Consider the following 461373-nt stretch of genomic DNA (forward strand, 5'->3'; position numbering starts at 1 on the left):
CTAGAACTCTGATTTCTAATAATGGTTTTAGTGATTCTCTACGTTCTTTATCCATATTAAATTCAGCTACTGCCATTTCATCCATCTTGCCTTGGAATTCTTTAACAGGATCAAAATAAAGCAGGTAATAAAGTTGTTTCATTCCTTCAGGACTTTCAGGACTCAATTTTGAGATATTATCAAGATTACTTAAAATTGATCCATTAGCTGGAGCTTCTAGAATACTTAACTTAATTCTTTCAGGAATTAAGCTATTCATAATAGCAGACAACCCCCCACCCATTGAGTGACCAATTAGGATTACATCTGTAAGATCGTGTTTTTCAAAATAAGCTTTGATTACCTGAGAAAAATAAGCAATTGATAATTGACTTGGATCATAGATTTTGCTCTCACCATGACCAGGTAGATTTAGTGCATAAAAACTGCAATTATCATAGTGTTCTCACAGTTTTCTTTTTATCTTAAAATTAGAACCAAACCCATGTAAAAACACCATTTTGTGTTTTGCATTGGGTCTGATTAACTCCATGCTTTCGATTTGTGATAGATCAATTTGATACGACATACTGTTTTCTTTTCTAAGGTAATTTTACACCCTTTTATTTTTATTTTATGTTATTATCTTAAAATGCTTTAGGTTATCTACTGTAGATACCAATTTTTTAGATGCCTAAATGTTAATTTCGGAGTTCGTTCGTGAAAAAAAACTCGGCCTTTCAAAACACCCAATACTCGCCAAAAGTAGTTAGAAGAGACTATTCAAAAGTTCATAATAAATATAACCCCTTAAATTTACCAGGGATTCAAGTAAATGCTTATAAGCAGTTTCTTGAAAAAGAATTAGAAGAGATCATCGGATCATATTTTCCGATTAAATCACCTAACGGAAAATATTCTGTGGAATTCCACGGAATGAAGTTATTAGATCCTCAGATCACTAAAGAAGAAGCTAGTGCAGAATCTAAGACTTATGATGCTAGCTTGTATGTTAATTTATCGTTAGTTAACCACCAAACTGGTACAGTTAAAAAGATCAGTAAAAAATCAGCTAAATCTAAAGCTGAAGGGATTTATTTTGCTGATATTCCATTGATGACTGAAAACGGTGCTTTCATTGTTAATGGGATTGAAAAGTTTGTGGTTGCTCAGATCGTAAGATCACCAGGTGCTTACATCTTAAATAAATCTCAAGTTAAATTATCTAACTCAAGAAAACGTAATCAAGAAGGTTATATCTGTGAAGTATTCCCTTCAAAAGGTACTTTAATGTTATTCTATATTGCTGAGAACAAAGACTTTGTTCAAGCAGTAGTGCGTGATGTGGGTGGTGAAAGTGCTAAAGTATTTTCAATTACCACATTACTAAAAGCATTTGGTTTAAGTGAGATTAAGATTAAGGAAATCTTTAGTAATAATGATTACATCTTAAGATCATTAGAATCTGAGTTTTATAATGAGAAACAAATTCTTAATGAAGCTGATATCGCGCAATTAATTCGCGATATCGAATCTGATCGAATTAGTAAAGTTAAATCTTTACCAATCGATCAAAAATGAAAGAATTTAGTTTTAGATTGATACAAACTTAATCAAGAAAAACAAGAACTAGTAAATTCTTCTAATCCAAATCCTGTTAAGATTGAGTCTTTAAACACTCATATTGGTGTTGTGTTAAGAAAACTAATCTGTGAAAAGGCTGCTAAACACGTAATTCAAGAACTTTCAATCTCAACAAGAAGTCTTGATAACGTTTCTCAAAAAGAAGAGATCTCTTACCAATCAATCTTATTGCAACACTTCTTCCAAAAGAAACGTTATGATTTATCTTCAGCTGGAAGACACAAATTTGTTCGTAAACTAAGAGTATCTGAACGTTTATACCAAAGAACAATTGCTCAAGATATTAAAGATATCGATGGTAATGTTGTGATTAAGCAAGGGACATTGATGCTTAAAGAACAACTTGATCTATTCAAACGTTTATCTAAAGAAAAACGTTTAGATATTATAAAACCAATCGATTTCATTAATCCAGAATTAAATACGCAATTTACAGATGTAAATACGTATGAAGAAGTTGAAATCTACGTAAATAACGATCTAAGAAATGAAACTACCCAAATTATTGGGATCGATGGATCGAATGAATCGATTGAAACTTTAACGTTGTCTGATTTAATCTCAATCGTTTCATATATTGTTAACTTACCTCACAATATTGGTCTATATGATGATATTGATCATTTAGGTAATAAGCGTTTAAAACTAATTAACGAATTATTAAAATCTAAAGTTCAAACCGGAATGATGCGGATTGAAAAATACATCAAAGATAAGTTACAAACTGCAGATGGTAATAATAAGTTAGCAGATTCAGATGTTGAAGGTGATGTTGATGCTGAACTTGCATCTAAGAGTGGAAATGATTTAACTGTTAAATCAGTTATTAATCCAAAACCATTCCAAATCGTGATTAAAGATTTCTTTAACACTCACCAATTAACTCAATTCTTAGATCAACAAAATCCATTATCTGAATTAACTAATAAAAGAAGAATTTCAGCAATGGGTCCAGGGGGGATTTCTCGAGAAGACCCTAACCTAGATATCCGTGACGTTCACTATTCTCACTATGGAAGAATCTGTCCGATTGAAACCCCTGAAGGGATGAACATCGGTTTGATTATGTCATTAGCGTTTTATGCAACGATTGATAAGAACGGGTTCTTAATGACTCCTTATCTAAAAGTTGAAAACGGTAAGATAACTGATAAAGTTGAACACTTAACCGCATTAAGAGAAGACGAGTATATTATTGCTGAAGCTTCTTCTTATATGGATGTTGCTAAAGATGGAACGATCAATAATGAAAAGATTATTGCAAGATATCGTTCGTCTCAAGATATGTATGATCCTAAACAAGTGGATTATATTGACGTTTCTCCTAAACAAGTTGTATCAGTTGCAGCATCATTAATTCCGTTCTTAGAAAACGATGACTCTTCTCGTGCATTAATGGGTGCAAACATGCAGCGTCAAGCTACTCCTTTATTAAGACCTTATTCACCACTTGTAGGAACTGGTGTTGAATATAAGATTGCAAATGACTCTGGAATGTTGGTAACAGCTAAAAACCCAGGTACTGTAACTTATGTTGATGCTAGTAAGATTACTGTTAAAGGTGAAGATAATAAGTCAACCGATTACAACTTATTAAAGTTTGTTAAATCTAATAAGAACACTTGTTATAACCAATCACCAATCGTTGCTGTTGGTGATAAAATCCAAGCTAACCAAGCACTAGCTGATGGTCCATCAATGAAAAATGGTGAGATTGCATTAGGTCAAAACGTTTTAGTTGGGTTTACTACTTGAAGTGGTTATAACTATGAAGACGCGGTGATTATCTCTGACCGTTTATTTAAAGACGATGTTTATTCATCAATTCATATCGATGAATACACAATCGAATGTTTAAGAACGAAAAACGGTGATGAAGAAATTACTAGAGATATTCCTAATATTTCAGAATCAGCTAAACGCTACCTTGATGAAGAAGGTGTGATCATGGTTGGGGCTGAAGTTAAAGAAGGTGATATTTTAGTTGGTAAAACTTCACCTAAAGGTCAAGTTGAATTAACTCCTGAAGAAAAATTAATTCAAGCAATCTTAGGTGATAAAGCTAAACAAGTACGAGAATCTTCACTAAAAGTACCAAATGGTGGTGATGGAATTGTTGCTGGTATCAAACGATTTAGTATTGCTAATGGTGATGAACTTGAAGATGACGTTCTAGAACTTGTTAAAGTTTATGTTGTTCAAAAACGTAAGATTCAAATCGGTGATAAGGTAGCGGGAAGACACGGTAACAAAGGGATTATTTCTAAGATCGTTGCTCAAGAAGATATGCCTCACCTTGAAGATGGAACTCCGCTAGATATCTTACTAAACCCACTAGGGGTGCCTAGCCGGATGAACATCGGTCAGATCTTTGAATTACACTTAGGTTATGCAGCTAGAGAATTAGCTAAGAATAAGCTAATTGAAGCTTGTTTTGATAATAAGCTAGCAGCTGAAATCGACACTGTCTTTGGTTTAGAAAAATCTAAAACTCGAAGCTTAATCAAAAACCTAGTTGAACACATGAAATCAATCGGTGTAACAAGTTATGCTCAAGCTAAAGATCGTGTTCGAACAATTGATATTGATATCGTATTAAAACAATTAGGTCTAACTTATGATGATTTAGCATTTAAGATTGCTACACCAGTGTTTGAAGGTGTTAATATGGATGATCTTAAAGCGATCATGTCTGAAGCTGGAATCGACCCTGATAAAACTGAAGGTAAGTTTAAACTGATCGATGGACGAACAGGTGAACCATTTGAAAAACCAATCTCAGTTGGAATCATGTACATGTTAAAACTTGACCACATGGTTGATGATAAGATTCACGCAAGAGCTGTTGGACCATACTCTAAGATTACCCAACAACCACTTGGTGGTAAGTCACAAAATGGGGGTCAAAGATTTGGGGAAATGGAAGTGTGAGCACTTCAAGCTTATGGTGCTGCGCACAACTTAAGAGAGATCTTAACGATCAAATCTGATGATGTTAGAGGTAGAAACATGACCTATAACGCGATCGTTAAGGGTCTAAGTATTCCAGAACCTGGTGTTCCTGAATCATTTAAGTTATTAACTAAAGAACTGCAAGGTTTAGGTATGACACTTAATGTGTTATACGATGATGATTCAATCGAAAACATTAATAATATCTCTGTAGTTGATGAAAGTCTTGAACCTAAAACCCACGATGCCGAATTTGACACATTTACTTTGGATGACTACAACGACGATAACTTCTAATATATAGGAGCAATTATATAGATATGGATAAGCTAAATAAAAAAAATAAAAACAAACGAATTCGTGGTTTACAAATCTCGATTGCTTCAGCTGAAGAGATGAGATCTTGATCTCATGGTGAAGTAAAAAAACCTGAAACAATTAACTACAAATCATTAAAACCTGAAACTGACGGTTTATTTGATGAAGCAATCTTCGGACCAGTTAAAGACTTTGAATGTGCTTGTGGTAAGTATAAAAAGATCAAACACCGTGGTCGTACTTGTGAAAAATGTGGTGTTGAGATTACTGAATCAATCGTAAGAAGAGAACGCATGGGTCATATTGATCTAGCTGTTCCAGTAGCTCACATCTGAATGACCAAAGAATTACCTTCACCTTCAAAGATTTCATTAGTATTAGATGTTTCTTATAAAGAAGTTGAAGAAGTAGTTTATTTCGTAAACTACATCGTTTTAAATCCTGGTAATTCAGAAAACCCAGTATTTAAGTTTAAAGAAGTTGTTGATCTATCAGGTAAGGGTTCTAAATCTGCACGGATTAAACTACGTAAAGTTTTACGTGAAATTAAAGACAAACACCAAGCTGATAAACACTCAATTGTTTATAAGAGAGCGTCTGATTATTACAACAAATTAAAAGAATCTCACCTTCCATTTTCAATCGATGAAGTTGCTAAATTCATCGAAGTTCACACTGGAATTAGATTAGGAATTGGTGCTGAAGCGATCTTAGAATTACTTGAAGGTGTTGATCTTCAAAAAGAATACGATCTAATTAATGAAGAATTAAATTCTTATTCTAAAGATATTAAGGCTAATAAAGAAGATCAAAAAGTTAAAAGAGCACTTCGTAGACTTGAAACAATCAAGTGATTAAAAGAGTCTGGAATTAAAGCTTCTAATATGATCTTAAAGGTGATTCCAGTAACTCCTCCTGACACTAGACCGATCATTCAATTAGATGGGGCAAGATTTACAACAAGTGATATTAATAACTTCTATAGACGAATCATTATTCGTAATGAACGTTTAAAGAAGATTATTGAACTACGTGCACCTTCAGTAATTCTTAATAATGAAAAAAGAATGCTTCAAGAAGTGGTTGATGCATTATTTGATAATGCTTCAAGAAAAAAACCAATTACAGCAAAAGATAAACGTCCACTTAAATCATTAACTGACCGCTTAAAAGGTAAACAAGGTTTATTCAGACAAAACCTATTAGGTAAACGGGTTGACTATTCTGGTCGTTCAGTTATTGTAATTGGTCCAGAACTTAAGATGTATGAAGTTGGGATTCCAGCGCCAATGATCTTAAAATTATTCAAACCATTCATTATTCGTGAATTGATCATGCGCTTTAATGAAGATGGTCAAGAGATCAAACCGATTGCACCAAATATTAAGATTGCTGAACAAATGATTGCTCAAAAATCTGAACGTATTTGAGATATCGTTGATAAAGTAATTAAAGAAAGACCAGTTTTATTAAACCGTGCACCAACATTACACCGATTAGGGATTCAAGCTTTTGAACCTAAGATTGTTGATGGTAAAGCAATTCGATTACACCCATTAGTAACAACTGCATTTAACGCCGACTTTGACGGTGACCAGATGGCAGTTCACGTGCCGATTTCTAAAGAAGCTGTTGCTGAAGCAAGAGCTATCATGTTAGCTTCTTGACACATTTTAGGTCCTAAGGATGGTAAACCAGTAGCTACTCCTACTCAAGACATGGTGTTGGGTAATTACTACTTAACGACTGAAAAACGTAATGAAAAAGGTGAAGGTCAAATCTTCTCTGACTTTGATCAAGTTATTTTAGCTTATGAAGCTAAGCAAGTTTCAATTCACGCTTTAATTGGTTTATCAACTAAATGTTTAAGTAAAAAACCGTTTGCTAAACAAGGAATCATAATTACCACTGTTGGTAAGGCGATCATGAACTCAATTATGCCTGAAGAGATGCCTTATCTAAACGATGGTGATAACTTATTAACATTAGATGAATCTAATATCGTTTTTGCTGGTGAAGATTTCAACAAAAAACTAGCAAAACGACCAATTTACAAACCATTTGGTAAGAAGACATTATCTAAGATTATTGAAATTCTTTATAAGAATTTCCCACTACAAAAAGTGCCTCAAGTTCTTGATAAGATCAAAGAATTTGGGTTCAAATACTCAACTCTATCATCAACTACAATCTCTGTATTTGATATCCCAAGATATGATAGCAAGCAAGAATACATTACTAAAGCTAATGAGATGATTGCAAAACTTAAACACATGTATCAAAAAGGATTACTTACTGATGACGAACGTTATACTAAAGTAATTCGTTTATGAGCTGATGTTAAAGATAACGTATCTAACGATATTAAAGAGATCATTACCCGTCCTGAATATAAAGAAAACTCAATCGTGGTAATTGCCGACTCTGGTGCACGGGGTAATATCTCAAACTTCACCCAGTTATTTGGGATGAGAGGATTGATGTCTAAGTCATATAACTATGACCAAAAGATTAAATCTCAAGTAATTCGTGATACGATTGAAGTTCCGATTAAACACTCATTTATTGAAGGGTTAACAATTAATGAATACTTCAACTCTTCTTATGGGGCACGTAAAGGGATGACTGATATTGCGATGAAAACATCAAAATCTGGTTATATGACTAGAAAACTAGTTGATGCAGCCCAAGAAGTAATCATTAATGATTCTGACTGTAATACTGATAAAGGGATTGTTGTATCAACAATTACCAACTCTTTAGATGGTGGGATTGTTGAAACACTAAGTGAAAGAATTGTTACTAGATATACGATCGACCCAATTTATGATGAAAAAACTGGTGAATTATTAGTAGGTGCTGATACGTTAATTACTAGTGAATTAGCTGAAAAGATTGCTAAATCTAACGTTACTAAAGCACTAATTCGTTCACCGATCTATTGTCAATCAATTAAAGGGTTATGTCAAAAGTGTTTTGGTAATGACTTAACAACTAATGATCTTGTTCAAATTGGTACTGCAATCGGGGTGATTGCTGCCCAATCAATCGGTGAACCTGGTACTCAGTTAACCATGAGAACGTTCCATACCGGGGGTGCTGCGAACGAAGGTAACATTACTCAAGGCTTTGAAAGATTAAAACAGATCTTTGATGTAGTTTCACCAAAAGAATGAGAATTAGCAACGATTGCTGAAAATGAAGGGGTTGTTGAATCAATTACTTCAGATGCTACTGCTAGAATCATTCGAATTAAAACTAGACTTGAAGCTGAAGAATACCGTGTTCCATTAGATGCGATTATCTCAGTTAATGTAAAAGATCAAGTTTATCCAGGTTCAAAACTAACTGAAGGTTCAATTGATATCAAGCACTTATTAAGAGTTGCTGGTATTGAAACCGTAAGACAATACTTCTTAGAAGAAGTACAAAAAGTTTATCGTTTACAAGGGATTGAAATTGCTGATAAGTACGTTGAAGTAACGATTAGACAATTAACGAACAAACTTCAAGTAATCGATGTTGGTGATTCAACTTACTTCGTTGGTCAAACTGTTGACATCAACAAGTTTAGAAAAGAAGTGACCAACATGTTGATTGCCAACAAGCGTCCACCAGTAGCAATTAACCAAGTATTTGGTCTAGATGAAGCTCCTGCTAAAACTGGTTCATTCTTATCAGCTGCTTCATTCCAAGACACCAAAAAGATTCTTACTGACGCTGCTGTAAAAAACCAAATTGACTACTTAGTTGGTCTGAAAGAAAACGTGATCTTAGGTAACTTAATTCCAGCTGGTACTGGATTTATGAGCTCTGAAGAGATCATTAAAGCTGGTGAAGAAGCTTTAGAAAAAGAATATTAAAATCGACTTTAATCCATAAATATTCTTATATTTATGGGTTTTCTTTTATTCCCAACGAATAAAATACCTAGTGTATAATTAGAACTATTAAATAATTTGATGGACTTTTATTAATGAAGAAAAAGACAAGGTTAATCGTTACTTTTGGACTTAGTTTATCATTAATTGGTACTGTTGCAGCTGGTACAGGAGTTACCCTATACAAAAAACAGCAAGAAGCAGAAAGAAGATTAATTAATAAACAAAGTGATATTAGCACTCGATCAGGTTCTCAACCTGGTCAAGCTATGGCCCAAGGTATTCTAGATGACAAAATTGCTCATCAAGCCGAATACAAAGCCAACGAAAGTAACGATTCTGGATTAGCTTTAATTAATAAACCTAATCTGCAAAAAAATCGTGATCTATTTGTTGCGAGTCATACGATTCAAAGACAATTAGATGCACTAGTTGCTAGAAAAGTCAATGCTTCAAATAATCAGATTATTGAATCAGACGTCTCTAGTTATTTAATTAGCTTATATGATCGCAATGATAAGATGTTTAGTTTTTTCAAAGAACGCCTAAACATTCGATCACATAATAGTCCTGATTTCTTATCATTATCAATTGATGCTGCTTATCAAATTAAGAATGAAGCAGAACAACCAAAAGATCTTTGGATCAATAATAAAAAATTATCGATCAATTCTAAAACAACTTTAGAATTGTCAATCTATACAGATAAGAATCCTGCTTTTTTAAAAAAAGCTAATGTTTTCTTAACCGATGATTACAAGCTTAACTGATCACTTGATAAGATTTATTTCAACATCAAATCACTTGATGGTGCTTATAGTGAAAGTTGATCATTAAATAATTTTGTTTTTAATCCAACTGATTCTGCTCTAAATGCTAAAGTTAATCAAGTAAAGATTGGTTATTCAGAATATGATGCGATTGATAACTTTGTTGGAACTAATAAATTATTAAATACAAGAGTTAATCAAGCGGTATTAAAAGATTCATTACGTCGTAACTTTGAAGATAAATTTAATTTAGCTAAAAAGTATGCAGGTTATGCTTACCAATTTAGTAAGTGAGTAATTAATAATCGTACTAAAGCATTTAATCTAACTAACTTCATTCAAGATAATGTTCAAACCTTAACTGATATTATTATCTATGGATTACAAGAAGGATTAAAAACTAATGAAGTTACTAAATTAAGACCATTAGTATTTGATCTATTAACTTCTTATTCAGCTAATAAACAATCTAAATCACTTTATCGGATTATTCTTGAATACAAGAATTTAATTATTAACTTTTTAACTAACACTAAATTAGTTAATATTAGTGCTTATGAGAATTTAATTGATAACTTCTTTAATTCGATTGATCAAAAAAATCCAGCTAAAGCTGAAATCGAATTTAGGGATAAAGTGATTGAATTCATTCCAACAATTAAAGAACTTGTTAAAGAAGACAGCCCATTCTATCCTTATATTGAATTAGTTGTTAAGATCTTATCAACACCTAAACCTTATTTCATTGATTCGATCATTAAAGATCCAACTGTATTTAAAGCAATTTTAGATTTTTCATATAATCGGGTGTTGAATATCTTTAATGATCCACTTAAGGGATTATTAGTTAATAGTAAGAATTCGATCTTTGCCTTATTAATGGATAATAACAAACGATCGTTTAATGATCTATTAGTTAATTTCTTTGTTGATGATTTCAAAGCGATCTTTGCATTGTTAAAAACATTTAATATTAGTTTTAATTTAACTAATCCAACAACCAAGTTCTTCTTTGATACTTTTGTACTAAACAATAGTTTAATTAAAGGAGCTGCTGGAAGAGATGCAATCATCTCAGTTGCAAGTGATTTAATTGAATTAATTAGTCCTCAAAATTTAGCTAAGATTACTTTAACTCCACTAAAGACTAACCAAACCAATAACATTCAGTTGATCTCAACTGCTAATGAATTAAAAGTAGCAAACCTAGATTATGGTTATTCACTAAACCTTAATCATATTGTGATTAAGAATTCAACAATTAGAAAGTTACTTAACTTAATTCCATCATCATTAACGATCCAAAATGTATTAAACCAATTTGTTAATGATAAAAGCTTTAATAAAGCTGCTGATCAAGCACTACAAGAAGCTAAAAAGATCAGCGGTGCTGGACTTGCATTATATGGTGAATATAACTTTAAAGTAGAAGTTATCCGTAACTTAAGAACATTGATGTCTCAGATTGCTAATGTTAATGTTAAGCAATTAATTACGGAATTAATCTATGGTAATGTTAACTTTAATGATAAAGAAGATTTCGTTAATTTAAATGGAGCAATCAAGATCTCAATTAGAGGTAATAATATCCAAGTGTTACCTTCTTATAGTGAACTTGATAAGCAAACAATTTTTGATTATCAATTATTAGGAATTACTAAAGAGATTGATCTATCTGATTTAGTTAATAAGTCAAAATTATTAACTGAAACTTATACTAATCCAAAACCATTAATTCCTTATCAAGATTTATCTAAAAAACTATTTAATTTAACTCGATCGTTTTATCAATCATTTAAAGGAACTTTAAATACTCAACCAGTTCGGATCATGGATAATCTAGTATTAAAATTTGGTCAAACAATCGTTTTAGATCAAAGAAATGAAAAGAACCGTGTGGTTAGAAATGCTTATGATCCTAATTTAGCAATTGTTGATCTATCGACTCAAAAAGGGTTAGAGATCACAAAAGATGATGCGACTAAAAACTGAGTTCTTTCAGATAAGAACAATATCGTTATTGATTCTCAAACATTAGGTAAATTTAACGATTTAATCAAACCGATTGGAATTCCAAGCCGATACTTAGTTCAAGCAATCCGCCCATTCAGTACTGGTGAATTAAAAGGATCATTAGGTCTTGACTTTAGTTTAAGTGTTTTATTCTTAAAGATTAATATTCCAGTTAAAGTTAACTTATCAATCGAACAAAGAATTCTAGAATACGATCTATTAGCACCATATAATGTGGCTAATGATGATGGTAAAAATAACGTTAAATTCATTAACAAAGTAGCTAAACACTGAGAAAAAACAATCTTTAATTTTGGTGCTTAGAATTTTAGAAGCATTATCGTTGTTTTATCGACAAAAACAAATTATAATAAACAGATAAGGCAATAATCAGATTTCTGATCGATAAAAATTAGTCAATTATGAACCAAAACAAGAAGAATATTCCACCAAAAAGACCGCTTGTTAAGAATAAGGGGATTGATTTAGACGACTTTTTATCTGAAGAAATTGCCGTTTTAGATAAGTTTCAGTCAAATAGAGCTAAAAAACCTCAACCACTTTTATTAGAAGATAAAAGTTCTACTTCTAATAAAAAGACTAAAAGACCTGTTCTATCTAGACCAGGTGATAATAAACCTAAACTTAAAAAAACTAAGATCGTAATTACTGATCCTAGAATCTTAAAAAGACGTAGTCGATTATTAACAATTGGTGTTAGTTTAATCGGATTTGGAATTACAGGTCCATTATTATCGTTTGCGATCTTAAACAATCTTGATAAACAAACTGATCAATCAACACCATTAACAAGAAGTGCTGATACAACGATTGATAGTTTGCAACCAACAACACCTCAATTTGCTCACGATAACAGATTACCTGCTTTTTATAATTCGTTTCAACTTAACAAACAAAGTGAGATCAACGGGGTTGATCTAAGCAATCAACGACCAATTCACGATCTACCAATCGCTACGTATGATATTCACGGTAAATTAGTAAGATTACTAAGTCAGCAATTACAATTTAATTATTCTTGACTATATTCAGATGTTGCTTATTTAATTCGTAAAACATACGATGAGAATAAGCAAGCATTTATTCCGTTAAATACAGCTGAATTAAAGATTACTAAATCTTCAGACAATAATCCATTACATGTTTATCTAACTGCTAATTTTGAGTTTAGAAATCAAACTGATTCACCTCAAACATTTATTTTTAGGTACTTTAACCAACGTTACGAAAAACAGATTCAGCCTAAAGCTACGCTTAATCTGAAATTCACTTCTTTAAGTTCATCAAATGATGTTGATCCACTAAAGGATTCGACTTATATTGGTAGTGTTAATCCAACTCAATTAGCTCCTGGCTATGGTTATATTAATGCGATCGTTACCAGAGACCCTTTTCACAACAACTACTTAAATTGAAACGTATCAAACCTACAACTCTCAATGAATGAGAGTAACTATCAATTTAGTAACTTTATCTTTAATAACAACGTTCCATCAATGAACGTTTTGTTACAAAAAACAATTCCAGGTAAAAATCCTTATGAAGCAGCCAAAGATCTTGTTGGGCAAGGTAAATTATTAAACCGTGATCTGACTACAGATCAGATTTCAAAAAACTTGAAATCTTATTATAGTAATGAATTCCATTCGTTACTTGAATGGTTTAATCTGATTCATGATGCGTTCAAATGATTAGTTACTAACGATAATACGAATAAAAAGTTATACCAACTGTTATCAGATAATGCAGCTGTATTTGCTAAATTATTTAGTTACAACTTTACTAAACTAAATATTAATTATGCTGATCAAAAGAATGCAATTCTAAAACTGATTACTGATGCATTATCATCTAACCCAACAATCCCTAACGCTAAGAACGTTTATGAAGTGTTATATGATAATTTTGATGCGTTCAAATTAATCCTTAACACCTATTTCTTTGATGTATCTGCTTATAGTAATCTAATTGATTCATTAACCAAAGACGTTAATTCGGCATTTGACTTTTATCAAAGATTGTATCAAACAATGCCGATCTTAAGACAGTTGATCTCAAACTTCCCAACCAAGATTAAGTATTTTGAGATCATTGAACGTATCTTAGGTTATCGTGATAATGCAGGGAATTTAATTCCGATTCCTAAATTTGATACGTATTTAATTAATACGATCTTTGAATCAAAACGATTATTAAATGATATCTATGATCAACTATTAAATATTAATAGTGTTAATTTTGAGATGGCTACAAGTAATGATAATAATGGTAACCAAACCTGAAATGGGTTTACACCGTTATTTAATTTCTTGTTTATTCAAAACCGTTCAACATTAATTAATTTATTAACCCAATCAACAAATTATTTTGATGATTTAATCGGATTATTTACTTCAAATAACTTTAGTTTCTTATTATCAATCTTAAGAATCTTTGGGGTTAATGTTGACAGTTCTGACCCACTATTAAAAGCTGCGTTTGATCTGATTTTCTTCAAAAACCCAGAGATCTTATCACGTGATAGTTTAAAAGCTAAAGTGATCAATTTATTTAACTGGGTGATCAAAGTTTTAGATCCATCTAATATTAATAGAATTAAGTTTAGCTTATACAAACCTGAAAACTTTGATAATTTAGTTTTAACGCAATCACCAACAACACTTAAAATTAAGAAATTAGATTTAGGTTTCAAATTTGATTTTAATGGGGTGCAAATTCCTTATGGAATTTTAAGCGCACTATTTGATTTCTTGCCTAATATTAAGATTTCAGAGTTCATTAAATTCGTTGTTGATGATAAACGCTTTGAGGAACTTAAAGAAAGAGGTTATGAACAAGCGATCAAGGATGGTTATGGAAGCTTGTTAAATACTGGTGGTATCTTATCATTCAAATGAGCAGGTAATCCAGCTAAAAACTTCTTTTCAAATATCTTTACTGATATTTGACAAAATCGAATCGTAAAAGGGATCTCTGATAATAACCGTACGATTAAAGATCTGGCTAATGAAGTATTTAGTGGAACAAATAATAACAATCCAAACCGTGCGTTTGCTACGGTTAATGGAACAGGTTATTTCACTTGATCTGGAGAAAATGTAAACATCTTACCGTACTTTAAGATCTTACCTTCAAATACCAACCAAGCTCAGATTGCTTATCAACTATACAACGTTAATGAAGAACGTGATTTTAGTGATATTTACCGCAATTTAAGATTACATTTCCCTACTTATACGTTCCAAAAACCATCAATTCCGTTTAGTGATCTATCTAAAAAGATTTATCAATCTGTTTCAGGTGTTTTTGATGCTACCTTAAATTATTCACTTAACCGTAAATACATAAGAAAAACTAGAATCATCTTACCAGGTGATGATGGTAAAAAAACTAATCTGATCTTACAAGAAAATAACCCATATGAAAACGTTGCATTATTTACTTATAATGCTAACCAAACATTAATCAATAATTACGAACGAATGGATGAAGGCGCTAAACGCAGATTGCGTGAAGAAGTTTTAATGACAACTGATCGAAGAGCGCGCATTAAAGGGCTTGATCGTGATCCAAGAACTCGACAAACTTCGTTATCACTACAATCATTAAGAAGATTGGATTCATTAATTCAAATCAAAGGGATCGATCCAAGTTTAGTAATTCGTACTAACTGATCATTTAGTACGATCACTGATCGAATTCCACTAAACTTATCTACAACAATCAGATTTGGTCCAGTTGCTAGACAAGTACCAATCAATCTAGCTTATGAAACATTCTTAAGCGCGTTTAATTACGAAGTATTATTACCTTACCCAATTCTAGATCTATCAAATCCTGACAATCCTGTCTTTAAACTAAAAGAAGAAATTGGTCACTTAGTATTTAGTCTAGAATTATTTGGTGCGGGTGAGTAGAATTAAATAAAATATAATAAGATAAATAATGTTGCACGTAATAATTTAATTATTGTAATTGAGGACACGGATGACACCATATCAAAAAGATATATTTGATTACGATGATGAAGGGTTTGTTGATTCAATTTTTCATAACGATGAAACCGATCGTTTGGACGATGATCAACAAGATGATTTTGGTTTTGACTCAAGAACAAATAGAATCAAGAAAAACGTTAATTATGATCAACAAGATCTAAAGACTTTAGATGTAAGTCGGAATAAAAACCGTTTTTTTGATAAACTAGTTCGTTCAACAAAAACCTATAACTTTATTGCTATCTGATTAAATCTAATCTTTTTAATCACCTTTGTTCTTGCGATCGTCTTCTTATATCTTAATAAGTTCAGTTTTCAACAATCTGAATCGACTTATATCTCAGTTAACTTGTTTTTAACAATTGCTTTAGCATTTGTAAGTTATCTGATTAGTTTCATATTGTATGGCTTTGTTAAGATGCACAATAAACGAATTAAATATTCGTTAACTGAAAAAGCATTAGATTATTATTCAATCTTTAAGAAGTCATACGTTTCTTATTTCTTATTAGGTTGAATTCCTTTAGTTGGTGTGATCAGTAGTGTGGGTTCACATATTGCATTACAAAATCTAGATGATTCTGAAGTTAGTGATAACAACTTATGATACCAAGAATCTATTAGTGATCTAATGATTGATATGGATGGTTATGAGAATAGCTACCGCGAATTAGAATCTAAGAAGAATTATCTAGATCAAGAATTACAACGTCTAAATTATGAAAAACAAAAACTAGATGCTAAGAAAAATGAGTTAGCTGTTGTATCAGCTAATTCAATCCCAAATTTTAGAAATTCGAAGCAACTTGTAAACTTTGTTAGTGATTCTGGATATTTATCAGCTGAATTAGTTCAACAAGTAAAATCAGCCATTACCCAACTAAGAGAAGAACGACGTAAGTTAAGAAGAGAAAATCGAAGACTGCGTGCTTTATTATCAAGAGCTAATAATATTGAAGAACAACCATTATTATTAACTTCATCTAATAACTTATATAACGATCAAGATGAAGCTGATATCTTTAATTTAAACGATTCATCTTCACGTAAAAACGAAAGATTAAGTTTAGAAAGTTTCAATGATCGAATCGACTGAATGGGTCAAAACGATAATGATGATCGCGAACTTCTTGAGATCGGTAAAAGAAAGAAAGAAAACGCTCAAAAGATTCGATCGACTGAACTGGCTATTAGTAAAAAGAATAACCAACAAGCTTATAAAGTTAATTTGATCGCTACAAAAAAAGATACTAAGCTTGATCGATATCATGAAGATGATGAAGTATCAAAACAAAGTAATCTATTAAGCTTTGTTAATGCGATGGATCTAAACGAATCAACTTTAAGTTTAGATAGCTTATTTAATGTTGAAGCTGATGATGACGCAGAAGATTCTAGCTTTAATAAAAAAGAATCAACTAAACCTAAAACAATTAAAGTTAAACTATCAAGAACTAAAGCTACTAAAAATCCTAACGCCGTTAAAAAAGTAACAATTAGTTAATAATTGTGCTTTTTTAGGGGTGTAGTTCAATGGTAGAACTAAGGTCTCCAAAACCTTTAATGCGGGTTCGATTCCTGTCACCCCTGCCATTAAAAAGTTAATACATCTAATCTTGACACTGATTTGTGTCAAGATTTTATTTTATCTTTTAGGCGTTATTGATTTAAAAAGCTCGATTATTTTTATATAATTTTAATGCTGCAGTTGGTTGCTGTTTTATATAAGACAGAGGAAAGTCCATGCTCGCACAAGCTGTGATTGCTTGTAGTGTTTGTGTAAATAGATAAAAGATAAAATTTAGCAGATTAGAATTAGTCTGACGGCGGAATAATTGCTAAATTGATAAAACAACACGCAAATTATTCCATAACGTGCCACAGAGACGAGTTGAGCTCGAAAGACTCAATATGAAACGCGGTAAACCCCTCAAGCGAGAAACCTAAATTTGGTAAGGGAACTAATAAACAAGAAACAGAATTGTTTAGAAGAATAAAAACTAGTTTTTTATTAGATAAATAACCAACCAAGACAGAACATGGCTTATCGCAGCAATTAATCAATCTTACCAATGTAATTGGTGAGATTTTTTTATATATTGTGTATAATAAAACCAATAACAGAGGTACCTCTTTTATCTAAGATAAAAGAAGTTGAGAAACACTCTTAAAAGTTGATCTGGTTAACACCAGCGTAACGAGTTATCAATCTCACATGTGTGCCTCCTTATTTAAATTGAAATTTAAAAAGGAGTTTTTTTATGTCTAAAATGATTAAAAAATTGTTTTTAATCACAAGTTCTTTCTTATTATCTTCAACTTTTGTTGCATCTTGTACAAAGCCTAATGATGCAAATGATCAAGGAATGTTACAACTAAAAGTTGATTTAAAAATTGATCATGATGCAAATGCAGTCATTGATAATTATTTAAAAAATTTAAGTCAAGTTGTTACTCAAAAATTAGGTAAGCCAGTTTCGATTACATCTACTTTCGCATCAGATGGTAATACTAGTATTGACCGTGTAAAAGCTAATTTAACTGATCTTGCTTTTGTTTCTTCATCAGCAATTAAAACTAATGATGATGGTTATGTTCCAAAAATTCAAACACTAACTAGAAGTTTTAAATTTGATGATTCACCTGATTTTTATGAAGCAGGAACACTTGATAAGAGAGCTGAAGAGATCAGTAAAATATTTAATGAGATTCCTTATCGTAATTGGACTGATGAAAACAGAATGTGAGATGGTAACAAATACGAATTCTTCTATGGCCCAGAAAATGATTTAATCAGTTTTTACCGTGGAATGATCTTAATTGGTGGTGATGAAGAAACATTAACTAAGATTAAAGAAGCATGAATGCAAAAGAACTGAAATGCGTTCTCTAGCTATGGAATTGGTGGAGGTAGAATGTCTTCTAATGGTCGATACATTTATCCACTAAACCTATTGAAGAAGCATTTCGGCGATAAAGATTTAACTATCCCTAATTACCAATCAGTAAGAGGAAGAGAAATTGGTACTAACCCTAATGTTCACATTGTGTTTGATGACATGAATTCATTTGCATGAACACAAAATAAAAACGCAAACGTACCAAACTACACATTCAATCCTAAAGACGACAATACTAAAGTTGAGATCTTAAGCTTAACCGATCCAGCTTTATATGACATCGGTGTGTTTAACAAACGATTACCAGAAGATGTTATGAATGCAGTAAGTGAAGGGGTGGTTGAATTAGCACAAAGAAACCAAGACCCATACGGACCAACTGTTGGTTATAACGGTTATCGTGTAATCAAGAATGTAAACAACGAAGTTTACCAATTTATCAACAAAGCAACTGTTAATTAATGAATTACACAAATCACATTAAATTTTCTGATGTTTCACTCAGACACAAAAGGTATAAAGGCTTTAGTGTTGACCATATTAATTTTGAATTGAAAGATTCAGAGATTTTAATGTTGATTGGAAAATCTGGATCTGGAAAAACAACATTATTAAATTCAATAACGGATAAAAGAATAGTATCAAATGGTGAAATCATTTTTAATGATCAAAATCTACCTTCCTTAAATAAACATAAAATTAGACAAATTGCCAAATACATCGGTTTTTTAGACCAAATTCCTAATCTGATCCTTGATGATTATGTTTTCGAAAATATCATTAGAAGTATTAGAAAACCTTGATACTATAGGTTGTTGAATATCACGCCGGTTTCAACCTTAAATAAAGTTGAAGAAGTTTTAAAAACTTTAGACTTATCGGACCATGTGAATAAATTGATTCAGAATCTTTCAGGAGGACAAAAACAAAGAGTAGATATTGCAAAGATCTTCTTTCAAAAACCAAAACTACTATTAATTGATGAGCCTACTACTGGTTTAGATTATTTGAACTCAGAAATCGTAATTAGAGAGATCAAAAAATTATCTGAGCAATTTAAAGCGCCAGTAATAATCTCAATTCACGATCTTGACATAGTTAAGAAATTCGCTGATAAGATCCTAATTATCCAAAATAATAAACCTATTCTAATAAACAATTCAGCTGATCTTAACATTGACGAGATTAGAAAAAAATATGAAACAGAATAATTTTTTTCGTTTTTTAAAAATAAACAAATTTACCGTATTTTTTACGGTTTTTTTGTTATTATGTATCATTTCTGCTGTTGTTATTAAACTAGGAATAAATGTTCATGGAATAGAAATTTTTAAAAGTAATTTTATTAATTTTTTTGATCAATCATCAGTTAATAAATCAGCGTTACTAACCAAGTCTTTTGAGTTCCTATGAATAACAATAAAATTCACCACAACTGGAACCTTTATTGGTTTTATTCTAGGGTTCTTATTGGGTTATTTATCTTCATTAAGAATTACCAATAACTTCACGGCCATTCTAGTCAAATTAGGAATAATATTTTTTAGATCATTTCCTGTAGTTATTTTTGTTAACTTATTTAACACTTCATTTAATTCTGATTTATCAGCGATAATTATTATTTCTTGATTTTCGATGTTATGAAGTGCTAAATATATTGCTGACTATATTGAGAACAGTAAAGTCGAACAATTTAAGAAATTTGTTAATCGATCACAAAATCACCTTAGTTCTTTTATCAATAATATCTTCATCGATATTAAATCAAAAATATTAGTTTTATTTGCTTACTCACTAGAATCAAATTTTAGATGAACAACAATTTTATCTGCAGTTGGTTTAATTGGAATTGGTCAATTGATTAACGATCCAATTTCAATAAATAATGATTTCGCATCAACATTAATTCCTCTAATAGTTTTGATGGCTTTTTTATTGATTAATGAAGGAGCCTTATACTTATTTGAAACTTATTTAGTGGCAAGAAAATCTTACCCCAAAACTAAGAACCTTAACAAGTTATTAACGATCAAAAAATATCTTATTTATTTCATCTTTATTGCTATTGCTGGTTTTAGTTTATACTCGATTCTATCAAGTAGCTTAAAAGTTAATAATTTGTTAATTTTTACAGACTTTTTTCAACGTTTGTTTGATTTCAATAAGTCTTTTTTTGCAACAAAAACTTTTAATGAAAATCCACTTTTAATCATCATACTTTTAACGTTGCAAGCTATTCTAATTTTGGGAATAGTTTTTATCTTCAGTTTGTTGTTTGCAACATTATGTTCGAATTTACTAAACAGATACGTTTCGTTATTTTTCAAAGCCTTATTTTTGATTATAAGAACAGTTCCATTAATAATTGTTTTTAGGTTGTTTAACCCATTATTTAATTCTGGTATCTCCACAATCGTTTTTATTGGCTCGCTTTATTTTTCAACCTCAATGGCTAAGAAAATTTATGTACTAATTAATTCGATAAACTGAGCAGTTGTAACGAGTTTAAAAAACAAACTTTATACGGATTGAGAGATTCTAAGACTTTATATCATTCCTTCAATCAGAAAAGACTTAGTTACTGTCTATCAATTAGAATTCGAATCAATTCTTAGAACAATAATTACTTTAGGTGCGTATGGAACATCAGTAATTGGTCAATTAATAGATATCTACATTTTTAGAGGAAGTATTGAAAACCTGGGAAGCTATATAATTAGTGTTATGGTGTATTTCCAACTAATAGATTTGTTATCGATAATGGTTAGATATAAAAAATTTTTTTATACTAATAAGTAGTATAATGAAGAACAAAAAAGAAAAAGACGAAGTGTCAAATTACAAAAGGAATAAGATGATTATTGCAGGTGCAATAATTTTTATCATTTTGGTAATAATCATTCTTTCAATTCTTTCTGTCACAGTTTTTCAAAGAAGATAACAAAATATGGCTTTTAAAAAAAATCTAGCATCTTCTAAAGATGACAATATTTCAGACTGATATACTGAAGTAATTAGTAAAGGAAATTTAATCCATTACTCAAACATCAAAGGCTTTATGTCATTTCTTCCTAATGGTTGAAAGATTTGACAGTTAATCAAACAAGAGCTAACTAAAGAGTTTGATCAACGTGATATTTTAGAACTTTGTTTACCATCATTAATAAGTCAGAACGATTTTTTGCTAGAAAAAAAACACCTAGAAGGATTCGCGCCTGAACTTTTTATTGTTACTAAGACAAGTAATGAAAATGAAAAGTATATTTTAAAACCAACTTCAGAAATTGCTTTTTGTAATTTGTGACGCGAAACTTTAAGAAATTACCGTCAATTACCAATAAAACACAATCAATGGACTAGTGTTTTTAGAGTAGAAAAAAACACTCGTCCTTTTCTTAGAAATAGTGAATTCTTTTGACATGAAATTCACAGTTGTTTTGAAACAGAAGAACAATCTAATGAGTTTGCTGTAGATATTTGAAAACTATATCAAAGATTTATTAAAGATGTTTTATGTATTCCTTTAGTAGCTGGTGAAAAAACTGATGTCGAAAAATTCGCTGGAGCTAAAACAACTTATACTGTTGAAACAATTATGCCAGATGGTCAAGCACTACAAAGTGCAACATCTCATAATTTGTCACAAAACTTTTCTAAAGCTTTTGATATCAGATACCAAACTAAAAACAACGATTATCAAAATGTTTTTAGTATGTCTGCAGGAATGTCGACTAGAATCATTGGAGCAATCATCATGACTCACGGTGATGATGATGGTTTAGTTTTTCCAACAAGAGTTGCACCTTATCATATTTCGCTGAATTGTATTTTTGATGATAGCAATCAAGAATTGAATGTTAAATTAAAAGAATTAGCGAATAAATACTCTAATAAATACCGTGTTCATTTAAATCTTAATAAGGATTCTACTGGTGAAATTATTAAGAATTCTCAACTACGTGGTGATTGTTGTGTTCTATTAATGGGACCTAACGATTTAAAGAAAAATGAAATCGTTTTTATCGATCGTATTTCAAAACAAAAGCAATTTATTAATCTTGATCATTTAGAGCAAAAACTAGAAGAATTATTTAGTACTTTTGATCAAAAACTATATCAAAAAGCTCAATCTGTTTTTGAAACAAAAGTTGATTCTGCTAAAACATTTGAAGAGTTTGAACAAAAAATTGCCTCTGGTAAATTTGTCAGAGTTTTTTATTGTAACGAAGAGGCTTACGAAAAACAAATAAAAGAAAAAACTGGAGCATCATCTAGATGTATTATTAGATACTTAGATGAGCAAAGCCAAGAACAATGTTTTATTTCTAATAAAAAAGCAAAAGTGGAAATCTATTTTGCGCGTTCTTACTAAAATTTTTAATTAAATATTTGCTTTTGCATATTATTATATTTTTCTATAGTTATTGATAAAAAATCAACCCAACTTATTTAATCTTTAAATAGGGTTCATTTGATAATAAATAACTTAGAAATAACGCATAATTATCGGTTATAGTTAGGTTAGATAACATAAATATATATAAATATATTTAACGTTATCTGTGGTATTTTTTCACAAAAGTGATGAAGTAAAAAAGCTAAAAAATTTTTCCTACTTTTGTTAAAAAAAATCATATCTTAAATAGACGACTTAACAGGAGTGATTTTTATGAACAGAAAAATAATCAATGATGCCAAAAAATACTTAGAAAGATATGACTTCTATAGAAAACGTATCGAAAATAGAAATATCATCAAGAGTGTTTTTAATCATGATTTAAGCGGTGATAATCAATCTGATATGCAATCATACATCGATCTAATGGATGCGACACTAAAAAGGCTTAAAAAGGACGAGAAAGATATTTTAATTGACGTTTTCTTAAAAAGAAAGCACCGAAATGAGTTCAATTATAGTCAAGCTAGTTTTTATCGATTGTTAAATAAAGCATGTTGTAGCTTGTTCTACTCTTTAGGAGTTTATATCCAACATTAATGTTGATCAATTATGAGATTGATAGTAATAACAATTCTAAACCAATTGTTATTAACAAAGAAGGATGATGGTGAAGATTAAATCCTTTGAGGAATAAAGATGGGAGTATTGTTGTTGATAAAAACGGGAATCCGATTTATTTCAGAGCATTATTAAGTTTTCAAAACACTTGATCAGATCAAAATAATCTTAATCTGTATTTTGAGATCCTATTTGAAAACAACTCAGTTTTACCTCCTAATACAATTCAAAGCAATGTATTCATTGCTGGTAATGTTTATCCTTCGGTTTTTACTGAAATAACTAATGAAGACACTGGAGATTATCAAAAAGCACAGATCAAAGTTAGCATTCCATTGGAAAAAATAACAAAAGAAAAATTTGAAGATGGAATTGATCTTCCTGTGGTAATCGACCTATATTTACAAAACGATATTTTACAAGGGATTAGAGACTCTCTAGAATCTAATGCACTAAGGTTATTACTTGAGAATCTTAAAGATTCCAGGTTAACAACCAAAATTAAATTAAATAACTATATCTTTTTTCGTGACAGGATGGGTAATCGCGATATTGATGTCGATTACGAAAATCAAGAAAAGAAAGCCATAAGTTGATATCAACCCAATTACAGTTTTTTAAGTGACTTAGATCAAATCAAAGACCTTTTAACAATTAATGTGGATGCGGTAGTTACTGTTTTTAAATCGAGAATTGTCTTTGATTATTCGACAAATGTGAATGGGACTACAAAATCGTTAGTAATAGAAAACAAGAATCAAACTACTTATCCACCTAATACCGATATCAAGCTTTCGCTTGCTAGTAATTATATTTACGACACCAATAAGGATCAGATTATTAACCGGGGAATTAATAATCACTATTTCTTCTTGCCAAAAGGTGGAGAAGGAACATACTCAACACAGATCAGCTTGTTAATAAATAAAGTTAAATATGATATTGAATCAGCCAATTCATTTGGCTACTATGCTTGGTTAGATGATCAAAGCAGACTTGATTTTATTGATATCTTACCTAAAGTTATCAAATCAATAGGATCGTATTCTTTTGTAGAATAATGAATCGAATTTATAAGAAGATCACAATTGGTTTACTTTCATCTTTTTTATTTTTTGGAACAATAGGTTTAGCGGTTGCTACCTATTTTTCTAGTACAAAAACAACCAAAAAAGATGACAAGAATCTAGACGATAAATCGTTTAATAATCCTAAAGCCGATTTACAAAGCGATTTATTACCAAGTCTTAAAAAATATCCTTTAGAATACCAAGTTGATTCTAGTAAGTATTATTACTATTACGTGTCGATATATCAATACCTATATAAAACAAGCGAATTAGATAATTTAATCAATTATCGCGATTATTTATACCAAAACAATAACGACCGCCCCTTTAGTGGGTTTGATCTTAATCTGTTTAAAAGAAACATTAAGAAATGGATCTATCAAGCAATAAGATCAACCCAAATGTTTCGAAACAATAATGATGACATCTTTATTGATGTTGACTATTACATTGAAAACCCTAGTCGTTCAATCAGCATTAATGTTGTTTGATCGTTTAAAAAGCCTAAAACATATCAAAACAAAACTATTAAATATTGAGATCAATTCGTATTAAAAGTAAGAGATAAAGTTCTAGTCAATAACGAATAATTACTAATTTAATTTTTTAATTGATATACTAATAAGGCATTTATGGACATTTTAAACGTCATCAATAATATTGCCAAGAAAAAAAAGATGGCAGTAACGATCAATGATTCAAATATCAATAAAAGCTATAAAGAATTAGGAATTGATTCTTTAGATCTATTTGACATTATTGTTGATTTGGAAGCAGAATTTAATATCGAGTTTGCAGATGAAAAGTTGATGAAAATAAAAACTATAAATGATCTAATACTTTATATTAAAGAGCTAAAACAATAGCCCTAGGGGTGTAGTTCAATGGTAGAACATCGGTCTTCAAAATCGAGTGTTGTGGGTTCGAGTCCTGTCACCCCTGCCATTAATTGATAAATTACATTTAAAAAAGACGCAACTAATGCGTCTTTTTTAAAATTATTAGAACTTTTTATTAAAAAAAGGTTTTTAATAATATAATATATTAGCAATTAGTTATATGTTACATATAACGCCAGAAGAATACGGTGCAAAACCGTTTCACTTTACAATTTTTAAGGAGAAATATTTAAAAAATGGCAAAAGAAAGGTTCGACCGTAGTAAACCTCACGTTAATATTGGAACAATCGGTCATATTGACCACGGAAAAACTACATTAACTGCAGCAATTTGTACCGTTTTAGCAAAAGCTGGTACATCTGAAGCTAAGAAATATGATGAAATTGACGCAGCTCCAGAAGAAAAAGCTCGTGGTATTACAATTAACACTGCTCACGTAGAATACGCTACTCAAGATCGTCACTATGCTCACGTAGACTGTCCTGGTCACGCCGACTATGTTAAAAACATGATTACAGGTGCTGCTCAAATGGACGGTGGTATCTTAGTTGTATCTGCAACTGATGGTCCAATGCCTCAAACTCGTGAACACATCCTATTAGCTAGACAAGTTGGTGTTCCTAAGATGGTTGTATTCTTAAACAAATGTGATGTAGCTGATGACCCAGAAATGCAAGAATTAGTTGAAATGGAAGTTAGAGACCTTCTTAAATCTTACGGATTTGATGGTGATAACACTCCAGTAATCAGAGGTTCTGCTTTAGGTGCACTTAATGGTGAAGCTGCGTGAGAAGAAAAAATTCACGAATTAATGAAAGCAGTAGATGAATACATCCCGACTCCTGATCGTGAAGTTGATAAACCATTCTTATTACCAATCGAAGATACTATGACAATTACTGGTCGTGGTACTGTAGTAACTGGTAGAGTTGAACGTGGTCAACTTAAAGTTGGTGAAGAAGTAGAAATCGTTGGTATTACTGACACTAGAAAAGTAGTAGTAACTGGTATCGAAATGTTCAGAAAAGAATTAGATTCAGCTATGGCTGGTGATAACGCTGGTATCTTACTTCGTGGTGTTGACCGTAAGGATGTACAACGTGGTCAAGTTTTAGCTAAACCTGGTTCAATTACTCCACACAAGAAATTCAGAGCTGAAATTTATGCACTTAAGAAAGACGAAGGTGGTCGTCACACTGCTTTCTTAAATGGTTACAGACCTCAATTCTACTTCAGAACTACTGACGTAACTGGTTCAATCCAATTAAAAGAAGGAACTGAAATGGTTATGCCTGGTGATAACACAGAAATTATCGTTGAATTAATTTCTTCAATCGCTTGTGAAAAAGGTTCTAAGTTCTCTATCCGTGAAGGTGGTAGAACTGTAGGTGCTGGTACAGTTGTAGAAGTACTAGAATAGTCCTATTCAAATTTAAAAAAATTATAATAACTAAGGAACTCTGTTCCTTAGTTTTGTTTATAGAATATATTGTAAGGAAGTATTGATTTTGAAAAAAGTTGCATTTATCATCGATTCATCTGCTAATGTTTTAGCTGATGAATCAAGAGATATTTATTTAGTTCCACTAAATATCATCGAAACTCGTGATTCTGATGAAAAAGTTTATAACGCTAGTACTGGAATAGACTTAGAAACACTAGATGAAAGAATTAAAGGTGGTTCAAAATTTAAGACTTCACAATCATCTATTGGCTTATTGCACCAAACTGTGGAAGAGTTAACTAAAAAATACGATTACGTGATTGGGCTTCCGATTTCAGAAAAACTTTCAAGTAATTATGCAACTTGAAAGAGTTTAGAAACTGAATTCAAAGATAAATTCTTTGTATTTAATCTAGGTTCAGTTGAAGTTTGGATCACTTGATTCCTAGAATCAATTCGTGAATTCTTAAAAGAAAGAAACAACGAACTAGATCCAAAAGAATTAGAAACATTCATCACTAAGAAAAAGAAAAACTATGGTGGTGTTTTAGTTGTTTCAGATGTAAGCCAATTAATTGCTGGTGGTCGACTTAAAGGGTTTAAAGCAGTTTTTGTTAAAACCTTAAAACTTAAACTATTAATTAGTATGATGGCATCTAGTGGCGGTTTAGAATATTTTGATAAGACCAAAACAGATGCAGCAGCAAAAAAAGAAGTACTTAATTTCTTGGATAAAAAAGTTAATTTATTAAACAAAAAAATTAAACGAGCAGTTGTTATTACAACGATCTTAGATCCAAAAGAAAGAGAAAAAGTTGCTCAAGAATTTCAGTCATTACTAAAAGATAAAGTGACTATTGAACAAGCAATGTTTTCACCAGTTATTGCCATCCACACAGGTTTTTCAAACTATGCTTTCTTAGTTGAAATGGAAGATTAATCATGCAAGCGACTTTATATTATTCTTTAGAAAATCTACAAGATACGATGATTGGATATATCAAAGATCCAAGCATGATTACAAGTAAAAAAGAAATTGGTAAGGTCATTTATTTTTACGATCAAAATGATCAGATTGTAAGTTTTAATATTCCAAACGTTTCAAAAGATGAAAAGTTATTTTTAGCAATTAAAAATAATGGACTTGTCTTTTTAAATGAAGAATTAAAAAAACACTTACTTAGTGAATATCTAACGGAATTTGATAGTTTAGAATCACCATTTGTAATTGGTCAAGTAGTTCAAGTTAATCCGATTCCAAACACTCACCTAAACCATTGTTTAGTTGATATTGCAAAAGAAAAACCTTTATCAATCGTGTGTGGTGGTTCAAACGTTTCACAAGGGATCAAAGTTGTTGTTGTCAAAGTTGATGGTTTTATCAATACTGGTAAACACATCAAACGATCTGAACTATTTAACTTAGAATCAAGCGGAATGATCTGTTCAGAAAATGAACTTGGTTTAACTGATCTTAAAAATGATGATCGTAGAATTCTAGTACTGGATGATAATCTAATTGTTGGAAAAGAGTTTAATACTAATAATATCCAGCAAACCCATGCCCTTAAATACTAATAATGAAAAATTAACTACTAAAAATGCATTAAACGATCGGATTACCAAAAGATTTAATGATCGTAGGCTTTTTGTTGTTTTATTACGTTTCATTATTCCCTCAATCCTAGTTTCATTTTTTGCAGCACTATATATCTTTATCGATCAGATTATGATCGTAAAGTTTGTTCCAAGATCTGATCTAAATCCTGATTCGATCTTTGATAATAATTATTTCAATTTTGTTGATAGTAACGGTCAAAGTTGAACTTATCAAGATTATTTGACTGCTTCAAATAATCTAAAAATTCCTCCATTTAATATTAATGACTTAATTAGATCAGCGATCTCGATCTCTGCTCCGATTACAGTCATTATTAATGCTTTGACATTATTGATCACAATGGGGTTGGCTAATCAATTTTCCAAAGCACTTGGAAGAGGTGATGAAGAAAAGATCAAAGAAGTTTGAGCAACTGGTTTTATTACAAATGTAATTGTAAGTATTGCTACTTCAATGATTATTGTTGGTGTTGCTAAAACGTGATTAACCAGTTCAGCTAATGGTGCGATGAATCGACCATTAGAACCAATTGATCCTAATTCTAGAGATGGTTATATTGTAAGTATCTTTTTTGCAAGATTTAGACAACTACAAGTTGAAAATGCTAGTAATTATGTTTATATTCTTGCGGGATTATTTACGATTCAAACACTTAATCAGATGTACTTCTTATTAAATCAATCTGAAGGGCGTCAATTATTTATTTCGATCATTCCGCCATTAGCAAATCTAATTAATATCCTTTTTGATTATTTATTAATTAGATATACAAGTGCTGGGATAGCAGCAGCTGCTTATGCAACTGTAATTGGTTGATCGCTAAGTTGTTTAGCATATGTAATTTACAACATTATTTTGATTAAGAAAAAAGCGACCCATCTTGAATATCGTGAGATCTTTAAAAAAGGTCACTTTAATTGAAACTATTTATATTTAATTATCTTAATTGGGCTAGCTAGTTTTTTTAGAAACGCTTCGCTTTCAATTTCAAACGGAATTTTCCAAACTAATTTAGTCACTGTAACTGAAAAGATAAAACCAAATCTACCCCCAAATTATTACCAGTCTATTTTTGGTTCGGTCACGCCGATTAGCAATCTCATGTTGCAATCAGTTTGGGGTTTAATTCATGGTGGTAGATCGTTATGTGGTTATAAGTTCGGTCAACGTAACTTTAAAGACATTACCAAGATCTATTGGTATGTTCCATTAATTGCTTTTTCTTATTCAGCAATAGTTTATACATTATTTGGCTTTGGGTTAAATAATATCTTTTTAATCAATTTATTTAATATTCAAGGTGCTGATAATTTAGTTATTGCTAATCTTGTTTTAAGAATTACCTTAGTGCAATCAATCTTTATTGCGTTAAGTATGAATGCACAATTATTATTCCAATCAACCCAAAGAATTGGGATGGCTTGAATTGCTTCATTAATGCAAGGATTATTTACTTTTGCTCCAGTTTTCTTAACCATGTATAACTTAGCGATTGATACTAATAATATTTATTTATATATATGGATCCAACCAATCAATGCGATTCTAACTTGTATTGTTAATTGAATTATTTCAATTCCATTTGCTCATAAATATCGGGAGTTTGTTAGTAAACGTTTTGATATCGGTACGATGCTTGATAAATATTTAAATAAAAATAAGAACCCTAACATTTCATCAAAAAAATAATTTTTTACAAATAATCTGTTCAATTCAAAATATTGTGCTATAATTTTAAAGGCTATCTTTTCGAGACTAACGAATAGCTAGCTTGAAATGCTTCTTGAAAACTGAATAGAATCTGTCATTTTCTGAGAGTTTGATCCTGGCTCAGGATTAACGCTGGCGGCATGCCTAATACATGCAAGTCGATCGGATGTAGCAATACATTAGAGGCGAACGGGTGAGTAACACGTATCCAATCTGCCTTATAGTGGGGGATAACTAGTCGAAAGATTAGCTAATACCGCATAACAAGTTACCTATCGCATGAGAATAACTTTAAAGGAGCAACTGCTTCGCTATAAGATGAGGGTGCGGCATATCAGCTAGTTGGTGAGGGTAATGGCCCACCAAGGCGATGACGTGTAGTTATGCTGAGAGGTAGAATAACCACAATGGGACTGAGACACGGCCCATACTCCTACGGGAGGCAGCAGTAGGGAATTTTTCACAATGGACGAAAGTCTGATGGAGCAATGCCGCGTGAACGATGAAGGTCTTTTTAGATTGTAAAGTTCTTTTATTTGGGAAGAACAGTTAATAGAGTGGAAAGCTATTAATTTGACTGTACCATTTGAATAAGTAACGACTAACTATGTGCCAGCAGTCGCGGTAATACATAGGTTGCAAGCGTTATCCGGATTTATTGGGCGTAAAACAAGCGCAGGCGGATTAGAAAGTCTGGTGTTAAAAGCAATTGCTTAACGATTGTATGCATTGGAAACTTCTAGTCTAGAGTTTGGTAGAGAGTCCTGGAACTCCATGTGGAGCGGTGAAATGCGTAGATATATGGAAGAACACCAGAGGCGAAGGCGAGGACTTGGGCCAATACTGACGCTTAGGCTTGAAAGTGTGGGGAGCAAATAGGATTAGATACCCTAGTAGTCCACACTGTAAACGATGGATGTTAAGTGTCGGAGCGAATACTTCGGTGCTGCAGTTAACACATTAAACATCCTGCCTGAGTAGTACATTCGCAAGAATGAAACTCAAACGGAATTGACGGGGACCCGCACAAGTGGTGGAGCATGTTGCTTAATTCGACGGTACACGAAAAACCTTACCTAGACTTGACATCTTGGGCGAAGCTATAGAAATATAGTGGAGGTTAACCCAATGACAGGTGGTGCATGGTTGTCGTCAGCTCGTGTCGTGAGATGTTGGGTTAAGTCCCGCAACGAGCGCAACCCTTATCGTTAGTTACTTTGTCTAACGAGACTGCCAACGTAAGTTGGAGGAAGGTGGGGATGACGTCAAATCATCATGCCCCTTATGTCTAGGGCTGCAAACGTGCTACAATGGCCAATACAAACAGTTGCAAATCCGTAAGGTGGAGCTAATCTGTAAAGTTGGTCTCAGTTCGGATTGAGGGCTGCAATTCGCCCTCATGAAGTCGGAATCACTAGTAATCGCGAATCAGCCATGTCGCGGTGAATACGTTCTCGGGTCTTGTACACACCGCCCGTCAAACTATGAGAGCTGGTAATATCTAAAACCGTGTTGCTAACCGCAAGGAAGCGCATGTCTAGGGTAGGGCCGGTGATTGGAGTTAAGTCGTAACAAGGTACCCCTACGAGAACGTGGGGGTGGATTACCTCCTTTCTATGGAGTATATTAATACACTAACACGATATACACCTGTTACATATAACGGTGAAACAATTAAAACCCAGCAAGACAAGTTAAACCCATTAAAGCAAATTTATAACTTAAAAATTGTTGGTCGGATTCTATTCAGTTCTCAAGCAGCATTTAAAAAAATGTTATTAATTTCTTTTAGGCTTTTAAAAATTAATAACACTTTAAGTGATTCTTTCAAAATCAGAGAAGAGTAGATTTCTTTGATGAGATAAACAAAAAATCATTGATGCATAAAAATGTAATCAATGATTTTTTTTATTACTTTTACCGTCGAATTGTTAAATTTTTTAATTTGGCTTCACGATTTAAAAATATTCTTTATACGAATAGTAGGGAGTAACTAGGTTGTTAAATTTGCTTTCTAGAACAAAAATAAAAATATAGTTTCCTCTGCAAGCATTATTATTTTCTAACTTAAGTTTTTTATTCTTGCTCGCCTAAAAAAATCTAATAAAAAAGATTTTTTATAAAAGTATTGTTAAAACTGATTTGTTGTGCTATAATCTATAAGGCTTATATAGCTACATTGTTCTTTGAAAACTGAATACGACAAATCTTTCTAGTCCGAAATTTGATTAAAGTATCAAATCAAATTTCAAATATAGATTCAATAAAAATAGCTAATGGATCAAATACATAAGTTACTAAGGGCTTATGGTGGATGCCTTGGCACTAGAAGGCGATGAAGGACGTGCAAACCTGCGAAATGCTACGGGGAGCTGGTTGGAAGCGATAATCCGTAGATGTCCGAATGGGGGAACCTGATTAATAGTGATATTAATTATTTAGATCTGAATACATAGGGTCTAAAAGCAATACGTTGTGAAGTGAAACATCTCAGTAGCAACAGGAAAAGAAATCGAAAGAGATTCCGTGTGTAGTGGCGAGCGAAAGCGGAACAGGCCAAACCAAGATTTATCTTGGGGTTATAGGACTGCAATGTGGACTTTGAACTGATAGGAGAAGTAGTTGAAAAGCTACGCGATAAAGGGTTATAGCCCCGTATCTTAAATTGGTTTGATACCTAGCAGGATCCTGAGTACATCGAGAAACGTTATCTTGATGGAAGTCGCCCAGACCATTGGGCAAGCCTAAATACTAACTAGTGACCGATAGCGTATAGTACCGTGAGGGAAAGGTGAAAAGAACCCAGGGATGGGAGTGAAATAGATTCTGAAACCATATGCCTACAACGTGTCAGAGCACATTAATGTGTGATGGCGTGCGTTTTGAAGTATGAGCCGGCGAGTTATGATAGCAAGCAGGTTAACCTTTAGAAGGGAAGCCAAAGCGAAAGCGAGTTTGAATAGAGCGAATTAAAGTGTTTGTTATTATAGACCCGAAACGGGTTGAGCTAGTCATGGGCAGGTTGAAGTTAGAGTAACATCTAATGGAGGACCGAACCGACTTTCGTTGAAACGACAGCGGATGACCTGTGACTAGGGGTGAAATTCCAATCGAAATCCGTGATAGCTGGTTCTCGTCGAAATAGTTTTAAGACTAGCGTAAGATCATGATCAACTGGAGGTAGAGCTACTGAATGTATGATGGCGCCGCCTTGGTGTACTGAATACAATTAAACTCCGAATGCCAATTGATTTATTCTTGCAGTCAGACAGTGGGGGATAAGCTTCATTGTCACAAGGGGAAGAGCCCAGATCATTAAATAAGGTCCCTAAAATATGCTAAGTGGAAAAGGTTGTTAAAATACTTAAACAGCAAGGATGTTGGCTTAGAAGCAGCCATCGTTTAAAGAGTGCGTAACAGCTCACTTGTCGAGTGTTTTTGCGCCGAAGATGTAACGGGGCTAAGCATATTACCGAATTTATGGATTATCATTCTTAGGAATGATAGTGGTAGACGAGCGTTGTATACGGGATGAAGTCAAACCGTGAGGATTGGTGGACTGTATACAAGTGAGAATGCCGGTGTAAGTAACGCTTGAGAGTGAGAATCTCTCAAACCGATTGACTAAGGTTTCCTGGACGAGGGTCGTCCTTCCAGGGTTAGTCTGGACCTAAGGCGAGGCAGAAATGCGTAGTCGATGGAAGAACAGGTTAATATTCCTGTACAAACAAATAGCTGATGGAGTGACGGAGAAGGTTAATGCATCCCCATTATCGGATTTGGGGTTAAATAAGAAGTCTTAAGGGTTGGCAAATCCGCCCTTTTTAAGGACAACTTATGAATACGAGTGAACGCTTTGCAAGTAGCGAAGATGCATACATCACGCTTCCAAGAAAAACTTCTAGGGTTAACTATTTGTTTCCAGTACCGAGAACGAACACACGTGGTCAAGGAGAAGATCCTAAGGTTAGCGAGTGAACTATAGCTAAGGAACTCTGCAAATTCATCCCGTAAGTTCGCAAGAAGGGATGCTCAATGTAACAGTTGAGCCGCAGTGAAGAACGAGGGGGGACTGTTTAACTAAAACACAGCTCTATGCTAAATCGCAAGATGATGTATATGGGGTGACACCTGCCCAGTGCTGGAAGGTTAAAGAAGGGTGTTAGAGCAATCAAAGCTCCCGACTGAAGCCCCAGTGAACGGCGGCCGTAACTATAACGGTCCTAAGGTAGCGAAATTCCTTGTCGGGTAAATTCCGTCCCGCTTGAATGGTGTAACCATCTCTTGACTGTCTCGGCTATAGACTCGGTGAAATCCAGGTACGGGTGAAGACACCCGTTAGGCGCAACGGGACGGAAAGACCCCATGAAGCTTTACTGTAACTTAATATTGGGCAGAGTTTAGACATATAGAGAATAGGTGGGAGACTTTGAAGCAACTTCGCTAGGAGTTGTGGAGTCACCAGTGGAATACCACCTTTGTTTAAATTCTTCTCTAACTAGTTGCTGTTATCCAGCAATAGGACAGTGTTAGGCGGGCAGTTTGACTGGGGCGGTCGCCTCCCAAAAGGTAACGGAGGCGTGCAAAGGTACCCTCAGCACGGTTGGAAATCGTGTTAAGAGTGTAATGGTATAAGGGTGCTTGACTGTGAGACTAACAGGTCGAACAGGTAAGAAATTAGGTCATAGTGATCCGGTGGTTCAGTATGGAATGGCCATCGCTCAACGGATAAAAGCTACTCTGGGGATAACAGGCTGATACTGCCCAAGAGTTCACATCGACGGCAGTGTTTGGCACCTCGATGTCGACTCATCTCATCCTCGAGCTGAAGCAGGTTCGAAGGGTTCGGCTGTTCGCCGATTAAAGAGATACGTGAGTTGGGTTCAAACCGTCGCGAGACAGGTTGGTCCCTATCTATTGTGCCCGCAGGAAGATTGAAAAGATTTACTCTTAGTACGAGAGGACCGGAGTGAAGACACCTCTTGTGCTCCAGTTGTAGTGCCAACTGCACCGCTGGGTAGCAACGTGTCGAACGGATAAACGCTGAAAGCATCTAAGTGTGAAACCGACTTTAAGAATAATCTTCCCTTCCAGCAATGGAGTAAGAATCGTTGTAGACTACGACGTTGATAGGCTAAATGTGTAAGTGCCGCGAGGTATTTAGCTGATTAGTACTAATAATTCGAGGACTTAGATTTGATCAAAAAACATTAGTTGTTTTTTATCTAAAAATGATTTGTTGTATTTAGTTTTTCAAAGAACAGTGTGTGTGATATCGATATCGTGATGGAAACACCTGGTCCCATTCCGAACCCAGAAGTTAAGCATCATGGAGCCGAAGGTAGCGCAAGCAAGAATAGGAAAATATCACGCAAAAACTAAAACAACACCATTAAGTTGGTGTCGTTTTTTTATTTTTAGTTTAATCTTTTAAATTATATAAATATTATTTAAGCTAAATAAAAGTTAAATTGTTATAATAGTTTAGCTTAACTATTGAGATTTAGATTCTTCTTATTTTTAAGAGTCTAAAGAACAACCGGTTTGCCCAGTTTGGGAATAATTTAATGATCGTAATGATCATGAAATTATTAGTTGCAAATTACTGGTTTTTATTAAACATTAAATTTACATTTAAAAATATCAAGGAATAACGATAATGAAAAAATATTTCAAAATCATTAATGTTACCAGGAGACAACTTGCCCTCTTTCTAATTTATCTGGCAACTTTATTATTTGCAAGTGCTGGAATTATTACGGTTATGACTTATGGGATTGCTTATCCTGGAGGCAATAACTTCGTAATTTATAATCAAGACTTTTTTAAAACTTCATTAATTTTACCGTTAGTGTTTTTTGTTGTTTTTGCAATTAGTGGATTGGCAATCTTACTAACAGGTAAAGAAACTTATAAGTTTGATCACAAACTTGTTTATCAAACTTATAAGTTTAAATCAGTTCTTACTTTAATTGAAATCATCCAAGCAATTGCATGAGCATTCTTCTTGGGAATTTTAATTGTTTATTTTTATCCGATTAATAAAAGTTTAAGCCAAGTTTATCAAGATCAAGTGGCTAATGTAAACTTCGCTAAAGATAATATTAAATCTGATCTAATCTCATTTATTCAGATTAAAAACAACTTCTTTGCTGATTTAAAATTATCTATTTTAAATTATGCAGCTACACTTCCTTACTTCTTTAATAAGGATTCATTTGCTTTCTGAAACATCATTTACTTTGCTTTATATATTGCTTTATTCATCCCTTATTTAAAGCTAAATTTATTTAAGAAACATCAACGCTACTTAGCTTTAGTTCCTTTTGCAAGTTTATTCTTAAACTTAAAAGCATTCAATAACTTTAATCAACAAGATGAATTAATCATTCCTAATGAAACTGGATTAAAATGATACCAAAAGATCTTATTATCTAATAAGATTGCTTTCAGAATCAAATTAACTGGAACAGTTATTTATTTATCATTCTTCTATCTAATTGGTGTGTTAATCTTTGCGATTTATGCAGCATTCTCAATCATTAAAGACGGTCCAGGATACACACTTGTAGAATCAACTACTTATCAAAATGCTTACTCAATTGATTTCTTAACTAACGTTACATCTGAAGTAGTTTTATTAAGAATTCTAAGATCAGTAAGCTCACACATCATGATGATTACTTTCATCGTATTTACTATGGGGATCATCTTAGATGATAATCCTTATGTGTTTTCAAAAACAATTAGAAAATCTAAACTAAGATTATCATTAACTTTAATCGCAATTGAAATTGCTCAATGAGCATTCTTAATCTTAGTTTATCTCTTCTATAGCAGAAATGGTGCTTTAATTATTGGTCGAGAAGAACCAATGGCTGCATTTGGAATCATTACCACTTCAATTAAATCTGATCAAACCGGAATCATCTATTCAGCTAGAGATACATTTATTACAACAAATCTATTCTTTGTCGCTTTATACATGAGCTGATTCTTGATCTATGCAAAAGCAGGAATGTTTTCTAAAAAAACACGTCTATTAATGTATCTTCCTTTTGCAACATTATTCTTTGTTAATAAACACGTACTTAATACCAATCAAAAAGAACAGATCAATATTAACGTGAATTAATTAGCTAATTCCAATACTTAAGAACATTACTTCGTAATGAAGGTATTAATAAATATTAGGCTTAATAAGTTTTAAAAATATATTTGTTATAATTTTATTGAAATATAAAACCTGCGAGGCTATTGATGGATTCTAATAATAAAAAAAGTAAAACTATCCGTTTTAATACATCTTCTAAAGATCTAGAGAAGTTCGAACGTGTTAAGTTAGAAGACACCAAAGTTTTTAACATGGAAGAAAAGCTTCTTAAGATTGAATTAGAAGAAAAGATAATTAATCTAACTGCTGAATTAGAAAATTCAACGGATAAGCAAGCTCGCAAAGAACTTAAACAAGAGATCAAAGAATTACAAAAACGATTAGCTAAATTGAATGAACAAAAATAATCGATGTTTGTCAATTTAAATACTCGATCTTACTATTCTTTATTAAGCACTAATTTAAGTATTAGTGAGATTATTGATTTTGCGATCAAGAATAATCAAACTCATGTTTGCTTAACTGATTTAAATGTTTTATACGGAGCAGTTGAGTTTTATAATTTAGCCAAGAAAAATCATCTAATCCCCATCATCGGATTAGAGATTTTTCACGATAGCACCAATTCTGAACTTGTTTTAATTGCTAAGAACAATTCTGGTTATCTTAAGTTGATTAAGATAAGTAGTTTTGCTTCTAGTAATATCGAGTTTGATCTATTTGAATATTTAGATGAGAATCTTTTTGTCATCGTTAAATCGGGCAATTTTAAATGGGATCATGTTAATTGTCTTAGAAAAGATGAGTTAGCTTTTAACTTTGTTAATTGTTATGATTTAGATAAAAAAGTTGGTCTAAATGTGATCAATGCTGTTAGCATGAAACAAGCTGGCAAGCGATCTAAGTTTGGAATTAACGAGTTATATGATTCACAACTGGTAGATGCTAGTCCGTTTTTAACTACAGAGTTAGCTAACAAACAGTTTTCAAAAAAACAACTTGATAAATTGAATGATTTAGTTAATCAATGTTCAGATTGAAATCTGGATGAATTAACTAAAAATTCAATTATTAAATATAACACCCCTAAAGGGTTTGATAGTAATCAATATTTAGTTGAATTGTGTCAAAGTAGATTCAATCAATTATTAAGTCAAAGATTGGTTAGAACTAATGATGCAAAACGATTAAATTATGAACTAGAGATCATTAAAAAACTTAATTTTAGTGATTACTTCTTATTTGTTTATGATTTTATTAATCATGCAAAACAACAAGGGATTGTAATTGGTCCTGGTAGAGGTTCGGCTGCTGGTTCATTTGTTTCTTATTTATTAAATATCACTACGATTAATCCGATTACTTATGGATTAATCTTTGAACGTTTTTTGAATCCTCAAAGAAAAAGTATGCCTGATATCGATGTTGATATCATGGATTCAAGACGTGAAGAAGTTGTTGATTACTTATTTAATAAGTACTCTAAAGACAATGTTGCTCACATTATTACGTTTCAAAGAATTAAGGTTAAAAATGCGATCAGAGATGTTTGTCGTGTTTTAGATTTAAAAACTAGTGAAACAGATGAAGTAATTAAATTTGTTTCATATGATGAGATTGCAGATTGAGATAAAAACCAAAATGCAACAGCACTTAAAAAAGTGCTTAATTGTAATGAATGTGATCTAGAACAAAAACGATGTAAACGTTCTGGGGCTGTTAGTTGTCATGTCATTAGTAAAATTTTTGATCTAGCTCAAACAATCTTTAACATTCCAAGACAAACCGGTTTACATGCTGCTGGTGTTGTTTGTGGAAATGATGAATTAAGCCTAACGATTCCAATTCAATATTTAAACAATCGTTCGGTTTCACAATTTTCAATGGAATACCTCGAACAATTTGGTTTGATGAAGATCGATTTATTGGGCTTAAAAACTTTAACAATCATCGATGAGATTAATAGTTTAGTGAAACTAAACTATGATCGTGATTTTGATGTTAATAATATTCCATTAAATAATAAGAACACCTTTAACTTATTAAAAAGAGGTTATACCAAAGGGGTTTTCCAATTAGAGTCATTGGGAATGCAAAATGTTCTTAAGAAAGTTTTGCCAGAATCGATTGAAGATATCTCAATTATCTCTGCATTGTATCGACCAGGTCCTCAAGATAATATTGATGAATACGTAAAAAGAAGATTTTCAAACACTGATTTTGATTATTTAAGTGAAGATTTGGTTGAAATCCTAAAACCAACGCACGGAATCATCATTTATCAAGAACAAGTGATTAACACCGCAATGGTGGTGGCTAACTTTGATGCTGCACAAGCTGATTCATTCCGTAGAGCAATTTCTAAAAAAGATGAAGCTTTATTATTAAAAGACAAGAATGCTTTTATTGAACAAGCAATTAAAAATCGTTATTCAGAAAAAAAAGCATTAGAAATCTTCGAATATTTACATAAGTTTGCTGATTATGGTTTTAACCATTCTCACTCATTATCTTATGCATTTTTAGCTTATCAGATGGCATATCTGAAAGCTAACTATCCTAAAGAATTTTATTTAATCTTATTAAAGAACAACATTGATTCTAAAACCAAACTTGCAGATTATTTCATTGAAATCATCGAACGCAATATTGGAGTGATGAAACCAAATATCAATCTGTCAGATTGATCATTTAGTTTAAGTTCTGATAACGAGAAGATCGTATTAGGTTTTAATATGATTAATGGTCTGGGTAATGAAAATGCTCACAAAATTGTTCAAGCAAGAAACAATCAACAATTTGATAGTTACATTGATTGTTTAATTAATTTAGCTAAAAACGGAATCACTAAAAGTTTATTCGAAAAGTTAATAAATGCCGGTGCTTTTGATCAATTTAGATTAGAGTTATCTAAAAAAGCGATGAGCGCTTTAGCTAAATCATATTTCGATCAAAACCTTGGTTTTAAAAACGATGACGATCTAATTTCGAATGACGAGAAAAAAGCACTTGTTCAATCTAGTTTATTGTTTTTAAGTAAAGAACAGCCTGAACTATTTTTAAATCTTTCTAAAGATGAGATGATTGCTGAAAACGAATTAGCAGATTCGTTATTAAAGGTTTCATTTGAAGCAATCAAAAAGAAGGTTTATAAACCTAATATCTTTAAAAAAGAGATTGCTTTTTTAGAAAAGAAAATTAAAGATTTAAAAACAGTTAAGCAATTAAAGGGCGCACTAGAAAAAGAAGTGTGCAGTATCTTAGTACAAATTAGAAAAGTTGAACTAAAAAATAGAATCTGAAGATTCACGATCTTTGATGGTGCATACGAAATTAATGCAAAAGTTAGGGATAAAAAGTTGAGTGATTATCTAACTAACTTCATTGATCAAGAAACAAAATTAATTGTTCGTTTAGAACATGATCTATATCGAGGGTATGATTCTTACACAATTTTAGATATAGTAGATATATTCAAAACTAATTAGATAAAAAATATGAGCAGCACAAAAAAAGCGTTAATAATTGACGGTAATTCTTTAGTTTTTCGTGCATTTTATGCCACGCTTGGAATGTATGATTATGCAGTAAAAAACGACATTCGTCCTAACAATGGAATTAAGACAAGTTTAAAGATGGTAAACAAGATTCTTAATTCTGATCAGTACGATTATGCTCTTGTTGCATTCGATTCAAAAGAAAAAACTGATCGGGCTAAAATCTACGAAGGTTATAAAGCAACAAGAAAAAAACCTGTTGAAGGTTTAATTGAACAATTAGTTGCACTTCAAGATGGTTTTAAATATCTTGGTTTAAGTGTTTTAGCTTCACCAGGTATTGAAGCTGATGATTTAGTTGGTTCGTTTAGCACGCTTGCTAATAAAGATCAAATTACTTGTCATATCTACACATCTGATCAAGATATCTTTCAATTAGTTAATGAATATAATGTTGTACATCAATTTGTTAAGGGAGTAACTGTTTTTAACAGGATTGATGAATCTAATTTTCATGAACACTTTCATGATTTAAAACCAAGAGATGTAATTGAATATAAAGCGTTAGTAGGTGATAGTTCAGATAATATTCCAGGTGTAAAAGGGATCGGGTCAAAAACAGCTGTTCAATTAATCAAAGATTATCAAAATATTGATAATATTTATGCTAATGTTGATCGACTTAAACGAAGTGTTGCAGACAAATTGATTGCTGATAAAGCTAATTGTTATCTTTCTAAAGAGTTAGCAACAATTAGAACTGATTGTTTAATTGATCAAGATATCAATAACTTTAAACTTAAACCACTTGATACACAAAACTATCTTGCGTTTTGTGAGTATTATAAGATTAGTCATTTAGATTAGGTAAGAGATTATGCCAGAACTACCAGAAGTCCAAACGGTGATTAATTATCTTAAAACTAAGATTATTAATCACAAGATTGAAGATGTAATTGTTAACGCACTTAAAGTGTTAAAAAACAGTACTCCAAAAGAATTCAAGAAGTTTCTTGTCAACGAACGGTTTGTTGACATTAAAAGAATTGGTAAGTACATCATCTTTATTTTGTCTAATGACAAAGTGTTAGTATCCCATCTAAGAATGGAAGGTAAATATAAGATTAATGAGTTGAAATCTAAATATGACGAACGTCATGTATTAGTACGTTTTATCTTAGATGATTTTGAATTGTATTATCACGACACAAGAAGGTTTGGTACGTTTCATATTCATAGTATTACTGATTACAAAGATCAAGATTATTTAAAGAAATTAGCAATCGATCCTACTCAAGAAGAATGAGATTGGAAATATCTAAAGAATAATGCTAAGAAATCTTCAAGAGTAATCAAATCAGTTTTATTAGATCAATCTGTTGTAGCTGGGATTGGTAATATTTATGCTGATGAAATCTTATTCTTATCTAAGATTAATCCAGCTAAAAAAGCAAATGAACTAACTGATCAACAATTTAAAGAGATTAGTAAGAATGCAACTAAGGTTTTATTAAAAGCAATCGAATTAAATGGTACAACGATCTTTTCTTATCAGTTTAAAGAAAACCATGCTGGTTCTTATCAAGAATATTTAAATGTCCATCTGCAAAAAGACAAACCTTGTAAGGTTTGTAAAACACCTGTTAAAAAAACTAAATTAAATAATCGAGGAACTTATTATTGTGACAAGTGCCAAAAATAGAATCTTAGTTTGTTTATCTGGTAAATCATCATCTGGTAAATCGATGTTGATTAATTTATTAAAACAAGATGGTTATTACACAATCAATTTGGATGAATTAATTCACCAATATTATCAAAAAGGCCAATCAGGTTATGATTTCGTTGTTGACAATTTTGGACTAGAATATGTGGACGAAAACCAAGTAAATCGTAAGAAATTAGGTCAGTTGGTTTTTGCCAATCCTGATAAACTCAAGCTTTTGAGCGATTTTGCTGGAAAAATTGCGAAAAACCACTTAAAAAACCTAGATTATCACGGTCTAGTTATAGTAGAAGGGGCTGCTATCTACAATAACCAAGAAAGATATCAAGACATTTTTGATTACTTTGTTTTAGTAGAACGAGATGAAAAACTAATTCAGGAGTCGATTGCACAGAAATTCGCTTATTTAAAGGATTTTGACTTTAAAAAATGGAATCCAATTAAAGAAAATAAGGAATTTGAAGCAGACTTTTGCATCCAAAATAATGGTGATATCAGAATTGCTTATCAAGAGTTATTAAAATTCCTAAAAAAAATTAGTGGCGAATGTGAGTTGTAATCCCCAAATTGGGGAAAACTTTATAAAAGGCTTTAATCTTAAGCCCAGATAATGGGGATAATTTCAAGGCTTTAATTACCGTTTTGTTACCGTTCTTTTATCAAGATAAAAATCTCAATCATTAATTTTTTAGTTGCTTATACTTTTAATGTTTAACTTAATAAGTTAGCGGTCAGGTGTAGGTAATAAAGAGTAGATATGGTTGATTACGAAGAGTTATATGAGATTCATAAAATGAATGGTGGGGTTAGTGATTTTGGTCTAATCACTAACGTATATATTCATATCTTGGGTCCTCAAGCAACGATGTTTTATATTTGGTTATTAAACGATCACCAAATCTATTTAAACGAACGTTGAAAGAAAAATAACCTACCGTTATCACGTATTCTTACAAGCTTAAATATCTCTAAAAAACAACTAATTGATTTTAGAAACCTACTTGAAGGAATGAGCTTAATCAAAACTTATAAGGAAGAAAAAACGCTTGAAAAACAACTTATATATAAGTTTTGTTTAGCTAAGATGCTAGACTGAGATAGTTTAGTATCTCAGGAAGAAATTAAAAATCGAATTATTGCTAAGATCGGTCATGAAGAATACTTTAGATTAAGTAGTCTTTATTCAAATAAAAACATTGGTGGAAGCAATGTTAATGTTTCTTCTACATTCCACCAAGTGTATAAAAATAATAACAATACTGACCAAATCAGTCATATTGTGAGACCAATGAAAACTTTAGTAGATATCGACAAACTTGAGTTTGAAAATTTTGAATTTTCGCCAGAAACTAAAACTGCATTAGTTAATCTGTGCGAAAAATATAACCCAACAGAAGCTGAAATCAAAAATATTATCGACACTGCTGATGATATTAATGATAGCTTTGAATTAACTCGAGTAATTACTAACTATACTAATGAAATTGATCAAGTCGAAGATGATTCAATTCCTAAAAATATGGCTAGAAATGAAAGTTTTTATAGTAACTTCTGTTCTAGTGATTTAGAGATCAAAATTCTAAGAGAATACCGCACGATGAATAGTGAAAAATACTTAAGAGGAATCTATCGTCGTAATCTATTTGCTAGAGAAGTAGAGTTAATTGAAAAAATCAAAAAAGAACAAGATAACCGCGAACATATTGTTAATGCAATCTTAGACTTTGCAGCCCACTTCACTCTAACTGATCAAATTCAATTTGAATACGTAGAAAAAATTTCTAATACTTTAAAATTAAAGAATATTTCAAGATTAAATGATGCAGTTAAGTTTTTTAGAAAAACTTATTACAGTAAAAAGAATGCTAGTATAAAACTTGAATTGCAAAAACGTAACTAAAAGATCATAACGATCATATGGATAAAAATACAGATCAAATTAATAAGAACGAGTTAAAAAAAGAGATTGATAATTATTGTAAAGAACTGGTTAATTCTTATTCTGATTGGGCTAATCAGATAAAGGTTTTAACTGATCCAAAACAAATTCATAAATTATCTTTAAAATTCGGTAAAGAGATAATAGATTTAAATCAACAGATTACAAAATTAACAATAACTAATGGTATTAAACGTCCCGATTATTCAAAATATACTAAACCAAGAATTAGTAGTATTAATGCCACGTTAAAAAGAAGTTTAAATAAAACAAATTACGACTACATTTTTCAAAGTAGTTCGAGATCTGACTTTATTCAAAAAGAACAAGAATTTAAAACTCAACAAGCACTTGATAAATTAGAAAAAAACATTCATTCACAATTAATAACTGATGATTATCGTGATAAGAGATCGCATAACTATTTATTACATTGATATTCAAAATCATTAAAAACACCAGAGGAAGAGTTGCTGAAAAACAAGGAATTCGTTAAGTGTTTTATTGAATCGTGTATCGATTATGAAAATTGTTATGAGTTGAATTTTGATCAAAATAACAAATCGAGAAAATTAGAATATGCAACTTGTGCAGATTTAAATCATAAACACAAAAACATCCAGTGAGTCAATAAAAAATATAGTTTAACAACTGATAATTGTATTTTTTATATTCAAAAACCAATTAGAAAATTTTATTGAAATATTCACTATAAATATTTGCAAGACGATGCGTGAATATATGGTGAAAATAATGAAACACAATTAGCCAAGATAAATGATTTATATAATTCATATTTAAATGATCCAGTAAATAAAGAAAACTTAAAAATTTTCGGTAAAACTGATAAAAAAGTATGTGAATTTAATTTAAGTAAAGATACTCTATTAGGTTTTAAAGAAGAAAGTAAAATTCAACAATTTATTCAGTTTTTCTTAATTCATCAAGCTAAGTGACATAAGAAAATTTCTTATCTTAATTTTGAATATATTTTCAAAAAAGAAATAATGGATTTAGTGATTGAGGATCTCGATCTTAATAAACTAGATTACTTAGTTATTTATTTAAATAATTTAAATGGAATTAACTTTTTAGATCTAAAAATTTGACAAATAGTTGATTTTTTAAAAACTGTTAACAAAAACCTTAATAACGGATCTAAAGTAAAAATTATCTTCTTTAACAACATTAATACAAATAGGATCATTTCAAGATTAAAAAAATGATACCCACAAAATGATTATGAAGATTTAAAACAATCACTTGGTGAATTGTTTTTAGATAACAAAAATGTAGTTAATTTTTGATTTGCCAAAACTAAGAATAATAGTAAAAAAGAAATCGTTAATGCAGATATTCAAAATCAAGATATCGCTAAAATTGACGGTAAAAACGGGTTATTAGAGTTAAAAAACCTATTAGATAAACATGAACGATTTTTTAACGAACTACAAAATTTCATTGATAGCCATAAAGAATCAGAATTAACGAAAAAATCGTTAACTACTTATGTCAATTACGCTGTTAAATTGATTAGAGATATTAGCAGCTTTTTAAACGATATAAAAATTAATCCTATTGACGTACAAAGAAATAACGAAATGTGGACAAAAATCAAATTGATCTACAAGTTAGGTCACCTTGATAAAAACTTAAGTCGAAAAGTAGGTGAAGCAATTAACGATTCACTTTTCGGTTATTACTTTAATTAATCACAACTTAATTTGTAATCTACTTACTTTTTAGATATCTAAAAAAGTAAAATATAAATAATTCATTAAAGAAAATACTTTAAATTTATACATTCGAATGTCGGATAAAAAAATCGGATTAAGTAGTTCTGAAGCTTTAGAACGATATCAAAAAGATGGTCCGAATCAAATTAACATTGAGAAAAAGAAAAATTATTTCTTAGTTTTCCTATCTCAATTTAAAGATTTGATGATCATCATCTTATTAATTGCTGCTGTAGCATCTTTTGTTGTAGCAATACTAACAGGGATAAAACACAACTGAGATTTTAATGCAGATAACGGGACACTAAAAATTGAATTAGTTCAACCTTTTATTATTCTCTTTGTTATTGTCGTTAACTCGTTAATTGGAACCATTCAAGAAATTAAATCTGATCAAGCAGTCAAATCATTAAATAAACTAAATCTGACTAAAACTAAAGTTTATCGAGATAATAAGTTAATTAATGTTGAGTCAACTGAGATTGTTGTTGGTGATGTAATTGTATTAGAAGCTGGAGATGTAATTCCAGCTGACTGTAAGATTATTGAATCAAGTAATTTGTATTCAAATCAATCAATTCTTACAGGTGAATCATTGCCTGTTAAAAAGTATCAATATGATAATGATGACGAATCGAACTTACCAACAATTGAAAGAAACGATCATCTCTTTTCAGGTGCTTCAATTACAAACGGTCATGCTTTATGTGAAGTAATTGGAATAGGGATAAATACTGAAATTGGTAAGATCTCTTCATTAGTAAATAAACAAAAGAAACAACTATCTCCATTACAAATCAAATTAGAAAAGCTTTCAAAAGTTTTTGGTTATAGTGGAATCGCTTTATTCATTATTGCTTTCATTATTCAAATTATATTGAACGGTGTTGGTAATATTGAATCTACTTGACCAGCTGCTTTAGCTGCTGCTATCTCATTAGCTGTAGCTGCAGTTCCTGAAGGTTTAAGTACATTTGTGTCGATCATTTTAGCGCTTGGAGTTAAAAATATCGCTAAACAAAAAGCGATTGTAAAAAAACTTTCTTCGATTGAGACGTTAGGTTCAGCTGCAGTTATATGTTCAGATAAAACTGGAACGATCACTAAAAATCAGATGACTGTTGTTGGACTTTGAACCAAAAATGCTGAAGGTATAAAAGACTTAACTGTTGAACATAAAAAATTACTGATTAACTCAATTTTATGTTCAACAGCTAAGATTAATTTTGATGAAAACAATAAGATGGTTGAAGTGGGTGATACTACTGAAACCGCATTAATCAGGTTTGGTCTTGACAATCAGTTTTATCAAGCTAAAGATTATGCAAATTATCAGATAAAAGTAAATCCTTTTGATTCTGACAAAAAAATGATGTCGGTTCAGATTTTTGATAAAAATAAAAACACAGGACATTTAATTGTTAAAGGTGCTTTAGAATCGCTATTAAAAATTTCTAATAATCAAAATCATGATCAGTTTATTAATCAAACTAAACAATATGCTGATCAAAGTTATCGTACGCTTGTTGTTGGGATTAAACCAATTAGTAAAATCCATGATGATTTCTCAGAGATTGAAAAAGATCTTGAATTACAAGGAATTATTGCTTTAATTGATCCTCCACGAGAAGAAGTAATTTATTCTGTTAACTCAGCTAAAGCTGCTGGTATCAAACCAATCATGATCACTGGTGATGATCTTAATACAGCTAAAGCAATCGCTAAACAAGTAAATATTTATGATGAAAAAACTGATTTAGCAATCTCATCAAAAGAGTTAAATGAAATTGATGATCAAACCCTAAAAAGAGATATTGAAAAATACTCTGTTTATGCAAGAATGTCGCCAAAAGACAAGATGCGTATCATTGATGCATGGCAAGCTAATCATCAAGTAGTTGCAATGACTGGTGATGGTGTAAATGACGCTCCAGCACTAAAAAAAGCTGATATTGGTTGTGCGATGGGAATTACTGGAACTGATGTTGCTAAAGAAACTGCTGATATGATCATTGTTGATGATAATTTTGCTACGATTATCAACTCGGTTGAATCTGGTCGTAGAATTTATCAAACAATTAAAAAGGTTATCCAAAATCTATTAATTTCATCAGTAGCTGAACTATTAGTTTTCATCATTGGTTTAATTGTGATGGTACCAATTTATCGTCATATTATTAGTACAAATGCTGAGATAGGAACTAAATTAGCACTAATCAATCAAACTCCTGAAGAATTGTTTGCTAAATTCAGTTTATTATCAGCAGCGCAATTGTTGTGAATTAATATCTTAACTCATGGTTTTCCAGCAATTGCTTTGGGAATCCAAAAATCTAAAAATGACGTAATGAACATTCGTCCATACTATAAGTATGAAAATCTATTTGCTAGAAGAATGGGGATCGATCTATTATGACAATCATGCTTTATTGCTTTAATGTCATTAGTTGCTTATAGTATTGGAATTAATTATGCAATCTATTCAGATAATATAAATACCTTCAAATCATTTAATGAGATTGGTTCATCAATGGGCTTTATTGTTCTAGGAATTGCAGCTTCAATTCACTGTTTAAACTTAATGTCAGATCGATCGATCTTATTAAGTTCAATTAGATATTACTGATTAATCTATCTTAGTGCGTTATTTTCGGTTTCATTAATCTTATTAGTATCACTAATTGGACCAATTGCTTCAGTGTTTAGAATGGATGAACAATTTATTAATCGTCCCGATTTAATTGGTATTAGTTTAGGGATGGGTGTAAGTATAATTCCTGCGATGGAAATCTTTAAATTATTCATTAATTTCAGAACAACTCATCGCTTACCAATCACTGAATTTAAAATGATTACTAAATAGTTTAGTAGGACGAAATTTTAAGGAAATATCTTTTTTAAAATTTAACATCCTTTATAATTTAGTAATAAATTACTGATTAGAAATCAATTTAAATTTCTGGTCAAAATCAGATTTAAAAGAATATAAAAATAAAGATTCAAAGAGAATATTATGCAACTTATTGAAATTAAAGAATTGTTATCATCCCACTCAAAAAGAGAAGGAGAACAAGTTGTATTAGTTGGTAGTTTTAAATCGATTCGCTCTTCTGGAGCGATTGGTTTTATTGCTTTTAGTGATAGCACAGCACTTGAACCAGTACAAATTGTTTTCAAGAAAGAAAACACACCAAACTTTGATGAGATAAGTAGATTACCACTATCATCAATGATCTTAGTTAAGGGTGTAGTAAGAAATACCCCTGGTAAAAAACAACCGTTTGAAATCCAAGCATCTAAGATCGTGGTATTAAAAGAATCTGATCCTTCTTATCCTTTACAAAAGAAAGCTCATGGTAATGAATTTTTACGTGAAAACGCTCACTTAAGAGTTAGAACGAATAAATTCTATGCAATCATGAAGATTAGAAGTGAGTTAGCGAATGCCTTCTTTGAATTCTTTAAAAATAATGATTTCTTATATGTTCATGCGCCATTAATTACTTCAAATGACAGTGAAGGTGCTGGTGAATCATTTGAAGTAATCAGTCCTAATGATCCAAATTATTTCAGTACAAAAGCATCACTAACTGTGAGTGGTCAGTTTGCTGCTGAGGCATACGCTCAAGGGTTTAAACGTGTGTTTACTTTTGGACCAACTTTTAGAGCTGAAAAATCTCATACTTCTAAACATCTATCAGAGTTTTGAATGATCGAACCTGAAGTTTCTTTAATGGACTTGGATAAATTAACGATCCTAATTGAACAATGTGTTAAACACGCGATTTGTTACTTGTTTGATTATGCAAAACCTGAATTAGAATGATGTAATGAAAATCTTGAACCAGGATTAATTGATAAATTAAATATCGTAATTAATAGTGATTTCCCAAGAGTGGAATATCGTGAAGTAATTGAGATCTTAAAAAAAGCAGTTGCAGATGGTGTGGATTTTGAAGTTAAAGATATTCACTTTGGGATGGATCTTAAATCTGAGCATGAACGTTATATCTGTGAAAAAGTGTTTAAACGTCCAGTATTTGTCACCAACTATCCAAAAGATGTTAAAGCTTTCTACATGAAATTAAACGATGATAACCAAACAGTAGCTGCAACTGATTTACTTGCTCCTGGAATTGGTGAAATCTGTGGTGGTTCACAACGTGAAGATAGTTACAACAAGTTGTTAACTAGATGTCTAGAATTAGACATCGATCCAGAGTTTAACAAGTTGCAATGATATCTTGATCTAAGAAAATACGGATATTATCGTTCAGCTGGATTTGGTCTAGGGTTTGACCGCTTATTGATGTATGTAACTGGTTGTGACAATATCCGCGATGTGATTCCGTTCCCGCGTTTTCATGGGCAACTTGATTTTTAGAAATATTCCCAATATTCTTACCACAATTCGGATTATTATCTTAATCCCAATTTTAGTATTATTTCATTTCAGTTTATCTGATCAAAATACGATTTATCAGATCAACTTTTTTGATTTAACAACTCTTAGGATTAATCTTTATTTCCTTATTATTGGGATCTTGTTTGTAATTGCATCTTTTTCGGATTTTTTAGATGGATATTTAGCTAGAAAATATAAATTAATCTCAAACTATGGAAAAGTTTTTGATCCGATTGCTGATAAATTATTAATTAACTCTGTTCTAATTTATTTTGCTTATCTTGGAGTTGTTAACTTTTATTTGGTGATTTTATTGATTTTAAGAGATATTTATGTTGATGGTTTAAGGGTTTTTGTTTCAACAAAAAAGATTGTTGTGCCAGCAAATATCTTTGGTAAGCTTAAAACTGTTGTGCAAATGATTGCAATCATCATAACATTCTTTGTTGCTGGGCAGTTTGTTTTGAACAATACGATAGCTAATCAAGTCTTTAATATAGCTTATTATTTAGCCACCTTCTTTTCTTTATTATCTGGTGGAATTTATTCTTATCAGATTTATAAAAAATACCAAGAAAGTGTTAAGCAAACAAAAGTAGATGAAACACAAACGAGTTAAGTAAAATGATCGATTACAAAGATATAATTATTAACTATTTAACCAAGCATAATTGAACGATTGGAATTATGGAATCACATAGTAATGGGATCATTACTAATGCTTTATTATTAAATAATCAGTTAGATAAATTATTTAAAGGAGCAATGATTTTTAAAAACATCGATAGTGTTAATCTGTTTTTAAAAAGTAATCGTCGTTCTTTAATTAATCCAAAGCAACTTTGATCAACTGATCTGCATAATTATTTATCTGAAGTTGCTAGTGAATACTTTAATGCTGATTTAGTAATCAATTTTGTTCATTTTGATATAGAACAAACAAAACAATTAGTTTTTAGTTTCATTATTAAAGATCGCATTATTGTTCATAATGTTGATTTATCTAAATACCAATCAAATAACTACATTCAACCCGTTTGTATCTTAGTGTTAAATAAACTAGTTGAAGAATTAGTTTCATATCAGGAAAATGATCACTAAAACAGTTGGGATCATTTTAGCTAGTGGCAGTTCTACTAGATTAGGTTTAACTGACCAGTTAAAACAGTTTTATTTAGTCAACAACAAGATGATCTATGAATACAGTTTAGATCGTTTTTTAGCTTCTAATTTATTTGATCATATCTATTTAGTTGTCAACGAAGAACAACTAGATTTCATAAGAGATAAACACTCAAATAACTCTCTAATCAAAGTGATCAAAGGCTCTAAAATTAATCGTCATCTTTCATTTATTAATGCGATTAATGATCTAATTGCTTCTAACTACGATGATCACACCAAAATCATCGTTCACGATAGTGCTCGACCTAATATCAATCAACAAGTTCTTAATGATTGTTTAGACACTTTAAATAACCATCAGTGCGTCTCACTATATCAAGATATAGCTTCATCTCTTATTAAGATCGATCAGCAAAACCAATCCCAAGAGCACGTTGATCGTGATCAAATCAAAATGATCTACACCCCTCAAGGCACGTGATTAAAAACGATAAGAGATTTAGTTCACGATCAACAAAATCATTTAGATTTAACTGATTTTTTATTAAAATTAAAAGGAGTAAAAGCTCATTGGATTAAAACTAAAATTGATTGTTTCAAGATCACCACATTAGCTGATTTAGAACATTTTCAACTCTTAGTTAACAATAGAAAAGATGAATAACGTTTATAAAACCAATTTCGATTTAGTTGTAAGCGACAACAAAGTTTTTCGCTACGACGTGATAGAAGTTAAAGCTAACCAAATCATTGGTAGTTGTTATGTTAACAACTACCAACAATTATTTGAGTTAGCCATTAATTGTTCTTATCAAACGGATAATATTAATGCTTATGTTGATCAGTTTTATCTAGTAATCAAAGATGAAAACTTATATGATGATCTAAAAATGATCTTAGCGATCTGAAAACAAAAAGCGCCGTTAATTGATAATATTGGTTTTATGCTTAATGATAATATGATCTATCAAGCTAATAATCATCCTTGTGCTTGATATTATGTTTATATTAAAAATCAGTTAATGAAATTAATTGTGACTAGATCGCGATGAGATGATGAGAACGACGATATTAGTTATCGTTCAAAATACCAAGATCTTGAGCAGATTAATCCAACCTATGAGCCTAATAAATTAAAAGCAGAATACGAAGCTTCCAAAAAACAAAGAGAACGAGAGCTAGAATTTCATAAGCAAGAAGAGTTTGCTAAGCAAGCTAAACAAATAGAGCAAAATAGAGATTTTGATCAACAACAACCTGATTTAGAGTTACAAGAATATCGTAGAAAAAAACAAAGAGCTAGAAGTGATCAATATTCTTCTGATAGACAAAATTATGATAAACAAAAGTATGATAATCTAAGAAGTTTTAATCAAAATCAGGTTGATGATCTTGATCTTTTTGATGATCGTGATCAGTTGGGATCACTTAAAACAAGTGCATTTAATGATCAATCTGATCTGAAATCATACAACAGTTTTCTAAATAATGATGATTTTGGTAGTAGTAATAATTACCTAAATGATTTTGATTCAAAGTTTGATGATTCAAGTATGTCAATAGCAAAACTAGGATCAATAAGTGCGACTGGAATTAATGATTCATTAGCATCATTAAAACAACGAATGGATGATATTGATCAACAGATTGGTAATTATGAAAGTATCACCCGTGAATTAAGTGATCTAGCTAACAGTGATAGCTTTAGTTTTGATTACACGGATCATTCTACTAGTTCTACCCTTGGATTGAATGATTATGGACTAGATAGTAGTTCATCAATTACTTCTACAAGTGGACTAAAAGACTTAAATTCTTATGAATTTAATGAGTCAACCAAAGATATGTTGTTACACCACTCTGAAGACTTTAACGACTAAGATCGTGGTATAATTAGAGTAGCAAGATACGATGATTGATATTAACTAATTAACAGTTTTATTATTATTTGTTCTATTAGATAAATCTTAATGAACTGTTTAGATTAGCTAAAACAGCTATTAAACAACAAATATCAAAGCGTGAAACCAAGAAGTTTAAAAAAATATAAAAAATCCTTATTTTGAATCTTTGGATCAGTAGGTATGATCTCAATCCTTGTTTCTGGGATTGTTTATACTTCTGTTAAGATTTCAAATACGCTTAATCAAGACAAGCAGATTGCAGGTTCAAATTTATCACCTACTCAATCTAATCGTCTTATTGGTTTCCAAACGCTTACTAAGTTCAAAATTCAAGATTTAGACTTTGAATTACAAAGAAAAATCTATAGTTCAAGACTTAATTCTGCTGAATTAATTACTAAATCTGCTGTTGTATTAGATCAATCAACTCTACAAAACCACGATGGTGAAGTTGCTTCAGGACAACCTGCTCCTCAAGTTCCACCACCTGTTAGAATTCCAGCAAAAGAACAAACTGGTCACACCAGTGATTTTATCTCTGGTTATTCAGAAAATAACTTATATTACCAAACACCGTATTATTACAACGATCGGGTTTATATGCCGATCTTAGATTCACGTAAAACTTATCTAAGAAATGAACGAACAACCACTGATATTGGTTTAAACAATTACGAAGGTTGGATCACATCAGATCATTCTAGAGTTAACAATCGGGTTAATGTGTTTAATTATCGACCTTCACCTGAGTTGTTAGCTAAATATACTGATTTAGCTGCTGATAAATTGATCTTTACGATGACAATTGATCTTTATCAAGCTAACCCTGAAATGATCAATGAGATTTTAAAAGAATACTCACCTGATTTTGTCATCTTATCAAATGCTGATAGTCAAGTGATGAAGCAATTAGTTTTTCCAAGTTCGGTGAAAAAACTAACGATCAAATCAAATCTACTTGATCGCTTTGACTTTAGTTTAGCTAACACTGAAATTCAAGAATTAGAACTTTACACACCAAGATTGACTGAATACAATCCGTTTGCATTAAATCCAAACACACACTTAATTTTTGATAGTAATTACTCTAAACCGTTTACCTCAATTAACTTATATGGTGTGCCATTAACTCACCAACAAGTATTATCTGCATTAGAAGATGTTTTTGTTAGACGTCACTACGAACGTGCTTTACAAGGTTCTTTCTCTGGTGGATATATTAGTTCATTAGATCTATCAAATACTGGAATTACTTCATTAAGTAACTTGATGATTAAGAATATTAATCCTTACTATGATAGTTACACAATGAGCGTTAAATACAACTCAAACAAGAATGGTGAGATTGAACTTTTAAAAACTAATTCTTGGAAAAATCCTAATCCAGCTCCAGTTTCAACTCCAGCTGCTAGTTCACCAACAACTCCTACTGTTCCTAGTACTCCTGGTGATAGTACAATCAACGTTCAAGATAAAGATTTAGGACTATTAGTTTCATCTGAAGTAAAAGTTGATCCTCAAGTATTAATTAACGTTGTTAGTAAATACTTACATAACAATCCTAGGGTAAATGTTTTAGATATCTCTAAAGTGTCATTAAAATCAGGTAGTTTAGTAGATGTTGCTACTAATCTAAAAGCTAAAATTGATTATTTAAACGTAACAATTTAGACTTGGAATTTTTTGGTTCGAGTTAAATAACGATAATACGACCATATTATTATTTTCAGATATTGATTCTTTTATAATTCAAGTGTCAATTATGAAGTTAATAAAAAAATTATCGTTTGCTTTGTTAACAGCAGGTTTATCAAGTGTAATAGTTACATCATGTAACTTTACAGTCAATAACCCAAAAAGATCAAATAAAACCGTTTTATTTCAAAGCGCACAGAATAATACTTTTCCTTTAGATCGATTAATGCACTCACTTGTTGAGAAGTATAATAACGATCATAAGAATGATCCTAATTTCTTAAGAGTTGTTTATCAGAATGCTGATATTACTCAAGCTACGTCTGAGTTTAATTTGGCTAATTCTGTAGCTAATCGAATCAAGAGTAATGCTGATAATATTCCCAATATTATCTTAAGTAGTATTTCAGCGTCTTATTTGATTAACCAGTTCGAACGTTTATTAGATGTAAATACCGATAGTTTTTTTAATTCTCAACCGATCATTAATCAGATTAACGAGATTACTAAAGATATTATTGGTGTAAATCATATAAGTCAAAACGCGTTGCCGTTTGATTTAACTGATTTAGATGCCCTTTATTTTAATAAGCCTGTGATGCAAAGATTGTTTGCATTATTTAAAGAGGGTGGTGGCACTATTGATGAACAATCAAAGATCTATAATCAGTTAAAAACAGACACTTCATTACCAGAAAGCAATTTTTGAGCGAAATTAACTTTAAAAAGTACTGATGCTTTTAAAGATAAAAAGATTGATGATTCAACGTTTGATAATCTAGAATCAATCTTTAAATTTAGCAAGATGATATATGATGGTTTAAATCTAGATAAGGTTTCACCTGATAGTGATCAATCAATTTTAGAAATCGATTATGACCGTAATTTATTAACTAAATACCTATGAAATAAATTAGGTAATAATGAGCAAGATTTCTTATGAACGCTTAAAGCTGAAGCGAACGATCCTAAAAATTTTGTTGTTAATTTTGATAATTTAAAAAAGCAAGCAACGATCGATACAACTAAAAAAGCGATCCAATTTTGGTATGACAATATTCGTGTTACTAGAGCAACTAATAATAAGGATATTCGATCAATTAAACTAAATAATAGTGGTCGATATGGATTTAGCTTTAATGATATCAGAAATAGCAATGCTGCTTTTGCAATTGGTCCTACAGTAACTCTAGGACAAGCTACTATTTCTAAATATAGTATTGATACATTTATTAATAAAGAAAATAAAAGTGATCAGCAGATAATTAAAGAAGCTGAACAAAAGTTTACTCATCCACATGATATTTACTGAGCTCCACAAGTAACTAAAATGGATGATAGTAATAAGAGAACTTATCAAATTGGCGGTTCTTATTTAATACCTATTTCTTCTGGAGATCCAGAAGTAGATAAAGCTACGATCAACTTCTTAAAATATTTATATTCAGGTAATAATGCAACCATAACTAATGATTCAGTAGTTGCCAAAATTGAAAATGGAAGTGGATATTTCGTGCCATTAAAAACTAACTTATCTCCAACAATTAACGAACAAAGAAAAACTGAGTTAAATAAGTTAGCTAACAAATATGATTTTTCTAAATTAGATGATGCTAGTAAAGTTGATATTTATAAAAATCAATACGAAGAGTGAGATAGTTATTATTTCACCCAAGCAGGATTAATCACTAGACAGGGGCTGGATGTTTTGTTAAAAGATCCGCAAAACGTTTCTTTGGTTAACGTTAAAAATGATTCAAAAACCGCTAAAATATTTAGGTTTATCAGTGATAATGTGATCAATGCAGCGGTACATAACGCTAAAACCAGAACACCTGATGAAATTATGGGTTTAATTAATAAGGAATTGGGTACGAATTAAGATATGGGTAAAGTAAAGTGTCAAAAACAATTTTAAATATCGAAAACGTTAACGTTTCGTATAACAAAAAAGTCGTTCTTAAAGACGTTAACGCTCAGATTAATGAGGGTGAACTTGTTTCAATACTAGGACCAAGTGGTTGTGGTAAAACAACTCTTTTAAATACTATAGCTGGATTTATTAAACCTAAAGAAGGTTCGATTAAATTTTCAGATTTTAATGATCGCAATGATCTTGAATTGGGTTTTGTTTTTCAAAACTCAATTTTATATGATGAAATCAGTGTTTATAAAAACATCTACTTATCATTAATAAATTCATTTAATCAATATTATTCAACTTATTTAGATTCTTATTTAAAAACTAATTCAATTGATCAAAAACAATACGATGAATTGAAGTCATTATTAAAAGAATCTCTTAACAACAAAAAAGTAAAAAAGCATTTTAGATTAAAGTTACTTTTAATTAATTTTGCGCTGTTTTTTAAGAATAATAAGAATTACTTCCATTTTATTAAGTCATTAAATAGTGCAATCAAAAACCGCATTCTTGATGTGGCTACTAGATTAAATATTAAAGATATTTTATACATGAAAGCTTCTAATCTATCTGGTGGTCAAAGACAACGTGTTGCAATTGCGAAATCATTAATAAAACACGTGAAATTAATTTTATTGGACGAACCATTTGCTTCATTAGATGCCAAGATCAAAGAAAGTTCAAGAGACTGATTAAGAAATATTCAAAAAGAATTTAATATCTCAATGATCTTAGTAACTCACGATCAAAATGATGCAATGCTGATTAGTGATCGAATTATGTTTATTAATAATAATACAATTGCTCAATTTGATCGTCCCGAAGTTATTTATAATTCACCAATTAATTTAGCTACAGCTAAATTTGTTGGCTTTCCTGAAATTATTAAGCTATCTGATAGTGAAAACAAATACATCAGACCAAGTAAGCTAAAAATCGAAAAAGATGAAAGTTCTCCAATAACAATTACCAATGTTCAAAGTATGGGTGCACAAGAAATTATTGAATTCACATCTGATCAATTTGTTGGAGCATCTAAAGTAATAGTTAATGAGAACGAATTTCAGCTTAATGACCATATCAAAGTATCGTTTGATGAAAAGAATGTGATGACACTAGAATAAGTTATGTTGCTTAATAAAATCAAAAAAGGTAAATCAAAACTTAAGTCAAATACGATTGGATTAATCTTATTAATTCCACTCCTTATACTTTTATCGATATTTACATTTTTACCGATAATTTTATCGTTTATTGAATCATTTAAAGTCTATGCTAGACACAGCATGGTTAACTATACTTTTGGAATTAGAAACTTTACCCAATTAATTTCAGATAGTGAATTTAAGGATTCATTTCTTAATACCAACTTATTAATCTTTTTAGGTACTCCTTTAGTAATTCTCTTAGCTTTCATTATTTCATTAATATTTAATGAAATATCATCAAAGATTTTTAAAAACATTGCAGTTGTTTGTTTATTCTCGCAATTCTTTACTTCAGCATTTGCTGTGGGAATTTCATTCATCTATTTCTTTAGTACAAACAACGATGGTTTTAATCGATTATTTAATACTAGGATTAGGTTTACCAACGACTTTGAAGGAAGAAATATCTTAATCGTTTATTTCATCTATTACGTTTGAAGATTACTTCCATTTAATGTTGTGATGATTAGTTTTAGTTTTTCAAGTTCACTAGAAAAATACAACCGTGTGATCAAGATTGATCAACTTAAGTTCTGACATAAGGTTTGATATGTTTATTTAAAAAACTTTAGTACAGTGTTCTGATTAGTTTTATACGTTAATTTTGCTAACGCTGGATTATTTTATCCAGGGGCAGTCGTAGATACCAACCTACGACTAACCAAAGGTAATACTTTAGCTAGTTATCTATATGACCACATTAATCCTAACGAAAGTTCTTCAGCACAATTAAACTATGCATTAGCAGCTGCTGCTAATATTGTGATCATAGCTTACTTGTCATTCTTATCTGTTAGTTTTCTAATCATTAAAAAAACTAACTTTAAATATCTATTTAATAAATTAAAAAATGGGGTAAAAAAACATGAAAATAGTTAAACATCTCTTTTTTAGTTTAATCATTGTTGCATTAATCATTATTGTTCTATTCCCACTGTATTATCTGATTGTTTTATCATTAACTTCACGAACTCAGATTACTAGTGGGGTAACCAAGTTATTACCTGATGGTTTTAATTATCAAAACTACCAGGGATTAATTAATAAAGAATTTGGTTTAGCGTTTTTATTAACCTTCTTATCAGTATTAATACTAATTGCGCTGAAGTTATCTTCAACATTATTAGCAGCTTTTGGTTTAAATAAAATATCTAGTAAATTTAGAAAAGCTTTATTTATCTTCTTTTTAATTACTTCATTTATTCCAGAGATTTCAATCTATCTTTACTTATTTAGTACGCTTAATGAGTTTGGTATTATTAATATCAATTCGTTATCGTTTGTCTTAGGTTTACCAATTTTATTTTCATTTTTCATGTTGATGTTATTCTACAGCACGATTAATAAAGAATACGAAGCAAAGAAAAACTTAATGAAGATTGATCGAATCACTCCAATGCAAGCATTTTGATCAGTTTATTTACCTAAATTAAAAGTTCCGATCTATTTATTAATTATCTTTACCACGATTGAAGCTTGGAACTCATTCTTATGACCTCAACTAATCTTATCTGGTCGTGTTTATCAAGATAATATGCCAATTAATACGATTAGTACTTGATTCTTAAAACTAGGTTTTGTTGACCGATTAGATCTAATTAACATCCGTGCTGCAGGAGCGTTTATCTCAACTCTAATTCCGTTATCAATCTATATAATCTGATCAAGAATCATTAATCGAAGAATGTATAAGATGGTAAGTTAAAAAAATCACATAAGCTAAAAGCTTATGTGATTTTTTTCTTAATTAATTATTTAGGAATTATTTATTGATTAACTGTGTTAAGGAATTCTTGGATTTCTTTGCTACGATCTTGACTTAATTGATATTCAGCAAAACCGTATGAACCAGCTACTTCAGCACCAAAGAAACCTAATACTTCAGCTAAATTTTCTCTTACCATTGGTGCACCTTTAGCTCCAGGAGTAGCTGCAACAACGTAAGCTTTCTTATTTTTTAATCATTCCTTGTTAAGAGATAGTCAGTCTAAAATATTTTTAGCAAATCCAGGTACATAACCATTGAATTCAGGAGTTACAAAGATCACTTTATCATAAGATGATAGTTTTTCGTGAAGTTCAGTCATCTTAGCTGGAACATTACCAGCAGTATCACTAGAAACTTGAGGAACGTCGTATTCAGCTAAGTTAATTAAATCAAATGAACCTGATTTAGCAATTTTAGATGCTAAATCATAGTTAATAGATTTACTTACATCACTGTTTGAACAAGATAAAACGATTGTATTTGTTTTCATAAGTTTTTTAATATTTAATTGTTATTTTTTTCTCAATTTAAAAATTCTTTTTCAAGCTTGTCTCTAGTCTTTTTGTATTGTGTTTTGAAACTTTCAACAAACTTGGTGAATACAGTATAAAGGGTTTTAAAAATTATGTTGTTTTCTTGCTCTTCATTTAGAGGTTCTACCTCTAAATTGAAGGTATTATCCTCATTACGATCTTGTTCGATATGACTTGCTAACTTAATTAAATCCGTTTTAAAATCGGGTTTATCACCGTTTTCAGAGAACACAAAACTTAAAATAACATGACTAGGTTTTTTAACTGAAACTAAATTAACTAGATAATCATTTTCATCTTTTTTAAATACAAGTTTATACATTATTTTTATTTTCTCCCTTTTTTATTAACAAGAATTGAATGACGTGTTTCTAAAGCTTCAATTCCACCCTCTAGATAGTGGGCTGAAGCGTTTTCATTTACTACTTCATCTTCGATGATTTCTAATTTATCGTTTAAATTAGATTGACGGTATGAATTTTCAATATCATTTGTTCTAAATGAACAAACTGTTGTTGTTTGTGGATCGGTTAAGATCCCAGTGTTTGAGTTGTGTGTAACAATGAATACTTGGGCGATATCTTTATTTTCTTGGATTGCTGGTATTAGTGTTTTAGCAATCGTATAACTGTCGATATTATCTTCAGGTTGATCTAAGAATAAGATTGATGATTGACAATTTTTAATTACACGACTAACACCATAACTTGATCTCGTTCCTAATGAAAGCTTTTCATAATCTTTACCATCTAATAAAACAGTAATCTTGTCTTGAAGATTTTCTTCAAAGTGATTTTCTAAAATCTGTAAGATATATTTTTCATCATCTAGATCATGTTTACTCTCTTTGTTTAGAAAATAATTTATCCATTTAGTTCAATCATTTAACGTATTTGGTTTATATAAAAGTTTTGAAAATATCTTATACAAAGGAGCTTCATCTTCATCAGATTCACCTAAATCATAATCAAGATCAATTTGAAATTGAATATCGGGATCGATTTCGCTTATAGCTTTGTGCTTGATATGAATTTTAGAAAAATCTGAAGATGTAAAATAGTCAAAATAAGCAAAGTTTGTAGCTAACTCCTTTGCAATTGCACCAAATTTATCTTCTAATCCTGAGCTAAATGATGCAATTCTTCGATCTGTTTCTTGAGAATCATTTAGGTGTTTTTCATAAGCTTTAATTGTGCTACTAACTGCATCATATTTCACGTTATCTAAAGTTTTATCAATAATGTAATTAGCATGCAATTGAAGTAAACTAAGCACTTTTTCAATGATTTCTTCGAATTCTTCATCACTAAAAAGATCGATTTCGTCAGATCCAGGTTGATATTCAACAACATCAGCTAAATAAGTCGCCAAAATATCATACAAGCCTTTATGAGCATTAATAAAAGTCTGATTGTTTTCTTGTCGTGTACGATTTAATGAATTAGTTAATAGCTTTTGAATTCGTTCTAATAACCGCTTATTTTTATCGTTTTTTAGTTTAAACAGATCTTCAATGTTAAGTTCGTTTAAATTTTTAAAGAGTTGTTCTAGCTCTTTGAAGGTTTTAAAATAACCATTAAAATATCTACTTAAACCTTTTGCGATATTAGTACAGCTTTCTTCTAAAAAACGAACCTTTTCCTTTTTAAAAGTAGCTGCTGTATCTAATTCTTTTTTAATCTTGTCATCTTGAACAACGATATCGTTTCTTTGTTCGTCTTTTGAAGCTTTTGTTCTTTTATTGCTTCAACGTCTTTCATCCTTGTTTGAATAAACAAGTCTTTCGACGTTAAAACCAAAAGTTTTAGCTATTTGGTTGATGTCACTGTCATAATTGGAATAATTCGCATGTAATGCGTATAAGATCTTTAGTAGTGTTGATTTTCCACCACCTTTAGTTCCTATTATGACATTAACACCAGGCAAAAACTGTAATTTGTATTCATCAGAACTGTCACTTAAAACAAGTTCTTTTATATATTTTTTCTCGTCACTAATCATAGATTAATCATTAATAATTTGATTATATAAATAGTTAACTATTTATTAATACAACCTATGTCAGAACTATAAATAAAGTTGAGTTTTTAAATCTTCAAAGGTAATTAATTGATCTTTTGCAATATTGATTTTAGTTTTAGAAGCCATCTTATCGTATTTTTTAATGTCGTGACAATCACTAAAAAAGACTTGTTTGTAATCAACATTTAAACGATCCTTGATCGCTTTAGATAATCGTTTTTCATTACCTTCATTAACTTCAACATATCTAACGACATCAAGAACATCTTCAAAGTCTTCAAATGAACATTTCCCGGATTTACCAACATCAGGAATAATAAAAAAATCAAATTGAGCTTTTTTAAATTCTTTTACAAGTAAATTTAAATTAGCACCAAGTTTGTTTTGTAGTCTTCTAACTAATAATTTCAATTCATTTAACCGTTCAAGATCAAGATTATTGTTAAAGATGAAATTGCAATCTGCCTTGGGATTAGTTGATAGAATCCTAAATTCAACACCAGGAAAGATCGCAATTTTACGATCTTTAATTCTTTCAATTAAACCCTTTAGTTCAAGATAAAACTTATCACTAAAAATATCGTGATCGGTAAAGCTAAAAGCCCCAACGTTATGTCTTTTTAGTTGGGTTAAATAATAATCAGCACTGTAGGCTGATTTTGGTGTTTGTTTTTCTCCAGCGTGTCGAGAATGGTGACTGTGAAGGTGTAAATCGACTAATTGATAATCAAAGTTATTCATTAGTTAACAAATCTTATTTTAATAAGAATTGGTTAATGAATTTAGCTACACCTAAATTTTCACAATTATCAGCTTGATATTTAGCAAAAGTCTTATAAACATCTTTTGCATTATTAACGGCCACACTAAGATTTGATCATTTAAATAGATCAACATCGTTGTGATTATCCCCAAAACATACGGTGTTATCTTTGGTAATTTTGTTATTGAAGTTATTTTTTACTCAGAAGATCCCACTAGCTTTAGATTCATTTGGACGAATCACCACATCTTGTTTGTATTTGGTAACAGTAACATCACCATAATTATTTAGATCAATGAAGTAGTCAATCTCACGTTGGTTAAGTGGTCTTAGTGCAATTGGCTTGGTACTAATCGTAATTGCTGTAATCTGATCATTATAAAAATGACTAACCTTGCTTAGATCAACATATCTTAATTTGAACATCTCATTATGATATTTTTCATTAAAGAATTCATCTTGTAAGGTTCATCAAGATTTGTTTTTAGAAACATACACACCAAAAGGAGTGTTAATACTATATGAAATGTTTTTGAACTTCTTAGCTAAAACAATTAATCGATCGATTACGTTTTTATCAATATAAGAAGCCTTAACACATTTATTATTAATATAAACACATGCTCCATCATCTGTAATCGTAGGTAAATTAAACATTTGGGTTTTTTTTAATAATGGATATACCTTACGATAATCTCTTCCAGTAGCAATCCCGGTATAGATTCCTTGTTTAATTAGTTTTTGAAAAGCTTCAACTACTTCATTAGGAACATCGAATAGATCTTTATAGTTTTGACCTTTATATAAAAATTTAGCATCCTTTTTAGATGTAATGATCGTATCGTCTAAATCAGTATAAACGAATTTGGTATTTCTTAAGCTCATATGTTAATTAGTTAAGATTATTTTAAAATACAATAATCGATAAATTTAAAATTAATAATAATAAATTAATAATATAAGATATATAGCTAACATAAGTGAGATCAAAGATTAAAAAACTACTTTATAGTGGTTGTGTATTTTTACTATTTATCTTGCTATTATTAATATTTGGCCAATACAATCCGGTAAATACTAATAATAGTGCTTTTGTCTACGATAATAAGCTTAAAAACCAAGTTTTATCTGAAACAATTGTTAGTGATGGTAAGGTATATCGAAAGAGCGTTGAACAGTTTAATCCTGTTCAGCAACCCAATTATGTTAGTAATAACAACTTCAATGGTTTGAAGTTAGCAAATGGTGGATATATCTTTATATCTAAAGAAAACGATAATACGATCTATCGGACTGATCTATTTTATAACGTGTTATGAACATATCGGTTTGCTAATGAAAACCAGATTGCAAGACACGTTGTTGAAGTGGCTTATGATCCACTTGATCCAACTAGTTTTTATGTTTTAACTGTTCCTAGAAATAACGATGATAATGCGATTAGAGCATATGCTAATGGGAATAAAGATGGTTATGGGATTCTTACTAAAATTAAAGAAAACCTTGACCGTGAACTAGATAAACGTGCTGATATTCAATCTGAGATTGCGATTGATCCCCAAGCATTATTAAATAATATTCCCTCAACTTGGAATAGTAATCCTTCATTTTTAAGTAACACGATTGGTTTTACCAATGGTGGTCGATTTATCTTTTCTTATAGTAACTATCTGGCGAATTTAGCTAACTTAATCGTTTATAAACAAAACATTTATATTATTGGTGGAAATGGGAATATTGATCCAACGATTAATGATCGTTTCCAATCTTTAGGGATCTTTAGAATTGATCGAAATCTTAACCAAATTACTGGTTGACCTTATGCGGTGTTAATTGGTGGATGAAGTGAAACGAGAAACACTAATTTTGAAGTAAATTTACCGATCTTTCAAGATCCACAATTCACTTATGTAATCAGAGGCGCAATTGCTGGGGGCAAGATTATTTCAGATACTGATCAACTTCAGATTGGGGGAAGTTGAACAGTTGGTGATCGTAATGTTTTAAGACCAAACAATCGCGAGATATTAAGTGTAAATAGTAATAGTTCAGATTTGCAATTACTTGGGACATTTAGAATTAATCTAAATGTGTTGGATTCATTAGGTGCATTTGCTTCACCTTCTGCTTTATCACCAACAAGTGATCTTAAAAAATTAAATCCGAATTATTTATTTGTTTCAGGTCCGCAGGATTTTAACTTTAATAATAATAACGATTTGTTTAATAATCAAAGAGAACTAAGAGCAGAATCGCGATTATATCGACTTGATAATACGAATTTTTATCATGCTGTAGCTGGATTTTCTTATGGTTTTGAATTTGGGTCATTTAGTATGCAATTCAATGATCTAACGATCATTTTTGATACGAACGGAACATATACAATAATCCAACCACCAACTCAATTACAAAGACTATTTGGTTTTGATAATAACCAATACAAATGAGATAATTTCGTTAACTCATTAAGTTCTGCTGACTTTAATTCGTTTTCTCAACCGCAAGGCGGTAATAGCATCATTGTTTTTTGATCTAAAAAACAACAGAATGCTAATAATAAGGTTTCAACAGTTTATCTAATTGATGATAAGGATGATAACTATAACGCTAGAATCATCCCTTCAATCAACCAGAGTTTTTTGGATCGAACTCAACAGATCTCAGATGATTCTAGTTTTGGGGTTTATCCGATCAGTAATGTCGTTTCATTAAATGGAATTGATGATATCTTAGTTTATTTAGATTCAAATAATGCTAATTTCAAGGCATTATCATTATTTAAATTTTCAAGTGATCGAGTTATTGAACGATTAATTATTGATAATAATTACCAAGATCCATTAGCAACTAGAACATCATATTTGGGTAGTGGAGAACTACTTTTAAATCCAAATAATGATGATCTATTTACTTTTAAGGTTCAAGAATTAATCGAACCTTATCAAGGTGATTTCAAGATCAGAGATCAATACATTGATAAGTTCATTAATTACACCCCGGGGATTAATAATCCCAAACCTGATCTGGTTTTATTAATCAAGAAGGATAATCTTGATCTAAAAAACCAATCGTTTTCAATGGAATCGATTATTAAAAACCCATTGGTTAATAATTATTTTGAAACTGTTCCTGGATTAGATTTCACTTATCGTTATTTTGGATTTGGTGCTAATCCGACTTGACTATTTAGTTTGATTGTCATTTCATCAATCGTTTTCTTTGTTCCGTTAGTTTGATTGGGAATCATCTTTGTTTTAAGATTTTATGGATTTACAGCAAGAGATTACATCAAGATCCAAAAACAAAAACAAACTAATAAGAAGATCTTATCAGCATTTAAAGCTGCTTTAGATGATGTTGAAGCAAGTGATCTTATTAGTAATAATAAGAACCAATCACTTGTTGAAAAACAATTTAGTGAACTAATGAATATGGTTGATCTTGCTAAAACTAGACATACCAAACAGCAACAAGAGATTTATATCTATGAATCTTCATTGATCTCAAAAAATGATGAGAATGATTTAAGTATTAGATTACTAAAAACAAAATTACAGTTATTACAACGATATTTTATTGATCAAGGGATCAGATGTTATCGCTATAACTTAAAAGATCATAAAGAAGTATTCTTAAATAACCCTAAACTGGTTAACCACTTAAAGAAAACCGATTTCAAATTACCTGTTATTATGGACCATAATGACATCTTGCATTATGGTAGTTATCCAACTAATAACGAGTTAACAAATCTATTTGGTGTTAATCCAAATGTGTTAAAGAAGATTGATGCACTAACTTGACAAATTGTTCATTCTAAGAATAATAATACGTTTTATAATTCACCTAAGTTTAGTAATGTTTATATGGATCAGATGAATAGAAGAAACGTTCGACCACCACGTAGACCATAATTTAGTCATCATCGATTTTTAGAAGAAAAATAAAAATATTTATTTTTTATCTTTACATTTTAGATTTATGTGCTATAATATTTACAGTTAAGTTATTAACTAACCTGGAGTGGCGGAATGGCAAACGCATCAGACTCAAAATCTGACGGGTTTACACCCTTGTGAGTTCAAGTCTCATCTCCAGGACCAATAACTAATAACTAATAAACTAACTAACTTGGCGCCTCTATAGCGCCATTTTTTATTGTTTATAACTAAAGAACAATAAAATAACGAGCTAATCACTTAGCTCGTTATTTTAATTATCTAACTTAATTAAACATCTTTTTGGTAAATAGATTGTTTTGAAAGAACGTTAACATTGGAATTGCAAAGAATGCTACTAATGAGAACTTAATTAAGTTAAATAATGAAAATAAAGCAAAAATACCAGTTCAGTAATCATTAATAAACAATAAGAAGAATCTTAAATTAGGTGATGAATTATAAAATTTAGCTACTTCAATAAAATTAATTGTTCTAACAGCTCTAAATCATCATCAATACAATGGTGTGATTAAAATGCCATTGATCGCTGAAAAAAGCACCATCAAGATCGGAATAATTAAAATTCAGATAACTAACCATTTAACCTTCTTATCCTTTAATTTTGTCTTATTTAACAACCAATTTAAAAAAGCAAAAATTAGGATTGTAAATATATTAATGATTGTTAAAAATATAATCCCAATTCAGTTGGACGCATTCCAAATAAAATGGATTAATGATAATGTGATTGATAAAGCTACAGCTGAATATATTGAACTAATATAAATAACTGGTATTAAAAAAACAATTGAGATATCAATCGTTAAAGATAAAGAACTAAAAAAAGGAATCTTTACTAAAGAAGACAAATAAGCAAAGATAATCGCTAATGCTAGCATTCCAGCATTAAAAGATAACTTGAAATTGAAACTGTAATTGTTCCTTTTTTTTCTTATGTTCTTTTGTAATTGCACGTAATTATTATATATGTAATACAATATAAATAATATAATTAATATTATATTAATCGATAGAATTAAACATAATGTCAAATTTATTAGAACTTAAAGTAACAATAGAAATCCCAAAGGGATCAAATATTAAGTATGAATACGATCGCAAGACTGGTCAAATCTCTGTAGATCGTATCTTATATGGATCTGAAGTTTACCCACACAACTATGGTTTCATTAAAGAAGCTTTAGACTGAGATGGGGATGAATTAGACTGTTTAGTGGTTGCCAATCAAGCTTTTCAACCAGGTGTAATAGTTCCTGTTAGAATCTTAGGAATGATGGGAATGGTTGATTCAGGTGAAACTGATAACAAGTTAATTGGTGTTATTGCTTGTGATAAGCGTTTTGAAAATATTAGATCACTTAAGGATCTAGGTGCTCATTCTTTAAAAGAAATTAAAGGATTCTTTGAAACTTATAAGTTATTACAAAACAAAAAAGTTGTTGTTAAAGGTTTCAAAGAATTAGATTCAGCAATCCATGAATACAAAAACTGTGTAAGTCTAATGAATCAATACGGATCATTACCTAAGGATGAATTCATTGCTAAGATGAAGAAAATGTATCCTGAAAAATACATGGAATAATTTATATTAATCAATAAACCTATAAATAAAGTCGCTATTATGCGACTTATTTTTATTTAAGTAGTATTTAATTAAAGAATATGGCAAGATCTATTAGTAATATCAACAAAATTTTGATGGTTGGTAATTTTCAAGTTAATGTAACTAAGAAAAAAGGTGTTAAGAATATCTACTTAAAAGTCAAACCACCATTTGGAGATATTTTTGTTTCTTGCCCTTTAAATTGTTCTGATGAATCGATTATTGATTTTGTGTTATCAAAGCTTAATTTCATATTTAAAGCAAAACAAAGTATCTTAAGAAATTCAGAACAATTTTACCCAAATTTTGAGACCGGAGAAAAAATATATCTTTGAGGTGAGATTTTTAATCTATTAATTGTTCATACAAAAAAGCGACCTTCAGTTCAAGTAAAAGAAGGTAACATCATATTAAATGTCGATCAAAACTGCGATCAAAAAACAAAAGAAAAAATATTTGATAATTGGTCGAAAAAATCACTCATGCATGAGATGAAAAAAATCATCACAGACTTAGAAAGAATTATGGGTGTCAGCGCTAACGAGTATCGTATTAAAAATATGAAGACAAAATGAGGGACTTGTAATGTAGATAAAAAGCGAATTTGGATTAGCTTACGACTTGTTAAAAAACCACTCATTTGTTTACTATATGTTCTTATTCATGAGATGACTCATTTAATAGAGCAAAACCATACAAAAAGGTTTTATGAAATAGTTGGACATTATTTACCAAATTGAAAAGAGATAAACAAATTACTTAAAAAATAGTTTTTAAGAAATTATCAAATTTACCGAATATTTTTAACATTTTAACCTTTATAAAGGTGTTTAATTGTGTAATCATTTTTAAGTGTTATAAACTCGTGAGAATCAATAACAAAGTTTCCGAAAGTCAAATAGAAACGGAAAACGAAGGTCTCAATTAACTGCAAAAAAAACAGTGAAACCACGAATTTATATTATGAACTTTTTCTAGTTATACAGCCTCAAAATTACTACTATTTCGATACTATTTATCTGTGTTTTCTATTTAAAATTTTTACACGAAATAATTAGTAAAAATAAATGTGTTTTATCTATTAAAAAATCTTTTAAAAGCACCGAATATTTAGAGTAATTATTAGTCTTTTTAAATATATTAATTTACGATTTTAGTGTATGTCAGAACTAATAATTAACAATTTAACAGTTAATATCGATAAAAAGAAAATATTGACCAATGTTTCAGCAACGATTAAAGCTGGAGATATCGTTGCAATAATGGGTCCAAACGGACATGGTAAATCAACACTTTTAAAAACTATAATGGGTCATCATGATTCAAGAATAGTTAGAGGAAAAATCACATTCAAGGATCAAGTACTTAACAAAATGGAAGTAGACGAAAGAGCTAGATTAGGTTTATATTTAGCAAGTCAAGCTCCCGAAGAAATTCCTGGTGTTTCATTAATAGAATTTATTCGCTCAGCAATTAATGCTAGAAGAGAAAAACCTATAGATTTACCGGAGTTTTATAAATTAATTCAAAGTAATACCAAAAAATTAAAAATGAATTTTGAATTACTAAATCGTTCAGTTAATGAAGGTTTTAGTGGTGGTGAAAAAAAGAAAAACGAAATTCTTCTTTTAAAAACAATTAATCCAGATTTTGCAATGCTTGATGAAATCGATTCAGGATTAGATGTTGATGCTTTAAAAATCATTACAAAAGAATTACAAGAATGAATTAAGGATAAGAGCAAATCTTTAATAATTGTTTCTCACTACGAAAGAATGTTTAAATTAATTAAACCTACCAAAGTTTTTGTTGTCGTAAATGGAACAATTGTTACTGAAGGTGATGCTAGCTTAGCAAAACGAATAGACAAAGAAGGTTATGATTGAATTAGAAAAGAATTCAATATTGACTTTAAAGAAAATAAAAGCCATGATTTTGAATTGATCGATCAATTCGCTGCTAAGTAATTTATTATGGATAAAAAATACTTCGTTTTAATCGATTCTAAAACATCTGAATTAGACTATTCGATACCTAAAAACACAGATAGTTTTATTCATCTATTAGATATTCATGATAATGATTCAAATTTAAATATAAATGTGAATTTATCTGAAAATTCTTCGGCAAAAGTAATTATTTCAACATTTGGTATTAATCAAAATAAGAAGAAATACAATATCAAATTAAATCATTTATCTAACAATGCTAAAAGTGTTTATCAAAACTACGTTGTAGCAGCTGATCAATCTAATGTTTCTTCAACAATCACTAGCGTTATTAAAAATAAAACTCATCAAAACGATACAATCCAAGAAATTAGAGGTGTTTTATTAAGTGACGACGCTGTAGTTAAGGGTGAACCTCAACTAATCATTGACGATAATAATGTTAAAGCGAAACACGCAATGGCTGTAGGAAGATTAAATCAAAACCATTTATTTTATTTAATGGCTAAAGGTGTGAAAAAAGCTGAAGCGATTAAGTTGATTTTAATGGGCTATTTCATTAAAACAATTAGCATTATTGATAGTGAACAAGAACGAACTAAAATGATTAAACAAATTGAAGATCTATTTCTAAAAGTTAATTATGAAAGTTCAATCAGTTAGAAAACAGTTCAGTTGATTTAAAAATAATAAGGATTGATTATATTTTGATAACGCAGCTACGAGCTTAAAACCAGATTCAGTTGTTAATGCTATTTGCGAGTATTATCAAAAATGATCATTAAATCCTCATAATAACAACACTAGTTTATCTAACAAACTAAACGATGTCATTTCTGAAACTAGGCAAAAAACAGCGCAATATTTAGCAGTTAATGCCGATGAAATAATTTTTAATAGCTCAGCAACCGAAATATTAAACTTGTTCGCTTTTGGATTGAGTGAATATTTAAAAAAAGGTGATGAAATTATCGTTAACGAGTTAGAACATGCGAGTAATCTCGTTAATTGATTAGAACTATCTAGAAGAAATAATCTTCAATTAACGCTTGTTAAATCTTTAAGTGAAATTAAAGATAAGGTTAATGAAAAAACTAAATTGGTAGCTTTTTCAGGTCTTTCAAATATATATGGCTATAAAATCGACTATTTGAATTATGCTAGAGAAATCAAAACTATAAATAAAAACTGTTTAGTTTTTATAGATGCGACACAACTTGCAGCTCAGGAAAAAATAGTTATCGGTCAAGATATTGATGGTTTATGTTTTTCTGCTCATAAAATATTTGGACCAACTGGACTAGGGATTGGCTACATTAAAAAAGATCTTCAGAAGATTCTTAACCCTATTAAGTATGGTGGTGATATGTATTATGATTTTGACGTTAACCAAAAATCGATTTCACTTAAAACCAATCCACTAAAATACGAGGGTGGAACTAATAATGTTGCTGCTATCTATGCATGATCTAAAACTTTAGATTTCATTAATGAAATCTATAACGATGAATTTCAGGCTTATAAGCAAGACTTAACTACTTATTTTAAAGAGAAAATAAAACAACAAAATAAGTTGATTTTGATAAACGAACATGCTGATTTTCCAATCTTCTTATTACAGATACCTAATATTCATTCTCAAGATTTAGCTTGATATTTATCCACCAAAAAAATCGTCACCAGAGCTGGAGCTTCATGTGTGCACTTATTAAAAAAGTATCAAAAAGATGGCTATGTTCGCGTTTCTTTATCAATCTATAATACAAAAGAAGAGATCGATTACTTTTTCAAAGTAATCGAAGAGTTTGATCTAAAGGATATCTTAAATGAATTACTCTAATCCACTAATCAGAAGACAAATGATCATTGATTATTATCAAAATCCAAAGAATTTTGTTAAAGAACTGATCAATGATTCTAATTACAAAGTAATTAATACTAAGTCAGACAGTTGTGCTGATCAATTTGATATTTATATTTTAATCAAAGATGATCTTTTAGTGGATTTGAAATTTAGTGGGAGTGGTTGTATTATTTCTCAAACTACTTTTGATTTCTTATCTAGATATCTAATTAATAAAAAAATAGATGAAGTAAAAGAGCTTTTATCAGCTTATCTAGAGTTTATTGTTAAAGATGTAAAAAGTCCACTTTTAGCCGAAGAATTTGATATTTTTTCTTCAGTTCACATGCAATCTAATCGAGTAATTTGTGCAACAATAAATGCCAAAGCACTAAACGAATATTTAACAAAGGAGTAATATATGGGAATATCTAAAAAAATCTTAAATAAAAAATACCAATACGGTTTTTATGATAAAGATACTTCTATTTTTGAAACCAATAAAGGGATCTCTAGAGAAGTTGTTAAGAAAATCTCTAAACTAAAAAATGAACCAGAATGGATGCTAAAGATCAGATTAGATGCATTTGATACATTTATGAAAATGCCAAATCCTAGTTGGGGTCCTGATCTATCATTTATTGATTATGATAATGCAGTTATGTATTCTAAAGCAGTTGATAATCCTCAATATAGCTGAGATCAAGTGCCTAAGAAGATAAAGAATACATTTAAGAAATTAGGGATTTTAGAAGCAGAAGCGAAATTTTTAAATGGTGTTTCAACCCAATATGACTCACAAGCTGTTTATCATAGTATTGAAAAAGAATTAGCTGAAAACGGTGTGATTTTTACCGATACTGATACAGCAGTACAAAAATATCCAGAATTAGTAAAAAAATATTTTGGAACGATCGTGCCAACTAATGACAATAAGTTTGCAGCTCTAAACACCGCATTTTGATCTGGTGGATCTTTTGTTTATGTTCCTAAAGGTGTAGAAATCAAAAAACCATTACAAGCTTACTTTAGAATTAATGGTCGCAGAGTAGGTCAATTCGAAAGAACTATTATCATTCTTGAAGAAGGTGCTAAATGTCACTACGTTGAAGGGTGTACTGCTCCTGTTTATTCAGAAGATAATTTACATTGTGCTGTAGTTGAAGTTTTCTTACACAAAAATTCTGTGGGAAGATACACCACAATTCAAAACTGATCTGACAACGTTTTAAACTTAGTTACTAAACGTTCGATCGTTTATGAAAATGCCAAGATGTCTTGAATCGATGGAAATATCGGTGCAAGAATTAATATGAAATATCCTTCATCAATTCTTGCTGGAGAATATGCTTCAAGTGATTGTATCTCAATTGCAGTAGCTAATAAAGGTATTATTCAAGATGCTGGTGCTAAGATGATTCACTTAGCACCTCACACTAAATCTAGAATTGTGTCAAAATCAGTTTCATTTAATGGTGGAGACACATGTTATCGCGGTTTAGTTAGAATCGGTAAAGATGCCCATTATTCAAGTTCAAAAGTAGAGTGTGACACCTTATTAATTGATAATATCTCTAGAACTGATACCTTACCAACCGAAATCATTGAAAATAAGTATTCTTCTCTAGAACACGAAGCCAAAGTTTCAAATATTAGTGAAGAACAATTATTCTATATGATGGCTAAAGGAATTCCTAAAGATGTGGCAGAAAATCTAATCGTTTTAGGTTTTATTGAACCCTTTACAAAGGAATTACCAATGGAATATGCGATTGAATTAAATCGTTTAGTTACGATGGATATGGAAGGAAGTGTCGGTTAATCGTTTATAATTAATTAGTTAAAGATTAGTGTATGCGACCTTTTGTTGAGTCAAATTATTATGAAATATTAGGCGTTAGTGAAACCGCTTCTAAAGAAGATATCAAAAGAGCGTTTCGTCGTCTAGCTAGAGAATATCACCCCGATGTTAATAAAGCTCCTGATGCTGAAGCTAAATTCAAGGAGATCAATCGGGCGTATTCTATTTTAAGTAATGAAACTACGCGATTTGATTTTGATCGTAGACTTAAACAAAGAAGAGCTAAAGCTGCAGCTGCATCAACTAATAACACCACTCCGTTCTTTTATCAAAGAAGTCAGAATCAAAACTATTATGAGATCTTAAAGGTGAATCAGAATGATTCAATCGAAAAGATCACGATTCAATATAAGATGATGCGTTTGCAATACTCAACAGTATTTGCAAAAGATGCGCATTCAGCTGAAATGGGTCGTAGAATTGAACGTGCTTATGAAGTCTTAGGTGATTCATTTAAACGTTCGCGATACGATCAATATTTAAGATTAGCAAACACGACACTAATGAGCTTTGAAGTGTGGTGTGCGAAAAATCCTGAAGAACCACCAGTTAAGAAAAAAGCTAATCCTCCGCCGATTAGAGAAGATAAAAAATCTAAAGAAGACAAAAAGGCCAAGGAAGAAAAGAAAGCCAAAGCAAAAGCTGAAAAACAAGCTGAAGCTGAAAAGATTACTGAACAAGTTAAGGCTAAAAAAGAGAAAAAACAAAAAGTAGAGAAACCACCTAAACAAGTTCAACCAGTTGATCCCGATCTTTTATTTGGTAAACGCTGAAACGATTCATCAAGAATGATGAAGATTATAACTAACGTGCAATCAATACTAAGCTATATATTGATTCTTTGCATCATTTTTAGTTTGACTCTGATCTTTTTACAAAACAACTCAGTTGTAGAAAAGTTTTATGATGAACTAAGTGTTGGATGATTCCCATTTGTTTGGTTATTATTTGCAACAATCACCTTATTAAGTTTTTTAAATATTTATTTGGCGAATGATTTCAGTTCTACAAATCCTGACTTCAAAAAAGTCAAAGTAGTCTGAATCATTACAGCGGTATTATTCATTGGTGTCTTTTATGCTTCTTATTTAACTAAGAAAGCAATCGAAGCTCAAGAAGTTCATGATAAAACTGTAAATACATAACTATAAAAATAAATTATTTTTAACAAATTATTATATTCAAACCACTTAAAAATTGTTAAGATAATCTATATAAAGTCAAGATAGCTTAATGAGAACTAAGATAGGTGTTTTAGGTACGGGAGCTTGAGGTACTGCTCTAGCCAATGTCTTATTAAAAAACGGTCACATCGTACAGATGTGAGGAATTGATCAAGATGAAATTGATAACCTTAAAAAAGGTTTTAATAATCGTTATTTTGGACATAAAAAACTATTTAAATCACCTGATTTAGTTACGAGTAATTTAGCTGATGCTGTTGATGGTTGTGATTATTTATTATTAGCGATCCCATCAAAGTTTTCTAATGATGTGTTGGCAAAACTAGCTAACGTTTTAAAAGATCGTAAAGTTAATTTAATAAATGTAGCTAAAGGAATGGATAGTAATACTAAACAATTTTGATCAGAAGTGATCAAACAAGCGTTTAGTAAGAACTTATTATCATTAACGTCATTATTAGGACCTTCATTTGCTACAGAAGTTTTTGATAATCACCCAACAGTGATTAATGCTGTATCAAATGATATGACTAGTTGCAACAAAGTATGCGGGTTGTTTAACAATGATACCTTTCAATTAGTGCCATTTGATAACGAACTATCAGCACAATTATTTGCAGCTATCAAAAACGTTTGTGCAATCGGAACAGGAATTGTTTTTGAACAAACAACATCTGCAAATACAAGATCTGCTTTATTAACTAAACTATTTAATGAAATGGATAGTTTGTATGAAAGTTTAGCTAAAGATCAATACCGTCCAAAAGATTGCGCTCAATTTAGTGGAATCGGTGATTTTATTTTGACTTGTACAAACGAACAATCACGTAACTTTAGTTTTGGTAAATTAGTTGCTAAATACGGAATCAAAAACGCGTTAGAAAAAAATATCAACACCGTTGAAGGTTACGTAGCAGCTAAAACAATGTATGAAATCATTAAGAATAATGATCTTGAACTAAAACTACTGACTACAATCTATCAAATCTTATATGAAGATTTAGATGAATCTGAACTAATTAAAAAACTGATTAAATAATATATGGGTGACAAACAACAAACAAGCCAACTTGATGTAATTGCTTATTTTGATGATTATCAATTCGATCAAAATGAACAACGTGATGCATTTAAATTAAAAACTATTGAACTAGATAAGTTTTATCGTAATCTAGTTAAAGATATTTCACTTTCTCAAACTAGTTCTGTTTTTCAACAAGAACAAGAACAGTCTTCAAGTGCTCATTATCAATCAAGCAGTTATAAGATCAGTCCTGAGCAAGAAAAAGCTTATTATGAAAAACAATCAGAAGCTTTTTATGATCATTTAAATAGTGATAACTACTACAACAAGAACACAACTTCATTCTTGTTTGATGATTCATTATATAACAGCCAATATCAACAACCTAAGATTAACAAAACGCATGTTAATCGCTTTAGTGATGGAAGAGAAAGATTATTTTCTGATAGTGTAGTTGATAGTCAAACTGCAGAAAAAACTGCTGAGTTTCAGATCGAAAACTTTATAGACTGAGTTGCTAAGAAAAAAGAAAAATGAAAAAAAGCACGAGAAGCTAAGAAAAAACAAAAAGAGTTTAAAAAACGTAAACTAGATGAAGAACATGCTTGATATGAAAAAGTGATGAATGAAGGTGCTACCCAAGCATTTAGAGAAAGTTTTGGTTTTGACTTCAATAAAATTGATTGAGACAATGTGGATTTTGGTGGTTCGTCAAACCAAACTGAAATCGATGATGCTTATAAAATTCTAGGACTAAGTAAATATGATTCTAATGATGACATTAGATCTGCTTATCGTAAGTTAGCTAAAAAATACCACCCAGATCTTAACAAAGATCCAGGTGCTGAAGAGATGTTTAAAAAGATTAATCATGCGTATGAAATTCTTAATGAATACGTATTGTAATCATCTTTAAATATTCTTAGTTACATTAGTCGACAGATACTTTCTAAAACCGTTGTAAATTTCTTGACAATTTATTAATAATTGTTTTTATAATATTTCTGTATTTGATATTTAAGCTCATTCCAAAATATTAAATACTTATTTTTAATCTTAATGACGATACTATAATTTTTTAGATAAGATCTGATAATCAGCAGTTTATCTCTAAGAGCTATTTATTATTAATTAAGCAAATAACAGTTCTAAAAGTATAACTACTTATCGTGTCTTAATGACCTAGAAAATTAGTATTTTTTTGTATTCAAAAAATCATCGTTATTAAGGTTTGATTGTTATAGGCAATTTAACTTATTAATGGAAAATTTAGAAAAAAACGAAGTTATTCTCAAGATTACCAATCTTAATAAAAGTTTTGATAAAAACAAAAAGTATGGTACTAAAAAAGCACTTGATGACCTAACTTTTAAAGTCTATAAGAAACAGTTTTATGGCTTTTTAGGAGTCAATGGTGCTGGTAAAACAACCACCTTAAATATCATCATGGGTCTTTTATCAAAAGACTCTGGTTCGATTGAACTGTTTGGTGAAGAAGTTAAGGGTGATTTTACTAGAATTAGAAACAATATCGGGATTGTCTTTCAAAACTCAATCTTAGATAAAAATCTAAGTGTTTATGAAAACTTGTATTCAAGATTATCTTTGTATAAAAACGAATTTAAAGATAAAACTACTAAACAAGTTGTTGATGAGATGGTAGTTAACTTCAAACTTGAAGATATTATCTCAAAAAGATATGGAAGTCTATCTGGTGGTCAAAGAAGAAGGGTTGATATTGCTAGAGCATTAGCACACAATCCCTCGATCTTATTTTTAGATGAACCAACAACAGGATTAGACCCAATCTCACGTAGAATGGTTTGAGATATCTTAGAAAAACTAAGAATAGAACGTGGATTAACGATCATCTTAACAACTCACTATATGGATGAAGCAGATGGTTGTGATTACACGATTGTAATTAAAAAAGGCAAGAAATTGGCTGAAGGTACACCTGCAGAACTAAAAACTAGATATGCCAAATCATGAGTATTAGTTCAAGATAAAGCAGATCATTCAATTAGAAAACTAATTGAAGAAAAAAACTTAACTTATGAAATTAAGGGTGGTTATTTAAGAGTGGCTTTTGATAGTTATGATCAAGCTCATAAATTTACCCGAGATCATATTGACCTATTAGAAAACTTTGAATTAATCAAAGGCAATATGGAAGATGTTTTTATTAACCTAACTAATGAAGAAAATAAAAAGAATCCAGAAGAAGCTGAAGATAATAAAAAACGCAGTTGATGAAAACTAGGAGGTAAGAAATAATGATGTATGCCAAGTCAACATTTGGAAGCCTGCTAGCTAGAAACATTAAATTATTCTTAAGAAACAAAACTAGATTTTTCTTTATCCTATTAGGTCCAATTATTACTTTATTAGTATTTGTTCTAATAATTAAAAGAAATAGTTTTGATCCTGGTGGTAGAGCAGTTCAGTTTTTAAACTTAAGCTCACTACCTAGAGAATCTCAAACATCGTTAAGAGATCTAGGAGCTGTTGAATTAGTTTATTCAACAGGATTTACTACAGAGATCTCCAACTACATCTTTAATGGGACATTATTATCTGGGTTAATTTCAATTACTGCACTAACTACAGCTGTTCAATTATCTCAAAACATCGTTCAAGACCGTGAAGAAAGAATCTTAGAAGACTTCTTTATTACTCCAACAAAAACAACAACTGTAAGATTATCATACGTAGTTTTTAATATCTTGTTTAATATGCTAATAACTTTATTAGCATTATCATGCATTTACATATATATCGTTGCAAGATTTCCAACTTCTCCGTTTTCTAAACCTGAAACTGTTCTAGCTACAATTGGTGTAACGATCATAATTTGTTTAATTAACTCAGTTTTCTTTGTTTTCATCTTTTCATACATTAAGAAGTTATCAATCTTCTTAGTATTAACAGCTATGGTATCATCTGCTGGTGGTTTTTTAATTGGTGGTTATTTCCCAATTTCATTATTACCAAGAGGATTAAGTGCAGCGATTTCATTAATCCCACAAACTGAAGCAAGTATCTTATTAAATAATGTTGCTTTAAATCATGATATTATTACATCTAATGTTAATACATTAACGGCTGAAAATGTTAGTGTCACATTATCAGATGATTCAACAAAAAATCTCTTAACTTTCTTTATGGATAATGCCCATATGCAAAGAGGACAAGCATTACAAACTGCTAATGAGATTGTGCAAAAACTAACTGATGGAATTAATACTGGAATTAGAGATTATGCTAGAACAAGATTAGTAGGTCAAGATGTTCCACCTTATGTTTCAGTAATTTACAGTGCTGGCTTATTAGGTTTATTTGTATTCTTATTGTTCTTCGTAAAGTATTCTAGAAGACGTTAATTAACTTTTATATGTAAATAGAAAGATTAGGATTAAGCATCCTAATCTTTTTTTTACAAATATCAGTTACGAGAGATAATAAAAATTAACATGGTTAAACCATGTTAATTTTTATTTATATGTTTATATTGATCTCAATTAGTGAGCAACGTCCATGCCGTTAACTCTTAATCAAATGATTTGAGATGGCTTAGCTAATTTAGAGAATGGGCAAGTTTCGTGAGATTGCTTCATTAATTCCTTAGCCTTGTCTTCTGGAAGATCAACAGTTAATGAAATTCCTGCTTTTAATTCGAAAGCCATAGGTTCTTCTTGAGCGTGTAATTGAACAGTTACTTCGATTGGAGCTTCTTTTAAATCAAGACCCATTTTTTTAGAAACAGCAAACACTGCTTGAGAATAACAACTTGCATAACCAGCTGCAAATAATTGTTCAGGGTTTAATCGATCACCATGAGCACCACCCATAGTTTTAGGGAATCCTAAGTTTAATGATAGTTGACCATCACTTGTTTGAACTTGACCTTCTCTACCTGCTTTAGCTAATGCAGAAGTTTCGTAAACTTTTTTGAACATAAATATCCTTTCTTAAATTTTATTTAAGTAGCTATATTATAAAACTGAAATTATATAAAGCTTTATTAATGCTTTTTTAAAATAATGAGCCAAAAGGGTTCTTGTTAGCTTTTAACATTTTTCCGACTTCTTCCATCTTGCCTGAAGCGTTTTGTCAGTCTTTTAATAACTTGTTTAATTCTTCGACTTTTCTACCAGAACCTTTAACGATTCGGTTTTTTCTTGAAGGATTTTTAATTAATAATTTTGGGTTTCTTCGTTCTTTTAATGTCATTGATGACATTAAGATTTTTCAAACGTGAATCTTGTTGGTTGCTTCTTCAACTTTATCTTCACTAATTTTATTAGCAAACCCTGGAAGCATTTTTACTAGTGAACCTAATCCACCCATCTTAGTAATAGATTGAGTTTGTTGTAATAAATCTTCAAGATCCATTCGTCCAGAAAGCATCTTTTCGAAAGTTTTCATAGTTGATTTTTCATCATAAACTTCTTGTGCTTTCTCAGCTAGAGTCATTACGTCACCAAATCCTAGGATTCGATCAGCAATACGTTCAGGATAGAATAACTCAATTGCATCAAGTTTTTCACCACTTGTTGTGAACTTGATTGGAACATTTAAGATTGATCTTAATGATAATGCTGCACCAGCTCTTGCATCGCTATCTAGTTTGGTAATAATGATTCCACTCAGCTTTAGATAATTGTTAAATTCAGTCGCTATATTAATAATTTCTTGACCTGATAGTCCATCTACTACTAAGATGATTTCATCTGGATCAACAGTGTTGCGGATATTAACCAATTCGTTCATTAATTCGACATTAGTTTGTAATCGTCCAGCAGTATCATAAATGATGACATCACATTCTTTTTCTTTAGCGACATCAATCGAATTTTTAGCTGTTTTAACAGGATCTGTTAAACCCTCGTTATAAAACGACATACTGATCTGATCAGCTAAAGTATTAAGTTGATCGATCGCTGCAGGACGATACACGTCTAGTCCAACTAATAAACTGTTTTTTTGTTTTTGCTTATTTAAAAATTTAGCTAATTTAGCTACAGTAGTGGTTTTACCAGAACCTTGTAAACCAACTAACATGATCTTAGTTAACTTCTTATCTGTTTTTAGGGGTTGTTGATCTTTACCTAAGATATTAACAAGCTCATCTTTGATGATCGTTAAGAAATAAGCATGGACATCAGTGTTACGATCTACAGCTTGTCCAATCGCTTTTTCTTTAATTGCTTTAATAAATGTTTTTACGACATTAATGTTTACGTCAGCATCTAATAAAGCAATTCTTATTTCACGTAAAACTTCAGTAAGATCTTCTTCTTTAATTGTTTGATTGATTAGTCTTTTCTTTAACGATTTAGTAACAATCGATGAGATCATTGATTTAAACATATTAATTAACCTTTTCAAACTACGATAAAGTAGTTTTTCTTACCCTTTTTAATAACTGATAATTGTTGATCTTTTTTAATTAAAAGTTGATCTTGTGGATCAGTAACTTTAATATCATCAATTTGAATTGAACCTTGAGAAATTAGTTCACGTAAGATTCTTTTTGAATCTGCCACTTTTGCTTGTGATAAGAAATCAATCATGGTGTACGTCTGATTTCTGTCTAATTCAACTTTGTCAAAGCTTGCAAAAACAACCAGTTTTTCTTGATCTGATAATTGATCTAATTGGTTTTCAAACAAAGCTTTATTCATCTTGTGAACAGTATCTAAATGTTGTTCAGAATGAATGAATTTGATTAGGTAATCTGCTAGATATTTTTGAGCAATCCTTGCTTTTTTATTAGCTAAATGTGCATCAATTACTTCTTGTAATTGATCAAGTGATTCATCTAAAACATAACGATGAATTAGATCAATAATAAACTGATCATCTTGATTATAGATGTATTGTCAGATTAAGTAAGGATGAGTTAATTTTTCATCTAAATAAAGTGCGCCTTGTTCAGATTTACCAAACTTATTACCATTAGGATTAAGTAATAAGTTAAATGTTAACCCACATAAATAAGGTGTTTTCTCTTCCCCATATTTTCTTTTAATTAGATCAATTCCAGTTGTGATATTTCCCCATTGATCAGATCCTCCACACTGAACTTGGACATCGTATTGTTCATACAGACATAAAAAGTCGTGCCCCTGAATTAAGTTGTATGAAAATTCAGCATAAGAGATTCCGTTTTCAATTCTTGAACGAATAAACTCTTTATCTAATAAATAACCAATATTAATTAGTTTTCCCGTATCTCTTAAGAAATTTAAGAGATTCATATTTTGATAAAAATCTATATTGTTAATGATCTTTGCTTGCGTGTAACATTCTAGTTGTACTTTGATTTTATGAGCATTAGCTTGTATTTTTTCATAATCTTGAACTTTACGCTCAGAGGCTTTACCTGATGGATCACCAATCAAACCAGTAGCACCACCAAGGATTGCGTAGGTTTTAAATCCAATTTTTTTAAGATATCGCAATACAATTATTGGTATCAAATTACCTAAATGTAAAGATTCACCACTAGGATCAAAACCAACATAAACACCCTTTTGATTTTTTAGTGCTAGTGCTAGTTTTTCTTCATTAGAAATTTGTTTAATAATATTGCGTTTTTTAAGTTCAGAAATAAAGTCCATAAGATCATTTAATTAATAAGTTTTAGTATCAATGAATTGTGAAATTCAGCGGTTAAAATAAACAAAAAGTTAATAATTGATATCTTGATATATTGGGTATTTATCTGTTAATTTTTTAACTTCAGATTTAACTTTGTTGATCACATCAAGATCACCTTTTGCTTGAATAATCTGATCAATTCAATTAGCAATCTGAACAAAATCAGATTGATTTAATCCTCTTGTTGTCATAGCTGCAGTTCCCAATCTTATTCCACTAGGATTAATTGGTTTATTTTCATCATACGGAATCGTATTTTTGTTAACAACAATGTTAGCTTGGTACAATCAATTTTCAACCAAATCACCGGTTAAATTGAACTTTTTGAATAAATTGATTGTGAATAAATGGTTATCAGTTCCATTAGCGATGATGTCATAACCTTTATCAATAAAAGCTTGACAAAAAGCTTTGTTATTATCAATTACATTTTTGATGTAGGTTTTAAATTCAGGTTGAAGTGCTTCATCAAAGGCAATTGCTTTTGCAGCGACAACGTGCATTAATGGACCACCTAATTCTCCAGGAAAAACTGCACTGTCAATCTTTTTCATTAAATCTTCACGATTAGTTAAGATGATTCCACCGCGCGGACCTTTTAGAGTTTTGTGTGTTGTACTTGTAACGATATCACAATAAGGAACAGGATTTTGGTGATAACCTGCAACAATTAATCCAGCAATATGTGCAATATCAGCCATTAAATAAGCACCAACATGATCAGCGATCTCTCTAAACTTTTTAAAGTCGATTGCTCTTGAATAATTCGAAGCACCACAAACAATTAATTTAGGTTTTACTTCAATCGCTTTTTCTAAGATCTTGTCATAATCTAATAGATAGGTATTTTTATCAACATTATAATGATGAAATTCGTAAATTTTTCCCGAAAAATTTACTTTAGATCCATGGGTTAAATGACCACCATCATTTAATCCCATTGCTAATACTTTATCGTATGGTTTTAATAATGCTAAATATGCTGCTGCATTTGCAGTTGAACCTGAATGAGGTTGAACATTAGCATGGCGTGCACCAAAAAGTTGTTTAAGTTTTTCAATCGCAATTGATTCGATCTGATCCACGTATTCACAACCACCATAATATCTTTTATTTGGTGTTCCTTCAGCATACTTATTAGTTAATACTGATCCAGTGGCTTTTAAAACAGCTTCAGAAACGTAGTTTTCTGAAGCAATCAATTCAATTTGATCTTTTTGTCTTTGTAGTTCTTGATTTATTAGCTTAAAAATATCCATAAGATTGATCTAAATACCGTTTTAGCAATATGTTTATTATAAATAAAGAATATTTGTGATAAAATTTATATGCTTTATGTAGTTTAGTGGCTTCTAAACTATATTTATATTGGGAAAATCAAAACAAAGATTATTTATATTTTAAAGATTAATAATAAGGAAATATAAGATGCAAAAAACAACAATGCAAAAGCCAGTTGTTGCAACAAAAAACCGTAAGTGATATTTAGTTGATGCTTCAGGTTTAGTATTAGGTAGATTAGCAGTTAAAGCTGCCAATCTATTAAGAGGTAAAAACAAACCTGACTTCACACCTAATGTTGATTGTGGTGATTATTTAATTATTTTAAATAGTGATAAAGTTGTTTTGACTGGTAATAAACTAGATAACGAAAAGTGATACCGTCACTCAAACTATATGGGTGGGATTAAATCACGCACTGGACGTGAAATGGTTGATCATTATTCTGACCAATTAGTATATGACGCAATCAGAAGAATGTTACCTAAAAACCGTCTTGCTAAAGACATGATCCGTAAACTAAAAGTTTATAAAAACGATCATCATGAGCATGATGCTCAACAACCAACAAAACTTGATTGGAGTAAATAATGGCTGTAGTAACATTTAAAGGATTAGGTCGAAGAAAATCTTCAACCGCACTAGTTAAGTTAACTCCAGGTTCTGGGAAATTAATTATTAACAATAGAAAAGCTGAAGAATACTTTCCAAACAAGATTGTAATTCAAGATATGCGTCAACCACTTGAAGTAACTCAAACAGCTAGTATTTATGATATTAATGTTGTGGTTACTGGTGGTGGGTTTACTGGACAAGCTGGAGCAATCAGATTAGGAATTGCAAGAGCGCTTGTTAACATGAATCCAGATCTTAAAAAACAATTAAAACAACACAAGTTAGTAACACGTGATGCTCGTGTTAAAGAACGTAAGAAATTCGGATTATACGGTGCTAGAAGAGCGCCTCAATTTACTAAGCGTTAGAGAGTTAAAATCCCTATTTATGGGGATTTTATTTTTATACTTATAAAGATTATATGTATACTAGGACTAAAACTAAAAAAGTTTTTGTTGGTGATGTTCAGATTGGTGGGCAGAATAAGATTATTCTGCAATCCATGACTACAGCTAAAACTAAGCATCTTAAAAAAAGTCTTAAAGAGATTAATGATTTAGTCAATGAAGGCGCTGATCTTGTTAGGATTGCGGTTTTTGATGATGCTGATAAAAGAGCAATTAAAAAAGTAGTTGATCAATCACCTTGTCCGATTATTGCTGATATTCATTTTAATCCAGATTACGCGATTGCAGCAATTAAAGCTGGATGTAAAAAGATTAGATTAAATCCTGGTAACATTAAGTCCAAAGAGAAGTTACGTGAGATTTGCATGTTGGCAAACGAATATAATGTGCCAATCAGAGTGGGAGTGAACTCAGGATCAATTCCATCTGATCTGATGCGTGAGTATGGTGTGACTGCTAATGCGATGATTATTGCTGCACAAAGATATGTGCGGATGTTAAAACGTTATGGTTTTGATAACATTGTGATCTCACTAAAAACCTCAAGTGCATTATTAAGTATGCAAGCTTATGAAATGGGTGCTAAAAAATTCAGTTATCCCTTACATTTAGGGATAACTGAAGCTGGCACATTAATCAATGGAACAGTTAAATCAGTTGCTGGATTAACTCCTCTATTACTTAAAGGGATTGGTGATACGATTCGAATCTCATTATCAACTAATCCTGTTGATGAGATTAAAGTAGCTAAAAAGATGTTGAATTCATTAGGTTTATACGATAATCTAGTTGATGTAGTAGCTTGTCCAACGTGTGGTAGATTAAACTTTGATTTATTCAAAGTTACCAAAGAGATCGAAGAGTTTGTTAAAGATCTTCATTTCCCCTTAAAGGTTTCAATCTTAGGTTGCTCAGTCAATGGACCTGGTGAAGCTAAAGAAGCCGATATTGGGATCGCTGGAGGTAAACAAGAAGGAATTATCTTTAAAAAGGGTGTGGTTGTTAAATCTGTTAAGCAAGAATATCTCGTTGATGAACTAAAGCAAATGATCTTAGAAGAATACGAATTATTTAAAAAGAAAAACGGTAAATAAATTATGAAAAACTTTATCTTTAATCACCCATTAATCTCAGATAAATTATCAAAGATGCGTGATGTTAATACTGGTTACACTTTCTTTAAACAGTTATTAACTGAGATTACTACTTTAATGATGTATGAAGTTGGTAAAGGTTATGAACTAGAAGAGATTAGTGTGACAACCCCACTTGCTACAACAAAAGCACACAAACTAAAACACAATTTCGTGATTGTTCCAATATTAAGAGCAGGTCTTGGAATGGTGGATGGTGTGCATAATGTGATACCAACAGCAAGAGTTGGTCATGTTGGTTTATATCGTGATGAAACTACTTTTCAACCTGTTGAGTATTATTCAAAATTTCCCGAAACTATGGACGATGCACACGTAATCGTATTAGATCCGATGCTGGCAACTGGTGCATCGGTTGTAAAAGCGATCAGCTTAGTTAAAAATAGCAAACCAAATAAACCTCGATCAATTAAATTTATGGGTTTATTAGGAGCACCTGAAGGATTAAAAGTGCTTAATGAAGCTCATCCTGATGTTGATGTTTATTTAGCTTGTTTAGATGAAAAACTGAATGATAAAAATTATATCTACCCTGGATTAGGAGATGCTGGAGATCGAATTTTTGGAACGAAATAAAACCACAAAAATTCTCTAACTGTGTTATTATGTAATAATATATATAGTTATATAAATATATGGTTAGATAGATCAAATTATAGGTGTTAATTTGTTTGTAATCAAGAGAAATTAGCAGTCAAAACAATTATGGGCTTGAGTCGTAAAAAAATCTTTGCATGACCCCTTTTACTCACAGGATTAACAGTTGTATCCACTACTGTTTCATCTTGTGGTATCTTTAATTTTTTCAACAATCTAGCCACACCAAAAGAGCCCGAAAATATTGGACCAACGATCCAAAATCTTAGTGCGTTTTTACCGACTAATGATTATAAGAAGATCTACGATCTTAGCTTTAGTTTTGAATTTAATAACTCAGGTGGTTATAACCCTTCACGATCAATGTCACCTAATGAAGGAGTAACTCCTGATAATGTTAATCGTCCTTATCGTGTATTTGGTACTGGATGATTGTTTGACTGACAAGATCACCCCGTTGATGAAGACGATCCAAGTGCAAAATGAACAGGATATTTTGCAACTAATTTACACGTAGCTGAAGCTTTATTAAACCCTTTAGATAACGAGCACTATCGTCCAGCTTGATATAAAAATGAACTTCCTTTACCAGGGGTTGACCGAACTGTATATTTCAACTTAGGAAAATGGGATGAAGATCTAGCCATTAAAAACAGACACAACCCAAAAGCATTAACCTATTTACCATTAAGTAATTTACCTAAAACGGTTTATGCAGCAACTTCTTTTTATAAAGAAGCACCAAAATGAATTACTCCGATTGCTATGGATAATCCAGGTATAAGAGAGTACATCGATTTTGCTGTTTTAGCAATTACTTTAGATCTTTCATGAACGTATCGGAATGGTCAAAAAGTTTATCGTTATAACGATGAATTCCAACTTTACAAACGTTGAATTATTCCAGCGATGAATATCGCAACATCGTTATGAAATAATAAAGGGCTTTATAACCAACCAGTAACTCCGCCTAATAAAAAAGAAGAAGATGATCCAACAACTGATGAGTTACCTCATTTAGGTTTTTTTGATCGTTCGGATTATGCTAATCCAAACGTGAGTTTAAATAACTTTAGTGTTTATCTTGGTGGATATCCTTATTATTCAAACTGACCAGCAACTCCTCAATACACTAAGTTTAGTGTTCCATCATTAATAAGAAGACAAGTTCCAATAACTAGTGATTCACGAGGTTCTCCTGGTTGAACAATTAACGCATTAAATCCAGGTCAAGTTGATGGTCAAAAGATTGCTACTTCAACTACTTTAAGTTCAAGTGGTGGAATCAGATCGGGAATTTATAACGCTGATATTGCAAGAAACTTCCAACTAGTTTATCGTAATGTTAAATACAAACAATACGGTTATGGATATATTATTCAAAACTCTAACTTATCAGCAGGTTCATCTGGTTCATTAGCATTAACTTCTAACAACCAAGCACTAGGTATTTATTTTGGTACTGTATCAGTTGATGCAACTGATGAAGCAACCTTTGGTTTAGTCGCTTCATTGTTTAATCCAACTCAGATTAATGTTAATGTTGTTACTGGTAATAACGTTTTTGAAACTGATACGATTGAACCTTACGATTTAATTTATGGTAATGATTTAATGACTGATGATTATGGTTCATACGTTAGAGCATTACAATCAATAGGATTATCATCACGTTTATTAACTCAGCTTAAAGAAAATTTAGCAAATAAACCAACTTTATCAGATAAAGATAATCAGCAAGCTGATAAAGTTAACAAATCATCTGATTCAAATAAAAAAGACGAGAAAGATAAAGATACTAAGAGAAACCCATTAGCAGCATTATTATCAGATATCTTTAATCGATTACCAACCTTTAATTAAACCTATAAAACAATTATGATTGGTTTATAACCAATCATTTTTTTATGTATATGTTTGATTTAGTTAACTTAGTCAATTAAAGAAATCTATGTTAATTTCTGAAATTTATTAATTTGACCTATTTACCTATTTATATTTATTAGGCGTATAATTTAAGCGTTCTTTTATAAATATATTTAAGATCAGATGATAGTTGATAAAAAAATCATTAAATACAACTTAATTATTTTTAATGTTTTATCAATCGTTGGTCTAATCGTTTTATTAGGTCTAACGTTTAGTAAAATCATTGGAATTCAATGGGTTTATAGTAGTTTATTAACTGTTGTGTTTTCAAACATTAGTTTAGTCATTGGGTTAATCTTACCCAATCTGCTATACAAAAGTGCAACTAAATTAAAAACAACACAATTCAAAACTGCTCGCTTTGGTTTTTTTATCTTTGGAGTAATAACATTATCTTCACGGCTATTTTGATACGCTGTACCAATTGTAATCATTGGATTTGTTAATAACTGACAATTCCAAGGAGAGGTGTTTAATGTTATCCCTGCTATTGCATGACCACTATCAATGATCGCTGTTCATATCGTAGTTAACTACTGATTATTAAATAAAGAGATTAAAGAACGTAATAAACTTAAGGAATTAAATAACAATGTTGCCACAGGAGATAGTCTACAAGCAGCTTTCTAGTACAGAAACTAGCAATGACTTTCTTAACTTATTAACAACAAAACCACTTGCATCACAAGGGATTGAGTGAACACCACTAATTCCAACTGCTCATGTTCTGTCGATCTTTCTGGTTTTGTTCATGATTGCAATATTAACGACTGTATACTACGTAAGACTAAAAAAACTAAAACCAACCGACCCACCAACTGGTTATGTTTTAGTTGTGCAGTTGTTAATCTTACAATTTGAAAATCTCACAGTAGATTTATTAGGTGAGAAAAACAGGCGACTTAGTTTATTATTTATCGTTATCTTTATCTACATTTTACTTAGTAATTTGTTGTCACTTGTTGGAGGAATTGCAGCCCCTACATCATCATCAACCGTAACGTTTTCATTAGGATTAATGTCATTCTTTGGAACGTTTATTATGGGAGTGAAATACCAAAAGCTAGCTTACTTCAAAGAGTTCTTTGTGATCATTAAGATCAAAAAGAAAACAATCCCTTTAATGATCAACCCATTAAATGTGATTGGCTACTTCGCGCCATTATTATCAATCTCATTACGGCTATGAGGTAATATCTTGGCTGGTTCGATCTTTATTGCTTTATTGTATAGCTTATTTAGAACGATCTTTACATTAGGATCACCAAGTACATTTAGTGCTGGGTTAATCTTTGGGACGTTAGCTGGTGGGTTAGTAATACCGGCATTTCACGTATATTTTGATATCCTAGTCTCAGCAATTCAGGCGTTCGTTTTTGTTTCATTGATGCTGACATATTGATCTCAACCGATCAAAGCAGCTGAAAATGAAGCTGAAGAAAGGCGCCAACAAGAACTAGAAAACCAACAACTAAATATGAAATAATTGCTTAATTGCATTATTTCATCAACCAAATTAAAAAATTTAATTTTTATAAACTTTTAATAAGAAAAAACTTTTAAAAACTACCACTTAAGGAAATAAAAACAATGAATATATTTTTAGTAATCCACGATTTAGTTAACCAAGCAAATGATGTTAATGTAAATATCTCAAACCACGTAGGTGCTTATATTGGTGCTGGGATGGCAATGACTGCAGCTGCTGGTGTGGGTGCTGGTCAAGGGCTTTCATCAGGTTTATGTGCTGTAGCTTTATCACGTAATCCAGAGTTATTACCCAAGATTCAATTATTTTGGATCGTTGGTTCAGCGATCGCTGAATCAAGTGCGATCTATGGGTTAATTATTGCGTTCATTCTAATTTTCGTAGCACGATAGTTATGCGATCTACAAGAGTTAAAAAACTTTTATTATTAAGTTTTAACTTCTTAATAATATCAACAATTGTTTCTTCTTGTTCGATTCCTGAAGAATTACAAGCTAAAACAATTGTTAATGAATTTTTCCCAAACTTTTGGGTTTTTGTTGCTCATACGATCGCATTATCAATCATTATTCTTTTTGGGATCTTTTTATTGTGAAAACCAACTAAACGGTTTTTAGCTAAAAGAAGTGAATTAATCCAAGCTGAAATCAATAATGCTAATGAGATTAAAAAACAAGCGCAAGAATTATTAGATAATGCTAAAAAACAGAAACAAGATGCTGAATTACAAGCTCGTGAGATCATCAATTTAGCAACTAACCAAGCTTATCGATTAAAAAATGATCTTGAAACCGATGCTAAGCGTAAAGCTAACCGCATTATTGAAAACGCTCATGCTGAAATCATTAAACAAGAATCGATCTTAAAACGTGAATTAGAAGATCGAATTGTTGATGTCGCACTTGAAGCTACTTCAACATTGATCCAAAAAAATGTGGCTAAAGAAGATCATGAGCGTTTGGTCAATGAATTATTAAAAAATCTAGATTAAACTTATGGATACTAATATAATGGGTTTTGCTAGAGCTTTAGTTGATCTAGCCCATGAAGAAAACAAAGTGCATTTGTTTTATGACAATCTTAAAGTTGTTTTTGATTTAGTTAAACAAAACCAAGACTTGATGTCATTAATGAATAGTCAAGTTTTATCCAAACATCAAAAACATGAGATTATTGATGTTTTGTTTAAAGAAAACTTAACCCAAACAATCGTAGATTTCTTAAAAGTGGTAATCGATAACCGTGAGTTTTTTAATATCAGAACGATCATTAAAAAGTTCTTTAGAATGATCGAAGAAGAAGAACACACGATCTTTATTAATGTTGTTTCAGCACGTGAATTAAGTGATGAACAAAAGACTTTGTTAGTAGAAAAACTCCATAAGAAGTTTAATTCTCAAGTAAAGATCTTATATCAAACTGATCCACGTTTAATTGCGGGAATTCGCATCCAATCAAATGATCTATTAATTGATAACTCAATTGATGGCAAACTAAAACTACTAAATCATCAACTAAGAACCCTATCCAAGGAAAACTAGACTATGGCAATTAATTTAAATGAATATTCTTTATTAATTAAAGATCAAATTAAAAAGTATGCTAATAAGATCATCAGTGATCAAAAAGGATACATTATCACGATTGGTGATGGGATCGTAAGAGTAAGTGGACTTGACGATGTTTTATTAAATGAACTAGTTGAGTTTGAAAACGGAGCTTATGGGATCGCATTAAACCTAGAACCTAACTCGGTTGGGGTGGTAATGTTATCAGATTATTTTGATCTGAAAGAAGGTTCTTCAGTTAAAAGAACTGGTAAAGTAATCCAAGCACCAGTTGGTGATGGGTTATTGGGTCGTGTCATTGATCCAATCGGTTTACCAATTGATGGTAAGGGTGAATTAACCAATATTAGTGGTTATGCGCCAATTGAACGATTAGCTTATGGGGTAATGCAACGTAAGAGCGTTCACCAACCTCTAGAAACTGGGATTTTAGCAATCGATAGTATGTTACCAATTGGTAAAGGTCAAAGAGAGTTAATTATTGGAGACCGTCAAACTGGTAAAACTACGATTGCAATCGATACGATTATTAACCAAAAAGGTAAAAACGTTAATTGTATCTATGTTGCCATCGGTCAAAAAAATTCTTCCGTTGCTCAAATCACTAGATTACTTGAAGAAACTGGAGCAATGGCATACACAACAATCGTTAGTGCTACTGCAAGTGAATTAGCAGCACTTTCATACATTGCACCATTTGCTGGTGTAACGATTGGTGAAGAGTGAATGCGTCAAGGTAAAGATGTCTTAATCGTATATGATGATTTATCTAAACACGCAGTTGCTTATCGTGCACTATCCTTATTATTAAGAAGACCTCCAGGTCGTGAAGCTTATCCTGGTGATATCTTTTACTTACACTCAAGATTACTTGAACGTGCTGGTAAATTAAGTGATGAATTAGGTGCGGGTTCAATTACGGCATTACCAATTATTGAAACTCAAGCTGGAGACATCTCAGCTTATATTCCTACTAATGTAATCTCAATTACAGACGGTCAATTATTTACCACCACTTCATTATTCAACTCCGGTCAAAGACCAGCAATTCACGTTGGGTTGTCAGTGTCTAGAGTTGGATCAGCCGCACAATTAAAATCAATTAAACAAGTTTCAGGTAGTTTAAAACTAGAACTTGCTCAATATCGTGAACTAGATGCGTTGTCACAATTTTCATCTGATCTAGATGCTGAAACTAAGGTTGTGCTTGAACACGGTAAACGTGTGATGGAGATGTTCAAACAACCTCAATCTAAACCTATTGATCAAACTAGTGAAGCAGTTTTATTATTTGGAATTAGAAACCGCTTCATCAAATGAATTCCAACTGATCATATCATTAAATTCAAAGAATTTATTCTAGATAAGATTAAAGATTCTGCTGTATATAAAAAACTAGATGAAAAGAAGACTTTCGATGATGAGATTACAAATGAACTTACCGCTTTCTTTAAAGATGTTGTAAAAAAATACACTTCAACACTTGTTGATTACAACGGTTCACTTTATGGTGATCTAAAAGAATTGGAGTAATTTTTATGGCTTCGATGCAAGATTTAAAACGACGGATGGAATCGATTACGGTAACCCATAAAATTACCAAAGCAATGAAGATGCTTTCAACCGTAAAACTAAATCGTTTTAAAGCAACTTTAAGTAAAACTAAAGAATTTTACCAAGAATTTTATGAAGTAATTGGAGCAATCATTACCAATTACAATAAATCACGACCACGTAGTGGTGTATCGAGTTCTCAATCAAATAAACGATTGTGAATCGTAATTAATACCCAACTAGGTTTATGTGGTTCATACAATACTAACGTTGGTAAATTATTAGTTAATGAACTATCAAAAGATGATGAAATCATCTTAGTAGGAACTAAATTAAATTCTTATCTAAAAACACGTAATTTTGAGGATCAAATCATTCATACGTATTCAATTAACGATAAGAATATTGATTTTGATAGTTCATATATGATTGGTAAGCATGTACTAGAATTACACGAAAAAAACCAGTATGATGCAATCAACTGTGTTTATACCAATTACATTAACAGCTTAACTTTTGAAGCTAAAAAGATTCAGCTGATTCCAGCTGATCCTTCGATCTTTCAAGCTGATACTTTAGATAAAATTAATGATAAATTCCCTAAAAATATCAGTTTTGAACCAGGTGTAGAAGTAATTATCCCAGCACTTGAAAAACAACTATTACAAGTAATCTTATATGGTTGTTTAATTGAATCTAAAGTGTGTGAGTACGCTAGCAGGCGGAATGCAATGGATACTGCTGCGAAAAACGCAGATGATTTATTTAACAAATATAAGTTGTTATATAACCAGTTACGTCAAGCCAAAATTACACAAGAAATTAATGAAATTGTTGCAGGAGCTGCCAAATAATCTATGAATACAAAATACAGTTATGGTAAGGTTTATCAAGTTGTAGGACCAGTTGTTGATGTTGTTTTTGAAAAACAAGACGACTTACCTAAGATCTATGATTGTTTAATCATTGATGAACCTAATATGAAACTTCATCTAGAAGTTGCGCAATTAATTGGGGATGATATTGCAAGATGTATTGCAATGGGTCCAACTGAAGGTTTGGCAAGAAATGTTAAAGTAACTTCAACCAACCAACCAATTTCAGTACCAGTTGGTACTGAAGTATTAGGTCGGATGTTTAATGTGATTGGTGAACCAATTGATGAGAAGAAACCGATTGATCCTTCAGTTAAAAGAATGTCAATTCACCGACCAGCTCCAAGTTTTGCAGATCAAGCTAATGAGTTAGAGATTTTCGAAACCGGAATCAAAGTAATTGATCTATTAATTCCATATGCAAAAGGTGGAAAGATCGGTCTATTTGGTGGAGCTGGTGTTGGTAAAACAGTATTGGTGCAAGAATTAATTCATAATATTGCAACTGGTCACGGTGGTTTATCTGTCTTTGCTGGAGTTGGTGAAAGAACTCGTGAAGGAAACGATCTATATTATGAAATGATCGAAGGTGGGGTTATTGATAAGACTGCACTAGTGTTCGGTCAAATGAATGAACCTCCAGGTGCTAGAATGCGTGTTGCACTTACTGGTTTAACGATGGCTGAATACTTCAGAGATGTTAATAACCAAGACGTTTTATTATTTATTGACAATATCTTCAGATTCACCCAAGCAGGTTCTGAAGTATCTGCACTATTAGGTCGGATGCCTTCAGCAGTAGGTTATCAACCTACTTTAGCTGAAGAAATGGGTTCATTACAAGAACGTATTACTTCAACTAAATCTGGTTCAATTACTTCAGTTCAAGCCATCTATGTACCTGCAGATGACTTAACTGACCCTGCACCTTCAACAACATTTACCCACTTAGATGCTAAAACAGTTTTAGACCGTAATATTGCTTCACTTGGAATCTTTCCAGCAGTTAACCCGCTAGATTCAACATCAAGATTGCTTGATCCAAGTGTGGTGGGAATCCAACACTACCAAACTGCTAGAAAAGTTCAGATGATCTTACAAAAATTCTTAGAATTACAAGATATTATTGCCATTCTAGGTATTGATGAACTATCTGAAGAAGATAAATTGACTGTTTCAAGAGCGCGTAAGATTAGAAACTTCTTATCTCAACCTTTCTTTGTTGCTGAAAAATTCAGTGGTAACAAAGGTAAATACGTTCCAATCAGTGAAACAATCAAAGGGTTTAGTGAGATCGTTGAAGGTAAACATGACGATCTGCCTGAACAAGCATTCTTCTATGTTGGTTCAATCGATGAAGCAATTGAACGAGCTAAAACATTAACACATAATGGTTAAACTTAAAGTCTTAAGTCCAAAGGGTGTCCTTTTTGATGATGATATTGATATGATCTTAGTCAAAGGTGCTGAAGGTTATGCTGGTTTTATGAAAAACACTCAACCTTCAATCTTTGCGATCAGTAACTCTGTAGGTTATATCACCTATCCTGATAAAACCAAAAAGTCAATCGTTATTGAGGATGCAACTCTATTTTGTAACAAAGATATGATCAAGATCTTTGCTTTAGATTTTGTCATTGCAGACAACTTATCTTACGATGAGATCATGAAGCGTAAACAAGATCTTGAATCTAAGATCAAAGATACGACTGATTCTAAAGAGTTAATTCGTTTACAACACGCTTTGGATATTGAATTATTAAAATTAAAAGAAGCTAAATAATGGATCGTTTAGATTTAACTAACGCCTCGATATTACAAGATAAGATCAATCAAATTGATGCTTGTCATCTTTATAGTGCACTTACTTATTATTCTTGATCTTTTTATGGTCTTGATATCTGTTATCAGATCAATGAAAAAGGGATCAGTTTTTTTGGCAAAGTCAATTTAGAAAATAATATCTTGCATGATATCTTGCAAGATAAATACTGTCCATCACAAAAAGTAATCTTTGCACCTATCACTAAACCAGATCAACCAAATGATTTTTTAGATCTGATTCAAGAACAAATCAATCAACTAGATAAATCAAAAGGTATTTATATTGATGATTTAACTAATACTGAACTTGAATGAATCAAGTCTAAATATAATGTTGATATCATCCATGAAAGTTCAACGAACTTCTTATACAAAACTAAGAAGATCATGACTTTAGCTGGTAAAAGTTTACAAAAAAAACGTAACCATCTAAATTACTTTCTTAAGCAATATGCAAATGACACCACAATCAAGATCAACCAAGAAGTTGATCTTGATAAACTAGAAAAATTCTATGTTGATTGAATTAATGATTGTGATGATCCTTCGGAATACCAATCTGAATTAGATTTATTTCGAGCTATCAAACCATTAATTAAAAATGGTTCATTAAAATTAACAGTTTTATATTACCTAGATCAAATTATTGGTTTTTGTGTTTCGTATTCACTTAACAATCGATGTGAGATCTTTATTGAACATTGTGATGAAACTTATCGTGGTTCATACCAATATTTATTAAGTAATACTTTAAAGATCCATCATAGTAATGATGCAATCACTGATCGCCAAGATGATATGGGTAATGCATCTATCTCGTATTCAAAATTGTCTTACAAGCCTGAATGTATCATTAAGCGTTATTTAGTAAGAATCATATGTTAGAGTTAACAAAAGATCCAGTAATAATTGAACAATTCAAGTATTTTTATCTAAGAGCATTTAAAGAAGAAAATGAATTTTCTTGGGATTATTTAATTAATGCTTATTATGGTAAAGAGATCAAAATCTTTGTTGAAAAAGATATTAAGAAAAACTTTAAATATGGTTGTTTTGTTTTAGATAAAAAACTAATGATAAATAATGAACCAAAAACAGCAGCGCTAGTTTTTGGCGTTGTTAGTGATGAGCGTTTTAGAGGTAAGGGTGTTCTTAACACAGGATTCGAACCGTTTTTAATTGAGTTGAGTCAACAATACGATTTGGTGTTAATCCAAAGTTTTAATTGGAAGATTTATCGTAATTTTAAGTTAGAACCACTTGACAACTTACATAAGTTTGCGATTCTAAATCATTTTAAAAACCATCATTATTCAAATAAGATCGATCTATTTAACTTTCATGTTTACCAAGATAAGATCAACGATCTTTATCAGATTCGTAAACAATATTTAATTAAAAATAAGATTGATAACTATTGCGATTATTCATTAGATGAATACAAGAAATACTTATTATTTAATTTCTTAATTGGGGATGTGATCTATTGATCTGACAATAGTTATTGTCAGATCAATAAAGATTTTGAAGCTTATCAACTTTATTATCTAGACAAAACCGAAGTCAATGATTTTATCTTAAGGATTCCAACAATCTTAACCTTAAGTTTAAACGATTATCAGATCGACGATTTTAAAAGCAATCAAGCACTAATTAAAACCAATCAAACCAACTTTACCCGTTGTTATTACCAATCCAAATTAAAAATTAAGCAGATATTCTTCAACGAATTCAATTAATTATGTTATAATTCATATGGTAATCACGACTGGAAGTATAGCTCAGCTGGTTAGAGCACACCCCTGATAAGGGTGAGGTCGATGGTTCAAGTCCATTTACTTCCACCAGTTTTTTTGGGGACGTAGCTCAATTGATAGAGCACCTGACTTGCACTCAGGAGGTCGAGGGTTTGACCCCCTTCGTCTCCACCATTAATCTTTAGATTTTTACATCTACCAAGATTTTTTATCTGGTATTCAATACAATCAATATACGAACAGTTAGGTAGCTAGCTTTTCGTATATTTTTTATATATAATAGTAGAATTAAGAACGTTACTAACGTTAATGGATTCAAAAAATGAAGAAGATAGCAATTATCACTGATTCATCATCAACAATTAGAGCTAATGAATACAACGATGTTTTTGTTGTGCCATTACAGATCACTGTAAATAACAACAAAACCTACCTTGATGGTGTTGATATTCAACAAGAAGAGGTTTATGATCTTTTAGTTAATGATAAAAATGTCGATATCAAAACATCGATGCCGCTTGTTCAATCAATGCTTGAAGTTACTAAAAAAGCTGCAAAAGAATATGATCATGTTTTTGTTTTAACGATCTCTGGTGGATTGAGCGGAACTTATAATCAGTGAAAATTAGTGATTGATTCTGAACTTAAAGATTATAAGAATATTAGTATCTTTGATTCGTTTGATGCTGCAATATCACTAAGATGATTAGTTAATGATGTTCAAGAACTAATCAAACAAGACAAATCAATTAAAGAGATTGAAGAATACATCACTAATTGAAAATCACGCATCTGTTCAATGATTGTGGTGAATGATTTAACCCAATTACGTAAGGGTGGAAGAATCTCAAAAATGAAATCATTGATTGCAGGAATCTTAAAGATTAGTCCAATAATTGCTTTTCAAAAAGGAATTAACCAATTAGTTGATAAAGCAATTAATGTTAAAGCTGCAATCGAAAAATGTATTAGTTTTGCTAGCAACTCTTTAAAGTTGACCAAAAACAAATTAGTTAAGATTGGTTTTTGTCATACCTTTAAAGAAGACAAGAAAGTAAAAGAAGTAATTAAACTAATCAAAGAAAAACTAAAAGATTTAAGCATTAAAGATCTTGATGTTGTACTCATCACCCCTGTGATTGGAGTACACACTGGTGTAAATGCTTTTTGTATGAGCTTTTTAACTAAGTAAATTAAGCAATTTTTTAAACCTGAGGTTTAAAAAATTTTTTATTAATTAGCAGATTAATATTAAAAATATTAAAATCAAAAACGAGAGTTAATTAAAAAATAACTATAAAGAAAGAGAAATACTTAAATGTCAAAAATTAAAATTGGTATTAACGGATTTGGCCGAATTGGTCGTTTAGTTTGTCGTGAATTATTAAATCACGACGACGTAGAAGTTGTAGCCGTTAATGATTTAACTGATGCTAAAACCCTTGCTTACTTATTAAAGTATGACACAGCGCACGGTAAGTTGAGTCAAAACGTAAGTTCAACTGATAGTGAAATAGTAGTAGGTAGTCACAAAATCAAAGTTTATAGTGAAAAAGATCCTGCACAAATTCCTTGAAAAGATCACAACGTTGATTTAGTAGTTGAATCAACTGGTCGTTTCTTAACTCAAGAAGCAGCTAGTGCACACATCAAAGGTGGTGCTAAGCGAGTTGTATTATCAGCTCCAGCTAAAGAAAAGAACATTAAAACTGTAGTTTACAATGTAAACCACAATGAAATTAAAGCAGATGATACTGTAATTTCAGCTGCAAGTTGTACAACTAACTGTTTAGCTCCACTTGTTAAAGTGCTAGAAGACAAGTTCGGAATTAAAGTTGGTTTCATGACAACTGTTCACGCTTACACAGCTGATCAAAGATTACAAGATGCTCCTCACTCAGATTATCGAAGAGGTCGTGCTGCTGCATTTAATATGGTACCAACTTCAACAGGTGCTGCTAAAGCAATCGGTTTAGTTGTTCCTCAAGCTACTGGTAAGTTAAATGGGATCGCAGTTAGAGTTCCTACAATCACTGGTTCATTAGTTGATCTAACTGTTAAATTAAATAAAGATACAACTGTAGAAGAATTAAACGCCGCTATGAAAGCTGCTGCTTCTGAATCATTCATGTACTCAGAAGATGAAATCGTTTCATCTGATATCTTAAATGAAACTCACGGTTCAATCTTTGATAGTAAATTAACTTCAGTACTTGAAGCTAATGGTGAAAAATTATACAAACTATACGCATGATATGACAACGAATCTTCATACGTTGCTCAATTAGTAAGAGTTGCTAAATACTTTGCTAAACAATAATTAAAGAAAGCTGAATATAGAAATAATAAGTGATGATTGAATACAACAAGAAAACTCTAAAAGATGTTGATCTAAAAGATAAAACCGTAATTGTACGTGTGGATTTCAACGTACCAATTAAAGACAATAAAGTAGTTGATGAAACTAGAATTGTTCAAGCACTAGATACAATTAAATATCTAATTGAACAAAACTGTAAAGTTGTTTTATTAAGCCACTTAAGTAGAATTAAATCATTAGATGATATTAATTCTAAGAAAAAAAGCTTAAGACCAGTTTATGAAAATCTAAAAACCAAACTTGATCACGTAAGCTTTTTAGAAGAAAACGTTGGTTATGATGTTGTTGAAGCAGTTAAACAACTTAAACACAAAGAAGTTTTATTATTAGAAAACACTCGTTATAACGATGTTGACTTCAAAGGTGAAGTTGTTAAAAAAGAATCTAAAAACAGCCCTGAATTAGGTCGTTTCTGAGCTAGTTTAGCTGATGTGTTTGTAAACGATGCTTTTGGAACATCTCACCGTGCACACGCTTCAAACGTTGGGATTGCTGCTAATATTGCTCAATCTTGTATTGGTTTCTTAGTTCAAAAAGAACTAGAAGCATTATCAAAATTAACAAATGATCCAAAACGTCCATTTGTTGTAATCTTAGGTGGTGCTAAAGTATCAGATAAATTAAAAGTAATTGAATCGTTACTAAAATCTGCTGATCATATCTTAATCGGTGGTGGAATGGTTAATACTTTTAATAAAGCCAAAGGTTATCATATTGGTAAATCGTTATTCGAACCTGATATGTTAGAAACTGCTAAGAAGATCTTAGAAGAAGATAAAACTAATAAAATCGTTTTAGCAACTGATCAGATGGTAACTAAAGCTAGTGCAATTACTGATATTAAAACAGCACCTGCTGGTAAGTGTGTGTTTGCTAAAGATGAAACTCACGACGAAGACTTTGAAGCTTTAGATATTGGTGTTCAAACTATTGAAACTTTCAAATCTTACATCTCTAAAGCTAAATCAATCTTTTGAAATGGTCCTTTAGGTGTGTTTGAAAACCCTAATTATGAACGTGGATCACATGAGATTGCTAAAGCAATTAGTGAATCTGATAGTTACAGTGTAATCGGTGGTGGTGATAGTGCTGCTGCTGCAAATCAATTTAAATTAGCAGACAAATTTAGTTTTGTTTCAACTGGTGGTGGTGCTTCATTAACATTTATGGAAGAAACTGTTTTACCAGGAATTGAAGCGATCCAAGCTAAATAGTAAAAATAAAATCAAAAAAATAATCCTTCAATCGAAGGATTATTTTTTATTTATTAATAAAAGCGAAATAAGAAAGTATCAAAAATCTAATAATTGTACAAAAATATACCTATTACCCAATTTGTTTAAAGTAATTTTTAATATAAAAAATGAAGTTATGGTTTTAAACATAAAAATTATTACATTTCAAAACCGTAATCGTCATTCTTATTTTTCTTTTCTTTTTCTTCTTTCTTTAATCTTTGTTTATATTTTTCATAATCATTGAATAAAGTACTTAAACTTATAGTTAAAATCTTTGAAGCAGATGAATCTTTAAAGTTACAGTTTTTATTTTCTCAAAAACCAGGTGGATCCTTCTTAAAGTTATTCATTATAGTTTCTCATGTAAGTTTAAACCTTTCATCAATAAAATCATTGTAAATTCCTGCTTCCTTAGAGTAAAGAGCTTTATTACCTAATCAAACATTGTTTCTTCCGTTTTTGAGCTCTTTTGTATTTTCAATTCAGACTTTTTGAACAGTATAATCTCCTTTTTCTATAAAATCATTCATTTTTTCTAAAATTTGTTTTGCTATATAATTTGGTAAGTCGTATGGGTTAAGTTTTAAATCATTACTATCTAAAGCTCCGTAAATTTTCTCAAAATCATATCTATTCATCACTTGAATATTAGATACATTGACATAATTTAGTTTTCCATTATAAATAAACTCAACGTTATGGGGTAGTAACGGTTTTGTTCTCGGCGTCCCATCGGCATTTACACCTTCACCACTTCTGCAATTGAGATAATAGACATTAGATTTGTCATATCAAATAACTAATGGCCGCAAATTATGGCCCTGTGAATGTGCTAATATACGTTTGCCTTTTTCGTCGAAAGATGTTGTCTCAATTTCGATATTATTTCTTGTTTTTCATATAACTTTCATATAAGAAATTTTACTATTCTTAGCCTTAGAAAGAATTAAAAAAACAGCCATTTCTGGCTGTTTTAATCCACTAGCGCCCAGTTGTACTATCTAGAATACATACAAAAAGGCACTTGCATTTACAACTTGATCTAGAATACCATTATAAATACATCCCCTACGCTTGAATACAATATAAATTGCATCCTACGCCCCGACGTTTAAAGGGACGCCCAGTTAAATAATTAACTGGACACATCATTAATATTATAACACTAATGGGAATGCATCGACAAAATAAAAAAACAACCATTTTTGGTTTTTTTATAATTAACCGCACCTAAATGTATTATCTAGAATTACATAGAATAAAGTACTTATATCTATAATTCGATCTAGAATAAAATTATAAATATATCCCACCAACGGTTGAACACAATACAACATTGTATTCTACGCCCCGTCGTTTAAAGGGTGTTCGGTTAAAATTATCAAACTATTAATATAATTACAATTAGCTAAAAAATAGAATTTGCAAAATAAAAAACAGTCATTTCTGACCGTTTTAATCATCACCAGCGCCTAGTTGTACTATCTAGAATTACATACAAAAAGGCACTTGCACTTATAGTTTTAATCTAGAATACAACTATAATTACATCCCCTACGCTTGAACACAATATAAATTGCATCCTACGCCTTGTGGTTTAAAGGGATGCCCAATTAAATAATTAACCGGGCTCACATTATAATTATATCACCAATAGGAAACGAATAAACAAAACAAAAAAACAGCCATTTCTGACTGTTTTAATCATCATCAGCACCTAGATGTACTATCTAGAATTGCATACAAAAAGGCGCTATGCATTTATAATTTTAATCTAGAATCCCATTATAAACACATCCCCCACGCTTGAACGCAAAATAATTGCATCCTACGCCTTGGCGTTTAAGGGGATGCCCAGTTAAATAGTTAACTGGGCTCATCATTGATATTATAACACTAACGGGAAACGAATCACAAAACAAAAAACAGCTATTAATAGCTGTTTCAAAAAACCATCAGCGCCTAGATGCACTATCTAGAATTACGTGCAAAAAGGCGCTATGCATTTATAACTTTAATCTAGAATTCCATTATAAACACATCCCCTACGCTTGAATACAATATAAATTGTATCCTTCGCCCGGACGTTTAAAGGGATGCCCAGTTAAATAATTAACTGGGCTCACATTATAATTATATACAAAATAGGAAACGAATCAACGAAACAAAAAACAGCTATTAATAGCTGTTTCAAAAACCTTAACCACCTAGATGTTCTATCTAGAATTGCATACAAATTGGCGCATGCATTCATAATTTTATTCTAGAATCCTATTATAAACACTTTCTCTTACGCTTGAACATAACGAAATTGAGTCTTGCGCTCTCTTATTTAAAGTGGGGTTGTTTAAACGAGTTTTACCGTTGCTTTAATTCTTTAACTACAAAAATTAAATTGGAGTTGTTTGTCTGATTATTATGAAAAATAACGACATGTTACGATTCGTGTAAAAATCTAACTAACTTTTTTCCATCAGTCTAAATATAAATTTATACACATTTTTACACAACATAATTAACAATAGTTAAACATTATTTTCATATATATATATATATATATTCGTGTATAATCAAGAAGAATTTTATTTTAACGATATATTATGGAAAACAAACAAACAAATCCTAACGAAAATCAACAACCTGAAGGAACATCTAACGATCGTCCATCATCAAAAAGTAGAACTACAGTTTCTCTTTTATCATTCTTTTTAGGTGGATTAGGTGTTGATAGATTCTACGCTGGTAGAACAGGTTTAGGTATTGCTAAATTGTTAACTGGTGGTGGTTTAGGTGTTTGAGCACTTATTGACTTTATCATTGCTTTAATGGGTAACATGAAAGACGGTGACGGATTAAAAATTTCAAATTGATAATTTTGAAAGTTTAAATCCTAAAAAGCTTAAATATTACTGATATTTATAAAAAATAAACAAAGTAGACTTTGTTTATTTTTTTTATATATAGATCCAAAATTTGTAACTTAAATTAATAAAAAGACTAAACAACCTATAAGTTTGAACATCTATTAAAATACCTGAAAAACATTAACCTTATAAGTCGTTAAAAGTTCAAGTTCAAATTATTATTCTTCTTTATTTCATTACAAATCTATAAACATTTCATCAAATAAAATTAAGAAAAAAGAAGTATTTTTTGCTTTTTTTGCTTATATATATATATATATATAATTAGTAATGTTAAATCTTATTTTAAGGAGAACATTATGCAAGAACGAACAATTGACCATGGCGGTGACGGTGCATCACCAAAATGTATAGTTGTACTTTCTATTTTATCTTTCTTGTTTGGATATCTAGGTGTTGATAGATTCTACTCAGGTAGAATGGGCTTAGGTGTTTTGAAATTAATTACAGCAGGTGGCTTAGGTTTTTGATGAATCTGAGACTTCATTACTGCTGTAATGGGCAAGCAAAAAGATGTAGATCGATTACCAATTACAAAAAATCGTCTATAAAATTTGAAGTTATAAAATACTAAAACAGTACAACATTAGAATTAATAAACAAAGTAAACTTTGTTTATTTTTTTTATGTTTAGGCAAAATTCAGACTAAATAAAACTTTGCGGTGCTTATTTTTAATTATTAAATAAACTTCAATAATTTTGGAGCAGTTATCCCTTGCTTAATACCCAATAACTTCTTTCTCAACTAATTCAATGATCCCTTGCTCAATATCACCTACTGCAACAGTATGATACTTATTGTATCTAGGGTTATAAAACCCTAAGTATTTAATCTTTTCAAACATATCTTTATGAATCGAATGAAGTCCTAATCTTCAATAAACAAAGATCTGTAAAGTCTGTTTTGAATAGTAGACTGGATTAACTGAAACCTTAAAATCTCATAAAGTATCTTCTGTAATAAAATCACAGTCTCCACTGATGATTTTATCTGTTAATCCCTTTTCAAATGTTGTTCCATATGAAACTAATTCTTTCTGTGAATTAATAAAGTTTAGTGAACGATTAACCATCTCTCTTACATGGTTAATACTTATATCATTTGGGTCTAATATAAAGGGATCTTCATATTCTGTTATTCCTTGTCGATAATAGTGATCAAAAGTAGTTAATCTGATTGCAGCTATAATAACATCATCATCTAATGATTCATTAATCTGGTCTAATAAATATCAAAAATCGTCTAATTGATTGATTAGTATTGCTCCCATTAAAGATATCTTAAATGATCCATTTGGATCACTTGATAACATGTATCTAGTTAGATAATCTACTACAAGCCCCATTAAAGTAGGATGGATGTTTTCTAATTTATGAGATAAAAATTCATCAGGAACTAAAGAATGCTCTTTAAACATTTTAAATGGTAAATAACCACCCTTAGGTTGGGTGGTGTATCTAATGACAGTTGTTACTGAACCACTGATTAATTTTGTTTCTTCTTTGTTCATATTTAGATTTTAGTTGAGAAAGTCTTATTTATGGCGAAAATATCGTATGTATATATTCTAAGTTAGCTAGGATATCATTAAGAGAATTATTTATGATTTTGCATCCAGTGGAACGGGAAAAATCAATATCATATTAGAAAAAGCAAGCTAATCGTTTAAAACAAAAACTAATCTGACTTATTGACTATTTATCAAATAATTTCGCAGATGTACTTAACTCGCTATATTTCTACAGGTAAGAAAAATAAATGTTGTAAATAAGTATTTATAAAATTTGTCCCATATCAATAAAGAATTGTCCCAAAATATAATATAATCTTAAAAAAGATAGTAGGCGTAATAACGTGAAAAAGCAAAACGTTTTAAATTTAATCAAATACCATGTGGAAAGAAATGAAAATTCCTTTAGAGATGAGGCTATAACAATAGCAAGATCTTTTGATAGTATCGGAGATTATCAGTTGTCTGAGTATATTTTGGGCTTAATAGCTGAAGCAAATTTATATTCACCGCAAGGTAGTGATTTCGAAAGCGAGTTTTTAAAACAAATTGAAATAAAAAATTTAGAGGCCTTAAATTTACCGCATGAAATAGTGAAAGATATCAAAGGGATTATTAATGCTGTAAATCATAATGTTGGGATTAATAAATTTTTATTCGAAGGATTACCAGGAAGCGGGAAAACAGAAGCAGTAAAAAATGTTGCAAGATTACTTGAACGCACACTTTTTAGAGTGGACTTTGAAAATCTGATTGATAGTAAATTGGGACAAACCAATAAAAACATTAGCAAAGTTTTTAAAGAAATAAATATGCTTCCAAACGCAAATAAGGCCGTGGTCTTATTTGATGAAATTGACGTTATTGCTTTGGATCGAATTAATTCTAATGATGTTAGAGAGATGGGGAGAGTAACGTCTACGATCTTAAGAGAATTAGACAGATTAACAGACCTTAATAAAGAAATAGTAATAATGGCTACTACTAACCTATATTCCAATTTTGATAAGGCGTTATTCAGAAGATTCGATTCAGTTATTAATTTTAATAGATATAGTAATGATGATTTAATAGAAGTAGCAGAATACTTTTTTTCTTCGTTTAGCAAGAATTTTAAAGGGATATCAAAAGATACAAAATTATTTAAAAAGATATTGAAAACAGCAAAAAAAATCCCTTATCCTGGAGAGCTGAAAAACATAATAAAGACATCTCTTGCTTTTAGTGATCTTGATTCAGAGTATGATTATTTGAAAAGACTATACAATAGCTTAATCGGAAATTTAGAGCAAAAGAATATAAATCAGCTTCATGAAGAAGGTTTCACTGTAAGAGAAATAGAAAAGTTAAAAGGAGAATCTAAAAGTACTATCTCAAGAAAGTTGCAGAAGGAGAAAGTAGACAGTGAATAATATACTGGAATTAAAAGGGAAATTCGATCAAACCCCTAAACCTGTTGTTCCTGGTGGTGGCGTAGCCATGAACGGTAACTTTGACGTCACTACACAGCACTTGTTAAAATTAGAAACTGATCTACGCAGGATTAAAAAATTTTGGGATGAAAAACCGAGACCGTTTGAAGGAGTTTTAATTAGCGTTTATTACAACAAAATTGTTGCAAAAAGCAATCGAATTGCAGGGCTTTTTAAAGGTAAGAATTCTAATAAAGCCGTTGTTGGAGCAAAATTTATTAACGATAAGAATGATAAGAAAAGACACGCAATAACATATTTTCTTGATGAGTCTGATTTGGCAAAAAGCATAGAATTGATTTCTAACGCTTCCAAAATTTTGTCACAAAAATTTGCAGGAATGATGAACAAGAGTAAATTTGAAGATAAAAATTATGTGAATTCACAAGTTTTTGTAAATCAGTCTGTGTCAATGTGAAAGTTTAAACAGGTAATTGCAGATGTATCATACATTGAATATTTTGACGTAGAACTTCCTAATACAGACGCAAAGGAAAGTATTATAACTTTGTATGACGTAAAAGAAAAAATCGAATTATTACTTGAAAAACTTGGGATATACATTTTAGGTAACAGAATTTTAGATAATCAAACTGTTCTTTTGGATGAAAAACAAGTGGAACAACTTTTTGATAAAGCGCCCTATCTTGTTTCAATGTCGACCGTCGATCTGTCAAGTTTACCGTCTGATGATTCCATAAATGAAGAACAAAAAGAAATGGTGACTATACCAGATCCAACAAATAATGAACCTACAATTGGTGTGATAGATACCTTATTCGATAAAAGAGTTTATTTTAGTAATTGGGTTGAATATCATGATATGGTCCATAAGGATATACCAAGAGATCCAAAAGATTATAATCATGGAACAGCAGTGTCTTCCATTATTGTTGATGGACCAAGATTAAATCCTTGATTGGACGATGGTTGTGGGAGATTTAGGGTTAAACATTTTGGAGTGGCGGTAGGCGCTCGATATTCTTCATTTTCGATAATAAAAGAAATAAAAAGTATCGTAAAAAATAATTTAAATATAAAGGTATGAAATATCTCACTTGGTAGTAATCAGGAAATCAACGACAACTTTATTTCAGCTGAGGCTGCAATATTAGATGAAATTCAGTATAAATACGATGTGATATTTGTTATATCTGGAACAAACAAACCGAATAATAAAGATATAGTGAAAATAGGTTCTCCTGCAGATTCTATTAATAGTATGGTCGTCAACTCAGTTAGTAAGGATAATGAGCCTACTGAATATACACGTAAAGGAGTAGTATTATCTTTTTTTTCGAAACCTGACGTAAGTTATTATGGAGGTAGTAAAAAAAGTAAAGAAGACTACATTAATGTTTGTGAACCTTTAGGACTGGGAAAACTAACTGGTACTTCGTATGCTGCACCTTGAATTGCAAGAAAATTATCATATTTAATTGACGTATTAGGGTTTAAGAGAGAAGTTGCAAAAGCTATGATCATTGATGCAGCGAGAGGTTGGAATGATAATCCTAAAAAAATTGACTTATTTGGACACGGAATTGTGCCTATTAAAATAAAAGACATTCTTGAAACAAAAGATAATGAAATAAAATTCGTGGTATGAGGTACTAGTGAAAAATGAAATACATCTAACTATAAATTTCCTGTTCCTCTAAAAGATAATAAGTACCCATTTATTGCAAAGGCGACAATGTGCTATTTTCCAAAATGTAATAGATTGCAAGGGGTAGACTATACAAATACAGAATTGAATTTGCACTTTGGTCGAATAGGAGCTGATGAAAAAATTAAGGATATTAAAGGTGATAAGCAAAATACTGAAGACACATTAGATGGAGAAAATTATTACATTTATGAAGGTGGAGCTAGAAAACTGTTTAGAAAATGGGATAATGTAAAGTACATTTCAGAGAAAGAAACAAAAAGAAACATACCAAAAGAATCTTATGGAAAAAAATACTGAGGTATGGAAATAAAAACAAATAACCGATTAGATCACCAAGATGGTGTAGGTGTTAAGTTTGGTGTAGTTGTAACACTCAAAGAAATAAACAAAGTTAATAGAATCGGCGAATTTATTAGAAATTGTTCATCGAATGAATGATTAGTAGAGCAAATTGATATTAAGAAGAGAGTAGAGCTTCATCAAAAGGTTAATGAAGATATTGAGTGGGAATAGCATAAAAACTAAAAAATCTAGATATATAAAGATTTTCCAGACTGTAAAAACTTTAATAAAACATTAAAAATAAACGTACAGAAGCTTTTTCGACATTTTAGGCGACCTTAGCAAACAACTTTTAGTATCCTAGTTATTTCTATTTTTATTATTCTGAACGCCTTGTAAAGATACAAATTCTTTGTTAATTACTAAAACTAAAACTTAATAATTAGAATTAAACGAAATCGTTAGTCCTTCTTTCTTACTTAAAAATTAAAAATTCACAAAATTCGTATATAATAATTAGAAAACTTTTTTAAATTCTTAAAAAAGGTAATAAATTTGAAATAAAAATAATTTGTACAAACTTTAAGGAAACACCGAATTAATCGGTGTAGATGATTAAAACAATGATAAGACTTAAACAAAATAAAAGTAAGTTGGGGCTGTTTGCCTCGTTATCAATGATGATTGGATCTGTAATCGGGGTCGGTATTTTTGTAAAAAATATCGGTGTGTTCCGAGCAACAGGCAATAATCCAACTTTAATCATCGCTGCGTGGGTACTTAGTGCAATTATTACGCTATTATTAGCGCTTTCATTTATTGAAGTAAGTTCTACCGGAAGTTCTAAATTTGGGGTTTCTGGTTATTGTGATATTAGTTTAGGTAAAAAAGCGGGACGCTTTTTTAAGATCTCACAATCCCATTTTTATAACGGGATTATTGGTGTTGTGTTGTTTATGTATGCTGGTGAACTGTTTTTATCGATGGTCGATTCGAGCGGTTCGATGGGATTATTAAATGATCTAAATAATACATCACCACGTGCATCAATCTTATTAACAATTGGTATTGGTTTTGTTTTCTTTTTAATATTCTTAGCAATCAATTCATTATCACTAACTGCATCAAAAGCGTTTCAATCTGCTAGTGTGATCATTAAATTCTTGCCGATAATCATCATTACAATTGTTGGAATTATTGCTGGTGCTAATAATTATGAAAAATCATTATTAAACCAAGCAACTGCTAGTACTACTACCAATCCGATGATTGATAATGCTAGATCATTTACCACTATCTTGGTAGTTTTACCATCAATCTTATTCTCTTTTGACTCTTTCTTAGGTTTTACTTCAATTCAAGATAAGATGTTAAAACCACAAAAATACACTAAGATCATCTTATCAATTGGGGTGATTACAGTTTCAGTTGCTTATATCTTAATTACTCTAGGAATGATCTTTCTAGGTAATGGATTTGCTGTTGTAGCGATTAATAACGACTTATTAACAAAAGTGTTCGGGACTGATCCCCAAAGAGCTCAAGCAATCGCTTATGGATTCAGAGTTGCCTTTAATATCTTCTTATTAGTATCTATTCTTGGTGTATCTAATGCGTTTATGATTGTAACGATTTCTAACCACCAAGGATTGATTAATGATGATTTAATCTTTGGTTCGAAATGATTAAAGAGAAGATTCAATCATAAGTTCAATACAGTATCTGAACAAGATAAGTTATATAACTTCAAATCACAAGCAATGGGGATTATCTCTTACTTGTTTATTGTTGTGATCTTTGGAGCGATTATAGCAGCTATTAGTATTGGAATGGGAAATGACCGGATTGCTGATGGGATTACTAATTTCCCAACCTTATTCTTCTTTATTGTTTATGCACTAATTCCGTTTGCTATCTTTATTAAACGTGTCAAAGTAATGCTTAAAAATAAAGATAAGTCATTAACTACCGAAGAAAAGAAAGAGTTGAGATTATTAACTAAATCTCAAACGCTTGATGGCACTCAACAAGCTAGATTAAACCAATTAAAAGAAAAAGAAGCTAACTACATCCAACTATTTAAACTATCTGAAGAACACAAGATTACTAAGTTCTTTATGTTTATTGCTCCTGTTGCTTCAATCTTGGTGTTTATCATCTTTGCATATCAAGGAATCTGAGCATTTTTAATTGACCCAATCATGACTTCAATTAAAGATCCTTCATCAACAACTGGTGCGTTCGGTGGATTCATTGATTCAGCAACTACAGTTGGTGGTAAAGGGTTACCAAACTACATGTTAACTGTCATTTACTTTGGGTTATTAGCAATCTTCTTTTTCATTCCTTGAATTAATTCGTTCTTACAAAAACGTTATCCTAACGTTTAATCTACCTAGAATTATGATCTAGTTAAAAAGTTGACTTTAGTATAATTATTAAAGAATATGAGTGACAAGATCGATCATAATTTAGACAATCAAACTTCATCATTAGATCAATTATCTAAATGAGAAGCTTTTCTAGAAGGATATAAAAACTTCTATGGTTTTGATTTTGAATGATCGAAATACATTAAAGATTGCAAACTTTATTATGGATATTTTAATATCCATAATTTCATTAAGACCTATGGTAAAGAATGTGAAGAAGACTTCAAAAGGTTTAAGCAATCAATTGCATTAAAAAAACAAGAAGAGATTAATAAAGAACAAGCTGAACAAGAGATCTCAAAAGAATTGTTTAATCTTTATGATCAGTTATTTTATGCTGATAGTTTAAGAAGTCGCTTATTGATTAGTATTCTTAACCCTAGAAATCGTTATGAAAAACAAGAACTAAAACGTTCTTGAAAAAAAGCTAAAGCTAAAGGGTATAGTAAACTTGAATGAATGAAATCATTATTAGATATTCCCTTTAGAAAAGGTGAAGAAGATCTTAATGATTATCAGTATGATCGTGATCAAGTTTATAAGATCTTAGATCAAATTAAAGAGTTAAAAAAGAACTATCTAAATAAACAGATCAAAGAAAAAGCTGATCGATTTTCGACAACTAAAATTAATGATTTCCAAGAAGATATTAATGAAGCTTCATTAGTTGTTGATTTTCATAATGATTTTGCAACCAAATTAAATGCAACTAAAAAACAAGAAGTTGTTCCCCAACTTGATTATCAAAACTACCAACAAGTAGTACAAGATTATCAAGAACCTAAAAAGGTTGAGACAGCTTTAACTAAGCCAGAAGAGCAAGTTAAAATAACTAACCCATTTAACGACCAATCTGAGATCAATAGAAGGTTGCAAAAAAAATTAGATCAAAAGATCCACGAGATGAAATTAACTTCATCTTTGCTAGATTCTGAGTTTAAAAAAGCTGAGCTAATTCGCAAACAAAACGAATTAGAGTATGAAAAAACTAAACAAGCTAGAGAAAATCTAACTAAAGAAATCGAAAATATTAATCAATCTTATACCCATAAAAAAGATAATATCTTATAATATACGAGTGTCAATTTCAGAAAAGGAGGTAATTGTGTGCCAAAAATCGAAGTAAAAGATGGAGATCTTGAATTAGCGTTACGTAAATTCAAAAGAATCGCTAGCGAAACTAAGCGTTCATTCTTAAAACACGAATACCACCTTAGAAAAGGGATGAAAAGACGAGAAAAAGAAAAAGCAGCGCGTAAACGTTTACAAAAAAAACACCGCATGTACTAGTCTTTTATCCCATTCAAATATCAATAAGAAGTTTTATCCAAAACTTCTTATTTTTTTATGTAAAAGCTCTTATAAACATAAAAAAAAGACAAATAGCACTAAGCTATTTGTCATAAGAGAATGATATATTAATGGGGCGATTGACGGGATTTGAACCCGTGCATGCCTGATTCACAGTCAGGTGCGTTAAACCGCTTCGCCACAACCGCCATAAACACGAGTAATATTATACTACATAATATTTTTAATGCTTAATTTGTTAGTTTTTATTATTAGTTATCTCTAGATCAGAACCTATCACTATCTACCCAAGATCAAAGATAAATGTTATAATTAGTTAATTAATAAATAACGCAAATATCAGTAATTATTTTTGGGTATGAAATTATTTAAAAAAGTATTCTTTGGTGCAAGCTTATTCGGGATTGGTATTGGTTCAGTCATGAGTGGATTGTATTTTTATCAAAGAGACAACGCTCTAGATAAATTATCACCTTCATTACAAGCAAGTAATGAAGTGATCTCAGAACAAAATCTAAATGGTTATGATCCAAATAACCCTGATGCTTTTTTAAGAGAAAATATTGCTTTCAACAACCTTAATTTTAGTGATGAGAAGCAAGCCGCTTCACACTATTTAGCTGTTGAAAATAACTTTGTTGATCGCAAACTATATATTGGTGATCGATTCCAAAAAGATCCAATGACTGGTGAGATCATCAGTACTGATGATTTAAAACCAATTACTGATCCAGTATACGCAAACAATGAATATAAACCAGCTTATCTATTAAATGATAATAAGTACACTTCAGTGCAATCAGAAGCTGCCATTCAAAGAATCAAAGAACCTGAAAGATACATTAAAAGTGCTAATGGTTTAATCTATAGTCAAAATGAAGCTAATAATATTCCAGACCCTAAAACATTAAGTAATCAAAGTAATGCTTCAATTGATCAACAATTGTCTCGATTCTTTAAAGATATTTATTACTACCAATTTGAAGATGTAACTGGTAAAACTCCAAAAACAGTTGATATCAACCCTCTTAATCTAATTGATATCTTGAAAGTTAAGAACTTATCAGTTGATTCACTAAATCTAAATAATAGTCCATTTGATCTTAAGTTATACGAACTAAATAACAATAAGACCTTATACAACAAAGTTGATAATACTGCTTTATATAATAAGCAAACGATCTCAGATATTAGTACTAAGATCTATGGGATTATTACCGACTTTCTAGCAAGAGGTTTATACATCAACATTAAGGGAACGATTAATGATAATAAGAAACCATTTACGATTTGATATGGTATTCCTTATTTATCAGTTCGTGCGACTCCTTCAATTGAATACCGTTTACCAAGTTATTTAACTTCAGATACTGAAAATATTAATAAGTACCAAGGGTTTAGTAATCTTGAATCATTTATTGATAGTATTCAAGCTTTTACAGATCCTGATTCGTTTAGAAAAGTGTTCTCGACATTAACACCAATTAAATCTGCATTTAATAAAACGATTGCTAATAATTACAACGTTAATTTTGATCGTTTTTCACCAAAAGGATTATTTGGTGGTTATCAAAATAATGCGATTAATGCCACCGTTCACGGTGATCGTAACGGAATTGGTTGGTCAACTCAAGTTGGTAGTAATAACAACGTTGGGATTTATTCAAAACCAGCTGCTAGATTTGCTAATATGACGATTAGTCTAAATGTTAGTCAAAACGGGATTCAAAACTATAAGGTTTCAGCTCAACTAGTTAACCAATTAAAACAAAAACTAAGTGCAGCTATCCCTTCATCTAGTGCACAAAAAGATCAATTAATTGATCAATTAGTTAAAGCTGCTCAATCAGTATTAACTAAAAGAATCTTTAATGGTTTTGATATCAATTCAAATACTTCACGAAATGATATTAAGACTTACATGAATTCAGTAATTCTTAACCAATTAAATTTACAACTAACTTCAGCACTAACTCAATCTGGTCAAACAATTAATGTCAATGCACAAAACGCATTACAAAACCTGGTTAATAATCTATTCTCATTAAATGACACTATAAACTCTAAAGACAAGATGTTTGTAATCCAATACAATAATCAACCATTATTTGGAATTAACATCTTAAGTGATGAAAACTTAAAAACACTGTTTTTAGATAAATATAACTCTGAACCTACTAGTAGTGCGATCTCTATCTTAGCTGAAGCACTTAAGATGTACAAACGTCAGTTCCCTAATCGAATTAATACTTTATTAGTTAACGTATCAAATTCAGTTGCTTATGACCCTAAATCAAAACAAGTAACATTAAAACCACTTAATGATGTAAACTTGTTTGTTAAATACAATAGTGAAAACTTCAATTTAAATAATGTTTATCAACAACTAGGATTACCAGTAACTAGTAGACAAGTAAGAATCTTAAACGACGAAGCTGATAAATCAAATGCTAATGTTGATGCAAGTGGAATTATTGGACCAATTACTACCACATTATTTAGTTCATCTGAAAATGTTAATATTAAACATTTAGTAAATGTTTATGATGTCTTATTAGCGTGAAACAAAGACGGTACAATCAAACCAACTAGATTAGCTAAGATCTTTAATCAAACCGTTAATCCTTCAATTAGTAGTGCTAATCTAATTAAATTCCGTAGTCAGATCAAACCAGAGATTGCTAACGTTGCTCAAGAATCTAAAGATCTATTAGTATTAAGAAACTGATTAGGTGATATTATCTTTGAAGGTACTTATGATAAGAATAAGTGACCAACAGATGATGAGATTAAAAACATGACAGCAAGTGCTGCTAGTTTAATGCGAATCAACCCTTCAACTCGTTATTTATATTCAAATAACCGCTTAACTCAAGTGAACAACTTACATCTGATTTATGAAATCAGATTAAAGAATACCACTAAGTTATTTGATAATTACCAAGACGCATTTAATTACATCTGAAGAGTAATTAAAGTAAGTGCTACTAAGATTAATAACCAACCGGCAAATTAGTTTTAGATAAACTTAAAGACAATCTTATTAATATTCTTCTTTAAGTTGATAAAACGGTGTTCGTATTCAGTAATTACATTATCTTTTAATAAATCATCGTTAATATCAAGACTATGCAAGTCGTTGGTATAAGCGATGATTTTTATTTGCTCAAGACTGTTGATCATTTCAAGAGCATAACTAAATAATTGATCATTATCAGTCTTGAATTCGATTGTGCCATTGGGTTTTAGAATTCTTTGGTATTTGTTTAAAAAAGCTTGATCAACTAAGCGTTTTTTAGCATGACGTTTTTTAGGTCACGGATCTGAAAAATTTAAGTAGATTTGATCAAAAGATGCTTGTGGAAATTGTTCATCGATTAATGCAAAATCACCGTTAATAATGAATAAATTGTTAAGTTGTTCAAGATTCTCACATTTGTTAATCATCTTCAAGATTACCGTAGCATTTTTTTCGATACCTAAGTAGTTGATATCAGAATTTGTTAAAGCTTTTTGATAAATAAAACCACCTTTACCTGAACCAATCTCAAGTGCATTAGTTTTATTAGGATCTAACTTATCTTTTAATTCATCAACACTAATAATATTCTTGGCTTTATTAATTTTTAAATGAGCATCTTTGATGTTTCTGATTCGCATATGTTTTATTTAATGTTTTTAAATTGATTTTGTCGACTTAGTTCATATAAAGCACAGATAACACTGTTTGCTAGATTGAAACTTCTGATTGCACTGTGCATTGGGATTTTTACTAAATTTTCACGGTATTTATTTAATAAATCATCCGGTAAACCATTAGTTTCCTGACCAAAGATTAAATAGATATTCTTATCTTGATCTAAGTATTTCTTGAAATCGATGTTTGATAAATAATTATCAGCTTTTTTAGTAAATAAAAATAAATTGTCATCAATCTGATTTTTCACAATAAACTCGTCAAAATCAGCATATTGTATTAAATTAAGATGATCCCAATAATCTAAACCAGCTCGTTTAAATCGTTCATCCGTAATAAAAAAACCAAACGGATGAATCAGATGTAAAGTTGCATCAAATCCAACACAACTTCTTGCGATATTTCCAGCATTTCTTGGATCTTGTGGTTGGTACAAAACCACATTAATTTTTGATGACATGGCGATATAATTTTAACTATTAAAATTTATTAAATTTAAAATAATACCGCTTTTTACTATTAACAATAAAAACGAATTAATCCTGGTTATGAATAAAAATTATAAAGATACATTATTAATGCCTTCAACTAGTTTTGAAATGAAGGCAAATTTAGCAACAAAAGAAAGTAAGATCCAACAAAAGTGGTTAGATGATAATATTTATCAACTACGCTTAGAAAAAAATAAAAATAACGAACAAAAGATCTTACACGATGGACCTCCTTATGCTAATGGAGATATTCATGTTGGTCATACGATGAATAAGATCTTAAAAGATGTGATCGTTCGTAGATGATTAATGCAAGGATATTACAGTCCGTTTATTTTAGGATGAGACACGCATGGTTTACCAATCGAACATGCTGTGCAATCAAAACTAGGACAAAAAGAATTCTTTAACTTATCAGTTCTTGAACGAATTGAGGTTTGTCGTGATTTTGCTAGTAACCAGGTGCAAAAACAAAAAGAACAATTCTCAAGTCTAGGATTGGTAACCGATTTTAAGGTTTGTTATCACACGTACGATAAGCAATATGAAATTGATCAATTAAAGGTGTTTGCCAAAATGATCAATGAAGGTTTGGTGTACCAAGATTACAAACCCATTTATTGATCTTGATCATCTAAATCAGTTCTATCAGATGCTGAGATTGAATATAAAGAAACTAAAAGTCCAAGTATTTATGTGACTTTTAAAACTTTAGATAACGAAGTAATTGGTAAAGATGTTAATTTAGTAATTTGGACAACAACTCCTTGAACTTTACCGTCAAATTTAGCAATTTCTGTTCATCCTGAACTTGAATATAAATTGTTCGAAGTTAACGATCAGAAGTATTTAGTAGGTTCAAATTTATACGAACAATTAATAGCTAAATTTAATTTCGAAAATCCAAAAGTTATCAAAACACTTAAAGGAAGTGAACTAGATAAAATTAAATACCAACACTGTTTATATGATCAAATAACAGGTATCGTTGTTTTGGGTGACCATGTTAGTGATTCAGATGGTACAGGTTTAGTTCATACAGCTCCTGGGTTTGGTCTTGAAGACTTCATCGTATGTAAGAAGTACGGAATCGATGCTTATGTACCAATTAATGGCGATGGGTGTTTTGATGAAACAGTTCATGATCCTGAACTAGTTGGTGTTTTTTATGATGATGCTAATAAACTAATCACTAAAAAACTAGAAGATAAAAAGTGTTTATTATTATTAAACTTCATTAACCACCAAGCAGCACACGATTGAAGATCTAAAAAACCTGTAATCTATCGTGCAACAAAGCAATGATTCATTAACATTAAGTCAATTAAAGATCAATTAGTAGAAAATATTAACAACGTTAAATATCCTAATGAACGTTATGCAAAAAGAATGTTAAGCATGGTTGCTGAACGTTCAGATTGATGTATTTCGCGTCAAAGAACTTGAGGGTTACCAATCCCGATTATCTTTGATGAAAATCATGAACCAATTCTTGATAAAGAATTAATTGATAATACATTAAGAATTATGGAAGCTGAAGGTATCAAAGCATGATACGAACACGATGCCAAGTATTTCTTAACTAACAAATACGACCCTAGAAAAACCTATTATAAAGAATCTGACATTCTTGATGTTTGATTTGATTCTGGTACTTCATTTAATGTTTTAAAAGAAAACGGTATTAAAGATAAAGCAACAATCTACTTCGAAGGAAGTGACCAATACCGTGGTTGATTCAACTCAAGTATGATTTGTGCAACCGTTCTTAATAAAACCGCTCCATATAAAGAATTAATCTCTCACGGATTTACTCTTGATGAAAAAGGGATGAAGATGTCTAAGTCTCAAGGTAATGTAATTAATCCTTTAACAATTATTAATAATAAAGGTGCTGATATCTTAAGACTGTGAGCCGCATCAATTGATTACTCAAACGATCACAGAATTGGTAATCAGATCATTGAACAAAATAGCGAAATTTACCGCAAAATTCGCAATAGTTTATTTAGATATATCTTAGGAAATCTAAATGATTTTGATTTCAAACCATTAGATCAATATCAACTAAGTTTAGCTGATTTATTAACAATCAATCATGTTAATAAATCATTTAAAAAGATTGATCAAGCTTATTTAAATTATGACTATCTAGAGATCACTAAAGAAGTTAATCAGATGGTAGTTGAACTTTCATCTTGATACTTTGAATTAATTAAAGATAGTTTATACTGTAACGATAAAAATGATCCGACTAGAAAAGCAATTCAAGCTACTTTAAACTACATTTTTATTAACTCATTATTTAGAATTGCCCCAATTTTAGTACATACTGCTGAAGAAGCTTATTCACACTACCAAGCTCCTAATAAAGAAAAATCAGTTTATCTAATTGATACACCAGCTTTATTTGAAGTTAAAACTGATTTAGATCTTGACGGATTAACTACTGAGTTTAACAAACTAAAAGACGATGTTTATGCACAGATCGAAAAACTAAGAAAAGACAAAGTACTAGCTAAATCTAATGAAGCTGTAGTGTATCTATCTAAGCAATATTTAGAGATTAATAAACATCTAGTTAAAAATCTAAAAACATGATTAAATGTTGCTGAAGTATATTTCACAAAAAATGATGAAATTACCGTAGAAAAAACCGATTTTGCTAAATGTTTAAGATGTTGGAATTACTTTAAAGAATTAAGTAATGACAACAACGAAGTTTGTGAAAGATGCAGTAAATTAGTTTAGATGAAAAAGATTGTAATTGTTTATGGCACTAATCTTGGTACAACTGAATTAATTGCCAAGAAGATTGAAGCAGAGATCAAATATCCCACAACTTTAATTGATGTAACTAAAACCAACGTTGATTTCATTAACGAGTTTGATGTCATTATTTTTGGAACATCAACTTGAGGAACTGGTGATATCTTGGATGTTTGACTAGAGTTTGATTTCAAGCGCTTGCAGGTTGAAAACAAGACGTTCTTGCTGTTTGGTTGTGGAGATTGTCAAACTTATCCTTACACGTTTTGTGATGGGATGGGAAGATTGTTTGACATCTTAAATCGCAAAAAAGCAAATATTATCGGTTCAACTGATATCAAAGAATACGAATACGACTTTGAAGAATCAAGAGCGCTTTATAAAAACAAGGTAGTTGGATTAATGATCGATCAGGATTCTCAACCAGAAAAAACCGACTTTAGAATCAAGAAATGAACCACTTGAATTAACGAAATGTTAAGCAAAATATTATAATTTTTCTTCTTTATTATTTGCAAATATCAAACTTTAAATTTGTTATAATATTTTATGATAATGGACACAACTCTGATTTTTCATTATTTCAGAAGGTTTTACCATATATCTAGAATATTATTTTTATTACAGCTAAAATTGCAATTGGCGAATTATAATGGATAACAATCAAAACAATTTTAATCAACCTGGAGCATTAGTATCATATGGTTATGATGCTAATGGTAATCCAGTAAGTGATCCTTCATTAGCGGTATACGACGCTAATGGGATGTTAATTAATCAAAACCAGTACGATCAAAATCAACAGCCACAACAATACGATCAATACGGTAATCCTGTTGGAATGTTGTCTGGTAATACTTATTCTCAAGAAAACGATCCTTATTACCAACAATACAACCAACAACAAAACCAACAGCCACAACAATACGATGAGTATGGTAATCCGGTTGGAATGTTACCTGGATCTGCTGGCAATCAAGGGAATAATCCAAACCAACCTCAATATGATCAGTACGGTAATCCAGTAGGTATGCTACCTGGTGGTAATGCGAACGATCAACAAGGTTATGATCAAAACCAAGTGCAATACGATGAATACGGTAATCCTGTAGGAATGTTACCGGGAGCTGCTAACAATCAAGCAAATAATCCAAACCAAGTGCAATATGATGAGTATGGTAATCCTGTAGGAATGCTTCCAGGAACTGCCAATAATCAAGCTAATCCAAACCAGCCACAATACGACGAATACGGTAATCCAGTTGGTATGCTTCCAGGTGGAGCTAACAACCAAGCAAATAATCCAGAGCAAGTGCAATATGATCAGTATGGCAATCCAGTAGGAATGCTACCTGGTGGTAATACAAATAATCAAGGAAATAGTCAAAACCAAATGCAATACGATGAATACGGTAACCCGATTGGAATGTTACCAGGTGGTAACGCCAACGATCAAAGTTATGATCCAAACCAAATGCAATATGATCAGTATGGTAATCCAGTAGGTATGCTACCTGGTGGTAATGCGAATAATCAAGGAAACAATCAAAACCAAATGCAGTACGATGAATACGGTAACCCGATTGGAATGCTTCCAGGAGGAGCTAACAATCAAGGAAATAATCCAAACCAACCACAATACGATCAATATGGTAACCCTGTAGGGATGCTTCCAGGTGGAAGTAATGATCAAGGTTATGGTCAAGACCAAATGCAATACGATCAATATGGTAATCCAGTAGGAATGTTACCTGGTGGAGCTAACAACCAAGGTTATGACCAAAATCAAGTTCAGTATGATGAATATGGTAATCCTGTGGGAATGCTTCCAGGAGCAGCAAACAACCAAGGTTATGGTCAAGATCAAATGCAATATGATCAATATGGTAATCCAGTAGGTATGTTACCAGGTGGAAACAATGATCAAGGTTATGACCAAAACCAAGTTCAATACGATGAATACGGTAATCCTGTAGGAATGTTACCAGCTGCTAATGCAAACGATCAAGGATATGGTCAAGACCAAATGCAATATGATGATTATGTTGATCCATCAGCTAATTATGATCAAAACCAACAATACGATCAAAACCAATACGACCAAAACCAACAATATGGTCAAAATGATCAATACGACCAAGGTTATGATCAAAATCAAATGCAATATGATCAATATGATCAACTAAATAACCAACAAGATCTTGTTGATCCAAATTATCAACAAGAACAACAAGTTGAACAAAACGAAGAACCAGAATACGAAAAAGATTTAAGAGAGTTCTTAAACGATAACACTGGTACTGAATTAGTTTCTTATTACGACGAAGAAGAAGATGAAAGAAGAGCTCGTAATAAGAAAAAACAACGTCAAGCAGCTCAAGCTAGAGGATTATTACCTGAACTTGCTACAGTTAACCAACCTGACCAAACACCAGTTACGCCTCGTGTAGAAGCTTCTGCTAATACTCCATCTTCATATGAAGAAAATGAAGAATTATCAACTGACGAACTAGCGGATGATGACATCAGTCTAAGTCAACCTCAAATCGTTAATCAAAGTGCAAGTAGTGTTGTTGCTAATGAAGAAAACGATGATGAAGAAGATGATGTTATTAATATTCCAATTGAAGATATTGAATCTGCTTTATTACCTAAATTTGAAGAAATTCAAAAAGAGATTCTAAAGAACAATATGGAAGAAATCCAAAAAGTTAAGTTAGAAGCTGCGGAGAACTTTAAAGTGTTACAACGTGCCAATGAAGAATTACGATCTAGTAATGAAGAATTAAAATCAAGTAATAACGAATTAAAAACAACAAACCTACAATTAAAATCATCTAATGAAGCCTTAGAAGATTCGAATAAACGAATTGAAAGTCAATTAGAAGCATTACTAAGTAGTGTTAATGACATTAAATCTAGAAATAACGAACCTAGTCAAGAAGAAGTTGACTCTAGATCTAAATTAGAACAACGTCTAGAAGAATTAGCTTACAAACTTGAACAAACTAAAGAAATCATTGATGAAACTAGTGAAAACTCAAGAGTAAGTTTCCAACAATCATTTGAACAATCAAAAGATCAGTTGATTGAAAACTTCGAAAAGAAGATTGAACTATTAACTGACAAGTTAAACCAAACTCAAGAATCGTTCAATGAAAAACTAAGTCAAACACAAGAATCATTCAATCAAAACCAAGAAGCAAAACAACAACAAGAAAAAGAATTTGCGCAAAAGATTGAACGTATTATTGAACAAACAATCGAACAAACCAAAGAAGCGATCGAACAAACTAAAGAAGCTAACGATTCATTACAAAACCGTCTTAAGGAATCATCACTTAATATTGAAAGCAAACTTGAAAACAAGTTTGAATCATTTGCTGATAAGTTAACTGAAATTACCAGTAAGAAGATCAGTGAAAAGATGTCTGAACAACAAGCATCTAAAAAAGAAGAGATCGACAGCTTACAAAACTCATTCCAAAAAGCGTTATCTGAAGTTGTATCTAAAGTTGAAAGTTATGCAAATATCTCTCAACAACAATCTCAACACTTAAACCAAACATTGTCTTATCACCAACAACAAATTAATAACTCATTAAGACAATCTGCACAAATGGCGCAAATGGCACAAATGGCGCAAATGCAACAAATGATGCCTCAACACCACATGATGATGGGAATGAACAATCCTTATGGATTTAATAATCACCCTATGATGCCTCCAGTTCATCATTACCAACAATTACCACCTCCTCCACCACCAGTTCAACAAGCTCCAGCGCAACAAATATTACCACCAAGTAATCCATTCCAATTACCAAATGAAAACCCAACATTGTTTGAAAAACTAATGTTAGCTAACATGTTTAAACAAACAATTAATCCTCCTCAACCTCAACCTTTACCACAACCATTACCTCAACCTCAACCATTACCTCCACAAATCTTATCTTTACCACCAACAATCGTACAACAACCTAACTACTTAGTGCCTCAACCTCCACGTCAACCTGATTTTTATAGCAACCGTTTAAACGAACGCATGATGATGGATGATGCTTATAATGCTGGGTATGATGAAGCAGTATATGAACTAGAAAACCAATACTACCCTCCAGTATATGATTATCCTGAATATGAAGAGATTCAACCTTCATTCCGCAGACGCGGTGGCAGAGCAAAATTTGACCCATACAATAACCGTTAATAATTAGCAATAAGACTACATGAAACTACATTCTAATTCTGACTTTGATGCTGATCAATTAGATGAGCATGATGACAATGTCTTTCAAGATGTTTATGACACTGGATTTGACGATGGTTACATCAAAGCTAATCAAGAAAATCTAATTGCTAACCAGTATAAGAAAACCGACAAAAATAGTTATCTAAACAATAACGATAGTTTTTATACTAAAAACGAATTAGAAAAACTCAAAAAGCAAAGCTTTCAAGTTAATCAAGACATTGATTATTACCAAAAAGCTCAAGCTGAAATTAGTAGTGAACGTCAAAGATTATTGCAAGCAATTGATGATCTTGAAGCTAATCAAGATCAGTTTCATCCTGAAGATTTTGAAGCTGAACGACAATATCTAATCAACGAATTAGATCGTTTAGATAGTGAACTTTATCATATCGAACAATACAAAAACGATTCGATTGATTTTGTTAACGAACTTAATCAAAGATTAAGTAACGAACAAGCTAAGATCGATTCATATAATAGTAGTCTTGATAAGAATATTCGTAAAGACTACATTCAGATCGATCAACTTAAAAATAAGTTAGCTGATGAAACTAGTGAATATAACGATCTATTAAATCGTTCAACTGATGAGATCTCTGAGATCGATCGTCATTCTTCACGTTTACAAAATCTAATTGATGATCGCATTGCCCAATTAAATAATGATTCTTACGGGGTTAATTCATTAGATAGTACTACTCGTGATCGATTAAAGAAAGAGATTAATGATCTATCTGAGCAACGTAAGAAATTACAAAGTGCGAAAAAATTACACTTATATAATTTAAACCTTAAAAAAGAATCGATTCGAAGATATCGTTCTCAACTTGAACAATACCTAGAATCGCTTAAAAAGATGCGCAATGAGCATAATAAAAAACTAAAAGATTATGCGCATAATTTAGATAGCATCAAAAATGAGGTTGAAAAAGCCAAGCAAAACTTCAATGATCAACAGCTTAAGATCTTACAATCTAAAGCTAATGCTGATCAGTATTTTGCTTTGCGTAAGATTGAGTTAGAAAACTCATATAAAAAAGCTAAGAATGCGATCCTAGAAGCTGATAAAGCTCACGCTAAAAACCTTCAAGAAGAACAAGCGATTGAAAATAAGAATAATAAAGCTCATCGCTTATTAAAGAAATTAAAAGAAGATTACGATCGTTTAAAGATTGCCAATCTTTCTTTTGAATCAATGCGCAAGCAATCACTTGCAGCATTAAATAACCTTCAAGATGAACTAAGAAATAAACACAACTTACTTGAACGTAAAAAACACGAACAAGATGGGATCGTTAATGAAAAGATTAACGAACTTGAAGGTTATCGTTCTGATCTAATCGATCAAAAACTTAAGATCGAACGTGAAAAAGAAAACCAAGAGCGCAGATATAAAGCTGCCCAAGCTTCATTGAATAAGAAACGTCAAGAGATTGATGAGATCTTTCTAGAAGCTAATACGAAATTAAATGAAGCAACACTAAGAGAAAGTGATCTAAATAACCAAAAACGTGAGATCTTAGCGAAATTAAGAAATCTAGAACATCTTAAGAGTGAGATCGACCAAAGAAGAAGAGAACTTGATCAACGTGAATTAATTGATCAACAAACGATCCGTAAGATCCAATTAGATGTTGAATCTGAACGTGCTGATTTACAACGAATGTTGCTAATCGAACGCAAGAAAAACGATGAGCGTCAACAAGAGTTGTTACAGTATGAACGTGATATCAAGCGTCAACAAACCGACTTTGAAAACACGGTTAACTGAGAACAAAAAAAGCTTTCTCAACGTGAAAAAGAACTAAAAGATGGTTATGAACAACTTCAAATCAAGCAATCTGAAGTTCAAGAAAAGATCGATGCACTTAATGGTGAGATCAGTCGCGCCCAACAAAGTAAGCAAAACAGTTTAGTTCTAGAACAAAAACTAAAGAGTGATCTTGAACATTTAAATCTATCTAAAAACTACTTAGATAAGCAACAAGAAGAATTAAATCAGAAATCAGATAAGATGATTGAAGATTTAAAGATTTTTGAACGTGATTTAAAGCGCCAAAAAGAAGATCTTTCAGTTTATGAAAAAAGCTTACAACAAAAAGAAGCTTCTTTAATTAATTTCCAAAATGATGTAACTGTTCAAAAAAATGAAGCTTATCACAAAGCTCAAGCTATTCATCAAGAATTAGAGCTTAAAAAAGCTGCGATTGAAAACGAGTTAAGAAAATTAACAACTGAACGTAAAGCGGTTGATAATGATAAAGAAGAAAATGCGAAATTAAAACGATTCATCGATGATGAAATCAAAGCATTAGCAAATGAAAGAAAAGAACTTGAAATTTATCAAAACAACATTGAGAATTTCAAAAATAATGCTGTTAATCGCTTAAACGTTTTAGAATCTGATCTAGTTAAAAAACGTAACGAACTAGAACAACTTAAAAAAGACCAACAATCTCAATACAGTGAACTTAACTCTAATTTAACAAATGAACTAAAAGAATTAGAAGTTCAAAAGAAACGTTTTGCTCAACAAAAACAACAAAAATTTGAAGAGTTACTTGAAGCTAAAAACAACTTAAGCATTAAAGAAAACGAATTAGTTTTATATGCTCAAAAAGTTAATGATCGTTATAACGAACTAAAAGCGATCGAAAAAAACAACAGCGCTAAAAGTGAGATGATATCCGCTAAACTTGAAGAGTTTAAGCGTGCTGAGATCGATTATTTAAACTACCAAAATAAGATCAAACAAGATCAAATTAAGTTTGATAATCAAGTTAAAATCTTAGAATCTCAATACAACCAACGTAATGAGATCTTATTAATGCGTGAAGAGCAAATTCACCAAAAGAAGGTTGAACAAAAAGCTCAAGAAGAACAGATCCAAAAAGATTTCAAACGTCTTCAAGAAGAAAAAAATAACTTCGATGATCAAAAACGTAACAAGTTTAATAAGATCTCAAATCTTTATTTAGAGATTAAAAAACAACGCGACGAAGTTGAATTAGCACAACGTCAGATCGATGAACAAAAAGAAGAATTGTTTGTCAAAGCACGTGAAGGTCGCTTACAAAAACAAGAGATCGAAGATCGTTTAGCAGTCTTAGAAAAAAGTGAAAAACGCTTTAGAGAAGAAGAAGAACTATTAGCTAAAAAACGTGTTGATTTAATTGAACGCATCGGTGTTTTAAAAGCTGATATTAATAAAAAACACGAAATTTTATCATTACGTTCAGTTCAATTAACTGAAAAAGCAAAACAACAAGAAGAAAAAGATGCTGATCTTCAACGTAAATTTAGTTTCTTAGAATCTGAAGTTGAAAGATTTGACAAAGAGAAAAAAACTGAGTTTGAAAAACTAAAAGTTGAACGCGATAAATTATCTCAACGCGAAAAGAACGTAGATAAAAATATGAATGAAATCAATTTAGCACTAGCTAAATTAGATTTAATTCGTAAAACTAATAAAGTTGATAAAGCTAAGATCAATGAAAAATTAGCGTTATTAAACGATCAAAAAGAAAGAATTGATCGTGAGAAAGAACTTTTAGAAACTAAAAAAACTGAAGTGATCACCCATCTAAGAAAGATGGAAAACGATCTTGAGTTTGAAAAACAAAAAGTTTTATTAGATCGTACTAATATCGAACGAATTAGTTCAGATCAACAAGCACTTGCGCGTGAACTTGAAACTAAATATCAAACTCTTGAACGTGACAAACGTAATTTTTCACAACAAAAAGACAATCAATTAAAAGAAATTGATGATTTCTACCAACAAGTTCAACACAAAGAACGAACACTTAACTTTAAGATCGAAGACTTAAAACAATTACGTTACTTACTTGAAAAAGAAAGTTACAACGTAAACGTTAATAAGAAAGATCTAAAAGTTCGTATTGAACACTACCAACGACTTGAACGTGCAGTTAAGAGTGAACAACAAAAACTAGCTAATCAAAAAAATAGCTTCTTTAATAAAGTTGAACTATTAAATGATGAACTAAATAAGCGATCTTCTAAGATCGAATTATTACGTTCTAAGATCTACAACACTTATAAGCAACAACAACAACAAAAACAAGTTTTATTAGAAGAAAAACACAAGAATAGTCAATTACGTAGATCGTTATTAAAAACTCAACAAGAACTGCACCAACAAAAAGCCCAATTTGATGTTGCTAAAAAACAAGAAGAAAAGAAATTAAAAAACCAAAAAGATCTGATCCAAAACACGCTTTCTGAAGTTATTAAGCAAAAAGATCATATCGCAAACATCAAACAAGAAGTTGATCTAAAACAAACTCAACTAAATAACTTAGAAAAACTGATTATTAAACAGCGCGGTGATCTACAAAAAGAACTTGAAAAAAACACCGAAAACACGTACCGATTACAAAAAGCTGAGCGGTTATTGGAAGAAAAGAAAACCAAGCTGAGATTAGAATACGATAAAGCTAAAAAAGTCTTATCTACAGCTAAAGCTACAGATCAAGCACTAAAAACTAAACAAGCAAAAGTTCAAAACCAATTTAAAAAATTAGCATTAATCAATAAAAAGATTATTGAAGCTAGAAACAACCTCTTAAAACAAAGAAATATCATTCAAAAAGAAATTAACAATCACAATATGGCAAACTTCCAAAATCCTTACCCTAATTTTTTAAATCTTGCTCCAAACACTCAAGTAGTTCCAGCTACTAATATAATGCCAGTTCAACAAACTCCTCAACTTGTTGGTGTTAATTATCCAAACCCTAATCAAAATCAAGCAGGTTTTGATTACAACAACCCATTGATGCAGATGCAACAATTAATCAATCAACAACAAATGATGATGATGCAAAAAGAGCATCAATGAGCACTAGAAGAGGCTAATAAGAAAAATTCAGAATTAGCAAGACAATTAAAACAACTAAAACACCACAAGCAAGCATTAACTCAAAGTGCTTCAGAACACTTGAATTATCACAATAACCTAAACGCTGATAATTCTTATAAGATTAATTCACTACAAAACTTATTAAGTCGAGTGGCGCATGATACTAAAAGACGAATTAATCAATTAGAACATAACCTAGACCCTGAGACTGCTGATCTAAACCAATTATATGAACTTAATGCTAACTCACAACTATTAGATGAGATCAGAACGGTATTAAGTAATACTTCAGCTAATTCAAACGCTGTTGTACCAGCTAATTCTTATGCAAAAGAATTAAGAATGTTATTTGATGAAATTAAGGCCGATTTCAAAAAACAAGCAGTTTTATTTAATACTCAAAAAGAAGATTTCACTAATAAGATCAATGAACTTGCTTATGCAGTTGAACAAGGTCCAATTGAAGTAAGAAAAACATTAGAATCACAAGATCAAAAATATCAAACAATGTTTGATAATTTCAAAGATGCTTATGAACAAAATATCAGTTTATTAAGAAATGAAAATAGTGAAGTTCAAAAGAAATTAACTGATCTATATGATGAGATTGCTGCGATTAAAACTAATACTGAAAAAATTAAAAAAACAGCAATCAGACCTGAAATTAAGAGTGATTCAAATCAAGGTGAATCATCCTTAAATCAACTAAACAAAGATAAAAATCAAACTTTACCATTACACCAAAACTTAAGAATTGATTTAAACCAAAATCGTGATTTATCTCACGCAAAAAAAGAACGAATCAATCAATTAGCAAATGAGATTAAAACGATTAAAGAACTAATCGAAAAGAAAAAACAAAATAACTTATAAAGATGAATAATAAAGATCAATTCAATTCGTTGTTAGATGAAAACAAACCAATAACTAATAAACCTGAGATTCTTAAAAAAGAAGATCAGGAACTTTTTAGTTCTAAATTCAAACAATCAGCTCCAGAAGTTAATTATCGAATTAATTATCAAGTTCCTTATACTGATGAAGATGAAGCACAAGATGATGCGATCATTGCAATCTTAACTAAACAACTTGAAGATTTAAAATCTGAACTGTTAAATGATCTAAATAACCAACAAGCTTCAGTTCAACAAGTTGAAAATAATGATGCATCACTAATCATCAAAGAACAATTAAACTTCTTAGAAAACTTATACAAGAGCTTTTATCTTAACGATTTTGAATTTATTAATCTTGAATTATTAGTAGCTAATAATGATCTTGTTGAATTAAAAAAACAATCTTATGAACTAAGTAAAACTTTAGCTAAAGCACAGATTGTTTTTGAAGAGATCAATAAGTGTTCATCTGTTATTGCTAATGAGATTAGTAAAGTCGATCTTAAACCTTGATCATTAACTTTAAATGATCAAGAATTCAGTTCACCTAATCAATTATTAACTTATCTATTTGATCTTAAACTTGAAGCTAAAGCTAAATTAGTTAATCTTGAACATGCAATTGCTTTTATTAACGATCAGATCGACAGTTTAATCAAAAAGATTAATAAAGAACAAGCGCTTGAAGCTGAAATCCAAAAACCAGTTGTTAATGAACCATCTAAAGAAAATTTAGAAGATCTAAATTTCAATCTAAATTTTGATCTAGGTGCATTTGAAAAACCAGTTGATAACTCAATTGAGAAAAAAGATCTAGAGCTATTAAAAGAACAATTAGCTAATGATATTCACAAGATCACTAAAACTGATCTTGATCAGTTACGTGAAGAATTAAGAGTTGATATTAATAAGATCAATCAACAAGATCTAATTAATAAACAAGATCTTGAGTTATTAAAACAATCAGTAATTAAAACTCAATTAGAACTAATTGAAGTTAATCAAAAACAATTAAACGAATTACGTCAAGAACACCAAGCTCAACTTGAATTAGCTAAAAACTCTCAACAATATATCGTTGATCAATTAGCAGATGCAATCATTAGACAAGAAAAGATCTTAGAAGAAAAGATCAATGTCTTAAGTCAATTACGTCCAATTAATCTAACTGAGATGACGATCCCTTCAACTGAAGTGATGCTGCGTCCAAATAATGAATCAAAGACAATTGATCAACTTAGATCAAAAATTGAATTACTTGAAGAAAAAGTTAAATCTAATAATCTCGGTCAACTTAAAACAAAAGTTGAATTGTTAGAAGAAAAAGTTAAATCAAATAATCTTGCTTCATCTAAACTAGTTGAATTACCTGAAGAAATTTTTGAAGCTAAGATTGTTGCTAGTCCTGAAGAAAAAAATATATCACTTCAACTACCTGAACGAATTACACCAAACGTTGTAGTTGTGAATGAACCTGAAGTTATTAATCAAGATGAAGAGATAGCTGGTTTACTTGAAGGAGAAGTTAAATCTAAAAATGATCATAAACTTGCTCAAAGAGTTGAATTATCTGAATCAGTTGAACACGTTCAACCAAATGTTGTAGTTGTAACTGAAGAACCTGTAATTGATCAACCTGTAATCGTTACTAAAGAGATTGATCAATTAAATCCTTTAACTCAAACTAATATTCAGATCAAACCTGAACCTAAAATAGTACCTGAAATCATTGATCAAGAATTGATTAGTGACGAAGTTATCTTAAACCAACCAATCAATGATTTAAACAACTTAGTTAAAGATATTCAAGTAGAAAACCAAAATTTTGATCAAATTAAGAAATTAATCCAGGATCAAAAGATTGAACTATCTGAAATTGATTCTAGTTATGCTTTACAAGAATCAATTAATGTTGATCTACCTAAACAAGAATTTGTACAAGAAGATGTTCAACCTAAATTAAATGAACACATTCAATCTAGATCACACCAAGAAGTACAACCCAAAAAAAATCTAGCTAATCTAAAAACAACAAATTACGAACAAGTTGTTCAATATAACAATCCTTCAGTTGTTGAAAAGATCAAAATCGATGAATTAAAACCAGAGATTCTAAATCCTGGTCTAATCATTGATCAACGTTCAGTTATATCTAATAACCAACATCAAGATCAACAGATCGATCAATTAAAACAAAAATATCAACAAGATCAAAAATTACTTGAATTAAAACAAGAAAAATCAAATGCACAGATTCAAGTTTTAAATGCTCAAATTGATCTATTAAAAAAAGAACTAGTTAAAAATCAAGAACTTAACCAACTAGAGATCGTTAAAAAAACTAATGAGTTTCAAGATGTTTTACAAACTCAAAAAGTTGCTTATGAATCAATCTTAAACCAACACAAAGAACAATATGAAAACGAATTAGTTAACAGTAAAAACGAATTAATTCGTTTGATTAATGAAAAGATTCAAGCTAAGACAAACGAGTTCTTAAAAAACGATGATGAACAAAACGATTTTGTTCAGATCAGAGATACTTATCTAAAAGTTCTAAGCGAACAACAAAAAGAATACGATAAACAGATCAAACAAAAACAAGGTGAGATCATTGCCAAATTAAACGAACAAAAAGATCAATTTGATGATATTATTCGTTTAAAGAACTTGGAATGAAACCAATACCAAGAGATCTTAATTAATAAGAATAATAAAGCTTTAGCTGAACTTGAAAAACAAAAAGAACGTTACCAAACCCTAAGTCAAGCTGATCAATCTAAAGTTAATTTAATCAATCAACAGATCAAAGAACTAAAAGAACAACAAGTTCAAAACCAATCAATTATTGATCAGTACAACGATAGTAAAGATCAATTAATTGATGAGATTAAAACTACTTATAACCAAGAAAATCTTAATCAGATTACAGATCAGATTACTAACAAGATCTCAGAAAAGTTTAATGAAGAACTAGCTAGAATCAAAGAAAATACATACAACTACTACCCTGATCCTTCAGCTTATTATGATTATTATTCATCATATGAACAATATGATGAAGGTTATGTTGATGAAAACGGGATGTATTATGAACCCGTTGATGTTGAATTAGATCCACGAGTTTTAGATGACTTCAACTATGATTATGATGATTACTATCATTATGATTCATATGATCGACATGAATATGATCACCAATCATATGATCATGAAGATGATCAACATGTTCATGTAGATCACCAATCTGATGAAGATGATCAACCAATCATTGCCAATGATGATCAAGATGATTTTGAACCAGTAAATCATTACAACACCGAAGATGTTGTGATCATCAACGATAAGATTAAAGAACAACTTGCGAATGATCAATCACTTAAGATTAGAAAACCTGGTGGTTGATTTGCTAAGAAGATTTATCTAACCCAAATTGGTGAAAAAGAAAAGATCCCACAAAAAATGAGTGGTCGACGTGGTGTGTTTAAACGCGTAAATAAGGGAAGATTATCAAAAGAAGAGATCAAAAAATACGCCAACAAGATCATAAACTCAAATAAGTAGTCAAATTAATATGCAATTCATTCACTCTGAACAAATTAAAAACTGAATCAGTCAAAATTTAACCACCAACTTTACACGTGGGTTCTTTGTTGATGTATTGTTTTCAGTAAAAAAGACGAAAAGAGTGTCAGTGATCTCTGGTTTAGATTATTCTGGACAGACAGAAATCATCAGCGAAATCTACAGTAGATTTCAAGCATTAGATCGTTTAAACGATCTATACTTAGTTGATTTAAGTTCAGTTTATGTCAATGAAGAAACTAAGATTGATGATTTCTTAGAAAAGATTAAAGAGATTGATAATGCCTTTGTCATTATCAATAATATGAACCAACAAGAAGGAACAAGAATTTGGTTTAAGCAAATTGCTAAATTAGCAAAAAAACAAAATATCACCTTCTATCTATTTGTTAATAACTCAGGCATTTTATACGATAAGATTATTAAACATTACGAGTTTAATCATTTTTATTTAAAGCCTTTTAAGTTTAGTGAATATTTAATTACCAAAGAAAAGTTTAATAATCTTGATTTTGTTGATTATTATGAATACTTAAATTCATACAGTCCACTATTAGCAAGATTCAGTGATAAATCTGATGCTCAGATCTTATTCTTTAATCAGATCGTAAACCTATTCCGTCATGATGTTTATGAGTTGTTTAGTAAGAAGTTTTCAATCAAAACATGTATGGCATTACTAAACATCGTTGTTTATGCCAAGATTCCTTGCTTTAATCTAAACTACTTATCAAAAGAGCTTGAGATCGATTTTGAAGAATTACTTGAGATCATTCGCATTCTTGATAAAGCCAAGATCTTAAAGATGATCAGAGTGGTTGAAAGTGATCTATCTAAAAAACGTGAACCGCTTTATTTCTTGGTTTTTTACCACCCAATTAATTACGTGATCTTTGAAGATAATCAGCATTCGATCTCTGAGATGATGAATAACACTAAAGTGTTATTGTCAGCTTTTATTAGTGCAACTAATTACCAAGATCAGATCGAAATTGTTTATGATTACCACGTTTCATGAACCGAACAGATCTCTTTAATTGACAAACATAAGAAAAGGGGCTATATTTTAGGTATTAATCACAACGAAGTTGGTCCGATTTACAATGCCCTTAGTTGAAAATATCAATATCGCGTAAATTACCTAAATCAAAATGATTTAGTTAATCTAATTGCGAATTGAGAACTAAAGAATTTCAAGAAGTATCAAATTTCATAGAGTATAAATTGTTATGGCTAGAACTAAAAAGAATAAATCAGAAACTAAAACCACTAAAAAACGGGGCAGAAAAGCACAGATCGAACATGAATTTGATCAATCACTTCAAGAATACGGTCCGAAATTATTAAACGTTAAGGTGCAAAGTGAATTAGATCAAGAAGACGATCTAGATTTTAGTCATAAATCAATCGTTAATGATGAAAATGAGATCTTTTCTGGTGAGATCAAAACTAATAAAAGTCGCCTAAAAAATAGATACTTTGATACTGTTCTTGATGAAGAAGATCTACTTCAAGCTGAGTTTGATGAGATCAAACAAAAATCTAAGAAGCGTTTAGTGTCTGAAAAAACTAAACAAACTGATCAAACAGCACAAGCAATTAAACAATCAATCAATAAACGATTTGATGACTTTTTTGATGAAACCGAAAAAGCTTTAATTACTAACACCATCTATGATGGTGATTATCATGAAAATCAATTAGAAGATCAAGATTTAATTGAAAAAGCGCAAGACTTTGAAAACGTTAGTGTTTTAATTGATGAAATAATTTATAGTTCACTAAGTCAAGAAGAAAAAAACAAAGAAGAAGTTTATGATGGTTTAGCTGAGATTAGTGATAGTACTAATCTTACTGAAGTTGAATTAAATGAATTAGAAAATCTTGATCTTAATAAGTTAGATTTTGATCCTAACTCTGAACAAAAACCAGTTGTTAATCAACAAGATCAACATGTGTATCAAGCGGTTTCAATTGATGAAGTTGCTTTTAAACATGATGTTTATGAACCTGATGTTTTATTAAATAATCAACAACCAATTGCGATCAATCAAGAACTAAGTGTTCCAACTGAAATAAAACAAGACCTAGATCTAGATCGCATCCAATCTGAAACGGTTGTTGATGATTCTTTAGTTAATCAGATCACCAATCCAATTAAAGTTGAAGTGGCTGAAATCACTGAACAAGTTGTTGAAGTTCAACAAGAACTTCCTAAGAGTGTTGAACCTCAAATTCCTAATGTTCTAGAAACTCAGATTCCAAAGATCAGTCCTTATGCAATTCAAGAAGAGATCATTGATATTAAAGTTCATGATCTAACTAAAGATCAAATTATCCAAAAAGAGCCTGAAGTATCTTATCAACCTTCTTATCAAGCAACTAGTGAAGTTGTTAGTTATGCAGTTGATGAAAAATCAACTGATGATGAGATTATCCAAGTAAATAACCCAACTGATAAACTATTAGTTCAATCAACTCTTGATGATCACAATATCAGATATGAAGTTCAACAAGAAGAAAACACTAAACCAAAAGAAGTTCATATTGATGTTGATCAATTAAATAGCAAACTTAATGAAGAGTGCAAAGTATTAGATAAACCTAAAAAATCTCTAGATCAACTTGAAGAAATTCCTGCAGTAATCAAACAAGTTAATTACGTTAAACAAGAAGTTGAAAATATCCCAACTAATGATCACCGTTTGTTTGATTCAATTAAAAAACCATTAGATGATTTAGTGGAAATTCCTGCAGTAATCAAACCAACTAATTTTGCTAAACAAGAAGTTAAAAATCTTCAAGCTGATGAACACCGTACTTTTGATAGAATTAAGAAATCGCTAGATCAACTTGAAGAAATCCCTGCAACAATCAAACAAGATAAATTTGTTAAACAAGAAGTTGAAAACATTCCAGCTAACGATCATCGTAACTTTGATGCAGTCAAAAAATCTTTAGATGATCTTGTAGAAATTCCTGCAGTTATTAAACCGATTAACTTTGCTAAACAAGAAGTTGAAAACCTTTCATCTAACGTCGACCAGGCGTCTGATTCATTCAAAAAATCATTAGATGAACTTAAAGAAATTCCTGCAGTTATTAAACCAGTTAATTTTGCTAAACAAGAAGTTGAAAATATCCCTTCTAATGATCACCGTGCATCAGTTTCGTTCAAGAAATCTCTAGACGAACTTGAAGAGATCCCTGCAACTATCAAACAAGATAAATACGTTAAACAAGAAGTAGAAAACATTCCTGCAAACGATTATCGAGAATTTGATTCATCTATTGAGTCATTAGATGATCTTAAGGAAATCCCTGCAGTTATAACTAAAGCTGAACTAGCTACACTACCAGCTAAACTAACTTCATTAAGTGAACGCATAAATCCAGCTACTGATAAATTTGAAATAGATCAAGCAAACTCACTTGTTGATCTTGCTGAAGTTCAAAAACTAGTTGAACAACTAGAAGAGTTAGCTAAACAAAATCAACAACTATTAGAAGAAAAAGAACAACTAAATGTTGAAAAGAATGATCAAGAAGATTTACTTGAAAATTTAATTACCAAGTTTGATCATGAATTAGAACAACTTGAAGAATTAAATAATAATTTCTCAACTGAAGAGTTTGAGCAAGATTCAGATGGTGATGTAATTCAAGATCAACAAAACGATATTCTTGTTGAAGATGCAATTACAACAGATGTTGAATTTAAACCAGATTATGAAAGACTAAATTCTGAGTTATTAGATGATACGATTCATCCAATTCAAAACTATGATTCTGGTTGAAAACCTCAAGAATTAGATGTTAAGTATAACTACTCTGGATTTGATTTTAGTGATTATCACAAACTTCTTGATGAACAAACTGAATTCAAAATGTTCTGTAAGAAAGCAATTGATTATTCAATTGCACCTACAATCAAGATGTCTGAACAAGAACAAGATAATTCAGATGATCTAATTGAATTAGATCATGATGATGCTATTGATTCAACAAATGAACTTCAAGTAACTGATAATGTTGCTGATATTGAAGTTTCTGATTGAGAAACAATCGAAAATCATCCAATGATCGATTTCCAATCATTAATCAACAAACACTCAGAACAATCTAAATATTATTTAGAAGATAAGAGTTCAACTACTGAATTAATTGAACAATCAGATGAAACTGATTCATCTGAACAAACTGAGTTTAACTTTGAAGGTTTAGATGAAGATATAACTCGTTTAATCATTGAACAAAAAGAAAATATTAAACATCGTCTAATCTCACAAGGTGAATATGATTCTGAAAACCTATCTAAAGAATTAAGTCAACGTCTAAAAGAAGAAACCAGAAAGATCGTTGTTAAAAATATTAATAATGACTACACAAATATCAACGATATTAATAAGTTCAAAAAACCTTTAGTTTCAGTAGATATTAAACCAGTTCGTCCGTTTGCATCTAAAAGTCTAAAAGATCGTTTAGTAGCTTCACAAAAAATTCCATCTAAATCAACTTCTAAGAAGGTTGCTACTAAATCTATCCTTAATGATCTTAAGAATTATCAATTCAAAGGTGCTAATTTAATCTTCCAAAAATCTGAACCTAAGAAATTAACTAATAATAAGTAATAAAGTTAAGTTACAAGTTTAAATCAAACACTAATGTGTTTGATTTTTTTTATCTATTTTTTTATCAAAGTAGTGATATCCACTTCCAATAATCAAAAATGTGTTTTATAATATAAGGAATAGAATTTATATATATACATATATATTACAAGTAGCATCTTAATAATTTATAGGTATTATGAAAAAAAGCACCAAAAAAATATTACTCACATTAACAACTTTTATCCCATTAATTTCATTTGGTTTAACAAGTTGTACTTCAATACCTTCAAATAAAAATTATGATCAAGCACTAGTGATGCTTTCTAAATTAAAGCAACTAGAATCTTCTGTAGCTAATGATTCTAAATACAATGGGATCAAGCAAGAGATTAATGATTTCATTAAGACTAATTATTTCAACCAAGATACTCAAAGTGGTAAATTAGTTTCAATCATTAATGAAATGGGTCGTTTGTATGATAAGTTAGAAGCTCAAATTAATCAAAAAGATGATAAGACTACAAATAGTGAACCTAAAACAGCTAGTAATTCAAATACATTAAATGATAAAAATCCTAGTGAATCAAGTAACAGTAATTTAAATAATAGTAATCCAAGCAATAATAATTTAAATACTAATAATGAAACTGGCTCTGGTGAAGCTAGTAGTCCAGTTTATAGTGGAGATGCTGCTGAAAGATTAATTGCACAAAAATCTAGTCAATTACAATCATTTGTTAATGATTTAGATAGTTTAGCTGCTACAGCTAATGATAATATCAAAAGTGGTCTAGAACACGTTAAAAGAAACACACTAGATCAAATCAGTGCTTTAAGATATCGTGGTGATGCACTAAAAAGAGCAAATGAATACGATGATTATGCTAAAAACCAACTTCTTAAGGATTGAGAAGTAGTTTTAGATGATGCACAAGTTAAGAAAAACCTTGTTTTAAATCAAAAAAATGAAGGTAATGCACCATTAAAACAAGGTAAGAAATATTATAGTTATAACAACGAAGAAGACATTAACGATCTAATGGATATGTTTGATAAGATCGTTAATGAGCAACAAATTGGTACGATCTCATTTGGTGATGTGCAAATTGAAGCTCAAGCGATGTCAAAAGCTTACTATCGTTGGATTAGAGAAAAATGACGAGATTACCCTTGATTAGGATTTAATAATGGGGTATTTTTCTTCCATCTAAAAGGCAATGATTCATTAACTTTCCCTAATACGAAAGAAAACGTATTAGAAAAAACCTATTATGTTGATAATATAGTTAATGGTATTTATGCAAGCGATTGATTATCAGATAACCAATACCGTGATAATTTTAAATATATCATTAACGAAGTTAATAGCTTAATCAAAGATGGGATGAGTGATATTGAAAAAGCTGCTGCTTTATACTGATATGTATTAGAAAAATCAGGTTATGACTATAAGTTCTCAAACCCAGCAAGAGCATACTTTAATAACGGTGGGGTTTGTGCTGACTTTGGTTCATTCTATGCTTTCATTCTAAATATGGTTGGAATTGAAGCAATCCCTCATAATACTGGTGCAATTGATGGTGAAGATTACGACAAATTAGTTAATGCAGGATTAACTAAAGATAACGGTCAAGAACTTCATGAATTAGTATGAATGAGATTAAAAAATCCTAAAGATAATAAGTATTACTGATTCAGAAGTGATCCTACTTGAGGTGATAGTATGGAAGATAAATGAGACAAAGCACCTCATGCTAAAACTGGTATTGGCTGAAATATGGATCAATTTATCTCACCACTAGGATTATCACCTTGACAACCATTTAGTAGTGAAAATGGTGATCGAACTCAATTTGATTACAACAATCTTTGAGGGTTACCATTAAGAGAACACATTGTTGATAATGGTGACACTAAGGGATACTACTCAACACGAAATGATTTTGTCTTTAGACACAATTTATTCCAAGATGAAGTAAAAACTGGTCAAAAATTATCTAAACCATTCTTTTATAAAGGTAAATGATTCTATCTTCAAAAAACATATCAGGGAAGTAATGGAAGAGGACCTGCTACTTTTTCATTTAAATATCGTAATTTCTTAGATGATACTAGTAAAGATGTCTTTAATAGTACTGATCCTGCAGCAAAAGCGATATCAGATGCTTTAAGTAGTTACAAATCAGATTTATTAGGTAATAGTCAATATTCAGCACCATTAACTTTTGAAAGAAATAACAAAGTTATTTTTGTAATTAAAAACTTTAATTACTTAGAAAATCGTGCTCAAAATAGTCCTTCAAAATTAGTTATTCTTGATTTAGATACTTTAAAAACAAGAACAGTTGACTTACCATTAGTTGGACCAGACCGAAATGGTCGAAGATGAGTAGATAACTTCTATTTTGATGCTTCAGGTGATCTTTATGTTAAATTTGACAAAGATGATGCACTTGATGGTAATGTTTATCCAAGACACTTTAAACTTACTATTACTGATGAATTAAAAAATTATTTAGCTTCAACAACTCCTTCAAAACAAGAAGCGCTAAATTGAGTTAATCGTATCAGAGGATATTCTGCAGTTTATTTAGAAGATGGTTCAGTTGGTAATTTACCAAAAGTTACAGATAACCATTCATTAAAAGTTCAATTATTAAGTGATTTAAGCACGATTAAAGCTCAAATTGAAAATGGCACGGATGTAAATTACGCATCGACAATCACAAAAATTAAAAATCTTTATAAATCTTTCTTAAGTCATAAGATTGTTTCATCTAATAAATTATTTGTTGATAAACAATTAAGTGAATACTACCAATTCTCAAAATCAAGATATGATGGAGAATCATTTAGAGGGTTAACCAACTTTAATGTAATCCAAAATCCAGATGATATCTTCTCAAGAAATGATTCTATCTTATATGATGTTTATTATTCTGAAACAAAGAATGGTACATTTAAAAAGATCAAATCTGATCAATACATTGATAATTTAACAATCTCTAAACAAGAGCAACCTAATCTTCAAGGATATTATTATGTAGTTGCTCATGCTATCAACGATCCAAACAATTCAGTTAGATCAGATACTACTTACGTTGAATATGTAAGTAATACACAACGTCCAAAAGAAGAATATGCACTTCATCCAATCTTAAGTGGATTAAAAGTTGGTTTTAATTATGGAACAACAGTTCAAACATCAAACATTCAACTAAATGTTATTCCAGGTGTTGAACAAATTAATAACCAAAAGATGTCTCATTTATATTTCAACTGATATAAATTGACATTACAAATCCCAGGATTTGCACTAAGTTTAAATAACTTCTCAAATGCAAGCTTTAAAGTTTACTTTATTCCATTTAGTGATGTAAATGCTAAAAAGGTAGTTTGACAAAAAGAATTAACAACTACTGATTCTTATTTCAGAGACACTAATATCGATGTAGATGCTAGAGAGCCTGGAATCTATTACTCAGAGCTTTCTTACACTTATAATAATCAAGATTACAAAGCATTCTCAGAAATTAGTACTATCTTTGGTGAATTAGATAATTACAAACAAACATTAACTAAGTTCTTTGATGATATGCACCAAGCAAATAAGAGCTATACTAATTAAAAAAAGCAAAAGATCTAACTTAAGTTAGATCTTTTTTTGTTTAACTATTCGTAAACTTTATAGCTGACAAACTATTTTAGTTTTACAAGTTTACGTAAAAAAAAGAAATAATCAGACTATCTGCCTGATTATTTAATGTAGTCGTTTTGACTGAATTATTCTTATTGATAGCTAAACACTTAAAAAAATACGTATTGAGAAAAATAAAAACGATCTGTTTAGTTAATTATCAAAGAGTTTTAAATACTTGTTATGAATTTCTAAAGTTGGTATTTTGGTATCAGGTTCGTTGTAATTTTTATAGATATTAGTTCAGTTGTTTAAATACTTATATCCACCATCTTTGTTTTGATATTGACCAAAGATTGAGTTATCAACTGCATCAGCATACCCTGTAGGTGATTTTGCAGTATTTTGTTTATAAATGTTATAGAAATCTTCGATTGCTGATGAGATGGAGTCTCCTGCTACACTACTAGCAATTCCTAGTTTTCATAAGCTAGTAGATAATTTAGGACTTTTAGTTTTTTTACTTCTAGACGATTTAACTTCAGCTGCAGCTGATTTTAATTCTTCTACATTTCCACCAGTTGCTGCAAAACCTGATAAACCAAAACCTAATTCATCATCCATTCCACCAAGTATTTGATTCAAGGTACTTGAATTAAGATCAGGATCAGTTTTAACTTTTCTAGTTCTTGTTTTCTTAGCTGTTATACTTGTTGTAACCTTAGCTTCACTAGCTAAAGGCACAACACCAGAAAGTTCTTCACTAGTTGTTTTGACTGATCTTTTTCTTGTAGTAGTTTTCTTACTACTAGTAGTTGATGATGCTTTTCTTGGCATAATTAATTATTAAAATCCTGCATAAATTGCAGAAGCATAAGGGCTTAAAAACGAATAACGCGCTCTTGTGCTTGCAAAACTTGAATAAACAGGTTTTGCTGGTGGTTGATTAGACACTTCAACGAAATAGCCATTTGGATCTGGTTGGTTTTTAATATCGTTAACGATATTACTGATCGTAACAGCTGTTTTGCTAATTGATCCTAGAAACATCTGACCAATAATTGTTCCAGTAGCTAAAGCGTTAGCAAACCCACCATGAAGTTTGTTTTTATCACTTGTAGTTAATTTCTTCATTATCTCCTCCGTTAAAGCTATGTCTTTTTAACTTAAAAGATAGAAATAAATTTAATTATTAATTAAATTTTCAATTGTTCTTGATATTAATTGATCTTGAAGATTTTTCAAAATATAAAAAAGATGAACTCTTATTTAAGTTCATCTTTTTTTAATGAATATCTTTTAATTAAACTATTACTATTTCTCAATCGGATCTCGATATAATGGCATACTCATACATCTAGCACTACCCATTCCTAATGATAATTGGTCACCATTTCAACTTAAGACCTTTATACCAGCATCTTTTAGTGCTTGGTTGGTTTTGTAATTACGATCATATCCGACCACCACACCTGGTTGGATTACTAAAAAGTTAGTAGCATCAAAGTTGGTTTCAATATCAATCTCAATCTGAGTTGAATCTTCACCAGCAACTGGTATTACAGTTGCTTGTTTACTAATTACCATTGATAAGAATTCTTCTAAAGATTGATTTAACTCTTTTCATAACAAAGTTTCATTGGTTAAATCAATCTCTCAGATCTTTAATACTCCCATCATATTAGGTGAGTATAAGAACTTATCATAATCTAGCATTGTTAATCAAGTATCTAGATGCATTAAGTTACTCATCTTAGGAACATTGATTGCATAGATCTTTTCAAAGCTAGTTTCATCATTAGCTTTTAGTTTTTGTGCTAATGAATCAATTGCTTTTTTCTCAGTTCGTTCTGATACTCCAATTACTAAGGTTTTATCATCATAAACGAATAGATCTCCACCTTCAATACTGTATTCATCATTTCGTGAATAATATTTAGGGGTGTTTTTATATTCTGGGTGGTGTGAGAAGATAAAATCTGCAAAGATTGTTTCACGTTTTCTAGTCGGATGAAACATTGAATGTAAAGTTATGCCTTTACCAATACTAGCAAATGGATCTCTAGTAAAATACAGATTTGGCATTGGATCAGCAATTAATTCGATTTCAGATTCTATATCAACTTCCTTAGCCAAAATCCCCGACATCATTTTGCGAATCATCTCTTGTGGGTTGGTTGATAAAGTTTTTAGATAACTATAAACTTTAGGGCGGTTAATTTCAGATAAAATGGGAATACATTCATCTAACCAACGGTTAATGAATTCTTCTTTTATTTCATTAGATGACGCTTCAAAAGTTTGCGCTGTTAAATCTGACAACTGCACACATTCTACACCTTGATCTTCTAATAACTTAATAAATGCTTCATGTTCTTGTCTAGCCTTAACTGGATTTAGTAAAGAACTAAACAATAGTTCATCCAATCTTTGAGGAGTTACATAATCTAGTTCTTTATCTGGGGTGTGAACTAATACCTTTCTTAGTCTTCCAATTTCACTATAAACTCTTATTTTATTAAACATAAACCTCCTTAATTAATTGTTATTGTTATGATCGTTAGATCATTAATTTAGTAAACTAAACCTTATTATTCTTTAAGTAAGTAGTCAGTAGCTCTTACATAAGGATTGATAGTGTCATTGATATGTTTGATTGCTACTGTAGCTTCATACATTCCTGAGATGATCAGATTAGGACGTTTGCTAAAATTACTAGCTAACCCAATTGCATAGATATTTTTATCTGATGTTTGGTGGTGATGATTGATCACAAAATTGTTATTCATATCTTGTTCAAGATGATTAAAACAATCAAGTGATTTTAAAGGTTTTAAACCATATTGAACGATTAGATAATCAAAGTTTAATTTAGTTAATTCACCAGTTTGATTGTGTTTAAAACTAATCTGATTATCTTTGATTAGTTCGATCGTTTGATCTAAATATTGGTTAATTGGTTTTTTATTGATTAGATCAACTAAAGCTTGTGAAGCACGGTATTTTTCTTTACGGTGAATGATTGATAAAGATTTAGCAATCTTTAAATCAGACACTTGATGAATCAATTCAACAGCACTATCACCCCCACCTAAAAAACACAGATCTTTGTTTTCATATTGTTTTAGATCTTTGATTTGATAGTGAATACGATCAAGATCCTGATCTTGAATTAATTCCTCTTTTAATTTAATTGGTTCAAACCCACCATTACCAGTGGCTAGAACAATCTTTTTGGCTTTAACTACTTCATTGTTTGACAACTTTACTTCAAAAAGTAGTTCATCAGATAAATAGTTTTGCTCTCTAATCGTCGTATTAAATAAATATTTAATTAACCCCTGGTTAATGTATGGTTTTTGTTGTTGGTATAACTGATCTATAAAATCTTTTGCTAAAACCCCATTAGCTGTGGGAAAATCATAGATCTTTTTAAAGGGATAAATGTGTGCTGGTTGACCACCGATTTGATCAGTCATCTCAACAACAAGAGAACTTAATCCCTTCATAGCACCATAACTAGCGCAATAAATTCCGCTAGTTCCAGCCCCTAAAACAATTAGGTCATAAATATTCATTTATTTTTAAATATACTATAATAATTTAGATATTTATATTTTATATAAAATTTTAGTTTTTGATGTCTAATACTGATAAAGTTTTTAGTTTTGACGAAAGTTCAAAAGAACAAATTCTTCAAGATTTTGATAATTACAAAGCTGAGTATTGTATCAGCACTTTTCTAGCTACTCACCCTCAAGCTTCTGAATATGATTTACGCGACTATCTAGAAAGCGCTAAAAGAAGCTATGTACGAGCTAAACGCAATAATATGAGCGATGAATTATGACTAGAACACTTACATAAATTCATTAAGGGATATAAACTAGTTGCCCCACTTCAAAGAGAATTAGATAAGTTAATTCTAAATAAAGACTTTACCAATCTAGAACTAGAAAAAGCTGAATTAGCAAAACAAAAAGCAGAGCTTGAAAAAGAACGTATTGCTTTCTTAAACGAACAAAATGAGTTTATTCAAAATGGTCGATCAAAACATTTTGATCATATTGTAACAACTTCTGAATACGAAGCGACTAAAAAAGAACTAGAACTAAAATACTATAAAGAGATCGAAGCGATCAAAGAAAAACATCAAGAAGAACTTGTAAAAAACCAAGAAGAAACTAAAAAAATCTTTGATGAAGAGATCAATAACATCAAAGATTTTTATGATAAAAAACTAGAAAAAGTTTCAACTCACTACAACAAGTTAAAAGAAAAGCTAGCTGAATTAAAAGACGATAATAATAAGTTAATTAATGAGATTTATGAAAGAGATCTTGCTAGTGAAAACCAAATCGCACTAAGAACTAAAGATTATTACGAAGAATTAGAAAAGATCAGAAAGATCTTAAGAAATTATGAAGTACTATCTTTTGAATTAAAAACTAAGATCAAAGAAAAAGATTATTTACTAAACCAATTAAAATCAAAACTTAAACACAAAGACGATGAATTTAAAAAATTCATCAAAGATCAACCTGAGATCGTTAACCAACTAATTAACGACGGAATTAAACAAGGTGTTAAGGTTAAGTTTAATCAACTAGAATCTAAACTAAAAGAACGCGTTAAACAGTATGAAGATACTGTTGGTCAAACTTATGAAAAACATAAGAATGAAGTTGATAAGATTCTAATTGCCAATGAAACCAAGGTTGAAGTGATGAAAAATGCACTACTTCAAGCAGAAGAAACTGCTAAACTAACCACCAACGAACTTGAACGCATTAAATCTGAGTATGATTTAGTAATCTATACTAATCGCGAACTTAATGAAGCAATTAAGATTGAACAAGAAAAAGCGAAAGAATTAGCGGCTAAAGTTGAAATCTTAACCGCTGAAAACAACGATCTAGATAAATTAAATAACTTATTAGTTAAAAAATACAATGACAACGATCATTTATTGTCAGTATCTAAATCAATCTCTGAACAACTAGATAAGATTAATGCTTCACAATTATCATTACAAAAAGTTTTACAAACTAGTGATGATGATAAAACTAACCAAAAGATCATCGATCTTAATAAAGCAATCGATCAAGTAAATTCAACCTATAAACAATCTAAGGGATTAAAAAACGAACCAATCCAATTACCTAAATCAACCCCAACCCAAGGTAAGATTATTGAATACATCGATGAAGATGATACTTTAGATTCTCAATGAGCTAGACAGTTCTCTGAAGCGACTAAAAGAATCAAAGAAAAAAAGCTAAATAAGAAAAAGAAAGCACTATTAGATAAAGAAATTAGTGAATTTAAATAATCGATATATTAAAATAATCTAGCCATTACAACAATTAACACGAACCATGTCAGGTCAGAAATGAAGCAGCATTAAGTATCTTAATTGTGTGTAATGGCTTTTTAATTTATTAAAATATATTAATTAACCCTTCTAGTTAGAAGGTATATTAGCGATGGATAATAACAACAATAATAAACGTAATCGGTTTTACTTTAATCAACGTCAACCAAACGAACGCTCAAGAATGAGTAGTCTTAGTGAATTTGATTTAGATATCATCAAAGAACTTGGTTTAGATGATGATGAACCTATTAATAGTGATAAGAAATCATCTTTAGATGATGATGTCAACTTCTTAGATGATGTCATCAATGATTATGATAATTGGGATAAAAAAGAAGTAAAACAAACTAAAAAGCCCACTAAAGACGATTATACTGTTTTAACTGATCATCAAGATGATGATGACGATGAAGACGAAGATGATCTAAACTTTGAAATCCACCGCTCAAAATACGTAAGTTCAAATACCACTAAAACTAAAGACAAACCGATTAATAATGATAAGACCCGCTTTGTTGGTCAAGATTTTTCAGATCAAGAATTAATTCAAGCTTATACTAAGAACTTAAGTTCATACATCAATGATCATGATGATGAACAAGAGATTAAATCTAAGAAAGATGTTGCTCCAGTTCACAGTTTTAGTAGTAAAAAGATTGATGAATTAACCAATGAAAAAACTGACATAATCACTAAAACCACTCAAGAAGATGACGATGAGGATGACGAATACTTAATTACTAAAAATGATAGTGATTATAGTTTTGAATCAACTGATCAACCTGTAGAAGAACCTCAAGTTGATCTAACTGATCTACTAGATGATGATGAGTTGATTCAAGATGAACCTTCAAGAGAACTGCCTTCAACAAACGAAGTGATGAACGCTAAGTTTGGTGAAGATGATTTAGAAAAAGAAGATTTAGATCTTAAAGAAGATAGTTCTAACGTTAAAGAGATCGATTCTGATCTAATTGATGATCAAGATAATCAGTTTACTAAAACTAGCTTACCAGAAGAATTAGTTACCAAAAAAACGATTAATCATGATGATCAATTAGAAGAGATTACTAATCAAGAGATCATTGATGCCACAACACCAGTTGATTTTGAACAGATTGAAAAAACTAATACGAAGATTCAAGCTAATGATAGTTCTGAAACAAGTAACAACTTGTCAGAACTAACACGATTAGCAATGAAAGATGTTCAAGAACATTATTTATCAAATATCTCTAAATTAGATCAATATAAAAAACAATTAGAAGAGCGATCTAAACAATTAGATGAACTTAATGAAAGTTTAGATCGTAGACAGATCGATATTGAACTAATTAGTAATAATATCCAAGAAAGTATCAAGACCCATAAACAAGAGATGGATCTTGAAAAATTAAATCTTCAAAAAGAAAAAGAAGAGATTATTGCTAAAGCTAATACACAAGCAGAAGCCATCATCAAGCAAGCTTATGAGCAAGCTAATCAATATCAAGAATTAATCGAGAAACAACAAGCAGAACAAAAACAAGAAGTTGAAAAACAACAACTAATTCAACTTCAAGAAGGGTTTGATCATAAGATCAAACAACTTGCTACTAAGATTAGTCATCAACTTGAAAATAAACTAGTTAAAAAAGATCAGATCTTTACGCAATTGTTATCCCAAATTAAGGTGATGGCTGAAACCACTCATGCTAATCAATTAAGAATTAATGAGTTGTTCTTAGCTGTTAATAATAAAGATAAAGAAATACTTAATCTTAAACGCGATATTGCGATTTTAAAAGCTAGTTCGGATTCATTAATTAATGTTAAAACTGAACAAACTAGAGAAGTTGCTAAAAAACACTACCAAGATTTTGAATTGGATAATTCATTTAAAGATCCTTATCTAGAACAAAAACTTAATAGTTTAACAAGAGATTATTTAAATCTCTCAAATGAAGTGATTTATGAACCTGATCTAGAAGAATCAGATCCTTCAACTAAAAAGATCTTCAAGACTTTTAATCTATCTGATTTAAATCAATCTCTTGAAGAAGATAAGAAGATTCTAGCTTCAATTAACCAACATTTCGAACGACCAATTCAGATTACTAAATCTGATAAGAGATTATCTAAAGAAAAAGTTCATAAACCAAGTATTATTAAAAGAAGTCAAAAACCAGTTGTTTATGATGATGAACTAGATGATTTTAGTTTAGGTTTACTAGATAACGATTTTAATGCTGAATACAAGAGTGTTACTAAAAAATACCCAGAACAAAAGAAATCAAGTAGTTCGAATAAAAAACTAACAACTAAAAAAGTTCAATTAGTTTTTGATTCGGATAATTAGACTTTTGTCTAACTAACATACTGGTAAACATTTGCATTAAGTTAATGCAAATGTTTTAAATAGCTAACAATAATGCCAAGATTAACTAATCCGCTTTTAACGCATGAACTAACGAACAAAAAGCATAAGTATAATGCGATCTTTGTTCATGGTTTTAGTTCATCTCATAATAAACATTCTGAGATCTTTAAAAGATTAAATGATGAATTAGTTAATTATTATACTTTTGATTTGCCAGGACACGGGCAAAACCAACTAGAAGAAAAACCAGAACTTAAATTAGACTATTTTGCTGATCTAGTTGTTGATTTTATTAATCAAAAACAACTAGATAATGTGATCTTAATTGGACATTCGATGGGTGGAGGAATCTGTAGTATTGTTAACTATCTAATCCCCCAAAAGATTAAGGCACTAATTCTAGAAGCTCCCCTAAATCCGACCATCTTTACCTTTGATAAGAAACGAATCTTTGATTCGTTTAAATCTTTTGGCAAATCAACCTTTTTAGACGTTTTAAAAAAAGAAGACGAATTCAACGATCAGATCTCTTTAGTTGGTTGGATCAAAAAGATTTATAAAACCAACAAGGACAAGATCCCGTTGTTATTAAACCTGATCTCGTTAAAATCTAAGAATTTACTAGATAATGCTTATAAAACTCTAAATAATAAGCCAGTTTTATTAATCTTTGGTGAAAATGATGTCGTGATTCCACCAACTAAAACAATTAAGTATGTCAGTCAATACACCAACTGTTTAACAACTAGAATCGTTGATGAAGCAGCCCACCTACCCCATTCAATCAACAAAGAGTTGTACTATTATTTTGTTAAAGATTTTATCTTAAAATTAAATTAAATAATATTAAAATCTACTTATATTTAGATTAGTTATAATATAAAGAAAGTGTATAAAACATTTTACTAATCTTTTAGTTGATTGAATATGGCAGAAAAACGCGATTATTATGAAGTATTAGAAATAGACAGGGACGCAGAAGAGCAAGAGATAAAACGCGCGTTTAGAAAGCTGGCTAAAAAATACCATCCCGATACAAACAAGGATGATCCAAATGCTGAAAGCATTTTTAGAGAGATAAACGAAGCGTATGAAGTTTTATCTAACCCTGAAAAAAGAGGTCGCTATGACAAGTACGGACATGATGGACTAGATCGTGAAGACGATCTAGACTTTGATCCGGACATTTTTGATTCGTTCTTTGAAACGATTAATGCAGCTGATGAGTTTGATGATGTCAGCTTTGATGGTGATTGGTGAGATGATGATGAACTATCTCCCAAGAAAAAGAAGAAAAAGAAAGACAAAAAGGGTGGGTTCTGAGCCAAGTCAAAAGAAGCTGAAAAAACAATTGAAACCGAACCTGAGATCATCGATGTTGGTGCTGCTAGTCAAGCAAGTGAAGAACGTCTATTCGATGATAATGTAGAGGATGAAGTAGTATCTAGTACAGAATCAGTTGATGATGGTGAAAGACTATTTGATAACAACGTTGAACCTTCATTCACTTCAGGTTTAGATGAAGAAGAAGCTTCTGAACCTTCATTTACTTCTGGTCTGGATGACGAACAAGCAGAAGAATCATCTGAAGAAGAAAGTACAGAAGAATCTGAAGAAGATCTATCATGAACTAAATTCATTGGTAATCCTGACTATGGTCATTATGATGACAACAACGAATGAGTGTGAGAAGGTTACTTTGATGATGATGACAACTTCGTATCAACAAGAGACGTAGATCAAGAAGAAGTTGAAGCGCAAGCTGAAGCTGAAGAAGATTCACAAGTTGAAGAAACTGAAGTAGAAGCACAATCTGAAGAAGAATCAACTGAGACTGAAACAGAAGAAGAAGCTCAAGCAGAAGATGAATTAGAATCAGCTGGTGATTACGTGATCCCAGAAGCTGAAGTTATTGATTCACCTGCATCTGAAGAAGTTTCAACTAAAGAAGATGAACAGTCAACTGAATCTGAACAATCTGCTGAGTCTGAATCAGCTAAAGAAACTGAAGAATCTAAATCAGAAGAAGCTGAACAAGAACCAGTAGTTGAAGCTAAAACTGAAGAAGATAGTGAACAAACAAAAGAAGCAGAAGAAAAAACTGAAACAGTTGAAGAAAAACCAACTTCTTCAGTTGAATCATCTTCATCATCTTTTGATTTGAAGCAATTACTAAAAGTAATGCAAGCTCAACCTACTGAAGAAGTAGCAACTACTACTGAAGCTGTTAGTGAAACTAGTGAAACATCTACTTCAGTAGACCAAGAAGATCAATCAGTTGAATCAACAGAAACACAAGAAAACAAAGAAGAAGATCAAGATGATAAAATCGATGATGCTTTTGTTGAATCAAATATGCCCGAGATCGTTGATTTCTCAAAAAATTCAACTGCATCAGTTGGTTCAACTAACGTATATGATCTATCATTCTTAACAAGAATCAAACCAGCTGAAACTACTACTGAAACTGCTTCAAATGAGAACGCTCCAGAAACTAAAGATCAACCAGTTGAACAAGTAGAAACTAAAGAAGTTGAATCAAATGATCAACCTGAAACTAAAGAAGCTGATCAAATTAAAGAAGAATTAAAACAAGCAGCTGAAGAATTAGTTGAAGATAATGTAATTGATGAAAGTTCAACAATTACCCCTCCTCCTGTAATTAAAACTAAGAATAATGAAGTTGAAGAATCATCATCTAAGAAAGATGATGTAGTTCAAATCAACTTAGATGACTTAGAAGAATTGAAGTTTGAACTAGTTCAAACAAACCAAGAAAAACTACCAGAAAAAGCTGTAGAAAATTGAGCTCAGGAATATCAACTAGATGAACCTACTCAATCAGATATCGACTGATACAAACAAGAAGATCCTAAAGATCTTGAACAATTAGTTCAAGATCAAGCAACTTTAGAGATTTCTGAAGAAGCTGAAGCTAGTCAACCAGCAGTAGAAGAAAAAACTACTGAAGAAGTAGCTAAGGTTGAAGAAAAAGTTGAAGCTGAACTAGCTGTAGTTGAACAAAACCCTAGTGAACAAGAAGTTCAAGAACAATCTAGTGTCGAACTTGCTATCGTTGAAGAAGAATCTAATCTTGAAGAAGCTAAAGAAGAATCTAACGTTGAATCAACAGAAGTTAAAGAAGAACTTATCATTGAATCAACAAAAGATGAAACTATAGTTGAACTAATTGAAGAAGAAGTTAGTGATCAATCAACTAAAGAAGAAGTTAAACAAGAAGAAACTAAGATTGAAGAAGTAGCTGAAGCGCTAAGAAAAGAAGAAGAACTTCTTGAACAAAAGAAGGCAGCTGAATTTGCTGAACTGTTTGGTGAAGAAACACCAACTACTACTAAAGAAACTAAAGAAGAAAACGACTTCTTATCTATTGAAGAGTTATTAAACAACGAACAAGAACAACCAACTCAATTCAATGAGATCATCATTGAAAACAATCTTGATAATGTTAGTGTTGAAGATGATCAAAATTATCAGATCAAAGATGATAATAATGAGTTCATCAATATTAGTGAACCAACTATTGTTAATTCAAATCTAAGCTTTGAACAACAATTAGTTAATGAGATCGAAAGTGATGATCAAATCAAACAACAAGAAGAAAATCTAGAAGAATATGAAACTGTTGATTATGATCCACTTCAACAACCCGTTCGACCGATGCATACATCAGAATCGGGAATGTATGATTTCAACATTAAATTATTAAGAAGACAAATAGGTGATAAGATGGAAGGTAATGATAATTCTAATAAAAACCTTATTAATAAGATCAACGACTTAAGTGACTTTAAGTCTAGATTATTAAAACGGTTAAGTGAAACCGATCCAGGAACTCAACCACCAGCTAGCAAGTACCAAGAACCAAACTTGATTCAGATTGAACGCTTAACTGAAATTAACGTTGTTAAAGAAGTTGAAGTTCATCAGGTGTTGTTATTTAACAACGCAATCAAACGTGTTAAATACACCAGACACACCCCATGTAATAACTGTTCAGCTACTGGTATTGATCTAACTTCAAGTCAACCATATAAACTATGTCCAGCTTGTAGAAACGTTGATGGTAATGTTGAATCATGTATGGTATGTAATCAGTATGGTAAACTGATTAGAATACCTTGTAAGAACTGTTTAGGTAAATCTTATACTAATGAAGCAATTACTTTAGATATTAAGTTACCAATCACTTCTCAACTTAATATCTCAGTTAACTACCCTGGATTTGGTCATATCTTCCCAAATAACTTAAAGGGTGATCTAACTGTTATCTTTAAAGTAATTCCATCTAACTTCTTTGTCATTAAGAATAATGACATCCACGTAAAAGCATTAGTAGACCCAATCTTAGCATCAATTGGGGGTATTATTAAAGTACCAACAATCAACAAGTTAATTAATGTAAGAATCCCTCCTGGTACTAAGGTGGGTGATCAAGTGATCATTAAAGATATGGGACTAGATGCAAGATATGATCTAGAATCTAAAACTCATTATGATAAGGGTTCATTAATCATCCAAGTGGTGTATGCTGATATCATGAAGAGTGATGATCGTTCGTTAGGACTTGAAGAAGCAGCCAAACTACCTAACGTTCAAGTTGAACACTTTAATAAATTAGCACTACGTGAGATCAAAGAATTAAAGTATAACCAACAAGAGTTACAACAAGAACAACAAAACTGAAACTTCCAGTCAAATGAATCTGATAAATTAGATTCATCAACCGATCAAAAAACTCACCAAAGTTTAGCATTTAATCGTGTTCTAAACACGATTAAAGATATCAGAACGATCGATGATATCAAAAAGATCCGTGAGAAAGCTAATAAGAAATAAGGATAACTAATTCCAGATACTAAATATGAATAACCAAGAACATAAGAACCCAGAAACTGAAGCTCAAAAAGAAGTTAAGGATAACTCTTCTACTGAAGAAACTAGTTCATCTAGTGAAGTTAACAATCTCACTAGTGAAGCTTCAGCTTCTAACAGCACCCAAGATGCTAGTAATATTAGTTTGGCTAATGAAAATATCCAAATTAAATCATCACTTGATGATTTAAAAAACTTTGTGCAAAACCCAAAGAGCCAAAACCAAAAGATTAAAGCGGTTAATCAATTAATGTTTAATGAGTTTGTTAAGATTGAATCAGCAATCAATAACATTAATAGTTATATTGATAGTTTAAATCGTAAACTAGAACAAACTAATGAAAACTTCAAGACTAAGATTCAAGAAGTTGAATCTAAAGCTCAACAAAAGATTAATGATCGCATCGAAGAATTAGATAAGCGTAAAAAAGAAGAGATTGATAACGCTAAGAAATATGCGATTGAAAAATCAATCGATTCAGCAATTAATATCGTTGACCAATTAGAAATTGCATTAGAATTTGCTAGTCTTGATCCCGCTGTTAAAAACTATGTTAGTGGGTTTAAGATGGTACTAAACTCATTTGTTAACTGACTAGGTACAGTTAATATCCACAGAATGGATATTAAACCAGGTGATAAGTTTGATGAAAAATACATGAGCGCTTCAGATAAAGTTAGTGATCCAAATTATCCAGCAGATACTGTTTGTAAGGTAATGAAGTCTGGTTACAAATTATATGATCGTGTCGTACGACACACCATGGTAGTAGTATCAGATGGTGTTGGATATGTTGATCCAAATGCAGCTGAAGAAGCTACTGAAGAATCTGCACCAACAAAACCAACTCAAGCAACCCCGACTCAAGAAGCTGCTCCTGCTCCTACTAAATCTAAACCAACAGCTCCACCTCCTGGTAGTGTAAAACCAACAACACCTCCTCACCAAAAACCAGTTCAACCACCACAATCATCTTCTAAACAACCAATCACACACCAAGTGATTAAAAAATCTTAATTTTTAGTTAACAATTAATTTTGAATCAGATAGAGTTTTAGCACTCTATCTGATTTTGTTTTGTTAAAATAAGCTCAAATCAACAAAATCTATGAAAAATCAAAAAAAAAAATAGGCTTCTAAAAGTTGTTAGTTTATTAGGAGTAAGCTCAATTGTGGGCTTGTCATTAGCTAGTTGTACAGCAATCACACCTAGAGTTGTTAACCAAAATGGTGGTACGACCGTACAAGGTTCAAATAATAATAGAATTGATAATTCTAATCCTAGTAGTACTTCTAATCCAAGTAGTACTTCAAATTCTGGTGCTACTTCTTCTAATCCTGCAAGTACCTCTAACCCTAGTAGTACTTCAAATCCAGGAAGTGCTTCTAACCCAAGCAGTCCTTCTACTACAAATAATGTTAATCAATCAGCAGAACTACAAGCTACAAGAAATTCTTTAACTAAATTGATTGATGATCAAGCTAATACATTAGCTTCATATGGTGATTATGCTAAATTAAGACAAGATTTAATGTCAGCATATAGTTCAGCATCGGATGTACAAAGTAATCAAAGTGCATCATTAGAAAACTTAACTAATGCACTTAGGCAACTAGAAAACGCAATTAGCACAGCTAATGATACTAAAACCAAGTTCGTTAATGACAATGGTGATTTAATACAAAAATACGATCAATTAAAAATGACTTTAGCTGGTCGTGAAACAGCTTTACAAGGTTTAGATGGTGCTAATTATGGATTAATTAAGGACCATATAGAAAACTTGTTTAATGATGTTCAACAAGTAATCAATAATTCATTAATTCCGGTTAATGAATCAAATAAACCTACTACAAGTAGTTTAGAAACTTTAAAAACAAGTATTGATACTGCTACATCTCAAGATACTTTAATGACACAAAAAGCTAGTGCAGATAAACTAGCTACTGGTTTTGATAAATATGCATTATCTAAAGATGGGTTAAGTGGAGTTGATGCAAGTCATAACCAAGAACAACCTTGAAACTATGGCTTTGGTGGTTATAGTGTAGATTTAGGAACTGGTACTGCTACACAACCAGCTACTTCACCATCAACTCAATCAGTTCTTAATTACAGTTATTTTAGAAGACCTTATTGAAGATCTGATACGATGCAAGATCCAGATCAACAAAATTTAATTGATGTTTCATGAATTTATGGATTATTTGGACAAGATGCTAAATATACATTTAGCTTTAATTATTATGGTCCATCAACAACTGTATATTTATATTTCCCTTATAAGTTAGTTAAAAATGGTGATAGCGTTGCCTTACAATATAAATTAAATAATGGTAATCCTGTTGGAATTGATTTTAGTGGTACTGGAAAAAATTCTAACCCTGCTCCAACAGTAGCTGACATTAATGTAGCTAAAATTAGATTAACAGATCTAAATTTTGGTCCCAACACAGTTGAGTTCAGTATTCCTACAGGAAATGATGGTACTAAAGTTGCTCCAATGATTGGAAATATGTACATCAGTTCATCAGATCAAGCTAAGAATAAAGTTCATGATGATATCTTTGGGAACACACTAGCAGAAGATAATAACTCAGTATCAGTTAACTTTATTAATGGGTATGCTTTAATTTCTGATTGATCTACTTATATTGGTCCGTATACTAACGTACTATCTAACGTACCTGGTTCTGAAAGAATTAGACACTATTTAGTGAGTTATGTTGGTGGAACTAGCGTTCGTGGTGGAAGTAGTGCTACTTGAACAACCGGAATGAATCCACAAAAAGCTCCTACAAACACAGACAACAACAGAACGTTTTCATTCTATGTTAATGCTCCACGAGCCGGTAACTATTCAATAAAAGGAGTTTATTACACTGCTTTTAGTAGAGAATTAAACTTTAGTGTAGAATCGTCTACTGAAACAAATAAATCGACAAAGATAAGTAATTTACTATCAACTGGATCAGAAAATGGTGGTTTAAGAGAGTTTGATACCAATAAAGATAATGGTACAGGAAATGATCGTCAAAGTATTAGTGGTTCAATGTTTAGTATTTCTTCAAAAACAATATCTTTAACTGAAGGATTAAATAAGATTGTTGTTACAGGGAATAGTTCTGCTAGTGGTGCAAGCAATAAAGAAACACCTTATTTTGGGGATTTAACTTTTACGTATATACCTCCAATGGCTACTGAAACTGGATCTGCTGGAGCAAATAGTGGAGCAATGCCTGGATCTTCAAGATAAGCTTAAGACCTATAATTAGATATTCATAATATTGATTTTAAAACTGGCACGCAAGTGCTAGTTTTTTTTATTCGAAAAATAAAATAAAATTTTATATAAAAACTGATCTAAAAAGGTGAAAATTTGCTTAAAACCAAAAAATTTAATTTAATAAAATGCTTGAAATTATCCTTAAAATAAAAGGTTTTAGGCTAAAAATGAGCATGTTTAATTTTAAATAACCCTAGACAAGTAAGAAATATTAGCTTATAATCAATAAGTTAAACAATTTTATAAGTTAAGGTTATTGCTGATTAGATAAGAAACTAAAATCTTAGTTTTACTAATCTATTATTGATAACTTATAGATATCTAAAGTTATCAATTCATTAATAAATACAAAGACATTTAAACCAAATATATAGAATGAAGAAAAACAAAATAACAAAGATAATAGGCTTACTGGGTGTGGGTTCACTAGTAAGCTTATCAATATCGAGTTGTACAGCAATTGAGCAAGTTGTCACTCAAGGTAGTACAAGACCTAATGATGCTCAACCTAATGAGAACAAACAACCTACAAAACCTGTTGAAAATCAGCAACCTAGTAAATCTGTTGAGAATCAACAACCTAGTCAGCCTGTAGATAACAGTAACAACAATAGTAACAATATTGAGAATAATAACGTTAGTGAGAATAACAACAGAACTACTAGTAACGCCAACACAGGCAATACTGGTTCATTATCTTTACAAAGTGCTAGAGCTGAATTAAATACATTAATCGATTCTCAAAACGATACTCTTAAGGCATATGATGATTATGCTAAGATCAAAAAAGATTTAGAAAATGCTTATGCTAGTGCTTCTGAAGTTAGTAATAATGGAGATGCATCTCAAGAAGCAGTTAGTAATGCAGTTAGTGCATTACAAACTGCAATAAATACAGCAAATTCAACTAAAGATGATTTTAATAGAGATAATGCAGAATTAGTAACTACATTTAATAGTTTAAAACTTCTTTTAGACAATAAACGAACAACCTTAGCTTTATTTACGAACGATAATTATGCAACGATTAATAATCATCTAAAGAGTTTATATGATAACGCACAAAGTGTTATTGATAAGAGCTTATCACCACTAGAAGGTGATAAGCCAAGTACAGAAACACTTAAGAGTTTAAATGATAACCTTACTACTGCTAGCAGTGATGAGACAATCAATACTCAAAAACAAAAAGCAGATGAATTAAGATCAGGGTTTTCGAAGTTTACTTTGAATAATGAAAATTTAGCAGGTGTTGATGAACAACACAACAACCCCCAACCTTGAAATTACAGTTTTATTGGTTATAGTGTCGATCTTGGTGGTACAACTGGTGGTGCAGAAGCTAGAAGTGCAACAGATATAAACTTTAGTTTTGGAAGAAGAAAACTTTGGTCAAATGCAACAACTGTAGCTCCCGATTCAATGGAAGCAACTGATGTTTCATGAATCTATGGTCTCTTTGGTCCTAATGCTAAATATAGCTTAACTTTTGATTATTATGGACCAACTAATGCTTACTTATATTTCCCTTATAAGTTAGTAAAACAAGCCGATGCTGATAAGATAGCTCTTCAATATAAATTAAATGATGGTCAACCAACACAAGTTAGTTTTTCTTCATCTGACCAATCTGATAATCCACAAGCAAACCCAACTCCATCAGTTAACAAAATTAACGTTGCCAAGCTAGCCTTAACTGGTTTAGCTAACGGATCTAACAAAGTTGAATTCAGTTTACCAACTGAACAAGACAAAGTAGCTCCAATGATTGGTAATATGTATTTGACTTCTAATATAGAAAATACCGACAAGGTTTATAACAGTATATTTGGTAATGAACCTACGACTGATAACCCTAACGAAATTAATGTCGATCTTGTCAAAGGTTATGGATTAGCAGCTGATTATTCAACTTATTTAGCTCCATATACTACTAGATCGACTAATGTGTCTGGTTCAACTGCAGTTAGACGTTTCTTATTAGATTATGTTGGTAATACTAATACTCGTAATTCTGGTACTAGTAATGGTATGAGTTCTATAACAACTCCAACTAATACTAATGACAACAGAACATTTATCTTTTATGTAAATGCACCACAAGCTGGTGATTATTCAATTAAAGGAACGTATTATACAGCTGAAACTAGAGGATTGAATTTTGCTTTAGATGGTTCAACAGAAGAATCTAAAACATTAAAAATTAATAATCTTTTATCTACCCCTAGCTGAAATAGTCTTTCGAAAAAATTCGATACTAATAGTGATAATCAAGGTTCTGACGATGCAAGACAGAGCCGTAATACTGGGTTAACTTTTTCTCGAAAAACTTTACACCTAGATAAAGGACTAAATAAAATTGTTATCACTGGTAATAGTACGATAACAAATAAAAATACACCTATTTTAGGTGAATTAATCTTCACCTTAATACCACCAGCAACGACTGAAACAACACCTGCAGATGCACCAGCTAATGCAGCTTCGACTCAACCTATGCAACCAGTTGCTGAATCTACTTCTTAATAACTTCTATTAAGTTGTTAATGAATAAAAATAGATTAATCAAACAGCAATAACATTTAAACAATTAATTACTAAAGAAATATAAGGAATAAATACTCATAATGAAGAAAAATAAATTAACAAAAGTAATAAGCTTACTGGGTGTTAGCTCGTTGTTAAGCTTATCAATTTCAAGTTGTACATCAATCGATCAAGTTGTTACTAAACGTAGTACACAACCTACTAATACTCAACCTAATGTGAATAAACAACCTAGCAAACCGGTTGAGAACAGTAATAATAATGCTAATGATAATAGCAACAACGATAACAACAGTAATAATAACAACAGCAACTTAAACGAAAATAACATTATTAGTAATAACAATGATGATAACAACAATGGTGGTAATACCAATCCTGAAACTTTAGCTTTACAAAATGCCAAAACTTCATTAAAAACGTTAATCGATGCTCAAAGTGATGAGCTTAAAACATATGCAGATTACGCCAAAATAAAACAAGAACTAACAGACGCATATACTAGTGCATCTGATGTTAATAATAAAGAAGATTCTACAGTAGAAGATGTGAAAACTGCTGAAACCACATTACAAAACGCAATCGATAAAGCTAAAAGTGATAAAAGCGAGTTTGATAGTGCTAATCAACCTTTAGTTACTGCATATAACGAATTGAAAACTACTTTACAATCTAATACAAATGTTTTAGAAAGATTGTCTCAAGATCAATATATTAATATTAGAAATAAAGTTAGTGAAGTATTTAATATAGGCGCTGATATAACAACTAAATCGTTAGATTCTTTATCAGATTTTAATCTTGCAGCTGAAAATATTACTAAAGCAAATACTGACATAACTGAAGTTGTTACAAAACTTTCAGAATGAATGGGTAATGCTGACAAATTCAATGATTTTAAAAAGAAAGTTTTGTCTAAAGATCAATTAACTGCAGGAACGGGTGCAAATAATAATCAAGAACAACCAACAAACTGAAGTTTTGCTGCTTTTAGTGTAGATCTACCTAATTCTAATAATCTACAAAACTTAAGCTTTTCTCAAAGAAAAGTTTGAATGAATAATATGGGTACGACTAGTTTAGTTTCTTCTCCAGTTTCTTCAACAGATGTTTCTTGAATATATAAATTTGCTGGAGATGGCGCTAAATATACATTACGATTTGATTACTATGGACCATCTACAGGTTATTTATATTTCCCTTATAAGTTGGTTAAAAATAGCGATGCTAACAATATTGCACTACAATATAAGTTAAATGATGCTACAGAACAAACTTCTATTATTTTTGGAAATGAAGAAAATGCAAGTGGTCCTGCTCCAACAGTTGATAACATCAATGTAGCTAAAGTTACTATACCTAATTTAAATTTTGGTTCTAACACTATTGAATTCAGTGTTCCAACTACGAAAATAGCTCCAATGATTGGTAATATGTATCTGACTTCTAATGCTGGAAGTGAATCAAAAATTCATGACCAAATCTTTGGAAATGCAAACAATACAAATGACACTCAAACATCTGTTTCAGTGAATTTATTAAAGGGTTATGGCTTAACTGCAGGTTGATCAACTTATATCGGTGAATTCCCTGGTTTAACTAGAACAGGAGAAACACCTGCAGATTCAAATGCTGATGAACCAAATTATTTAGTAGGTTATATTGCAGGACCAGCTGCTAGACGCATTTCTACTAACACTGGTGCAGTTACAACTCCTTCAGCATCAACAACTAGAAGAACTCTAACTATATATGTGAATGCTCCAATGGCAGGTGATTATTATTTTAATGGAACATATATATCTACAGATAGAGAAACTAGATCGTTAAAATTCGAATCAAAAGAAACTACTAATTCTGTAACGATTAATGTAAGAGCTACACAAAACTTTACTTCATTAGAAAAATTTAATACTGGTGATATGAGTTCTAATGTTGTTACGAACGGTATGAAAAGAACGATACACTTTGATAAAGGTATCAATAAAATAGTTGTAAGTGGAGGAAGTAAAGATACTCCTTTTATTGGGAATTTAACATTCACTTTAAATAGTACTCCAGCAAGTAATGCTGGTGGAATGGAAACTAATCCATCTGCATAATATTAAGAATTAAATAAATACTTAGATTTAATAAAACGCTAAGTTGGTTAATAAAAGTTATTAATACCAGAACTATAAGTTCTGGTTTTTTTTATTTATAAAGTGATTGATGTTTTTAATTATTAAAATCAATAATAATCCTCAAGATATAACTCGATTCAAATATAGATAAGATCTGAACGATATTAGTACTCAATGTGATATGCTAGATATCTATCGATATATGTTGATACTTCAGTAGCTTGTAATCATTATATTTATGGCGATTATAATAGTTCAGGTACTAAAGTGCTCACTACATCAAGCAAGGACAAGTTCGATACTAATGTAATAAATACGCCACTTATAAGTATGTGGGTCAAACAAAAGTTTCTAACTTTTGATACTAAAACTAAAAGCAAACTGATATTAATGACGGCAATATTACATTAGAGAATAATATACATACTATCAGTTTAATTGAAGGTTGAGATAAGGTTTATATATCAGAGGTTAATGTTGTCGTGATAGGGAAGATAAGCTTAGTTTTAGATTGAGGATGAAAAGGTGAATTGCTGGTAAGATGTATTAATCTTTTTTTTAAAATGTAGTTAATGTTTAAAATTGAATGTTGTAGTCTTAGTATTTTTTATAGTAATAACATTACCGATTAAATCTTTCATTTTCTAGTACTTTTTAAGAAACTTAAATTTAAAAATGTCACAATTAAGAAAAGAAATTAAAGATTTCTAATCTTTATGTGTGTTGTGTTATTGTTTATTTTAACTACTTATCACAACATCTAAAATCATTAAAAAATTGGCTATTAGAAAACAATGAACAAAATTCAAAAGTTAATTAATGAACTTTGTCCAAATGGAGTAGAGTTAAAAAGAATTGAAGAAGTAGTTGTTTGAAACAAAAAATTTAAAGACGCAAATAATACTTTTAAACCTGTAAAAATACCTGATATTTTAAGTAAAGTAGCTAAAGAAATCGCTACAAATGATGGTGATATTAAAATACTAACAACAGGTTTAAAAGACCTATATACTATTAGAGAAGGTAACGAAAATTACATTTACAATGGTGAAGTTATCACCATTCCAACAGGTGGTTCGGCGAACATAAAATACCATAATGGTGATTTTATCAACTGTGGCAATATCATTGGTATCAGTCAAGATAAAAAGGTTTTAAATACCAAATATCTTTATTATTTTCTAATAGAAAATCAGGAATTGATTGAGTCATTTTATCGTGGCAGCGCAATCAAACATCCTAGTATGTCTGATATTTTGAGTATTGAAATCCCTATACCACCACTTAAAATTCAAGATGAAATAGTGAGGGTGTTGGATTCATTTTCAGAGCTTACAGCAGAGCTTACAGCAGAGCTTAACTTACGTTCATCTCAATATATCTATTATCGAGATAAGTTACTTAATTTTGATAATAATAATCAAGAAATAAAAATTAAAAGATTAGATGAAATATCTAATATCTTAGTTGGAAAAGATAAACCTGAAGATTTCTCAACTGAGCAATCAAAAACTCATAACTACCCAGTTATCAGTAACGGTAAAGGACAAAATGCAATTCTAGGATATTCTAGTACATTCGCTGTAAATAGTGAATGTATTACGATATCAGCAAGAGGTACTATTGGTTATTGTGAATATCGAAATTATCCTTTTACACCTGTTATTAGATTATTAACATTATTACCTAATGATAATGTTGATACAAAATTCCTTTATCATTATTTATCTAGATATTTCAGTGAAAAAACCTATGATGTAGGTGGAATTCAACAATTAACAAAAGTAGATATTCAAGATATTAAAATTCATTGTCCTTGTTTATCTATACAAAGTAAGATATCTAATTTCTTAGATAATTTTGAACAAATTTGTACTGATTTAAATATTGGTCTTCCCAAAGAAGCAGAATTAAGAAATAAACAATATGAGTACTATAGAGATCAGATCTTTAACTATCTAAATACAGGAAAAGTTGAAGATTCGAGAGAGAGAGAGATCTAATATAATCATTATTCTTACTTATCTATTCGGTCATATTGATCTTAAACTAATCGATGTTACCGACTTCATTCGTGGTGTTTCTTATTCTAAAAACGATGAAATCAACATGAATGAAGATCTAGATTATACTTATATTTTAAGAGCTAATAACATCTCAATAAACAATCAATTAGTTTATGAAGATGTTAAAAAAATTAAAAACAATATAAAGATAAAAGACAATCAAAGATTATTTAAAGATGATATCTTGATGTGTATATCAAGCGGTTCTAAAGAACATGTTGGTAAAGTAGCTTATGTATTAAATGATATTGATAACTATAGCTTTGGTGCATTTATGGCTAAAGTAAAAACTCTTAAATGTGCTAATCCTAGATTCATTTATCACTTTTTAAGTAGTGATAAATTTAATAATCAATTAGATAAATTAATTAGTAATACAACTATCAATAATATCAATAATCATATTTACTCTAATATAAACTTAACTATTCCTTCATTATCAATTCAGAAGAAAATAGTTGATGTTCTAGACAACTTCGAACAAGTTTGCTCAAGTTTGAATATTGGATTGCCCAAAGAGATCGAATTAAGAAACAAACAATACGAATTTTATAGAAACCAAATCTTCAATTACTTAACAACTGGCGAATTCGAGAGAGAGAGAGATCTAATTAGATTACTTGTATATATCTTCGGTAACGTTAACGTTACCCTAGAAGATATCGGTTATTTTTATAACGGTTTAACTGGCAAAACAAAATCAGATTTTAATCAAGATTCTAATTCTTATTATGTTTCTTATGTTGATATATTCAACAACCTAGTAATAAATAATAATTTAAATCTAAATAATAAAGTTAATATATCAGAAAACGAAAAACAAAATAAAGTAAAAATTCACGATTTATTATTTACTAATTCATCTGAAAATTTTGATGAATGTGCAATGTGTTGTTTATATACTAAAGATATAAACAACGATGTTTATTTAAATAGTTTTTCGTTTGGTTATAGAATATATGATCATGATCTTGTAAATCCACATTTCTTAAAACATTTATTTCATACAAATGTTTTAAGAAATAAATTAATAAATGTGTTAGTGGTGTAACTAGATTTAATTTATCTAAAGATAAATTTAGAAAGATTAGGATAACTATTCCATCTTTATCTATTCAAAATAAGGTTGTTAATATTTTAGATAATCTTTATCAAATATCGGGTGATTTATCACAAGGGATACCTTTGGAAATCTCACTGAGACAAAAGCAGTACGAGTACTATAGAGATCAGATCTTTAATTACTTAAATCCATTTCAGGTCTACAAGTAGCAATAACCCTATCTTTTTGTTCTAAAATATGTTCATGATCATGAAATATCAGTAAAATTATTTACATTAATATTGATTACTAATGTAGTGTAAGACATAAGCTTATTACAAAAAACTTATCTATAGTTTTTTAATTAAAACTAATAAATTATTTATTTAATAAATAATCTTATTAAGATACTTAATCTAGACTAGAGATTAAAACTATAAGAAGATTAAAAACATAAAAATAATGAATAAAATTCAGCAATTGATTAGTGAACTTTGTCCTGATGGGGTGGAGTATAAGACATTAGGTGAAATATGTAATGTCACTAAAGGCAAACAATTAAATCGAGAGAATTTATTAAAAGAAGGATTGATCCCAGTGATAAATGGGGGAATCAGTCCTTCTGGATATATCAATGAAGGTTTTAATTTTGATAAAAACCATATAACAATTAGTCAAGGTGGAGCTAGTGCTGGTTATATTCAATGAATGGATGTACCATTCTTTGCTGGTGCACATTGTTTTGTTTTAACTAATGTATCGATCTATGATCGATATTTGTATTATTTCTTAAAGAGTAAGCAAGAATACATTATGAACCTTAAGTATGGTTCAGGGATTCCAGCTTTAGATAAAAAAACTGTTTTGAATATCGAAGTTGCGGTTCCGCTAATTAAAGTTCAAGAAGAGATAGTCAAGATCCTTGATTCATTTTCAGAGCTTAACTTACGTTCTAATCAGTATGTCTATTACAGAGATAAGTTGCTAAGCTTTGAACAAGATAAAGAATTAAAAGTTAAAAAGTTAGGTGAGATTTTTTCTGTAGACAATGTCGGAATAGAGAAGAAAATTATTCATGGAGAAAGATATGTAAAAATTATTAATTACATGGATGTTTTCGAGAATAAAACTCTTAAAAAATCTGATTTAAGAATGATGGTCACTGCTACAAAAAGTGAAATTTCAAAATGCAACGTTTTAAAAAATGATGTTTTCATAACACCAGCAAGTGAAATTAGAAACGAAATTTGTGTAGCTTCTACGGTGTTAGAAGATATGTCAAATGTCTTGTACAGTGATGACATAATGAGACTTAGACCTTTTGAACCAGATTATTTTGTATCTAAGTTTGTTACTTATTACTTTGATTCTCCACAAGCTAGAAAAGAAATTGAAAAACACGCAAACGGTTCTCAATGATTTTGAATTAAAAAATCATTTTTAGAAAATTTTGAAATCAAAGTACCTAGCTCAAAAATTGTTAAAAAAATAGTAAGCTTCTTAGATAACTTTGAGGAAATATGTAGCGATTTGAATATCGAACTTCCAAAAGAAATAGAACTTAGAAACAAGCAATACGAATATTACAAAGATCAAATATTCAACTACTTGAATACAGGTCAAGTTGACGGAACCGTAGAGAGAGATCTAATTAGATTATTTGTATATATCTTTAATCAAATACAAGTTACTTAGAAGATGTAGGTCATTTTTATAAAGGTTTAACTGGTAAAACAAAATCAGATTTTAGTGAAGATGTAAACTCTTACTATATCTCTTATGTTGATATATTCAACAATTTAGAAATAAATAATAATTTACATCTGACTAGTAAAGTCAATATGTTAGAAAACGAAAACAAAACAAAGTAGATTAACGATTTAGTATTCATTAATTCTTCAGAGAATTTTGATGAATGTGCAATGTGTTGTTTATATAACAAAGATATAAACAATAGCGTTTATTTAAATAGTTTTTTCGTTTGGTTATAGAATATATGATCATGATCTTGTTAATCCACATTTCTTAAAACATTTATTTAATATAAATGTTTAAAGAAAACAAATTAATAAATGTGTTAGTGGGGTAACTAGATTTAATTTATCTAAAGATAAATTTAGAAAGATTGTTATCACTATTCCTTCATTATCTACTCAAAATAAGATTGTTAAAATTCTTGAAGTCTGCATCAAATATCAAACGATTTTTCTCAAGGAATACCTTTAGAAATCTCGCAAGACAAAACCAGTATGAATTCTACAGTGATGAAATATTTAATTACTTAAATCCTAGTAAGATCGAAAGTATAGAGACGAACAAATTTAATTACTTATTTAAATTTTTCTTAATCTCATCAATTACCTGTTCATGATCCATCTTATGACGAATTAATAAATCCTTATTATTTCCATGTTGTGGAATAGTTTTAAAGTTATAAGGATATATTGATTTATTTTGATATTTCTTTTCAACAATTAATAGATAAAACTCATTTACTAATCCAATATTTCCATAAATATTTTCATAAATATAAATCTGATCATATTGATCTAGGATCTTAATGATGTTTTGATCTAGTTGATCACCATGAACTAGGATTGCATCAAAGCAATCAACATCATTAAGTTGTTGTTCATCTAATACTTTCTTAAATAAGATTGGGTCATTATTGTATGAGATTAAGACCGTTTTGTTTGAATTATTATCTGGGTTCAACTTTACTCATTGATTGATATTATCAAAGTTTTGATAATATGATTCGTATTGATCTAGTTCAACAAAATAACGATTATATCTAATTGCAATTACTTGGTTTGTATTAGTTATTACTTGATTAAGTAGTTTTTTTAATACGATCTCATTGCTTGCAGCATAGATCTTTGAATTTGGGGTGTTTTTAATCATCCCCACATCAAAGATTCCATGATGAGATGAACCTTCAGTCCCATTTAATCCACATCGATCAATTAAGAGATTTATCCCTAAATTAAGTCGGGATAAATCATGGTTTAATTGATCATAACTTCTTTGTAAAAAGGTTGAATAGATTGGTAAAAAAACCGGAACTTTATTTAAACTTACTCCTGAAGCCATTGATAGGGCGTGTTCTTCAGAAATCCCCACATCAATATAGTTTTTCTTGTACTTATTGATCAGATCAATAAACCCAGTTGCATAAGTCATTGCAGGATTAATGATACAAAACTGTTGTCCTTCTTTTAGTTTTGCTTCTAAATAACTAGCTGCTATAAATCCAGCTTGATCTTGATAAGTTTTATTTGAACGATTAGAGTTATGATAAGTTCCAATTAAATCAGCTTCAGCTGCTTTAATTCCTTTACCCTTAATTGTTTTGACATGAACAATTACGGGTTTATTCTTAACTAGTTGTTTAGCTAACTCTAAACCTTTAAAGATCTGATCTAGATCATGACCATCTTCTACTTTGATATACTCATAATTTAGTTGTTTAAAGAAGTTGGTATGATCATTCTTTAAGTTAGCTAATAACTTATTAAACTCACCAAAGTTTTCAGAGATCGACATCTGATTATCATTAAGAATAATAATCATCTTATGATCATGAAAACTGATATTATTGATTGCTTCAAAAGCAATCCCGTTAGCGATACTAGCATCCCCGATTACGGGGATGATTAGTTGTTCTTTATTTAGTAGTTGATTACTAAAAACTAATCCACTAGCAACACTAAGTGAATTTGAAGTATGACCCCCAGCATAATAGTCATACTTAGATTCGTTTAAATCTTGTAACCCACTTAATCCGTTCGTTTGACGGATTGATTTAATCTGATCAAATCTACCAGTCACCATCTTATGAACATAAGCTTGGTGACTGGTATCATAGAACACCTTATCTTGATCTAGATTAAAGAAGTATGCTAATGCAATACTTAGTTCAACAATCCCAAGATTTGATGATCAATGAATACTTTTTTCATAACCTAGATTAATTAGATAATCCCTGATTTCAGTAGCTAAAACTTTAAGATCATCTTTTTTGATCTTTAAGAAATCAGCATAACTCTTAATCGTATTTAATAATTTCATTATTAATTATTGATCAAAATCATCGATTGGTAAATTTAAATGATCGATCTTTTCAACTTGTTCTTTTAAGATATTTAATAAACCCTTGATCTTACCGTATTCCATTCGGTTAGGTCCAACGATCGCGATCTGGTGTTTGTTTTGATCAGTCTCGATCAAAGTTGAAGCAACCGAGATCCCTTCAATCCCAATATCTTGACCAAAGGTGATCACAGATTTCCCAGTTTTTTGTTGCATGAATGAAATCTGTTCTCAGATTGAAGTATTTTCAAGCAAGTTTAAGATCTCACTTAACTTGTTGTGATCGTGAAACTCGGGGTGGATAACAAGCTTCTTAGTTCCTTTGATATTAATCGTACTCTTTTCATTAATATCAAAGATATAATTAACTATTCGTTGCATCACGAATTCGTATTCGTGAACTTTGGTTCTCACAATCTCTTTAATCGCAATCAACTTTTCTTTCAATTCAATAAATGGTGTATCAACTAATCGATCATTAAAGATCTGCACACAAGTTGATACATCATCATATTGAATTGAGTTTTGGTACTTAATTGTTTTTTTAATCACTTCTCCAGAAGAAGAGACAATCAAGATTAATGCGGTATTATTATTAATCTTGATTAGATCCATTCTTTTTAATAGATCATAAGATTTGAACTTAGTTATGACAGAAGGTAAGTTAGTTACATTATTAATGAATTCAACTGATTGTTCAATTACTTCATCAATTGAATGATATCGTTTATTTAAGATCGTCATTAACTTTTGTTTTAATTGTTCTGAGATCTTAGTTTCAGCTAAATTAGCTTCATAGTATTGATAACCTTTAATCGTTGGTATTCTACCAGCTGAAGTATGAGGTTTTTCAATATACTTTTCTTTTTCTAACACTGACATCTCGTTGCGAATGGTAGCACTGGACACTTCATTGTTAAAATACTTTTCTAAGATAATCTTAGAACCAACTGCAGTTGCAGTTGAGATATACTCATTAATAATTGCCTTTAAGATCAAGATCTGGCGTTCTGTCAATTTATTATTCATAATAATAAAATTATATAAGACAATGAATTTTAAGCTGAAACAAAAACTAGATTTAGCGCCTAAAAAACCAGGGTGTTATTTATGAAAAAATAATCTCAATGAGATTATTTATATTGGTAAAGCTAAAAATATTTATAAAAGAACCCACCAATACTTTAATGGGCCAAAAGATCTAAAAACATCAAAGCTAGTCAATGATATCTTTGATGTTGAATTCATTGAAGTTAATAATGAAAATGAAGCATTATTACTAGAAGCTAATCTAATTAAAAAACACAAGCCTAGATATAATATTCTGCTTAAGGATAACAATGGTTATCCTTATATTCTGATTACTAAAGAAAAGTATCCAAGATTACTTTATACAAGAAACTTTGATCCCAAAAAGGGTAAACACTACGGACCTTTTGCATCTAGCGAGATGAAAGCTTATGATATTTACAATCTTTTATTAAAACTGTTTCCACTAAAAAACTGCTTTAATAAAAAAGGTCGTAAGTGTGAGTTTTATGATCTTAATTTGTGTATGAAAGCTTGTACTCATGAAGTGACAGATTCTGATTATGAAGTTGTGAAGAAAAAAATAGACTATTTTTTTCACAACGGAGCTGATCAAGTTTTAAGTGGGTTGAAAGAAAAAGAATTAGCTGCTAGTTCCAAATTCGATTTTGAACAAGCTAAAAAATATTTAGATCTACAAAAAGCAATCAAACTAATCTTTGATAAACAGATTATTAATTTATATAGTGCAAAGGAACGTGTAGATGTACTAGCTTATCAGATCAGACAAAACGTGATTTGTATTGTGTTATTCTCTTATGTCTCTAGTCAATTAGTATCTAAAAACACAATCTGTGATTTTTATTATGGTGATGAACAAGAAGTAATTACTTCTTATTTAACTCAATACTATAAAGATAATATTAAACCTAAGGTTTTGTATGCTTCATTAGATGAAACAAACTCAACTTTATTAAAAGAAGGTTTAGAGATTGAGATCATCAATCCCACAAGTGGGAAGATGAATGAGATTATGAATCTGGCTTTACAAAATGTTAGTAATGAATTAAACCAAAAATATGATTCGTTAGTTAAAAAAGAACAAACAATTAACTTAGCCCTTGATCAATTAAAAGAATTGATCAAGGTAGATAAACTTAATTATATTGAAGTTTATGATAATTCCAACTTATTTAATACTGATAAAGTATCAGCGATGATTGTTTTTGAAAACAATCAGTTTAATAAAAAGAAGTATCGTAAATACAAGATTAAAGATGATAGTTCATTAGGTGATTATCACTATATGTATGAAGTGATTTATCGGAGATTGTATTCTTCTTTAAAAAATAAATTTGTAGATCTCCCCGATCTAATTGTTTTAGATGGTGGTAAACATCAGGTGTTAGCAGCTAAAAAGGTGATTAGTGATTTAAGTATTACTAAAAAGATTAATCTGATTGGGTTAGCTAAAAACAACAAACACCAAACCGATAAGATTGTCGATTATGATCTTAATGAGATCAGTTTAGATAAATCTTCAGCACTTTATTTTTTCTTAGCAAACCTCCAAGAAGAAGTGCATAAGTTTGCGATCACTTTCTTTCGCAAAACCAAAGCCAAATCATTGTATGATTCGGTCCTTGATGAGATAAAGGGTTTGGGTAAAAAAAGAAAGCAACGATTGATCGAATATTTTAAAACGATAGATGAGATTAAAAAAGCTTCAATTGCCAGCTTGTCTCAAGTTTTGCCAATTGAAGTTGCTAAGAATTTGAAGCAGAAATTAGATCAATCGTAGCATTAGCAGTTTTGCGATACGCCTTAATCAATCCACCAGCTCCTAGTTTCACCCCACCAAAAAAGCGAACTACAAATACAACATAACCATACAATCCTTTGATTCTTAACAGATCATATATCGGTTTACCTGCGGTGTTTTTTGGTTCATTATCATCACTAAACCCAGCGGTTTCAACCCCGTTATCTTTATAAAGATAACCATAACAGATATGAGTAGCTTTCTTATACTGTTTTCTTAATTGTTCAAGTAAATCCTTTACCTCTTGTTTGGAAGAGATCTGATAAGATAACCCAATAAACCTAGAGTTTTTAAAATATAGTTCAACCATTTAACTAAGATTATATATAAACGATAAGATATTAAAAACTCGGTTTATTGAGATGATATCCATCTAAATCTAAATAGATTGTGTTATAATTTATCAGATGATCTTCAAATAGTTATTTGAATAAAAACCAAATCATCAAATCATAATTACAAAAGCAGTGTTACACTCACCTAAATCTCTTAATTGTAGATCGTGGTTGAACATTAGTTTCTTAAATCCAAGAAAATCTTGTTGCTAACTAAATATAGATCATATTGATTTAAGAAACTAAGCTAACTTTATATTTTATTAACAATATAATGCTCACACTGCTTCTTGTTTGTGTGACATTTTTTTATTTAAAAAGGATTATATGAGCCAAGACAACAATCAAAGGAATCGAAGACCAAAACCAAATTTACCACCAATTAATAAGAACATTAAATTTGATAGTTTCACTTTAATTGATGAAAATGGAACTAATCTAGGGGTTGTTAAGAAAGAAGCTGCCCTAGCAATGGGTGATAGTAAGGGTTTGGATGTTGTTGTCATCTCAAATAATCCCAACACTGTAATTGCGAAGTTAATGGACTATGGTAAACATGTCTATGAACAAAAACGCAAGAAACGTGATAGTAAGAAAAAACAAACCGTCGTTAAAGTTAAAGAAATTAACTTTAAAGCCGGAGTGGGTGATCATGATATTGAATGAAGAGCAAAAAAATCCATCGAATGATTAAACGATGGGTTTCATGTCAAGTTTAGTATCAGAGCATTCTCAAGAATGGTTACCAGAGAAGAATTAATCAAAGAAGTTTATGATAAGTTCTATCAGATCATTCAAGATTATGCTGATATCCAAAAACCATACACCAAGATTTCACGCAATATGTATGAAGCGGTTTTTATTCCGACTAAGAATAAGAAGAAAGCTGAACTAAATCAAACTACTAGTCAAGAAAGTTAATAATTACTATGCCAAAAATGAAGACCAAAAGTGCTGCAGCTAAACGTTTTAAAACAACTAAAAGCGGGAAGATTAAACGTAAGCAAGCTTACACTTCACACCTAGCACCAAATAAAACAACTAAGCAAAAACGCCACCTAAGAAAAGATGGCTTAGTGCACAAAACTGATTTCAAAAGAATTAAGCAATTAATTGCTAAATAAGATTATTTTTAGGAGAAAACCAAGATGAGAGTTAAAGGCGGACCAACTACAAGAAGACGCAGAAAGAAATGATTAAACCAAGCCGAAGGGACATTTGGAACTCGTCACGCGTCATATAAGGTTGCTAAACAAACCGTAATTAAATCTGCAAAATACGCATTCAGAGACCGTAAGAATAAAAAACGAGAATTCAGAGCACTTTGAATTCAACGTCTAAATGGTGCACTACGTGAATTAGGTGTAACTTATTCTGTATTCATTAATTTATTAAAGAAACAACAAATTACGATTAACCGTAAGATGTTATCTGAAATCGCGATCCACGATCACGAAGCTTTCAAAAAGTTAGTAAAAGAAGTTACAGGTAAATAGATGATATGCTTTTAGACCTTGAAAAGTTTGTCACAAAACAAGCAGAGCTTGATACTATCATCTTTAAAAAGACTAAAAGCTCTTATAAGAAAAACCAAAAGCAAAGAAGATTATGACTTGCTGTAGAGATTGGTAATTTAGCTAAGCAGATCGAAGCTTACAAGTTTTGAAAAACTGGACCAAAACAAGATGTGCATGCGATCTTAGAAGCTTGTGCTAATGTGCTACATTTATCAATCAGTTTTCTAATCCAGTTTAAAACTGAGATTGCTGCTGATAAAAGTGCTGAATTAAACTTTGTTTTTGATGTCAAACAACAAAAACAAAAACCATCAAGTTTAATCGCTTCAAAGCGTTTTTTAGAACTGTATGAACTTTGTTTATCAATGGAAGATTGATGATCATGCCAAAAGTTCATCGATGAACTATTAACTTTAATTAGTCTGATGCGTCTTGACTTTAATGAGTTATACAAAGAATACATTAGACAAAGTGCTAACATCATAAAACGCATTGATGAAGATATTTAAAGCTAACCACTTTAAATATCTTTTTTATCTTATCTATTCATTATCATATGGATCAATTCAAAAATATTATTGATGATTTTAAGACTACAATCAGTTCAATCGATAATCAAAGAGAACTGTTAGTAACTAAAAACATCTTTGTTAAAAAACACGTTTCACCACTGTTTGGACAACTGAAACAGTTAAATGAACTTGAAGCTAAAAAAGCGTTTGGTAAAGATTTAAACTATCTACAAGAAACAATTCAACAATTGTTTGAAGAAAAAAATCAACAACTTGAAATCAATCTAGATCAAAGCATTAAACCTGCTTATGATCTAATGATTCCTGCACTTGATTTAGTTGATGGATCGATTCATCCATTAAATCTAGTAATCAATCAGATCGTTGATTTTTTTAAGAAGTTTAACTTTACGATTACCAATTATCCCGAATTAGTATCAACCAAACATTGTTTTGATGATCTAAATATTCCCTTGGATCACCCAGGAAGATCGACTACTGATACGTTTTATGTAAATGATAAGCAGTTATTACGAACACATTGTACAGCTGGTACGATTGAAGCGGTTGCTTCAATGAATAAACACAAAGACATCCGTGTAATTAGTTTTGGTAATGTTTATCGTAATGATACTGATGATGCTACCCATTCACACCAGTTTATGCAAATGGATTTTATGTGAGTTAAGAAAGATCTTTCTTTAGCAAATCTAAAATGGTTTGTTACTAAATTCATCGAACATATGTTTGGTAATGATCTAAAAACTCGATTTAGACTTTCACACTTTCCTTTTACTGAACCTAGTTTTGAAGTTGATGTAGAATGTTGAAACTGTCAAAGTGGTTGTTTTTTATGTAAAAAAACCAGATGAATTGAGATCATGGGTTCAGGAATCTTACATCCAAAAGTACTAGAAGCTGCACACATTGATAGTGAAAAAATGGTAGGAATTGCTGCTGGAATTGGGATTGAAAGAATTGCAATGCTAAAAAATAATATCACTGATATTAGGGATTTTTATCTTAATGACTTCAGATTTATCAAGCAATTTTATGAGTAGTAAATAATTATGTTGTTATCAAAAAAAGTAATTGCTAATTTCATTCCCACAATCTTTAAAGTTGAAGATAAAAAGATCGTAGAAGCACTTAATGCTATCGGTGCTGAAGTTGAATCGATCAAAACTTTTAGTATGATCGATTATTTAGTGATCGGCAGAATCTTCAATATTAAAAAACACCCTCACGCTGAAGCACTAAATATCTGCTCAATCCAGATTAGTGATAATAAATTTATCAATGTAATCTCAGATTCTCCCAATCTTTTTGATCAGAATAAAGTGCTTAATAAGTATGTGATTGTTGGGATGGAAGGTGCAGAATTACCCAACGGAATTACGGTAATTAACCGTGATATCCGTGGAATTAATAGTAGTGGGGTACTATGTTCTTATGGTGATCTAAATCCCCAATACAGTGAATACTTATCTGAATATGATAGTAAAAATATCATTATTCTCGATAAAGCTAAATTAGGTGATACAGAAGTTTATAAGTATTTAAATATCGATGATACGATCTTTGATATCTCATTACCTTCTAATCGTCCAGATTGACACGGAATTAGATTTTTAGCTAAAGAATTATCAGCTTATTTAAATCTTAAATATGTTGAGATTATCGGTAGAGCTAAACAAACTGATTTTCATCAGATTAACTTTAAGGTTTTAGATGAAACTAATAATAAAGCCAAATACTTTGGTGGGATCCATTTAAGAAACTATCAATTACAACAATCAAGTTGAAACACTAAAGGGATCTTGATTAACAACCACATTAAACCAATTAATGATTTAGTTGATCTATCTAATTTAATTCCGTTGTTTGTGGCTAACCCAATCCACATCCACGATGCTGATAAGATTGTTGGTGATGTGAGATTAATTCAAGCAACTAAGCAAGAACCATTCTTAGGTTTAGATAATAAAACTTATACAATCCAAGAAGGTGATCTTTTAGTTGTCGATGATGAAAAGATCATTGCACTTGCTGGGATCATTGGTTCAATGGCAACTGCTGTTGATGAAAACAGTATTAACTACTTCATTGAAGTAGGTAATTTTGATCGACATCAGATTATTAAATCAGCTGCTTATCATAAGATCAGCACAAATAGTTCTAGTTTATTTAGTAAAGAGATCTCTTTATATCAAACCAAAAAGACCTTTGAATACTTATACCAATACTTATTAACTAAGGTTTATAATCAACAGTTATCTGATATATCTAAAACATTTAGTGTTGATGAGTATCATCAACAAGTAAAAGTTAATTACGATCAGATTCGTAGTTTATTGGGAAGTGTTGAATATTTAGCTGATGCTAAGATTCAAAAATCATTAACTAACTTGGGATTTTTAGTTAGAGATGATCTTGTCTATGTTCCAAGTTATCGTAATGATATTTATAACTGACAAGATTTAGTTGAAGAATTATTAAAGATCTTAAATATTAATCTATTTGAATCGATCCCAATTAAAGCAGATTATTTACTTGAAGTAAATAATGAAACAAATGAATTGTTAGATCGATTATCTAAAAAACTAAGATCATTAAAGTTTAATCATATTAGAACTTATAACTTAACTTCTAAAAAACGAGCTGAATTATTAAATCTATTTAGATACAAAGATCCAGTTGTAGTAACTAATCCGATCGCTGAAACTAGACAGTATTATCGTCAAAATATTATAGCTAACTTATTAGAAGTTTATCAACTAAACCAATCTTATAAGAATAAGTTATATCCAATCTTTGAGATTCAAAGTCTATTAACTAAAAATGGTGCTAACCACCACATTGGTTTGGTGATGGCTAATAACTTATTCAATCATAGTTATGATCCATCTTCAGGGATCAAACTAGATCTAATCACCATTAAAGGGATTAGTGATATCATTGTTAAAAACTTTGGATTTAGTTGTAATTACCAAACAATTAATGATGATACTTATCTAGTTAAAAACGATTCATTGAAATTAGTTGTTTATGATGAAACGATTGGTTATATTGGTAGGATTAAAAAATCTGTTCTAAAAGAATTTGATTTAGCTGATCAGGATATCTATTGTTTAGATATTAATCTCGAACGATTAATTACTTCAATTAATCGTTATGTAAGAACATACGAAGCTTATGATCACCACCAAGAAGTAAGTAGAGATATTACTTTCCAACTAAAAAATGATGTTGACTTTAACAGCTTTATTAATGTAATTAATAGCTTTAATAAGTTGTCGAAATGAGAAATTATCTCAATCTTTAATTCAACCAATCAGATTGATAATGAAGATACTTACCAACCAACTAAATATACAGTTAGATGTTATCTAAAACAAGTTGATAAGACTTATACAACTAAAGAAATCAATGAAGTATTTGATGAACTAATTGAACTGATGAAATCTAAAGAAATTCTAATTTAGGATTAGTTTATCTTCATTTACATCATCAACATATTTATTAAAAAATAACGGTAAATTTTAATAAACCGTTATTTTTTTTTATGTGTATGAATTAGTGCTTATATTTGTTTGAGTACAAATAAAAAATCTCCTTCATTAACAAGTGAAGGAGATTATAGAAAGTATTGTATTAATGGTGGAGATGACGGGAATCGAACCCGTTTCCACAATCGACTCATCAGATTAGTTTTATTTACAGTTTAGATACTTGTTGATCTCAAACCAAGTAATAAGTATCAACATCCTGGTCCGTAGTTATCGTTAGGTCAAAAAACTAATTAATCAGTATTAACAGTAAAACTAAAAACGAGTAACAAAGATCTAGTTTTATCCGATATAACTAGGTTTTTAAAAAACCTAGCACGCTTATTTAATGTTTATTTAGAAATTTAAAGCGTAGTTGTTTGATGCTAACTGATTTAAAACAAAGTTTTCGTCAGCTAGTTCTTTAGAAGTTTTGTCGGTTATTTATACCTTGAGCTATAAAGGGCAGACCCTACTGAACTAATAAGTTTATCAATCATGTCGAAGCCTTGACATCCCCATGAATAATAAAGGTTATTTGTGTCTATACTAGACACTTAAATTTTAATTTAATAATTTATTTTGTTAGACGATTATTTAGCGTTACTAGATTCTAGTATCATACACACAACAGGCTCTATAGCAAAATTGCTAGCAATCAGTTAATTTGTCAGATTATTTTATAATCTTACTGCTAATTGATTTTTATAAAAATCAATCTTAGTTATTTACTTAGACAATAGACTAATTTATTGTCATAGTTCTGTTAAAACAATATCTGTTTTGATAAAGCACTAAACAGAACATTCATAAACTTTAATAAGTATTAAGACATTTAATGAGTTATATCATCAAGAATTTTAAAGCAAAGCAATGATTCATGCTTAGCATCGGAATCATTGCTTCAATCATTTATGTACTAGTCGCTGGGTATGTGATCCTAATTATTCAAAACTTCGTTGATCTAATTAGTGGAATCAAACAACCAGACTGACTAGTACCTGATCCTAATAATAAACTACAGGCTACACTTAGACTTACAGCTGTCAGTCTAGGTTTAATTATTATTAGTTTTTTTATTAAAGTAATTGGACGAATTATTTTATTAAAACAAACGTTATTAGCGGTAAATTTGCTAAAAAATCAAATATACTATAAAGTCAATTCACTCAGTTTAGACGAGTTTTATAAGTATCCAAGATCAACGTTAATTCATAGATTAAATGTTGATTATTTCAAACTAGAAAAAACGGCGATCAATGTCTTTGTTTACATGATTGAAAACGTTATGGAACTAATGGTTTATATTGGGTTTTCAATCGCTTTAAGTAGATACTTATCTTTAATCTATTTAATCTTTATACCTTTATTAATTTTGTTAATTGTTTATGGATCTAAGAAAACAAGAAATCATTACAAAAAAAGTTATCAATCTCTTGATAACTTAAATCAAGTGATTCGAGAAAATATCATTGGAATAAAGGTAATTAGATCATTTAATTTAGAAGAATTCCAAGGCTTAAGATATGATAACCATCATAAACAATGAGTTAAATCAGTATTAAAAGCTGATTTAACGCTTGGAATTATGTGACAAATAATTTCTTTAGGAATTAATATATTTATCACATTGTCATTAGTTGCAGCTGGATATATTAATAAAACTAGTACATCATTATCACCAGGTGTAATAATTGCATTTTTAAACTACTTAACTTACACCAGTTATGTTGTCATTGGTGTATGTGACTATGTTTTAAATATTCTTAAAACAAGATCAGCTACACAAAGAATTAAAAGCGTCTTAGACTTAAAAGAAGAAATAGAGCTAAATACAGCTATTTATGATGAAATTAACGGTAAAATTTCAATAAATGGTCTTAATTTTAAGTATGAACAAAATAACTTTAATGTTCTAAATAATGTTAATTTAACTATCGAATCCAAAGCGAATATTGGAGTTATTGGATCAATAGGTTCAGGTAAATCAACTTTCTGTAAGTTGCTTGCAAAGATAAATAATGCACCAGAAAACATGATTAAGATCGATGATGTTGATATTAATAAGTACCAAACTAAACATATTCGACAATCAGTAGCTATTGATTTCCAAAAGAAACAATTGTTTTCTGGAAGTATTAAATCAAATATTTTAAAAGCTAATCCAGATGCTGATGAAAATAGACTTAATCAAGTTTTAGATCATTCTTGTGCTAACGAATTTATTGATAATTTAGATGATAAATTAGAACATAACCTAATTGAGTTTGGTAACAACCTATCAGGTGGTCAAAAAGCTAGAGTGTGTATTGCTAGAACATTGATCAGGGATAGTAAAATCATGATCTTTGATGATTCACTAACTGCACTTGATAACATTACTGCTAAAAAGGTTTTGGATAAGATTTTAGCTAACTATCAAGATCGCACTAAGATCTTTGTCAGTCAACAAATTAGAACCATTAAAGATCTTGATAAGATCATTGTTCTAGATCAAGGTAATGTTGTTGGATATGATACTCATAAGAACTTATTAAATTCTTGTGAGATCTATAAACAAATCTACGATTCGCAAAAAAAGATTGGAGATGAAGTTTAATCATGCTTAGATTAAAACAACTCTTTCGTTTATTAAAAGACGATAGAAAAGTTCTGGCTTTAACGATAATTCTAACAATCTTTAAATCTGCTTTTAGAATTGGAAGCTCATTGATCTTTGGTTATATTATTCAAAACATTATTGTTAATATTTCCGTCCTAGATCCAGTTATTGCACAAGAAAACTGAATTAAGTTATTACAGTTTGCTGGAATCTTAGCTGGGATCTATCTTTTGTTATTTCTTTGTTACTTGTTAAGCAAAGTAATAACAATCAAATTAGCTTATAAAACTACGGTAAAAATAAGAGATATTGTATTTAATAAGATTCACAAAATCGATCTATTAACTTTACAAAAAATGATGAACGGTGAAGTTATTAATAAGATCACTGTTGATGTTGATTTAATCTCAGCCAACCTGTCAACTTTTTTAGGTGAATTGTTCTCAACCCCAATCGTTACCTTCTTTATTTTTATTGCTTTATTTGTCGTTTCACCTTATCTAACATTAATCACGATCGGATTAATGTTGATTATGCTTTTAGTGCAAATGATCGTAATTAAAAGAGCTAATAAAGCTCAAGAAAAAAGCTTGGCTTTATATGAAAAGCTGGGAACATTTATTGAAGAACATATTCAACAATATGAACTAATTAAATCTTTAGATATTACGAATGTTGTTAATAAAGAATTCAAGCAATTATCTGATGATTATCTAAAAGCAAATCTAAGATCGACTAATTTGTTTAGTATGATCTATCCGATCAATTTCTTATTTGAAGATACCGTAATCATTAGTTCATTTATTTTTGCTTTATTATTTCAGGCGTTTAATATTGGTTCAGGATCACCAATCCAGTTTTTAAGCACAGTTAATTTAGCTTTAATTACAACCTTTAATCTAATGTTGAGATTTACATTAGGTGAATTGGGTTATTTATTCAGAGTTTCAGCTGATATTCAAATAACTTTTGCTTCAATTAAAAGAATTCAAACATTCTTAAATTTAAAACAAAAGTTTAGTTATGAAAACACTCCAATTGAAAAACTTGAATCCATTAAGTTTGATAATGTTAGTTTTTCATATGACAACAAAAACTTAGCACTAGATAATATTAGTTTTGAAATTAAAGCAAACACTTCAACAGCGATCGTAGGACAAACTGGTTCTGGTAAATCAACAATTATGAATTTATTATCAAGATATTGTCAACCATCAAGTGGTGAGATCTACTTTAATGAGCATAATTATAAAAAGCTTGATGAGTATCAATTTAATCAAAAGATTAGTGTTGTTCTCCAAGACAGTATCATGTTTAGTGATACGATTTATAACAACATTGCTTGTGTTAAACCTGGTGCAACTAAAGAACAAGTATTAAAAGCAGCTGACGATGCTAAAATCCATAATTTTATCACCAATCTTAAAGATGGTTATGACACAATTATTGATGAAAACCAATCTAACTTTTCATCTGGTCAGATCCAACAGATCGCACTAGCACGAGCATTCTTAAGTGATGCTGATATCTTAATTATGGATGAAGCTACGTCAAGTCTTGATTCAAAAACTGAAAAACTAATTCAAGATGTAATCTTTAATCTAATGAATAAAAAGACAGTGGTAATGATTGCACACAGATTATCAACGATTATCAACGTTGATAATATCTTAGTGATGCAAAAAGGTAAGATTATTGAAAGTGGCAATCATGAACAACTAATAGCTAAAAAAGGTTATTATTATGACCTTAACCAAGCTAATGTTGATGAATCAACCCTAATGTAGGTGGTTTATCTGGTATAATATATAAGACTTATTTAAGAAAAATAAGCAAAATTAGACCAACAATCTAGTTTCAACCGTTTAGTAATGGTAAATAAGTATCAAGTTTTACTTGATCACCATGATAACGAGTCTATCTGGAGGAAATACAATAAGATGTTTGCAGTTATTGCATCAGGCTCAAAACAGTATCGCGTTAAATTAAACGATGAAATCTACGTTGAGAAATTAAATTCTCAAGTAGGTGAAAAAATCGTTTTTGACAAAGTGTATTTTGTGAATAACACTTTTGGTAAACCTTTTGTTCAAGGAGCTTCAGTTACTTGTGAAGTGCTTAAACAAGGTAAGCAAAGAAAGATTAATGTGATTAAACACATTTCACAAAAACACCACTTAAAAAAATACGGTCACAGACAACCATACACCAAGCTTAAAGTTGTAGCGATCAACCACGGATAATTAAATTAACAATGATTACAATAACTTTTTATGCAAGTGCAATAAAAGTTTCTGGTCATGCATTCTTTGCTGAATACAACCAAGATATTGTGTGCGCAGGAGTTAGTGCAATCGTTTTTGGGGGAATTAATTATTTCTCACCAAATGATCTTAAAGTGGTTAAAGATTCAATCAATAACTCAATCTTTTTTGAGTTACTTGAAGTAAATAGTAAGAATTTAATTGCTATTGATCTAATCAAAACCCAATTATTAGTAATCGCTTCAGTCTATGATCAACACATCAAGATCATTGATGAAACCAATCGAATCGTTATAGGAAAATAAAATGAAAAAAATCTGATTTCACTTAGACCTGCAATTTTTTGCTTCTAAAAAAGGTGTGGGTTCAACTAAAAACGGCCGTGACTCTAATCCAAAGTTTTTAGGTGCTAAATTAGCTGATGGTCAACACGCTAAAACTGGTCAAATTATTTATCGCCAAAGAGGTAACAAGATCTGACCTGGTAAAAACGTTGGCCAAGGTAAAGACGACACCCTATTTGCATTAGCAGATGGGATTGTTAGATACACTAAGTTTTTTGGTAACAAAACTAAGGTTAGTGTTGTTGAGCAATCTAAATAATTTAAAAAAATAAACAATTAAAATAAAACCAAGCAATAAAACCGCGCTGGTTTTATTTTTATCTTATCTATGAAATCAAACAAAATTAAGTATTTAGGTTGTTTTGTTGGTGCAACTAAACCTGATTTTATGTTGGGAATGGTTAAAACGGTGGTTGATTATGGTGCAACCAGTTTCATGTTTTATAGTGGTCCACCACAAAGTTTTCGACGAACACCAACTGATCAATTTAAATTAGATCAAGCAAGAGAGTATTTAGCTCAACACGATCTTGGTGATTTAGGTAATAATTATGTGGTTCATGCTCCTTATTTAATTAATTTGGCTAATGGTGATGAACAAAAACGAAAACGATCTTTTGAATTATTTTTAAGTGAACTGATAAGAACCTATGAACTAGGAGCTAAATACTTCGTTTTACACCCAGGTTCAGCTTTAAATGTTAAAGATAAAACCCAAGCATTAGACTATTTAGCAGCTGAATTAAATAAAGCGATCTCAATGACAAAAGACACAGTTATTTGTCTTGAAACAATGGCTGACAAGGGGCAACAGATCTGTTCAAAATTTGAAGATTTAAGATATGTAATAGATCAGATATCTGACAAATCAAGAATCGGAGTTTGTTTTGATACTTGTCACGTTCATGATGCTGGGTATGATTTATCTAAAACCAACGATCTAATCAATCACTTCGATGAAGTGATTGGACTAGAATACTTATACGTAATTCATTTAAATGATTCTAAAAACCCAATGGGTGCTAAAAAAGATCGCCATGCCAATTTAGGTTATGGCATGATTGGGTTTGGCAACCTAATCAATTTCATCTATCACGATGCAATTTGTAATAAGATCATCATTCTAGAAACCCCTTGGATTGATCATCCAACTAAAGGTGAAATGCCTTTATATAAAGAAGAGATACAAATGATTCGTAACAAAAAGTTTGTTGAAGGATTAGTTAATGAAGAATGATAATCAACTAGATTACTATCTAGGAATCCTTAATAAAAACAACTACCGAATCACCAAACCTAGAAGATTGATCTTGGAATGTTTATTAGACGATTCTAGCTATCATTCAATCGAAGATATTATTCAACATATCTATAAAAAGACCAATACCAAACCCAACGTTTCTTCAGTTTATAATTGCTTACAAACTTTTATCCAACTTAAGATTGTTGATTCTTTCTTAAACACTTCATGTGATCTTAAACGTTATTACACGATCAAACACGAAGTGCATGAACACATTTATTTCATAAACAACCAACAAAAACCCAATCACAATCTAAGTACGATTGTGATTCCAGATGAAATCAATAATCAACTAAAAGCTTATTTTGACCAATTGGGAATTATTAATTCCCAATACTATATTGTGGTAAGTGGTGATAATCAAAAAACAATCAAACCTCATAAGAATGATGAAGACAATGAATAAAACCTTTCATACGATCAATGAGATCATAGATGATCTTGAGAATAGTGAACTAATCAATGATCAAAACACTCAGTTTTATCTATCTTTAATAAAGATGATTAAAACTGATCTTGATAATAAAGACTATAAAAAAGCCTTATTAAGTATCCAAGAAGAATTGGATACGGATTATTTACCACTAGGATTAGTTGATTATTTCAAACAAGCTCATTTAGTAACCAAACGCTTAATGTATGAAAGCGAGTTTGATTGACTAGAAAAATTAGATAAGAAAGAACTTATTAACAAGACAATTGTTAACTTTCCAGATAATCTGTGATACTTTGATTATTTAGCGACCAAAGAAGAAAATTACTGAAATATTGATGATTTTGAGTTTTTTCGACATATCTTTATTACTAAGACGTATGACAATAGCGATAAGTTATTAGCAGCACAGTTATTACAAAAGATTGATGCTTTTATTAATCTTAGTTTTGATGTTTATAATAATAAACTTAAACAAACGTTTAAGATCATCTTAAAGAAAGATGATATCTGAGCTAACAATACCCAAGCTTATTTCAATAACGTCTTAGATTTGATTGAAAATAGCTTTTATAAAGATCCTAGTAAAGAACAATTAGCTACTGAGATTGTTAATAATATCATGCAAGATTATTATCCATCTCACCCTGATATTGTCAGTGTTAAAGAATTAAGTAGTGGAATCATCCAATATGTTAAGAATTGTTTTGATAATAAAAAACCAAATGAGAAGATCGATTCGGTTGTTTATGATGTAATCATAAGCTGTATTGATCAATAAAATTTTCTTATTGTAAAATATCAAGAGTAAATATTGTTGTAACCAGGAAAAATCATGTTTAAAATTCGAGAAAAAACTACCCCTGACCATAAGGTTAAATACATTGTTGATGTTGATCAAAAGGATTGAAATCAAGCTTACCAAAAAAAGCTAAATGCAGCTGTTAAAAACGTTAAGATTCAAGGTTTTAGAAAAGGTCACGTTCCTTATCAAGAAGCAATCAAACACGTTGATCATATGCGCTTATTTGATCGTGCAGTTAATGAACTTGTTCACCCAATTTATTTAGAACTAGTTAAACAAGAAAAGATCAAAGATTCTGAAACAGTTCTAGAAGAAAACCCAGAAGTTAACGTGGTTGAGATTGATGATAAAAAATTAGCTTTAAGCTATAGTTTTGAAACAATTCCCCAAGTAACTGTTGGTGAATATTTCAAGATCAAAGGATTTTTATCAGAAACTCCAGTAAAAGATGAAGAAGTTCAAGCTGAACTTACTAGACTGTTTAAATCTGCTGGTAAATTAGTTGATAAAAAAGAAGGATCAGCACTTGAAAAAGGTGATATTGCTTTCTTAGATTTCTCTGGTGAAATCGATGGAAAAGCGTTTGAAGGTGGTAAGGCTAAAAACTACGAATTAGAAATTGGTTCTAATTCGTTCATTCCTGGGTTTGAAGACCAAATGGTTGGGATGAAAGTTGGTGAAAAACGTGATTTAAACTTAAAGTTCCCAGAAGATTATCACGAAAAAACTTATGCTGGTAAACCAGTATTATTCAAGGTTAAATTAAATTCAATTAAAGAAGTTCAGTTACCAGAAATGACCGTTGAAAAACTGAACGAATTGATGAAGACTAAATACCAAAACCTTGATGAAGCAAAAGAAGACATCAAAGCACGCATGAATAAAAACAAACAAGAACATGCTAACCAAATGAATACGATGTTATTAACTCAGTTTGCTAATGAAGATTGTAAGTTTTCACACATTCCTAAAAGCTTAGTTGATCGCGAAGTAAATTTACTTTACCAACAGTTTGAAAACCAAATGAAGCAGATCAAATTAAGCGTTGAAGATGCACTAAAAATCCAAAACCAAACTAAAGAACAACTTTATCAACGATTAACTGATCAAGCTACAAGAGCAATTAAACTAGTTTTAGTACTAGAAGAGATCAGTGATCTTGAAAAGATCAGCGTAACTCAAGAAGAGATTGATAAAGAGATCGAAGAACGCATTAAAGAAGTAGCTAACAATCAAGAACTACCAAAAGAACAATACGACGCAATTAAAAATTACTTCGTAAGTCAAAAAGAACTAATTGAATCAATGCTAACTAATAAGAAAGTCGTTGATTTAATCATCAAAAAAAATCTAGCTAAATAATCACATTAACCATAATTAGCACTTGAAATATCAGAGTGCTAATTATCATGGTATAATATTATTCAGATAGTTTTGCTTGAAAGGATAAAACACACATAAACTCATGGCAGCATCAAAATCATCACAAAAAGCACCTTTATTAATTTCACGTAAGATGGTTGTATTTCCTTACAACCAATACGTACTAAGCATTGGTCGTGCCCGATCAATGAAGCTTATTAAAAAGATTAAAGCTCAATTCATTGAAGAATCTAAAAAAGCAAAGTCAAATCAATCTAAGAAGGACTTTGATAAGATTTTGGTTGTTGTCCAAAAAAACGATAACATTGACAAGCCATCAGTTAGTGATATCTACAAATACGGAACTTTATGTGAGATAATTCGAATCAACGAAGAAGTTGATCAAGAAACTGGTGAATTAACTTATGAAGTATCAATCCGTGGAATTGAACGTATTAAGATTAGTACATCAAGTCTTAAAAATGTTTCATTAGAAGAATATATTGAACCGATTAATTATTCGATCTGCAAAACTTACTTATCAACTAAACCAGAAGAATTGTGAGACACAATTCAAAAAGAAGGTGTGTTTGATGAAGCTGATCTAAAAGAGATGGCTAAAACTGATCTATCAGTAAGAGAGTTAGATAAGATCTCATTAAGTTTAGCTGCTAATGCTAATACTACTTTTGGTTCAGAATTATTATCTGAACACAACAAACAAGCAATCTTAGAGCGTGATGATATTAAAGAAAGATTTGATCTTTACTTCAAAGTTTGAAGAAAGATTCAATCTAATATCAAAGTAAACGAACGTAACGAAGATATTAAACAAGTTGAACGCATGATTGAGCTGAAAATGAAAAAACAGCTTACTAAACAACAAAATGAATATTATCTTCGTGAAAAACTAAAAACGATTAAAGAAGAGCTTGGTGATATTACCAATAAAGAAGATGATGTTGAAGCAATCCGCGCTAAGATTAGATCTAATCCTTATCCTCAACACATTAAAGATCGCATCTTAACTGAGATTAATCGTTATGAAGCAACAGCTCCTTTATCTCAAGAAGGGAATGTGATCAAAACTTATTTAGATTGATTAATCAATCTACCTTGATGACAAACTAAAGAAGATAACTTTGAGATTGAAAAAGTTACCGAAACTTTAGATAGTAACCATTATGGTTTATTTAAAGTTAAAGAAAAGATTATCGAATACTTAGCATTAGCGATGCGTTCTAAAAATGCTAAAGGGCCAATTATGTGTTTAGTTGGACCTCCTGGGGTTGGTAAATCATCTTTAGCTAAATCAATTGCTGAAGCACTTAACAAAACATTTGTTAAGATCTCACTTGGTGGTGTACATGACGAATCTGAAATTCGTGGTCACAGAAGAACTTATGTTGGTTCAATGCCAGGACGAATCATCAAAGGAATGAAAAAAGCGGGTGTGATCAACCCAATGTTCTTATTAGATGAGATCGACAAGATGGGTCGATCAGCTAATCATGGTGATCCAACTGCAGCATTACTAGAAGTTTTAGATCCAGAATTAAATAACAAATTCAATGATAACTACATTGAAGAAGATTATGATCTATCAAGTGCAATGTTTGTAGCAACTGCTAACTATGTAGAAGGAATTCCAGAAGCACTTTATGATCGTATGGAGATTATTGAATTAACTTCATACACTGAACATGAGAAGTTATCGATCGCTAAGAATTATTTAATTCCAAGATCACTTAAAGAAGCTGAATTATCACCTGAAGAACTAAGTTTTAGTGATGAAGCAATCATGTACATCATTAAACACTTCACAAAAGAAGCTGGTGTAAGAAGTCTTGAACGCGTATTAAAACAGATCGTTCGTAAGTTCTTAGTAGCAAGTTTAAGAGACAAAAAACTTAAAAAACAAGAGATCAATATCCCAGAAGTTAAACACTACTTGAAAAAAGAAGTGTTTGATTACACCCAAAAAGATGAATTTACAATTCCAGGAATTGTAAATGGAATGGCTTATACCCAATATGGTGGTGATCTATTACCAATCGAAGTGAGTATTGCTCAAGGTGGTAAGGGTAATGTTGTGATTACAGGTAATCTAAAAGAAACAATGAAAGAATCAGTAAATGTTGCTTTAGGTTATGTAAAAGCAAATGCTTCTGAATTTGGGATTGATTATGAGATCTTCCAAAAAGTTGATCTTCACGTCCACGTTCCAAGCGGGGGAATTCCAAAAGATGGTCCAAGTGCAGGAACTGCGTTAACAACAGCAATCATCTCAGCATTTACTAATAAAAAAGTAAGTCCATCAGTAGCAATGACTGGTGAAATTACTTTAAGAGGTAAAGTGTTACCAATTGGTGGTGTTAAAGAAAAAACAATCTCAGCTCACCGTGGTGGAGTTAGAACAATCTTCTTACCTGAAAAAAATGAAAACCACCTGGATGAAGTTCCAAAAGATATCTTAAATGATTTAGAGATCATTCCTGTTAAAGAATATAAAGAAATCTATAAAAGACTCTTTGTAAATAATTAATAATAAAATTATCTTGCGTTTAAATCAATCGCAAGATTTTTTATTTAATATCTATCAATCGCGTGAAACAACCAAAACAATTCTGAATTTACTTTGCTTTCTTAATTAAACAGATCGTTAAAAAACCTTTTATTTGAGCGACTTTTAGCGCTTATTTTTTGATGTTATTGATCTTATTATTGGTTTTTCCACTATATCAAGAAACATCACCTGCAAACTATTGGAATAATCCAGTAATTCATGTTTCAACTTTCTTAATTCCGATTGCTTCGATCTTTGGGATTATGGTTGCCATGTTCTTATTTAAGGACGGGGTGACTGATGGAACTGAGATTATTATTATTTCTAAACCAGTATCTAGAAAGATCTATGTTTCTGCGAAATTTTTAGTTTTAATATTAACCTGTTTAGTTTTTAGTTTCTTATTAATTTTAAGTGCTGCTTTTGCTAAGATCAATCCCAAATTTGAATTGCAAAATATGCGCGATTTGATGCTGGGGATCTTTATTGGTAATTTCATTAACTCATTATTTTTTGGTTCGATTTCGATCTTAATTTCATTTGGTTTGTCTAAGAATAGCACGATCGTGATTGTGTTTTTAGCAACATTTTTAATGAACTTTCAAACACCATTATCAGCGTTGTTTTTCAAATCTCCTTCACGAGTTTTGGGTGATTCACAACACGTTTTAGTTGAACGTACACTTTTAACAAATAAAAAGAGTAAAGATGATCAATTTGTTGGTGAAACGGTTGTATTTGAACCCACTCCATCTGATGATAAGAAAAGTGTTAAGCAATTGTATCAAGAAGCTGAAGCTAGTACATTTTATAACCGTTCATTTTATTTCAATCTAGGTAATGCACTGAATTCAATCTATAACCTAAACAGCTTGTCATATGAAAATAGTGGTAATATCAACGTTTTATCACCTAATACAAAGATCGTTTTTGATCGGGTATTCAACCCAAATGATTTTTACAACCTTGATTTTTATCTACCTAGACCTGATCAAAAAGGGTTGTTGCAATTACAACGATTTAAAGTGTTTTTATCAGCGCCAACCCCTGAAAAGACATCAAACCCGATTATAAGAATCACCCGACCTCCAGGTTATGGTTATTTAAATTCTGATGGGAATAACTATACTTTAGTTACTGCTGGTTTTGATCTATATGAAAAAAACCAAAATAATGATGATCTATTAGTTAATACTTATGAGATCTTTTTTAAAGATGTTTTTACATCAACTAAAAACAGTCAACAACGTTCAATTGAATCATTATTATCTTCATTATTTGCTAAATATGCAAATGAAGTCATTAGTAATCCAAACAATTTAAATACTAATGATCTGATTGCTAAAATTTCACCAGATTTAGTGAACTTAAATGATTTATTAAGATCACCTAACTTAATGTATCAATTTACTAAGAGTTTTGAAAATTCTGATGCTAAAACAAATCAAGAAAAAGCAATTGAAGTTTATAAAAAACGCGTTAATTTATTCTATGCTTTAAATGATACGAACAATTTAAGAAAACTTAGACAGTTTAGTAAGTTTAGTAACACGATCTTAAAAAACGATAATCTCTTTAAGAATTTAAGGGGGTTTGATCTAAAAGATCTAATTGACACTAATTTAATTAATAATCCGTTTTTAGGATTATTATTACAAAACTCATTTAATAATCTTAACTTAAATGAGTTCTTAAGAAATTTAACTTTAGATGATTTAAAACTGATATTTTATCAACAGATCTTTAATGAGTATTTAGCACTATATATAACTCAAGTGATTAACCTTTCTCAAATTAGAGAACAAATTGAAGGAAGAGGAGCTAAACAAGATTATTTTGTTAGTTTAAATCCAAGTGCAATTAGACAAGATCAGTTAAGTGATACTTATGTGATTTCTAAAAAACCAATCGTTAATCCTTGAACGATTGTGTTGTTAATGTCAGCAATCTCAATCGCATTATTAGGTTTATCTTCAGTTCTATATTATTCAAAAGACTATGTATAACGATAAGATCTTAGAAGTTATTAATTTAACCAAACAATTTAAAAGAAACCAACCACCAGTAATTAATAACCTTAATTTTGTGGTGAAAAAAAACCAATATCACGTTTTTATTGGTGCTAATGGTGCAGGTAAAACTACAACAATAAAAACGATCATTGGTGCTTTTAAAAAAACTAGTGGAACGATCTTAATTAATGGGGTTGACAGTACTGTTCCAGAATCTAGAAAAGCACTTGGTTATGTTCCAGAAGTTTCTAGGTTTGCTAATACCCTAAATACTTTTGATTATTTAGTGTGAATGGGACGATTGTCTGGTTTAACTAAACTTGAAGCTGAAACCAAAGTAAGAAGTAAACTAGAAGAATTTAATATGATCAGGTTAGCTAAAACTAATCCTAATAAGTTTTCTTCTGGACAGAAGAAAAAGATCATCTTAATCCAATCATTATTAAGTGATCCAGAATTATTAATCTTAGATGAACCTACAGCAAATTTAGATCCAAAGGCTCGAATCGAATTCATGGATTTTATTAAGCAATTACAAAAACAATCCCAAACTTCGATCTTTATCTCTTCACACGTATTAACTGAAGTTGATCAGTATGCTGATAGTATCACAATCTTAGATGGTGGTAGAGTTGTTTTTAGTGGTGATTTAAACGAGATTAATCAATCAAATAATAAGTATAAGAAATATATTTTAAAAGTAAAAAATCATAAAGCTGCGATTAAGATCTTAACTAAAACTGGATTTAATTGAATCTATAAACAAGATCAAGAAATCTTTTATCTTTATTGTAATGAACAAACTATGATCGATCATTTATTACATGATCTGATCTTAGAAAAAAACCAGATCATTGAGTTTAGAGAACACCAGTTCTCAATCAATGAGATCTATGAACAATACATTAAGATTGGTTCAGTGCAAACTGCTAGATAGATAACTAAATCAAATTAAAAAATAAAGACGAAATTAGATGATTTTAATTTCGTCTTTTTTGTTACCGTAAATCATAACCATCTTTATGTATCTAAAAACAATAAATAAGTTCATATAATACAATAAAACTAGAAAATAAATTAAGTAGTAATTTATTCTTTTTATAAAAACGAGGGAGACAATTATGAGTGATACATCTAAAATAAGCCGATATAAAAAAGTTGGTGAAAACCGTTACCGTGAAACCACTGGTTTATATTATGAAGATTTTAATGTGGGTGATGTTTTTGAACACCGTCCAGGTAGAACAGTATTAGATGTTGATAATGTTTGATTCACATTATTAACACTAAATCCTCAACAAGTTCACTTTGATCAAGCTTATGCTGATAAAACTGAATGAAAGAAACTTTTAGTTGATTCAACATTTACTTTAGCACTTGTAACAGGGATGTCTGTAAACTCAATCAGTGGTAAGGTTGTAGCTAATTTAGGTTGAGATGAAGTAAGATTAACAAATCCAGTATTTGCAGGTGATACGATCTATGCAGAATCAACAATTCTGTCAAAGCGTGAATCTAAGAGTCGTCCAACCCAAGGGATTGTTACTGTTCTAACTCGCGGAATTAATCAAGATAATAAGGAAGTTATTAGTTTTAAAAGAATTGTATTAGTTCATAAACGCGATAACAACACAATTGAAGATAAGACTAATTATTAATTAGTTCTTTAATTAAGAATTAAGGATTTTGGTTAAAAATATGAAAGACGCACAAACTCTATATCAAGAAAAGTTAACAACTCCTGAAAAAGCTGTTGAATTAATTAAAGACAAAACTCGTTTTGCTTTTCCAATGCATTTTATGCAACCAAAAGCTTTATTTGAAGCAATTGCTAATAAAGCTAGAAATGGTGGTTACACGAGATTAGATGCATATTATTTCTCTTCAAGAGAATATGCAAGAAATACGATTTTAGACTGAGACTTAAATAAGATTATTATTCCTCACTCGTTTTTTATAAGTGATATTGAAAGAAAGATCAATGCTAGAATTGATGCTGAAAATGGTGAAAAAAGAGTAATGTTTCACCCTTGTCATTTCTCTCAAGCTCCAAAGGTATTTACTGAAGTAATTAAACCAGATACATTTGTTACAATGGTTTCACCAATGGACAAATTTGGTTTTATGAGTTTAGGATTATCTAATGACTATGCAAGTGCATTAGTTAAAAACGTTAAAAACCTAATCGTTGAAGTGAATGAACACGTTCCATATACATATGGATCTGAAAACGTGATTCACGTTTCTCAAGTAGCAGCAATCGTTGAAAACAACGTTCCTTTATTAGAAATGCCTGATACAGAACCTAAAGAAGAAGAGATCAAGATTGCTGAAACGATTGCTGAAATGGTTCCAGACGGAGCAACGATCCAAATGGGTGTTGGTGGTTTACCTAATTTAGTTTGTGAAAAACTAAAAAATCATAAGGATTTAGGAATTCACACTGAAGTATTAACCAAAGGAATGATTCACCTGATCCAAGCAGGAGCAGTTACCAATAAAAAGAAAAATATTAACAAAGGTAAATCTGTTTATACGTTTGCAATCGGTGATAAGCAAATGTATGAATTATTAGATCGAAACCCAACCTTATCAAGTTATCCTGTTGATTATGTTAATGATCCTTCAGTGATTGCTAAAAATGATAATGTAGTAAGTATTAACTCAACAATTGAAATTGATCTAACAGGTGCATGTAACTCTGAACACTTAAGAGGTCACCAATATTCAGCTACTGGTGGTCAATTAGACTTCGTTAGAGGTGCATATTTATCTAAGAATGGTAAATCAATTATTGCATTAACATCAAGAACAGCTAATCATAAATTCTCTAAGATTGTACCTAAATTAAGTGGACCAGTAACAACACCAAGAAACGACGTTCACTGAGTTGTAACTGAATATGGTGCTGTTAATCTAAAAGGATTATCAAGTTCAGAAAGAGCACTAGCATTAATTGGTTTAGCTCACCCTGATTTTAGAGATCAATTAACAGAAGAAGCTAAGAAATTAAACTTGCTATAAAAGTATATTTATTAGAATAGAAAAAAATCTTATGACTTAATTTGTCATAAGATTTTTTAATAATTATTAATTTCTTTCAAAATTTTGAGGAACTGTAAAATCTTCTTTTAGATAATCAATTACATCATCTTCAAAGAATTGAATTCGTTTAGCATTAACTGCTTTATTTGTTTGATCATCGAATTCCATTAATACAGCATTTAATTGCGCACCAAGTTTAGACACTTCTAATTTAAAACGAGCAGTTGGATGTAAAAATTTAGTTAAGACATTCTGTGCTTTAGCACCAATAATACTTCCAAACCCAGGCCCACACATTCCAACATCAGTAACATATACCATTCCTTTAGGAGTTACTCTTAAATCAGCTGTTGGTACATGGGTGTGGGTTCCTAGGATCGCTGACACTTGTCCATCAAAATAAATTGCTAACGCATTCTTTTCACTAGTTGTTTCAGCATGAAAATCAACGATATGTAAATCTTCATTACTCATTTCAACTAAATCTTCTAAACAATAAAATGGATTATTAACTTTAAAATTCAGTTTTACCCCTTCACCTAATAAATTAGTAATTCTAATTGTTTTATTTTTAACTTTAATAACGTTTGTACCAACACCTAAATTAGCGTATTGAAAAGTATCAGGTAAATTTAATGGTCGAACAATATTCTTTTGATTTTTTAAGATATCAAATCCTTCTTTTTTAGCTCAAGTGTGATTTCCCATTGTAAAGAAATCAATTCCAGAACTCATTAATTCATCATAATGTTCTTGAATTAATCCTTTACCATGAGTGCAGTTTTCTGCGTTAGCTATAACAAGATCAACGTTATGTTCTTTAATTAAGTTTTTTAAATGTTTTTTAATGATCTTTCGACCATTATTTCCAAAGATATCTCCTAGAAAAAGAATATTCATAATGCTATTTATTAATAATTAGAAACACAAAATATCTTATCAATTTTTACATCATGATCCTGAGTTTCAAATTGATTATTTAGCATAAAATCGTATGCTACAGATATCTTGCAATTGCTATATTTTAAATTATTAAAAAATCTATCGTAATAACCTTTGCCATGACCTAATCTGAGATGATTAGAATTATATCCAACAAGTGGAACTAAAAATAAATCTAGATTGTTGTTTAGTAGTTGTGGATCATCAAGTGGTTGTTTAATTTGATATTTAATATCATGAGAAAAATCTAGATCTTTGATCTGATAAAAGTTCATCTCATTTCCATCTACTCTAGGTAAATAAATTTGATAATTATCCTTCAAAAGAAGATTAATCAATTCTGATGTATCAAATTCATAAGATAAACTACTAAATAGTCCAATCTTTTGATAATCTTTATTCTTAATGAATTGATAAACTAATTCCGTTAATTGCTGATCTACAATTTGTTTGTTTTTTGTATTAGTAAATTGCTTAGCTAATTCAATTAACTGTTTTCTTACAATCTGCTTACTTTGCATATGTAATTAGTTTGTGGTTTTTAATTAGATCTTTTGTTCCAGCTTTTTTATCTTTAAAAGTAACTTTAATTGTTGAAGAATCGATTTCTCTAACAATTCCTTCACCATAAAGCTGGTGATAAATAATTTCCCCAACGAAATAATCATGTTCAACTTCATTAGTTGAATTTCAAGCATCTAATTTAGATGATGATTTCTTAGAATTGTATCAACCATCATCATCTGTTAAAAAATTATGTTTATCAAAATAGTTCTTAGAATTATCTTGCTTATCAACTACTAAATCACTTAATTCATACAAGAATCTAGAAGGTTGGTAAGGTTCTCTAGATCGTGCATCATAATCCTGGTTAGAACATAATCAAAGATTATCTTTTGCTCTTGTATAAGCAACATAGACAATTCTTCTTTCTTCTGCTAGTTTAGCTTTATTGTTAGTTGCTGCTATTGAACGACTACTAGGTAAGATGTTTTCATTCATATTAATGATGAAAACATTCTTGAATTCTAATCCTTTAGCACTATGAATTGTCATTAGTTTTAATGCATTCTTATTATGGGTTTGTTGATTAGTATCTAAATCACCTTCTAATGCAAGGTTTTGGATAAAGTCATTAATTGTTAGTTTAGTACCAAAATCGTCTTCGTATTCTTTTTCATACTTGTTTAAGAAATCGATAAATTCATTAACACTATCGTGTTTGGTTGGTTCATTAAGAGAATCCAAATAGTTAGTTCGTTTAATGATTTCATTTAGTGATTGAGATACAGATCAATTAGTTTGATTATCTCGTAAGTAATCAATCATTTTCTTAAAGTTTTGCGCACTTTTTTTAACATTTGCTTTAAGATCTGATTCATCTAAATAATCTAGTGCTTCGTATTCAGTGATACCTTTTTTATTAGCTAGATCTTTGATTATTTCAACACTAGTATCACCAATCATTCTTCTAGGTGTATTGATGATTCGATCAAAAGCGATATTGTCATTAGTATCAACTAATTTAAGATAACCAATTAAGTCTTTGATTTCTTTTCTTAAAAAGAATTTATATCCGCCATAAATCTCATATGGAATCCGGTTTTCTTTAATTAATCGTTCTAGTGATACAGAACTAAAGTTTGTTCGGTATAAGATTGCAAAATCACCATAAGTATATTGTTTAGACTCAACCATTTCTTTGATCTTTTCCATAACAAATCTATTTTGATATTCCATATTACCAAAATTAATTCATATTGGCTTAGGTCCTAAATCAGTTAAATCATATGACAACAACGATTTAAAATAACGACTGTTATTCATCTTAATCGCTTCATTGGCAAGATTTAAAATACTCTGTTTTGACCGGTAATTTTGCGTTAAATACTTAACAACTAGATCATTAAAATCAAATCTAATTGAGTCTCCGATTTCACTATTAGCACCTCTTCAACCATAAATAGATTGATCAGGATCTCCTACAAATAAGAAATTGTTATTTTCTTGTCTTAATAATTTAACAATCTTATATTGAATTTCATTAGCATCTTGAAATTCATCTACTAAAATTGCTTCAAAGCGTTTTTGTCATTTCTTTAAAACGATAGGATCGCTTAAAAACAAATTATAAGCAATATTCAACAGATCATTGAAATCAATAGCATTTAGTTCTTTTAATGCCTTTTGATAATCATGATAGAAGTTAATTAATGGTTGAACTAGATTAGGTGTAATAATATGATCTTCACCTAATTTATTAAAATCAGAGGCTAAAAATTCAGAAACATCTAAGTTATAAGTTTTAGCATCATTAATAATGCTCATCACTTTATTCTTTTTAAAGTCAGCATATTGAGAATAGTAATATACGTATTTTTGCGACTTTAATAAATCTTCAAATAGCTTAGCTTGATCAACTTCATCTAAGATGTTGAAACGATCATTTAAACAATCAACATTATCAACTTCTTCTCTTAAAACCTGTGCACAAAATCCGTGGAACGTTCTAAAGCTTACTTGAGTTTTTTCTTTATTAAGTAATTTCTCAAGACGTTGTTGCATTTCTTTAGCAGCTTTGTTGGTAAAAGTAATAGCTAAAATTTTATATTCTGGAATGTTGAAGTGTTCAATTAAGTAAGCTATTCGCGATGTCAAAACTTTCGTTTTGCCAGTTCCTGCACCAGCAACGACAAACATTGGTATTAAATCACTTGTTACAACATCGTATTGTTGTTTATTTAAAGACTTTAGATATTCTTGCATAATTATAGGTCGGTAAGATCCATGTTCCCTGGTAAATTGATATCAATCTTATTAGATATAGTTTTATCTTCTGTTTGTTGATTAACATCTGTTTTGGTTGTTAAGTCGATCATAACTAAGTTAGCCATCCTATCGTGTAATGCTAATCTTTTAGAATTAACCGCTACAAAGATGAAAATAACAAACAATATGATCGCATAAATTGAATAAATTCCACGGTAAAAACTAATAAAAATGATATATTTGGTAGGTTCTTTTAATATATCATTTTTAGTAAACAAACTAACGATCTCTCTTTGCTCACTATCGTTGAAAGCAAATAGTGATAACCCCATTATTATTAAGATTGAAACAAAAAATAAATATATTAATGAATTATGAATAAACAGGTGTTTCAAATACTTGTTTAATGTTGTTCGTTCTACTAATTGCAACTTAAAAGCTAAACGGAATAAAGTTTTACCTTTTGTTAATCAGGGTACTAAAATAAAATAACCACCATAAAATAAAAAACTGATTACCCCAACTAACAAGATGTACAAAGCAATCGAATAGTTCATTCAATACTTCTGAAATAAGAAATTAATCAGATAGTTAAAACCTACACTGATTAAACTAATAAAAACTAGATCAAAAAGACCAGCGAAAATTCTTTTAGTCGCTGAAGCCACCTGATATTTTACTTTTGTATTTGAGATTTCGTTATGAAAAATAACGTACATTATTTATCAGCATTAAATTTTGCTTGAATTCAAGATAATCTAGGTTTGAACTTAATAAAGTAATTCTTTCAGTTTGGATTATCGATCAATTGAAAGAACTTGTTTTTTTCATATTTAGGGTATAAACGAAACACTAATTCTTTTGCAATCTTAATTGCGTTTTGTTTTTCTCTATCAGAAAAGTTCGAATTAATCATCAACGAAATGAAATGATAGAACGCCATAACGATTGCACAGAATTCTAACTTCTCATCATAACTAGCATCCCATTCGTTATACTTTTTAAGTTGATTAACTTGATTGATTTGGAACAACACATCATAAATGTTATTGTTCAAGCTAATTTCTTTTCTTCTCTTAGTTAAGATCTTTTTTAACACCGCAGCTTTTTTAGCTTTACCATACACTTTTAAGATAAAGATCCCTGGTTGGTAATGCGTTACATTAAATTTGATCTTATTATCAACAAGCATTTTTGTTCTAAAAACCTTGTCATAAAAGTTTAATGAATGCTTAGAAATTAGATCAATGCTAAATTGATCATAGATCAATAACTTCTTATCTTTATTGCTACTTAATTCTTTCTTTTGATCATAGAAAGCTGGTTCATCGATCATGAAGTTGATTAGATCAACATCTTCATCTAAACCTTCAATAGCATCACTTAAATCATCTAAAAAGTTTGGTTTAAAAACAATTAGTTGATTTGTAAATAATGTGAACTCACCATTAGCAATTCTTGCTCCCAGATTGTACGCTTCACTCATTCCTAAAGATTGAGAAACATTAACAATCTGGTAGTTCAAACCACTCTGCTTACCTAATTCTTCTTGTCAAATCTTAATCACATTCTCATTAGCATCATCATTAATAAAAATTAATTCATGATCCTTAAGATTGTTGATGTTAAATAAAGAGTTTAAAGAACTCTTTAGATTCATCACTTCTTGACTCAGATAGTAGATAATTGATAAGTTAGACATAATTCTATTTATTATATAACATAATAAACTAGTTCTGGAATTCTCTTTTTTAATGTTAAATTAAAAATTTATAATTGATCTGATCGATATGGAGCTAATTAATAATAAAAGCAAAAATAGCTGTAATCTTGACATCAAAAACATCGTTAATTTCAATATTCAAAAGATTACTAAAAGCTTTTTTGATTCAAATCTATTTAATAGTTCATCACAAAATATCTCCAAGAAACACTACAAAACATTAAAAGCGAATAACGAAGAATTTTTTGATGTTGAATCGCTTTTAAATGAAGAGTCAATTGGTGATATTATTAATTTTTCATTTAAGAAGATTAATAGTATCATTGGAGCTACTAATCTTAATCACTTTGATGTCATTCGCCATGATGAATATGGTGAAGCGGTTTATGTCAATATTAGTAATATTAATAGTGACTTTGAGATTCAAGCTAAGAAATCCCAAGACTTAAGATTTGTTTTTGAAGTATATGTTAAGGATTATTCTTATCTTAAACAGTACTGTGATAAGATTCAAATCAATATCTTATTTGATGAAATTAACCGGATAATTTCGGGAAATTTCGTATTTTTTAAACAAGCTGTAGAAGTTGATTTAGAACAATTAATTAAGCACGTATATCGTAACTTTTTTGTTAAGAATTTCATTAAAGAACACTTTGCCAATAATTCACTAAAAAACCAAGTGAGATTATTTGAAGACTTAACGATTAATAAAGAAGATGGATCGATTTATCTATCTTCAAAATTTAAGAGTCAATTTATCTCGACTTTAGATCATGTTGATGAATTCAACAATTTACAAATAGATCGAGAAGAATTTTTTTATGCCGTTAACATCTTAAATTTCATTATTTTAATGATCTATGAAGATCTAAAGGCATTTTTTCAATCAAATAAACCTGTTAGTTTTTTAGATTTTATTCAAAGAAAAACTAATCTAAGTAATGTTAGATCTAATGCTCATGCAGAATTAGATTTCTTAAACCTATTTAATTATGTAAATAGTAAATACTTCTTCAATCACGAATTAGATTTACATCAAGAAGATGTTGATAATTTAGAAGATGCTCTTGATTTGATTAATGAGTTTTATGATCTTTATCAATTTGAACAAAGATCATTATCTGATCAGATCCTAAATTTTGAAATCTCATTATCAGATCAAAAATTATCAGATAACAATAAGATCATCTTATTGTTAATGTATCCCGAATTATTTGGATTAGATAGTGTTGATTATGTTAATTCAAAATATGATCAACTGGTAGAATCGTTTATTAGTTTTGAAATTTCAGATACAGTAGATTATCAAAAGAAACGCGATCGGGTTTTATGTGAATTAAACCCTAACTATGAATGTTTTATTAACTCAGTTAAGGATTTCTTAATTATGAAAAGTAATTTTGAATCACTTAATTTATTTGAAATCTATAACTGGGCGTTGATATACGAAAACCTATATGAAGCTAAATATATTGATATCTCAAATGAGTTTTATAAATTAAAAGATAGTCAACCTCAAATTATGAGAGGTTTGCTAAATCAACTTAATCAGTTGAAATACTACACGGCTAAAAAAATTTATGGTTTAGGTCATATTGAAGTTGTTATTCAGAAATTATTAAAATACAACGACTTCGAAAACACGATTAATCAATTTATTAAAACGATTAACCGTGATGATCAGATGTATGGAAAATCCAAAGAGAGAAAATATTTAATCTTAGGTATTATCTCCGCATTCTTATTTGGAATTATGGATTTTTTGACAACGGTGTTTTCAATATTACCAGTTACTCAACAAAATGTCGAGGTGTCGATCAAGAATGTTCCTAGCTTAATCGTTATTGGAACAGGTTCATTGTTGGCAACTGTTTTATTAATCATTTTAACAATCTCATATTTTAAAAAACGTCGGCAAAAATAACAATTTTTATAAAAAACAAAAACTAAATATAACTAACCTGAATTAGCTAAAATTAATAACTAAATAACAGATAAAACTACTATGGATTTTGAAAAGAAAATTTTAGAAAAACTAAACATTAACACCACATATCCTTTTTACATTGTCAACGTTAATGTTAAGTTTTTTAACAGTTTACAACAACACCCAAATAAATACTTTGTTAGCAAAATCCTACCTAAAATTAAATCCAAACTTGACCAAGAAGAGTTAGAACAACTTAAAGAATTAGATGATCTAACAAGAAAGGATCGAATTAAGTTGATGCTTAATTTAGCACTTAAAAAGATCGTTTCTAAAACCGGTTCATTGAACACTGATTTCTTTAAGGTGTTAGGCTACGACCAATTTCATGAACCACTTTATATTTCTGAAAAAGAGATTAGCGTGAATGAATTAATTCATAACGAATATGAAGAGCGTAGATATAAATACTATATCGACGTAAATGAAAATAGCTATCTTTATCAATACGCTAGTAGAATCAATCTTTGATTCTATTTAAATGAAGAAAACAAGATCTTATCTGGTTCATTTAGTTTTGAAGTAGTTAATCTAGAAGAAAATCCGCTAAATGAAGAAATAGTTTTTGAAAAGGTTTATTTACTTTCATTAATTAAATATTTTATTTACAAACAGATTTCACCTTTATCATTAAACAACATCATCGACATTATTGATAACGATGATTTCTTATCAAACTTTGATAAGAAATCTGATAAAGAACATCAAAATAATCTTAATAACAACATCTATAAGAAATCATTAAGTTATGAAGTTTTAAAGAATAACTGGGATAATCTGATCACTGACAAGTTTTTAGCTCATAAGAATTATGATGAGCAAAAGAAATCTCAAATTAAAGATGATTTGTTTTATGCAATCATGAATCTAACGATGATTAATTTGGCATTGTATCAAGAATTAAAGTCTTACTTTAATTCTGAACATCCAGAATTAATTCTTAGTATTCTAAAAAAACCAACTCAGATTAAAAGCGACCCGGACCAAAGACCGTTTAATGACTTTATTGAATTATCTAGACATCTAAAAGATAGTTACATTAAAAAAGATACAACTAAGATTGATCTAAATAAGATCGAAGATATTGATGATTTCGTCAATGAAGCTAAGAAACATCAAGCAGCTCAAGACTATGAAGCGTTCAATACTTCAATTAACTTTTTAGAATTACAAGTTAAGGATGAAGAAGTATTCGTTTCATCAAGCGATTATTTACTAAAACACCAACAGATTTATTTAATATATTCTTTAATTATTAATCCTAATAGATTTGGTTTAAACTCAAATACGACTCAGATTGTTAAATATAATGATCTGATTAAAAACTTAAAGAATATGCAGATCTCAGATGGATCTAAAAAAATGATCGTTGAAGATATCAACCAATCAGAGGTTGAAATTAATAAAAACTATCTTAGTTTTGTTAACCAATCTAATGATTTCGTAATCATTAAAAAGGATAATAAACAACTTCTAGATTTTTATATTTGAGCCATCATTTATTCAGAAAGTCGTAAGTGAATTCACCATGATATCGAATATGACTTTAATAATGATCGGGTTGCAAAAAATTCTAATTTTTACCGACAAAAAATTGAAGCACTAGAAAACTTAAAGTTTGACTGATATGATGATTTCTATGGAATTCCAGCGATCAAAACAATCGTAAAAAAGATCGATCAGATCTCAAGTATTAAATCATCAATTGATATCTTAGTTGGAACAATTAAGCAAAAAGATGCTCTGCTTAAAAAAGACTTCGAACGAAAAACCATGGTTATCGCTTATGTTGTAGCTATCTTCATTGGATTTATCAACTTCTTTGGAATGATCTTTACGATCCTAGCTGTTACTAAACCTGAAGATGGATTAAACACAACCAATATCATTGTTATTGCCATTGCTTCATTATTAATTAGCTCATTGATTGGAATCATCAGCTTCTTCTTATTTAAGATGGCAAGAAACAACGGTTATTACAAACCTAAAAAGAGTAAATAAAAGCAAATATAAAACCGTCTAGGTAATATCTAGACGGTTTTTTAATTAGTCATTAATTAATAAACTTAATCTCCAAATACTGGTGATTTGGTAATTCCTAAAAGGTTGGAATTTTCTTCTTTACTTTGAATTAAAACAACTGACTTTACTTCAGGGATTTCTGATTTAAGGATCGTTTCTACTCCATCTTTATAAGTCATATCAACAAGAGCACATCCATCACAATTACCAAGTAGTTTGATTGTTACGATTCCTTTTTCGTAATTTTCAAAAGAGAGATCACCACCATCTCTTCTAATTAATAATCTTAGATCATCTAATAGATCTAAGATTTCACCAATTACGGTTTGTTTTCTTCTTGCCATAATTAAACTTTCTTTGTAATCTTATTTTCTTGTTTATTAATTAATCTTACGATATTTGTACGATGCTTTCAGATAATTGATGTGCTTAATATAGTGTTGGAGATTGCAAAAAACAGGATAATGTATCAATCACTTTGATAAGTTAAAAAAGTGATCTCATCTAGACTAAATAACCATAAGTAATCTAATCAAATAATATAAGGTAAAAATAAAAAGACGACAAAACAAGCTATTGATGCTAATGAAACATATTTAGTAATTAAAGTAATTGTTCATCAAAGTAAAGCAATAATTAAAAATCACCATGGTGAAACAACAAAAACAAAACCAGCAGTTGTTGCTACCGCTTTACCACCCTTGAACTTAAAATAAACAGGATACATATGACCAAAAATTGCTGCTAAGGGCGCTAAATAAGTCAAATAATAGATTTTGTTAATTACTTCAGGATCAAGCTTGATTAGTTGTGGTTCTATACCATATTTATAAATAGCTAAAGCGATTCCAAACGGAACCACTGATTTGATGATTTCAAAAAAACCGATGGTGATCGCAACTTTTTTTGGAAACACTCTAAAAGAATTGGTCGTTCCAGGATTTTTTGAACCAAGTTCGCGAACGTTTCTTTTAAGAATCATACTTGCAACATCAGCAAACATAATTGAACCTGATAAATATCCAATTAATAAGCTAGAGATCACTAAGAGACTGATATATCCTGCTAAATTCATCTTTTTACCTCTTAATAATCTTAAATTGAGAATGACCTAAGATCAATTGTTTAGGATCTAATTCTGGAAATTTTTGGGTCAATAACTCACCAATATGATCAATAAAGATTGATTCTACATGATGACCTATGTCAATCACACTGATCTCATGATTAATTGCATTAATTCATGATGATCATTTTAAATCACCAGTGATTAAAAGATCATATTGCTTAAATAATTCAAGATCAAGTTCATTAGAACTATATCCACTACCTAAACAGATCAAACCTTTTTTTAGTTTTTTCTTGAATTTAGCAGTTGATAAATATTGAACTTGATCAATATATTCAATCTTTTTTAAATCTGAAATTAATTCATCTAAAGAACAATCAATTTCAAACTCGTAATAATGATTAATTGGATTCGGATTAAACTTATTGATATTTAATAATTTAAAAAAGTATGAATGAGCACCACTAGGATTAAAGTCATAAGCAGTGTGCAGAACTAAAAAGCTACGATTGTTTTGATTAAAATCCTGGTAAGCTTTAGCAATAAACGAATCAGTTTTTAAATCTTGAGGATTAATAAACATCGGGTGATGAGAAATAATCAGATTAGCATTATGTTTTTTAGCTAACTCAAAATTAAACCGATCATAATCAGCACAAACCAAAATTTTAGTTAATTCATTAGCTAAGTTCTTATGATTAATTAATTTAGCATTATCAAAACTTAACTGATTTTTTAAAGGAAATTGTTTTAAGATTCAGTTTGTGACTTTTCTAATTTTCATTGATTATTAAGAAATCGATCATATTCTTTGATCGCAATATGTTGCAGTTTTTTTCTTGCATCAACTGGAATCTTTTCGAGCAATTCTTTTTGTTGCTCAATATAATTGATTAATTCAGGACTATTTTGATTTTTTAAAATTGGTCCAATCACATAATCGGTATTAGTTAAATGCGGTTTTTCTTCACACTTAATTGCTTTAATAATTAAGTAGTAATTATTCTTTTCAAAAATAATCATCTCATCAACGATTTGATAATTATTCTTGGTTAGATAATATCGCATTTTGATGTGATTTTTTTCAGGTTGAATAATCAATTGCTTTAATTCAACAACCGAACTGTTGATGATGTCATTAATTTTGGTAACACCAAGACCAGCAATCACACAATAGTCAATTGGGTTTTTAATACTTAAATTACTTAAACCATCATTAAGAATATTGATAATTCTTTCTTTACCAATTATCTTTTTAGAATTAGCAATTGCTTGTTTAAGTGGTGATAAGTTAACATCAACATTAAGCACATATTGTGCTTTATTTTGTTTGATTAATTCAACACCAAGATGACCATGATCACAACCTACATCCGCTACTAAAAAAGCATCATCGATCATCTGAGAGATAAGTTTAATTTTCTGAGTCATGTTTTAAGAAAGAACGTAATCTCGCATTTTTAGATGGGTGTTTTAATTTTCTTAAAGCTTTAGATTCGATTTGACGAATTCTTTCTCTTGTTACATTGAACTTTTGACCAACTTCTTCTAGTGTCATTTGTTGGTGTCAAGGGTGTAGACCATAACGCATTCTAATGATCTGTTCTTCTTTTTTTGTCAATGTATTAACAAAAAGTTCATTAATGTGTTCAGTAACAATTAATTTTTCAGTGTATTCGTCTGGTTTTAAAATATCGCGATCTTTAACAAAATCTACGAATTGAGATTCTTCGTCGTGACCAATTGGTTTATCTAAAGATACTGGTTCTTGGTTTAATTTTTTAATGTCAGCAACTTTTTTAGGAGTAAATCCATTAACTTGACCACCCATTGCTTCAGTTAATTCTTCTAATGTTGGATCTCTTCCTAGTTGTTGAGTCAACATTCTTTCAGTTTTAATTAACTTGTTGATTGTTTCAACCATGTGAACAGGAATTCTTACTGTTCTTGCTTGATCAGCAATGGCTCTTGTAATTGCTTGTCTAATTCATCATGTTGCATAAGTTGAAAACTTATTACCTAGTTTGTAATTAAACTTAGAGATCGCTTTCATTAACCCGATTGATCCTTCTTGGATCAGATCAACGAAATCTAAACCTCTGTTTAAATATTTCTTAGCAATTGAAGTAACTAATCTTAAGTTAGACGTTACTAATTGGTTGATTGCATATTCTCTAGTTTCAGGATCGGTACTCCCTAATAGTTTAGCAATCTGAATTTCTTCTCCGAAATTAAGAATTTTAGAAGAACCTAATGTTCCTAAGAATGCCTTAACATTATCTTCAACTTTATCTTTAGTTGAAGCACCTTTGCTAATTAAATCATCTAAGTTTTTATCAATTTCACTTAAGTCTTGATTTTTTCTAAATAATGAGATCTTTTCTTCAACATCATCTTCTAATTTGATCTTGTTATCTTTTAATTCTTCAAGAATTTCTAAATCTTCAGCTTCAGTAAATTCGTAGTTTTTAAAAACATCGATAATATCTTCATTTGATAAAGATTTAGTAGCTTTAGCCTTAGCTAAAAGTGTTTTAGTAGCTCGAATTGATTCTTGATCGTTATTCTTAGTTTTAGATGATGCTTCTAAGACTTCGTGATAAACTAAATCATTTTTTTCATTACTAGGAGCGTGTTTTGGTTTACGACCTCTTTGGCGTTTTTGAGTCGTAATCGGTTGATCGATATCTAGCTTACTATCACTGAAAAAATCAGATAAGTTGAATTCCTTATCTTCTAGTTCATCTTGTTCGTTAAAATCAGTTTCTTTGAAAGTGGACTTATAATTTTCTTCTTTGAAATCATCAAAGTCGATATCATCATCTTTATTATCGAAATCATCAAGATCGATTTCGTTATCTAAATCATGATCTTCGTCTTTTTTACTAGTCGCTTTAGCTTTACTAGATTTCTTTGATGATTTTAATGAAAGCTTTGTTTTTTTCTCTTCTTCTTGTTTAGCAACAGCTTCAGGTTCAGTTTTTGCTTTCTTATCTTTAAGAGCTACTTCTTTTTTAGTAGCTGCAACTTTAGTTTTTTTAGTTTCAGCTTTAGGTTGTTTGACTACAACTTCTTCTGACTTAACTTTTTTAGATTTTGTTGATGCACTAGATTTTTTCTCAGTAACAGTTTTTTCTACTTTAGTAGATTTTGCGCTCTTTTTAGTTTCACTAACTGCTTCTGTTTTTTTACTAGCAGACTTCTTAGTTGGTGTTTTTTCTTGCTTTTTAGCTAACTCAAGTCTTTGTTTCAAAGACAATTGACTAATGTCTTTAGCTTTAGAAGCAGTTTTGTTCTTAGATGTTGAATTTGTATTTTTTGCCATTCTTGTAAATGTTAAAGGTATAAAAAGCAATAATTAGCTTAATTTTACAATATTGTAAAAATATTTAGTAATTATCTTGTTTTTAATAGTTCTTCTAAAACATTGAGATTCTTAATCTCAGCTAATTTGAAGATCTCACCTTTCGATAATCAATCTACTAGTTGTTGTTTAGTTTTTAATTCGTATAGTTCTTTAAAACCATCAATTCCAGTTGAACACGATTTTAAATAAGCATTTAACTCTTCTTCATGACCAAATTGATCATGAGCTAATGCTGCATACTTTAAATATTTAATGTCAGTTAATAACTTGTTCTTTAGATTATGAAATAAATCGACATCTAAGCAACTTTCGATATGTTTTTTCATAACATATAAAGTATCATCAAACAATTTAAGTTTTACCTTATTTTGAAGTCGATCGTTTAAAGTGTTTAGCTTTGCATTTAATAAATAAAGATCATTAATCTTTTTAAAGATTAAATCATTAAATCCATCTAGAAATTTCTTAGTAAAGCTGTAACAAAACAAGATTGCATCTAATTGTTGATTTGTCGTTAAACTTTTCATCACTTCATTATTTAAAGTGATTTGTAGCATCGTATTAAATAAGTATCTAGTAGGTTTATATAAATTAATCTTACTTAAGATCTTCAATCTAACATTTGATAGATCTTTATAGGTTACATAATTAAAGCTAATTAAGTAATAGTGACAGATCTTAATTACTGCTTGAATAAAATCTCTTAATTGTTGGTTGATTCTTTTATCAAGATTGTAATCAATCAGTTGAGTGATATCAATCTGATCATCCTGTTCAGGTTTAAGTTCACTTAACTCATCATATAGTTGAGTTGATAATTGTTTTTCATCATCATACTCAACGTTTTCTTGTTCTTTTTTTGTTGATAATTGTTTATTGATTAACTCTTTTAGTAGATTTTCACCATTTTCTAGATGATAGATTTCATCTAGATCTTTTTGTTCTATATTTTCATAATCTAGTTGATAAACTTTATGAATTCTTTTTCTAGCTAATAATTTGATACAGGTAACTGTAGCTTTTTTACCAGATTCATCGTTATCTAATGCTAATACGATTCTTTTAATCTGATTAAGTTTTGCTTTAATTAACTCGATCTGATGATCGGTTAAAGCTGTTCCCATGATGGCAACTGCATTTTTAACTCCGATCTGATATAAAGCAATAACATCCATATATCCTTCACAAAGAAATAAAGTAGAGTTATTCTCATCAAACTCTAATGAAGAATAATTGTATAAGTTATTACCTTTAATGAAATAATCAGTTTCAGGTGTATTTAAATATTTAACTTCATTATTTTGATCAATTGTTCTACCTGAAAAACCAACAACTTGACCATCGGCATTTTTGATTGGAAAAATTACCCGGTTATTAAAATAACAAGTATTTTTTTCTGAGATGTATTTGATGTATCTAAGATTACTTAAGATGATCTCTTCATCATAAGTTTTATTTAAATGTTTTTGATAGAAGACTTTTAAGTCTTCCACTAATTTATTAAGTGAATAACTCTTGGGATGAAAACCAATTTGAAAATTATTTAATAATTCTTCGTTAATTAATCCTCTTTTATTTAAGAACTCATTTAATTTTTTGTTATTAACGAATTCTAGACGTAAGTTGGTGTGAGCTTTTCAAGCTAAGAATTGATTTAACTTATAAAATTCTTGATCTGACTCATCAACAGCTTTTTGCTTATTAAAATCTAATGAATAACCGATTTCAGCTAAATCGATTCCTTCAAGCTCAACAATTTTTTTAACAGCTTCAACAAAATTTAAGTTGTCTTTTTTTTGAACAAATTCAATTACTCCACCACTTTCATTACAACTAAAACACTTTCAAACTCCTTTAGGATCATTAACACTAAATGAAGGAGTGTTGTCATCATGAAATGGGCAAAGCGATTTGTAATTTGATCCTTTTCTTTCTAGATCAAGATACTTCGAAATTATTGAAGATACACTGATCTTCTTTCTTATGTATTTTGCTAATTGATTTAAATCATTACTCATGCAAATTATTTCTAATTCATGACCTTAGTTCAGAGATTGGTAATTTAATTTGTTCCATACTGTCACGTTCTCTGATCGTGACAATTCCTTTTTCTAGTGAATCAAAATCGTAAGTTAAACAGTATTTCGTTCCGATTGCATCATATCTACGATATCTTTTACCAATTGATCCAGCACTATCAAAATCAAATCGTAAGTTAACATCACCCATTTTTAATAGATCTAGATATAACTCATATGCTTGATCTTTTAGTTTATTAACTAATGGTAAGACTGCTAACTGATATGGTGATAATGAAACAGGTAATCTTAAGACTTCTCTAGAATCATTATCAGCTAATTGTTCTACTTGATAATGAGCACAAATAATTGCATATAAGATTCTTTCAATCCCTAAAGAAGGTTCGATTACATCGGGAATAATCTTAGTTTTTTCAACTTCATTATTATAATCAAGTGTTTTACCCGATTGGTTTGAATGTGCTGTTAGATCAAAATTTCCACGATGAGCTAATCCTCATAATTCAGATCATCCATGAGGGAAATTGAATTCAAAATCGATCGTTCTAGATGAATAGTGAGCTAATTCATCTTTAGGGATTTCATGACGCTTAATTAATTCTTTATTAATTAACAATTTGTTAAATAAGAAATCTTCGATCCGATCTACGTATGATTCAAATTTTTGTGAAACTAATTCAGGTTCTAAAAAATATTCAATTTCAAATTGTTCAAATTCTCTAGTTCTAAAAATGAAATTTCCAGGAGTGATTTCATTTCTAAATGCCTTACCAATTTGTGCTACACCAAACGGTAATTTCATTCTTTGACTTCTAACAATATTCTTGAAGTTAATAAAGATCCCTTGAGCAGTTTCAGGTCTTAAATAAATGGTGTTAAGTGAATCTTCAACCACACCTTGAAACGTCTTAAACATCAGATTAAATTTTCTAATCTTTGTTCAATTAATTGATTGACACTTTTTACATTCAATCTTTTTATCGACTAAGATTTGTTCTAATTCAGTAGGATCAGTGTTTTCTGTAATCTTAATTGAATCATTGTTTAATTCTTCAATTAACTTATCAGCTCGATAACGTGATTTACACTCTTTACAATCAACTAAAGGATCTGAAAAATTATCTAAATGACCAGATGCTTTTCAAACTTCAGGATTTAAGATTATTGAACTGTCCAAAAGTTTCATATCAGGTTGAGAAAACACAAAGTGTTTTAACAGCAACTGCTTAATATTATTCTTTAATAAAGCTCCTAATGGGCCATAGTCTCAAGAGTTGGCTAACCCATTATAGATCTCAGAAGACTGATAAACAAAGCCATAGTTCTTTAAGAAATTAACAATCTGATCTTGTTTTAATTCCATATTCTTTTATTTTAATTTAATTAAATGACTAAACACTGGTTCCAAATAAATGCCTGCATTGTGATAAATTGCGCTGGCCAATCCCTTTATTAAAGATATATATTGTCTAGTGTCTAAAGTAGAAACTTCATAATCATTTTTATATATTAACCAAAAAATATTACGCATAAAATTCTTGTCATATAAGAATTCATGTTGATCATATGCACATTTTTCACACAAGCCATGCATACTTTTAAATGATAAAGTGATTACTTGTTTGCTATTACAGATTCCACAATTAAGTAGTTGGAATGCGATTCCTTCTAGATTGATGATGTTCAATAAAATGTAGATAATAATTGTTTCATCACTGTATGTTTGCTTAGTTACATAATTGATCACATCATCATAAAAATTAAAGAAATTGTTTTCTAAATCACCACTTTTCTTATTCAAATAATGATGCATAACAACCATTGGTAAGGATTCACTAATGGTAGCATCTTTTGTATCAATCTTATGGATCTTTTTGAGTTTTGAAAGTCGCTCAATTGATCGAGCTTGAAAAAACTCAAAGTCATGTAAAGATCCTAGTGTGATGTATCTACCGTTTTTTGATAGGATCTTTTTACTTCCTATACTAATTAAACTAGTTAGGGTATTATCATTAAATAAGATTTTGATGATTTGATCATTTTCATTATGATCAAAATAATCAATAATATAGCCTTTTTTGGTTATAGAACTCATTTTTTATGACCTAATGACTTTATTAAATAATCATCGTTACGTCATTCTTTTTCAACTTTAACAAAGAGTTTAAGATTGATTTTACAATCGTAGATGTTTAGTAACTCATTACGAGCTTGAATTCCGATCTTTTTAATCATTGATCCTTGTTTACCAATGATGATCTTTTTTTGCGATTCGCGTTCTGTTACAATTGCACATTCAATATTGAACAACTTTTTTTCTTGATCGTATTTCTTTGCTTCAATGATAACTGCTACAGAATGAGGCACTTCTTGAAAAGTATTATTTAAGATTTTTTCTCGGATAATTTCTTTAATTTCAAAATTATCTTTTTCGTTTTCATCTAGTTCAGATTCAGGCAGTTCGTAATTTTCATCTAACAGTTGTTCTAATCCTTCATCGATCGTATCATTTAAATCATCTGTTAATAAATTAGCTTTAATTGTCTTAACAACTTTGAATGATTCATTAATTAACTGTTGAGTTTCATTGATATTCTCTTCATTTTTTATTAGATCTATTTTTGAATAGATCACAATCAAATTATTCATCTCATATGATTTCATAATTTTTAAGAGATTAATGAAATCTTCAGTTGGCTTTTTAGTGCTATCAACAATTAGAATACAAGCATGAGCATGTTTATAAGCTTGTTTGATTTCACTATTTAAAAAAAGACTTAGTTTATTAAAACTCTTATGAAATCCAGGAGTGTCTAATAATAAATAATCGATCTTGTCATGAACGATCTTGTGAGCAATAACGTTTCTTGTTGTTTGATCATATTTAGAAATGATTGCAACTTTACTGTTGGCAATCTTATTAATTAAAGTTGATTTTCCAACACTTGCTAACCCAGTAATGACAACAATTCCTGATTTTTTCATAGTTTCTTTTTAGCTGTTTTAATCACCTGCTCGACAATTTGTTCTTGAATACTTAAAGTGACATATTCATAGGCATCACTTTGTTCATGATCAAACTCTAATAGGTGTAATAATCCGTGAATAATCATTCTGATTAATAAGTATCAAAAATTAACTTCATATTTGATCGCATCTTTTGCTATCTTTTTTGAACAAATAAAGATTTCACCTAGTAGTGGAGTAATCATATCTGCGTTTTCTCACATACAAACACTAATTACATCAGCGACATATTCTTTATTTCTTAATGAAGAGTTTAGTTCTAAACTTTGTTTTTCACTAACAAAACTAAGTTCATAAAATAGATCGTTTTTGACTTTAAAATGTGATGAAAAGCATTTATTAATGATCTCTAATATTGCACTAAAATCTTCTTTGATATTTGATGGAATCTTTTTTAAATCAAAATGATTAATCATATCGTTAATTATAGATTAATCGATTTTATTAGATGGTGATATAAAGGACTTTTACCTAAATAAAAACTAATTGTTCCCACATTCTGATCTATGGCTTGATTCGATTGTAAAATCGCATCATTTTCGTTCATTTTATCAATCATGAATTTGAGTGAACGTGAGTTATTTTTATAGTATCCAATCAAGTATTTAGCTTTGTTCTTTTTTATAAAATTAGCTAACTGTGAATCTTGAGCTAGATTAACTTGTAGCCTTTGGTCTTGTTTTTGAAAAACATAGCTTTCATAAAGATTGATTCTGACGAGAAAAACAATCGCTAAAAAAGTAAGCAAAACAATAAACAAACTAATAATCGTACTGTTAATAATTTTATTGGTATTCATGTAGGTTAATCTGTTTTTTAAAATATCTACTAAAACTATGATCATGTTCAATCATGATGGTTAAGTTGTTTTTAACAATCTGTTTAATAATGATTTGAAAAACTTGATGTTTGATTGCTTCATCAATATTATTTAACACTTCATCTAGTAAAAATAATTTATTTCTAGAGTTGTAAGAATGCAATAGTTTTAATACTTGATTTTGACCAGAACTAAGATTGTATTTATCAGCATCAAAAAGTTTGAAATACTCGATAATTTCTAATAATTCTGGTCGCTTGTTTTTCTTAAGGAATTCAATTAGTCATTCATTACTGAGTTCTACATTACTTTTCTGATCCGAAAGATAAACCACGTTATTCAACAATCATTGGTTTGAATACTTATTAATATTCATTTCGTTGATAAAGATCTCACCTGATGATAATAGTTGACGTTTAATGATTGATTTAATTAAAGTCGATTTACCGCTGGCGTTTCTTGCGGATAAGAATACAGGCTCATTGATCGTTAAATTTAAATCATTAAAGATAGGTTGCGCATCAAAAAATAAGTAAACATTTTTAAACTGTATTGAATTAATTTTTCTTGAGTAATTTGTTAAATTTTGCGGTTCTTTTTGCAATAAAATCAAATTATGAATATTAGATTTTGCGATTCTAAATTCATATGATTCATTCATAAATTTAATCAATCCATCAATACTACCAATTAATAAACCTTGTAATGTACTTACATAGATTAAAGTAGCTAGATCTATAGTGTTTAAATTAAGGATTAAAGAGATCCCTACAACTAAGGTAATACATGTTATGAAATATTTAATAAGTTCAAAAATTGCATTACTAAAATTTGCACTTTGGTTTATCTTTTTATTTAGATTTAAGTTGTCACTGAACACCTCTTTAACATCATTAGTCCATTGTTGATAGAACGTTTGGTGTTGTGTATTAACAATTGTTTTGTGAAACTCATATAAATAGGTTTGTTGTTTAATCTGTAGTTCTCTAGCTTTTTGTTTATATCCTTTAAATCAGAATAAATTTAGTAGCAAATAAACTAATGAAACAAAGCTTTGAAATAAGGTAATAAACAAAAAGAAGATGTGAATTCGATATAACAAAATGATTGCGACAACAACAATCAAAATGTTGTTAATAAAACTTGCAACTTTTTTTATATAAAACTCTAAACAGTTTAATAAAAACTCATCGTATTTATAGATCTTTCCTATGTCATCTTTAATCAACTTAATCGTTTTAGGTAAACTGAAAGTTGATAGTAACTGTGATCATCAATACTGATACTGATTCTTAATCAATTGCTGTTGTCAAATACTTAATAATCCTGATCCAACTAGATTAATAACTTTGATCAAGATAAAAGTAACAATAATAATCAAAATGTTATTAATTACCGAAGTATTTATCACATCATTAATTAGGATCTTAAATAAAAACGTCAGCCCAATACTAGTTGCAGTAATCAATAATTCAATAACTAAAAAGATCAGAATATATTTGAAACTAATTATTCTTGCAAAACTAAATTTGGTGTCATAGTCAGGTTTTGTATAGTTAAGATAATCGGGACTAACTTTAATAATAATGCCAGCAAAAACTTTCTCAAATTCTTCATGAGCAATGCTCTGAACATTATTACTGCCAGGATCATAAACTATAAAAGAAGAATTTTTCTTCTTGACAATAACAAAATGATTAAAATCTTCAGCTTTTAATAAACACACTAAATACTTATCATTTAGTTTTATTAATTCATCAAAACTAGCTTGATAAGACTCACATAATAAATGATGTTTACTAGCAATATCTTCAAACTGATTGATATTAATACCACTATTAGATATATGCGTGTCAGCTTTGATTAGAAAATCATTTAGATCATGATCAAAATAATGGTTATATAGCATTCTGATTACAGCTATGCCACAATCATTATTTTCTGTTTGCTTAATTAATCTCACTATTATCTTCTATACGTTACAACATATGTATTTTTTATCTAAAAGGAATAAAAAATATTTTTTACAGAAGAAGTTATATGAGTAGATAATTTAAAAAAATAAGCGTTAGATTAATAAATTAAAAATAATGATCAATTTAAAATGTGTTATTTTTACCGTATATTTTTAATAATTTAATAATTACAATTGTTGTTATATGTATTTAGAAATTAAATAGTTTATCGGCTAATATAAAGCAATTCGCAAACATAACTTATCGAATTAATTATCAAACTAATCCTAGTTAACTATCGCATTACTTAAATCTTGAGAGACTGTTCTTCATCAAAAAACATCTCCATTTAATACCTTATAATCTAAATAACCTTATTTTATAGTAGGTTCAATTTGATATAATCACAGTAGTTAAATATTTATTACAGAATAGGATTTAAATTAATCATTAATGGAAAATAACGAGTCTAAAATTTCAGGGACTAACAATGATCTCAAGCAGGTTGATACTATAAAACCTCGACAAGAATTTCAAAATCCAAGATCGGTTGATCTTAATGAGTTCTTAAGAAGATATACCAGTAGAGTTCACAAACCAATGATTGTGTTCTTTGCTTTACACATTGTTGCGTTTTTATTACTAATTATTGCAGTAGCTACTGCTGCTGGTGGTGTTGCTGCAGGTAGTAGATCTTCTTCATCAATGTCAGGAGAAGAATTCTTTAGTGGACATCCCGCTAACGCTTTAATAGCAGGTGGTATTTTTGTAACTATCAGTTATGCCATCTTTGGAATTGTCAGTTTTGCTTTATTTATCATCTTCATCATCGGAATTGTTTATACGGCTGATAAAAAGGTCGATGGCTTAATGCCTTCAATGATCTTATTTGTAGTTGCACTTTTTGCCCCATTCTTGGGAACAATCTTAGGATTAGTTGCAACAATTATGGCTAAGAAAAACATCGAAAACGCTATTGCTCAAGCTAAAGGTAATGTAGCACCTGAACATCTAATTTAATTAACTAACTTATTAATAAAACCCATTAACCTTAATTGAGTTAATGGGTTTTTTATTTATATTAAATAACTTACAAACTAAACTATAACTTGTTATCCCAACAATAAAAAACCCATCAATCTTATTAAGGATCGATGGGTTTTGATTTATTAATAACCTTTAATTAGATTAAGGGTTTAATTTTGGTTATGTTATCTAACACAATTGATCAACAAAGTGTTGTTATATAAAAAGTGTAGTAGAAAAATAATAATAATTAAGAAAGAAAATACAAATGACAATTTAAGTAATATGGAAATATGACAATAAAAACCAAATATAGAAATATTAACTATCAATTGTTGGTTGTCAGATAACTTTATACCAAAACTTAATTAACAAAAAAGGAGATTATTTTAATTAGAAAGGAATAAAGGAGTTATATGAACAATGAAACTATTCTTCATCATCCAGTAGACTTAGGATACTACTGGTTTCAATTTTGCCATTTACACGATTAGTAGCTCTAAACGTGTATTCAGGAGGTTCTTGGTTAATTACAGCTAGTTTTTGTTCTAACAGTTTGGAATTGTTTCGCAGATAATCATTGCTCAAATCATTCTTAATTTGTTCATCAGAGCGATCAATTAAATTAAATGATTCTAATGCTAAAGGATTTTTAGCATGGATCAAACTACTAGTCTTTTTGCCAAGAATCGTAATGATATTCTCATCACCTTCAATATACTTAGACCCAAACACAATATGGGCGTTTTTGTTTACTGAAGCTTTGATTCTAGCATTAAGCTCATCATACAATCTTCCGGGTAATTGTTTGCTGAGTTGATAAATGACAATCAACTGGTTAGCATCTAATCAATCATCACTTAGTAGTTTTTGTGCTACCAAGTTTTCTTGGCTACTTGAGAGTTTAATCTCTTTCACCAAGAACTCATAAGCTAACTGATCTTTTTTTGTAAAAAAAGTGATCAGATCAGCATAATCGAGATTGTGAATCGTTTGTTCGTTAATTAAATTAACGATCGTTTTAATTGATAAACCAATGTTGTTGCTAATCTCTTGGTTACGATTAACCACAGACAGATAATTTAAATTCTTATTAATATCATCCATGCGTAGTTGACTGATCGCGTTAGCATTTTTTAAGAGATCGTATAAAGCATCAGTGGCTTTTTCATAACTAATACTACCTTCTGTATTAGGAGGGATTACCACATATGCTAATGTGATAATTTTTTTAGATGCAGCCTTATTAATAATATAAGTTGAACCTGCACTTCCAGTTCCTTTACCTAATCCTGCAATCACAATACAGATATCACAATCTGTTAAGATCTCATCAAGTTCACTATCAAAATATTGTGAGATCGCCAACCTTGCTTTTTCAACATCTCCCCCAGCACCATTACCAAACGTATAAGGTGAATCAATTAGATATCTAATTGCTTTAGATCTTCCTTGGGCTAACTGATTTAAGTGCTTGCAATCAGTATTTAATTGATAAAAGATTAAGTTTTCACTAACTAGATCAGGGTATTGACGTATTATATCTTCAACGATATTATTTCCAGCACCACCAATCCCAATAATCTTAATCTTGTAGTTCTTTTTGTATTTACTAACAAAATACTTAATCTTTTCTTGTGGTACTAAATCTTTTTTTATAACAGGTTGTTTATTAACAACATCTTGATCATCAAAATAACCTAATTTAATCTGATTAATAACACTAGAATCCTTCATCAACTCTGCTTGCATTTCTTTTTGCAGTTTGATTAATTCTTCTTGCATTGCTTCAAGACTTATGTCAGGTTTTTTATCTCTTTGATCAAACATTATTTAAAGCTGATTTTAGCTAAGATATTATTTAATTCTTTGTTGATTGATAAGATCATCGCTCTACGATCACTTTCTTGATCGTAATTGTAATCATGAGGAGTGATTACATAATTATCAATCTTATTAATTGAGTTATCAAATTCAGATTGTTTTTTGATTGCTCAGTATGCTTGAATAAATGAACTTTTAGCACATGATAGTTTTGGTGAATAAAGTTTACTAATCTCAACATCATTAACTAGTTCACTTTCTTTATTAAGTAAGTTGTTTGAGATCGCACTATTTCGTGAAGTATTTACAATAATTTGCTTAATGTTCTTTTTGAAATCACGTTTAATTAATTCAAGTTCTTTATTGATGTAATCAATAATTTGAACTAATTGTTTTTGAATACAACTATCTAGATCTTGTTTTGATAAGTATTGATAACTTAAGAATTGCACATTAGTTTTAATTAATAAGTTATATGAACTATCTTCATTAAGTGTTAATAAGTTGTTATTAAAATACTGATCAACGATTGTGATTAGATCTTCGTTTTTATTTTTAGCATTTAACTTATTAACAACATTTTGTTTAATCTGATTAATTCCTAGATTAATCTTCTTATTAATAATGTAGGTGTTATTTAGATACACACTAATATTAGTGTGATCATCTAAGATATCAATCATTAAAGTGTCATTAATATCTTTTAGTTGTTGAGAAGTTTGATAGTTCAACTCTTGAGTTGAAATGTTAGTTATTGTTAACTTTAATTGACTAAGTAATTGACTTACTTGTTTAAGTAATAATGATTTAGATGTATAAACTAGTACAACTGCGTAGTAGTTTTTGTTTTCAATTAATTCATCAACTGGTTTTTTAGTTTCTTCATCTAGATATTCATACACTTGATAGTTAACTAATTGATCAATACCATTTCTTGATTTTTCATGATTTAAAACAAACTTCTTAACTTCGTTATCAAACTGTTGTCCATTTAGATAATTAATTAAACCACTATTAATTTGTTTAGATTTAAGATCATTAATTAAAGCATCAAAATTAAGAATTACTTTTTGAATCACTAACTTATGACGTTGAGTGATCTGATCAATTTGGTTTTGAATCTTTTGAAGTAATAATCTTTGATTAATAATCTTATTGTTATCATATAAGTTATTGTTTTCAATACTTACTTGACGTAGTAAATGCATTGATTGGTCATTATTAGTTGATAAGACCAAATCAATTTTTTGTTTTGAGAAGTTAAGAGTACAGTAGGTTTGTTTTAAGTTATACATTGATTTAGTTAGTGGTTTTTTCTAGGACGAATAGTTTGGCTGAACGTGATCTTCGATTCTTATCAAGTTCTTCTTTACTAGGACTTAGTCCTTTGTTGAAATGGTTAATATATTTTTTAAGTAATTCGTTGTTGATTGGTAAATTGTTAAGGTTTGAAGTTGAAGCTAGGTTTCTAAAAACTTTTTTAACGATCTTTTCTTCTAGTGAATGAAAAGTGATGATTGTGATTCTTCCACCTGGATTTAGATAATTGGGAAGATAAGTTAAGAGCTTTTCTAGAACTTCTAATTCATTATTAACAGCAATCCGCAGGGCTTGGAAATACTTTCTAGCAGGGTGTTTATTTGCATACAGTTCAGCTTTATTAACATTCTTTTTAATTAGTTCAACAGTTTCAAGAGTGTTTAATTCTTTTTGTTCGAATGCTTTTTTAAGTGCAACTACAACCCGATAAGGATCTTTGATTTCACCATAGTTGCGCATGATCTTGACCAGATCATTAACACTTGAATTTTGAATCAACTTAGTTGCATCAACTTCTTTTGATTGATCCATTCTCATATCCAATCGACCAAGTGAGTGATAACTAAATCCTCGAAGTGGTTCATCTAGTTGATAACTAGACACGCCCAGATCAATTAAACAACCATCGATCTTATCAATCTGCATTGCTTGCAAATGTTTTTTTAAATTAACGAAGTTGTCATTAATTAAATCAACATTTTTATATTCACTAAATAATTGTTGACAATGATTTATTGCTTGAATATCTTGATCAAAGCCAATTAATCTAGCAGATTCATCTAAGCTATTAATGATGTTGTAACTATGACCGCCAAACCCAATCGTGAGATCTAAATAAATTCCATCCTTTTTAGTGATCAAGTGATCAATCACTTCTTTTAATAAAACCGGATAGTGAATCGTATTATTAATGATCATCATCCATTGATTCAGCTAACTCATTGAACTTATCAAAGTTAGCTTGATTGAATTCTTCATAAGCATTCACATCTCACAATTCGATGTGATCACCCATACCAATGATTACAACTTCTTTATTAAGATTTGCCATCTTTTTAAAGTTTGCTGGAATCAAGATACGATTAGCACTATCAACATCAATCGTTAGTGAGTTAGCAAATAATAAACGTTTGTAATTACGGTTTTGTTGTTTATTATTTGATTGACTTAAGAACTTATTTGCGTAGTTTTCAAACTCTTGATTAGTACGTAATTCTAAACATCCATCAAGCCCTCTTGATAGCACAACACTATCTTGAATTAAACTTCTTAATTTAGCAGGAATACTTAATCTGCCTTTAGGATCGATATTATGTTGATAGTTGCCAATAAACATCTTTATCTTTTCCTCCTATAGCAGAATATTACGTACTACTATTATTTTAAATCATTTTTTCCCACTTTGCTACACTTTTTCACACTTTTGAAATTTGATAGCGGTGAAACCCTTTATTATAAAGGGTTTCTTATAGGGATTGGAAAGTCTTTATGTAATGAAAAAATGACCGGAATTCGGTCATTTTGTCTTAATATGCGCTAATTTGTGGGATGGTGTGGGGCTTATTCGTTCTCATCATAACGATTCGAATCAAAGAAGTTACCTTCTTGATAAGAATCGGGGTCAAAATGTTTGATTTGGGGTAAATCATCAACTGATTCAATTCCAAATAGATCAAAGAATTTTTCTGACACATTATATAAGAAAGGACGACCAGGTGTGTCAGCTCGACCAACTTCAACAATCAACCCTTTTTCTAATAAGTTATCAACTAAACTTAATGAGTCAACTCCTCTGATCTCATTAATTCTTACTCTTGTACAGGGTTGATTGTATGCAACGATCGCTAATACTTCCATTAAACTCTTGTTTAGTGGATTTTTAAATCGTTCAGAAACGTATCGTTGCATATCTTTTTTAACAGCAGCCTTAGTTAAGATCTTATATCTGCCACCATAGTTTTTAATCGTTAAACCAAAGTTAAGGTTTTGATCATAGTTATAGATCATTTCTTCTAACTCTTTATATAACTGATCTTGGTGGATCTTAGGTAAGATCTTATTTAGTTCTTGAAGTGTCATCCCGTTTCTTCCAGCAACATATAGTGCTGCTTGAATAATTGCTTTAGCTGATAACTCTTTTTGATCTGATGATTTATTATTTAGTTCTGCTTGATCTAGATCATCAACAATCTCACTGGTTTTTTCAATCGCTTCACGAACAGACTCATAGAACTTATCATTATCATCAGTTTCAAAATCAACGGTTGAGTTCCCGATATCTTCAAACGTTGGTTTTTGTTTTTTAGCTGTTAACTTATCAATTGCTTGTGAAAACTCTTTTTGATCATCCATAATCTCTTGAGTTGATAGTGGTTCAACTTCTGTTTCTTTTTTAAGGCTAAATTTCTTAGTTATCTTTTTAATCTTTGTTTTCATAATTTAATTACTCTAATTCGTTTTGTTCTTCTATATTATTTACTTCTTGATTATCTTCATCATCAAGTTTGATTAAACCAGTGTGTAGGGCTTCTAGTTTTGCTTCAGAATCATAGTCTTCTTGTTTGTCATTAATCAGATCATCAAGTTGTTGGACAATTAGATCTGCTTCATATAAGATTTGTTTTGCACTTGGTTTTTTTGCTTTTAGATCGATGATCTCATTATTTTCATCTAAAAGATTTTGAGCTTTAGCTTTGTTGAGTTTTTCTTGTTCATCAATCTTACGTTGATTGATTCTGATATTAATCTTTTCTTCTGGTGTTAACTTATGATAATCTTCTCGAGAAACATAATACTCACCATATTTCTTTTTAAGATATTCTTCACGCTGCTTGAAAAAACTTTGTTTGCGTTCTTCTTGCAGTTTTTTCATTGATTCTTTTAATTCTAGTTCATCTTGTTGTTGACGTTCAATTACTTCTTGGATAGATTCTTGGGTTTGAACAATCTTAGCTGGATCAACTAAACAAGCAGAGATTGATTCATCATCTTGTTTTTGAGAAAGATCAATCTTTTGTTCACGTACCAACATCAATAAACAAACAAAGGTAGTAACAAAATAACGAATTGTAAATTTCTTAGGATCGATCTGACTAAAGATCTCTTCTAGATCAACATAACGCTCGTATTGATCATTTAATAGTTTTTTAATAATGGCTAGAATCTCAGCTTTAACATCTTCGATTGATAATTCTTCAATTACAATCTTGTGTTCGGTAATCGTTTTAATCTTGAGTTTTTCAAAAACTCGCTCCATTGCTTTTTTAAGCTTTTTGGGATTTACATAATCTGGTAATGGAGCTTCTAGTAAATCATTACTAGTAAGTTTAAACACGTCCCAATCATCTTCTTCTTTAGCAAACAATGAGAATCTTTCTAGTTGCATCTTTTGTAAAGATGGCAATAGTTCTGAATAGCGTTTATATTCAATAATTCTTTTAACAATCCGATCTCGTTCATCATCATTATTAAGATCAATCTTATTCTCGTCTTCAAAGTTGGGAATTGATAGATCAGATTTAATTCTTAATAATTCACATGCCATATATAAATAATCTGATACTTGATCAAGATTAATAATGTTCTTATTGATATAAGCAAAGTATTGATTAGTTAATTCAAATAGATCTAATGACATGATATCCATCTTCTTATCTTTGATAAGATGTAATAATAGATCAAAAGGACCACTAAAGTGCTTAAATGATAGATTTAAGAAATCATCATTTAAGTTGATATTTAATTCTTCAATTAGATCTTCTGGTTTTTTAGTATTAGGTTTACGATTTCAATATTCAACTTTAAATGAATCATATTGTTTAGTATCTACTAAACTAAAGTCATCATAATTAACATTAACAAATAGATCACAATCATAATTGTCTTTTAGTTTGGAGATCACTAATTGATCTGCATACTTAAGACCATTTTCAATCGTCTTTTTACCACCAATAATAAAGAGATCAACAATATTAAAATCGATTAGGGCTTTTTTAAGATCTGAATATAAGAATAGTTCATTCTTATTTTTTAATTCATGCTGATGTTTTTTAGATATGATGATCTTTGCTTGATTATCTAAATTCTTATTAATCACATTATAGGTGTTATACCCCATAATGATTGGGTGGTTGGTGGTTGCATCTTTAAAGTGATTTAATTCATCAGGGATTGATCAAGGAATATTATTATTTTTAGCAATCCCATGATTGTTATCTTCACATCAGATAAGTTTGATCATAATTGTTAATTTGTTACTTAAATTTTTAACACAGATTATTTTTAATTATGATCTTGCTTTAGCTATTTTTATTTATAAAAATAATAAAACAGTTACCAAGGAGTTTGGTAACTGTTAGATGGTTTTTCTTGTTTATCTTTTATTGAATTCAGCTAATTGTTTTTGATAAGTTTGTTGAATCAACTCTTTAATGATATTAATGACGAACGTCGATTCAGATCTTGAATAATCGATTGGTTTGAACGGTTTTAAGAATTCAATGTAGATCTTATTTGTTTTAGCTTTTTTAAATCCAGGTTCTACTGGGCGATCTTTGTCAGAAATAGTTTCCATTCTTCCCTGGGTGTTAAATAAACTAAAGGGAACGATCGGACAAAAGGCTTTATAAGCTGCTTTTATTGCACCTGGTTTAAACTCACCTAATGTATGAGAGAAGATTCTTGTCCCTTCAGCAAAAACACAAACTGAAGTGTTTTTTAATAACTCAACTTCATCTAGTGTTGCTTTAGCAGCTTGTTTGATACTATTTCGATCAATAAAGATCACATCAATTAGTGACATGATCTTACCTACTGATGTTTTTTTAAGTTCTGACTTAGCAACAAAGGTAAGTTCGGTAATATCTTTGAGATGATTGGCTAATCAGATCATCACAAATGGATCGATATTTGATTTGTGATTCCCAATAAACAAAACTGGTTTTTTGGGAATCAGATCTGCGTTTTTGATTTCAATCTTTAACCCTTTAAAAAAGATGATCCGACAAGCTAAGATATAAACAGTCTTAAAGCGGTTTTCTTTGGTATAGATTGATCCATTATTCTTATAAATGCTAGCCTTAATTAAAGCAATAATATATCTAATAATGAATTCAATACCAACAAAGGGAAAGATTAAAAAACTTAATAAACGAAGAATTAGTGGCATTAAATTCTTTCAGCTACTGCCATAGCTACTAATCTTTGACCTTCGTGAGAGATTGAAAGATGTAGCTTAATCTTTTCATTTAATGCGCATTCATAAGCACCATGAATCTTACGAATTTCTAATTGAGTAAATTCATCTCAAGTCTTAAGTGCTTTGAAGATTGCTTCTTTTAGTGCTCATCTAATCGCTAAAAAGATATTTTGATTAGAATCACCAATTACTGTTCTGTATTTGTTTTGTTCGTGTTCAGTTAAAAGTTTTTTAATGAACTCTTCTGACTTCTTCATTTGGAATCTGTCAATACTTACAACATCAATACCAACACCGATAATCATATTTTCTTCCTTATTTACGAATATTTTTCTACTCTTATTATTATATAATAAACAATCAAAAATGATAAGAGTTCTTTTTATCTAGAAAGCATCCGCTTAATGATCTCAACTTCACTAAAGATTCTAGATACTAGATTTTCCATCCTACTGACTTGAGTTGAGATCCCTGATAATGACATTAGTGATTTTTCTAACTGAGTGGTTTTATTCATAAAAGCAACGCGGTCATAACCATTGTCACTCATCTCTTTGATTTGCACGCGTTGGTCCCCAATAATTTGGTTTAAGCGTTCATTATCTTGTTGTAACTTCTTAAGCGTTTGTTCATGGTGTTCAAGTCGCTTGATCTGAGTTTCATAAAACTTTAAACTATCAATTACCCGATCAAGCACTTGATCTACTTCTTGAGAATCATATTCTCCTTCATTGTTATATTTAAATGAGATCTTTTCTAATTCTCTAGAAGTAATAAAATCAATCTTTTTGTTGTTAGTAGCCATTGTTAAGTATTAAGTGTAAACTTTTGTATATTTTAGAATATCAAAAATCTTTTTATAATTAGATTGATGGAAAAAACCAGTTATTCATTTAAGAAATTAGCAAAAGAAATAGTAGATAAGTTTATAGGTAATCTTAAAACTCTTAAGGCTGATGAAGTTAAGACTAAGAATACCAAAATCTACAAACGTTTTCATTATTTAAACAAAGCGATCATTATTATTTATAAAACTAATACTGTTACGATTCAACGAGCTAAATCAGGTACTCATACTGATTTAGATCGATTTGTTAAACAGCATTGTTTTTGAAATAATGCGTCCAAAAACAATGCTGCTAATAATAAAGGAAGCAAAAATAATTCCAATAAACAAAATACAAGCAAAACTGTCACTAGTAAAGTAAGTAAAAATAACTCTAATAAGCAAAACTCAAATACAACTACCAAGAATAGTGATAGTGTAAGTAATACTAATATAGAAGACATAAGCAAACTTACAAATGTCAGTGAAACTAAAACTAGCGTTAATAATAAGAAAACTGAACTAATTAATAACCAGAACGATTTTTTAGATCAAGACACAATTGGTTGTGATGAAGTAGGAGTTGGTGAATACTTGGGACCAATCGTTACTTGTTGTGCTTTAGTTAGACATGATCAAATTGATCGTGTTAAAAAACTTGGTGTTAAAGATTCAAAAAAATTAAGTGATGAAAAGATTGTTGAGATAGCTAATGAATTGAAAAAATTCATTAAGTTCGAAATTTTTTGTTTTGATCCTAACAAAGGAACATTAGGTTACAACCAAATGCATGAACGTTTGAACAGTCTTGAAGCTGTAAAAGCTTATATGCACAATGCTGGCTTGACGATATTTAAACTTAAATATCAGACCAATAATCCGATTATCTTAGATCAGGCTGTTCAAGAGGATCGATATTACGAATACTTAGAAGGTTTTAAAGATCTATCAATAGTAAAAATTGATTTGATGGAAACAAAGTCTGAATCTAAATACTTAAGTGTGGCAACAGCTAGTATTTTAGCTAGAGCATTTTATTTAGAACTTTGTAAAGAGTTACTACATAAAATTGGTTATACAGATGATTATAAGCTGATGTTAGGCACAAGCAACGAAATCTTTGAACGAATTAAAACATACATTCAAGAAAATCCACATTTTAATTGAAAATATGCTTTCAAGGTACATATGTTGGCTAAGTTTTTAGAATCGTTATAAGATTGATTGTTCTATCAACAATTGATATCAGTTAAACTAAAATTTAATATAAAAAAACATCGGAATGAGCCTTTCATTTCGATGTTTTTTTGCATCATTAAATCTTCTTGTTAACTACCAAGAACGGTTCTAACCTCTTATTCCGTTAATTCCGTTAAGTAGCCCACCTGTTACTTGATTTGCAGTTTTTTTAGCATTTTCAACTATCATAAGAACTTGTTTTAGATCTTCTTCAGCTTTTTTTAGATCTTGTTCTGTTGATTTAGAATCATTAAGAACAGATTCAGCTGAAGCATATGCTGACACTAAAGTAGGTCTTAGAGTTGCATATACTAATCCTGAATACATCTCTAATGTTTTGTTTTTAGTATCAACTAAAGATTTTAAAGAAGCTCTAGCAGCTTCTAATGGTGATTTTGGTTTTGATTCTGAAGTTTTAGTACAGCTAGCAGCTGTTAAAACTACAAATGAACCGATACCTAATAAACTAACAAACTTTAAAATATTCTTTCTTTTCACTTAAACTAAAGTAATAATATGCATTGATCGTGCATATTATTATTCAAGGATATATAAATTTGAATAAGCAATAAATCAATAAGTAATAAATCGCTTTATTTTCTCCCAGAAACCTTGCTGGCTAGTGTTCAACGCATAAGAGCTTCTTCTTCTTCTTCTTCTTCTTCTTCTAGAAAATAAGGGTTTTGTAATTTTTGTCGTGCGGACATGCTAAAAATGTTCGTTATTTTGACAATAAAAAAAGTACAAAATATTGATAGATCGGTATTAATAGTTTTATTTAACTAACTTAGCTTCTAAACATAAATATTATCTTAAACCGGTTTTAAATCTCTATTCGTATCATTTAAATCTGTATTCTTAAATACTTAATCAATTCCTTGATCAACTTCTAAGAAAGATATTCACTTTAGTAATCTCCTTAAATAAGATCTTCTCTAATTTTCATTAGTAATAAAACAGATCTTATTGTAGTTAATAACATTATTAATAAGTTAGATTTTTGTATCTTATCTAAGATCAAAAATCTTTTTATAATTAGATTGATGTCTAATAATAGTTATTCGATTAAGAAATTATCTAAAGAAACAATTGAACAGTTTGTCAATAGTTTAAAAGTTTATGAAGTTAAGAATACTAACAACTTAATTTATAAACGCTTTAACTATTTAGATAAACTAGTTATTAGTGTTTATAAATCGAATAGCGTTTTAATTCAGTTAACAAAGTTAGCTAGTCCAACTGATCTAGATCAGTTCATTAAACAATATTGTTTTTGAGCTGATGAATCAAAAAATAAGTCTAGTGATAATAAAGCTAGTAATAGTAAGGTAAGTAAAACTTCACCTAACAAGAAAAAAACAAAATCGACAACTGATCAGAACAAGTTCTTAGAAGGCGACACGATTGGTTGTGATGAAGTTGGCGTTGGTGAATACTTAGGGCCGATCGTTACTTGTTGTGCTTTAGTTAAACAAGATCAGATTGATCTTGTTAAAAAACTAGGGGTAAAAGATTCAAAATTATTAAGCGATGAAAAGATTATTGAAATTGCTAATGAATTAAAAAAATTCATTAAATTTCAAATCTTTTGCTTTAATCCTAAAAAAGGTGCACTGGAATTTAACCAGATGTATGATCGCTTAAAAAATATTAATGCATTAAAAGCATATATGCACAATCAATGCTTAATCTTTTTTAAGCAAAAATATCAGATCAACAATCTGATCGTACTAGATCAGTTTGTTGATCCAAATAAATACTATTTGCACCTAACTAATTTTAATGTTGAACCCATTATTAAAATTAATCTAATGGAAGAAAAAGCTGAATCTAAATATCTAAGTGTAGCTGTAGCTAGTATTTTAGCTAGAGCATTTTATTTAGAACTTTGTCAAAAGTTGCTAAATAAAATAAATTATAAAGATGATTACAAAAAGATGTTAGGTGCTGATAATAAAACTTTTGAGCGAATTAAAAAGCATATTTTAGCTCATCCTAATTTTGATTGAAGAAAGTTCTTTAAGGTGTTTTTTAAACCGTTTGCTAAGTTTTTAGAGTCGTTGGAAGATTAGTTATTTTTACTTAATTTAGTAAAAGTGAATACGAATAAGAAAAACATCAGAATGATTCAGCATTCTGATGTTTTATTTTTTTAACTAACTTGGCGTTTAAATTGATTTATTTCGCTGAAGCTTCTCTATTATTAGAACCAGAGTTAACAACCGTTTCTAAAGTAAATGTTAGGTTACCTACGTATGGAGTATCATCATTATTCATACCTGATAAGATAACTTTATTTAGACCTTTTTCTAGTTTTAAAGTTTTCTTCATTGAAGTACTGCTGTCAGTTACGGTTGTTTCCCCGTTACTTAAAGTTGTTGTTTTAGTATCAAAAGTTCCAACCTTATCTCAATTCATTAGAGATGTTGCTTCAAATTGAACGGAATTATTCATATCTGTTGTCCCTGTGCCTTCAGAAGTTGAGAACTTCAGATATCTCTTTTTATTCGTATTCACACCATTAGTAGTATTATCCCCATTAAGATACGAACCACTAATGTAATATTCACCAGCTTGTGGAGCATTTACATAAATTGTAAATGTTCGCATCTGATTATTCTCGCTAGGACTTCTGTTTAAATTAGTAAACATATGCTGAGTGTCACTCATTGGAAAACGTTCTTGAATCCCTCCAATTAACCCAACAAAATAGGTAGGATTTGATATTGGCATATCATTCTTCATATCTGAACTAGGTAATTGATAAAAGATCATACTATAGTTAGTACCTAAACTATAACCTTTTAATAAATCAACTATAATTGTTGATTTATTATCTTCTTTAGTAGAACTACTTCCAAATAGATCATCATAGATCTTATTTTTATTATCTTCACTATCAGATGAAGTTAAATACATGTTACCAATCATTGGAGCTACTTTAGACATAGCATCACCTTCTTGGGTAGGAACACTAAATTCAATTGTATTTAGACCAAACTTTAGATTTGATAATTGGATTTTAGCTACTTTGATGTCACCAACTGTTGGGGTATCGATCATTGTAGGAGTTGGAGAGGTTTCTTTAGCAGGAGTTTTTGAAGAAGGAGAAACTTCAGACTCTTCTGCATCAGGTTCAGCTTGAGCTGCTGGAGCAACTGTTGAAGTCTGAGATGAAGGAGTTACTGTTGTTGCTGTATTTTCTGTTTTAAAATCAATAGCTTTAACATCTTGATCATTTAATTTATATTGAAGCGCTACACTATCACCAGTTCTAACTAACTTATATGGGAAATATAAATAAGCTGTTGATGAAGCTCCAAAATATCTAAAACTTAAAGTATATTTAGCACCTGTTCCACTTAAGTTATAGATTCATGATACATCTGTTGGATATGGTGTAGCTTTTTCACCTTCAGCAGGTTCAGATAATTTTAAAGGTGTAGTATTATTTGTTCAAACTTTTCTTTGTGCAAAACTTCAGTTAGGTCTAGCTGTGGTGCTATTAGAATTTTGAGAATCTTGAGTGCCAGCAGTAGTAGCACTATTAGGATTAGTACCAACATCAACACTGTAACCAACAAAGCTGTAGTTACCAGGTTGCTCCATATTATTATCAGTAACGCCCATTAACTGATCTTTAACTAAAGCTTGTTTAACGAATTTATTAGCAAAATTATCAGCATTTGTTTTTCATGCATCATTTCTCATGATTGCATTACTAAGATCTTTATTAAGATCAGTTACATTCTTAACTTCAGGTATACTTCCCATAAGTGGATCTAAAGTAGGTGTAACAATCTCTTTAGCCTTAGTATATAAGTTATTAAGATTAGTTCTAATGGCTGAATAATTTTCAGCCATTAGACCATCTAAAAGAGATTTTTCTTGTTCCAATGCTTTCTTTAAACCATTATATTGATTTACTAATTCACTATTAGTAGTATCAAAATCTGTTTTAGCTTTAGATGCAGCTGAAATAGCTGAATCTAATTTTGTTTTAGCATCCTTAAGCTCTTGAGTTGTCGAACTAGAATTAGCTAGAACAACTTGAGCTGCATTATATGCTTTTACTAAAGTATCTTGGATCTTTGCATAATCAACATACATCTGAGTATTTAGATTTTTAGAATCAATTAATGTTGATAATGCAGTTTTAGCAGCTGCTAGTTCTGTAGCAGCTGGATCCATCATCGCTGATCCACCAGGTTGTGTTCTAGAACTAGGGTTTTGTGTTGGGTTAGTTGCTTGAGAACAACTTGCAGCTGCCAACATTACAAATGAACCAATACCTAATAAACTAACAAACTTTAATATGTTTTTTCTTTTCACTTAAAGTTAAACTTGATGATTTACTTAAATTTGATTTTCACCAAGAACAGATATATAAAGTTCAATAAGTAATAAATCAAGTTTATTTTCAGCTAGTTGGTTGATTCTATACCCTTGAACATCTAAGGTCTTCTTCTTCTTCTTCTTCTTCTTCTTCTAGAAAATAAGGGTTTTGAATTATTTAGATTGTCTATCCATCGCAAGATATATATATTTATTAAAAATATAAAAAAACCAGAATCTATTATAGATTCCGGTACTAATAATTTTATTTAACTAACTTAGCATTTTATTCAAATATAAACATATATTGGATTAATCATTAATTTGCTTTATCAGCTTCTACTTTAGAAACACTATCTGTTGAATTCATTAAAGTAAATGTAAGATTACCAATAAAAGGAGTAAATCCAGATGGTCTACCAAGAACTATTTTATTAATACCTTTCTTAAGGTGTAATGTTTTGTTCATGTTCATCGTATTATGACCACCTGTTGTACTCATCGTACCAACCATAGTAGTTTCTTCTTTTGTATTAAAGTTTAGTAATGAATTAAAAAATCCTGTTCCTGTTACATTAATTGTTACAGATTTAGAAGAGTCAGAAACATCATTTTCTGTAGTAAAATATAACGATCTTGATTGGTTTGCATTTGCATACGACCCACTAATATAATAATTACCATCTTGTGGAGCATTCACATAAATAATTAATGTTCTGTTTTGTCTAACTGCATTAGGAGTTATAGTTGTGTTATTTCTTGCAGAATTACCTCCATTGTTAACACCTACTTCCATAGTTTCATTACGAGATTGAGCACCACCTATTAATCCAACTAAATATACAGGAGTTTTATCTGTATTTAAATTCGTATATTGACGAATATACGTATCATAACTAGCAGCAAGACTATAACCTTTTAATAGATCAACTGTAACAGAAGTTTGTTCATTTTCTTTGTTAATAGTATTTCCAAAGATATCAGCATAAATTTTTTCTTTATTAGTTTCTTGATCAGATGTAGTTATATACATGTTTCCGATCATTGGAGCTACTTTATCCATTTGATCTGAACTGGTCGGAAGACTGAATTCAACTGTGTTAAGACCAAACTTTAAACCTGTTAATTCAACTTTAGCTACTTTAATATCATTTAGTGTTGGAGCTTCGTTCATTGTAGTCTTAGTAGGTGTTTCTTTAGTTTCAGCACTTTCTCCAGTTGATGATGAATCTTCTTCTTTCTTTTCTTCATCTTCTACTAATCTAACAGTACTTGAAGATTGAAGAGCTTCGGGTTGAGATGTAGCAGTTGCAACCGTAGTAGTCGTCTTAAAATCAACATTTTTCACTTCTCCTTCATTAACTTTATATTGAAGAGCTACTTTACCACTATCCATACTATTAACTAACTTATAAGGGAAATATAAGAAAGCTTTTTCAGATACTCCAAAATTACGGAATTTTAATGTATATTTAGCTCCCTCACCAGCTAAACTATAAATTCATGAAACATCTGATAAAGGTTTAGAATTTTTTGCATTATTAGGTATAGCAGTTATATTAGGTCCACTATTAGGTGCTGTTCAAACTACTCTTTGTGCAAAGTTTCAGTTAGGAAACTTGTTTTGGCTTGTATTATTACTATCTTGATTATTGCCTTGATTGGTATTGTTACTATCTTGATTATTGCCTTGATTAGTATTGTTACTATCTTGATTGTTTCCCTGATTAGCATTATTCGTAGTATTAGCTTGAGTCGTATTTAAATCAACACTATAACCAACAAAACTATAGATACCTGGTTGATCTTGATAAGTCTTATCTTTTCCAGGTGTTAAATCATTTTTGACTAAGACTTGTTTAACAAAACTATTAACTAAATTATCAGCATTTCGTTTTCATGCATCATTTCTCATGACTGCATTAGCAAGTGGTTCACTAATACCCATAACAGCGCTAGCTTCAGGAATACTACCTGTGAGCGGATCTAAAGTAGCCATAACAATAGGCTTAGCTTTTCCATATAATTCAACGAGATTATTCTTAATTGCTGAATAATTTGGTTCTTTAACAGAATCTAAAATTGTTTCTTCGACTTTTAGTGATTCTTTTAAACTGTTGTACGCAGTTACTAATGCACTATTTTTTGTATCGAAATCTTTTTTAGCCATATCTGCATTAGCAATAGCGGATTGTAATTTGGTTCTAGCTTCATTAAGATTTTGTGTTGTTGAAGAAGAATTACTAAGAACGGTTTTAGCAGCAAGAAATGCATTTTTCAAATTATCTTGAATTTTTGCATAATCAGCATAAAGACCAGTGTTTTGAGTCTCTGAGTCTACTAATGACATTAAAGCAGTTTTAGCAGCTGCTAATTCTTGAGCGGGAGTAAGTGGAGCTGGAGTTGGAGTTGTTGGTGTTGCTGGGGTTGATTTTGAATTTGGATTTTGATTAGCATTAATAGCTCGACTACAACTAGCAGCTGCTAACATTACAAATGAACCAATACCTAATAAACTAACAAACTTTAATATGTTTTTTCTCTTCACTTAAAGTAAGACTTGATTAAATTGTTTAAAATACATCTTAATCAAAGACGAATATATAAAGTTCAATAAGTAATAAATCAGGTTGATTTTCACCGATGTAGCCAGAACACTGAACGTTTAAGAACTTCTTCTTCTTCTTCTTCTTCTTCTTCTTCTTCTTCTAGAAAATAAGGGTTTTGAATAATTTCAATAGTTGATCCATCACAGATTTATATATTATTAAAAAATACCAGAACCTATTATAGATTCTGGTGCTAATAATTTTATTTAACTAACTCAGCGTTTAAACATAAATGTTATTTTTAAAAAATAAATCGAAACATTTATATTCTTGACCATTTTCTTAAGAATCTTGCTGACTGTTTTCATTCAATCTGTTAGCAGTTTGATTCATTAACGTGAATGTTAAGTTACCTATAAATGGTGTGTCTCCTCTTGCGATACTTGAAACCCCACTAACAATAATTTTATTTAAACCTTGTTTTAAGTTTATAGCTCTTTGCATTTCTGTTCCTGTAGTTCCATTTTGAATCATGGTATCGTTTTTACTGGTATCAAAACTTCCTAATGTTTCTCAATTATTTTGTTTTAAATCAGTTATTGTTACTTCACTCATCATGTTATTAGTTGTTTGAGTTGAGAATTTTAAAGCTCTTGGCATATTCATGGTTCCTTGTAAATATTGACCGCTAATGTAATAATTACCATCTTGTGGAGCGTTTACATAAATTGTAAAGGTTCTTTTGATACCATCTATGTTGGGGCTTGGTCTGTTATTTTCTAGCGTTGATTGTCTGATACGATTAGTACCACCAAAACGAGGTTGATTACCACCAATTAAACCAACTAAATAAACAGGGGTTTTATCATCTGTTAAATTTGTAAATTGACGAACATACATATTGTAGCTAGTAGCAAGACTATAACCTTTCAGTAGATCTACTGTAACAGCTGTTTTACTAGCTTCTTTTGATGTTGTATTTCCAAAAATACTGTCGTAAATTAGCTTTCTATTAGCTTCATTATCAGATGAAGTTATGTACATATTCCCAATCATTGGTGCAACCTTCATCATATTTTCGCCCATTCCTTGCGGAACACTAAATTCAATCGTATTTAAATTGAATTTAAGATTAGATAAAGCAATTTTAGCAATCTTAATATCAGAAACAGTAGGTGCTTCGTTTATTATAGTGGTTGAAGGTGTTGTTGGACTATCAGTCGTTTCTGAATGTTCACCAGTTTCTTCTGGTTTTTGTTTTTTAGAACCTTCTGTTTCGATCGATGATCCATAGCCAGTAGATTCAGATTGAGTTACCTTTTTAAAATCAATAGTTTTTGCTTCTTCGCCGTTCAACTTATATTGCAATGCAACATTACTTTTATCAGAATCTTTAACTAACTTATACGGGAAATACAAGTATGCTGTTGGTGATGCTCCAAAATAACGGAAACTTAATGTGTATTTTGCATCAACATTGTTTAAATTGTAAATTCAAGAAACATTCGTTAAAGGTGAAGAGTTTTCTCCAGTATTAGTAATTGGAAGAGTAGTAGTATTACTATCTTCAGCTGCTCAAACCGTTCTTTGCGCAAAGTCAAAATTAACATTATCTACATCAACACTATACCCTACAAAACTTCAATTTCCTGGATGCACTTTACTATTAGATTCACTTACACCAGTAATGTCTTTTTTAAGAATAGATTGATTGATGAAACTATTAACTAAATTATCTGCATTTCGTTTCCACATTACATTTCTAGAAATTGCAGCAGTAAGATTTTGGTTAATTGTCATTACGTTTTCAACATTAAGAGCGCTGTCAGTAATTGGGATTAAAGTAGTTTCAACAATAGTTTTAGCTTGATTGTATAAGTTGACGAAATTAGTTTTAAGCGCTGCATAATTTGGTTCTGATACAGAATCTAAATTGGTTTTCTGATTTTTTAACGCCTCTTTTAGAGCATTATATGCAGTTACTAAATCAACATTCTTTTCGTCAAAATCAGTTTTCTCTTTATTAGCATTAGAAATAGCAGATTCTAATGTTGATTTGGCATCTTTAAGACTTTGAGTTGTTGAATCAGATTTATCAACAGTTGCTCTAGCAACAGCGAACGCATTTTTCAAAGTATCTTGAATTTTCGCATAATCTGCATAAAGTGCAGTATTTTCATTTTCAGTATCAACTAATGTTGATAATTGATTTCTAGCTGATCTTAATTCTGTATCAACTGCATTCGTCATGTCTTGGTTGATATTAGTATTATCATTACCACTAGGCATGTCCATCATTGCTGACCCACCAAGTTCTGTTCTAGAACTAGGATTTTGTGTTGGACTAGCTGCTTGACTACAACTAGCAGCAGCTAACATTACAAATGAACCAATACCTAATAAACTAACAAACTTGAATATATTTTTTCTCTTCACTTAAAGTTAAACTTAATTAAGTTATTTAATACAAATCTTAATCAAGAACGAATATATAAAGTTCAATAAGTAATAAATCGGATTGATTTTCACCGATCTCACCAAATCACAAAGTGTCTAAGGTCTTCTTCTTCTTCTTCTTCTTCTTCTTCTTCTTCTTCTTCTTCTTCTTCTAGAAAATAAGGGTTTTGAATAATTTAGATTCACAACCCATCACAGGAATACATTTTTATTAAGAAAATAAAAAATCAGAACCTTTTATAGATTCTGATACTAATAATTTCTGGTGCTAATAATTTTATTTAACTAACTTAGCGTTTTATTTAAATACAACATTTATTGGATTTATCATTAATTTTCCTTATCAGCACCTTTCACTTGAGGTTGATTAACTGATGCATTCATCAATGTAAAAGTTAAATTACCAATGAAAGGAGTGTTTTCTCTTTCTACTCCACTAATAATAATTTTGTTGAGACCTTTTTGAAGCATCAAGGTTTTATTCATTTCATTGTTTGGAGTAATCATAGTATTTGAATCACTTGTATCAAACTTATCTAACGAAGTGAAATTTTCTTTTGCTTGGACTTGAATTGTTACAGAGTTGCTAGACATGTTTGTTGTTGCAAATTTTAAGGATCTCATTTGAGTCTTAGACGAAATGTAAGATCCACTGATATAGTAATTACCAGTTTCTGGAGCATTCACATAAACTGACAACGTACTAGTTTCAGCAAATGAAGAAGGAGTGCTTTGTTTATTTGTTAAGCTCTCTATTTTAGTCTTATTATTTGTAGTGAAGCGAGGAGTAGTACCACCAATCAATCCAACTAGATATACGGGGTTTTCAGTTTTCAAATTCGTAAATTGGCGAATATATGTATTGAAGTTAGCAGCAAGACTATAACCTTTTAGTAGATCAACAGTAACAGTAGATGGACTAGTTTCTTGGTTGTAACTGTTACCAAATAGATCTGCATAGATTTTATCTTCATTAGCTTCATCATCAGATGAAGTAATATACATGTTACCGATCATTGGAGCAACTTTAGAAGGCTGATTATCTCCAGTTTGTGTTGGAACTCTGAATTCAACAGTGTTAATACCAAACTTTAAATCTGTTAATTGAATTTTAGCAATCTTAATATCACCAACTGTTGGGGTTGCAATTCTGATAGTAGTTTCAGGCATAGCTTTATCAGCACTAGCTTCTTCTGGAGTTTGAGGTGATCCAGTTTGTGCATCAGACATTACTGCACGTTCTGCACCAACTGTACCTGATTGCTCACTTGCCGTTCCAAATTCAATAACTTTCTCTTCTCCATCATTTAATTTATATTGAAGAGCTACTTGATCATTACTATTAACTAACTTATAAGGGAAATATAAATAAGCTTTATTAGAAACTCCAAAATAAGGAAAGCTTAATTTATATTTAGCTTCAGGACCAGTTAAACTATAAATTCATGAAACAGATGATAAGGGAGTAGAGTTTTCTGCATTGTTAGGTATAGCTGTTACAGTAGCTCCACTATCTGGAGCAGTTCAAACTACTCTTTGAGCAAAGTTTCAGTTAGGAGTAACGTTCATATTAGAAGAAGTTGAACCTGTTGTTAACTGATCTGTTCCAATATCAACACTATAACCTACAAAACTATAGTTACCTGGTTGTGGCATAGTGTTTGATTGATTAGTTCCTGCAGTTAGATCTTTTTGAACTAAAGTTCTTTTAACAAAACTATTTACTAAATTATCTGCATTAATTTTTCACATCTCATTTCTTGTAATTGCATTAGAAAGAGGTTCACTAACTGCAGTGACGCTTGTAAGTACAGGACTATTTCCTTCAATAGGAATTAAAGTAGATAGAACGATTGGTTTAGCTTTCTCATATAGTCCTTTAAGATTATCTTCGATCGCTTTATAATTTGCGTTTGCTGCTAAAGAATCTAACATAGTTTTTTCATCTTTTAATGCATCTTTAAGAATAGTATATGCAGCTACTAATTTATCGTTTTTAGTATCAAAATCAGTTTTCTCTTTTTCGGCATTAGAAATAGCAGATTCTAATGTTGCTTTAGCATCTTTAAGACTTTGTGTTGTTGAATCAGACTTACCTACAACTGCTCTAGCAACACCAAATGCTTCTTTCAAAGTCTTTTGAATCTTTGCATAATCTGCATAAAGTTCAGTAGTTTTAGACTCAGAATCAACTAAGGTTGAGAAAGAAGCTCTAACAACACTTAATTCTCTAGCAGCAGGATCCATCATTGTTTCTGTACTACTTGGATTAGCGTTTCCATCATTTGGAGTAGCAGATCTTGGATTTTGTGTTGGATTAGCAGCTTGAGAACAACTAGCAGCTGCTAACATTACAATCGAACCAATACCTAATAAACTAACAAACTTTAATATGTTTTTTCTCTTCATTAGAGCTTAACTTGATGAATTTATTTAAAATGAACATTCATCAAGAATCAGTATATAAAGTTCAATAAGTAATAAATCGGATTGATTTTCATCTAGAGAGTTAGTTAATAACCCTTGAACGTATAGGAGCTTCTTCTTCCTCTTCTTCTTCTTCTTCTTCTTCTTCTTCTTCTAGAAATAAAGGATTTTGTTTAATTTTGATTTACAACCCATAGCAATGTACACGTTATTTATCAAGAAAATAAAAAAACCAGAACCTTTTATAGATTCTGGTACTAATAATTTTTAGTTAACTAACTTAGCACTTAAATGAAAAGATGTTCATTAGATATGATTCGAATCAAATGCATATATTATTTTGAATTATTCTTTTATTGTCCTTGTTGAACATTGTTGTCAGCTGATGGATTATTTGTCGCATTCATCAATGTAAACGTTAGATTACCTAGAAATGGTGCATCACCCGCTGCAACACCTGGAACCCCATTAATAGTAATTTTGTTTAATCCTTGTTTTAAAGTAATAGTTTTTTGCATTTGTGAATTTGAACCATTCATAACAGTTGTAGTACTCATCTTAGTATCAAAACTGCCTAACGTGTTTCAATCTTTAGATTTCAAACCAGTTACTGTAACTTCACTTGTACTACTGCCTGTACCTATCGTTCCAGTTGAGAGTTTTAGATTTCTTGCGGTCATCGAACCATTTAAATATTGACCACTAATATAATAACTTCCATCTTGTGGAGCATTTACATAAACTGTAAATGTTCTACTAATATTAGTTTGATTAGGATTGGTCATATTATTTGGAAATTGTGATTGTCTGTTTTGAGTATTACCACTAAAACGAGGTTGTTGACCCCCAATTAATCCAACTAAATAAATAGGTTTATTATCAGTATCTAAATGCATAAATTGACGAATATATGTATTAGAACTAGTAGCTAGACTATATCCTTTTAATAGATCAACTGTAACAGATGATTGACTATCTTTTTGTGATTGAATGTTACCAAAAATACTATCATAAATTAGTTTTTTGTTTGTTTCATCATCAGATGAAGTTATGTACATATTACCAATCATAGGTGCAACTTTCATCATAGTTTCACCATTCATCTCTGGAACACTAAATTCAATCGTATTTAAATTGAATTTCAAATTAGATAAAGCGATTTTAGCAATCTTAATATCAGAAACTGTTGGAGCTTCAATCATCGAAGCAGTTACAGGCATTGCAGGATTAGCAGCACCTTCTGAAGAACCATCAGCTTCCTTTTCTTCTTCCTTCTCTTTAGATTCTTCTTCACCACCACCAGTAGATTGAGCACCAGCTGCCTGTTTAAAATCAATAGCTTTTGCTTCTCCACCATTCAACTTATATTGCAATGCAACATTACTTGCATCATCATTTTTAACTAACTTATAAGGGAAATATAAATAAGCTGTTGGTGAAGCTCCAAAATATCTAAAACTTAATGTATATTTAGCTCCAGCATTATTTAAGTTATAGATTCAAGAAACATCACTTAAAGGAATAGAGTTTTCTTCAGTAGTAGTTATAGGAGTTACTGTAGGATTACTATCAGGTGCAGTTCAAACTACTCTTTGAGCAAATGCTCAGTTAACATTAGGTACATCAACACTATAACCTACAAAGCTGTAGTTACCTGGTTGAACCATATCATTAGTATTAGTTACTCCAGTTAGATCTTTTTTAAGTAGAGTTTGTTTAACAAAACTTTTAACTAAATTGTCAGCGTTTTGTTTTCATGGAGTGTTTCTTGCAATTGCAGTAGCTAAAGGCATGCTAACTTCTTTAACTTTATTAAGTTCAGGAGAACTTCCTTCAACAGGAATTAAAGTAGCATGAACAATTGGTTTAGCTAATGTATATAACTTAACAATATTATCTTTAATAGCTTCATAATTTTCTTCTTTTACAGTATCTAATATAGTTGCTTCTTCTGCTAATGATTTTTTAAGAGAATTATATTCAGTAACTAAATCAGTATTAGCTGCATCAAAATCAGTTTTAGTTTTTTCAGCAGTTGCAATAGCTTCATCTAAAGTTGATTTAGCATCTTTAAGACTTTGTGCTGTTGAATCAGTTTTACCAAGAACTGCTTTAGCAGTAGTAAATGCATTCTTCAAAGTAACTTGAATTTTTGCATAGTCTGCATAAAGCGCAGTATTTTCAGCTTCAGAATCAACTAGTGTTGTTAATTGGTTTCTAGCTGATCTTAATTCTTGATCAGCATTATTCATCATGCCTTGGTTACTATTTGTATTAGCATTGCTACCAGACATGCCCATCATTGTGCCGCCAGGTTCAGTTCTAGAACTTGGGTTTTGTGTTGGACTAGATGCTTGAGAACAACTAGCAGCAGCTAACATCACAAATGAACCAATACCTAATAAACTAATAAACTTTAGAATGTTTTTTCTTTTCACTTAAAGTTAAACTTGATGAATCTATTTAAACATCAACCTTCATCAAGAACGAATATATAAAGTTCAATAAGTAATAAATCGGTTTGATTTTGACTTAGAGTGTTAGTTCATAACCCCTGAACATATAGGAGCTTCTTCTTCTTCTTCTTCTTCTATAAATAAAGGGTATTGCTCATTTCATAGAGAAGAACATTACTAAAACTTGCTTAATTATATAAAAAAAACACCAGAACTATTAATTCTGGTGCCAATAATTTTTCACAACTAATTCGTTCTTAGTTTTTTATTTCAACAATTAATACTTGTCTATTACATTAAGAATTTATCAAGATAAATCTTCCATTACCTAAATTTGGAGCGTTCCACTATCTTGAGCATCAAGAGTTACAATAATCATACTTAATCTTTCTACTAAGGTTATGTCTTTCTAGTAGTAGTATTAGTTATAACTTAGTAGCTTCTGTTGTTGTAGAAATATCAAAAGTTTTTGTCCTAAATAAATTACTTGTTACTATTTGTTTTGTAGCTACATTATTAGATAAAAATTTCGATAAAACAATTAAAAAAACGTTCAACAGTTCTAATTTATTGATATAAGTTATCAAGATTATTTCTGATAGCTAAAAACTTATCAAAACCTTAGTTGTTGGAAATGATATTTTTATGTAACGCTATTCTTAAAACTTTATGTGTAGTTAACTAATTTTACAACCCTCTAACCAGACCAAAACTACTAGATCTAGCTCATTTAGCATTAACAATAATAAAATCTAGTCCTGTTTAGTATCCTTAATTATTTGTAAAGATGCATCTGGATTGTCAAGAACAATTCTAGTTTCATAATACCCATCGTAATAAAGATAAATGAATCACAGACAGTTCTGTGACATATCAACAATTTCAGTTACAGAATCAACCGATGTTTTAAATCATTTCTAGCAGTATCTAGTTTTAAAACATCTGGTTTGCTCATCTCTTCATCACTCAAGTTACAAATCAATAACAACACTTAATTTTTTTATTATTAGCTACTTTTATTATTTTCTAACGTCGCAATAATTTGTTGTGCAATCGCTTTTATCACAGGTACACAAACAGAATTCCCAAATTGTTTGTATGCTTGAGTATCACTGACTGGGATAATGTAATTTTCAGGAAAACCTTGAAGTCTTGCTGCTTCTCTAGGAGTAATCTTGCGAGGATTTTTATTGTGTTGTTCAATTAAGATTTCACTACCGTCTTTATAATATCTAGCTGATAGCGTATTGGTATATTGACTATCCTTATTAAATAAAGAATATCCAAAACCATTGCCATTTTTATGATGCTGGATCTTTCTACGTTGATGTCCTAGTCATAAAGTATCAGAAATTGTATATTTATCACTTACATCATTTTCTAAAATTGATCCAACATTTGTTGTGTATTTAGTTGGAGTGGGCATAACAAAAGAGTTATAGTTAGGCACTTGTTTCTTATCAAAACCAACGATATAAATTCGTTCTCGATTTTGAGGGAAATTAAAGTCCCTAGCTTTAAAAAGTTGATATTCAACATAATAACCTAGTTGTGATAGCGTATCAATGATCGTTTTAAAAGTCTTACCTTTGTTGTGCGAAACTAAATTACGAACATTTTCTAATAGAAATGCTTTAGGTCTTTTATCATTTAAAATCCTTGCTATTTCAAAAAATAAAGTTCCTCTAGTATCTTCAAAACCCAACTTTTTACCGGCTTGACTAAAAGCTTGACAAGGAAAACCTCCCACTAATATATCATGGTTGGGTATACAACTAGAGTCTATTTTAGTGATATCCCCTGCTGGTATTTCACCAAAATTTGCTTTGTATGTTTTACAAGCAAATTTATCGATTTCACTTGAAAATATACAAGCAACTTTATTAGTTAGATGAAATCCTAATCTAGTACCACCAATTCCAGCAAACAAATCGATCATTCTATATGGTGCATTGCTTTTATTTGCAAATGGTATCTTTTCAGGGAAATTTAATATCGCTTCAAGCTCTAGTTTCGAGGGGTTGCTTTCTCCTTTTTCTCAACGTCTTATAGTTCTATCACCATATTTAGGTAGTCCGATTGCATCCGCAAGTTCTTTTTGAGTCATGTTTAATCGTTTTCTCTTTTCTCTTATAAGAGAAGAACTGTTAGAAGTTGTAAAATTAATTATATTTAACTTTGACATATTTATATCTCACACCTAATGCTTTGTGATAAATAAAGGATAAATTGTCCTCTTATTAACATTTATTATAAAAATATATAATATACAAAAAGTCACTACTAAGCACCTAAGACCTCTTCTTCTTTTTTGCTTCTTATAAGGATTTTGCTTACCCTTCTTGCCCCAAACAACTCAAAGCATAATTATTTACATAAAAAACACCAGAACTATTAATTCTGGTATTAATTTTTTTAACTATCTTCAAGACTTGTTCTAATTAATCAAACTAATCTTAATTCTATAAACTAGACAACCCGTCCATCTTCACATCTTGTTTAGCTTCAGCAGAAGCTACAAACAACGGTAAAGAATGACAGTTCATATTCTTAGCTTTAACTGAGATTGGAAAACTTACAATATCTTGGTTAAAGTCAGTTACTTTAGTATTATACAGTCTTCTACTAGCAGATAGTTCTGCTTCAATATACTGACTACTACTCATTAATTCAGCCACGATTGAAGATGACTTTAAATTAGGGTAGTTTTCAAAATGAACGTTGATATCTCTTGAGATTGAATTAATCAGATTTTCTGTATCATTCATCTTATCAACATCAGTTGAACTATTTGGTAATGAACGAAGTTTGGTAATGTTTTCTAAAGTATTTTTTTCAAACTTCATATAAGCTTTAGTTTGTTCTAATAGCTTTAATAAAGTATCTTTTCTTTTAACTAGATTGACATCAATTCCACTAGCAGCTTGATTGATCTCAGTTTGTTTAGTTCTTAAGCGATTACCTCATTGGTATCATTTTACTGTTAAAATGATGCCCCCAATGATCGTTAATCAAGCTAAGATAAATAAGATTCATCACAAGGCTATATCACCTGATGATGCTTGAGCTTTATACGTGGTATTATCCACGTTAGGATTAAAAGCTTCATTGTTTTGTTTTGTTGGATCTACTAACATATATGATTAATTTTCAAGTTGATTTAATTCTAATAAATTGTTTTTTAATTTTTTAATTGAGTTGAAAAATTCAGGTAAAGCTAAATCATTAGCTTGAGTACTATTAACAAAGATGAAGTACCCATCATCATTAGCTTGGACATGGATTTTATCCGTACAGTTATTCTGCAACTGATTCAAGATATCCAAATAAGCTACCTGATTTGGATCAAGCAGTACTTGATAAGGGTTTTGCATCTCAATACTGGTGTTAGGATGAAGATTGATCTTATCAAGATTAGATATTGGAATATTAGCTTTATGAGCTAATTCAAAGAACCCATTAGATTTTTTCTTACTAATAATGAAGTTGTTCTTATTAGTTCGATCTTTAGCTAAATAAAATACAGTCTTGTCTTCTTCTATTGGATAGTACCTTGTATAAGGTACTGGGATTGTTTGAGTACCCACATGAACCCCAGTTACTAGTACTAGATCAACTTCTTCTTGAGCTCCATATGACTTGTGAGCTAAATCATATCTTAAGAATTGATTATCGCGATCAAGTCGGTTGATTTCAAATCAAGCTTTTTTAGCTTGATCATATTGATTAAAGTTAATTAACCCTTCATAATACACTTTAGCTAATAAATAGCTATTACTTGGTTTATCTTTACTTGAGATATGATCTTCAAAATTACCTGAATTAGCAATCTTATAATTCCCATCTGAAGAATATCATTCACGATTAATCGCAGGTGATAATAAGAATGGGGTTACTTGTTCAGCAAAATCATAAAGGTAGTATTTAGCTACCATCTTAAAGATATCAACTAATTGATCTACTGTTTGTTTTTGATAAGCAACTAAATGTTTAAGATTGAACTCATTGATATTATAAGCGACATTAATATCTCAAGAACTGTATTGAGTTAGTGGACTGACTACAGTATTCTTCTTAACTTTTTTAGGAAGTGTTGTTAGTCCATCTAACTCATAATCAACATCAACATAATCATTGATTAAGAATCTACCAGTTTTAGTAAGATTAAACTTATGGTTTAATTCATCAGCTCACTTTAAGTAATCTTCTTGAGCTTTGATCGTAAAGAACTCTAGTAATTCAGTATTAATCTGATTATCATCGTTCGTTATTCTTAGTTTTTTTGAAAACTCTTTGTTTTCAAAATTGATGAAGTTTTTTATCTTAGTTTTATCAGTTTTAGTTTTTACATTAGTTGTAAAACTAAACCCTGGTTTGAAGTTGGTTTTTAAGATTTGGAAATGTCGGTCTTCTAAAAACGGGGTCGGTTCTTCATGATAAGCAACTAGTGTTTCATATTTTGTTACTGTTCTAGTACGAATAGCTCCATCTGATGTTGTGTATGTTTCAATATCTCTATAAGGAAATCGAACTGCATTTGAAGTTACTATAGGTCTTATTTCTTCATAAGTAGCTACACAATCTGTAATCTCAGTATTTTTATATTTGAAGTTAGCAGCACTGTGAAGAACAGTAAAATCGTTCATACAACTACTAATGAATTGATAAGTCTCTTGAGAACAATAATTACCATATCCTAGATTAAGTTTATTGGCAATAAACTTAATCATCTCATTAAAGTTTAGACGTGAAGCGAATTGAAGAGATAAGCCATGACTAGTAGTTCAGATTTGCTCTAATTCGTTTTTTCTTTGGTTTTCATAAGCGTCATACTCATTAATAATCTTTTTATTTTTTAAAAGGATTGGAATCAGTGCTAATCCAAAGATTAGAAAACACGAGATGATGATGAAAACATTTGCAACTTTACGACCCAAAATCTTTTGGGTCTTATAAAGGTTTTTAATGTTTGTTTCAATGATCTTAGATTCATCTACTAATACTTGTTGTTGCTTTAATGGTTGATGATTTTCATTAATGATCAGTTTAATGTAATCATCAAGTAAAGGATCAACTGAATCAACCACTTTTTGATAAAAGTTGTTGATTGGATCAACACTTACATCAGCAAAACTTAGATGATATTTATTATCTTCTGTTTGTTGATCGTTGTTATTAGTGTAGTTACTGAAAGCACTAGGAATTGGAAGTAATGAAATCGTAGATGGATCTAATAATTTTTTAATGCTTAGTGCAGCTCTTTCATCTAGTGCATGGATATCATTAGTTGTTGATTGTTGTTTTGATTTTGATGCAACTTTAGGGTCTTGAGGTTTTGGTTCAACATTTGAAACCAGAGCATTTGATTCCGTTTTTTGATCCTGAACATTTGATTCATCTTTTGAATTTTCAACATTAGTTGAACTAGTACTTACTTCTTCTTTAGAATCAATATTTTGATCTTCAACTTTGTTTTCAGTTTCTAGATCTTCTAAATTCTCTTCATCTTGTAGTTGATCTTTTTGAACTTGTTCACTATCAACAAGAACATCACTCTGTTCTTCTTGTTCTTCTTCGTCAACTATATCATTCTGATTAGAATCATTATTTGTTTGCTGATCCATGTTATCTTCAACTATCTGATCTTCAACTACATGATCCTGCTCTTCTTTTGATTCAACTTCTTGAATCTGAGAATCAGCTGTACTAGCTTCTACTTCATCTTCATATTGAGGCGCACTAATTACTACTTGATCTTCAGATAGAGGTGCACTAACTTCTACTTGACCTTCAGAATCATTTTCACTAGCTTCTACTTCGTTTTCAGAACCATTTGCTTGATCTTCTGCTTGCTCTTCAGAACCAGATGCATTAACTTCTAAGTCGTCTTCAGAATCATTTTCTTGATCTTCAGAATTCTTTTCACTAGCTTCTATTTCTTCTTTAGAATTAGCTTCTTGAACTATTACTTGATTTTCAGTTTCTGAATCTTCTGCTTCCTCTTTAGAATTAACTTCTTGATCTTCTACTTTCTCCTCCGCTTCAGAACTTTTCGCGCTATTCTCAGCCTCTTTAACCGGTTTACTCTCAACAGTCTTATTCTTCTTATTTTCTAATCGCTTTACTAAAGCGTTCTCAAGCAAGCTCATGTATACTAGATAATAATCATAAGTATAATCAAACTTTTCATCATCAAGCAATTGATGATGAGCTTTTTTGTCTTCTTCTATTTGATCTGAATAATAATTATCTAAAGCCAACTTCTTTTTTGGTGCATTTTCAGTTTCAACTTCTTTATTCATATCTGTAATTATCTTATCGACAGTATTGATATAATTTTAACTTAATAAAAATACCCTTCTTATAGTTCTTAACTCTTCACCACTTCTCTTAAATAGCTTGCTAAATAAGAACCCTGAATTGATTCTCAAAGCGGAATGACAATATTTTCATTATTATTAATCCCATTAATATATTGACTAAAGGTTTGATTTTTACCTACATCATCTCCAATCACAACATAAGTTGAACCATATAATTTACTAGTACTATCATAAGTACTATACTTATAAATCCCTTTTTTATCTAGATAATCAAGTCGATTACTATTATTAGATAGATTAATGTTGTTATTATCTATAGATAGATCACTATAAGCGTTGTTTCTATAAATCGTTTTATTATTATCACTAAAGTTTTGATCGATCCCTTTAGGAGAGATCACCCCTTTAGCAATAAAACCATTACCTACTTGGTTGATGATATCAACAGACACATTTAATTTAGATGGATCGATTAAATTATTAGTTCGACTATCTACATAAGGGCTTAGGTCGTATAGTAGTTTACCGTCACTATCGATTGGATCAGGAAAGGTCAAATGGTTATAGCCATTTGTAGATATATCAAAAGGAGAGATCTTTTTATTATTCTTGTTATAAACCCATACAATCTGTTCAGCCAACCCACTCTTTTCATTAATATTAGGCATAAAATCAGGGTTAGGATCATCATTAGATGGTTTTCTAATCCAGCTTGCTTGTCATTGATCTAATGGATATTTAGATGGATCTCAGTTTCGATAACTAATATTAGTATTAGGATATAGGGCTTTTATAATAAACTTAATCTTAAATAATAAGCTATAAGATCCATTCTTATTACCATAGATTTCAATCGTATATTCATTCGATTCACCTGCTTCATTCTTAGATTTAGTAGCAGGATCAAATATTAAGAAAGAATACTTACCATCTAATGAATCTAAGGTTTGATCATTAACCTTAACATCTTCATTAATCCCAGGTAGTGAGTAATACTCTAATCTAGTATTAGAATTAATAATTCAAGTCCCAAAATCAGGGAATTCTACCCTTTGATTAGGATTTTGTGGATATGGTTGTTGGTTTAGTGCTCTTCAAGGATTATTATTATTTAAATCGATTTGGGGGATAATGCTTAAACCTGTATTTGGGTTATAGCTTAATTTAGAATTATTAATCAATAACCGTTCTCAGACATTCTCAGCAAATTTTCTTGTTGTAAATTGTGCAGTAGAACTTAAATTAACCCTTATACGTTTTGTATATCGTTCTCACCCATCAGATGATGTTGTATAAAACGGTTTATACATGAAATTGACATCAACCGTGTTATTAGTATCATTGAATTTATTCAATGATCATCTAAACCAGTTGTTGTAATTAGATTGTAAATAATAACCTAATAGGTTTGCGTTTTGGTTGATTCTAGTATTAACAAGGTTGTTAATAGCAGTTTGGTTTCTACTTAAAACTGGTTCATTATTAACTTGTCCTGTTATTGTTGTATTAAAGATTCGATCAATGCTTGATCTTAGAGTGCTTGGTTCAATAATATTTCAACCTACTGGTTTTACTTCAATGGAAGATAGAGAAAAATTAATGGCTTCACCATTAAAAGCATAACGGTTTTGGTTACCGTCGTTTATTGTAGTTAATACTGGATTTAAATCAATTCTTAGTTTATTGTTAGAAGTTAAAGTCAAACTATAGTTAAGATTTAAGGCTAGTTTATCTTTTCTATCATTTTTGTATCCTGTTATAACTCGCCCGTCAAAATCAGTATTAATTCTATTGTTTCTTTTATAGTTTTTTCAATCTCAGGTTTGTGCATCTGTCCAACCGTATTCATGATCAACTATCAAATTATCACCATCATAACTTTCTCTATTCAAAAAATTGATTGAACCAGTTATAGGTACATTAACTCTTAAGTTATTTGGATCTATTTCAATTTTTTTAGTAATTGTATTTAATATGCCAAAAATATTCGTTGGTTGATTTAACGAAGCCCTTAAATTCAAAATAATTTGATAATTCTTATTGAAGCTTGAAGTAGGTAAATTTAAAAGATCACTATATGAATTAAGGCTACGCATTCTTATTTGACTTGGAGAAGCTATATATTGGGTTAATCCAGGTTCTCTATCAGTCAAACCAGATGGAAAAGGGTTTCTTGAATTGTAGAATGCATAACCAGTAAATGTATCTTTATTATTCGTAAAAAAGTTATCAAAATTACCTGGTCCTCCTCATATAGCGAGTTGTTGTCTTCTTCTTTGGATTATTCTTTTAGCCAAAAAAGCATTGTTGTAGGTATAGTAATAATCTCGACTAATAGTCCTATTAACGTTATAGTTACCATTAAAAATATAACCGTTATTCTTTCTAGTAGATGGGTTACTATACTCTACTAGTTTTTCAGATTTTAAAGCTTGCTCATAGTCTTTATTGATAACTGTTTTAGATTGATAAAAGTTTAAGTTAATTGTTGTTATTAAAACTAGAGAAATTAACAACAAAAATAAGCGAAAAATAAACCTTTTTAATTGATACATAAATTACCTTTTCTATAATTAAAATAGCGTAAAAATCATTAAAATATAGAGAGAATAAATAATAATGAAGATGTTTAAAAAATATAAGTTCGCAATTAATTTATTAGGATCGACTTTAGCTTTATTAACTCCTGGAATCTTATTAACTAGTTGTGCTAAACAAGCAGTAAATGACCAAAAAGAAGAAGAGATCCCTGAAACGTTTAAAGATCTAAAAAAAGAACCCTTTAGTGTTGTGGTTAAAAAAGCAGATTTAATGAACACAGAACTACCAGGAGCTGATACATCTGATGTAGATATTAATGTTGCTGATAATAAACTAGTATTAAGAAAACCTTTTTCACAAACTGACATACAAGCTCTAAAAGAATTTATTGCATCATATGAGAACAGAAAACCGTATGAACTATATAATTTCTTTTTTGGAGCTACGAACCAAGATGCCAGAAATGATTTCAAATCTGTTAAGAATGAAAATCAAATATTTTCATCAGAAACAAAAAGGGAAGAAATGGTTTCTGAAACAGAAAAAAGAGAAATTACTTATAAAGGTTTAACTATTGTTATTAATGGCATTGAATATCAAAGCTTTAATGATTTATTCACGGTTAAGAACAACAAACTTAAAGTTGTTGAACAAAATCCACCACTTAATCCAAATGCAGTCGTTTTTAAATCTCTTGATAATCAAAATGAAGCAATAGATTTTTGACCTAAGGATTATACATCATCTACTGAATCGAATGAATCACCAATTTCAATTGATGAGACTAATCACTCAATCATCTTTAATAATTTATTTCTCAACAAAACTCTTTTTACTGATAATGAAAAAACTGATACGGCAGTAAATTGAACAATTAATGTTGGCACCTTCACCCTTCTCAACGCCTTCTAATAAATCAACCCAAACCTATTTAAGTAAGACTATTTAATAGTCTTACTTTTATATTTAGTCTTAGTATCAATTGATTGATTCAACCACTCTTCATTGATCTCTAAATATGAAGGCATGATCACGTTTCTTACTTGCTTATCAACTAAATTATTAATTAGATAAGTAACTAATAATTTAGTTGAAGCTAATTCACAATACATTAATTCGATCAGTTCATTGAACTTATCTCAATAAAACTTGTTTTGTTCTAACCACATCTCTTTAAATAAAGATGTGATCTTATCTTTGTTTTCGTCTAATCATTCGTATTCAAACCTTTTATTCTCATTTAATAAAAAGCCCCTAATACAATGATTTAGTTCATCATTTAGTACAACTTTATGATTAGTTCTTTTGATGTTTTTCTTTCAGTCTTGATAAGCATCAAATAGGTATTGGTCATTAATTCGTATTGTGATATCAGGAGAAGTTGTTTTGTATTTGCGTTTTTTCTTCTTTTTTAGTTTATTAACGATTTGGTTTTGGGTGGGGTGTCAGGATTAGGTTTCAGACTCTAAGTTTTTAATAGCTAAAATACAAACCAAAAAAAATGAATAAAGCGACCTCTCTTTATCTCATTGATTTTTCTTAACAAGACCTTTAACCTTTACGATATAGTTTTGTTTAAGCCTAGTAAAAATTGTTGAAAAAAAATATTGATCAATCTTCTCAATTGACAAAATCTTTTGATTAGTTTCTTCATCAAACGATATCTGTATAAAACATTGATTTATGAAAGGATATTGTTTTTTGAATACGATAAATATCAAATAGTTTTATGCATATAATGATTAAAAAACATATGTTGAATTAAGCGGTATCAGTTCTTGTCTGATTTCGTTCACCAAATTTAGTTTGCTGCACTAAACGAAGTTTAATAACGCTCTTCGGTCTTTATACAAAAAGGTTTATTATTGCACATCGAAATTTGCTGGGTCACTGAAAAATCATAGATACAACAATAAACAAGAGAAGATAACGATGAAAGAATGCAAAGTAAGATTGAAATATGGAACAATCGTTACAGGAGATGAGTTTGATGAAGATGATTTCATGAAATTGAAAAGCATTTTTAAAAAATGGTTGGATATTAACACCGATTTAAAATCGCTTAAAGGTCGTGGTTTAAATGTTCCTGACGTTTTCAGTGAAGCCTTATTTTGCATAGCTTTTGATGCTGTTCGTACTAACAACGAACCTGACACACATTCTTATGATTGTGTCATCAAAGCTACTGGTCAAGGGGTTCAGGTTAAATCTACATCGATTCCTAATGATTGCACTTCATTTGGTCCAACATCTGTTTGAGATCTGTTATACTTTGTTGATTTTGCACCAAATGGTTATGTAGATGGTAATGTATATTTTTATGAAATTGATTCTGTTGATGTGTATGATTTAGTTGTAAACAAGAAAAAGAATGAAACTTTTTCAGATCAACAATCACAAGGAAGACGTCCTCGTTTTTCAATAAAATCTAGAATCATTAAAGAGAAGGATCTTAAACCAGTTAAGATAATAAACCTTATTGATTAGAGAAATACAGCTAGAATAAGAATTTTATTCTAGCTGATTGTTATTAGGTAATGGCTTTTAATATTTGTTCTGCTATAAGGGTAATTATTGGTACTGAAACTGCGTTTCCTGCTTGTTTATAAAGCTGACTATTTAGATACGCTTTCCCTTTGTAAGTTGTAGGCAAACTATATCCATTTCCAACAGGGAATCCTTGTAACTTGAACGTCTCAGAAGGGGTTATTTTTCTAATACCTTGTGGTGTAAGGATCAAGGGAACATTGTGTCCTCCCGTTCCCATGTTAGCAGTTAGAGTTGGACAAACATTTGATTGATTCTTTCTTACATACTGTCCTCTTCTAAGTTGGTAGAATTGATACATTTCTGTAATTGATTCAGTTAAATGGATTCGGATATTATTTTCATCTTCTAGTGAATTAAATTCCTTTTTAGAAATGAAGTAACGCGGATATTTATCTTTAGTGTAAAAATATGCCTTGTCTTCAATTGAATAATCAATTATTTTTTTAACATCTTCAGCTCTTTCATTGCTTCCTTTCTTCTTTTGAAAAGAAGTTAAGTTATCAAACATAGTAAACTGATCTGCGTCTTTCTTATTTAAAAAACCAATAATATATATACGTTCTCGATTTTGTGGCAAATCTGAATAAAACATTGTATTCATCACCATCTCTTTGATGATGTAACCACTTTCTTCAAGTTTAGTTTTAATAATTTGGTATGTTCTTCCTTGATCGTGAGCTTTTAGATTCTTAACATTTTCTAAAAAAAGAATTCTAGGTTTCTTTTTAAATTTTTTGTCGAGTTGATTGATTAAATCAATAAATGACATAAACAGATTTCCTCTATCATCATTAAAACCTTTTTGTTCACCAGCTATACTGAATGCTTGGCAAGGAAATCCCCCATTTAAAATGTCAATTGGTTCAGCTAAAATTTTCTCATGTAACTGTTTGTAGTATTCAATATTATCACTGTTTTCAGGGTGTAAAACCATATTTATATCACCCTGTAGTAGGGTGTGATCAAAATTTGTTCTATATGTTTCACACGCAAATTCATCGACTTCATTTGCCCAACTCATGACACATTCACCATCTTGATTTTTAGCATTCATAAATCCTAAACAGATTCCACCTACACCTGCAAATAAACTTCCGACTTTGTACTGTTTTTTCATATCAAGATTTTTATTAGTTTTCATGCTCATGAACTTTAAGAATAAGTTGATCATTAAGCTTGTCGTAATAGACTTTGAATTCGCTCTTTCCTTTTTCTAAATTTAGATTTTCTAGAATGTTATTTAACATTCGTATTCTCAAATCTTTCTGTAATACATAAGTATCAAGATATATTAATGCTCCATTATAGAATGAACCTTTAGCCTTATTTTAGACTAATTTAAGCCTAACCTAGGTCTATAATTTATTTTTTAATTTAAATTAACATTTAAATTTCGAATCCTTAAACGGAGTAATTCATCTACTTTATTTACGATTTTTTAATGAATCCTAACCCTTACGATCAAACTTCTCTTCAAATCATTTAAAGATCTTGTGATAAGCATGATTAACTAATTCATCGCGATTAACAAGATGTTCTTGATTGGTTTTTGAATCAACCACTTTAAACCGATAATCAACTTTATCTAGAACGTGCTCGCTAAATTCATCTGGTAACTTATCATGCAACTCATTTAGTTGAACATAATCTGATACAACTTTATAAACCTTGAGATTCTTAAAATTATTGATATGACACACTTGTGCAATCGCACAAGCTTCCATCTCGAATAGATCGATAGGTAAATCTATCTTTTTAATTATCTCTTGATAATTAAATTTACTAATAAAACTATCTGTACTAACACAAGTGTACTGTCCAGATTTTAGACTATAACTTACAGGTAATTTGGGAATCTGACCAAATTGATAATTAAAATAAGTCACATCAACATCACCATAAATTAGTTGATTAACTTCAACTAATTCAGCTGGTTTTAATTCGGGATTTAAACTTCCTGCTATTCCAATATTAATAATCTCTTTATAACAATTCTGATCAATAAGATGTTGAGTACAACTTGCTGCATTAGCTTTACCAATGCCACTGATCGCTAGATCAACATCACTTAATAGATCAGAACTATAAATAAAGATCGAATCTCGATCTTTATGATATTGATATTTTTTAATAATCGCTTCAACTTCGTCAGTCATTGCGACAACAATGACATAACGTTTTGATTTTCTATTACTCTTGTTTTTGACTAAGTTGAAGATATTTCCTAATTTCATCATGTGTTAATTCGAAGGCTTGATGAATGTTTTGAAAAGCCAAGGTCTTGGCTTTATTAATCTTAAAGTAATGATTAATATCTTGATTTACTCGTTCTGGTTCAAGTTTGTCAGCTAAATACACAATCTTATCAAGTGGGGTGGGGTCTTCACTAATAATCGTATGATAATAAACTGAATTAATTAATTCACGATCACTATAACCAAACATGTGTTCTAAGATTCAAGCTGCCACATATCCATGTAAAACCCGATAACCTAATTCTTTATTATAAGGTTCTGGGTTTATTTTAGGATCAAACTTGTTACGATAACTTAACATCGTTTGTTCATCTAATTCTTTAGCCAAATCATGATAACACCCTGCAACATATGCTTTTTGGGCTAAATTAGGATAATTGTATGAAGCAAACTTTCGTGCTAAATGACCCACTCTAATACAATGTTCAAATCGTTCTTCTGATTTTAAGAAATGTTTTAATCGATCATGGATATATAATCCATGCTCATTGATATATTCAAGGTTTTTATCACTAACACAACCTATAACATGAGTTCCATTTCTAATCTTAGTTGAAGAGATATCATAATTTTCACCTTCAATCTTTAAGAAATTAAATTTCTTAATGTTTTCATGATCAGCAAACTGATTGTCTCTTAGATAATACAACATTTGGCAATCTTTTGCCATAGTTTCTGCCTCATCTCACAGATGAAACTTTTCTAAATTATCACTACCAATTAAAAAGTATAATTGGGCGTTTTCAAACTTCTCTTTAAAGTATTTAACAGTAAGATAACTCTTTTCACTTTTGATATGAAGTTCATATCAATTACTATGAAACTTCTTATTAAGTTTTAAAATATTGTGAATCATCTTCTTACGATGAGTATCATCAATATTAAACTCAGGTTTAAAAGTTGATTTATATGTTGGAACAAAATAAATGCGATCCGCATCGATTTGTTCTAATGCTTTATTTGCAATATTGATATGACCATTATGAATTGGGTTAAAACTTCCACCAAATATGATTATCTTTTTCATTGTTAATTTAGATTAGTGCTGTGTTTAACAAATAACTATCAACTTTGTCTTTTTGATAAAGTTCTACTTTATCAATCCCTTTATTAAATTTGATTAAACAGATCCCATTAACTAATAAGTTATCTTTATTTGGACCAATCTGATAAGTATTGGTATGATCATTATTTAGATAAGTGAATTCTTTTAAATCAGTAAATATCTGGGATAACTTGTTATCAATTAACTGTTCGTTTTTACTTGAGGTGCGATGGATCCTTAATGCGGTTGGACAATAGAAGGTGATTGAGGTTTTATTAACATCTTTTTTAAGATGAACTTTTAATTTAAAAAAGTCTTCGCAATAAAACAACTGGTCTGAAGTAATCTGATAAGTCACCGGGTTTTTTCATTGGTATGAAACCAATCGTTTGATTCTTTTAGGCGCTAGATCATAAAACCCGTTAGACTCATCCAAATATCCAGGAGTGTCTAGTAAGCAAAACTCCCGCCTTTTAATTTGGTTAATTTGTAAGGTAGTATTTAAATATGGTGAAGTGGTTAGTGCTAACTTCTTATCAATATTATTAAGTTTTAATAACTTATTAATTAATGAAGATTTACCAACATTTGATTGACCTAGAAAGATTGCTTTCTTACGTTTTTGATAAGCATTTTTCATTAACCGATCAATCTTTCTTAGATCATAAGTAAGATAGATCGAATTGAATAAGATTTGATTGGGGCTGAATTCGATCCCATGATCTTTGAAATTATCAATCAAACGATCTTTAATAACTGATAGATTATTCTTTTTTGCCAAATAATCGATCTTATTAAAGATTAAATAAAATGCATTCGCATTCATCGATCGTTTGATCATTTCTAAATCAAAGATGAAGTTGGTGGGATCAACCAGATAAAAAACACAATAATTATCTAATACTAAAGTATTTAGATAATTTTCTACATCTTCTTTTTTAACGGTTAATTTTTGATCGATCTTCTTGTAGTGTTTAAACTGGAAACAACGTTTACACAACTCAAACCTGTTGATGTCAAGACAATATCCTAATTCATTAGGATCGGTCGATAAATAGTTACCACAGCCACTACATTTCTTATTCATAATTTAGCTTATTTAAGAAAAAACCTTTGTATTCATCTTTTCAATCATGATATTCAGATGATAGATTCCCCACCATGATCTGGTTTAATTCTAGATTAACTAATTCATTATTAGAATCAAATCCGTATAATGAACACTCTTTTTTGTTTAATAAATATCCATTAACTAGTGGTGATTTATTTTTACCTAGACCGATGTTCTTACCTTGGGTGGCACGTGATTGGTTTTCAATCAATGAAACTTTAAGTTTTTTGATCTGTTTATTCTTAACTAAAACTAACTGATCAATTGAGTTATTAATCTGATCAAAACCAATCACGTGGTCGTTATTTTTAAGTTTAATTCCCCTAACACCCATTGATTTAAGACCAGTTAGATTAACTTCGTTAATGAAAAATCTTAGTGCGTAAGCATTTTTGGTAAGAATGATGATCTCTGCGTTTTTGTCACTAATCACATTAGCACATACTAGTTCATCATCATCTTTAAGACTCATACAAGTGGTCGGTTTAGTTGATTTGATGTTGTTTAAATCAGCGACACTGATTTGCTTGATCATTCCATATTTACTAACCAAAGCGATCTGATCATTAGAATCATTTAATTCAACTAACTTAATGATCTTTTCATTATCTTTAATCGTGGTTAGTTCATTAATGTCCATACCAATTTCACGTGGTTTGGCTTGTTTAATCTTATGTGCATTTATTACTACCACATTACCATAATTGGTAATAAATGCGACCTTATTAAGTGAACTAACCTTGATTAGATCACTTAGATAATCATCCTGTTTGATCTTTAAACTAGTTGGGTTTAGTTGCTTAGATTGATCAAAAGCGATTGTTTTGATCAATCCATCAACTGAACTGACTAGATATAATTCTTTTTTCTCAATGATGCTAGCTTCATTGATCACAAGTTTTTCAATATTACCACCAATAGTAGATCTTCTTTTAGTGTTAAATAATTTCTTATAACTTCTTAAGATCTCTTTTAAATGATCATTTAAAGCATTTTGATCATTTAAAAGAAGTTGGTATTGTTTGATATTAGTATCTAAACTCTTCTTTTCTTCTTTTAAAGTTAAGATATCAGTATTTGTTAATCGATACAATCTTAGTGAAACGATTGCTTCTGCCTGAATAGTTGAAAACGAATACTGATTGATCAGATTATTGATTGCATCTTGTTTATCTTTAGATTTTTTAATGATCACAATAATCTGATCAATAATACTAGTAGCTTTAATCAACCCGTTGATTACTTCTAGTCGTTTTTGATCTTTCTTAAGATCAAAACCAATCGCATTTCTTAAGATCGTATAAGCATGGTTTAGATAACTATCCAAATAGTTAAAGATCGACATTTGGATCGGTTTTTTTTGATCAATTACAACGTTGTTAAAACTGTAATTGATCTGTAGTTGAGTGTATTTGTATAGGTAGTTCTTGATTGTATTCAACACCTTGTCATCTTTGGTGTTGGTTTCAAGAACAATTCTTATTCCAAATCGATCTGATTCATCTCTTACTTCTTCAAGTTGGGGTAACTTGTTTGCTTCAATAATCTCTTCGATTGAACGAATAATGCTAGCTTTATTCGTTTCAAACGGGATATCAGTTACTACTAAATTCTTATTTTCATTAACAATATTTGCTCGAATAACAATCTTACCCTTACCAGTTAGATAAGCATTTCTAATTCCATCATCATCAAGAATAATCCCACCAGTGGGAAAATCTGGTCCTGGCATTAATTTAAGAATTGATTCTAACTTGCAGTTAGGTGAATCAATTCGATGAATAATCACATCAATTAACTCTTTTAAGTTAAATGGTGGGATATTAGTAGCATAGCCAGCTGCAATCCCAGTTGAACCATTAACTAACAAGTTTGGTAACAAACTTGGTAAGATTGTAGGTTCAGTTTCACTATCATCGAAATTATTAACAAAGTTAACGGTATCTTTGTTAATATTTTCAAGCATCAGATTACCATAATGAGATAATCGTGCTTCAGTATATCTCATAGCAGCTGCATTATCACCATCAATCGAACCATTATTCCCTTGCATATCAATCAAGGGAATATTGTTCTTTCAGCTTTGAGTCATACGCACCAAAGCTTCATAGATCGATGAATCACCATGGGGGTGGAACTTCCCAATTACTTCACCAACAGTAGCAGCTGATTTACGATAAGGTTTGTTGTAGTACAATCCTAGATTGTACATCCCATATAAAACCCGTCTTTGCACGGGTTTTAGTCCATCTCTGATATCAGGCAACGCCCGTTCTTGAATAATGTACTTAGCATACCTTCCAAAGCTAAGTGACATGATATCATCAAGATCTTTTTGAAATACCTTTTTCTTATCCATTATTCTTCAATACTAAAATCAACATTTTCGTTAATTCAATTTTTTCTAATTGAGGCATCATCACCCATTAAGATACTAACCTTACGCTCAGCTTGAACTGCGTTTTGAATTGAAACTTGGATTAGTTGGCGTTTAGCTGGATCCATGGTTGTGGTTCAAAGTTGTTCAGAGTTCATCTCACCAAGTCCTTTGTAGCGTTGAACTTCATATGAACCATATTTTTCTCTTAGTTCATCTAGTTGGTAATCATCCCAAGCAAATGAGAACTTATTAGAGTTTTTAGCACTAATCTTATAAAGAGGTGCTAGTGCAATATACACCTTACCTTGTTCGATTAGTTCTTTCATATATCTATAAAAGAACGTTAGTAATAATACTTGAATATGGGCACCATCAGTATCAGCATCAGTCATAATAATAATCTTGTGATACTTCAAGTTTTTGATATTAAAGTTGTTGCCAATCCCACAACCTAGACAACTAATAATTGACAAGATCTCTTCATTTTTCAAGAGATCTTGTAAGCGTGATTTTTCAACGTTTACCACTTTACCTCGTAGTGGTAAGATTGCTTGGAACTTTTTATCTCGACCTGATTTAGCAGTTCCACCCGCTGAATCACCTTCGACTAAAAAGATTTCGTTTTGTAATGGATTTTTTTGTTGAGCTGGGGTAAGTTTTCCATACAAAACCCGTTCAGTTTTAGCGCTTTTTAGCTTCTTGGTGTTTTCTTTGGCTTTTTTGGCAGCTTCTTTAGCTTCTTTAATCAGTTTAAATCGTTCGATTAACTGCTTAGCATCAGTTTGATTTTCTTCTAGAAAATAAAACAGTTGTTGACTTAAGATCTTTGCAACTACAATCTTAGCTTCTTGAGTAAACAACTTGTTTTTAGTTTGCCCTTCATAAGCAATAATCTTCTCAGGTACTTGAACGCTTAAAACAACGCTTAAGCCTTCTTTGACATCACTTCAATCAAAGCCTTTGTCTTTGTTGTTAATTAGTTTATATTTCTTAGAATAATCATTAATCGTTTCAAGCAATGCTTGCTTGAAACCGTTTTCATGACTACCACCTTCAGACGTTTTAACTGAGTTAGCAAATGAAATGATTAGATCAGATTCACTATCAGTGTATTGAAAACAGCCATCAACAACGATCTTTTCATATTCACCTTTAAAGGGAATAATCTTTGAGATCATTTTTTTACTTTCATTGACATACTTTAAGTATTCTAAGATCCCATCTTTAGCAATGAAAGTTTGGGATAACTCAGGATGATTCTCGTCAACAAAAACGATCTTTAACCCTTTAAATAAGAACGATGACTCATGTAATCGTTCTTTAATCATATATGCATTAAATTGAATATTTTTAAAGATCGTTGGATCGGGTCAAAATTGGACGATCGTACCATGTTTAGTACTAGTTGCCACCTTTTTTAATGGCTGAACAATCTTCCCACCATCTTGGTAGATTGATTCATACATCCCACCATCGCGATGAACGGTAACAATCAACTTTCTTGACAATGCATTAACAACTGACGCACCCACACCGTGTAGACCACCTGAAACCTTATAAGCTTGGTCATCAAATTTTCCACCAGCGTGTAGAACTGTGTACACCGTATCAACTGTTGATAAGTTAGTTGATAAATTCTTACCAACCGGAATTCCTCTACCATTATCAGTAACAATGATTGAACCATCTTTTTTGTGCACGACTTCAATCTTGTTGGCTGAACCATTTAGTGCTTCATCAACAGCATTATCAAACAATTCTCATACTAAGTGATGTAATCCTCTAGTATCAGTTGATCCGATGTACATCCCAGGACGTTTTCTTACTGGTTCAAGTCCTTTTAGTACTTTAATATGTCTTTCGTTGTAATTTGATCCCATAAAGCTAATTATAAAAAACAAATACTTTTAATGATCAGCTCATTAAAAGTATTATTGAAGATTTTGATTAACTATTTGTGTGAATCAACTGCATCAGTTAAGATCTTTGAAACAGTAAACTTAACTTTTTTACCAGCTGGGATTTGGATTCTTTCTTTAGTTTTAGGGTTGATACCAAGACGTGGTTTGGTTGCTACTAGTCTAAACTTACCAATATCAAACACTCTCACTTCTCCAGTAGTAGCTAATTCTTTAGCTAATACTTTTTGTAAAGAAGTAATAACCAAACGGATATCTTGAACTTTAAGGTTAGTTTCGTCTGCAATTTCTTTAAGGTATTCAGCAGCGCTTAATGATTTGATTTTTGCCATAGTATATATATTTTAGATTATTTTAATGATTATTGAATTTGTTTTGTTAATTTAATTTCTGGATCTCAACTTAGAGCATCTTTTGCCATCTGTTGATGGAATAGATCAATTGTAGCTAGTTTTTTATTAGTGGTTGTAAAACTTGGTTGATCTTTTAGTTCTTTTGAATTAGGTTGATCAACGATTTGTTGTTCAACTTGTGCTTCAACTTTTTGTTCAGTTTTTTTAGTTTTTAACTTTTTGAATCGTTTGAATTTATTAGGTTTTTGTGTTTCAACTTCTTGTTCTTGTTCATGCATTAATAGATGATCATTGATTGAAACAGTTTTTTCTACTTCTACAACTTCATCAACTTCATCTTGAGCAACCATCTTTTGTTTGATATTTGCTAATAGTTTTGGGTATTTTCTTTGGATTAATAAGAAGTAGATTAGTGCTGACACAATTAACATCACAACAACAAAAGCAATTATTAAAACTGGAATAAATCATCGCTCAATTGACAACTTAAAGTTTTCATCAAATGTTAAGAAGTTGTTATTACTCACAACTGGTGAAACAACAGCAGCATGATTTACTAAATCACCTTTTTTAAAGTTAGCTTGAATACTATTATCTTTAATCGTTAAGAACTTAAAGATGAATGTTACATTACCTAGTACTGAACTATCTTTGATCTGTACATCATAAGGTAGTTGTTTGTATTTAGGATCAAACCCATACAGATCAAAGATTGCTTGTTTAGTTTGAGCAACAGTTCTTTCATCATCTAATAATCTTTTGATCTCAGTTGGGGTTTTATCTAATAAAGGTGAGTTTTTGTTGTAATGAACTTTGATGTCGCTTGCGTTTACTTGTTCAAACCCAAATAGGTTGCGATCTAATAAATTAAGTTGTTTTTGTTGATACAACAATTTAATTTGTAAATTGATTGTACCTAGATTTTCATCTGCATTATAAGATAGGTTTCAATTATTATCTTGGTTAATCTTAGATTGGTTTTCAAGTTTTTTATAAAACTCTGGAATTACTAAGAACTTATCAAAGTCAGTTTGACTTTGGGCTTTTGCATATACTGAAGCAAAACTAGTTTGATATTCATTAGTATTCATTTGATCAATTAGTTTTACTTCATCAACATAGATTGGCACAACGTTTTCATACAGATCTGATTTGTTCTTAAAATCAGCTAAGCTGAATTTAACTAAACCATCAGTATAGATGTTGCTATTATAAAAGACTGAGAATGTTAGATCTTTTTGATCAAAGATGATGTTAGTGATCTTGTCACTATTTTGTTTGAAGAAGTCATTGCTATAACTTGAAGCAACATCTTTAAATGTTGGTGCTGTTAAGATCCGATCTTTTTCAAAAGGGTATAAGGTTAAATTACTTTTTTGTTTGTTAACACCAACAATCCCCTCACCCTTAATAAAGATTAGATCTGAGAAGTAGTTTTCATTGGGAATTGTACCAATCTGACCAAATTGGTCGATTGGTGAAACTGAATAATACCACATTCTGGTGGTGTTATCGTTGCTGAAATAATATTGCACATAGATCGCATTATGATCAGCATCATACACCATTGAATTGATCTTGCGATTGATATCAAAACTAGCACCACCAGGAACATACGTACCATTTTTGATATTAATTAGTTGCGAACCAACTAATTGATCGTTCTCATCAAAGAAGTTGATGCCAGTAAACAGTGCACCATTAATTGAGTATGATTTAACGATCTTGATACTTGTAAAAGCTTTGTTGATCGCTGGAATGTTTTGCACTTCAAAACTTCCATTGCGATTATAAACAACTGCTTTAAGTTGGTTATTATCAACACTAAAGCTAACAATTCTAGCGTTTTGAATTAAATCGTTTTTTTCATCACCCTGAGTTGATAGATAAGCAGCAACATTACTAGCAACTCTTTGGGTAGAAATCGCTCAACCATGTTCTTGATCAATTAAACCAGTATTTAAATCAATTGGGTAGTAAATCGCATTGTGTAAGTCATCTGTAGCAACAAATCCTTTGGTTGGATCATTATCATCAACAAAGTATAGGTGTTTATAATCATTTGTTAATGTGATTGCTTGCAGTTGGTTATTAAGTGAATCATAAACACCTACTGTTGTTTGTTGCACCAGTTTTCTTTGGTTTTGATCAAATACAACAGTGTTGTTTAATCTAATGTAGTTTTTACCTAGAAATAAAGTTTGATCGTTATCAATCTTTTTATATTGAGATAGATCGTTACTTCATTTTTTTGGTTGTTGGTTTTGATTAACTTCATCAGCAACTAAAGTAGCTGATTGGTTAGTTAATCTGTAGTTGGTGTTATTTGAACTAGTTTTGTTAACTACTAAACCAGTTGTTACACCGATTAGTGGTAGTGCTACTAAACTACCGAATAAAATACCTTTTGCGATTTTTTTGATTTTCATACTTGTAATCATATGGTTGTGCCATTATTATAATGTCGAAAAAATCGCTTTTCAAGAGGTTTTAATTGGCTTTTTTTCTTAATAATATTATTTATATTATTAATATTTTTAGAGAAGTTTTGGGTTGAGATTATCGGGTTTTTTAGGAGGGATTTTGCTCCCTATATAATAAGGAAGTGAAACCTAATTAATCTTGATTCAATTAAGTTGTTAGTCAAGATCTGGCGATTTGTTATACGGTTTTAGTCGCAAGATCGGTTTCAACCTATGAAATACGCTTCTTAAAATAAGCTAGATTAACTATTTTTAAAACTAAATCACACCTAAAATAAAATTAGTTATAATTAATTGCTAAAATTAATTAAAGCCGAATTAGTTTAGTGGCAAAACAGATGCATGGTAAGCATCAAAGACAAGTTCGATTCTCGTATTCGGCACCATTAATAGATTAATAATTTCTTAACCCATCCATGATCATTGAATGGGTTTTTTTATTTTCTAGAGAACAGTATAATTATCTAGATCTAGTTTTATTTTTTAGTAGAAGTTTTTTCTACTTGTGAGAATAAAAAAACATCAGAAAACTGATGTTTTAATTTTGATTTAAGTTGAGTATTTCAACACCCAACAATAAATTTATTAACTTTGGACTTCTGCGCCTGCAGAACTAGATTCAGCGCTAGTTGGTGTAGTGGTATTTAAAGTAAATGTTAAATTACCTACATATGGAGTGTCTGCATTACTAACATCTGACAAAAGAACCTTGTTTAAACCTTGTTTTAAGGTTAAAGTTCTTTTCATTGTACTAGTAACAATAGATCCTTCCATTTGTGTATTGAATTCACCTAGAGTATTTCAATTACCTTTACCTGTTGCACTAACACTAACAGAGTTAGTAGTGTTGGTAGTGTTATCAACAGACAATTTTAAATTTCTATTAGTGCTTGTTAGGTAAGAACCACTAATGTAATATTCACCTTCTTTAGGAGCGTTTACGTATATCGTAAGAGTTCTTTGACTTGTTTGTGTAGTTGGACCATCAGTTCTAGTAGATCTATTAACAAGAGCCCTTTGTCCAGGTCCACCAATAAATCCAATTAAATAACTTGTAGCACTAGTTTGTTGATCTGCAGCTGTACCAGCTGTATTGGTTGAATAATTAAATTCATAAACGTATGTAGATCAACCAGAAGCAAGTCCATAACCTTTTAATAGATCTACTGTAACAGATGTTCGGTTGTCACTTGTAGTAGCTGTATTTCCAAAGATCTGATCATAAATTTTTGTTTGACTATCTGGATTTGAAGTAATATACATATTACCAATCAATGGGGCTACTTTATTAGTAGGTTCTGTTGGAAGACTAAATTCAATTGTATTTTGACCAAAATTTAAGTTTGTTAATGGAATTTTAGCTACATTAATGTTATCAACAGTTGGCGTTTCAATCATTGTAGCAACTTCAGGCATCGCTGGATTAGCATTAGAATTTTCTCCGTTTGTTCCATCAGAACCAGCAGTAGCCTCTGTTGCTTCATCATTTGCAGCTCTAGATTGTCCGCTAGCTGCAGGAGAATTTGCTTGAGCTGTCATCTTAAAATGAACAGCTTTTACACTTCCATCATTTAATTTATATTGAAGCGCAAGATTGCCTGAATCAGCAGTTTTAACTAATTTATAAGGGAAGTATAAATGCGCAGTATTTGGACCATAATAATCAAAAGTGATTGTATATTTTGTTCCCATTCCACCTAAACTATAAATTCAAGAAACATCGTTTGAAGTAACAGGAGAAGAAACTAAGCTGGTATTACCAGCATTACTCATTCAAACCTTTCTTTGAGCAAAGTTTAAGTTTTGTAGATTTGTGCTACTAGCACCAGTTGTTAGATCAACACTGTAACCTGCAAAACTTCAGTTTGCAGGTTGTTCTTGTGTTGTTGTACTAGTTTCTGTAAATAATTTGGTTTTAGATAAAGGATTTCCTTCAAAATTGTCAAACTTATCTGCGTTTTGTTTTCAATCTGGAAGTTTTGTTAGAGCTTCTGTTAAATCATCGTTAGCTTTAGTAATGGCTGCAACATCAGGCATCGGATCTGAGAAAGAATCTAATTTCTTAGTTGTTATCCCACTTCCTATATTAAACAAATTGGTAACATAATCTTCAATGCCTTTGTATTTATTTTCTGTTAAACCTTCTAAAGTTTTAGTTTTAGATAACAACGTAGTTTTTAAGTTGTTATATGCAGTTACCAAAGGTAAATGAGCATTATCAAATGCTTGTTTATCGCTTGCAGCTTTATCGATTGCAGTTTGCAACGTTGCTTGAACAGACTTCAGCTCTTCTACTGTCGGATTTGCATTTTGTGATGCATTTTTAGCAGTTTGATATGCAGATTCTAAAGTCATTTGAATCCCAGCATAATCAGAATACAAAGCAACCTTATTAGTTTCGGTATCAAGTAAATCCATTAGTGATTTTTTAGCTGATGCTAATTGTTGAGCTGAAACATCAACCATGCCTTGATCACCACTTGGATTAGTGTTTACTTCAGACATTTTACCCTGCATACTTCTATCATTATTAGAAGAGTTTGGGTTAGTAGTGTTTGGTTCGGAAGTAGTAATACCTGATTTTGGAACCGGCGTAATCGCTTGAGTACAGCTTGCAGCTGCTAACATCACAAACGAGCTTACACCTAATAAACTAACAAACTTTAAAATGTTTTTTCTTTGCACTTAAAGTTAAAATAATGAATTTGTCTGACTACATATTCATTAAAAGTGAGTATATAAGTTCAATAAAGAACAAATTTAAATTTATTGTCATTTAGAGAGAATTTGTCGGTTGACACAACCTGTCTAAGAGCTTCTTCTTCTTCTTCTTCTTCTTCTTCTTCTTCTAGAAAATAAGGGTTTTGATTGTTATTGCGCTAATATCATAATCACTTTTTTATAAAATCTTTAACACTCGAACAAAAAAACATCAAACCGTTATGTCTGTTTGATGTTATTAAATTTATTCAACTAATTTACTGCTTGTAAATATAAATATTTTATCTTGCGTCTGAAGCTGAAGGGTTTTGATCAGTCATGCGCATTTCAGAATTAGCTATTGTCATTAACGTAAAAGTTAAATTACCAATATAAGGGGCATTGGTTTTATCTTGTTCACTACTTCCACCTGAAATAACAATCTTATTTAATCCTTTTTTAAGTTTTAAGGTTTTTTTAGTTCCCATTACAGTTCCACTGTTTCCATTTTGATTATCAGCTTTAGAACTATCAAAGTCACCTAACGTATCTCAATTAGTTTGTTTACTAATAGTTAAGCTAACTGCATTATCACCGTCTCTTAAGAATTTTAATCCTCTCATCGTGTTAGTATTACTTGAAAAAATATAAGAACCACTAATGTAATAATCTCCATCTATTGGTGCATTTACATAGATCGTAAGCGTTCTATGTTCATTAGTTGTTGAAGGAGTTGAAATTCGGTTCATAACACTATTAGAAACAGTTCTTTGATCTGGTCCTGAAATATATCCAATTAAATAATATGGAGTGTTTGCTGGTGAAGCTGGAGACGAACCATTTGCATGGGTTAGATTAGTAAATTGCCCAATATATGTAGATCAACCAGCAGCAAGACTATAACCTTTTAATAGATCAACTGTTACTGATGTTGTATTATCATTTGTATTACTTGTGTTACCAAAGATTTGATCATAAATCTTTGATTGACTATCAGGATTTGAAGTAATGTACATATTACCAATCATTGGAGCAACTTTACTAGTTGGAACACTAAATTCGATCGTATTAGAACCAAACTTTAAATCTGTTAATGTAAGTTTAGCTACATTAATGTTATCAACTGTTGGAGTTGGATTCATTTCAGTGGTTGGAGATGACATCTCGTTCGCACCTGGAGTTTCAGAAGTGGCTCTAGTTTGAGGATTGCTAGGTGAGCTTGCGTCTGTGTTAACAACTACGTTCATAGGTGCAGGTTGAACCGGTTGGAAATTAACTGATTCTGCACTAGCATCGTTTAGTTTATATTGAAGTGCTATTGAACTAGAATCAGCATTTTTAACTAACTTATAAGGGAAATATAAATATGCATTTTTGGGACCATAATAATCAAATGTAATCGTGTATTTAGTTCCATCTCCTGATAAACTATAAATTCAAGAAACGTTTGTTGTTGAAGTAGGAGAAGCAACCGGACTAGTCAAACCACTACTACTAGATCAAACTGTTCTTTGAACTAAGTTTAAGTTGGAAAGCGCAGTATTAGAACCTGATGAACCAGAAACATCAACACTATAACCTACATAACTTCAAGTTGATGGTTGGTTTTGATTAGTTGCATTGTTCCCTACAGATAATTGAGATCTAGAAAGAAGTTCATCTTTAAAATCATTGTACTTATCTGCATTTAACTTCCATTCTGGAAGTTTTGTTAGAGCAGTCATTATATCGTCATTAGCTTTCTTAATTAGTTCTATTTCAGGAACTGTTCCTTCAATAGAATCTAATGTACGAGATGTTATATCACTTCCTATAGTGTATGCATTACTAACATAATCTTTAATTCCACTGTATTTATTTTCAGACAATCCTTCTAAAGTAGTTGTTTTAGATTGTAGAGTAACTTTTAACTGGTTGTATGCAGTTACCAAAGGTTGATGAGCATCATCAAATTCTTTTTTATCATTTGCAGCTTTTTCAATTGCATTCTTTAGTGCTGCTTCTGCAGATTGTAGAGTTTCTAATGTTGGATCTGTGTTATCTGTTGCAGCTTTTGCATTATCATATGCTGATTTTAAAGCTTTTTGAATCTTGGCATAATCAGAATATGAAGCAACGTTATTGGTTTCTGTATCAAGTAAATCAGTTAATGATTTTTTAGCAGTTGCTAATTGTTGAGCAGAAGGATCAATGATACCTTGATCACCAGCTGGATTGGTGTCTGCTCCAGACATTGGATCCGACGCACCTCTATCATTACTAGAAGAGCTTGGGTTAGTGGTATTCGGGTCTGCAGTAGTAGTGCCTGATTTAGGAACTGGCGTAATCGCTTGAGTACAGCTTGCAGTTGCTAACATCACAAACGAGCCAACGCCTAATAAACTAACAAACTTTAAAATGTTTTTTCTTTGCACTTAAAATTAAAATAATGAATTTGTCTAACTACACATTCATTAAAAGTGAGTATATAAGTTCAATAAAGAACAAATTTAACTTTATTGTCAATAAGAGAGAATTTGTCGGTTGAGCTAACCTGTCTAAGAGCTTCTTCTTCTTCTTCTTCTTCTTCTTCTTCTTCTAGAAAATAAGGGTTTTGATAATCATTTCTTGGATTTCAAAACGTTAATTTAACTTTTTCATAAAAAACATCTAAATCTTTTACAGATTCAGATGTTAGTAACTTTTTTAGCTTATTAGCTTCAATTAAAATTTCGGTATCTAATTTAATAGGTATTACATTGCTGGAGGATTCTGATTTTCTGAAGAACCATTTGACATATCACTATTTAAAGTAAATGTTAGATTTCCAATAAATGGAGTATCACCATCTCCACTAATAACTATTTTATTAACACCATCTTTAAGTTGTAATGTTCTATTGCCGTTGGTACCAACATTACTATAAGTTGTATCAACACTTGTATCAAATTTTTCTAACGTGGTAAAGCTTGTTCTTGATCTTGCACTAATAGAGACTGAACTAGATTGTTCTTCTGATTGGAATTTTAATGTTCTAGCTTGACTATTAGTAGTAATGTATGATCCACTAATATAATAGTGACCTGCTGCTGGAGCGTTTACGAATATTGTATATGTTCTATTTGTTGTTCTTGCAGATGGACTTTTAATTGGTCCAGCAACATTACTAGCTAAAGTTCTTTCACTAGATCCTGCAATTAATCCAACTAAATAACTTGGGGCACTTAATCGTTGACCAGTATTCATTGGATCTGAACTAAGTAAATTTTGGAACTGACCAACATATGTTGATCAACCAGCAGTTAAACCATAACCTTTTAATAAATCTACAGTAACTGAATTTGGGTTATCATTTGTATTCCCAAAGATTTGATTAGTTATTTTTTGTTGACTATCACTATTCGAACTAATGTACATATTTCCAATCATTGGCGCTACTTTACTTTCGCCTGTTGGAAGACTAAATTCAATTGTATTATCTCCAAAGTTCAAACCAGTTAATGTAATCTTAGCTACATTAATGTTATTAACTGTAGGTGTTGGCCCGTTAGCTGTTGCTTCACTACCAAATGTAACTGGAGTTGGTGTAGGTGCTTCATTTAATTTGTATTGTAATGCAACATTGCTCATATCAGCAGACTTAACCAACTTATAAGGGAAGTATAAGTAAGCTGTAGAAGGACCATAATAAGTAAATCTTAAGGTGTATTTAGTTCCTTCTCCAGCTAAACTATAAATTCAAGAAACATCTGTAGAAATAACTGGATTTGTAACTAGACTAGTAATCCCGCCATTACTAGATCAAACCTTTCGTTGAACAAAGCTTAGATTTTGTAAACTAGTTGATCCAGTTGAAGGAATATCAACACTATAAGCAGTAAAACTTCAGTTTGAAGGTTGGTCTTGAGTTTGAGTAGATTCAGACATCGATGTTAATTGAGTTTTAGACAACGGATTATTTTTAAAATTATCAAACTCATCTGCATTAGTTTTTCATCCAGGAAGTTTTGTAATAACATCTCTTATATCTTCATTTGCTTTATTAATAGTTTGTGCAGTTAGATCAGTTGTCATAAAAGAATCTAACTTCATAGATATTATTCCATTACCTGTAGTAAATACTTCACTAACCTTATTTTTAATAGCACTGTATTTATCTACATCTAATCCTTCTAAAGGATTAGTGTTAGATTGTAATGTTGCTTTTAATTGATTGTATGCAGTTACTAATGGCTGATTAGCACTATCAAAGGTTTGTTTATCGTTTCGTGCTTTATCAATAGCTGATTGTAGTGTTGTTGTTATGGATCTTAGATCATCTAATGACGCATTAGTATTTTGTGATGCAGTTTTAGCTGTATCATATGCTGATGTTAAGAATTTTTGAATATTGGCATAGTCTGAATATATAGCAAGATTCTTACTTTCGTTATCAAGGAAATCTGTTAAAGATTTTCTAGCAGAAGCTAGTTGTTGATCGACATTGTCAGTTTCTGCACCTCCACCAGCTGAAGGATTGCTCATTTCTGCACCACTAGTTGGAGGAGTGATAGGGTTTTCATTAGGTGTGGTGTTTGCCATAACTCTACTATTATTAGTAGAGTTAGGATTAGTACTAGTAGAACCAGAATTAGGGATCAATGAAATTGCTTGAGTACAGCTTGCAGCTGCTAACATTACAAACGAACCAACACCTAATAAACTAACAAACTTTATAATGGTTTTTCTTTTCATAAAAAAATCGAGTTATTTAGCTTTATTTTCCTTATAGAGAATATTCCTTACTTAGCTTTAGCGTCTAAGAGCTTCTTCTTCTTCTTCTTCTTCTTCTTCTAGAATATAAGGGTTTTGACTATTTTGTGGAGACTATAAGAACACAATTATGCTTTTCACACAGAAAAAATACCAGAATTATTAATTCTGGTATTAATATTTCTTTTAAATTATTGGGTTTCTCTATTAAATTTAATTTTTTATGTTGTTTATTATTTTTACTTTAAGAAGCACTATTCAAAGTAAATGTTAAATTACCTATAAAAGGAGTATTATCATTTCCAGAAAGAATTATTTTATTAAGACCTTGTTTAAGGGTTAATGATCTATTTCCATTATTAAGAACGCGGCTTCGATTCGTATTAGCGGTATCATTTGTATTGCTTGTATCGAATCTTTCTAATGTTGTAAAACCTGTAGCCGAGGTTACACTAATCGTTACTGATTTAGTAGTATCGCCGTTTGCTTGGAATGTTAATGATCTTTGACTTGTATCTGAAATATACGATCCACTGATATGATATTCACCTGGCGATGGTGCATTTACGTATATTGTAAGAGTTCTATTTAGTCTATCTCTTCTTGGTTGTTTGGCTGGGCTAGAAATACTAGTGTCAAGTCCTCTATCACCAGTTCCTCCAATAAATCCAACTAGATAACTTGGAGTGCTTATTTTTGAACCAGAAGGTCCAGTTGAATCAAATAAATCCTTAAATTCACCAATATATGTTGATCAACCAGCAGCAAGACCGTAACCCTTTAATAGATCAACTGTAACAGAGGTATTATTTGTCTTTGTATTTCCAAAGATCTTATCATGAATTCTTGGTTGACTTTGGAAATTTGAAGTTAGATACATATTACCAATCATTGGAGCAAATCTATTTTGACCTGTTGGAATACTGAATTCAATCGTATTTTCACCAAAGTTTAAATTTGTTAATGTGATCTTAGCTACATATATGTCAGGAACAGTCGGAGTAGGACCATTTACATCTACTCCATCACCAAAATTAATTACAGTTGCTTGAGTTGCATCATTCAATTTATATTGAAGTGCTGTTTGATCATTAGTTTTATATCTTTTATAAGGGAAATATAAATAAGCAGTTGAAGGACCATAATAAGTAAACTTAAATGTGTACTTGTCACCTGTTCCACGTAACCCATAAACTCAAGAGACGTCTGTTGTTGATTCAGGAGTGGCAACTGGACTAGTAGTACCATTATTATTAACTCAAACTTTTCTTTGAGTAAAACCTAAGTTTTCTAGATTTGATGCACCATTTAAAGAAACACTATAGCCTGCAAAACTTCATTCTGGTGGTTGCGGTTGAGTGGTAGTTGAACTAGCTCCTTTAGTTAGTTCAGCTTGAGATAATAGTTTTTCTTCAAAATTATCGAATCTCTCCGCATTAGACTTTCATCCAGGAAGCTTTGTAAGAACTTCTTGTAACTCTTTATTAGTATTAATAAGATCCTGAGCTTCTTTATCTGTACTCATAAATGAGTCTAATGGTTTAGAGATTATTCCATCATTTATATTCTTGTATGCATCATCAACAAGTTCTTTAATACGACTATATCTTTCTTCAGACAATCCATTTAAAGTAGTTGTTTTAGATTGTAGTGCAGTCTTTAATTCTTTGTATGCAGTTACTAATCCTTGATTAGCACTATCAAATGCTTGTTTATCGCTTTCAGCTTGTTTAATAGCTGATTGTAATGTTGCTGTTATCGATTTAAGCTCATCTAATGATGCATCATTATTTTGTGATGCTGTTTTAGCGGTATCATATGCTGATTTTAAAGTACTTTCAATGTTGGCATAATCAGAATATAAAGCAAGATTCTTACTTTCATTATCAAGTAAATCGGTTAGTGTTTTTCTAGCAGAAGATAGTTGTTGATCAACATTGTTAGTTTCTGTTGTACCACCACTTGAAGGGTTGTTCATTTCTGCGCCACTAGTTGGAGGAGTGGTGGGGTTTTGATTAGGTGTGGTGTTTGCCATATCTCTACTATTACTAGTAGGATTTGGATTAGTACTAGTAGAACTAGAATTAGGGATTAATGAAAGCGCTTGAGTACAGCTTGCAGCTGCTAACATAACAAACGAACCAACACCTAATAAACTAACAAACTTTATAATGGTTTTTCTTTTCATAAAAAAATCGAATTTTTAGCTTTATTTTCCTTATAGAGAACTTTCCTTTCTTAGCTTTAGCGTTTAAGAGCTTCTTCTTCTTCTTCTTCTTCTTCTTCTAGAAAATAAAGGTTTTGACGATTTTATAATGATTATAAAAACGCAGTTTTTGCTTTTACATAAAAATATCAGAATCTTTTTTTGATTCTGATATTTGATGATTTTATTTAACTACCTTGCTACTCATCGTTAAGTTAAAGAATTTATTTTTTAACTCGAAAGAGAACTAGAACCATCCTGTCCTGAATTTGTTGAAGTACTATTTAAAGTAAAGGTTAAATTACCAATATAAGGAGCATTCATACTATCTTCAGTCCCGGGTGATATTACTACCTTATTTAAACCTTGTTTTAGTGTTAAAGTAGTTTTGTTGTTTGCAACACTGCCTTCATTTCCAGTACTATTATTAGTTTTAGATGTATCAAAATAACCTAATGTATTTCAGTTTGTTTTGCCTGTTACAGTGACAGTAACAGAGTTAGTATTATCTATAGATAATTTCAATCCTCTAGAATTGCTAGTTAAGTATGAACCACTAATATAATAATCACCATCTTTAGGAGCATTTACATAGATTGTAAATGTTCTAGCTGTATTAGTATTTGCCGGTGTGTTATTTCTATTTGGAACTGAACTTGGTAAAGGTCGTGCTACAGTACCACCAATTATCCCAACTAAATAAGTCATTGCATTAGCAGGCATTGAATTAGCTAAATTAGTAAACTGAACAACATCTGTTGATCAATCAGCAGCTAAACTATATCCCTTTAATAGATCAACAGTAATTGCAGTTAAAGTGTCGTTTATATTTTCTGTATTTCCAAAAATTTGATCATTAATCTTTGATTCACTTCCAGAATTTGAAGTAAGATACATATTACCAATCATTGGAGCTACTTTAGTATCTGGAACACTAAATTCAATTTTATTTTCACCAAAATTTAGATTAGATAAAGTAAGTTTAGCTACATTAATATCACTAACAGTAGGAGTTTTACCATCTAAGTTATTTTCTGTTCCAAAAGTAATTGGGGTTTGTGTTTCATTATCATTTAACTTATATTGCAAACCAACCATATTAGCATCACCTGTTTTAACTAACTTATAAGGGAAGTATAAATATGCTGTTGATGGTCCATAGTAAATAAAGTCTAATGTGTATTTAGCTCCTGTTTCGCCTAAATTATAGATTCAAGCTACATCTGTTAATGTTTGAGTAGATTGAGTGATTATTGTTGGTGTTGTAGCATTAGCTAAAACTGTTCTTTCAGCAAAACTTCAATTCACACTGCTACTTAAATCAACGCTATAACCTACAAAACTATAGTTAGCAGGCTGTTGCATAGTAGCAGTAGTAATACCTGTTAATTTAGTTTTATCTAATTTATATAACTTAGAGTTAGCAAAACTATCGGCATTTTCTTTTTGCTTAGTTAGCTCTTCTTGATTCATTACAGTTTGAATACTCTGACTAGCTTGTTGAATTAGTTCAACAGTTGGAATGGTGCCACTAACTGGATCTAAGGTTTGCCTAAGAATCTGTTCAGCTTGTTGATATGAAGAATTAATTTTATTCAAAATTGCGCTATATTTTGGATCCTTTAACGATGCTAAAGTAGATTGTTTTTGATTAACAGTATTTTTTAGATCATTATAAGGTGCTAATAAAGCTTTATTAGCTTCATCAAATTTTAGTTTTTCGGCATTTGCATTGTCTATAGCGGTTTGTAAAGTTGAAGTAACCTCCTTAACTTGTTCAACAGTTGCTGTTGAACTATCTGCTGTTTCTTTGGCAGTGTTATACGCAGAAACTAAATTATCTTGAATTTTTGCATAATCTGCATATAATTCAACTTTTTGACTTTGATCATTTAATAATGTATTTAAAGTAGATTTAGCGTTAGCTAATTCTTGACTAGAAACATCGATCGTACCTTGGTTGTTGCTTGGTGTGGTGTCCATGCTAGGCATGTCAACCTTATTCTCAGTACGACTTGGAGCGGTGGGATTTGTATTAGAACTTGAATCAGCACTAGTTGAACCTGAATTAGGAACCAGTGTTATCGCTTGAGTACAGCTTGCAGCAGCAAGCATCACAAATGAACTTATACCTAATAAACTAACAAACTTGATAATGTTCTTTCTTTTCATTTAAACTAAACTAATTAGTTATGCTTAATAGAATTCTATTAAGAATAGAGTATATAAAGTTCAATAAAGACCAAATTTAAATTTATTGTTACTTATGTTAAATTTGTTCGTTATTCCAAGCTTTATAGGAACTTCTTCTTCTTCTTCTTCTTCTTCTAGAAAATAAGGGTTTTGCTAATCATTTCGTGATTGTAAAAACCTAATTTCCCTTTGAGATATAAAAAACATCAGAACGATTAATTCTGACGTTTTAACCTTTTAATAGATTTAAATATTTAGTAAATTTAATTCTTCTAAGTTATTTATTTATTGTCGCATTATTTTATCTTGCCTACTTGGAAAATATTAATTTCCCTATAAACGGAGTTTCGTTAGTACCATCACCACTTATAACTATCTTATTAATACCTTGTTTAAGTGTTAAGGTTCTGTGTCCATTATCAACAACACGGCTCCTAGCCACATCAGTTCTTCTTGTATCAAACGCTTCTAATGTGGTTAAACTTGTTCTTGATGTTACAGATACTGTTAATGAATTAGAAGTACCTTCTGTTTGGAATTTCAACAAACTTTGACCTAAAGTTGAAATATATGATCCACTAATATAATATTGACCAGCAGATGGAGCATTTACAAATATTGTGTAAGTTCTATTTTGTCCGGTTGCCATCGGACTTTTAACTGGGTTATTAACAGTGCCAGCTAAACCTCTTTCATTAGTTCTTGCAATTAGTCCTACTAAGTAACTCGCATTAGTAGGTCGTAAATTTGCTGGTGTTTCACTTGGAATAGCTAAATTTTTAAATTCGCCAAAATATGTAGATCAACCAGAAGTAAGACTATAACCTTTTAATAAATCTACTAAAACAGAAGTTTGGTTACTATTTGTATTGCCAAAGATTTGGTTGTAAATATTTTGTTGGCTATTAACATTAGAAGTAAGATACATATTACCAATCATTGGAGCTACTTTAGCTGGATTACTGGTTGGAACACTAAACTCTACTGTGTTTTCACCAAACTTCAAATTAGATAAAGTAATTTTAGCTACATTAATATCACCAACCGTTGGAGTTGGTCCGTTTGCATTCGTTTGTGTTCCAAAAGTAATAGCTGTTGCTTGTCGTGCATCATTCAACTTATATTGAAGTGCTACTTGATCATTATTTTTAACTAACTTATAAGGGAAGTATAAGTAAGCTGTAGTTGAAGCGCCATAATAATTAAACTTTAATGTGTATTTAGTGTTTGTTCCAGTTAAACTATAAATCCAAGAAACATCAGGTGAACTAACTGGGTTAGAAACTGGACTAGTTGTATTATTGTTTCTAGTTCAAACCTTTCTTTGAGCAAAGTTTAAGTTTTGTAGACCTGTTGAACCAGTAGTTAAATCAACATTATAACCAGCAAAACTTCAGTTTGATGGTTGTTGACTGTTAGTTGAATTAGTTTCAGTTAATTGAGTTCTAGACAATGTCTTTTGTTCAAAATTATTAAACGCATCTACATTTTGTTTTCATCCTGGAACTTTTGTTAGAAGATCTTTGATATCTTGATTTATCTTAGTAATATTCTCAACTTCAGAAGGTGTTCCCATAAATGAATTTAATGGTTTAGATGTTATTTCACTACCTTTATTAAACACTTGATTAACACTATCTCTAATCCGACTGTATTTATTATCAGACAATCCATTTAAAGTAGTAGTTTTAGATTGTAGTGTGACTTTTAATTCATTAAATACAGTTACTAATGATCGCTTAGCATTATCAAAAGCTTGTTTATCACTAGCAGCTTTATCAATTGCTTTTTGTAAATTAGTTGTTAATGATCTAACTTGATCTAATGTTGCATTAGGATTTCTTGATGCAAACTTAGCAGTTTGATATGCCGATTTTAAAGCGCTTAGAATATTAGAATAATTTGAATATAATGCAACATTAGTAGATTCTGTACCAATTAAATCGGTTAGTGTTTTTCTAGCAGCTGCTAGTTCTTGAGCTGCAGGATTAGGTGCTACACTTCCATTTGAAGGATTATTAGTTGTACTTCTACCACTTGAAGGATTATTAGTTCTCACACCACTTGATGAATTGGTGTTACTACTAGACGCACTATTAGTAGTATTTACATCTTTACTAGCAGTGTTTGAATTTGAGTTAGATCTTGAGTTAATAGTTGAAGAACTCGAATTAGGTATCAGTGTAATTGCTTGTGTACAGCTTGAAGCTGTTAACATAACAAATGAACTGATACCTAATAAACTAATAAACTTTAAAGTGTTTTTTCTTTTCATAAAAGTTAAATTAAATGATTTGAATGCAACCCAAATCCATTAAGAATAGTGTATAAAAATAAATAAAGAATAAATTAAATTTAAATTTATTCTTCGTTATCGATAATTTGTTAGTTACTATAAAACTTTTTATTATTACTTCTTCTTACATTTGTTCTAGAAATAAAGGATATTCGCAGTTTTTCTTAGTTAAAAGAAGCTAACCCTAGTTTAGAAAAAAACACCAGAATTGATTATTCTGATGTTTTAAGTTTTTTAACTAATTAGTGTTTATTAAAAGTAAACGCGTTATTTTATTTGATCTTATGCTGTTGGTGTAGTTCCATTTTCAGGTGCAATAGTTGATGAAGCATTCATTAAAGTAAAGGTTAAATTTCCTATAAAAGGAGTGTCACCATTATCAACACCATCTACACCAGTCAAGGTGATCGCGTTAAGACCTTCGTTTAATTTTAAGGTTCTCTTCATTGTCGAACCCTCAGAAGCAGCTCTTTCAGTCATATTATCAGTTTTAGTATTAAAACGTCTAAGCGTGCTTCAATTATCAACCATCACGTTTTTAACGATAAGATCATTATTTTGACCACTTGAGAATTTTAAACCTCTCATTGGTTTTGATAAATAATCACCACTAACATAATAATCACCAGCCATAGGTGCATTTACGTAGATTGTAAATGTTCTAGACGAATTGCTATTTGTTGGGAAGTTATTAGTGTTAGTAATCGAACCAGAATTCATAATTGTACGGTTTTGATTACCACCAACTAATCCGACTAAATAAATAGGCGTATTGATAGTGGTTGAATTCATCATTAGACCGGTAAATTTACCAAAATATGGTTGTCAACTTGATGTAAGACTATAACCTTTTAGTATATCGACTTCAATTGAAGTTGAGTCTGTAGTTGTACTAATAGTATTACCAAAGATAGCATCATACACTTTATTTTGGTTTTGTAGACTCGAAGTCAAATACATATTACCAATCATTGGTGCGACTTTATTTGTAGGAACACTGAATTCAAGTTTGTTTGTACCAAATATTAAATTAGTTAATTTAATCTTAGCTACTTTAATATCACTAACTGTTGGTTTATCACCACTATCAGTTTCACTTGAACCAAAAGTGATAGCTACTGGTTGTTCACTCTCATTTAATTTATATTGAAGACCGATATTTTCAGAATCACTATTTTTAACTAATTTATAAGGGAAATATAAATAACCTGTTGAAGGACCATAGTATTCAAAAGATAAACTATACTTAGCTCCTTCACCACTTAAGCTATAGATTCAAGATACATCTGTTAATGGTTGAGAGTTTTCAGTTGCATCAGTTAACGGAGTAGTATTACCACTATTATTGTTCCAAATCTTTCTTTGAGCAAAGTTTCAGTTTGGAGTCATCGAATTTGATCCTGATGAAACATCAACACTATAACCAACAAAACTGTAATTACCAGGTTGTTGTTGAAACTGTTGAGTATTAGATACTGTAGTAGGTGCAGTTAATTGTTGGCTATTTAGTACTTGTTTAACAAAACCATCACCAAACATATCAGCATTTTGTTTTTCTTTAGTTAGTTTACTACTCTCTGTTGCTGTTGTAATATCATTATTAACTCTTGTTATGTCACTTTCAACAGGAATCATACCATCAACAGGATCTAGTGTTTTAGTTATAATCGCTTTACCTTGATCATAAACATTAGTAAGAGATTTTTTAATTCCACTGTATTTATCTGCTGATAATGATTCTAAGGTTTGAGAAAAAGTATTAAATGTAGTTTTTAAAGCGTTATAAGCAGTTACTAATGCTTCATTTTTACTATTAAAATCATCCTTAGCATTAATAGCATTTTTGATTGCACTATCTAATGCTGAGTTAGCATCATTTATTTCAGTTATAGTTGCATCAGTTTTTGTTGAAACTTCTTTAGCTGTTTGATATGCTGTCATTAAATTACTTTTAATCTTGGCGTAGTCATCATATGATGCTAGATTATTAGCTTCACCATTAATTAAAGTTGTTAGAGTCATCCTAGCACTTGCTAATTCTGGGTTGACAGTATTCATACTAGAATTGGTGTTATCGCTCATCGTTTTGCCTGTATCACCAGCTGAGCTTGAAGGGTTAGAATTAGTGTTTGAAGGATTTTGATTAGTACTCGATGATTTTGGATCAGTACTCGAAGGTTTTGGATTAGGACTTGAAGAATTCGAATCTATATTAGATTTGGAAGTAGGTACTGGAACGACCGCTTGAGTACAACTAGCAGCTGCTAAAGCAACAAAAGACCCAACACCTAATAAACTAACGAACTTTAAAATGTTTTTTCTTTTCATAAAAAATGAATAAAATAACATTAACCAAAACTATCAAAAGTAAATTGAATTTAAATAAAGGGTTAATTAAATTTAAATCTATTATTTATCATTGACAGTTTATTAATCAATACAAAATTCCCGAGAGTCACTTTTTCATTCTTTTGCTTCTAAAAATTGGGATTTTATTTATTTTTTTCTTAATACATTGAAGCTAAAGATAACTTTTAACAAAGAAAACACCAGAATAAAGGGTTCTGGTGTTTGATTTTTTAAGTTAATTATGCCTATCGGATTAATACTACGATGCTGATCCAGTTCCACCTTCAGGCATACCACTTGATGAACTATTACTTAAAGTAAAGGTTAAATTACCAATGAATGGAGTATTGTTAGTATCACCATTGATAAGTATCTTATTAAGACCTTGTTTAAGGTGTAATGTTCTTTTCATATTGTTTGCTACAACATTACTACTAGTATTACCAGTATTAAATGTTTCTAATGAAGTGAAATTACCACTTGCCATTGGAACAGTGACAGTTACTGTATTAGTATCATCATTAGCTTTAAATATTAATGATCTTGATTGGCTATTAGATGAAATGTACGATCCACCAAAGTAATAATCACCATCCATGGGTGCATTTACATATATTGTAAAGGTTCTTTGGGCTCCAGTTGCAGTTGGAGTTTTAACTGCATTAGTATCACTAGATAGAGTTCTTGATCCATTACCTGCAATAAATCCAACTAAATAGCTTGGAGTAGTTGCTTGTGTAGTTGAAGATGTTCCATTTGGAACAGTTAAATTTTTAAATTCACCAATATATGTTGATCAACCAGAAATTAAACCATAACCTTTTAATAAATCTACTGTAACTGAAGTTTGGTTGTTAGTTGTGCTATTTGTATTTCCAAAGATCTGATCGTAAATTTTATTTTGACTATCAACATTTGAAGTAAGATACATATTACCAATCATTGGAGCGACTTTAGCAGCATTATCTTCATCTGTTGGAAGACTAAATTCTAACGTGTTTTCACCAAACTTTAAGTCTGTTAACGTGATTTTAGCTACATTAATGTCAGCTACAGTTGGTGTAGGATTCATTTCATTATTAGAATCCGTCATTCCATCAGCAACTAGAGTTTCAGAAGAACTTCTAGCCATAGGAGCACCGCCATTAGATGGAGTTCCTTCTACATTTGTAGAAGCACTTATTGGTGCAGCTTGACCTGATTGGAAGTTAATTGTTTTTGGACCAGATTCGTTTAACTTATATTGAAGTGCAACAGAATTCATATCACCAGCTTTAACTAACTTATAAGGGAAGTATAAGTATCCTGTAGATGGTCCATAATAAACAAATTTTAATGTGTATTTAGTTCCTGTTCCAGCTAAACTATATATTCAAGAAACATCACTTGAAGAAACTGGATCAGCAACTAAACTAGTAGTACCATTGTTACTAATCCAAACTTTTCTTTGTGCAAAGTTTCAGTTTGGAATCATACTAGAACCACTAGTACCACTTACATCAACACTAAAACCTACAAAACTCCAGTTTACAGGTTGATCTTGATTATTAGTCGCATCACTTCCTACAGATAAATTATCTTTAGATAAGGCATTCTTTTTAAAATTATCAAACTCTTCTGCATTTTGTTTTCATCTTGGAAGTTTACTAAGTGCTTGACTTAGATCTTGATTAGCTTTAGTGATATTTTCAATACTAAGACGTTCACCCGTTAAAGAATCTAATTTGTTAGTTATTATTCCACTACCTGTATTAAATAATGGAGTAAGTGTATCTCTAATCGCACTATATTTATCTCCAGATAAACTACCTAAAGTAGTTTCATTAGATTGTAATGTAATTTTTAACTGATTGTATGCAGTTACTAAAGCTCGATTAGCATTATCAAAAGTTTGTTTTTCACTAGCAGCTTTATCAATTGCTGTTTGTAATGCAGTTTGGATAGATTTCAGATCATCTAATGATGAATTAGCATTTCCTGCTTCATTTTTAGCAGTGTCATATGCTGTTTTTAAATCGCTTTCAATTTTGCCATAATCAGAATACAAGGCGATGTTATCGTTTTCAGTATTGAGTAAATCTGTTAGTGTTTTTCTAGCAGTTGCTAATTGTTGCTCAGCACTATTCATTTCTTGACCATTATCAGTATTAGCATTATTACTAGACATACTGTTGGTCATACCAGTGTTACTACTAGAAGTACCTGATTTAGGGACTGGTGTAATCGTTTGAGTACAGCTAGCAGCTGCTAACATAACAAACGATCCTACACCTAATAAACTAACAAACTTTAAAATCTTATTTCTTTTCACTTGAAGTAACTAATGAATTCGTACTTAATCAAAATTCATTAAGTAAAGAATATATAAAGTTCAATAAAAATCAAATTTGAATTATTTTAATTGATGAATAACTAAATTGTTATCTAATGCTTTTAAGATGTCATTTTTTAGAAACAAAAGATTTTGTAAATCTTTATTGTTCATTAAAAACGATATCTCTGTTTCTATATAAAAAACACCAGAAAAATGTTCTGGTGTTAAAAATTTTATTTAACTGGTTTCGTTTATTTTTTATTCTTAATAACTATTATTAAGCATTAGGTGTTGAAGGATTCATTAAAGTAAATTTAAGGTTTCCAAAATCAGGAGCATAACCATCAGCTTTACCATCAACACCGGTAACAACGATTTTATTTAAACCTGCGTTTAGTTTTAATGTTTTAGTTGTGGCAGGTTCAGTAACAACACCATTGTTTGTATTTGATGAATCAAATGTAACTAACTTAGTAGTTCAGTTACCATCTGTTTGATTTGTACCATTACCAGGAGTTTTAATTTTTAAAATACTGTTCTCAGTACTTGTAGTATTTGTAAATTGTAATCATCGGTTATGTTGATCGTCATTTTGTGTCCCTGAAATATAAATTCCACTTACATAATAATCACCAGTCTTAGGGGCATTTACATAGAAAGTATAAGTTCTAGCGGTTTTTTGATCCATTGTTACTTGTGGAGTTTTAATTACATTATGTAAAGAACTTTCATTCATAAGAGCACGAGCATCTGTTCCACCTACAAATCTAATTAAATAATAACTTTGGTTTTGTACGTTTTGATTGTCTAACATCAAACCAGTACCAGTATATTGACCAAATACTGTTGATCATCCAGCTGCTAATCCATAACCTTTTAAAAAGTCAACACTAACAGTTGTTGAATTACCTGTAGTACTTTGTGTATTTCCAAAAATCTGATCATAAATAGTCGTTTGACTATTTTGATTTGAACTAAAGTACATATTTCCAATCATTGGAGCTACTTTAGTGGTTGGAACACTAAATTCAATTGTGTTTTCACCAAAAGCTAGATTAGGGATCATCACCTTAGCTACATTAATACTATCAACTGTCGGAGTTGGACCACTTGCATTTGTTTGATTACCAAAAGTAATCAAAGTTGGTTGAGTTGCATCATTTAATTTGTATTGCAACCCAACATTAGTACCATCAGCTTGTTTAACTAACTTGTAAGGGAAATATAGATAACCAGTTGATGGTCCATAATAAGTAAATTTTAATGTGTATTTAGCACCAGTTCCTGCTAAACTATAAATTCAAGATACATCTGTTAATGGTTTATTAGTTTCACCTTCACCGTTAGCACTAGCTGATTCAGTAAGTCTTACTGGAGGAGTTTGAATATTTCAAACTGTTCTAGTAGCAAAACTATAATTAACATTATCTAAACCAACACTATAGCCAACTAGGCTATAGTTACTTGGTGCTTGCATCATATGAGTACTATCAACATTAGTTAGTTTAGAACTATCTAATTTATAAAATTGATAGCTACTAAACATATCAGCATTATCTTTAAATGGTTTAAGGGTTTGTTGATTAGTATTATCTTGAATACCTTTAATTGCTTGAGCAATAGCTTGAGTAGTAGGGCTAGATCCATTAATTGGATCTAGTGTATTAGCAATAATCTGTTCAGCTTGATTGTATGAAGTATTTACTTTATTTAGGATTGCGCTGTATGAAGCATTACTTAATCCTAATGAATTTATCTTAGCTTGTTTTTGACTTATTGTCGTTTTTAAACCTGCATAAGCCATTAATAGATCTCTATGAGATTCATCAAAGTTGTTTTTATCTTCAACAGCTTTATCAATCTCTTTTTGTAAAGTTGAAGTAGCATCTTTAACTTGTGTTAGGGTTGCTGATGAATTTTGTAAAACTTGTTCAGCTGATGCGTATGCAGTTTGTAAAGTATTTTGAATCTTTGCATAATCTGCATACATACCCACGTTAGTGTTTTTAGTATTTAATAAATTTGTTAAAGATGCTTTTGCAGTTGTTAATTCACTGTTATCAACACCTTGTGTTGGTTTTAACTCAGAATTAGGAATCATCGAAATTGCTTGAGTACAACTTGCAACTGCTAAAGCAACAAACGAACTAATACCTAGCAAACTAACGAACTTTAATATGTTTTTTCTTTTCATAAAAATCAAATTGATAAGGATTCGTAAATAACTCAGATCTATTAAGAAAAAATGGATAAAATTTAATAACCAAATTTATTTAACATTATTCTTGCTTATAGTGAATTTGATAGTGACCCAAGACTTATAAGAGCTTCTTCTTCTTCTTCTTCTTCTTCTTCTTCTAGAAATAAAGGATTTTAGGGTCATATTTGAGATTGCAAAAACGTTACTTTTGTTTTCATATAAAAAACACCAAAACCTTGATAAGTTCTGGTGTTTGTAATCTTATTTACTAACTTAACGAATAGTTAAATCGTAAGTATTTTTCTATAGATTTTTCACTTTAAAATTCTGTTTGTGAATGCAGTTATTATTTTGCATCAGAAGAACCTGCATCCATAGAACTATTAGCATCCATGCTAGTTTTCAATGTAAATGTTAAATTACCAACATAAGGAGTAAGGTTAGTACCCATTCCTGTAATAATTATTTTGTTTAGTCCTTTTTGAAGTTTTAAGGTTTTACTAGCATTTGGCGCACCAATAGCTTGAACACTCATAGCTGAAGGATTAGATTGGGTAGTAACAGTAGAAGTAGTAGTTTCTTTAACGATATTCTTTTCAGTTTGTGTATCAAAAATTCCCAGTGTATTTCAATCACCTAAAGATTTAACTTGGAATACAACAGAATTACTAGTATCTGTAGTGTTATTTGTAAATAATTTTAGATATCTTATTCTTCTACTCTTTGTTCCTGTTGTGTCAGTAGTTGTATCACCATTTAGATATGACCCACTAATATAATAATCACCCTCTTGTGGAGCGTTTACATAAACTGTAAGTGTTCTGTGTTCACCTTGTCTGTGAGGAGATGTTGGTGATGTTGGAACACTCTCTGCATCGTTTCGACCAACACCACCACCAATAAATCCAACTAAATAGGTTGTAGCAGCTTTTGTTGATTCTTGACCATCCGCTTTTTCATTATTTAAATCAGTGAATTGACGAACATATTCTAAATAACTAGCACCAAGACCATAACCTTTTAATAAATCAACTGATACAGTTGTTTTATTGTCTTGTTGAGATGATTTACTTCCAAAAAGATCATCATAAATTTTATCTAAATTTTGTTCTGAAGAAGTTAGATACATGTTCCCGATCATAGGAGCTACTGTAGCAGGATCTTGATCATTTTTTGGAACGCTAAATTCTAATGTATTTTGACCAAAATTTAAATTTGTTAATGGAATTTTAGCAAGTTTAATGTCATCAACTGTTGGGGCTTCATTCATTACAGCAGGTGTAGCTGCAGACATCTCCTTGTCAGCAGTAGTTTCAGGAGAAACATCTGTATTTTCAGATTCTGAAGGTTTTGTATCTTTTGGTTCGCCTTCAACTTCTTTAGCCATTACCACAGATTCTTTTGGGGCTTCCTTATCTTCCATTGCTCCTTTAGTTTTTGGTTCACTTGCTGGTGTTTCAGTAACTTCAGTAGCTTGTGTTCCAAAATTAATAGCTGTTTCAACTCCACCATTTAATTTATATTGAAGTGCTACATTATCACCATCTTTAACTAATTTATAAGGGAAATATAAATAAGCTGTAGATGAAGAACCATAATAATTAAAGGTTAATGTGTATTTTGCATCTTTTCCAGCTAAACTATAGATTCATGATACATTGGTTAATTTTTTAGAATCTTCTTCAGATAGTGGTTTATTCTTACCATTTTCATTTATCCAAACACTTCTATAAGCGTAATTTCATGTAGGAAGGTCAGTAGTTGAATTGGTAGAATCTGCTGGACTTTCACTACCTGCAACAGCTGGTTGAACACCACTTCCACCTGCACTAGATCCTGCAGGTGCACTAGCAGCAGGCTTAGGAGCAAAATTTAAATCAATACTATAACCAACAAAGCTATAGTTTCCAGGTTGGGTTCCTGTTATATCTGATCCTGTAAGCTTTGCTTTATCAATAACTTCTTTAACAAAACCATCACTAAACATCATAACGTTTTGGATTTGTTCTAATAAGTTAGTACCAGTTGCATCTTTAAGTTTTTGATTAGCTTCAGAAACTTTAGTAGGATCTAATGGCACACTTCCATCCATTGCTTCTAACGGTTGGTTAGTTAGCGTTTTACCAGCATCAAACAATGGAACTAAGACATCTCTAATTCTACTGAACTGAGGATCTTTTAATCTTTCTAAAGTACTAGTTTCAGTATTAACAGTAGTTTTAAGTTCTTGATAGTTGCTAACTAATGATGCATTCTTTTCATCAAAAGCTTTTCTACTACTATCAGCTGTTGAAATTGCTGTTCTTAAACTGGCTTCAGCATCCTTAAGATCTTGAATTGATGAAGCAGTATTATTAAGAACAGCCTGACCTGTGTTGTATGCTTTATTAAGAATGTCTTGGATTTGTAAATAATCCGCATACATCTTAACGTTATCATTTCTAGTATCTACTAAAGAAGTTAATGCATCTCTTGCATCCATTAACTCTTTCGTAGGATCAGCAGGAGTTGTGTTAGAGGTTTGATTTGGGTTTATGGTGGAAGCTTGGCTACAACTAGCAGCAGCTAACATCACAAATGAACCTATACCTAATACGCTTACAAATCTTAAAATGTTTTTTCTTTTCACTTTAAGTTAGTTAGCTTAATGAATTTGAACTTGATTCAAATCCATTAAGGAAAGAATATATAAAGTTCAATTCATAGAATAAATCGGTTTTATTTTCGCCTATGAGTCTACGAAGCACCCCCCCGAGAACGTGTGGAGTTTCTTTAGTTTATGTTTTTCTTTTATTTCATGAAAAATAAAGGGTTATGACGGTTTTTGATTATAAGCACAACTACTTCCAGGAATTTATTTATTTCAGATAAATTCACATCTATAAATCAAAAATTGACTATTTTTAATAAAAAAAAAGACTAACCCTAAGGTTAAGTCATCATCCTATAAAAATGATTTTAAACTACCAGCCTAATTATCAAAGTTAGACAAAGATTAAACCACCTATTTCCTACCTATAATAACTCCCAGATCTTTCTGCTAACATCCTCTGGTTATTACTACTATGTCTCTTCTTTAACTTCTTTTGTTGTTTCTCTAACTCTTTTAAATAAACCCCATCATCACATTGGATGACAAAAGAAAAAAAAGAAAACGGGTTAATCTGTTTACGGGTAGATGAAATCATACTAAATGCAGTTTTTCTAAACCTTCGATAAACAAAGCTATACCAATAAATCAGATACATATAACTAAAAAACATAAAGATCATAAAATTACCAACCATAAATAATAAGATGATTCTTTTTTGATTAATCTTATTACTGATCGGATTAAATTGATCCGTTAAAAAGATTAATAGGGTTGCTCAGATCACAAACGAGATCCAAACCGCCAAATACAAAATTAAAAAGATTAATCAGTTTTCTCCACCTGATTTTAAGTATTGGTTTTTTAACTTGTTATAAACAAGTTTTTCATTAGCTCGTTCACTTTTTAATACAAAATAAAAAAAACCAAATACTGGTACAAGAAATAACCAATTAAAAATCGTTTGTCTTAAATAGTGCTTAGCTTGATTATTAGCACTATAATAAAAAAACTGTTGCCAGTTTAAATGATCTGCTTTTTTAATATTGGCTAACTTATTATTTTGTCAGATCTTTGGCAAACGATTATTATTAATTGGAATTACTCTATTAGACACCATATCAGCTTATTTTTTAATTCCATTTTGTTGGTTATAATATGCACTAGTAAAGAAGTTAATTAATACGGGGATTACCCATTGATAAAAATATGATTTAATATCATTCTTTTGATTATCTTTATCATTAATGATACTGTATAAGATTGATGTAATCGGAAAACTAGGAATCTCCATCGTTTTATTACTAGGGATCGCTACACCCATATAATCGAAGTAGTTCTTAATATCAGGTGAATTGGTTTGCACGTAGATATTAGTATAAGGACTTAGTGCACCTGCAGCTGATTCTAGAAAAATACTTGCATTAGTTAGTACTAATCCTTTAGTAATTGGATCAATCATTAACTCAGAATTAGGTGCGGTTTTAATGGTAATCCCCACTTCAGTTGGAACATTACCAAATAATTTATGAACAGCGATCAGATCTGCTCTAGTTACTGAACTAAAGCCAAAGTTGTTCTTATCTACAAAATAAGCACCATCAATCTCAGTGTGGTATTGTTTGAAAAACCCACTATTGATCCCAATCTTTTGATAACGATATAACAAGATTCTTTGGGTTAATTCACTTAATCACGATTCGTGATAGATCGGATAAAACGACATGAACGAATTAAGTAGATCTAAGAATAAATCTCGATCGAGATTGTAATAAATATACTCGTTGAACTTTTCTCAATCACTAGGATCAATATTAGCTTTTTTTAATCGTTCAACAATCTTAAACGGATATTCATCATATTCAGTTTTAATGATCGGATAGTTATCATCCCCATTATCTGAAGTAGTGTCATGAAAATCTTGCACAATATTAGGAATAACCGCATTGGGATTATCTTTTAATAGCTTCTCTTTAGAAGCTGATAACAACAATTTTTCTTTCAGAATTCTTTTTCTGGTATTCTCGTTGTTCTTTTTGTTGTTATATATCCCGTATAACGGGATATTAGCCAACGGCACAGTCGTAGCAACCACTAAAAAACCCATCAATCCTAATGTCACCTTAACTGGTTTTCTAATCTTATGTTTTCTAAGCTTTTTATTAGCTGATCTTTTAAAGATATTGGTCATTGTTACTAATAATAGTGATTAAAATTTCCTAATATTAATGAAATGGTCAGATATGCTAATGACTTGATTATCTAATTATATATAAAAATTAAGTAATCTGCGAGTTTTATTATATTAATATTTATAATATTATTTGGATTATGAAACGAGCAGATTATTGCGTAATTGGGATTGGTCGGTTTGGAATCAAGGTTGCTTCTAAACTCAAAGAATTAGGCTGTAAAGTCCTAATTCTTGATAAGAATAAAGAAAAGATTAATCTAGAAGCAAAACGTTTTGATTTTGCGATCAATCTTGATGCCACTGATATTATGTCCTTATCAGATGTTGGGATTAACAACTTTGATACGGTGATCTTATCAGTAAGTAGTATTGAAGAATCAATTATTATCGCCACCAACTTAAGAGAACTTAAGGTTAAAAATATTATTGCACGAGCTAAAAACGATGTGCACAAACGTGTTCTTAAAACCTTTGGGGTTAAAGAAGCTGTGATTCCTGAAGAAATCGTTGGTGAAAACGTGGCAATGCGAGTAGTTCACAGTATTAACAGTGAGATCATCTCGATTGATGATGATATCTCATTAGTAAGAGTGTATGCTAATTCAAAAGATGTCGTTAATAAAACCTTAGTTGATATTGATGTAAGAAACAAAACCAAAGCTAATATTATCTCGATTACTAGAGAATACAAAAGTATTTATCCGATCACAGCTGAAACTGTCATCTTAAAAAACGATCTAGTTACAGCTGCTTGTAATAATGCTGATATCTCAAAGTTTTTAAAACTTATGAGTTCAGATAATTCTTAACTAACTTAAATGTATGTACAACCATAATTTAATAGAAAAAAAATGACAAAAGATCTGAAATAACAATAAGATCTATTCTTTTCAAATTGAAAAGAATAAACCTAAATATTACATTCTAGATATGTTTCCTTATCCTAGTGGAAAAGGTTTACACGTTGGTCATGTTAAGGCTTATATGGCAACTGATGTAGTATCAAGATGAAAAAACGCACTAGGGTTTAATGTACTTCACCCTATTGGTTGGGATGCTTTTGGTTTACCAGCTGAACAATACGCGATTCAAACTAATAACCACCCAGCCCAATTTACCCAAGAAAATATAAATAACTTCCGAACACAATTAAAACGCCTTGGGTTTAATTATGATTATCGACTAGAAGTTGATACTACTAATAAAAACTACTTTAAATGAACACAATGAATCTTTAAAAAACTATATGAACACGGTTTAGCTTATCAAGCTGATATAGAAGTTAACTGGTGTGAGCAGTTAGGAACTGTACTAGCTAATGAAGAAGTATTAACTGACGAGAACGGAAATAAGATTTCTGAACGTGGATCATATCCAGTCATCAAGAAAAAGATGAGACAGTGGGTGCTGAAGATTACAGCATTTGCTGATGAATTAATTGATGATTTAGCTAATCTTAACTGACCTAATTCAATTAAAGCAATGCAAGTTAATTGAATTAATAAATCAGTTGGTGCAACTATTAAGTTTGAGATTGATCAACTAAAAGAACATTCAATTGAAATATTCAGCTCAAGAGCTGATACATTATTTGGAGCTAGTTTTATTGCACTAAGTTTTGATCATCCTTTAGTTAAACAAAAACTAATAACTAATAAAAATCAAGAGATCGAACAATTTATTAAAAATAATAGTATTGATCAAACCGTAAGATATGTTGGAATCAATACCAATTATTTTGCGATCCATCCAATTACTAAGAAAAAAATCCCAATCTATTTAGCAGACTACATTCTTAGTGATTATGGAACTGGAGCTGTGATGGGTGTACCAGCTCATGATGAAAGAGATTATCAGTTTGCTAAACAATATGATCTAGAGATCATTCCGGTTATTAAAGCTGATACATATCCTTATTTATTAGATGGAGAACACATCAATTCAGACTTTAATAATGGTTTAAATAATGAACAAGCAATTGAAAAAACAATTGCTTATCTACAAGAACATAAATTAGGTGATAAAAAAGTTAATTACAAATTACGTGATTGGATCTTCTCTCGACAAAGATACTGAGGAGAACCATTCCCAGTTCTATTTGATGAAGAAGATAATATCTACTTACTAAAAGATAGTGAACTACCATTAGAATTACCTAACCTAACTGATTTTTCACCTAATAAGGATGGTTTGCCACCACTTGCTAATGCAAGTGATGAATGATTGCATCCAGTAATTGACAATAAAAAATATGTTCGAGAAGTTAACACGATGCCTCAATGAGCAGGATCTTGTTGATACTATCTAGCTTATCTATTAAAGTTAACTGATCTAAATCAAAATGATGGTGATCAAAATTACTTAGCTTTAGATAGTGAAAAAGCAAAAGAGTTATTTGATCACTTCATGCCAGTTGATCTATATGTTGGTGGGCAAGAGCATGCCGTATTACATTTATTGTATGCAAGATTTTGATACAAATTCTTACATAAGATTAACATCGTTAGTTCGATTGAACCATTTAGTCAACTAATCAACCAAGGTATGATCTTAGGTGAAGATGGTACCAAGATGTCTAAATCTAAAGGTAATATCATCAACCCAGATGATTTGGTCCTATCTCATGGTGCTGATACGATCAGAACGTACGTAATGTTCATGGGTCCATTAAATGCTAGTCTTGCATGAAACTCGAACGCACTAAATGGAACAAGAAAATTCTTAGAAAGAGTTTACAACTTATTTGATCGCGTTGAAATCAACGACGCAACAAGCGAGAACCTAAATTATGATTATCATAATTTTTTAAAGAACGTTAACAAGCATCTAGAAAACTACGAATTCAATCTAGTTGTAAGTGAAATGATGATCTTTATTAATTCATGTTACAAACAAACCCAAATTAATAAAGAGATGATCACTAACTTCTTGATCGTCTTATCATTCTTTGCTCCTTATTTAGCAGAAGAATTAAACAATAAACTAAATAATCAAACCTTACTATACAAGATGAGATTAGCTAAATGGGATGAAGCTTATCTAGTTAAAAACACCACAACAGTCTCATGTAGTATTAACGGTAAGTTTAAATTAGTTCATGAGTTTGATCTTGATGCAGAACAAGATGAGGTTGCCAACTACTTCCTAAACCAAGATCTAATTAAGAAAAACCTTGAAGGTAAGAACTTAGTAAAAACAATCTTTGTTAAGAATAAAATAATTAACTTCATTATTAAATAAGAACTAGAAAAAAATATCACCAGGTTTTATCCTGGTGATATTTTTTATATTTAATTCGCGCTAAGTTAGTTTTTAAAATTATTAGTTTAGGTTTTTATTAACCTACTTTTTTATATCTGAAGTGTAAGGTGTGTTTACCAACTACGTGGTTGTGAATTGCGTGCATGAAATCACCTACGTAGTAAGGTTTGTTTAAGTGGTTCTTTTCACTACGGTGATTTTTGTGATAACTTAATTCACTAGCATCCACATCTAAACCATAAACAGTTACGGTGTAAGTGTGGTCTGCATTTGGTGGATAACAACCAAAGTACATTAATGAGTTTTCAAGTGAAGTTGAAGTAAATCCTTCAGGTAAGATTCCTCCAAGATCATTAGTTTTGTTGTTAGCTACTAATGTTTTGTTAACACTTGAGTTGTGACCTTGTCATAGCATGTTTTCACCATAAGTAGCTTGCTTAGAATCAACTCAAGCCTTGTGATCAAGGTAAGATTGGTTTTCAGCAATCTTGTTAGTTTTAACATTCACTGCAACCCAGTGAATGAAGCTAAACCCAATTACAGCAACTGCATCGAAGTCTTCAACTAAAACAGCATAACTTTTAGCATTAGGAATAGCTTCTCATTCTAGATCTAATGAATAAGAAGGGAATGGTGTACCGTTTTTATTATCATGAGCACCACCGTGTAAAGCTAGATAACCATCAGCTCCAACCATCTTTGATCAGATTTTGCTATTATTACCGATTGAATATTTTTTCATTATTCTTATAACTCCGTATCTCTTATTGTGGTTTGTACCAGAAGTGTAGTTCGTGTTCACCTACAGTGTGGTGAATGATCTTTTCATTAAGATCAGTTAAAGTATAGTGTTTAGCTAGATCTAAGTGATCTACATCTAAACCATATACTCTTACTGTGTATAGGTGTGTATCATCTGGTGGAAGTGGTGGTAAGTAGTCACTAGCAGCTTCAGGTGTGTTTTTAAATGCACCTGGAACACACTCAATAATTACACCCTTAGAACTTTCAGTTGCTCCTTGAGCTGTTGAGTTTAATCCTTGAATAATGTTCTTATCATTAATATTAGCAGCATAAGCTAATTCGTTAGACTTAACATTAGCTACAACTCAGTGAATGAATGATTGTCCAATTACTCGAGATGCTTCATAGTCTACCATTACTACAGCATAGCTTTTAGCATCTTCAATTTTGTCTCACGTTAAATCTAAACTTTCATAACGATTGTTGTTCATTTTAACGGTTTCATTTCTTAAATAAACACCATCAGCAGTTTCACTAAAGCAACTTGATCAGATGGCGTGTTTCTTTTTCATATCCATATTAATTATTCACCTCAAATAATTATCAATATAATTATTTAATTAATTATATAGCCTTTATATTATTTTTAATAAATATTAATTGAGATCAAGTTAATAAATATCTTTAAACTAAAAATCAACGTGATCAGGGTGTAAATCTAAGCTGGTATTTTCATTGATTTGATCAATGATTTTTAGATCTTTTTCATCAATTCTAAAACTAAAAAGATCAAAGTTAGATTTGATTCGTTCTGGGGTTTTTGATTTAGGTAAGGGAATAATATCTTTTTGCATAATCCAATTAAGGATTAGTTGAGCAACTGTTACCTTATATTTTTTAGCTAACTTCACCAATGTCTTATTATCTAGTACATTTGCTTGAGCAAATGGTGATCAAGCTTGAACAGCGATATTATTTTTTTGACAATATTCAACGATCTCAGGTTGCATATATCCTGGATGAAATTCGATTTGATTAACCATTGGTTGAATCTTAGCAGTTTTTTTAAGTGCTTTGATATGATGAACTAAAAAGTTGCTTAAGCCAATTGCTTTAATTTTTCCTTGTTCATAAAGCTCTTCCATTGCTTTTCAAGTCTGCGCATTTATCTCTTGTCAATTATCCTTAAAATCCTTACCAATTGGTCAATGAATTAACAACAGATCTAAGTATTCAAGATCAAGATCGTTTAAGATCTTATTAAACGCACGTTTGGTTGATTCATAACCCTTATCATCGTTTCAGATCTTTGAAGTAACAAAGATCTCTTTACGATCAATTCCTGATAACTTGATTGCTTTACCAACTGATTTTTGGTTCTCATAAATCTCAGCACAATCAAGTTGGCGATAACCAACTTCTAATGCATATCTAACAACATCAATGGTTTGTTGACCATCTTCTAATTGATAAGTCCCAAAACCAATCGAAGGGATTACATAATTATTAGCTAACAAATTATATTTCATAACTTTTATTTTTAAGCTTAAAATATATTAGGTTTTAAGATATCATAAGCTTTAATCTTATTAATAGCTCCTATAATTATTTTTAATATATCCTATTAGGATATTATTAATAACCAAAGTAAATATTATAAAAGAATTATTTAAATAAATAACAAATATCCTTTATAATAAATTGGGAAAGTTATTAAGTTATTACTAAGCTGACACAAATTTAGATAGATATTAGTGATCAATTTAATAACAAAACTTAGATATCTTAACTACTATAAAACTAACACCACGACTTATTGATCCCAATTATGATCTTTAATAAATCTAAAGATCTGCTACTAAGCAAACCAAAGATCTATATTAACCTAAAATGTAATGTGATTTCCAACCTTGTTGGTGTTAGTTTGAATAATGTTATCTTACAGATCGAATACGATTGATCGGTTGAAAAAAAACACAAAAGAAAGTTAATTAATAAGATCGACCGATTAATCGATGAAAGCTGAAACAGCGATCTGAAAAAAATCATCAACAAGTTTAAACGCTTACACCGATGAAATAACGATGAAATCGATTATTTTGCTTCAAGAATTATTAACTTACAAAAGAACGAATTAAACTTATTCTTAAGCAATCGTCGACCTGATGATTGACTAGACAAGAAAAAGAAAAAGAAGAATAAACTAATTTAGATGAGAAAAAAAATATTAAGCCTTGTAGGGCTTAATATTTTTATATTGTTTAGTTGATTAAGATAAGTTCTTCTTATCTTTAGGTGCTGAGATTGGTTTGTCTTCTTCTTTTTTATCATCATCAGAATCAGCATCATAATCATGGTTGAAGATTGCATCACCATACATCGCTTGGAGTTTTTCCATAAACTCTGCCATTTTTCTCACATCATCTGATGCTCTGGGATCGTTGACAATATCTTCTTGGATCTTTTCAACGATGCCTTCAAAACCGTTGTTGGCAAAATTGTTTAGATCAAAGTTTTCAGCGCCAACTAGGTTTTTGGTGTAGTTTAATAGATCATTATAAGCAGCCATCTGATCAAAACCAAGTGCTAATAATAGTTGAGATTCAGTAATATCGTCTGAAACGTTTAGACGTTCTTTCAACTCTTCTTTAGTCATCTTTAGTTTTTCAGCTAGTTTATTTAACATCTTGATTGATACTACTTTCTTGAATTTCTTTAATTAAAGCTTTAGCAATAATTAATTGTTTAGTATGATATTTAGTTATTTTAAAAAAATAATTATGTTTTTTCAAGAATAAATTCGTCTTATAAGATAGATCTTGAAAATTATTGCGTTGCTTGATGTGCAAGAAAAACCCGATCATACCAAACCCAATAATAATGACGAATGAAATTAAGAATAACCTTGAAGCTGTGGCTTGGGTTGAGTTTTGAACTTGGTTATTAGGATCCATGATAATCGTACGATTAACATTATTTGGATCAGATAGGCTTAGATAGATTCCCACCCCAAAAACAATGATCCCAATAATAAATCCAATCAATATCAAGATCATTGGTTGTTTTTTATTTTTTAAACAAGTGTCAATCTCGTCGATTATTTGGCTAGGGTTCCAATTGGATCTCATGGTTCTAGTAATCTTACAGGTTTGTCAAACTCTTTAGTTAGTTTTAATTGTTCAATTAACTGGTTAAATAATTGTTGATTGATAGCAACTTGGTATGTATATTTCTTGAAATAAGAATCAGAGATTACAAAATACCCAGCATGACCAATATCTTGACCTCAAGAGTTTTCAATCTTTCACTTATTAACAGTTAACTTATCCATTTCTTCAACTAGATATTGGTAAGCTTGTTTATTCTTGTTAGCTTTAACTAATGCGTTGAATTCAGCATCGATCTTATTGAACTTATCTAAATCTAAATCAACCCCAGTAATTAACATTGCATGGTTGATTGATGATAATCAATAATCTAATTGTTCAGATTTAGATAATGAAAGATCGACATTAAATAATGTTTCATAATCAAATGATTGGTCATCCCAGAAGGTTTTAGCATCATTTAAGTAGATGTTTTTAACTTCACAACCAAATCATACAGGTTGAGAGTTAACTAATTGTTTAATTGTTAAATAACTAAATAATGCTTGTTCAACATTGTAGTGTAAGATCTCATCTGATTCAATTACGTTGTTTAGATATTTAACACTGAAAGTTTGGTTAAATGGTTTGTTTTCTGCTGGTGCATTGATTACAGAAATGAAACCTTGTTTTTCAATTAAATGCTTAAAGTATTTGTTATAGAAGGTTAAAGGAGTGTAATTAGTTTCAACAACTTTTTTAGGTACGTAATTAAAGTGTGATTCAGATTTATCAGCACTGTCTTTTTTAATTACTTTAGTGTAACTAAAGTTGAATTTAGATGGTAATTCACCATAGATTGAACTTAATAAGTAAAACACTTCATCTAAACATTTAGTTTTAATCTTATTAAGTTCAGCTTCAGATTTATCCTTGTTTTCAATAATCTTGCTAGCTGCTTTATTTAGTTTTAAATTAATCAAGTAGTTAAGTCTTGTAGTTGAAGCGCTGTTAGCAAGATCAGGCATAACAGATTTGGGCACTAAACCATACTTCTTAATTAAGTTGGTTAGCATTGTTCATTGCCCACCATCAGCTACTCCATTTCTTAGAATAAATGATAGAGTACGATCACTTAGTTTTTTATCTCTTAATTCAGTTACTGTTTCTAAAAAATAATTTGCTTTTTCAAATTTATCTCAGAATGCAAGATAACTTTGAGATAACTCTAGATCATCAATATTTAATTCTTTACCTAAGTGATATCTTAATAAATTAACCCCAGCAAAGATCCAACATCTTCCAGTTTGGAACTGATTAGTTATTGGTTGAGCACTTAAATCTAGATTAAATGATAAAGAGTTCTTACTAAAGTTATAACCATTGTAAGATACACCCTTAACACCTGTAGTGTTTAAGATATTAGTTAGTTGTTTATTAAATTTTGAACGAGATAAGCTGTTAAGTTGTTTTAGTGAGTCTTTTAATTCTAATTTTGCCATTATTATTTAACTCCTTTCTTGTTAGCACCTAATGGGTCGTAACCATCGATTTTGATAGGTTTAGTATTTAAACCTTCTTTTAAGATCTCTTTAGTTTTTAGTTGTTTAACTAAATCAACTAGATCTTTATCAATGAATTTTGGATTAGCAAAGAATTCATCAGCAGCTTTTGTAGAGATTACTACATCAATTAGATAATCATCAAATCATGAATCATTCATGTAGTAGAACCCTTTGTTACCAACTTTATCACCTCATGAGTTTTCAATCTTTCATTTTTTGAAAACAAATGTTTGACTTAGATCAAGAACAAATTGATATTGATCAAGTTTTTTAGCGTTTTTATACTTCTTAACTAATTCTTTTTGTTTAGCTAAAGTTTTAGCTTCATCAAAATCTACACCACTTAATGTCATTGCGTGGTTAGATGAGATGAAATGACTTCTTACTTGTTGATTACGATCAATACTAAAGTCGATATTAAATAGACTTTCGTAATCAAACTGTTGATTATCAAATCCACCAGTTTTGTCATTACGGTAGTGACTTACATCACAAGCAAATCACATTGTTTGTTTAGCTACTAGATTAGCTAAAGCAAAGAATTTTAAAACGTTACGATCAATATTTAAGAAATCAAAATCACCAGCTTCAAAGATATTATTTGAATCTTTTAAACTATATTTTTGATTAATCTTGTAATCAGTAGTATTACCAATTGTTCATAGATCTAAGAAATCATATGCTTGATAATCAACGTATTTTTTCGCAAATTCAAGCGGAGTCATTTGCTTGATAAAACTGAATTCAGTTTTGATTTCTTTAAGATCTTGTTTTGCTTTTTCTTCGTCTTTTTGTTCTTGAGTTTTTTCTTCAGCTTTAGCTTTAGTTGATTTTTCTTCTTTGTTAGCTAACTCTTTATTTTTTTCTTCTTTATTTTCTTCGTCTTTTTTAGCATCAGCTACGTATTGTCAATCAAATTTTGATGGTACAGGACCATAAGCTAAAACAAGCATTTCCAACACTTTTTTAAGTGTTGATTCAACTACTTCTTTTTGTTTTTGAGGGGCTTTTTTATTAGCACGAATCTCTTTAGTTGCTTTAATTAATAAAACTTGTAATAGTTCATTAAGAATGAATGTATTATGACCAGAATAACTATCTGGCATTACTTCTTGAGGAACTAGACCGTATTTGATTACTAGATTGTCAAAAAACCCGTATCACCCACCGTCTTGACCAGCTGATTGTAATTCAGATTTAAGATCACGATCATCAAGATCAACATCGGCTCGTTCAATCATTCTATTTAAGAAAACATTAGCACGTTCATACTTGTCTCAAAAATCAACATAGGTTTGAGAAAAAGCAAAGTTAGATACTTTTAACTTATCAGCTGTTTGTCTTCTTAGTGGATTTAATCCAGCAAAGATTCAACATCTACCACTCATGTCTTGGTTGGTAATTGCTAATGAAGATTTGTGAGCATCTACTAAAAATTCAGTAATGTTTTTATCAGGATTAAAAACATTAGCAGCCATGACATTAATATCATTAGTTACTAATGCATTTCTTGTTAGTAAGTATTCACGTTTTTTTTGATAACTTAAGTTTTTCTTTAAGTATTTTTGAAAATCGATTTTGTTGTTTTTATTCATATTTTATTTAATACTTTCTTATCTTTTTATTGATTTCGCGCTCTTTCATCGTTTGTCTTTTATCAAATCGCTTCTTAGGTCTGGCAAGATAGATACTGACCTTGATCTTATTATTAACAAAATAGATCTGATAAGGAATGATTACAAGTGATTGTTGTTTTTTAATCAGATCGATCTTTAAGATCTCACTTTTATGTAAAAGTAGTTTTCTTGTTCTAGTTTCATTTAACACCTTAGAGGTGTCAAACTTATATTTGGGAATTAATAAATTAAGGATATATGCTTCGTTTTTACGAATAATGACATAACTGTCATCAAGCTTACCATGACTTAGTGCTAATGATTTAACTTCATTACCACTTAAGCTGATGCCAGCTTCATACTTATCAAGTAGTTCGTAGTTGTATTTTGCCTTTTTATTATTAACTAATAATCGCATTAATGCTTAGGTTGTTTATCCTTAATTAGTTTGGTATTAAGTTTGAAAAAACTATAAATACTAGCACAATTAAGAACAAAGAATAAAGTGATTAGTAAATAACCAAATAGATCGATTCCTAATTGATAAGTATTTGGTGAGATTTCTTTAGTAATCTTAAAAGCATAACCAAATGGTTGTGAGATCGTTACAGGTCTTGAGCTATCTGGAAACTGGGTAAAATCAGTTACTACCAATCCAAGGATAAATACAATCCCGCTAACCAGGATAAAAAAGCTATAACCAAAAGCTTTGTAATTAAAGATTGTTCGGGCTTTTTTATCTAAACTTAGATAATTTGAATCCTTGAAACTATAACCATAATAAAATAGCACAGTGACCATATTGATTAGAAAAAAGATAATACAACTAATCCCATATGATGTTAATTGCAACGAAGCACTCGTACGCATAAATGTACCAATTAATGGATCATTATTAGGTTGATAGATTCAAAATAGACCAATCATGTTTTGGCTATTTGAAACAAATTGTTTAGGATAAACTACTCCAATGAATATTAATAAAGATAGGATTAATAAGCTGATACTAAAAATAGCAGCGCTTATAAATCTTCAAAAGTCAACTTTAATAATTGTTAATAACTTTGAAGGTTTACGATTTTGTTCTAGCTCTTTTTTTAGTTCACTAATCTTATTATCAATATCTTCGTGTTGGAATTTAAACATCTTAATTAAAGTTTCATTCTTTCAATATCTTTAGATAACCAAATCGACTTATCTGCTTTCACTTGAATCATATCTTCGATTCTGATTCCACCAACATTAGGAATATAGATACCTGGTTCAATCGTTACGATTGAATCAACACCTAATTTGTCAGTATAAGAGCTTGCTACATTTGGCTTTTCGTGAATATCGATACCCACACCATGACCAGTCGAGTGAACAAATAGACCTTTGAATTCAGTTTGTTCAATAATGTTACGACAAACTGCATCAACTTCTTGTCCAGTCATATCAGCTTTAGCTGCTTTAATCCCAGCTTGGTTAGATTGATCAACCAATTTATAAGCATTAATTAGTCTTTGGTTTTTAGGTTTATTTAATACTCAAGTTCTGGTGATATCTGAACAAAAACCTTGGTAAATTGTTCCAAAATCAACTGTGATGAAGTCACCATCTTTAAACTTACGATTAGTTGGATGATGGTGTGGTCTAGCTCCATTTGGTCCAGATGCTACGATCGGATCAAATGAGTTTTTTTCTCCACCAGCTTCAATTAAAGCAAAGGTTACTAATTTAGCTAGTTGCATTTCGGTCATATCAACCTTCATCATACTAGTTAATTTGTTACCAACTTCTTTAGTAATATCGATAACTTTTTTAAGCTTCTTAACTTCAGAAGGAGTTTTGATCGATCTTAGACTTTGTGTATCGATTGGGGTTTGTTTTTCACTAATACGATCTAACATTGGTTGGTATTGATATGTTAGATAATCACCTTCAATTAGTAAATGTTTAATCTTTAATTTTTTAGCAACATCACTTAATACATTAGCTGCTAATAAAACAACTTCAGTGTGTTTAATTTCTTTACTTGCAGCTAAGTAATATCGAGAATCGATTACTAAAACTGATTTTGTACTAGTTACTAATAAAAAACCTGCTGTAGAACTAAACTCTGTAAACCACAGACGATTTTGATCAGACGTTAGTAAGATAGCATCAGCTTTGTGTTCTTTTAATGCTTTCTTAATAATGTCATGCTTAAATTCAAAATCTGCAGCTAACATTATTTACGTTTCACCTCTTTGTGAACTGTAGTTACTCTACATCTAGAACAATACTTGTTTAGACTTAGTTTTTCAGGGTTTTTCTTTGCGTTCTTTCTAGTGATGTAATTGATTTCCTTACAATCATCACATCCTAATCTGGTACCACGTTTTTGTGCCATAGTTATAAATTTCCTTAATTTAATTCTTATAATGTTTATAAAACATTAGTATATTTTAATTTTTTATAAAAAAAATTGCAAACAAAACGATAGCAGCAACTGGTATATACAGAAACCATGTCGTTTTATTTATATTTATTTTATTAAACTTATTTATCAGTAGAGATTTACTTCTGGCTAATTGTTTAGAAAATTCTTGAATCCCTAAAGTTTTGCATAGTTTATATAAAGTGTTTTGCGTCAATCATAAACAGTATGTAAATGAAGAGTAAGCACTTCTTATAATTCATTTATTCTTACAACTAGACACTTCAAACATTGACGCTTTAGTCTGAAATTATGGTTGTTCTGAAAACTTGAATTCATTCTTTCTTCATGGGCATCATAGTTTTAATCATTTGTTATTTTTACGCATTTTTACCGTATAATTTAAAAATTTTCAAAAATATATTTCATTTTTTTATTAACATTTATTTGAATATCTAAAGAGATAAATGCGAGCCAATTTATAACCCATCTTGCTCGTTTTAAACAATCTTATGGATCTAATAAAATGCGATGAGAATTAACAGAGGCGGTAGATCAAATAAATTAGATACACTAACAAATACATTCGAAATTCATAAATGCGGTTTTTACCGCTTATTTTTTCAAAAACGAGATCTTAGAATTTGTAATACAAAGTCTAAAATTCTATTTTTGTAATATCTAAAAACTGACGCAAAATCAAACGCAATTTCTTTATTGATCTTAAAACAAGATTAAACCATTTGTGGGTAGTTATCTTAATGAACTAACTTGCGCCAATCAAAGAAGATTGAGCAGTACATACGATAATGTGTTTTAAAAATTTACAAAATTTAACTAGGAAGGTTATTAAATAAACTTATAAAAAGGATTTATACAAAACATTACAACACATACGAATTCTCTCTGGACAGGCATTAATCTTAAAGCTGTTAAAAACATAATTAATGGCAGTGAGAGAGATTATAAAACGATGGTCATAAATCTAACTATGAAAAAACTAAATGTATTCTGGAAAATGTTCTAACAGAAGAACCAGGAAATCCGTTCTCAAGAACAATTATATTTCTCATTGCATAACTCAAATGTAGCGAAGAAAATTTTATTTGGGATTTTTACAGATCTTATTAAAGAAATTGGACCTTTTGCCAAAAATTATCGAAGAATTATCCTTGAAAATCTAAATTTTTCAAAGATTTTATCCTAGACAATGACGTAGAATATTTCAATAAAATTTAGCTATATGGAAAAGAGCGGGAATTAGATCAAAGTTATGAGAAGAAGGAGATGGTTCTAAGGAATAGTTTATAAAAACTGGAGTAGAAAAAAAGAATCAACGTTTTGTAATTCTTTGAATGGTAGTAACAGTGATCGTTAGTTTTATTACTGCAGAAACGTTGTATGTAACAAATAATAAGATATTTGAACGCGAGATTGGCAATTACGAGATAAGAAATAAATAGAAAAAAACTAACCAGTACACAAAATAAGTGTTTCTGGTTAGTTATTTATTTTAGATATAATGTGGAAAATGCAGGATTTTTTCTAAATAGTATTTTTAGACACCCTCAAAAAATAGTTTGGTTTTGATACCATTAACTCCGTAAATTTTACGAAGCATTTCTCTATAAGAACTAAGTTGTTTTGGATATTTACTTTTATCAGTTCCATCGATCAAATTATAAGGATAGACAGTTAAATTATTTACTGTAAACATTCTATTTTGAACAAAAGGAACATAAAGCACATTACTTGTTGTGGCGAATTTATCACCTATTAAAACTGATCCAGAACCTGAGTAACCAATGAATATTCCAATTGGAAGCCCTTGTCTATCAGTAACTAATGAACCACTCATACCACCAATAACTCTATTTAATGATAAAGTTTCAAATACAACACCATAAAATAGTGATTTAGGCATCTTATTAAATACAACAGTCCCTTCATCCCCAACTGGTTTATTGTTGTAATCATAATCAACTGTTATATATGGTCTATTTAAATCAAAATCATCATAACCAGGTTTATTTTCTCATCCTGGAGGTATATTAGTTATCGTTTCACTTTTTGTTTTACTAAATGGAAAACCTGCGTAATAAGTGTTAGTTGGTAACAGATAGGTTTTATTATTTAAATAATCATCGATAAAACTGTTTAATTCGTTAATTTTATTAATTGAATGTGGAATTGATTCATCTTTAGTTAAATAATCAAGGTGATAAGCTTCTAAAAAGTGTTTTCTTGCATAATCTAAAGTTTCATAACTAACTGAAGCATAAGGAAGTTTGTAATCAGTATTTCTGATTGAAAGATTTTTATTGGTTAATTTATCATAAACTTCATCAAAAGTTTTAATAGCTCCTTTGATATGCTCTGTTAAAAGTTTTCACTCGATATTTTCCTGCCTTAATAAGTAGTTTTGGACTCTTGAATCAGAATTAGGAGGCACAATAATGTCTTTTAAATCAAGATAGCTATTTATATTCACATCTCATTCAAGCACCGCAAAATCAGCATAATAGTTTTTGTTAGGTACATTTTTAGTATTTTCAGTAAAGTTTTGAGCTAAAAATATAACTTTTGGAACATCTTCAGGTTTAAGCGTTCTGTAAGCAAAATTATTCCTATAGTTGGTTTTTTCTTTCCATTCTTTAACACCTGCGTTGGTGCTATTTTGAACGTCAAAGCCGATTTTAAAGTCAGTTATAGGATTATCATATCTAGCAGGTTGCTTGTATTCTTCAAGCTCACCTTGTCGATAAATATCAACTGCAACGTGATAATTTGTCGCTAAAAATAACTTATATGAACTATCATTTACTTTTTGATAGTCTAACAATCAGGTTGTCCCTCCTGAAAATGAACCATCTTTATAATTTCATCTTAAAGCAAAAGAACGTGCTAAGTTTTGCTGAATATACGAAATATTGTCTTTTAAAAATGTTTCACTATTAAAACGTTCTTCATCATATTTCTTTAATTCAGGGTGGTTTTCATAGTATGTTAATGCTTCTTGCGTTGTTAAATTAGCATTATCAGTATTTGTTGTTTCTACCTTATTTATAGGTTTATTATTTGTTGTTTCTATCTTATTTATAGACTTATTGGTGATATTCGTATCTGATTCATTTTTATGATCTTTTGTTACGATTTTATCACCAGATGTATCTTGATTTGATGGCTTATCATCATTTGGTTTAGGATTTTGTGTTTGGCTCTTGTTTACAGGTGTTTTTGATGGTTCTACACCCATTTCGGGTTGTGGTTTATTTTCTTTTGCAGTATTGGTACATGAAGCAGCAACCAATAGAATTGGTTGACTAATAATTAAACCCGCAATTATGCTTAATTTCTTTCTATTCATGTCTAAATTTTAAATAATATTAATTTTTAAAACGGATTTATAGTAATCTTGGAAAAATGAAAAGAGCTTTTTGCTCTTAAATAAAGACGTAGATAGAGTGTAAAAACAAAAAAAGATTGATCTAAATAAACAAGATCAATCTTTATGATAATAAAAAACGGCTGATTACTCAGCCGCTAAAATTTAAAAAACGAATTTATTATATGAAATTTTATGATGACAATTACGATAAGAACTGTAATTGCAATAACCACAAATAAAAAAGGAGGAGTTAAATAATATGAACTGTGGTTACAATAACTTATTATGAAATGTTTAATGGCGCGCCGAAAGGGATTCGAACCCCTGACAACAGGCTTAGAAGGCATGTGCTCTATCCAACTGAGCTACCGGCGCAAATAAGGTATTTTGATACCTGTAATATTATATATTATTTTTACGTTTTATTCACGAATTAACGGAATTACAAGGTTGTTAACCCCAGAGTTAGTTCGTGCTAATTCAGCTGATGGTAAATAATGAACTACTAAACCTTGTTGCAATAACAATTGGTTGGTAATCTTATTACGATCATAAACAATCACTTCAGTAGGTTTTACCATTAACACTTCTAGTGCTGAATTCTTTGCTTCACTAATGCCATTAAGTTCATCACCACCACCTGAAAGAATGAACTTAGGTCTTCTTTTAATAATCAATTCAATTAATGATTCAAAGCTAATCTCGATCTCTTTAAACTCTAATTTGTTTAAACCATCAATATCTTTTTGTTCTGAATCTAATAATTCAAAGAACACCATCTCACCAAGCGCTTTTTGGTGAACAATAAACTTATCATAATCAAGTGATGAGATCAATTGATTCATGCTAATAAATTGATCACTGTTTTTTCTTGCACATACAATAATTCTTAAGATCTTGTTCTTAGGATCATTGTATAAATTACGCGCAAAAGTTTCGATTCCCAAGATATTAGTGTGTTCAGACACACTAATCAATAAAGTATTTTTATTAATTAATAAGATATCATCACTTGATAAATAACACTTATCATTATTTCTTGAGAAATAAAGATTGACATTATTAAATCTAGAGTGGAACTTAACTAAGTATTCATAAAACAACGTGTGACGGTTAAAGTAATCATCATTGTGTTGGTAAATCACAACCCCATTACCAATCACACCAAAATATTTAGCTTGTAATAAGAAATCAGAAAGTGGCTGGATATAATAAGCGCTATCATCTAGCACTAAATCACTAAAACGATTAATAATTAATGAAGGTACTTCGTTTTTTCTTACTCCTGCTATCATTGCATTAATCATCTCTAGGTTACTATCAAAACTTCTAAAGTAATTAAATAGGGTATTGAATGCTGATAAACTAGTTACATTAGCTTCAAGAATAAAACGTTGGATGAATTCTTCTTTTAGTTGATCATCTAATGAATCAAGTGCTGAAGCTAACATTAAATTTAAGTATTGCACCTTAACATCATTTTTTTGTAAAATCGCACTTAAGATATCATGCTCTCTTTGAATTCGTTCTAAGTGCTTTGCACTACTAAAAGTAGTATTATTTTTCTTGATGATTCGTTCTACTTCAATCCCTGGACGATAGATAATTACTTCTTTCAATTTTGAAGAATTATTATAAACATTAAAGTTTAGGGATGTTTTTTCTTTAAGTCTACTATCACGATCATCTAAAGTGGTTAATTGGTTGTCAACTTTAACAATAGGTTGATTATCTTCTTTTGTAGAAGATAATTTAGTATCTTCTACTTTTTTCTTAGATACTTTAACTGATCGTTTTGTCGTTTTTTTCTTTTTAGCTGCCACTTTTAATCTTAATTATATAAATAACTTCATTATTATATTATTATTAAAAATAAATAATAATACTTGTTATCAAATGAAAAACATACAGCCCATGATCATTGCAATCGCTGGTGGAAGTGGTTCTGGTAAAACAACAATCACCCAATCAATCATTGCCAAGATTAAAAGTGATACGAACCTAAAAGTAGCTACTGTATGTTTAGATAATTATTACCAACCGTTTAGTGAACTAACTCTTGAACAAAGAAAAAAGCTAAACTATGATGATCCTAATAGTTTTGACTTTGATCAGATCTATCACGATCTATTAAGTTTAAGTAATCATAAATCAATCAAGATGCCAATCTATGATTATAAGAATTACACTAGATCAGATTCATTTATTGAAGTAGTTCCATCTGATGTGATTTTATATGAAGGGATCTTATCATTATATGATCCAAGGATTCTAGAATTATCTAAATTTAAGTTGTATATTGATACTCCTTCAGATGAGCGGTTAGCTAGAAGAATTGAGCGTGATTGTTTAGAACGTGCTAGAGATATCAAGCAAGTGCTAAACCAATGACGTAATCAAGTAAGAGTAATGCATAGAAAATACGTGCAAAAACAAAAAGAAGATGCCAATCTTATCTTGCCTTGATATACACTAAATCACGAAGGTATGAGTATTATTCAAAATGCGATCATTAAGATCGCACAGGGCAATGAATTTTAAGCTTACTCATCATTCAAGAATTAGAGCAATGCAACGATTAGTTCTACAAGAAAAGAGTGAACTATTCATTGATTCTGAAATCAATGAGATCTTAAGAGATATCATCCCTTATTATGTGGATGCTAAGAATTTTGCTTATTATGAGATTCCACCAAAATTCTTAGTTGAACCGAATAAAAGAACATATGCAATTGTTGATTTAAACAATTGCACGATCACAAGTATTACACCAATCTCACCTAATAAGTTTATTAAGATTTATAGTATGAATTAAATCTATTCATCGATTAGATATTCGTAATCACAGATTACGATCACATCATTAGGCTTAGCACCCATCTTTTTAAGTTGGTCTTCGACACCTAATGATTTAATTTTTTGTCCTAATCTGGTGATGTTATCTAAAGTCGTTTGAGGAATCTTCTTAAATCAGTAAGTAAGTTTTTTAGATGAAACGATCCAGCGGTTATCCCCATCTTTAATTACATCTAAAGGATCATCGTCAATCGTTTTTTCACCATCGTAGTAATAAACTTTTTCAGCCACCATTGGGATTGAAAATGGATTGTCTTCAGTTGATACTGACAACGTTTTTTGATAAAGATCAAAAACGCGATCAACTAAATTATTTACATCTCCATTAATCGCTGAGATTGATCCAATATCAATATTCTTTTTAGCTAAATAAGCTCTTAGTTCATTGAAATTTTCACTAGCACCTTCAACGTCCATTTTATTTGCTACTACTAGCATCTTTTTATTAACTAATAATTGAGAATATTTCTTTAATTCGGTCATGATCTTTTCATAAGCATCAATCACATCATCATGATCAAGTGGATTCATTGAGATTAAATGAATCAACACTTCACAACGTTCAACGTGACGTAAGAAATCATGACCTAGTCCATAACCTTCACTGGCGTTTTCAATTAGTCCAGGAATATCAGCAAACACTAAGCGTTTGTCATTATTTTCAACAATTCCTAATATTGGTACTAATGTCGTAAATTGATAATTAGCAATCTTTGGTTTAGCATTAGACAACTTTGAAATCAATGTAGATTTACCAGCATTGGGATAACCAACAATTCCAACATTTGCCAAATACTTCAACTCTAATCTAACGGTTTTTTCTTCACCTTCATCACCTAACTCATATAAGTTAGGTGCACGTAGAGTTGAAGATTTAAAAGCAGCATTACCTCGTCCACCCTTACCACCGTGACAGATAATATATTCTTGCTTATCACGAATTAAATCAACGATTACTTCGTTAGTTTCTTCATCATAAACAGTAGTTCCAATCGGAACCTTAACATACTTATCATTACCATTCTGACCAGATGATAGATCAGGTTTACCATTATCCCCATTACTAGCTCGAATAATCTTAGAATACTTCAAACTTAATAAGGTTGACTGGTTGTGATCAGCGACCAGGATAATATTACCACCCTTACCACCACTTCCACCAGCAGGTCCACCCTTATCATAGTGTGCTTCTCTTCTTCAGGCAATGATCCCATCACCACCATTACCAGCAATTAGTTTAATTTGACATCGATCGATAAATTGCATATTTATTATTTATTCTTATCAGAGATTGTAATCGTTTGAGCTTCAGGTTTTTTTAATTGTTTAATTTCTTGATTACGTTTTAATTTATTTTTATTTTCTTCAACTAGATCGTTTAAATAAACGTAATCATTTTTAAGATCTAATCTAACCATAAGTTTATTAATGATAAATACCAATAGAAAAAAACTAATACTAAAGACTAAGATCACTAACACGATTCTGCCAAAGATAACTAATCCTTGGTTGGCAAACTTAAATAGTCCAGATAAGATGATCGTGATTAGTGCAATACTAAAACTATAAGTTAATGGAATTAGATCATAAGCGGTTTGTTTAAATGCATATCTTATCAATAAGATAAATAAGAAGTACACCCCAAGTGGAGGGATGATGAATGCCAAGATCAAAGGATTAAAATTCTTTTCATTAATCATCTGATCTTGGGTAATGATCACCCCTTCACCCAACAACCAATTTAATTTTAAAAGATTAAACTCACCAAACAAAACCCAGATAATTACATAATAACCCACAACAAAAATTAGTAAGAACAACGTAATAATCAGTGGGTGAGTTTTCTTGTATAGCGAGCTTTTAAAATACTCCATAAAATACTTACTAATTATATAAAAATATCATTTTTAACTTTTAAGTTTGAGATAAAAAAATCAATCAACTACTAGCTGATTGATTCAAGATTAATTATTTTAGCGTTGTTTTAAGATGTTGTGGTTTTAGCTGCCATTACAGCAAAGACCGTACCAACAATACAACCAACACATAATAAGGTTAAAAAGATAATAATCAACACCTTAGTTCATTGGGGTAACTTATCAAGTTTAGAATTACTTTGGTATTCATAAACTTCGTTATGCTTATCGGTTTTTAATTCAAGATTTAATTGTTCTTGTTCTTGAATTAATTTGGTATGACTTTGTTTAACGTCTTCAAGATCAGGTTGACTAGTTGGTTCGTTATCTTCTTTTAACATCGCTTAGATAATATAAGAAATTAAATTACTTTTGGTTTTTAGCTTGTAAGTATAATGCACGAATCATTGGTGATAAACCAAGACCTAACTTATCAGATCCAGTTCCTGCAATATCACAGTGAATTAGATCAACACCTTCAGCAAATTCGTTTAAGAACATTGCAGCACGTGATGAACCAGCGTGTGGTGCGTTTGTTGAGTTAGCAATATCAGCTAATGGAGTTTTTAGCATTTCTAAATAATCGTTGTGCATTGGTAATCTTCATACTGCTTCACCAGCTGCAAAAGCATTAGTTTCAAATTCACTTCAGTACTTATCAGAAGTTGAGAACACCCCAGTGTAAGTTTTACCTAGAATGTAGCTCATTAATCCAGTTAATGTAGCTACATCAAAGATTCTTGTAGCTTTGATATCAAGTGCAGCGTATGAAATTGCATCAGCTAACACTAATCGACCTTCAGCATCAGTGTTGTCGATTTCAACAGTTTTCTTGTTGTAAGCAATTACGATATCATCTGGACGTTGAGCTTTTGGACCAATTAAGTTTTCTGTTAATGGTGCAAGTCCAACAACATTAGTTTTAACTTTGTTTTTAGCTAGTGCTAAAACTGTTGACATCACAATTGCTGCACCTGACATATCATATTTCATGTGTCTCATGTGAGGTCCAGTTTTTAAGTTCATCCCACCTGAATCATAAGTAATTCCCTTACCTACGTAAGCAAATTTTTCTTTAGATGATTTGTTGTTTAAGTATTCAACAACTAAGAATCTACATTCACGTTCAGAACCTTTATTAACACCATATAAAAGGTTTAGACCCATCTTCTTAATTTGGTCTTTGTTATATACAGATAACTTAACATTCTTAAGATCCTTGAATTCGTTTTTAAATAGATCTACGAATGTTTCTGGGTATAAAACATCTGAAGGAGTATCTTGTAATCTTCTAGATAATGTGATTGCTTCAGCCACATTTTTAGCAGCTTCATAAATCGGTCTGTGTTCTTTTGTAACCTTAATTAAGAAACTTGGTTTAGTTTCAGGTTTAGTTTTTCTTGTAAACGGAATCACACTAGCATATTCAATTGCACTAGCAACTAATAATGCTACAGTTTCTTTATCAGTATCAGTTGCTGTTAAAAAGCTATTGAAATCAACTTCAACTTTTTCTTTTTGAGCAGAAAACATTTCTACTAGTTTGTTATAAAACTTCACACCATCATAGTGTGACATGAATTCAAACAGTACACTGTGTCCTTCTGTTTTAAAAGTGTAGTCTTTTAATTTGTTATTAACCTTAGCTTGGATTAATAACATCTTCTTTGATTTTTTTGTAGTAGTTTCCATTTTTTATCTTTCTATGAAATAAATAATCAACGTTTAGTAACGTTTATTTAAATTAAAATATATTTATATTTTATTAAAAATTTTAACATTTAAAAAACGCAAGTTGACATAATGATAATTAATTTAAATAAAAATCAAGATTAATAAGATGTCAAGAAAACTGATTAGTAAAAAGTTCGAGCAAGTCCCACTTGGTCTAAGTGGATTAACACTGGGTACAATTGGACTTGGCTTTGGTTGAGAAGCTTTATTAACCCACTTTGAATTAGGTAGTTCAAACCCCCAAAATTATAAGATAGCAACCTTAGTGGTGCTATCTTTGTTGGTGTTGTTGTCGTTATTGTATGGAACAATAGTTGGGGTTAAATACCTAACCAATAAAAAGCAATTTGTTGGTTATTTAAGAACACCAAACCAATCTGGTTTGGTTTTTCCTTTTTTTATGGCCTTGGGGCTGTTTGGTAACTTCTTAGGTTATCTTAATGTTAATTATTTCCAAGCCAACTTCATCTTTAGTATAGTTGTTAATATCATTGTTGTATTTTCAACCCTATGTCATGTTTTGTGTTTAATCTTTTTTATTAATGTTGTGTTAGCAAAACATGACCTAGAAAAAGATGAAGTGTATACTTCATGAAATATTCCCTTAGTGGGTTTAGCAATCAGTTGTGCTTTTTATCCCAATCTAGGAATTAATAACCCTTACTATTTAGCTTATTATCAAATCCTTTGATTAATCTGTTCGTTCTTTTTTATCGGATCTTACTTCTTATTTGGTTATAAACAGTTGTTCAAAGGATTTGCTAATAAAAAGGATCTTGGATCGATGTCAATCATGGCATCACCACCCAACTTATTGTTGGTTGGTTTTTTACAAGTATTCAATCCAATCCTACACCAACGTGCATTACTAATTAACTTTTCAATTACTGGATTTAATATTGTTATTTATGCACTAATCTTCTTTTCAATGGTGGGATTATTTATCTTTTTCTTAACTGCTATTAAGTTATTAGTAATGCGCGACTTTAGTTTTTCTTGAGCTGCTTTTACTTTCTCAGGAGCAATTAATGTTAGATCGTTCTTAGATACAATAGCTCAAGATTCAATACCTAATAGTATGTATTACATCTTATTAGGTATTAGTTTTGGGTTAATAAGTATTGTTAGTTTAATCGTTAGTTTTTTAACGATTAAAACGTTCTTGAACTTTAACAAGTGATTTGAGTATGAAACTAAAGTTCATACTAGTGGGATGGTTTAGTAGTTAAATTAAAGAGATAAAACCAAGTCTTGAATGATATTCAAGCTTGGGTTTTTTTATTAGTTTTATGAGGTGATTTTTTGATTGAATTTAAAATGCAAATTTTAATCAAAATTCCAGTTCATCGACTTAACAATCATATAAGAAAAAAGCAGATCGAGCCATCTCCGATCTGTTTTATATTTCTAGGTAATCTTACCCACCTAAGAAGCTAGCGTAAAAGTGATGTTACCTAAATTAGGTGCACCTTGATCATCTAATCCAGTTACTGTTATCTTATTCAACCCTTTAATTAAAGTTAGTGTTCTAACACCGTTTTGAACAGTAGTTTCAGCTTTTGATGTATCAAAAGTTTTTAAAGTACTATCTGGATTAGTTGATCCAGTTGATAAGTTCATAACTTTAACAATACTTTCTGTTTGTGTATCACCAGTTGTCGCAGTTGTACTAAACAACAACCCTCGATTTCGTGGAGAATTATAAACACCTGAAATATGATAAGCACCAGCTCTTGGAGCATTTACATAGAACGTATACGTTCTAGTACTTGGACTAAATGTACGTAGAGCATTAGGTGAAGAAGTTGGTCCACCTGGATCACTTCCACCTAGATTACCTATTAAATAATAAGGATGATTTTGCTCTACACCGTCTAATGTTAATGGTTGATTATTAACATTGGCACTATATTCTCTTAATACCATCGCAGAACTACTAGCTAACCCATAAGCTTTAAGTACATCTACTGTAATCTGTCCAGGATTATTAAGTGATACCACATTACCAAAGATATCATTATAGATCTTATCTAATGTATTACTATCACGATCAGAAGCTGATGAGATATACATATTCCCAATGATTGGGAATGGTTCATTTCTAAATGAACGTATCGCTACTGTATTCATTCCATATCTTAGATTAGTTATTGGTAATCTAATGACATTAATACTATCCACACTTGGTGTGGGTACAATGATATGGTCTCTAAACTCATTACCAGTGTTTTCACGATGATTTAGTCTTCAATCAATAATGATCTTATTACTATTACGATTAATTGATTTATAAGGAAAGTATAGATAAGCTACTTGACTAGGTCCATAGTATTCAAAACTAAACTCATATCTAGTATCACTATTCTTATTTGGTCTTAAACTATAGATTCAACTAGTATTAGTTAATTGTTCTGAGTTATGAACAATTACACTACTATTAGTATTGGTATTATCATATGGATTTACTCAGATCTTTGGAGTAGCAAAATTATATGAGTAGTTATAGATATCAGAACTATAAGCGACGAAGCTATATTCAGTGGGAACCGAATCATTGTTAAGAAAATTTCCAAGGAAATTTTCTTTGTTTAGATCAAAACGTTTAAATGTTGCAAACTGATCAGCGTTTTGCATCTGATTAACTAAATTAGAGATCTGATTCGACATCCGATTAATATTATTAATCATTGCATAATCATTTGGATCGATTGCTTGTAAAGTGTTAGTGATAATCACTCTTGCTTGATTATAGATTGGTAAAGCATTAGTTCTTATAGCACTATATCTAGTTTCGTTTAATGATCTAACTAATAAACTTGCACTTTGTACTTGTCTTTTTAATTTGTTATAAGCACTAACTAAATCAGAGTGTTCTTTATCAAAGAAAGTTTTATCATTACTAGCTTTATTGATAGCGTCACGAAGTGTGACAATCGCTACTTGTAATTGTTCTTGATTTGAGATCTCATTATCACTAATGATCTTAGCTGCTTGATAAGCAGCGTTTAATTTACTACGGATATTCTTATAGTCTTCATACAGTTGAAGGGTTGTTGATTGACTATCGATTAGATTATCAAGTTGTCTTTTAGTTTGTTCAAGTGTATTAAGTTCAGGTTGTAGAGTAATCTTACTAACCGTTCTTTGCTCTACAAATTTTTGTAGAGCTGTACAACTTGACAGTGTTAGCCCTAGAATAGAACTAACACCTAGAAAACTAATAACTTTTAATCAATTCTTTTTCATTGTTTTTACTTCATTACAATATCCGTATTACAGGTTTTTTATCAAACAATTTAAATTAATATTTCAAACTAATACTAATTAATCTTTTTTAGATTAATTATAACACCATAGAAATCATATGTTTTATTCGATAAAAAGCTTGGTTTAATCAAGGAAATAGTAGGGTTTATGAGTAAAAACAATTAGACCAGAATTGAGTGTTAATTATGGTCTAATTTTGAGGGTGTCGCTGAATAAAATAATTCAGAAATTACGTGACATTTTAGTTAAGAATTAACCATAAGTTTCGAAATATGAAGCAACGTCGTAAAAACTTGCAGAGTTAGTTAAAATCTTTTTTAAAGTGTTAGCAAAATTTGCAAAATAAGTGTTATTGAATTTACATCTTTAGTATTAGATGAATAATATTTATTTCGCTTCGAAGAAGTTAAACAAGTTGTGCAATTAATTTTAGATAATACATGTCACTAATATCTTATTAATAACACGTTGCAGACAAGCTATTTTATAAATCATGTTTATGTATAGATATTTATTTAAAAATTTAAGTTAATCATCATCACTTAGATTTAAGTTCTTATTTTTGTTTCTTTATCCTTTTTACTGTGTATTAAGTGATTCTAAAGTTTTTTCTAGTAATTAAATTTAATAAAAAGCAGTTCTATAGTGGTCTGTTTTTTCAGTTTTATAGTATTACCATTTGCATTTTTGTAGCTTTTTTTGAGTAAATAACAGTTTATGAATACAAATCTGTGTTATTTATTTTCAAAATTAAACATCTCTTTTATAGGGTTGTTGTCATCGTCATAAAAATACGATTTGCTTAAACCACAAGCATGAGCTAATGTAGTTAATATGGGGTACATCGCCTTTTCAAATTCATCATTTGGACCGTATTTAACAAGCGGAGTTCTTACTATGTTATGTATGAACGGCTTAGAATATTCTGGCCATCAATTTATTCTTACTGTTTTCCCTTTAACATTTAGTAAGGTAACAGTAATATAGTAATTGCCATACACTTTCAATTCCTCTAAAGTTTCGAGATAATTATGAATCTGTTGTACTAGACCCTTCTCAAGTACATTTCATTCGTAAATTACATACTTATCATTATCATTCTCATAATAATTCAATAACCGTGCTTCGGTTACTTCAATTCTTCCGTTAGTAAATACTTGAATGTAAGACATGTAATTACGATCTGAATCGTACCCAAGGATTTTAAGTATTCCATCAGCATTATATAACTGACTAGTATATTTATTAGGAGGAAATAATACACCAAAATTTTCCCTTTTTTCTAAGAGTTTTAAATCCAAAAAATTTGATCGATTTAACGATCATTCAGGGATTATATGCAACACCAGAGAACTATCCGTAATAAACGTTTCATCGGGATAACCATTAAGTATTAAAGATAGTCGATCATTTATAAATCTGGTTATAGCTTCTTGTTTGAATTCAAACTGATGAAACGTACTTTTGAGATCGTTGTATCTCATTGGATTAGTAACGTTACCATTTCTTATATAGAATTCGTCTTTTGTTCCATTATAGATTGCGTGCGGTTTTAAAACACTATCTGGAACGGTTATAACAATACAGTTTTTATCTTGTTCTATCTCGACTAGTTCAATTTCAATACCATAGATATTAGGATTTGTAGAAGTAGTGATTTTATTCCTTAAGGATTGTTCTCATTCTTCAAAATTAGTTTTGTTAACTCCTGTATCTATTATTTCAGCAGGGTTATGATTATTGTCTTCTCTTATACCAATGATTATTCTTCCCCCACTTGCATTTGAAAACGAACTAATTATCTTAATCAAATCATTGATAGCAGACGATCCTATATCATTTAGCTTTCCTCTTTCAAAAAAGTAAGATTTGTATTCTAATACATTTGATTCTTTGATTTTGTCACTTATTATATTTTGAATAAATTCAGCAGTGATATTGCTACTCACGGAATACCCCTTTAGTTTTTAATTACATACGAGTTTTAATTTTAAAAGAGTAAGTTTACTTTCGGTTTATTTAAATAATTTCTACATTAATACATCTAATGATTTATTTTTCTGTTCTATGATCTTTGTTAGCATTTAAATAATTAAAGATTTGATCTCTGTAGTATTCGTATTGGTTATTTCTTAGCTCAATTTCTTTCGGAAGTCCAGTATTTAACTTTGAACAAGCTTGTTCAAAGTTGTCTAGAATATCGACTATTTTATTTTGGATAGAAAGTGAAGGTAACAATAAATTTACATTTGCAGTTTCTCGAATTCAATGTCTTTTGTGTTCAGTAGCTTGATTAATGTTAACCTGCATCCAATGATATATAAACTTTAAGTTTACAGCTCTTACATCAATTGGTTTTAAAATTTTTATTGCTGATGACTTAACTTTAAAATTGAAATCAACCCACTTATTATCACAAGTAAAATCATCAAAGATGATTACAGGATTTTCTACACTAGCATTAAAAATCCCTTTAGTTTGATCTGTATTACCTAATATGAAACTTTTTCCAGCGGTTAAAACAGGCGTTTTATAGTCATTGTTATAAACAGGATTATTTCCTACTAAGTACTTAGTAGGTTGTTCGTAGCCGATTACATCTGATAAAGATATTGAGATTGAACCAAATAGATATTGAATAACGATTAAGAGATTATCTCTCTCTCTCGAATTCGCCAGTAGTTAAGTAACTAAAGATTTGTTCTCTATAGTATTCGTACTGTTGGTTTCTTAATTCAATTTCTTTGGGTAGACCAATGTTTAACTTTGAACAAGTTTGTTCAAAATTATCCAAGAAATCGATTATTCTATTTTGAATACTGATCGATGGGATTGGAATATCAATATTTAATATTTCAGACATATTAGGGTGCTTAATCCCTGAACCTTTAAAAGAATTTTCAATGAGATCAATATTATTAATTAAGAAATAATATAAAAACTTAGTTTTTATAATATTTGAATCTAAACTAGTTCCTAATAAATTACCTGCATCAATGAATTTACCGTTATGGTATTTAATCTTAGCTGAACCACCTGAAGGTATAGCTATGACTTCTCCCTGAAAAATTAATTTTTCATTGTTTTCTTCATAAGTATATAGTTCTACGATACCTGTTGTTAATATTCGTATGTCACCATCTTCTTTAGCAATTTCATTTGCTTTTTTTCTTAAGATGCTTGAAATATTTAACGTTTTAGAGTTGTTACAATTTTCAAATTTTTTATTTCAAGTAGTAACTTCAATTAATTTTTTAATTGTTATTTTTGGATTATTCTCAAAATTAAGTAGCTTATCTCTATAATATTCATACTGATCTGAACGCATATTAAGCTCTGCTGTAAGCTCTGCTGTAAGCTCTGCTGTAAGCTCTGTGAATGAATCAAGAATCTTCACAATCTCTTCTTGTATTTTTAATGGTGGAACAGGAATTTCTAAATTCAAAATAGTTTTTTTATCTAACGCAGGAATTCCAGAACCATACTTAAGATTCATGATGTATTCTTGTTTACTTTTTAAAAAGTAATATAAGTACCGATCATAAATCGAAACATTAGTCAAAACAAAACAATGAGCTCCAGCAAAGAATGGTACATCCATTCATTGAATATAACCTGCACTGGCTCCACCTTGACTAATTGTAATGTGGTTTTTATCAAAATTAAAACCTTCGTTTATATATCCAGAAGGATTAATACCACCATTGATAACTGGAATGCATCCTTCTTTAAATAAACTTTCTCGATTTAGTTGTTTGCCCTTTTTAACAGCACATATCTCACCCAATTTTTTAGTTTCAACCCCATGTGGACAAAGTTCATTAATTAATTTTTGAATTTTATTCATTATTATTCGTTTTCCAGTTCGTCAACAATTTGATCGATTTTAGTTCTTAATTCATTTACTCTTAAAGTAGTTTCTTTGATCTGTTTGTTTAGCTCGACAATATTAATTATTTTTTTAGTAGATTTCTTTTCAACATACTTATTGACTGATAAATTCCAATCTCTAGTTTTAGTTTCAATTTCTTGTTTTGAAACTAATTTAGAAAAATATTCAATTTCTTTTCTATTAATAATTACATCTAAGATTTGTTCTTGATGTTCTTTAGTTAATTTATTTTTAGCATCAATTCTTATGAATAATTTTGAAGCGTCAACGAACAATACTTTATCATCTTTACGGTTTTTTCTTAATACTATGATACAAGTATCTGTTTTGGTACTAAAAAATAAATCTTTGGGTAATTGGATAATAGTATCAATGTAATTATTCTCTACAAAATATTTTCTTATTTTAACTTCTACATCAGGACGGGATAAAGCACCAGGAAAATTAACGACTGCAGCAGTACCAGTTTCAGCTAAATAAGAAAGAATATGCATAGTAAAAGCTCAATCTGCATATCCTTTAGGAGCTAAAACACCAGCTGGAGTAAATCTAGGATCGTTAGCCAAAGTCGGATTATCTTCACCTTCTCAAGGTTCTGAAAAAGGAGGATTAGCCACGATCGCATCATATTTACCTTTGTATTGATCTATTACTGGATCAGGATCCTTTAAAGTATCACCTGAAGCTATTCTAAAATTATCATATGGAATATCGTGCAAGAACATATTCATTCTTGCAAGGTTGAATGTAGATATATTAAGTTCTTGACCATAAAATCTAACCTTAACTTCACCTTCTTCTTTAGGCAAAATTTTGGCAAACTTTAATAATAACGATCCACTGCCACAAGTCGGGTCATAAACTCTATCTACTCTTTGTTTATATATATGATTTTCACTTAAATTATTAAAATCAATTAAGGTAATTTTTGCCAAAAGTTCACTGACTTCTTGGGGAGTAAAAAATTCTCCATCACTTTGAGCGGCATTTTTAGCATACATAGTCATTAAGTATTCATATGCATCACCAAAAGCATCGATACTATTATCCCAATAATTACCAAAGTCAATTTCAGAGATTTTAATTAATGCGTTTGATATGTTCTTACTTTTGTCATCTGGTGTTTTCCCTCATCTATTGTCATTGAAATTTAAGTTGTCGAACAAACCCCTAAAATCTTCTTCTGAGTCCAATCCTTTGGTTGATATTTCGATGTCTTCAAAAATTTTTTTTAAGTCGATATTTAAATTTTTATTAGTTGAAGAGTTTTTAGCAACATTACAAAACAAATTATTAGGACTAATGTAATATCCAACATTTTCTCTTGCATTTTCAAATAATTCTTTTGGTAATTGTGATTCGTCAGAAGTAGAAAAATCAAACTCTTCGTTTCATTTTTTCATATTAGCATTGATTTTTCTAGTTATGTTTTCTGAAAGAAATCTATAGAATAAGAATCCTAAAATATAATTTCTTAAAATCGGAACTTCAAATCTACATCTAACGGCATTAGCGATAGCTCATATTTTTTGAAGCAAACTTTTACGCTCTAATTCTTTTTTGTTTTCCACGAATACTCCTTAATTAGATAAGTTAGTTTCAATGAATAAATCAGTTAATTCATTAAAGGCTTTGTCTTCCAGTTCTCTTTTTTTATTATATTCATCTCTAAGTTTTGGCAAGGGAGCTCAAGGACTACCCGATACAAACAGTGACGAGAATCCTCTTCCGCGTCTAGGAGGTTCATCATCTTTAATGCAGCCGTTAAAATAATCAGTTAATTTTTTTATTTCCATTTCGTATTTTTTAGCGATTTTTTCTAATCTGTCATCTATGGTTTGTTTAACATATCTTATAAATTGATCTCCCACATCAGAAGACTGTTTAATTAAATCAGGATCAAAATTTGCATACATAATAAAACTTTCAATAAGTTCTTTTCTAGTTCTAAGAAAACTTGAGCTATATGTAGGTTTTTTGATTTGATCTCAAAGATATTTAGCAAATTCGCTTTTGTCTTTTTCTTTAATAACACCTTTAGTCTTATTTTTAATTTCGGAATAGATTAAATTATCAATATGATCTAAATCATAATCATGTGCTTTGAATAATTCAGCTTCATAATTTATATCAAAATCATCAATTTTATATGTTACGGCATCTGAAATATCTTCAAGTTTTATGAATTCATTAAGTTGTTCTTTAAAACTTAGATAATAACCCTTATAATCGTCAATTTCAGCTTGTTCAAGAATCACTTTATCATCTTTGAATTCGTCAAATGCATAAAGAAAACGATGCGCTCTTAATCATTTATTAAATGTTTTCATAAAGTCTTTCTTTTCTTCTTTTAATTTGATATCTCTTAAAGAATCAAATGGAAATTTATCTCTAAGTTTTTCAACGATGACTTTATAACCTTCAGTGATTTCATCTCCATAATAATAAGCATCAAAACCTTTTAATTCGAGATAATTATCGGTCTCTTTTACTCTGAATAATGCAAAAGCCTCTCTAGCAGCTTTTTTAATGTTTCTAAAACATACAACATTTCCATAAGGTTTGGTTTTATCAAAAACTCGATTAACTCTTGAAAATGCTTGAATTAAACCGTGATCTTTTAGATTTTTATCGATTCAAATGGTATTTAATTGTGGTGCATCAAACCCCGTTAACATCATGTTAACAACAATTAAAATATCGATAGATCCATTTTTTGTTCTTCTTGATACGTCGTTATAGTACGATTTTAGATCATGAATTTCATAACTAGTATCGAACAATTTATTGTAATCTTTGATAGCATTTTCAAGAAATTCTTTATCATCACTCTTCATATTGTGGTCTAATTCTTCAGGATTTTCATCACCTAAATCCGTATTTGCATGACTATCATAAGCTACAAGATTTTTATCTACTTCGTCATCAGACCCCATTTCTTTATTGGCATAGTTATAAACAATCGCAACATTTAATTTATTTTTAACATCACATTCTTTTTGCGATTCTTTAAAATATGAATAATATAGTTTAGCTGCATCAATTGATGAAGCTGCTAGCATACTATTAAAACCAGGAAGTTGCGAGCGATATGATTCAAATTGTTCATAACCATACTTTTCTACCAGTTTTCATCTAGTATCGTAATAATTACTATTTTTAAGTCTTAGCGTGTATTTGTCGAAATTGTCCAAGATATAAGTTGTTATATCTTTGATTTTTTCATAACCTTCAAAGACAGGTCGGACATCAATAAGGGGTGTTGTTTTTTTGTCGCCATCTCTAATTTCATCGGATTTCACAAATTTACCAACAGTATGATGTTTTAGTTTTAATACTTTATCATCTTTTCAAGCATGTTCAATCGTATAAATGTGCAAAGGTTCTTGTCTATTGCCAAATAAATGAGCTGTGGTTAATTTATGACCATCGAGTGATATATTTGAATTTTTTTCAAAAATCGGTGTGCCAGTAAAACCAAACATCATTGATTTCTTGAAATACTTAGATATTGCAGAATGCATTTTACCAAACTGACTGCGATGACATTCATCAAATATAAAGACGATTATTTTATGTCTTAATTCTTCGCCATGAAGTTTTTCATTATCTAATGTTTCATCATAATCTTTCCTTTTAGGTGAATTATATGAATTAATTAATCTGGTTAATTTTTGAATTGTAGTGACAATGATTTTTTCAGATTTGTCTTGGTTTTTAAATAATTTATCTAATGTTCTTACACTTGAAGCGTTGGATGCTGCACCTTCTTGGAATTTATTATATTCTCGTTGAGTTTGATGATTTAAATCCATTCGATCAACAACGAATACGACTTTATACACTTTATGAAATTTGTAAATTGAACTAATTAATTGTGCAGTTTTAAATGAGGTTAAGGTCTTTCCACTTCCCGTAGTATGTCATACATAACCTCTAGATTGATCTTTTCCTAGATAATCAGTATTATTAATGGCACATTCAACCTTAGACATGATTTTTTCAACAGCAGCAATTTGATAAGGTCGCATTACTAATAATTCTTCATTACTATTAAAAACACAATATTTTGTTAAAACATTTATCAAAACATTTTTAGTTAGAAACGTATTAGTAAATCCTTCCAAATCATCGATTTTCTCGTTCTCTAAATCTGCTCAATGAGAAGTTTGTTTATATGAATGATATTCTTTATTTCTTTTCGTATCAGTATTTTTACGTCAGTTGTTATCTCTAACTGTATTCGAGTAATATCTAGTATCAGTTCAATTAGAGATAACAAACAATTGAACGTAATCAAAAAGCCCGTCAGTCTCTTGTAATGAAACATCTCAATAACGTTTAATTTGATTAAATGCATCCTCAAGTTTTCAACCACGACGCTTTAATTCAATATGACATAAAGGTAACCCATTAACTAGAATTGTTACATCATAACGATTTTTAATGCCATCCTCTGTGATGACATTAAATTGATTAATTACTTGAAGTGTGTTTTTAGCCCAATTATCTTTATCAATTATTTTTAAATTAACTTCGATCTTGTCACCGTCTCTTGTTAAAGTGTATCTGTGAGCACCAGGTTCTTGCAAAAGTCTTGTTTTTTCAATAGAACGATGTTTTTTATTAAGCAAATATTCGTCACAAAATATTTGTCATTCTCTATCTGATAATTCTCAATTACCATCTGGACGAGGTCTCTTTTGCAAATCATCTTTATTCAACTCGTTCATTCGTTCTCTTAAATTAATTTTTAAAGCATCTAGGTTTTTAATATTTTCGGCATATTCATAACCTAAATTCTTTAAATTGTTAATTAAAAAAACTTCAATTTCTTCTTCACTTCTGACTTCTGGATGTAATTTTTTTTCAGGCCTTTTAGTTGCAATTACTAGATCTTCTTGTTCTAAAATATGTTTAATATCCATATATTCATTAAAGTTATTAACATTAATAATTACTATTAATGCAGGTGAGACATAACCTTATTATAAAAAACTTATCCCTTGTTTTTGAATTAAATAGTGGGAAATTATTTATTTTATAAGCAATTTAAAAGGTGTATGTTTTAATAAACATTAAAACAACTAATAACAAAAAAATAATGAATGAAATTCACTAATCAATTGTTGAATCTTGTTCATTATTTTTTGCTTTATTTTTTGTTATGTAATTCTTTAACGATCTTATTAATCTTTGCTCTTAGTTCGTTTACTTTTGCAGTAGTTTCTTCGATCTGTTTATTTAATTCATCAATATCAATTACTTCTTTAGTTGATTTTTCTTCAACATAAGTATTAACTGATAAAGATCAATTATTAGTTTCAATCTCTTGATTTGAAACTAATTTAGAAAAGTGTTCAATCTCTTTTCTATTAATAATTGTATCTAAGATTTGTTCTTGGTTTTCTGTACTTAATTTGTTCTTAGCATCGCTTCTAACAAATAATTCAGAAGCATTAATGAATAATACTTTATCCCCGTTTCTACGGTTTTTTCTTAATACAAGAATACAAGTAGCGATTGAAGTACCAAAGAATAAATCACTAGGTAATTGGATGATCGTATCAACAAAGTTGTTTTTAACTAAGTATTGTCTAATCTTAGCTTCTGCACCACCTCGATATAAAACACCTGGGAATTCAACAATTGCAGCAGTTCCTGTTTCAGATAAATAATGCAAGATGTGCATGGTGAAAGCTAAATCAGCTTTTGAATTAGGAGCTAAAACACCAGCTGGAATAAATCTAGGGTCATTAGCTAAAACAGGGTTATTGTTACCATCTCATTTGATTGAATAAGGAGGGTTAGATACAATCGCATCATATTTATATTGAGCTAATTCATCATCAGGGTTAATTAAAGTATCACCTAGTGCGATTCTAAATTTTTCAAAGGGAATATCGTGCAAGAACATATTCATTCTTGCAAGACTAAAGGTGGTTGAATTAATTTCTTGTCCATAATATCCTGCTACAGCATCATCTTTACCTAAGATTTTACGATATTTTAATAATAATGATCCACTACCACAAGCTGGATCATAAACTCTACTAATTCGTTTTTTGAATTTATGATCTTTAGTTAAATTATTAAAATCAATCAAGGTGATATTAGCTAAAAGTTCACTTACTTCTTGAGGAGTGAAAAATTCACCAGCTGTCTTACCCGCATTTTTAGAATACATGGTCATTAAGTATTCATATGCATCACCAAAAGCATCAATGCTGTTATCTCAAAAATCGCCAAAATTGATCTCAGAAATTTTAATCAAGGTTTTTGCTAACATCTTATTGATTTCAGCTACATTAGTACCTAATTTAATATTATTGAATTTTAAATCATCAAATAGACCACTAAAATCTTTTTCTGATGCTAAGCCTTTTGTTGATTTTTCAATGTCTTTAAAGATCTCACTTAAATCAATATTTAAATTTTCATTAGTTAAACAATTTTTAGTAACGTTTTTAAATAGGTTTTTCGGTGGAATATAAAATCCGATCTCTTCTCTTAAACCATCAATTGATTCTTCTTTGAATTCTGAATCATCATATTCTGCAAAATCAAATCCTGGATATTCATTTTGCATACTTTCATTAACATTTCTAGTTAATTTTTCTGAAAGAAATCTGTAAAATAAGAATCCAAAAATATAGTCTTTAAAATCTAATGGTTTTAGATTTCCTCTAACATCAGCAGCAATTGATCAGATTTTTTGTAATAAACTTTTTCGTTCTAATTCTTTTTGATTGTTCATAAATTCTCCTTAATTTGATGTGTTGGTTTTAATGAATAATTCATTTAATTCATTAAAAGCCTTCTCGCGTGTTTCCTTAATTTCATTATACTTATCAGAATTGCTTCCTTTAAAAGCAATTAAAGGTCTTGTAGCTTTAAATAGTCTTGAAAACTCACTTCCGTATCTTGTAAGTTCATCTTTTTCGCGACAATCCTTGAAATAGTCACTTAATTTATCGATGTACATTCCGTACTTTTCAGCTATCTCTTCTAATCTAGCATCTACTGTTTTTTCAACAAACTTCTTAAATTGAGTTTCGATATCGCCTGAAACATCATAATTCTGAGAGTTAATAAATGCGATAATAAGTTCTCTTCTAGTTCTAAGTCCAGTCGAACTGCCAATAGCTCTCAAAATTTCTTCGAACAGTTTTTGTTCATCTTCACTCTTGGATTTGTTCTTAGAACCTTTTTTGGATCTTTTCTTAGATATCGTGTTAATTAGATCAAGAACGTGACCTAAATTATAATCTTGAGATTTAATTAATTCCATCTCATATGTAATATCATCTGAAATGTCTTCAATCTCTTTTCTTTCTGCTAGCCAACGTTGACATTCCAAATAATGAGATCGATAGTCATTAATTTCTTGCTGTTTAAGAATCTTTTTCTCGTCATCAAATTCAATAAATTGACTAAGAAAATTATTAAATTTTAATCATTTATTAAATGTTTTAATAAACTCTTGCCTTTCTTCTTTTAATCCAATATCACTTAGATATTGAATGGGGAATTTAGTTTGAAGTTTTTCAACAATAGCATCATAACCTTCGTTTGTTTCATCACCATAATAATAAGCGTCGAATCCTTTTAATAATACTAAGCTATCAGCTGATTTCTTATTTGAGAATAATTTAATAGCATCGTGAACTGCTTTTTCAATATTTCTAAAGATCACGACATTTCCATAAGGTTTAGTATTATCAAAAACCCGATTGACTCTTGAAAATGCTTGAATCAAACCGTGATCTTTTAAGTTTTTATCAATTCAAATCGTATTTAATTGTGGTGCATCAAATCCTGTTAACATCATATTAACCACAATTAAAATATCGATTAACCCATCTTTCGTTTTTTGAGATACATCCTTGTAGTATGATTTTAGATCTTCTGTATTTAGATTGATACCAAATAAGTTATTGTAATCTTCGATGGCTTTTTGAAGAAATCCTTTATCTTCATAACTCATGCGTGGATCTAATTCATCAGGATTTTCATCGTCTAAATTAGTGTTCGCGTAACTATTGATCTCATCAGGATCTTTATTATTCGCATTATCGACATCTGATTCTTTGTTAGCGTAGTTATAAACAATTGCAACATTTAATTTTTTCTTAAGATCTGGATCTTTTTGTAATAGCATTTCTTGCAATCTTTTAAATGCTGAATAGTATGCTCTAGCTGCTTCAATTGAGGGAGCTGCTAACATACTATTAAAACCAGAAAGTTTTGAACGATGCTTAGCTAAATCTTTATATCCATATTGTTTAATTAAATGAGCTCTAGTAAGATAATAATTTTCATCTCTTCTTGTGAACGTATCAAAATTATTTCAGATTCATTCGGTTATCGTTTCAATTCTACTTGGTTTTTCAAAGATCGCTTTACCATCGATAGCATCACTTCTTGTCTTTTTGTTGGGATCTTTAACTTGATCAGATTCTTTAAATCTGCCTCATCAATAAAGTTTGAAACCTAATACTTTATCATCATATAAAGCATCATCAATTGCGTAAATATGTAATGGTTTTGCATTTCCAAATAAATGAGCTGTTGTCGTTTTATCACCGTTAAGTGATGCGTTTGAATTTTTTTCAAAAATTGGTGTACCAGTAAAACCAAACATCATTGAATTTTTGAAATACTTAGCAATATCAGAATGCATCTTACCAAACTGACTGCGATGACATTCATCAAAGATAAAGACAATTTTACTATTTCTTAATTCTGAACCATTGGAATTATCGTAATCACGAATTAAGTTCGTCAATTTTTGAATTGTAGTAACAACAATTCTTTTTTCTTTATCCTTAAATAACTTATCTAAAACTCTTGTACTTGAAGCATTAGATGTAGCTCCTTCTTGAAAGTTTTCATACTCTCGTTGAGTTTGATAATCAAGATCCATTCGATCAACTACAAATACAACTTTATCAACTTCTTCGATTAAACTAATTAATTGAGCAGCTTTAAAAGAAGTTAAAGTTTTTCCACTTCCAGTTGTATGTCATACATAACCTCTGGATAAATCTTTACCTAAATGTTCGCTATTATTAATTGCATAAGCAACCTTGTACATGATCTCTTCAACTGCAACAATCTGATAAGGTCGCATTACTAATAGCTTTTTATCTTCATTAAAAACACAATACTTTGTTAAAGTGCTTAACAAAGTGAATTTTCTTAAAAAGGTGTAAGTAAAACTATCTAAATCATCGATTCGATTATTAGAAAAATCAGCTCAATGCGAAGTTTGTTTAAACGAATGAAACTCTTTGTTTCTTCTTGAATTAGTACTCTTTTTTCTGGTATTTTCTCTTACTGTGTTTGAATAGTATTTAGTAATACTTCAGTTTGAAATAATGAATAATTGAACGTAATCAAAAATACCATCAGTTTCTTGGAATGAATCATTCCAATAGCGATCGATCTGATTAAAGGCATTTTCAAGATCAACGCCTGGTTTTTTTAATTCGATATGACACAAAGGTAAACCATTAACTAAAATCGTTACATCATAACGATTTTTATGACCGCTTTTAGTATCAACACTAAATTGATTAATTACCTGTAAAGTGTTTTTGACTAAATTATCTTTATCAATGATTTTTACATTGACAGATGATTTATCATCTCTTTCTAAATTATATATATTAGCCCAGTGTTTTTGTAAAAGTTCGGTTTTTTCAAGATAAGTATGATTTTTGTTAAGTAAAAAATCATTACAGAATTTTCGCCATTCTGTTTCTGAAAAAGTTATCTCATTCAACTTTTCCATTTGAATTCTTAAGTTATCTTTTAATTTATCAACTGTTTTAATATCACTTGCATATTCATAACCTAGATCAACCAAATTTTTAATTAGGTTATCTTCTAGTTCTTTTTCAGTGGTAAGTTTATAGTTTAATTTCTTTTCGGGCCTCTGAAAAGCAATCACCTTATCTTTTTGTTCTAATATATGTTTGGCTTTCATAACATCATGAAAAATTATTTACATTAATAATAGTTATTAATGTAGGTTAGACATAAGCTAATTATAAAAAACTTATATCTTGTTTATGAATTAAACAGTAAGAAATTATTTATTTAATAAATAATCTTATATGATGCTTAATTTAAAGTAGTGCTTAAAACTAAAGAAGAATTAGTGAACGAATAAGATGAACAAGATTCAGCAATTGATTAATGAACTTTGTCCAGGTGGGGTTGAATATAAAAAACTTGAAGAAGTCGTTGTTTGAAACAAAAAGTTTAAAGATGCAAACAATATCTTTAAACCTGTAAAAATTCCAGATATTTTAAATAAAAAAGCTAATGAAATAGCGGTTGATAACGGTGATATCAAAATATTAACAACGGGTTTAAAAGATCTATATACCTTTAGAGAAGGTAATGATAATTATATTTATAATGCTGAAGTTATCACTATTCCTTCTGGAGGTTCAGCTAACATTAAATATCATGCGGGTGATTTTATTAACTGCGGTAACATAATCGGAATTGCTAAAGATAAAAATGTTTTAAACACCAAATACTTGTATTATTTTCTAATCGAAAATAAAACTCTAATTGAATCGTTTTATAGGGGTGGTGGAATCAAACACCCTAGTATGCCTGATATTTTGAGAATTAGAATACCGTTACCACCACTTAAAATACAAAATGAAATTGTAAAAGTATTTGATATTTTTGTAGAACTAACAACTGAACTTACAACTGAACTTAACTTACGTTCATCCCAGTATGTGTATTATCGGGATAAGTTGCTTGACTTTGATCAAAATCAGGAAATAAGAATAAAGAAATTAGGTGAAATGTGTTCTGTTAAGATGGGCAAGAGAGTGTTGAACAAAGATACTAACAACACTAAAGGAATACCTTTTCACACCATTTCTACTTTGGGGCATAAAGCAACGAAATATATTTCTAAAGAACTCTTTAATCAACTAAAGAGAAATTATCCTTATCCTTCAAAAGAACAAATATTAATATCAACATCTGGAACCATAGGTAAAATTGTAGAATTCGACGGTAAAAATCAATATTTTCAAGATTCTAATATTGTCTGATTAGAAAACGACGAAAAAAATGTTTTAAATAAATACTTATACTATTTTTTACAAACAAAACCTTGGAACTCAAATAAATCTAGCACTATAGAAAGACTTTACAATAAAGACTTAGAACAATTAACTATAAAAATGCCTTCATTAACCACACAGAATAAAATTGTTAACTTTTTAAATAACTTTGAGCTAATATGTCTGGATTTAAATATCGGTTTACCTAAAGAAACAGAATTAAGAAATAAACAATACGAATACTATCGCGACCAAATATTTAACTACTTAAATACAGGCAGGGTTGATACAAACGAGAGAGAGAGAGAGAGAGAGAGAGAGAGTTAATCTCCTAATCGTTCTTCAATATGTATTTGGTTCAATTTTAATTGATTTCAATTCTATTGCTAATATTTCTACTGGTTCGTCAAACGCTTCAGACGCCGTTGATAATGGTCAATATCCACTATTCATTAGATCAAAAGAAATAAAAAGAATCGATCAATATGAGTACGATGAGGAAGCTATCATAATCCCTGGAGAAGGAGGTGTAGGCGATATTATTCACTATATCAACGGTAAATATGCGTTGCATCAAAGGGTATATCGAATCAACTTCATTAATAAAAACTTAATAAATACAAGATATGCAAAATATTATTTAGAGTGTTATTTCAAAAAATACATTCTTAAAAAAGCGGTTTCTGCCACTGTTACTTCAATTAGAAAACCGATGATAGAAGAGTTTGAAATTAATTTACCTATACTATCTATTCAAAACAAAATAGTAGACGTTTTAGACAACTTCGAACAATTATGTTCAAACTTAAATATCGGATTACCCAAAGAAACTGGATTAAGAAATAAGCAATACGAGTATTATCGAGATCAAATCTTTAATTACCTAAATAAAGGTAAGCTCGATATAGACGAGAGAGAGAGAGAGAGAGAAACGAGATCTAATTAAATTACTGCTCTTTATCTTTGATCAAGTAAATGTAAAACTATCTGATATTGCAACCATCAAAACTGGTTCAAGGATCACTAAAAAACAACTATTAAAACAAGGTTATCCAGTAATCAGTGGGGGGATGAATATCTTTGGTTATTATGATCAATTCAATACCAAAGCAAATACGATCACTATTGCAAAATATGGAACAGCTGGATATATCGATTTTCAAACTCAAGAATTTTGAGCTAATGATGTAACTTATCTGATTGAACCTTTAGAATTTATTGATAATAAATTCTTATACTATACATTACTAAACAATCAAAAATTGATTGATTCTTATGTAATAAAAGCAACTCCTAATCATTTACCAATTGATAAATTAAAAGAATTACCGATTACGATTACTTCATTTAAGAATCAAGAAGTAATTAGTAAATGAATTGATAGTTTTAATAACTTAATAATTGATATGGATAATAGTATTCCTAAATTAATAGAACTATCAACTAAACAATACATTTACTATCGTAATTACTTATTTGGGTTGTTAGAAAATAAGTAGGATTGTTTGATAGTAAGTAATTCTTTTTATTAAGTTATCTAAGTCGAGTTTGAATAGGAAATTTTTTTAATAAAAATTCTACTTTTTAATCAAAAAATACATATCTTGATTGTGGATGAGAATAGATAGTGATCTTAATAGCTCAGAGAGATAAAATTATTATTTAAAAAACTAAAATTATTATGAAACTTTTTATTAATGAGCAACCAGGATATATGAAGTTAATTAGTTTGTTTTCAGGAGCAGGAGGATTAGACTTAGGCTTTGAAAAAGCAGGGTTTAATATTGTAGCTGCTAATGAATACGATAAAACGATTTGAGAAACGTATGAAAAGAATCATAATACAAAACTAATTAAGGGTGATATTTGTCATATTCCTTCAGATGTGTTTCCTGAATGCGATGGTATTATCGGTGGTCCACCATGTCAGTCTTGAAGCGAGGCGGGCTCACTAAAAGGAATCGATGATTCTAGAGGACAATTGTTTTATCAATACATACGGATTTTAAAAGATAAAAAACCAATGTTCTTTTTAGCAGAGAACGTTAAAGGAATGATGTCTAAAAGACATAATGATGCTGTAGAAAAGATTGTTTCTCAATTTAAAGAAGTTGGTTATGATCTTTCAATTCATTTGTTGAATGCTAGTGATTATGGTGTTGCACAGGATCGTAAAAGAGTTTTCTATGTTGGCTTTAGAAAAGATTTAAACGTTAAATATGAACCACCTAAACCATATAATTACAAGTTAACTTTTAAAGATGCGATTTTTGATTTAAAGGATTCAGCAATTCCAGCATTAGGAAAAAATAAGACGAATGGTGATAAGTGTAAAGTTTCAAATCATGAATACTTTATTGGCGATTATTCGCCAATGTTTATGAGTAGAAACAGAGTTAGACAATGGAATGAGCAAGCATTTACCGTGCAAGCGTCTGGTAGACAATGCCAATTGCACCCACAAGCACCAGTTATGCCTAAGGTTGAAGCTAATAAGAACATATTTAAACCCGGGAAAGAAGCACTGTATAGAAGATTAACTGTAAGAGAATGCGCTAGAATTCAAGGATTTCCAGACGATTTCAAATTTTATTACAAGAATTTGAATGATGCTTATAAAATGATCGGTAATGCAGTTCCTGTAAACTTAGCGTACGTTATGGCTGATTCCATTCTAGAAGCCTTGCGTAACTCTAACTCAAATTTAATCTCGCAAAAAGAAACACAGATAACTAGATCGAAATAATCGATGAGTGAAAAAAGTAATAATCATGGAAGGGCATATGAATTTTCTTATTTAATTACATTGTTCGAAGAAATATCCAAGATTCGTCCTGCAAAGATCTTCAAAAACAGTAGTTATTATGCGGCAGAACGTGCATGAAATACTTTAAGCGATTCTGAAAAAGCTGTATACAAGATTAGTGCATTGGCTGGAGTAAATACTATATTTCAACTTGAACCTACCATTTTAGACGGCGAATCAGATGAACTGGAGTTGAAAATTCAATCAGACGTTAAAGCTAAAAAAGGTGATGTAAGAGATGTTTTGATTATCAAACTTGGTAGTGGGTGAGAAATTGGTCTTAGTGTAAAGCATAATCATTTTGCTGTAAAACACAGTAGATTATCCAAGAATTTAGATTTTGGAAAAAAGTGGTACGGAATAGCTTGTTCTGAACAGTATTGGAAGGACGTTAAACCGATATTTGAATATCTTGATTCTGAAAAACGAAAAAATTCTAAATGAAGCGAGTTGCCTAACAAAGAAGACGATGTATATATTCCTTTATTAAATGCATTTAAAGATGAACTGTTGAGACAAAATCGTTTATTTAATAAAGATATTCCTAGATTAATGGTTGAGCATTTACTTGGTAACTATGATTTCTACAAAGTAATCGCAATCGATAATAAAAAGATAACTCAAATTCAATGTTTCAATTTGAGAGGAACCTTGAATATACGTGGGAATAAACAAAAAGGAAACGTTGAATTACCAATATCAACGCTTCCGACAAGAATCGTGAGTTTAGAATATAAACCTGACACTAAGAATACATTGGAACTTTATTTAGATCATGGTTGACAATTCAGTTTAAGAATTCATAATGCTTCGACTAATGTCGAATCAAGTTTGAAATTCGATGTACAAATTATAGGCATGCCTACAACAATACTATCGATAGATAGTAGTTGGAAATAAATCTATTAAGAGAACTAGTAGTTTTATCAATCAAAATCCATGGATAAAAACAGATTAAAAATCAGAGTTAAGAAGAATACATTCGATCAACGTGGTATTGAGTTATATAGTATGTTTCCTCTTTAATCTCAGATCATTTGATATTGATCCGAAAACATAAGATTCTTATTCATTTTTTGAAGAAACAAAAAACAATAAAATAAATATTACATAATCAGATATGTAGAAATTGACCGCTATAACAAACTTGAAGGTTCTCGTAAAAACTTATGAAAATTAACAAACCTAGTGGTGCAGAGAAACGACTTTATAGTTTAACGTGAGAATTTAGCATTTTTAGTTAACGAGATTCCGAAACAATTAAAAAAATTCAAACTTGACTAAGTTTGAATTTTTTTAATTCAATCGATCGATTTCTAAATCGTAACCTTGGATTATTAACACTACCTTAAAAAAGATCGCGAGGTTTCTTATCGTCTAACAACTTAATGATTTCATCAAATAACCGTTCAGGATTGTTTGATAACCGCTTAATCCGACCTTTTTGAGCTACCGAGATCTTCCCATTAGTTTCACTAACAATAAAAACGATCGCATCAGACTTTTCACTTAAACCTACACCAGCTCTATGACGTGCACCGTATGAAACATCTAATAACTGCTGAGTCATCGGGAAATAACTTGAGATCGAAACCATCTTCATATCCCGAATAATTATTCCACCATCATGTAGGGGAGAATTTTTGTTATAAAACACCGAGATAATAAACTCAGGTGAAAAATCACCCATAATCTTATAACCAACGTTGATGTAATAATCTAAGTTATCTTCTCGTTCAATCGCGATAATCCCACCGATCTTATCTGCTGATAATTTAAGTAAGGAACTGCTTAAATTATCATAAAAATCGTTTAGTGATCGGTCGTCTTGTTTTTTCTTAAAGATCTTTTTAAAAACACTAAAGAACGATTCCTTATCAGCTTTTCTAGAAAAGATAAAGATAATAAATTGAATGATACTTACAATCATTATCACTAGAAAAGCTATTAAGATTAAGATCAGTAAAGTTGTGTTAGGCATTAATGTGATTATTTATTATCTTCGTGGATGGCAAAATCAATGCGTTTAAGTCGTTTATCTGCTGATAATAGTTTGACATCAACGATATCACCGATCTGATATTTCTTATGGGTGTTTCTGCCAATTAAAGAATCAGTATTTGGATCATATCTGTAATAATCACCGTTAATATTATTTAGTCTTACTAAACCTTCAATGCCGTTATCTAATTCAACAAACATTCCAAAGTTGGTAATGGCATTAACTGTTACGTTATGATATCAATTTCCTAGGAAATTGCTCATATACTTAACATATAAGAACGCATTAACATCACGTTCACAATCAACAGCTACTAATTCTTGTTTATTGATTAGTTCACATCATTCTACAAGATGAGATTTTAATTCTTCTCTTTGAAGATCAGTGTATGCATCTTTATCAAAGACAAACATTCATAGAATTCTGTGAACGATATTATCAGCATATCGTCTGATTGGTGAAGTGAAGTGGGTGTAGTGTTTTGAAGCTAGTGAGAAGTGTTTGGTGTTTTCAACTGAATAGTAAGCCTTATTCATTGAACGTAATAAGAGTTTATTAATTAACTTAATCTTTTTATGATCAGCATTATTGGTTAATCACTTTTGAATATCAGTTGATTTAATACTGTTTAAATCACCAAAGATTTCAAAGTTTAGCGCTCTTGCCCAGTTTGAAAAACTAGTTAGTTTGTGAACTGGTGGTTTTGGATGAACTCGGTAGATGAAATCAAGATTGTATTTGCTTGCAAATAAACAAACCGCTTCATTGGCTGCTACCATGAAATCTTCGATCATTTCTTGAGCTTCACCATGAGGTTTTTTAACGATATTAATCGGTTCAAAACGATCGTTTAATTCGATTGAAGTTTCATCAACATCAAACTGTAAATAACCACGCTTGATCTTCATTCGTCTTAGAATTTTAGCCAACACTCTAGAATCATCTAACATCTGACGAATTGAAGAATCAACTTCTTTAAGATCGTTTATAGCACTGAAGTATTCATTTACTTCTTCATAACTAAAACGTTTATGTGAGTTAATGATTGCTGGGTAATAATCATGACTCATGATCTTACCAGTACCATCAATCATTAAATCACCAACAACAACGAACTTATCAACCCCTGGATTTAATGAACACAGATCGTTTGATAATTCTTCTGGTAACATCGGTATAACTTTATTAGCTAAATACACTGATGTTGCTTTAGTTCTTGCTAAACGATCCATTGGACCATCAAACTGCACATAGTGACAAACATCAGCAATCGCTACTTTTAAGTTATAACTGTCTTCGTCGATCTTTTTAACATAGATCGCATCATCTAAATCAAGTGCACTAGCTGGATCGATCGTGACAAAAGATAATTCTCTTAAATCTTTACGAATTGCTTTTTGGTGATCATCTAGTTCGTATTTTAAGCTTTTAGCTTCGTTAATAACATCTTGACTAAAGCTTGGTTCAATCAGATGATTGTATGCAATCGCATCAATATCAATTCCAAGATCTTCTTTAGATCCGATCTTTTTAACTAAAGCCGCTTTAATTACACCGTGATTGATTTCAACAACCTCAAACATGATGCGATCATGTTCTTTTAGTTCTAGATAATGTTTATCTAGAACAACTTTATAGATTAGTTTAGGATCATCAGGGATCACTAAATACTCATCACCTGTATCTTCATATGTTCCTACGTATCTAGTTCTAGCTCTTTCAACTACTTTTAAGATACAAGCATCAGTTAAATCATGCTTGTATCAATCGTTTTGCACACTTAAAGGAGCAAATTCAACTAGATCGTTGTTTAAGGCATTGTTTAGATTGATATTATGAACATAATATTTAGATAACTCTTCATTTTCCAACTTAATGAAGCCATTACCATTAGTTCCAATTGACAATCTTCCCACCATGATCTTAGATAGATCTGGTGCAGAGTTTTGATAACCTAATACAACCTTATTGTTTGCTAACTTCTTTAATTGACCGTCAAGTAGCATCTTATCAATCTCTTTGTAGATTGCAGTCTTGGTGTATTTGTTATCTAGTTTTTTAACAATAATCCCTGGTGGGATTGGTTTTTTATCTTCTAATCTTACGATTTGTAAGATATCATTAATGATCTTTTGCCTATTGTTATTATTGTTCATAGCAGCTATATTTTGTAACAGATGATAAATTATTATTTAATTACGAAATGATAAATTAATCCAAGGATTAAAAATAACAACATTAAAATAAACATCACGATCTGTAAGACCTTGATAATTCCACGGTCTTTGGTCTTTTTAAAGATCTCAAGATCTTGTCCAGATAGTGATGCTAACCCTCCAGTTGTTCCCGAGTTAGATAGCCCTAATCCTACGATTAGTGCAAGAATTGCTAGTACAAAAAATGTTATTTCAGTTGGATTCATATCGTCATTAAATTTATTGATTTCGATAAGTAATTATAATAATTTAATTTTTTAATTGTTTATATAGCGTTTTGACTTTTTTATTATAGTGAGCCAAACCAGTTCTTGTGATCTGATAACCTTGTTTTGTTAGTAGTTCACTAAGTTCACTTAGTGAAGCTGAAGGGTTGTTAAGTTTGGTATAACAATAGCTTTTAAATAATGGTTTTTGTTCTTGAAAGGTTTTGTCATTAACGATCATTTGAATCATTGGGATTAAGGTGTTATTCAGATCGATCGTTTTGGTTAGATTAACGATATCAAGATTATTAGATAGTTGAACTTTTCTTACTAGTTTGCGTTTAAGATTACTATCTTCATATTTAAACATGCAATCAAAAGCATTGATGTAAGCTAGAAAGTCAATGATCTCTTGTGTTTTTTTTAAATACAAAATGTATTTATTTTTACGCGTGATAAGTTTAAAGTTATTAAACCCATTTTGGATCAACAAATCATTTACCAACCACACTTTGTGTTCATTACTAAAGATCAATTCTAAATGATGATCTTTAGCACTAAACGTTGATAAATTTCCAACACTTAAAAACAATCCACCAAAAAACGCTCTTAGTTGTTGTTCTTCTAGTTCTTGATTATCTAAACTCAATAAGGTTGAATCTAATTTAAAAATAAGTTCATACTCATGCTTTTTTAATTGGTTAATCCGATGAGTATGTCTAATTTCATTCTTTAATTCTTGATTAAGCAAGATTAAGATTTTTTTTAAAAAGATGATTGTTTTAGGGTGTTGAGAAGTATAACTTTGATAATGATCATTCACAAGTTGTAACTTATCAAAGATCATGCCATTTAAAAAATACTTAGCATTTTTCTCATCTAAGACTTGATCACAGATCTCACTTTTAACCTCTTGACTAAAAGTGACCATCTATTTATTTAGTTTGAAAAAATCGTTTACAGCTAATGCTGCAATTGTTCCATCTGAGATTGCAGTTGAGATCTGTCTAATTTTTTTATGAACACAGTCTCCTGCTGCATATAAACCTTCAACACATGTTTTTTGATTAGCATCAACTAATACATAACCTTCTTCACTTAAGACATTAAATGACTTTAAAAAACTAGTGTTAGGTACTGCACCAATATAAGGGAATAAACAATCCACTGTTAAATCTGTTGATTGGTTATTCTTTAAATTCTTAACCTTAATTCCTTTAAGAGTTTGATCACCTAGATAACTATCAACAACATGAGAAAGTAAGAACACTACGTTCTTTTTTTCTTTAAGTTTATTTACTGCATAACTATCAGCTCTAAATTCATCTCTTCGATGAATTAAATAAACTTTATTACAGATCCCTGATAAGTATAGTGATTCTTCAACAGCAGCATTACCACCACCTACTACAGCTACATCACGATTCTTATATAGTGGTCCATCACAGATCGCACAATATGAGATTCCCTTGGTTTCAAACTTAGCTTCATTTTCTAAACCTAATTTACGTTCAAGTGTTCCAGTAGCTACAATTACAGCTTTAGATAATAGGGTTTTATTATCTAAATAAGTAAAGAAGTAATTTTCTTGTTTTTCAAGACCGGTTACTTGAGAATAAAAGATTGGCACTGATAAACTGTTTAATTGATTAAACATATTAACAGCCAAATCAGGTCCTTTGATTGAAGCAAATCCTGGGTAGTTATCAATAAAACCAGTTTTTAGGATCTTTCCCCCAGGTGCTGAACCTTCAACCACACAAACATTAATGTTGGCACGCTTAGCATAGATTGCTGCAGTAATACCAGCAGGACCACTACCTATAATTACTAGATCAAATAGATCATTTTTTCCATCAACTCGATATGACATATTTTTTTATTTTTTACCTTTTTTAAAAAATTTGAAGATTTTTTAATTAAAAAATCTTCGTTGCTTCTTTTGTATATTTATATTCGTTTGCGATTAAGCTTAGTTAACTCTTCATCAGTTAGTTTAGCTTCAATCTTAGTTTGGTAATCATGGAATTCTAACTTAACATCAAGACTGTTAATTCTAGAATCCGGTAACAAGTGAAAAATCTTAGATACAGCCAAGATCTCATTTTCAATATTGAAGTAAACTGAATACGTTACTAAATAATGATGATCTAGCTTATCAGGTTTAAGTAGGTCTTTTACTGGTCCTAGATCATTACACACCATTGAAAACTGTTTGTGTCGTACAACAGGTTGACCATTTTCAGCAAACATCACAAAGTCTTGGAACGACATCGCACTAGTATTGTGATAAACAAGTAACTTGCGGTTTAACAATACTTGGTTAACAAAGATTGCATCTTTGTTCTGATCATAATAAATTACTTGATTGGTTTTAGGAAAAGCAGATGATAAGAAATCATCTTTAGCCGCTAATTGCTTAAACGTATTGATATCATACTGATTAAATGGGGTTCGATATAATTCAGTATGTTCATAACTGGTAACTTTATCAAAATCTAAGAAGTTAATAAAAAAACCTGTTTTATAATCTTTATGAACAAAATAACCAGGTTTTGTATTATTGTCCAAAACGTTGTAATTACATAAAACTGAGAATACCTTACGAATCAGATTACGTGAAAGTCCAAATTTGATTGACAACTGACGTTCTGACGGTATTCTCTTATTTGGTAGCCACTGCTTTGATTGAATCTTTAAATAGATATAAAGTAAAACAGTATTATACATGGTTTTTTAATAAAATATTGACAATTGCTGGTTAGATTATAAAATTATTTATAAAAATTTTATCAATTTATGAATCCTTTCGCACAATGGATTAAATTAGTTGAAAGACTCCACTATGATAGTGGTTATGTTTTTTGTAATATCGTCGATTTAGTTTTAATTAGTCATATCAACTATCATAAAGCTAATACACCATTAACCTTTTTTTTGATCTATGATCAAAACTTAAATGAACTATTAATCTTTGATAATAGTAATGGTTTTAGTTATTACGAACTAATTAGTTTAAGTAATTTTTTCCAAAGTGATAACGAACAATACCATGGGTATTTTAGGTCATTAATTAAGTTAGCTGACCAGTTTGAATTCTTTAATCAAGGTGCAGCTGAAGAAGTTGGGTATTATTTCAAACTTCATAATCTTAATGATCAATTACTCTTTAATGATCTAAAGCAAATCCAAAGAGGGGAATATTATAATCGCACTAGTTTTGCGAACGGAACTTTAATTAGATTAAAGCAATTAAAAGTTCCTTATGAACTTAATGATTTTAAGGTGATCGCTAACCAATTAAAATTGATTTATCAAAAGTTTATTAATACTAATAAACTTAAGTTTTATGTCCTATATAAAAAAGGTCAAGAGTTTTATGATCTTTCAACCAACCCTTTAAATAAGTTAACTAATTTAGATCAAGCAAAACCGCTTGATAAAACTAAAAAGCCAGTTTTAGCAAGTTTAAAGGATGGTAAAAAACGAATTAAGGTTAATGAAACAATTGAATGAAACAACCAAAAGATCTATTTAAATGGTTATCTCGGAATTCTTAGTGAACCTGATTTTAAAAAAGCCGGGATCTATCTATATAACAACAACAAACTAATTAAGGGGATTAATGTTTATGATCGTTATCGCCCTGAACTATTATTTGGTTGTGCTGATCATTTAAATAATACGCATTTATACGGTGAGTTGGAGTTAGCTAATCTATCAACAGGTTTGTCTAGTGATCTATTTGAATATGATGCTAAGTTTGAAAAACAATTACTTAAGATCTTAATCAATCTGGTTGGGGATAAAAACCACGATGAACCTGATAAGATTAGTGGACAGATTAAAGTTTTAGCCAAACAAAAGAAAGCTAGTCCTCCACCAACTAAGAAGACAAAGAAGATCGATTCGCTTTAGAATAACATGAATATTAAAAAACGACATTTCATCTTGATCAGAATGAAATGTCGTTTTCTTTTGCTTTTAAAATATCTCTTATTATTTATTAACCATCTTTAAGATCTGATCAAGATAGATCGTATCTTCAAAACGATATTGTTTTTCAGATTTACCAAAATGACCGTATACTGCTAAATTAGAATATTTAGTGGTTTTTAGTTTTAGTAGATCAATAATTGTAGCTAAATCATGGTTAAAGATCTTTTTAACAATCTTATTAATTAAATCTAGTTCTACAGTATTAGTATCAAAACAATTAACAACGATATCAAGCGGTTTATTTAACCCGATCGCTCATGAGATGATTACTTCACATTGAGTAGCTAGTTTTGCTTTAACAATGTGTTTAGCAATCCATCTAGCATAATATGCCCCTGAGCGATCCACCTTAGTGTAATCCTTACCACTATAAGCACCACCACCATGGTGAGCATAGATTCCAAAACTATCTACTAATAGTTTTCTACCAGTTAATCCAGTGTCAGCAGTTGGACCACCGCTGACAAACAATCCTGAAGGATTGATTAGTGCTTCATAATTTTTATTAAAACCATATTTGGTAGCAATCTCATCCATGATAAACTTTTTAACAAAAAGTTTAAAAACACTTAGATCAACATTTTCTTCATGTTGAATTGACATCAAGATTGTTTTTAATTCAACTTGATTATCATCTAGATAATTCAAGCTTACTTGAGCTTTCATATCATACTTAGCATGATTAAAAGTATTGTTATCAATTAGTTCTTTAGCTAATCGCACAAGATCGTGTGCCATCATAACTGCTAAAGGCATTTGATTGTTGGTTTCATCACAAGCATAACCAACGGTGATCCCTTGATCACCTGCACCGATCTTGTCATTTTTTTGATCTACCGATTGAGCAATATCATGAGATTGCTCATTGATATTAGCTATAATCGTAAAGTCGCTACGATCATAACCAAATTGATTAACCACTTTTCAAGCAGTATTTACATAATCAACGCTTGCTTTAGTACTAATCTCACCCGCAATAATAATCAGGTGGTTACAAGCCATTACTTCGCAAGCGACACGACTGTTTTGGTCTTGTTTTAAACAAGCATCTAAGATTGCATCTGCAATCTGATCACAGATCTTATCAGGGTGTGCGCTACCAACACTTTCAGCAGTATACACACCTTTTCTGTTATGGTTTAAATTAATAATATTCAGAGTGAAATACCCCTTAGTTTTTAATAATCATCATTAAATTATATAAATAAAAAAATTATTAAACGAATTATTCGTTTAATAAATATTGCGCGTAATTAATGATCATAGCAGCATTATCACCAGAGTAGATTTTTTTGGGAACTAGGGTTTTGATATCTAGTTGTGTTAATTCATCTCTTAGATAACTATTAGCACTTACCCCACCACCTAATAAGATTGTTTGGTATTTGGTGACTGCTTTGTTAATCACGTTTTTAACGCGATTGACAAAATCATCAATAATGAATTTTTGAAATGATGAAATCACTTCAACTAAATTAAATTCAGGTTTATTTTTATTTAGTTCGATGTAGCGTAATACCGCAGATTTAAATCCTGAATAACTAAAAGCTGATAGTTTATTTGTTTTTAAAAATTCAACCGTTTCAGCTTGTTCGATGTCGAACAATTGATCGATCTTAGCACCTGCTGGATATTTTAAATCTAATGCTCGACCAACTTTGTCATACACTTCACCGATTGCATCATCTAGTGTTTCATCGATTAAAGCGATTTTAGATGGTGATTGAACATCATAAATTGCAGTATGCCCACCACTAACAACAATTCCTAATACGGGATAAACAAGATCACTTTTCTGATACATACAATCACCATCATCAATCATTGGTGAATAGATATGTCCATATAAGTGATTGATTCCTTTTACCGGTATTTTTAATAAATAACCCAAGGTGTTAGCAAATACTTTTGCGACATGTAAACAGTTTAATAACCCAGGAGTTTCAGTGTATGTAATCAGATCAATCTTATTGATTGTTATATCAGCTTCAGTTAGCGCTTCGTTAAGAGTTTCATGCAAGATCTCTTCATGATAACGGGCAGCAATCTCAGGGACAACACCACCATAATTAGCATGAACGCTTGATGATGATTTCGTTTTAGTTGTAACGATCTTTTGATCAATCGATATTGATATCGATAAATCATCACAACTAGATTCAATCCCCAAAATTACTTTATGATCCATAATTACTTAATTAACTGTAAGTATTATTTTACCGCAATCAATTATCTTTAAATCGCGCAAACGCGTTAACTAAACTTGCTTTTTGAATATCATTCAATGGAGCTTCAATAAAGTTAGTTACGTTTTTAACATCTTTAATAAAGTAAGCTGAATTGATGTTTTCAGATAATTCTTCTTGATTAGGAACTTCTAATCACCCTTCAGCAGCCACTAAACCATTTTCTGGATCTGAGATCTTTTTAAGTGGTGAAGTGTATTGCACGTAGTTGAAGTTTTCAAGCGGTCCGTTTTTATAAATCGTTTCAGGATCTTCAGTTAATACTTCTTGAAAATCAGCTAAAGTTTGATTAACCCCTTCTAAAGCAACTTTTCTAATCACTTTATAAGATTGTTCTAAAAAACCGGGAAAATGACGGATATTTAGTTGGTTAACAACAATTAAGTCTAATGCTAATGGGGTGTTAACTGGAGTAACAATATGAAAATCTTCACTTGTTGGTTTTAGTGGATCATCTTCTTCACCATGAAACTCACCACCTTGTGCTGAGAAGATTGCATCCCCATTAAACATGATTCCACCATTAATTCTGCCACTATCTAAGTTGTTTAAAATCACACTTGAGTCAGAGTTAAGTAAAGCCGTTGAACGGTTATTTGTTGCTAGATTGTGAAAATTAATTCCAGCGTCTGCAATCTCTTGATAAACATCAGCAAATTGATTCAAAGTCAATTGACTTGGTGGAGGGTTTACTGAAACTTCTTGATTATCTTTAGATGTTTTAATAATATTAGCAATCGAATATAATGAACGTTCGTCTTCAACAATCCCTAAGCGATTATTATTAAAACGATCGCGGTATTGCTCACTACTAATCGTGTTTAAGATATCATACCAACTACTTTGATGATCAACTAAAGAATCAATCTTAGCACCACGGTAAGCAAATACTAATGATTGAAAGAAATAAGGAACAGCATAATCTAATAGATTAACTGGTTTGTTATCAATTGAATAACTCGTTAAAACTTTTTGCACATCATCTGTAAATAAAGCAAGTGCATCAGTTGAATTTTTAATTGGCACTTCTTGATCTTCATCATTTAAATAACTTAGATCAAATTGTGATCAATCTAATTTTTGTAAGATCCCTTGATGAATTAAATCTAAAACAGCATACGTTGATAATGTACCAATCGTATAAGTTTCATTTTTAAAATTAGTGATCGCTTTTTCATTTGATGCAAAAGTATCAAATTGCAGATTATTATAAGTTTGTCTTAATTCAGATTGCAAATTTGGAGACATGTATGACTCAAAATTTGCATAAACAAAGTTACGGTTTAATAAGTTGTTTCCGCCTTCACAACTAGCTACTAAAACTGATGATAAAGCTAAAGCAGAAACGATTAATTTTACGGGTTTTTTCTTCATTTTTATACATAAATTAGTTGTGAATTGATCGAGCAACTTTTTCCTTATAATTAATTCTTTCAGTAATTGCTTTTTTGATTACTGAAATTGCTGTAGCCAAGATTCCAATGAATACTAGAATAGCCCCAAATGCGATTGCTCAACCTTTAATCCCTTTAGCAATAGAATACAATTCTGTAGCAATCGTTCTAGCTGAACCTCTTACATAAGAAGTGATAATGAAATCATCAAATGATGTGGCAAAAGCAATTAATCCACCAACAATTAGTGCAGGTGTTAGATAAGATAAAGTAATCTTGAAGAATGTTTGGATCTTGTTGTAACCTAAATCTTGTGAAGCCAAGATTAAGTTTGGATTCATTTTTAACATTCTTGGATAAATTGATACCAATGCAAACGGTGCACTAATTGAGATGTGTGAAACGATGATTGTAAATAGACCAAGTGGTTGGGCTAATGACACTCATGTTGCAATAAAGAAAATTATTAAACTTAAACCAGCAATAATATCAGGAACAACAATTGAAGTGTTTGATGATGAAATCATCAGTTTTTGATAAACCTTTTTATTTCTTCAGATTCCAAATGCAGTGATTGTTGCAATAAAAACTGAGATCGGAGTTGATACAAAAGCAACAATCAATGAAGTTGTTAAAGGTGTTAAGAAATCACCTTCAGCTAGTGCCATATAGGTTTCAAACGCCTTATTTGGATCGAATTGACTAAACGTTACATTAACGTTTCCTCTTTCAGTCACACCATTGAACGATAAAACAACGATGACAAATAAAGGTAAATAAATAAACAATAAGATGATAAAGATATAACTTTGTCTTAATACTGATTTAAATTTATCCATTATGATCTACTGCCCCCTTAATTTTATTTTTAAGTGCTGAGCGTTTTTTTAGATAACTAAACACTCTAGGAACTACAAAGAATAAGGTATAGAATGCTAAGATAAGGATCGCTAAAGTAAGACTTAACGCACTTGCTTGAGAAATAGCCACTCTAGATTCCAATCCATTAGAACCTAATGATAATAAATAACCACCAATCAGTTCACCATCATTAGCATTATTAACAAATCGTCCAATCCCAGCTGTAGTAAATGAAGGTAATAATACTAATGTCACACCTGAGATAATCGCATTCTTACAATAAGGAATCACGATCTTAAAAAAGCTCATGAAGTAGTTATATCCCAAGTCTTGTGAAGCTAACATGTAGTTCTTAGGCATTGAGATTAATACCGTATAGATAGGTAAGATCATGAACGGCATGAAAATATACACCAATCCTAATAAGGTTCAACCATCACCAAAAGTACTGTTAGCTTCACCAAAGATTAAATCTAATAAAGATTTAAGCCCAATTACTTTAATTAAGAAACTGTTTCAGATTGGTGCAGTTACTAATGCCACAACACTGTATTTGAATAACTTACTTTTAGTGATTGATAAGATGTAAGCAAATGGAAAGGCTATTACTAAACAAATAATCGTACAAGCAATTGCTAAACCAAAAGATTTAAACATCTTTGTAATAGTAAAGTTATCAACGATTGAAAAGTTCTCAGAAACATTAACACCAATAGTTCTACCATCTTGAGTTTGCACACTAAAAGGTGTAAACGCATTAACTAAAACAATAATTAATGGGATGATGAATAGAATTAATAGTAATAACGAATAAGGAAGAATTAACCAAGTCTTTTTAGGAGCCTTTAAGGTTTGAGTGATGGCATTTAAATTTTTGATCGATCTAAAATTTTTAAACATCTTCTTCTTTCCTCATCATGTGAACATCCATCTCGTCGAATTTTAAGCCAACGATTGATCCAACTTTAACTTCGTCGATATTATCAACTTTGATCATCGTTTTATCACTCATTAAACATTCAACTTCTCATAATACTCCTTTATAAGAAGTTTTGATTACTTCAACGTTGAAAAAGCCTTGGTCTTTTTCAACAACGTCAAAGTCTTCTGGACGAATTAAAACACGAACTTGATCGTCTTTTTTGAATTCGTATTCTTCATCAGTGTCAATAATATCACCAGAGTTTAGTTTGATTTTGTAGTCACCTAAATAGGTTCCATCAAAGATGTTGGCAGCACCAATAAATCTAGCAGTTCATTCATTGATTGGAGAGTCATAAATCGCATTAGGTTTACCAACTTGTTCGATATCACCTTGAGACATAACTACGATCTTATCTGATAGTGATAAAGCTTCTTCTTGATCGTGGGTAACTAAAATAAAAGTAATATTTAATTCTTTATGAATTCTTTTAAGTTCGTTTTGTAATTGTTTTCTCACTTTAGCATCTAATGCACTTAATGGTTCATCTAATAATAAAGTTTCAGGTTCAATTACTAATGCGCGAGCTAGTGCAACACGTTGTTGCATCCCACCTGATAATTCAGAAGGATATTTATCTTCTTTACCAGTTAAACCAACAAGTTTAATCATATTGTTGGCACGTTCTTCGATCTCTTTTTTAGTTAATCGTCGAGTTAACACTTTGTTTTCAAAGTGTTCTTTTTTCATGATTGGATAGGTTTCTCAATATGAAGTTCACCCATCAGCGTTTTCTAATTCTTTTAAGACCTTATCGTACTTAGTGTCGATTGGAATCTTCTTTTGATAATTAGTTTTTAATTCAACGATCTCTTGATTAAGTCGATTGATTTCAGTTTGTTCGTAAGCTTCAGATAATTTAGCTTCTAACTTAATCAATTCTTCTTGGTACTGAGCAAAACGCATTTCATCGTTTTCTAGCATCCAATCACTTTTTTCATACTCTTTACGGATCTTATCTAATTTATTAGATAGATCGTTTTTCTTTTTACTAAGATCCTTGATTTTATCAGCAGCTTTCTTTTCAGCTTCTTTTTGAATTTTTTCAGCTTGAACAGCTAATTTCGGATCGGTGTTTTCTTTAGGAACACGCATAATCTTAAGACCATAACAAACGTTGTTATAAACAGTCATATTAGGGAATAATGCGTAATCCTGAAAAACAGTCGCAAATGGACGTTTGTGAACGGGCATATCTTTAATATCTATTCCGTTAATCTTTATTTGTCCATAAGTTGGTTGTTCGAACCCAGCTAATAATTTTAACGTTGTTGTTTTACCACACCCTGATGGTCCTAACAATGTTACAAATTCAGACTTATTAATATCTAGATTTAGATTTCTAACGGCAACAAAACCATCGTCAAAAGTTTTATTAACGTTTCTTAGCTGAATAAAAACCTTATCTTCCAATTCCAGTTAATCCTTTCAATTTATCTTTAAATTTTTGTAGTTTGAAAAATACAGATAAAATTATAAAGTTTTTTTGCAAAAAAATTTCAAAAAAATACATAAATTTTTTTTCGATTTTTCTTGTAAGAAAAATGGTTACTTACAAAACTTGTTAAAACCTTTTAAAATAAGGGTTTTGTTGAATTTTTAAGTAGCTAATTTTTTCAACATTTTTAAGGAAGTTTTTTATTATTTTTTCCTTATGGATTTTCTTATAGATTTTTGAAGCAAAAATTATGTAGTTTTTTTAACTAAAAATGAGTGAAAATTTAAGCCTAATTTTATAGGCATTTCTTGAATGGGATTTATAAATAAAAAAATGATTACCTTAATCAAGATAATCATTTTTTCGATATGTAATTAAATATTTCTGATCTATGCGAATCTAACAATGAGAGCTACTGTAATTGTTGCAATCGCTAAGATCACTAAAAGCGAAACAAGTAAGATTGATTTAGTAGAACCTTTTTTAGGACTGTTCTTTGTCTTTCTTGAATTAACAAGATCTTTTCTTGAGTCAACTGATCGACTACGTCCTCTTGTCGTAGATGGATCAGATTCAGTTCTTGTGCCTACTGCTACTTGTTCATAATTAGTAGGATAAGATCTTGATTTAATTTGATTGTCTAGTTGTGCTTCTTTTTTAATCTGCTCATCGATTTGTTTGAAAACTGAAGATCTATTATCATTTCCATTCAGAACCATTTTTAGTTCATCAGAACCTGCAGGATCTTCCTTAGGTTCTACACTTTTCTTAACTTCTTGTTTATATGCAGCTTGCTTTAAAAAATTAGCAGTAGCTACATTACTATTACCAGTTTTGATGTAACGATAAAGATTACTCTTATCACCATTAGTAATCTGATCGATATCAGATTCTATCTCTTGCATATTAACCGTCATCTTCTTAGGTGTAAGAGACGGATCATTTTCAAGAGAAAGTTGAATTTTTGAATCAGTTTCAATTAGATCATCATTATCATGTTGAAAACTACTATCTTTATCTAGTAGATCATCATCTCCTAAATAAAAGTCAATGGCAGTTGTTTTTTCAATCCTGTCATCACGATAATTGGGTTTAGTTATTACAAGCTCTTTATTATTAAATTCCTTAATAATAGAAGAAGCTTCAAAAATGTTGTTTTTATCAACTTGTTGACTAACTAAAGTATCAAGAGTTTTAGAATCAAAATCTAAATCGTGATCATTAAACGTGTGATCTCGTTTAATAGGATCAGATTGTGGAACTAAAGATCTATTCAACTTGTTACTCTCAAAATTAGTTGGTTCTAATTTAAACTCAACAGTTGTCAACTTTTCAAAATCAGTTTCATGAACAACTTTCTTCTCATGAACTGGTTGATTTACCTTTTGAATTGACGATGGATTAAATGGTTGATTATTTCTAGAAAAATTAGGAACAGCTCTTTCAGATTGTGGAGAGAAATTGAAAATGTTATCTTTTTTAGGATCTATTTCAACTTCACGTTTAACAAGCGTTACATCGTGAACACTCATCGTATTAAACGTTCCAGTGTTTGGACTATATAGATCTGTAATATGTTCAATGCTTAAGTATTCTGTTGCAGTTTTACTATGTTTTTTATCAGGAACGATAATCTCAGATGGAACATTTAATAAATCTTCATCATCGTATTCTTCAGTTACTAAAACACGATCAGTTGAGTGAAGTGGTTCAGAATGTTCATTATTAAAAAATGAATCTTTATTATAGCTTTCGCTAAAAGATCCATCTTTTGAATGTTCATCGTTTTTTTTGATATCTTCGTCACTTAAAATATCGTCTTCTTCGATCAAGAAGTCTTCAGTTCTATTGATTAATGCATCGCTAATTAAGCGACCTTTTTTCTTGTTATGATCCATAAAACATTAACAAGATTATAATATTTCAAAGAAATTTATCACCCTGTAAATACTAGGGGTTTTCTAGACATCTTCATCAATAAATTCTACCGTGCTTAGATCTTCATCATCAGCTGATTCAGCGTTATCTTCTGAATATGTTTTTGTAGCATTTTTAGCATAAGCGATAGCATTTGTTGTTTCGCTTCTAGTGATATTTTGAACGTAAGTGATTGTGATTGGGTATTTCGACAGTTCTTTATCAGATTCGATATCCTTTTTAAGATCAATAGTTAATTGTGTGTATTCACTTTCACTTATATCTGGATTGATCATTAGATTAATGTTATAACCAGCTTTTAAGATCTTATAAGTTGTAATGATCTTTTCATCGATGTATTTAGTTAAAATGCTATCGATTGTATCCAAACGTTTTTCGATATCATTTTCTTTAACAAATCTTACACCAGGTCTAGCAGCTGATAAGAAATCAGCAATTTTCGTTATTTTTGCGTAGAAATTCTTAGATTTTTCATAAATCTTTTTTCTGCCATGGTGACAGTTGATTGCATCAATAATGTCAATATCAAACTTATAATGTTGAGCTATTGCCACACCAGCACTAACATGGTCATTAGCTGCAAATTTAAGATTTTTCCATTTATATTTACCTTCACTACTAACACTTTCTTTATCGATTGCCTTACCAATATCATGAAGTAAAGCACAAACTATTGCTTTTTCTTTATTTAAGCTAAGTTGATCAGCTATACTTCCCGCAATCTGAGCAGCTTCAATTGAATGAGTTAAAACGTTTTGAGTATAAGAACCTCTGAATTTTAAACGACCAATGAATTCGCAAATTTCTTTATTAGGAATCAGAGCAGATTCATATAAGCCTAATTGTCTAAGAGTTTCTTCACCAATTCTTTTAGCTTCTGCTGTGAATTCATTTAATGATTCATATCAACTCTTCTTAATTAATTTTTCATCTAAAACATGGGTGCCACGTTCATTCACAGCTTCAACAATCTTATTCATTGCGTTGTAGGCAACTTCTAGTTTGATCGTATTAAATGAAGAAACTTTGATTCTAGACAATTCAGGTTGAATGATAATCTCTACATTGAATAATCTTTCAATGTATTCTTTGGTTTTTGCTTCTTTACCAATTAGTTTGCCAAAAAAATCATCAGAAGTTTTTTTAGTTTTTCTTGCATCAGAATCGACATGTTCATAATTAATAGTCCTAACTGTGTTCATTCTCACAGTATCAGTCAATAAAGACATATCGCTCATTGCATTGATAAGAATTTTGTTAGATTCGTTTTTAAGCGCTATCTTCTTATCATTAGCAATTTTCTCTTCTTCTTTAATCATCTTATCGAGATCATTTCTTACATAACCTCGATATTCTTCTAGAAGTCTTTTTCTAGCTTCTTCGTGAGTTAAGTTCATCTCTTTTAATAATGCAATCTTCTCTTCAACTTTTTTTGCATATAGCTTTTCTTTAAGCTCTTCATTCTCTTTTTTCTTTTCGATGATTTCGTTAGATAACAATCTTCTTTTGTCTTCTAACAAAATCTTATCGCTTAACACAGCGATAAAGAAATTTCGAATTTCTTTAAGATCTTTTTTAGTAAAAACTTTGAAGTTGCTTTGAAACAAATAATGCTCATTTAGTTTTTCTTCAAGCTCTTCTTGTTTATTAATCCTTAGAATTTCTTGTTCAAGTTCACGTTGATATGTTTCAGTTTGTTTAAAAAATCTGAATTCATATAGCTTAAGTAAGATGAAAGCAAAAATTAAAACTGTTAACGCGGTCAATAAGCCCACGATCAGATACATTAATAAAATAGAGACGGTTATCATATACCTAATATTATATTATTAGGCGTTATTGGGTATCTTTTAATTTATTTAAAACTTCGGTTTTGATTAGTTTGTATAACTCTTCTGATTCACCTAATTTAGCTACTAAATTCGCTTTACCTTGAGCGATTTTTTCTTTTTGATATGAGAATCAACTGCCTGATTGTTCAATGATTTGGTAATCGATTGCTAAATCGATAATTTCATTAACTTCACTAATTCCAGATTTGAAATAAAAGTCAATATAAGTTGTAGCCATTGGGCTTGAAAGTTTATTTTTAGTAATTGTTGCTTTTGACTTAATTCCAATTGCATTATTAGAAGCATCTTTAATGATTTCAGTTCTTCTTAGTTCTAGTCTCGTTGATGAATAGAACTTAAGCGCTTTTCCACCGGTTGTAACTTCAGGGTTACCAAAGACAATGCCAACCTTTTCACGTAATTGGTTAATGAAAATAACTGATACGTTATGTTTAGCTAATAATGGCTGAATTCTAGAAAGACCTCTAGACATCATTCTTGCATGTGTCCCCATTGTTTGATCTTCCATTTTTCCTTCTATTTCAACTTTAGGTACTAAAGCTGCTACTGAGTCAACAACAATCAAATCAATTAATTCAGTTTTAATTAAAGATTTAATAATCTCAAAACCTTGTTCGCCATAATCAGGTCTAGCAATGATTAGTTTTGTTAAATCTATCCCTAAACGTTTTGCATATCTTAAATCTAGTGCATGTTCAGCATCAATAAAAGCAACACGCATGTCTTTATCAATAGCTTGTTTGATTGTTGATAGAGCTAAAGTGGTTTTACCGCATGATTCGTTTCCATAAATTTCTACGATTCTTCCTTTTATAAAACCATTTGTACCTAGTGCATGATCTAACTTAATACTTCCTGTAGAGATTGCTTCTAGATCTTTTAAATCATCTTTTTCATTCAAATATATGTTAGTTTTACCGAACTTTTGTTGCAATAACTTTAACACGTCATCATTAGTTACATCTGTAATTCTGTCAGTAGTTCTTTTATTAGTTTTAATGATATTCATAATTTTGTCGTAATTCTTTTTATTAAACATATGTAGAAAGTAACTTGCTGGAAGAAAAAATTTTTTTGAATGTAACTGCGTTAAGAAAGAAGACGATCTTAAAAGTTATTAAGTTTCTATATTTAACTTTATTGGCGTCGGGTTATTAAGACCTCTAATTAAATCATTATTGGTCTTAATAAATTCATAATCATTTTATAAATTTCAAAAGAATAAACGGTAAAATGTTGAAAATTGACAGGTGATATTTTTAGACTTATTTGTATTAGTCCTACTGAATTTCCAGCGACCTTTCTATACTTGTTCCGAGCTCTTAGATACAATTTTTAGATGAAGAAAATAAGACAAAACAGTCATGTAAAAAATATCGTTTTTACCGTGTTTTTTGAAAATTTATATTTTTATAAAATCTTTTCACTTTGATTGTATGCTATATTTATTTCAGTTATTAATTAGCAAAATAACGCTTTAGTGAATAACAAGTTGATATACCGTTTTTCGATATAGAGATTTATATAATGCAGATTTATATAAGCGGTAATTTTTGATCAGGAAACAAAAGTATAATCAACTTTTCTTTAACTCGTCAACCTAACAATAACTAAATTTGCATTTTTCTAAAATAACTATAAAAACGTAAAGCGATATTTTTTACTAGAGTCACAAGAATTAACTAAATAATTTTTTTACTCTTAGTAATTAAATTAAAAAACAAACATTCACATCAATAAAAAAAGATCCAAACACTTGGATCATTTTTTTATATTTATCAGAAGCCTAATGACTTAATTCTTTATCTAAAATTTCAATGAACTCTTCGTATCCTGCTTGCTTTAGCTCTTCATAAGGAATGAATTTTAATGAAGCCGAGTTAATGCAGTATCTTAAACCACCCTTATCTCTTGGACCATCAGTAAATACGTGACCTAGGTGACTATCAGAGTTTTTTGCACGAACTTCAACTCTAACCATATTATGTGATAAGTCTTGAACTTCGTTAATTAATGATTTAGCAATCGGACGAGAAAATGCAGGTCAGCCACAACCTGAATCATATTTGTCAGTTGATAAGAATAGTGGCTCACCACTTGTAATATCTACATAGATCCCTTTTTTAAAGTTTTGATCATACTCGTTAGTATAAGGACGTTCAGTAGCGGCATTTTGAGTCACGTCAAATTGTAATGGCGTTAATTCTTGCTTAAGAACTTCAATTGACTTCTTTTCGTATTTTTTCATATTGTTTTTATTACAGGTTTGATTATGAAATAAAAAAAATTAATCTTTGAAACAATACTTTGTTCAAAGATTAATTCGAATCTTATAGGGTTAATTATTGATGATTATAGGTGATTCAAGCTTGGCTTTTCATCTTTAGATTCATCATTGATTGCTACTTCAGTAGTAATTAATAATGCAGCTACCGAACAAGCTTTTTCTAATGCAGTTTTTGTTACTTTAGTTGGATCAATAATTCCGTTATTGATCATATTAACAAATTCATTAGTTTCAGCGTTATATCCATAACCTGATTGTTTGCTATTAATGATGTTGTTAATAATTTTTGAGCTATTTTGCCCTGCATTTTCAATAATTTGGCGTGCAGGAGCTGTTAATGAAGATCTAACAATTTCATAACCTAAAGCGATTTCAGAATTAGATTCTTTAACTTGTTTTAATACTTCAATGGCATTCATTAATGCAATTCCACCACCTGCAACGATACCTTCTTCAACTGCAGCTTTAGTTGAGTTTAGTGCATCTTCAATTCTAAGTTTTAGTTCTTTTTGAGCAACTTCAGTAGCACCACCTACGTGAATTACTGCTACACCGTTTGATAAGTTAGCAATTCTTTTAGTAATTCTTTCTTTGTCATACTTAGAAGTTAAATTAGCTGATTTAGCTTTTAAGTTATTTAAGTATTTAGCTAAAACATCCTTACTGCAAGCACCGTTAATTACAGTTGTTTTATCTTTAGAGATAATTACTTTTTCTGCAGTTCCTAATTTGTTTAATTCAAGATCTTTGAATTCAATTCCAGCAGTACTATCAACTAAAACTGTATTAACACTGATAGCTAAATCTTCTAAGGTGTTTTTTTGTGCTTCACCAAATTCTGTACATTTAACACTAGTTACATTTAGTGTTCCGCGTAATTTGTTAATTGCTAAAGCAGTTACTACATCTTCAGCAATATCACTAGCAACAATTAATAATGGAGAAGAAGATTCAACACTAGCTTCAAGTAAAGGTAAGATTTCTTTAACAGTATTAATCTTATTAAGTGAAACTAAGATTCTTGGATTAGCTAATTCACTTAACATTTTTTCAGAATCAGTCACCATATATGGTGAAGAATATCCACCCTTGAATTCTAATCCATCAGTTGTATCTAGAGTTGTATCAAATGATTTGGCATCATCGATTGAGATTACCCCGCTTGGACCAACGATATCCATTGCTTTAGCAATCAATTCACCAATGAATTTTGAACCAGATGAAATTGCACCAACTTGAGTGATTTCATCGATTGATTTAATTGGTTTTGAAACACTCGTTAAGTATTCTGATACTAATTTAGCAGCATTTTCAATCCCGATTCTTAAATTAACGGGATTAGTACCATTATTAATTGCTTCAATTGCTTTATTAACAATTTCGTGAGTTAAGATGGTCGCTGTTGTTGTCCCATCACCTGCAATATCATTAGTTGAAATTGCAGCTTCAGCAATCAACTTAGCTCCCATATTTTCAACTGGGTCGTCTAATTCGATTTCTCTAGCTATCGTTACCCCATCATTAACAATTAAAGGAGCACCGTATTTTTTTTCAATTAAAGCATTTCTTCCTTTAGGACCAGCTGTAATTTTTACAGCTCTTGCTAACTTATTAATTCCTTCTAGTAACTTAGCTCGTGCTTGTTGTTCAAATGTTAGTTCTTTTGCCATTATCTAATTACTCCAATGATTTCTTCATAACTTAAGATCTTATAAGTCTTATCATTAACTACGATCTCAGTCCCTGAGTATTCTTTAAAATAAACTTGATCATTTATGTTGATTTGATAATCAACTTTTTGTTGTTTAGCATAGATCATCCCATCACCTAAAGCAATCACTAAACCTTTGGTTGATGTTGCTTTATCAGATTTTTCAATGCTGGTAATGATTCCTGATTTTGAAGTTTTTTCTTCAGATAAAACTTCTACTAAAACATTATCGTGTAGTGGTTTAATATTCATATAAATTATTAGTTTCCTATTTTAATAAGACAAAGTTAGTCTTGTTGTCTGGTTTAATTTCAAATAGTTCTGAATAGTGTAAGATTGCTTTTTTAGCAACTAATTGGTGATTGTTGATTGCTTCAGAAAGATTATCCACTTTATAAGTAAACACACCATAATCAACACCGTGACCTGTGTAGACATTTTGATCATCAGTAACAATAATTACACTAGCAGCTAATTTAGCGTTTGATAAAGCAAAGATTTCATCACGGTTATTAGTAAAGTGCACTAAGAAGTGAGTTGAGAATTCTTCGTTGTCAATCTCACGGTTTGGACAGATCTTTTTAGCGATCTCAAGTACTCTTTCACCAAAAGCGGTGTGACATACATCTGTCATTGGGAAGTAGTGAGTAATTGCACGTTTGTAGTCAAACAATAGTTCAGATTGTTTGTTAATCTTTTTCATTGTTTCAACAGCAATAATTGGATACATCCCATTAGCAGTTTCACCTGATAACATTGTTGCATCACATCCACGTTCAACAGCAAAGAAAACATCAGTAACTTCAGCACGAGTAGGTTGCACGTTTTTTTCAAGTGAATCTAGCATTTGAGTAGCTACAATTACACGTTTATTTTTAAATCGACAAGCTTTGATGATGTATTTTTCTCAATAAGGAACTTCGTAATAAGGGATTTCTAAACCAAGATCACCTCTTGCTACCATGATTCCATCACTTACATCAATGATTTCATCAAGGTTTTTGATTGCGTGACGAGTTTCAACTTTAGCAATCACTTGAACGTGTTCCATACCGTATTGTTTTAAGATTGCTTTAATTTCATAAACATCATCTGCACTATTAACAAATGATGCAGCAATATAATCAACTTTATTCTTTAATCCAAAAGTGATATCGTTGTAATCTTTTTGTGATAAGAATGGAATTGAATATTGTGCATTTGGTAAGTTAATACGTTTTTTAGTGATGATCTTATGTTCGTTTTTAGCAATTGCTCGAATAAATGAAAAATCTTCGGCAATCTCAATTACTTGTAAAGTTAATTTTCCATCATCTACTAAAACAGTTGAACCTAAAGAAACATCTTTAGCCATGTTGTATTTTTTAGATGAATCTGAAACTGAGAATTCAGTAGCATCACCAACGATTTCACGGTTAGTATAAATCTTTACGATCTGATCTTTTTTAACAACGTTGTTCGTATCACTGATCTGATTTAATCTGATCTCAGGACCGTTGGTATCAAGCATAATTGAGATTGGCAGATTTAATTCATTAGCCACACTTCTAGCTAGAATCATTCTAACTGCTTGTTCTTCTTGATTTCCGTGAGAAAAGTTTAATCTTACAACACTTACACCGTTTAAAAATAATTGTTTTAAGTTTTCTTTAGCTTTTTGGACGATCTCTTGTTTAGTAGGATCTTCTAGATCGGCTAAACTAAAAAGTTTATAAGTAATTGAAGGACCACAAGTGGCTACTATCTTTGTCTTTTTTAAAAAGTTTAAATCAAAATCTTTATGTTTCTTATTCATATTTATTATTAAAAACCACCGTTTATTCTATTGCTCAAATTAATTAATTTGATTCTTGAAGGATTGCGTTTATTTAGTGCTTCTTGGAAATTGTAAGTAACAATTTCATCACCACTTAAACCTAAAACAACGCCGTATGTTTGATCATTGATACATTCAAACGCTTTGATTGCAAATTTTATTGCAAGGATACGTTCCATTGGTGTTGGAACTTGACCACGTTGACCATAGGTTAGGATATTTACATTAGTTTTAATTCCTAATTGGTCATTAATTTGTTGGGCAATTGTTTTTAAACTATCACGACCATCTTCACCATAGATATGTTCACAAACAATTACAGTAAACGTACGTTTGTGATCTTGTAACATTCTTTTAGCTGCAAGATCAACAATCTCCTGGGTTGATTTAATGTTTTCTGGGGTGATTACTAAATCAGCTTTGGTTGCTATTGCAGCATACACAGCTAAATCACCACAATGTCGACCCATCACTTCAGAGATCGATACGCGGTTGTGTGAAACACTAGTTGAGATAATCTCTTGGATTGTTCTTGTAATATGTTCTAGTGCTGAATAAAAACCAATCGTGTAATCTGATGATGAAACGTCGTTGTCAATCGTTCCAGGCATCGCAATTACATTGATTCCCATCTCAGATAACAATTTTGCACCCTGATATGAACCATCACCACCGATCACGACTAAAGTGTCAATCTTTTTAGCTTTAAGATTGCTTACGGCTTTTTTTCTTACTTCAAGATCTTTGAATTCAACTAATCTTGCTGAATAAATAAAAGTACCCGAATCAAAGAAGTGATCAATCACTTCTTGTTGGTTAGCTAGAACGATCTGATCTTCAACTAATCCCTTATAACCTTCATAAACTAGATAAGGTTGGATATTATTAATGATTGCTTGTTGCACTAAACCATAGATTGCTGGATTCATTCCTGGAGAGTCTCCTCCAGAAGTTAAGATCGCGATTCGCTTTGTTTGAATGGCCATATATAAATGTTTTTAACCCTTATAAAATTATAATAAATTATTTGTTATCAAACAATAAGCTTAGCAATTCTTCTTTAGTGATTGTTCCAAGATATAATGGTAGATCAAACTGATCTAAAACATCATTCACACTTTGGTAATCAAACTTCGTTCCTTTTAATTTTTCTTCTATCTCTTCGATCTGACCAACACTTAAAAAGTCACCGTTGAATTTGATATCTTTGATCACACCGTGATCAGTGTTTAGACTTAATTCTAATTCACCACCACTAAAGCGTTTTTTATTATTGAATTTGTATTCTAAAGATGATCCATAGATTCATTCTCATTTCTTGAAGTGATTCTCAGCACGATCTTTGATCCATTGTTTAGCTTTATCATCTAATTCGATCTTAGTAAGATCGTACTTTTTAAAGTAGAACTTAATTAGTTCATCAATAAATCATTCAACTGATTTTTTTTCTGGTAAATGATCAATGATATTAGTTACACGTTTTTTGATTGAATCAATTCCTTTAGCTTCAATCTTACTCTTATCAACATGTAAGTAGTTAGCTAACTTAGTCATGTCAGTGTTATAAAGTAACGTTCCGTGGTGTAAGATCTTATCTTGATAAAGGTATTGTGCCGTTCCTGAAAACTTCATGCCTTCAATTTCTAGATCATTGCGACCTTTAAAAGTCGCATTAATATTTAGTGAATTTAAGAATTCAATAATTGGTTGTGCAAAAAACTGATAAGCATTAGCACGTTTTTCATCTAAATAATCGATATAAGAATAACAGATATTCCCAAGATCTTGGAACACTGTTCCCCCACCTGAAAAACGGCGAATTAGATTAACGTGATCTTTAGATGTTTCATTGGTATTAATCTGAGCTAATGTATTTTGGTTACGACCAATAAAGATCGTATTAGCATTTCTTCAGATGTAAATGATTGGTAATTCTAGATCTAAGTGTTTTAATAGGTATTCTTCAGTCGCTGCATTAATGTAGCAATCGTTCGAGTCTGATAAGTAAAAATAAGCCATAATTGTGTATATTTGATAAAAAACCCTTGTACAAGGGTCTTTTATTTGTTTGAATAATTTTAGTGTTTGTGATTAAAGTGAGTGTAAATTGCTTGTTTAGCACATTCTGAGATCACTTCAGCAAGAGTTGGGTGTGGGTGAATTGCTTGTTCTAATTCAAACACGGTTAGTTCATTTTCCATTGCTAAAGCAATTTCAGAGATCATATCACTAGCAGTTGATGCGATTAGTACACATCCTAGGATCTCACCATATTTTTTGCCAAACATCAGTTTAACAAATCCGTCAGTTGCACCATCAGCAATCGCTTTACCATTAACTGCCATTGGCATTTTAGCAACAACGTATTCGATATTCTTTTCTTTTAGTTGTTGTTCAGTATAACCAATCGTAGCAATCTCTGGATAAGTATAAATACATCCAGGAGTAGTTAGTGCACTTACTTTTTTCGGGTTCCGTCCAAGAATTGTATCAACAGCAAATGTTGCGTGGTGATAAGCGTAGTGAGCTAACATTACTTGACCAGCAGCATCACCAATTACATAGATTGAATCAGTTGATGTTTGCAGTTTATCATTTAACTTAATGCGGTTACGTTCATCTCTTGCAACATTAAATGAACCAAATACTTGATCATTAATTACTCTACCAACAGATTCAAGGATGTATTGTGAAGGTAATTGGTAAGCTGTTCCATTATCTTCATATATAATTGATTGGTTTTGATAACCTAGAATCTTAGCGTTGTAAACAACGTTGATGCCTAGTGATTTAACTTTTTTAGCAATGAAATCACTCGCATCTTGATCTAGTAATTCACATAATCGATCAACAGCTTGTAAGATTGTTACTTTAGTTCCAAGTGTTGCATATAAAGTTGCAAATTCAATCCCAATTACACCACCACCAATCACAACTAGTGATTGAGGAACTTGAGGTAATTCAAGTGCTCTTGTTGAATCAATGATCACACCTTCAGCACGACCTTGATCAAATCCAGGTAAAGGTAATTTTCTAGGAGATGAACCAGTTGCTACAATAATATCTTTTGTTGTCAATGTTTGACCATTTACAGATACTGTGTGACCATCAATAATTGTTGCTTCTCCAACGATCGTTTCAGCCTTAGCCATCTTTAAGATCGTTTTCACCCCGTTAACTAATTTGTTAACAACACCTTCTTTTCTTTTTAAGATGTTTGCTCAGTTAACAGACATTTGGGTATTAGCTAAATCTAGTCCAAATTCAGCTGCTTTTTCAACGTAGTGTTTAACTTTAGAAGATTGTAATAATGTCTTAGTTGGAATACAACCAACATTTAAACAAACTCCGCCATAAGTGCCGCGTTCAATTACTAAAGTTTTAAGACCATTTTTAGCAGCATGTTCACCTGCTACATAACCACCAGGTCCAGCACCAATAACAATTAGATCGTAATTATACATATTTACTACCTACTAATTAAATTAGTAAACCGTCAAGGTTTTCAACGATTTCTTTTAATGTCTTAGCAAATCGTCCGATATCAGCACCATCAATTCATCTGTGGTCAGCTGCAATTGTAATTGGCATAATTTGCTTAATTACGATTTGGTTTTCAGCAGTTCTAGATAATTTTTCTTCTACTGTACCTGTAGCAATAATAGCAACTTCTGGGAATTTAATAATTGGAGTACCAAATAGTGCACCGATTGAACCAAAGTTAGTAACACTAATTGTTCCATCAGCTAAATCAGCTAGTCCCATCTTCTTAGAACGTGCTTTTTCAGCTAAACTGCTAACTTCTTTAGCAATTTCAATTACTGATTTGTCTTGAGCTGATTTAATGTTTGGAACCATTAAACCATCAGCAGTATCAACAGCAATACCTAAGTTAATTTTTTTCTTTAATACTAAACGATTGTTAGTCTTATCGTAGTGAGAGTTGAATACTGGGTGAGCAATTACAGCTTTAGTAATTGCTTTTAATAAGAATGGTAAGAATGATAATTTAATACCATAACTTGATAATACAGCGTCTTTAACTTGCTTACGGTAAGAAACTAATTTAGTTACATCAAAGTTGAATGTTAAAACTGTAGTTGGAATTTCTTCGTGAGCAGTTGTCATTGCTTTAGCAATGGCTTTTCTGATTGATGTAATTTCTTTGTAAGTTTCGTTGTCGTTTGCAGGAGCAGCAGCTGGTGCAGCTGGTGCAGGTGCTGGTGCTGGAGCAGCAACTGGAGCTGGAGTAGCTGCAGCAAATACATCGCTTGAAAATACTTTAGCACCATTTGCAGGTGTAACATTGTTTAAATTTACATTTAAATCACTAGCAACAGCTTGAGCTAAAGGAGTAGCTACTGGAACTGGAGTTCCAAAAGCTGGCGCAGCTGGTGCAGGAGCTGGTGTAGGAGCTGGAGCTGGTGAACTTCCAGCACTTTGATCACCGAATAATCCAAATAATTTGTTTGAAACTTTAACTTCACCTACAACTGAAGCACCGCCACCACCTGATTCAGCTTCAGCAGCTGGTGCTGGTGCAGGAGCTGGGAAAGCAGGAGCTGGAGCAGGTGCAGCAGCTGGTGCTGGGAAGCTTGGGAATGCAGGTGCAGGAGCAGGAGCAGCTGCTGGTGCTGGAGATGGGAAACTTGGGAATGCAGGTGCAGGAGCAGCAGCAGGAGCTGCAGCCGGAGCAGGAGCAGCAGCTGGTGCAGGAGCACCACTAGCATCACCGTTTAAGATTAACATTACTTCACCAACGTGAACAGTTTGTCCAACAGTTGCAAGAATTGAAGTAACCACACCACCTTCAGGAGCTGGTAAGTCAGTTGTAACCTTATCAGTTTCAACTGAAAACATTGGGTCACCTTCTTTAATTGTGTCACCTACTTTAACATAGATTTGAGCAACAACACCTTCGTGTAGCCCTTCACCAACGTCTGTAAATTTATATTCAAACATGTTTGTTATTATCTTTCTATTTTATCTATTAATGAAAATGTACTGTTAATTATAAATTAAATAATTATTTCAATACTGAATTGTCAGTTTTTTACGTAAACAAATATCGTTTTTATTAATGGGTGAGATTAATAAAAACGATAGAAATTATTTAAAAAACTAAGCTAGTAATTCGTTAATTGCGTCAATTGTTCTTTGTTTAAGATCGAATTGAATTGCTTCACCTTTTGCTAGTGGAACAGTGATGTCAAATCCGGTTACACGAACTGGAGCTTTCTTTAAGCTAGCGAATAACTTTTCAGTTACTCTAGTAATGATTTCAGCACCAACACCGAATGATTTAACAGCTTCGTGAACAACTAGTAAACGACCAGTTTTTTGAACTGAAGCTAAAACTGTATTTCAGTCAAGTGGAGCGATTGTTCTTAAGTCGATTAATTCAATATCACCTGCTGGGTATTGACTAACGATTTCAAGTAGGTCAATAACGTTTGGACCATAAGTTACGATCGTTAATTTGCTACCTTGAGTTAATACGTTAGCCTTACCGATTTCAACAATGTATTCACCAGCTGGAATTTCTTGTTTAAATGAACGGTATAACTTCTTAGGTTCAAAGAACACAACTGGGTCTGGATCATTAATTGCAGCTAACATTAATCCCTTAGTGTCATAAGGGTTACATGGCATAACAACCTTAACACCTGGAATGTGAGAATAGATAGCTTCTAATGTTTCAGAGTGGTGTTCAAGAGCTTTAATTCCACCACCCATAGGCATTCTTAAAACGATTGGAGCGTTTAATTGACCTCTAGTTCTGTTTCTAATTCTTGCAGCGTGACAGAATAGTTGTTGCATTACTAAGAAACTGAAACCAGAGAATTGAATTTCAACAACTGGTTTTAATCCAGCAAATGAAGCACCAATAGCAGCACCTGTCATAGCAGCTTCAGCAATCGGAGCATCCCATACTCTATCAGAACCGTGTTTTTGTTGTAATCCTTTAGTTGCTCTAAACACACCACCTTCAAAACCAGCGTCTTCACCGTATAATACCACACTCTTATCTTTTGTTAATGCGATATCTAAAGCGTTGTTTAGGGCTTCGATATTATTTACGATAATTTTATCACTCATTGTGTATATTCTCCAATTTAAGAATTATTTGTCTCCAAAGTATTTTTTAGCAACTGCTTTTTGTTCAACTAAGTTGTCAGTCATAGTTGCATAAGTGTGATCAAATACATCATCAACAGTTGTTTTGATGTGTTGAAGCATTACTTCGTAATCTTCAGCAATCTTAGCTTCGATTTGTTCGAACATTGTTTGTTCTTTAGCTTCGTCTCAAAGACCCTTAGCCATTAAGAATTTCTTAACTCTTTCAATTGGGTCAGATTTTTTAGCTTCTTCTTCTTCTTGTTTAGTTCGATAAACTGAAGGGTCATCTGAAGTTGTGTGAGGACCTTGGCGGTAAGTTACGAATTCAACAAAGATTGGACCCATACCACTTCTAGAGTATTCAATAGCTTCTAGCATTGCATCATAACATGCTAATAGATCGTTTCCATCTACTCTTACTCTTGGCATATTAACAGCAATTGCTTTAGTTGAGATATCACTAACTGCACTTTCAAGGTGGGTTCTTGTAGAGATCGCAAATTGGTTGTTGTTTACACAGAACACAGTTTGTCATTTGTGAATTGCAGCCATGTTCATAGCTTCATAGAATTCACCTTCAGCAGTACCACCATCACCGATGAAAGTAACAGCAGCTGCTCTTTCTTTATTTTGTTTTAATGCATAACCAATTCCAGCAGCTTGAGAATATTGCGCACCAATAGTAATGTTAATTGGAATAACTCTTACACCTTCATCAAAAACGTTACCCTTTTCATTACCGTTTCAGTAAAGCATTTGTTGGTAAGGTTTAACCCCTCTGTGAAGCATTAAAGCACCTGATCTGAAAGCTGGTACTAATCAGTCTTTCTTAGTCATTGCTAATGAAGTACCTAATTGTAATGCTTCTTCACCTAAGTTAGGTGCTAATGTAAGCATCTTACCTGAACGTTGTCAAGTTAACATCTTCTTATCAAGTGTTCTTGATAAGTTCATGTAGTAATAAGCTTCAATTACTCTTTCGTCTGATAACTTTTGTACATAGCTAGGATCGATGATTCGACCTTCGTTATCCATTACTCTATGTAAAAGTTCAGGAATTTTGTTTTTAACAATAATTGCCATATTTAATCTTTTTTTCCTTAAGTTTGTTTGAATTTAATTGTAATTTAATAATCTTTAAAACTATTTTTTAATGCTTTCTTTGAAGTAATTTAATCCCAAAGCTTGTAGAATTGCACTAATGATAAAGTTAAATGGTTTGTTGTAGTGAGGTAAGAAGAATACATCAGCAAACGCAACATCAACTAATGTTAATTTTCTTTGAATTGCTAATGCTAAGAAGTAAATAACTTCTGAGTGGTTGTTTTTAGTTGAACCTACTTGAGCACCTAATAATCTTAGCGTCTTAGGATCATAAACTAATTTAATCTTCACTCTGTCATAAGTTTCCATTCATTCTGGACGATCAGAGTCTTCAAAGTAAGAAGCAGCAGCTTCAATACCACGGATCTTAGCAACTTCTTCTGAAATACCAGTTGAAGCTAAGTGGTGACCAAATACGTGGATTGCGTTAGTACCAACAACGTTTTCTAACTTAATGTTGTCCATACCATTTATGTGAGAAGCAGCTACAACCCCAGTTTTAACTGCGTTAGTTGCTAAGTCGATGTTTTGGTATTCTCCAGTAGCAGCGTTCATAATCGCAGCTGCACCACCGATTGCATAAACATCCTTAACAGAAGTTTGACAATATTGGTCAATAATTAAAGCACCATTCTTAACTTTGTGAGCATCTGGAATAAGTGCAGTGTTTGGTAAGAAACCAATACATTGAATTACTAGATCAGCTTCAACTTTAGTTTGAACACCGTCTTTTTCTAAAGTAATTCCACGGATCACTTTCTTGCCACCTTCAGTGTCAACTAAGTATCCCATTACTTTAGTTCCACATCTAACGTCAACTCCTTCTTTTTGCATAGTTGTCATTAGATCAGCACCAAATTCTTTATCAAAGTAGTTAGCAGCTGGTCTAGGTAACATATCAACTAATAGAGTTTTCTTACCTTTTTGGTGAGCAGCTTCAACTAATTCAACCCCAATATAACCAGCACCAATTACAACGATGTTATTAACACCTGGTTTGTTGAATTGATCAATGATTTCTAAAGCGTGTTGGTAAGTTTTACAAGCAACTAAACCTTCAATTCCTCCACAGTATTTTTCAGTGAATGGAAGACTAGCATCAGCTGTGGTAATTGGTCAAGCACCAGTAGCTAAGATTAATTTGTCATAACTTTCTTCAAAAGTTGTGTCTTTTTCTAAATTTTTAACAACAACAACTTTTCTATTGTGATCCACTGATAACACTTCGTGGTTCATGTGGATTTTAGCACCCATTGATCTAAGTTGTTCTGGGTTTGAGTAGAATAGATCAGTTGTATCTTTAACTACACCACTAACAGCTAAAGCAATACCACATCCTAAGAATGAGATATTGTCATTGCGGTCGAATGCTACTACATCTAATTTAGGGTTTTCTGCCAACATTGTACGAATCGCAGACGTACCAGCGTGGTTAATTCCTACTACAATAACTTTCATTTTATATATTTATCCTTGTGAATTTCTATTCTAATAAAATTTTAATAATAGATATATTAACTATAATTTAATATTATTTTTAAACCAGTTTTTTTCAAAACAAAATCTGAAAATTGGTAGAAGTATCTACTTCCTTATTTTCTTGTAGATATTGACAAATAAAATAAATTATTTAGACAAACGAACTACATCACGCATAATCATGATTTCTTCGTTTGTTCTTACTTGATAAACATCAAGTTGGCTGTTGTTATCAGATAGTTTTCTGTAATCTGAATACTTTTGTTCAAAGGCTTTTGGATCAAGTGAAACTTTTAATAAGTTAACTTTGTTAACTACTTCTTGAACGATCAGGCTTGCATTTTCACCAACACCAGCAGTGAATACTAAACCATCAATCGGTGCATTGATTTGGTTAGCATACTTAACGATGTAATCAGCAACTCTTTGAGTGTAGATATCTAATGTTAATTGGGTTTTAGGTAAGTTACTTGTAACATCTCTCATATCAGCATAAGTTGATAAACCTAATAGACCTGATTTTTTATTTAGATCATCAATTACTTGATCTAAGGTTTTATTTGTTTGTTTAGAGATGTATTGCACTACAGATGGGTCAATATCACCACTTCTAGTACCCATTACTAAACCTTCTAATGGAGTGAAACCCATTGAAGTGTTGATTGATTTTGAATCTTTGATTGCAGCAATTGAAGCACCATTACCTAAGTGACAGATAACTAGGTTAACCGCTTTTTTATTTAATAGTTCTTCAAAACGCTTAGTTACATAACGATAACTGGTTCCGTGATAACCATATCGTCTAACTAAGTGTTTTTCTTTTCATTCAGCTGGAATTGCATATTCATATGCAACTTCGGGCATACTTGTGTGGAATGATGTGTCAAATACAGCTACGTTTTTAGCAGCTGGAATTAACTTTTGCACCACATCAATTACATCAGCTTCTGGTTTGTTGTGTAATGGTGCAAGTTTAGCTAATTCATAGATTTTTTCAAGTACATCAGGAGTAATTAAAACTGAATCAGTTCAATAAGCACCTTGTACAACACGATGACCAACACCTACGATCTCATCTAATTCTTTTATTACATTATGTTTTTTTAATGAATCTAATAGATGAGTTAAAGCTTCTTTGTGAGTAGGAAAACTCGCACTACCTTCATCTTTTACACCATCTTCAAATTCATATTTAAAAGCACCATCAATAAAGATTCTTTCACATAATCCTTTAGCTAGTACTTTTTCATTAGCATCATATAGTTGAAACTTAATTGAACTAGACCCAGCGTTAATTACTAAGATTTTATTCATTGCTATCTGTCCTTGTCTTTTGTTTTGTTAAAAATAAATATCTTTCTAATCATAAAATAACGATTTATTAAGACATTAATTTTTATCGCTTATTGGTTATCATATTGATAACAATAAATATTATCCGATCCTAACGTCTTCATCAACATATGAGTAATTCCACCTAATGGCATCACTCTTAACTCAAGAAAGGATTGAGGTACTTACTCCTAATTGTCCAATAATCATTAGTGCAATTAATAGTACTAGTGGTACTAAGTTTATTGAAGTTAGGTATGAAGTGATACCGACTGATAAACCTACTGTACCATAACCTGAAGAGTATTCAAAGAATACGTCCATGATGCTAAATCGCGCTTCTGGAACAGCAAAATCTAGAGTGATCTTAGTACCTAATGCTGCAACGATTAAAAAGATTGCACTTAATAAAGTAATTAGATAAGCATTATTAACTGTTTCAGGCGGGATGGATCGTTTGAATAATCTTACTTGTTTATAACCTTTGAATTTTTGGAAGATGGCAACCATCACTAGTGCAAATGTGGTGGTTCTTACACCCCCTGCGGTTGATGAAGGCGCAGCCCCAATAAACATCAATAAGCTGAGCATTAATTTTGAAACATCGGTTAAGTTGTACATACTAATCGTTGCAAAACCAGCAGATCGAGTTGAAAAGATCATGAACCACAAATTGAAGACATAATCAAATTTAGGATATTTCCCATAAATTGTGTGATACAGATCTTCTGGTGATTTGATGTTTAATGAAGGTTCAAATTGAAGATTATTCTTTAATGATTCTTCAAAGAATTGTGAAGTGACATTAAATGAACTATTTTTACTTAATAGTTCGACTGGTGCCACAATTAGGATTGGCAACGTTAATAAAATTGCGGATGTTATTAACGACAATTTAGTAAAGATACTAAACTTATATTTCAATTGATTTTTATAAAGCTTTTTGTATCTAAGTTTTTCATAGATATCAAAGATTGTTGGATAACCAATTCCTCCAATAAAGAACTGGGTAGCAGTAATAAATAATAAAACAAGATGTTGGTCGTTTCTAAAACTAGATAAAGAAAAAGGGCCAAAGATATCAAATCCGGCGTTGTTTATTGAAGAAACTGAGTGGAAAATTCCAGCTCAGATAGCTGCTCCAACATTATGAAATGTAAAGAATTTTTTATAAGGATTGTCAACAGTGATTTGAGAAGCTTTGAAATCAACCAACGAACTATTAACGTCGGTATTTTTTAAATCCAGAATATTTTGTTGTTCAAAAGCAGGAACGAAATAAAAATACAGGGCATAAAAGATTGCATAAACAATCTGAAAGATCATTACTGCAGTAACTGCAACTATGATTGTTTTAGAGGTCGTTGATATTTTTTCACCACCACGTTCAGATTGAAGTAATAAGGTTTTTTCTAGTGATGAACGATCTTTAAAAATCTTGGCAAAGACTTTTCAAATCATATATCAGAAAACTACGAAACCCACTCCACCAACTTCAATCAGAACAGCTAAAATTACCTGTCCAAAAATTGTATAAGTTTCTCGCACTACCAGCGTTGATAAACCAGTATCACTGAACGCAGAAGTAGCTATAAAAAATGAGTCAATGAACGAATATTTAGCTTTTTCAATTAACGGTTTAGCAGCTAACCCTTGAAACGTAATATTAGTCACTTTTTCATACGTATCACTATATCTCAAAGATATCGGTAAATACAATAGAATTGATCCGATTAAAATGAAATAAATATAGAAGTGAGCAATCTTCTGACTGATAGTTTCACCAATAAAAATGATCCTTAATCACTTAATGACTTTTTCTTTTTTATTGAGTGAATTTTTGCGTTTTTTACCGTTAATATTTAACATTTTAATTATTTGCGTCTATTTCGGTTGGGTTAATTTCGTTCTTAACAATCTCAACAAGTTTAACTTTTGTTTCTTCATCATATTCTAGATATTTAACAGTCATGAAATCGTCATGATAAATACCATCTTCAAATCTTGCATTCTGTTCAGTGTTGTTATTGATATAGTCTAATAATTTTAGATTTTTCTTAACAGTAATATTTTTATTTATGTATTTGTGTAAGAAGTACTGTGCGTTTATTGAAGAGTCGACCATTCAAGTGTAAGCATTAATTTCTTGAACTTGACCTACTTCATCTTGTTCGTCATAGATTTGACCAACTAGTTGTTCAAGTAAATCTTCCATGGTAATAATTCCAATTGATTCATAATCATTAAAATTATTAACAACTATTGCGATCTGAACCCTTTCACGCTTCATTAGATACAGCACTTTATCTAATTTGTAATCAGTTAATACGTAAATTGGTTCACTTAAGTATTCAGTTCAATTATCTTCATCCTTGTTTTCAACTATACTTAGATAATCTTTTAAGTGTAAAACGCCTATGGTTTTGTTTTCATCATTGATGATGGGTATTCTTGAAACGTTATCTGCTAAAAACCTTTTTTTGATCAAACCAATTGAACTATGCTCATGAACATAAATAACTTCTTTTCATTTGGTATATACCTGTCCAATTAAAGTTTCGTCAAAATTAATGGCATTTTTAATTAATAATGCTTCATCATTTTCAAGAACACCCTCATTCTTAGCTTCGTCAATAAAGAATGTTACTTCTTTTTCGCTAGTTTGTGTTTTTGAATATTTTTTAAAGATCTTAGATATTAAATAGGTAATCGGCAATACCAAATAATAAAAGAAGATCATTAAAAAGCTAAATAATAGAACTGTTTTAATCGGTCTAAATTTAGCTATTGATTTAGGTGTTATCTCACCAAAAAATAAAGTTACAAAAGTTGTTACGAATACAGCCAGCGAAGAACCAACAGCCTGATTATCAACAATCCTATTAAATAGAAGTGTTGAAAGTGTTGAGATAATAATATTCGCTATATTATTACAGATCAGAATTGTTGATAGTGTCAACGTAAAGTTTTTAATCAACTTATTGATGATCTTCGTTCTTAACTTCTTTTGTATATTGTGTTCTTTTATATATCCATTTCATTTAAAGCTAGTTAAACTCGTGAATGCTGTTTCTAAAGCAGAAAAGATCACAGAAATGAATAAAAAAGCGAAAATTAGCACTCCATATATTACATATATGGCTATAGAACTATTATCCGTGACTATGGACCTACCGCCCGTGACGGATGAACTCTCTTCAGATGTCATATAATTTAATATTTAAATTATAGATAATTATATTATATTTAACCTCAACAGAACACTCCCTAGGACCAAACAGAAATTTACGATTAAATTTTATTTTTAATTGTTGATCATCTAGATAACATAATCATCTACTAAATATTTAAAAAAACTTCTTATTGATTTGTTCTAAAAATATTTTGTATTTGAACCAACTTTTTATACATTTTAAGTGTTTAAGCCCTTCTCGCTTTACAGATATAAAACTTATTAAAAGAACAAAAAAATAAACAGTAATTGTCTATAAGATCAATTACTGTTTATTTTGTTTTTATAAATTTTTACCGTATATTTTTAATTTTTTAAGAAACGGTTCTCTTTAAACTTTGAATAGTAAGTTTATTGGTTGCAGCATCAATTAAACATACATATGATTTATTTTTTTCAAGTTTATCTTCGATTATTTTTTTCGCTAAAAAATTCTCTACTTCTTTTTGAATGTATCGTTTTAATGGTCTAGCACCAAATGCTATATTAGAACCGTTTTTTACAACGTTTTCAATAACTGATTTATCAAACACGATGTTAATTTGTTGTTCTTTAATACGGTTACTTAAATCACCTAATAATCTTTGAGCTATAGCAAACAGATCTTTATCATTTAATGCCTTAAATGTGATTATTTCATCTATTCTATTTAATAATTCAGGTCTTAATCTTTTCTTTAAATCATCAAGCGCTTTAGGTGGATTGTTAGCTAAAATATGTTCAGCACCTACGTTTGAAGTCATGATGATAATGGTATTCTTAAAGTTAACTAATCTGTTGTGATTATCTGTTAATTGACCATCATCTAGGATTTGAAGTAAGATGTTTAAAACGTCTGGATGAGCTTTTTCGATTTCATCAAATAGAATTACAGCATAAGGTTTAGTTCTTATTGCATCAGACAAAACACCTGGTTGATCATAACCTACATATCCTGGGGGTGATCCAATTAGTTTATCTACTGAATGTCTTTCCATAAACTCAGACATATCAATTCGAACCATCGCTTTTTCATTATCGAATAGACAATAAGCTAATTTTTTAGCAACTTCGGTTTTACCTACACCAGTCGGACCTAAGAATAAGAATGATCCAATAGGACGATTAGGATCATTGATTTGAGCTCTACCTCTTAGAACAGCATCTGAAACATTTGTTATTGCATGATCTTGACCTTTAACATATTTAGCAAGATCGTTTTTAAGCTTTAATAGTTTTTGTTGTTCAGAAGCAACTAACTTACTTAAAGGAATCTTAGTAGCTTGTGAAATTACTTCAGCTATTTCAACTCTAGAAATTGAAGTTTTTATTAAATTGTCGGTAAATTCGCTCAATTCTTTAGTTTTCTTTTCGATTTCTTCTTGTCGCTTTGGAATTTCTAAATAAAGTAATTTAGATGCTTGTGTATATTCACCCTTAGCTTGTAATCTTTCGATTTCAGCTGTTAAATTAGTAACTTCTTCTTTTAATTTATTAATGCGTTCGTAAATAGTTTTTTGTTGAGTTCATTTAACTGTTAATTCATTTTGTTTATCAGTTAATTCTTGAATTTCTTTTTTTAATTGATCGATTCTTCCGAGTCTAACGTTAGAGTGATTTTCTTTCTTTTCACGTTCTAGAGCAGCTAACTCAGTATTTAGATGAATAATCTTTTGCTTAATGTTATCTAATTCTGGTGGTAGTGAATGAATTAATGTTTTGATTTTAGCTGCAGCTTCATCAATTAAATCGATTGCTTTATCTGGTAAGTATCGATCTGAAATATAACGTGCAGACATTTCAACAGCTGCAACTAATGCATCATCAAAAATTCTTACCTTGTGGAATGCCTCTCATCTTTCTCTAAGCCCACGCATAATTGTTAATGCTTCTTGCTTAGTAGGTTCATCTACAAGAATTTTTTGCATTCTACGTTCTAGTGCACCATCTTTTTCGATGTACTTACGATATTCATCAATTGTTGTTGCACCGATCACTTTAATTTCACCACGAGCCATCATTGGTTTTAAAATGTTAGCAGCATCCATTGCTGAATTTGATGAATTCTTACCCATACCTACAAGTTGATGAATTTCATCAATAAACAAGATCACTTTACCATTAGAATTCTTAGCTTCTTTTAAGATCTTATTTAATCTTTCTTCAAATGAACCTTGGAATTGCGTCCCTGCAATTAATGAAGATAAAGATAATTCAACTACTTCAACATCTTTTAAATTATCAGGAACATCACCATTAACGATTTTTCTTGCAAAACCTTCTACGATTGCTGTTTTACCCACTCCGGGTTCACCAATTAAGACAGGGTTGTTCTTATTTTTTCTACTTAAGATTTCAATCAATCTTCTTATTTCTTCTTCTCTACCGATCGTAGGATCAATAGTGTTTCTAGCAATTTCATCGTTTAGATTACGTGAATATTTACTTAAAACATTTTTTTCTTCTGTTGGAGTAAAACTAGCAAACATATGTACACCTCTCTTCGTCTAATAAGTTAATTATAACAAAAAATTAGCACTTAGGTGGTGAGAGTGCTAATCAATTGAAATGATTGTTATATTAAGGCTATAGCCTTATTTTTTAATTAAAGGATGCCACGAAATTTGCTAATTGCATCTTTTGCAGCTTTAATTTCGGCTTTGTGCGTGTTTGAATCTTCTCCTTCACCATACATGATAGTACCTGCGTAAAGACTCACTTTATGAAGATTATTTTGTCGATCAAATGTTCTTTTATAATGAATTTTTGTATTCGATCCAGTTGAATGAATTATTTCTTGGAAAATTGACTTATAATCGGTATTTTCAGATAACAGACCTTTTTGGTAATAACCTATGATCGTATCATTTAAGATCTTTCTTACTGCATACTCACCTTGATCTAAATATACAGCTCCAATAAACGCTTCAAAGATATCTTCAAGGATTTTAGGTGGTAAAGGTACAGCTTTTAGTCCTTCACCAACCCTAATATAATTAATTAACTCTAATTGAATAGCTGCTTTAATTAATGTGCTTGATTGGATTAGTTTGATGCGATCTTTAGTCATTTCACCTTCAGATGAATCTGAATGATTGAATAAATATTCAGCAACTATTTTATTAATGATCGCATCACCTAAAAACTCTAATCTTTGATAGTTGTATTTTAGATGCATTTCATTGGTATACGAATTGTGCGTTAAAGCTTCTTCATAAAGTCCAATGTTGTTTGTAACAATCTTGAATTTCTTTAATAATAATTCGATGTCTTTTGCTTCCAAATTAACATAAACAACAAGTTTGTCATCGTCAAGATTCTCATTAAGACCTAAACGATTTTTTTGTTTCAAATTAGCGTAAATAACTGGGTAATTATCTTTGATGAAATTGCTAATCTTAACAAGATTCTTATCAGAAATATTCTTATTGCTTAATGGATTATTTTTAGATTCTTTTTTTGAATCTTCTTTTTTTTCACTATCGTTATTTTTTTGGTTTAAAGTTTCTTGTTTTTGATATTGTTCCGGTTTCTTTTTATTGTTATCGTCTTTTGATTTATCAACAGATTTTTTTTGGTTATTATTATTAATCTTTTGTTGATTTTTATTTAAATTTACCGTATTATTTGAATTATTTCTATTTTCTTGTGGTTGTTTTTTATTTGCTAAATTGTGTTGAACTTGACTAGTTTTAATTTCTGTTTTATTTACTTGTTTGGTAGCTTCTTGTAATTGTGGATTTTCTGTTTTCTTAGCTTTATTTTTTTTAGAACTATCTTTTACATTAACTTTTGTTTGATTACTTGTAAAGTTAGCACTTAGAGGTGATTCAACAAGCGTGCTTTTAGATGGTTTTTGTTGGTTTAAAGATTTTGTTTGTTGATTATCATTTTTTTGTTCAACGTTTTTTTGGGCTTGATTATTAGAATTCTTTTGATCAGGTTTTGCTGATCTATCCTTGTTATTTTGATAGCTAATAACAGAAGATGACTCTACATCCTTACTTTTAGATGGTTTTAGTTGTTGATTATTATTTTTTTGTTCAACATTCTTTTGAGCTCTATTCTTAGAGTTTTTTTGATCAAGTTCTACTGATTTCGACTGATTATTCCTAGAGTTAACAACTGTAGGTGATTCAGTAATCGTATTTTTAGATTGTTTAGACTGATTTAAAGATTTTGTTTGTTGATTATTATTTTTTTGTTCAGTATTTTTTTTAGATTGATTATTCGAGTTCTTTTGATCAAGTTTTACTGTTTTAGATTTATTGTTTTGTGAGTTAATGTCAGAAGATAATTCTTCAACAATACTTCTTGGTTGCGTAGATTGATTCAAGAGTTTTGTTGGTTGTTTATTATTCTCTGTGTTGGTTACATTATTCTTCTGATTTTTTTGATTGTTAACAAATTTGTTATTTGCTTGTTTAGCTTCTTTTTGATTATTGTTTTTAGGAGTTAAATTTTGTTGTTGAGATTTAACTTTTTGATCTAGATTTTTGTCAGAATTAGGAGCTATTAAATTACTTTGTTTAAATGTTTCAAAACTTCTTTTGATAATTAAATTTATAGCTGTTTTTGCCGTAGATTTATCCAAATTTGTATTAACTTGAACTTGTTTGTTAGCTACTGATTTCTGATTTCTGTTCTCTTGTTTTTTATTATTAGAAAAGTTATTATTGTATCTTCTTTGATTTCTATTTTTATTAACTTTTTTATTAGCTTGTTTATTGTTATTATTTCGTTTTTTAGAACGATTTTTTACAGTTTCCTCAGATCTAATTTTTTTAGCTTCTTTTTCTTGAATTTCTCTGATTTTTTTATCGTAATCAGGATCGTTTAACGCCACTGGTTTTTCTGTGTGCTTTCTACCCGTAACACCTAATTGATGTAAAAACTTACTAGATTTAGGCGCCATTTTAAACATTCTTGGCGTCGGTCTTTCTGTCTTAGGCTCTTCGGTTTTATTTTTGTTATGTTTTGATCTTCTATTTCTTCTAAAATGATTTGGTTTTTTTGTCTTTTTTGTAGTATTTTTCTCTGTATTATCCATATAAGAATAGCATTAATGCTTTGTATAAAAATTAAATAGATTGGATGAGAATTTACTAATTAATTTAATTCAAAAAAGTCAAAGAATCTTTTGTAATTTTCTCAATTAAATTATTTAATAAACTATCGTGCGCTAAACGAATAGTTGAATAAAATTGTTTAGCATCAGCTGAACCGTGAGTTTTTAGAACTAATTTATTTAGTCCTAGTACAACAGCACCAGCATTATTTTTATAATCAAATGTTTTAGTAATTTGATATATAACGTTCGCTGAGAACAAAGCCCCCAGTGGATTTATTTTATAATTTTTCTTTAAAATTTTACCAACTGACTTTAGTGCACCTTCTAATGATTTAAGCACTAAATTACCAGAGTAACCATCACTAACTAATAGATCACATTCACCATCAATCAATCCTCGTGGTTCAATGAATCCTAAGAAATCTAGAGTTTTGTCGTTTTCTAGTAGATTATAAGCAACTTGGTGGTATTCAAATCCCTTGTTTTTTTCAGTACCAATATTAAGTACACCTAACCTAGGTTGATAATTAAGCACATTATTAATAAAGATATTAGCCATCTTACCTAGATAGTATAGTTCTTCACCCGTATATTCTTTATTAGCACCAACATCTAAGAATCAAAAACCTTTCTTAGTTACTGTTGGCACATATGACATGAACCCGATCTTGATTTTAGGGTGAATCTTACCAAGCAAATTATATGTTAAAGCAACATAAGCACTTGATGATCCTGCTGATACAATCGTATCAACTTCATCATTTTTTAATAGTTCAATTGTTAGATACATTGAACTATCTTTTTTACGATAAGCAGTTAAAACCGAATCGCTCATACTAATTTCATTAGTAGTATGAACGATTCGATAATTTAAGAATTTCTTATTTTCAACTAGTGGTTTGATCTGTTTTTCATCACCAACTAAAACAAAAGATAAATCTTTGTGAGTTTTAGCATATTTAATTACAGCTTTAACAGCTTCACTAACTGAGTTTTCAAAACCCATGCAATCAACTGCGATTCTAAACATTATTGCACACCGATGTAATATTGGTAGAGTTTTTGTGCACCATTGATTGCTTCACAATAGATACCAAACTTCTCTGAGATCAGTTTAACAATTGTTCTTACTTCAGAACTTGTTGTATTCTTACCATAGATGATTAAAACTAGTTCAGGTTTTTTAACCTCATCAATTAGTTGAGATACTGTATCTAGTAAACATTTATAAATATCGCTATCACTAACGATAATTTTCTTCTTCATTACTCCAATGTAATCACCTTTGTGAACTTGAAGATGAGGATATTTAATGTTTTTTACAGATGTTGAGATAAATGCTGATCCAGTAGATTTGATAATCTTGTTTAAAACTTTAACGTTGTTTTTAAGATTATCTGAACGCATGTAACCACTAATTGCACTTAATGATTCAATAAAGTTTTGACATGAGATCAGTTCACAATTAATGTATTTTTTTAATAATGAGATTGCTTCTCTTGCTGATAGTAATAAGTTCGTATCATCAACAACGATAATCACATTCTTAGATTTAACGCTATAGATATTCTTAACGAAATCTTTGATTGTTGGATTACCAGTAGCTGATGTATCAATAAACTGATCAACATCATAGTTTTGCACGATCATTCTACCAAGAACTCGTGAAGGAACAGTAGCAATAATAGCGGTTTCATTTTTAAAGTTCTTAATCTTAGATAGATCAATATCCATTAAAAGATCGATAGGTTTGTTTTCTGACTTATTCAGATTACTGTCATCTTGCTTACGCTCAGTAACCTGTTTGTTCATGTTTTCGATCTTAACTTTTAAAAACTCACCATAAACTTGAGCGTGTTTTAAAACTATATCTGGAGTTAAAGTGTGAGCGTGAAGTTTAACGATCCCTTCACTTTCATCGTTAATTAAAACTAAAGACTCAACATCTTTACTAATTTCTTTTTTAAATTTTTCTTCGTTAAATTTGCTCTTAGTTTGATCGTCTTTAGCTTTTAATCCTAGTTTTAATAAGAACTCAGTACAATAACCATGACCTTCTTCAACTAATTCTTGTTCAGCTTTAGCTGATAAAGCTTTCTTATTAGTAAATTGCTTATCATCATTAAGTACTGAAAAATCTTTGGTTAGATCAGTTAACATTCCTTCTAAGAATGAAACTAAACCAAATCCACCTGAATCAACAACTTTAGCAGACTTAAGTGCTGGTAACATCTTAGGAGTTTGCTTAAGTGCATCTTTAGCAAACTCAGTTGCCATCTCAAACAATTGTTCAACTGAACTGATTTCGTCTTGTTTTTCTAAAAGTTGTTCAGCTGTTAATCTAATAACAGTTAAAATAGTCCCTTCGACGGGTGATTGAATCACACTATAAGCAACCTCTTTAGCTTCTTTAAACGAATTGATTAATTGCTTAATATCAACTTCATCACTCTCAGGTAATGACTTGGTAAACCCTTTAATGATCTGACTAAAGATCACCCCAGAGTTACCACAAGCATTCATGAATAATCCAGTCGCAAACACTTTTCCCAAGTTTTGTAATGAACTGAACTCTTGATCACTAATAGCATCAACACCACCCTTAGTAGTGATCTTCATGTTTGTTCCTGTATCACCATCTGGAACAGGGAAAACGTTAAGGTTATTAATGTATTCATAACGATTAAAAATTACATTATAACCTTCAATGAACATCGATTGAAGTTGCTTGGTATTTAACGTTTCTGAAGCCATAAAAAAATCTATCCTTTAATTTCTTTAATAATTACATTGATAAAGTACGGATGATGATCATCCCAGCGTGATAGTTCATAATAGATCATGCTTTGAGCCATTAAACATACCTGATAGGGTCTAATGCCTAGCTTGCAAACAACTGTGATCGTAATTGTGTCCTCATCGATCTCGATATCATCATCGCTCAGTTCACTAGTTATTCCTGGTACTAATTTGATGATTTCTTTTAACCAACCCTTGATGAGATCATCATTATATATAGTTTTAGTTGTTTCCATTTAGGTAATATTTTACCAAATTTATTTTTCTTCGTAGTATTTGGGGTTAAGATCATTCATAAACCAAGCTGGTTGCTTGGTTTGATATTCATCTTGATCTAGATACTTCAAGATGAAATCTTGATCGTAGTTAGCTAGATCAAAAATGATCTTGTAACTGTGTAATAATTGGTGTTTAAAATTCCCTTGATTATTTTGGTATTGCTTCTTAGCATACTTATAATCACCCACCACAGGGTGATTGATATATGACATATGTACTCTAATCTGATGGGTTCTACCCGTAATTAGTTCAACATCTAATAGAGTATAGTTTTGTTTCTTAAAGTAATATAGGGTTTTATAACTGGTAATAATTGGTTTATTATCATTAGTTTTTTCTTTTTGGATAGTTACCAAAGATTTGTTTGGATCTTTGGTTAAATAAGCTGACAACATCGCTTTTTTAGGATTAACTTCTCCATGAACCACACAATGATAAAACTTTTTCAAATCACGATTTTTAATAATCTGATTCAGTGCTTGTTGGGCTTTAAGATTTTTAGCACCCAACATAATCCCAGTCGTATAAGTATCAAGCCGATTAACAATACTTGGCACGTAAGCTTGATTATTTAAATAATCATATTGGTTAGACTTAACCAAATAATGAACCAAGCGATTTTGCATATGATCATATTGGCTTGGTTCATTGGTATGTTGAGCTGAAATCCCCAAGGGTTTTTCAAAGATCACTAGATTTTCATCTTCATAGATTAAATCTAATTCAGGTTTAGCTTTGAAAAACTCTGGCTCTTTTTTCTTATGATCAGTTCTTAAAAAATCATAATAACTGATCTTGTCATTAACTCTTAAGATGTAATCAAAATCGATCCGTTTATTATTAACCGTAATATCCTTTTTACGAATCATCTTATAGATATTAGTTCTTGTGTAGTTTTTTAAAAACTTAAACAAGAACTTATCAATCCGAATACAATCATCTACTGATTTGATAACGATCGTTTTTTTCATAACTTGTTTAATTCGTATAAGATGATGCCACTACTTGTAGCTACATTTAGTGATTCAGCATACTGATTATTAATCACGATCTTGATCGTTTGATCTGCTTGATTTAATAATTTATCACTTACCCCATTGGCTTCATTACCAAAGATGATGATATTACCTAACTCATGATCAAACTCATCTAAAGGTGTAGCATCTTTGTGATTGGCGGTAGCTACTAATCTTAATCCCTTCTTTTTGATTGCACCAATGAACTGATCTAAGTCTTTGATGATACTGATTTGATTACTAAAGATTGCACCAGCAGATGCTCTTATTAATTTGGGATTATATAAATTAACTGAATCATTAATTAAAACTTTGGTTAAATTAAACGCTGCAGCATTTCTTAAGATCGTACCAAGATTGCTTGGATCTTGGATATGATCTAAGAATAAGTAATTATGTTGATTACTTAGATCAAAGCTTTGATGATGTAAATCTTTTAATAAGTAATAAAAATAACAATCTCCAGCTTGGGTGTTGATCTTTTTTAATTGATCATTCAATTGATCAGAGATCATAATCCAACGCACTTTGTGTTGTTTTAGTTTGCTTTTAATGTTTGTAATAATCTTTTGATCAAAAGATTCACTAACAAAGATCGTGTGTGGAATCCAATTATTATTTAAGGCGATTAGATTGTTTTTAATTCCACCAACACAAAAATAATCACTAATCTGTTTGTTATAACCATTCTTGAATGCGATCTTTAAATCTTTAAAGATCGGATTATTTTTGGCATTAATTTTGTGAAAGTTGATCATTATTCATCGTTTTTAGATAATCATCTAAAACCTTAATTAGTTTACCAAAGTCCTTCTTGTTATCCAAACTAAAACCACTAGCAAACTTATGCCCACCACCGTTGAACATCGCTGCAAAGTGGTTGATTGGAATATCATAAGATCTAATTGATCCCTTTCACTTTTGGGATTGATCATCAAAATAGATTGCGGTTCAGATTTTTACCCCAGCAATGTTATTTAGTGCGTGCACCATTGTCATTGGTGATTTGATCCCAAAGCGCTTGTGCGCACCTTTTCTAACAGCAATATAAGCTAAACCGTTTGGGGTGATCGTAGCATGATTAACCACATAAGAATAATACTTGTGTTCAAGGATCGGTTTTACATAAACAGCATCGTGAACTTCGTTCCGATTAAATCCAGTCGCTAAGATCTCAGCAGTCATCATGAATGTACTTGGAGTGGTTGCTAAATATATAAATCTACCAGTATCAGTAATAATTCCTGCATAAATATATTTAGCAATGATCGAATTTAATTTAAACCCCATTCACTTGATGAATCAACCGATCATCTCAGCAGTTGATGAAAAGGTTGGATCAACTCATTCAATTGATCCAATGATCTCAGTCTTGGGATGATGGTCGATTCGTATAATCTCTTTTACCAATTTATGCTGACCAGTTAAGATTCTTTCAGCATTCGCAGTATCAAAAACAATCCCTAGTGATTGTTCTAAAAAATCAATATCAACAGGTTGTTTTTCAAACGGAAATAAACTTGCTCCTAATTCAGGATCAAGTTTATATGTTCCCATTACATAAACCTTTTTTTCTGGGAACATATTGTTAATTAATTCTTTAAATGCGAATGCTGAACCTAAAGCATCAAAATCGGGACGTTCATGAACAAAGAAAGCCAGGTTATCAAATTCCTGGACTTTAGCTCAGATCTGATCATGAACTTCTAATTGTTGTCTCATTGTTTATTTAAATCAAATTGGATAATATCATTAGTTATTGAATTATCAATAACTACATCTAAAAAATCTAATTTAGCTTCGATCTTATCAATAACTTCAATCCTTGGATTGGTAATTGGTTTTTTAGGTGCATATAATGAACAAGCATCAGAATAAGGTAGGATGGAAATCTCATAAGTTCCGATCTTCTTAGCGTGTTCAATGATTTGGCTTTTATCATAACACAATAAAGGTCGTAGTACTAATAAATCTTTGGTAGCGTTTGAGATTACCTTCATGCTGTTCACAGTTTGTGAAGCAACTTGACCAAGTGATTCACCTGTAGCGATACAGTCATAACCATACTGAGTTATTAGTTTATAAGCAATCTTATAAAAACATCTGCGCATTAATGTGATGCGGTAGTTTTCATAATTAGTGTGAGAGATTTCTTTAAGTACATTGGTGAAGTTATGAATGAAGATTTTAGCATCGTTTACTTCGTTGTGTTTACTAACTGTTTGAGCTAGTAAAACAGTTTTATCCAAAGCTTGCTTTGAAGTATGAGGCGGAGTAATAAACGTTAAAAAATCAACGTGCATACCTCTTTTATAAAGTAGATCACTAGCAACAGGTGAATCGATTCCACCAGATAATAAAACTAGCACTTTTCCCGATGATTTTACTGGTAAACCACCAGCTGCATTGTATTTATGTAAATATAAAAAGAAGTAGTTTTTGACTACATCAATGCTAATAACTTTAGTTGGGTTATTTAGATTAATCTTAATCTCACGATTTTTTAAACAGTGAGCTGCTAAAGTCTTTTTTAAATCAAGACTACTAAGTTCATAACTTTTATCTTTTCTTTTGATTTCAAAAGCTAGTTCATCGTCATCATTAACCATCTCAAGAACTAAATCTTGTAATTGATTTAGATCGCGAGGCAATTGTTGAACCAAACAAACATAACTGATTCCTGGTATTCTTTTTAAGATATCAATCAGTTGTGTTTGATCTTGATCACGATAATTCGTTATCAAGAAATGATCGTAATGTAAACTAAGTTTTAATTCAAACTTAGATATTGCTTGATGTAAGTTATCTTTTAATTGATTAATAAAGTTGATTCGGTTGTTATTTTTTAATCATAATTCACCGAATTTGATCATGATCTGATAATTGCTAGGATTCATACTCACTAAATAATTTTATGTAATTTCAAAAATTCTTTATCAGATCTATTCATCTTAGGACTAATTCCTTTGATGATGTGGTCTTGATATCATTTGGTAGCTTGTTCAATGTATGATTCAATACTTGATCTTTCTAATTTCATATCAACCACATCAATTAAACGTTGATTTAAATCAATTGCATCGGGATTTTGGTAATCTTCAGGACGCAAGAAGATCACTCCAAATCTTCCATACTTCGCATTTCTTAGATAAAGATAAAGTGAAAGTTGTAACACGTATTCTTTCTTAACTTGAATCTGATGATTTTCATCATATCATTCAAGGTATTTTTCACGTTTAGCTTTAACGATTGGTAACCCCGATTCATCTGTCATCATTCTTAATGATCCATCAACTTTTTTATAACTTAACTTATCAATCGAAGTTGTCTTAATTTCTAACATCGGATGATCTTGATCATATAAAAGATTACCATCTTCATCAACTGGTTCACCATCAGGAATCCCACCAAAGATCTGATTATCTTTAAATAGATCAAAACCAACTTGAGTTGGTTCATAAGATTTATAGTTAATCTTAAATTTCTTCATGACATAGTCTCGAACCTTTGGTTCAATCACAACCCCAGCTTTTGATAAAATTGGGTCCATTGTTTCATAATAAAGATTAACCATCTTGAGTCACTCCATAAATGGGGTGCTAAAATCATTAATTCCTAAAATAGTAGGAAAACGACTACCGGTAATCTTTTTAAACTTTTTGCCAAAATCTTGTTTGTATTTTTCAGATAGAATTAGTTGGTCATCAACAATCCTAAAACATTCTGAGAGATTTAAATCTTTCTTAAAAGGCATATCTTTATTTATTAAAATTATTATATAAAAACCATGTTTAATAAAAGATATGTAATTAATCAACATTTAGAATTAAAAAAGATTGATAATTACCAAATTAACGAACTATACGACTTTTTAAACAACCTAAATGATGAACACCATTTAGGGTTTAGCAAAAGCGATGTTGATTTAATTAATCTAGAAGAATACATCGTTTTAGCTAAAAGAAGATGAGTTGATAAAAACTCATACTTATTTGTTATCTATCTAGATAATCAGATCTTTGGTTTAGTAAAGATTGATGTTAATAAAACTAACGGGCAAATTAAGTATTTAGTAAAAAACTATGATCCAAAGATCATCGAACAACTAATCGATTTCTTTATTCGAGTAGCTAAATCAACTAATCTTAAATGGTTATATCTAAAAGTTGAACAAGATAATAATCAATTAGATGAGATCTTAAATATTGTTTGTATGTATAAACTTAATTCTTTGGAATTAGAAGAGATCAATATTATTAAATCTAATACTAAACTAATTGATCACTATTGAGCAAAGCGAGTTTAAATATATTTATATTTAAATTTATTTTATAATACTTACGAGTTATTAATGCGCCCATAGTTCAATTGGACAGAACACCTGACTTCGGATCAGGCGGTTATAGGTTCGAGTCCTATTGGGCGCGCCATTAACTTAACACTAATAAACTAACTAACTAACTTACAACGCCAAGTAAACCCTTACTTGGCTATTTTTTTGTTTAAGTTGATTTATCGGTGATTTAGGTTGTTGTGTTATTTAGCGACTGATTACGTATTCTACTCAATTAATTAATGAGTGATTTTTCATCCATGAATATAAAAAAAACATAATCCTTCGAAAGGATTATGTTTTAGTTTTTTAAAGATTTTGATGACTATTTCTTAGCTTTTTTAGCTTTTTTGTTTTTCTTCTTTTTACCTGAAAGTAAGTCATAGTCGTCATCATCGTCTTCATCAGAATCTTCGTCTCCGAAGATTGAAGAAGCAGCATCTTCATCGAATTGTGATAATCAGTCATCAGCATCTACTGATTCAGTATCAACACCTTTTAATGCTGGAATGTCTTCTTCGACATTAACGTCTTCAGCTTCACCTTGAACGTATACGAATCAGTTACCGTCTTCGTCGAAGTCACCTTCGTATCATTCTCATTCACCATCTTCTAGGTAGTAACCGAAGTTTTCATCACCGATGTAGTCATCGAAGTTAATTTCACCATTTTCATCTGCATAGATGTAGTGTTCACCTTCAACTTCAACTTCTTCGATCTCTTCAGGAGCAGCTTCTTCTTCAGATTCTTCATCTGTATCAGATTCTTCTGCTTCTTCTTCGTCAGCGTCAGTTTCTTCAGAACTTTCAGTTTCTTCAGCTTCTTCTTCAGAATCTTCTTGTGTTTCTTCTTCAGAATCAGCTTCGTCTTCTGTTTCTTCTTCAACTGGTTCTTCTTCAGATTCAGTTTCTTCTACTTCTTCGTCTTCAGCTTGTTCTTCTTGAGGTGATTCAGATTCTTCTGTTTCCTCAGAAGCTGGTTCTTCTGGAGCAGTTTCTTCTTCTACTTCTTCATCATTCTTAATGAAGTTGTTATCTTCATCGAAGTAACCAGCTCAAACTCATTCACCTTCATCGTCGTAATGACCGTAGTTTTCATCACCTACGTATTTTTCTCAGAATTCAGCTTCTTCTTCTGCTTCTGGTTCTTCTTCAACCGCAGGTTCTTCTTCAGATTCAGCTTTAGCTTCAGCCTCTTCTTCTGTTGCAGCTTCTTCTTCAACAGATGATTCCTCTTGTGCTTCTTCAGCTTCTAATTCTGATTCAACTGAAGCTTCTTCTTCAGCTGCTGGTTCTTCAACAGCAGGTTCTTCCTCAACTTCTTTTTCAACTTCGCTGTTACCACTAAAGTCTACGATTTCAGGTTCAGGTTGATCGTCTTCACTGATTTCTTCTAGTTCAGATTTATCATCAAAATCAATTGCTTCAGTTGGTGAAGTTTCTTCTTCAGCTGATTGTTCTTCTGCTTCTTCAACTTCTTCAGTTTCTTTTTCTTCTTCGTTTCTTACGAAGTTATTATCTTCATCGAAGTAACCATCTCAGATTCATTCTTCGTCTTCGTCGTAATGACCATAGTGTTCATCACCAACGTATTTTTCTCAGAATTCAGTTTCTTCTTCTTGAGTTTCTTCAGGTTGAGCTTCAACTTCTTCTTTAGATTCCTCTTCTGGAGTCTCTGTTTCTTCCTCAGATTCTTCAGATTGAGTTTCCTCTTCAGATTCAGCTTGAACTTCTGCTTCTTTGTCTTCAGATTCTTCTAGACTAGGTTCTGAACTCTTAGCGTTAGCACTAAAGTCAATGATTTCAGGTTCTGGTTGTTCATCTTCACTGATTTCATCTAAAGAACTATCTTCTTCTTGTTCTTCTTGAACTTCTTCTTCAGGTTGTTCAGATGATTCTTCATCACTTGAAGCTACATATTCATCTTTATCGTCTGAAGTTGATTCAACTTCTTCAGACTTATCAGATTCTTCATCGTTTCTAAAGAAGTTTTGGTCTTCGTCGAAGTAACCATCTCAGATTCATTCTTCATCTTCATCATAATGACCATAGTGTTCATCACCAACGTATTTTTCTCAGAATTCAGCTTCTTCTTCTTGTGCTGCTGGTTCTTCTTCAATAGCAGGTTCTTCATCAGCTGGTTGAGCTTGAACTTCTTCATGTTGTTCTTCAGCTTCTGCTTCTGGTTGAACTTCTTCTTCTACAGCAGTTTCAACTTCTTCGTGAACTTCTTCACTAGCTGGTTCTTCAATAGCTTCTTCTACTTCAGGAGCAGTTTCTTCAACTACTTCTTCATGAGCTGGTTCAGCTTGAACTTCTTCTGCTTCTGGAGTAAATTCTTCAGCAGCTTCTTTACTAGTTAATTCTTCTTCAACTGCAACTTCTTCATGAACTGATTCAACTTCAGGTTGAGTTTGTTCTTGTAAAACATATTCAACTTCGTCGTGAACTGGTTCACTAATTGGTTCTTCAACTACTTGTTCTACTTCTGGTGCAGTTTGTTCAACTGCTTCTTCGTAAGTAGATTCTTCTTCAACTACAGATTCTTCAACTGGTTGAGCTTCAACTTCTTCGTGAACAGATTCAACTTCTGGTTGAACTTCTTCTTCTATGCTAACCTCAACTTCATCATGAGCTTGTTCGCTAACTTGTTCTTCAATAGTTTCTTCAACAACTGATTCAACTTGAATTTCTTCTTCAACTTCAGGAACAAGTTCTTCAACTACAGATTCTTCGTGAATAGGTTCAACTTGAACTTCTTCTTGGAATTGTTCTGGTTGTTGTTCAATTACTTGTTCTTCAACAACAACTTCTTCTTGAACTGGTTGAGCTTCAACTTCTTCAAGAACTGGTTCAACTTCAACTACTTCTTCAACAAACTCTTCAACTACTGGAGTTGGTTGATCAACAACTTGAACATATTCAGGTTGTTCTTCAACTATTGGTTGAACATCAAGTTCTTGTAATTGAACATCTTCAAATTCAACTACTGGTTCAACTAATACTGTTTCTTGATCAATTGCTTCTTCAACGATAACAGGTTCAACTTGAGCTTGTTCTTGAGCTAAACTGAATTGACTATCAGCTAATTCAACGCTTGAAACATCAACGCTAACAACTTCACTATCACTAGTTTCGTCTGCTAATTTAACTTCAACGTTAGATAGATCTAATTCTTGTTTAGCGAATAGATCAGGTTTAGTGATTTCAACTGCTGGTAAATCAATTTCTTCACTAACGATCGCAGGGCTAACTTCAGCTAGAACCAATTCTTCTTTGAAGTCAAATTGAGGTTTAGGTTCAACTGGTTGTGGGCTAAATTCTTCTGCAACAACTTGTTGTTGAGCGAATTGATCAGTTGTAAATTGTTGTGCTGGTAATTCAACTTGGTTGGTATCAACAACAACCACATCAACAGCATCAGCTAAGTTGTCATTTACAACAAACTCAACTTGTTCTTCAACCGCAGAAGGTTCAAAGCTAAATTGTTCTGCTTGTGGTTCTAGTTCAACTGCAACTTCTTCTACCACTACTGGTTCAGCTGCTACTTGTTCAACAACTTGAACTTGTTCAACTACAGCTGGCTCAACAGTTGTTTTATCAACTTCAACAGGTTGTTCAACTTCAACTGGTTTAGTTGGAGTTTGACTAATCTCAGAAACACCTTCAACGAATTGGTGAATTGATTTGTAGTTGTCTTTATTAGGCTTAATGAACTTAGTTGCTGCTTTAACTTGTTTAGCTTGTTCAGCAAGTTCTTGTTCTTTAAGTGCTTGTTTTTTAGCTTCTTCTTGGTTCTTAAGCGCTTGTTGTTTTAATTTAACGATCTCTTCTTTTAATCTGATTGCTTTTTCATTTAGAGATTGTTCACGTTGTTTTAGTGCTAACTCTCTTGCTTCTTGTTCTTTTAAGAATTGATCACGTAGTTCTAATTCTCTTTGAATTTGTTCTTGGATCGCTTTTTGTTTAGCAAGCAGTTCGCTTTCAACTTTAGCTTTTAGTAAGTCTTGTTCTTTTTGTTGTTGTTCAGCTAATGAAACGATCTCATCTAGTAACTTGTTGTTTCTAGGTGCTTCATCTGGAACGAATTGGTTGTATTCATTGAAGTATCCACTTCAAACTCAAACGTTGTTATCGTTGTAATAACCATAGTTCTTATCACCGATGAATTTACTGAAGAATTCTTCAGCTTCCTCAGCTTCTGGTTGAACTTCTTCTACAACTTCTTCAACAACTGGTTCAGTTTTCTTAGGTTTAGGTGTGTAGTGAAGAATTTCTTCTTTATTAGCTGGTTTGAAGTATTCATCAACATTAACATCATCATCTAAGATTGAAGTCTTAGATACTGTACTTGTTGATTGTTTTGTTTCATCTGGTTTTCTAGTTGAAACAAATTCAAATTGTTCATCGAAGTAACCATCAAAGATTCAGTCACCCTTAGCGTTGTAATGACCGTATTCTTCATTACCAACGAATTCTAATCAGAATGGTGCTTGTTGACTTGAAGATTCTCTTAATACAGAAGCATCAACGATCTTATCGTTGTGAATCTTAGCTTTATCATAAGTTAAGATGCCTAGATCTTCATCAGTCGGTTTGTTGTATCTACTTCTCTTGATTAGTTCGTTTTTAACAACTTTAGTTGGTGCTACTTCTTCTTGTTGTTCATCACCATCTTCAGGTTGTTCTTGTTCATTTACATAAACAACTTTAGGTTTAACAGTCTTGAATCGTTTAGATTCAGTTTCATATTCTAAGTTGTTTTGGTTGTTCTTCTTTCAAGAATCAAATAGAGTTGAGAAGTTAGATTCAGATTGAAGATCATCAGATGCTACTTCTAGATCAACTTGATCAGGTTTGAACTCACCGTTTTCATCAAACGTACCAGTTCAGATCCAAACACCATCGTTATCGTAGTAACCATACTCTACGTTACCAATGTGTTTTTTGTATCTTGGATCATCCAATAACATCTTGTGTAGATCAGAGTCTGGAGTGATCTCGTTAGTTTTAAGAACTTTAGGAGCGTTAGTTTTCTTACTTACGTCTTTTTTCTTAGGGAAGCTTTGTTTTTGCTTTTCAGCTACAACTTCTTCTTCAGTTTTAAAGTCATGAGTAGGATCTGGAATTCAGTTTAATTCTTGATCAAATACACCGTGTCAGATTCAAACTTTTGAACTACCTTCAAAGTGACCATAAACTGGATCATCAATTAGTTCTTTTCAAAGTTTCTTACGTTCAGAAGCTTTGATTGATGATAAGATTACGTGTTTAGTTCCATAGAATGGTACTTCTTGATCACTTGTAAATGGAATTCATTTTTGTAGTTTTGAGAATTTCCCTTTTCAGTTTCAAGTCTTGTTGTTATAAAAACCGTATTCAGGGTTTCCAACATAAGCTTCTCAGAATCTTCTAGCTGGATCGCTCTTTTGTTTGTCACCAAACATTTCGTTCATCACTTTAGTAGGAACGATACTATTTTTGATCTCTTCAGGTTGACGACTAGATAGATCTAATAGTTGGTTTGGTGTGTAAACTTCTTGATTATCTTCAACTTCAGGTTCAGGTAGTTCAAGATCAAATTGTGATTCTTTTTCTACAACTACTGGTTCTTCAGCTTTAACTTCTTCACGAACAACTACTTCAGGCACAACTGGAGCTTCGTATTTAATCTGTGGTTGGATAGAATCAGTAATCTCATCATCTAATAAACTTAGATCAAGTTCATCTTCAAGACTAGTTACATCAAACTCTTCAAAAGCTGCTAACTCTTGATCTAAGTTTTCAGTATTAATTAGATCATCTTCTTCAAGAGATAAGATATCAACAATTGGATCATCAGATTCAATATCATTGATATCAGTAACTACTTCAACTTCAGGTTGTTTAGTTACTACTTCAGCAACAACTTCAACTTCTTGCTTAGGTTCATCTTGAACCACATCAGCTACAACTGATTCAAAGTTGTGTTCAGTTGTTGGTAAAAAGTCTTCTGTACTTAATCTTGCTTCTCCAATTAAAGCAGTAGTTCTTTCTTCAGTTAATTCGATTACTTTAGTTTGTAATCGTTCGATCATTTCGTTTTGTTTTGAAACAATACGAAGTTGTTCTTTCATTCTTTTATTGAAAGAACTAATAATATGAGTTAGATCTGAAGATTGTTTTTTATTAACAACTACTAGATCGTTTTGGTTTGGATTTAATCCATTGTAATTATTTACAGGAACTAATTCTGTAGTACTTGCAAACGGATCAAAGTCTAACAGTTGTTCTGTGTAGTTAGTTTGTTGAGGGAATAAATCCTTTTGTTGTTTGTTAAAGTAGGGGTTTTGTTGGTTTAAATACGGTGGTTGTTGGTAAGGATTTGCATTAGGGTGTGGCGTAAATCCTGGTGGCATTGGCGGGTAGTAATATGGTGGAACGAAATATGGATTAAAGTAAGGGTTAAATGGTGGACGACCATAAGGGTTCATTGGACGAACATAACCCTTAGGGATGTACATTCTTGAAGGAATCGGTTGGTTGAAACGTTCGTTGTTAAAACGATCAAAATTACTATTTAATGGACTTGGACTAGTTAATTTTTGTTTATTTGATTTAGGTGTCTTATTTGACTTATTTAAATCAAAATTTAATGATGAACTATCAACATCAAAATCAGGCAAATCATCCTCCTGATTTTGTGTTACTACATCATTAAAGCTTGGATGATATTGGTTTCTTACAACGAACTCACCTTCTTCTTCTTTTTTATTATCGTGTTTCATTTCATTTGAAATCACTACGTTTTTCTTATCGATATCTTTCATTTCTTTAAAGTGATCGCTATAACTTTCATCCTGCAATTCTTTGGTGTAATCTAAAGCAGATTCAGCATAAAATGACTCTGCTTTGATTTCATCTTTAATCGCATCTTTATCTTTGATCGTATCTATTGATGATCTTTTAGCCAATAGTTCAAAATCATCTTTTTTAGATTCTAGGTACTTTTTATAATAGTCAGAATAATTTAAAGATTCTAACCCCTTTTTAGAAACTTTTTTCTTACTATTACCATCTAATGAAATAGAAGCTGGTTCATTGTCTTGAATGCTTTTATTCTTCGTAGATTTCTTATCAGGTTTTTTCTTTTCAACCATATTTTGTTAAATGTATAAATAAATGATTATTAAAAACAATGATCAGAACGATTATTCTGATTCAATAATTCAAATATATTTTAAATTAAAAAACTTTTTTAAAAACGTTATTTGTTTTCAGTTTTTTTATTAATAAAATTGTAGATTAAACTGAAAAATTAATCGGTTTTAAGCTTACGATTCTTTTTCTTATAAGAACTGATTAAGCGTTGTTTTACTTTAGCTTCGATTGCTTCACGTTTAGCTTTAGTTTTGATCTTGTTAATCTGTTTCTTTATCTTTTTCTTATATCCAGGTTGGACTTTTTTTGGTGCTGAAATCAAGACTTTCTTGATTTCATTAGCAACAGCATCATCAACTCGTTTTTTGTGTTCAGGTTTGACTAGTTGATATTTAGTTAAAGATAGATCTCGGTTAATCTTTAACGGGATAAATACTAGTTTTTTACTTTCTAGTCTTCTTAGGATTGCTTCGTCGTTTGGATCATAAAAGACATAGGATTCACCTTCTAAGTTTCCTCTTGCCGTTCGTCCAGAACGGTGAATATATCAGATATCATCTTTAGGTAGGTTTCAAGAAATTACATGTGAAACTGCTTTGAAATCAATGCCTCGAGATGAAAGATCAGAAACGATCGCATATTTAACTTGATCATTTTTAATCAGATCAAACTGTTGCTTTCTTACTCTTTTATCTAGTTTTCCATGTAGGGTAGCAAAAGAAATATGATTTTGTTCAAACCAGTTTTTGATCGGATCAATATCTTTGATCTTATTAACAAAGATTAAGCACAGATAAGGATCAATGTTTTTGATGATGGCATGTAATGAATCTAGTTTATCTAAACTCTTATTTTTAATTAAATAGTGTTTAATCTTTTCATTAACCCAGATTGAATCTGAAACATTAATCGGGGTTGCATTCTTAACAAAACGTTTAATCTTGTTGATTGCATCAAGGTGTAATGTTGCGCTAAATGCTGCAATCGTCAGTTTATTATTAGCGTTTGTTAAGTATTCTTGAGTTTTAATTAGATCACTAAAAAACCCTTGATCAATCATCATATCGATCTCATCATAAACTAAGTATTTGATTGATTTTAAGTTTCAATTAACCGCATGATCAATTGCTTGATTAAAACGACTAGGAGTCGAAATTAAAATATGCGGTGGATTATTTTTAATATTAATAATCTGTTCATCAAATTGTGAACTACCAACAAATGATTTGATTTTTATTGCCTTATTTTCTTTAATAAAGTTCATTAAGACAGTCTTAATTTGATTGGCTAATTCTCTTGTGGGAACAATGATTACCGCCTGAATCAAATTTTGGCTAAAATCTAAGTTTTGTAAGATCGGCAATAAAAAAGCCAACGTTTTACCAGTTCCTGTTGGTGCAACACCAATCAAATTCTTTTGCTTAAGCAATACTGGTATTGCTTGGTTTTGAATCTTTGTTGGTTCATGAATCTTCATCACTTTTAGGGTTTTATTAATAAACTCTTTTCAAGGATATATCTGGTTCATAATTATGTTTTCAAAATAAAAATAAGAAGTTTGATTCAACTTCTTATTTTTCAAGTTAGTTAGTTATTAGTTACAAGATAATTATAAAATTATTTTTTAGCTTTTGTAACTTTTTTAGCTGCAGGTTTTTTAGGTGCTGATGCAGATAGGTTATAGAAAGTCTTACTTCCTAAATATTTAGCCTTATCACCTAATTCCATTTCGATTGCTAATAAACGGTTGTATTTAGCAATTCTTTCAGATCTTGACATTGAACCAGTTTTAATCTGACCTGTACTTAGTGCAACTGCTAAATCAGCAATGAATGAATCTTCAGTTTCACCTGAACGGTGAGAAACTACTGCTGTTCAGTTTGCATTCATCGCGATGTTAATTGTTTTAAGTGTTTCAGTTAAAGTCCCAATTTGGTTTAACTTAATTAACACTGAGTTAGTTGCTGATAAGTTTACACCTTTAGCAGCTAATTCTGGGTTTGTACAATAAGTGTCATCCCCAACGATTTGTACTTTGTTACCAATTTTTTTAGTTAGTAATTCCATACCTTCTCAATCGTTTTCATCTAAACCATCTTCGATTGAAACGATTGGGTATTTCTTAGTTAAATCTTCTAGGTAACTAATTAATTGTTCAGTTGTCTTAGTTCCTTCTTTTTCTGAAACTAAACCAGCTTTAACAGCTTTTTTAAATACGTAAGCTTTTTTATCTTTGTCGTAGAATTCACTAGCAGCACAGTCTAGTGCAAAAGCAACATCCTTACCTAAAGTATAACCAGCATCTACAACTGCTTGACTCATTAAATCAAGAGCTTCTTCAGCTGATTTTAAGTTAGGTGCAAAACCACCTTCATCACCTTTGTTAGTGTTAAATTTCTTAGACTTAAGTAGTTTTTGTAGTGAGTGGAATACTTCACTAGCCATTTGTAATGCTTTAACCATTGTTTTAGCACCAACTGGCATAATCATAAATTCTTGGAAGTCAATTGTGTTGTCAGCGTGAGCTCCACCGTTAATTACGTTTAACATTGGAACTGGTAAAGTGAATTCAGAACCTTTAACTCTAGCTACTTTTTTAGCGATGTATTGGTATAAAGGTAGGTTTAGTGAATTAGCTGCTGCTTTACATACGGCTAATGAAACTGCTAAGATCGCGTTAGCACCTAATTTAGATTTAGTCTTAGTACCATCTAATTCAATCATGAACTCATCGATTTGAGTTTGTAAAGTAGCATCTACTCCTAAGATTTTTGGAGCAATTTTTTTGTTAATATTATTAACAGCTTTAGTTACACCTTTACCGTGGTATTTAGTACCACCATCTCTTAATTCTAAGGCTTCTTTTTCACCAGTTGAAGCACCAGAAGGAACCATTGCTAAACCTCTAGATTTGTCGTTTAAAACAACTTCACAAGCAACTGTAGGAAACCCTCTTGAGTCAAATACTTGGTATGCAAAAACACTCTTTATTTCTAATTTCTTATTTTTGCTAGTACTGTTTGTCTTTGCCATTTTATTTTCTTCTTTTTGTTATTTTTTTAATTAAATTATTATTTAATTTATTTTATAAAAATAAAAACAAATCGAAAAGATATTCTCAAGATTTTTTATTGTGGTAGTAGATAAATCGAAAAATATTTTCGATAAAGATAACAACCTTTAGAAATAAATATAAACAAAAATCTGATCAGCGAGTGATAACGACTCACTGATCAGATTTTCTTTTTTATGAACTAAATCTAGTTTTTAGAATCTTTTATTTTTTTAAATAAATCTTTTAGTTCTTCTTTTTGTTTATGTTCTTGACCTATGGTTTTAACCCCGATCCCATAGTCTTCTTCTTTAGGATTTGGTTTAGGATTATTATCAGCTTGATTTACTTCTTTTTGAGAATTAGTTTCATTGTTAGCTGATAATGGTGATTTAAACTTAAAGATATTTTTATAAAGATCACCTGGATTAACATTAGTTGTAGGTGTTGGATTTTGTTGATTAACTTGTTGTTCAACAGGTCCAGTTTGATTGTTTACTGCTTGTGTTCTTTGATAATTATTTGCTTTAGCAAAAATATCTTTTAATGAAATTGTTGGGTTAACATTCTCAGCTTTAACTTGTTGAGTTTGGTTAGGTTGAACAACTTGTTCATCAACTGGTCTAGTTTGATTATTAACAGCTTGAGTTTTTGGATAGCTGTTCATTCTTTGGAAGATATCTTTTAATGAACTAGTTGGATTTTGGTTATCAACTCTAGTTTGTTGAGTTTGGTTAGCTTGAGCATTTACTTGTTGTGTGTTTTGAGCGTATTCAGCAGTTTTATTAACTTGTTGATCGACTCTAACTGTTGCTTCATCAACTCTGTTAGTTTGGCTATTTGAATCAACTGATTGTGTTTGGGTTGTTGATTTAATAAAAGGTTGTTTATTAAATTTTTTAAACAGATCATTAAGATCTGATTTTAAGTCAACCTTTTGAGTTTGATTTGAATCAACTTTTACTTCTTCTTTAATTTGTTCAGTCTTAGTATTTACATTAGTTGATTCTTGAACTTTTTCTTCTACAACAGTTTGTGCATTTAATTTAATGATTTCTCTTGTCAACTTAATTAATGTTGTGAAATAACGATACTGCACACTAAACACACTATAAACTAAGAATGAAGCAAGCAACGAAATTAACGCCAAACAAAAGGTAATTCCTAAAAGTGTGCTAATCAAAGTTTTAGCACTAACAATCGAATTAGGTTTAAGCGCAAAATCATACGATTGTTTTTCAATAACAATCTTATGATAAGCACTCGTATAAATAATAAAGATCGAATAACCAAATGCGACTAAAACGATCGCTAAACCAGCACACACCAAATTAATCCGGTTAATAAAATTAACTGGTTTTTTAATCCCTACAATTGGTGTGTCAACCTTCTTATAGTTATTAAAATAATAACCAAAACCAATTAAGCCAATTAAAGTTAATAAACTTGCTGATAAAAAACTTACCAATATCTTACTTATTAACCAGTTTGTCTCGAATTGACTTAATGATAATCTAAAAGTTTCTTGGTCGTTATAATCAATACTCTTATTAAAAGAAGATCAGATAATAACAAAAACATTAATAGTTAATAATAACCCTAAAAATACACTAACAAATAAAAAAGCAAAACTACTGGTTGCAAAACCATTTTGCTTTTTTATTAAAGAACAATGCTGTCTAACATCAGTATTTTTTAGGTTAGAAAGGTAACTCGACAATTTGGTTGAAATTACTGTACTATTATCATTAACCATATAAATTTAATATTATCATTATATTAATATTTGTTTACTAACAGTTTAGAGAAAAAAATAATATGTCAACGACTAATTGTGTCTTTTGTAAGATCATTAATAAAGAGATTGAAGCTCATGTAGTAGCTGAAAACGATTTAGCAATCGCTTTTTTAGATGCATTTCCTGTATCTAATGGTCATACTCTTGTAATTCCCAAAAAACACCATGAAGATTTTAGTCACACTCCAAGTGATGAAATGCATGCAGTAACTGATCTAGCTCAAGAAGTCGTGAAGATCTTAGATAATTCAGATCTAAATGTGTATGGATATAATTATCTATCTAATCAAGCATCGATTGCTGGTCAAGAAGTGTTTCATTTCCATTTACATATTATTCCTAAATATGCTGCTAAAGAAGGTTTTGGCTTTAAGACTAATAAGGTTAATATCTTAGATCTTAAAGAAGTGATGAGATTAATTAAACATTAAAGTTCACTTAATCCACCTGATGGTTTTTGTTCAGGTTTTACATCTACAGGTTGTTCTTTAGCCTGACTATTATTTTGATCAAATGAAATAATTACTGATTTATCATCACTATTAACTGGTTTTGGATTATCATCAGTATTATTTTTTCTTTTATCAAGTGCTTGTTCAATGAATAATCGTGCTAATCTAATAATCACGAAATTAACAATGGTGATTGCACTAGTAATACCAATTGAGATGTAGATTAGATTTCTTGTGAGATTGAAGTTTCTAACTACACTATTAGCATTACTAAAATCAATTCTTCGATAAAAATTAACAGATAACACAACAAACAACATTCCTAGGATGATGTTGAATAAGTAAACTGAGATCCCACCAATATACATTTTGGTGAATTTTTTATCGTAATGAAACTTTTGATAAAAAAAGTCCTTAACAAAGAATTTGATATCAAACCCAATAAAAGCAATTCCCAACAACCCACCAATCAATGCGGTAATAATCATAATCTCAGGACTAAATAAAACACGACTATTATCAATTGGATTAAGTTCTCTAATTAAGATCGCGTTGGTACTAAAACCAAGGAAAACAAACAGATTAGCTAAAAAAGTAATGTAGTGGTTTCTTCATTTTTTTCACTTCATCATAGCCTAAATCACCTTATTTAAGATCGCACTAACCATCTTAATACTATTAAGATCTCCATAAGCTTGGATCAATTTAGTTGCTTGAGAAATCAAAATCGCCTTTTCAGTTTTTAATTGCTTAGCTTCAGTGATCAACAAATTAAAGATCGCTTTAATCATGTAATCAAGACGGTTTCAGCTCCAACTTTCTTTTAGATGAGCTGAAACCATTGATGGAATCTGATTAATATAACCAGTTCAGTTGGTTAAAAACTCTTGGTCTTTTTTATCTTCTAATTCGTTGATCGCTTGATAGATCTCATCTAGATTTAGATCAAGCAACAACGCTTGATAGATAAAAGTTAAGCGATCACATCTAATATCATATTGTGATCGATGGTTAGTTTTAGTTTTCATTAGAATTGTTGAATAAAATTAACAGAAGTGATCACTAAACCCAATTCAACATTGATCGCATCAGTTATCTGTTTAGATAACTTCTTAATCAAGTTATTATCATATTTCTTTTTTAGATACTTAACATAGATATTAATCTGAGCGTTCGTATCGTCATAAAAATGATAAAGATCAACTTTGATTAACTCGATCACTTTGTTATTTTCAAGACAAGTATCAATCTTGTTCTTGATAAAACTTCTAAAAGCTTTATCAGTTATCTTGATACTACCAAACTTGTTATAAAGGATGTTTTTAATATTAGTTTGCTCTTGAGACATATTTACCATCAACCGTTGATACGATTACTTTTTCTTTGGATTTAATAAACTGAGGTACTTCAATTACATAACCCGTAACTAAAGTTGCTTTTTTCAGTGCATTGTTAACACTGTTTCCCTGAACAGCGTCTTCAGCGTATTCGATCTCAATTACAACTTGATCAGGTAAACTTACTCCTAAGATTTCATCTTCATAACGCATGATTGAAGCTTCTGTATTTTCGGTAATAAAGTTCTTTTCATGTTCAAGTAGTTTAGCTGTAACTTCGATTTGTTCATATGTTTCATTGTTCATGAAAACAAAATTATTTTGATCTTGGTAAACAAACGACATTTTGACTTTTTCAATGTTAGCTTGTTCTAGTTTCATTCCAGTTAACACTTCAGTAGTAATTGAACCAGTACGTAAATTTTTCACTTTACATTTAACAATCCCTTCTCTCATAGCGGTTTTGTTAAATGAGTTTTCGATTACCAAATAAATTTGGCCGTCTAAAGTAAATGTGTGACCACTTCTAAGGTCTTTTGCGTGAATAATTGATGCCATAATAACTTATAGAATTTTAATATAATAAAAAATCTCCTTAATTATATTGGGTTGTTGTTTGATTTGAAAGGGTTTTGGAAGGTTGAATCAGTCCATGAAATGCCCATAAATAATAGGTAAAAATAAAGTCTATTGAAATTTAGCCACTTATTTTTTATGAAGTGTATAAACTAAACAGGAGGAAAAATTAACTATGCTTATTAAAAATGATTGTAACTGTGCATGCAAAGACAAATGCACTTGCAAAGATTGCACTTGCGGAAAATAGTTTTTCCAAGTAAGTAGTCTTATAAGATAAAAAAGTAGTTCTAGGTGTTGCTAGAACTACTTTTATTTTTAGTTGGTCGATAAGCAAGCAAGTTGATAAAAATGAGGTTGGGTGATCATTTTTATCAACGATTTATCAGGAGAAATTAATTATGCTTATTAAAAATGATTGCTTATTTTTTTGATTAAAGGCTTCATTAATTAAAGCAAGAATAATCTGGGTTAAACCCTATTCTTACTTTAATTATATTTATTATAAATAAAAACCCTCTATAAAAATAAAAAGCAGCTCTCATTGAGAACTACTTTAATATTTAAAATGAACTTATTAATGGCGGAAGCAGTGGGATTCGAACCCACGCACCATTGCTGATCTAACACCTTAGCAGGGTGTCCTCTTAACCACTTGAGTATGCTCCCGTTAATCCTAAAAAATTTTAACATTTTTTAAGATAAACTAAAAGAAATTATTACCGATACTAAAAATCAGATCGCATAAATCAAAAAGGTGATATAAAAAACTTTGAACGATGCTTTGTTTTTTTCTACAGCATAGGTTAGATAATCTTCATAACTTTTAATGTAGTTAGTAGCGTTATTATGATCATATAAAAAATCGCGTTTTTCCCGATGTTTTTTTAAACTAAAGAACAGTTCAAGTTTTTTAAACTTATACTTTAGCATCATAAAAATCTTTTGACGATTAATAAAACCGATTGCGTGGAATAAAAAACCAATTCCGCTTGAGATCGTTGTTGCATCCAGTATCTGAGTTTTTGGTGGAACATTTCTTTTAACAAAAATTAAAAGGAATAAAGCAATTACCACAACAATCAAACAAAAAGAAAAACCAAATCAGCCTCTAGGATATTTTAGGCCTTTTTGGTTGATTGTATTGTCAATCTTATCGTCTGTTAAATCGTTCTTATTTAACGAATTAACATAGTTGTTTGAATAGTGGTTATAACCTGTTTTTAGCGGTTTTGATTTACCCATAAATCAAATTGTTCTTTCGTACAGAACACTTCGTGATTTTCAGAAACTTGGAAGTATGACGGTTTATTTATTACTGAATAATCTTTGTAGTAGCTAAACCCTTCATCAAATGAAGCTAAATCTAAGTGAATATTAGATAGTTTTGGTGAAGCCTTCATCAATGATTTGGTGTAAGGGTGAATTGGGTTCTTGAAGATTTTATCAACATTACCTCGTTCTAGAATCTTACCTCGGTGCATGATGATCACATTTTCACATGCGTAATTAACCATTGATAAATCGTGGGCAATGAATAAGAACGTAACACCGCGTTTTTCAACCATCTCCTTCATGATGTTAACTATTTGAGCTTGAATTGAAACGTCTAGTGCTGAGATTGGTTCATCAGCAATAACGATCTGAGGATCAGTAATCAATGCTCTAGCAATTACAATTCTTTGACGTTGACCACCTGAGAATTCATGCGGGTATCGGTAAGCGTGTTCTGGTTTTAAACCAACTTGGTTTAATGCTTCAAACACTTTATCACGAATTAATATTGATCTTAATGGATATAAGTAAACTCAGTTTAATCATTTAGGCAATTTTAAGAATAAATTACGGTAAATATTCTTATCTTTGGTAATTACTTTATGTTCAAAATCTACGGCATCCATCGATTTAAAACGTAATTTGATTGCAGCGATTAACACTTTCAGATCTTTATTATCTCAGTGATTTATTTTTGCTAAATGATCGATCTTTTCATGTACCAATCTATGAAACTTATGTTTAGTACTCAGATAAGTTTCATGTAGTTTTCTAACTTCTTCAGTTAGTTTTTCTCGATTAGCATTAATCTCTGGTAATTTGTTTCTGTAATCTTGAATTGCTTGATCACGTTTAGCTTTTTTATCTAACGTAACTTTTTTAAGTTGTTCAAGTTGGTTAATAGAATCAGATTTATTGCTACTTTGATATGATTGGTAATTTTCAGCTATTTCTTCATCCAACTGTTTAATCTCTTTTTTTAGATTGAAAAGATCAACATTCTTTTCATTAACGATTCGTTTAGATTCATCTTTATGTCTATTAATCTCACTAGCTAAAGACTCAAAGTTTTTATAGATATCGTCTTTTCATTGCTCAAAGTTACGACCTAAAAAGGTAGCATCATTCAGATAAGTGTTCATCTTAGCTAATGAACTAATCTCAGTAACTGTTTCTTTAACTTTATTTAGATCAAATTGGTTGTCGATTGAATGGAATAATTTTTTAGCTAAATCTAAATAAGTATTTGATTGATTGTTCAACGTATTAGTCTTTAAAATATCTTTGCTTAATTCGACTGAAAAATTAATAACAATACTTACAAGTGGTTCAAAAATTTCTGCAAATTTACCGTTGATTTTGTTAATTAATAGATCTAAATTCTCTTTTTCAAAATATTTATCTTTCTTAATTAATTTGATCAGTTTTAGTTCTGCTTTCTTTCAATAGTAATTGATTCCAGCATAAGCATAATCTAATGGCTTGGTTGCCATGATCATCTTGTATTTGAAACTTTTAACTTCTGATTCAACAGTTGTTAATCAACTTAATAGTTCTGAATAATTTCTAAACAGATAAAGCTCATTAAAATCTTTAATTGTTTTTTTGTATTGTGCTTTCTTCTCTGACTTCTTAGCTTTAAGATCTAAAACTGGTTGAGAATACTTTAATAATTTTTCTTGATTGCTTTGATCAAGTTTTGCTTGATCAAATTCTAGATCAACTGGATCAAATTTCTTTTGATCATAATCTGAAATGTAATCATCAATGATCTTTTTATAATCTGAAAAGTAAGTTTTAGATAATTCGATATTACTTTGAACTTTTTCAGACAAATCATCTAATAAGAAAACTACTTCTTTATAACCAGTGTTAAAGTCATTAGCACTTAAACTAAAGCTATTAATCTGATTAATTCCATCATTATATTGATCAGTTAGTTTTTGATAATAATTTCTTTGATACTGATTAGTTAAATCAAATTCCTTAGTTTCAAATACATAGTGAAAATAAGGTTTGATATAAGTGATCTTTTTATAAAGCTCTTTTGCCTTTTTATGGATCATCTTATTGATCATAATTGGCTCAGCAACCAACTTTAAAACCGTCTTAATTGGGTTTAATGAACTCATTGGATCTTGGAAGATCATCTGAGCGTTTTGATGTAATCATGACTTATCAGCTCGCGATAGTTTTTTATTACCAATTAATCTTCCATCAAGATTAATCATTCCCCCACTAAGCTTATTAAGTCTTACTAGAGTTTTACCAATGGTAGATTTCCCACTACCAGATTCACCAATGATTCCAAAGAAGTCACCCTTGTTAACTTTAAAAGAGACATTATCAACAGCAGTAAATTGAGAACCTCTAGAGTTGAAAACTATTGATAAATTAGCTACATCTAATAATGCTTTAGTTTGTTCGTCTTTTTTATTACTCATTCGTTTTCTTCTCTCTAGTGTCAAACACGTTAAATACTACTTCAGGGGTTTTTTCTTTATCTTGAATATTAGCTAAGTCAGCTAATGATTTCTTATAAGTTTCAATCTTTTGTTTAACCAATTCAGGTAATTCTATCTTAGGTGCATCTGGGTGTAATAATCATGTAGCTGCTTTATGCGTATGGGTGATTTCAATTAATGGTGGTTGACTATTAAAATCTAATTTAATTGCATATTCATTTCTAGCAGCAAATGCATCACCTTTAGGTGGTGAGATTAGATTTGGAGCTGAACCTGGGATTGATTTCAATTTACCTTCAATTCCCTCATCAGGAATAGAAGAAATTAATGCTCACGTGTAAGGATGGCGAGGATCTAAGAAGATATCATCAATATTTCCTTGTTCAACAATCTTACCCGCATACATCACATAGATGTAGTCACAGAAGTTTGCCACCAACGCAATATTATGTGAAATAAAGATTACGGTAATTTTATAGATTTTATTAATTTGTTTGATTAGATCTAATACTTTTGCTTGAATCGTTACATCGAGTGCAGTTGTAGGTTCATCAGCAATAATCAATTTCGGTCTTGAAGCAATCGCAATCCCGATGACAATTCTTTGTCTCATCCCACCTGAAAACTCATGTGGGTAAGCATTGATCTTATTTTTGATATCAACAATACCAATAAATTCTAAGATCTGATAGATCTTAGTCTTAATTGATTTTGCACTTTTTTCATTACGATATTTATCTTTAGCTTCTTTAAGCTTATTAGTGTGCTGGGTTTTTAATTGTTCAAGTTTGTTGAATAGATCTGAACTATTATAATTAGCTTTTTCTAACTCTTGTTTTTGTTTTAAATATTCATCTTTTAATTGTTCAACTTCTTCTTTATATTTTCTTTTTTCAGCGATCACCAAAGCTTCTTTGATCTGTTCACCAATCTTTTTGGTTGGATTTAGTGACATCAATGGGTCTTGAGGAATATATGTCACATATTCACCTCTAAGATTTGATCAATCTTTATTTTTAATCTTGGTGATGTCAATATCACATAGATTTAAGTTATCTGCTGTAATCTTAGAATTATCATTAAATCCAATTAAGGATTTAACACATACAGATTTACCACTACCAGATTCACCAATAATTCCAATGATCTGCCCTTGTTTAGCTGAGATTGATACTCCTCTTACAGCTTGTAACATCCCATCTTTAGTTTTAAAAGAAACATTAAGATTATCAATATCAACCATATAACCTGGTTTTAGTTTCTTATTTTCATCACTCACTAAATATCGTTCTATAAAGCGCATTATTTTCTACCTATAATTCTTGGATCAACAGCATCATTAATTGCATTAGCAATTATCTGCAACGAGATCGTAAATAATGAGAATACCACAATTGGTGGTAACGAGATATGTAATAGATCTGGAGTGACGTTTTGATATGTTGATGATAGGATGGTTCCCAACGTAATATCTTGACTTGATTTTAGACCTAAGAATACTAAACCAGCATCAACAAAGATCGCTACTGGAATAAAGTTAACAAAGATAACAGCTAATCTACCTGAGATATTAGGAATTAAATGATAGAAGATAATTCTTCATTGACTAGCTCCTAATGTACGTGCAGCTTGAACATACTCAGCATCTTTAGATTTAACAATATATATTCTTGTTACAGTTGCAGGTCCTGTTCAGTATAGTGCAATTAATGCACCATTAATTGCACCTAAACTTAGATTTCCACCAGACATTGATGAGTTACGTACAAAGATTTGTGCCAAGATAATGATTAGAATAATTGTTGGTAAACCACCGATGATTTCCACAATTCTCATCATTACCGTATCAACTCATTTACCAGCAAAACTACCAGAGATTGCACCATAGACAACCCCGATTAGGGTAGCAAACACTGCAACAATCATTGCTGATTGTAATGATGTTGCCATCGCTTGTCACAGATTAGTTCAAACATCTTCTCCACCTTGGTTTGTTCCTAGGATTGGATAAAGATTTTTAAGTTCTTCTAACATGTATGGGTGAAACTTAATTAAAACATTGTTACTACCCACATCAGTTTCACTAACTATTGTTCCATCATAGATAAACAATAGATCTCTTGGAACAACTGAATCTTTAGTTGGATTAGTACCAAAGATTCTTGGAGGTAAGTTAAAAAAGATATCATCAATTCCCAATGGTTGTGCAGCTCTATAAGGTGAAACCAGTGGAGCAATAATTGATAACAACACAATGATAATTAATAAAACACTAAACACCCCAGCTGCTGGGTTTTTAAAGAACCGTTTAATGATCTCAACAATATAGTTTGTTGGTTTACCAATCACCAAACTTTGTTTAGTTAATTGTTCATTAGCATCAACGCGATCAAATTGTTCTTTGTCAAATTGATATTTACTACTTAATTCAGATATTGTCATTGTACTAACCCAGCGCTTTCTCTAATTTATACAACTTACCTTCAAGAATTAGGTATTCAATATTAGTTGGCAAACTAAAACTCTTATCAACAACAACTTTATTTTTTGATAAATCATTATTATCTTTAATTGCATCAATTAAAGATTGATCTTTTTCTTTAGATAAAACATAAGCATTATTTTCATTAACCAATGCTCATAGTTTTTTAGTTTTATTTCTAACAATGCTATTGTGGATTCATCTGATCAAGATGAATGAATTAGCTTCAGCTAATCGAATTCTTGGATCAACTAGGGTATAGATGAAATCTAATAAGATCTGCATTAAGAACCCTAATGAAGCAAAGAACAAGACTTGGAAAGCTAACATGTTTACTTCATTTTTTTGAATCGCATCTACTAATAGTGAAGCAGTCCCTGGAACACTAAAGAACGTTTCAATAATAAATGAAGACGAGATCAATCCCAAGATTGATGGAACAATGATTGATAAGATTGGGATAGAAGCATTTCTAAATGCATGCTTGAAGATGATGGCAACATGACTTAATCCTTTTGATTTAGCCGTCTTAATATAGTCTTGTTGTAAGACTTCAACCATCTCGTTTCTCATGTAATAAGTCATACTTGAGAACCCACCAAGACTTAATGATAAGATCGGTAAAGTTAATGAAGCAATAAATCTAGCTGGAGTATAACCATTCGATCCAGGCGCAACATAACGTGTGGGGATGCCTGAGTTTCTAAAGATGATTAATAATACGATGGCAATCACAAAGCTTGGTACTGAAACAAAGATTACTGATAAAGTGTTAAGTGTCGTATCAAGTGCTTTACCACGATACACAGCAGACAAGATCCCAAAAGTGATTCCTAGAATAATTGAGATCACAAATGAAATTGCCGTAATCAATAACGTGTTAGGCACGGTTTCAAAGAACCATTGTCCAATATTAATTGCACTGTTTGAATAATATTGTCCTAGTGAATGATTAACAAACAGATTGTAAAGATATTTCCCATATCTTACAATTATTGGTTCATTAAAACCAAGGGCATCAACTCTTTGTTGAAATGCAGCTGGTGATTCATTTTGTCCAGGGTTGATTGGTAAATAAGGTAACAACCCCGTTAATAAATATGTAAGTGTTAAAAGAATGAAAACAGCTAGTGCTGCAAAACCAATTCTTTTTAAAATATAAGTTAGCATTGTTTATTTACATAGATGAACAAAAACTAAGGGACACTTAGTTTTTGTTCGTAATTGGTTAGATGTAGATCATTCAATCTACTAATAGCAATCGTTAAAAATTATAATAAACTATTTTATTTTAGTTATTTCGACTAGTTGGTCGAGTAGGTTCAAAATCAGAGTAAGGTCTTCTTAATGAACCACTAAATCCATTAACTTTAAATGCTGCTGGTAGTTTGTTTTCTTGAATTGCTAATACCGCATCGTGTAATGGAACATTAGCAAATACTGTACTATCAGTTAGTGATCGATAAGGAATTGAAGTGTATTGGAACGTTCCACGGCTTTGAACAACTTGCGATAATCGGTATCAGTTGATTAAGTTAACAATCCCCGCACGAACGATTCTAGATTCATCACTATTTCAATTTTTAAACAAGTTTTGCGTTACAGTATCTTGATATGTTGTATCGCTTGGACTAGCAGCATAAGCATTGTAATTAAACTGTGTTGGAGGAGTAGTTACTTGAGATGATCAGTAGAAATCTTTGTAATTTGGATCAGTTGTTGCGTTGATGATTCTACTTCTAGGAACAGGAAATTGAGTAGGGCTGTTATCATCATTTCGATAAGCTGTATAGATTACGTCAGGACTTCTGTTACCACCAAAGTTTGTAAGGGCTTTTTGCACTGGAGTTTTGTTTACGTAATAACCATCAGCAAAGGCTTTTTGGTAGTTAGGGTTTCAAGTTTGAGTGAATTGGTTAGCAGCGTAAGCACTTAGATAGTATGACCCAGAGTAGTATGCATGAGATAAGTTTTGGGTAGTATCAGATGCGCTGATATATCCAAATAGTTTTTGTCATTGGGTACTTTCTTTGTTGATTGCGCCGTTTTCGTTAACTACTACTTCACCGTTAACAGCACCTTCAGACCAGTTACCAGTAGCTTTTGTTTTGAATTCAGTATCAGTAGTACCAAGATTTGTTACAGTACTATCAGTCATTTGAGTAGTAAGTCTTAACGCTCTTACTCTAGAGTCTCAATAAGGTACTGGAGTTAACAAGCTACCGATTTTAAATGTTTGCATTGCAAACGCATAAGGTTGTTTTAGATATACTCTGAAAGTATCATCTGTACTTGTGAATTTACCAATGTCGTAATCTTTAGAAGTAATGCCAACATTTCCAGGTGTTACGGTAACTTTAGCACTTTCACCTGTACCAGTAGAAGTTACTGTTCCATTAACAGTTTTTTCTAGATCAACACCTAATTGATCTAATAAATAACCATTAACAGTGTATTTAACTTGATCTGCTAATCAGAATGTTTCAAGACCTCTTTCAAAGTCACGACCAGATAGACTAGCTACAGCATTACCGTTTTGATCAGTTCATTTTACGTTATGATCAATCATTCAGTCATATCTAACTGCTTTATCAATGTATTGTTGTAGGTTGTGGTCAACTTCAGGATCAACAACACCTGTTTTTGAGAAGTAAACGCCTGAATTTTCTTTTTTAGCTTCTTCTTCAACTTTTGTAGCTCAAGTGGTAGCATCTGTACCAGTTACAGGTCTAATCACAACTGCTAATAATTTATCATTAGCATCATAAAGTTTTACCCCTCTAGCACCTTCTAATTTATAAGTTCCTTGAAGATCAGAAGTTCTTTGTCTATTACTTAAATCATAGCTAATATCACCAGTTGTTTCAGACGAAAGCAAGTGAGAATATGATCCAGGGAAGTTTGTACCACCCCCTGCTGTAAAGTTCATGTTTAAAGGGAGCTCAGTGTTTGCAGCAGGATTTTGTGGAATTTCAGTAACGTATGGTTCATTAGCTGGCCCGCTTGAGTCTCTTAATAATAATGAATCAGCCTTCCAGTCACTTCTAATTTTTCATTCAGGACTTTTAACTAATAGATGATTAATTGTCGTATTGTTTGAAGTAGGGTTTGGAATGTACGAGAATTGATCATCCAAGAATGAATTTAGATATAAAGCACGACTGGTGTTACTTGCAGTTCATTCACCTAAATATTTAGTAATTCCGTTTTCTCAATTACTTAGTTTAGTTTGATCAGTTGATAAAACACCATCTACAGTTTGACCTTTAAATAGATTTAAGTAATCCATGTCACTAGCCATTGGTTGTGCTGCAGGTTGTGCTGGAGCTGGAGTTGCTGGCGCTGCAGGAGCTGCAGCTGGTTCTGCTTGACCTCCGCCTGTGCCTTCACCTTCACCTTCAGCCAACATAGTTGAAGTCATCATAGTCGTTGGTGAAGTAACCATCGCTCCTGGCATCTTCAACTCAGTTAAACCACTACTAACGATCGCTCTTGCTAATGAAGCACTTAAATCAACATACTCTTTAGTATATTCTTGCATATAAGCGCTAGGATTATTTGCCACATCAATTAATCTTTGAATTAAGTAACGATCAACTTTAGCACCTTTGGTGTTGGCAAATCATCCTTCAATAAATGAACCTACAGCTGGATAGTCAACCCCTCAAAGATAAGAACCTGCTGTGGTATTACCTTGAACAAAATATTCATTCACAGAAGGCATATTAGACCCTCTTAAAATAAAATCATATTGAATTAGGCCATCAGATAGTAATCTTAATGCAGCAGTCTTATTGTTAATCATCGTTCTTTGATCATCTGATAAAGCTGTAACAGTTAATGATTTATCAACGATTCTTCACGGAGCTTCTTTAGTTGCACCTAGTTTTTGTAAAGCTTCAATAAAGCTTTGTTTATTTAAAGGCAGATCTCTTAATCCATCAGCGGCTTTAATCTTAACGTTGTCATTATTATCAAAGACTAAACTTCTGATGGGATCAGTAGTATTATTTACACAAGATGCTAGACTACTTGTTGCTAATACAGCAAACGAAAGTAACGATCCTAGTTTTAGTATGGTTTTATTTCTGAATTTCATTGTCAATTTATCTTTCTTAAAGTTTATTCAACTACGTTAATATGTTAGCTATCCATGTTAATAAATAAAAAAATAGTAATTGCCAAGCAATCACTATTATTCTTATTCTAAGGTTTTAAGTTGAACTTTTGCGATTGCTTATTGTTTTAATTTTTAATGGATAAGCAATCGATACAAATCTATGATTTAAGATCGGAACTACTCATCCACATCATCTTGGTCTTAATAATATTAATCATGCCAAAAATAGAAGAATTGCACTTATTCTTCTTGCATGTAATCTTATTAATAGTTTGATTAAATGTTTGATTAGTTCTTAACATAGTAACAAAATAATTATACCTGATATTTAAATAAATTCAAGTTTAATGTGTAGCTAATTTGAAAAAGTCGCTGATTATCAATATTTCAAAGATAATAAAAAAACCAACGTAACATTTACGTTGGTTTTATATTATTCAACTTCTTGGTATTTGCCTTCTTTTCAGTCTGCTAGTTCACTATCAGTAGCTAACACAAAGTGGTTATCATTAACCTTTTGTCAAACTGGTTGATTATCATGATCATATCCATGGATACTTGGATCATACTTATAACCAATTAAACTACCCTTGTTACCAGCAATCGATGGTACAGCATCTAATAATGACTTTGTATAAGGGTGAAGTGGGTTTTTCATAATTTCTTGAGTGCTACCCACTTCAAGTAATCTTCCTTTATTCATTACTGCAATTCGGTCTGAGATGTATTCAACCATTCTCAAGTCATGAGCAATAAATAAAATCGTTAGATTGAACTTTCTCTTTAAGTCGTTAAAGATATTAACAACTTGTGCTTGAATTGACACGTCAAGTGCTGAGATTGGTTCATCTGCTATCAACAATCTTGGTCTAAGTACCACAGCACGTGAGATCCCAATCCGTTGTTGTTGACCACCAGAAAATTCTAGGGGATAACGTTTTAGTACTGATTCATCTAACCCTACAGAAGCTAAGATATTTCTTACTAAGATCTTTTTACAATCAACTTCACTTAACTTATTAAGTTCGTTACGATTTTCTTGTTCTTTTTTAAGATAAGTTACTGCTTCAGATAGTTGACTAAATTCTTTAATCTTATTAATAAAGCCTTGATAGATTGCATCATATGCGGTGTTCTCATCTTTATTAATAAGATCTTCTAATTTAACTTCATAACCATCATAGAAGGTTTGTTTAATCTTAGGGTCGTTTTTATCTAATCATGTTTCATAAACATGTCTAACCACGTCTTGATCAATATTATAAAGATAGATTTCTTTAGCATTCTTTAAGTTGGTTAAACCTTCAGAGACAATATTTTCAACATTAGTGTGAGGATTAAGTGAGTTCGCAGGATCTTGGAAGATCATCTGAACTTTATTAACCATGAATTTTTCGATTTCGTTGTATTCTTTTAGTGCTTTACCCACCTTAAAACCACGGTTCATTTTTTGGGGTAAAGTTTTATCAAGAATTTTGATCTTACCAAAGCTGTGGGGAACTAATCCAATGATGGCACGACCAATGGTAGATTTCCCACTACCAGATTCACCCACTAAACCTAACACTTCACCAGTGTAGATATTTAGATTCATATCAACTACAGCTCTAAATGCCTTAGATCCAACCCCATAAGTGATATCAACATTACGAAGTGATGCTAAAACTTCTTTGTCTTTAGGAACTTTTAGCATCTCTTCAATACCAGGGGTATTGAATCGTGCAGAACGTTTTTTAAAGAAAAGAAATTTTCTTTTTTCTTCTGTATATATTTTTGAATCTTTTTTGTTTTCAACTGTATTCGTACTCATAATTAGTTAGCCTTATATGCATCTCACAATTCTTGAATGTGTTTAGGTGGAGTGTATTTTTCAGTTCTTTCATCTAATAATGCTGATTTAACTCGGTGAGTTGGTGAAACTCAATAAAACTTTGGTTCTTCGACAAAGTCGATTCCAAGTGCGTAGTCATTTCTTACAGCAAAAGCATCACCAACGATGTTATTTAAATTAGATGGAACAGATCCTCTGATCGTTGCTAAACGATCACCTTGGTTAAGGTCAGGCATACTTAAGATTAACCCTCAAGTATATGGGTGTTGAGGGAATTTTAAGATTTCTTTAGCTGTTCCTTCTTCAATAATCTGACCAGCATACATAATTGAGATGTAATCACTGATTGAAGCAACCACACCCAAATCGTGGGTAATGAACACGATTGATAAGTTTAGTTTTTGTTGTAAGTCTTTAATTACATCTAAAACCAATGCTTGAACTGTCGGGTCAAGGGCTGTAGTTGGTTCGTCCATTACTAAGATCTTAGGTTCAAGTGAAACGATGGCAGCAATCACAACTCTTTGAATCATCCCCCCACTCATTTCGTGTGGGTATAGTTTCATCACTGCTTCAGGGTCTGAGATCTTAGTTAATTTTAAGAATTCAACAGCACGATCATAAGCTTCTTTTTTATTCTTAACGATCTTGTTGATCAACATCCCTTCCATGATCTGTTCACCAACTTTCATTGTTGGGTTTAGCGTTGACATCGGGTTTTGGAAAACCGCTGACACCACTCGGCCACGATAGTGAGATCGTTCTCAATCTCTAAATGAGAACTTCTCGACGTTGTTGTTAAATAACTTTACCTCACCACTATCAATAACCGCATTATCACCAGTTAAACCATAAAGTAATGAAGTGATTACAGATTTACCACTACCAGACTCACCAATAATTGCGTGAACTTTACCTTCATAGATTTCTATCGAAGGTCCACGTAAAACCTTATTCTTTTCACCTGGTCGTGAAGGGTTTGAAAACGATAAATTAATATCTTTAATTTCAGCGACAACCTTTAACTTTTCACCGTTTTCAAACTCTTTATATCGAACATTTTTAGTAAACTCTTCCCAATTAAAAACATATTTCTTATTTGTCATAAACCCAAAAAGATTAGCAAAATAATCTTTTACTCGATAACCAAAACTTTTTTTGTTCATTTGTGTATCTTTCATTATCTTTGTCTTCTTAATGAGTCTTGTACGGTTGCACCGATTAATTGCACACTAGTAGTGATTAAGATTAAGAAGGTTGCTGGAATAAACACGTATCGTGCATAAGTTGGGAAGAGTTTTTGACCTTCAGAGATAATATTACCTAATGTTGGGATATCTTTAATTGCTAAACCAATGAATGCTAATGAAGTTTCAGCTAATACTACACCTGGGATTGTGAATACTAATTGCGTAATTAAGATTGGCAAGATTACTGGAACGAAGTTTCTTAGGATCTTTCAAGTTGGTGTTCCTAAGATTACAGATGCCATTACTCATTCAGAGTGTTTAGCACGTTTAACTTGAGCACGGATTTGGTTTGCCATTCCCGTTCATGAAGTTAATGAAAGTGCAAACACGATTACTCAAAAACTAGGAGCAATAATAATTGTTAAAAGAATCAAAATGATGATTGTCGGAACAATTGAGATTACTTTAATCACAAAAGTCATGACCTTATCAAAGAACTCAAATTGTCCCATCATGATGCCGATTGTTAATCCGATTAATACTTCGATTACAGTTACAGCAAATGCTAGTGCAATCGAATATCTTAATCCTCATCATAATCTTGCCCAGAAATCTCGACCCAGATCATCTGTTCCCAAGAAATGATAAACATTTCTTGAGTCGGTTGAGTTAAATATTAAGTTACGATCATCAATGTTGGTTTTATTTGGATCTTGAGTAAAGAACGGAATAAAGATCGATAATAACACGATCAAGATTAACATCACCATTCCAAAAACCCCAGCAAACGATCGAGAATAACGGTTTACGAATTCTCTGAACGGTTTTGCTTGTGGACTCATGTGCTGATCAGCTTGGAAATCCACGATCTTACCAACCAGTTTTCATGATTGGTAATTGAATGGTTGGGTGATCGGATTTGGTGCTGATCGTACATCAACAAATTCATCACCTTGAACATCAGATCTACTTCTAATCTTATCAGCAGTTCTAGCTAATCAGTTTTTTAATTTTGTTTTAAAACCAGGTGGTTTAGGATTCAGATTATCTTCTTTAAATTTAGTCATATCAATTTATCTTTTCTAAATACATTAACTACTTCTTCGACGGATTCTTGGATCAATTAGTTCATATAAGATGTCCCTGAATGCATATGATAGTACGGTGATCAATGCAAACATCACAATTAAGAATAAGATTACGTTGTAATCTTTAGTTTGGATTGCTTGTAATAAAGTATCACCAGATCCAGGAATTAAGAAGATCTGTTCAATGAAAATACTACCAATGAACGATCCAAAGATTACAGCTGGGAAAAAGGTTGCAATCGGGAATAATGAAGGTTTAAGTGCGTGCTTTCACACAAAGCGGTTTTTAGACACACCCTTTAAGTAAGCAAACTTAGCATGAACTGAATTTAATTCACGGTTAAGTTCAGTTCGAATATATTTAATATAAACAATAATACTTCCCAATGAAAGTGCTAACCCTGGTAGGATGTATGTTGCAAAGTTGTTTTGATCATACACATAAGGGATACCGATATATCTTCCAATAAATACCAACAATAATGCAAAGATGATTGATGGAATTGATGAGAAGATACTTACAAGGATAGTTGAGATATTATCAACTCAACCACCAGGGTTTTTCCCTACTCAGATACCTAATGGGATCCCGATTACTACAGTTAGTGCAACTGAGAAGATCCCAACTAAGAACGATTTATAAAATCGCGCTCAAATAAAACTATTAATTGATTGTTCTGGGAATAATGCTAATGAAATCCCAAAGTTTCCTTGGAACAATCCCTTTAGATAATTCAAGTATCGTTGGAACAACGGAAGATCTAATCCATAACGTTGTTCGATCGCTCTTCTTGATGCTTCATCTAATCCTTGAGTTAAAGGGTTTTCTCCAGGTACTGAATTAATCAAGAAGAACGTGATCGAAATCACGATCAATCCGATTACAAAAAACTCTAGAATGATCTTAAAGAACTTTCATAAAGTTCTTAAGACTGGCGAGTCAATTGCTAATAATCTTTGGATTAAAGTTAATTCTTCAACCCGTTTTTTTCTAAATATGACCGCATTATCATTAATCTGATAAGCTTTGTCACCTAACACTATTTTTTGCGTCACAACAGTTATCTATGCCTCTCTTGTTCTTGGTAAACCATCTCGTGGTGGTTTAGTGTAGTCATACGCATATTGTAATGAGAATGTGTATAGACTACCAACCCCACCAACACGAGTTACTTCTCAGTTAGTATCAACTTCCATCAACGGAATGATTAAACCAGAATCTCGGATGATTTTTTCAATCGCACCAATGAATTGGTACACATAATCTAAACTTCAGTTTTCTTTTAATTCTTCATCAGAGAAGTTACCTGAGAAGAATGATGATAATCTTGATGAGTAATCAATCGTACTTTCATTAAATTTAGGTAATGAAAGTTCGATGAATTTCTTCCAGAAACTTGGTTGTACTTGTGCTTCATCAGTTCCCACTTGATTTAGGGTATCGATTTCTAATCGAACTCTTGTATCATCAGTTAATTGAGCAATCTCATCAACAGTTTTATATGAAGGTAAGATCAAGTTGAATGCGGTATGTAATCTTGCAGTAGCAACATTCTCATTTCTTCTTTGATTAAATTGATCTGGATCTCTTCTTCATTTACTAATGATCATGTAATCTAATAATGCATTAACATATTGATTAGAATATCTTGTCATTTCAAATCCAGGGTTGTCTTGATTTAATTTAAGAATGATTCCAGATAAGTAATCCGCACTAAACGTATTTAGATCAAATGAACTTAGTGAGTTAACTGCTTTATTATAAGCAGCTAATAATGTCGGATCACTGTTAATGATCATCATGATGCGATCAATATCAGGTTTTAAGATTGATAATCTTGAAACACTTGGACCATCAGTTTTTTGAAGAGCTTCTAGTACTAAATTAGATAAGTAATCTAGATATGTGTATGAACCCACCGGGTTTTCTTTAAACCCAATATTCTTTTGTCTAAAGCTGTCAACCCCATCATTTTTAAAGAAGGTTAAGATTCCATCTTGTGGTTGGCCACCACTAAAACGGTCGTAGTTTTGGTAGATAATATCATACTGTCCTTTTTCAATGTAGCTAGCAAAGATATTTTCTGGCAATGATTTTTCTTCAATATTAATGTATCCACCAAATGCTTCTAGCATTGCTTGTTTTAGATAAGTAGCCCCTCTAACTTGTTCATCACTACTATTATCTAAGAAGTTTAGGGTTACTTGTCTAAGTCCTGGGTGTTTAGCTTTAAACTTATCTAGATAAAATCTTGCTGTTTGTAGATCATGAGCTAAATCATGACGTACGGTTTTTTCAAAGTTAAATCCTTTTGATAAGTGGGTTACAAAATCATAGTTTAATAGGTCGAATTCTTTACCATTTTGAGCTTTAGATTTTTGTCCTTCAAAAAATAGTTCTAGATTTCTTCCATCATAAGATTTGTGTTGACCATAACTAGTTCACGTACTAGTTGGAAAACTAAAGTCTCATCCCACAAATCTTAGTACATCACTACGATTAATTGCGTAATAGATCGCATTTCTTAGATCTTGATCTTGGATGTAACTATTAGCATTAGTTTCAAGATCTAGGTTTAATCCATAAGCGATGGTCCCAAACCCCTGGTTTTTATTTAAGAAGCGCTTAATCTTAGGATCAGCTCAGTAACGGTTAATTCGGTTGGCTGGAATTAAGGTTTGAGAGATTAAACCATCTTCAAAGAACAACGCGTTCGTATTTGGGTTTTGTGAGAAGAAGATTCTAATCTTATTTGAGATTGTGTTTTCTGCATCAAAGTAATCTAAGTTTTTAGCTAGATTAATATAACCATTAGGTCCTAATAAGATCCCATCATCTTTAGGGATGATGAACGGACCATTGGTTAAGAACTTCTCAGGTTCTGAACCATAGCGATCAATTCCCCCACCAGTTGTTTCAATATATCTGCGGTTAACTGGGTATAAGCTTTCAAGGATCGTTCCAATTAAGAATGATAAGTTAGGTGTTTGGTTTTCATCAAAGATTAAAGTAAATGAGTTTTCATCTTTAGATAATGGTTGTAACGATCCTTGTAAGTCAGGAGTTTTTACATCAAATTTTTGATAAGGGTTAAGATAAGGATTTTTAACTAATTTGATGGTTGCTGGGGTATTGTCTGGAGTCATTACCCTGAAGTCTTGAACTTCAGCATCCAAACTAAAGTTTGGATTTAGACTTAGATATTTAGCCACAAAACTATTGTCATAATCTAGGAATAATTGACCAGTGTAAAACCCAAGATCTTTAGCAGCACTTTTAATTGCTTCAACTTCTTTGGTATCAAGTGGTTGATTCTTATCATCTAGTGTTTGAGAAGGATATAGATCAGCTTCAGTTTGATTTGGATCTTGAACATACATCTTTAAATCTTCATTAAAGATGTAGTTTCTTCGACCAAATGGGTTTTTATAACTCTTATTAAATTTAGCTAAATAATCACGTTGAGCATCAATGAATCGATCAACACCACGGATCCCATATCTTCTAATCGTATCAAGTTTTTGTGAACCAGTATTTAGATCTAGAATGTATTCTAGATAGTCTCTAATATCTTGAGAAGTACTAAAGTCACCATTTGATCAACGGTTTTTCTTAACATTAGTATAACCCGTTAATGCCATGAAGTTGTTGGTATTACGTGGGTTTCTAAACGCGTATATGGTTGCACGAGTTTTAAGATCAGACCCAGCACCTGAATCATCTGCTAATCCCCCAACAATATTGAAGTTATCTAATTGGTAGAATGATGATCCAATTACACCAGTTCCATTGTCAGATTCAATCGCACTTTCATTAGTTTTATAGTACGTATCAAAATTTGAAGTACTACGATCTTGAGGAATATTAATTAAACCAAAGTTATAACTTCTTTTAGCAGTCAACACCCGTTTAAGCGCATCACTCGGACCATTTTTAAGATAAGGATCTACAAGTGAAGGTAGTACACGATCAACTGAGTTGTACTTAACATAGTTAAGCGTATTAAGTGGGTTGGTTACCAGACCTAGATCATAATCATTGGGATTAATGTTTTGTGCACTTGCATTAACTTGTCGTTCTTGGTTTGGTGTTGCACTAGTACAAGAGCTTAGTAACATCGACAGTGGCACAAGCGCAAAAGTAGCTAATTTAATTACTTTTTTAAATTTAAATTTCATTTTTATTTACTTATTTTTTATGAGTCTTATTTAAAAATATTAGTTCGTTACATTAAATTGGAAATCAACACTTATTACAGTTTTAATATTCTTATTACCATCTACAGTTGTGTTCTCATTTTCAATCTTCACTGGAGATTGCTCAACCGCTTTAGCATTCTCTGAAATAAATTGTGCATCACCTAAATCAACAGCCTGTAAGAAGTTGTGATTTTCATCAACAAAATCAACAGTGTATTTTTGACCAGGTCTTAGAAGTGCATCACGATATTTCCCCATTAATGCATAATCTGATAATCATGATGTATAACCATAATCTTCGATGGTTTTTTTACTAGTTGGATCACCTTGTTTTTGTAATCAGAAGATGTTGTTGGTTCGTTTGGTATTAACTTTTAGATAAACTACTTCATTATTAAAGACATTAGTAAATCTTAGATAACCGATTTTGTTTGCCAACTCAGTTGGTACATAACCATATAGTGCTAGTGCATCTAATGCTTGGTTTCTAAATAATCCTGATACAGTTCTCTTAGAAACACCATAGTTATACAGTTGAGATAAGAAGAACGCTTCTGGACGTTTGTTTACTTTGTTACCATTGAAATCAACTGTTCTAATGTTGTTATCAATTACTGGGTTACGATCATCATCATATAACTCTGCACCTATTGTTTGTTTTTCAAAGTGGTCTTTGAAATACCCGTTGTTTTTAGAAATAAACTGTCCAAAATAACTTGATCTTCTAGTTTCACCAGTTTGATAAAAACTACCATCATTGTTCTTAAAGAACATTGCACGAGTTTGTGCTTTTAGATCATTGATTGCTTTTTGAGCATCATTTAGTTTTTGTGTTGCTATTGTTTGTGCAGCTATTGCAGTAGCAAGCGCATTTACATCATTTGGACTAGCTTGTCGTACTCTTGCTACTTCTCTTCTTGCAGTTAAGAATTCATCAACTGTTTCATTAAACTTATTAGTCAGATCACCTTGAACTTTAATTAATTCATCATAGTAAGCAGTATATTTAGGTCCTAAATATACAGCTTGTAATGCTTTAGCTAGATCATCTTGAGAAGTTCTTGTATCATTAACTTTACTAATATTAGTAGCATCAACAATATAGTCTAATCCACTCATAGCTTCAGACAACCCACCTAAATATTTAGGTACGTTTTCAAAGTCTTTAGTATTAGGAGCATATGTTGTTTGAACATAGTCTCTTGTTAGTGTTTCAGCAATATTATAAACATAATCAGTAAACTTATCAGCTAGTTGTGGTTCAACTCTAGTAGCATTGTAGTTAACTACATCATCTGATGATAACCCAGGTGAGAAGTAACCAAAGTTAAAGCTACCTAGAGTTAATCCAACATCACCGTTTTTACCGTAATATACGATATTACCTGTTAATAATAATAGGTCGTGGAAACTTAATCGATCTTGAACAGATTCTAATTTGTTATCCTTAACAAATTTGTCAAAGTAGTTTTGTAGTCTTTGAGCATCAAAGTGAGTACCATCATTTAGTTGCGGAGTTAATTCTTCAACATAGAATCTAGTGAAGTTTTTATCTAACATCGTAACTCCGTATAGTTCTGAGAACACCGCACGGTTTTTTACTAGATCTGTAGCTGGTGAGAAGTCTTTAACACTCATAAATAAGTTTGAGTGTCTAAATAAGTAGATTGCGTAGTTAGCAAGTGCTTGGTTTTTAGCATTTGTATCAGTACCAGCAGCAGTGATTGCAGCTTTTAGTTTAGCTGCATCTGGTGAATTAGTAACCTGAATATTTCCAATAGCACTTAAATCAAATTTAGATTGAACGTAACTAACATCCCAATTGTATTGTTTTGTTGCACTATCATAAGTTGCTTTAGAATAATCTAACGACACAAAACCTAATAGTTCAGTTAAGTTTTTACTGTTATATGTAGATCTTGCAGTAGCTTGAGGAGTTGTTGTACCATTATCAACACTGATTTTCTTACTAGTAGTAACAGCATTTAATAAGGCTTGTTCAAGCTGACCTACATCTGATCCAAAAGGGTTTACTATTAAAATATTATCTTTATCAATTTTTTCTAAGCTAGTTGTTAACAATGTAGGAATACTAACCATTAAAGGTTTACTGAAAACATCATTAACTTTTCTATCAAAAGCTTGAATAGTTTCTAATGAATAATTATTTGTAGCAGCATCACCTGCGCCACCTTTCTTCATAGCATATGATAACAAGCCAGCTTGACCTTGGAATAATACGTTTGTAAACGCTTCAGTAAAGCTAACGTTAAATAAACCTTCAGTTGTTCTTAATTGATTGCTAGAAGAAACATTATTAAGTCTATCGATTAATCCATTTTGAGTATCATTAGCGATCTCACCCAAGAATTTGTTACCTCTAACATAAGGGAACACATAAGTATCAAAATTATTTAAAGCTGTTCCAATACTATTAATTGTTCTTTCTGCTTTTCTAACTGCAAGAATTTTATTTACATCTGATCTTACATAACGATCTTTGTTACCTTGTCTAGCTCCTGCTTGTTGTTGTTGATCAATTCTAGTTAAACTTGCTAAGTTTGTTCTTAAAATTCGTCATTGCAACGCCAAACCATTTTGAAGAACTAGATAACTAAATCCTTTGCGTGCAGTATTAAACTCGTTTGTTGACGATCTTGATTCTTCAGGATTTGATCTAGTTCTAATTTTTTCAACAAGTTCACTTACACCATCAGATCCACCAGGCGTACCAATTGATCCAGAGATCTCTCCACCTAAAACAGTTCCTCTAGAGTCTCAACCATTATCAGATAGATTCTTTTCAATCGTTGCACTGATTGAATCTGAAATTACTTTAGCTTGTCTTTCAACATAAGCCATTTCAGCAGGAGATAATTCAACATTTAAAGGAACATTAATTACTGGTGAACCATCTTTGTTAAACATGTTGATTGCTGTAATCACATTAGGTTTATTTGGTTCAGTTTCATAGATCTTAAATGATAATCGATCATTTTCTAAAACAAACACAGATTTATTTAATAATGGATTACCAGCACCATCTGTTAGTTGACTAATAATTGAAGCAGCCGTAACTGGCGCTCATTTATATTCTGAACTAGTTTCACCTTCAGCTTGAGATTTAACAAATGCTTTAGCTAAACCTGAAATTGATGGGTTAATTGTTCCAGAATCAGAGTCAAATGAGTTAGCAAAGAATAAATCTCTTAGTGCAACTTTTCTTAATTTAGCTGCTTCAGTTAACCCACTAAAGTCTTGTAAGAAACGACGTTTCTTATTTTCTAGAACTTTACTTAGAGGATCGTTAGGATTTTCAGTTCCTCAGATATCTTGATATGGTTCAGTTTCATATCTTAGAACGTTACCATTCTCATCGATAATCCCAAATCTAAATCTAATGAACTTACCAGTTGGTGTTTCTTGGTTATTAGCATTAACTCTTATCGCTTCTAGATTACTTCTTGCATCTAGATAGTTAATTAATGCTCGATAAGAATAGAATGAAGCATCACTAGCACCAGCTCTTGTTGATAATCCTCCAACAATTACGGGATTGTCTTTATCAATAAATGCTTGACCTTGATCTAGGGTGTAGTGGTGACCGTATTCGTGAGCTGCTACGTATTTTAAGAAGTCAATTGGTAAACCATCAAATCCAGGTTCAAGAGCAGCTAAAATAGTAGGTAATCCGATTCGATCACTTGGGGTAAACCCTTTAAATTTACCTTCAACAACATTGTATTCAAATACCCCATTGGCATCCACAGTTCTTTCAACATGTGGACCATCTAGATTTCTTAATAAATGAGGGTATTTGTTAACAACTTTTTTAATTAAGTTGTTATAAACTGAAACATATAACTGATAGTTTCTAGAAGCTAATCCAGTTAATGGATTACCTTGTTCATCTCGTGCATTATTATCACTTGGAGTGTAGAATAATGAAACTGGATCAATCCCACCTTGGTAGTTGATTGCTTCTAAGAAGTCATCAAACCCTTGCGGAGAATAATCATTAGCTCTGTTTGCGACAAATTCTAATGACGTAGTAGGACCTTCTTGGGCTTCTTCTGCATCTTGTGAATTTTCTGACACTTCTTGAAGATTAACTTTTAGTGTGTGTTCATTCGCTTGAGGGTTACTAGTTTTTTCAAAACTTAGAACTTTATACTTCTTAACTTTAGCTTTTTGTTCTTCTAATGTGTTAAGTGCTTTAAGATCAGGATTTTCATTAATTGCTTCTAAGAATAATTTATAGAAGTGGTTTTGATTATTATCATCTTGATATAGATAAAACTCATTATTTAAGTATGAATCCATATCATAGAAGTTTAAAAAACTACTAATATTATCTTGATAAGCTGATACTAATGTTTTATATGAGATGTAACGAGTCTCATTTAAACTATTTGGATCAATTTGAAGATTGAATGTAGTATCTTGTGAATCTGGTTCAGCAACCACTAAATTAAGAACTGGCTCAACATTATCTCTACCTGGTTGTGTAACATTAACAGATTTAATCTGATAAGTTTTGAATTGATCAAAAGCAACATTAGCTAAATCTGGATATTGAGTTTTAAGTGTATCTAGGTCTGCTTGAGAAAAGTTCTCATTAACAATGAGTGAACGTTCATAAACAGTAGGATCATTAGCATTTTGTTTTCTAGCAGGATTACCCAGCCTAATCTTAAACGTCTTATCAACTAGTTTACTAGCTCGATAGATCTCACCAAATCCAGTGGTAGATTGTCGTGCAGCACTTTCTCTTCGAATATCATTTTTAAGTGCACTTTCTAATGGAATATTCTTTAAGAACGCATCTAAATCTTTTTTAGATGATTCATTTGAAAACACACTATAAGTTAATGAGTCAACTGCATTACCAGGTCCACCGATCGTTGAATAAATTGGTAACGAACCAAAGAACGCATCCGGAAAGAACTTAATCTCACTCACTTCTTTATGTAAGGTTGAGTGAGAACCCAATGTAATTGCATTCCCATTTTGTTCAACCCCTGGAACAAGTCTAAATGAATCAAGAGTTAATAGATCAGGACCCCAAGCAACGTTAGTAATAAATCAATTAGTAAACTCTAAGAACTGTTTAGGTCTTACAGCTAGTACATACTCATCAAAGAAACTAAATGAACCATATTTAATCTCTAGAACAAAAGGCTCATTAAAACGTTTGTAGTACTCACTAAAGAACTCATCAAAGTTATACTTCTTATTTGAATTATCTAAGAAAGAAAACTCAGTAGCATCATCTGAAATCTTAGCCGTTACATTGGTCTTATTACCATTGGTAATCGTTAATTCAGGTTTTAGTTGACCATTTTGGTCATATATTTTTGAGTAATCATTATTAAACAACTGTTTGTTTGCTGGAGATAGTTGTCCATTTTTTTCTGAAGAGTTTTCAGCAAACCCAACCATCGCACCAATAATCACACCAGCTGTTAAACCAATCACCCCTAGTGCGATACCAGTTTTTAGTCATAATGATTTAGATTTTAATGATCATTTTTTTATCATTGGTCCTGTTTGTTTCCTTATTTGTTTGTTCTATATTGATTTACGTTAACTATATTAATAAGATAGTGATTGCCAGACCAAGCAATCACTATTATCCAACTGTAGTTATTTAAATCTTCTTGTTATATAAAAGGATTGCTTAATCTTTATTTGGTTTTGAATAAGCAATCTTATAATGTATTTATTTGGTTCTTATTATTGAAATTACTTATTCAGCTAAATCTTGTTTACCTTAATCTTGGTATCAATGCGCTTATCAACACGGTAAATATTAGAAGGCTTTCAGTTCTTCATAATATTTGTTCTATCTTTGGTATTAAAACCCTGTGTTAATAATTGGTAATTTCTTAACATAATATCTTTTCTATTATACATAAAAACTTGAAATGTGCACATTTAATATGCTTAATTAAGCTTAATTGTGTTTTTAGCAGGTTTTAATTAGATCAAGATTAGGTTTGAGCTTATTCAAGTTTATTTATTTGTATATAAGAAAAGATTGATAGAACTAATATTTGAATAGAACTGATTTAATTAAAAAACTTCAAGCAGATTATTGCTTGAAGTTAATATTTGGTTAATTTTATTTATCAGCTTTTTTCTCAGCTGGTTTTGAACTTTCTTCTGATTTAGGTTGTTGTTTTTTAAAACCAGCACGGTCACGATTAACAACAGTTCTAGTTTCTTTTTTAACTAGTTGAGGAATGTCGATCTCTTCATCAGGTTTGAAAGCAAACTTAGCTGGACTACCTTGAGCTAATGCTACAGCATCACCTAATAAGTTAAGTAATAAGGTAACTGAACGAATGTTGTAGTTATTAGCTGGAATCGGTAAAGTAATGATATTTGGATCAGAGTTAGTATTACATAAAGCAATAACTGGAATTCTTAGTTTTCTAGCTTCTGTAACTGCATTCTTTTCTTTAACTGGATCATCAATTACTAAAACGTGAGGTAAGCCTTGCATATCTTTGATCCCACCAAAGAACTTTTCAAGTTTAGCAAGTTTTTTCATGATCATGATCTGTTCTTTTTTAGTGTACTTAGTTAGATCATTATCACGAGTGTGGATTAATCTCTTTAATTGATTAATCGAATTACTAATTGTCTTGAAGTTAGTTAGTGTTCCACCTAATCATCTTTGGTTAATGTAGAAACTATTAGTTCTTTCAGCAATTGATTGAATTAATTCTTGAACTGCTTTAGACTTAGTTCCAACGAATAAGATGTTCTTCTTAGCTTTAGCTGCTTCAGTTAAGTAATTAAAAGCTTCGTGTAACTTAACATTTAATAGATCTGAGTTAATTAGATCAAACTGAGCACTGAATTGGGCAGCATGTCTTGGAATAATGTAGTGCTTCATTTTTGGGTTTCACTTACGTTTAGCTACCCCATTGAATGCACCCACGTCTAAAAGCTTTGTGTGTGTTACTAAAACTTTGTCTGTTGAATTTGCAGGCACTTGTTCATTATTATCTTGAACAGTTTGTGCAGGTGATTCTTCTGCTTTTACAGCTTGTGCTGATTCAACATTTAAATCTTCAAATAAAAACATTTAAATAAATGTTCACCTTTCTATAAATTATGTCGTGTAATTAAAAAAATCTATTTTATTAATAGACCGTATATATTTTATACTAATTAATCAAATAGATTAGAAATTTTTCGCTTTTTCTTTTATAAGTGCTAGATTAGGAGCAACGATCTCACTAGGTTGCTTGTTTAAGTATTCAACTTTAGTACCAGCTACTTTAATAGCATCAACCTTAGCACCAATGAATTCAAACACACCTCTTAATAAAACAGTTACATCAGCAAATGCGTATCAACCTTCAGGTGCACCTTGAGTGTTGATGATCATTACTTTTAAGTGATCCATTAAACCAACAGATCCACCTTTTTTAGAGTATTTGTAACTAAAGGTTTTATTTGCTACACAAATCTTATCAAGTCAATTCTTTAGAGTTGCTGGATAATTGAAGTTAGTCATCGGAGCAATTACTACTAGTTTATCAACACTTTTAATTTGATTGATTAATGGATCAACATTTTCATCTTTAAAATGTTCTTTAGAATTTTTAGATGTTAAAGTCATTGATCCCTTATCTAATTCATTTAGATCTAATCATTCAACTTGATCAGATGGATTAAGTTTTAAGTATTCAGCTTCAAATGTTTTAGCTAATTGATAAGAAAAACTAGCTTCATTAGCTACTGGTGAAGCATTAATAAAAAGTACTTTGCTCATTGATTCCTCTTTCGTATTAAATATTAATAAGTTTAAGTACCTATATTATACGCCTAAGCAGTTACTATATTGGTTTTGTACATTGGGTGGCTTGTTATTTTATTAGGTTGTAGATGATTAAAGAACATCGCTGCATTGCCAATAACAAGCTTTAAATCTTATTTTTATTCCAAGTTAGTTTACATCGTAGGAAAAGTCAAGTTATCTATATAATAAGGAACTAAAACAATGAGTTTTAAATACAACTTCGAAAAAAATGAAGACATATTGACAGCAATTGAAAAAATCTAATTTTGTATTCAATTAATTATCGTCTTTATCAAGATTGCGCTAGATTATCTTATTGATAAACATATTGCATAACGAAAATATAATTTGATCGATGAAAAGAATACAATCAATTCACATATAAGTAATAAATATCAAGTATGTTAAAGGTTATCAACATTTTATTTTTCTTTTGTTTAGGAGACTTATATCGACGTAAATCCTTATATTTACCGTGTTTTTTAAATATTTTTGAAATTCATTTATAAGTTTTTGATCTGCAAAATAATGAAATTGATTAGTTTTGTATGGATAATCCTTGACAAACACACATACTAAACCATCACTATATAACCAAACATTACTGTTTAAATTCCATTAAATACGAAACAGTTTTAATGTCATGACACCGCCAATTTGTTATAATTAAACATTACTAGCCGATATAAGAAAATTTAATTATTAAGCTACGTCTGATAGATAAATATTTATAATCCTGTATTTGAAATCATTACTATAAAAAAATAAGAGAAATTAAAGATTGTTCAAAGTATGGTTAAATTTTTTAATAAATTAATAAAGAGACTGATATATGTTATCGGATTAATCTTTGTGTTGCTACTAGGTGGGCTTGGTGCAACAGCTTATGTTTTCCATGACAATATATCTACTTATTACAAAAACTTCCAAGATAAGAATAACACTTTACTTAATCAAACTCGTGAAGTGTTGTTTGATGTGCAAAGAATTACTTCTAATCCCGACCTAAGCACTATTCCTATGAGAATTGATAGTGCTATAAATACCGTTGATGGTAGCTTAGATCAATTTAAAACGACGATCAGTAATACTAAAAGTAATGTATCTTCAGTAGAACAATCAATCCAAGATATCAAAGAATCTTTAAAGAAGAATGAATTTACTCTTAGACTTCTTTCTAAAGAAGACTATGATAATACAATGCGTAGATTAGATCAATTTCAAACTACCGCAAAGGATTTAAATGACAAGGTTATTCCTAATGCTGAAAAGATTATAGATAATGTATCAACAGATTTAGTTGACGCAAGAAAATTGCATGACATCATTGATATTTCTCAACTGCTTCAGAACGTTGATAAAACTGTAGAACCAATTAGTAATATTGTTAATAGTTTGCTTGAAATCAATAACGCAGTTGATTCTGATAAATTTTCTGGAAGCTTAAAATTTGTGTCGTTCATCTTAATGACTGTTAGTTCATCATTATTATCATTAGGCCTTCTGACTTTTATATTAAGATTAATCTTTTATAGATCTATTAATGGATATGTAGTTAAAAGATCAAAAGCTAAAGAACAATTAGCTGAGTTCTTTGAAAAAGCTTGTCAACTTTACCCAGAACTATCTAATGAACTTGTTAGGGGTGCTGAACCTATTAAACAACCAGAGACTAGGACAGAAAGATATCCAGAATAAAAAATACTCTCGTTTGAGAGTATTTTTTTTATCGCTTGAAAGGAATATTTTTAACTATTTGCTTTTTCTTCATTTTAACCAATAGTCATTAAGTAACTTCTCGTTATAATTGTGAGTTTGTTTAATGTAGTATTTTTTATCCCTAATTTCTCTAGGTAGATAATCTTGACTTACTCAGTGATTATCATAATTATGAGGATTTTTATATTTTTGCATATTGTTAGATGGACTAGATATATTAATTGGATTTTTCTTAATATGTCAAGGAACATCATGAACATTACCATTAGCAATTTCAACTAGTGCATCCGAAATTGCTTCATAAGCACTGCTAGATTTTTCAGATAAAGCCATCTCTATAACAATACTACTTAAGATTTGGTTAGCTTCTGGAAATCCTACTTCTTTAGCAGCTTGAGTAGCTAAATAAACCCTTGAACATAAATCTGAGTTTGCTAACCCTATATCTTCATAAGCACAAGCTATTAATCTTCTCGAGATTGTTACTAGATCTTTAGTAGCAATCAGTTGTGCCAAATAATAGACCGCAGCATCAGGATCAGATCCTCTAATAGATTTTTGTAAACCAGACTTAAGGTCATGAAACGTATCACCATATGATGCTAAAGAAAGATTATTGTCTATGACATTTTTTAAAATTTCTTCGGTAATTTTGACATCTTTGTAATAAATATCTAATAACTCAATAATGTTGATTCCTCTTCGTAAATCGCCGTTAACCATATTAGCGATTTTATACAAAATATCATCGTTAATTGTTGTGATATTTTTTTCTTTAACTATCTTTTTATATCCTTCAAATAGTTCTATACTTGTTGGGTTAACTAATTCAATTGTATGAACCCTAGAACGAATTGCTGGATTGATAGTAAAGTAAGGGTTTTCAGTTGTTATACCAAATAAGATAAATGATTTAGCATCTAATCCTTTAATTAAAAGATCTTGTTTGTCTCTGTGTAATCTGTGAATTTCATCAATAATAATTACACATTGACTTAAATCTTTAGCTTTATTAATAAATTGTTTAAGTTCTTGTAAACTGTCACTAGCAGAGTTAAACGAAAAACTAGGTAAGTTCATCTCTGAAATTAGAATATTACATAAAGTTGTTTTACCTATTCCAGGTTCTCCTGTAACTAATAAAGAATATGGTTTTTTAAGATCGACCATTCTTCTTAAAATTCCAAATTCATGCAATAAATGTCTTTGACCTATAAGATCATCTACAGATTTGGGTTGATAAAAAGGTTCTTTATTTTTCGATACAAAAAGCATATAGTGATGAACTCTTTAGATTGTATTTATCGGCTAAATATTTGCATGCATCTTTTGAACGCATATTGTATTTAATTAAGGTGTTTAACTCCTTAATAATTTCTTCATTTATTTCGTTATTTTGTTCAACGTTTCTCTTGTTAATCAAAATAACAAACTCCCCTTTATATTCAATTTTACCGATGATTTCGTCAATTTTTCCATAATAGACTGACTCAAATTTTTTCGTTAATTCTCTAGCTACACAAACTTCTAAATCCGGAAAATTTTCGTTAATAACTTCTAAAGTATTTTTTATTCTATGAACAGACTCATAATAAATTAAAGTTGTGTCGTATTTCAATTTTTCATTAAGCTCATTAATGATTTCTTGTTTTTTATACCCCAAAAAACCACCATAATAAAATTGCGAACTATCAAAACCACTAGTCGCTAATGCGCACAACGCAGCATTAGAACCGTTTATACAAATAATCTGATTAAAACCAGCACTTCTTAAATAACTCACCAGTTTTTGTCCTGGATCATTTATACAAGGGAACCCAGCATCACTAACTAATCCAACATCATTACTTTTCAACTGTTCTTGGATCATCTCGAATCTATCAGATTCATTAAACTTGTGATAACTAACAAGTTTCTTATCTCTGAAATCTATATTTAGTAAATTTAATAATTTTTTAAAATTGTCGGTATTTTCGCAATAAATAATCTCTAATTTATTTAATATATCTAGTGCTCGATTATTTATTTCACTAAGATTACCAATTGGTAATCCTATTAAGTACAGGGCTGACATGTTATAATTTTAGTTTTAAAAAATTTAATGTTGATAAAATCAATTAACTTTAAATTGTTTAAACAATGACAAAATATATCGAAAATAATGCACTTAGCACCTATACATTTAACCCAAGAGGTTTAAAAGCAATTATTTTTATAGGCGTCTTTAGTTCATTAATTTCTATTGGGTTCTTAGTAATAGGTGGTGATGTTTCACTAGGGTTCAAGGTCTTCTTTAACTTTATTTGATATCCCTTTATTGGTTTGGGATATTGTATCTCAGCACTAGCTATTGGTTTTGATGTCTATACACATAAACATCTAACCTTTAAACAATACATTTATAAAAATAGGTTCTTTTATTTCTGTTTTTATACTTGTGCTTTTCTTAGCATTATTATTTTCATCATCACCTTATCTGTATTAAGAAGTCAAAATAGTCCTCTAGTAGATTTAGGAATTCTAGCCAATAAAAAAGATCCTTTATTAGGATGAGGGACTAATCCTAAAAACTGATACGGATTTGTATTCTTATACACACTAGTTCCTTTAGTTAACTACAACATTATTGGCACGACGTTTGTAGCAACACTATTTTGATTCAACTTATTTGGTTTTTTAATCATTAACTTCCTGAACAAAGCCGGATTTTTCTGAAACACTTTCTTAATTGTTATCTTAGTAGCGTACTGTTTTTTCTCTCACCTGTGTTTATCAGTAGCTACCGAAAACACAGAGATCGCTCATAAAAACCCATGACTATTTGAAGTCTTTAGATATAGTGGATTTATTAACACTATGACCTTGTTTTATTTTGGGTTATACATGAGAAAATACATGAGAATTTGAAAGTTCAAATTCTCAGTTACTACACTAGTTGTTCTAACCGTAGCAGCTATCGTTGCTCAAACCGTTTTAGACTTTACTTACTACAAGAAGATTACTTTTGATTTCGTATTTGCTAACGCTTATGCTTCACCATTAATCTTAATCCTATCTTGATTATGATTAAATACATGTCTAGGATATAACTTAGATAATAAAAAAACTAAATCTAGATTTATAGGTCATTTTAATAAGTTTACACACCATATTAATTTCTGTTATCCAATCTGATTCCAACTAGCAGGATGGACATCAACATTTGTCTTTGGTTATTTATTTATTAATATCATTGCTGGAGTTGATATCAACCCTTCTTGATATCAAACCTTAAAACTATCGTTTAAATTAAATGCAGATCAAAATAACGCAATCTTTATTAGTTTAATGATATTTAATATGTTTGTTATTCCTGTAGCATATTACTATCCATCTAAGTTTATGCTCTATGCATTAAAGAAGATCGACCAGAAAGTTGAACTGAGACGTAATAATCAACTAATTAAATAAGAGCCAATAAACAATTAAAAAAGATGAGCTTAACGCTCATCTTTTTATTTGTTTGAATATATTTGTTAGTAATATTTAAGAAACTATTTAATTGTAATTTTTTCTTCAACAACGATTCTTCCAGATAATGAATTAAATACTGGACAAATCTTGTGAGCATACTTAACAATTTCTTTCATTTCTTCTAATGTCTTGTTAGATTTAACAATTCATTCAATTTGGATCTTTCTTAAACCGTAGTATTCATCTTCAGGTTCAGGGTCTCTTCAAGCTTGAATCTTCATTTCAAGTTCTTCAAGTTCTAATCCAAATTTCTTAGGACCGTAGTAATTAACTACACTTAATTCACATCCCATTAAACCATTCATCATTAATTCTAATGGAGATGGTCCTTTAGTTGTTGATGAATCCATTACTAGTTCATGCTTGGGAGTTTTACCTGTAACTGTGCGGTCAGGATTTACTTTTGCTGTAAATTCGTATTCTTTTCTAGCCATAAATAATTTTCTTAATATTTTCTTTAATTCTTATAACATAATACTAAAAAAACTAGCGTTATATAACGCTAGTTTTACTATTTAGTTGTTTATTAAAAACTAAGCCAATAGGTCTAGTTTTCTTAATGTTCTGATCGTTCTAGCTGAAACTTTAACAGTTAATGTACCACGATCAGTTTTTACTTTAACTTTTTGTAGGTTTAAGTTTCAACGACGCTTGGTAATATTTAAAGCATGAGAACGATTATTTCCTGCTAAAGGACCAAGCCCGGTTAGATCATCTCTACGAGCCATATTTAATTTATTGTTTTTATACCTTAACTATTTTAACATATTAGCAATAGTTTTTTAAATATTTTAAAATCTTGTCATGCTTAAGAAATTAACGATCAACCAGGTTGATCATAAACTAGTAAATCAGATTACTAAACTTATATTTGATAAGTTTAATCTACATAAGAATATTATTCCGTTTTTATTAAAGCATAAGATTGAAAAACTATTCGCTCACTGAGCTTTAATGAAAGCAACAACTGTTATTGTAGATGAAAACTATAACAACATCTTAATCTATTCAGATAATATAGATCAAATTAATAAGAAGTTTCAACAAGAATATATCAACTTGATTAACACTTTTCAATACGTAGAAGCTAACGATGAGAAGAGTGTTAATACATCTATTATTCATCGTTATAAATACTTATTATCTAGATATGAAACCTTGATGTTAAATCAAGAAGTTGAATCTGATATTAAAAACCAAAACCAAATCTTATTATTATTAAGTAATGATGAATCGTTTTTAGATAATGCGAAAGCATTAATTGATGCTGATAAAGACCTATTTGGTTTTAGTGCTTCACATCTTAATTATGCCGATTATGATAAGAATAAGATGTATCAAATCATTAAGATCCCTTTAATGATTAATAATATGCAAATTAAAGATGTGAACCAAGAAGATGTGGTTATCTATCTTTATTCAACAAAGCAAGCAGTTGATGAATAGTTAATAAGTCTAAAGATTAATAAAAAAATAGTTCATTCTTGCGAATGAACTATTTTTATTTTTAGATCTTAAGTTAATTGCTTTTGATTATCTTCTTGGACCACCGTTTGGACCTTGTCCCATTGGACGTTGACCTTGTTGGTTGGGCATTGGTCTAGGTTGACCACCTTGTGGGCCATTAGGACGTGGACCACCTTGTTGTGGACGTTGTTGAGCACCTTGTGGACCTTGGTTAGGCATTGGTCTAGGTCCTCCTTGTTGTTGACCGTTTGGCATTGGTCGAGGACCACCTTGAGGACCGCCTTGTTGAGGACGTTGTTGACCTTGTGGACCTTGGTTAGGCATTGGTCTAGGTCCGCCTTGTTGGTTTTGTGGACCATTTGGCAATGGTCGTTGTTGAGGACCACCTTGAGGACCATTAGGGCGTGGACCGCCTTGTTGAGGATTTTGTGCACCTTGAGGACCCATTGGTCTTGGACCGCCTTGTTGAGGTCCATTTGGCATTGGTCGTTGTTGAGGATTTTGAGCTCCTTGAGGACCCATTGGTCTTGGACCACCTTGAGGACCCATTGTATGAGCACCTTGTGGACCATTAGGCATTGGTCTTGGGCCACCTTGAGGACCTTGAGGCCCCATTGGGTGAGGACCTTGTTGAGGTCTACCAGGTTGGTTAGTAGCACCATTTGGTAAAGGAGCTGGACGCATACCCATTGGTAATGGAGCTGCTCCTGGCATTCCGCCTTGAACTTGTTCAGTACCTACAGCTTGAGTAGCACCTACTGCTTGGGTAGTTCCCACAGCTTGAGTAGGACTTACATCAGTTGTTACTGCTTGAGTTCCAATTAAATCTTTAGTTGTAATTGAAGCTTGTTCAGTTGTACTAGCTTCAGGAGTTTCTTCAACTTGTTCTTCTTCAACCGCTTCTTCTTCAGCTTCAGCTTCTTGTAATAAAGCTAACATCTCATTAGTCTTACGTTTGTTCTTTACAAACAACGTAGAACCAGCTGCAAGAAAGATAATTCCCACTAAAGGTCCAACACCAGCACCTGCAAACTGTAAGTAAGCAAAGGTATTTAGTTGGTAGTTAGGTAACTTACTTTTATCTGTTAAGAAGCCTAGTAAACTAATTTTCTTAGTTACTTCAACTTCTTGGTCATTCATCATCTCTTTGACTATTACGTTATTAGTTGGACTTGCAATATATGCTAAAAAGCCAACTCCTGCTAGTAAACCAAGAATCCCAATGACCAATAAAATGATCGATGTGATCTTTTGTTTTTTTAATTTATTTAACTCTGATCCATTTTAGTACGTTTCTTGCATCATTATATGCACATTCATATAGATACACTATCTTTAGCTTATTCTAAATAATTAAAAAGATATTGCACACAAATATTCGATAATTAATCGATATTTTTAATAATAAAATAGCTACGCTGTTTTATTGCTTTTAGCTTTGTTCTCAATAACTTTTTCAACTACTGATTTAGGTGCTTCAGCATAGTGAGAGAATTGCATGATGTAATTTCCACGACCTTGAGTAAATGATCTTAGATCAGTCGCATAACCAAACATCTCACTTAAAGGTACTTTAGCCTTAATTACTTGAACGTTATCGCGTGATTCAGTTCCTTCAATCATCCCTCTTCTTGAAGAAACATCACCCATGGTATCCCCAAAGTATTGTTCAGGAACTGTTACTTCGATTGCCATAATTGGTTCAAGTAATGCTGGGTTACAACGTTTACCAGCTTCTTTTAATGCCATTGATGCAGCAATCTTATAAGCCATTTCGTTAGAGTCGACATCATGGTATGAACCATCAAATAAGCTAGCTTTAATATCAATCATTGGATAACCTGCTAATGGACCATTGTTCATAGCAGCTTCAAGACCAGCTTTAACTGATTTAATGTATTCTTTTGGAATCTTACCACCAACGATCTTGTCTTCGAATTCAAAGCCCTTATCGTGGTTAGGTTCAAAAGTGATCACTACGTGACCATATTGACCACGACCACCAGATTGTTTAATGTATTTACCTTCAACATCAGCTTTAGCTTTTAATGTTTCACGATAACTTACTTGAGGAGCACCAACATTAACATCAACTTTGAATTCACGTCTTAAACGGTCTACTAGAATGTCTAAGTGTAATTCACCCATCCCAGCAATAATTGTTTGACCAGTTTCTTCATCAGTGTATGTTCTAAATGTTGGGTCTTCTTCAGCTAATTTAGATAAAGAAATCCCCATCTTTTCTTGGTCAGCTTTTGTCTTTGGTTCAACTGCTAATGAAATAACCGGTTGAGCAAAAGTCATTGATTCAAGAGTTAATTCTTGGTTTTCAGATGCAATTGTATCACCAGTTGTGGTATCTTTTAGACCAACGATAGCACAAATATCCCCAGCACGGATTTCATTAATTTCATCACGTTGTTGAGCGTGCATCTTAACAATTCTTGATACTCTTTCTTTTTTGTCTTTTGTGGTGTTAGTTACGTATGAACCTGAAGTTAGTACACCAGAGTATACTCTTACAAACGTTAATCGACCAACAAATGGGTCAGTAGCCACTTTAAATGCTAAACCAACAAATGGTGCATCATCACTTGTAGGAATTGATACTTCTTCACCATTCTTATAACCTTTAGCAGCAGGTACATCAATTGGTGAAGGTAAGTAATCAACTACTGCATCTAATAAAGGTTTAACACCTTTATTCTTGAATGCAGTACCACATAATACTGGGAATAGGGTTGATGAAATAACACCTTTTCTAATACAAGATTTGATCTGTTCTTTAGAGATCTCTTGACCTTCTAGGTATTTTTCCATTACAGCTTCATCAAAAGTCACGATCTCATCTAACATGTGAGCGTGCGCTTTTTTAGCTTCTTCTAAGTATTCTGCAGGAATTTCTTTAGTTTCGTAGTTTTCGTCTTCTTTACCATCAAAGAAGTAAGCTTTCATTTCAACTAGATCGATGATTCCGTTGAATTCATTTTCAGCACCGATTGGTAATTGGATTGGAACTGATTTAACACCTAATCTAGAGTGGATTGAATCAACTGATCTTTGGAAGTTAGCCCCAGTTTTGTCCATCTTATTAACGAACACAATTCTAGGTACTTCATATCGACTAGCTTGACGTCAAACTGTTTCAGTTTGAGGTTCAACACCCATTTGGGCATCTAATACAGCTACTGCACCATCTAATACTCTTAGTGAACGTTCAACTTCAACTGTAAAGTCAACGTGTCCAGGGGTGTCAATTAAGTTTAATTGGCAGTCTTTTCAAGTAACTGAAGTTGCTGCTGAAGTAATCGTAATCCCACGTTCTTTTTCTTGTGCCATTCAGTCCATAACTGATGCACCATCGTGAGTTTCACCAATCTTGTGGGTTTTTCCAGAATGGAATAAAATTCTCTCAGAAGTTGTTGTTTTACCAGCATCAATGTGAGCCATGATACCGAAATTTCTGAACTTTTCTAAAGGATATTGTCTTGCCATAATATTCTCTTATTACATTCTCATATGAGCAAATGCTTTGTTAGCTTCTGCCATTTTGTGTGTATCTTCACGTTTTTTAACTGAAGCCCCAACGTTGTTTGAAGCATCAATAATTTCGTTAGCAATCTTATCTAACATTGTTTTTTCATGACGTTTTCTTGAAAGGGTTACTAATCATCTAAGTGCTAGTGTAACTTTTCTTTCAGGAGACACATCAGTAGGTACTTGGTAGTTAGCACCAGCAATTCTACGAACTTTAAGTTCAAGTCTTGGCATGATGTTTTCTACTGCTTTATTAAAAATTTCTAACGGATCTTTTTGAGTTTTTTGAGCAATTAGATCAAATGAACCGTATAAAATCTTTTGCGCAATCCCTTTTTTACCATCTAACATGATGGCATTGATTGCTCTAGTAACCAGTACTGAGTTATAAACTGGGTCTGGTAATACTTTTCTTTTTTCTGCTCGATTCTTACGCATATTCTAGTCCTATTTTTTCTTATCTGCCTTTGGACGTTTTGCACCATATGCAGAACGTTGTTGTCTTCTTTTATCTACACCAGTTGTATCTAAAGTACCACGAACGATATGATATCTTACCCCTGGTAAGTCCTTAACACGACCACCTCTGATTAATACCACAGAGTGTTCTTGTAAGTTATGACCTTCACCTGGGATATAAGCTAATACTTCCATACCATTAGTTAGTTTTACCTTAGCGTACTTACGTAACGCTGAGTTCGGTTTTTTGGGTGTCATTGTCCCTACACGGGTACAAACACCACGTTTGAATGGTGATGATTTACTAGTCACCTTCTTTTCAAGTGTGTTTAAGTTAACTTGTAAAGCAGGAGATTTAGATTTTTTAACCTTGTTTTTTCTTGGTTTTCTAATTAATTGTGCAATTGTTGCCATCTGTATATGATCTCCTAACTATTTAACTAAACGTTTGTAGTACTCTACAACGTATGTTTCATTAACATCAGCAGGTAATTCATTACGTTCTGGATATCGAACATAAGTTCCTGATAATGTTTTTTTGTTAACTTCAACAAATGGAGCCACAGCTTTAGATTCTAAAGCTAGTTTTACTAATGGTAAGTTGTGTGCTCTTTGTTTAAGTTCAATTACTGAACCTAAACTAATTAAAGCACTTGGAATGTCAAAAGTTTTGCCATTAACTAACACGTGACCGTGGTTAACTAGTTGTCTTGCTCCTCTTCTAGTTGGCGCAAAACCCATTCTGAATACTAGATTATCTAATCTAGATTCAAGTGTTCTAAATAAGTTCATGGTTAAGATCCCACTCATCTTTTTAGACACAGCAAATAATCTTCTGAACTGACGGTCGTTTAATCCGTACATGAATTGCATCTTTTGCTTTTCTTGTAACTGTTCACCGTAGTTAGATAATTTAGGACGGATTAAAGACCCGTGTTGTCCAGGGACTTTAACACCTTTTTTTGACTTATTATTCGTAAATTCTTTACCAGATTCAAGAATTGAAAAATTCAATCTTCTGGCTTTACGATAAATGCTGCCTGTATAACGTGACATTTATATGAAAATCCTTGTTTATATGAATTGTTTTATACACGCAAACAAACAAGATATATAAAACTAATTCTTAAATAATAAAAAGGTGTTAAGCGTTTTCAGTATAATCAGCTTATCTTAGTAACGAACGTAATAGCTTATAATAAGCTATTACGCACCCTTTGTTTTAGTTTAATATTAGTTTGCTGAACGTGCAGTATATATTATATAACAAAATGTTATATCTAATCCAATTATTTAGTAATTGAGCTTAGTTAATAATTCCTTAATGATGAATATAAGGAATTATTACGTTATTTAATTTTGTTATTAGATAGTTTATTAATCTTAAAAAGGTTTTTAATAAGAATAATTAAAGCGCAGTGTTAACGTAGAAACTAAAGCCTTCAACACCTTCACCCATAGATGCTAATCTAGCTTGGTTGTCAGAAGTGATTGATCTTACCATTTGGTTTAGGTAGAATGCAGATTTTTTGTCTTGACCAGCACCGTTTTTAGGTAAGCTTGAAGTAGCTGCTACTAATCTCTTAAGTTCAGTTTTAACTTCTGTAAATAAAGCCATATCTTCAGCTGAAGCTGTAGAAGCAGGCATTAATTTATCAATATCAGCTGCCATCATGTTTGTAGCTAAACTGTTTACAAAGATACCAACACCTTCTCTTCAAGTAGCGTTAGTCATCTTGTAAACACTTATAAAGTCACTTAATTTAGTGTAATTAGATGAAACTAAGTTTTTAACAGAATCTAACTCAGTACCAAGATCTCTAACTGATGCAAATAGACCTTTTCTGGCAAATGGATTCATATTAGCCATATTTCCATAAAGTGCACCCACTAATCTTGTTAATGCCATTTTAGAAGATTCATCAGCTTTAGCTGCAGCCATTTCTAATTTAGATTGTGCACCGTTAGTTTTCATAACGATTGGACTGTTAGCTCACATATCTGTTTGAGCTTTAACATCACCTAAAACTTTAACAGTTTCATCATATCTAGCTTTGATTGTTGAGTTTTTATTAACGTTAGCTAATAATTGAGTTTCAAGACCTGGTTTATTAGTTGTAGGTGTAGTTAATAAAACAGAATTAATAGCACCATCAATAATTCTTAGTTCACGACTAATTAATAAAGCAGTAATATTACCGAATAATTGGAATACGTTAGCTGTGATTGCGTTCATCGCAAATTGACCACCTAAGAAACCATTTAAAGCTTCAAAGAATCTAGCTAAGTCGTTGTATGAGTTTCCAGCAACTGGTTTAGCGAAGTCATAAACGTTTACACCCATTAATACGTAAAGATTGCTTAGTCCTTTATTTGCGTCAGCTAATTCTTCAAAACTCATAGTAGTATCAAACATAGTAGTTTGACCTAATGATTTACCAAAATCGTTGTAAACTGTAAATAATTCACGACCTTTAGTTTCTAAAGTAGTTTTAGCTGTTTGTAAATCTGCTAAAGAAGCAGTACCATCTGTTAAGTTTTTACCACCAGCAAATCCTAATACTTCAGCAAATTTAGCTTTGAAATCATTATAGAACTTAATTAATCCAGCTTCTGCAGTAGTTTTTTCTGTACTAGTCTTACTTTTTACGATATCTTCAAAGTGTTTTCATGCACCTGAAGCCATTGGCATCATAGCAGCTGGCATAGTAGCAGGAGTGGTAGCTGCAGGAGTGGCTGCCGTAGTAGATGTTGGCATAGTTGTTGTAGCAGAACCAGCTCCTGATCCGTTCATCATATTTCCTTGGGTACTATCACCAGATTGTGAACCACCACTTGCAGCACCACCAGAACCGTTTCCTGAACTATTATCTTCTACAAGTCTAACGATTGAAGATGAAGCTTTTGCAGGTGTACCAACACCAGCTCCAGTTGTTGTTCCAGCACCTTGAGCATCACCAGTTCCACCAGCACCTTCAGCTTGTTTAGTTTCTTCACCAGCTTGTCCACCAGCTGAAGTGGTAACAGGAGTCATAACAGGAGCCATCATCGGCAACTGTAATGAATTTTCTACAACGTTTTTAACTTGATTAATAGTACCAATATTACCAAATGCTGCTCTTCTAAAATCTGCATCGGCAGCAAAGTTATAACCAGTGTTGGTCATCATTTGCGTACAAGATGTTAATAACACCCCACCAGTAACTGGTAAAACAGCTCCTAAACTAAACAATATCTTTTTTGATCTTTTCATATTCTATTATTATTTTCTCTTTATTTAATTAATTCTAAAAATCGGTTACTTAATAATGCCAAATAAAAAATTATTTGGAGTATTAAGCATATTCTATATTAAATATTGCTTAATTCTATATTAATTATTAAGTAAATATACTCATCTAATATTCATTTCAAATTATGTGAATTGATATTTAAACACATAGATTCAATGAACATAGGTAAATTATAACAACATTATTGATCTTTTTGTAACAATATATACATTATCTATATAGATAAAAGAAGGATAATTGTTTTTGTTAAATAGAGGAACAGTCATGAAACAAGACCAGTTTAGTAGAACTCTAGATTTACTTTTTTAGACCCTAAAACACTATCTTAATACGGTTGGTGTTTAATCTAAGATTTTATGGAGGGTTATGCACCTATAAACTCGGCAACTCTTTAAAACACAGATTCAAAGAACACTCAACCCAACCCCATTTAATCCTTAGAGACCTTCAATAATCAAAACCCCAAAATAAAAACTCTACTAAATTTAGTGGAGTTTTATCTATATCTTTTATATCTAAGCAACCCCTCAAGACCAACTAGGCCAACTCTTAACTTATCTCTTTATCTAAGGATGACTAAACAAGAAGGTACTATCTTTAGAGAATCTATTATCATCTGCTCATTCTAAATATCCTGGTAATGCTTGACGATAAGAATTAGTTTGATTAGGATACTTCTCTTTATTAGTTCCATCAATTAAGTTATATGGTTCGATATTGATCTTAAACTGTCTAGGTGTTCTTGAACTACCAAATCTAACATTAACAGTAACTTGTTTTCTAGTATCATTAGCTAAATAATCAAACACACCAGTACCATCATCTCCTCTACCACTATACCCACCTCAGAAGATTCCAAATGGTAAACCATATTTAGAATAAACCACACTACCACTTGAACCTGGTTTTAGTGAAGAACGTAATACAGCTTGAGTAATACCGTATTGGTGGTAATACTTATTGTGATAAGACTGGATTAATCCAGTTAGATCTTGGTAACGATCAACTAGTTCAGCCTTAATATTAGGTTCTAATTGATAATTTGGATTAGGATTTAAATTATTTTGAACTCATCGGTTGCTAAACGCTCGACTATTACCAGGTTGTCCAACTCCTGGATAACCTGCAATATAAGCTTTATCAATTTCTTGAATGCTTAAAGCATTAGGATGGTTAGCTTCAACTGAAGGATAATCTAAATCTACATATGGTACATCTTGATTAGTTAAGTTTAATTGACCTGGTAGTTTAGCTATTTTAGAAGACTCATTTAATTCGTTAACTGCTTCTAAAACATACTTACGTAATGTTTGTGCACTACTAAAACTTCTTACTGGTTCATTAGTTAGTCTTTTTTGACTAATATTAACAACAAAACTTAATACAGCAAAATCTTTATATAAACCAATTCCTTTATTTATATAACCATCAGCAATCTTCATTCTAGATTGTGGATCTTTAGGGAATGAAGAATTCAATAGGTTCTTATCACCTAGTCTATTATTAACAAACTGACCTTTGAATTGTTGAGCTCAGTAATCTGAGAACTCATTTTTAGTTTGTTGATCATTAACAAAATCAACAGCCGTAAATACAGTTTCAGGAATAGACAATCTTTGATTATTAACTCTTAGTGCACTAGACCGATTAGGACTACTATTAAAGAATAAGTTGTTGCTTAGATAAGTTACATACTTAACTGAACTATTGCTAAATCTTGAATCTTGAGGACCAAAGTTTACTTGTTCAGATTTACCTAATGAAAAACCGATCGTATCAGGTTTTAATCTGATATCTGAATCTAGAACAGGGTGATCATAATCATCCCTATTTCATAATCCTTCAGCTACGTGTAAGTTAGTAGCGATAAACAAACGATAAAGATCAGGGTTCTGTGGACTGATTTGATAATCCAATAATCAACCTGTACCATTACTTAGATAAAGAAGTTGTTTATAAGGTAAATTTGGATCTGATGGATCACGTAGTCAATGACGTGTATAAAACCCGATTGAAAAGCTTCGATCATAAATCTTTTTATAAATCTCTTGATCACTAAAGATTTTTAATTTTGTTGAACTAGAAGAAGGTTCAGGTTGTTTATCCTTATCAACTGTTGTTGATGGTGGAGTTGGTTCAGTTTCGGTTGTTGATTCTCCAGGGTGGATAATTACAGGTTGATCTGTGTGTTCGTTATTAGAAGCTTGAGAATCGTTGGGTTCACCTGTTTCACTATTTGGTGAACTACTTTCTTGAGATGGTTCACGTTCTATTTTTTTCTTTAAGAAACCATTGATCTCTAAACTTACTTGCTTAAATTCAATCGGACTAGAATTCTTTCTTTCTACAGTGACAATAAAAGATAAGATTCCATTAGAATCATCCGCACTAAAGCCACCTACTTTGAAATTAACTAAATCATTTGGATCTATTTTCTCGTCAGCTTTTTGGATTAACTTTAATCCAAAATACTTAGAGAAATTTGAGCTAGTAATATTACTAGCTAATAGATCTTTATGATTTAACTTGTCATTAACTGCTAGATCATTACTAGTGATATTATTTACATTAATATCATCAGCATTTTTCTTGGAAGTAAAAAAACTTTCAGGGTTAAAACATGATGATGAAATTACACTTAATCCACTTAACAAACAAAACAATTTTAACCAAGTAGTTTTTCTTACCATACGATTGAAATTTGTTTAATTAATAAATTATAGAATATCGACACCCATATGTCGATATATATGCTTTCAGTTTTTAGATAGGAACTGATAAGCCAAGTACAATTTTTACTTCTTTTTTTATTAGATTGTCCTTCTAGGCTATATGAAATCTCATCTTTTTCAAAAAAATACAACAGTTTTTGGCTAGCTTAAATAATCAACTTTGACATAGAAAAACAATAATCCTTTGCACATGCAATGAATTATTGTTTTTTTGTTAAATTCTTATTTGATTTAGGAGATTGTATCTAGAACTATTTAGATTCAGCTGGAGCGTCTCCACCACCGTATTTCTTAGACATGTCGTCACGTCATTTCTTAAAGCCGTCGATTTGTTCTTTAAGTTCATCTCATTTTTCAGCTTTAAGTGCGTTGTTAATACCATCAACGATCTTAGTAAGACTAGCTTTTTCAGCAGCTGGTAATGCTTCAGCTTCTTTAGATCCAAGGATTTCGTTAATTGTATTAACAATACCTTCACCTTCATAACGCATTTCAATTCGTTGTTTAACGATTGAGTCACGTTCTTTGTTTGCTTCAGCATCACGGATCATTCTTTGGATTTCGTTTTCATCCAACTCACTTGAGTTAGAGATCGTAATACTGTTTTCTTTACCAGTTGTTAAGTCTTTAGCCTTAACGTTAAGAATACCGTTAGCATCAATATTGAAAGTAATTTCAATTTGTGGTTTACCCTTAGGAGCTGGTTGAATTCCCCCAAGTGAGAAAGTACCTAATGATTTGTTTTCTCTAGCCATTGGACGTTCACCTTGGTAGATTGAAACGTCAACTGATTCTTGGTTATCTTGAGCTGTTGAGAAGATTTGAGATTTAGAAACTGGAATAGTTGTGTTTCTCTTAATAATAGGAGTCGCAACACCACCTAGAGTTTCAATAGCAAGTGTTAAAGGAGTAACGTCTAATAATAAGATATCTTTAACATCCCCACGTAATACCCCACCTTGTACAGCAGCACCGATTGCTACAACTTCGTCTGGGTTAATTGTACGGTTAGGAGCTTTATTAGGAATCATAGATTCAACTAATTTTTGAACCGCAGGCATTCTTGTAGAACCACCTACTAATAGAATTTCGTCAACTTGACTAGGTTCAACTTTAGCTTCTTTTAATACGTCAGCAATTGGGTTTCTTGTTCTTTCTAGTAAGTCTTTACTTAATTCTTCGAATTTAGCTCTTGATAGAGTTAATTCAGCGTTAACTGGACCTTCAGGAGTAACTGCGATGAATGGTAATGAGATTAAAGTTTCTAATTGAGCTGATAATTCGATCTTAGCTCTTTCAGCAGCTTCTTTTAATCTTTGCATCGCCATCTTATCAGACTTAAGATCTAGAGATGGGTGATCTTTTTTGATCTCTTCAACGATTCATTCAATGATCTTGTTATCTCAGTCATCACCACCAAGTCTGTTATCACCAGCAGTAGCCATAACTTCGAAAGTACCATCAGCAATATCAAGTAATGAAACGTCGAACGTACCACCCCCAAGGTCGTACACAAGAATCTTCATTTCTTTAGGACCTTTATCAATCCCATAAGCTAATGCAGCTGCTGTAGGTTCGTTAATAATTCTTTCTACAGTTAAACCTGCAATCTTACCAGCAGTTTTAGTAGCTTGACGTTCAGCGTCGTTGAAGTAAGCTGGAACCGTAATTACAGCTCTTGTAATCTTTTGACCAGTTTTCTTTTCAGCAAAATCCTTAAGATAACTTAAGATGCTTGCAGACACTTCTTCAGGAGTTAATTCTTTTTCAACACCCTTATCGTTAATCTTAACCTTTTTACTAGTTCCCATTAAACGCTTAATAGAAACAATTGTATTTGGGTTTGTTAGCATTTGACGCTTAGCAGCATCACCTACAATAATTTCACCATTTTTGTATGAAACTACTGATGGAGTAGTTCTTTTACCTTCTGGGTTTTCAATTACTACTTTTTGTGTACCTTCCATTACAGATACACAAGAGTTAGTGGTTCCAAGGTCAATCCCAATAATTAATCCGTTGTTATTATCAGACATTATTATTTATATCCTTTCAAATCTAATGTTAAAGTTGAAGCCAATTGTTTAATTTGGTTATGTTCTATGCATAAGATTATATAAAAAGATTAGCACTTTTGCAACTAGATTGCTAATTTATTTTTTGACTTAGAGCAAATTAGGGTAATTGTTTATAATATAAACAACGAAATTAAAAAATTTGAACAAACAAAATAGTTTAGCCCAAAACAAGCTTAATATCAGACGTATCAGCATTACAATTGTCAGCATTATTGTATTGCTTATTGCTGGTTTAACATTCATCTTTTTAAAAGATATTAGTTTTAGAAAGATCTTTGAAATCTTAAGAAATCCAGCTAGTACGAAACAAAAAGTTTTTATCTTTTTGATCTTTAGTTGTATGGTGTATGGGTTTTTGTGACAATTCTTAACGCTATATATTATTGCTAGAAGATATAAGGTTCAAGCCAAATGATATGATTGGCTTATCTATGCACTTGTTAGTACATTAATAAATAATGTCACACCTTTTGCTACAGGTGCTGAACCTTATAAAGTTTATTGGTTAGTTAAAAACAAGGTTAAATTATCAGATGCAATCACAATTGTTGGAGCAACAGCAATCTATTGATCAATCGTACAGATTACTGTAACTTGACCAAGTTTTATATATATTTCTACTAATTACCATTTATTAGCGGAATCTAAAAACGGACTAATAGCTTATTGATTTTCATTTTGTGGAATGTTAGTAGATTTTGGAATTTTTAGTTCTTTTGCTACGGCTATATTCAGTGTTAAATTTCATTTATTTGTTTATAAGGTTGTTAATAAGATTAGAAAATTCCTAAAACTTAAAGCATTAACTGAAGATAAACGTTTAGAATACGTAAATCAAAAGAAAGCATTCATTAATGAGTTTAAACGTTATTGAGTTGTGATCTTTATGTTTTTATTCACAGCTACTTTAGTGATTTTTCAATATAGTTCTGTTTATATGTCTTTAGTAATTTTGGATTCAAAACTAGTTGATTTATATAGCTTTGTAAAAGTCTTTAATTTTAGTAATGTATCTGTGACAGCTAACAACTTTATCCCAATCCCTGGTGGTGAAGGAACAATACAAGTAACTTTGGAATTGTATTTTCAATCTTTAATTAATATTTCTTCACTTACTAAAGAGTTTGTTAACTATTTTCATTCTAATGAAATTAGCAACGACATTAACAACACAATTTTTTTGTGAAGATTTTCTTTGTTCTACTTACCAACAATGATCGGAATTATCCCATCACTATATGAAATAGCTGTTTACTTTAAGTCATTACATATGTCTAAGAAAAACGTTGTAGCTAATACTTAATTAAGTTATTTTAATTTGATTTTTTTGCAAAATATACGGTAAAAATCGAAATTTTAAACATTCGTTTTTATTTCTTGATAGCTGACTAATATTATCGAAAGTTCAACTTAAATAAGTGTAGTTTATTTCTCGTTTCGTTCACCTAAAAGAGTATTTGTTATTACTATAACTCTGTATTGGGTTGTGTCCTTATTACAATGAGTAAATAAACTAACTGCATAGTTCTATTTTATGTAAACGTGATACGAATTACTTTGAAACTGTCCATATCTTATTAAGATTGCTACATAATTAAAAAATCAAAAATGCATACGAATTATTATGTAAAAAATCATCGGTAAAAATAGTCAATTTCAAAGTCACAATCTTAATTGCTTTTTTGTCATTTTGCTAAAGAGTACACAAGGTAAATCTATACATCTAAAACTCTTTTCGATCTATCTTGTTTATCCCTTTACTTCTACATTCTTGCCCTAGCTGTTAAAATAATAAAGAATATATAAAAACATATTAAGCTAAGAGAATTATCAAAATTTAAGAATAAAATACATGATTAATTAACAACTTGGCTTATGTAAAACACGAATGAATTCAAGACTTAACAATTTAAAAATCGGCCGAAATAAATTAATGAGGCTTTTATCGATCATCGTTTGATCAAGAGCAGATATCGATGATCATCTACTAAAATACGAAAAAAGAATAAAACTTTTCAGAGGTATATACGCTCTTGTTATCGTTTTTGCATCTCTGATAAGTTTTGTAACCTTAGTTATTACACCTAAAACGAATAATAATAACTTTTTCGCTCAATTTGCAAAAGTAACGTTACTTTTAACTTTTTTTGTATTCATAGCTGACTGGTTAGCTCATGCATTTACTTACAAGTATGCAATGCGCCAACCAAAGCTAGAATTCGTCAAAGCATTATTAAAATACTTTTTCACATTTAATAGTATTGTTATTATTCTATGTATCTTATCGTCGGGTCAAGCTATAAAATTTTTCGTCAGTGAATTAAGTCCTACTAATGAATTAATTTTTGCATCATTCCAATCGTTAGCTTTAGTTAAAACAATTAGATTGTTCATGGTTTTAAGCTTATTTAAACCATTCGGAGCTATTACTAATGTATTTGTCAATCAAAAGAAGTTGTTGGCTTCAGTATTCTTGATCATCATTGTTTTAATCATCTTGTTTGCAATTATCATTTGGTCTCAAGAAACAGTTGAATTACTTCGTGTTAAATCTGCTTTCTTAGCTAAAGTAAGTGATAACTACTTGAACTTCCCTCAATTTACTTTATTTATTCAACTAAGTAAACTTATGAAAGGATCTGTACAGTACGAAGATATTATCAATAAGATTACAGATGGTGAAGTTCAAGCAGCCGCAAACGTTTTAAATCCAACTGATGCAGCTAGCTTTGCTAGTTTAAGTTCAGGATATGTTCAAAACTTTACTGAAGCATTCTACTTTACAACAATAACACTAACAACAGTTGGTTATGGTGATTTTGTTCCCCATGCACCAATATCAAGAGTGATTGTTAGTTTTATCTCTTTATTAGCAATTTCAATCATCGCAATTCCTTCAGGGATTATCGCTGGTTCATTCTTAAGTGAAATGCAAAAAGCAGCTGAAAAAAATAAATCAAGAAAGAAAAAACCTGATAATAAAAAAGAACAAGTTGTTACAACTACTGATAAGAAAAAACCATTGGATCAATGTGAATTTATTCCAATTAAACAAAGTTAATAAAATAATTGATATATGAAAGATCTTTTAGATAAAGATAGACAACTATCATTAAGTAAAAACGCAATGAAAAATGCGACCAAAGTTATCAAACGTGGGAACATTTTCATGTTAGCAATTGGTCTATTGTTAGGGACTAGTTTTAATGCTGTAATTGCTTCATTAGCAAATGATGTAATTATTGCAGCAATCGCTAAATTATATAACGTTCAAGACTTGCAAAAATGACAAGTTAATGGGATTTTAATTGGGAAATTCTTTGCAGCATTAATTAGCTTTATAATTATCAACGTAATTATAATAGCGGCGCTATTCGTACCGTATTACATTTTAGAAGTTCGCAAAGCTATTAAAGCAAAGCATTTACTTGCAGAAGGAATTAATCCACCTAAAGATAAACCTGTTGAAGTAAGTAAAGACGAAAAGATTATTGAATTACTAGAATACAACAACATGTTGTTAGAACAACAGATTATGATCTTTGGAAAAGTTCATAATATTAAAGTTGAGATCTTATCTAAAAAGTTTAGCGATTCTGTTGTTACTGTTCCATTTGAAATTAATAATACACAAACTCAAAGTGAGGAAACAACAAACCTAACAAGAATGTTAAGATCTAGTGCGCAAAATGCTGTAAGTACAGATAACTGAAGTGATAGTTAAAATCAGGTTGAATAGCTACAAAAAAACAGAGATAAAAAAAGGAGATGAATTATTCATCTCCTTTTTTTATTTGTTAAATTACTAACTCATCAACTTCTACGTTAACTTCTTTTAAAGCTTTTTTTAGATCATCATTTAGATCTTTTGTTTTTAGAGTCTCAACATAATCTAATAACTCTTGCTTAAAACTAGTTTTTTTAACTTCAGCTTTTATTCTTAATTTAGCTATTTCACCTTTAGAAACTGATCCATATTTTTTGATCATTAACCGATCTTCAATTAGGATTGGTATAAACATAATGAATAAGAAAACGAATAGAACTAGAACTAATAGAATTCTTGAAATATAAACGTTTTTATATTGTTCATTAAACGGAATATTATAAAGCAATAATGCATCTGCTATCGGTTGGAAGAACGTTAAACTAACTGAAGCTACCATAGTAATAATTGCACAAACTGCACTAGGAACAAAGATCTTAGATTTATTAACTTTAATCCGATTAGTTTTTCGATTAACTAACCCACCCATGATTGCAATTACAATATAAACAAAAGCAATCACAGATGTTCAGTTTGCCATTAAATCTGAAAAACTGTAGATTCTTCCCACACCAGTTCCATAGTCAGCATCTGAATAAACATTATCTATATAACCTAAACCACCAATTAAACTAAAAACAACCACTAAAGGAACTGCTAAAACTAAGTTATATAGCATCCCAACTACTACTCTATTGGGATTAATCTTATTAATTAGTTTCATACTAAAAGGTACTTCAAACTTTTTAATAAGATCTTCCATAAACCGATTAGCTCATAAACTTAATCCGTTAACGATTCCTAGAATTCCTATACCAATTGTAATTTGAAACACCGCATAAAGTGGTAATAGTTTATTTCTAGTAAAATATGCTTTAAACCCAAAAGGAGAACCATCAGTTGATCCTAATGACATGGCAATCGCCATGATTAGATAAACTAAGGTAACAAATAATAACCCTATTAAGATTGCTAAAGGAGTTTTTTTAGGTTGTTTCATTTCAGTTTGAATTCCAGCAGCATAATAAAACCCATCATAAGCAAAATAGATTCCACCCACTGAGATAAATAAACCAAATCCCGGTGAAAGATTGCTAAAGCTATATATAGTCGCTAGATCAGTCGTTTTAACGTTTTGAAACCCTAATCCAATCTTGGGATCAACTGGTTTAGAATCGTTATGATTAAAGATTACAAAACCTAAAATTATTGCTAATAATAACGGTAAAAACTTAACAACTGAGATGATTAAATTTTGAAAATTCGCTGCTGATGAACTAAGCCCAGAAACAACAATAAAGTAAGCCGATATTCCTAAAGATACAAGCATTAAAATCGCTCAATCTGCTTGCGTATTTAATCCATGGTAATTCTCATTGAATCCCCTAATTCCATCTTGTATGGATAAAAGAAAGAAAAACGGCATAAAAAAATAGGTTAATGGTACATAAATATAGACCATGAAATTCTTACACGTTTTGTATACGTAATGATTATTAAACGTTTGACATCATCCAATAATCGATAAATTATCATTACGTACGCTTGAAATTTCTACTAAAGCTAATGCCATAGAAGTAACAGAAAACGCTGCAAATAACCAACTAAAAATTGCAAATGCTAAAGAATAATGTGAATTCTGTAATACTGCTTGAGCTTTAAAAAAGATTCCAGCTCCAATTGATGAACCAATCGCGATTGTAATCCCTGAAAAAAATCCAATCTTCTTGGATTTAGGAGCAACCTTTAACGATCGGCTCTTATTGTTGATTCTTATCATAGACATCGTTATGTTTTTTTCTTAATAAAAATTAGCTTATCTAAGATCTAGATAAGTGTTAATATGATCTAACTAAATAAATGATCAGTTTATTATTGGTTTTTTAGTTGGTTAATCTGATCTGATAAACTACTGGCATAATCACCACACACCAAAGACAAGTCGTGACTAGCTCACATCATCCCATTAATTTTTAAGCGATTTTTAATCTGATCTTGATTAACTTTGGTTTTATCAGCTACGTTGATTTTAATCGTATTCAACGTGGCTGTGGTAGTTTGAATATTATCAATTCCACCTAAGATATTAATAAACTCGTTAAGATCAAAAGGGATTTTTTCTGATTTAATTAATTCTTGATTAATTTGACTTGAAATTCTTTTAGCTTTTTTAGTAGCTACTAATTTTAAAATACCAAAGGTAATAATATTTAAAAAGATTCAAGTAAACTTATTCATTTTAGATAGAAACAGGTCTGATCAAATTAATCAAAAATATATTAGATATGTATCTAATTATAAGATTTTTAATTTTAGCTAATAACTAAAATTAGTAAATAAACGTTTTTTGCAATCTTTGGATGTAACTTCTTAGATCGTTGATCGAAACATAATCTGCTTGAGATTTAACTGCACTAATCTCAATATTAGTAGAACTTAACCCTTTTCTAATTACTGCACCATCTGCTACAATTCTTGGACAAGCATCATGATCGCAGTAATTTTCTTTAATCTCGATTCTGATCTTAGTATCGATCGGCAAAATAATCGGCGATTGAATCGTGGTAAAACTTGAATGTAATAATGGGTATAGTTCAACCATTTGGATCGCTTTAATTCCAGGGAATAGGATGGCACCATTGGCAGATTTATTAATCCCAGTAGATCCTGTTGTTGTTGAAATTAACAACCCGGTACCTCTGAATTTTTGATAAAACTCATTATCGATAAAAATATCATACCCATACGCTGTTGTTGAATTGATATTGAATTCATTCAAAGCATGGTATATCTGATCATCAATCTGCAACCTAATAAAATCTAATTGCGTGTATTTTAAGTGGTCTAAACGATCAGAGATCGTATCAATATTAGTCTCATTAAAACTAGTATAAAAACCTAAACTACCACCATTGATACCAATGATCTTTAAGCCTTTGCGATCATATTTGATCGCATTCTTAATAAAAGTGCCATCACCGCCATTAATAAATAAGTAGTCTGATTGATTTGGATCATCAACTTCAACTAACTTCTTATTTAATTCTTTTTTAATTAATGGTTTAAGTGTTTCTGATTTAGGTGCTAATGAAGATATTAAACAATATGTCTTATTCATCTTCTTTAACTAAACCAGTTGAACCTAGCGAGCTTTCTTCATCAAACCAGTATTCATCTAGATAGTAAGCCTTAACATCAGCTACTTCTCTTAAGAATACTCTAATATCAGTTGAGTTGTATCCTACCATCAATCTTTTCGGAATTCCTGATTTATCATACTGTAAGATGATTGGTCTTTTTAAGATTGATGGGTGTTCATTAACTAAAGTAATTAATTGACTAATTGTTAATTCGTCAATATTAACTTTATTGTTTTGTAAGTATTTCGATCTCGTCGAGATAATGTCAAAAACGCCATTTTCAGTCAATGACAAAATGTCATTAAAGTACTTTTCATCAATCGCTGTCTTATAGAAATTAACTTCTTTATGTTGAATATTATGTTCTCTAAAGAAACGTCTAACTCTAGTACAGCCAATACATGATGCTGTAATGAATAAAACTATATTGTTGCTTTGATTGTTTTGATTATCTGTCATGGTGTCTAATTGTCACAAGATCGTTTTATATTTATATCTTTATAATATATCTTACATATTATAGTTATATAATGAATAAGATAATATCTGGCATACAATCGACCGGATCGTTACATATTGGTAATTATTTAGGTTCGATTTCTAAAAATATTAATTTGCAAAACAAATATCAATTGAATTTGTTTGTGGCAAATTTACATACAATTACCGTGGATTTTGATCCATTAGTATCTAGACAAAATATTATCCAACTTGTAAAAATTTATTTGGCAAGTGGGTTTGATACTACTAAAAATAACATCTTCTTACAATCTGAAATTAATGAACATGCTGCACTAGGTCACGTATTGTTATGTCATACGACAATGGGTGAATTGGAAAGAATGACTCAATATAAGGATAAGAAACAAAAGTTTGTCCAAAGTAATCAAACGATTAAGATTCCTACAGGATTATTGACTTATCCGACTTTAATGGCTGCTGATATCTTACTTTATCAATCTGATTATGTATGTGTTGGCGAAGATCAAAAACAACACCTAGAATTAACTAGAGATATTGCGATCAGAATGAATAAGAAATATGGAGAGCTATTTAAAGTTCCTGAACCAATTATTGCTAAAGTAGGATCTAGAATTATGGATTTAAATAATCCTGATAAAAAGATGTCTAAATCATCTTTATCTAAAAAAGGAATTATTAATCTAGATGATTCTAGAGAAGAAGTTTTAGCAAAGATTAAATCAGCTAAAACAGATAATTTAAATAAAGTTAATTTTGATTATAAGACACAACCAGAGATATCAAACTTAGTAGGCATTTATTATGGTGCGATTAACGATCACTTTAATGTAGGGCTAAAGAGTGCGAAATATAACAAATCTTTAGATGAAGAAGTCACTCCTGCTGATATTATCAACAACTTCGAGAATAAATCTTATAAGGATTTCAAAGAAGAGTTGTTCGAATTGATCTGAAATATCTTGGACAATATCCAAACAAATATGAAAAATATAACTGATGAAGACGTTCTAAAAGTGTTGAAGAACGGTAAAGAAAATCTTTTACCGATCGCACAAAAAACATTATTAAGCGTTTATCAAAAACTAGGAATGGTTGTTTAATCATGAATAATAAAAAACTATTAATAATGTCCGATTTGGATGGCACACTTCTAAACAGTCAAAGTAAGTTAAGTAGCCAAACAATTAAGGTAGTTAAACTAATCAACAAGTTAGGTCACCACTTTTGTATCGCTACTGGAAGACCTTCTAGAGCTTCGACTGATATTTACAACCAATTAGGTTTAAATACGGTAATGGCTAATCTTAATGGGTCATATATTTGACATCCAAGAGATCGACACTTCAAAGCAATTAATTTAAGTTTTTCTAAGGATTTAGTTAAAAACCTTATACATAAAACATCAATTATTAAACTTGTTGATAATTTTATCGTTGAAAACAACGACGGAACTTACATAATGAATGAGCCAGTAAGTAACAAAGAACTTGATGAGTTGTTACATTGTTTTCATATTGATGGTAAAGATAATTGCACATTCGGTCAAGAGAAAATTCTTAACTTGAGACAAGATCCAAATACAATCTTATTGCAAGTTAAAAACCCTAATAATATCGATGAAGTAGTTTTTCAACTAAAAGAATGTTTTAGCACGTTCATTGTTAGAAAATGATCATTACCTGTTTCAGGTAATATTATTGAAGTTAATACTGTTTATGCTAATAAAGGAAACGCATTAGATTATCTAAGTAGTTATTACGGGATTCCAAAAGAATATGTTGTTTCTTTTGGTGATGGCGAAAACGATATTGAGATGTTACAAAAATCACGTTTTGGTTATGCAATGAAAAATGCGATTTCAAGCGCTAAATTATTAGCTAGATACATTACAAAATATAACAATAATGATCATGGTGTAGCGTTTGAACTTTATCACAAAATCATTAAACGTTCGCTTAAAAATTCGTAAAATATACGGTAAAATTCGCTATTTTTATGAATCATTTTTATTAGATAAATACAAGTTAAATTATCTATGTAAACACTATCCTAGAATTGTCTTCAATTTCATGATGGTGTTTATTTTTTGTAATAACTCAACCAAGATCCCAAACATTATTCGTTAGTAATTACTTATAAGTTTTAAAAAGCTCTCGCTTTTTTCTATCGACTTATTACTACTTATCTATCTTATATTAGAGGTAGATATAGCTAAGCATAAATATCTGTGAAAAATAATTGTATCTATCTTTTAAATAAAAAACAATAATCATTAGCTAAATGAATTATTGTCTTGAGTGAATCTTGAACTGATTTTTTAAGTAATTTTATTTGTTACTATCATCAACAATCGAGATTGTTTTTTGAATTATCTCTTTAAATTGATTGTGTCTACTTGAATGAGCAATATATGTTGAGATGTTCTTTAGTTTTGGATTTGCTCGTTTCATTGCAAACTTATATGAAGCAATCTCAAACATTGAATAATCATTAAGCGAATCACCGATTGCAGCAGTTTGATCTAAACTAATGTTTTCTAAATCACAAACTTTTCTTAAAGCAAAAGCTTTATTAATATTTTTAGTAGTTATCTCTAAAAAAGTCGGAAAAACATTAGCAATTTCTACAGAGTCAGCATAATTTTTTGCAACAAATCCGTTGAACTCTGCTAATCGTTTACGCTTAGTGCTAATCAAATTAATTTTATAGTATTCGCCTTCAACAAATTCTTTAGTGCAAAAACTCTTATTCTTATTAAAAGAGGCAATTATTCTTCCAATGAAATTATCAGATAAGACAACACTAGAATTAACTTGATCAGTAACTAAATAACCCTGGAAAGCAATCTTATTCTTTTTGCAATAATCAAAGATTACTTTAGTCGTTTCTGAATCAACACTGTGTTCGTATAATTTAGTTAATTCAGATTGTTCGTTGACTTTAAATAAGACAGAACCATTATAAGAGCAAAGATAATCGATCTTTACACCAGCGGTTTGCAACTCATTTACAACCCGTTTAGCGCTTAAATAAGATCTCCCTGTGATGATTGCAATCACCACATCAGGAAGCTTTTTTCTTAAGTCTAGTAAAGAATTAATCACTTTTTTAGTGACTTTTTTACGAATTGATAATAAGGTACCATCCAGATCAATGCCAATTAGTTTTAATTGTCTGCTCTTATCTAAGTCACTCATTATTTAATTGATATAACTTTCTTTTTATTTTTTTCCACTTATGGAATTTAATCATCCAGAGATGATCTTCTTTACTAGTAGAACGACTAAACCTATGAGAATTAAGTAAACTAAAAAGATCTTTCAGTTTCTACTATTAGCAGCAGCTATTGCGCGTTCCATATCTGCTTCTTCAATTGGTGCTCTACCATAAAAGTTTTCAATAGCTCTAGCTCTAATAGAACTATTGATAATCATATAGATATGAATGATTAACGTACTTATTCCTAGAGTTCCATTAACAATGATTGAATATAATGGTCATTTATCTAATTCATTATTAGGTTTTAAAACGTATAAATAACCAAATCTTTTAGCTTCATTAATCTGTTCTCTTGTAAAATCTTGATTAAAATTAGCAATCTTAACCAGATTAATTGTGAATGCAGTCACTAATGTGACGATGATCCCAATTACAACTGTAAGATAGATTCCTGCAGCTAATCAGTTGATATTAACTGGAATCAATCTTAAGTTTTTATAAGCACGTTTAATGTTAACTGAAATTTGAGTCTTACTAAAGATATATTGTTGTTTTGCTCCACTTTTGATATTAGCATAGCTACTAATCGTGCGATAGCCAACAAGTAATGTCAAGACCCCTAAAGGAAGTGCAGCTCAAACAATATGTCAAGACTGATTATTGTAATAAATATATAAACACAATAAGATTAAGCCTGCACAAAATCCTAGAATAACTAACAACCCAAAGATTAAACCTAAAGTGTTATAAAAGATCTCTTTCTTATAAAATCAAGGGATTTTTTGATCTAAATTGCTCAGACTTTGAGCTGATTCTTCTTGAAGGTTAGTAACCTTTAATGAGCCTGGATCAAAAACGCCATGGTAGTTCTGTTCTTGGAGTTGAGCAGCTCTTGAAGACGCGTTAATATTACCGCCATAATTATTATTATGGCCAGCATTAACTCCTAAATCTAGCGTTTTAGTTTGCTCATTATTCATGCTTGTTTTTTTAGTTTATCTATTAAAAATTAATTATAAAAGATTTTCTAAAAATCGTTATCTAAATCGATGTCAAAAGTACTGTTGAACTCTAGATCACTCATTGAGTTGTTAGGTTCAAATGGAGGCAATCTTAATTTATCCATTCCATGAATTGCATCGATATCATCAAAATTACTTGTTAGTTCGTAATCATTGATTCTAAAGTTTTCATCTAAATAAGTATTACGATTTGAATAAATTAGATCGTTAGAATTGAAAATATCATTGTCTATACTTTCAAGTTCACTGAAGAATTCTTTAGGTTGATGATTTGAGAAGTATTCATAACCATGATTATCAACGATTGGATCATAACGTCTGAAGTTACCGTAGTTATTATTTACACTTTGGTTGAATTGGTTACGGTAAAGTTGTTCGTAGTTACGTCTAAGGTTTGGTTGAGGAATTTTGATACTTTCAAAAGTTGAACTTGGTTGAGATGCTCTTAAACTTTCAAAGCTTTGAGTAGGTTGAGACATTCTCATACTTTCATAGCTTGCATTTGGTTGAGACATTCTTGCACTTTCAAAGCTACGAATTGCTTGATCTATGTAATCGTTTGATACTGATACGTTGCGTTTATTAGCTAGATCACTAATTCGTTTGTAATCAGATTTGATCTTTCTAATTTGTTGTGCATAGATAGATTTCAGATCACTGATCTTTTTATTGTAGAAGCTGATCGCTCTAGTTTTATTAGCGTGTTCAGCACGTAATTCTTGAATTTGTTCTTGAATGAATTTGTGATCGTTAGCACTAAGTTGTCTCACTCTTACATCGTGTTGCAACTTGTTAAGTTGTGAACTGATAATTGGTAAGTCTTTTTGTAATAACGCGATTTCGTTCTTAAGTGTTGATAAGATGTAGTTGTAATTCTTAGTTGCTTCTGCTTCAGAGTTCTTAAGAATTTGTTTAATATTTTGAATACTTTGTTTAACTTTAGCTTGGTATTCTTCAGATTTGAAGACATTGCTTGTAGTTAATTGAACATCTTCATAGTTCATGATGCGATCGATTAATTCATATAGATCGTAGTTATTTTCATTAACTAATGATAATGAATTATCAAAGTCGAATTCACTAGTTGGTTCACCAAAGTTGCTTGTAGTTCTTTGTTTTCTTGAAACTTTAGGTGATGAAGGATAAATTTCTTCAGTAATTTCAGAAGTTAATGCTAATTGATTAGATCTAACTTCTTCACGAATATCGTTCATTTCTGAACGTAATTGGTTCTTAATTTGATTGAATGATTCCATTTGAAGTTTAGTTAATTCTTCAAACTTACTAAAGTATTGTTTGAATAGTTCTTCTGAACGTTTTTCTAAAAACTGTTTCAATTCTGCCATATCCTTTTTGTACTCTTCGTTGGTTACAGCAATTTGGTTTGCACTTACTTGTTGTTGAATTACTGGTTCAGTTACATCTAATTGTAGTTCAACTTCTTGAACTACATCAGTAAGTACTTCATCATCACCTTCAACGATTAGTTGATCAAATCCTTGGTTTTCATCTAATTCCATGAATTTATCATCAAACTTAGTATCTAAGATTGGTTCGTCTAGAGATGATTTTGTAAATGAATCAACTTTAGCAGATTGTTGTAATGTAGAAGAATTGATTAAATCATTAGTTTCTTCTAATAATTGATCGATCATATCTTTTGAACTAGAAGAATCAGCAGTTGAGAATTCAGCCTTTAATTCTTCGTATAATTCACCATTAGCTAATGGTTGTTCTAAACCTAAATCTAATGCAGTTTTTTCTAAAGATGATTTTTCATCGAATTTAGGTAAGTCACTAAATTGTGATTTAGTTTCAAATTTAAATTGATCGTTAAATTTAGGAGGAACATAATCATCTAATAATGATCGTTCTTTATTAATTTGAACTGGTTCAAGTGGTTTGATTACATCGATTGGTTCAACTTTTGGACGGTATTCTCTATTTACAGTAGGAAGTTTGAATTCAACCTTATTGAATAAACCTTGTTGATCATCAAACTTAGGCATGTAATCATCTAATAATGATCGTTCTTGTTTAAATTGAAGTTGTTCAATTGGTTCAAGTTTGTCATCATATTTAGGTGTAATTAAATCATCTTTAATTGATGTTGATTTAACTTCAAATTTAGGTGATAGATCATCTAATAATGATCTTGGTTTTTCAAGTTGAACTTGTTCAAGTGGTTTGATTACATCAACACGTTCAGGTTGAATGATTTCAACTGGTTTATTAACAGCTTGAGCAGTTGATTCAACTTCTTTGTTATCAGCTAAAACAGTCAAGCTAGTTTCTGGGGTTGATGAAACTTCTTGTTTTTGAGGTAACAATAATTGTGAATCTTGTTTAAAGAACTGATGAACGTTACTCATTGATTCTTCTTTAGCAACTTTAACAGGATCAACTTTTACTTCTTCTAAGAAATGAAGTGGTTTATTAACAAATTGTTCTTCTTTCTTCTCAAAACCAGAGAACACATAATCAGAACCTCGACGAGATGTTGATGCATTATGTAAACTAATTACATCTAAATCGCGAATATTACTAAAGCTATCGAATTCTTCTTTATAAACTTTAGGTTTGCTTATTTCATTGTGTAGTTCGTT

331 protein-coding genes, 10 tRNA genes, 3 rRNA genes, 3 other RNA genes, 1 riboswitch and 1 other annotated feature (2 of these 349 cut by a window edge) are annotated in these 461373 nt (G+C 30.7%); of the genes, 159 read left to right on the forward strand and 188 right to left on the reverse strand.

Going from position 1 to position 461373, the window contains the following annotated elements; genetic code table 4:
- Positions 1–568 carry the 5' portion of an alpha/beta fold hydrolase gene (locus H3143_RS01015; protein ID WP_182078978.1) on the reverse strand. Its footprint begins 248 nt before the window's first position, so only the first 568 of its 816 coding nucleotides appear in the window; it begins with the start codon at positions 566–568; its stop codon lies beyond the left edge, outside the window.
- 131 nt (positions 569–699) lie between these two features.
- Here H3143_RS01015 and rpoB point away from each other — a divergent pair, with 131 nt between their 5' ends.
- The 42 genes from rpoB (at position 700) to H3143_RS01225 (ending at position 60216) form a co-directional block, all read left to right on the forward strand.
- Positions 700–4872 (forward strand): DNA-directed RNA polymerase subunit beta, encoded by a 4173-nt coding sequence (gene rpoB, locus H3143_RS01020; RefSeq protein WP_182078979.1) that lies wholly within the window; start codon positions 700–702, stop codon positions 4870–4872.
- Between the two features lie 23 nt (positions 4873–4895).
- Positions 4896–8756, forward strand: coding sequence for a DNA-directed RNA polymerase subunit beta' (gene rpoC, locus H3143_RS01025; RefSeq protein WP_182078980.1), 3861 nt, complete (start codon positions 4896–4898; stop codon positions 8754–8756).
- Between the two features lie 113 nt (positions 8757–8869).
- Positions 8870–11881: a P116 family lipid acquisition surface protein gene (locus tag H3143_RS01030; protein ID WP_182078981.1), complete on the forward strand. Its 3012-nt coding sequence runs from the start codon at positions 8870–8872 to the stop codon at positions 11879–11881.
- Positions 11882–11979: 98 nt separating this feature from the next.
- Positions 11980–15495 (forward strand): P116 family lipid acquisition surface protein, encoded by a 3516-nt coding sequence (locus H3143_RS01035; protein WP_182078982.1) that lies wholly within the window; start codon positions 11980–11982, stop codon positions 15493–15495.
- A 70-nt stretch (positions 15496–15565) separates the two neighbouring features.
- Complete coding sequence (locus H3143_RS01040; RefSeq protein WP_182078983.1) at positions 15566–17080, forward strand: O-antigen polymerase; 1515 nt, start codon at positions 15566–15568, stop codon at positions 17078–17080.
- A 15-nt stretch (positions 17081–17095) separates the two neighbouring features.
- Positions 17096–17169, forward strand: a tRNA-Trp gene (locus H3143_RS01045).
- A 107-nt stretch (positions 17170–17276) separates the two neighbouring features.
- Positions 17277–17628: RNase P RNA component class B (gene rnpB, locus H3143_RS01050), an RNA gene on the forward strand.
- A gap of 60 nt (positions 17629–17688) precedes the next feature.
- Positions 17689–17794, forward strand: a riboswitch (TPP riboswitch).
- A 43-nt stretch (positions 17795–17837) separates the two neighbouring features.
- Positions 17838–18938 carry an ABC transporter thiamine pyrophosphate-binding lipoprotein p37/Cypl gene (gene cypl / locus H3143_RS01055; protein ID WP_182078984.1) on the forward strand — a complete coding sequence of 367 codons (1101 nt, stop codon included), beginning with the start codon at positions 17838–17840 and terminating at the stop codon, positions 18936–18938.
- Entirely contained in the window at positions 18938–19687 is a 750-nt protein-coding gene (locus H3143_RS01060) for an ATP-binding cassette domain-containing protein (RefSeq protein WP_182078985.1), read from the forward strand. The genes cypl and H3143_RS01060 overlap by 1 nt, the downstream gene beginning before the upstream one ends.
- 52 nt (positions 19688–19739) lie before the next feature.
- Positions 19740–21275: an ABC transporter permease gene (locus tag H3143_RS01065; protein ID WP_228444804.1), complete on the forward strand. Its 1536-nt coding sequence runs from the start codon at positions 19740–19742 to the stop codon at positions 21273–21275.
- A gap of 148 nt (positions 21276–21423) precedes the next feature.
- Positions 21424–22848, forward strand: a complete 1425-nt coding sequence (proS, locus tag H3143_RS01070) for a proline--tRNA ligase (RefSeq protein ID WP_182078987.1) — start codon at positions 21424–21426, stop codon at positions 22846–22848.
- A gap of 297 nt (positions 22849–23145) precedes the next feature.
- Positions 23146–23472, forward strand: coding sequence for an MG284/MPN403 family protein (locus H3143_RS01075; RefSeq protein ID WP_182078988.1), 327 nt, complete (start codon positions 23146–23148; stop codon positions 23470–23472).
- A complete protein-coding gene (locus H3143_RS01080) occupies positions 23472–24554 on the forward strand; it encodes a DUF5443 family protein (protein ID WP_182078989.1) in 1083 nt (360 codons plus the stop codon). Before H3143_RS01075 ends, H3143_RS01080 begins: the two co-directional genes overlap by 1 nt.
- Positions 24554–25153 (forward strand): DUF5452 family protein, encoded by a 600-nt coding sequence (locus tag H3143_RS01085; protein WP_182078990.1) that lies wholly within the window; start codon positions 24554–24556, stop codon positions 25151–25153. Before H3143_RS01080 ends, H3143_RS01085 begins: the two co-directional genes overlap by 1 nt.
- 42 nt (positions 25154–25195) lie before the next feature.
- Entirely contained in the window at positions 25196–25429 is a 234-nt protein-coding gene (locus tag H3143_RS01090) for a phosphopantetheine-binding protein (protein ID WP_182078991.1), read from the forward strand.
- Positions 25430–25433: 4 nt separating this feature from the next.
- Positions 25434–25508: transfer RNA gene (locus H3143_RS01095), tRNA-Trp, on the forward strand.
- 190 nt (positions 25509–25698) lie between these two features.
- Positions 25699–26883 carry an elongation factor Tu gene (tuf, locus tag H3143_RS01100; protein WP_182078992.1) on the forward strand — a complete coding sequence of 395 codons (1185 nt, stop codon included), beginning with the start codon at positions 25699–25701 and terminating at the stop codon, positions 26881–26883.
- Positions 26884–26971: 88 nt separating this feature from the next.
- Positions 26972–27847, forward strand: coding sequence for a DegV family protein (locus H3143_RS01105; RefSeq protein WP_228444805.1), 876 nt, complete (start codon positions 26972–26974; stop codon positions 27845–27847).
- Positions 27848–27849: 2 nt separating this feature from the next.
- Positions 27850–28485: a YtpR family tRNA-binding protein gene (ytpR, locus tag H3143_RS01110; protein WP_182078993.1), complete on the forward strand. Its 636-nt coding sequence runs from the start codon at positions 27850–27852 to the stop codon at positions 28483–28485.
- Positions 28469–30217, forward strand: coding sequence for an MATE family efflux transporter (locus tag H3143_RS01115; RefSeq protein WP_182078994.1), 1749 nt, complete (start codon positions 28469–28471; stop codon positions 30215–30217). Before ytpR ends, H3143_RS01115 begins: the two co-directional genes overlap by 17 nt.
- Before the next feature lie 118 nt (positions 30218–30335).
- Positions 30336–31852, forward strand: a 16S ribosomal RNA gene (locus H3143_RS01120).
- A gap of 673 nt (positions 31853–32525) precedes the next feature.
- Positions 32526–35436: ribosomal RNA gene (locus H3143_RS01125) — 23S ribosomal RNA — on the forward strand.
- A 70-nt stretch (positions 35437–35506) separates the two neighbouring features.
- Positions 35507–35611: ribosomal RNA gene (rrf, locus tag H3143_RS01130) — 5S ribosomal RNA — on the forward strand.
- The 16S, 23S and 5S rRNA genes sit together here, the layout of an rRNA operon.
- A gap of 286 nt (positions 35612–35897) precedes the next feature.
- A complete protein-coding gene (locus H3143_RS01135) occupies positions 35898–37373 on the forward strand; it encodes a hypothetical protein (RefSeq protein WP_182078995.1) in 1476 nt (491 codons plus the stop codon).
- A 125-nt stretch (positions 37374–37498) separates the two neighbouring features.
- Positions 37499–37759 carry a hypothetical protein gene (locus H3143_RS01140; RefSeq protein ID WP_182078996.1) on the forward strand — a complete coding sequence of 87 codons (261 nt, stop codon included), beginning with the start codon at positions 37499–37501 and terminating at the stop codon, positions 37757–37759.
- Positions 37760–37762: 3 nt separating this feature from the next.
- Positions 37763–40840, forward strand: a complete 3078-nt coding sequence (locus H3143_RS01145; RefSeq protein WP_182078997.1) for a DNA polymerase III subunit alpha — start codon at positions 37763–37765, stop codon at positions 40838–40840.
- 9 nt (positions 40841–40849) lie between these two features.
- A complete protein-coding gene (locus tag H3143_RS01150) occupies positions 40850–41716 on the forward strand; it encodes a 5'-3' exonuclease (RefSeq protein ID WP_182078998.1) in 867 nt (288 codons plus the stop codon).
- 10 nt (positions 41717–41726) lie between these two features.
- Positions 41727–42551, forward strand: a complete 825-nt coding sequence (mutM, locus tag H3143_RS01155; RefSeq protein ID WP_182078999.1) for a DNA-formamidopyrimidine glycosylase — start codon at positions 41727–41729, stop codon at positions 42549–42551.
- The gene (gene coaE, locus H3143_RS01160) at positions 42532–43134 is read left to right on the forward strand and encodes a dephospho-CoA kinase (RefSeq protein ID WP_182079000.1); all 603 of its coding nucleotides are present in this window, start codon (positions 42532–42534) and stop codon (positions 43132–43134) included. Before mutM ends, coaE begins: the two co-directional genes overlap by 20 nt.
- 198 nt (positions 43135–43332) lie before the next feature.
- Positions 43333–44475 (forward strand): replication initiation and membrane attachment family protein, encoded by a 1143-nt coding sequence (locus H3143_RS01165; protein WP_182079001.1) that lies wholly within the window; start codon positions 43333–43335, stop codon positions 44473–44475.
- A 17-nt stretch (positions 44476–44492) separates the two neighbouring features.
- Positions 44493–46226 (forward strand): hypothetical protein, encoded by a 1734-nt coding sequence (locus H3143_RS01170; RefSeq protein ID WP_182079002.1) that lies wholly within the window; start codon positions 44493–44495, stop codon positions 46224–46226.
- 97 nt (positions 46227–46323) lie between these two features.
- On the forward strand, positions 46324–49113 hold the full coding sequence (locus tag H3143_RS01175; protein WP_182079003.1) for a cation-translocating P-type ATPase: 2790 nt from the start codon (positions 46324–46326) through the stop codon (positions 49111–49113).
- A 150-nt stretch (positions 49114–49263) separates the two neighbouring features.
- Entirely contained in the window at positions 49264–50634 is a 1371-nt protein-coding gene (gene asnS, locus H3143_RS01180; protein WP_182079004.1) for an asparagine--tRNA ligase, read from the forward strand.
- Positions 50615–51274 carry a CDP-diacylglycerol--glycerol-3-phosphate 3-phosphatidyltransferase gene (gene pgsA / locus H3143_RS01185; RefSeq protein WP_228444806.1) on the forward strand — a complete coding sequence of 220 codons (660 nt, stop codon included), beginning with the start codon at positions 50615–50617 and terminating at the stop codon, positions 51272–51274. The genes asnS and pgsA overlap by 20 nt, the downstream gene beginning before the upstream one ends.
- A gap of 5 nt (positions 51275–51279) precedes the next feature.
- Positions 51280–51756 carry a hypothetical protein gene (locus H3143_RS01190; RefSeq protein WP_182079006.1) on the forward strand — a complete coding sequence of 159 codons (477 nt, stop codon included), beginning with the start codon at positions 51280–51282 and terminating at the stop codon, positions 51754–51756.
- A complete protein-coding gene (locus tag H3143_RS01195; RefSeq protein ID WP_182079007.1) occupies positions 51746–52444 on the forward strand; it encodes an IspD/TarI family cytidylyltransferase in 699 nt (232 codons plus the stop codon). Before H3143_RS01190 ends, H3143_RS01195 begins: the two co-directional genes overlap by 11 nt.
- Entirely contained in the window at positions 52437–53660 is a 1224-nt protein-coding gene (locus tag H3143_RS01200) for a hypothetical protein (protein ID WP_182079008.1), read from the forward strand. The genes H3143_RS01195 and H3143_RS01200 overlap by 8 nt, the downstream gene beginning before the upstream one ends.
- 141 nt (positions 53661–53801) lie before the next feature.
- Entirely contained in the window at positions 53802–55355 is a 1554-nt protein-coding gene (locus H3143_RS01205; protein WP_182079009.1) for an IgG-blocking protein M, read from the forward strand.
- A 91-nt stretch (positions 55356–55446) separates the two neighbouring features.
- Positions 55447–57261, forward strand: a complete 1815-nt coding sequence (locus H3143_RS01210) for a P68 family surface lipoprotein (RefSeq protein WP_182079010.1) — start codon at positions 55447–55449, stop codon at positions 57259–57261.
- A gap of 17 nt (positions 57262–57278) precedes the next feature.
- Entirely contained in the window at positions 57279–58427 is a 1149-nt protein-coding gene (locus H3143_RS01215) for an ABC transporter ATP-binding protein (RefSeq protein ID WP_182079011.1), read from the forward strand.
- Positions 58428–58589: 162 nt separating this feature from the next.
- Positions 58590–59390 (forward strand): sugar ABC transporter permease, encoded by an 801-nt coding sequence (locus H3143_RS01220; RefSeq protein WP_228444807.1) that lies wholly within the window; start codon positions 58590–58592, stop codon positions 59388–59390.
- Positions 59377–60216 carry an ABC transporter permease subunit gene (locus tag H3143_RS01225; RefSeq protein WP_182079013.1) on the forward strand — a complete coding sequence of 280 codons (840 nt, stop codon included), beginning with the start codon at positions 59377–59379 and terminating at the stop codon, positions 60214–60216. Before H3143_RS01220 ends, H3143_RS01225 begins: the two co-directional genes overlap by 14 nt.
- 61 nt (positions 60217–60277) lie before the next feature.
- Here H3143_RS01225 and H3143_RS01230 read toward each other — a convergent pair whose 3' ends face one another.
- From H3143_RS01230 to H3143_RS01250, 5 genes are all read right to left on the reverse strand, one after another.
- Positions 60278–60769: an NADPH-dependent FMN reductase gene (locus H3143_RS01230; protein WP_182079014.1), complete on the reverse strand. Its 492-nt coding sequence runs from the start codon at positions 60767–60769 to the stop codon at positions 60278–60280.
- 14 nt (positions 60770–60783) lie between these two features.
- Positions 60784–61134, reverse strand: coding sequence for a hypothetical protein (locus H3143_RS01235; RefSeq protein WP_182079015.1), 351 nt, complete (start codon positions 61132–61134; stop codon positions 60784–60786).
- A gap of 5 nt (positions 61135–61139) precedes the next feature.
- The gene (locus H3143_RS01240; RefSeq protein WP_182079016.1) at positions 61140–62813 is read right to left on the reverse strand and encodes an ATP-binding protein; all 1674 of its coding nucleotides are present in this window, start codon (positions 62811–62813) and stop codon (positions 61140–61142) included.
- Positions 62814–62879: 66 nt separating this feature from the next.
- Entirely contained in the window at positions 62880–63575 is a 696-nt protein-coding gene (locus tag H3143_RS01245) for a hypothetical protein (RefSeq protein ID WP_182079017.1), read from the reverse strand.
- Between the two features lie 13 nt (positions 63576–63588).
- Positions 63589–64482 carry an HAD-IIB family hydrolase gene (locus H3143_RS01250; RefSeq protein WP_182079018.1) on the reverse strand — a complete coding sequence of 298 codons (894 nt, stop codon included), beginning with the start codon at positions 64480–64482 and terminating at the stop codon, positions 63589–63591.
- A 95-nt stretch (positions 64483–64577) separates the two neighbouring features.
- Here H3143_RS01250 and H3143_RS01255 point away from each other — a divergent pair, with 95 nt between their 5' ends.
- The gene (locus H3143_RS01255) at positions 64578–67514 is read left to right on the forward strand and encodes an arsenic metallochaperone ArsD family protein (protein ID WP_182079019.1); all 2937 of its coding nucleotides are present in this window, start codon (positions 64578–64580) and stop codon (positions 67512–67514) included.
- Positions 67515–67617: 103 nt separating this feature from the next.
- Positions 67618–67703, forward strand: a tRNA-Leu gene (locus H3143_RS01260).
- Positions 67704–67825: 122 nt separating this feature from the next.
- On the opposite strand, the gene H3143_RS01265 is transcribed toward H3143_RS01260, so the two are convergent.
- Positions 67826–68515, reverse strand: coding sequence for an MPN527 family putative ECF transporter permease subunit (locus H3143_RS01265; protein ID WP_182079020.1), 690 nt, complete (start codon positions 68513–68515; stop codon positions 67826–67828).
- Positions 68516–68586: 71 nt separating this feature from the next.
- On the opposite strand from H3143_RS01265, the gene H3143_RS01270 reads away from it, so the two are divergent.
- The 12 genes from H3143_RS01270 (at position 68587) to H3143_RS01325 (ending at position 80409) form a co-directional block, all read left to right on the forward strand.
- Positions 68587–69144, forward strand: a complete 558-nt coding sequence (locus H3143_RS01270; protein WP_182079021.1) for an inorganic diphosphatase — start codon at positions 68587–68589, stop codon at positions 69142–69144.
- Positions 69145–69224: 80 nt separating this feature from the next.
- Positions 69225–69935 carry a YgjP family zinc-dependent metalloprotease gene (locus H3143_RS01275; RefSeq protein WP_228444808.1) on the forward strand — a complete coding sequence of 237 codons (711 nt, stop codon included), beginning with the start codon at positions 69225–69227 and terminating at the stop codon, positions 69933–69935.
- A gap of 390 nt (positions 69936–70325) precedes the next feature.
- Positions 70326–71132, forward strand: a complete 807-nt coding sequence (sufC, locus tag H3143_RS01280; protein ID WP_182079022.1) for a Fe-S cluster assembly ATPase SufC — start codon at positions 70326–70328, stop codon at positions 71130–71132.
- Between the two features lie 6 nt (positions 71133–71138).
- Positions 71139–71777 (forward strand): SufD family Fe-S cluster assembly protein, encoded by a 639-nt coding sequence (locus H3143_RS01285; RefSeq protein ID WP_182079023.1) that lies wholly within the window; start codon positions 71139–71141, stop codon positions 71775–71777.
- Entirely contained in the window at positions 71758–72954 is a 1197-nt protein-coding gene (locus tag H3143_RS01290; RefSeq protein ID WP_182079024.1) for an aminotransferase class V-fold PLP-dependent enzyme, read from the forward strand. Before H3143_RS01285 ends, H3143_RS01290 begins: the two co-directional genes overlap by 20 nt.
- Positions 72941–73375 carry an iron-sulfur cluster assembly scaffold protein gene (locus H3143_RS01295; RefSeq protein ID WP_182079025.1) on the forward strand — a complete coding sequence of 145 codons (435 nt, stop codon included), beginning with the start codon at positions 72941–72943 and terminating at the stop codon, positions 73373–73375. Before H3143_RS01290 ends, H3143_RS01295 begins: the two co-directional genes overlap by 14 nt.
- Before the next feature lie 3 nt (positions 73376–73378).
- Entirely contained in the window at positions 73379–74779 is a 1401-nt protein-coding gene (gene sufB / locus H3143_RS01300) for a Fe-S cluster assembly protein SufB (RefSeq protein ID WP_182079026.1), read from the forward strand.
- 32 nt (positions 74780–74811) lie between these two features.
- Entirely contained in the window at positions 74812–75963 is a 1152-nt protein-coding gene (locus H3143_RS01305) for a J domain-containing protein (RefSeq protein ID WP_182079027.1), read from the forward strand.
- 88 nt (positions 75964–76051) lie between these two features.
- A complete protein-coding gene (locus tag H3143_RS01310) occupies positions 76052–77041 on the forward strand; it encodes an NAD(P)H-dependent glycerol-3-phosphate dehydrogenase (protein WP_182079028.1) in 990 nt (329 codons plus the stop codon).
- A 3-nt stretch (positions 77042–77044) separates the two neighbouring features.
- The gene (locus H3143_RS03585; protein WP_182079029.1) at positions 77045–77932 is read left to right on the forward strand and encodes a DnaJ domain-containing protein; all 888 of its coding nucleotides are present in this window, start codon (positions 77045–77047) and stop codon (positions 77930–77932) included.
- 354 nt (positions 77933–78286) lie between these two features.
- Entirely contained in the window at positions 78287–79303 is a 1017-nt protein-coding gene (locus H3143_RS01320) for an ABC transporter ATP-binding protein (protein WP_182079030.1), read from the forward strand.
- Positions 79303–80409 carry an ABC transporter permease gene (locus tag H3143_RS01325; protein WP_182079031.1) on the forward strand — a complete coding sequence of 369 codons (1107 nt, stop codon included), beginning with the start codon at positions 79303–79305 and terminating at the stop codon, positions 80407–80409. Before H3143_RS01320 ends, H3143_RS01325 begins: the two co-directional genes overlap by 1 nt.
- Before the next feature lie 138 nt (positions 80410–80547).
- On the opposite strand, the gene H3143_RS01330 is transcribed toward H3143_RS01325, so the two are convergent.
- The 4 genes from H3143_RS01330 to glyA form a co-directional block, all read right to left on the reverse strand.
- Positions 80548–80985 (reverse strand): Ohr family peroxiredoxin, encoded by a 438-nt coding sequence (locus tag H3143_RS01330; RefSeq protein WP_182079032.1) that lies wholly within the window; start codon positions 80983–80985, stop codon positions 80548–80550.
- Between the two features lie 76 nt (positions 80986–81061).
- On the reverse strand, positions 81062–82399 hold the full coding sequence (gene ffh, locus H3143_RS01335) for a signal recognition particle protein (RefSeq protein WP_182079033.1): 1338 nt from the start codon (positions 82397–82399) through the stop codon (positions 81062–81064).
- A gap of 5 nt (positions 82400–82404) precedes the next feature.
- Positions 82405–83652 (reverse strand): tyrosine--tRNA ligase, encoded by a 1248-nt coding sequence (tyrS, locus tag H3143_RS01340; RefSeq protein ID WP_182079034.1) that lies wholly within the window; start codon positions 83650–83652, stop codon positions 82405–82407.
- A 69-nt stretch (positions 83653–83721) separates the two neighbouring features.
- The gene (glyA, locus tag H3143_RS01345; RefSeq protein WP_182079035.1) at positions 83722–84951 is read right to left on the reverse strand and encodes a serine hydroxymethyltransferase; all 1230 of its coding nucleotides are present in this window, start codon (positions 84949–84951) and stop codon (positions 83722–83724) included.
- A gap of 169 nt (positions 84952–85120) precedes the next feature.
- On the opposite strand from glyA, the gene rplM reads away from it, so the two are divergent.
- The 21 genes from rplM (at position 85121) to H3143_RS01450 (ending at position 102336) form a co-directional block, all read left to right on the forward strand.
- Positions 85121–85564: a 50S ribosomal protein L13 gene (gene rplM, locus H3143_RS01350; protein ID WP_182079036.1), complete on the forward strand. Its 444-nt coding sequence runs from the start codon at positions 85121–85123 to the stop codon at positions 85562–85564.
- On the forward strand, positions 85564–85956 hold the full coding sequence (rpsI, locus tag H3143_RS01355; protein WP_182079037.1) for a 30S ribosomal protein S9: 393 nt from the start codon (positions 85564–85566) through the stop codon (positions 85954–85956). The genes rplM and rpsI overlap by 1 nt, the downstream gene beginning before the upstream one ends.
- A 53-nt stretch (positions 85957–86009) precedes the next feature.
- Positions 86010–87089 carry a flavodoxin-dependent (E)-4-hydroxy-3-methylbut-2-enyl-diphosphate synthase gene (gene ispG, locus H3143_RS01360; RefSeq protein ID WP_182079038.1) on the forward strand — a complete coding sequence of 360 codons (1080 nt, stop codon included), beginning with the start codon at positions 86010–86012 and terminating at the stop codon, positions 87087–87089.
- Between the two features lie 3 nt (positions 87090–87092).
- Positions 87093–87725, forward strand: a complete 633-nt coding sequence (gene upp / locus H3143_RS01365; protein WP_182079039.1) for a uracil phosphoribosyltransferase — start codon at positions 87093–87095, stop codon at positions 87723–87725.
- A 129-nt stretch (positions 87726–87854) separates the two neighbouring features.
- Complete coding sequence (locus H3143_RS01370; RefSeq protein WP_182079040.1) at positions 87855–89609, forward strand: MIP family Ig-specific serine endopeptidase; 1755 nt, start codon at positions 87855–87857, stop codon at positions 89607–89609.
- Positions 89610–89795: 186 nt separating this feature from the next.
- Positions 89796–90305 carry an MG406 family protein gene (locus H3143_RS01375; protein ID WP_182079041.1) on the forward strand — a complete coding sequence of 170 codons (510 nt, stop codon included), beginning with the start codon at positions 89796–89798 and terminating at the stop codon, positions 90303–90305.
- The gene (locus H3143_RS01380) at positions 90268–91161 is read left to right on the forward strand and encodes a F0F1 ATP synthase subunit A (RefSeq protein WP_182079042.1); all 894 of its coding nucleotides are present in this window, start codon (positions 90268–90270) and stop codon (positions 91159–91161) included. Before H3143_RS01375 ends, H3143_RS01380 begins: the two co-directional genes overlap by 38 nt.
- Positions 91162–91265: 104 nt before the next feature.
- Positions 91266–91556: a F0F1 ATP synthase subunit C gene (locus H3143_RS01385; RefSeq protein WP_182079043.1), complete on the forward strand. Its 291-nt coding sequence runs from the start codon at positions 91266–91268 to the stop codon at positions 91554–91556.
- A gap of 2 nt (positions 91557–91558) precedes the next feature.
- Complete coding sequence (locus H3143_RS01390) at positions 91559–92155, forward strand: F0F1 ATP synthase subunit B (RefSeq protein WP_182079044.1); 597 nt, start codon at positions 91559–91561, stop codon at positions 92153–92155.
- A 4-nt stretch (positions 92156–92159) separates the two neighbouring features.
- Complete coding sequence (gene atpH, locus H3143_RS01395; protein ID WP_182079045.1) at positions 92160–92705, forward strand: ATP synthase F1 subunit delta; 546 nt, start codon at positions 92160–92162, stop codon at positions 92703–92705.
- 3 nt (positions 92706–92708) lie between these two features.
- A complete protein-coding gene (atpA, locus tag H3143_RS01400) occupies positions 92709–94265 on the forward strand; it encodes a F0F1 ATP synthase subunit alpha (RefSeq protein ID WP_182079046.1) in 1557 nt (518 codons plus the stop codon).
- 5 nt (positions 94266–94270) lie between these two features.
- Positions 94271–95140, forward strand: coding sequence for an ATP synthase F1 subunit gamma (gene atpG, locus H3143_RS01405; protein ID WP_182079047.1), 870 nt, complete (start codon positions 94271–94273; stop codon positions 95138–95140).
- Positions 95141–95143: 3 nt separating this feature from the next.
- A complete protein-coding gene (gene atpD / locus H3143_RS01410) occupies positions 95144–96559 on the forward strand; it encodes a F0F1 ATP synthase subunit beta (protein WP_182079048.1) in 1416 nt (471 codons plus the stop codon).
- Complete coding sequence (locus tag H3143_RS01415) at positions 96552–96944, forward strand: F0F1 ATP synthase subunit epsilon (RefSeq protein ID WP_182079049.1); 393 nt, start codon at positions 96552–96554, stop codon at positions 96942–96944. The genes atpD and H3143_RS01415 overlap by 8 nt, the downstream gene beginning before the upstream one ends.
- Positions 96944–97870, forward strand: coding sequence for a phosphatidylglycerol lysyltransferase domain-containing protein (locus H3143_RS01420; RefSeq protein ID WP_182079050.1), 927 nt, complete (start codon positions 96944–96946; stop codon positions 97868–97870). The genes H3143_RS01415 and H3143_RS01420 overlap by 1 nt, the downstream gene beginning before the upstream one ends.
- Complete coding sequence (locus H3143_RS01425) at positions 97864–98724, forward strand: hypothetical protein (protein WP_182079051.1); 861 nt, start codon at positions 97864–97866, stop codon at positions 98722–98724. Before H3143_RS01420 ends, H3143_RS01425 begins: the two co-directional genes overlap by 7 nt.
- Before the next feature lie 31 nt (positions 98725–98755).
- Positions 98756–98832, forward strand: a tRNA-Ile gene (locus H3143_RS01430).
- Positions 98833–98840: 8 nt separating this feature from the next.
- Positions 98841–98916: transfer RNA gene (locus H3143_RS01435), tRNA-Ala, on the forward strand.
- 148 nt (positions 98917–99064) lie between these two features.
- Positions 99065–99934 carry a DegV family protein gene (locus H3143_RS01440; protein ID WP_182079052.1) on the forward strand — a complete coding sequence of 290 codons (870 nt, stop codon included), beginning with the start codon at positions 99065–99067 and terminating at the stop codon, positions 99932–99934.
- A gap of 126 nt (positions 99935–100060) precedes the next feature.
- Positions 100061–101062: a type I glyceraldehyde-3-phosphate dehydrogenase gene (gene gap / locus H3143_RS01445; RefSeq protein ID WP_182079053.1), complete on the forward strand. Its 1002-nt coding sequence runs from the start codon at positions 100061–100063 to the stop codon at positions 101060–101062.
- Between the two features lie 32 nt (positions 101063–101094).
- Positions 101095–102336 (forward strand): phosphoglycerate kinase, encoded by a 1242-nt coding sequence (locus H3143_RS01450; RefSeq protein ID WP_182079054.1) that lies wholly within the window; start codon positions 101095–101097, stop codon positions 102334–102336.
- A 179-nt stretch (positions 102337–102515) separates the two neighbouring features.
- On the opposite strand, the gene H3143_RS01455 is transcribed toward H3143_RS01450, so the two are convergent.
- On the reverse strand, positions 102516–103322 hold the full coding sequence (locus tag H3143_RS01455; protein ID WP_182079055.1) for an Mbov_0400 family ICE element protein: 807 nt from the start codon (positions 103320–103322) through the stop codon (positions 102516–102518).
- Between the two features lie 1638 nt (positions 103323–104960).
- On the opposite strand from H3143_RS01455, the gene H3143_RS01460 reads away from it, so the two are divergent.
- Positions 104961–105233: a TM2 domain-containing protein gene (locus tag H3143_RS01460; RefSeq protein WP_182079056.1), complete on the forward strand. Its 273-nt coding sequence runs from the start codon at positions 104961–104963 to the stop codon at positions 105231–105233.
- Between the two features lie 350 nt (positions 105234–105583).
- A complete protein-coding gene (locus tag H3143_RS01465; RefSeq protein WP_182079057.1) occupies positions 105584–105835 on the forward strand; it encodes a TM2 domain-containing protein in 252 nt (83 codons plus the stop codon).
- A 169-nt stretch (positions 105836–106004) separates the two neighbouring features.
- Here the strand turns inward: H3143_RS01465 and H3143_RS01470 are convergent, their stop codons facing one another.
- Complete coding sequence (locus H3143_RS01470; protein WP_182079058.1) at positions 106005–106796, reverse strand: hypothetical protein; 792 nt, start codon at positions 106794–106796, stop codon at positions 106005–106007.
- Positions 106797–107179: 383 nt separating this feature from the next.
- Between H3143_RS01470 and H3143_RS01475 the strand changes: the two genes are divergently transcribed.
- The 5 genes from H3143_RS01475 to rpsU all read left to right on the forward strand — a co-directional run bounded on the left by H3143_RS01475 (position 107180) and on the right by rpsU (position 113944).
- Complete coding sequence (locus tag H3143_RS01475; protein WP_323368753.1) at positions 107180–108208, forward strand: AAA family ATPase; 1029 nt, start codon at positions 107180–107182, stop codon at positions 108206–108208.
- The gene (locus tag H3143_RS01480) at positions 108201–110453 is read left to right on the forward strand and encodes a S8 family peptidase (RefSeq protein WP_182079060.1); all 2253 of its coding nucleotides are present in this window, start codon (positions 108201–108203) and stop codon (positions 110451–110453) included. The genes H3143_RS01475 and H3143_RS01480 overlap by 8 nt, the downstream gene beginning before the upstream one ends.
- Before the next feature lie 392 nt (positions 110454–110845).
- On the forward strand, positions 110846–112612 hold the full coding sequence (locus H3143_RS01485) for an amino acid permease (RefSeq protein ID WP_182079061.1): 1767 nt from the start codon (positions 110846–110848) through the stop codon (positions 112610–112612).
- A gap of 57 nt (positions 112613–112669) precedes the next feature.
- Positions 112670–113725 carry a DUF5454 family protein gene (locus tag H3143_RS01490; RefSeq protein WP_182079062.1) on the forward strand — a complete coding sequence of 352 codons (1056 nt, stop codon included), beginning with the start codon at positions 112670–112672 and terminating at the stop codon, positions 113723–113725.
- Positions 113726–113761: 36 nt separating this feature from the next.
- The gene (gene rpsU, locus H3143_RS01495) at positions 113762–113944 is read left to right on the forward strand and encodes a 30S ribosomal protein S21 (RefSeq protein ID WP_182079063.1); all 183 of its coding nucleotides are present in this window, start codon (positions 113762–113764) and stop codon (positions 113942–113944) included.
- A gap of 132 nt (positions 113945–114076) precedes the next feature.
- On the opposite strand, the gene H3143_RS01500 is transcribed toward rpsU, so the two are convergent.
- Positions 114077–114153, reverse strand: a tRNA-His gene (locus H3143_RS01500).
- 170 nt (positions 114154–114323) lie between these two features.
- Here H3143_RS01500 and H3143_RS01505 point away from each other — a divergent pair.
- The gene (locus tag H3143_RS01505; protein WP_228444809.1) at positions 114324–116981 is read left to right on the forward strand and encodes a hypothetical protein; all 2658 of its coding nucleotides are present in this window, start codon (positions 114324–114326) and stop codon (positions 116979–116981) included.
- Between the two features lie 2 nt (positions 116982–116983).
- Here H3143_RS01505 and trmB read toward each other — a convergent pair whose 3' ends face one another.
- The gene (gene trmB, locus H3143_RS01510) at positions 116984–117625 is read right to left on the reverse strand and encodes a tRNA (guanosine(46)-N7)-methyltransferase TrmB (RefSeq protein ID WP_182079065.1); all 642 of its coding nucleotides are present in this window, start codon (positions 117623–117625) and stop codon (positions 116984–116986) included.
- Positions 117626–117630: 5 nt separating this feature from the next.
- Positions 117631–118122 (reverse strand): tRNA (cytidine(34)-2'-O)-methyltransferase, encoded by a 492-nt coding sequence (locus H3143_RS01515; RefSeq protein ID WP_182079066.1) that lies wholly within the window; start codon positions 118120–118122, stop codon positions 117631–117633.
- Positions 118123–118210: 88 nt separating this feature from the next.
- On the opposite strand from H3143_RS01515, the gene ileS reads away from it, so the two are divergent.
- The 8 genes from ileS to H3143_RS01560 all read left to right on the forward strand — a co-directional run bounded on the left by ileS (position 118211) and on the right by H3143_RS01560 (position 142787).
- Positions 118211–120904 (forward strand): isoleucine--tRNA ligase, encoded by a 2694-nt coding sequence (gene ileS, locus H3143_RS01520; protein ID WP_182079067.1) that lies wholly within the window; start codon positions 118211–118213, stop codon positions 120902–120904.
- Positions 120905–121417 carry a flavodoxin domain-containing protein gene (locus H3143_RS01525; RefSeq protein ID WP_182079068.1) on the forward strand — a complete coding sequence of 171 codons (513 nt, stop codon included), beginning with the start codon at positions 120905–120907 and terminating at the stop codon, positions 121415–121417.
- A gap of 157 nt (positions 121418–121574) precedes the next feature.
- Positions 121575–125135 (forward strand): fibronectin-binding protein PlpA, encoded by a 3561-nt coding sequence (plpA, locus tag H3143_RS01535; protein WP_228444811.1) that lies wholly within the window; start codon positions 121575–121577, stop codon positions 125133–125135.
- A gap of 19 nt (positions 125136–125154) precedes the next feature.
- Complete coding sequence (hmw2, locus tag H3143_RS01540) at positions 125155–130938, forward strand: terminal organelle tip protein HMW2 (RefSeq protein ID WP_182079069.1); 5784 nt, start codon at positions 125155–125157, stop codon at positions 130936–130938.
- A gap of 2 nt (positions 130939–130940) precedes the next feature.
- Positions 130941–134525: a cytadherence-associated protein gene (locus tag H3143_RS01545; RefSeq protein ID WP_228444812.1), complete on the forward strand. Its 3585-nt coding sequence runs from the start codon at positions 130941–130943 to the stop codon at positions 134523–134525.
- A 10-nt stretch (positions 134526–134535) separates the two neighbouring features.
- Positions 134536–135762 (forward strand): hypothetical protein, encoded by a 1227-nt coding sequence (locus tag H3143_RS01550; RefSeq protein WP_182079070.1) that lies wholly within the window; start codon positions 134536–134538, stop codon positions 135760–135762.
- A gap of 13 nt (positions 135763–135775) precedes the next feature.
- Complete coding sequence (locus H3143_RS01555) at positions 135776–139177, forward strand: hypothetical protein (RefSeq protein WP_228444813.1); 3402 nt, start codon at positions 135776–135778, stop codon at positions 139175–139177.
- 178 nt (positions 139178–139355) lie between these two features.
- On the forward strand, positions 139356–142787 hold the full coding sequence (locus H3143_RS01560; RefSeq protein ID WP_182079071.1) for a transglutaminase-like domain-containing protein: 3432 nt from the start codon (positions 139356–139358) through the stop codon (positions 142785–142787).
- A 222-nt stretch (positions 142788–143009) separates the two neighbouring features.
- Here H3143_RS01560 and H3143_RS01565 read toward each other — a convergent pair whose 3' ends face one another.
- The 4 genes from H3143_RS01565 to H3143_RS01580 all read right to left on the reverse strand — a co-directional run bounded on the left by H3143_RS01565 (position 143010) and on the right by H3143_RS01580 (position 146374).
- Complete coding sequence (locus H3143_RS01565) at positions 143010–143633, reverse strand: hypothetical protein (protein WP_182079072.1); 624 nt, start codon at positions 143631–143633, stop codon at positions 143010–143012.
- A 9-nt stretch (positions 143634–143642) separates the two neighbouring features.
- Positions 143643–143930 carry a hypothetical protein gene (locus H3143_RS01570; protein ID WP_182079073.1) on the reverse strand — a complete coding sequence of 96 codons (288 nt, stop codon included), beginning with the start codon at positions 143928–143930 and terminating at the stop codon, positions 143643–143645.
- 180 nt (positions 143931–144110) lie between these two features.
- Complete coding sequence (locus tag H3143_RS01575; protein ID WP_182079074.1) at positions 144111–145322, reverse strand: arginine deiminase; 1212 nt, start codon at positions 145320–145322, stop codon at positions 144111–144113.
- A 65-nt stretch (positions 145323–145387) separates the two neighbouring features.
- Entirely contained in the window at positions 145388–146374 is a 987-nt protein-coding gene (locus H3143_RS01580) for an NAD(P)/FAD-dependent oxidoreductase (protein WP_182079075.1), read from the reverse strand.
- 62 nt (positions 146375–146436) lie between these two features.
- Between H3143_RS01580 and H3143_RS01585 the strand changes: the two genes are divergently transcribed.
- The 14 genes from H3143_RS01585 to H3143_RS03570 all read left to right on the forward strand — a co-directional run bounded on the left by H3143_RS01585 (position 146437) and on the right by H3143_RS03570 (position 168717).
- Positions 146437–148128 carry a V-type ATP synthase subunit I domain-containing protein gene (locus tag H3143_RS01585; RefSeq protein WP_228444814.1) on the forward strand — a complete coding sequence of 564 codons (1692 nt, stop codon included), beginning with the start codon at positions 146437–146439 and terminating at the stop codon, positions 148126–148128.
- Positions 148129–148142: 14 nt separating this feature from the next.
- Positions 148143–148238, forward strand: an RNA gene (ffs, locus tag H3143_RS01590) — signal recognition particle sRNA small type.
- Between the two features lie 44 nt (positions 148239–148282).
- Complete coding sequence (locus H3143_RS01595) at positions 148283–150511, forward strand: hypothetical protein (protein WP_228444815.1); 2229 nt, start codon at positions 148283–148285, stop codon at positions 150509–150511.
- A gap of 72 nt (positions 150512–150583) precedes the next feature.
- Entirely contained in the window at positions 150584–151372 is a 789-nt protein-coding gene (locus tag H3143_RS01600; RefSeq protein ID WP_182079077.1) for an alpha/beta fold hydrolase, read from the forward strand.
- 87 nt (positions 151373–151459) lie between these two features.
- Positions 151460–155389: a terminal organelle assembly protein TopJ gene (gene topJ, locus H3143_RS03545; RefSeq protein ID WP_323368754.1), complete on the forward strand. Its 3930-nt coding sequence runs from the start codon at positions 151460–151462 to the stop codon at positions 155387–155389.
- A 25-nt stretch (positions 155390–155414) separates the two neighbouring features.
- Complete coding sequence (gene grpE, locus H3143_RS01615) at positions 155415–156443, forward strand: nucleotide exchange factor GrpE (protein WP_228444816.1); 1029 nt, start codon at positions 155415–155417, stop codon at positions 156441–156443.
- 155 nt (positions 156444–156598) lie between these two features.
- A complete protein-coding gene (locus H3143_RS01620) occupies positions 156599–158683 on the forward strand; it encodes an FIVAR domain-containing protein (protein WP_182079078.1) in 2085 nt (694 codons plus the stop codon).
- A gap of 405 nt (positions 158684–159088) precedes the next feature.
- Entirely contained in the window at positions 159089–161239 is a 2151-nt protein-coding gene (locus tag H3143_RS01625; protein WP_182079079.1) for an FIVAR domain-containing protein, read from the forward strand.
- Positions 161240–161340: 101 nt separating this feature from the next.
- Positions 161341–163362, forward strand: a complete 2022-nt coding sequence (locus H3143_RS01630) for an FIVAR domain-containing protein (RefSeq protein WP_182079080.1) — start codon at positions 161341–161343, stop codon at positions 163360–163362.
- Between the two features lie 815 nt (positions 163363–164177).
- Positions 164178–165386, forward strand: coding sequence for a restriction endonuclease subunit S (locus H3143_RS01635; RefSeq protein WP_182079081.1), 1209 nt, complete (start codon positions 164178–164180; stop codon positions 165384–165386).
- Positions 165358–166500, forward strand: a complete 1143-nt coding sequence (locus H3143_RS01640) for a restriction endonuclease subunit S (RefSeq protein WP_182079082.1) — start codon at positions 165358–165360, stop codon at positions 166498–166500. Before H3143_RS01635 ends, H3143_RS01640 begins: the two co-directional genes overlap by 29 nt.
- A 47-nt stretch (positions 166501–166547) precedes the next feature.
- On the forward strand, positions 166548–166721 hold the full coding sequence (locus H3143_RS03565) for a restriction endonuclease subunit S domain-containing protein (RefSeq protein WP_407663513.1): 174 nt from the start codon (positions 166548–166550) through the stop codon (positions 166719–166721).
- 232 nt (positions 166722–166953) lie between these two features.
- Positions 166954–168186 (forward strand): restriction endonuclease subunit S, encoded by a 1233-nt coding sequence (locus H3143_RS01650; protein WP_182079083.1) that lies wholly within the window; start codon positions 166954–166956, stop codon positions 168184–168186.
- Positions 168187–168555: 369 nt separating this feature from the next.
- Positions 168556–168717 carry a restriction endonuclease subunit S gene (locus tag H3143_RS03570; RefSeq protein WP_182079117.1) on the forward strand — a complete coding sequence of 54 codons (162 nt, stop codon included), beginning with the start codon at positions 168556–168558 and terminating at the stop codon, positions 168715–168717.
- Between the two features lie 99 nt (positions 168718–168816).
- Here the strand turns inward: H3143_RS03570 and H3143_RS01660 are convergent, their stop codons facing one another.
- Both H3143_RS01660 and hrcA read right to left on the reverse strand, forming a co-directional pair.
- Positions 168817–170562, reverse strand: a complete 1746-nt coding sequence (locus H3143_RS01660) for a 1-deoxy-D-xylulose-5-phosphate synthase (RefSeq protein ID WP_182079084.1) — start codon at positions 170560–170562, stop codon at positions 168817–168819.
- Between the two features lie 6 nt (positions 170563–170568).
- The gene (hrcA, locus tag H3143_RS03490) at positions 170569–171612 is read right to left on the reverse strand and encodes a heat-inducible transcriptional repressor HrcA (protein WP_228444817.1); all 1044 of its coding nucleotides are present in this window, start codon (positions 171610–171612) and stop codon (positions 170569–170571) included.
- A gap of 22 nt (positions 171613–171634) precedes the next feature.
- On the opposite strand from hrcA, the gene uvrC reads away from it, so the two are divergent.
- Complete coding sequence (gene uvrC / locus H3143_RS01665; protein ID WP_228444818.1) at positions 171635–173413, forward strand: excinuclease ABC subunit UvrC; 1779 nt, start codon at positions 171635–171637, stop codon at positions 173411–173413.
- Here uvrC and H3143_RS01670 read toward each other — a convergent pair.
- The gene (locus H3143_RS01670; RefSeq protein WP_182079085.1) at positions 173379–173744 is read right to left on the reverse strand and encodes a YigZ family protein; all 366 of its coding nucleotides are present in this window, start codon (positions 173742–173744) and stop codon (positions 173379–173381) included. The two genes, uvrC and H3143_RS01670, sit on opposite strands and share 35 nt — an antisense overlap.
- Before the next feature lie 352 nt (positions 173745–174096).
- Here H3143_RS01670 and infC point away from each other — a divergent pair, with 352 nt between their 5' ends.
- From infC to pheT, 6 genes are read left to right on the forward strand one after another with little or no spacing between them, the layout of a single operon-like run.
- Entirely contained in the window at positions 174097–174690 is a 594-nt protein-coding gene (gene infC, locus H3143_RS01675) for a translation initiation factor IF-3 (protein ID WP_182079086.1), read from the forward strand.
- Between the two features lie 8 nt (positions 174691–174698).
- Positions 174699–174893 (forward strand): 50S ribosomal protein L35, encoded by a 195-nt coding sequence (gene rpmI / locus H3143_RS01680; protein ID WP_011113604.1) that lies wholly within the window; start codon positions 174699–174701, stop codon positions 174891–174893.
- 24 nt (positions 174894–174917) lie between these two features.
- Positions 174918–175265 carry a 50S ribosomal protein L20 gene (rplT, locus tag H3143_RS01685; protein ID WP_011113605.1) on the forward strand — a complete coding sequence of 116 codons (348 nt, stop codon included), beginning with the start codon at positions 174918–174920 and terminating at the stop codon, positions 175263–175265.
- Between the two features lie 5 nt (positions 175266–175270).
- Positions 175271–175795 (forward strand): dUTPase, encoded by a 525-nt coding sequence (locus tag H3143_RS01690; protein WP_182079087.1) that lies wholly within the window; start codon positions 175271–175273, stop codon positions 175793–175795.
- A 47-nt stretch (positions 175796–175842) separates the two neighbouring features.
- Positions 175843–176859: a phenylalanine--tRNA ligase subunit alpha gene (gene pheS, locus H3143_RS01695; protein WP_182079088.1), complete on the forward strand. Its 1017-nt coding sequence runs from the start codon at positions 175843–175845 to the stop codon at positions 176857–176859.
- 9 nt (positions 176860–176868) lie between these two features.
- Positions 176869–179283 carry a phenylalanine--tRNA ligase subunit beta gene (pheT, locus tag H3143_RS01700; protein ID WP_182079089.1) on the forward strand — a complete coding sequence of 805 codons (2415 nt, stop codon included), beginning with the start codon at positions 176869–176871 and terminating at the stop codon, positions 179281–179283.
- A 173-nt stretch (positions 179284–179456) separates the two neighbouring features.
- Here the strand turns inward: pheT and ssrA are convergent.
- Positions 179457–179866, reverse strand: a transfer-messenger RNA (tmRNA) gene (gene ssrA / locus H3143_RS01705).
- A 318-nt stretch (positions 179867–180184) separates the two neighbouring features.
- Between ssrA and H3143_RS01710 the strand changes: the two genes are divergently transcribed.
- The 14 genes from H3143_RS01710 (at position 180185) to H3143_RS01775 (ending at position 196061) form a co-directional block, all read left to right on the forward strand.
- Positions 180185–181945 carry an ABC transporter ATP-binding protein gene (locus H3143_RS01710; protein WP_182079090.1) on the forward strand — a complete coding sequence of 587 codons (1761 nt, stop codon included), beginning with the start codon at positions 180185–180187 and terminating at the stop codon, positions 181943–181945.
- Between the two features lie 2 nt (positions 181946–181947).
- Positions 181948–183735 (forward strand): ABC transporter ATP-binding protein, encoded by a 1788-nt coding sequence (locus H3143_RS01715; RefSeq protein ID WP_182079091.1) that lies wholly within the window; start codon positions 181948–181950, stop codon positions 183733–183735.
- A 62-nt stretch (positions 183736–183797) separates the two neighbouring features.
- Positions 183798–183877, forward strand: a sequence feature (ribosomal protein L21 leader region).
- Between the two features lie 11 nt (positions 183878–183888).
- Positions 183889–184191: a 50S ribosomal protein L21 gene (gene rplU / locus H3143_RS01720; RefSeq protein WP_182079092.1), complete on the forward strand. Its 303-nt coding sequence runs from the start codon at positions 183889–183891 to the stop codon at positions 184189–184191.
- 11 nt (positions 184192–184202) lie between these two features.
- Positions 184203–184517, forward strand: coding sequence for a ribosomal-processing cysteine protease Prp (locus tag H3143_RS01725; protein ID WP_182079093.1), 315 nt, complete (start codon positions 184203–184205; stop codon positions 184515–184517).
- A 10-nt stretch (positions 184518–184527) separates the two neighbouring features.
- Entirely contained in the window at positions 184528–184815 is a 288-nt protein-coding gene (rpmA, locus tag H3143_RS01730) for a 50S ribosomal protein L27 (protein WP_228444824.1), read from the forward strand.
- Positions 184816–184884: 69 nt separating this feature from the next.
- A complete protein-coding gene (locus H3143_RS01735) occupies positions 184885–185796 on the forward strand; it encodes a deoxyribonuclease IV (protein WP_182079095.1) in 912 nt (303 codons plus the stop codon).
- On the forward strand, positions 185783–186265 hold the full coding sequence (locus H3143_RS01740) for a transcriptional repressor (RefSeq protein ID WP_182079096.1): 483 nt from the start codon (positions 185783–185785) through the stop codon (positions 186263–186265). Before H3143_RS01735 ends, H3143_RS01740 begins: the two co-directional genes overlap by 14 nt.
- Positions 186258–187073, forward strand: a complete 816-nt coding sequence (locus H3143_RS01745; protein WP_267128830.1) for a DUF3196 family protein — start codon at positions 186258–186260, stop codon at positions 187071–187073. The genes H3143_RS01740 and H3143_RS01745 overlap by 8 nt, the downstream gene beginning before the upstream one ends.
- 54 nt (positions 187074–187127) lie before the next feature.
- Positions 187128–188459, forward strand: coding sequence for a trigger factor (tig, locus tag H3143_RS01750; RefSeq protein WP_182079098.1), 1332 nt, complete (start codon positions 187128–187130; stop codon positions 188457–188459).
- Between the two features lie 103 nt (positions 188460–188562).
- Complete coding sequence (gene lon / locus H3143_RS01755; protein ID WP_182079099.1) at positions 188563–191004, forward strand: endopeptidase La; 2442 nt, start codon at positions 188563–188565, stop codon at positions 191002–191004.
- A gap of 62 nt (positions 191005–191066) precedes the next feature.
- Positions 191067–193031: an ABC transporter permease gene (locus H3143_RS01760; protein ID WP_182079100.1), complete on the forward strand. Its 1965-nt coding sequence runs from the start codon at positions 191067–191069 to the stop codon at positions 193029–193031.
- Positions 193024–193974 (forward strand): ABC transporter ATP-binding protein, encoded by a 951-nt coding sequence (locus tag H3143_RS01765; RefSeq protein ID WP_182079101.1) that lies wholly within the window; start codon positions 193024–193026, stop codon positions 193972–193974. The genes H3143_RS01760 and H3143_RS01765 overlap by 8 nt, the downstream gene beginning before the upstream one ends.
- 184 nt (positions 193975–194158) lie before the next feature.
- Entirely contained in the window at positions 194159–194695 is a 537-nt protein-coding gene (locus tag H3143_RS01770) for a MaoC/PaaZ C-terminal domain-containing protein (protein ID WP_182079102.1), read from the forward strand.
- A gap of 40 nt (positions 194696–194735) precedes the next feature.
- Positions 194736–196061, forward strand: coding sequence for an acetyl-CoA hydrolase/transferase family protein (locus H3143_RS01775; protein WP_182079103.1), 1326 nt, complete (start codon positions 194736–194738; stop codon positions 196059–196061).
- 66 nt (positions 196062–196127) lie between these two features.
- On the opposite strand, the gene H3143_RS01780 is transcribed toward H3143_RS01775, so the two are convergent.
- Genes H3143_RS01780 through H3143_RS01800 form a run of 5 tightly spaced genes read right to left on the reverse strand, consistent with a single transcriptional unit; the run spans position 196128 to position 201495 of the window.
- Positions 196128–196982 (reverse strand): TIGR00282 family metallophosphoesterase, encoded by an 855-nt coding sequence (locus H3143_RS01780; RefSeq protein WP_182079104.1) that lies wholly within the window; start codon positions 196980–196982, stop codon positions 196128–196130.
- A gap of 11 nt (positions 196983–196993) precedes the next feature.
- Positions 196994–197545, reverse strand: a complete 552-nt coding sequence (locus tag H3143_RS01785) for a 5-formyltetrahydrofolate cyclo-ligase (RefSeq protein ID WP_182079105.1) — start codon at positions 197543–197545, stop codon at positions 196994–196996.
- Positions 197535–199790, reverse strand: a complete 2256-nt coding sequence (locus H3143_RS01790; protein WP_182079106.1) for an ATP-dependent helicase — start codon at positions 199788–199790, stop codon at positions 197535–197537. The genes H3143_RS01785 and H3143_RS01790 overlap by 11 nt, the downstream gene beginning before the upstream one ends.
- A gap of 2 nt (positions 199791–199792) precedes the next feature.
- The gene (locus H3143_RS01795) at positions 199793–200512 is read right to left on the reverse strand and encodes an RDD family protein (protein ID WP_182079107.1); all 720 of its coding nucleotides are present in this window, start codon (positions 200510–200512) and stop codon (positions 199793–199795) included.
- Positions 200512–201495, reverse strand: a complete 984-nt coding sequence (locus H3143_RS01800) for a glycosyltransferase family 2 protein (protein WP_228444820.1) — start codon at positions 201493–201495, stop codon at positions 200512–200514. The genes H3143_RS01795 and H3143_RS01800 overlap by 1 nt, the downstream gene beginning before the upstream one ends.
- Before the next feature lie 88 nt (positions 201496–201583).
- On the opposite strand from H3143_RS01800, the gene H3143_RS01805 reads away from it, so the two are divergent.
- Positions 201584–203443 carry an MPN337 family protein gene (locus tag H3143_RS01805; protein WP_182079108.1) on the forward strand — a complete coding sequence of 620 codons (1860 nt, stop codon included), beginning with the start codon at positions 201584–201586 and terminating at the stop codon, positions 203441–203443.
- An 81-nt stretch (positions 203444–203524) separates the two neighbouring features.
- Positions 203525–205507: an MPN338 family protein gene (locus H3143_RS01810; RefSeq protein WP_182078510.1), complete on the forward strand. Its 1983-nt coding sequence runs from the start codon at positions 203525–203527 to the stop codon at positions 205505–205507.
- Positions 205508–205572: 65 nt separating this feature from the next.
- Here the strand turns inward: H3143_RS01810 and H3143_RS01815 are convergent, their stop codons facing one another.
- The 12 genes from H3143_RS01815 to H3143_RS01870 form a co-directional block, all read right to left on the reverse strand.
- Entirely contained in the window at positions 205573–205872 is a 300-nt protein-coding gene (locus H3143_RS01815; RefSeq protein ID WP_182078511.1) for a NifU family protein, read from the reverse strand.
- A gap of 2 nt (positions 205873–205874) precedes the next feature.
- Complete coding sequence (gene plsY / locus H3143_RS01820) at positions 205875–206603, reverse strand: glycerol-3-phosphate 1-O-acyltransferase PlsY (RefSeq protein ID WP_182078512.1); 729 nt, start codon at positions 206601–206603, stop codon at positions 205875–205877.
- A gap of 4 nt (positions 206604–206607) precedes the next feature.
- Complete coding sequence (locus tag H3143_RS01825; protein WP_182078513.1) at positions 206608–207381, reverse strand: Nif3-like dinuclear metal center hexameric protein; 774 nt, start codon at positions 207379–207381, stop codon at positions 206608–206610.
- On the reverse strand, positions 207348–208028 hold the full coding sequence (locus H3143_RS01830) for a class I SAM-dependent methyltransferase (RefSeq protein ID WP_182078514.1): 681 nt from the start codon (positions 208026–208028) through the stop codon (positions 207348–207350). Before H3143_RS01830 ends, H3143_RS01825 begins: the two co-directional genes overlap by 34 nt.
- Complete coding sequence (locus tag H3143_RS01835) at positions 208012–209922, reverse strand: RNA polymerase sigma factor (protein ID WP_228444756.1); 1911 nt, start codon at positions 209920–209922, stop codon at positions 208012–208014. Before H3143_RS01835 ends, H3143_RS01830 begins: the two co-directional genes overlap by 17 nt.
- Before the next feature lie 71 nt (positions 209923–209993).
- Entirely contained in the window at positions 209994–211982 is a 1989-nt protein-coding gene (gene dnaG, locus H3143_RS01840; RefSeq protein ID WP_182078516.1) for a DNA primase, read from the reverse strand.
- A complete protein-coding gene (locus H3143_RS01845; protein ID WP_182078517.1) occupies positions 211975–213366 on the reverse strand; it encodes a glycine--tRNA ligase in 1392 nt (463 codons plus the stop codon). Before H3143_RS01845 ends, dnaG begins: the two co-directional genes overlap by 8 nt.
- A gap of 6 nt (positions 213367–213372) precedes the next feature.
- Entirely contained in the window at positions 213373–214098 is a 726-nt protein-coding gene (gene recO, locus H3143_RS01850) for a DNA repair protein RecO (protein ID WP_182078518.1), read from the reverse strand.
- Positions 214086–214988 carry a GTPase Era gene (gene era, locus H3143_RS01855; RefSeq protein WP_182078519.1) on the reverse strand — a complete coding sequence of 301 codons (903 nt, stop codon included), beginning with the start codon at positions 214986–214988 and terminating at the stop codon, positions 214086–214088. The genes recO and era overlap by 13 nt, the downstream gene beginning before the upstream one ends.
- Entirely contained in the window at positions 214952–215446 is a 495-nt protein-coding gene (ybeY, locus tag H3143_RS01860; protein ID WP_182078520.1) for an rRNA maturation RNase YbeY, read from the reverse strand. The genes era and ybeY overlap by 37 nt, the downstream gene beginning before the upstream one ends.
- Before the next feature lie 8 nt (positions 215447–215454).
- Positions 215455–215829 carry a hypothetical protein gene (locus tag H3143_RS01865; protein WP_228444757.1) on the reverse strand — a complete coding sequence of 125 codons (375 nt, stop codon included), beginning with the start codon at positions 215827–215829 and terminating at the stop codon, positions 215455–215457.
- Positions 215816–217813: a cysteine peptidase family C39 domain-containing protein gene (locus tag H3143_RS01870; protein WP_182078522.1), complete on the reverse strand. Its 1998-nt coding sequence runs from the start codon at positions 217811–217813 to the stop codon at positions 215816–215818. Before H3143_RS01870 ends, H3143_RS01865 begins: the two co-directional genes overlap by 14 nt.
- A 445-nt stretch (positions 217814–218258) precedes the next feature.
- On the opposite strand from H3143_RS01870, the gene H3143_RS01875 reads away from it, so the two are divergent.
- Positions 218259–218825, forward strand: coding sequence for a hypothetical protein (locus tag H3143_RS01875; RefSeq protein WP_182078523.1), 567 nt, complete (start codon positions 218259–218261; stop codon positions 218823–218825).
- A 435-nt stretch (positions 218826–219260) separates the two neighbouring features.
- Here the strand turns inward: H3143_RS01875 and H3143_RS01880 are convergent, their stop codons facing one another.
- From H3143_RS01880 to H3143_RS01920, 9 genes are all read right to left on the reverse strand, one after another.
- Positions 219261–220661 (reverse strand): FtsZ/tubulin family protein, encoded by a 1401-nt coding sequence (locus tag H3143_RS01880; RefSeq protein WP_182078524.1) that lies wholly within the window; start codon positions 220659–220661, stop codon positions 219261–219263.
- Positions 220661–221950 (reverse strand): hypothetical protein, encoded by a 1290-nt coding sequence (locus H3143_RS01885; RefSeq protein WP_182078525.1) that lies wholly within the window; start codon positions 221948–221950, stop codon positions 220661–220663. Before H3143_RS01885 ends, H3143_RS01880 begins: the two co-directional genes overlap by 1 nt.
- A gap of 4 nt (positions 221951–221954) precedes the next feature.
- A complete protein-coding gene (rsmH, locus tag H3143_RS01890; RefSeq protein WP_228444758.1) occupies positions 221955–222893 on the reverse strand; it encodes a 16S rRNA (cytosine(1402)-N(4))-methyltransferase RsmH in 939 nt (312 codons plus the stop codon).
- Positions 222883–223311: a division/cell wall cluster transcriptional repressor MraZ gene (mraZ, locus tag H3143_RS01895; RefSeq protein WP_182078527.1), complete on the reverse strand. Its 429-nt coding sequence runs from the start codon at positions 223309–223311 to the stop codon at positions 222883–222885. Before mraZ ends, rsmH begins: the two co-directional genes overlap by 11 nt.
- A gap of 224 nt (positions 223312–223535) precedes the next feature.
- Positions 223536–224411 (reverse strand): SMC-Scp complex subunit ScpB, encoded by an 876-nt coding sequence (gene scpB / locus H3143_RS01900; protein WP_182078528.1) that lies wholly within the window; start codon positions 224409–224411, stop codon positions 223536–223538.
- A gap of 7 nt (positions 224412–224418) precedes the next feature.
- Complete coding sequence (gene scpA / locus H3143_RS01905) at positions 224419–226215, reverse strand: segregation/condensation protein A (RefSeq protein ID WP_182078529.1); 1797 nt, start codon at positions 226213–226215, stop codon at positions 224419–224421.
- Positions 226216–226347: 132 nt separating this feature from the next.
- The gene (locus H3143_RS01910; RefSeq protein WP_182078530.1) at positions 226348–227142 is read right to left on the reverse strand and encodes a lysophospholipid acyltransferase family protein; all 795 of its coding nucleotides are present in this window, start codon (positions 227140–227142) and stop codon (positions 226348–226350) included.
- A complete protein-coding gene (locus tag H3143_RS01915) occupies positions 227142–227477 on the reverse strand; it encodes a holo-ACP synthase (protein ID WP_182078531.1) in 336 nt (111 codons plus the stop codon). The genes H3143_RS01910 and H3143_RS01915 overlap by 1 nt, the downstream gene beginning before the upstream one ends.
- A gap of 77 nt (positions 227478–227554) precedes the next feature.
- On the reverse strand, positions 227555–227977 hold the full coding sequence (locus H3143_RS01920; protein ID WP_182078532.1) for a hypothetical protein: 423 nt from the start codon (positions 227975–227977) through the stop codon (positions 227555–227557).
- Between the two features lie 66 nt (positions 227978–228043).
- Between H3143_RS01920 and H3143_RS01925 the strand changes: the two genes are divergently transcribed.
- The gene (locus H3143_RS01925; protein ID WP_182078533.1) at positions 228044–229216 is read left to right on the forward strand and encodes a ribonuclease HIII; all 1173 of its coding nucleotides are present in this window, start codon (positions 228044–228046) and stop codon (positions 229214–229216) included.
- Positions 229217–229345: 129 nt separating this feature from the next.
- On the opposite strand, the gene H3143_RS01930 is transcribed toward H3143_RS01925, so the two are convergent.
- Positions 229346–229735, reverse strand: a complete 390-nt coding sequence (locus H3143_RS01930) for a hypothetical protein (protein WP_182078534.1) — start codon at positions 229733–229735, stop codon at positions 229346–229348.
- Positions 229736–230280: 545 nt separating this feature from the next.
- Here H3143_RS01930 and H3143_RS01935 point away from each other — a divergent pair.
- Positions 230281–231309, forward strand: a complete 1029-nt coding sequence (locus tag H3143_RS01935; RefSeq protein WP_182078535.1) for a ribonuclease HIII — start codon at positions 230281–230283, stop codon at positions 231307–231309.
- Between the two features lie 106 nt (positions 231310–231415).
- Here H3143_RS01935 and H3143_RS01940 read toward each other — a convergent pair whose 3' ends face one another.
- The 9 genes from H3143_RS01940 to H3143_RS01980 form a co-directional block, all read right to left on the reverse strand.
- Entirely contained in the window at positions 231416–233569 is a 2154-nt protein-coding gene (locus H3143_RS01940; RefSeq protein ID WP_182078536.1) for an FIVAR domain-containing protein, read from the reverse strand.
- 322 nt (positions 233570–233891) lie between these two features.
- Entirely contained in the window at positions 233892–236120 is a 2229-nt protein-coding gene (locus H3143_RS01945) for a hypothetical protein (RefSeq protein ID WP_182078537.1), read from the reverse strand.
- 343 nt (positions 236121–236463) lie between these two features.
- A complete protein-coding gene (locus H3143_RS01950; protein WP_182078538.1) occupies positions 236464–238557 on the reverse strand; it encodes an FIVAR domain-containing protein in 2094 nt (697 codons plus the stop codon).
- A gap of 351 nt (positions 238558–238908) precedes the next feature.
- Positions 238909–240987 carry an FIVAR domain-containing protein gene (locus H3143_RS01955; protein WP_182078539.1) on the reverse strand — a complete coding sequence of 693 codons (2079 nt, stop codon included), beginning with the start codon at positions 240985–240987 and terminating at the stop codon, positions 238909–238911.
- Between the two features lie 371 nt (positions 240988–241358).
- Positions 241359–243443, reverse strand: coding sequence for an FIVAR domain-containing protein (locus H3143_RS01960; RefSeq protein WP_182078540.1), 2085 nt, complete (start codon positions 243441–243443; stop codon positions 241359–241361).
- 1024 nt (positions 243444–244467) lie between these two features.
- The gene (dcm, locus tag H3143_RS01965) at positions 244468–245646 is read right to left on the reverse strand and encodes a DNA (cytosine-5-)-methyltransferase (protein WP_182078541.1); all 1179 of its coding nucleotides are present in this window, start codon (positions 245644–245646) and stop codon (positions 244468–244470) included.
- 277 nt (positions 245647–245923) lie between these two features.
- Positions 245924–246598 (reverse strand): LemA family protein, encoded by a 675-nt coding sequence (locus H3143_RS01970; protein WP_182078542.1) that lies wholly within the window; start codon positions 246596–246598, stop codon positions 245924–245926.
- A gap of 6 nt (positions 246599–246604) precedes the next feature.
- Entirely contained in the window at positions 246605–249763 is a 3159-nt protein-coding gene (locus H3143_RS01975; protein WP_182078543.1) for a putative sodium/potassium/calcium exchanger, read from the reverse strand.
- 68 nt (positions 249764–249831) lie between these two features.
- On the reverse strand, positions 249832–252339 hold the full coding sequence (locus tag H3143_RS01980; RefSeq protein ID WP_182078544.1) for a hypothetical protein: 2508 nt from the start codon (positions 252337–252339) through the stop codon (positions 249832–249834).
- Between the two features lie 70 nt (positions 252340–252409).
- Between H3143_RS01980 and H3143_RS01985 the strand changes: the two genes are divergently transcribed.
- A complete protein-coding gene (locus tag H3143_RS01985) occupies positions 252410–253237 on the forward strand; it encodes a hypothetical protein (RefSeq protein WP_182078545.1) in 828 nt (275 codons plus the stop codon).
- Between the two features lie 29 nt (positions 253238–253266).
- Here the strand turns inward: H3143_RS01985 and H3143_RS01990 are convergent, their stop codons facing one another.
- On the reverse strand, positions 253267–253494 hold the full coding sequence (locus H3143_RS01990) for a hypothetical protein (protein ID WP_182078546.1): 228 nt from the start codon (positions 253492–253494) through the stop codon (positions 253267–253269).
- Between the two features lie 763 nt (positions 253495–254257).
- Here H3143_RS01990 and H3143_RS01995 point away from each other — a divergent pair.
- Positions 254258–254812 carry a Bsp6I family type II restriction endonuclease gene (locus tag H3143_RS01995; RefSeq protein WP_182078547.1) on the forward strand — a complete coding sequence of 185 codons (555 nt, stop codon included), beginning with the start codon at positions 254258–254260 and terminating at the stop codon, positions 254810–254812.
- 43 nt (positions 254813–254855) lie between these two features.
- On the opposite strand, the gene H3143_RS02000 is transcribed toward H3143_RS01995, so the two are convergent.
- The 8 genes from H3143_RS02000 to H3143_RS02040 all read right to left on the reverse strand — a co-directional run bounded on the left by H3143_RS02000 (position 254856) and on the right by H3143_RS02040 (position 266367).
- Positions 254856–256016, reverse strand: a complete 1161-nt coding sequence (locus H3143_RS02000) for a DNA cytosine methyltransferase (RefSeq protein WP_228444759.1) — start codon at positions 256014–256016, stop codon at positions 254856–254858.
- Between the two features lie 307 nt (positions 256017–256323).
- Positions 256324–257109: a 5'-methylthioadenosine/S-adenosylhomocysteine nucleosidase family protein gene (locus tag H3143_RS02010; RefSeq protein WP_182078548.1), complete on the reverse strand. Its 786-nt coding sequence runs from the start codon at positions 257107–257109 to the stop codon at positions 256324–256326.
- Positions 257066–258157 (reverse strand): nicotinate-nucleotide adenylyltransferase, encoded by a 1092-nt coding sequence (locus H3143_RS02015; RefSeq protein ID WP_182078549.1) that lies wholly within the window; start codon positions 258155–258157, stop codon positions 257066–257068. Before H3143_RS02015 ends, H3143_RS02010 begins: the two co-directional genes overlap by 44 nt.
- Positions 258158–258164: 7 nt before the next feature.
- On the reverse strand, positions 258165–259262 hold the full coding sequence (gene yqeH / locus H3143_RS02020; protein ID WP_182078550.1) for a ribosome biogenesis GTPase YqeH: 1098 nt from the start codon (positions 259260–259262) through the stop codon (positions 258165–258167).
- Positions 259255–261645, reverse strand: coding sequence for a DNA topoisomerase IV subunit A (parC, locus tag H3143_RS02025; RefSeq protein WP_182078551.1), 2391 nt, complete (start codon positions 261643–261645; stop codon positions 259255–259257). The genes yqeH and parC overlap by 8 nt, the downstream gene beginning before the upstream one ends.
- The gene (gene parE / locus H3143_RS02030; RefSeq protein WP_182078552.1) at positions 261645–263546 is read right to left on the reverse strand and encodes a DNA topoisomerase IV subunit B; all 1902 of its coding nucleotides are present in this window, start codon (positions 263544–263546) and stop codon (positions 261645–261647) included. The genes parC and parE overlap by 1 nt, the downstream gene beginning before the upstream one ends.
- 71 nt (positions 263547–263617) lie before the next feature.
- On the reverse strand, positions 263618–263917 hold the full coding sequence (locus tag H3143_RS02035; protein WP_182078553.1) for an HU family DNA-binding protein: 300 nt from the start codon (positions 263915–263917) through the stop codon (positions 263618–263620).
- A gap of 29 nt (positions 263918–263946) precedes the next feature.
- Complete coding sequence (locus tag H3143_RS02040) at positions 263947–266367, reverse strand: hypothetical protein (protein WP_228444760.1); 2421 nt, start codon at positions 266365–266367, stop codon at positions 263947–263949.
- 366 nt (positions 266368–266733) lie between these two features.
- Between H3143_RS02040 and H3143_RS02045 the strand changes: the two genes are divergently transcribed.
- Positions 266734–266807: transfer RNA gene (locus H3143_RS02045), tRNA-Thr, on the forward strand.
- Between the two features lie 199 nt (positions 266808–267006).
- On the opposite strand, the gene H3143_RS02050 is transcribed toward H3143_RS02045, so the two are convergent.
- From H3143_RS02050 to H3143_RS02105, 12 genes are all read right to left on the reverse strand, one after another.
- Positions 267007–269106, reverse strand: coding sequence for an FIVAR domain-containing protein (locus H3143_RS02050; protein ID WP_182078555.1), 2100 nt, complete (start codon positions 269104–269106; stop codon positions 267007–267009).
- 317 nt (positions 269107–269423) lie between these two features.
- Positions 269424–271535 (reverse strand): FIVAR domain-containing protein, encoded by a 2112-nt coding sequence (locus tag H3143_RS02055; protein ID WP_182078556.1) that lies wholly within the window; start codon positions 271533–271535, stop codon positions 269424–269426.
- Between the two features lie 319 nt (positions 271536–271854).
- A complete protein-coding gene (locus H3143_RS02060) occupies positions 271855–273834 on the reverse strand; it encodes an FIVAR domain-containing protein (RefSeq protein ID WP_182078557.1) in 1980 nt (659 codons plus the stop codon).
- Between the two features lie 262 nt (positions 273835–274096).
- Positions 274097–276040, reverse strand: a complete 1944-nt coding sequence (locus H3143_RS02065) for a hypothetical protein (protein ID WP_182078558.1) — start codon at positions 276038–276040, stop codon at positions 274097–274099.
- A gap of 249 nt (positions 276041–276289) precedes the next feature.
- On the reverse strand, positions 276290–278230 hold the full coding sequence (locus H3143_RS02070) for an FIVAR domain-containing protein (protein ID WP_182078559.1): 1941 nt from the start codon (positions 278228–278230) through the stop codon (positions 276290–276292).
- Between the two features lie 331 nt (positions 278231–278561).
- Complete coding sequence (locus H3143_RS02075; protein WP_182078560.1) at positions 278562–280526, reverse strand: FIVAR domain-containing protein; 1965 nt, start codon at positions 280524–280526, stop codon at positions 278562–278564.
- 303 nt (positions 280527–280829) lie between these two features.
- Positions 280830–282875 carry an FIVAR domain-containing protein gene (locus tag H3143_RS02080; protein ID WP_182078561.1) on the reverse strand — a complete coding sequence of 682 codons (2046 nt, stop codon included), beginning with the start codon at positions 282873–282875 and terminating at the stop codon, positions 280830–280832.
- Positions 282876–283155: 280 nt separating this feature from the next.
- The gene (locus H3143_RS02085) at positions 283156–285207 is read right to left on the reverse strand and encodes an FIVAR domain-containing protein (protein WP_182078562.1); all 2052 of its coding nucleotides are present in this window, start codon (positions 285205–285207) and stop codon (positions 283156–283158) included.
- A 280-nt stretch (positions 285208–285487) separates the two neighbouring features.
- Positions 285488–287404, reverse strand: a complete 1917-nt coding sequence (locus tag H3143_RS02090) for an FIVAR domain-containing protein (protein ID WP_182078563.1) — start codon at positions 287402–287404, stop codon at positions 285488–285490.
- Positions 287405–287756: 352 nt separating this feature from the next.
- On the reverse strand, positions 287757–290039 hold the full coding sequence (locus H3143_RS02095) for an FIVAR domain-containing protein (protein WP_182078564.1): 2283 nt from the start codon (positions 290037–290039) through the stop codon (positions 287757–287759).
- 382 nt (positions 290040–290421) lie between these two features.
- Positions 290422–291120 (reverse strand): hypothetical protein, encoded by a 699-nt coding sequence (locus H3143_RS02100; RefSeq protein WP_182078565.1) that lies wholly within the window; start codon positions 291118–291120, stop codon positions 290422–290424.
- Between the two features lie 6 nt (positions 291121–291126).
- Positions 291127–292191: a hypothetical protein gene (locus tag H3143_RS02105; protein ID WP_182078566.1), complete on the reverse strand. Its 1065-nt coding sequence runs from the start codon at positions 292189–292191 to the stop codon at positions 291127–291129.
- 140 nt (positions 292192–292331) lie between these two features.
- On the opposite strand from H3143_RS02105, the gene H3143_RS02110 reads away from it, so the two are divergent.
- Both H3143_RS02110 and leuS read left to right on the forward strand, forming a co-directional pair.
- On the forward strand, positions 292332–293003 hold the full coding sequence (locus tag H3143_RS02110; protein ID WP_182078567.1) for a potassium channel family protein: 672 nt from the start codon (positions 292332–292334) through the stop codon (positions 293001–293003).
- A gap of 13 nt (positions 293004–293016) precedes the next feature.
- Positions 293017–295434, forward strand: a complete 2418-nt coding sequence (gene leuS / locus H3143_RS02115) for a leucine--tRNA ligase (protein WP_182078568.1) — start codon at positions 293017–293019, stop codon at positions 295432–295434.
- Between the two features lie 97 nt (positions 295435–295531).
- Here the strand turns inward: leuS and H3143_RS02120 are convergent, their stop codons facing one another.
- The 3 genes from H3143_RS02120 to H3143_RS02130 form a co-directional block, all read right to left on the reverse strand.
- On the reverse strand, positions 295532–296197 hold the full coding sequence (locus H3143_RS02120; RefSeq protein WP_182078569.1) for a YbhB/YbcL family Raf kinase inhibitor-like protein: 666 nt from the start codon (positions 296195–296197) through the stop codon (positions 295532–295534).
- Between the two features lie 22 nt (positions 296198–296219).
- A complete protein-coding gene (locus tag H3143_RS02125; protein WP_228444761.1) occupies positions 296220–296771 on the reverse strand; it encodes a YbhB/YbcL family Raf kinase inhibitor-like protein in 552 nt (183 codons plus the stop codon).
- 117 nt (positions 296772–296888) lie between these two features.
- Positions 296889–297728, reverse strand: a complete 840-nt coding sequence (locus H3143_RS02130; protein ID WP_182078571.1) for an aldo/keto reductase — start codon at positions 297726–297728, stop codon at positions 296889–296891.
- 299 nt (positions 297729–298027) lie between these two features.
- On the opposite strand from H3143_RS02130, the gene H3143_RS02135 reads away from it, so the two are divergent.
- Positions 298028–298411, forward strand: coding sequence for a hypothetical protein (locus H3143_RS02135; protein ID WP_182078572.1), 384 nt, complete (start codon positions 298028–298030; stop codon positions 298409–298411).
- A 57-nt stretch (positions 298412–298468) separates the two neighbouring features.
- On the opposite strand, the gene H3143_RS02140 is transcribed toward H3143_RS02135, so the two are convergent.
- From H3143_RS02140 to H3143_RS02190, 11 genes are all read right to left on the reverse strand, one after another.
- On the reverse strand, positions 298469–298885 hold the full coding sequence (locus H3143_RS02140; protein ID WP_182078573.1) for a hypothetical protein: 417 nt from the start codon (positions 298883–298885) through the stop codon (positions 298469–298471).
- Positions 298875–299327 (reverse strand): hypothetical protein, encoded by a 453-nt coding sequence (locus tag H3143_RS02145; RefSeq protein ID WP_182078574.1) that lies wholly within the window; start codon positions 299325–299327, stop codon positions 298875–298877. Before H3143_RS02145 ends, H3143_RS02140 begins: the two co-directional genes overlap by 11 nt.
- The gene (locus H3143_RS02150; protein WP_182078575.1) at positions 299297–300787 is read right to left on the reverse strand and encodes a C1 family peptidase; all 1491 of its coding nucleotides are present in this window, start codon (positions 300785–300787) and stop codon (positions 299297–299299) included. Before H3143_RS02150 ends, H3143_RS02145 begins: the two co-directional genes overlap by 31 nt.
- Positions 300788–300789: 2 nt before the next feature.
- Positions 300790–302445, reverse strand: coding sequence for a C1 family peptidase (locus tag H3143_RS02155; protein ID WP_182078576.1), 1656 nt, complete (start codon positions 302443–302445; stop codon positions 300790–300792).
- 7 nt (positions 302446–302452) lie between these two features.
- Complete coding sequence (gene smpB / locus H3143_RS02160) at positions 302453–302884, reverse strand: SsrA-binding protein (protein WP_182078577.1); 432 nt, start codon at positions 302882–302884, stop codon at positions 302453–302455.
- Entirely contained in the window at positions 302884–303612 is a 729-nt protein-coding gene (locus tag H3143_RS02165) for a hypothetical protein (protein ID WP_182078578.1), read from the reverse strand. The genes smpB and H3143_RS02165 overlap by 1 nt, the downstream gene beginning before the upstream one ends.
- A 5-nt stretch (positions 303613–303617) precedes the next feature.
- Entirely contained in the window at positions 303618–304679 is a 1062-nt protein-coding gene (locus H3143_RS02170; RefSeq protein ID WP_182078579.1) for an aminopeptidase P family protein, read from the reverse strand.
- Positions 304679–304840: a 50S ribosomal protein L33 gene (gene rpmG, locus H3143_RS02175; protein WP_182078580.1), complete on the reverse strand. Its 162-nt coding sequence runs from the start codon at positions 304838–304840 to the stop codon at positions 304679–304681. The genes H3143_RS02170 and rpmG overlap by 1 nt, the downstream gene beginning before the upstream one ends.
- Before the next feature lie 1585 nt (positions 304841–306425).
- On the reverse strand, positions 306426–308234 hold the full coding sequence (locus H3143_RS02180) for an MIP family Ig-specific serine endopeptidase (RefSeq protein WP_182078581.1): 1809 nt from the start codon (positions 308232–308234) through the stop codon (positions 306426–306428).
- 319 nt (positions 308235–308553) lie between these two features.
- Positions 308554–308630, reverse strand: a tRNA-Arg gene (locus H3143_RS02185).
- A 47-nt stretch (positions 308631–308677) separates the two neighbouring features.
- Positions 308678–310078, reverse strand: coding sequence for an arginine deiminase family protein (locus H3143_RS02190; protein ID WP_182078582.1), 1401 nt, complete (start codon positions 310076–310078; stop codon positions 308678–308680).
- A gap of 73 nt (positions 310079–310151) precedes the next feature.
- Here H3143_RS02190 and udk point away from each other — a divergent pair, with 73 nt between their 5' ends.
- Both udk and H3143_RS02200 read left to right on the forward strand, forming a co-directional pair.
- Entirely contained in the window at positions 310152–310796 is a 645-nt protein-coding gene (gene udk, locus H3143_RS02195; RefSeq protein WP_182078583.1) for a uridine kinase, read from the forward strand.
- A complete protein-coding gene (locus tag H3143_RS02200) occupies positions 310786–311070 on the forward strand; it encodes a hypothetical protein (RefSeq protein ID WP_182078584.1) in 285 nt (94 codons plus the stop codon). The genes udk and H3143_RS02200 overlap by 11 nt, the downstream gene beginning before the upstream one ends.
- A 2-nt stretch (positions 311071–311072) precedes the next feature.
- Here the strand turns inward: H3143_RS02200 and obgE are convergent, their stop codons facing one another.
- The 4 genes from obgE to H3143_RS02220 form a co-directional block, all read right to left on the reverse strand.
- Positions 311073–312377 (reverse strand): GTPase ObgE, encoded by a 1305-nt coding sequence (obgE, locus tag H3143_RS02205; RefSeq protein WP_182078585.1) that lies wholly within the window; start codon positions 312375–312377, stop codon positions 311073–311075.
- Between the two features lie 5 nt (positions 312378–312382).
- Entirely contained in the window at positions 312383–312985 is a 603-nt protein-coding gene (locus H3143_RS02210) for an MPN565 family protein (RefSeq protein WP_182078586.1), read from the reverse strand.
- Positions 312986–313095: 110 nt separating this feature from the next.
- Positions 313096–313368, reverse strand: coding sequence for a hypothetical protein (locus H3143_RS02215; RefSeq protein ID WP_182078587.1), 273 nt, complete (start codon positions 313366–313368; stop codon positions 313096–313098).
- A 25-nt stretch (positions 313369–313393) separates the two neighbouring features.
- On the reverse strand, positions 313394–314719 hold the full coding sequence (locus H3143_RS02220) for a leucyl aminopeptidase (protein WP_182078588.1): 1326 nt from the start codon (positions 314717–314719) through the stop codon (positions 313394–313396).
- 148 nt (positions 314720–314867) lie between these two features.
- On the opposite strand from H3143_RS02220, the gene H3143_RS02225 reads away from it, so the two are divergent.
- The gene (locus tag H3143_RS02225; RefSeq protein ID WP_182078589.1) at positions 314868–315983 is read left to right on the forward strand and encodes an SLAC1 family transporter; all 1116 of its coding nucleotides are present in this window, start codon (positions 314868–314870) and stop codon (positions 315981–315983) included.
- 203 nt (positions 315984–316186) lie between these two features.
- Here the strand turns inward: H3143_RS02225 and H3143_RS02230 are convergent, their stop codons facing one another.
- The 8 genes from H3143_RS02230 to H3143_RS02265 all read right to left on the reverse strand — a co-directional run bounded on the left by H3143_RS02230 (position 316187) and on the right by H3143_RS02265 (position 331911).
- On the reverse strand, positions 316187–318007 hold the full coding sequence (locus H3143_RS02230) for a hypothetical protein (RefSeq protein ID WP_182078590.1): 1821 nt from the start codon (positions 318005–318007) through the stop codon (positions 316187–316189).
- Between the two features lie 755 nt (positions 318008–318762).
- On the reverse strand, positions 318763–319977 hold the full coding sequence (locus H3143_RS02235; protein WP_182078591.1) for an AlbA family DNA-binding domain-containing protein: 1215 nt from the start codon (positions 319975–319977) through the stop codon (positions 318763–318765).
- 103 nt (positions 319978–320080) lie between these two features.
- Positions 320081–320338, reverse strand: coding sequence for a restriction endonuclease subunit S (locus H3143_RS02240; protein WP_182078592.1), 258 nt, complete (start codon positions 320336–320338; stop codon positions 320081–320083).
- 343 nt (positions 320339–320681) lie between these two features.
- Positions 320682–321875 carry a restriction endonuclease subunit S gene (locus H3143_RS02245; RefSeq protein ID WP_182078593.1) on the reverse strand — a complete coding sequence of 398 codons (1194 nt, stop codon included), beginning with the start codon at positions 321873–321875 and terminating at the stop codon, positions 320682–320684.
- Positions 321876–321877: 2 nt separating this feature from the next.
- Positions 321878–323491 (reverse strand): type I restriction-modification system subunit M, encoded by a 1614-nt coding sequence (locus H3143_RS02250; RefSeq protein ID WP_182078594.1) that lies wholly within the window; start codon positions 323489–323491, stop codon positions 321878–321880.
- 9 nt (positions 323492–323500) lie between these two features.
- A complete protein-coding gene (locus H3143_RS02255; RefSeq protein WP_182078595.1) occupies positions 323501–326848 on the reverse strand; it encodes a type I restriction endonuclease subunit R, EcoR124 family in 3348 nt (1115 codons plus the stop codon).
- A 227-nt stretch (positions 326849–327075) separates the two neighbouring features.
- Positions 327076–328677 carry a type I restriction-modification system subunit M gene (locus tag H3143_RS02260; RefSeq protein WP_182078596.1) on the reverse strand — a complete coding sequence of 534 codons (1602 nt, stop codon included), beginning with the start codon at positions 328675–328677 and terminating at the stop codon, positions 327076–327078.
- Positions 328678–328686: 9 nt separating this feature from the next.
- Positions 328687–331911 carry a type I restriction endonuclease subunit R, EcoR124 family gene (locus tag H3143_RS02265; protein WP_182078597.1) on the reverse strand — a complete coding sequence of 1075 codons (3225 nt, stop codon included), beginning with the start codon at positions 331909–331911 and terminating at the stop codon, positions 328687–328689.
- Positions 331912–332098: 187 nt separating this feature from the next.
- Between H3143_RS02265 and H3143_RS03495 the strand changes: the two genes are divergently transcribed.
- The 5 genes from H3143_RS03495 to H3143_RS02290 all read left to right on the forward strand — a co-directional run bounded on the left by H3143_RS03495 (position 332099) and on the right by H3143_RS02290 (position 336725).
- Positions 332099–333346: a restriction endonuclease subunit S gene (locus H3143_RS03495; protein WP_228444763.1), complete on the forward strand. Its 1248-nt coding sequence runs from the start codon at positions 332099–332101 to the stop codon at positions 333344–333346.
- The gene (locus H3143_RS02275; protein ID WP_182078598.1) at positions 333303–333965 is read left to right on the forward strand and encodes a restriction endonuclease subunit S; all 663 of its coding nucleotides are present in this window, start codon (positions 333303–333305) and stop codon (positions 333963–333965) included. Before H3143_RS03495 ends, H3143_RS02275 begins: the two co-directional genes overlap by 44 nt.
- Positions 333966–333978: 13 nt before the next feature.
- Positions 333979–334518, forward strand: coding sequence for a restriction endonuclease subunit S (locus H3143_RS02280; protein ID WP_228444825.1), 540 nt, complete (start codon positions 333979–333981; stop codon positions 334516–334518).
- Positions 334519–334700: 182 nt separating this feature from the next.
- On the forward strand, positions 334701–335765 hold the full coding sequence (locus H3143_RS02285) for a DNA cytosine methyltransferase (RefSeq protein WP_228444764.1): 1065 nt from the start codon (positions 334701–334703) through the stop codon (positions 335763–335765).
- Between the two features lie 3 nt (positions 335766–335768).
- Positions 335769–336725, forward strand: a complete 957-nt coding sequence (locus tag H3143_RS02290; protein WP_182078599.1) for a HaeIII family restriction endonuclease — start codon at positions 335769–335771, stop codon at positions 336723–336725.
- Between the two features lie 448 nt (positions 336726–337173).
- Here H3143_RS02290 and cdaM read toward each other — a convergent pair whose 3' ends face one another.
- From cdaM to H3143_RS02320, 6 genes are all read right to left on the reverse strand, one after another.
- Positions 337174–337806, reverse strand: a complete 633-nt coding sequence (gene cdaM / locus H3143_RS02295) for a diadenylate cyclase CdaM (protein ID WP_182078600.1) — start codon at positions 337804–337806, stop codon at positions 337174–337176.
- An 8-nt stretch (positions 337807–337814) separates the two neighbouring features.
- The gene (gene rnr, locus H3143_RS02300; RefSeq protein WP_182078601.1) at positions 337815–339983 is read right to left on the reverse strand and encodes a ribonuclease R; all 2169 of its coding nucleotides are present in this window, start codon (positions 339981–339983) and stop codon (positions 337815–337817) included.
- Positions 339984–340015: 32 nt separating this feature from the next.
- Positions 340016–340249, reverse strand: a complete 234-nt coding sequence (gene secG / locus H3143_RS02305) for a preprotein translocase subunit SecG (RefSeq protein WP_182078602.1) — start codon at positions 340247–340249, stop codon at positions 340016–340018.
- A gap of 43 nt (positions 340250–340292) precedes the next feature.
- The gene (gene whiA / locus H3143_RS02310) at positions 340293–341180 is read right to left on the reverse strand and encodes a DNA-binding protein WhiA (RefSeq protein WP_182078603.1); all 888 of its coding nucleotides are present in this window, start codon (positions 341178–341180) and stop codon (positions 340293–340295) included.
- The gene (gene trxB, locus H3143_RS02315) at positions 341181–342122 is read right to left on the reverse strand and encodes a thioredoxin-disulfide reductase (RefSeq protein ID WP_182078604.1); all 942 of its coding nucleotides are present in this window, start codon (positions 342120–342122) and stop codon (positions 341181–341183) included.
- 77 nt (positions 342123–342199) lie between these two features.
- Positions 342200–342979, reverse strand: coding sequence for a helix-turn-helix domain-containing protein (locus H3143_RS02320; RefSeq protein ID WP_182078605.1), 780 nt, complete (start codon positions 342977–342979; stop codon positions 342200–342202).
- 69 nt (positions 342980–343048) lie between these two features.
- Here H3143_RS02320 and H3143_RS02325 point away from each other — a divergent pair, with 69 nt between their 5' ends.
- Positions 343049–344167, forward strand: a complete 1119-nt coding sequence (locus H3143_RS02325) for a hypothetical protein (RefSeq protein ID WP_182078606.1) — start codon at positions 343049–343051, stop codon at positions 344165–344167.
- An 81-nt stretch (positions 344168–344248) separates the two neighbouring features.
- Here H3143_RS02325 and metK read toward each other — a convergent pair whose 3' ends face one another.
- The 33 genes from metK to H3143_RS02490 form a co-directional block, all read right to left on the reverse strand.
- Positions 344249–345370: a methionine adenosyltransferase gene (gene metK / locus H3143_RS02330; protein ID WP_182078607.1), complete on the reverse strand. Its 1122-nt coding sequence runs from the start codon at positions 345368–345370 to the stop codon at positions 344249–344251.
- A gap of 103 nt (positions 345371–345473) precedes the next feature.
- The gene (gene tsaD, locus H3143_RS02335) at positions 345474–346436 is read right to left on the reverse strand and encodes a tRNA (adenosine(37)-N6)-threonylcarbamoyltransferase complex transferase subunit TsaD (protein WP_182078608.1); all 963 of its coding nucleotides are present in this window, start codon (positions 346434–346436) and stop codon (positions 345474–345476) included.
- A gap of 28 nt (positions 346437–346464) precedes the next feature.
- The gene (locus tag H3143_RS02340) at positions 346465–347868 is read right to left on the reverse strand and encodes a type 2 periplasmic-binding domain-containing protein (protein ID WP_228444765.1); all 1404 of its coding nucleotides are present in this window, start codon (positions 347866–347868) and stop codon (positions 346465–346467) included.
- Positions 347869–347881: 13 nt separating this feature from the next.
- Positions 347882–348727, reverse strand: coding sequence for an ABC transporter permease (locus tag H3143_RS02345; RefSeq protein WP_182078610.1), 846 nt, complete (start codon positions 348725–348727; stop codon positions 347882–347884).
- Positions 348720–349649 (reverse strand): ABC transporter permease, encoded by a 930-nt coding sequence (locus H3143_RS02350; RefSeq protein ID WP_182078611.1) that lies wholly within the window; start codon positions 349647–349649, stop codon positions 348720–348722. Before H3143_RS02350 ends, H3143_RS02345 begins: the two co-directional genes overlap by 8 nt.
- Positions 349642–351144: an ABC transporter ATP-binding protein gene (locus tag H3143_RS02355; RefSeq protein WP_182078612.1), complete on the reverse strand. Its 1503-nt coding sequence runs from the start codon at positions 351142–351144 to the stop codon at positions 349642–349644. Before H3143_RS02355 ends, H3143_RS02350 begins: the two co-directional genes overlap by 8 nt.
- Positions 351145–351558: 414 nt before the next feature.
- The gene (locus H3143_RS02360) at positions 351559–353067 is read right to left on the reverse strand and encodes a hypothetical protein (RefSeq protein WP_182078613.1); all 1509 of its coding nucleotides are present in this window, start codon (positions 353065–353067) and stop codon (positions 351559–351561) included.
- 63 nt (positions 353068–353130) lie between these two features.
- Entirely contained in the window at positions 353131–354882 is a 1752-nt protein-coding gene (locus tag H3143_RS02365) for an HDIG domain-containing metalloprotein (protein WP_267128818.1), read from the reverse strand.
- 61 nt (positions 354883–354943) lie between these two features.
- Entirely contained in the window at positions 354944–355999 is a 1056-nt protein-coding gene (gene recA, locus H3143_RS02370) for a recombinase RecA (protein ID WP_182078615.1), read from the reverse strand.
- A gap of 747 nt (positions 356000–356746) precedes the next feature.
- Entirely contained in the window at positions 356747–357208 is a 462-nt protein-coding gene (gene msrB, locus H3143_RS02375; protein WP_182078616.1) for a peptide-methionine (R)-S-oxide reductase MsrB, read from the reverse strand.
- A 104-nt stretch (positions 357209–357312) separates the two neighbouring features.
- Positions 357313–358917 carry a chaperonin GroEL gene (gene groL / locus H3143_RS02380; protein WP_182078617.1) on the reverse strand — a complete coding sequence of 535 codons (1605 nt, stop codon included), beginning with the start codon at positions 358915–358917 and terminating at the stop codon, positions 357313–357315.
- On the reverse strand, positions 358917–359210 hold the full coding sequence (gene groES, locus H3143_RS02385) for a co-chaperone GroES (protein WP_182078618.1): 294 nt from the start codon (positions 359208–359210) through the stop codon (positions 358917–358919). The genes groL and groES overlap by 1 nt, the downstream gene beginning before the upstream one ends.
- 16 nt (positions 359211–359226) lie before the next feature.
- Positions 359227–360753 carry a pyruvate kinase gene (gene pyk / locus H3143_RS02390; protein WP_182078619.1) on the reverse strand — a complete coding sequence of 509 codons (1527 nt, stop codon included), beginning with the start codon at positions 360751–360753 and terminating at the stop codon, positions 359227–359229.
- 8 nt (positions 360754–360761) lie between these two features.
- Entirely contained in the window at positions 360762–361760 is a 999-nt protein-coding gene (locus tag H3143_RS02395) for an ATP-dependent 6-phosphofructokinase (protein ID WP_182078620.1), read from the reverse strand.
- A 37-nt stretch (positions 361761–361797) separates the two neighbouring features.
- Entirely contained in the window at positions 361798–362793 is a 996-nt protein-coding gene (locus H3143_RS02400) for a lipoate--protein ligase (protein ID WP_182078621.1), read from the reverse strand.
- A gap of 59 nt (positions 362794–362852) precedes the next feature.
- Positions 362853–364238: a dihydrolipoyl dehydrogenase gene (gene lpdA, locus H3143_RS02405; RefSeq protein WP_182078622.1), complete on the reverse strand. Its 1386-nt coding sequence runs from the start codon at positions 364236–364238 to the stop codon at positions 362853–362855.
- 16 nt (positions 364239–364254) lie between these two features.
- Positions 364255–365736, reverse strand: a complete 1482-nt coding sequence (locus H3143_RS02410) for a dihydrolipoamide acetyltransferase family protein (RefSeq protein ID WP_182078623.1) — start codon at positions 365734–365736, stop codon at positions 364255–364257.
- 159 nt (positions 365737–365895) lie between these two features.
- On the reverse strand, positions 365896–366873 hold the full coding sequence (locus H3143_RS02415) for an alpha-ketoacid dehydrogenase subunit beta (RefSeq protein ID WP_182078624.1): 978 nt from the start codon (positions 366871–366873) through the stop codon (positions 365896–365898).
- 24 nt (positions 366874–366897) lie between these two features.
- Positions 366898–367977, reverse strand: a complete 1080-nt coding sequence (gene pdhA / locus H3143_RS02420) for a pyruvate dehydrogenase (acetyl-transferring) E1 component subunit alpha (protein WP_182078625.1) — start codon at positions 367975–367977, stop codon at positions 366898–366900.
- Between the two features lie 60 nt (positions 367978–368037).
- Complete coding sequence (locus tag H3143_RS02425) at positions 368038–369456, reverse strand: FAD-dependent oxidoreductase (protein ID WP_182078626.1); 1419 nt, start codon at positions 369454–369456, stop codon at positions 368038–368040.
- A gap of 168 nt (positions 369457–369624) precedes the next feature.
- A complete protein-coding gene (locus H3143_RS02430) occupies positions 369625–370791 on the reverse strand; it encodes an acetate kinase (RefSeq protein ID WP_182078627.1) in 1167 nt (388 codons plus the stop codon).
- Positions 370792–370911: 120 nt separating this feature from the next.
- Positions 370912–372678: a TrkH family potassium uptake protein gene (locus tag H3143_RS02435; RefSeq protein ID WP_182078628.1), complete on the reverse strand. Its 1767-nt coding sequence runs from the start codon at positions 372676–372678 to the stop codon at positions 370912–370914.
- A 1-nt stretch (position 372679) separates the two neighbouring features.
- On the reverse strand, positions 372680–374017 hold the full coding sequence (locus tag H3143_RS02440; protein ID WP_182078629.1) for a CNNM domain-containing protein: 1338 nt from the start codon (positions 374015–374017) through the stop codon (positions 372680–372682).
- 338 nt (positions 374018–374355) lie between these two features.
- Positions 374356–376509 (reverse strand): ATP-dependent Clp protease ATP-binding subunit, encoded by a 2154-nt coding sequence (locus tag H3143_RS02445; RefSeq protein ID WP_182078630.1) that lies wholly within the window; start codon positions 376507–376509, stop codon positions 374356–374358.
- 116 nt (positions 376510–376625) lie between these two features.
- Entirely contained in the window at positions 376626–379070 is a 2445-nt protein-coding gene (gene rnc / locus H3143_RS02450) for a ribonuclease III (protein WP_267128819.1), read from the reverse strand.
- A 64-nt stretch (positions 379071–379134) separates the two neighbouring features.
- Positions 379135–380121, reverse strand: coding sequence for a phosphate acyltransferase PlsX (plsX, locus tag H3143_RS02455; RefSeq protein ID WP_228444766.1), 987 nt, complete (start codon positions 380119–380121; stop codon positions 379135–379137).
- Positions 380121–381845: a DAK2 domain-containing protein gene (locus tag H3143_RS02460; protein WP_182078632.1), complete on the reverse strand. Its 1725-nt coding sequence runs from the start codon at positions 381843–381845 to the stop codon at positions 380121–380123. Before H3143_RS02460 ends, plsX begins: the two co-directional genes overlap by 1 nt.
- Before the next feature lie 8 nt (positions 381846–381853).
- Positions 381854–382126: a hypothetical protein gene (locus H3143_RS02465; RefSeq protein WP_182078633.1), complete on the reverse strand. Its 273-nt coding sequence runs from the start codon at positions 382124–382126 to the stop codon at positions 381854–381856.
- A gap of 21 nt (positions 382127–382147) precedes the next feature.
- Positions 382148–383140 carry an RluA family pseudouridine synthase gene (locus H3143_RS02470; protein WP_182078634.1) on the reverse strand — a complete coding sequence of 331 codons (993 nt, stop codon included), beginning with the start codon at positions 383138–383140 and terminating at the stop codon, positions 382148–382150.
- Positions 383110–383943 carry a TrmH family RNA methyltransferase gene (locus H3143_RS02475; RefSeq protein WP_182078635.1) on the reverse strand — a complete coding sequence of 278 codons (834 nt, stop codon included), beginning with the start codon at positions 383941–383943 and terminating at the stop codon, positions 383110–383112. The genes H3143_RS02470 and H3143_RS02475 overlap by 31 nt, the downstream gene beginning before the upstream one ends.
- Entirely contained in the window at positions 383921–384907 is a 987-nt protein-coding gene (locus H3143_RS02480; protein ID WP_182078636.1) for a DHH family phosphoesterase, read from the reverse strand. Before H3143_RS02480 ends, H3143_RS02475 begins: the two co-directional genes overlap by 23 nt.
- A complete protein-coding gene (gene thiI / locus H3143_RS02485; protein WP_182078637.1) occupies positions 384892–386082 on the reverse strand; it encodes a tRNA uracil 4-sulfurtransferase ThiI in 1191 nt (396 codons plus the stop codon). Before thiI ends, H3143_RS02480 begins: the two co-directional genes overlap by 16 nt.
- Positions 386083–386087: 5 nt before the next feature.
- Positions 386088–386939 (reverse strand): MPN551 family DNA-binding protein, encoded by an 852-nt coding sequence (locus H3143_RS02490; RefSeq protein WP_228444767.1) that lies wholly within the window; start codon positions 386937–386939, stop codon positions 386088–386090.
- Positions 386940–386972: 33 nt separating this feature from the next.
- Here H3143_RS02490 and H3143_RS02495 point away from each other — a divergent pair, with 33 nt between their 5' ends.
- Together H3143_RS02495 and H3143_RS02500 are read left to right on the forward strand one after the other, a co-directional pair.
- On the forward strand, positions 386973–387491 hold the full coding sequence (locus tag H3143_RS02495) for a hypothetical protein (RefSeq protein ID WP_182078639.1): 519 nt from the start codon (positions 386973–386975) through the stop codon (positions 387489–387491).
- A gap of 47 nt (positions 387492–387538) precedes the next feature.
- Positions 387539–387615 (forward strand) — tRNA-Arg (locus H3143_RS02500).
- A gap of 228 nt (positions 387616–387843) precedes the next feature.
- On the opposite strand, the gene H3143_RS02505 is transcribed toward H3143_RS02500, so the two are convergent.
- The 4 genes from H3143_RS02505 to H3143_RS02520 all read right to left on the reverse strand — a co-directional run bounded on the left by H3143_RS02505 (position 387844) and on the right by H3143_RS02520 (position 399465).
- A complete protein-coding gene (locus H3143_RS02505) occupies positions 387844–394656 on the reverse strand; it encodes an EAGR box-containing protein (protein ID WP_228444768.1) in 6813 nt (2270 codons plus the stop codon).
- Between the two features lie 158 nt (positions 394657–394814).
- Positions 394815–396185: a DEAD/DEAH box helicase gene (locus H3143_RS02510; protein ID WP_182078640.1), complete on the reverse strand. Its 1371-nt coding sequence runs from the start codon at positions 396183–396185 to the stop codon at positions 394815–394817.
- Between the two features lie 89 nt (positions 396186–396274).
- Positions 396275–397690, reverse strand: coding sequence for a phosphopyruvate hydratase (eno, locus tag H3143_RS02515; protein ID WP_182078641.1), 1416 nt, complete (start codon positions 397688–397690; stop codon positions 396275–396277).
- Positions 397691–397917: 227 nt separating this feature from the next.
- Complete coding sequence (locus tag H3143_RS02520) at positions 397918–399465, reverse strand: hypothetical protein (RefSeq protein WP_228444769.1); 1548 nt, start codon at positions 399463–399465, stop codon at positions 397918–397920.
- Between the two features lie 62 nt (positions 399466–399527).
- Here H3143_RS02520 and H3143_RS02525 point away from each other — a divergent pair, with 62 nt between their 5' ends.
- Positions 399528–399938: an HIT family protein gene (locus H3143_RS02525; RefSeq protein WP_182078642.1), complete on the forward strand. Its 411-nt coding sequence runs from the start codon at positions 399528–399530 to the stop codon at positions 399936–399938.
- On the opposite strand, the gene H3143_RS02530 is transcribed toward H3143_RS02525, so the two are convergent.
- The 19 genes from H3143_RS02530 to H3143_RS02620 form a co-directional block, all read right to left on the reverse strand.
- Complete coding sequence (locus H3143_RS02530; RefSeq protein ID WP_182078643.1) at positions 399935–400591, reverse strand: DUF5453 family protein; 657 nt, start codon at positions 400589–400591, stop codon at positions 399935–399937. The genes H3143_RS02525 and H3143_RS02530 overlap by 4 nt on opposite strands.
- 3 nt (positions 400592–400594) lie before the next feature.
- Positions 400595–400987, reverse strand: coding sequence for a transcription antitermination factor NusB (locus H3143_RS02535; RefSeq protein ID WP_182078644.1), 393 nt, complete (start codon positions 400985–400987; stop codon positions 400595–400597).
- Positions 400987–401307 carry a hypothetical protein gene (locus tag H3143_RS02540; RefSeq protein WP_228444770.1) on the reverse strand — a complete coding sequence of 107 codons (321 nt, stop codon included), beginning with the start codon at positions 401305–401307 and terminating at the stop codon, positions 400987–400989. The genes H3143_RS02535 and H3143_RS02540 overlap by 1 nt, the downstream gene beginning before the upstream one ends.
- Positions 401288–401854 (reverse strand): elongation factor P, encoded by a 567-nt coding sequence (gene efp / locus H3143_RS02545; protein ID WP_182078646.1) that lies wholly within the window; start codon positions 401852–401854, stop codon positions 401288–401290. Before efp ends, H3143_RS02540 begins: the two co-directional genes overlap by 20 nt.
- 599 nt (positions 401855–402453) lie before the next feature.
- Positions 402454–402541: transfer RNA gene (locus H3143_RS02550), tRNA-Ser, on the reverse strand.
- Between the two features lie 27 nt (positions 402542–402568).
- A complete protein-coding gene (locus H3143_RS02555) occupies positions 402569–403117 on the reverse strand; it encodes a DUF3899 domain-containing protein (RefSeq protein WP_182078647.1) in 549 nt (182 codons plus the stop codon).
- Positions 403096–405591 carry an ATP-binding cassette domain-containing protein gene (locus H3143_RS03550; RefSeq protein WP_228444771.1) on the reverse strand — a complete coding sequence of 832 codons (2496 nt, stop codon included), beginning with the start codon at positions 405589–405591 and terminating at the stop codon, positions 403096–403098. The genes H3143_RS02555 and H3143_RS03550 overlap by 22 nt, the downstream gene beginning before the upstream one ends.
- The gene (locus tag H3143_RS02565; protein WP_182078649.1) at positions 405584–406915 is read right to left on the reverse strand and encodes an ABC transporter ATP-binding protein; all 1332 of its coding nucleotides are present in this window, start codon (positions 406913–406915) and stop codon (positions 405584–405586) included. Before H3143_RS02565 ends, H3143_RS03550 begins: the two co-directional genes overlap by 8 nt.
- Positions 406915–408054 carry an ABC transporter permease gene (locus H3143_RS02570; RefSeq protein WP_182078650.1) on the reverse strand — a complete coding sequence of 380 codons (1140 nt, stop codon included), beginning with the start codon at positions 408052–408054 and terminating at the stop codon, positions 406915–406917. Before H3143_RS02570 ends, H3143_RS02565 begins: the two co-directional genes overlap by 1 nt.
- Positions 408055–408058: 4 nt before the next feature.
- Positions 408059–409264, reverse strand: a complete 1206-nt coding sequence (locus H3143_RS02575) for an ABC transporter permease (RefSeq protein WP_182078651.1) — start codon at positions 409262–409264, stop codon at positions 408059–408061.
- Positions 409265–409385: 121 nt separating this feature from the next.
- Positions 409386–412193, reverse strand: coding sequence for an MG321/MPN456 family lipoprotein (locus H3143_RS02580; protein ID WP_182078652.1), 2808 nt, complete (start codon positions 412191–412193; stop codon positions 409386–409388).
- 454 nt (positions 412194–412647) lie between these two features.
- Entirely contained in the window at positions 412648–414024 is a 1377-nt protein-coding gene (locus H3143_RS02585) for an ABC transporter ATP-binding protein (protein WP_182078653.1), read from the reverse strand.
- A 2-nt stretch (positions 414025–414026) separates the two neighbouring features.
- Positions 414027–415226 carry an ABC transporter ATP-binding protein gene (locus tag H3143_RS02590; protein ID WP_182078654.1) on the reverse strand — a complete coding sequence of 400 codons (1200 nt, stop codon included), beginning with the start codon at positions 415224–415226 and terminating at the stop codon, positions 414027–414029.
- On the reverse strand, positions 415226–416302 hold the full coding sequence (locus H3143_RS02595; protein WP_182078655.1) for an ABC transporter permease: 1077 nt from the start codon (positions 416300–416302) through the stop codon (positions 415226–415228). Before H3143_RS02595 ends, H3143_RS02590 begins: the two co-directional genes overlap by 1 nt.
- A gap of 24 nt (positions 416303–416326) precedes the next feature.
- The gene (locus tag H3143_RS02600) at positions 416327–417379 is read right to left on the reverse strand and encodes an ABC transporter permease (protein ID WP_182078656.1); all 1053 of its coding nucleotides are present in this window, start codon (positions 417377–417379) and stop codon (positions 416327–416329) included.
- A gap of 9 nt (positions 417380–417388) precedes the next feature.
- Positions 417389–420502 (reverse strand): ABC transporter substrate-binding protein, encoded by a 3114-nt coding sequence (locus tag H3143_RS02605; protein ID WP_182078657.1) that lies wholly within the window; start codon positions 420500–420502, stop codon positions 417389–417391.
- A 39-nt stretch (positions 420503–420541) separates the two neighbouring features.
- A complete protein-coding gene (locus H3143_RS02610; protein WP_182078658.1) occupies positions 420542–426064 on the reverse strand; it encodes a PDxFFG protein in 5523 nt (1840 codons plus the stop codon).
- Positions 426065–426647: 583 nt separating this feature from the next.
- Positions 426648–427619, reverse strand: coding sequence for a 30S ribosomal protein S2 (gene rpsB, locus H3143_RS02615; RefSeq protein WP_182078659.1), 972 nt, complete (start codon positions 427617–427619; stop codon positions 426648–426650).
- A 99-nt stretch (positions 427620–427718) separates the two neighbouring features.
- Positions 427719–428312, reverse strand: coding sequence for an FMN-dependent NADH-azoreductase (locus H3143_RS02620; protein ID WP_182078660.1), 594 nt, complete (start codon positions 428310–428312; stop codon positions 427719–427721).
- A gap of 819 nt (positions 428313–429131) precedes the next feature.
- Between H3143_RS02620 and H3143_RS02625 the strand changes: the two genes are divergently transcribed.
- On the forward strand, positions 429132–430037 hold the full coding sequence (locus H3143_RS02625; protein WP_182078661.1) for an MG_279/MG_280 family protein: 906 nt from the start codon (positions 429132–429134) through the stop codon (positions 430035–430037).
- Positions 430038–430091: 54 nt separating this feature from the next.
- Here H3143_RS02625 and H3143_RS02630 read toward each other — a convergent pair whose 3' ends face one another.
- Together H3143_RS02630 and rsmI are read right to left on the reverse strand one after the other, a co-directional pair.
- Entirely contained in the window at positions 430092–431333 is a 1242-nt protein-coding gene (locus H3143_RS02630) for an AAA family ATPase (RefSeq protein WP_182078662.1), read from the reverse strand.
- Positions 431311–432132, reverse strand: a complete 822-nt coding sequence (gene rsmI / locus H3143_RS02635; RefSeq protein ID WP_182078663.1) for a 16S rRNA (cytidine(1402)-2'-O)-methyltransferase — start codon at positions 432130–432132, stop codon at positions 431311–431313. Before rsmI ends, H3143_RS02630 begins: the two co-directional genes overlap by 23 nt.
- Positions 432133–432197: 65 nt before the next feature.
- Here rsmI and H3143_RS02640 point away from each other — a divergent pair, with 65 nt between their 5' ends.
- The gene (locus H3143_RS02640; protein ID WP_182078664.1) at positions 432198–433508 is read left to right on the forward strand and encodes a hypothetical protein; all 1311 of its coding nucleotides are present in this window, start codon (positions 432198–432200) and stop codon (positions 433506–433508) included.
- An 83-nt stretch (positions 433509–433591) separates the two neighbouring features.
- Here the strand turns inward: H3143_RS02640 and H3143_RS02645 are convergent, their stop codons facing one another.
- Positions 433592–434005 (reverse strand): OsmC family protein, encoded by a 414-nt coding sequence (locus H3143_RS02645; protein ID WP_182078665.1) that lies wholly within the window; start codon positions 434003–434005, stop codon positions 433592–433594.
- A gap of 99 nt (positions 434006–434104) precedes the next feature.
- Positions 434105–434299, reverse strand: coding sequence for a 50S ribosomal protein L28 (rpmB, locus tag H3143_RS02650; RefSeq protein WP_011113782.1), 195 nt, complete (start codon positions 434297–434299; stop codon positions 434105–434107).
- 76 nt (positions 434300–434375) lie between these two features.
- Here rpmB and H3143_RS02655 point away from each other — a divergent pair, with 76 nt between their 5' ends.
- The gene (locus tag H3143_RS02655) at positions 434376–435017 is read left to right on the forward strand and encodes a hypothetical protein (protein ID WP_182078666.1); all 642 of its coding nucleotides are present in this window, start codon (positions 434376–434378) and stop codon (positions 435015–435017) included.
- 87 nt (positions 435018–435104) lie between these two features.
- Here the strand turns inward: H3143_RS02655 and H3143_RS02660 are convergent, their stop codons facing one another.
- From H3143_RS02660 to dnaK, 8 genes are all read right to left on the reverse strand, one after another.
- Positions 435105–436268, reverse strand: coding sequence for a hypothetical protein (locus H3143_RS02660; protein ID WP_228444772.1), 1164 nt, complete (start codon positions 436266–436268; stop codon positions 435105–435107).
- Positions 436269–436451: 183 nt separating this feature from the next.
- Complete coding sequence (gene fusA, locus H3143_RS02665) at positions 436452–438533, reverse strand: elongation factor G (protein WP_182078667.1); 2082 nt, start codon at positions 438531–438533, stop codon at positions 436452–436454.
- Positions 438534–438545: 12 nt separating this feature from the next.
- Positions 438546–439013 (reverse strand): 30S ribosomal protein S7, encoded by a 468-nt coding sequence (gene rpsG, locus H3143_RS02670; protein ID WP_182078668.1) that lies wholly within the window; start codon positions 439011–439013, stop codon positions 438546–438548.
- A 9-nt stretch (positions 439014–439022) separates the two neighbouring features.
- The gene (gene rpsL / locus H3143_RS02675; RefSeq protein ID WP_027121842.1) at positions 439023–439448 is read right to left on the reverse strand and encodes a 30S ribosomal protein S12; all 426 of its coding nucleotides are present in this window, start codon (positions 439446–439448) and stop codon (positions 439023–439025) included.
- Positions 439449–439466: 18 nt separating this feature from the next.
- On the reverse strand, positions 439467–440090 hold the full coding sequence (gene rpsD / locus H3143_RS02680) for a 30S ribosomal protein S4 (RefSeq protein ID WP_182078669.1): 624 nt from the start codon (positions 440088–440090) through the stop codon (positions 439467–439469).
- Between the two features lie 352 nt (positions 440091–440442).
- Positions 440443–442287, reverse strand: a complete 1845-nt coding sequence (locus tag H3143_RS02685; protein WP_182078670.1) for a hypothetical protein — start codon at positions 442285–442287, stop codon at positions 440443–440445.
- Between the two features lie 606 nt (positions 442288–442893).
- Positions 442894–445017 carry an MIP family Ig-specific serine endopeptidase gene (locus H3143_RS02690; RefSeq protein WP_182078671.1) on the reverse strand — a complete coding sequence of 708 codons (2124 nt, stop codon included), beginning with the start codon at positions 445015–445017 and terminating at the stop codon, positions 442894–442896.
- A 293-nt stretch (positions 445018–445310) separates the two neighbouring features.
- The gene (gene dnaK / locus H3143_RS02695; protein WP_182078672.1) at positions 445311–447095 is read right to left on the reverse strand and encodes a molecular chaperone DnaK; all 1785 of its coding nucleotides are present in this window, start codon (positions 447093–447095) and stop codon (positions 445311–445313) included.
- A 181-nt stretch (positions 447096–447276) separates the two neighbouring features.
- Here dnaK and H3143_RS02700 point away from each other — a divergent pair, with 181 nt between their 5' ends.
- The 3 genes from H3143_RS02700 to H3143_RS02710 all read left to right on the forward strand — a co-directional run bounded on the left by H3143_RS02700 (position 447277) and on the right by H3143_RS02710 (position 450861).
- Positions 447277–448440, forward strand: coding sequence for a lysylphosphatidylglycerol synthase domain-containing protein (locus H3143_RS02700; protein ID WP_182078673.1), 1164 nt, complete (start codon positions 447277–447279; stop codon positions 448438–448440).
- 585 nt (positions 448441–449025) lie between these two features.
- Positions 449026–450198 (forward strand): potassium channel family protein, encoded by a 1173-nt coding sequence (locus H3143_RS02705; RefSeq protein WP_182078674.1) that lies wholly within the window; start codon positions 449026–449028, stop codon positions 450196–450198.
- Between the two features lie 15 nt (positions 450199–450213).
- Positions 450214–450861: an MscL family protein gene (locus H3143_RS02710; RefSeq protein WP_182078675.1), complete on the forward strand. Its 648-nt coding sequence runs from the start codon at positions 450214–450216 to the stop codon at positions 450859–450861.
- Between the two features lie 73 nt (positions 450862–450934).
- On the opposite strand, the gene H3143_RS02715 is transcribed toward H3143_RS02710, so the two are convergent.
- The 4 genes from H3143_RS02715 to H3143_RS02730 all read right to left on the reverse strand — a co-directional run bounded on the left by H3143_RS02715 (position 450935) and on the right by H3143_RS02730 (position 454502).
- Entirely contained in the window at positions 450935–452683 is a 1749-nt protein-coding gene (locus tag H3143_RS02715; RefSeq protein ID WP_228444773.1) for an APC family permease, read from the reverse strand.
- A gap of 92 nt (positions 452684–452775) precedes the next feature.
- Positions 452776–453141 carry a PTS sugar transporter subunit IIA gene (locus H3143_RS02720; RefSeq protein ID WP_182078677.1) on the reverse strand — a complete coding sequence of 122 codons (366 nt, stop codon included), beginning with the start codon at positions 453139–453141 and terminating at the stop codon, positions 452776–452778.
- A 91-nt stretch (positions 453142–453232) separates the two neighbouring features.
- On the reverse strand, positions 453233–454021 hold the full coding sequence (locus H3143_RS02725; protein WP_182078678.1) for an NAD(+) kinase: 789 nt from the start codon (positions 454019–454021) through the stop codon (positions 453233–453235).
- Complete coding sequence (locus H3143_RS02730; RefSeq protein ID WP_182078679.1) at positions 454014–454502, reverse strand: Spx/MgsR family RNA polymerase-binding regulatory protein; 489 nt, start codon at positions 454500–454502, stop codon at positions 454014–454016. The genes H3143_RS02725 and H3143_RS02730 overlap by 8 nt, the downstream gene beginning before the upstream one ends.
- Positions 454503–454573: 71 nt before the next feature.
- Here H3143_RS02730 and trpS point away from each other — a divergent pair, with 71 nt between their 5' ends.
- Complete coding sequence (gene trpS, locus H3143_RS02735; RefSeq protein WP_182078680.1) at positions 454574–455626, forward strand: tryptophan--tRNA ligase; 1053 nt, start codon at positions 454574–454576, stop codon at positions 455624–455626.
- Positions 455627–455628: 2 nt separating this feature from the next.
- The gene (locus H3143_RS02740) at positions 455629–456495 is read left to right on the forward strand and encodes a Cof-type HAD-IIB family hydrolase (RefSeq protein ID WP_182078681.1); all 867 of its coding nucleotides are present in this window, start codon (positions 455629–455631) and stop codon (positions 456493–456495) included.
- A gap of 358 nt (positions 456496–456853) precedes the next feature.
- Here the strand turns inward: H3143_RS02740 and H3143_RS02745 are convergent, their stop codons facing one another.
- The 3 genes in view from H3143_RS02745 to H3143_RS02755 are tightly spaced (at most 47 nt apart) and all read right to left on the reverse strand, a layout consistent with a single transcriptional unit that may run on beyond the window.
- A complete protein-coding gene (locus tag H3143_RS02745; protein WP_182078682.1) occupies positions 456854–457723 on the reverse strand; it encodes a Cof-type HAD-IIB family hydrolase in 870 nt (289 codons plus the stop codon).
- A 24-nt stretch (positions 457724–457747) separates the two neighbouring features.
- A complete protein-coding gene (locus H3143_RS02750; protein WP_228444774.1) occupies positions 457748–458725 on the reverse strand; it encodes an MSC_0882 family membrane protein in 978 nt (325 codons plus the stop codon).
- A gap of 47 nt (positions 458726–458772) precedes the next feature.
- Positions 458773–461373, reverse strand: partial view of an EAGR box-containing protein gene (locus H3143_RS02755; protein WP_267128820.1) — the 3' portion only. The gene runs 4500 nt beyond the window's last position; only the last 2601 of its 7101 coding nucleotides appear in the window; its start codon lies beyond the right edge, outside the window — the gene reads right to left on this strand; the stop codon is at positions 458773–458775.

This window comes from Mycoplasma tullyi (assembly GCF_014068355.1).
Classification (GTDB): Bacteria; Bacillota_I; Bacilli_A; order Mycoplasmatales; family Mycoplasmoidaceae; genus Mycoplasmoides; species Mycoplasmoides tullyi.